We start from the raw sequence: 461,373 nt of genomic DNA, 5'->3' as shown, positions 1-461,373 counted from the left end.
CTTCTCCTCCGCAGTCACTGCCAGGAACATGATGCTGCGCTTCGGTGCGCCGGTGGCCTTGAAGCGCTTCGCCTCTTCGATCAGGCTGGCGATGCCGATCGCATCGTCCAAGGCACCGTTGTTGATCGCGTCGCCGTTCACCGGTTTCTTGCTGACCCCGATGTGATCGAGATGCGCCGACAGCACGACGACTTCCTTGCCCAGCGCGGGATCGCTGCCGGGAATCATCCCGATGACGTTCGATGACGTGGCGGGGGTGAAGACCGTTTCAGATGCCACCGTCAGCGTGCCGGGCAACGCCTCCGATACGAAGCGCGCATCGCTCTTTGCGGCTTCCTTCGACATCCTCGACCACGGCGTCTTCGCCCCCGCGAACAGCTTCGCTGCGCCCGCGGTGCTGAGCGTCGCCAGGATCGGTGCGGCATCGGCGTCCAGATTGCCCGTGCCGTCCGGTTTCGCCCATGTCATGCGCAGGCCCTGATAGTCCTCCACACTCTTCGCAAAGGGCCGCAATTTCTCGCTGCGCGGGGTCGACAGCATCACCACGCCCACCGCGCCGCGCATCCCCGCCAGCGTCGCCTTGGTGGCGTTCGACCCGAAGAAGGCACGCTCCTCCCCCGACATCTTCGACGGTGTGCCCGCGACCAGCGCGACGATCTTCCCGCGCACGTCGAGCCCGCGATAATCGTCGCGGCCATAGGCCGGTGCGACGACGCCGTACCCGGCGAAGACGACGGGCGCGGACACGTCGGTCTTCGCCCGCGCCTGGTTCGCACCGGGGATATAATCGACGCCGAACTTCAGCGGCTGCGCCGCCCCGCCGCGACTCAACGCCGCACGACCTTCTCCGGCGACCTTGTAGCCGACCAAAGGCACGCGCTGCAGATAACCGCCGTCATCCCCCGCTGGCTTCAACCCGGCGGCGTAGAATTGCGCGGCGACGTACTGCGCGGCGATGTCATATTCGGGCGACCCCGCCTCGCGTCCCTTCAGCGCATCCGATGCCAGGAACATGACGTGCGCCTTCACCGCCGCCTGATCGGCGGGCAGCGGCGCATTCACGCGCGCGTTGACCTCGGCAGGGGTAAGCTTCGGCGGGGTCTGTCCCGCGGCCACACTCGAAAGAGCAAGGAAACTCAACGTACTAAAGAGGCGAACCATGCGCGATCCCGTTTATTGGTGTATCGCGGGCCTATCACACTACCGCCCGCGCGCAAGGTTTCGATGGAACCGAATCGCCGCTCGCCTATATCTCCCTGATGATCGACGCCCACGCAGCCTTCGCCAGCCCCCACGTCACGCGCCGCGAGGAATATGCGCCGCCCGACTGGATGGTGCCCGAAATCGCGCTCGATTTCGCGCTCGACGCGGGCGCGACGCGGGTGAAGGCGCGGCTCGACGTGCGGCGGAACGGCGCGCACGACGCACCCCTCAGGCTCGACGGCGCGGGGCAGCAGCCGCTGTCGGTGAGCGTCGACGGGGTCGCGGTGAACGACTGGCGGATCGAGGGCGAGCAGCTCGTCGTCCCACTGTCCGGCGCGGCGCATGTTGTCGAGACCGAGGTGGAGATCGCGCCCGATCGCAACACGCAATTGATGGGGCTGTACGCCTCGGGCGGGAATCTGTGCACGCAGTGCGAGGCGGAGGGGTTCCGGCGGATCACCTATTTCCCCGATCGCCCCGACGTGCTCAGCCGCTACCGCGTGACGATGACCGCCGACAAGGCGCGCTATCCGGTGCTGCTGGCGAACGGAGATCCGGTCGGCGCGGGCGATCTGGATGGCGGACTCCACTGGGCCGAATGGCACGATCCGTTCCCCAAGCCATCGTACCTGTTCGCGCTGGTGGCGGGCGATCTGGCGGTCAATCGCGGCACGTTTGTCACGCGATCGGGGCGTGAGGTGCAGCTCGGCATCTGGGTGCGCGAACAGGATCTGCCGAAGACCGCGCACGCGCTCGACGCGCTGAAGACGTCGATGGCGTGGGACGAGCGCGTCTATGGCCGCGAATATGACCTGGACGTGTTCAACATCGTCGCGGTCGACGATTTCAATTTCGGCGCGATGGAGAACAAGGGGCTGAACATCTTCAACAGCCGCTACATCCTGGCCGATCCCGACACCGCGACCGATTACGATTTCGACGCCATCGCCGCGGTCGTCGCGCACGAATATTTTCACAATTGGTCGGGCAACCGTGTCACCTGCCGCGACTGGTTCCAATTGTCGTTGAAGGAAGGCTTCACGGTCTATCGCGACCAGGGCTTTTCCGCCGATCAGGGCAGCGCCGCGGTGAAGCGGATCGAGGACGTGCGGGGGCTGCGCGCGGCCCAATTCCCCGAGGACGCCGGGCCGCTCGCGCATCCGGTGCGCCCCGAGAGCTATATCGAGATCAGCAATTTCTACACCGCCACGATCTATAACAAGGGCGCCGAGCTGATCCGCATGATGGCGACGATCCTCGGCCCGTTGAAATTCCGCGCTGCGACCGACCTTTATTTCGACCGCTTCGACGGGACCGCGGCGACGTGCGAGGATTATGTCGCGTGCATGGAGGAAGCGGGCGACGTCGACCTCTCGCAATTTCGATTGTGGTATACCCAGGCTGGCACGCCGCGCGTCTCCGCGACGCTGGAGCATCATGCCGGCAGCGGCCGTGCGACGCTGCGTCTCGCGCAGCACGTCCCCGCCACGCCGGGCCAACCGTCGAAATCGCCAATGGTGCTTCCGCTGAAACTGCGACTGTTCGGCGCGGAGACGGGCGCGCCGCTCACCGACGAGCAGCTGATCCTGCTCGACGAAACCAGCGAGAGCGTGACGTTCGAAACCGTCGCCGAACGCCCGATCCTGTCGATCAACCGCGGCTTTTCCGCGCCGGTGGTGGTGGAAAGCGACCGCACCGCGGCCGACCTCGCGTTTCTGGCGAGGCACGACGACGACCCCTTCGCGCGCTATGAGGCGATGCAGCAGCTGATGCTCGACACATTGGTCGCCGCGACGATCGAAGGGCAGGCCGATCACCGGGCGGTGATCGATGCGGTCGCTGATACGCTTGCCAACGAAGGTCTGGACCGCGCGTTCGTGGCGGAGGCGGTGCTGCTGCCGTCGGAAAGCTTTATCGGCGACCAGCTTAGCGTGGTCGATCCCGACGCGATCTTCGCCGCGCGAGAGGCGTTGCGGCGCGATTTGGGCCGTTCGCTCGCCGGTCAATGGCGTACGGCCTACGATTTGGCGGGCGACGCGCCTTACACCTATTCGCCGCAAGCGAAGGGCCTGCGGCGGCTGCGCAGCGTCGCTTTGGGCTATATCGCGGCGAGCGGCGCGGAGGATGCGGCGACGCTCGCGTTCCGCCAGTTCGAGCGCGCCGACAACATGACCGACCGGCAGGCGGCGCTGACGACGCTGGCGAACGGCGACGATGCCGAGCGCGAGGCGGCGCTCGACATCTTCTACAACCGCTACGCCGACAACGGGCTGGTGCTCGACAAATGGTTCCAGACGCAGGCGCTGTCGGCGCGCGACGATACGCCGCAGGCGGTCGCGTTGCTGGCCGAACATCCCGACTTCACGCTGGCGAACCCCAATCGCGCGCGGTCGCTGATCGGCGCATTCTCGGTCAACCAGCGCGCGTTCCACGCGGCAGGCGGGGCGGGTTATCGCTTTCTCGCCGACCAACTGATCGCGCTGGACAAGCTGAACCCGCAGACCGCCGCGAAGCTGCTCCCGCCGCTCGGGCGGTGGAAGCGATTCGACGCGACACGCGCCGGGCTGATGCGCGCGGTGCTGGAGCGGATCGTCGCGGTGCCCGGCATCTCGAAGGACGTGCTGGAACAGGCGAGCAAGAGTCTGGAGGGGTAGGCAGGTTTTGATGACCCAATCCTCCCCTGCAAGGGGAGGTGGCGCGTAGCGCCGAAGGGGTGTCGCGCTATCGAGAGGCGGACACCCCTCCGTCAGCGCTTCGCGCTGCCACCTCCCCTTGAAGGGGAGGATTTCAGAAGGTGCTTAAAACAACCGCCCGCCATCGGGCACGCGCTCGCTCGGGGTTACCAGCACGACCTTCCCCGCCGCATCCGGGAAGCCCAGCGTCAGCACCTCGCTCATCATCGGCCCGATCTGGCGCGGCGGGAAGTTGACCACGGCCGCCACCTGCCGCCCGACCAGCGCCTCCGGCGAATAATGCTCGGTGATCTGCGCCGATGATCTTTTGACCCCGATCGCGGGACCGAAATCGATCGTCAGGACATAGGCGGGCTTGCGCGCCTTCGGAAACGGCTCGGCGGAAACGATCGTGCCGACGCGGATGTCGACCTTCAGGAAATCGTCGAAGGTAATCTCGGGCGCGGACGGCGCGGTGGCGTCATGCTCGGCGTGCATCAGAAGTCCGGATTCTCGTAATAGCTCGGCGGCTCGATCCCGCTCATCCGTTCGGCAAGCAACGGGCGGAAACTGCGCCGGCTCTTGAACGCGCCATACCAGGCCTTCGCATGGGTATGCCCGGTCCAGTCGATCCCGCCGAGATAGTCCGCGACCGAAATCTGCGCCGCCGCGGCCAGGTCGGCCAGGCTGATCGTCGCGCCCGCCATCCATTTGCGGTGGTCGAGCAGGAAATCGATGTAGTCGAGGTGCGCGATCGACGACTTCATCGCCTCGCGCAGCCGCGCCGAATTGGGCGTCGTGCGGTGGACGATCCGCTTCACCATCCGCTCGTCGAGCAGCGGCCCCGTCACGTCGCGATAAAATTGCGTATCGAACCACGCCACCAGCCGCCGGATCTCGGCGCGGTTCGTCGCGGTGCCGTTGATCATCGCGGCCTTGTCGATCGTCTCTTCGAAATATTCGCAGATCGCCATCGAATCGATCAACAGCGTACTGCGTTCGGGATCGACCATCACCGGCGTCTGCCCCGTAGGATTCATGTCGACGAACTCGTCGCGCCGATCCCACGGCATCTCCTTCACCAGCTCATAGCCGACGTCCTTTTCCCCCAGCAGGGTGCGGACCTTCCGCGTGAAGGGACAAAGCGTGAATTGGTAAAGCTGCCACATGCCGCCGGTGTTAGGCGGCTGCGCGATTCGGTGAAAGCCCGTCTATTCGGCCGCGACCATCGCCACTTCGTCCGACAGCGGATGTGGGAGGCGTTCGAGCATTTCCCTTGGCACCACCTGCCAGAAATCGCCCGCGACGCGGTCCCAATCCTCCAGCAGCCCGCGCGCCCATTTGCTGTCGGTCGCGGCGACGTGATCGCGCACCAGATTCTGCAGCACGCTCGCCCAGTGCAGCGAATCGAGCCGTTGCCAGACGATGCTCTCGGGGTTGGCGCGGCGCGCGAACTGACCTTCAGGGTCATAAACGAACGCCATCCCGCCGGTCATCCCCGCCCCGAAATTCGCCCCGACCGCGCCCAGCACCACCGCGACGCCGCCGGTCATATATTCGCAGCCGTTCGCGCCGCAGCCTTCGACCACCACGGTCGCGCCCGAATTGCGCACGGCAAAGCGTTCGCCCGCCTGGCCCGCCGCGAACAACCGTCCAGCGGTCGCGCCGTACAGCACGGTGTTGCCGATGATCGTATTGTCCTGGCTGGCGAGCGGGCTGCTGACCGCCGGCCGCACGACGATCGTGCCTCCGGATAGTCCCTTGCCGACATAATCGTTGGCGTCGCCGAATACCTCCAGCGTCACGCCCTTGCACAGGAACGCGCCCAGACTCTGCCCCGCTGCGCCGCGCAGGCGGATCGTGACGTGATCGTCCGCCAGCGTCGACATCCCGAACTTGCGCGTGATCTCGCTCGACAGCCGCGTGCCGACCGCGCGGTGCGTGTTGCGCACGCTGTACGTCAGCTGCATCTTCTCGCCGCGGCTGAACACCGCAGCGGCGTCCTTGATGATCTGCGCATCGAGACTGTCGGGTACTTCGTTGCGGAACGTCGTCAGGCTGAAGCGGCGCTGATCGTCCGCCGCATCGACCTTCGCAAGGATCGGGTTCAGGTCGAGGTCGTCGAGATGTTCCGCCCCGCGGCTGACCTGCCGCAGAAGTTCGGTCCGCCCGATGATCTCGTCCAGGCTGCGCACGCCGAGCCGGGCGAGGATGTCGCGCACTTCCTCGGCGATGAAGGTCATCAGATTGATGACCTTTTCCGGCGTGCCGACGAACTTGTCGCGCAGCCGTTCGTCCTGCGTACATACACCCACCGGGCATGTGTTGCTGTGGCACTGCCGCACCATGATGCAGCCCATCGCGACCAGGCTAAGCGTGCCGATCCCGAACTCCTCCGCCCCCAGGATCGCCGCGATCACGATATCGCGCCCGACACGCAGCCCGCCGTCGGTGCGTAGCTTGATCCGCCCGCGCAGTCCGTTCAGCGTCAGCACCTGATTAACCTCGGACAGGCCCATTTCCCACGGGGTGCCGGCATATTTGATGCTGGTCTGCGGTGAAGCGCCGGTCCCGCCGACGTTGCCCGAGACGAGGATGACGTCGGCGTGCGCCTTTGCCACGCCCGCAGCCACGGTGCCGATGCCCGCCGACGACACCAGTTTCACGCATACGCGCGCACGCGGATTGATCTGCTTCAGGTCGTAGATCAGCTGCGCGAGGTCTTCGATCGAATAGATGTCGTGATGTGGTGGTGGCGAGATGAGCGTCACGCCCGGAGTCGCGTGGCGCAACTTCGCGATGAACTCGGTCACTTTGAAACCGGGCAATTGCCCGCCCTCGCCAGGCTTCGCCCCTTGCGCGACCTTGATCTCGATCTCGTCGCAGGCGTTCAGATATTCCGCGGTGACGCCGAACCGTCCGCTCGCGATCTGCTTGATGACCGAATTTGCGTTGTCGCCATTGGCATAGGGTTGATAGCGCGATTTGTCCTCGCCGCCCTCGCCCGACACCGCCTTCGCGCCGATCCGGTTCATCGCGATCGCCAGCGTCTCGTGGGCTTCAGGGCTTAGCGCGCCGAGGCTCATGCCGGGCGTGACGAACCGCTTGCGGATTTCGGTGATCGGCTCGACCTGATCGACCGCCACGCCTTCGGCCGGAAAGTTGAACTGCAACAGGTCGCGCAGATAGACCGGCGGCAGATCGGCCACCCCGCGCGAGAACTGCAGGTAGGACGAATAACTGTCGGTCGCGACCGCGGTCTGCAGCAAATGCATCAGCGGCGCGGAATAAGCGTGCGCCTCTCCGGTGTGACGCTGGCGGTAGAAGCCGCCGATCGGCAGGTTCACCACCGCTTCGTCATAAGCAGCCTCGTGACGCTCGGTCGCGTTGACGTGGAGCGAATGATAGCCCTCGCCGCTGATCTTCGCGGGCATCCCAGGAAACAGGTCGTTGACGAGGCTCCGCGACAGTCCGACCGCCTCGAAATTATACCCGCCGCGATAGCTGGAGATCACCGCGATCCCCATCTTCGACATGATCTTCAGCAGGCCTTCCTCGACCGCCTTGCGGTGCCGCTTCAGGCACTCCTCCAGCGACAGGTCGCCGAACAACCCGCGCGCCTGCCGGTCGGCGATCGCGGCCTCGGCCAGATACGCGTTCACCGTCGTCGCGCCGACCCCGATCAGCACCGCATAATAATGCGTGTCGAGGCACTCTGCCGTGCGGACGTTGATGCTGGCGTAACTGCGCAGCCCGCGCCGGACGAGGTGGGTGTGCACCGCCGCCGCCGCCAGTACGCCCGCGATCCCGACCCGCTCCGGCCCGATCCCCTCGTCGGTCAAGAACAGTTCGCTCTTGCCCTCGCGCACCGCCTGTTCGGCCTGGTTGCGGATGCGCTGGATCGCGGCGCGGAGCCGTTCCGGTCCACCACCCGTTTCGAACGTGCAGTCGATTTCCGCCGCCGCGCCCCCGAAATACGCCTTTAGCCGCGCCCAGTGCGTGCTGGTCAGCACCGGCGAATCGAGCACGAGCACGCGTTCGCGACTGTCCTCGGTGTCGAGGATGTTGGCCAGATTCCCGAAGCGCGTCTTCAGCGACATCACGTAGCGTTCGCGCAGGGAATCGATCGGCGGGTTGGTCACCTGGCTGAAATTCTGCCGGAAAAATTGGCTGATCAGGCGTGGTTTGTCGCTGATAACCGCGAGCGGCGTATCGTCGCCCATCGATCCGATCGCTTCCTTCGCGGTTTCGACCATCGGCGACAGGATCAGCTCCATGTCCTCCAGCGTCTGTCCCGCCGCGACCTGCCGCCGGGCGAGGTCGGCGCGGGCGAAGCGCGTGGTGCTGTCGGCCGGGGCAGGGGGCAGATCGTAGAGCGTGGAGAAACCGCCGATCATCGCGGCGTAGTCCTGCTCGGCCGCGATCCGATCCTTGATCGCGCGATCCTGGTACAGCTTGCCCTCGTGCAGATCGACCGCGATCATCTGCCCCGGCCCCAGCCGCCCCTTGGCGACGATCGTGCTTTCGGGAACGACGACCATGCCGCTCTCCGATCCCACGATCAGCAAGCCATCGGCGGTCAGCGTGTAGCGCAGCGGCCGCAGCGCGTTGCGGTCCATCCCCGCCACCGCCCAGCGCCCGTCGGTCATCGCGAGTGCAGCGGGGCCGTCCCACGGCTCCATCACCGACGCGAGGTACTGGTACATCGCCGAATGCGCCGGAACCATGTCGTCGGCCGCGGCTTCGGGCACCAGCATCAGCTTGGCGGTCGGCGCATCGCGGCCGGAACGGCAGATCGCCTCGAACGTCGCGTCCAGCGCAGCAGTGTCGGATGCGCCCGCCGGGATCACCGGCTTGATGTCCTCCGAATGCTCGCCGAACGCGATCGACGCCATGCGGATTTCATGGCTCAGCATCCAGTTCTTGTTGCCGCGGATCGTGTTGATCTCGCCATTGTGCGCCAGGCAGCGGAACGGCTGCGCCAGCCACCATTGCGGAAATGTGTTGGTCGAATACCGCTGATGGAAGATCGCGACGCGCGATTCGAAGCGCTTGTCGGTCAGGTCGGGGTAGAAGACCGACAGGCTCTCAGCGAGGAACAGGCCCTTGTAGATGATAGAGCGACACGACAGGCTGCAGACATAGAAGCCCTGGATCTGCGCCGCGATCACGCGCTTCTCAATCCGGCGGCGGACGAGGTACAGGTTCTTCTCGAACTCCGCCGCGTCGACCTCATCCGGCAGCGGCCCGGCGATCATGATCTGCTCGATCTCGGGCCGCGTTGCCTGCGCCTTCTGCCCGATCACCGACACGTCGACCGGCACCTGCCGCCAGCCATAGATCGAATAGCCCGCCTCGATGATCGCGGATTCGACGATCGTGCGGCAGCTTTCCTGCGCCTGCAGATCGGTGCGCGGCAGGAATATCTGCCCCACCGCCAGCCGGTTCGGCAGCACCTTATGCCCGCCCGCCGCGATCGCATCATCGAAGAAGCGGATCGGCAGGTCGACGTGCAACCCGGCGCCGTCGCCGGTCTTGCCATCGGCATCCACCGCACCGCGGTGCCATACCGCCTTCAGCGCATCGATCGCCGACTGCACCACGCGCCGCGATGGCCGCCCATCGGTCGCCGCGACCAGCCCGACGCCGCACGCGTCGGATTCCATGTCGGGGCGGTACATGCCGTGCTCGGCGAGATAGGCGCGCTGGTCGATCATGCTGCTTGCCTCTCGCTTGCCGCCTTCGCCTTCAGATACTTGTGCATCGACGTCGCCACGTCGCGCCCGTCACGGATCGCCCATACCACCAGGCTCGCGCCGCGGACGATGTCGCCCGCCGCGAATACGCCGTCGAGGCTGGTCATCAGCGTCTTGCCGTCGACCAGGACCGTGCCCCAGCGCGTCGTGCCGAGTTCGGGCGCGCCGAACAGGTTGGGAAGATCTTCCGCGTCGAAGCCCAGCGCCTTGATGACCAGATCGGCGGGCAGGTCCAGTGTCGCGCCCGGATCGACCTCCGGCGCGCGGCGGCCGCTCGCATCGGGGCTGCCGAGCCGCATCCGGTTCGCCTTCACGCCGGTGATGGCGTCACCTTGGAAGGAATGCGGGGCGGAGAGCCAGACGAACTCGACGCCTTCCTCCTCCGCGTGACCCACCTCGCGCTGCGACCCCGGCATGTTCGCACGGTCGCGGCGGTAGAGACACTTCACCGATGTCGCGCCCTGCCGGACCGCGGTGCGGACACAGTCCATCGCGGTGTCCCCGCCGCCGATCACGACGACGTGTCTGCCCTCCGCGTTGAGGCTGCCGTCCTCGAACGCGGGCACGTCGTCGCCGAACCCCTTGCGGTTCGATGCGGTGAGATAATCCAGCGCCGCGACCACGCCCTGCGCCGCGCCGCCCGGCACGTCGATCGCGCGGGCCTTGTACACGCCGGTCGCGATCAGCAGCGCGTCGTGGCGCTGGCGCAACTGGTCGAGCGTCGCGTCCTCGCCGACCGCAAAGCCTTCGTGAAACACGATCCCGCCCGCCTTCAACCGGTCGACGCGGCGCATCACTACCGGCTTCTCCAGCTTGAAGCCGGGAATGCCATAGGTCAGCAGCCCGCCTGCACGATCGTGCCGGTCGTAGATATGCACCTCATAGCCGAACCCGCGCAGATACTCCGCGGCAGATAGTCCGGCCGGCCCCGCGCCGATTACGCCGACCGACTGCCCGCGGGCCGGTCCCGCCACCAGCGGCTCGACCCAACCCTCTTCCCACGCCGTATCGGTGATGAATTTCTCGACCGATCCGATCGTGACCGCGCCGTGCCCGCTGAACTCGATCACGCAATTGCCCTCGCACAACCGGTCCTGCGGACAAATCCTTCCGCAGATCTCGGGCATGGTGGAGGTCGCGTTGGACAGCTCATACGCCTCGCGCAGCCGCCCCTCTGCGGTCAGCCGGAGCCAGTCGGGGATATGGTTGTGTAGCGGACAGTGGACCGAGCAGTACGGCACGCCGCATTGCGAACAGCGCCCGGCCTGGTCCTCGGCGCTCTGCACGGCATAGCGATCGGCGATCTCGCGAAAGTCTTCCGCGCGCGCGTCGGCGTCGCGCTTGGCCGGATAGGCCTGCCCCCGCTCGACGAATCGCAACATGTCACCGGCCATCAAACGCCTCCTGCACAAGCGCCGATGGCATCAAAAAACGCGTGAGTCACGCAATAATCGACTTAATAGACAGCTATGCTGCCCTATAATTCTCGCATTTGCTACGTGATTCCCCCGCGGCCCAGTCAGCTTCCTACAAAAAGGCCGATACGGACCTAACGCCCATTCAGCCACACCAGCGCCGCTGCACCCGCCACGATCCGGTACCAGGCGAACGGACCAAAGCCGTATCGGGTCACGACCGCCAGGAACGCCTTCACGACCGCGAGCGCCACGACGAACGACACGACGAAGCCGACCGCGATCAGCTCGATGTCGCCCGACGTCACATCGGCGCGGTGCTTGTACAACTGTAGCGCCGTCGCCCCGGTCAGCGTCGGCAGCGCGAGAAAAAAGCTGAAGTCCGCCGCCGTGCGCCGGTCGATCCCGAACGACATCGCACCCATGATCGTCGCGCCCGACCGGCTGACCCCGGGCACCATCGCCAGACATTGCACCAGCCCGATCTTCACCGACTGCGCGACCGAAACGCCCGCGATGCCCAGCACGTTCTCCGTCTTCGCCAGCCGCTCGACGATCAGGATCGCCACGCCGCCGACGATCAGCGCCCAGGCGACGACGACTGCATTCTCCAGCAACGCGTCGATCTGATCCCCGAACGCCAGCCCCAGCACGACCGCGGGGAAGAACGCGAGCAACAGGTTGCGCACGAACGCCACCGAATTGGGATCCCATTTCAGCAATCCCTTGCCGACCGCAAGAAAGGTCCGCCAGTACAGCACGACGATCGCCAGGATCGCGCCGGGCTGGATCGCGATGTTGAACACCGACCAGCGCGATGCGTCGTAGCCGAGCAATTCGGTCGCCAGGATCAGATGCCCGGTCGATGACACCGGGAGGAATTCGGTGACGCCCTCGACGATGCCCAGGATGATGGCGGTCAACAGATCGCTCATATCGTCTTTCTATTGTAGCCGATGGATCGACGTAGGGAAATCAGGCGCGCGCGTCGGCGAAGCGTCCGTTTTTGCGATAGCGCACCAGCCATCCCGGTGCGACTGCGCCGAGTGGGGTAGGGGTGACGCCCAGCGCCGACAGCCCGTCCGCGCCATCGGCGACCACCGAATCGTGCTGCAGCATCTTCCATTGGTCCGCCGACAGCGGCGCGCCGGGCAGGAAGCCGAGCGAGGCCAGCACCGAACCCGCGAGATCGGGAAGTTCGATCAACGACGGACAGCGCCCGATCGCCTGCGCGATCCAGCGGTGCAACGCGATCATCGTCAGTACCTCCGGCCCGCCAAGCTCGAACGTGCGGCCGCCGAACGCGTCGGGATCACGCAGCGCGGCGACCGTCGCGTCGGCCACGTCGCCGACGAACACCGGCTGAAACTTCGCGCCCGGCCGCAATACGGGCACCGCAGGCAGCTTCGCGATCATGCCCGCGAAGCGATTGACGAACTGATCCTCGCGCCCGAACACCGTCGACGGTCGCAGAATCGTCGCCCGCGGAAACGCCGTGCGAACCGCGGCTTCGCCTTCGCCCTTGGTGCGGCCATAGCGGGACGAAGAGGCGGCATCCGCCCCGATTGCGGAGATATGCACCACGGCGCCGGCGCCGGCCTTGGCCGCCGCATCCGCAATGCTGCGCGCGCCGTCGACATGAATGCGGGTCAGATCGCCCGCAAACGCGCCGACCAGATTGACCACCGCATCCGCCCCCGCGACCGCGTTGGCGATCGTTTCGGGACGGGTCACGTCGGCGGCGACGAACTGCGTCTGGCCCAGCCCGCCCTGCGTCTTCAGGAACCATGCCTGCCGCGGATCGCGCTGCGCCACGCGCACCCGTGCACCCGCCTGCAGCAACGCCTGCGCGACGTACCGGCCAAGGAACCCCCCGCCGCCGACCAGCGTGACCAGCCTGTCCTTCATGCGCTTCAAACTCTCACGTACCGGAAAGCCCGCGCCCTACCCCCCGTGCGCGGCTGTTGACAAGGCCGCTCACCGTCCCCTAGAGGCCCGCCCCTACCGCGAGCTTATAGCTCCCCGTGCCCAGATGGCGGAATTGGTAGACGCACCAGCTTCAGGTGCTGGCGGTCGCAAGGCCGTGGAGGTTCGAGTCCTCTTCTGGGCACCATTTGTTCTCATCCTATTGAGAACACAGCGAAATCGTCGCGGAGACGATCTCCAGAAAGCGTTTGCTACAACAAACTGCTATGGGATGATTGCCCGTCACCGACCGGACACTCGCCGTCGCGGTGATTGGCGAAGCGGCCCCGTTGCGTCGATCTCGCGTGCGCATTGCCGCGACGCGAGGGCTTCGCCTTCCGATCCGATCAATAAGCGGGATAAGCGCCTGACTAGGCGATTGTGCCTCGCGCGGGCTATGAATGGCCGATGCTAATAGGCATATTTTCGCATTGGTCACGGCGCGACGGATAGAATCGCATGATGCAATGCGATTATTGAGATCGTATAAGGGAGTTATATACGCCATGGATCGGGAGGTCATCGCCTACGGCATAATCGCGCTCATTACGGTTCTGGGCCTGCCGTTGATGGCGCGATTGTGGGTACGGCGCCGACGCGAAAAGCTGCGTCGTCAGGGGATCAAGCGCTACGGCCATTAAGCAACGAGTAAGCAACGAGCCGGCCTTAGACGCTTTCCAGCGCCTTCAGGATTGCGCGTCCACAAGCGGTCCCGCTGAACATTCTCCGCGGGCGAGCGTTGTCGGCGGCGATGGAAATGTTTGAACGCAATCGCGAAAGTGGGCGAAAATGCCGGTGGTGGATGGTCCGGGCGATCAAGCCATTAAAGGCCTTTTGATGCCTGTCCGACCTCGGATCGTCTTCCTCTCATATCTTTCCGGCGCAAATGTCGGCTTGTCACTGAGCCACCCCTTTGGTAGCCGCGCCGCGGTATCGCGAAAGCCAGAAATTTCACGTCATTGGCGTAGGCAAGAAACTTGCGGAGCAAAATCGGCGTTGAGCACAAGTTGAATCGCAACGCTCGCAGCCGTCCTCCAGATAAAAACAGCTCGCTTCGAAAGTGCAAATTGCATTTTTTGGCTAAATGATTGTCGAGTCAGAGATAGAATATGACAGCGTATGGCATAGGTGGGCAATCAGGCGGAATTTTACTGCTAAGATACCAGCTTGCTGGAGCATTGCTGCTTCTGCTGGCTATGCTTTTTATAGTGCTTTTGGCAAATCCTACTATTGAGGCAAGTGACCGCGTCTTGGTGTCAACTAGCATCTACAGCATGGTATCAACGGCGTTCGGCATCGTCCTGCTGAGAAGTATCATCCGATACCCGGGTGTAGAAGCTAACGCCTATATCCTTCCTTCCTTTACGATATCCTATGGCTGTCTGTTGATATTTTTTATTCTCACGCGGCTGCCATATAGCCGCGCGCTGCTGTTCATCAGTTTCGTCGTCACCATCATCTGGTTCATCGTCGTTCACGCCCTTGCCAGGCGACGGCGCGTGATGACGATTGGAATTGTCCCTGGCGGAGACTATCAGACGCTGCAGGCCGTTGCGGGCGTTAACTGGATCGTGCTGACCGACGCGACGCAGAATTTGGACGGGCTGCAGGCGGTCGCAGCCGATCTTCGGGTGGATATCGCACCGGAGTGGGACCGGGCACTCGCCGATTGTGCCCTTGCGGGCATCCCCGTCTATCACACCAAACATCTCGCTGAATCCCTGACCGGCATGGTGGAGCTGGAGCACCTGTCCGAGAACAGTTTTGGCACTCTGGCGCCGGTATCGGCGTTCATGACCTTTAAGCACATCCTCGACTGGATGATTGCGGCCGTCGTCGGCCTCGTTCTTGCCCCGCTGATGATCCTTCTGGCGATCTTCATTCGCCTCGACTCTCCGGGACCGGCGATCTTCCGGCAGATGCGAATCGGGTATCGCGGAAAACCTTTCACGGTTTATAAGTTTCGCACGATGGTGAGCTCGCCAAAGAGCGTGCCGGCGCTGGATGCGGCCAAGACGCAGACCGAGGACAAGCGCATCACCAGGATCGGATCTTTCCTGCGCCGTAGCCGGATCGATGAACTGCCGCAGATATTGAACATCCTCAGGGCCGAAATGAGCTGGATCGGTCCACGCCCAGAGGCGCAGGTGCTGTCGCAATGGTACGAAGGGGAAATTCCGTTCTATCGGTATCGGCACATCGTGCGTCCTGGGTTGACCGGATGGGCGCAGGTCCACCAAGGCCATGTTGCCGAGGTCGAGGACGTGAAAACGAAGCTGAATTACGATTTTTACTACATCAAGACGTATTCGCCGTGGATCGATCTGCTGATTGTAGCAAAGACAACCCAGACAATCCTAAATGGCTTTGGGGCCAAGTGACCGGACGGTCGCCACAATACAGCGCGTTGCATTCGTGACGCACGCTTCTGTTCACATCGGCCTGTCCGGCGATGCGAAGCGCTTGATCTGGGACGTTTTCTTCGTCCAGGCTGGCAGGGGCGTCGACTTTGAAACGCATCTGCCGTGGAGCGATGCGCCTGAAACCCGATCGGTGATGCTGCGCGATGCTTCAGGCGCTGCGGTAGCGACTGCTGTGATCCGCCCTGCGCCTCAGGACGCCGTGGCGATGATCGGTTTCGTATGCGTCGCTGCTCGAGCGCGGGGCCGGGGCCATGGCAGGACGTTGATCGAGTCGTCCACCCAGGCGATCGACGCCGCGGGCTTCCAGGCGAGTCTGCTGTGGACAGGTAAGCCCGAGGTCTATGCCGATCACGGCTACGGGATCGTAGGCCGGGATCACTTTCTCCATGTTGCGCGCCGCCTTCCCGCCGGACCCGCCACTTCGCTGGCGCGATCCGACCCATGGCCGCCGCTCGGATCACTTTCGGGACTGCCAGCCTTCGCCATTGCCGGATCGCGTTATCAATCGGATCGCGCCCAAGCAGTGTTGGTTCGTGGCGCTAAGGGCGTGACGTTGCTCGATTGGCAAGGCGATCTTGCGGACGTCATGACGCTCTTGGACGCAGCCGGCCTGGCTCGCTGGTCGGTCAACATCCCCGAAGCCGATCCATTTTTGAACGTCCTGGATCCGGATCTTTTCACCGTCACCACGCATCCGGGTGCGTTGACGATGGCGCGACGGGCGGACAGCGCGGTCCCGCTCGACTATGTCGCGGTCGCAGATCGTATCTGAGGAATGGTAATGTTCGAAACTCAATTGCCCATTGTAAAGGTTCGCATGCCGCCGCGCGATGCGCTCATGCCGATGCTCGAGGATGTGCTGTATGGCGGGATGCTGGCCGAAGGCGAGCATGTCTATGAGTTCGAGCGGCGTTTCGCCGAGCATTTCGGCCTGCCCAACGCACTTGGGTTCAGCAGCGGGACCGGCGCGCTGCATGTCGCGCTGCTGAGCTGCGGCGTGCGCCCCGGTGACGAGGTCGTGACGACATCGATGACGGCTGAGCCGACGAACACGACTATCCTGCAGATCGGTGCCGTACCGGTGTTCGCTGATGTCGATCCACGCACGGGCAATCTCGAACCCGCCTCCGTCGAGGCGTGCATCGGGCCGCGGACCAAGGCCATTCTGGTCGTACATTACGCCGGCTATCCCGTAGCGCTCAACGCAATGCGCGCGCTTGCTGACCGCCACGGCGTCGCGCTGATCGAAGATTGCGCGCACGCACTTGGCGCGCGCTATGCCGGGCAGGCGATCGGTACGATCGGCGATGCCGCAATTTTTTCTTTTCAGGCCATCAAGCACATGACGACGGTGGATGGAGGCGCGCTGACGCTGCGCGATCCCGCCAAGATCAGGGCAGCGAAGAAGCTGCGCTGGTTCGGTCTGGAGAAGGGCGTGCCCAGAACCGAAGTCGACATCGTCGAGGCTGGTTATAAGTACAACATGACCAATGTCGCCGGGGTGATCGGCCTGCGCCAGCTCGACGACATCGACGAGGCGATCGCTCGGCATATTGCGCACGGACAGGCGTTTGATGCGGCGCTGAGCGCGATTCCTGGCCTTTCGGCCGCGGCGGTCGAAGCCGTAAGCGAACCCAGCTATTGGATATATACGCTGCTGAGCGACGATTCCGACGCGGTCGAGCGTCGGTTGGCCGAAATCGGAGTCGCCGCATCGAAACTGCACCGTCCGAACCATCTCCACTCGGTGTTCGCGCCGTACCGCCGCGATCTTCCTGGCCTTGCCGAATTCTATCGCCGGTTGGTCCATATTCCATGCGGCTGGTGGGTATCGGATGCGGATCGGGAGCGCATCGTATCGGCGCTGAGCAAGGGGTGACGATGACAACGCTTCTGTTTGACTGTCACCTCGACGAAACGGTGACTGGCGCGCTGGATCCGATCTGGCGATCGGGGCGCTTGGCGTCCGGGGCGTCCGTGTCCCTGTTGGAAGCGCGATTGGGCGCATTGGTGGGCGAGCGGCCTGTCGTGGCTATCAGCGACATGACCCACGCGCTGTGCCTTGCGTTGCGGGTGGCCGGTGTAGGCCCTGGGGACGAGGTTGTGACGCTCGCGTTCAACTGTATGTCGTCGAACAGCGCCATCACCATGGTCGGCGCAGTGCCGGTGTGGGTTGATGTCGACCCGGAGACGGCAAGCATCGATGTCGACGATGTCCGGGCCTGCATCACGCCGCGGACGCGCGCGGTCGTGGTTTATCATCTGGCGGGATATATCGGGGATATAGCGGCGTTGCGCACGCTGTGCGACGAAGCCGGGTTGCCGCTGGTGGAAGATGCGAACAATGCGCTGGGAGCCGAATGGCGAGGAAAGCCGATCGGCAGCTTCGGCGACTATGCCGTATTTTCCTTTTACGCCAACCGTCAGCTCAACGGCATAGAAGGCGCCGCGCTCGTTTGCCGCGACGAGGAAGCGGCCGAGCGCGCGCGTCGTTTGCGCCGTTTCGGAATCGACGTGGCGCGCTTTCGGGATGCGAACGGCGAGATCGATGCTGCGGTTGATGTGTCCGAGATCGGCTATTCGGCCATTCTGCCCAACGTCAACGCGACGCTCGCCTGCCGCGCGATGGACGACCTGACGGCCCGCATCGATCGCAACCGGGCCAACGTCGCATATCTTGCCGCGGCGCTCGCGGATCAGCCTGGTCTACAGTTCATCCGCGAACACGAGGGCGCCCGAGGGGTCTTCTGGGTCGCCTTGGTGCGTAGTGCGGCGCGCGATCGCCTGATGACGGGTCTCAAGGCGCGCGATGTGAACTGTTCCAAGCTGCATCAGCGCAACGACGTATATTCGGGGTTCGGCGCCCGCCAGCGCGAGTTGCCGGGCACGACGATCCTGCAACACGAGATGCTCGCGCTTCCTAGCGGCTGGTGGCTTTCGCGCGACGACCTCGAACGGATCATCGAGGCGGTGCGCTCGGTCGAGCTCGATCGCTGAGCAGCCGCCACCCAATCATCTCTCCAAATACATCCCATTCAACAACGTCGCCGCGCGGCGGCAAAGGAAGACAACAGATGCTCGACGGCAAGACCTTGATGATAACGGGCGGTACCGGATCGTTCGGCACGACCGTGCTGGGCCGTTTCGTGCAGACCAACGTCGATCAGATCATCGTGTTTTCGCGCGACGAAAAAAAGCAGGAGGATCTGCGGCTGGAGCTGAAGAGCCCCAAGGTTCGCTTCGTCATCGGCGACACGCGTGATGCGCAGTCGATCGGAACGGCGATGCGCGGCGTCGACTATGTCTTCCACGCCGCTGCCCTGAAACAGGTGCCGTCGTGCGAATTCTATCCTATGGAAGCGGTGCGCACCAATGTGAACGGCACCGATAACGTGATCCGCGCCGCGATCGCCAATGACGTGAAGCGCCTGGTGCTGCTCAGCACCGACAAGGCGGTCTATCCGATCAACGCCATGGGCATCTCCAAGGCCATGGCGGAGAAGGTGCTCGTTTCGCATGCCAGATCGATGCACGCCGACGGTCCGGTGTTGTGCGCAACCCGCTACGGCAACGTGATGGCCTCGCGCGGATCTGTTATCCCGCTCTTCATCGAACGGCTGAAAGCCGGCCAGCCGATGATGATCACCGACCCCGCCATGACCCGCTTCATGATGTCGCTGGAGGATTCGGTCGATCTCGTGCTGCACGCCTTCCAGAACGGGCAGCAGGGCGACATCTTCGTGCAAAAGGCCCCGGCCTGTACGATCGAGACGATCACCATCGCGCTCAGCGAGTTGTTCGACGTGCCGCTCAACACCGGCATCCTGGGCACGCGCCACGGCGAAAAGCTGTACGAGACGCTGGTTTCGCGCGAGGAGATGGCCAAGGCTGACGATATGGGCCGTTACTGGCGTGTTCCGGCCGACAACCGCGACCTGAACTACGAGCTGTTCATCTCCGAAGGATCGCAGGCGCTCAACCAGATCGACGATTACACCTCTCACAATACGCATCGGCTCGATGTCGCCGAGACGAAGCAGCTGCTGCTGACGCTACCCTACGTCCAGGCGGCGTTGCGTGGCTGAGCCGAAACCGCGGCGGACCGGGCGTGACCGCATTTGGCCGGCCCATGTTTCGCCGTCGCGCTGACCTGCGCGTCGCGGCGCTCGTCGATCTTTTCGCGCTGTTTGCGGGAAGGATCGGCGGGATCCTCGTCACGCTCCTATTCATTCCGCGCTATCATTCGCTGCTGGGGGGCGCGACCTTCGGGGCAGTTTCGATCGTCCTGTCGCTCCAGGCGTTTTTCCTCGTTTCGGACCTTGGCCTCGCGACGCTGATCAGCCGCGACACGGCGGTTGCGCGCGACGATCCCGATGCGCTGACCCTGGTCGTATGGACGCGGCGGCGAGCCGAGGCGACGTTGGCCGCCATCGCGGCCGCCATCGCGGCTGTCGCGCTGGCGTGGCCGCTGCTCGGGCGAGCGCTGTTCGGAGAAGCGCTGGCTTCGTGGGCGTTGGCGGACGGCGTCAATGTCGCGATGATGGCGCTGCTCATCATGGCGTTGGTGGCGACGAACATCGTCCAGCTCAGTCTCAATGCGCTGGGGGCTTATCAGGCCGGTGCGGCAACGGCGGTTTCCGGCGCCGTGGTCCGCGGCGCAGCGACCGTGGCAGTGCTTTCGGCCTATCCGACACTGACGGCATTTCTGCAGGTGCAGTTATTGGTGGCGCTGCTGCACTTGTTCGGCGTTCGGTGGTATCTAGAGCATCGTTGTGGGCCGGTCCGTCGACGGGAACCACTGTTTCAACGCGCGGCGATGATCGATCTGCTGCGACGCTGCATACCGTTGACCATCTACACGCTGGCGTCGGCCGCCGCCGTGAACCTCGACAAGTCGATCGTCAGCGCTTTCATCTCGCTGGAAACCGCGGGGAGCTATTTTCTCGCCACCACCTATGCGCTGGTGCCGGTGGCCGTGCTGTCGGGACCGATCAGCAGTTATTTCGCGCCGCGCGTCGCAAACGCGCGGCACATCGGCGACATAGGCGATGAGCAGCGGGTGGCGTTGACGTTTCAGCTGATGCTGATCTGCGCCGTCGTCGGTCCTTCGCTCAGCCTCGGGTTTCAGATGGCCGACTGGTTGCGACTGTGGTTGCACGATGCGTCTAGCATCGCGCGCGTCATGGAAGTCGCTCCGATCCTGCTGGCCGGCGGCGCGTTGTCGGCGACAGGCTACTACCCGACGACCTATCTTATCGCGGCTGGCGACAACGGCTATCTCGCGCGGCTGTCGCTGGCCTGCAGTATCGCTGTGCTGGCGACAGCGACGTTCTTTGCGGCGCGTGACGACCTGGTAGGATTCGCCTGGAGCTATTTCGCCTTTTACGCAGCCGGCTTTGTCGGCCTATGGGTGCGTCTGGGAGCCATCACTGGCTGGAACAGGCTCGCCAGCTTCCTGGCGCGCGCCTATGCGCTTCCGGCAGGGGCGATAACGGCGAGCTATCTGCTCGGCCATGCGTTGACCCGGGGGCGTTCGTGGGAGCTTGAACTGCTGGTTCCGATGGCTGCAGCCGGGGCGTGCAGCTTGCTGGTGCTGGCGAGGGTCTTTCGACGCGAACGGCGCAGTGCCGGACATCACATCAACTGAAGGATTGCCGGGTGACACTGGTCACGATCATCATCCCCACACACAACCGCCAGGTCTATGCCGCGGCGGCCGTTCACAAGATCGTGCAGGTGCTGCCGTCGGCACAGATCGTAGTCAGCGACACCAGCGCGGACGACGATCTGCGCACCATGTTGCCAGCAGCGACTCCGGGCCTTGACCTGGCCTATGTTCGGCCGGGTCGGCCAATGGACGTCGTCTCTCATTTCGAGTTCGCCCTTGGCCACGCACGCGGGCGCTACGTGATGTTTCTGGGCGACGACGACTGTATCGGTCCGGGGCTGGAAGAGGTCGCGGCCTGGGCAGATTGCAACCGCGTCGATGCGGTATTCAGCTACGGCACATCGTTCATCGCCAATTACTTCTGGCCGGGCGTCAAATCGCGGTTCTACGGCGACGGCTATGCCAGCAGCCTGTTCGTGCATCCGTTCACCGGCACGGCGCGCCGGATCGATCCGATCGCGGCGCTGCGCGAAACACTGCGCGATTTCGGTCGCGGGCTCGGCACGATGCCGCGCGCCTATCATGGCCTTGTCTCGCTGGAGCTGATCCATGCGGTGAAGGCCCGGTTCGGCACATTGTTCGGCGGGGTTTCTCCGGACATCTATAGCGCCACGCTGCTGAGCGAGTTCGCAGGCAACGTCTGGCAGGTCGATTTCCCGTTCTGCCTGCCGGGCGGATCGCCCTCCAGCACGGCGGGCACCGGCGCGGCTGGCACCGACATGACGTCGCTGGAGGACAATCCGCATACGGCCGCTTTCCCCGACCTGCGCTGGGACAGGCTGATCCCCGCTTTCTATGCGCCCTATATCGTCTGGGCCTATTCGCTGAAGAAGGCGGTGGACCGGCTGGGCCGCCCCGATCTGACGCCTAATTTCGCGCGCCTCTACGCGCTGGCGCTGATGCGCAATCGCGAACAGCGCGGGAAGGTCGCGCAATCGTTCGCCGAAGCGCGCGCGCTGGGCATCGGGTGGCGCGATGTAGGATGGGAAATGGCGAGGGAGACGGGCTTCCAAGCCCGTCGATACGCGACGCGTCTGACCTCGCCTGGCGCGGGGGGCCGCGCTGCGCACTTCACCGGACTGCCGGACATCGCAGCCGGCTACGACAGGCTGGAGCGGTATATCGCCGAACGGGAGATCCGCCTGCAATTGCCTGCAGCCGGCCTGAGCGCATCACCTGCGCCAGTGCGCTAAGAAACGGACAGGGGAAGCGTATGCCCACGATCGTGATATCGGCGGTCAACATCGTCGAAGGCGGAACGCTGAAGGTTCTTCAGGATTGCCTGCGGACGATCAGGTCTTCCCTGCCGGACTGGCGGGTGGTCGCGCTGGTGAACAACGCCGGCGTCATCGACGTAGGCGGCGTGGAAGCTAGGGTGATCCCTGAAGCCAAGACGTCGTGGCTGCGCCGGATCTACGTCGAATATGTCGCGTTGAACCGAATATCCAAGCAGATCAGGCCTGATATATGGTGGTCACTCCATGACATGTCGCCACGCGTGAAGGCGGGGTCGCAGTTTGTCTACTGCCATAATCCGGCACCCTTCCATCGCTTCTCGTGGGCAGAACTGAGCATGGAACCCAAGTTGATCCCGTTCAGCGCGCTCTATTCGCTGTTCTACAGGATCAACATCAGGTCGAATCGCGCAGTGATTGTGCAGCAAGACTGGATACGCCGCGAATTCATGCACCGCTACGGCGTACGCAACGTCGTTGTCGCTCATCCGGTCGAATCTCAGCCCGGTGCGGCGCTCAGCGCAGCGGGACCGGTCTCCACCTTCGTTTATCCGGCGCTATCTCGGGTCTTCAAGAATTTCGACCTGATCGGCGATGCGGTGCGGCTGCTGGATGGCGAGCCGGACTGGCGCGGACGTGTCGTGCTGACGATCGATCCGGAGGAAACCCGTCTCACGCGCGATCTGTTCCGCCGCTATGGCGACCTGCGCGGGCTACATTTCGTTGGCAGGCAGGATCGCGACGCCATGACGAAGCTGTACGAAGAAATGGACTGCCTGCTGTTCCCGTCGCGCTTGGAAACCTGGGGGCTGCCGATCACCGAGGCCAAGAGCCTAGGCAAGCCGATCATCGCGGCGGACCTTCCCTATGCTCATGAAACCGTCGGAACATACGATCATGTGCGCTTCGTCGATCCCGCCGATCCGCGCGCGCTGGCCGACATAATGCTGGCGGCGCACCGCAGCGGTTGGACCTCGCAGCCGGTCCGGGCGGATCCGATCGCGGCGCCGTTCGCAGGCAACTGGCCACAGCTTGTCGAGACGATCGTCGCGCTGCACGAACGCGGCGTCAGCGCCGACGGCACGCCGCACGGTCGCGGCCCGTTCTAGGGCGTCCGTCCTTCTGCGTTCGATGCACGATGTGCGGCATCGACGACGACCGGGGCCAGCGCGCGCGCGACCGTCTCGTATCCCGCGGACGTGAGATGCACGCCGTCCGTCCACCCCAGCCCCTTTGGCAGCGTAACGAACCGCGGCGACGCGCGCGGAGGCCGCGCGATACGGTTCGATGCGCCGATCGGCCGCCTCATCGGCCAGCGCGGGTGCTGCGACGACGACGACCTGCGCGCCCTCCCGCTGCCGACGCAGGATCAGCGCCGACAGGCCTTCCGCGAAGCGTGCCGTCGTCAGCGCGCCGCCTGCTCGGTTGCCGAAATTCAATGCATCGTTGGTGCCGTACATGACGATCGCGACGCGGGCGACCGGCGCAGTCTTCCAGCGCTGCAACCCATCGCTCGTGCGATCGCCGGGGAAGCCGAGGTTCATTACCGTATAACGTTCGCCGAGCAGTCGGTTCAGCGTTTCGGGATACGGCGTCGAAGATCGCCGGAAGCTCGAACCGTTGATCGGCGCGCGCGTCGCCATGGACATCGTGTCCTGTCCGTACGTCAGGCTGTCGCCCTCCGCGAGGACGATGATGGCCGGTTCGGCGCGACGTCCGCACCCGGGCGACAGAAATGCGGCTAGCAGGGCCGCGATCCGCGATCCGCGACGCCTCACCTGGGTTTCGTCTCGATCACGCCGTACCCCTTATCGTCTTCCCGGCATGCGCGACAAGGCGATCGAACATTGCTAGTGAAACGGTCGATATGAGCAGTCCCCTACTGATTTCCGGCCCTGCGCCACGCGCGGGGCCATCTACTCGGACGACGGATGCCACGCTGGGCGTGGTCGTCACGCTCCTCGCCATCCTGATGCTGCCGGGGGGGGTGTTCTTTCTGGCCGGCACGTCGTCCATGTCCGCCGGGGTTCTGGTTGCCTCCATCCTGATCCTGGCGATGCGGGTGATGGGGATCCCGGGAATGCGCGGGCTCGGTTCTTTCGAAACCGATCTTGGCGTTGCTACGCTCGTCGTCACCGCGCTTGCCGCGCATCTGGCGGTCTGCGCCCTCGCGGGGGAGATCGATGTTGTAAAGGCGCTCGGCTCGCTTGTCATCGCGGCGCTGGCCATCTTGGCGTGCGGTACGACCGGCTCGATGTTCCGACACGTTTCGGATCGGCTGGTGATGCGCGCCGTCACCGTGGCGATCATCCTCTTCCTGGTCGCGGCCGTGTTCAGTCTGGTCGGGGTCCAGCCCCCTAGCACGACCGCCACCAGCAAGCCGGTCTTTCCGTTTACCGAACCGTCGCTTTATGCCGGCGCGCTCCTTCCGGTCATCGCTTTTCTGGGTGTGACGGGAAAGAGATGGCGGCGGTGGGCTTGGATCCTGATGGGGTTCGCGCTTGGCTATCTGCTCGAGAACCTGTCGCTCGTCGTCGGTTCGGTCGTCATGACGGTCGCGTGCTTGACGACGGCTCGGCTCGCGGTCTTTGGCATCCTGGCGGCATTGATCCTCCCGCTGTTCGACCTTTCCTATTTCCTTGACCGAATTCAGTTCGACGTCTCTGCGACGACCAACCTTTCGACCTTGGTATATATCCAGGGCTGGGAAATGATCGGCAGCGCGACCAGCAAGACGCTGGGCTGGGGGCTCGGTTTCCAGCAGCTCGGGTATACGTTTCTGGACGCCCCGACGTCCAACCTGATCTATCGCCTGACCGGCGGCACCGACCTCAACCTGAAGGAAGGCAGTTTCGCGGCCTCCAAGCTGATCAGCGAACTGGGCGTGTTCGGATTGGTTCTGATCGCGATTCACGGCTATTTCGCGACGAAGGCGTTCACCAACCTGCGTCGCGTGGCGATCGACGGCGCCGTCAGGCCGCTCGGCGAGATTCTCGCGCTATGCAGCATCTATACTTACACGGTCGACATGTACGTGCGCGGGGCTGGCTATTTCTCCAGTCCGACGATGCTGATGATCGCGTCCATCTTTTTGTTGTGGCGGTCTGATCCAGCGCAAACCGACGCGCGGAGATCGCCCGCGTAATGGCGACTACGATATCGCCGATCAATTCGGCGCGCTTGGCGGCGTTACGTTTCCCGCTGGTCGCGCTTGTGGTCTACATTCACGCCCGATCCGGAACGATCACGTTCGGGGACGGGGTCGTATCCGTCGAATCCGCTGTCCTCGATACGGTGAAGACCGCACTGTCCGAAGGTGTGGCGCGCACGGCGGTACCACTGTTCTTCCTACTGTCGGGGTACCTGCTGTTCCACGCGCAGGAAGGATGGTCTTGGTCGGGATTCGCTGCGAAGCTACGTCGCCGCGTCGATACGCTTCTAGTACCGTATCTGTTCTGGAACATCGCGCTGTACGCCATGATCGCTGCGGCCCAATCCACCTCGCTGCGGATATTCTTCAGTTCGTCTGGTGTGTTGCGCGACATGACGTGGGGCCAGCAAGCGGCATGGGTGCTTGGCCTGCAGCGGTACCCGATCGCCTATCAATTCTGGTTCATCCGCGATTTGATGATCCTGGTGCTGCTGGCCCCGGCGTTCTTCCTGCTCGCTCGGCGTGTGCCGGTCGCCGTTGTCGTGACCGCGGTTCTGGGATTGTGCTGGATGGTCGATTGGTGGCCGATCGACATTCCGGCGATCGAGGCCGCGCTGTTTTTCTTCGTCGGCGTCGTGGCCGGTGTGCACGGCAGGAATCTGTTCCGGGGTCTGCCGCTTATCCCGGTGATGCTGGGGTACGGCGTCCTGCTCGCAGCCTTCCTGCTGTCGCGCGGAACGCGGATCGAATCGTTCGTGCAGCACGGCCTGGTGGCGACCGGGATCGTCCTTGCTGTTGCGATCGTGCGAAGCCTGCCCCCCCTCGCGCTGCAGCGCTTAGCATCGCTTGCGGGGGCCAGTTTCTTCGTCTTTGCAACTCACGAACCGCTGACGACGGCGCTGCTGAAGATCAGTTATCGGGTCTTTCCAATTTCACCGGGGATGGCGCTGGCGGTCTATCTGTTGGTCCCGCTGGTCGTTATTGCCATCACGCTGGTCGGCTACCGGATCGCGCTCGCGCTCGCGCCTTCGCTGACGCGGCGGGTCACCGGGCGGTAGCGGCAAGCGCGGGCAGTCGGTTCAGACCGCGAACAGCCCGCTGTTGAGAAAGTCTCGTGCCTGCTGGCGCGTTGCGAAGGCGAGCAGGTTCATGCCGCCGATGTGAATCGTCGCGGACGCAGCCGGGCAGCGGTGCCAGAACGATATGCTGGGCGCGTCGCTCGGGACGAACATCATGCCGCCCAAGGTGCGCCATTCGGGGTCGTCGAGGGGGGTTTCCACGGTAAGTCCCGCACTCCCCGTCAGGCTGAGCGTCGGAGCCGCTCCGGCGACGTGGCGATAAAGGTACAGCCACGCGATCCACTGGCCGGCCGTCAGCGCGACCGGTTGCGGGAAGACCTGCGCGCCGGGCGGCAGCGTAAGCCGCTGGCTCGTGGCGAGACCCGGCAGCAGGGCATCTTCCACCAGCCCGGTAACCGTCGCGACGGTGCCCGAAAAGGCGATCGCACGGTCTGCTCTGACGCTGATTTTCAGGGCATCGCGATAGGCGCTGGAAAGGGCGGTGCGATGGGGCAGCGTAAAGCTCACCCCGCGTCCGGGCGAAACCAGATACGTAGCCTCGACGCTGGTCACCCGGCCTGGAGGCATGGGGCCGCTGAACATGCGTGCGCGGGTATGCTCGACGAGCGACCCCGCGTCCTGCACGACCGTCTTCAGCTGGTCCAGGCTGCAATCCAGCGTGCGCACGACACTGTTGCGCAGCACGAGCGGGCCGACCGGCGTGTCCTCGAAACGGATCAGGGAACAGTCGACCAGACGGGCATAAACCGGCTTCTCGACCTTGCCGTCGACCGTCACGCTCGCCGCGGTGGCGTTTTGCTCGTTCCAGCAGCGGCTCACGAGGACCGCCGGGACGCTGTCGACGGCGTTGAGGTTTCGGATGTCGAAGACAATCCCGGGATTGGATTCCATGATGCAGTCCTGGAACGTTATCTGTCCCGAACCCGTGACACTGGAATCGATCCGCACCACAGCGTCGCGCGCACGTTGGAAATGCGTTCCTTGGACCAGGATGTTGCCGCCATGCATCAGCGGTCGACCGGCCTGTTGGCGGGCGCTGACCGCCAGATGGACTCGGGCGTCCTCGAACTGGCAGGTATCGACGATCAGCCCGATCTGTCCGCGGGGCCGGTGGATGCAGATGTCCAGGTTGGCGAAGCGGACGTTTTCGAACCGCGTGCGGCCGACGAACTCGTCGTCGTCGGCCGCGATGTCGTTTCCTGCGCGAAAGCCGATGCCGGTCGGATTGTCGCCGCCCGTGATGCCCAGATCGGCGATGGTAACGACATCCCATGTGCCGGAGCGATACGCCCCGCGCAGCACCACCTCTCCCGGTCCGCGCGCCAGCAGCTGGGTCGCCAGCCGGCCCGCGCCGCGTAGCTGGACGTTCCGGCTGCCCAAGGTGAGCGACATCCGGAACAGGCCCGGTGGAAACAGGAGCGTGCCGCCCCCACGACGCACCAGGGCATCATAGGCCGCCTGCACCTCGTCTGACACGTCCCGCCGGCCATCGACGGCCACGTCGACGATCTGCGCGACCGTAGCGTCGAAGCTGACCGGATCTGTAATGCGAATCTCGTTCAGTTTCGGCGCGCCGGACGCCATCAGAAACGTGATCTCCAGGCTCAGCGTGTGGCCATTGCCGTTGAACTGGGGAAAATAGCGCACCAAGAGGCCATCGGAGGAAATCAGAAACTGGCCGGCCGCGACGGACGCCGCGATCCTCCCGAGCCGCCCCCGCAAACTGTTCAACAGATTGTTGATGCCTGCGGGTCCGTCCCGTCCGACCCCCGCGCTCTCGTTCCATGTCCGCAGACGAAAATCCGGCGAACACAATTGCGCGCACAGGTCTTCCGACCGCCCGGAATTAAACGCGTTCCGGAACACTTCCAACATATTCAGCGCCGGGGCGGCAGGAATGGTATTCGAGAGGCGGACCGGTGTGTCGCCGAAAGGAACGGCCGCGGCACCGATCAAAGTTCCCATCACGCTGCGTCGATTCAGGGCCATTGGTTCTCCTTTGTGCGGCGCTAGTCGCGGGAATGGGCGGCTGTCGCCGTCCTTGGCGTCCGGCAGCTATGAGCGCGCTTGCGCCGTTCGTTAGGCTTCATCGTGTAGATAAGCGATTGGCCGCCGTGCGGTTTTTTCTTCATCTCTTCGGCACGGTCGGATAGCGCGCAGATCATGAACGACGGCTGTTTCCCGAACCAACCGGAGAAGCCGGCCGGCAGGGTTTGTCGCAGCAAGGAAACAGTATGCCCCGAATCACGAAGGGAACGATTTCCATAGTCAGCCACGGGCATGGCCTGTTGGTTCGCCATCTTCTGCGCGACCTGGCGGGGCAGGACGGGATCGCGGACTGGTTGGTGGTCCTAACGCTCAACCTTCCCGAAGAGATGGGCGATGACGATCTGGCGGGCTTGCGCGCAACCGTGCTCCGTAACACGAAAGTCAAAGGGTTCGGCGCGAACCACAATGCGGCGTCGGCAATCGCCGAGGGCGATCTGTTCGCCATCGTCAATCCCGACATCCGGTTGCTCGCGTCCGATACGCTGGCGCAGATTGCCGTCATGGAGTGGCGCAAACCGCGGCCTGCCCTGCGCGCGCCGATCGTCATCGCGCCCGACGGTACGCGGGAAGATTCCGTGCGACGCAACTTGTCGGTGCCCAATCTTATCCGTCGCGCGCGTCATCGGGCGACGGGTTGGGAAACGGATCCGACCGCACCGGGCTTTTTTTGGCTTGCCGGAATGTTCCTAATTGCGCCGCTGGATACGTTTCGCGCTTTGGGCGGTTTCGACGAGAGGTTTCGGCTGTATTGCGAAGATTACGATTTTTCGGCGCGCTGGCGCATCGCCGGGGGGCGTATGGAAGTGATACAGGGGCTGGAAGTGGTGCATGACGCCCGGCGCGACAGTCGCCGTTCCCTGCGTCACCTTAAATGGCATCTGTCCAGTCTGCTGCGGGTTTGGCGGTCAAAACCGTTCTGGAAAATCGTGGTTGCGCAGCGCCGCTGAGAACGCCCTCAAAGACCTGCCGCACCGGTTGCAGCTTTCCTTTTGGCTCGGGTTTCCATAAGGCGGCGGCACCATGCGTAAGTATCACCGGCCGGGTACGCGCCGAACCCCCAGTTGGCCCTTTATCCTTTTGTGTGTGCTGCTGGTGACGCTGTGGCTCGCCGGGGGTGCCTCGCGCGGTGAAGTTCTGGGGCAGGTTGTCGTTCGGGGCGTGTGCTGGGCGCTGCTCGCAATGGCGGCGCTGTTTGTCGCACCACCGTCCTGGACAGCGGTGCGCCCGGTGCTGTTTCTTTTATGCGCAGCGTTTGTACTCGCATTGGTCCAGTTGATACCCCTGCCACCGAATCTCTGGCAGGCGTTGCCGGGCAGAGCCCCGTTCCTGGAGGCGGCCGCAGCGAGCGGGCAAAGCCAACCATGGCGGCCCTGGTCGATCGTGCCGGGAGCGACGGCCAATGCCGCTGCCTCGCTGGTAGTGCCTTTCACGACGCTGTTCTTCATGGCTAGCCTGGGGGATGACGAGCGGTCGTGGTTGCCTGGCGTGATCCTTGCCCTGATCACGGGGGCGATGCTCGTCGGGCTGCTGCAATTCTCCGGCGCGAATTTGGCGAACCCGCTGATCAACGATAGTCCAGGTGAGGTGGGCGGAACTTTCGCCAATCGCAATCACTTCGCACTGTTCGTGGCCTTTGGCTGTCTGTTGGCACCCGTCTGGGCATTCCTGGGCGGGCGGCAGCCACACTGGCGCGGTCCGGTAGCCATTGCACTTGTGTTATTATTCGTGTTGACCATCCTGGCAACCGGATCCCGAGCCGGAATGGGGCTGGGCGCGCTGGGGATCGCGATCGGGCTGGCGCTCACGCGCGGCACGATCAAGCGGACGCTGGCCCGTTATCCTCGTTGGGTTTTTCCCGCGATCATCAGCGGAGTCGTGGCGACGACCGTCCTGCTCGTCGCCATCAGCATTGCAGCCGATCGGGCGATATCGATCGAGCGCGCTCTTACAATTGATCCGGGCCAAGACATGCGCAGCCGCGGGTTGCCGACCGTTTGGGCAATGGTGTGGGAATATTTTCCCGCCGGATCCGGTCTGGGTGGTTTCGACCCCCTGTTCCGAATGCACGAACCTTTTGCGTTGCTAAAGTTCACGTTCTTCAATCACGCACACAATGATCTGCTGGAAGTTGTGTTGGACGCCGGGTTGCCGGGTCTGCTGCTGCTGCTGGCGGCGCTGGGATGGTGGATCACAGCAAGCGTTCATGCGTGGCGCGCGGGTGACGACCCGCGCTATACCATGCAGCGATTGGGATCGGCGATCTTGCTGTTCGTCGTGCTGGCTAGCGTTTTCGACTATCCGGCGCGAACGCCTATGATGATGGCGATGATAATCGTGGCTGGTGTGTGGTTGAGCGGCGCGCCGCGACAGGAATCGCAACATAAATCACGAGCGACATCATCTGCTTTACCGTCGTCCGACCAACACTTATAGCCCCCGCCCATTTCCCCAGTCCGGAATATTTTTAAGCACATGCGAAAGTTTTGTACTCTTTTTCTGCTGGCGATGGTGCTGTCTGCATGTGGGGGCAGGAAGCCGCTGGAATCGTCGTCGCGGCTGACCGTGGTGTCCGACAGCGGCACGCTGCCCGCTCCCGAGCGGAGCGATTTGACCGCATCGGATCGCCCGTCCCTGATTGGGCCGCTCGACACGATCCAGGTCGATGTCTTCAACATCCCCGAGCTCAGCCGTGAAATGCAGGTGGACGCCAGCGGCCGCATCGCGATGCCGCTGGCCGGAACGATCGATGCGCGCGGAAGGACATCGGCCGAGCTGGCTGACGTGATCGAGGCGACGTTGCGCGGCCGCTACGTCCGCAATCCGGACGTGACGGTCAATATCAAAAGCTCGGTCAGCCAGGTCGTCACTATTGATGGTCAGGTCGTGGAACCGGGCCTGTACCCCGTAACCAACCAGATGACATTGCTGCGGGTCATCGCCTCTGCCAAGGGCCTGTCGGAATTCGCGCGGCAGGACGATGTCGTCATCCTGCGCACAGTGGACGGGCGCAAGATGGCCGGGCTGTACAACGTCGCTGCGATTCGCCGCGGCGCTTATGAAGATCCGGCCATTTATGCGAACGACGTGATCCTCGTCGGTGATTCACCTCAGCGCCGGTTGTTCCGCGACTTCGTTTCGCTGTCTCCGGTTTTGGCGGCGCCACTCATCGCGATTCTGCAATAAGGCGCGCATCTACATGAATTTGGTCACACCCAATTTGCGAAGCACCGCGCCGGGCAGTCGGCCGGTCGTGGCAGATCCATTATCTGACGCCGACCGCATGCCGCTCATTCGTCAGTATTTGCGGATTGCGATGCGCTGGCGCTACGTCATCCTAGGCGCGGTCGTCACGTCGGTCCTGCTTGGGCTGATCGTCACGCTGTTGATGACGCCGAAATACACAGCGGAAACGACCGTCGAAATTTCACGGGAATCCGATAAGGTCACGAACTTTCAAGGCGTTGAGCAAGAAGCCAGCGTCGCCGATCAGGAATTCTATCAGACGCAATACGGACTTTTGCAGTCACGTTCACTGGCGGAACGGGTCGCTAGTCAGCTGCGTCTGGTGGACGATCCCAAATTTTTCGAGCTGTTTGGCGTCCAGGATGATGGACCCATGTTTCAATCGGTGAACGGCCGATACCCCGCGACGGGCCGGGAAGAGCGCCAGCGCATCGCCGGCAAGGTGCTTCGTGATCACCTGCAGGTTGAACCAGCGCGGTTGTCGCGCCTAGTCGAGATTCGCTTCACCAGTCCCGCGCCAGACTTCTCCGCAAAAGTAGTGAACGCTTGGGCGGAGAATTTCATCCAGACCAATCTGGAGCGGAAAGTGCAGGCAACCTCTTATGGGCGCAACCTGCTTCAGCAGCAGCTAGGCCAGCTCAAGGACCGGCTGAACGAATCACAGCGTCAGCTTGTCGGTTACGCGTCGACGCAACGCATCATCAATCTACCGTCGCAGGCAGGCGGAGACGGCAAGACAACGTCGGAACGCTCGATTGTGGCCGATGATCTGGCAACGCTCAATGCGGCGCTGAGCCAAGCGACCGCAGATCGCATCCAAACCGAAGCGCGCTATCAGCAGGCGGGGCGCGCAGGAGCATCGACTGAAGCGTTGCGCAACCCGGCGATCAACAATTTGCGACAGCGTCGCGCCGAACTCGCTGCCGACTATCAGCGCCTGATGACCCAGTTCGAGCCGGGGTATCCTGCAGCGCAGGCCATAAAGTCGCAGATTGAACAGCTCGATCGCTCAATTGGGCGTGAAGAAAGCCGCGTGTCAGGCTCGCTCGAAAGTGATTATCGCGAGGCGCTCAAGCGCGAGCAGACGCTGCGAGTGAAGGTCGATCAACTCAAGGACAGCTATCTGGATCTGCGCCGCCGCAGTATTCAGTACAATATCTATCAGCAGGAGGTGGACACCAATCGAGCGCTGTATGACGGCGTGCTTCAGCGCTTCAAAGAAATCGGAGTTGCCGGCGGTGTCGGTGTCAACAACATCTCCATCGTCGATCCCGCTCGCGCGCCCGATCAGCCCTCCAGTCCGCGGCTGATCATCAATCTGGCGGTGGCGCTACTTGCAGGGCTTGTGCTGGGTGCCGGACTTGCCTTTGCGCTAGAGCAAATCGACGAAGCGATCGCCGATCCGAGCGAGGTGGAACGGCAGTTGGGCCTGCCATTGCTCGGTTCGGTGCCCAAGCTGGATAGTGGAACGCCGAAGGAGGCGCTGCTCGATCGCAAGTCCGACATGTTTGATGCTTATCTGGCGGTGCAGACCAATCTCGCCTTCACGACAGAACATGGCGTGCCGCGATCACTCGCTGTCACCTCAACGCGACCGGCAGAAGGTAAGTCGACCACGGCTCTGGCGTTGGCGACGACGCTCGCGCGGGCGGGACGCAATGTCATCTTGGTCGACGGTGACATGCGCTCGCCGTCCGTTCATCATCTGGGTGGCGTCAATCATGACCATGGCCTTAGCAACTTCCTGTCAGGCCAGGACAATATCGACGCGCTCACATTCCAGATGAGCGATCTCGGCTTCACGGCGATGTCGGCTGGGCCGCTCCCCCCCAATGCCGCTGAACTGCTGACCGGCAGCCGTCTGTCACTCTTGATCGAGCGCCTCCTTGAGAAGTTTGATCACGTGGTGATCGATTCGCCGCCGGTCATGGGCCTGGCCGATGCTCCGCTGATCGCCAGTCGGGTCGAAGGCGTAATCTATGCCGTTGAATCGCATGGCATCCGGTCCAGTATGGTGAAGACCGCGCTTGGTCGTCTTGCCAGCGCGAACGCGCGGGTGGTCGGCGGCGTTCTGACCAAGTTCGAGGCGCGCAAGGCGCACTACGGTTATGGCTATGAATACGGCTATGGCTATGGCCGTGACGACGGAGCCAAGGCGTCCGGCTGATGGCAGATCGGTCAGGCTTGTCGCAGCGTTCCGTGGTGGAATGGGGTGTGCGTGGCCTTCTGGCGGTGGCGTTCGCCGTGCTGGGCTATTTTGCGGTTACCGGCGCGTTGGCGCGTGTGCTGCGCAGTACCGATCCCGCGCGTGCGCACGGGTTGGCGCCGGGAGATGCTCGCATCAACGCCACGTTCGCGCAGCGGCTCGTAGTTGATCCGCAAGCGTCGGCTGCGGATCGCCAACGTGCCGACACCCTTGCCAGAACCGCTCTGCGTACTGATCCCACAACTGTCCTGGCGGCGTCGGCGTTGGGGATCGACACCCAGGCGCGCGGTGATACCGCCGCCGCGCGGCGACTGTTTATTTACGCGCAACGATTGTCGCGTCGTGAACTTGTGGTCCAATTGTGGGCGATTGAGGATGCCGTTGGCCGCGGCGACATAACCGGCGCGATACGGCAGTACGATATCGCGTTGCGGACATCGCGTACGGCTGCAGACGTTTTGTTTCCAATCCTAGCTGCAGCGATCGCCGATCCCGCTATCCAGAAGGCCCTCACGCGCACCTTGGCGGCGAAGCCGACGTGGGCGGACAGCTTCATTAATTATGTGGGAACGCAAGGCCCGGACGTGGAGGCGACGGCCAGCTTGTTCTCCAGATTGCACCATGCGTCGGTGCCGGTTTCGGGCATGGCGCAAGGCGCGGTCATCAACGCCCTGATACAGAAGGGGCAGATCGACCGGGCATGGTCCTATTATGCACGGATGCGGCGTAGCGCCGACCGTCAGAGATCACGCGACCCGCGGTTTGCCGCGGTGCTGGATGCGCCTTCCCCGCTGGATTGGAATGTTGTCGATGTTGCGGGAGGCAGCACGTCAATCCAGCGCAGCGCGGCGGGAAGCTTTTTCGATTTCGCGGTTTCGCCGACTGTTGGAGGAGCCTTGCTACAGCAAGTGCAGCTGCTGCTACCTGGCAGCTATCGTCTCTCGGGTCACAGCATGAACCTAGACCAACCGCGCGAATCCCTTCCTTACTGGACGCTAGTATGTAGTGGGGGCCGTGAACTTGGGCGTGTGGACATGCCTCGGTCGGCGCAGGCCGACGGCGTTTTCGCTGGTCGGTTCTACGTCCCCGCGGGTTGCCCGGTCCAAGTGCTCACGTTGTTCGCTCGACCGTCCAGCGCCACCTCGGGTGTATCGGGTCAAATCGATCGGGTGCAACTCGCTCCCTTGCCATGATCGGCAGCAGACTATGCCGATGTCGCTCATTCTACCGGTTCAAATTACCAAGCGTTGATAGCGACCCGACCCGGTAGCGCAATGTCGCGACGTGTCGTACTGAATAGAATGCGCCGGGCGGAATTTACAAGCATACTCAAGCGCCCGCCCGCCCGCAGCGGCTACCCGCATCACCGCGCGCGGCGAACAGGACGGCGAAGCCGATCATGATGAGCATGATGAACCGCGGATAGTAGAGCATCCCCTCCAGCAGGCTCATGAACAGCAACGAATAGAGCGTTGCGGTGAGTGGGCGCAGTTCGTCGTCCTCCATCCCGGTCCGATGCGTCGCGACGATGGCGCGGACGAGCAACCACAGGGCGCCGGCGGCCCCGACGATCCCCCATGAAATCAGGAATTGCAGGACTGCGTTGTGCGGCTGTGTATGCGCCCAACCGATGTTGACCTCCCAGAAGGTAGATCCGGAACCCCACCCAAACAAAGGAGCATCGAGCCAGCGGAAGAACGTGTCGTGCCACAATTCGAGCCGCCCCGAAGCCATGGCGTCAACGCTGGCAATATCCTCTTTTACGAACAGGGAAAACTCCGGCAGATCGGGCGAGAACACGATCGCGCCAAGCATCGCCAGCACACTCAACCCACCGACGCGAACCAACGCTCGAATGTGGGGCAGGCGGCGCAGGCTGACGATCGCGATCAGTCCCACGACCGCCATGGCCAGAACCGCCGCGCGCGTCCCTGACCAGCACGTCAGTCCCGCGGCCAGCAGGTAGAACAGGCTTGTGACGCGCGCCTGTTCCCTCTTGCCGTAGAGCAATGCTACCATCAGGCCCGCGGCGATCGCGCCGGTCCAGGAGCCGAAGTGGCGTACGTTGATGAAGCCCGGCAACGCCGACGCCCATTCGATGTGACCGCCCGGCACCGTCCATTCGGGGGGCGGAAGCTGGAATTTCCATACGGTCAGGATCGTGAGCGCGACGAGCCCGATGCCAAGGCCAGGTTCGAAATGGGAGAAGAGCGAGCGGATGTCGCCGTCGCGTTCCGATCGCGCCAGAAAGAAGACCGCTGCGCCGAACCGCAGGTGGATCAGGGTGGTGATCGAAAGCGTGATCGACGCGGGCACGTTTTTGGAGAATAGTAGGCTGCTGACGGTCAGCCCGACGAGCAGCAGGACGAATGCGACGATGACGTCCTTGGATAGTTTTTCCAGGATCAGCGCGTCGCGATATCCGGCCCGGATCGCGACATGGACGATCGCCAATTCGCAGGCGACGAACGGCAGTTCCATCAGGCGGGTCCATTCCGCCCAGCCCGGCTGCATCTGATGCATATACACCGGGTACATCAGCGCCGAGAGCATTGGCATGACGATGCCGACCACGATACCCAGCCAACCGAACAGCCCCAGCCGCGCTATGGATGTCTTTACCGTCGTCGCGCGTCCCACGCGTCCTCCTGTATGCTCGCCGTTCGACGGGCGCGATCGTGAGTCGAACGATGCAGATCGCTAGTCCATCAAGGTTAATCGCGCGTTAGCTGCAGCAGATGCGATGGCGGGATTCACGCGGACCGCAGGCGTGCGAGGGTGCGTGTACGCACGCGCTCGCTGCTACCGAAGTGCGCAGGATCGCAGGGGGCCGCTCTTCCGCATCGTCGCGCGCGGCGCCGGGCGTCTGAGCATCACCCCTCTGCCCCCGACGGACGCGTATCAGATAGCGCGCAGGCGGGCGGCCGCGGCAGGTATCGCGACCGTCATCGGCAACCCTTCGTTTCGCGCGACCGGGCTCACCGCGAATCTGAAGAATGGCGGAACGCTGGAGTGCGCTGCGCTAACAGCCAGCCATGCCTCCACCCGCACAACGCAATTCTACGACCGTTCAATACAATCCGAACACGTCGTGAGGATAAGCAACTGCGTTTCCGAAGGTATGCGCTATTTCCAATGCACCGGCATCCGTCGTCAACGTCGTTGCTAGAGACGATACTGGAGCATAGCCGAGATCTTTGGCGGTGAAGCTGGCGGCGATGGTGTTGGCGAAGGTGAGGAGGGTGTCGAGGGCGTAGCCGGTGCCAGCGCTGCCGTCGCGGTCGAGCCGGAGCAATGTGTCGCTGCCCGACCGGACCAGCTTGAGGCGCCCGGTGGCGAACGGATTGGTGGCCTTGTCCCAGCCGACCAGCGCGTCGGCGAGATACTGGTCGATGCTGAGCGTGTCGGCGCCGGTCGCGAAGTCGGTGACGCGGGTCGGGTTGCCGATGGCGAAGGCGCTGTAGGAGCGGTCCAGCGTCAGCACGTCGGTGCCGCCGCCCAGCGTGATCGTCTGATCGCCCCAGTAAACTCGATGAGATAGGATCAGGCGGGCGGGCGCGCGCGCCTTTGACACTAGGGGCGCGTCATCAGGAAGCCCAATGGGCACGGAACAACGGCACTCCCATCTATCTGATTGGAAATATGCCGAGGTGAAACGCCACTACCGCTAGCACCGCGATGGCACGATAGCGGTCGAGCGCTGGGATATCGATGAAGGTTGGATAGGAGAGGCGAAGCATAACGCGCTTTTCCTGCGCCCCGCCGCAAGGTTTCGGCATAGTCGATGCTTGTTAACGGAAATGGTTCGCTTCAGAAAACAACCGCTTTTCCGCGATCGGGTCGACTTTAACGCCCAAGCGCGCGGCATGTCGAAGTATCGGCAATGCCGGATTGTTCACTGTCTCTCGTCATCTTGCTGGGACGGGGGCGCGATGATGGGCGTAGCGCGGGATTTATCGTCCGTCGCGACCTCAAAGTCTGCGGCGGGATTGTTCGTATTATTAGGCCTGTATCGCTCCATCCGCAGACTAAGCCTATTATCGATCCGGCTGTCGATTCGATTGTTCACTCGATTTTGCTTAGGAATCCTGGGCTGCCCCGCGGCATCAAGCCGTGCACCGTAGGCCGTCGCGGTGTCGCGCACCGAGCGGACCTGTGCCACGCCAGCCGATGTGAGGGTTAAGCACGCAATCATGGCGCTTATCAGTGCCGGTTTCATGCTTCTGTCTCCGATCGTCGATTTAAGCAATCAAACGGCTTGAACCAAGCGACGGGCTTTTGGGCCGAGTGAGTTAACGGTGAACAGATTAGCAGCACTGATGTTCAGGCCTTAGCCTGAAGGAGTTTAGACACTTCGCCTTCGCTACGGCCGATACGAAGAGCAATCTGTTTCAGCGTCAGTCCGTCAGACCGCAGCCTCGCCGCCCGCGTTGCCATCTCCTGTCGTTGTGCTCGCATGCCGCGCGCATAATCGACCCCGGCGTATTTTGGCCAGCAAGATTCTGATAAATCGTCTTGGACCCTGCCTTGGCATGTCTGCCATCGGATACTTGACGAAGCACGACGACGGGTCGTTCAAGGGCTGGCTGAAGACGCTCAGCATCCGTGCCGACATCGACATCGACATCGACATCGTCGCCAATCGCAGCGAGGCGAGCGACGTCCAGCCCGACTACCGCGTCCTTGCCGACGGGGTCGAGACCGGCGCGGGATTGACGCGGCGGTCGGAGCCCTCGGGCCGCGACTACGTGTCGCTGAGCTTCGCCGTCCTAAAGTTCGGACGGCGGCGGCTCCACGCCAACCTTGGCCGCGCCACGGGCGAAGCCGAAGACCGGTTCGCGAAATCTGGAACCCCGCCAATTGAGCGGAAGGCCCGGCTCCGGCATTCACCGGATGTCATGACCGGGCATTCTTTCTGCTAGGCCGGCGCGACCATCACAGTTCCGCTGACTAGTGAAGCACGGTCTCGCGCCAATGAGAACGGGGGAGGGATTGTCTCGGGTCGTCCGAGAATCGCGGCTGGCGACTCGGCCGCGCGGCGGCGATGAACCGAGATCGTCGCGGCGCTGCGTGCGCAGAACGTGCAGGTCGCTGCCAGCACTCTCGGCCAGCCGCCGCATAGTCAGGGCAACGCGTTCCAACTCAACGTCGAGATGCAGCCACTGCTGACCGATCCCGCGTGCGTCGTGCACAGGCCGTGCGGAAAGCCCTCGAAGCTTGTCAGCGTCGCGGTTTCCAGCAGTTTGATCGATGCCGCCTCTCATTCCGTGACGCCGCCACTTGTCGATCACGCCCCGCTGCGACGCCGCTTCGTCGCGGTTGACGCCGTCGAACGAACCGGCCGGCACATCGATATGGAATTGTGCGCGGTTCGCGGTCATGTTGTTGTCCCGGTGTCCCGCCGATTGGCTGTCGGGACGTCAAAGGCGGCGGTGATGATCGTTCTCGCATCTGTCATCGATATGGTTCCGGGCCACGCGCGATGACGCCGGCCGCCCGCGGCGAGCAGCGCGCGCGCATGGTCTATCCGCGCATTCCCCGCACCGTCGCGCATGTCCGCGACCATTACGACGGGCTCGACGCGGCCTATCGCGAGATCTGGGGCGACTATGTGCATCACGGTTACTGGGCGGAGGGCGGCGAGACGCCGGCGCGCGCGGTCGAGGCGCTGGTCGATCTGGTGATTGCGCGGCTCGATCCCGATCCCGGCGGCGCGCTCTGCGATATCGGTTGCGGTTATGGCGCAACGGCCGCCTACATCCTGAAGACGCACGACGTGGCGATCACTGGCCTGACCGTGTCAAGCGCGCAGGCCGCGGTCGGCGCGGGGTTGCAGCCGCTCCGCGGGCGCTTCACCTGCATCGAGCGCGACTGGCTGGCGAACGACTTCCCCGATGCGTCGTTCGATCACGCGTACGCGATCGAAAGTTCGGAGCATTTCGCGGACAAGGCCGCATTCTTTGCAGAGGCGTGGCGGACGATGAAGCCCGGCGGACGGCTGGTGGTGTGCGCCTGGCTCAGCGCGGAGACGCCAAGCCGGTGGCAGGTCGATCATCTGCTCGAACCGATCTGTCGCGAAGGCGCATTGCCGAGCATGGGCAGCCGGACGGCGTATGATGTGCTTGCCCGCGACGCCGGGTTCGTGCCCGTCGCGTTCGACGACATCAGTGCGCAGGTCAGGCGAACCTGGGCGATCTGTGGGCGTCGGCTGGCGGCGCGGCTCGTGACCAGCGCGCGCTATCGCCGGATGGCGATCGATGCGACGGCCGCCAACCGCGCCTTCATCTTGTCGATCCCGCGCCTGTGGTGGGCGCTGCGCAGCGGCGCGATGATCTACGGCGTGCTCGTCTGGCGCAAACCGGCCTGATCGCCTTCCTTATGGTCCGGGCACCACGTGCGATGGCGTCAACCGTCGCAATCTGCTACGCGAACGATTCTTACGCGAATCAGAAGGGAGGGCCACGATGATCGACCAGCACACGCCCCTCCGCGGCAAGGGCCTCGCCCTGGGCTGACTCCGGCGGCCGATAATCGGATCGCCCCCCTGCATCGCTGACACAAGGATCGCGCAACCGCGCGATATGCTCCCATGATCGACGACGACGACGAAGACCGCGCCCTGCGCGTGTCCGTATTGCGCAAGGTGCTCGCCTTCACCTTCCATCTGTGGGGGCGAACGCCGCGGCTCGCGATCGCGTGCGCCACCGCGATGACGCTCGCCACCGTCACGGAGGTGTTCGTGCCGCTCTATGCGGGGCGCATGATCGACGCGGTGAACGACGGGGCGACTGATGCGGCGGTCCACGCCTTCACGCTGATCGCCGCGCTCAGCCTGACGATGGTGGCGTTGCGCCATCTCGGCTGGTGGGCGATCGTCCCGATGACGCTCGGCATGATGCGCGACGTCACGCAGGAATCGTTCGCGCGCGTCCAGCGGCTGTCGACCGACTGGCACGCCAACAGTTTCTCCGGCAGCACCGTGCGCCGCATCACCCGCGGGATGTGGTCGCTCGACACGCTCAACGACGTGCTGCTGCTGTCGCTGCTGCCGTCGCTGACGGTGCTGGCGGGCACGGTGATCCTGCTCGCGCTGCACTGGCCGATACTCGGCCTGGTGATGCTGGTCGGCGCGGTCGCCTATATCGCGCTGACCGTCGGCCTCGCGACCCGCGTGCTGGCCCCGATCGCGCGGCTGTCGAACCAGTGGGACACGAAGATCGGCGGCGTGCTGGCCGACGCGATCGGCACCAATGCGGTGGTGAAGGCGTTCGGCGGGGAGGCGCGCGAGGAGAGGCGGCTTGCCTGGACCGTCGCCAAATGGCGGCGGCGCACGCGGCGGACGTGGATGGCGTTCACTTATGCCGGGACGGGCCAGCTGACCCTGCTGTGGGTGATGCGCATCGCGGTGACCGGCGGGGCATTGTGGCTGTGGTCGCAGGGCCGCGCGAGCGCGGGCGACGTCGCCTATGTCGTCACCAGCTACCTCGTGCTCGGCGGCTATCTGCGCGACATCGGGCAGCACATCCACATGCTCCAGCGTTCGGTGAACGAGATGGAGGAACTGGTCCAGCTCCACGACGAGCCGCTCGGCGTCGCCGACCGCGCGGACGCGCGCCCGATCCGGATCGAACGCGGCGCGATCCGCTTCGAACGCGTCACCTTCCGCTACGCCGGGCAGGATCGCGCGCTGTACGACGCGCTCGACGTGACGATCCCCGCGGGTGAGCGCGTCGGGCTGGTCGGACAATCGGGATCGGGCAAGACCAGCTTCGTAAAGCTGATCCAGCGGCTGCACGACGTCGATTCCGGGCGCGTGACGATCGACGGGCAGGACGTGGCGCACGCCACGCAGGCGTCGCTGCGGAGCCAGGTCGCGATCGTCCCGCAGGAACCGGTGTTGTTCCACCGCACGTTGGCCGAGAACATCGGTTACGGCCGCCCCGACGCGACGCTCGCCGAAATCGAACAGGCCGCGCGGCTGGCGAATGCGCACGACTTCATCATGCGGCTGCCGAAGGGCTATCGCACGCTCGTCGGCGAACGCGGGGTGAAATTGTCGGGCGGCGAGCGTCAGCGCGTCGCGATCGCGCGCGCATTCCTGGTCGACGCGCCGATCCTGATTCTCGATGAGGCTACGTCGAGCCTGGATTCGCAGTCCGAAGCGGCGATCCAGCAGGCGATGGAGCGGCTGATCGTCGGCCGCACCGCGATCGTCATCGCGCATCGCCTGTCCACCGTCCGCGCGCTCGACCGCATCCTGGTGTTCGACCACGGCCGGATCGTCGAGGACGGCGCGCACGACGCGCTGCTGACCGCAGGAGATGGCCACTACCGCCGCCTGTTCGAACGCCAGGCAGGCGCGCCGATGGCGGAAATCGCGGCGGAGTGAGGTCAGCGGAGAACATCCTCCCCTGCAAGGGGAGGTGGCAGCGCGAAGCGCTGACGGAGGGGTGAAAACCTATCGATAGGCTGACACCCCTCCGGCGCTGCGCGCCACCTCCCCTTGCAGGGGAGGATCAAGACGCCCTCAAGCAGCCTTCCGCAACTCCAGCCGGCCCCAGATTTCCACCAGCGCGTCGGTCAGCTCGCGCATCATCGCCGCGTCATGCGCCGGGCCGGGCGTGAAGCGCAGCCGCTCGGTCCCGCGCGGGACGGTCGGGTAATTGATCGGCTGCACGTACACGCCATATTCGGCGAGCAGGATGTCGCTGATCTTCTTCGCCTTCACCGGATCGCCGACCATCACCGGCACGATGTGCGTGTCGCCCAGCATTACCGGCAGCCCGGCGTCGGACAGCATGATCTTCAGCATCGCGGCAGAAGCCTGCTGCCCCTCGCGCTCGATGCTCGACGCCTTCAGATGCCGCACGCTCGCCAGCACGCCCGCGACCAGCACCGGCGACAGGCTGGTGGTGAAGATGAACCCCGGCGCATAGCTGCGAATCACGTCGACGATCATGCGATCCGCCGCGATGTATCCGCCCATCACGCCGAACGCCTTGCCCAGCGTCCCCTCGATAATCGTCAGCCGATCGGCCACGCCATCGCGCTCGCTGATCCCGCCGCCGCGCGCTCCGTACATCCCGACCGCATGGACCTCGTCCAGATACGTCAGCGCGTTATACTGGTCCGCCAAGTCGCAGATCGCCGCGATCGGCGCGACGTCGCCCTCCATCGAATACACGCTCTCGAACGCGATCAGCTTCGGTGTGGCGGGGTCTTCGGCGGCCAGCAATTCTTCCAGATGAGCGATGTCGTTGTGGCGGAAGATGCGCTTCTCGCACCCGGCGTTGCGAATCCCCGCGATCATCGACGCATGGTTCAGCTCGTCGGAAAAGATCACACACCCCGGCAGCACCTTCGCGATCGTCGCCAGTGTCGCCTCGTTCGAGACGTATCCGCTGGTGAACAGCAGCGCCGCTTCCTTGCCGTGCAAATCGGCAAGCTCGCCCTCCAGGTCGACATGATAATGCGTGTTGCCGCCGATATTGCGCGTGCCGCCGCTGCCTGCGCCGACATCGTGCAGCGCCTCCTCCATCGCCGCGATCACCTTTGGGTGCTGCCCCATCGCGAGGTAATCGTTCGAGCACCACACGGTGATCGGCTTCGGCCCGTTATGCCCGGCAAAGCACCGCGCATTCGGGAAATTGCCCTTGTTGCGCAGGATGTCGATGAAGACGCGGTAGCGGCCTTCGGCATGGAGGCGATCGATCGCCTGGGTGAAGACGCGGCCGTAATCCACCTGCTGGCGATTCTGCGGCGCGGACTTGGCCTCGATGCTCATGGCCCGCGCGTCTAACGCCGTACTATCAGGATTTCCAGCCCGTTTGCCCGATCACGCCGATCGTCACAGCGCCTCGATCGCCGCAAAGCCGCGCGCCGCGAGCGCAGGTGTCAGCGCGGCGACCGAATCGTCGACCCGCGTGAATACCGCGACATCGGGCGCACGCTCCGCCGCCCACGCCTGGCCTTCCGTCAAATACGCGATTCGCCGCGCGATTCCCGGCCCGCCGTCGGTGAAGCTCACCCCCGCGCCGAACGCCGCGCGCAATTCGTCCGCCAGCAGCGGGAAATGCGTGCAGGCCAGCACCACCGTGTCGAGGTCGGGCACGTCGACCAGCGGCGCGACCGCCGCGGCCACCGCACCATCGGCCAACGATTCGCCGCGCAACTTCGCCTCCGCCAGCTCGACCAGCGCCGCCGATCCGTGCCGCACCACCCGGCAATCCCCCGCAAAGCGCGCCGCCAAATCGTCGACATAGCCCTGCCGCACCGTCGCATCGGTCCCCAGCACCCCGATCACGCGCGTGCGACTCGCCGCCGACGCAGGCTTGATCGCGGGCACCGTCCCGACGATCGGCAGGTCGAGCGCCGCGCGCACCGCGGGCAGCGCGATCGTCGAGGCGGTATTGCACGCGATCACGATCAGCCGCGGCCGATACCGCTCCGCCAGCCGCCCCAGCAGCGCGGGCACGCGCGCCGCAATCTCCTCCTCGCTCTTTGTTCCGTAAGGAAAACCCGCGGAATCGGCGGCATAGACGAACCGCGCGTGCGGAACCGCGACCCGCGCCGGAGCCACGATCGACAATCCGCCGACGCCCGAATCGAAGAACAGGATCGGTCGCGGATCGGTCATCATGTCCCCCTAAGGCGATATGGGGCCGCGTGAAATCCGTTCTCCGTGGTTCGTTTCGCGGTTGATACAAATCAGCGACATCGCCACAAGACTCGCGTTAGGGCTTCGGGCCGGGGGAGGGCGTACTGGAAACCGAGATCGTCTGGATGCCCGCGGCCGCCGCGCTGCTGATCGGCTATCTGCTCGGATCGATCCCGTTCGGCGTGATCCTGACCCGCGCGTTCGGCGCGGGCGACCTGCGCACGATCGGCTCCGGCAACATCGGCGCCACCAACGTGCTGCGCACCGGGCGCAAGGGGCTGGCGGCGGCGACGCTGCTGCTCGACATGGCCAAGGGGTTCGCCGCGGTCGCATTGGTCCGCGCCGTGTTTCCGGGGCAGGAGCAACTGGCGGCGGCGGGCGCATTCGTCGGCCATTGCTATCCCGTGTGGCTCAGGTTCAAGGGCGGCAAGGGCGTCGCGACGCTGATGGGCATCGTCCTCGCGCTCTTCTGGCCGATCGCGCTCGTCTACGCGATCGTCTGGCTCGGCATGCTCGCCCTGCTGCGGATCTCCTCGCTGGCGGGCATGGCCGCCGCGATCAGCGCGCCGGTCGCCGCGGCGCTCGGCGAGTTTGCGCTCGTGCCCCTGCTCCTCGCGCTGGCGCTGATCGTACTGTGGAAACACCGCGAGAATATCGGCCGGCTGATCGAGGGCACCGAGCCCAGGATCGGCGCAAAAGGTGCGTGATGCGGGCGGGGCCGCCGACCGTCTAAGGCTGATCCGCACGCCGGGTGTCGGCCCGGTCAGCTATCGCCAATTGATCGCGCGCTTCGGTGATGCTGCGCGCGCCCTCGCGGCTCTGCCCGACCTCGCGCGCCGCGGCGGCGGCCGTGCGCCGGTCCCGCCCGATGCCCGCACGATCGAACGCGAACTGGCGGCGGTGGCGAAGGCGGGCGCGAACCTGCTGTTCCTCGGCGACCCCGGCTATCCCGCCTTGCTCGCCGAACTCGAAAACGCCCCCGCCGCAATCACCGTCCGCGGCGACGCTTCCTTGCTCGCGAAGCCCGCGGTCGGCCTGGTCGGCGCGCGCAACGCGTCGGCCGCCGCCTGCCGCTTCGCGCGCCAGCTCGCGCTGGAGCTGGCGAACAAAGGCGCGGTCGTCGTCTCCGGGCTGGCGCGCGGGATCGACACCGCCGCGCATGCCGGATCGCTCCCCGCGACGATCGGCGTGATCGCGGGCGGAATCGACATCGCCTATCCGCCCGAAAACGCCGCGCTGCAGGAACGCATCGCCAGCGAAGGCCTGCTGATCGCGGAGATGCCGCCCGGCACCGAACCCCGCGCGCGCCATTTCCCGCACCGCAACCGCATCATCGCGGGGCTGGCGCTCGGTACCGTGGTGGTGGAGGCCGCACCGAAATCGGGCTCGCTGATCACCGCGCGCCTCGCCAATGAGGCGGGCCGCGAGGTCATGGCGGTCCCCGGCAGCCCGCTCGATCCGCGCGCGCAGGGCTGCAACCTGCTGATCCGCGAAGGCGCGACCTTGGTCCAGTCCGCCGCCGACGTGCTCGAACAGATTCGCCCGATCGACGCTCGCGCCGTCCGCTCCCCCGTCGACGGCTTCACTCACGCCCCGCCCGAGGACGCCGACGATTCCGCGCGGGGCGCGATCACCGATTTGCTCGGCCCGGTCCCGGTCGCGGTCGACGAACTGATCCGCCAGTCCGCCGTCGCGCCGTCGATCGTCTATATGGTGCTGCTGGAATTGGAGTTGGGCGGCAGGCTGGAACGCCATGCGGGCGGGCGGGTGAGCGCCGTGTTGTGAGCGTGTGACGGTCCAAGAAAGCCCCACCCCGGCGAAGGCCGGGGCCCAGTTAGGCAGGCCTCAGTTGGCAGTCGATGAACATCGTCACATAATCACATAAGACGCGGCGACTGGGCCCCGGCCTCCGCCGGGGAGGTACTCGACAACCGAGGAACATCCGAATGACCGCCCCCCGCTGGATCACCCTCTGGTTCCGCGCCGCCGCCATCTACGGCCTCGTCGCCCTGCTCCCGCAATATCTCCGCGCCGCGCCAGTCGGCGGAGAGGTCAACTTCTACGGCTTCATCGGCACCGCCACCGCGTTCCAGCTGGCGTTCTGGGTGATCGGCGGCGATCCGGCCCGTTACCGCGCGCTGATGCCGGTCGCGGTGGTCGAGAAACTCGTCTTCGGCGTGCCCTGCGCGATCCTGTTCGCGACCGGCCGCGTCGACGCGCTGACCTTCGGCGCAGGGATGATCGACCTCGCGCTAGGCGCGGGATTCCTGTTCGCCTGGCTTGCCACGCCGCGCTCTTGACGCCACCGGCATCGGCTCGCCACCCTCGCGCGTATACGTGAGAGCCACCATATCAGGGTCGAAATGCAATTAGTCATCGTCGAATCGCCCGCCAAGGCGAAGACCATCGAAAAGTATCTCGGCTCGGATTACCGCGTCCTGGCGAGCTATGGCCATGTCCGCGATCTGCCGCCGAAGGACGGGTCGGTGAACCCCGACGACGGCTTCGCGATGGAATGGGAAAATTACGCCGACAAGGCGAAACAGCTCAAGGCCATCACCGATCTGTCGAAGACCGCCGACCGCCTGATCCTCGCGACCGACCCCGACCGCGAAGGCGAGGCCATCAGCTGGCACGTCCAGGAGGTGCTGCGCAAACGCAAGGCGCTGCCCAAGGACGTTCAGCGCGTCACCTTCAACGCGATCACTAAACAGGCCGTGACCGAGGCGATGGCCCGCCCGCGCGAACTCGATACCGACCTGATCGACGCCTATCGCGCGCGCCGGGCGCTCGACTATCTCGTCGGCTTCACGCTGTCGCCTGTCCTGTGGCGCAAGCTGCCCGGCGCAAAATCGGCCGGCCGCGTCCAGTCGGTATCGCTTCGCCTGATCGTCGAGCGTGAGCGCGAGATCGAGGCTTTCCGCGCGCAAGAATATTGGTCGGTCACCGCCGCGATGGAGCAGGACGGCACGCCGTTCGTCGCGCGGCTTATCCAATGGGACGGCAAGAAGATCGATCGCCTTTCGATCGGCGCGGAGGGCGATGCGCTCGCCGCCAAGAAGGCGGTCGAGGACGGTCGTTTCTCGGTCCAGTCGGTCGAAACCAAGCCTGCGGGCCGCAATCCCCCGCCGCCCTTCACCACCTCGACCCTGCAACAGGAGGCCGCACGCAAACTCGGCTTCTCGGCCGATCACACGATGCGGATCGCGCAGCAGCTCTACGAAGACGGCGCGATCACCTATATGCGCACCGACGGCGTGCAGATGGACCACAGCGCCATCTCCGCCGCGCGCCTCGCGGTCGCGAACCGCTATGACGCCAGCTACGTGCCCGACAAGCCGCGCGTCTATACCTCGAAGGCCAAGAACGCGCAGGAAGCGCACGAAGCGATCCGCCCGACCGATTTTGGCCGCGACAAGGTGGGATCGGGCGACCACGCCCGCCTCTACGACCTCGTCTGGAAACGTGCGCTCGCCTCGCAGATGGCATCGGCGCGGATGGAGCGCACGACGGTCGACATGGCCGACGGCACCGGCCGCCATGTGCTGCGCGCGACCGGTCAGGTCGTGCTTTTCCCCGGCTATCTCGCGCTCTACGAAGAGGGCAGCGACGACAGCCAGGATGAGGACGCGCGCCGCCTGCCGCGGATGCGCGAAGGCGACGCGCCCGCGAAGAAATCGGTCGACGCCGAGCAGCATTTCACCCAGCCGCCGCCGCGTTTTTCCGAAGCGTCGTTGGTGAAGCGGATGGAGGAACTCGGCATCGGCCGCCCCTCCACCTACGCGTCGATCATCAAGACGCTGAAGGACCGCGCCTACGTCCGCGTCGAGAAGAACCGCTTCTTCGCCGAGGAATCAGGGCGTCTGGTCACCGCCTTCCTCGAACGCTTCTTCGAAAAATACGTCGCCTTCGATTACACCGCCGAACTGGAGGAAGAACTCGACGACGTATCGGGCGGCCGCGCGCAGTGGCAGGCCGTGCTCGAGGCGTTCTGGCGCGATTTCAAGCCGCGCACATCCGAAGTGATGGAGCAGCAACCCAGCGCGATCACCGCCGAGCTCGATGTCTTCCTCGCGCCGTATCTGTTTCCCGACAAGGCCGATGGGTCCGATCCGCGGCTGTGCCCCAATTGCGGAGAGGGCAAGCTGGCGCTGCGTGGCGGCAAATTCGGCGCGTTCATCGCCTGCTCGAACTATCCGGAGTGCAAATTCACCCGCCGCTTCGCGCAACCCGGCGGCGAGGGAGACGAGGACACCGGCCCCGAAACGCTCGGTAACGACCCCGAAACCGGGCTGCCGATCGAACGCAAATCAGGGCGCTTCGGCCCGTACATCCAGCTGGGCGACGGCAAGGAAGCAAAGCGCGCCTCGATTCCAAAGGATCTGCCGGGCGACCTCGACCTCGAATGGGCGCTGAAGCTCTTGAGCCTGCCGCGCACCATCGGCACGCATCCCGAAAGCGGCGAGCCGATCGAGGCCGCGATCGGCCGCTACGGCCCGTACCTGAAGCACGCGGGCAAATATGCGCGGCTGCAATCGACCGCCGACGTGTTCGAAACCGGCATGAACGCCGCGGTGGTGAAGCTGGCCGAGGCCGCCGCGAATGGCGGCCGCCCGGCGCGCGGCGCGGCGCGTGAGCCGCTGAAGGTATTGGGCGCGCATCCCCGCACCGAACTCGAACTGAAGCTGATGGAGGGCCGCTACGGCCCCTACGTCACCGACGGCACGACCAACGCGACGCTGCCGAAAACGATCACCCCCGACGCCCTGACGCTGGAAGAAGCCGCCCAGTTGATCGACGCCCGCGCGGCGGCAGCGCCCGCACCCAAGAAGAAAAAGGCCGCACCGAAGAAGGCAGCCAAGAAACCAGCGGCAAAGAAGGCCGCGCCCAAGAAAGCGGCGGCGGAGTAGATGCAGTCGCCCGCGGCGTTTACGCCGCGCGGCGCTGCATCCCCTGCAGCATGTCCCGCGCTGCGCGCTGCGCGGTCGCGATCTCGCGCGCGCTCATGTCCTCGGCGATGTCGGCGCGTGCTTCCTGCGCGCATTGATTGCCCGCGACCGCCGCCAGGTTGAACCATTTGTGCGCCTCGATCAGGTCGAGAACGACGCCGCCGGTGCCGGTGGAATAGGCAACGCCCAGGTCGTAGCAGGCCCGATCGCATCCGCGCGACGCGTCACGAAGACGGCTTTCGATCAGAAAATTCGCGCTCTTGAGACTGCTACCCATCGTATCCCCCAAACGTCGTTCATGTTTCCATGACGCCATCTTGGAGTGATTCGTCTCACCAAATGGTTAACGCGATTAACCTCATTCAATAGCGATGTTGTCGATCAGCCGCGTGTGGCCCATCTTCGCCGCCGCGAGCAGCCGCCGCGGGCGATCCGCCGCGGGGGCGAGCGCCAGCGTTTCGGCATCGACCAGCGAGACGTAATCGACCTCGAACCCCGCCGCGCCGAGCGCCGCATGCGCCTGCGCCAGTACGTTCTCCGCATCATCACCGCGCGCGAGTCCCTGCGCCGCCACGCCCAGCGCGCGCGGCAACGCGACCGCCTTCGCGCGCTGCTCGTCGTCGAGGTAGATGTTGCGCGACGACAGCGCCAGGCCGTCGTCGTCACGCTGCGTCGGCACCCCGACGATGTCGATCCCCATGTCGAGATCGCTCACCATCCGGCGGATCACCGCCAGTTGCTGGTAATCCTTTTCCCCGAAATACGCCGCGTCGGGCCGCACCTGGTTGAACAGCTTGGTCACCACGGTCGCCACGCCGTCGAAATGCCCCGGCCGCGCCGCGCCATCCAGTCCCTCCGACACGCCCGCCACGCTGATGTTCGTCGCAAATCCCGCCGGATACATCGCCTCGACCGGCGGCAGCCACACGAGATCGCAGCCCGCCTCCTCCAGCATCGTCAGGTCGGCCTTTTCCTTGCGCGGATAGCGCGACAGATCCTCGTTCGGGCCGAATTGCTTCGGGTTCACGAAGATCGACGCGACCACCTTCACCCCCGGCCCCTTCGCCGCCTCGACCAGCGCGATATGCCCGGCATGAAGCGCGCCCATCGTCGGGACGAACGCCACGCGCGCGCCTTCCGTGCGCCACGCCGCCACGGCTTCACGAAGCGATTCGAGATCGCGGACAGTCTGCAATGCGTAAACCCCTCGCCGTGCCCCGGCCGGGCATCTATGAGGGGGCAAAGCCGCAAGCAACAAGGGATGCGACGAATTGCCAACGGGGGCCGCTAATACGCACGTCATCGTCTTCGCCAATGAAAAGGGCGGGACCGGCAAATCCACCACCGCGGTCCATGTCGCGATCGCGCTGGCCACGAAGGGCGCGCGCGTCGCGTGCCTCGATCTGGATCACCGTCAGCGGACGATGGGGCGCTATCTCGACAATCGCGCCGCGACCAACAAGCGCACCGATTCCGGCCTCGTCGTCCCCCGCCACGCCACCGGCGACGGGAAGAGCGAGGCGAATTTCGACGCGCTGATGACCGATCTCGGCGCGGATGCGGACTTTCTGGTGATCGACACGCCCGGCCGCGACGATCCGATCGCGCGCATCGCCGCCACCCGCGCCAACACGCTCGTCACGCCGATGAACGACAGCTTCGTCGATTTCGACCTGATCGGGCAGGTCCATCCCGAAACCTTCAAGGTCACGCGGCCGAGCTTCTATTCCGAGCTGATCTGGGACGCGCGAAAGGTGCGTGCGAAGGCCGACGGCACGACCATCGACTGGGTCGTGCTGCGCAACCGGCTCCAGCATATCGAGGCGCGCAACATGCGCCGCGTGTCCGACGCGCTCGACCAATTGTCCAAACGCGTCGGCTTCCGCGTCATTCCCGGCCTCGGCGAACGCGTCGTCTATCGCGAGATGTTCCCCTCGGGTCTGACCATGCTCGACGCGAAGGAGTTCGGCGCGATGGCGCTCAGCCACGTCGCGGCACGGCAGGAATTGCGCGAGATGATGGCGGGTCTGGCGCTCCCCGAAACCGCACTGGCGGAAGTAGCATGATGACCAAGCTGATCCTAGCGCTGCTCGTCGCCTACGCCGGTTACCGGCTGTGGAAGGGCTTCGGCAAACCCCGCCCCGCGGTCGCCGCGCCGCGCACCGGCGATAATCTCGCGGAGGCGCGCGCGACACTCGGAGTCGCACCGAACGCCGACGCCGACACGATCCGCGCCGCCCACAGGCGGCTGGTGGCGGACGTCCACCCCGACCGCGGCGGTTCTGCCGAGCAGGCGCGTCAGGTCAATGCCGCGCGCGATACATTGCTGAAGTCACTCGGCTAAAGCGTTCCCGCCTGACGGATCGCCACCGCGCGAAGGATCGCGCGGCGCTCGTCGTTGGTGATCGAACCCCAGCGCGCGATTTCGTCCAGCGTCCGGGCGCAGCCGTGGCACCAGCCGGTCGTGCGATCGATCGTGCACACCAGGGTGCACGGGCTTTCGACAGGCGGTTTGGGCCGCTGCGGCATCAGCCGCCGAACGTGGCGCTCAGGAAATCAGGGATCGGGCCGTTCCAGCCGCCCTTGTTGTCGTCGTCATCATTGTCATTGCGGTTGTCGCGAGCACGCGGCTCGGCACGCGCCGCAGGCGCAGCGCGGACGGGTTCCTCACGCCGCGGTGCGCGCTCGCGCCGTGGGGCCTCTGCCGGTTGCGGCGCGGCTTCGACCGGCGCCCGCGCTTCCGCCGACGTTTCCGCGCGCGGCTTGCGCGGCGCCCGCTCGCGCCGCGGCTTCGCCTCGCGCGCCGGTTCCTCGCTCGCCGCAACCGCCTCTGGCACAGCCCCCAGGCGCGGAATCTGCTGCCCGGTCAGTTTCTCGATATTGGCGATGTTCTCGGCGTCATCCGGCGCGACGAAGGTATAGGCGACGCCGGTCGCCCCCGCGCGCCCCGTCCGTCCGATGCGGTGGACATAGTCATCCGGATGCCACGGCGCGTCGAAATTGAAGACGTGGCTGACGCCCTTGATGTCCAGCCCGCGCGCCGCGACGTCGCTGGCGACCAGGATGTTGATGTCGCCCGCCTTGAACCGGTCGAGTTCGGCGATCCGCTGCGCCTGTTCCATGTCGCCGTGGATTTCGCCCGACCGGAAACCGTCGCCCTGCAGGCTCTTGTTCAGTTCGCGCACCGTCGTCTTGCGGTTGCAGAAGATGATCGCGGTGGTCACGTCGTCACGACCGAGCAGATTGCGCAGCGTCTTGCGCTTCTCGAACGACTGGCTCTTCACCGGCACCACCCACTGCGTGATGTTCAGGCTGGTGGAGGCGGGGCGTGAGACCTCGATGGTCTTGGGGTTCGACAGGAACTTGTCCGCCAGCCGCTTGATCGGTGCGGGCATCGTCGCCGAGAACAGCAAGGTCTGGCGCGTCGTCGGCAGCTTGGTGCAGATTTCCTCGATATCGGGGATGAATCCCATGTCGAGCATCCGGTCGGCCTCGTCGATCACCAGCAAGGAACAACCGGTCAGCAAAATCTTGCCGCGCCCGAACAGATCCATCAACCGGCCCGGCGTCGCGATCAGCACGTCGACGCCCTTTTCCAGCGCCTTCACCTGATCGCCCATCTGCACGCCGCCGATCAGCAGCGCCATGCTGAGCTTGTGATATTTGCCGTACTTTTCGAAATTCTCCGCCACCTGCGCGGCGAGTTCGCGCGTCGGCTCCAGGATCAGACTGCGCGGCATCCGCGCGCGGCTGCGGCCGTGCGCGAGAATGTCGATCATCGGCAGCACGAACGACGCGGTCTTGCCCGTGCCGGTCTGCGCTATGCCGATGATGTCGCGCATCATCAGCACGCTCGGGATCGCGCTCGCCTGAATCGGCGTCGGCTCGGTATAGCCGGTGTCGTTCACCGCGCGGAGTAGTTCGTCGGAGAGGCCGAGATCGGCAAAGCTCATGCGATTGTCCGGTAATGCGTGGGCAGACCGCGTCCGCCGCCACGTCTTCGCGCGCTCCGCGATCAGGGCGCGAAAGTCAAGTTTAGAGCGAGCTGTGACCATACGGAGGCGTCGTGACGGAGCCGATTTTGGCCCAGGGCAAGAAGTGAGGAGCGGAGCGATGCTTAAGCATCGTGACCGACCAGCGACGCTGCCCTGGGCCAAAATCGGCCCGCCGCGCAGCGGTTGCCCGGAGCAGCCCGCCGAGCGTCGTCGCTTGCTTGCGCGTAGCCGAAGCTACGCGTCTGCGCTGCGCTCCTCGTCGGCGTGCTGCTCCGGGCAATCAAGATGCCTTCGTATGGTCACAACTCGCTCTAAGGGGTCATTTTCGCGGTTTCCGCTACTTCCTTGGCTTCAGCGCCCGGAACCGTCCGATCTCGCACCGCCTGCCCGATCGTGCGCGGATCGCATCGCGTTTCGCGCAGGTCATCCCGTCAGGCGTCTGCTGCAGATAGAAACCGCCGTAGAAGTTGAGCGTCGGACAATCGTCCTCCAGTTTCGCGCGGATCCGGCGGCCGTCGTTCAGCGCGAGGTCGACGTCGCCGCCTTCGGTGAAATGCGCGCCCGCCAGCGTCGCGGTGGCGATGCACTGCGGGGCCTTCTTCTCCTCCCATTCCACCACGATTGGGCGGGCGCGCGGCGCGCGCGGATCGGGCGGGCGGGTCACCGGGCGCGAATCGAGGCGGGGAATGCGGATGATGACGCGTTCCCGGATCGTCAATTGCGCGAACTGCACCGTATCCGGTCGCGCGGGTTCGGCGGCCGACAGCGCCAACGGCGCGGCGGCGATCAGGCCGAGGGTGGTGAGGGCGCGACGATTCATCGGGTTATGATCCGCTCGTACCCGAAATGTTTGAACCGCGCATGAATTGCGGCGAAGATGGGGCGATGACCCCCGCCCAGAACCGTTTGCTGGCCGATCTCAACGGTCGCCTGCCGCCGCGCGCGATCGTGACCGACCCCGACGCAATCGCACCGTGGCTGACCGACTGGCGCAAGCGCTGGCGCGGGCGCGCGTCGCTGTTGCTTGAACCGGCGACCGTGGATGAGGTGCAGGCGATCGTCCGCGCCGCGGCGCTAACGGGCGTGGCGCTGGTGCCGCAGGGCGGGAACACCTCGATGGTCGGCGGCGCGACGCCGCCCGAGGACGGGAGCGCCGCGATCCTGTCGCTCCGGCGGATGAACCGGATTCGCGCGATCGATCCGGACGCGGGTCTTGCGGTTGTCGAAGCGGGCGTGATCCTCGCCGATCTCCACGCGGCCGCGCTGGAACGAGGTCAGCGTTTCCCGCTGACGCTCGGCGCGCGCGGCTCGGCGACGATCGGCGGGCTGGTCTCGACCAACGCGGGCGGCACGCAGGTATTGCGCTTCGGCACGATGCGCGGGCTGGTGGCGGGGATCGAGGCCGTGCTGCCCGACGGATCGCTCCACGACGGACTTGCCGCGCTGAAGAAGGACAATCGCGGTTACGACCTGACGCAATTGCTGGTCGGGGCGGAGGGGACATTGGGCATCGTCACCGCCGCGACGCTGAAACTGGTCCCTGCGATCGTGGCGCGCGGCGTCGCCTGGGCTGCGGTCGCGTCGCCCACCGATGCGCTGGCGCTGCTCCGCCGGTTCGAAGCCGCGACGCGCGCGGTCGAAAGCTTCGAGCTGCTGCCGCGCGAATCGCTCGCCGCGGTGCTGCGGCATATTCCCGGCGCCCGTGCGCCGGTGGCCGGCGACCATCCGTGGCACGTCCTGATCGAGGCGACCGCGATGACGCCGGACGACGAAGCGCCCGCCGCATTGTTCGAGCGATTGCTGGCGGACGCCGCAACGGCTGGACTGGTGGCCGACGCGACGATCGCGGCAAGCGAAGCGCAGGCCGAGGCGTTCTGGCGCATCCGCGATTCGATTTCCGACGCCGAACGCGCGACCGGCCCCGCCGCACAGCACGACATTTCGGTCCCGGTCGAAACGATGCCGCGCTTCATGGTCGAGGCGGCGGCGGCGTGCGACGCGCGCTTTCCCGGCACGCGCGCCAGCGGCTTCGGCCATCTCGGCGACGGCAACGTCCATTTCCACGTCCGCGCGCCCGCAGGCGTCGACCGCGACCGTTGGTATGCCGATGAAGCGCCCGCGATCACGCGCTTCGTCAACGATCTGGTCGTCGCGGCAGGGGGATCGATCTCCGCCGAACACGGCATCGGGCAGATGAAGCTGACCGAACTGGTGCGACTGTCCTCGCCCGCGCGGCTGGCGGCGCTGCGTGCGATCAAGGCCGGGCTGGACCCCCGGAACATCATGAATCCCGGCAAGCTGATCGCGCCCGGCGACACGCCCGAACTTGCGCCTGCGCGCGCGGACGAATAGGGCCGCGCGCATCCGCGCGACCATCGCGCGCCAATCTTTTGACCCGATCGACCCGACTGGAGAGTAACCGATGGCCAGCGCGCCGCAGCTTCCGCTTTTCTACAATGGCCTCGAACCGCTTTCGAGCGAGCTTCACGCCGATTACACGCTCCGCCAGGCGACCAATGCGCCGTTCCTGCAGAACCAGCATGCGATCCCGCTGACGGTGGAGGAATTTCCGCTGGTGCAGCGCTTCATGCCGATCGTCTTTTCGTCGGGCGAGGATTCGATCCCGATCGCGCTGATGGGCCTGAACGAAGGCGTGAACGTCTTCCTGAACGACGACGGCGCGCTCAACGTCGATGATTTCTACGTCCCGGCCTATATCCGCCGCTACCCCTTCATGCTGGCGCGGCTGCGGCCCGAAGCGACCGAATTGTCGCTGTGCTTCGATCCGACCGCGGACACCGTCGGCAAATTCGACGAGGGCCAGAAACTGTTCGAGGACGGCCAGCCGTCGGAAGTGACCAAAAACATCCTCGGCTTCAACGAATCGTTCGAACAGGCGGGGCTGAAGACCGGCCAGTTCATGAAGGAAATCCGCGAAGCCGACCTGTTGATGGAGGGTGAAGTCAACATCCAGCAGGAAGGCAACGACATGCCCTTCACCTATCGCGGCTTCCAGATGGTGAACGAGGAGAAGCTCGCCGACCTGCGCGGTGATCAGCTGCGCAAGATGTCGAAGTCGGGGATGCTGCCGCTGATCTACGCGCACCTGTTTTCGCTGTCGCTGATGCGAGATATCTTTGCCAAGCAGGTGAAACTGGGCAAGATGCCGCAGCAGGTGCTGAACGGCTGAGGAAAAACGCGATGACCCGGTTGCCGATGGATCGCCGCTATTCGGGCGTCGCGATCGCGTTCCACTGGGTCATCGCAATCCTCGTGATCGTCAATATCGCGGTCGGATTCCTGCATGATCCGATCCCGGCGCTGGGCGCGTGGATGCCGGGCCACAAAGCGATCGGCATCACCGTATTGTTCCTGACGCTCGCACGGATCGCGTGGCGGCTGGCGCATCGCCCGCCCCCGCTGCCCGCCGAGACGAAGGCATGGGAGCGCGGCGTGGCGCATGCGACGCACTGGACGCTCTACGGATTGCTGCTGGCGATGCCGATCACCGGCTGGCTGATGGCGTCGGGGGCGGAAAAGCGTCGTCCGCTCACCTGGTTCGGGATGGTCGACATTCCCTATCTGCCGGTATCGCGCTCGGCCGGCGCGTTCGGCAGCGATGCGCATGGCGTGCTCGGCTGGCTGATGCTGGCGCTGGTCGTGCTGCACATCGGCGCGGCGCTCCGCCATCACCTGATCCTGCGCGATTCGGTGCTGTTGCGGATGGTGCCGGGCGGCGCGCGCTGAACGCTCTGGCGTAGCGTGAGGGCGGGCGATCGCGGCTTTTTTTGCCGCGACGCACAATCTCTTGAAACCTTTTCGCACCCTCCTATGTTGTTGCAGTACGGTGTCGTGTCCCCCCTTTCGCGATACCGTATGGCACGCCTTTCAGGTGTGTCTCCTCCCTGAACCTAGGCCACTCCGTGCTTCGTGCACGGGGTGGTTTTTTATTCGGCGGCAAGCGCCGAGGGCGCGGCCAGCGCTTCGTCGGCCAGCGCATCGATGACCGCACGCAGCATCGCCACCGTTGCGTCGAACCCGGTCCCTAGCGCGTCCAGCGCCCGATCGAGATACAGCGTCCGGTCGAACTCAAGCTGGATGCCGTGAATACCCGCCGCGGGGCGCGAATGGCGTTCCAGAATATGCCCGCCCGGATATGGCGCATTGAGCGCGAGCCCGCGACCGAACGGCGCGACCTCGGCCTCAATCCGGTGGACGAAGCGCGCCGCCGCCGCCTTGCCGAACCGGTCCCCGACCACGATCTGCGTCTTGCCGCCGATCAAAGGCGGCATCGAATGCACGTCCAGCAGCACCGCGACCCCGAACCGCGCGCGCGCCGCCGCGAGCGCGGTGCCCAGCGCGGCATGATACGGCCGGTGATCGCACGCGATCCGTCGCTCGACCTCATCCGCGCCCAACCGCCGTCGCCACAGGTCGCCCGCCAGCGCTGTGCGGCGCGGGACGATGCCCAGCCCGCTGCGCACCTTCGCGGTCAGATGCCCGCTCGCCGCCCCGTCATCCAGCCGCGGATCGCGCTCATGCTCGCCGCGATTGAGGTCGATCCACGCCCGCGGCAGCCGCTGCACCAGCAACGTCTCCTCGCCCCGCGCCGCCAGCGCGAGTTCATCAACGCAGCGATCCTCCAGCGCCACCAACGCCCCCAACGGCGCGCGCAGGCTCGCGCGCAACTCCAGCGGATAATCGCGGCCTGCGTGCGGCACCGACAGCACGACCGGGCTGTCGGGAGTTTCCGCTCCATGCAGATCGAACGATCGCTTCATCGCCGCGCAGCCTATGGGAGTGCGCGCTTCGTCGCAATGCGCCGTCCCCGGCTGGAAAATATTAAGGCGTCGGCGCATAAGGGGAGCGCGTGACGCGGGGACCGGAATGATCAGGATTTTACTGGCGGAGGACGATCAGGTGATGCGCGAATATCTTGCGCGCGCACTGGAGAAATCAGGCTACGCAGTCAGCTCCGTCGACCGCGGCACCGCCGCCATTCCCTTGCTCGAAACCGAACGGTTCGACCTGCTGCTGACCGATATCGTCATGCCGGAAATGGACGGGATCGAACTCGCGCAGAAGGCGAGCGAGATGGCCCCCGACATGCGCGTGATGTTCATCACCGGCTTCGCCGCGGTCACGCTGAAGGCGGGCAAGACGATGCCGCAGGCGCGCGTCCTGTCCAAACCGTTCCACCTGCGCGACCTGGTGCTGGAGGTCGACCGGATGTTCGACATCGGTGAGTTCAGCGGCCTGAACTGAATCGCTTGCGCAGGGGGAGAAGCCCGGCTAATGGCGCTCCTCCCATTGGGGGCGTGTAGCTCAGTGGTAGAGCACTGTGTTGACATCGCAGGGGTCGCAAGTTCAATCCTTGCCACGCCCACCATATAAAACCCCGCCTTCCTTACGGGTTGGCGGGGTTTTGAACGGCAGTCACGCCGGAAGCGCCAAGAAATCTATCGCGTGAAAACTGCCCGATGCGGCGCGGCAAATTTCTAAGCTGGTGTGACGGATCATGCCGTCGATCCCATCCTTGACCGTGCTCGAGCGCGACAGACGCATTGGTTTCGCGCTACCAGCAAACGGTGGCCTTTTATCCGATATCGTTCGATCGACGCGCCGTGTTGCGCGCGACCGGCCTGCTCGCCGCCGCAATCGGCATGCCGATACCGGCAGGGGCGGCGGCGCGGCGGATCGATGATCTGATCGCCGCGATGACGATCGCGGAGAAAGCGGGGCAATTGTCCTGCTTCAACGACGAAATCCGCCCGGTCGGCGCGGTGTTCAATCCGGTCGTCAATGCGCAAGGGGCGGCCGCGCAGTTGGCCGCGATCCGTGCCGGGCGAGTGGGGATGCTGTTCAACGGCTACGGCGTCGCGGGCGCGCGGCGCGCGCAGGCGGCGGCGCTGAACAGCCGGTTGCGCATCCCATTGGTCTTCGCCGCCGACGTGATCCACGGCTGCCGCACGATATTTCCAATCCCGCTCGCAGAGGCCGCCGCGTTCGATCCCGGTCTTTCGCAGCGCGCCGCGCGGGCGGTGGCGCGTGAGACCAGCGCGGGCGGACTGCACTGGACCTTTGCGCCCGTGGTCGACGTGGCGCGCGATCAGCGCTGGGGGCGCGTAGCGGAGGGAGCGGGGGAGGACGTGCACCTGAACCGGCTGCTCGCCGCGGCGCGCGTGCGCGGGTTTCAGGGGCCGGATCTGAAACGCGCCGACGCGCTGCTGGCGACGCCGAAACATTTCGCGGGCTATGCAGCGGTGCGCGGGGGCATGGAATACGCCGCGGTCGATCTGTCTGAGGCGGAACTGCGCGAGACGTTCCTGCCACCGTTCGCCGCCGCCTTCGCCGCGGGGGCGGGCGCGACGATCGCGTCGTTCACCGACGTGAATGGAGTGCCTGCGACCGCCAACCACCATCTGCTGACCGATCTGCTGCGCGGCGAACTGGGCTTTACCGGGGTTTGCGTGCCCGATTACGACGCCGATCGCGAGCTGATCGCGCACGGCTATGCGGTGGATGAGGCCGATGCCGCGCGGTTGGCGATCTTGGCCGGGATCGATGTGTCGATGCAGAGCGGATTGTTCAACGCGCATCTGCCCGCGCTGGTCGCGTCGGGCGCGGTGCCGATGGCGCGGGTCGATCAGGCGGTGCGCCGCGTGCTGGCGCTGAAGGAGGCGCTGGGGCTGTTCGACGATCCGTACCGCTCGCTCGACGTGCGCGCCGAACGCCGCGAGACACTCCGTCCGGCGATCCGCCGTCTGGCGCGGGAGGTCGCGACGCGGTCGATCGTGCTGCTGAAGAACGAGCGCGGGGTTTTGCCGCTCGCGCGCGGGGCGAAGGTCGCGCTGATCGGCCCGTTCGGTGCGGATCGCGCAAACCTGAACGGACCGTGGTCGTTCGCCGGAGCGGCGGCGGACGGGACCGATCTGGCGACCGGCATCGGGCGCTTCACGAAGGCGCTGACGATCGAGCCGGGCAGCGGCGTCCACGAACCATCACCCGGCGGGATCGATCGCGCGGTAGCGGCCGCGCGTGCGGCGGACGTGATTCTGCTCGCGATCGGGGAGGCGGGCGACATGTCGGGTGAGGGCAACAGCCGCGTCGACATCGTGGTGCCGCCAGCGCAACAGGCGCTGGCGGAGGCGGTCGCGCGCGTCGGCAATCCGGTCGTCGTGCTGCTGCGGCACGGGCGCGCGCTGGCGCTGCACGGCGCGGTGCGCGACGCCGATGCGATCCTCGCCACCTGGTTCCTGGGCGAGGCGGCGGGCGATGCGGTGGCGGACGTGCTGTTCGGCGTGGCGGAGCCGGCCGGGCGGCTGCCGGTCAGTTTTCCGCTGGCGACGGGGCAGCAGCCGTGGAGCTACGACCGGCGGACGACCGGGCGGCCCGCGCCCGATGTGGAGCCGATGAAGCCCGGCGCGGCGCACTGGCGCGACGGCGCCGATCGCGCGCTGTACGGTTTCGGGCACGGGTTGGGCTACACCGCTTTCGCGCTGTCGGGCCTGTCGGTCGTACGTATGAGTCCCGACCGGATCGAGGTCGGCGCGACCGTGCGCAATATCGGCGGGCGGCGCGGCGAGGCGCTGCTCCAGCTCTACGTCCGCGATCGCGTGGCGAGCCGCACCCGCCCGGTGCGGTTGCTGAAGGGGTTTCGCCGGATAACGCTGGCCGCGGGGGCGGAGGCGAAGGTCTCGATAGAATTGTCGCGCGACGCGCTCGCGCTGGTCGCCGCGGATGGCCGCTGGCGGATCGAGCCGGGCCTGTTCGACCTGTGGCTGGCGCAGTCCAGCAGCGACCCTGGTCTGGCCGGATATTGCGAAGTGACCGGCGACGGCTTCGTCTGACGGTCAGCCGGCCCGGCGCGGGCCGCGTGGTCCGGGCGGCAGCGTGCGGGCGCGGTGCTTGCGCTCCAGTTGCTCGATCCGCCGGTGCAGCGCGAGAATCATCTCGATCAGCACCGGAACGATCTTGGCGGGGGCGGGCGCGGCCACCGTGGCGGCTCTCGGCCGCACCGAGAAGTCCATGCCGAACGCGTCGCGAAGCTGTTGCATCTCGGGTTCCAGCGACGCGACGAAGCGATCCCATTCTTCCCCGGCGGGGATCGAGATGTCCGGATCGACCTCGCGATGCGTCCTGTTCGCCAGCCCCAGCGCATCGAACAGCAGCGCCAGATCGCCGGGCAGCGCGGTGTCGTCGGTCTGGCCCTGATGCAGTTTGAACAGCGTCAGCACCGCGTCGTCGGGGGTGACGTAATGACGATCGCCGCTGCCGTCCGAAGGGGAATCGCTGGCGATGCCGGTCGCCGTCAGGAAATCGGCGACGACGTCGTCCACCATGTCATAGGATCGGATTTCGACCGTCGCGCCCGCGACCGCGCGCCAGCTGTCGATCACACGCCGATAGTCCGCCCCCCATTTGTCGGCGAGCGGCAGGAATTCGGCGAACGACCGCATCGGGCCGGGATAGGTCTTATGCTTGATCCCCCATTGCGCATAAGCCGACGCCAGCCAGTCGGCCTTGTGCCGGAAATACAGAATGACCGTGACGTCCAGCCCGCGCGCGAGTTCGTCGATCACCGGGCGCATCAGATCGGCCGCGCCCGACAGGCTGACCTGGCTCCAGACATGCGTATGGGCGGCGGGGGCCGCGGCGATCTTGGTGCGCAACAGCGTCAACAGGCGATCACGGACATGCTGGCCCTCCCCCGGCGGGGTCGTCAGGGCGTCCGCGATATTGTCTCCGGCACTGAAATCGAGCGCGTCGCGCACCGGCCGCTCGATCTGCATCCCCAGATAGTTCACGCCCTCCGCCGACAGCGTCGCGGCATGGTCGCGCAGGTACTTCTGGATCGCCGACGACCCGGTCTTGCCGAGTCCGGCGTGGAGGATCAATCGCGGGCGGCCGGTACTGCTATCCGTCATCGAACGCTTATGCTCCGTCTAAAGCGAATGGACCGGCAGCGCGCCGAACGAGCGGCCGCGCCAGCACCCCTTCAGGTCGAACACCAGCCCGCCGGGGGACACCATGCGCATGACGCTGTCGTCGTCCATCGCGACAAACGCTGCGTGCGCCACCGCCAGCACGATCACGTCATAGTCCGACGCCGAAGGGTCCGGAACCAGTTCCAGCCCATAATGCTCCAGCGCCGCCTCCGGATCGGCAAGCGGATCGTGGACGGACACGTCATGACCCAGCGCCCGCAGCCGCGCGATCACGTCGATCACGCGCGAATTGCGGATGTCGGGCACGTTTTCCTTGAACGTCAGGCCCAAGATCAGCACGCGCCCCGCGCGGCCGTCGCGCAGCGCGTGGATGCGGTTGGCGACCCAGCCGCCCATCGTGTCGTTCAGCGTGCGCCCGGACAGAATCACGCGCGGTTCGTGCCCCAGCCGCTGCGCCAGGTGCGAGAGATAGAAGGGGTCGACCCCGATGCAGTGTCCGCCGACCAGCCCGGGGCGGAAGTCGAGGAAATTCCACTTCGTGCGCGCCGCGTCCAGCACGTCCCAGATCGACAGGCCGACCCGCGAAAAGATCTGCGTCACTTCGTTGATGAAGGCGATGTTGATGTCGCGCTGCGCATTCTCGATCACCTTGGCGGCTTCCGCAGCCTTGATCGAGGCGGCCACGAACACGCCGCCGCTGGTGATCGCGCCGTAGATCGCGGTCAGTTGCGACGTGACAGCCGCGTTCTCACCCGCCACCACCTTCGTGATGCGCTCGATCGCGTGTTCGCGGTCGCCCGGATTGATCCGTTCGGGGGAATAGCCGAGGAAGAAATCGCGCCCGCGCGTCAGGCCCGAGACCGCTTCGATCAGCGGTCCGCATTCATCCTCCGTGACGCCGGGATAGACGGTGCTTTCGTAGACGACGATCTGCTCGCGTCCGGCTTCGATCAGCGCAGCGACGGTGCGCGTGGCGCTCATCACCGCGCCGAGATCGGGGCGATTGTCCGCATCGACCGGGGTCGGCACCGTGACGATGAAGATATCCGCGCCGCGCGCGTCGGCGGGGTCGCCGGTCAGCCGCAGTGCCGACGCCGCGAGCAGTGCCGGGTCGATCTCGTTCGTCCGGTCGTGATGCGCGCGCAGCTCCGCGATCCGCCCCGCGTCGACATCGTATCCGGTGACCGTGAATTGCTTCGCCAGTGCCACCGCCAGCGGAAGCCCGACATAGCCCAGACCCACCACGGCGATGTGCGGGCGGCGTGGCTCCTCAGTCCGCATCGAAGCCGTACAGCCGCATCAGCCGCGCCACCGCGGTATCCGCCCCGAACCGTTCGTGGACGTACGCCGGTGCAGCGTCGCGCGCCGCCCGACACCATGCGGGATCGTCGAGCATCGCGTCGATCGTATCCGCAATCTGTTCCGCTGTCGCCGTGGCCGGAACCAGCCGGCCGGTGACCCCGACGTCCATCGTCTCGCGCGCGCCCCCAACGTCGGTGGAAAGCACGGGCACGCCGAAATGCTGCGCCTCGATCAGCAGGTTGGGCAATCCTTCGCGATCCGAGGTCAGCAGCGCGATCGTCATCGCGCGATACCACGCACCGACGTCGTCGATCGTGCCGGGCAAGTGCAGCCGGTCCGAAAAGCCCGCGGCGGCGGCGAAAGCCGTCATCTCCTCGCGCAACTCGCCGTCGCCGACGATCAGGAAATGTGCATCGGGCCGCCGCGTCAGCAGCGCGCGCGCGGCCTGGAGCCACAACATCGGCCGCTTCACTTTCTGGAAACGAAACGCCGCGCCGATGACCGGCGCAGCGGCCGGGATGCCGAGTGACGCGCGCAACGGCGCGTTCGGCCCCTCGTTATGCCCAAGCTGCGCGAAGTCGACGATATTGTGGACCAGATGGAAACGATCCGAATCGTCGCGCTCCAGCCAGGCGCGATCGCTGTCGAGACCGGCGGCGGAATTGTTGACGAAGGCGAAGCCGGGCCAGTCGAGCAACCGGCGGTACGCGTGCCGCATCGGCCGCACCCGCGCCAGCACCTGCGACGGACGCAGATCCCAATAATCCGGTGACAGCGATCCGCGGTGCAGCAGGATGCGCGGCACCCCCGCCAACACGCAGGCGAGCGCCGCGGCGACATAGTCCTGCCGGATATGCGCCACCGCCGGACGCGCTTCGCGCAGCAGCGGCACCAACTGGCCGATCGAGCTGCGCAACCAGTCGGACAGGGACGTCAGCGCCGCCGCCAGCGGCGAATCCGCGCCGTCGCCGGTTTCGGCCAGCACCGCCGCCACATCGACCGGCCGATCGCCGAACGCCAGATGCGGCACGCCCGCCGCGATGACGCGCGGCAGGAAGAAGGCGTGCAGCTCGGAATCGAGCGATCGGACGAACATCGTCTGCGCTGCGACCCGCGGTTCCCGCGTCAGCGCGGTCACGACCGACACTGCCTGCTTTTCACTGCCCCCCGCGGCCAGCGCGGTGACGATCGTGGCGACGCTGCCCGGCACGGGCTGATACGACGTGGTCGGCGCGCGGTCGAAGATCGTATCGATCAGGCATTCGGGATAGGTCGCATCGGGGGCGAGCGGCGTCACCGCGGCAAACGCCGCGACCTCGGCCAGGCGGGTATGGACGCCGCGCAATCGGCTGATGTCCAGCGCGGGCAGGTCCGCCGCCGCCGCGCCCCAATGCCCGAAACGCCAGTTGATGAGCGCGCGTTCGGCCACGAACGATACGGGCGCGTCCGGGGCGGCCAGCGCGACCCCTTCGTCCAGGTGCCGCAGCGCGGCGACGCGATCCCCCTGCGCCCAGTCGATCACCGCGCGGAGCCACAGCGCCATGGGCGCGGGCAGCGTGGGATCGATCGTTGCATCGGCGATCGGCTCGGCGTCGCTCCACCGCCAACCGCGCGCCAGGATCAGCCGGGTCGCCTCGACCAGCCGCGCGGGATCGTCGTCGTCGCGCAGCGATCCGTCGAACAGACCGGCGGCGATGACGTAGAAGCCCGGACTGACCGGCGCGCCGAACAAGGCGCGAAGCCCGGCGATGCCCACCGTCAGCGACCGCGCTGATTCTGCCGCGCTGACCCAGAAGGCGTCGAGCGAATCGGCGTCGCAGGCCCGCGCGACGGTGCTGCTGACGCGCTGCAACGCGGACAGCGGAACATCGTCCTTGCTGGCGACGCGCAGCGCGAATCCGGCCAATGCACCATTCGCCCCGGCGCGCTCCGCCAGCGCCATCGCCGCGCGCCAGACCGCCAGCGGCAGCCGTGGATCGAGGCCTGCGAACAAGGCGACCCCGTCTTCGGGATCGGCGAACCGCGCCGCGATTTGATGCGCGAAACGCGGTGCGACCGCCAGCAACCGATCGAGCAACGGCGCGATCGTCGGCAGGTCGGCGGTCGCCAGGATATTTTCGATGCGGCGGCGCAATGCGATCGATTCGGGCGACCGGACAGGGTGTCGCGCCAGGTCGGAAATGGCGACCGCCAGCTCGGACGTGTCGATCCATTGCCGCCTTGGTTTCACAAGCTTTGCCGGAACGGCGGCGATAGGCGCACGCACGATGCTCAGCGCGCGCGGTGGCCCGGGCGACGCGGTCGCCGCATCCGAGGACGGCTGCGGAAGCGCGCGCGCGATATCGTCGACCACCGGATTCTCGGGGTCGAGCGCGACGATCGTCTCCAGCGCCACGCGGATGTCGGCCAGCATCGCCGCGGACGCCCCGTCGTCCAGCGCGTCGACGATCGCCGCGCCCAGATCGTCGAGCGAAACACGCGCCTCTGCGCCGGACCGGGCGGCGACCACGATCTGCGCCGCTTCCGCAAACGCGCGGCGCTCGATCAGGCCGCGGATCAGCGCGTGCCGGATCACCTCGTCATGCGGAACGGCCGCCAGCAACTCGGCTAGCACGGGCGCTGCCGGGCCGTGATCGCCGAAGTGGATCGATCGTTCGGCAAAGAAGCGAAACGTCTGCGGGTCAGCCAGCTTGGCCGGCCGCTCGCGCCGCACGAAATCGACCAGCGCCTGATGCCGCCCGGTCGACCAGATCGCGATCATCGCGCGGCGGATCGGCAGGTCGCTCTGCGCCAGCCAGCGCGTCAGCAGGGGGACGTAACGGTCTACCAGGCCGGGGCGGCCCGTGCGGTCGAGCAGCCGGAACAGTCGCCGCGCTTCGCCCGGCGCCAGCTCGCGATACCGCCGCGCCGCCCGCAGCGCGATCGCGACCCCGGCCGGATAGGGCGCGGCGTTGAACAGGTCGAGCAACGCCGCGGCCAGCGCGGGCGCCGCCGCAGGATCGGCCCGGCGCAGCGCGATCCGCGCGAGGACGGCGGCCTGCGGGCGCTGTCCGCGAGCGAGCGCACGCCGCACCGGCCCCAGCATGGCCGCCGCATCCGTGCCGCTGGCGATGGTCGTGGCTATCGCGCATCCTCCAGATAGCGATCACGGTTCTTGTCACGGCTGATCTTGCCGTTGGTCGTCTTGAAATGAACCACGAGCGCCGCGGCGAAGCGGTTCATCGAAAGACCCCCTTGGAAATAGCCACCCCCGTGACACGCGCGATGAAGTTTGCGGTCGCCGAACCCGTGCATTTTTTGGATCGTGCGCGCAACCTTGCGATTTCTCGCATTGCACTTCTGGTCGTTACCCTACGAAATATCGCACGACAGCTGTCGGTTGCCATTGGTCCGATGGTCCATCGTTCCGGGTCGGGGCTTCGGCAGTTGCCGCCTGCGGAACGCGAAGCCGCTCCTCACTCGCGCAACCAGCAAGCCGCGGCGCTTTCACTCAGCGACGCGGTCACAGCCGCTTCGCCATCATCCAGCCTCAGGCGGTTGCGGCGTTGTGGCGGGAGATTGTGGATGCGGCGGCGTCCATTGCGGCTTTGATGAACTCGGGCGCGTGGCCGGTGGCCCAGTCGAAGCTGTCCTGCCGCATGTCGTTTGCGCGGTTGATCGCTGGCGACACGTGCCGCCGCCAGAGCTCGTAGCTCTTCTTGGTCTTGTCGAAATCCGCCCAATTGTGCGCGAGTTGCAGGAACACGCCGAACTCGCCCTGCTTTTCCTGCAGACGGCGGATCTGCGCGATCGCGTCGTCGGGCGTACCGACTACCGCCGCGCCGTCGTCGACCATCTTGCGGATCGGATCGACCGACGTGTCGACCTGCTGCCCGGGACGGCTGATGCGGCTGAAATAGTCCGCGAACTGTCGCCCGCCGTACTGGACGTTGGCCCACGCTTCCTCCCGCGTCGGGGCGATATGGACCGGGCCGACCAGCCGCAGCCGCGCCGGGTCAATGACCTTGCCGTTCGCCGCGGCGACATCGTTGGCGATCTTCCAGTTGACCCCCAGCGCATCGTAGCCGCTGGCATGGGTGGCCGCGACGCACAGCAGCCCGAAGCCGTGCTTGCCGGCCAGCTTCCCGCCCGACGGCGTGATCGACGATGCGACCGCGATCTCTGGATGCGGCCAGGTATATGGCTTTAGCTGGCAGGTGGCGTCGACCAGATTGAACCAGTCCGATCGGTGCGTGACGCGTTCGCCCGCGAACAGCCGCAGCATCACCTCGACGCCCTCGACCATCCGGTCGCGCGTCGTTTCGGGCGATATCCCCATCTGGAACGCGTCCGATGGCAGCAGGCCCGGCTCGACACCGAACATCACCCGTCCGCGGGTCTGGTGGTCCAGCTGGAGGATGCGGTTCGCGGTGGTCAGCGGATTATGGTACGGTAGCGAAACGACACCCGTGCCGAGCCGGATGCGCTTGGTCCGCTCCGCCGCCGCGGCGATGAACACCTCGGGACTGGCGATGATCTCGAACCCGCCGGAATGATGCTCGCCGACCCAGGCCTCCTCGTAACCCAGCCGGTCGAGATGATCGATCAGTTCGAGATCGCGCTGGATACACAGCGTCGGATCCTCGTCGAGCGGATGGAAGGGGGCCAGAAAAATCCCGTCGTTCAGACGCATCGCCATGACAATCCCTCCACCTGACTTCTGTTGTCGGCCGCTTGTATTTATAGTCTGCTATAATTACAAGCGCGATCCTCGAACAAGGATTTTTCGTTGGCGCTATCTTCCGAGCGTTTGGCAGCACGGCGACAGCATCTGGTGGAGGCTGCGCAGGCGTTGATCCGCGAGCGCGCCGACGCGGGTTTCTCGATGGCGCTGCTGGCGGAGCGGGCAGGGGTAAGCGCCGCCACGCCATACAACCTTCTGCGCTCCAAATCCGAAATCCTGCGCCTGGTGGTGCGCGAGGATATCGCGCGCTTCGTTCGCGAACTGAAGGCCCAAGTGGGCGGCACGCCGCTGGCGAGCCTGCTCATCGCGGTCGACCGGCTGGTCGGTCATTACGAGGCTGATCGTCAATTCCACATCGGCTTGTTTCGCGCCGCCTTCGGCACCGACGCGCCCGAGGTTCGCGGCATTCTGTCCACCGAGAGTTGGGCATGGTGGAATAGGCTGGTCGAGGCCGCGGCCGACAGCGGTGAGATCGCCGATATCGTCCGGCCACGATCGTTGACCGACGCGCTGCTCAGGATGATGGGAGCGGTGGTCCAGACGTGGATCGCAGAGGGCTGGCCGCCCGATCGCTTCACGCTGGAGATGAGCCTGTCGGTGCGGCTTGTTCTGGCCTCGGCCTGCACTCCGCCGCTCCGGGACGCCATGATCCGTGATATCGCCGCCTTGCAGGCGAAAATCGATGCGCTGTCGCACGAACGCTCGCAGGTGCAGTCCGGAACGGTTTGATCCCCGGATCGTCGGAATGCTCAGGGCTTGCGGCGGCGCTTGAAGCTGGCGCGGGCGATAAAGATACCGAGCGCCAGCAGGATCAGGGGCGTGATCCACAACGGCAGGGTCACCGCGGACAGTGGGGGGTCGTAGGTGACGTAGTCGCCGTAGCGCGCGATCAGCCAGTCGCGGACCTGTTCAGGCGTCTCGCCCGCCTGGATGCGTTGCCGCACTAGCGCCCGCATGTCGCCCGCCATGTCGGCGTCGCTGTCACCGATCGCCTGCCCCTGACAGACCAGGCAGCGCAGCGTCTCCATCAGCTTGCGCGCCTCCGCCTCTTTGGCCGGATCGCGGAGTTGCGTGTTGGCGAGCGCCGCGGGCGGCAGGCCCGAATCAGCCAGCGCAGGCGCGGCGAGCAGCGCCAACAACAGCGCCGCACGCTTCATTTCGCCGCCTCCAGCGCCGCCAGTATCTCAGGCACGTCGTCGTCTCGGATGTCGCCGATATGCTGTTTCACGATGATCCCGCGGCCGTCGATTACGAAGGTCTCGGGCACCCCTGACGAGCCGATCGACAATTGCACCGAACTCGCCGGATCGTCGCCGATCGCCGCATAGGGGTCGCCGTTGCGCGATAGGAATTCGGCGATGGCGGGGCCGGTGTCGCGCACCGCGACCGCCTCGATCGGCACGCCTGCCGCCTTCAGCCGCATCAGCCGCGGCGCCTCCGCAATGCACGGCACGCACCAGCTGGCGAAGACGTTCAGCAGCCGCGGCTTGCCCTGCCGGAATGCCGCGGACGACACGCCGGGCTTTCCCGGAACGATCGGCTTCAGGTCGAAATCGGGCAGCGGCTTGCCGACCATCGCCGACGCAACGGTACGGTCGGCGGGGCGGTAAAGCCCGATCGCGATGATCGCCGCGATGCCGACGAACAGCGCGAGCGGCAACCACAGCCGCCAGCGGGTCACGCCCACACCTCGACAGGACGCTTGGCGATCGCGACACGGCGTTCGCGCAGTACATGGCCCAACAGCGACAGCGCGCCGCCCAGCGCGATCAGCGCGCCGCCGAACCAGATCAATGTCACCCACGGCTTCCACCACAAACGCAGTTGCCACCGCCCGCGCGCGTCCGCTGTACCGAGCACAGTATAAAGCTGCCCGTCGAACACCGTTGCGATCGCGCTTTCGCTGGTCGTCGTCGGCGGGGTCGCGAAGAAGCGCGATTGCGGGGCGAGCGTGAAGGGCGCGCCATCGCCGCGCGTGACGCGCAGCCGCGCCTCCAGCGCCGACCAATTGTCGCCGATCACCGGGCGGATGCCCTGCAGCGTCACCGTGAACGGCCCGGCGCGAACCGGTTGACCCACGCTCGCCGCGACCAACGTCTCCTTGGTGTACGCGCTGCTCGCCGCCATCCCCGCCAGACTGACCGCGATCCCCAGATGCGCGATCACCATGCCCCACAGGAACAGCGGTGCGCGCGTCAGGTTACGCCGCCAGAGCGGCGCGACGCTCGCCACCGCCAGCCCCGCGGCGAGCGACAGGCCGAGGAACGGCAGCACGCCGATCGATCCGCCGAAGACGAACAACGCCGCCCCCGCGAACGCGGTCGCCGCGATCGGCCATGTCGCGCGCGCGATCGCGGCCTGCGCATCGTCGCGCCGCCAGCGCAGCAACGGGCCGACGCCCATCATCGCAACCAGCACCAGCGCCACCGGCCCCGCCGCCTTGTCGAAGAACGGCGGCCCGACCGACAATTGCACCCCGAACCCGGCAGCGACGATCGGATAGAAGGTGCCGATCAGCACGATGCCCAGAATCACCGACAGCAACAGATTGTTCGCGACGAGCGCCCCCTCGCGGCTGACCGGTTCGAACACGTTCCCCGCCCGCACCGTCCCGATGCGCAGCGCGAACAACGCCAGCGCGCCGCCGATATAGATCACCAGCAACGCCAGGATGAAGCTGCCGCGCGTCGGATCGACCGCGAACGCATGGACGCTGGTCAAGATGCCCGACCGAACCAGGAACGTGCCGAGCATCGACATCGAAAAGGCGACCACCGCCAGCATGACGGTCCACGCGCGCAGCCCGTCGCGCGTCGCCAGCACCGTTACCGAATGGAGCAACGCGGTCGCCGCCAGCCACGGCATCAGCGAAGCGTTCTCGACCGGATCCCAGAACCACCAGCCGCCCCAGCCCAGCTCGTAATACGCCCAATAGCTGCCCGCGGTGATGCCGAGCGTCAGGAATATCCAGGCCCCCAGCACCCACGGCCGCATCGCGCGCGCGAACGCCGGGCCGACATCGCGCGTGATCAGCGCGCCGATCGCGAACGAAAACGCGACCGACAGCCCGACGTACCCGGCGTAAAGTGTCGGCGGATGGAAGGCGAGGCCGGGATCCTGCAGCAACGGGTTCAGCCCCGCGCCGTCGGGCGGGGCGGGGCTCAAGCGCGCGAACGGGTTCGAGGCGAACAGCAGGAAGGCGTAGAACCCCAGCGCGATCGCCGCCTGCGCGCCCAATGTCGCGACCAACGTCCGCTCCGCCAGCCGCCGCTCGAGCAACGCCACCGCCCCGCCTGCGACGCCGAGGATCGTGACCCACAACAGCATCGATCCTTCGTGGTTGCCCCACGCGCCGGAGAATTTGTAGATCCACGGTTTCGCCGAGTGACTGTTCGCCGCGACCAGCGCGACCGACATGTCGGAGGCGAGGAACACGCGGATCAGAGCCGCCATCGCCAGCGCCGCCAGCGCACCCTGCACGATCGCGACCGGCCGGATCGCGCGCGTCGCGGCCTCGTTCGTGGCCCCCGCGGACAGATACGCCAGCATCAGTTGCAGCACCGCCAGCGTCGCGGCGAGCCACAATGCGGCAAGGCCCGCCTCGGCGGTCATCGGCGGCACGCTCCGCGCAAGGCAATCATGATCGCGACGGTCGGAAACGGCTGCACGGTCGCGACCATAGAGCCAATGCCGCTCGAATCCACTGCGTTTGGCGCTTCGGCCGATTTCGTGTTAATCTGCGTCATCTGCCGGTTCGGAGACCGGGGGGACGGATCGGCGATGCAGCAAAGGACGCATCGTGATGAATCCTGCCCTGTCCAATTCCAAGTCCGTCCAAGCGGTCGAGCCCGCCGACACGATCCCTGAAATCCGCACGATCACCTCCGCTGACCTGCAATGGGCGCTGGCCGAGGGCTGGCGCGATTTTAGGGCGATGCGCGGCGACCTGATCTTCGCCGGTCTGCTCTATCCGGTGATCTGCCTGGTGGCGGTGATCGTGACCTTCAACGATCCGCTGTTGCCGTTGTTCTTCCCGCTGGTCGCGGGCGTCTCGATCGCCGGACCTGCGGTCGCGTCGGGCTTCTACGAACTCGCGCGCCGACGCGAGAGCAATGAGGATTCGAGCTGGTGGCACTTCCTCGATCCGCTGCGGGGACGCAGCCGGATGCCGATCGCGATGCTCACCATCGGCCTTGGCGCGCTGTTCGTCGGCTGGCTCGTGGCGGCGTATCTCATCTACGACGTCACGTTCGGGGCCGAGGCTCCGCTTCGGGTCAGCGACGTCTTCAGTCGGCTGTTCACCTCCCAGGCCGGGTGGGAACTGATCGTGCTTGGCAATCTCGCCGGCCTCGCCTTTGCAGTCGTCACGCTCGTTTTCTCGACCGTTTCGTTCCCGATGGTCGTCGACAAGCCGATCGAGGCTGAACTGGCGGTGCGCACCTCGCTCGCCGCCGCGCGCCGCAATCCGGCCGCGTTCGCGGGCTGGGGCCTGCGCGTCGCCGCGTTGCTGGCGCTCGGCCTGATCCCGTTCGCCATCGGACTCGCGGTGATCCTGCCGTGGCTCGGCTATTCGACGTGGCATCTCTATACACGGTTGGTGGTGCGGTAATTTTCACGCCCCTCCCGCGTCGGGAGGGGCGTCCAACCTTATCGCCGCTCGTAAGCTTTCGGGAGTGCCCCCTCGGTCGGCACCAGATAGCGATCGCGCAGCGCGCGCTGGCGCGACTGCATCGGTTGCGCGCGGCCGTCGATCCACACCGCGGTCGGGGCGGACGACAGTTCCAGCGGATCGCCGTCCCACACCACGACGTCGGCCCGACGCCCCGCGCGCAGCGACCCGATCTCGCCGTCCATTCCCAGCGCCGCCGCTGGACCCGACGTGATCGCCGCCAGCGCTTCGCCCCATGCCAGCCCGGTGTGCCCCGGCACCCGCGTGATCGCGACCAGATTGCCGGCGAACTGCTTGAGATTATGGTCCCCGCCCGACGCGCCGGTCGACGCCAGCGCCACTTGGACGCCTGCCGCGCGCATCCGCCCGGCGTTCGATTCGGTCGCCGCCAGCGCCTCGAAATCGGCCGGCAGGTCGGCCAGCGCCGCCGCGATCACAGGAACGCGCGCCGCGGCGATCTCGCGCGCCACCATCCAGCCTTCGCTGACCCCGGTCAGCACCAGCTTCAGCTTCGGATACTCGCGCGTCAGCCCCAGCACGGTACGGATGTCGCTCGCGCGCTCGACGTGAACGACCAACGGCATCGCACCGTCGAGCACCTTCAACAACGCATCGGCATCCCCGCGCTTCAGCAGCGAATCCTTTTCGCGCCCCCCGAACGCAGCGGGATTGCGGCGATAATCCTGCGCCTGCGTGAACGCGTCGCGCAGCATCGCATAGGCCGCGGGGCGGCTGCCCCCCGCTGCGCGCCCGCCGCGCTCACCCAGTTCGACGAACTGGAACGCGCGCGGCCGGGTCACCGCGTCGTTATCGTCGGCCAGATCGATCACCGCGCCCTGTCCGGCGAAGATCGACCCCGAAGCGTCGGGCGCAATCAGCGCGCGCGTCACGCCGCCGAGGCGTTCGTTGGCCAGCTTCACCTCGGCCGGGTTGATTGCGGGCGTGACGTCGATCGCTGCGTTGAACGGCGACGTGCGCGCGCCAGTATCGTTGCTCTCCTCGACCCCATCGGCATCGGCGAGACCGAGCGAGGTGAACCCCGCCACGAACCCCGGCACCACCCACTTTCCGCGCGCGTCGACAATCGTCGCACCGGCGGGAACGGCGACGCCAAGACCCGCCGCTACGACGCGCCCGTCGCGGAACACCACCGTCCCGCCCTCGATCGGCGCGGAGCCGTCGCCCAAAGCCACCGTGCCGCCGGTGATCGCCACCGTCTGCGCCGCGGCGGGCGTGGCGAGCCCAAGACCGGAAACAGTCGCCAGCAAGAACAATGCGCGCTTCACTTGACGTCTCCCGAACCCGGCTGGCCCAGTTCGAAATCGCTCACCGGCCGCCGGCCCGGATCGTTCGCATCGTACAATAGCGCCCCGTCGACCCACACCTTTTCGGGCCGAGTATAGACGCTGAACGGATTGCCGTTCCACAGCACCACGTCGGCCATCTTGCCGGGCTTGAGACTGCCCGTCTTGTCAGCAATCCCCAGCGCGGTGGCCGGGCCAAGCGACAGCCATTTCCACGCCACCTGTTCGGGCACGTCGATCCCGGCGTGGTGGCCCGAGGCAAGCACCTTGGCCACCTCCTGATTCAGCCGCTGGATGCCGTTCTGGTCGTCCGAATGGATCATCCCGCACGCGCCCGCGCGCTCCAGGATGGCGAGGTTCTCGCCGATCCCGTCATAGCTTTCCATCTTGAAGCCGTACCAGTCGGCCCACACCGCCGCGCAGGTGCCGTTCGCCTTCAGCAGGTCGGCGATCTTGTACGCCTCCACCGCGTGATGGAAGGCGGTCACCTTGTAACCGAACTCCTTGGCCATATCGAGCACGATGGCCATTTCGTCGGCGCGGTAGCAGTGGTTCTGGACCAGTATCTCGCCCGCCAGCACGCCGCGCAGCGTATCCATGCCGATGTCGCGATCGGGCGGATCGCCGCCGTCTTTTTCGTATTTGTCCCATTTGCGCCGATACGACGCGGCCTTGGCCCAGGTCGCGCGATCGACCGCGACATTGCCCATCCGCGTCGACGGCTGCCGCCCCTTGCCGCCATAGACGCGCTTAGGATTCTCGCCGCACGCCATCTTCAGGCCGTACGGTGCGCCGGGGAATTTCATCGCCTGCATCGTGCGCGCATAGACGTTCTTCAGCACCACCGACCGCCCGCCCATCAAATTGGCTGATCCGGGCAGGATCTGCAGCGTGGTGACGCCGCCATTGGCCAGCGCGCGCCCGAAACCCGGATCCTGCGGCCAGACGCTATGTTCGGCCCATACGTCGGCGGTGATCGGACCGGTCGCTTCGTTGCCGTCCGAATTCGCCTGCACGCCGGGGCTGGGGTAATCGCCCAGATGGCTGTGGATATCGATGATCCCCGGCGTCACGAACTTGCCCGCGCCGTCGATCACCGTCGCGCCCGCCGGAGCCTCCAGCGTCTGCCCGATCGCGACGACCTTGCCGTCCGCGAACAGCACTGCGCCGCCTTCGATCCGCCCGCCCTCGCCGTCGATCACGGTGACGTTTCGGACCAAAGTCGGCACGCCGGGATAGACGCGGTAGGTCGAGGGGAAGGGATCGCGCGAAAAGAGCTTCGGCGGGACCTTCGACGACGCCGATTTTGGCCGATCGCCGCCCGCATCGCACGCCGCCAGCGCCAATGCGCCGACGCCCACCGCCAGCCAGCGACACGCGCTCGCGCGTTTTCCGATCCACATCCCGTGACCCCTTTTCTTTCGTGCGTGCGGTGTAATCGCGATCCGCTCGCCGACACAAGCACTTGCCCGGCTGATTTACGACGAACGCCCGGCGGCGTATCGGGATCGGCAACATCGAAGGAACGGTCATGGCCAAGGTAGCGCGCATCACCCGCATCGGCGGTCCCGAGGTGATCGAATGGCAAGACGTCGATCTGCCGCCGCCCGGCCCCGGCGAGGTCCGCATCCGCACGACCGCAGCCGGGCTGAACTATATCGACACCTATCACCGCGACGGTACCTATCCGACCGACCTGCCCGCCGCGCTGGGCATGGAAGGCGTCGGCGTGGTCACCGCGCTCGGCGACGGCGTGACCGAACTCGCGGTCGGCACGCGCGTCGCGACCTTCGGGCCGGAGCGCGGCGCCTATGCCACCGAACGCAACATCGCCGCGCGCCATCTGTTCGTGCTGCCCGACGATATCGACGACGAAACGGCGGCGGCATCGCTGTTGAAGGGCTGCACCGCCGAATTCCTCGCCGAACGCGCGAGCCATGTCGCGCCCGGCGACTGGGTGCTGGTCCACGCCGCGGCGGGCGGGGTCGGATCGATCCTGACGCAGTGGCTGGCCGCGAAGGGCGCGCAGGTCATCGCCACCGTCGGCGACGAAGCGAAGGCGGACCAGGCGCGCGATCACGGCGCGACCGACGTGATCCTGTACCGCGCTGAGGACGTGGCGAAGCGCGTCCGCGGGCTGACCGGCGGCATGGGCGTGCGCGTCGCCTATGACGGGATCGGCCGCGACACCTGGGAAGCGTCGCTCGACGCGCTGGCCCAACGAGGCCTCCTCATCAGCTACGGCAATGCCAGCGCGCCGGTCACCGGCGTTGCGCTCGGCATCCTGGCGGCGAAGGGATCGCTGTTCGTCACGCGCCCGACGTTGTTCCACTACTACAGCGACCCGGCCGAACGCGTCGCTGGAGCGGCGTCGCTCTGGGAAATGATCCGCTCGGGCAAGGTGCGCGTGACGATCGGTCAACGCTATCCGTTGCTGGAGGCGGCCCAAGCGCACACCGACCTCGAAGCACGCCGCACGACAGGATCGACGTTGCTGATTCCGTAGCGAAGCGGTTGACGTCTGCGAATATATCCATAGTATCGGATATATGGATTCGGACGCCGCTATCATCGCGCTGTCGGCGCTCGCCCAGCCAACCCGCCTCGCCACGTTCAAGCTGTTGATCGGTCACGAGCCGGGCGGGCTTCCCGCGGGCGAGATCGCACGCACGTTCGACGTGCCGCAGAACACGATGTCGGCGCATCTCGCCATCCTCGCGCGCGCCGGACTGGTTCGCGCCGATCGCCAGAGCCGCCAGATCATCTACCGCGCCGAGATCGGCGGTCTGCGCACGCTGATGCTGTTCCTAGCGCAGGATTGCTGCGCGGGGAGCCCCGAACTCTGCGCCCCGCTGATCGCCGAACTCGCCTGCTGAGGACAGTCATGCCGACCGACATCCCAAAAGACATTATCGTTTATCACAACCCCGCCTGCGGCACGTCGCGCAACGTGCTCGGCCTGATCCGCAACGCCGGGATCGAGCCGAACGTGGTCGAATATCTGAAGACGCCGCCGACGCGCGAACTGCTGGTCGACCTCATCGCACGCGCCGGGATCAGCCCGCGCGATCTGCTGCGCGAACGGGGCACGCCCTACGCCGACCTCGGCCTCGATGACCTGTCGCTGTCCGACGATGCGCTGATCGATGCGATGATGGCACACCCCATCCTCATCAACCGCCCGCTCGTCGTCTCACCGCTCGGCGTAAAACTGTGCCGACCGTCGGAGACGGTGATGGAGTTGATCCCGGCTGACTCGCGTCCCGCCTTGTGACCGAACGGCTGTCGTTCCTCGACCGCTATCTCACCCTCTGGATCTTCGCGGCGATGGCGCTGGGGGTTGCGTTGGGATCGCTGATTCCCGGCCTGCCGCGCGCGATCGACGCGCTGTCGGTCGGCACCACTAATGTGCCGATCGCGATCGGGCTGATCGCGATGATGTATCCGCCGCTGGCGCGCGTGCGCTATCGGGAACTGCCGCGCGTATTCGACGATCGCCGCGTGCTGTTGCTGTCGCTCGTCCAGAATTGGCTGATCGGCCCGGTGCTGATGTTCGCGCTGGCGATCCTCTTCCTGCGCGACGAACCCGGCTACATGACCGGTCTGATCCTGATCGGTCTCGCGCGGTGCATCGCGATGGTGCTGGTGTGGAATCAGTTGGCGAAGGGCGATAACCAATACGTCGCGGCGCTGGTCGCGTTCAATTCGCTGTTCCAGATCCTGTTCTTCAGCGTCTATGCCTGGGTTTTCCTGTGGGTGCTGCCGCCGCTGTTCGGGGTGGAGGGCAGCGTGCTTCAGGTCGGCTTCGCGACGATCGCGCAGGCCGTGCTGATCTATCTCGGCATCCCGTTCGCGGCCGGATACCTGACCCGCCGCCTGCTCGTCGCACGGCGCGGCGAGGAGTGGTATGAAACCCGCTTCCTGCCGCGGATCGCGCCGATCACGCTGATCGCCCTGTTGTTCACCATCGTCGCGATGTTCACGCTGAAGGGCGGCGACCTCCTTGCGTTGCCGTTCGATGCGGTGCGGATCGCGATCCCGCTGGCGCTGTACTTTGCGATCCAGTTCGGCATCAGTTTCTGGATGGGGCGGTGGATCGTGCGCGATTATCCGCGCACCGCCGCGATCGCCTTCACCGCGTCGGGCAACAATTTCGAGCTCGCCATCGCGGTCGCGATCGCCGCTTATGGTCTTGCGTCTCCAGTCGCGTTCGCCGCGGTGATCGGACCATTGGTCGAGGTGCCCGTCCTGCTCGCCCTCGTCCATGTCGCTTTGCGTCTCGGCCGCCGCTGGTTCCCCACCAGCGCGCCCGCCTGAAGCACTGCCGCAAGCCTTGACTCTCCGGCCGGCATAACGAAAGTTATGCCCAATGCCGTTGAACGATGCGGCGCGATACGGGAGAGCGCCGCGTGAAACTCGTCAGCGACCATATCGTCGAGGGGCGGCCCGGCCCGACCAACCCGCTCGCGTATCCGGTGCCTGCGGGCATCGACCTGACCGACATCCACGCCTTCACGCGCGGCCAGCCGTGGGACGATTTCGCACGGATGCGCGCCGAGGCGCCGGTGATGTGGCATGACGGCCCGCGCGGCGGCATCGGGTTCTGGGCGGTCACCGGATATGACGACGTGAAGCGCGTCAACGGCGATCCGGAGACGTTCTCGTCCGAAACCGGCGGCATATTGATGTCGCTCGGCCCGGTCGAGACGCGGCATCCGATCCTGTTTTCCGCCTCGACCAATTCGATGATCAACCTGGACGCACGCCCGCACCGGCAGCTGCGCAAGGAGCATATGCCGTATTTCACCGCGACCTACATGAAGGGCCTGCGCGCGCGCGTGTCGGGCGAGGTGACGCGGTTGCTCGACACGATGGCCCCGCTCGGCACCTGCGATTTCGTCGAGAAACTGGCGCAACGGCTGCCGATCTTCACGCTCTGCGAAATGCTCGGCGTGCCCGAAAGCGACCGCGAACGCTTCATCGGCTGGATTCATTTCCTCGAAATGGCGCAGCAGGTCGCGCTGGAGCAGATCGATCAGCTAGCGGGGCTCAGCGAACCAAGCCCGCAGATCGCAGCGTTCATCGAGATGTTCAACAAGAACGTCGCCGAGATGTTCGACTACGGCCGCGCGATGCTGGCGAAACGCCGCGCCGATCCGCAGTCGGACCTGATGAGCGCGATCGCCAACGCCGAGGTGGAGGGCGAACGCCTGCCCGGCGAATATCTCGACGGTGCATGGCTGCTGATCGTTTTTGCGGGCAACGACACGACGCGCAATTCGCTATCCGGCGCGATGAAATTGTTCACCGAATTTCCGGATCAGAAAGCGCGATTGCAGGCCGATCCCGCGCTACTGACGAATGCGGTGCACGAAATCACGCGGATGGTCTCACCCGTCATCTATATGCGTCGCACCGCGACCAAGGAAGTCGAACTGAATGGGCAGCGCATCGCGGACGGTGAGAAGGTCATCATGTATTACGGCGCGGCGAACCGTGACGCGCGCGTCTTTCCCGATCCCGACCGGTTCGACATCGGCCGCGCCAATGCGGAAAAGAACATCGCCTTCGGCTACGGCCCGCACATCTGCATCGGCCGGATGACCGCGCAACTGCAGCTGGAGGAAGCGTACCGGCAAATCTTCGCGCGCTTCCCCGATATCCGCTGGACCGGCGAAATCGACATCGCGCCGAACAACTTCGTCCACGCCGTGCGGCGGCTGGAAGTGGCGTTCACCCCGGAGAAGGTCGCGCAGGCGGCCTGATTGCCTCCCGCCCGCAACCGCGTACACTGAATGCGGGGTCTGCGGGGGGAAGCCTATGGCCGAGGAACGCCTGCCGGAAACGCCGAATGCGGTCGATCTGGCGATGAAGGAGGCGGCGGACGATCCCGCGCCGGACAATCCCGCGCGCATCCTGCTGGCGAAACAGAACCGGCTGATCGACGCGCAGGTGCGTCAGTTGGGACGGCAATGGTGGCGCGACGTGATCGTCACGCTGCTGGGCGCGGCGCTGCTGGCGCTGGTCGTGCTGTTCGTATGGAATGCCGGGCGATCGCGCGCGGTGGTGGTGGAGACGTTCGACACCCCGCCGTCGCTGGTCGCGCGCGGGCTGACGCCGCAAGTGGTCGCGGGATCGGTGCAGGATGCGCTGGCGGTGATCCAGGCGAGCAACACGCGCGCGGCGCTGGCGCGCAAGATCGACACGATCTGGGCCAACGACATCAAGGTGGATGTTCCCAACACGAACGTCTCGATCGGCGAGGTCGACCGGTTGCTGCGCGCCCGGCTGGGCAAGGAAACGCACGTCGGCGGCGCGATCGTCGCCAATCCCGACGGGACGCTCGCGATGACCATCCGCGCCACCGGGGTGCCGCCGAAGACCTTTACCGGCGCGCCGGCCGAATTGCCCGCGCTGACGATGCAGGCGGCGGAATACGTCTATGGCCGCTTCGAACCGCGGCTGTACGCGGTCTATCTCAACCGGCAGGGCAAATATGACGCGACGATCGCGTTCCTGCAGGACGCCTATCCGCGCGCGCCGGAGGATCAGCGCGCATCGCTGCTAAACGCCTGGGGGCTGGCGTTGGGGCAAAAGGGGCGGATGCGCGAGGGCGTCGCGAAACTGCGCATGGCGATCGAACTGAACCCTTATGCCTGGGGTGCCGCGGACAATCTGATCGGCATGATGTTCGACGTGGCGGGCGAAGAGGGCGCGGTGCGCGAGGGGCGCGCAGTCGCGGCGCGGATCGCAGACGCGCCTGCGGACAAGCGGCCGGACCCGACGCAGCAGCCGCTCGCCACCTATCAGTCGCTGGTCAGCGACTATACTAGCCTGGTCGACGAGACGCTGGCCGCGAACGAGGCGAACGGCGGGCGATCCGCGCTGTCGATGGGCGATACGGCCTATTATCTCGCCGAGGCCGAGGCGCGGCGGCACGACTGGCGCGCGGCGCTGCACTATCTTGAAAGCGCGGAGCCGTCGGCAGAGGCGCGGGCGGTGCGCCAACTGGTCGTCGGATTGCACGCGATCGAAGTCGGCGACACAGCGCGGGCGGTGGCGGCGTTCGACCGCTTCGACGCGATCTTCAGGACCGAAGACACCGTGCGGTTCGCGTTCCCGACCGGCCCGTGCTGGCGGGGCTTGGCATACGGGCTGGCGGGGCGGCGGGAGGAGGCCGATCGCATGCTGGCGGCGGCCGGCCGGTGGAGCGAATGCTACAGTCTGGCCGGCGACGTAGCGGAGGCGGCGGGCGATCGGCGCGGGGCGGATGCGCTATACGCGCGCGCGAAGGCGCTCACGCCGTCATTGCCGCTGCCGTATCAGCGGCACGCGATGACCTTGCTGAAACGCGGGCGCGGGGCGGACGCGGCGGTGGAGTTCGCCGCGGCGAACAGGCGCGGGCCGCGCTGGGCCGATCCGCTGAAGGGGTGGGGCGATGCGCTGGCGGCGCAGGGCAAATGGCGGCTGGCCGGTACGAAATATGACGCCGCGACGCCCTTCGCACCGCGCTGGGGCGAACTGGCGCAGGCGCGGGCGGCGGCGAAGCAACGGGCGGCGGTCGCGTCGTGGTGGCCGTTCGATTAGTGCTAGTTCGCTCAAGTTTGCCACACTTCTGATCCTCCCCTGCAAGGGGAGGTGGCGCGCAGCGCCGGAGGGGTATAGAGCTACCGATAGCTCGACACCCCTCCGTCAGCGCTGCGCGCTGCCACCTCCCCTTGCAGGGGAGGATTGAGTGGCCGCCCGCCGCGATCAGGCCGAAACGCGGTGCAGCGCGCAGAGCTTGTTGCCGTCGGGATCGCGCAGATAGGCGAGATACAGGTTCATGCCGTTTCCGCTGCGGACGCCGGGCGGATCCTCGATCGCGGTGCCGCCGTGCGCCACGCCCGCCTCATGCCAGGCGTTCGCCTGTTCGGGTCCGTCGACCGCAAAGCCGATCGTCATGCCGTTGCCGGGCGTTGCGTCCTCGCCGTCGATCGGCGGGGTGACGAGAAACATGCTGCCGTTGTGCATATAGATCAGCCGTCCCTTGGGATCGGTGATGCCGGGCTTGCCGCCGATCGACCCGAACAGGCTGTCGTAGAATTTCTTCGATCGATCGATGTCGTTCGATCCGACCATCATGTGGCTGTACATTTTCTCTCTCCCAATTTCGTCACCCCAGCGCAGGCTGGGGTCTCCCGGTCACAACGTCCCGCGCTTCGTTGTCAGACCCCAGCGTTCGCTGGGTGACGAAGAAGGCGTCGGTTCAGTAGATCACCACCGACCGGATGCTTTCGCCGGCGTGCATCAGGTCGAACCCCTTGTTGATGTCGTCCAGCGTCAGCCGGTGGGTGATCATCGGGTCGATCTGGATCATGCCGTTCATGTACCAGTCGACGATCTTGGGCACGTCGGTGCGGCCCTTCGCGCCGCCGAATGCGGTGCCGCGCCAGTTGCGCCCGGTGACCAATTGGAATGGCCGCGTGCTGATCTCCTTGCCCGCCTCCGCCACGCCAATGACGATCGACGTGCCCCAGCCGCGGTGGCAGCATTCCAGCGCCTGGCGCATCACGGTCGTATTGCCGGTGCAGTCGAACGAATAGTCCGCGCCGCCGTCGGTCAGCGCGACGATGTGCGCGACGACGTCGGCCACGTCCTTCGGGTTGACGAAATCGGTCATGCCGAAGCGGCGGCCCCATGCCTCGCGGTCAGGGTTGATGTCGACCCCGACGATCCGCGCGGCCCCGGCGAGCTTCGCGCCCTGCAGCACGTTCAGCCCGATCCCGCCGAGACCGAACACGACCACGGTGTCCCCGGCCTCGACCTTGGCGGTGTTGACCACCGCGCCGACCCCGGTCGTGACGCCGCAACCGATGTAGCAGCTGGTGTCGAACGGTGCGTCGGGGCGGATCTTCGCGACCGCGATCTCGGGCAGAACGGTGAAGTTCGAGAAGGTCGAACAGCCCATGTAGTGAAAGATAGGCTGCCCCCTGTGGCTGAACCGCGTTGTCCCGTCGGGCATCAGCCCTTTCCCCTGCGTCGCGCGGATCGCTGTGCACAAATTGGTCTTGCCGCTGAGGCACGACTTACATTGGCGGCATTCGGGGGTGTAGAGCGGGATGACGTGATCGCCGACCACGACGCTCGTCACGCTCGTGCCAACCTCTCGCACGATGCCGCAGCCTTCGTGGCCCAGCACGCTCGGGAACAGCCCCTCGCTGTCCAGACCGTCGAGCGTGTAGGCGTCGGTATGGCAGATTCCGGTGGCCATGATCTCGATCAGCACTTCACCCGCCTTCGGCCCCTCCAGATCGAGTTCGACGATCTCCAGCGGCTTCTTCGCCTCGAACGCGACGGCGGCCCTAGTCTTCATGAGCGGTCTTCATGGCGGGTAACTCCTTTGCGACCGCCTTTGCCTCCCCGTGGCGTGTCCTGCAAGTTGCCTAGCAAAGCTTGGGGCCGCATAGATAAAGCGTTGCTGGCGTCGACCGGGGTGGGAAGGCTAGCGGCGGGGGATGGACATGACGCTCTTGGTGGATCGCGACGTTCGTGAACGGTTGCTGCGCGCGCTGGTCACGCTGGCGGAGGCGGCGGGCGACGTCGTGTGGGACCATTTCGTGCGCGGCGCGAGCGTGACGTTCAAGGCAGACGAATCGCCCGTCACCGCGGCCGATCACGCGGCCGAGGCGGTGATCCTGGCGGGCCTGCGTGAACACGCGCCGGGCATTCCGGTAGTGGCGGAGGAAGAGGCTGCGGCGGGGCGTATCCCTGACATCGACGGCGCGTTCTTCCTGGTCGATCCGCTCGACGGGACGAAGGAATTCATCAAGCGCGGCGACGATTTCACCGTGAACATCGGACTGGTCGAGCGCGGCGTGCCGACGATGGGCGTGGTGTACGCGCCCGCGCGCAACACATTGTACTGGGGCGATCTGGCGGCCGGGGCGTGGCAGGCGGAACGAGCGCCCGGCGCAGTCCGCGGGCCGACGAAGACGATCGCGGTGCGCGCCGTGCCCACGCCGCCGTGCGCGGTCGCTTCACGCAGCCATGCCGACCCGCAGACCGCGGCGTGGCTCGACGCGGGCGGCATCTGCGATTGCGTATCGGTCGGATCGTCGCTGAAGTTCGTACTGGTGGCGAGCGGAGAGGCCGATGTCTATCCGCGCACCGGGCCGACGATGGAATGGGATACGTGTGCGGGCGACGCGGTGTTGCGCGCGGCGGGCGGACGCGTGCTCGACCTGGACGGCGACGTGTTTCGCTATGGCAAGCCGGGGTTCCGCAACACCGGCTTCGTCGCGACCGGTCCCTATAACCCCGCGCCACTCCGCCCGTTCATGGACGCCGCATGACGCTGACCCATCTCGACCGGCTCGAAGCCGAGAGCATCCATATCCTGCGCGAGGTGGTGGCGGAGGCCGAAAAGCCCGTGATGCTGTATTCGGTCGGCAAGGATTCGGCGGTCATGCTGCATCTGGCGAAGAAGGCGTTTTATCCCGCACCGCCGCCGTTTCCGCTGCTCCACGTCGATACGACATGGAAATTCCGCGCCATGTACGAATTGCGCGACCGCGCGGCGCGCGACGCGGGGATGGAACTGCTGGTCCATCACAACCCGGACGCGCAGGCACGCGGGATCAACCCGTTCGATCACGGCGCTCTCCACACCGACCTATGGAAGACCGAAGGACTGAAGCAGGCGCTGGACAAATACGGCTTCGACGCGGCGTTCGGCGGCGCACGCCGCGACGAGGAGAAATCGCGCGCCAAGGAACGCGTCTTCTCGTTCCGCACCGCCTCGCACCGCTGGGATCCTAAGGCGCAGCGGCCGGAGCTTTGGCATCTCTACAACGCGCGCAAGGCCAGGGGGGAGTCGATGCGCGTCTTCCCGATCAGCAACTGGACCGAACTGGACGTGTGGCAATACATCGCGCGGGAGGGGATCGAGATCGTGCCGTTGTACTTCGCCGCACCGCGTCCGACCTACGAATGGGACGGCCAGCTGTTCATGGCCGATGACATCGAGCGCGTGGAGCGCGTGATCGGGCGCAAACTGACGCTCATCGAACGATCGGTCCGCTTCCGCACGCTCGGCTGCTTTCCCTTGAGCGGTGCGGTGGAGAGCGTGGCGACGACGATCGAGGACGTCATTCAGGAGATGCTGCTGACCACGACGTCGGAACGGCAGGGTCGCGTGATCGACAAGGACGTCGGCGCGAGCATGGAACAGAAGAAGCAGGAGGGGTACTTCTGACATGACTGCGTATTGCCCCGACGACCTCGTTTCCTCCGACATCGCCGCATACCTGCAGCAACACGAAAGCAAATCGTTGCTGCGTTTCATCACCTGCGGGTCGGTGGACGACGGCAAATCGACGTTGATCGGCCGATTGCTGTACGATTCGAAGCAGATTTTCGAGGACCAGCTGTCCGCGCTGGAAGAGGATTCGAAGCGCGTCGGGACGCAGGGGCAGAATATCGATTTCGCGCTGCTGGTCGACGGGCTCGCGGCGGAACGTGAACAGGGCATCACGATCGACGTCGCGTATCGGTTTTTCGCGACCGACAAGCGCAAGTTCATCGTCGCGGATACGCCGGGGCACGAACAATATACCCGCAACATGGTGACCGGCGCGTCGACCGCCGACCTGGCGGTGATCCTGATCGATGCGCGTAAGGGCATATTGACGCAGACGCGGCGGCATTCGTACCTCGCGCATCTGATCGGTATCCGGAACATCGTGCTGGCGATCAACAAGATGGACCTGGTCGATTACGACCGGACCGTCTTCGAGACGATCGTCGCCGATTATCGCGAATTCGCGAGCGGGATCGGGATCGACGGGTTCACCGCGATTCCGGTGTCGGGGCTGGCGGGGGATAATATCGCCTCGCGCTCCGATGCGACCCCCTGGTATGACGGCCCGTCGCTGATCGAGCATCTGGAAGCCGTTCCGCTCGATGCCGACGCCGATGCGAAGAAGCCATTCCGCCTGCCGGTGCAATGGGTCAACCGCCCGAACCTCGACTTCCGCGGGTTTGCGGGGACGATCGCGGCGGGGACGGTCAAACCCGGCGATGCGGTGCGGATCGTGCCGTCGGGGAGGGCGTCGACCGTAAAGCGCGTCGTCGCAATCGGGGGCGATCTTAAACAGGCGCAGGCGGGGCAGTCGGTCACGCTGACGCTGGCCGACGAGGTCGATTGCTCGCGCGGCGACATGATCGCGGCGGCGGGCGATCCGCCGCAGGCGTCCGACCAGTTCGAGGCGACGATCGTGTGGATGAGCGACGAGGCGATGCTGCCCGGCCGCTCCTATTGGCTGAAGCTCGGCACGCAGAGCGCCACCGCGACGCTCAACGCGCCGAAATATCAGGTCAACGTCAACACGATGGAGCAACTGGCGGCCAAGACGCTGGAGCTGAACGCGATCGGCGTCACGACCTTTTCGACCGATCGGCCGATCGTGTTCGAGCCGTATGAACAGAGCCGCGATCTCGGCGGGTTCATCCTGATCGACAAGGCGAGCAACGCGACCGTCGCGGCGGGGATGATCCACTTCGCGCTGCGCCGCGCGCAGAACGTCCACCGCCAGCATCTGGACGTCAGCCGCGAAACGCACGCGCGTCTGAAGAATCAGAAGCCCGCGGTGCTGTGGTTCACCGGGCTGTCGGGCGCGGGGAAATCGACGATCGCCAATCTGGTCGAACAGAAACTGGTGCGGATGAACCGGCACACCTTCCTGCTCGACGGCGACAATGTGCGGCATGGCCTGAACAAGGATCTGGGCTTTACCGACGCCGACCGGGTGGAGAACATCCGCCGCGTCGGCGAAGTCGCGCGGCTCATGGCCGATGCGGGGATGATCGTGCTGACCGCGTTCATCAGCCCGTTCCGCACCGAGCGCGAGATGGTGCGGCAGATGATGCCGCCGGGCGAATTCATCGAGGTGCATATCGACACCTCGCTGGCCGAGGCCGAACGGCGCGACGTGAAGGGCCTCTATGCGAAGGCGCGCGCCGGGCAGTTGGCGAACTTTACGGGGATCGACTCGCCGTATGAAGCGCCGGAGGATCCCGAAATCCGCATCGACACCAGTGCGATGAGCGCGGATGCGGCGGCGCAGCGGATCGTCGATTTCCTGATCGATGGGGGGTGAGGGGGGGCCGAAACGAGCGACGACGTTCGACTACCCATTCCCCGTTCGTCCTGAGTAGGGACTGAGCGAAGGCGAAGGCCCGTATCGAAGGACATGCCCGGACGCTGTCCTTCGATACGCGTCTTCAACAAGCTCAGCCGCTACTCAGGACGAACGGGTAGAGTCCCTAACGCACCCCCGCCTTCAACGTCGCCCGCGTTCCGCGGTGGCCGGGGTCGTATTCCACGATCGACTGCAGGCTTTGCGCCATCGCGCGGATCAGTTTCGTGCCGATGCCGGTGCCGCCCGGCGCGATTTCGCCCGACAGGCCGACGCCGTCGTCTTCTACTGCTAGTAGGAACAGTTCTTTGCCCTCCATCTGTAGCGCGATGCGGATTTCGCCGCTGCCGGCCGGATAGGCGTATTTGCACGCGTTGCTGACCAGTTCGGTGACGATCACGCCCAGCGACACCGCGCGGTCGGTCGGCAGGCGGATCGGGTCGGCGACCAGTTTCAGGTCGCGCGGGAGATCCGCGCTGGACCAGGTCTGCGCCAGTTCGTCGACCAATGCCGACAGATATTCGCGCATGTCGACGCTTTCCACATCGCCGCCAGTGTAGAGACGGCGATGGACCTGCGCGATCGCGCTGATCCGGCGCTGCGTATCCTCCAGCGCGGCGCGCGCGCTGTCGTCGGACAAGGCGTTCGACTGCATCCGGACCATCGCGGAGACGATCTGCAGCGAATTGGCGACGCGGTGATTGACCTCCGACAGCAATGCCTCAAGCCGGTCGTTGCTGGCGCGCAGCCCTGCCTCCGCATCGGCCTTGCCGCGCTCGAGCGTCGCGCGCGCGATGACCTGCTCGAAGGCGGCGTCGAGCAGGTCGAAGAAATCCTCGCCGACCGTCTTCACGACATAATCGGCCGCGCCGGCGCGCAGCGCCGCGATCGCGATGCGGCCCTCTTCCGATCCGGTGACATAGACCACGCTCGGCGCATCCGGCAGCGCGCGCAGCGCCGCCAGCGTTTCCAGCCCGTCCATCCCGGGCATGTAGTGATCGACCGCGACGATATCGAAGCGGTCGGCGGCGGCCAGCGCGACACCCTCAGCGCCGCCCTCGGCCACGGTCACGTCATGCCCGCGGCGGGCAAGCGCTTTCGCCGCCAGCCGACGGATCCCCGGATCATCGTCGATGTAGAGTACTGTCGCCATCAATCGCCCAGATCGGGCACCTGGATGACCGACAGGAACAGCCCGAGCTGGCGGATCGCCTGCGCGAAATTCTCATAATTCACCGGCTTGGTGATGTAGACGTTGGCCCCCAGATCATAGCAACGCTGGATTTCGCGGCTGTCGTCGGTGGTCGTCAATACGACGACGGGCGTACGCTTCAACGGGCCGCTGCTGTCCTTGATCCGGGTCAGGATGTCGGTGCCGCTCATGTCGGGCAGATTGAGGTCGAGCAGGACGAGTGCGGGGCCGTTGTGGGTCGGGCCGTTCTTGTCGTTGAACAGATATTCCAGCGCGCTCGTACCGTCGGTGAAATGGCGGATGTCATTCAAGATGCCCGCGCGGCGGATGTTCTTTTCGATCAGCCGGGCATGGCCTTCGTCATCCTCGATCATCACGATGTTGACGGATTGATGCGCGTTCATGCTCGTTGTTCCTGTAGTTCCAGGGTCTTGGGCAGCGATAGCCGGAAGGTGGCGCCTTCGCCAAGCGTCGAGGTGAGATCGATGATCCCGCCCAGGCGATAGGCCAATGCGCGAACGTGCGCGAGTCCGATGCCTTCTCCGGGCTGATCCTGCGAACCCGATCGGCGGAACAGGTCGAACACGCGTTCGTGGTCGCGCGGGTCGATGCCGCGACCATTGTCGGTCACCGCAAACCAGCGTCGCGGACCTTCGCTGCCGCCGGTGACGACGATCCGTGCGGGGCGGGTCGGATGGCGATATTTCACCGCATTTTCGATCAGGTTGGACAGTATCTGCTCCACGCCGAGGCGATCGCTGACGACGGCGGGCAGATCGCCCTCGACCTCGACGGTCGTGCCCTGTTCGTCCAGCCGGTGCGCCAGACTGCCGCGGATTTCGTCGACGATCGCGGCCACGTCGAGCGGTTCGGGCGTCAGGACGCGGCGGCCCTGCCGCGATAGCGTGAGGATCGCGGTAATCAGCCGGTCCATCTTCTGCGTCGAGGTGCGGATGAAGCCGATCGCCTCCGGCAGATCCTCGCGCGCCGCCAGCCGCGCCTCTTCGGTCACGATCTCGGGGGCTGTCGCCTCGGCGCGGTCGATCAATTCCGCGATCGTATTGGTCGCGGCGTCAAGTTCGGCGGTGAAGCCCATCACGTTGACCAACGGCGAGCGCAGATCGTGGCTGACGATATAGGCGAAGCGCTGGATTTCCTCGTTCGCGCGGCTGAGGTCGGCGGTGCGATCCGATACCAGAACCTCGAGATTCTCGTTCAATCCCCGCATCATATCGCGCGACCCGGTCAGGTCGCGCGTGTAACGCATGACGACCGCCAACCCAGCGATGGCGACGGCGCCCAGCACCACCCCGGCAAAGGCGAGGATCGCGTAGAAGACGCGAATGCTGGCGGCCTGTTCGGCGTCGCGGATCGCCAGCAGACGGCGTTCCTCCGCTCCCATCGCGTCGAACGCGCGGCGCATCAGCCGCAATCGCCCGGCTCCGCCCTGCGCGCGGAACGTCGCGATCGCGCGCGCAGCTTCGCCTGCGCCGACCTGCGCGATGCTCGCCGCACGCTCGGCGCTCAGTTCGTCGATCAGCCGGTCGACCAGTTTCAGGTGCCGTTGCTGCAGCGGGTTGTCGATCGTCAGCGCGCCGACCCGATCCATCACCGTCGGCAGCGCTGCGGCGACGTCGCGGTAGCTGGCGAGAAACGCAGGATCGCCTGCCAGCATATAGCCGCGCCGCGCGGTTTCGCCTTGTTCGATCAGGCGGCGCGCCTCGGCGATCGTCAGTTCGACCTGATAGGTATGCGCGACGGCGGCGTTGTGTTGTTGATTGCGGCCCTGCACCCAGGCGGCGGCGATACCGGCGACGATCAGCGCGAGAAAACCCGCCGCCATGAACGCGAGCAGGACGCGGCCCAGCCGCCCTTCGCGGATCATCAACGGTACACGCACACGCATCGGAGCGCGGTCTAGTCGCAGCCGTAACGATTGGCCAGTGGCAGCACCTTGATGTGGATCAGAGCAGCAATTCTTGAGCAGACGCCCGGCCGACCGATCCACCGCCGCGCCTACGGTCCATTTCGGCGTTGGCGGTGAAGCGGATGTCGGGGTCGCGATCGGTCAGGAAGCCCATCAGTGATTCGTGATCGATCTCGCGCCAGTCCTTGCCGCGATCGGGACCGTAGCGGACGCGCGGGATCAGGCCGGGGTCGCGCGACCATTCCAGCAATTGTTCGATGCTCGCCTCGTTCAGCATGTCGCGCAGGTGGAAGGCGGTGACATAAGCGTCGGGGAAGGCGCGGTGCGCGGGCAGGCCGCGTTCGTGCTCCATCCCATCGGGCTTCCGCCAATACCGCAACACCTGATTGGAGAAGCTGGGCGAATCGGGCCACAGCCTGAGTGCGCATTTCCACGTGCAGATCCACTCCGCGCCGGAGGTGAAATTGGGCGTGCAGAATTGCTGTTCGAACGATGCGCGGTGCGCCGCGAGCGCCAGGCGACGGGGGTAGGGATCGAGCACTTGCCGCGCCACGTCGTGCCACCACGGCGCATCAGCAACATCCTCGTCGCGGATGTGGTGGATCGCCTGCGTCACGGGCGGCAGCGAGCGGCCGGGATTGACGTAGCGTTGCCCGCCCTCGCCATACAATTCCCACCGGCCATCGGGGCCGAGCGCCACATCCTGCCAGCCGACCTCGCATACGCCGTGCGCGGGCGGCGCGCTGCCGGTGGTTTCGAGATCGACGACGCGGACGATGCTTGGTTTCGACGGGGGACGCATCGCCGCTATGTGGGGGTTAAGACCGGCAGAGTCACGCCGCCCGGATCACGCCGCCCGGATCACGCCGCACGAGTCACGCCGCTTTGGGCCAGCTGCGCGTCGATCGCGGCGACCAGCCGGTCGAGCGCGGCGGGATCGTCCGCCTCGGCGCGCGCGGTCAGCATGTCCTGCGTGTTCGACGCGCGCAGCAGCCACCAGCCGTCGGCGGTGGTGACGCGCGCGCCGTCTGTCAGGTCGACCGTCGCGCCGTTCGCCGCCAGTCGCGCGACCACCTCGTCGACTACGGCGTCCTTCCGCGCAGGATCGACCGCGAAGCGCAGTTCGGGCGTGCTCGCGCGGACCGGCTTCGCATCGCGCCATTCGGCGAGCGTGCGGCCGGAGCGCTGCACCGCGTCGATCAGGCGCACCGCGGCGTAGATGCCGTCGTCGAAGCCGCCGAGGTCGCCGAAGAAGATGTGCCCGCTCATCTCGCCGGCCAGCGCTGCATTCTCCTCGCGCAGCTTCAGCTTGATGTTGCTGTGGCCCGATTTCCACATGACGGCGCGGCCGCCGAGCGCCTCGATCCGGTCGAACAACCCGTTGCTCGCCTTTACGTCGGCAATGATCGTGCTGCCGGGCCGCTCGACCAGAAGAGATTCCGCCAGAACGGATAGAATCTGATCGCCGCGCAGCACGCGTCCTGAACCGTCCACCGCGCCGATCCGGTCGCCGTCGCCATCGAAAGCCACTCCGAAATCGAGGCGTCTCTCCGCGACCAGCCGCTGCAGATCGGCAAGGTTCTCGTCCTCGGTAGGATCGGGATGATGGTTCGGAAAATCGCCGTCGACATCGGTGAACAGCAAGTGATGCTCACCCGGCAGGAGCTTCGTCAGCGCCTCGACCACCGGCCCCGCCGCGCCATTGCCCGCGTCCCAGCCGATCCTGAGGCCGGGGCCGTCATGCCCGGCGAGCAGGCGCGCGACATAGGCGTCGCCGGTGTCGGCGTCGCTGACGATCCCCTCGCCATCGGTGAAGTCCCCCGCCGCGGCCAGCGCGGCCAGCGCCTGGATATCCGCGCCGAAAAATGGCGCTCGCTGCAATACCAGCTTGAAGCCGTTGTGATCGCGGGGATTGTGGCTGCCGGTTACCTGTATCCCGGCATCGACCTCTAACGTGCTCTCGGCGAAGTAAAGCATCGGCGACGGGCCGATCCCGATCCGCACGACATCCGCACCCGATGCGGCCAGCCCGTCGACTAGCGCCGCCTCCAGCATTGGCGAAGATGTGCGCCCGTCGTAGCCGACCACCACCCGCCGCCCGCCTGCGCGCCGCACGATCGTGGCGAATGCGCGCCCGACCGCGTGCGCATCGGAAGCGTCCAACGTCTCGCCCACGATCCCGCGGATGTCATATTCTCGCAGGATCGAGGGGTTCAGATCATGGGTCAACGAAGGGCTTTCGGGTCGGGAAGGACGCGCGCCGTTGGGTGACGCCGTGTGCGGATCAGAAAGATCATGCTTGTCCTATGTTCCCGGTCCGCTGTCGAATCGGCGACGCCCGGAACAGCGTTCTTGCCGCCAGGGTGCGGCCGTGCCAGCCAATAGCCATGCTGCGTTTTCTATTCGCCACCGCCGTCGCGGCGCTGTCGCCCGTCCCCGCTTTTACCCAGAGCACGGTGATCGCCGACCCCTATGCCGCATCACGCGCGATCATCGGCGACATCGGGCGGATAGTGACGCCGGATGGCGTACAGGACGATTTCGCCGTCACGCTGGGCGGCGCGCGACAGGCGGTGAACGTGCGCGGCGCGGATCGCGCGAACCCGATCCTGATCTTCGTGCACGGCGGCCCCGGCGCGGTCGAGATGCCGGTCGCCTGGTCGTTCCAGCGGCCGTGGGAGGATTTCTTCACGGTCGTGCAATGGGATCAGCGCGGCGCGGGCAAATCCTATCCGCTGAACGATCCAGCCGCGATCGCGCCGACGATGACGCTGGAACGATACCGTGACGACGCGATCGAACTGATCGATGTGCTCCGGGCGAGATACGGCAAGCGCAAGGTGTTGCTGCTCGGGCATAGCTGGGGATCGGCGGTCGGGCTGGCGGTGGCGGCCAAGCGCCCAGATCTGCTTCACGCCTATATCGGGATGGGTCAGGTGATCGATTTCCGCGAGAACGAGCGCGTCGGCTTTGCATGGACGCTGCAACAGGCGCGCGCGCGCCAAGACGCCGAGGCGATTGCGGCGCTGCAGGTGTTGGCCCCCTATCCGCGGCCCGAACCGCTGGAGATCGCGAAGTCGGACGGGTGGCGCAAATATGCCGTGCGCTATGGCGCGCTGGCGGCGGGGCGCGACAATGCCGATTTCTATTTCCACGCCCCGCGGCTGTCGCCCGATTACACGCCCGCCGACCGCAAGGCGTGGAGCGACGGCAGCGCCTTTTCGGTCGCGACATTGTGGCCGCGGCTGGACAAGGTGTCGTTCGCCCGGCTCGACCGGCTGAAGACACCGGTGATCCTGCTGCTCGGCCGCCACGATTATACTGTCCCCGCGCCGATCGCGGACGCATGGATGAAACAGCTCCGCGCGCCAGCGAAGACCACGGTCTGGTTCGAGCATTCCGCTCATCTGATGATGGTCGAGGAGCCGGGCCGGACGCTGAAGGCGCTGCTCGACCACGCCCTTCCGACGGTGCGCGACTAGTCCGCCGTCGCGGGTTCCTGTTTCGGCATCAGCGCGTCGTCGATCTCCGCCGCGCGGACCGCGGCGGGGCGGCCCATGATGCGGCCGAGATAGGCGTCGAACGCATCGCGTTTCGGCAGCGTCCCGAAATTCACGCCCCAGCCGACATGGCTGCCGACATAGACGTCCGCCGCAGTGAAACGATCGCCCGCGATATACTCATGCGCCGACACCGCTTTTTCCAGCGTGTCGACCATCTGGTCGAACGATCCGTAACCGACCATCATCTGTTTGTCGGCAGGGATCTCGACGCCCAGAGACCGGTCGATCACCCCGGCCTCGACCGGCCCGGCGGCGAAGAACATCCAGCGATAATAATCCGCGCGCTCGTCGGCGGTGGGGGCAAGGCCAGCATCGGGGAAGGTTTCGGCCAGATAGGCGCAGATCGCGGCGCATTCGGTGACCGTGCGGCCGTCGTGGACGATCGCAGGCACCTTCCCCATCGGATTGATCGCGAGATAGTCCGCGCCCTTCATCGTATCGGCATAATCGAGCAGCACCGTCTCATACGGCTGCCCGATTTCCTCGAGCATCCAGCGTGCGATCCGCCCGCGCGACATCGGGTTGGTGTAGAAGGTCAGGGCCACGGTCTGTCTCCGGCTTTGCGAGTCGTCAGGAACGAAAGTGGAACACGGTCGCGGCGCGACGTCAAGCCGGTCGCGCGAGCGTTCGTCCGAACAACACCAGCATCCGGCTCCATGCGCGTTCGGCCTGCACCTGATTGTAGGCCTGGCTGTCGGGCGGACACCAACCGTGCATTGCGCCTGTGTAGACCTCGATTTCGGCCGGGCGCTTGGCGGCGGCGAAGGCGGCGCGCAGGACGTTCTTGTCGTCCGGGCTGCGTTGATCGTCGTTCTCGGCGATCGCGATCAGCGCGTCGGCCTTCAGCTTCGGGATCAGCAGATGCGGACTGTCTGGCTTGTCGCTGACCAGCCCAGCGCCGTGGAACGACGCGATCGCGCGGTAGCGATCGGCGCGCGCGGCGGCGGTCTGGATCGTCATCGGGCCGCCCATACAGTAACCGCTGGAGCCAAGGCCGCGCTTCGTATCGACCTCTTTCTGCGCATCGAGGAAGCGGGTGAAGGCCACGCCGTCGCGAGTCACAGCCTCGGCGGTCAGCGCTTCGCGCCACGGCATGATGCGCGCGCGCACCGCGGGCTGGCCGAAACTCTCGCCTGCCTTCAGGAACGGCGCCTTCACCGAACGGTAGAATTGATTGACGACCAGCACCGCATAGCCCGATTCGGCCAGCCGCCGCCCCATCTGCTCGAACGCGGGACGCAGTCCCATGATGTCGGGCCATATCAGCACGCCGGGATGCTTTCCCGTCGTCGGCGCGACGAAATAGGCGTCGGCGATGCCGTCCGGGGTCTTGATCTGCACGCGGCGTCCGCTGACTGCCGCGGCGTTCGCGGGACTTGGGAGCAGCAGCGCAAGCCCCGCCGCCCCTGCGCCCGCCCCGAACGCGCGGCGCGTCAGGACGCGGGCGTTGTCTGCCTCGGTATGGTCGTCGCACATCGTGTCGGCTCCTCATCCGCTTGTTCGTGCACGACTATAGCGTGGTTACGCGCGCCGATACCACCATACGCCGTCGCGGATTTCCTTCACCGCGCGCCCCTCGACCTCCAGGTGACGGAGGTGCGCCATCGCCTCGCCCGTCGCCATGCCGATCACGTCCGGCCCGATCGCGCGGCGGAACAGGCGGCCGAAGCAATCGACCGCGCGTTTGGGGCCGTCCGCCATATGTTCGACCAAAGCATCGAGCCGGTCGCGATGCTCGTGATCGAGCGCGTCCAGCCGCGCGTGCAGCCCGTAGAACGGATCGCCATGCCCCGGCAGGACGAGCAGGTCGGGCGGCAATTGCTTCAGCTTCGCGATCGAGGCCAGCCAGTCGCCGAGCGGATCGCCCTCGGGCTCCATGACGCCCAGCGACACGTTCGAGCTGATCTTCGGCAGCACCTGATCCCCCGCGATCAGCACCTTCCGGTCGCGATCGAGCAGGCAGGCGTGTTCGGGGCTGTGCCCGCTGCCGACGACGACCTGCCAGTCCGACCCGCCGATCTTCAGTGTCTGACCGTCCTGGATGCGCGTGAAGCCCAGCGGCATCCGCGCGATCATCTTACCGAAATGCGACCAGCCGCGTCCCGCACCCAATGCAAGCTGCGCCTCGTCCCAGCCGCTCGCGCGCCAGAAGGCGACCATCTCGCCCGGCGTTTCGTCGCGCGCGTCGGCGGCGAGCATTCGGACGGTCAGCCATTCGGTGCGCGTCATCAGCAGCGGCGCATCGAACTTGCGGCACAGCCAGCCCGCGAGCCCGACGTGATCGGGATGCATATGCGTGCACAGCACGCGCGAGATGCGCTGCCCGCCCATCGCCTGGTCGAGAATGGTTCGCCACGCCTCGACCGATCGTTCGCCCGCGGTGCCGGTGTCGATCGCCAGCGCGCCGTCTCCGTCGTCGAGGATCAGCCCGTTGACGTGCTTCAACGGCCCCGACATCGGCACGCGCCACCAGCGGATACCGGGCATCACGGTCAAGAGCTCGCCGGGTTGTGGGCTGCGGTCGCCGAACGGGTACGTCAGCCCCTTGTGACTGGTCGGGATCAGCCCTTCGTCGCCGATCAAGGCGCGGTCGAGTGCGGTTGCCATCGGTAGCGGGTAGCAACGTAACTTACGTTACGTCGAGCGGTTTGTTGGGTTTGCCCAGTCGGGTTGAGCGACAACAAGCAATCCTCCCCTGCAAGGGGAGGTGGCGCGCAGCGCCGGAGGGGAGTGGCGGGTCGAACGCGCCCCGCGCTTTCGAGGATTGCCGGGGGCAATCCGACCCGCCACTCGCTATCGAGAGGGTGACACCCCTCCGTCAGGCTCCGCCTGCCACCTCCCCTTGCAGGGGAGGATTAGAGCAAGCGCGAGCCGAAACCCCTATCTCCGAAACGGATCGTCGAACGTGGGCTTTGGCGGCGGGGCGACATAGCCCTCCTGCGTCGCGGCTTCCGCCTCACGCGCCGCCTGTTCGCGTTCGGCGCGGAGCTGTGCGATCAGCGATTCGCGGTCGCCCTCCAGCCGGTGATCGGTGGGTGCGGCTTCGACGCCCGCCGCCTTCGCCGCCTTCGACACAGCGGCGTCCAGTTCGCGCTGCGTCGTCAGCCCGAGCGTGACCGGATCCTTCGGCGTGATGTTCTGGATATTCCAATGGCTGCGGTCGCGGATCGCGGCGATCGTCGTGCGCGTCGTGCCGATCAGATTGCCGATCGCGCCGTCGGTGATTTCGGGATGGTTGCGGATGATCCAGGCGATGCCGTCGGGCTTGTCCTGCCGCTTGGAGACCGGCGTGTAGCGCGGCCCCTTCGTGCGGCGGACCTGATCGGGGCCTTTGATCATCTGCATCCGGTAATCGGGGTTGGCCTGCGCCTTGTCGATTTCTTCCTGACTGACCTCGTGCGCGCGGACCGGATCGCGGCCGGTCAGCTTCGTCGTCGCGGTGTCGTCGGCGATCGCCTGCACTTCGAGGATGTGGAGCCCGCAGAATTCCGCGATCTGCTCGAAACTGAGCGCGGTGTTGTCGACCATCCAGCTGGCGGTCGCGTGGGGCATGAGCGGCTGGGCCATGCGGGAAAACTCCGTCTGAAACAAAATGGGCCGCCCCTTCCCGGAGCGGCCTCTAAGGCGTCCGATCTAGTGCGCGCACGCCCCAAGGGCAAGCGCCGCGAATCTCATGCCGCCGCGCGGACATCGCTGAGCGGCGCGAGCGCATCGACGAACTGCCGCGCGCTGGCGGCCCAGGTGAAGCCTTGCCCGTATGCCGCGCACGCCGATCGGTCGCAGGTCAGCGCGGTTGCGATCGCCGTGCCGAGGTCTTCGTCCATCGCGCCGGTTTGCGGCGTCAGCACGTCGACCGGGCCGGTGACAGGATAGCCCGCGACCGGGGTGCCGCACGCCAGCGCCTCGATCATCACCAGCCCGAACGTATCGGTGCGGCTGGGGAAGACGAAGACGTCTGCGGCGGCATAAGCGGCGGCGAGGTCGTGGCCGAAGCGCGGCCCGAGAAAATGCGCGTCGGGAAAGCGTGCCGACAATTCGCGCAAGGCCGGGCCGTCGCCGACGATCACCTTGCTGCCGGGATGATCGGAGCCAAGGAAAGCGGCGATGTTCTTCTCGACCGCAATGCGTCCGACGTAGAGTTGCACCGGTCCCGGCAGCGCGCGGATCGTGGGGTCGGGCGCGACATTTGCGTGAAACAGCGCCTGATCGACGCCGCGCCCCCAGCGCCGTACCTGCGTCAGCCCCTGCGCCTCCAGCGTGCGCGCGATCGACGGGGTGGAGGCGAGGATCGCCTGCGCTGGCCCGTGGAACCAGCGGATGTAGCGCCATACCCATGCCGGGTCCAAACCGGTGCGCGCCGCGACATAATCGGGGAATTGCGTGTGATAGGCGGTGGTGAACGGCCGCCGGCGCGCCACGCACCAGCGCCGCGCGCCGATCCCCAGCGGTCCCTCGGTCGCGATATGCACCGCCTCCGCCCCGAATGCGGCGATCGCATTGCCGACTGCGCGCGCGCCGGCCAGCGACAGGCGGATTTCGGGATAGGTCGGGCAGGGGAGCGATGCGAAACGATCAGGTGCGACCACCAGCACCTCATGCCCGGCGGCGCGGAGTTCGCCGATCACCGCCTCCAGCGTGCGCACGACGCCGTTGACTTGGGGGCTCCAGGCGTCGGTGACGATCGCGATCCGCATGTCAGGCCGCCAGCGCGCGGACCTCGGCTTCGCGCGCCGCGATCACGTCGGCCCAGTGGAGCACCTCCATCCGCCCGTCGAAGTGTTCGACCAACGCGGTGCAGCTCTCCACCCAGTCGCCGTCGTTGTAATAAGTGACGCCACCGATCTCGCGCATTTCGGCGGTGTGGATATGTCCACACACGACGCCGTCGACCCCGCGAACGCCTGCGGCGTGCGCGACGACTTCCTCGAAATGCGAGATGAAGGCGACGGCGTTCTTGACCTTCGCCTTGGCGTGCTTCGACAACGACCAATAGGGCATGCCGAAACGGCGGCGGAAGGCGTTGACGCCCCGATTCGCCGCCATCAGCATGGTGTAGGCGCTGTCCCCGACATAGGCGAGCCAGCGGTGCGCCAGCGTGATCGCGTCGAATTCGTCGCCGTGCAGCACCAGCAGGCGGCGGCCGTCGGCGGTTTCGTGGATCGCCTTGCGACGGATCGCGATGCCGCCGAAATCGGTGCCCGCGAACTGGCGGAACACCTCGTCATGATTGCCGGGGATGTAGATCATCCGCGTGCCGCGCTTGGCGCGCTTCATCAGGCGGCGGACCACGTCATTGTGCAGCGGCGGCCAATAGAATTTCTTCTTCAGCCGCCAACCGTCGATCATGTCGCCGACCAGGTACATCGTGTCGCTGTCGACGCGGTCGAGGAAATCGACCAGCATCGCCGCGTTGCACCCGCGCGTGCCGAGATGGACGTCGCTGATCCAGATCGTGCGGTAACGCCGCCGGTCGCCCCCGGGCGTGGCGGTGGCGATCGTCGGCAGCAGCGGCAGCGGAGGCGCAATCTCGCGCTTTGTGGCATAGTCCAGCAGGTCGGTGACGTCGGCGATGGTCGTCATTGGGCGGCCCTCCCTCATGCGCCGCCCCTGCATGATCAATGTTACGCCCGCATCACGTGGCGGTTACGCTTATGAGTCAATCATCTAGCGCGATATGGCCCGGCAGCGTCGCCACGCGCGTCAGCCAGGCGGTAACCGCGGGGTAGGCGGAGAGGTCGAAACCGCCCTCGTTCGCGACGTGCGTGTAGGCGTAGAGCGCGACATCGGCGAGCGTGAAACGATCCGCCGCGAACCAGTCGCGCGTCGCCAGATGCCGGTCCATCAAGGCGAGCGCGGCGTCGCCCGCCGCTTTCTTGCCCGGAATCAGCGCGCGTTGTGCAGGACTTAGCGCGTCCTCGCCGATGAAATGCCGCCAGAAGCGCAAGGTCGCGACGTTGGGTTCGTGGCTGTACTGTTCCCAGAACATCCAGCGCATCATGTCGGCGCGGTCGAAGCGGTCTTCGGGGATCAGCGTCGATCCGTGCGCCAGATACAGGCACGCCGCTGCACTTTCGGGCAGGAAATGGTCGCCGATCTGCAGCACCGGGATACGCCCGTTCGCATCGACCTGCGCGAGAAATTCGGGCGTGCGCGTTTCGCCCTTGCGGATGTCGTAGCTGCGCCGGTCGAGCGCGATGCCCAGATGCGCCGCGACCAGGCGGATCTTGTAGCAATTGCCCGACACCGGGTCTTCGTGAAGGATCAGATCGGTCATGGCTCGCCTCTATGACGCCAAAGAGACCGCGCGAACCAGGTTTTGCGCGGTGAGCCACAAGAAAGACTTATGGATCAAGCGCGTCGATCACGCCGCCGATCAGGTTGGTGGTCAGCAGCGACGGCGATGTCCCGCGCGCACCCGCCACTTCTTTTAGATAGCGCGTCCGGGTGGCGGCAGATCGGCGCGCCAGATCGACCGCGGCATCCGCGTCGATCGCCTCGAAGCGAATGGCGCTTCCGGCGCGCAGTTGCGCGACGCGGTCGACGTCACCGTCGATGACCACCGCGATGCGCGGATAGCCGCCGGTGGTCTGGTGATCGGCCGACAACAGGCTCACGCGACCGTCGCCGTCGACCTGCAACGCGCCGCGGATCGCGGGTTCGCTCGGCATGTCGATACTGGTCGGGGTTAGCGGCGGACCGTCGAGGACGAGGCCCATCCGATCGAACCGCGCGGTGGCGGTGAAGGGTTCGGCCGTCAGGCGCGCGATCGTCTTGGCGGCGAAGTACCGCTCCTGCGGTCCGATAACTATGCGCGCGGTCTCGATCGGCGCGGCGGTGGGCGGGATGGGGAGGGCGATGCTACCCGATCCGGCGCGCGGGTGCTCGATTTCGAGGGTCGCACCATCGGTCAGACGGCCTCCGCCAAGATCGGCGAGCAGATGCGTGGCGCGGCTGCCGAGCCATGACGGCGCGACGAGATCGCCTGCGAAGGCGAGATACGCCCAGTTCCCGTGCGCGCCGTCGCGGATGCGCAGGCGCATTCCCGGTTCGAACGTCGCGGTGGTCCAGCTTCCGAGCGGCGCATTATCGAGGTCGACCGCGAAATCGCCGCCGGTCAGTACGATGTCGACCGCGCCGTCCTCGCACACCAGTGTCAGCCCGCCGAGCGACAGTTCAAGCCCCGCTGCGTCCGGGCCATTGCCGACCGCAGCCTGCGCGGCGGCGAAGGCGAGGCGGTCGACCGGACCGGAGGGCGGAACGCCGTAGCGTCGGAAGCCCGGCCGCCCTACGTCCTGCACCGTCGTCAACGGCCCGGCGCGTTCGATCCTGAGTCGCGCGGTCATGCCGCCGCGAACCGCACGCGATCGCCGGGATCGAAGCGGAACGGCTTTTCCGCGTTGGCGTCCAGCACGCGGAAATCGGTGTGGCCGATCACCCACCAGCCGGTCGGCATAATGAGCGTCGTGATCAGGCATTGCGCGCCGGCGATCATCACGCTGCCGACCGGATGCCCGCGCACCGCGGCGGTCTTGCGTGGCAAATGCAGCGCGTCGGGCACGCCGCCGAGATAGGCATAGCCCGGCGCAAAGCCGTAATTGGCGACATGGTACGTGCCCGCCGCGTGCTGCGCCGCGACGTCCGCGCTGCTCAAGCCGGTCCGTTCGGCGACCGCTGCGAGATCGGGACCGTCATAGCTGACCCGAACGATATGTTCTGCGCCCTCGACCGGGGCGTCACTCGCGCGCTCCAACCTGTCGTGCAGTAGCGGCGCGAGGTCGGTGGGACGGGTCGCGAAGGGGTCATACACGACCAACAATGTCGTGGTCGCGGGGACCGCCTCGATCATCCCCGCGGGCGCATCCGCCGCGAGCGAACGGTCGAGCGCGACGACGCGCGCGAAGGCGTCCGCTGCATTCGCGAAATCGACCAGCAAGGCGGTGTCGCCGACCGGCCGGATGACGGGCGTCATCGCAGGAACGGCGCGAGGGTTACGCCGTGTTTGGTCAGCCGATCGCGCACCGCCGCCGCCATCGCCGCCGCGGATGGGCTGTCCCCGTGGATGCAGACCGAATCGACCGCCAGATCGACGCTGCCGCCGTCGGCCGTCGGCATCCGTCCGCTGTCGAGGAAGGCGATCAGCCGGTCTGCCGCCTCACCGGAATCGTGGATCAGCGCGCCGGGTTCGCTGCGCGGGACGAGGTTGCCCTCTGATGTATAGCCGCGGTCGGCGAATACTTCGCTGAACACGCGCGTCCCGCGCTCGCGCGCCGCCTGCTCCAGCACCGTGCCCGAGATGGCCAAGATCGCGAGGGCCGGATCGACCGCGTGCACCGCCTTCAGGATCGCATCCGCGACGCCGCGATCCTCGCTCGCCACATTCGCCAGCGCGCCATGCGGCTTCACATAGCGCACCGGATGCCCCGCCAACGCGCCGATCGCGATCAGCGCGCCGACCTGGCCTGCGACGAAGCGTTCGATCTCGGCGGGCGGGCAGGGCAACCGTCGCCGCCCGAAACCCGCCAGATCGGGATAGCTCGGATGCGCCCCGACGACGATGCCGCGATCCTTCGCCAGCACCAGCGTGCGGAACATCGTCTCGGGATCGCTCGCATGGCCGCCGCACGCGACGTTGGCGCTGGTGACGATGGCGAGCATCGCCGCGTCGTCGCCCATCGTCCACGGGCCGTACCCTTCGCCCAGATCGGCATTCAGATCGATCGTTCGCATGACACGGCTTTACAGCGCGGCTCGCCCGCGCGAAATCCCGCCGCGGGGGTACGATGACGACGACCGAACTTTTCCTGATCGCGATGCTGATCGTGTTCAGCGTGCCGTATCTGGTGTGGCGCGTGCTGCGCACCGATTACTGGATGCCGCTGGTCGTCGTGCAGATCGTCGGCGGCGTGCTGCTGGGGCCGGGCGTGCTCGGCGCGTTGCTGCCCGAATGGCACAAGGCGGTGTTCAACCCGCAGGTCATCACCGCGCTGAACGGCGTCGCGTGGTGGGCGGTGATGATATTCGTGTGGATCGCGGGGATCGAACTGGACATCAGCCAGGCGTGGGCGCGGCGGCGAGAGACCGGCGTGACCGCGGGGCTCGCCCTGTTCGTGCCGCTCCTGTTCGGGTGCGGCGCGGCGCTGCTGATGCTTTCGTGGCGAAACGGATGGGCGGGGGCGAACGGACAGACGTGGCAGGTGGTGCTGGGGATCGGCATGGCGTGCGCGGTCACCGCGCTGCCGATCCTGGTGCTGCTGATGGAGAAGATGGCGATCCTGCGCGCGCCGATCGGGCAGCGCATCCTGCGCTACGCCAGTCTGGACGATGTTGCGATCTGGGGCGTGCTCGCGTTGATCTTGCTCGATTGGGAGCGGGTCGAGCGACAGGCGGGGTTCCTTATCGCGTTTGCGGCGGCCGCGGCGGCGATGCGCTGGCTGATGGTGCGCCTCGCCGAGCGCGATCGCTGGTATGTCGGGCTGATCTGGCTCGCGGCCGCCGGACTGGCGGCGGACTGGGCGGGACTGCATTTCATGGTCGGCGCGTTCCTAGCCGGGGCGGTGCTCGATTCGAAATGGTTCGATCAGCCACGGATGGACCTTTTCCGCGACCACATCCTGCTGGCGGTGATGCCGGTATTCTTCCTGTCGACCGGGCTGCGCACCAATTGGGAGATGGGCGGCACGGCGGTGATCGGCGCGGCGCTGCTGCTGCTGGCCGCGTCGGTCGCGGGGAAGCTGGCGGGCGTGCATCTGGCCGGGCGCATCCTCGGGTGGGGCAAGGGCGAGGCGACGCTGATTGGCTGGTTGCTGCAGACGAAGGCGCTGATCATGATCATCTTCGCCAACATCCTGCTCGATCGGCAGGTCATCAGCGCGGAGACGTTCACGGCGTTGCTGCTGATGGCGGTGCTGAGCACGATGCTGACCACGCCGATCGTCGCGCCGCGGCTGAAGCGGATGGAAGGATTGATCCGCCAGACGCATTGACGCTTAGAGGCAAGAGCGCTGTAAGCGGTTACGGCGGTCGGGAGCGGATCATGCGGAATTGGATACGGCTTTTGTTGGCCGCGTGGGCGATGATGGTCGCGGGTGTCGCCGAGGCGGCTGACTATCAGGCGCGGTCGGGCGCGACGGCGCTGCGGATCGACGCGCTGACCGACCAGATCCTCCGCATCCGCATCGCGCAGGACGGCACGTTTCCCGAGGATGCGAGCTGGGCGGTGGCGCATGAGACCCGCGCGAACCGCGTGGCGACGACCGCGACGCGCGACGGATTCTCCACCGCCAGCGTCCGCGTGGCGGTCGATCCCGCGACGCTGGCGGTGAAGTTGTACGACAAGAGCGGCAAGACGATCGTCGCTGATGACGCGCGACCGATGGCGCAGGACGGGCGCGGTTTCACGTTACGCAAGGCGATGCCCGCGGCGGAACATTATTTCGGGCTGGGCGACAAGACCGGCGCGCTCGATCGCCGCGGCGGCAGCTTCACCGGCTGGAACACCGACCAGTTCGGATTCTCGAGCAGCACCGATCCGCTCTACAAGACGATCCCGTTCTTCATCGGCGTCGGCGGGGCGGGGGGAAGCTACGGCGTGTTCCTCGACAACAGTTTCCGTAGCTGGTTCGATTTCGGACGGCGCGAGGAGAATGTGCTGGCGTTCGGCGCGGCGGATGGCCCGGTCGATTATTATCTGATCGCGGGACCGTCGACTGCAGAGGTCGTGCGGCGTTATACCGACCTGACCGGCAAGGCCCCGCTGGTGCCAAAATGGGCGCTGGGATTCCAGCAGTCGCGCTACAGCTACATGACCGCGGATGAGGTGAAGGGGATCGCGACACGGCTGCGCGCTGACCGCGTGCCGACCGACGTGATCTGGCTCGACATCGATTATCAGGACCGCAACCGGCCGTTCACCGTGAACGAAAAGGCGTTTCCCGATCTGAAAGGGCTGGCGCAGAACCTTGATGCGACCGGCGTGAAACTGGTCGCGATCGTCGACCTCCACGTCGCCAGCGCGCCGCGGCAGGGCTATGCGCCGTATGACAGCGGCGTCGCGGGCGGGCATTTCCTGCGCAACGCCGACGGATCGACCTATGTCGCGCCGGTCTGGCCGGGGCCGTCGGTGTTTCCCGATTTCACGAACGCGACCACGCGCGACTGGTGGGGCGGGTTGTTCAAGGGCTTCGTCGATACCGGCATCGCGGGCTTCTGGAACGACATGAACGAACCTGCGATCTTCGAGACGCCATCGAAAACGATGCCGCTGGACGTACGCCACCGCATCGCGACCGACGATTTCGCACCCCGCGACGCGACCCATGCCGAGGTCCACAACATCTATGGCATGGAGAATACGCGCGCGACGTACGAGGGGTTGAAGAAATTGCGCCCCAACGACCGCGCCTTCGTGATGACGCGTGCGACTTATGCGGGGGGACAGAAATATGCGGTGACGTGGACCGGCGACAACAACGCGAGTTGGGATCATCTGAAACTGTCGGTGCAGCAATTGCTGAACTTGGGGCTGTCGGGCTTTTCCTACAGCGCGGCCGACGTCGGCGGGTTCACCGGCGGTCCGAGCGCGGATCTGCTGACGAAATGGATTCAGATCGGCGCGTTCACCCCGGTCTTCCGCGCGCACGCCGCCAAGGACACGCCGCGCGCCGAGCCGTGGGTCGACGGGCCGGTGCATCTGGCGCTGCGGCGCAAGGCGATCGAGGAACGTTACCGGCTGATGCCATATCTCTATGCGCTGGCGGAGGCGAATGCGCGGACCGGCGATCCGATCATGCGGCCGGTATTCTACGATTATCCCGGCGCGCTGGCGGCCCCGTGCGATCAGTCGATGGCGTTCACTTTGGGCGCGAAGCTGCTGGTCGCGTCGAACCCGAAGCCTGAATCGCCGCAAAGCTACAAGGTGTGCCTGCCCGCGGGCGGATGGTATGATTACTGGAACGGCGCGCGGGTCGATGCCGCGACGATCGACGTGACGCCGCGGCTCGACACGCTGCCGGTGTATGTTCGCGCCGGGAGCATCCTGCCGCGGCAGGCGGTGACGCAGAGCACTAGCGAGACGCCTGCGGGACCGATCGAGTTGCACGTTTATCCGGGTGCGGACTGCGCGGGCGAACTGTACGCCGACGACGGCAAGACGATGGCGTTCGTGCGCGGCGGGTTCTTGCGCCAGCAGGTCAGATGCAGCGTCGGCGGCGGGCGCGTGACGATCGACTTCGCCCAGCGCGAGGGAACTTACTCGCCGTGGTGGCGCGAGATGGCGGTCGTCGTCCACGGCCGCACCCGCGCGGGTCGCGCGACACTGGGTGGAAAGGCGGTCGAGGCGGCCTTCGCCGGTGGCGCGACGACGGTGACGATCCCCGATCAGGCGCAGGCGGCGCGGCTGGAGATTCGATGAAGCGGCCGGGGACGCTGCGGCTGGCGGCATTCGCCTTCGGGGACTTTGCGTTCAATCTCTACTGGCAGAGCGTCATGCTCTACCTGTTGTTCTATTATACCGATGCGCTGGCGATCGGGATGGAGCTGGCCGCCGCCATCTATCTCGCGGCGTCGGTGTGGGACGGCGTGGCGAGCTTCGTCGTCGGCGTGATCGCGGACCGGCGCGGGTCGGCGCGGCATTACCGGCTGGCGCTGCTGATCGGGGCTGCGCCGTTGGGTCTGGCGTTCGTCATCGCCTATATGCCGCCGCCGGTCGCGGGCGTGGCGGGGGTGGCGTTCGTGCTCGGCGGACATCTGCTGTTCCGCACCGCTTACGCTTTGGTCAACGTGCCGTATCTGGCGATGTCGGCGCGGATCAGCGCGGACAGCCGTGATCGGGCGCTGGTCGCGGGCCTCAGGATGCTCGCGGGCACGGGCGCTGCGGTGGTGGTGGCGATGGGGACGGTGCCGGTGGGTACGATGCTCGCGGGAATCGCCGGCCCTCGTGCGTATTTGTTCGCCGCGATGCTGTTCGCCGCGGTCGCGACCGTCATCCTGCTCTACGTCGGCGCGACCTTCCGCGATGCAGCCCCGGTCGACGATGCGCCGCGCCCATCGGTGCTGGCCTGTCTGTCCAGCCTGGCGCGCAACCATGCGTTTGTGACGCTGGCGGGGGCGATGATGGCGATGATCGTCGCGGTGACGATCCTCAACAAATCGGTGCTGTATTTCTTCAAATATGCGGTGCGCGATGAGGCCGCGGGGCAATTGGCGCTGGCCGCGATGATGGCCACCAGCGCGGTCGCGGTGCCGCTGTGGATGCTGATCGCACGCTTCACCGGCGCGCGCGCGGTGTGGTTCATCGCCAGCGGCGCGTGCGCGGGCGGATTGCTGCTGTTCGCGGGTCTCGGCATCGCGGCGGCGCATCCGATGCAGGTGCTGCTGATCGGCCTGCAGGTCGCGATCGTCGGTCTGCACTTCGCCTTCTGGGCATTGCTGCCCGACACGATCGAATGGGGCCAGCGCGACACCGGGCTGCGCGTGGAGGGCATGGTGTTCGGACTTGCCGCGCTGTTGCAGCGCGTCGCGATCGGCGTGGCGACGGTGATCCTCGGCATTGGCTTCGGCAGCTCGGGCTATACCGCCAACGTCGCACAAGGATCAGCGACATTGGCGGGAATGCGCGCGACGATCGCCCTCGCCCCGCTGGCGTTCCTGGCGCTGTCGGCGTGGCTGATGTGGCTGAACCCGATGCGCAAGGGCGCGCACGACCGTATCGTTGCCGAATTGGAGGCATAGCGCAGGTTCGAAAGCGATCAGGTTCGACAAACGAAAATCCTCCCCTGGAAGGGGAGGTGGCGCGGAGCGCCGGAGGAATGTCACCTTATCGAGAACGCGAAACCCCTCCGTCTCGCTACGCGAGCCACCTCCCCTTGCAGTGGAGGATTTGCGAGATGGCCTATCAGATGGCGTTCAAGTCTAAGCCACCAATTCGAACGTCCCCTTCGCGCCCTCGGCCTGCGCGCTCGGCGCGATCCAGACGTCGAACGCGCCGGGTTCGACGGTCGGCTTCAGTTCCAGCCCGATGAACTCCAGGTCCGTGCGGCGGAGCGTGAAGCGCACCGTTTCACTGGCGCCGGGGGCGAGCGAGACTTTCTTGAACGCTTTCAGTTCGCGCACCGGGCGGGTCACGCTGCCGACGCGGTCGTGGATGTAGAGCTGCGCCACCTCGATCGCGGCGCGGGTGCCGCTGTTTGTGACCGTCGCCGATACCTCGATCGTCCCGTTCCACGCCATCTGCGGGGCGACGTTCAGCGCCGAATACCCAATCTTGCCATAGGTCAGCCCGTGGCCGAACGGGAACAGCGCCTCATTCAGCGCGGTGCGGTATTTCGCCTTGTACGGCTCCTTGATGTTGGGCGCGGGGCGGCCGGTCGCTTTGTGATCGTAATGATACGGCTCCTGCCCCGATTCATACGGGAAGCTGACCGGTAGCCGCGCTTCGGGGCCATGCGCGCCGAACAGGATATCGGCGGTGGCGTTGCCCGATTCGGATCCGAGGAACCAGGTGACCAGGATCGCGGGCGCATTCCGGACCGCACCCGCGAGCGCCATGCCGCGGCCGTTCTTCAGAATCACGACGACGGGCTTGCCGGTCGCGGCGATCGCCTCGGCCAGCGCTTGTTGTGGTGCGGGAACGGTGATCTCGGTGCGCGATTGCGCCTCCCCCGACATCCCTTCGCTTTCACCGATCGCCAGCAGCACGATGTCGGCCGCGTTGGCGGCGGCGACCGCCGCCTCGATCCCGCCCGCCAGCGGTTCCTCGACGCCCGATCCGGCGGTGACGGTCATCGCACTCTTGTCACGCAGCACCGCGCCGATGCCGGTGGCCAGGTCGATCGCCTGCGCATTGTCGCCATAGACGACCCACGGACCGTTCAGATCACGCTGTCCGGTCGCAAAGGGTCCGATCAGCGCGATCTTCTTGCCCGATTTGGGCAAAGGCAACAGGTCGCCGTTGTTCTTCAGCATGACGATCGATTTGCGTCCGGCCTCACGCGACAGCGCGATGCTCGATTTGGTGCGGCTGCGCGCCTTTTCGCGTTTCAGGTCGATGCGGCGGAACGGATCGTCGAACAGGCCGAGCGTGTGCTTCACCGCCAGCACGCGCCGAACCGATTCGTCGAGCGTCGCGACCGGCACCTGCCCATCGCGCACCAGCCCCGGCAGATGGAGGAAATACAGATTGCTCTGCATCGCCATGTCGACGCCGGCCATGAAGGCGATCCGCGCCGCGTCGCGGCCATCCTTGGCGAAACCGTGCGCGATCATCTCCTCGTCGCCGGTGTAATCGCCGACGACGAAGCCCTTGAAGCCCCATTCGTCGCGCAGCAGCGTCTTCATCAGCCACGGATTGCCGTGCGAGGGCACGCCCGAAATCTCGTTGAACGACGCCATCGCCGACAGCGCGCCCGCGTCGAACCCGGCCTTGTACGGCGGCAGATAGACTTCGCGCAGCGTGCGTTCGGACACGTCGACCGTGTTGTAGTCGAGCCCAGCCTCGGCCGCGCCATAGGCCGCGAAATGCTTGACGCAGGCCATCATCGCGTCGTTTGCGGTCAGGTCGTCGCCCTGGAATCCCTTCACGCGCGCCGCGGCGAACAATTCACCGACACGGACATCCTCGCCTGCGCCCTCCATCGTGCGGCCCCAGCGCTGGTCGCGCGCGATGTCGACCATCGGGAAGAAGGTCCAGTCGATCCCCGAACCCGCCGCCTCGAACGCCGCGACGCGCGCGGTGCGGCGCGCGAGTTCGGGTTCGAAGCTGGCCGCTTCGCCGACCGGCACGGGGAAGATGGTGCGGTGGCCGTGGATCACGTCGGCGGCGAAGATCAGCGGAATCTTCAGCCGCGACCCTTTCATCACCGCGGTCTGCATCCGCTGCGCCATCACCGCGCCGTTGCCGTTGAACACGCCGGTCAGCTTGCCCGCGACCGCATCGGCCAATTGCGCGTCGAAATTGGGACCATTGCCCGCTGGATTGAGCGTCGTCGCGACACCGCCGCCCCACGCGGAGGCGTTCAGCGTCAGCTGTCCGGCCTTTTCCTCCAGGGTCATCTTTGCGATCAGCGCGTCGACCGATGCGGGGACGGCGGCGGTATCGACGGTGCGCAGCAAGGCGCGCGCGGGGCTGGCGGCCCAGGCGGCGATCGTGCCCGCGCCGAGCAGCGCGGCGCGGCGCGAAATGGTGATGTCGGACATTGATCGCTCTCCCCGAGAACTTAAAGTTTCGGCGTTGACCCGCCGCTGTAACCGGTTACGTAGAACGCAATTGGCGGTCGTGGCAATCCATGTTCGTGTAAGTTTTTGTACGCCGGGAGAGGCGTCGGGAGAAAAGGATGGGCGACGCCACGATCCGCGATGTCGCACGCCGCGCCGAGGTGTCGGTCGCGTCGGTGTCGCGCGCACTGAACGGGCTGGCCAACGTCCATCCCGACACGCGCGCGAAGGTGTTCGCGGCGGCCAAGTCGCTCGGCTACGTGCCGCATGCTGGCGCGCGGAGTCTCAGTATGGCTCGGACACACGCGATCGGGGTGGTGCTGCCCGACCTGCACGGCGAATTCTTTTCCGAAATCGTCCGCGGGCTGGATCGCGAGGCCAGCGCGCGCGGTTATCAATTGCTGCTGTCGAACATGCACGCCGAGATCGAGCGCGCGGGGCAGGCGATGCGCGCGATGCGTGGCCGCGTCGACGGGCTGGTCGTGATGGCGCCGCAGATCGCGTCCGAAGATCTTGCCGAAACGCTCCCGCAGAGCCTGCCGGTGGTGCTGATCAACAGCCCCGAAGGCAGCGGGCGGGCGGCGTTCCGGATCGGCAACCATGACGGGGCGGCAGCGATGGTCGACCATCTGGTCGAGCGCGGCGCACGAACGATCGTCCATATCGCCGGGCCCACCGGCAATCTCGACGCGCAGGAACGCTGCGAAGGTTTCGAGGCCGGAATCGCGCGGCACGACGGCGTCACCGGCCGCCTGGCCGCCGGCGATTTCTCGGAAGAATCGGGCGAACGTGCGACGGCCGAACTTTTGGCGGACGCTGCGCCGGTCGACGCGATCTTCGCCGCCAACGACATGATGGCGTTGGGCGCGTACCAGATACTGCGCGCCGCCGGACGCGCGATACCCGGTGACATCATGCTGGCCGGGTTCGACGACGTGCCGATCGCGCGGTTCCTGTCGCTGACCACGATGCGGGTGAAGATGGATGAGATCGGCGGGCGCGCCGCGGCGCGGCTGATCGATGCGCTGGAGGGGCGGTCCGGCGAGGCGGCGACCGAACTGGTCGTCCCCGAACTGATCGTCCGCGCGACGACGTGACAGCCATGAACGGGAAAAAGCACATGATCGACCGCCGCACGCTGATCGCCAGTTCCGCGCTTGCCGTCGCCGGTGCTGGCCTGCCGGGTTGCGCCACCACCGGCGCCGGCGCGACGGCGGGCAAGGACAAGCTCCCCGATTTCTACGCCGATATCGAGGAACGTACTTTCCGCTGGTTCTGGAACAACGTGAACCGCGCGAACGGGCTGGTGCCCGATCGGACCCCCAACCCGCCGTTCTGCAGCATCGCCGCGGTCGGATTTGCGCTGACGGCCTATGCGGTCGGCGTCGAGCGCGGCTGGGCGAAGCGTGAGGAGGCGCGCGACCTGACGCTGACGACGCTGAAATTCTTCGCCAGCCTGCCGCAGGGGGACGGGCGCAGCGGCGTGTCGGGGCAGCGCGGGTTCTTCTACCACTTTCTCGATATGAAAACGGGCTTGCGGTATCGCGACACTGAACTGTCGAGCGTCGACACCACGCTGATGCACTTCGGGATGCTGTTCGCGGCGTCTTACTGGGAAGGCGACGATCCGGCCGAGATCGAGATCCGCGACGTCGCGAACGATCTGGTCGGGCGCGCCGAATGGCCGTGGTTCCTGAACAAGCGGCCGGTCGTGTCGATGGGCTGGGATCCGAAGAAGGGCTTCATCGAACGCAGCTGGGACGGATATAACGAGGGGATGATGGTCGTGCTGCTCGGGCTCGGCTCGACGCGCTATCCGCTGCCCGATGGCGCGTGGAACGCCTGGACCGCGCCGTACCCGCGGTTCTGGCGTGGCGAGGGGGCGACGCGGCATTTGGCCTTCGCGCCGATGTTCGGCCACCAGTACAGCCATGTGTGGATCGATTTCCGCGGCATCCGCGATGTCGTGATGCGCGGGGCGGGGTTCGATTATTTCGAGAACAGCCGCCGCGCGACATTCGCCAATCGCGCTTATTGCATGGCCAATCCGATGGGCTGGGAGGGCTATTCGCGCGATATCTGGGGGCTGACCGCGTGCGACGGGCCGGGGAATTACAAGCTGCCGTTCCCAAATCGGTCAGGGGGCGAGACGCGGACGTTCTACGGTTATTCCGCGCGTGGGCCGCTGGGTCAGCCGGACGAGCGCGACGACGGCACGATCGCGCCGACCGCGGCGCTGGGGTCGCTGCCGTTCGCGCCCGAGATCTGCATACCCGCGGCCGAGGCGTTGCTGCGCGTGCCCGGGCTGTATCAGCAATACGGCTTCCTGGACGCGTTCAACCCGAGTTTCCGCTACTCTGAAAAGAAGCTGGAAACCGGGACGGTCGACGCCGCGAACGGCTGGGTGGCGAGCGATTATCTCGGCATCGACCAAGGGCCGATCCTGCTGCAGGCGGCGAACTATCGCAGCGATTTCGTGTGGAAGGTGATGCGCAAGTCGCCGGTGATCCGCCGCGGCCTGCAACGCGCGGGCTTCACCGGCGGGTGGCTCGACCAGAAGTGAGATAGCGGGGCGGCGTGCCTGCCGCCCCGTACCGGCTTACTCAATCTCGGGCGCAGGCTTGCGCGCATACAGCCCGAACGCGGCGATCAGCGCGTAGCAGATCGCGGGCAGGACCAGCGCGAAGTGCAGCCCGCTCGCATCGGCCAGCGCGCCCGTCAGCGGCGGGATGACCGCGCCGCCGACGATCGCAGTCGCGATCACGCCCGATCCTTCCGCCGCGCGCTTCCCCAGGCCTTCGGACGCCAGGCTGAAGATCGTCGGGAACATGATCGAGTTCATCAGCCCGATCGCCAGCAATGCCCAGCCCGAGACCGCGCCGGTCGTGTTGGCGGATATCAAGATCAGCGTGATCGATCCCGCCGCGACCGCCATCAGCACCTTGCCCGGCGACACCACGCGCAGCACCGCGGACCCGATGAAGCGTCCGACCAGCGCGCCGCCCCAGTAATAGAAAACGTGGTTGCCGGCATATTGATCGGTCACGTTCCACACGTTCGCCTGCATCAGATAGCTGACGATCAGCGATCCGATCGCGACCTCCGCGCCGACATAAAGGAAGATGCACGCCGTCCCCATCGCGAAGCGCGGGCGCGACAGCAGGGTCAGCGGATGGAAGATGCTGCGGCTCTCCTCCTGTTCTTCCTGCAGCCGGTTCCGCCGCGTCCACACGACGCCCGCGATCACCAGCAGCGCGACCGCGAGGCCAAGATAGGTGTGGACGATCGCGCGCGATGCCTCGACCCGGTACGCATCCAGCGCGGCACCCGACAGAGTCGCTGCGCTGACCGTCGCCAGCCCGCCGAGGATCAGCGTGGACCCCACGCGCGGGAAGATCGTCGTGCCGAGCGAATTGAACGCCTGCGCAAAGGTCAGACGGCTGTGCGCGGTCTTCGGCGGGCCGAGCAGCGAGATCAGCGGGTTCGCGACGACCTGAACCACGGTGATCCCCGCGCCGAGCACGAACAACGCGAACAGGAACATTCCGAATGTCGCCGACGACGAGGCGGGAATGAACAACAGGCATCCCGCGGTCATCGTCACCAGTCCGATCGAGGCGGTGCGCATGTAGCCGAAGCGGCGCACGACCGCGGCGGCGGGCAACGAGAACAGCGCGTAGGCGAAGAAGAACGCCGAATTGACCAATTGCGACGTGAAGTGCGTGAGCGTGAACAGCTCCTTCAGCTTCGGGATGATCACGTCGTTCAGGCTGGTGATGCCGCCGAAGATGAAGAACAACGCGAACACGAACCAGCGCAGGTCGGGCGCGTCGTAACCGTGCGCAGCGTCACCCTGTGCGGCATGGGTCGAATGCGTATCGACCGGACTCGGCGCCATCGCCATGAACATCCACTCCCTGCGAAACCTGTTCTTGACGCCCGGCCTAACACCGGATTGGCGGCAAGGGCAGATGTAACTGCGTTACAGCCGATGCGAGCGGCCGCCGTTGCCGTCCGTCCGTCCCACGCGGTAAATTGGCAACAGTCGCGCAGCAATCAGTCCGCGCGCGGCTCATGCGTTGTAACCGGTTACGCGCGGCTGTAAGCGGTTACCGAAACCTCGCGAGTCGAATGATCGGCTCACGGCCGCCCGTGACGGCCCGGAAAGCGGGGGAGCGTCGACAATCCAAGGAGGGGTTTCCCCATGAAGTTCAATGACATTGTTCGTGGAGAAGCCCGCCGTTCCGCGCTGGCGCTAGGCATGTCGGCGCTGGCGTTCGGCGTCGCGACGATCGCGCCCGTCGCCGTGTCGGCCCAGACGACCACCGCGTCGCTGCGCGGCCAGGCGCGCGATGCCGCCGGTGCGCCGGTTGCGGGCGCGACCGTGACCGCGGTGAACAAGGCCAATAACCAGACGTTTCGCGCGACCAGCGACGCGCGCGGGTCATTCCTGCTGAACGGCCTGCGACCCGCCGCGTATGACGTGACGGTGACCGGACCGAACGGTGAGACATTCGCGCAGCGGGTGGTGGTCGGGATCGGCCAGGCGGCGACGATCAACGCGGTGCTGGCCGCGGCGGCTGCACCCGCCGAATCCGGCGTGCCGGCCGAGGAGGTCGCGGGCGACATCGTCGTCACCGGCACGCGCCTGGTCGAAACCAAGACCAGCGAGGTCGCCACCAACGTCAGCCAGGAACAGATCCGCACGCTGCCGCAGACCGACCGCAACTTCCTGTCGTTCGCAGCGCTCGCGCCGGGCGTGCGCTACAACGACAGCGAAACCGACAAGAGCTTCTCGGCGGGCGGATCGACCGCCAGCCAGGTCAATGTGTTCGTCGACGGCGTCAGCCTGAAGAACAAGTTGCGCGAAGGCGGCGTGGCGGGGCAGCAGAACAGCCGCGGCAACCCGTTCGGACAGCTGGCGGTGCAGGAATTCCGCGTCCTGACGCAGAATTACAAAGCCGAATACGAACAGGCCGGGTCGGCGATCATCACGTCGGTCACGAAATCGGGCACCAACGAATTTCATGGCGAGGTATTCGGTCAGTACACCGACAAGTCGCTGACGCAGAAGGCCTTTTTCGACAAACGCAACAACAACCCTGAGCCCGCGTTCGAACGCAAGCAATATGGCGTGGCGCTGGGCGGGCCGATCATAAAGGACAAATTGTTCTTCTTCGCGACCTATGAAGGCAATGACCAGGACCGCGCGTTCAACGTCCAGTCGAACGCCACGGCCGCCCAGCGCGCCGACTTCGCCGCGATCACGGGGCGGCAGGTGAGTGACTTCGAAGGTGCCTTCGTCAGCCCGTTCCGGGGCGACTTCTATTTCGGCAAACTTACCTTCACCCCGGATTCGAACCAGGTTTTCGACCTGTCGTTCAGCCGCCGTCAGGAAACCGACATCCAGGGGTTCGGCGGGGAAACCGCGTTTTCCGCGGCCGAGAACAAGATCAACACGATCGACACGTATCTGTTCAAATGGACCTATTCAGGCGAAAATTTCGTCAACGAATTCAACGTCAACTATCTGAACTACAAGTTCAATCCGACGTCGCTCAACCCCGATCTGCCGCAGTTCCAGTACCAGGGCGTAATCACGTTCGGTGGCAAGGATTCGACCCGTCGCGAAGTTCAGCAAAGCTATACCATTCGCGACGACGTCACATGGCAGGCGTCGGACAATCATTCGATCAAGGCGGGCGCTCGCGTCGAAGTGACCGATATCGAATTCAACAACCAGTCGTTCATTCAGCCGCGCTATACCTTCACCAACGCTGATTCCGGCACCCCGAACGATCCGACCGACGACACGAATTTCACCTTTCCGGCCGAAGCGCGTCTTGGCCTTGGCAACGGGCGCATCTTCGGGTCCAACACGCAGCTAGGATTCTACATCCAGGACGATTGGGACGTCACCGACCGGTTGCAACTGAACATCGGCGTCCGGTACGATTACGAGTTCAACGGGTTCAACAACGACTATGTGACGCCTACCCGTGCAGCCGCGGCGCTGCGGTCGCTGCCGTCGACATTCTATTTCGATCCCGAAAACTACATCACCAACGGCAACAATCGATCGCCCTTCGAATATGCGTTCGCACCGCGGCTGGGGTTTTCGTATGACATCAACGACGATCAGTCGACGGTGATCTTTGGCGGGGTCGGACGCTATTACGACCGCAACAACTTCAACAACACGGTCGACGAACTCAGCAGGACGATCAACCCGATCGGCGTGTTCCGGTTCTCCGCAACGGGTGCGCCGCGCAACAACCAGCCGACTATCGCGTTCAATCCTTCGTATCTGACCCGCGACGGCCTGCTGGCGCTGATCAATTCCAATCCCGAAGTCGGGCTGCCGGAATTGTTCGCGGTGAAGAACGATGCGAAGCCCCCGGTCAATGACCAGGCCAGCCTTGGCGTCCGCCAGAAGGTCGGCATTTTCCAGGCGTCGCTGACCGCATCGTACCAGCGCGGCCGCAACGGTTACACCAACCTGTTCGCCACGCGGCAGAACAACGGACTGGGGGGCTGCTGCAACACTGCATCCGCCATCGCCAATGGTTATTCGAACGTCATCATCGGGTTCGACGGGCTCGATACGCGCTACAAGGCGCTGTATTTCACGCTCGACAAAAACTACAGCAAATCCAGCGGGTGGGGCCTGAATATCGCCTATACCCTCGGCAAGGCCGAAAAGAACGGCGGCGACCTGTTCAGCCTGGATGGCCTGACCCCCGATGGTTACGGCTGGCGCAACAGCCCCGGCGACGAACGTCACCGCGTCGTCCTGTCCGGCATCGTCGACCTGCCGCTGGGTTTCCAGTTCTCCACGCTTACGACGCTGGGCAGCGGTCAGGCCTATACCGTGACCGACGGTACGCGTGGCACGGACAGCGGCGCAGCGCTGCCGACGACCTATTATCCGATCAAGAACTGCATCAAGGGCGTCTTCGCATTCTGCGAGGTGAACCTGACGCTCGCCAACAAGTTCAAGCCGTTCGGCGGCGACAGCGGTCACGAAATCGAAGCGGCGGTCGATCTGCTGAACGCTTTCAACAACAAGAACTTCAGCGGCTTCGACGGGTTCTTCAGTGCGACCGATCCGCTGATCCGGACCGAGATCGGCACCAGCACGATCACTCTGCCGCGGCGTATCCAGTTCCGCCTCGGGTATCGTTTCTGACGTGACCGATCGGCCATCCCGGCACGCGCCGGGATGGCCGATCGGTTACTTCGTTTCCCACCAATAGGCCGGGCGTTTCGCATCCCCGGTCGCGACCTCGTTCATCGTCGCGGCATCGTACAGCCGCCCGCCGAGCATGACCCGCGACACTTTGTCGCTGTTACGGATATCCGCGGTCGGATCGGCGTCCAGCACGACCAGATCGGCGAGCTTGCCGACCTCCAGCGACCCGATGTCCTTCGCCATGCCGAGCGACTGCGCGGACACGATCGTTCCTGCGCGGAGCGCCTCGATCGGGGTCATCCCGCCGCGCACGAACGACCACAATTCCCAATGTGCGCCGATCCCCGCCTGCTGCCCGTGCGCGCCGATCGACACGAGCACGCCGCGCTTGGCCAGCTTGTGCGCCTCGCGCGCGTTGTCGTCGTCGACGTAGTTCGATTCGGGCGCCTTCACCCGCCGCGCATTGTCGGCTAGCAGTTTGGCGGGCGGGGTATGCGCCTTCAGCAGCGGGTTATCGAACACGTCGGTCGCCTGCCGCCAGTACGGATCGCCCGCCGGACCGCCGTAGGAGACGACGAGCGTCGGGGTGTAATTGGTCTTCGTCTGCGAAAACAACTGTACCACGTCGTCGTAGAACGTCTCGAGCGGGACATTGTGCTCCAGCGTCGAATTGCCGTCGGCGACCAGGTTCATGTCCATCCCGAACAGCGAACCGCCTTCGGCCACGACCTGCATGTTCTCGCGCCGCGCGGCCTCGACCACCTGCTGGCGCTGTTCGCGGCGCGGCTGGTTGTAGTTCTTGATCGAATGCCCGCCCTGCGCCTTGATCCGGCGGACGTGCGCTAGCGCATCGTCCAGGCTGTCGATCTGCGCGTACACGTCGGCCGCCTTCGCGCCGTACACGATCTCTCCGGTCGAAAAGATGCGCGGGGCCAGGATCAGCCCGGCGCGCTGCATTTCCGACGCGGCGAAGATTTCGCTCGAACGGTTCGATGGATCGTGGATCGTCGTCGTGCCAAGCGCGAGGTTCTGGATCATCGACCAGTTGGCCTCAGGGATCAGTTCGTCCTCGCCCGCCGGGCCGTGCGCGTGCGCGTCGACCAGGCCGGGGATGATCGTCTTGCCCGCGACATCGACGACGCTCGCGCCCGCGGGCACCTGGACGCTCGCGCGCGGGCCGACCGCGGTGATGCGGTCGCCGTCGATCACCACGACGCCGTCATCGACGATGCCGCCGCTGGCATCCTTCATCGTGACCAGCCGCGCGCCGACCAGCGCGACCACGCCGCGGTGCTTCGCCGCGGGCACGTCCATCGACAGATTTGCGCCGGTGCGCGGCGCGACGAAGGCGGGAGCGTCCTTGGGACGCGGGCCGTTCGGGAAGACGGTGGTCGTCTCGATCGTATAGACCGTCGGACCAAGGCTCCAATGCAGCCGCCGCCCGTCGTTCGACCAGTTCATGTAATCCGCCCCGCCGCGGCTGACGCGGGTAACTGGCAGCGCCTTTGAATCCGGCGCGAGATCGACCGACTGGTTGCCGGGCATCAGCGGCGCGACGAACGCTTCGTAATTCTGCCGGAAGGCGACGAATTCACCCGATGGCGACACGCTGTAATCGTTGACCAGATCGCCCGCGGCGTGGACGCGCTTCGCCTCGCCGTTCAGGTCGGTGCTGACCAGCTGGCGCTTCTCCGCGCCGTCCTTGCGCTCGCTGCCGATCATGTAGAGCCGGTCGTTCGACGCGGCGAACTGTGGCGAGGCCATGTCGCGCGCGACCAGCTTCGGCGCGCCGCCGGTCGTCGCGATGCGATAGACGCCCGGATTCTCGCCCCAGCGTGGTGAGGTGACGCCGCCCCCGCTCGCGCGTTCGAACACGATGGTCTTGCCATCGGGCGAGAAGCGCGGACGCGCATAATGGCCCGGCTGCGTCGTCAGCGTCTTTGCCGCCCCGCCGGCCGCCGGAACGGTGCGGATATGGCCGAGTTCGGCGTCGCTCCACGCCACGAACGCGATCGTCCGCCCGTCGCGCGACCAGGCCGGGAACAGCTCGAAGCCGTCCTTCGCATTGGTCAGCCGCTTGACCGCGCCGCCCGTCATCGGTTTGATCCAGAGCTTGCCGAGGCTTTCGAACACCACGCGTCCGCCATCGGGTGACACGCTGGCGAAGCGCGGCATTGCGGTGGTGAAGCTGTTCGGCGCGACCGCGATCTGCGGATGCGGCGCGTCGATCACCCCGCGCGTATCGTTGACGGTGAACGGGATTTCGTTTGTCGCACCGGTATCGGCGTCGACGCGGCGGATCTTGCCCTTGGCCCAGAACACGACCGACTTGCTGTCGGGCGTCCATGCCATGTTGGGATAGACGCCGGTGACCGCCCACGTCTCCTGCACGTCCTGATCGAGCGTATCGTAGACCTTGCGCTCGACGCCCGATTCCAGATCCTTCACGTACAGCTTCGACCGCGTCGCCTCGCGCCGGACGAAGGCGATGCGCTTGCCGTCGGGGGAGGGTGTCGGACGCACCGATCCGCCGTCGCCGCTGACCGCGGTGGTCGTCTCGCCGGTGTCGAGGTCGTAACGTTCGATGTCGAACAAATCGGTGTTCGAATCCTGCGCATATTCGAAGATCGGACCCGGCGTAACGTTCTTGGTGTAGAACAGGCTCTTGCCGTCGGCGGCGTAGACCGGTTCGCCCAGTTCCTTCTGATGCGTTTCGCTCGGTTTCTTGACCAGTTGCACGCCGCCGCCACCCGACACGTGGTACAGCCACACCTCGCCCGTGCCGAGCGAACGCCCGGTGGTGAAATGCTTCTTGGCGATGATGTAGCGGCCGTCCGGGCTCCACGACGGCTGGTTGAGCAGGCGGAAGTCCTCCTTCGTCACCTGCTGCTTGTTCGACCCGTCGCGGTTCATGATCCAGATATTGTCGCCGCCGCCGCGATCCGAGGTGAAGGCGATGCGCGCGCCGTCGGGCGAGAAGCGCGGCTGCACCTCCCACGCGAGGCCCTCCGCGATGTGTGTCGGCGAGCCGCCCGCGATTCCCATGGTGTAGATGTCGCCGAGCAAAGCGAAGGCGATCGTGCGGCCATCGCGGCTGACGTCGATATCCATCCAGCTGCCTTCGCTGGTGCGGATCGGCACTTGTCGGATGGTCGCGCCCTGCGGCGCGTTTACGTCCCACGGCGCGGGCTTGGCGGTTGATGGCGTAGTGGAGGCGGCGACCGGTGTCGGCGCGGCGGCCGGGCTGGGCAATGGTGTCGGCGCGGCGTCCGGGCGGAGCGACCGATCCTCCGGCGCTTGCGTCTGCTCGACCGGCGCGGGGGGTGGAGCCTGCTGCGCCAGCGCCTGATGCGCGGCGAGCGCGGCCAGCGAGACGAGCGCAAGCGCACGGATTTTCATGGCAGTCCCCTTTGTCATTTTCCGCTTACAGCCGCCCGAGCTTGTTGCCGCCGAACGGGCCGTTGCGCTGGACGATGTTGAGATTGAGGAACGCGGCGAAGCTGACCCAGGCGAGATACGGCAGGATCAGCAACGCGGCATTGGTCGAGATCGGCCACAGCCCGACGACCAGGGCGACGAGCGACCCCCACAGAAACACGACCTCGATCAGCGCCCAGTCGGGGCGGCGCCAGCGGAAGAACAGCGGGCTCCACAGGAAATGGAAGACCGCGTTGACCGCGAACAGGATGACCACGTCGCGCCGTGCGATCGCATCGGGCGCGGCTTTCCACGCGATCGCGGCGGACCAGGCGGCGAGCCCGAGGATGATCGTCCACGCCGGGCCGAACAGCCAGTCGGGTGGCTGCCACGGCGGTTTGCGCAGTGCGCGATACCAGCCGCCGATCGACGTGGTGAGGCCACCGGCCGCCGCCAGCAACAGCGCCAAACCACCGGCAACGAAATATGGGGTCATCGGCTCTCCATCTTCGCCGTCCATCTTGTCGAACGTCAACGCGATGGTACAGTCGCATCGTGCGGGCGTCATTCCCCTTTTCCGCGATCGTCGGCCAGGACGAGATGAAGCTGGCGCTTCTGTTGTCGGCGGTCGATGCGCGGATCGGCGGCGTGATGGTGTTCGGCGACCGCGGGACGGGCAAATCGACCGCGGTGCGCGCGCTGGCCGCTTTGTTGCCGCCGGTGTCGGCGGCGTTGGTCGGCTATCATCCTGAAGGTGCGATCCCTGCGAAGGGTAAGGCGGCGGTGCCGTTCGTCGATCTGCCTTTGGGTGCGACCGAGGACCGCGTGCTGGGCGCGCTCGACCTCGAACGCGCGCTGGGATCGGGTGAGAAGGCGTTCGAACCAGGACTGCTGGCGCGCGCGAATGGCGGGTTCCTGTACGTCGACGAGATCAACCTGCTCGAGGATCATATCGTCGATCTGCTGCTCGACGTCGCCGCGTCGGGCGAGAATCTGGTCGAGCGCGAGGGGCTGAGCGTGCGCCACGCCGCGCGCTTCGTGCTGGTCGGCAGCGGCAATCCCGAGGAAGGCGAGTTGCGACCGCAATTGCTGGATCGGTTTGGGCTGTCGGTGGAGGTGCGCACACCGCAGGCGATCACGGAGCGCGTGGAGATACTGAAACGCTGCGACGCTTATGAGCGCGCGCCGGACGAATTTGCGGAGGATTGGCGGCGCGCCGAGGCGAAGACGCTGAAGCGCATCGCGCGGGGGCGGGCGGCGTTGCCGGATGTGGCGATGCCGGAGGGCGTGCTGGAGGCGGCGGCCAGATTGTGCGCGACGGTCGGCGCGGACGGATTGCGTGGCGAGTTGACGCTGATGCGCGGGGCGCGGGCGCTGGCGGCATTGGAGGGGCGGGATGCGGCGAGCATCGCCGGGCTGGTGCGGGTCGCGCCGATGGCTTTGCGGCATCGGTTGCGACGCAACGTACTGGATGAAACCGGGTCGACCGTGCGGATCGAACGCGCGATCAGCGAGCTGGCGCTGGTGTGATGGAGCCGGTCGGCGATCCGTTCGCCGACGCGGTGCTGGCGGTCCGGCTCTGCGCGATCGATCCGTTGCTGGGCGGCGTGGTGATCCGTGGCGGCGATCTGGCGGAGCAGGTGCAGGCCGCGCTGGTGGCGGCGTTGCCCGCGGGCGCGCCGGTGAAGCGGCTGCCGGTCCATGCCGATGCGGATGCGTTGCTCGGCGGGATCGATCTGGGCGCGACCTTGGCGACGGGGGCGCGGCTGGCGCGGCGCGGGTTGCTGGCTGCGGCGGATCGCGGCGCGCTGGTAATCCCTATGGCGGAGCGGTTGCCTTCCGACGTGGCGGCGCAGGTCGCGGCGGCGCTGGATGTTGGCGCGGTGGTGGTCGAGCGCGAGGGGTACGGCGCACGTGATGCGGCGCGCTTCGTAGTGCTGGCGATCGACGAGGGGCGGGAGGACGAGGCCATGCCGGTGGCACTGACGGAGCGGCTGGCGTTCCGGGTCGACCTCACCCACACGCCCCACCCCGGCGAAAGCCGGGGCCCAGTTTCGACACCTGTGCGGCTAGGCCCCGGCCTTCGCCGGGGTGGGGCAGAGGTTGATGGCGAAGCGCTGAAGGCCTTGTGTGGGACGGCGTTGACGCTCGGCATCGATTCCGCCCGTGCGCCGCTTTTCGCTCTACGCGCCGCCCGCGTGCTGGCGGTCATCGACGACAGCGAAATAACCGAAGACCATCTCGCTGAAGCCGCCCGCCTCGTACTCGGCCCGCGCGCGACGCGCGCGCCGCAGGGCGAGGCGGAGCCGCCGCCACCCCCGCCCGAGCAGGACGACGCACCACCGACACAAGAACCCCGCGCGTTGGAAGATGTGGTGCTGGAAGCGGCGATGACCGCGCTACCGCCCGATCTGCTCGCCGCAATTGCGAATGGTGACGGTCGGCGGACGGGGCATTCGCGCGGGGCGGGAGAGAAACGCCGCTCGCCGCGGCGCGGGCGGCCGGTCGGGGTGCGCGCGGGGGTACCGCGCGGTGGCTTGCGGCTGGCGCTGATCGATACGCTCCGCGCCGCTGCGCCGTGGCAGAAAGTGCGGGGCGGTGGGGATGGGCGCGTGCGTATCCGCAAGGACGACCTCCGCGTCCGCCGGTTCGAGACGCGCGCGGAGGCGACGACGATCTTTGCGGTCGACGCGTCGGGGTCGGCGGCGGTCGCTCGGCTCGCCGAAGCGAAGGGTGCGGTCGAGCTGTTGTTGGCGGAGGCCTATGTGAAGCGCGCGCAGGTCGCGCTCGTGGCGTTTCGCGGTGCGGGGGCGGATTTGCTGTTGCCGCCGACGCGGTCGCTGGCGCGCGCGCGGCGCTCGCTGGCCGATCTTCCGGGCGGCGGGGGGACGCCGATCGCCGCGGGCCTCGATGCGGCGCGCGAACTGGCGGAGGGCGCGCGGGCGCGGGGACGGACGCCGTTCATCGTCGTATTGACCGACGGGCGTGCCAACGTCGGCGTCGATCCGCAGGCCGAGGCCGAAGCGGCGGCGCGTGCGATCGGTGCGGCGGGAATTGCGGGCGCCCTGGTCGATATCTCCACGCGGCCGCGGCCGGAGGGCGCGCGGCTCGCGGCGGCGATGGGTGCGCGCTATTTGTCGCTGCCACGCGCCGATGCGCAGACGATGCACGCCGCGGTTACCGCCGTGCAGCCGCGATGACGCCGCGCTGGGCGGTCGAGGGGCGCGACTGGCCGAATCGCGATGCGAGCCGCTTCGTCGATGCCGGGGGCTTGCGCTGGCACGTCCAGGTCGCGGGAGCGGGGCCGGTGCTGTTGCTGCTCCACGGCACTGGCGCGGCGACGCATAGCTGGCGCGATCTGCTGCCGTTGCTCGCGCCGGATTTTACCGTGATCGCGCCCGATCTGCCTGGGCATGGCTTCACCAGCGGAAGGCCTATTGGCGGATTGTCGATGCCGGCGATGGCGCGCGCGGTGGCGGCGTTGTTGGTCAAACTCGACATGAAATCGGTCGCGATCGTCGGGCATTCGGCGGGCGCTGCGATCGGCATCCGGATGACGCTCGACGGCTTCGTCGAACCGCAAAAGATCATCGGATTGAGCGCGGCGCTGCTGCCGTTTCCGGGCCTCGCGGCGAAGCTGTTCCCTGCGCTCGCCCGCGCGCTGTTCGTCAATCCGTTCGCGCCGCATATCATGGCGCGGATCGCGCGCACGCCGGGCGAGGTCGCGCGCTTCCTGCCGCGCAGCACCGGATCGCGGATCGACGCGCGCGGGACCGAACTTTACGCGCGGCTGCTCGGCAATTCGTCGCACGTTGCGGGGGCGATCACGATGATGGCGGAATGGGATTTGGAGGCGCTGCGCCGCGACCTACCGCGGCTGGCGACGCCGCTGCTGCTGGCCCACGGCGAGGCCGACAGCGCGATCGCGGCGCGCTACGCGGCCGAAGCGGTGGCGTTGGTGCAGAACGGGCGCGCGATGCTATTGCCCGGACTGGGCCATCTTGCGCACGAAGAAAGACCGGCGGACGTTGCGGCCATCATCCGGGAGGAGGCGACATGAACGAGCATTATGGCTGGATCGAAATGGTCTTCACGGGCGTCGTCGTGCTGGGCTTCGCCGGGTGGCAGATCATCTCGGTCAACCGCGAGATCGCCGCCGACAAGATTGAAGCTGGCCGCAAGAAATCAGAAGATGCTGCGCGGCATCCGGTAGGGGAGCATCGATTGGACGATCGGTGAGCGGAACCGATTGAGCGACAGGCTTTCGTGGATCGCGCGCGCATCCTCGCCCCACAGGCGGGTGTCGATCGCCGAGCGCGCATAGAAGGGTGCGTCGATCCACGTTCCGGCGACCTTTGGCGCGAACCCCTTGTCAGCGCGCGTCAGCCGCTCGACCAGCCAGCCGGTGCGCGGCAGCGGCGCCGACGGCGGTTGCGGCATATCATGCCATCGCCCCTGCCGGTCGAAGCGCAGCGCGAGGTCGAACGGCGTCCCGTCGCGTCGGACGCCCTCATATAGCACCGCGACATCGCGGTTGAGGTGCGCACGTGACCAATGCCAATCGGCGAACCCAGCCTCCAGCGGCTCCTCGCCGAAGTTCGAATCGACATAGCCGTCGCCTGACCACGATACGCCGGGATGCGCCATCTCCACCTCGACCCGCGCACGCGGTGCGACCGGGTGCCAGCGGTGCCGCCCGGCCGGATCGAGTTGAAACGCGGTCGTGCCGATCAGCTCGGGATACACGCGCACGCGCCCCTTGACGCGGTACGGCAGCGGCGCGGAAATCTCGTCGACGTCGATCGTCAGGCAATCGCCGTCCCAGTGTACCGAACTCGGCCCCACCGCGAAATGGTCGGCTCCGCGCGATACCTTGCCGCGCCCGCGCTCGGTCATCGCCCAGGCGTTGCTGCGCGGGCCGTTGAGCGCCACGTTGATCGCGCAATGGTTCTCCGGATCGCCGCGGCCGGTGATCTTGTAATACGGCGAGAACACGCTGCCGACGAAGGCGATGATGGTCAGCCCGTAGCGACCGTCTCCGCTCGTCGCGTCGATGTACCACCAGGCATAGCCGCGCGCGTCCACGCGAACGTCGAAGCGCGGTCCCTGAGCAGGCAGTCGGCGGCCAGCCGTCCCGACAAGGCCGCCATGGGCACGCCCGCGCCGGGGTGCGTGCTCCCGCCCGCGCAGTAGAGCCCAGGGATCCGCGTCCGGCTGCCCTGGCGCAGGAAGGACGCCGCCCACCCGTGCGAGGCCCGTCCATAAAGGGCTCCACCCGTCGACGGACAGAGGCGCTCGAAATCGTGCGGGGTCAGCAGCTTCGTCGGCGCCGTCCAGTCGACGGAAAGCCCCGCCTGCGAAAGCCGTGTGCGCATCGCGTGCTGGCATCGTTCGATCTCCTGTGGGGATGGCCCGGCGCGGTCGCCGGTGGCGGGGGCGTTGACGATGATCTGGAGGCGTTCGGGGCCGTCGATTTGGCCTTCGTTCGCGGCACGGTCCTGGGCGCAGACGTAGACGGTGGGATCGTCGGGCTGGCGACCGGCGTGGAGTGCGGCGAACTCGGAAGGGTAGTCGCTCGAAAAGAACACGTTGTGACGCGTGAGTGGAAAGCCATCGGACTGCACATTCGCGAGCCAGACGAGCGCGCCGAGCGAGCGGCTCGCAGGCGGCACGCGGCGCGTCGCCGTCACCCCGAAGCGCCCGTCGCCGAGCGCGGCGGGATCGGCGTTGCACACGACCGAATCCGCCGAGATCCGCTCGCCGCTGGCGAGTTCGACCCCCGCCGCGCGGCCGTTATCGACGACAATGCGCGACACCGGCGCGGCATAGCGAAAGCGTGCGCCCTGGCGTTTCGCCAGGCCTTCGAGCGCGCTCGCCAACGCCGACAGCCCACCCTCGATCAACCACACGCCGCGGGCCTCGACATGTGCGATCAGCATCAGCGTCGCCGGGGTGCGGAACGGCGACGATCCGCAATAAGTCGCGTAACGTGCGAACAATTGCCGCAGCCGTGGATCGGCGAAATAGCCGCCGAGCGCGCGCCACATCGACGAGTACGGGCGCAGCGTCGCATAATCACGCAGACCGCCCACGCCCATCCGCCAGCCGAGCGTCAGCGGGTCGGTCTTCGTGCGCCGCAGGAACGGCCGGTCCAGCGCATCGTAAAGCCGCCTCGCCTCGGCACTGAAGTCGCGATAACCGCGCGCTTCGGCAGCGCCCGCGAACGCGCCGATTGCGTCCTCGCTCGCCTGGCGGTCGGCGTACAGGTCCAGCCGCTGCTCCCTCCACGCATGGCGCGCGAGGATGTCTGCGCGCTGCGTGACGACATGATCGTCGAGCGACGCGCCGCACTCGCCGAAGACCTCCTCGAATATCTCGCGCAGGGTGAAGACGGTCGGCCCCGCTTCGACCATCCGCCCGCCGACATCGATCGCGCGGACCTTGCCGCCGGGCGTGTCCGCGGCCTCGACGACGGTCACGTCGCAGCCGCGCGCGGCGAGCAGCGCCGCGCTCGTCAGCCCGCCGATCCCCGCCCCGATCACGATCACGCGCCCGTCCGGCATTCGCGTCCTTTCGTTGACGAAGGCCTAGCATATGTCCAATCCACTGGACATATGGATTGTCCAGCATGAGCGACGGATCGTGGCGGCTGCGCTGGACCGTCTGGCGGAACGGTATCCTTTCGAGCGGGCGCTTCCAGAGGTTTGCGGCGCGCTTCCCGCCGACCCGCCCCGTCGCGCGGCACCATGCGCGCGTGCTGTTCGATCTGGTCGCGGGGTTCACCTATTCGCAGACGCTGGCGGCGTGCGTCGAACTCGGGCTGATCGATGCGTTGGCCGAAGCACCGGGCGAAGCGGACATGATGGCGGCGCGGATCGGATTGCCGGTGGAGGGCACGTTGCGGCTGTTGCGCGCGGCGGCGGCGCTCGATCTGGCGGAATGTGTTGGCGATACGTGGACGCTCGGCAGTGCCGGTGCAGCGCTTCGCGGCAATCGCGGCATTGCCGAGATGGTCGCGCATCATTCTGCGCTGTATGCGGACCTCGCCGATCCGGTCGCTCTGCTCCGGCGCGGTGGGGGCGGAGGCGAACTGGCGCGTTACTGGCAATATGCCAGGGAACCCGGAGCGGGGGATGACGCGCGAGTCGCGGCCTATTCGGGGTTGATGGCGGCGTCGCAGCCGCTGGTCGCGGATCAGGTGATCGATGCCTGTCCGCTCAAGCGCCATCGGCGATTGCTGGACGTGGGCGGGGGTGAAGGCGCGTTTCTGGCGGCGGTGGCCGCACGCGCGCCGCATCTGGCATTGGGGCTGTTCGACCTGCCCGCGGTCGGCGCGCGTGCGGCGACCCGGTTGGGGGCGGCGGCGGCGATTCACGGCGGCGACTTCCTGCGCGATTCTTTGCCGACCGGCTACGATCTGATCTCGCTGATCCGCATCCTGCATGACCATGACGACGCGCCCGCGCTGGCGTTGCTCCGCGCGGCCCATGCCGCGCTCCCCCCTGGCGGGCGATTGCTGATCGCAGAGCCGATGGCGGACACGCCCGGCGCGCGACCGGCAGGCGACGCGTATTTCGGACTCTACCTGCTGGCGATGGGATCGGGGCGACCGCGTGCCGCGGATGAGATCCGCGCGATGCTGCGGCGGGCCGGGTTCAGCCGGTCGCGCGAATACCGCACCGCGCTGCCGATCACGGTCCGGGTCATCGTCGCGGATCGTTGACACTTTCTTGCGTCAAGTAGAGTTGACATATCCTTTCGTCCATATAGTCTGACGGTCGCGGGAAGAGACCTGATGTAGGCCTCTCGCGAGAGGAGGGAGCGGATGGACTCGATCGCGGTCCTGCTCGAAGCGCCGGAGCGACTGTCGCTCCGTTCGCTTGCGCTCAATCCGCTCGGCTCCGCAGACGTGCTCGTCGAGATCGACTGGAGCGGGATCAGTTCGGGCACCGAAAAATTGCTGTGGACCGGCCGGATGCCGAGCTTCCCCGGCATGGGCTATCCGCTTGTTCCCGGTTACGAATCGGTCGGCCGCGTGGTCGACGCGGGGGCGGAAGTGCGCGCGCGGATCGGCGAATGGGTGTTCGTCCCCGGCGCGAACTGCTTCGCCGACGCGCGCGGGCTGTTCGGCGGGACGGCGCGGCGCGTGATCCTGCCCGCGGCGCGCGCGATTCCCGTACCGGAACGGCTGGGATCGGACGGTATCCTGGTCGCCCTCGCCGCAACCGCGCATCATGCCGTGGTGGGGGGCAAGGCGCCCGAATTGGTGGTCGGGCACGGCGTGCTCGGGCGACTGATCGCGCGCGTATCGGTGGCGCTCGGCCATGCCGCGCCGACGATCTGGGAAACCGATCCTGCGCGGTGCGATGGCGTCGCGATCGATCCGTCGGCCGACGAACGCCGCGACTATGCCACGATCTGCGACGCCAGCGGTGGCGATGTGCTCGACGCGTTGGTGCCGCGGCTGGCGAAGGGCGGCGAGATCGCGCTTGCAGGCTTCTACGACCGCGTGACCTTCGCCTTTCCGCCCGCCTTCATGCGTGAGGCGCGGCTTCGGATATCGGCCGAGTTCACGCCTGTGGACCTCGCTGCGGTGATCGCACTGGTCGCATCGGGCGCGTTGCGGCTCGACGGATTGGTCAGCCACGTCCGCCCCGCAATGGAGGCGAGCGATGCCTATCCCGCGGCATTTGCGGGCGGCGATTGCCTGAAGATGGTCCTCGACTGGAGAACGATGTGAGCATGTTCGATCCAGGACCGTTGCGCGAGGAAGCGTCGTTCGAACCGGATCCGGTGCCTACGGGTCCGGTGACCAAGGAAACGCAGATCATCGCGATCTATGGCAAGGGCGGATCGGGCAAGTCGTTCGCGCTGGCCAACCTCAGCTACATGATGGCGCAACAGGGCAAGCGCGTATTGCTGATCGGCTGCGATCCCAAAAGCGACACGACGAGCTTGCTGTTCGGCGGCAAATCCACGCCGACGATCATTGAGACCAGCTCGAAGAAGAAGCTGGCGGGTGAGGAGATCGGCATCGAGGACGTCTGCTTTCAGCGCGACGGCGTTTTCGCGATGGAACTAGGCGGCCCTGAGGTCGGCCGTGGTTGCGGCGGCCGCGGCATCATCCACGGGTTCGAGACGCTCGAGAAGCTGGGCTTCCACGAATGGGGCTTCGACTATGTCCTGCTCGATTTCTTGGGCGATGTGGTGTGCGGCGGGTTCGGCCTGCCGATCGCGCGCGACATGTGTCAGAAGGTCATCGTCGTCGCGTCGAACGATCTGCAATCGCTATATGTCGCCAACAACGTCTGCAAGGCGGTCGAATATTTCCGCAAGATGGGCGGCAACGTCGGCGTCGCGGGGATGATCCTGAACAAGGACGACGGCACGGGTGAGGCGAATGCGTTCGCGGAGGCAGTGGGCATCCCGGTACTGACCGCGATCCCCGCAAACGAGGATATCCGCAAGAAGAGCGCGAACTATCAGATCATCGGCAAGCCCGGCGGGCAATGGGCGTCGCTGTTCGAGGAACTGGCGGTCAACGTCGCCGAAGCGCCGCCGCTGCGCCCGACGCCACTCGATCAGGACGGACTGCTGGGGCTGTTCAGCGCCGACGTGACGGGGGCGGATTATTCGCTGAAATCCGCAAGCCAAGCCGACATGCGCGGTGCGGCCTATGTGCCGAAGCCGAGTCTTGAGGTCGTCTATGACGCGGCCTGAGACGCGCCAGCCCGATCGCCTCTCGGTCGCGCCAGCCGCGCCAGAGGGCGGCTGCGCGTCGAAGGATACGCTACGCGACGCCGCGGTCGCGGCAGGTAAGGCCGGGGTGCTTGATCGCTACGCAACCGATTACCCGGTCGGCCCGCACGATCAGCCGCAATCGATGTGCCCGGCGTTCGGGTCGCTCAGGGTGGGCCTGCGGATGCGCCGCACCGCGACGGTGCTCTCAGGATCGGCGTGCTGCGTCTATGGCCTGACCTTCACCAGCCATTTCTACGGTGCGAAACGCAGCGTCGGCTACGTGCCGTTCAGTTCCGAAACGCTCGTCACCGGCAAGTTGTTCGAGGACATCAAGGAGGCGGTCGAGGGCCTTGCCGACCCCGCGCTATACGACACGATCATCGTCACCAACCTGTGCGTGCCGACCGCGAGCGGCGTTCCGCTGCAATTGCTGCCCGACGAGATCAATGGCGTGCGCGTGATCGGCATCGACGTGCCTGGCTTCGGCGTGCCGACCCATGCCGAGGCGAAGGACGTGCTCGCGGGTGCGATGCTGAGCTACGCGCGGCGCGAGGCCGAGGCTGGGCCGGTGCTGGCGCCAAAAGAACGATCGGACCTGCCGACGGTGGCTCTGCTGGGCGAGATGTTCCCGGCCGATCCGCCGGGCGTGGGAATGCTCCTAGCGCCGCTGGGCCTAGCGGCTGGCCCGGTCGTCCCGACGCGCGAGTGGCGCGAGCTGTATGCGGCGCTCGATTGCGCGGTCGTCGCTGCGATCCATCCGTTCTACACCGCCAGCGTCCGCGAATTCGATGCGGCGGGGCGTACTATCGTCGGATCGGCGCCGGTCGGCGTCGACGGAACGGCGGCGTGGCTCGACGTGATCGGGCAGGCATGCGGTATCGCTCAGGAAACGGTGGATGTGGCCAAGAACCGCTTCGTCCCCGCGATCCGCGCCGGCCTCGCCGCCAACCCTATCAAGGGCCGCGTCACGGTGTCGGGCTATGAAGGATCCGAACTACTCGTCGCGCGACTGCTGATCGAAAGCGGTGCGGACGTGCCGTACGTCGGCACCGCCTGCCCGCGGACGCCCTGGTCCGATGCGGACCGCGCCTGGTTGGAGGCAAAGGGTTGCCGCGTGCAATATCGCGCGAGCCTTGAGCAGGATCTGGCGGCGGTCGCGGAATTCGGCCCCGACCTCGCGATCGGCACGACGCCGGTGGTCCAGCACGCCAAGGCCAAGGGCATTCCGGCGCTGTACTTCACCAACCTCATTTCGGCGCGCCCGTTGATGGGGCCGGCGGGGGCGGGGAGCCTGGCCACCGTCGTCAACGCCGCGATGGCCAACGGCGACCGTTTCGCGCGGATGACCGCGTTCTTCGAGGGCGTCGGCCGCGACGCGACCGCGGGCGTGTGGGAAACCACCCCCGTCGACCGCCCCGATTTCCGCGCGAAGTTCGCCGCCAAACGCATCGCCGCTGCGAAGGCGGAAGAGGCGGTGGGGGTATGACCTTCATCATCGATCACGATCGCGCGGGCGGTTATTGGGGCGCGGTTTACGCGTTCACCGCGATCAAGGGCCTGCAGGTCATCATCGACGGCCCGGTGGGGTGCGAGAATCTGCCCGTCACATCAGTGCTGCACTACACCGATGCGCTGCCGCCGCACGAGCTGCCGATCGTCGTCACCGGGCTGGGCGAACAGGAACTCGGTCGCGATGGGACCGAGGGCGCGATGCGGCGCGCGTGGAAGACGCTCGATCCCGATCTGCCCGCGGTCGTCGTGACCGGCTCGATCGCCGAAATGATCGGCGGCGGCGTGACGCCCGAGGGGACCAACGTCGTCCGCTTCCTGCCGCGCACGATCGACGAGGATCAATGGCAGTCGGCCGACCGCGCGCTGACCTGGCTATGGACGCAGTTCGGCCCGAAGAAGGTGCTCGCGCCCAAAGCGCTGAAGGACGGACAGAAGCCCAAAGTCAACATCATCGGACCGATGTACGGCACGTTCAACTGCCCGTCGGACCTGCACGAGATCCGCCGCCTGATCGAGGGGATCGGCGCGGAGGTGAACATGGCGTTTCCGCTGGGCGCGCATCTGGCCGATGTGCGCAAGCTGGCGGACGCCAGCGTCAACGTGTGTCTGTACCGCGAATTCGGACGCGGGCTGTGCGAGACGCTGGAGCGGCCATATCTGCAGGCCCCGATCGGGCTGGAATCGACCACTTTGTTCCTGCGCAAGCTGGGCGAGCTGACCGGGCTGGACCCGGAACCGTTCATCGAGCGCGAGAAGCACACCACGATCAAGCCGCTATGGGATCTGTGGCGATCGGTGACGCAGGATTTCTTCGGCACCGCCAGCTTCGGCATCGTCGCGACCGAAACTTATGCGCGCGGCATCCGCAATTTCCTCGAAGGCGACATGGGGCTGCCATGCACCTTCGCGGTGTCGCGCTGCGCGGGGACGAAATCGGACAATCAGGCGGTACGCGACATGATCCGCGATACGCCGCCGCTCGTCCTCTTCGGCAGTTTCAACGAACGGATGTACATGGCCGAGGCTGGCGGCCGTAGCGTTTACATTCCCGCGAGCTTCCCCGGCGCGGTCATCCGCCGCCACACTGGCACGCCGTTCATGGGCTATGCCGGTGCGACGTATCTGGTGCAGGAGGTGTGCAACGCGTTGTTCGACGCGCTTTTCCACATTCTGCCACTCGCCGGGCAGCTCGACGCGGTCGAGGCGACGCCCGCACGGGCCGAACGCGCGATCGCGTGGGACGAGGCGGCGAAGGCTGCGCTCGACGCACGGCTCGAACGCGAACCGGTGCTGGTCCGCATCTCCGCCGCCAAGCGTATCCGCGACGCCGCCGAACGCGCTGCGCGCCGCGCGGGCGAAGCATCCGTCACCCCGGAGCGCCTCGCCACGGCGCTGACCGAAAGCAGCGCGGCATGACCGACCGCAGCCTCAATATTCTGCGCCATGCCGCGCAACAGCCAATCCCCGCCCGGCCCGTCCGCGCGTGGATGCCGCCGGGGAGCGCGCATCACGCTCCCATCCTCGTCCGAGAACCGGAGATCAAACCATGGGCGATTTGAGAGAGAGAGACGAAAGGGTCGGGCCGGGAACGTACCTGACCCCTGAAGAAGCCAAGGAGTTCCACAAACTCTTCATGTCGAGCTTCTTCATCTTCACCGCCGTCGCGGTGGGCGCACACGTGCTCGCGTGGATGTGGCGGCCCTGGCTGTAGGCTGGTGAGACGCGTGACTAACGCAAACTGAAAGGAGCCACGTCATGTGGAGAATCTGGCTTATCTTCGATCCGCGCCGCTCATTGGTGGCGCTGTTTATCTTCCTGTTCGTGCTGGCATTGCTGATTCACTTCATCCTGCTCAGCACCGACAAGTTCAACTGGCTCGACGGCCCGAAGGCGGCACCTGTCGCAACGGTGGCGCCGGTTGCGGCCACGACCACGCCTTAACGGCGCGGGCGCGAGGACGGGCGCGGTCGCACCCTGCGGGCCGCGTCCGTCCAGACGCACGGACTAGACTTTGAGCGACCCGCCGGCGCGCGTCCGGCGGAAGGAGGGACCGTCATGCTGCTGAGCTTCGAGCGGAAATACCGGGTGCGGGGCGGCACGCTGATCGGCGGCGACCTCTTCGATTTCTGGGTCGGTCCTTTTTATGTCGGGTTCTTCGGCGTCACGAGCCTGATCTGCGCGGTGCTGGGCACGGCGCTGATCTTCTACGCCGCCTCTTTGGGGCCGACGTGGAACCCGTGGCTGATTTCGATCGCGCCGCCCGACATATCCTATGGCCTGGGCCTGGCGCCGTTACGCGAAGGCGGTTTCTGGCAGATCATCACCCTGTGCGCGATCGGGGCGTTCGTCTCGTGGGCGCTGCGCGAGGTGGAGATATGCCGCAAGCTGGGCATCGGATACCATGTGCCGTTCGCGTTCGGCTTTGCGATCTTCGCCTACATCAGCCTGGTGGTGATCCGCCCGATGATGCTGGGGGCGTGGGGCTTCGGCTTCCCCTACGGCATCTTCAGCCATCTCGATTGGGTGTCGAACACCGGATACCAGTACCTCCATTTCCACTACAATCCCGCGCACATGATCGCGGTGAGCTTCTTCTTCACCACCACGCTGGCGCTGGCGCTGCATGGCGGGCTGATCCTGTCGGCAGTGAATCCGCCAAAAGGTGGCGAGGTGAAGTCGCCCGAATATGAGGACACCTTCTTCCGCGACACGATCGGTTATTCGATCGGCACGCTCGGCATCCACCGGCTCGGCCTGTTCCTGGCGTTGAGCGCGGGCTTCTGGAGCGCGGTGTGCATCATCATTTCGGGGCCGCTGTGGACGCGCGGCTGGCCCGAATGGTGGACGTGGTGGCTCAATCTTCCGATCTGGTCGTGAGGGGACGCTGACATGGCACGCTATCAGAATCTCTTCACCCAGGTGCAGATCAGGGGCACGCCGGAAACAGGGCCGCGGCTGCCGGCGGGATCGTTCGATCGGATCGGGCGGCCGGGTTCGTCCTATTGGATGGGCAAGATCGGCGCGGCGCAGATCGGGCCGATCTACCTCGGCAAGCTCGGCATCGCGTCGCTGATCTTCGGCTTACTCGCGTTCGAGATCACCGGGCTCAATATGTGGGCCAGCGTCAATTGGGATCCGGTTCAGTTCGTGCGGCAACTGCCGTGGCTGGCGCTGGAGCCGCCGGGGCCGGAATGGGGCTTCACCCTATTCGTGCCGTTGGCGCAAGGCGGGTGGTGGCAGATCGCCGGCTTCTGCTTGACGACATCGGTCGTCCTGTGGTGGGCGCGGACATATGTGCGGGCGCGCGCGCTCGGCATGGGGACGCACGTGTCGTGGGCGTTCGCCAGCGCGATCTGGTTGATGGTCGTGCTGGGCTTTATCCGTCCCATGTTGATGGGCAGCTGGGCGGAAAGCGTGCCGTTCGGCATCTTCCCGCACCTCGATTGGACCGCGGCCTTCTCGATCCGTTACGGCAATCTGTTCTACAATCCCTTCCACTGCCTATCGATCGCGTTCCTCTACGGATCGACGTTGCTGTTCGCGATGCACGGCGCGACGATCCTGGCGGTCGGGCGCTATGGCGGGGAGCGCGAGATCGAACAGATCACCGACCGCGGCACCGCCTCCGAACGCGCGGCATTGTTCTGGCGCTGGACGATGGGATTCAACGCGACGATGGAATCGATCCATCGCTGGGCGTGGTGGTTCGCGGTGCTGACGACGCTGACCGGTGGGATCGGCATCCTGCTGACGGGCACCGTGGTCGACAATTGGTATCTTTGGGCGATCGAGCATCATTATGCGCCGGCGTATCCGACGACGGGTACGGTCGATCCCGCGACGCTGGCGGGGGCAGTGCGATGAACCGGCTTCTAGCCCCCACAATGATCGCGCTGCCGCTGGTGCTGAGCGCGTGCGAGCTCGGTCCCAAGGTGTCGCAGCAGACCGGCTTTCGCGGCACCGGCATGGATCAGATCGTCGATCCGACGACGGTTCGCGCCGCGGCTGCGATCCCCAAGCAACCTTATCCGTTGCCCCCCGACGAGGGTCCGACCGCGGCCGCAACGTACCAGAACGTGCCCGTGCTGGGCGGGCTCAGTTCGCAGCGCTTCGATCATCTGATGGCGGAGATCACGCAATGGGTCGCGCCGCCCGAACAGGGCTGCAATTACTGCCACAACCCGGCGAACCTGGCGTCCGACGAGAAATACACCAAGGTCGTCGCGCGCCGGATGCTGCAGATGACGCGCACGCTGAACACGCGCTGGGCGAGCCATGTCGGGCAGACCGGGGTGACGTGCTGGACCTGCCACCGCGGCAATGCGGTGCCCGAATATAAATGGGCGCTGGCCGAGCGATCGCCGACGATGCTGACGATCCGCGGGAACAAGCGGGGGCAGAATACGCCCGACCCCAATGTCGGATACGCATCTTTGCCGTCCGATCCTTTCGCCGCCTATTTGCAGGGCGGCGATAACATCCGGATCGCGGGCGATACGGGATTGCGCAGCGGCACGCCCGGCGCGTCGATCAAGCAGACCGAGGCGACCTATGGCCTGATGATGCACATCTCGGGCGCATTGGGCGTCAACTGCACCTATTGCCACAATACGCAGTCGATGGGCGCCTGGCCGCTCAGCCGCGCGCAGCGGGCGACGGCTTATTACGGCATCCGCATGGTGCGCGACGTGAACGACGAGTATATCAACAGCCTGGCGTCGGTGTTTCCCGCCAATCGCAAGGGGCCGCACGGTGATCCTTACAAAGCGAATTGCCTGACGTGTCACCAGGGGCTGGCGAAGCCGCTTGGCGGGGTGTCGATGCGCAGCGAAGCGCCGGGGCTGTTCCCGGTCGCGACGCCCGCGTCGCTGAAGGGCGGCGCGCCGTCGATCCCGCCGGCCGCAGCGAGCGAGGGACAGGAGGGGACGCCCTCCGCGCCGGTAACCGCGACGCGGTAATCCTTCTCGGATGACAGCCGGGGCGCAACCGCACCGGCTGAGCATCCCCAGCCACAGGTTGCGCGCCGCGCTGTCGGCGGAGATGCACGTCCGCCGCCTGCCGCGGTTCTCGTCGCCATGCCGGTTGATGCAGGTCGTGACATTGCTTGGCGACGGGGCGGCGGCGGCGAGCCGCACGGCGATCGTCGAGATCGCGGTCGCGCACGGCGTCACATTGCCAGCGGACGCACGTTACGCCGTGATCCCCCTGAACGGGCTGACGCTGGTGTGGGAGGGCCATACCGAATTCGCGAGCTACACTTTAATCCGCGGAGGCCAGTTCGATGCGCCGTTCGATCCCGGCGACTTTGCCGGTGCGGATCATCTGATCGCGGCATTTCCCGGTGAAGTGATCCGCGCGACGCAGATCGCGGTTACCTCGCAAGACTCTGCGCTGCCTGACAGAGCGGCGCTGGAGGCGATGTTCGAGGCGACGGCGCTGATCGTGTGCGACGTGGCGGGTGGCCGGGCGCGCGCGATGTCCGATTTCACGCTCCATCCCGATGGCTATGGCCGGTTGCTGGTCGCCGACCGTGGGCTGGAGGGGGACGAAACCGCGCAACTGGTGCAGCGGCTGCAGGAATTGGGCAATTACCGCAACATGGCGCTGCTCGGACTGCCGACCGCTCAGACCGCGACGCCGGAGGTGTCTCGGCTGGAGCAACGGTTGTCGACGTTGACCCACGCCGTGTCAGAACCCGGCACCGACGATGCTGCGTTGCTTGACGAGTTGACTTTCGTATCGGCCGAGCTGGCGCGGATCGCCGCGGCGACGCGCTATCGAATGACGGCGACGCGCGCCTATGCAACGCTGTCGACCGAGCGGCTGGCGAGCCTCGAGATCGGCGCGGTGCGTGGCTATCAGACGCTGGCCGATTTCACCGAACGGCGCCTCGTGCCGGCGGTCAGGACGTGCGATTCCTTTTCCGCGCGGATCGACGATCTGTCGCAGCGCGCCGCCTGGGCCAGTTCACTGCTGCGCACGCGGATCGATATCGCGCTCGCGCGGCAGAACCGCGATCTGCTCGAATCGATGGACCGCCGCACGGGGGTTCAGCTGCGCCTGCAGCAGGCGGTCGAAGGGCTGTCGGTGGTCGCGATCAGTTACTATCTGGTCGCGCTCATCGCCTATGTGGTGAAGGCGACGCCGGGGGCCAGGCACGATCTGGTCGTGGCGGGGGCCGTTCCGCTGGTCTTGTTTGCGGTCTGGCTGGCGGTGCGCCGGTTCCAGCGCGCGCTGCACGATTAGTTTCAGGCCGCTCCATCATGCCGCATCGGAACCGGCAGGATAAAGGATGACGATCCGCTCGACGTGGACGCGGCGGCATTCCCTGCGATTTCGACCAAAGTTCACCCAAGTTCACACGAAATGCGCTTCATTCCGCGAACCTGGCCGACGATGTCAAAAAGCGGCATTCATAGCGAGTTATGCGGCATAGCATGGCTGCGCGTCTGTAGGAAAGCGCGTGGCTGGCGTCTGTTCCCGACCACTAAGGGCCATGCCGGGTTCTTGCAGCGTCAGGCCGCAAGCTCCCGCCGCGCGAGTTCGCAATGCGACCAGATTTCGCTCAGCGCGGTGACCAATTTGTCGATGTCCGCATCGCTGTGCACCGGCGACGGGGTCAGCCGCAGGCGTTCGGTGCCGACGGGGACGGTCGGATAGTTGATCGGCTGAACATAGATGCCGTGTTCGTCGAGCAGCCAGTCGCTGATCATCTTCGCCTTCTTCGCGTCGCCGACCATCACCGGGATGATGTGGCTGGGGTTGTCGAGTGTCGGGATGCCGATCGCGTCGAGGCGGCGGCGGACTTGCGCCACGCGGTCGCGGTGGCGGGCGCGTTCGATCTCGCTGACCTTCAGGTGACGGATCGAGGCGGCCGCCCCCGCCGCCAGTGCAGGCGGCAGTGCGGTGGTGAAGATGAAGCCGCTGGCGAAGCTGCGGACGAAATCGACGAGCGCGGCCGACGCGGCGATGTAGCCGCCCATCACCCCGAACGCCTTGCCGAGTGTGCCCTCGATCACGTCGATCCGGTCCATCAACCCTTCACGTTCGGCGACGCCGCCGCCGCGCGGGCCGTAGAGGCCAACCGCGTGGACCTCATCGAGATACGACAGCGCGCCATGCGCCTCACATACGTCGAGGATCTCGGCGATCGGCGCGATGTCGCCGTCCATTGAATATACGCTTTCGAACGCGACCAGCTTCGCACGGCCCGGCGCTACCTGCGACAGGCGGCGATCGAGATCTTCGGGCGAATTGTGCGTGAAGCGCTGGCATTCGGCGCGGCTGTGACGAATGCCCTCGATCATCGACGCGTGATTCAGCGCATCGGACATCACGACGCAATCGGACAGGCGGCTCGCGAGCGTCGACAGCGCCGCCCAGTTCGAGACATAACCGCTGGTGAACAGCAGCGCCGCTTCCTTGTTGTGCAAATCGGCCAGTTCTTCCTCGAGCAGAACGTGCGCGTGGGTGGTGCCGGAGATGTTGCGCGTGCCGCCCGCACCCGCGCCGCATTGGTCGAGCATCGCGTGCATCGCGTCGATCACGACGGGATGCTGGCCCATGCCGAGATAGTCGTTCGAGCACCAGACGGTCACGTCGCTGACCGCGCCGTCGGCGTGGCGCGCCGCGCGCGGGAAGGCGCCGCGCTTGCGTTCCAGTTCGGCGAAGATGCGGTAGCGCCCGTCGTCCCGTAACGTCGCCAGTTCGCGTTCGAAGAAGGATTCATAATCCATCGTCGCGCTTGTGAACGTGTCCTTGGCGAACGTCTCATTGGCCATGATTTGGCTCCCCTCCAGTGATGACGACGGGCTTTACGGCCCTGTTCGAAGCCCAGCGCCACATCGCCCCGTCGCGGAGCGGCAACACCAGGAAAAGATGCTCGACGAAACCGAGCGCGGCAAGCCCCGCGATCAGCGTCGCGGCGGTGGCGGTCCCGCCGCTCGTCGCGTCGGCGACGCTCCACGCCCACCAGAACGCCCCGCCCGCCAGCAACAGCGAGAACGGGAACAACGCGTTCATCGCGCGCGGCCGTCCGAAATGAGTTTTCAGATAAGCAAGGTGTTCCGGGAAAATCTCGTCGCTGAGGTTCGGAACGCCGAGATAGAGGTTCAACTTCGCCGACAACCTGAGCGCGAACAGCAACGCGAAGGTCAGCGTCGCGCTCTGGTTCGGCTGGCCCCAGGTCAGCGCCGCGAGCGCCAATGCAGTGGCGGCGAGTGCGAGTTCGTGGTGAATGACCGTCGCGGTGGCGAGGCGGAAGCGCCGCCAGCCGGTGGCGTCGGCGGGCCGGGGGGTGTGGTTCGGTCCCGCGACGAACCCCATCAGGAAGCCGAGTTCGTGCCAGCCCCAGATCGCGATTGCGGCGGCGAACCCGATATACGCACCGGTCGCGTCGTACGCGCCGCGCGTCGCCCAGACGACCGCGGTCGCCGCTAGCGCGACGATTCCCGCCATCCGAAAGCTGGTGCGGAACGTCGCGCGCGGGCGGCTGTCCAGCCACACGACCGCGCCTGTGCCGACGAACCACATGACGAGCGCGAACAGGAGCGGCGCCAGCGTCACCAGGCCGGAACCAGCCGGATCGTCGCGGGGGCCTCGCTCTTCTTCGTGCGGTGCAGGTAGAGCCGCGCGAAGGTGACCGCAGCACCCGCGACGCCGACGGCGCGCTGCGCGAACCCGGCGATCCCGCCCTTGGCCTTGCCCGCGTCGATCCGTGCTGCGGCCCGGCGCATCGCCTCCAGCCCGGCGCGGAAACCCGGCGCGTCGGTGTCGAGCGTCAGCGGGAAGGCCTGACGGCTGATCTCGCTGCAGATTCGGAACACCTGCGCATCATAATCGGACGGATCGATGCCGAGCGCGGCGTGGAAGGCGGGGCGGTTGTGATCGCGGACGTACATCGTGGCATACACCGCGACGAGGAAGAACCGGACCCACAGTTTGTTGACGCCGCTCAGCAGTTTCGGATCCGCGCGCATCAGCAACGCAAAGGCGTCGCCGTGGCGGAATTCGTCGTTGCACCACAGTTCGAACCACTGGAAGATCGGGTGGAAGCGCAGTTCGGGGTGCTTCGCCAGATGGCGGTAGATCGTGATGTAGCGCGCGTAACCGATCTTCTCGCTAAGATACGTCGCGTAGAAGATGAACTTCGGCCGGAAGTAGGTGTATTTCTTGGTCCGCGTCAGGAAGCCCAGGTCGATGCCGATCCCGGCGTCCTTCAGCGTATCGTTGATGAAGCCCGCGTGGCGGCTTTCGTCGCGGCTCATCAGCTTGAACAATTGCCGGATGTCGGGGTTCTTCACGCGCTTGGCGATTTCCGCATACAGGATGCAGCCGGAAAATTCGGCGGTCAGCGAACTGACGAGGAAGTCGGTAAATTCCTGCCGCAACCCGTCGGGCAGGCTTTCGATGACGCCGGTAAAGCTTTCGTCACGGCGGAAGTGGCGCTTGTTCGGATCGGCCGCCATTTCGGCGATCAGCGCGTCCCATTCGGCGCGCACCGGGGTCACGTCGATCCGGTCCATCGCGGCGAAATCGGTGGTGTAGAAGCGCGGGCTGAGGACCGTATCCTCGCGCGCGATGGCGAGGGTGTCCGCCGCTTCGATCTTGGTGATGGCGTTCATCGGATCGCTCCCGGACTGAAGCTGACTTCGTAGAGTTCGGCCATTTCGAAATGCCCGGCGACCTTCGTCCACAGCCGTTCGAGCGCGCCCGCACGTTCGACCGTCGCGGTGCGTTCGAACACGCGGCGTTCGCCGAACGGCACCGCGAAGCCGCCGCCGTGGACGCGAACCTGGTCGCCGGGGCGAATCTCGATCGCGTCGGGCAGGTCGACGTGCGCGCAGAGAAATTCCTCGCTGTGTTCGATCTCCACACGGCACGGCGTGTCGAAGCTGGTCCGGCCGATCATGTCGTGTGTTCCAGCAAGGCGGCGAAGGCGGCGCGGTTGGTGTTGCCGAATGCGCCGAGTTCGATCGAACGCCCGGTCGCGCTGTCGTCCAGGCTCAGTTGGCCGTCGCGCCACTGGGTCAGGACGAACGGCGGCGTATTGCCGATGCCGTGCATCCGGCGTTCGCGCGCCAGCCCGCGCATCACGCCGCGGATGAAGCCGGTTTCCTCGCCCGCCTTGACGATATGCGCGATCTGTCCGGTTTGCGTATCGGTGATGACCACCGCGCCTTCGCCGCGATCGACGAAGCGCAGGTGCCGCGACGCAATGGGCGCGTCCTTGGTCTCGGCGCGCAGCACGGCGGGTGAGGCGGCAGGCGTTATGTTCGCGATGCGCGCGGTCGCGGTCGCGGCGAGCGCGAAGATCACCAGCCCGCCCGCGAAATACAGCGCGCCGCGTGGCAGCATATTGTCGTGGTCGTGCTTGCTCATGCCGCCACCGCCTCGGGATAATGCGCGTCGGGCGTCGTGGCCGGGGTCAGCGCCCCGGTCGGATTGACCGAAAGACAGGTCCGCGCGATCAGCGCGCCGACCCGCGTCGCGTCGTCGATGCTGCGCAGCATCGGTTCGGGCCGCGCAAGCTTCCACGGCCGCGCGTGCGGCCACAATGTCGCGTAACCGAGCGGCTGCCGCGTCGCGAGCGCCAGCGCGACATCGCCGACGCCGTTCGTGTGCAGATGAAGTCCCGCCGCCCCGACCTGCATCAGCGGCAGGTTGATGCAGGTCGGCAACGCCATGCCGATCCGCAGCACGATCCGCCGGTCGGTCAGCGTGTAGATCGTCGATCGCGCGGACCACCAGGCGAGGAGGTTGAGGAGGATGACCGACAAAGTGCCGAGCGTGGCGGTCATCAGCAGGCCGAACATCGATCCCGACACTGCGGAGACGATTGCGAGCGCGAGGAAATACGCCGCCACCAATCGTGTGTGGAACGCGGTGCGGGCCAGCGTGCGGCGATCGGGCGAACCCTGCCACAGGATGCGCTCGCCCGGCGGCAAATGGCCGGGCAGGCCGGGGATCGGTTCGACTTCATATTCGGTCGGGGTCACAGGTACGGCTCCTGTCGACTGGCGTTGGCGTAGAGATAGCCGCCGCCGAAGTATGCGACGACGCGTTCTTCCTCATACAGCGTGATCGTGTTGCTTTCGGCCGGAACCGGCGCGCCCGCGAACTGCGCGGCGTTCAGCGCATCGATCACGACATGGCCGCGGCGGCGATCGACCTTGGCCATCGTCATCGGCGCGAGCACGCCGCGCCCGACGCCTGCGGCCTCGATCTGCAGATAGCGCACCAGCCGTTCGGCGCGATCGACCCACAGGTCGGCGACGACGCCCGCCTTCGCGCCGTCCGCGCCATAGACCGGCCAGCCGACCAGCGACGGATCGCCGCGCGCGACGAAGAAATCGCTCAATGTGCTGAGCGGCGCGATCCGCGGATGGCCTTCCATATCCACATCGGGGCGCTTGGCGCGATCGGCCCAGGCCGCGGGGCCGATGCCGTCGGCCAGCGGATCGCCGGTCGGCGAATAAGGCGCACCGGGGAAGCGATCGGTGCGGCGTGCGGCGATGTCCACCGCCTCGCGCCCTTTGGTGGGCGTGGTCGAGAAGCCGAGTCCGTGGGGCAGGCGAAAGGTCTTGGGCGTGGCCTGCGACAGCGGCCCGCCGGGGCTGTCGACGCGGCCCGTGACCGTGTCCTCCAGCGGATAGCCTTCACGGCGATCCTCTCGGCGCAGGTAGAAGATCAGCGCGATGAAGAACAGGACGAAGGCGTAGAACACCAGCAACGCCACGTCGATTCCGCGGGTGAGTTCCAGGTTCATCGTAGCATCCCCTTCAGATCGGAAATTCGCTGAGGCCGAACCGGGCCGGTTGATTGATTTCGTGCGCACGGCCGCGGACGAGCGGACCGAGCGCGACGATCGTGCCGAGCAGAAGCGCGATCTCGACCAGATACACGAGCGCATAACCCGTCGCGGGGGCGGCGAGCGTCGGTCCCAGATCGCGCGCGACCGCAGCGGCGGAGACGAGGTCGCGCACGACCGCGCCGACCGCGATCGCCGCGCCCGCGCAGGTCGCCTGCACCGCACCCCAGGCACCCAACGCCAGGCCGGTGCGCCCTTCATCGGCGATATTCATCGCGGCGGTCAGCGTGCCGACCGAGAACAATCCTGCGCCGAAACCGATCAGCAACGCACCGACCGAGAGCAATCCGGGGGCGGTGAACGGCGCGGCGAAGATCACGCACAGGAAGGCGGCGATCCCGACCACCCCGCCGAACCCGGCGAGCCGGTGCGGATCGTCGCCTGCGCCCAATTGCCGCGCGGCGAGCGCGAACCCGGCGAGCATCCCCGCCGCCCACAATGCGGTGAGTCGGGTCGTCGCGCCGACCGACAGGCCGAGCACCTGCCCGCCGTAAGGCTCCAGCAGTACGTCCTGCATCGAGAACGCCGCCGCGCCCAATCCGACCGCGACCAGCAACCGCATCGTTCGCGGTTGCGCAACGAACTGCCGCCACATCGCGGCGAACGCGGGACGCGGCGCTTGCGGGTCGGTCGCGGCGCGGTTGCGCGCCTCCTGCTTCCACAAAGCGGTGAGGTTCAGCACCATCGTGACGACGGCCGCGCCCTGCACGATGCGGACGAGCTTGGTCGGGGTGAAATCGGTTAGCAACCGCCCGATGACGAGCGCGCTGACCATCATGCCGAGCAGCAGCATGACGTAGAGCAATGCGACGACGCGCGGGCGCGACGCTTCGGGGGCGAGATCGGTCGCGAGCGCGAGGCCTGCGGTCTGCGTCGTGTGCATCCCCGCGCCGATCAGCAGGAACGCGAACGCCGCGCCGATCTGGCCGCCGATCGCGGGGCCTTGTCCGCCGCCCGACATGACGAGCAGCGCGAATGGGAGCAACGCGAGCCCGCCGAACTGCATCAGCGTCCCGAACCAGATATACGGTACGCGCTTCCACCCGAGCAGCGAGCGGTGGTGGTCCGACCGGTGCCCGACGAGCGCGCGCAGGGGCGCGAACAGCAACGGCAGCGAAACCATCGCCGCGACGATGCTGGCCGACATGCCCAACTCGACGATCATCACGCGGTTGAGCGTGCCGGTCAGCAGCACGGCGGCCATCCCGACCGACACCTGGAACAGCGACAGCCGCAGCAACCGCGCGAGCGGCAATTCCGCGCTCGCCGCATCCGCGAACGGCAGGAACCGCGTACCGAGCCGGTTCCAGAACGCGCCGTTCTTCAGCGCGTCGGCACGGCTGTTTTCGGGCGCGCCGTCAGGCGTCGATTGCGGGGCCAGTGAGGCCTTGAGGGCGGCCATGCCGCTCATGCGGTCAGCACCTCCATCGCATGACTGGTGTAGAAACTGGCCGAGATGCGTTGATCGCGACCGATCCGCGCCGTCGGGATCGTATCGCCGATCAGCGTGCGGAGCAGCCGGTCGCGCATCGGCAGGATCGCAGGGGAGCGGTTGCCGCGCGGGAACAGCCGCCCCATGCCGAGCATCGCCATCAGCAGCGGCGTCTGCGGCGCGAAGGTAAAGACGATCGAGCCGTTCGTTCGCCCGGCCAGCGCGCGGAGCGTCGCGACGATCTCGGACGCGGGATAATGGATCAGCGAATCCATCGCGACGACATGGTCGAACCGCCCGAGCGCAGGATCGAGCATGTCGCCGACACGCCAGTCGATCGCCAGGTGCGCGGGCGCACGCCGCCGCGCGACAGCGACAAGGCTGCCCGCGACGTCGATCGCGACCACTTCGGCACCGCGCTCGGCAGCTTCGATCGCAAGCGAACCCGTGCCGCATCCCGCGTCGAGCAACCGTATGCCCGTCAAGTCGTCGGGCAGCCACGACAGCAACGTGCCGCGCATCCGCTCACGCCCCGCCCGGACGGTGGCGCGGATGCTGCTGACCGGAGCGTCGGAGGTAAGCTGTTCCCACGCCTTCGACGCGGTGCGATCGAAATAGGTCTCCAGCCGCGTACGATAGCGATCGTAGGTTGAAGGAAGGATGGGCGCGCTGGCCATCATTCGAAGCCCAGGAACTCGAATATTTCGCGGTCCTTCATGGGCCGTGCCTCGAGCGGCTCGCACCCGGCCCACATCTGCGCGGCGAGACGTTTGTACTCGAGGCAGGCGGCGTCGACTTCGGGCGACGATTCCATCTCGAACAACGTGCATTTCTTCAGGCGGCTGCGGCGGATCGCGTCGAGATCGGGGAAATGCGCGAGCCGTTTCAGCCCGGTCGCTTCGTTGAAGCGGTCGATCTCATCGGTCGCGGCGGAGCGGTTGGCGATGACGCCCGCCATGCGAACCTCGTAATTCTTCGACTTCGCCTTGATCGCGGCGACGATGCGATTCATCGCGAAGATGCTGTCGAAATCGTTCGCCGCAACCACGACCGCGCGCTCGGCGTGCTGCAACGGGGCGGCGAACCCGCCGCACACCACGTCGCCCAGCACGTCGAAGATCACGACGTCGGTATCTTCCAGCAGATGATGCTGTTTCAGCAGTTTCACCGTCTGCCCGACGACGTATCCGCCGCAGCCGGTGCCGGCGGGCGGCCCGCCCGCCTCGACGCACATCACGCCGTTATAGCCCTCGAACATATAGTCTTCGGGACGCAACTCCTCGTGATGGAATTCGACCGTTTCGAGCACATCGATGACGGTCGGCATCAGTTTCTTGGTGAGCGTAAAGGTGCTGTCGTGCTTCGGGTCGCAGCCGATCTGCAGCACGCGCTTGCCGAGCAGCGAGAAGGCGGCGGAGAGGTTGGACGAGGTGGTCGATTTGCCGATCCCCCCCTTGCCGTACACCGCGAACACCTTTGCGCCGGTGATCTCGTCGCGCGGGTCGAGCGCGACCTGCACGCTGCCGTCGCCGTCTGGTCGTATCGGGTCGTGAAGGGCCATGGTGTTAAATCCTCTCAGGCGGCAGCCGCGGTCACGCCTTCCAGCGCATCCTCGATGGCGTCGCTGGCATTGTGCAGCGCCGCGAGCGTCGCGGCGTCGGGGGTCCAATATTGACGTTCGCTCGCCTCGATCAGGCGGTTCGCGACGCGCGCGGCGGCGCGCGGGTTGAGCCGCGTCAGGCGTTCGCGCATCTCTGCGTCGAGCACATAGGTTTCGCCGATCCGCTGATACACCCACGGATCGACCTCTCCGGTCGTTGCGGACCAGCCCATCGTGGTGGTCACGTGGCCCTCGATCTGGCGCACGCCTTCGTAACCGTGGCGCAGCATCGCCTCGGTCCACAAGGGATTGAGCATCCGCGTGCGGGTTTCGAGCGCGACCTGTTCCTGAAGGCTGCGCACCTTGCCCGCGCCTTGCGTCTGGTCGCCGATATAGACCGGGGCCGGGACGCCCTTGGCGCGCGTCACCGCGCGGCTGATCCCACCGAGCGCGTCGACATATTGATCGATCGTGGTGATGCCGAGTTCGACGCTCTCCAGATTCTGGTACGCGCAATCGACGGTCTTCAGCGCCGACGCGAGCAACGCAGCCTGGCGCACCGGCGTGCCCTTCACCCCGTAAGCGAACCCCTTTTGCCGTTCGAAGCTGTCGGCGAGTTCGTCGGGGTCGGACCAGCCGCCGTTGTCGATCATCAGATTGACGTTCGCGCCATAGGCTCCCTCGGCGTTGGAGAAGACGCGCAGCGCGGCGGTTTCGAGGTCGCAGCCGTGTTCGGCCTGGTGCGCCAGCGTATGTTTCCGGACGAAGTTACGCTCGACCGGTTCGTCGGCGCTGCTGGCGAGGAGCGCGGCTTCAGCCAGCATCCGCGTCTGGAGCGGCAACAGGTCGCGGAACACGCCGGACAGCGTGGCGATCACGTCGATCCGCGGGTGCGTCAGTTCGTCGAGCGGGATCAGTTCTGCCCCGGCAAGCCGCGCGTAACTGTCGAAGCGGGGCCTAGCGCCCATCAGCGCCATCGCCTGTGCGATCTGCGCGCCTTCGCTTTTCAGATTGTCGGTGCCCCACAGCACCATCGCGACCGTTTCGGGGAGATGGCCCGAATCCGCGACGCGGCGGTCGAGGAGGCGTTGCGCCTGTTCCGCACCGTCGCGCACCGCGAAAGCGGAGGGCAGGCGGAAGGGGTCGAAGCCGTGGATGTTGCGCCCGGTCGGCAGGATGTCGGGGGTGCGGAGCAGGTCGCCGCCCGCGACGGGGCGGATATACTGGCCCGACAGCGCGCGGACGATGCCGTCGAGTTCGCCGTTCTGCGCCAGCGCGGCGTTCAGCGCGGCCATGTCCTTCAGCAGCGGCGTCGTGGGTTTCAGCGCGCCGTCGACCAGCGCCTCGATCTGGTCGTGCGCGATCGGCTCGCCGCGTGCTTCGGCGGAGGCGGCGATCATGTCGACCCGCTCCTCGCGCGTTGTTGCTGCGCCCGCGATGTGCAGCCCTTGCGGGATCAGTTCGCGTTCGATCTCATAGAGTTTCGCGGCGAGCGCGGCGATATCGTCGCCGTTCAGGTCAAGCGCTTCCGCCTGTCCGTGTATGATCTCTTCGAGCGGCGCGATTTCCGTGCTTCCGGAATCGGCGACACGCCAGCGATCAACCGATCCCTTCAGGTTGGCGAGCCCCTTGTACACGCCCGAATTGGTCAGCGCAGGCGTCAGGTAGCTGACGAGCGTCGCGCCCGAACGCCGCTTGGCCAGCACGCCTTCGGAAGGATTGTTCGCAGCGTAGAGGTAGATGTTCGGCATCGTGCCGATCAGCCGGTCGGGCCAGCATTCGGCGGTCAGCCCAACCTGTTTGCCGGGCATGAATTCCAGACTGCCGTGGGTGCCGAAATGCAGCAGGGCGTGGGCGCGGAAATCCTCCCGCAGCCAACGGTAGAATGCGGCGAAGGCGTGGGTCGGGGCGAAGCGGCCCTCGAACAGCAGGCGCATCGGATCACCTTCGTAGCCGAGCGCGGGCTGGATGCCGATAAAGACGTTGCCGAATTGTGCGCCGTAGATGTGGACGCTGGTGCCGTCGGATTGCAGCTTGCCGGGGGCTGGCCCCCACGCCGCCTCGATCTCGTTCAGCCATGTTTCGCGCGCGACGATCGTGTCCGCGCCGATACGGGCATGGACGTTCGCCTCGCTGCCGTAACGCGCGGCGTTGCCGCCGAGGATCGCGCTGCGCAGCACATCGACGGATTCGGGGACGTCGACCGAGTAGCCTTCGCTCGCCAGCCGCTTGAGCGTGGCATGCAGCGATTCGAACACGCTCAGGAATTGCGCGGTGCCCGCTGCGCCCGCGTTGGGCGGGAAGTTGAACAGCACCACGCCGATGCGCTTTTCAGCATTTTCGACGCGGCGCAACTCGATCAGTTTCAGCACGCGGCCTGCGAGCATCTCGGCGCGCTCGCTGCACGCCTGCATCGCACGCACGCTGTCGGCGGCGGGGAAGGTGCAGCTGCGCGCGCAGCCGGTGCAGGCGTCGCCCGATCCGTCGGAGCGCCCGCCGAACACCATCGGTCCGCTCGCGCCGTCCAATTCGGGGATCGCGACCATCATCGTTGCTTCGAGCGGGAGCAGCCCCTGCCGGTTCGCGCCCCATGCCTGCAGCGTCTGGAATTCTACCGGATGCGCGGCGATATACGGGCGGTCGAGTTTGGCGAGAATTTCCTCCGCCGCGACCGCATCGTTGTACGCGGGTCCGCCGACGAGGCTGAACCCAGTCAGGTTCACCACTGCGTCGACAGTGGCGACGCCGTCCTTCATGAACAATTTGTCGATCGCTGGACGGCCGTCCAGCCCACCCGCGAACGCCGGAATCACGTCCAGCCCGCGCGCCTCCATCGCCGCGATCACGCCGTCGTAATGGCCTGCATCCTTGGCCAACACGTAGGAGCGTAGCATCAGTAGGCCCACGGTGCCTTTCGTGCCGCGGCGGACCGGCAGATCGGTGACGTGGTGCGCGATGCGAGCGACGATCGCGGGATGATAGACGCCGACATCGGGGTATTCGCGCGGGAGCTCGGCTTTCAGCGTACCGCGCAGCGCCCGGCGCGGGCCGTCGGCGTAGCGATCGACCAGCGCGCGGATCATGTCGACGACATTGTCGTCCGACGCCGCCAGCCAATATTGCATCGTCAGGAAATACGCCCGTACGTCCTGCGCGGTGCCGGGGACGAAGCGCAGCAGTTTGGGGAGCCGCCGCAGCACCGCCATCTGGCCCGCGCCCGAACTCGCCCCCGCCTTGTTCGTGCCGCGCAGTTTCTTGATCAGCGACAACAGCCCGGTCGCGGGCTTGTCCATGCGGTAGTCGCCCATGCGGGTCAGTTTCACGATGTCGGCGGCGGACATCAGGCCGATCATCGCGTCGCAGTATTCCTGCCGTTCGCGGAGTTGCGGGAGCACCGCACGGATGTGGTCCTCGAGGAACAGCATCGTCAGCAGGATGATGTCGCCGCGCGCGATATCGGTTTGCGCGGCGTCGAGTGCGGTGGGGTTGTCGGCCCAGTCGGACGCGGCGTGGAAGCCGATCGTGATCCCGGTGCCCGCGAACCGTTCCCGCGCCCGCCGCACCGCGCCCGACAGGTGATTGTCGAGCGTGATGATGACCACGCGGACGGGGGTGGCGACACTATCGGGCATAATGCGCCTTCGCGTCATAAAGGGTGGCCAGCGTGATCGCAGGCAGGCCCTGTTCGGTCGCGTAGCGTTCGGTGTTCCGGCGCGCCTTGCCGCGGACGAAGAACGGGATTTTCAGCAGTTCGCGTTCGGCTTCGGGGGTCCAGCCGCCGGGTTCTGCGACGGCGACTACAGGTTCAACGGCAACCGCTTCGGGAGCTTTCGTCGCGTGCCCAAGATGGCTTGCCCCCGCATGATCCGAAAACTCGAAATCATCGCGGAACATGGTGAGGAGGTGTTCCTCCAGCCCCATGACGAGCGGGTGGACCCAGGTGTCGAACAGCACGTTCGCGCCTTCGAAGCCCATCTGCGGCGAATGGCGCGCGGGGAAATCCTGCACGTGGACGGGGGCGGAGATGACCGCGCAGGGGACGCCTAGCCGCTTGGCGATGTGGCGTTCCATCTGTGTGCCGAGCACCAGTTCAGGCTGGAGTGCGGCGATCGCGGCTTCGACCTCGAGATAATCGTCGGTGATGAGCGGTTCGACGCCGTACTGCGCCGCCGCGACTTTTAGTTCTCGCGCAAATTCGCGATTGTAGCAGCCGAGGCCGATCACCTCGAACCCCAGTTCGTCGCGCGCGACGCGAGCGGCGGCGATGGCGTGGGTCGCGTCGCCGAACACTAACACGCGCTTGCCGGTCAGGTACGTCGAATCGACCGAGCGGCTCCACCACGGCAGGTTCGACGTATCGAGCGCCGCGGCGGGATCGACGCCCGCAAGTGCGGCGACCTCGGCGATGAAGTCGCGCGTCGCGGCGTGGCCGATCGGCACGGTGCGGACGGCTTTCTGGCCGAAGGTCTTATCGAGCCAGCGGCAGGCGGTGTCGGCGATTTCCGGGTAGAGGCAGATGTTGAAATCGGCATCGCCAAGGCGGGCGAGGTCGGCGGGGGTCGCGCCGAGCGGGGCGACGACGTTCACGTCTACGCCTAGCGTTTCGAGCAAGCGGCGAATCTCGACCACGTCGTCGCGGTGACGAAAGCCGAGCGCGGTCGGACCGAGGATGTTCGCGCGGGGGCGGCGGTCTTCGCGCGGCGTCGTTACAGCCGTCGTGTCGGCCAGCCGACGCACCAGTTGGTAGAAGGTCTCGCTCGCGCCCCAATTCTCCTTTCGCTGATAACTTGGCAGTTCGAGCGCGATCACCGGGCAGGGCAGCGCCATGGCCTGCGCGAGGCCTGCGGGATCGTCCTGGATCAGTTCGGCGGTGCATGATGCACCGACCAGCATCGCCTGCGGGCGGAAGCGGTCATAGGCGTCGCGAGCGGCGCGCTGGAAGAGTTCGGCGGTGTCTTTGCCCAGATCGCGTGCCTGGAAGGTGGTGTAGGTGACCGGGGGGCGCTTGCCGCGGCGCTCGATCATCGTGAACAACAGGTCGGCGTAGGTGTCGCCCTGCGGCGCGTGGAGCACGTAATGCACGCCCTCCATCGCGGTCGCGATCCGCATCGCGCCGACATGGGGTGGTCCCTCATAGGTCCAGACGGTCAGCTTCATCGCCTTAGACCCTCAGCACGTCGCGCCGCCGCAGCGGTCGCGCGAAGAGTTCGGCGAGATCGCCGGCCTGATCGAAGCCGTGGATCGGCGAGAAGACCAGTTCGATTGCCCATTTCGTCGTCAGCCCCTCGCGCTCCAGCGGGTTGGCGAGGCCGAGCCCGCAGACGGTCAGGTCGGGCCGGTCGGCGCGGACACGATCGAGCTGGCGATCGACATCCTGCCCTTCGCTGATGATCGTCGCTTCGGGCAACAGCGCGAGGTCGCCTGCGAGATGGCGGCGGTGGAGATAGGGGGTGCCGACCTCGACTGGGATCATCCCGAGTTCGTTCGACAGGAAGCGCGCGAGCGGGATTTCGAGCTGCGAATCGGGCAGGAAGGTAATGCGCTTGCCTTCGAGACGTTCGCGCGAATGCTCGATCGCGCGCTTGGCGCGTTCGCGGCCCGGCGCGACGGTGCGGCGGAAATGCATCTCGTCGACGCCGAACGCCTGCGCCGCGGCGTGGAGCCAGGCGGTCGTGCCCTCCGCCCCGAACGGGAACAGCGCATCGAGCCGCTGCGCGCCGCGGTCTTCCAGCGCGCGCGCGGTTTCGCCAAGGAACGGCTGCGCGAGCAGGAAACGCGTGTTCGCGCCGACCGGCGGCATCGCATCGGCGCGGCGTGCGGGGAGGCAATGGACCGGACCGATGCCGAGTTCGGCGAACAGACGCAGGAACTGGTCCTCGACCACATCGGGCAGCGCGCCGACGATCATCAAGGCGGGCGCGTCGCTGGTGTCGGCGGCGAGCGTCGGGACCAGGCTGGCGAGGCACGCATCCTCGCCCTCGGTGAAGGTCGTCTCGATGCCGCTGCCCGAATAATTGAGGATGCGCACCGCATCGTGTTTCGCCGACAGCCGTGTGGCGGCGCGCGACAGGTCGAGCTTGATGACCTCCGACGGGCACGATCCGACGAGGAACAGCATCCTGATCTCGGGCCGCCGGTCCAGCAGCCGGTCGACGACGCGGTTGAGTTCTTCGTTGCAATCTGCGAGGCCCGCCAGATCGCGTTCCTCGATGATCGCGGTGGCGAAGCGCGGTTCGGCGAAGATCATCACCCCGGCGGCGGATTGCAGCAGATGAGCACAGGTGCGAGAGCCCACGACCAGGAAGAAGGCGTCCTGCACCTTCCGATGCAGCCACACGATCCCGGTCAGGCCGCAGAATACCTCACGCTGGCCGCGCTCCCGCAGGATTGGCCGGCAATCGGCCCCTGCGACGGGCAGCGCCGCGGTCATGCGACCGCCGCCATCGATGGCGTGGACTGGGACGGGGGCTGGGACGCGGATTGCAGCCGCGCCGCGCGCAGCTTCAGCACGAACTGCCCGGCGTTGATCGCATACGCGGCGTAGGCGACGAGCGCGAGGAGCATCCGCGCGCGCTCGGTGCCCAGGTCACCGATCAGCATGACCAGATAGGCGGTGTGCAGCGCCAACACCGCCATGCTGAACACGTCCTCCCAGAAGAAGGCCGGGGCGAACAGCCATTTGCCGAACACCACCTTTTCCCAGATCGAGCCGGTGATCATGATGGTGTAGAGCGTCAGCGTCTTGACCACGATCGACACGGTCGCCGCGGTCGCGCCGTCGCCGGTCGACAGGTAGCGCAGCACCAGCACGAAACTGATCAGGAAAACCGCAAACTGGAACGGCGCGAGAATGCCCTGCACCAGCGTCCAGCGGGTCGCATCGCGGCGGGCGCGTTGTTCGGGCGTGTAGAGCGGCGCGGCGGTGTGCCGCTGTGTCGTGCCGGGGGTGTGATGCATGTTCCGCATCGCGCTCCGTCCGCCTCCCTCTATACTGTCGCGATGGTAGAACCACCGGGCGGCAAGTGTCAATTACACCTGACGTAAAGAAAGGTGGACAGTAAGCGGAGCAATCGTTTCGGCGTGCATTGTAATATGGCCGCAATGGGCATAGCATCCCGAGTCGCCGGGGCAGCCAAAGATGGTATCTCCGACTGTGCGTAGCAAACCGGGTCAGGAGAACCGGGTATGGCATTCACGTTCGACAGCAGGCAGGCCGCGCCTGATTTCGTCCCTCGCGACCGCTCCTACGCCCTCCGCCGAAAGCCGGGATCTCCTCCTATCCAATCCCCGTCCGAACGACTGCGCGACCCGGTGCGATCCGCCCGTTCGCTGTCGCAGTTGATCGAGTGCGAGATCATTCCGCGATTGATGGTGGCCCATGTCGCGCCCGTGATCGATCATCCCCCGGCAGACCCCGCCGACGTCATCGCGTTGGCCGATCTTGCGCTTCAGGTGGAGGCCGACGAGCTTCTGTCGCGCGCCGAATCGCTGCTGGCGGACGGCATGACGGTGGAGGGGCTGATGGTCGACTTGCTCGGCCCCGCGGCGCGGACGCTGGGCGAATATTGGGAATCCGACCGCTGCGATTTCGTCGACGTGACGATGGGGCTGTGGCGGCTGCAGGAGGTGGTCCACGAACTGGGCGTGCGACAGCCGGGGGCGCGGCATCTGCCGACGCGCCGCGCGCTGTTCGCGCCGATGCCGGGCGACCAGCACGGCTTCGGCACTTTGGTGCTGGCCGAAGTGTTCACGCGCGGGGGCTGGTCGGTCGAGCGCGCAGGCGATGCGTCGACCCGTTCGCTGATGGCGACGGCGGCCGGCGAATGGTTCGATCTGGTCGGATTGACGGTCAGTTGCGACTGTCATACGGCCACGCTGCCGTCGGTCATCTCGGGCTTGCGCGGCGTTTCCCACAATCCCGCGGTGCGCGTGATGGTGGGCGGACGCGTGTTCGCGGACAATCCGGCGCTGGCCACGACGGTCGGCGCGGACGGGACCGCGAACGACGCCCGGGAGGCGCTGTTGGTGGCCGCCGCGCTCGTCGCGCCGGCCGACACGATGATCGACCGGGGGACATCATCCCGCGGCTGAAACGAAAGGTGCGTGCGCGTCACGGCTGGCCGGATGAACAAGCTTCACGCCCTTATCGGCCCGATGGGCTTTGACGAACCGGCGCGGTCGCCCGGTGCGCTGAGCGCGGAGAACGCGGCGGCGATCCTGGCCGCGGTCGGCGATGTGTCGCTGGTGCTCGCGCCTGACGGTACGATCCTCGACCTGTCGGTATCATCGAAAGATCTGGCGCAACATGGTCTCAACACGTGGCGCGGCAGGGCGTGGGTGGACACGGTCACGGTCGAAAGCCGCCTCAAGGTCGAGGAGATGCTGCGCGGCGGTGGGGACGGTGCGCGCTGGCGGCAGGTGAACCATCCGACCGCGAATGGGGAAATCGCCGTGCGCTGGCTCGCGATGCCGCTTGGCGGTGACGGCCGGTTGATCGCGATCGGGCAAGATTTGCGGACGCAGGCCGCAGCGCAACAGCGTCTGCTCCAGACGCAACAGGCGCTGGAGCGCGACTATATCCGGTTGCGGCAGGCCGAAGCGCGCTACCGGATGCTGTTCGACGAGGGATCCGAACCGGTGCTGATCGTCGATGCCGGGACGCGCCGCATTCGCGAGGCGAACCCGGCGGCGCACGCCTTGCTGGGCGTCGCGGCGGGGTCGCTGTCCAATCAACCCGCCAGCGCCTTGTTCGAGGCGGCTGACCGCGAGACGCTGATCGCCTATTTCGGCGCGGCGGAGGCGGCCGATGCCGCGCCGCCCGCGACGTTGCGGCTGGTGCGCAGCCGTGGGACGGCGCGGGTGTTCGCGCGACTGTTCCGACAGGCGCGCGCGGTGCTGTTGCTGGTGCGGATCGCGCCGTTGATCGAGGATTCGGGCGGCGTTCGGCATGAGGCGCGGCTGGACGAACTGGTCGAGCGGATGCCCGATGCGTTCGTGATGACCGATGCGAACCTGTCGATCCTGACCGCGAACGCGGCGTTCCTGGAACTGACCGAAGCAGCCAGCGCGGACCGCGTCGACGGCGCGCCGCTATCACGATGGCTGGGACGCGCGGGCATAGATCTGGAATTGATGATGGGACAGTTGCGCGATCACGGCGTCGTGCGCAACGTGTCGACGATCCTGCGTGGCGATACCGGCGGGCAGGAAGAGGTGGAGGTGTCCGCGGTCGCCGCACCCGACGGCGATTCGACCTGCTACGGCTTCACCATACGCAGCGTGGGGCGACGGCTGCGCAGCGTGCCCGATCCGGTGCGCGACCTGCCCCGATCGGTCGAACAACTGACCGAGCTGGTCGGACGAATGAGCCTGAAGGACATCGTCCGCGAATCGACCGACCTGATCGAACGGCTGTGTATCGAGGCGGCGCTCGCCTATACCGACGACAACCGCGCGTCGGCGGCCGAAATCCTGGGTCTCAGTCGGCAGAGCCTGTATTCCAAGCTGCACCGGCACGGCCTTGGCAGCCTCGTTTCGGGTGATGACGCGAGTTAACGTCAATTCCGTTTGACGCGTCAAAGTGTCAGGCATAGCCTCGGCATATGGCTCGATTGACCGCGATGCCCGCCCATTTCGCCCGCATTCCCGCGGCGCGCGATGTCGTCGAGTTACTGAAGCCGATCACATGGTTTCCGCCGATGTGGGCGTTCGGCTGCGGCGTCGTGTCGTCGGGCGTGCCGGTCGCCGAGCGGTGGCCATTCCTGATTGCGGGCGTGCTGCTGACCGGGCCGCTGGTATGCGGGACGAGCCAGGCGGTGAACGACTGGTTCGACCGTCACGTCGATGCGATCAACGAGCCGAACCGTCCGATCCCGTCGGGACGGATCGCCGGTCGCTGGGGATTGGTGATCGCGTGCATCGGCACGTTGCTGTCGCTGATCGTCGCGGCCTTGGCCGGGCCATGGGTGCTGGCGGTGACCGCGCTCGGGCTGGTGTGCGCCTGGGCCTATAGCGCGCCGCCGCTGCGGTTGAAGGCGAGCGGCCTGTGGGGTCCGGCGGTCGTCGCGCTCACCTATGAAGGGCTGACGTGGTTCACCGGCGCGGCGGTGATGGCGGGGGCGTTGCCTGGCGGCGCGGTGCTGACGGTGCTGCTGTTGTACAGCTTCGGTGCGCATGGGATCATGACGCTGAACGACTTCAAGGCGGTGGAGGGGGACCGCGCGACCGGCGTGCGGTCGTTGCCCGCAGTGCTGGGGATAGATCGGGCGGCGCGGATCGCGTGTCTGGTGATGGCGTTGCCGCAGATGATAGTGGTCGCCTTGCTTTGGCAGTGGGATCATCAAATCGCTGCGGCGGTGGTGGCGTTGTCGCTGGCCGGGCAGGTCGGGCTGATGCTGCGGCTGCTGCGCGATCCGGTGAAGCATACGCCGTGGTATAATGCGACGGGCACGACGCTGTACGTGCTCGGGATGCTGGCGGCGGCGTTCGGGCTGGGGTCTGCGGCGTGACGGGGCTGGGTTGGGGGTCGATCGTCCGGCTGGGCCTGGTGCAGGCCGCGATCGGCGCGCAGGTGATGCTGGCGACGTCGCTGCTCAACCGCGTGATGGTCGTCGAATATGCGCTGCCTGCCGCGCTGCCCGCCGGACTGGTGGCGTGGCACTACGCGGTGCAACTGTCGCGTCCGGCGTGGGGTCACGGATCGGATCGCGGGCGGCGGCGGACGCCGTGGATCATTGGCGGCATGGCGCTGCTGGCGATGGCGACAGTGGCGGCGGTCGGGAGCTTGCCGCTGATCGCGGGCGGCGCGGTCGCCGGATATCTTTTCGCGGCGCTGGCGTTCGCGGGGATCGGCGCGGGCGTCGGCGCGGCGGGAACGTCGTTGCTGGCATTGCTGGCGTCACGGGTCGCGCCAGAACGGCGCGCGGCGGCGGCGGCGATCACCTGGATCATGATGGTGGCCGGGATCGTCGTGACCTCTGGCGTTGCGGGGTCGCTGATCGATCCATTCTCGCTCGCGCGGCTGGCGGCGGTGACGGCGGGGGTTGCGGGGACGGCGTTCGTGGTGGCGACCGTGGCGGTGCTGGGAGTAGAGCGTGGGCGTGTGTTGGCCGACGCGCCGCCCCCGAGCGAGGATTTTCCGACCGCGGTGCGTACGATGTGGGCCGATCGCGACGCGCGGCGCTTCACCCTGTTCGTGTTCGTCGCGATGCTGGCATATTCGATGCAGGACATGATTCTGGAGCCGTTCGCGGGGTTGGTGTTCGCGTATTCGCCGGGCGAATCGACGCGGCTGGCGGGGATACAGCATGGCGGTGTGCTGGCGGGGATGATCCTGGCCGGGGTCGGCGGCAACGCGTTTCGCGGGCGCGACGCGACGGGACTCGGGCGCTGGATCGTCGGCGGATGCGCGGGATCGGCGTTGGCGCTGATGGGGCTGGCGATCGCGGCGCGGGTGGGCGCGGGCTGGCCGATCGCGGCGAACGTCGCCGCCCTGGGGTTTGCGAACGGCGTGTTCGCGGTGTCCGCGATCGGGGCGATGATGGCGCTGGCGGGGGCGGGCGGCGTCGGTCGCGAAGGCATCCGCATGGGCGTGTGGGGTGCAGCGCAGGCGATCGCGTTCGGCACCGGCGGGCTGGTCGGCGCGGTGGCGGTCGACGTGATGCGCCGGGCGACGGGGGCGGATGCGGCCGCCTTTACCCTGGTGTTCGCGTGCGAGGGCGGGTTGTTCATCGTCGCGGCGTTGTTGTCGGTCCACGCGCGGCGGTCGCGCCGGGAGCCGCTGATCGCGGTCGCGGCATGAGCGAAGTGTTCGACGTCGTCGTGGTCGGCGGCGGTCCGGCAGGGGCAACCGCGGCGACCGAACTGGCGCGCGCCGGGCGCGATGTCTTGCTGCTCGACCGCGCGGGACGGATCAAGCCGTGCGGCGGCGCGATCCCGCCGCGGCTGATCGAGGACTTTGCGATTCCCGATCACCTGCTGGTGGCGAAGGCGCGTTCGGCGCGGATGGTCGCACCGTCTGACAAGCGCGTCGACATGCCGGTCGGCGACGGCTTCGTCGGACTGGTCGACCGCGCCGCATTCGACGAATGGCTGCGCGCGCGTGCCGCAATGGCGGGCGCGACGCGCCGGACGGGGACGTTCCTGCGCCTCGATCGCGATGCCGGTGGCGGCGCGGTGGTCGTCTATCGCGAAACGCGCGACGGTCCCGAGGAGCGCGTCGGCGCGCGCGCGGTGATCGGCGCGGACGGCGCGCGATCCGGCGTGGCTCGCGGGGCGATCCCTGGCGCGGACCGCGTGCCGTGCGTCTTCGCCTATCACGAGGTGATCCGGTCGCCCGCGGGCGAGCCGAGCGATGCGTTCGATCCGGCGCGGTGCGACGTTTATTATCAAGCCGATCTTTCGCCTGACTTTTACGCATGGATATTTCCGCACGGCGACACTGCAAGCGTCGGGGTGGGCAGCGCCGACAAGGGTTTTGCCTTACGCGAATCGGTCGGCAGATTACGCGCGAGCAGCGGCCTTGCGAATTGCGAGACGGTGCGGCGCGAAGGCGCGCCGATCCCGCTGAAGCCGCTGAAACGCTGGGACAACGGCCGTGACATCATCGTCGTCGGCGACGCGGCGGGGGTGGTCGCCCCCGCATCGGGCGAGGGCATCTATTATGCGATGGCCAGCGCGGTGTGCGTCGCCGATGCGGTGCAGGAAATGCTGGCTACGGGAAAGGCGCGGGCATTGCGGAAGGCGCGGCGGCGTTTCCTCGGCGCGCATGGGCGCGTGTTCTGGATTCTCGGCGTGATGCAATATTTCTGGTATTCAAGCGACAAACGGCGTGAGCGCTTCGTCGCGATGTGCGCCGATCCCGATGTCCAGATGCTGACGTGGGAAGCCTATATGAACAAGCGATTGGTGCGCGCGCGGCCGATCGCGCACGCGCGCATCTTCTGGAAAGACATGCGGCATCTGCTGGGCTCGGCGGCGTGATCGTGGCGGGACGTGCGTCGCTATTGCCGATCGCGGTCGCGGCAGGGGCGGCGGTGATGGTCGCCGCGGTCGGCGCGACGATCACCGATACAGGGCCGTGGTATCATAGCCTGGTCCAGCCGCGCTGGGCGCCGCCCGACGCGCTGTATGCGGTGGCGTGGACCGCGATCTTTTCGCTTACCGCGCTGGCCAGCATCACCGCCTGGCGCGCGATGCCGACCGCGCGTGAGGGCGACTGGCTGGTCGGCCTATTCGCGCTCAACGGCTTCCTCAACATCATGTGGAGCCTGTTGTTCTTCCGGTTGCACCGGCCCGACTGGGCGATGATCGAGGCGGTTTTCCTGTGGTGTTCGGTGCTGGCGCTGATCGTCTACAGCTTTCGCCGGTCGATGTTCGCCGTGGCGCTGCTGGTGCCATACCTGTGCTGGGTCACGTTCGCGGGGTATCTGACGATGGCGATCGTGCGGTCGAATGGGCCGTTCGGCTGACGTTTTTGCGCGATCATCTGGCGGACGTGGTGCTTGCGGTGCTCGCGATCGAGTTCGTGTGGCTCGTCACGCGCGGCGGCTGGCCGGCGCGAGACGCGGCGCTCCGGCTAGGACCGGCGGTGCTGATGATGCTTGCGTTGCGTGCAGCGCTGACCGGCGTGGCGTGGCAGTGGGTGGCGCTGCTGCTAGCGCTATCGTTCCCGATCCATCTGGCGGACCTGCGTCGGCGTTGAATCGACGCAGGTTGTCGGCTCAATTGGGCGCGGTAAGATAGGCGATGACGTCGGCGCGCTTCTGTGGATCGGGAATGCCGGCGAACGCCATCTTGGTGCCCGGCACGACGCGCTGCGGATTTTCGAGATACTGGAACAGCTTTTCGGGCGTCCAAGTAATCCCGCTGTTATGGTTGGCGGGCGAATAGGTGAACGTCGCAATGCTGCTGGCCTTGCGCCCGACGATCCCGGCCAGCGACGGCCCGATCTTGTTCACGCCCGGCGTCACCTCGTGGCAAGTCTTGCACTGGATGAAGACGGTTTTGCCGGACGCGGCATTGCCGGTGAAGTCGGCGAATTTCGCGCCGCTGACGGTATCGGTATTGGCCGCCGCGGGCGCTGCCGCGGCTGGCGCGGCAGCGGGTGCTGCGGCAGCGGTGTTCGTCGCCTCGGTGGTGGTCGTCGTAGTCGTGGTAGTCGATTGTTCGGGCTGTTTCGAACATGCGGCGAGCGTAAGCGCCGTTACGGCGCCGCCCAGCATGAGTGCGCCAAACCGATTCAACGAACGCGTCGCCATGAACCTCTCCTGACTTTTAACCTGTCGCGGACAATGGACACCATTCGGCGTCATTTGTCCAAGGGGCATTACGCTGTCGAAACCAAAGAGTTCCGTCGGGTCATTGACGCAGCGCTGCAGCGGGCTGCGCGGCGTAATAAGCGGCGACCGCATCGATCGCGCGATCGTCGAGCCGGTGCGCGACCGTCGCCATCGGGTCGTCCGCGCTGGCCGCTTCGGTGCGGAACTGCCGCATCCGCGCGGCGAGATATCCCGCGTGTTGCCCTGCGATATGCGGATAGCCCGCGGGTGAAGCGTCGGGCACGCCGTGACAGTTCGAACAAGCGTCGGTCCGGCGGTTATCGAGACCTGCGCGCGCGATCCGTTCGGCCAGCGCCAGTTGACTGGGCGACGCGCGCGACGGTGTGGGCGCGCGGCGGGCCTGAGCGGTGTAGTAATCCGCCAGCGCATCGATCCGCGCTGACGACAGTTGCGCAGCGACTGGGAACATGAAGCCGCTATGCCGCTTGCCGCTGGCGAATTCGAGCAAGGCGCGGCGGAAATAGCGCCGGTCCAGCATGGTGATGTCGGGAACCAGCCCGCCGGTCCGCGCGCGCCCGTTGCCGGTGTGGCAGCGCGAGCAATAACCGGTAACATCGCTGCGCAAAGCGAGGTCGTCCAGCCCGATCGCAGGCGCGGTACGGCGGTAGTTCGCGGGCGCAAGCTCGTCGCGGCCGTTGGCGAGATAGCGGCGGCCGGAGCCGCTATGGTCGTCGGGCGGCAGGATCACCGGGGGCAAGGTGTCGGCGTCGCCGTAGGCCAGCTTGCGATACGCCGCCGGAGTCATCCGCGGCAGCGTGCGGACGAACGCGACCAGCGACCACACTTCATCGTCGCGGTGCTGGCTGGGGAAAGCGGGCATCGCGCTCATATTCACGCCGTGCTTGATGATGCGGAACAGCTCGCGGTCGCTGAACTGGCCGGCGACGGCGGGCAGATACTGCGGTCGTGGTCGCATCGCCAGCACGATCGGGGTCTGCCCGAAGCCCGGCGCGCCGTGGCAATGCGCGCAGGCGGTGCCGTAGTATCCCGCGCCCTTCACGATCATCGACGGACTGGCCAGGGTCGCGGGTGGCGCGGGCATCTGATCCGCATGGTGATCGGTCGAGCGCAGGAATGCGCCGTGGACCAATGCGGCGAATCCCGCGGGATCGGCGGTGGTGGCGGCGAAACTGAATACGCCCGACACGGCGACCAGTGCGGCGATAGCCAGCGCGAGGATCGCGGCAACCGCGAGCGGGCCGAGCCACTGCGCCGGTCTGCGGGGAAATAGCGATACCAGTGGGATGCCGCGCAGCCACTTCATCCCGTCGTCGCCGCGCGCGTCATCGACGCAATACGATCCTGCCGGCGATATAGTTCCGCGGATCAGCGCGTCAGCGGTGCGTGATCGATGTGCGGCAGGACGTGGCGTGCGAACAGATCGGCTTCTGCAGCGTGCGGATAGCCGGACAGGATGAACGCATCGATCCCCATGTCGCGGTACATCTCCAGCTTCGCGCGCACCTGATCGGGATCGCCGACGATCGCCGCGCCCGCCCCGGATCGCGCGCGCCCGACGCCGGTCCACAGGTTTTCCTCGGCGTAGCCGTCGTCCGACGCATTTTCGCGCAGCGCCGCCTGCGCCGCGACCCCAACGCTGGTCGAATCGAGCGATTTCGCGCGGATTTCCGCACCCTGCTCAGCGTCGAGCTTCGACAGCAAACGGTCGGCATAGGTTCGCGCCTCCGCCTCGGTATCGCGGACGATGACGTGCGCGCGGTATCCGAAGCGGAGCGTGCGGCCGTGGTTCGCGGCGCGCGTCTTCATGTCGGCGATGATCGCAGCGACGTTCTCGCGCTTGTCGGGCCACATCAGGAAAACGTCGCAACCCTTCGCCGCGGCCTCGCGCGCATCGGGGGACAGGCCGCCGAAATAGAGCAGGGGCGCCTTGCCGCTGACCGTGCCGATACGCGGCGGATCGACCTTCAGCTGCCAGAATTCGCCTTGGTGATCGAGGCTCTCGCCGTTCAGCAGCGTCTTCAGGATCTGCATCGCCTCGACGGTGCGGGCGTATCGCGGCGCGCTGGCCAGCGTTTCACCCGGCATGTCCGAGGAGATGATGTTCACGGTGAGCCGTCCGCCGAGCGTCCGGTCAATCGTTGCGATCTGCCGCGCGAGCTGCGGCGGCCACGTCTCGCCGATGCGCACCGCCATCAGCAGCGCCATCCGCCGCAGCATCGGCGCGATTGCGGCGGCAAAGGCGGTGGTGTCGATGCCCAGCGCATAGCCAGAGGGAAGCAGGATATTGTCGAACCCGCCGGTTTCCGCGGCGAGGACGATGTCGCGGCAATGCTCCCAGCTCGATTTCAGCTTCGCGTCGGGGACGCCGAGGAATTCGTAATCGTCGTCGCACAAGGCCGAGAACCAGCTGATCTCGCACGGCGTTTTGCTCACGGCAGTTTCTCCCCGCGCGACGCGACCAGAACGTCATACCATTCCTGCCGGGTCCAGCGGACGCCGAACACTTCGGCGATCTCGGCGATGCGGCCGGGATTCTGCGTGCCGACGATCGGGATGACCTGCGCCGGATGCGCCATGATCCAGGCGTAGGCGGCGCTGGCGCGACTGACGCCCGCAGCGTCGGCCTTTGCATCGAGCGCGGCGGCGACGGCGCGTTCCTGCGCAGTGCCGGGCTGGGTGATGCGGCCGCCACCCAGCGGCGACCAGGCGAGCGTGGCGATATCGTCGGCCATGGCGAGATCGAACAGGCCGTTCGTCATCGGCTCGGTCCACAGCGGCGAGAATTCGGGCTGCTGCGTCGCGAGCGGGATCGACAGGAAATCGGCGAGCGCACGGGTCTGGTCGAGCGTGTGGTTCGACACGCCGATCGCGCGGACCTTGCCCGACGACACCATGTCCTCCAGCGTGCGCGCGACTTCCTGCGGATGCGTGAGGATGTCGGGGCGGTGAATCTGGTATAGGTCGACCGTTTCGACCTGCAGTCGGCGGAGCGAATTCTCCAGCGCGCGCATCAGGTACGGCGCGCTCGAATCGTACGGGACCGGCGGGGTGATGCCGCCCTTCGTCGCTAGCACCATGCGCTCGCGCAGGCCCGGCGCGGCGGCGAAAATTTCGCCCAGCAGAAGCTCGGCGTTGCCGAACCCACCCTCGTCCAGGCCATAGATGTCGGCGGTGTCGAACAGCGTCACGCCGGCCGCAAACGCCGCGTCGATCAACGCGCGCCCGTCGGACGCGGACACGCCAGCGAAGCGCCACATCCCCCATGCTACGGGCGAGACCATGATTCCGCTCTTGCCGAGCGGCCTCGAATCGGGCGATAGAGTGATTTCAGACATCGCTGTCATAATAAGGACAAGTCGGTTGGGAGAGCAAGTGCGTTACGGGCTGGTCGGCACCGGCATGATGGGGGTGGAACACCTCAACAACCTGGCGGTGACGCCGGGGGCCGTCGTGACCGCGATCGCCGATCCCGTCGAAACATCGCTCGGCTGGGCGAAGAATGCGCTTGGGCCGCGCGGCGATGGCGTGACGCAGTTTGCCGATTCGGCGGCGCTCGCCAAGAGCGGACTGGTGGATGCGGTGATCGTCGCGAGTCCGAACTACACGCACCGCGACGTGCTGACGCCGCTGTTCGGCGAAGGTCTGGCGATCCTGTGCGAAAAGCCGCTGGCGACGACGATCCCCGATGCGCGCTGGATCGTCGAGCAAGCGGAGAAGAACGGCCAGCCGTTCTGGACCGCGATGGAATATCGCTACATGCCGCCGGCCGCGGAGTTCATCGCCGAGATACACGGCGGCAAGGTTGGACGGCTGCAAATGCTGTCGATCCGCGAACACCGCTTTCCGTTCCTGCCCAAGGTCGGCGACTGGAACCGCTTCAGCACCAACACCGGCGGCACGATGGTCGAGAAATGCTGTCATTTCTTCGATTTGATGCGGCTGATCGTGCGGTCTGAGGCGGTCCGCGTTTATTGCTCGGGCGCGATGGACGTAAATCATGTGGATGAGGCCTATGACGGCCGCACGCCCGACATCATCGACAACAGCTATACGACGGTCGATTTCGCGAATGGGGTCCGCGCAATGTTGGATCTGTCGATGTTCGCCGACGGCGCGGAGAATCAGGAAGAGATTACCGCGGTCGGCAGCGACGCGCGTCTTGACGTGCTGATCCCCGAAGGCGCGATCGTCCATTCGCCGCGCGTCGGCTTCCGGCAACCGAAGCGGGTCGACCGCCGCGTGGTGGAGGTGGACGCTACTGCGCTACACGCGGGCAGCCACCACGGATCGACGTTCTACGAACATCAGCGCTTCAACGCCGCGGTGCGAGGCGAGGGGTCGGTCGAAGTCACCGCGCGCGACGGGCTGATGGCGGTCGCGATCGGGACCGCGGCGGAGATCAGCGCGCGCGAGAAGCGCGTCGTGGAGATGAGCGAGTTGGGTTTCTAGTCCCCCAAGCGAAACTTGGGTGACAACGCCGGACAGAAATAATATCCCATTAGATAAGTGGGAATAAGGGAGGAACGATATGAAAACGATTCTGATGGTCGGCGTCGCGGCGCTTGCGTTGACCGCCACGCCCGCATTTGCGCAAGACGCCGCGACCCCCGTCGCCGAGCCGCAAGCTGCGGAAACCGCTGAAGCCTCCGCGCCCGGCGATGTGGTCGTAACCGCGCAAAAACGGTCGGAGCGGCTGCAGGATGTTCCGGTCGCGGTGTCGGTTATTTCTGGCGATACGCTCGCTGCGAAGGGCGCGGTGAACCTCGAAGGCGCGCAATACCTCGTTCCGACGCTCAATTTCCGTAAATCCGGCACTGCGATCAATCAGTCGCTGTTCCTGCGGGGTGTCGGCACCTCCACCTTCTCGATCGCAGGCGAACCGTCGATCTCCACCGTCGTCGACGGCGTGGTCTATTCGCGCGCGGGTGAGGCATTCAGCGACCTGATCGACATCGACCGGATCGAGGTGCTGCGCGGCCCGCAGGGCACGTTGTTCGGGAAGAACACCTCGGCGGGCGTCATCAACATCGTCACGAAACGGCCGGGTAACGAGTTTGGCGGCTATCTCGAGGGCGCGTATTATTTCGACAACGGCAACGAATACCGCGTCCGCGGCGCGCTCGATCTGCCGTTGAGCGAGGGCGTCGCCGCGCGCGTCACCGGCTTCTACGGCAAATACGACGGCAACATCCGCAACCGCACGACGGGAACCCGCGTCAACGGATACGAACATTACGGCGTCCGCGGGATGCTGGTCGCCGATCTGGCGCCCAATTTCACCGCGACGATCATCGCCGACTACCGCAAATCCGACGATGATTGCTGCGCCGAGGTGATCGGCACGACCCCGAATAACGCGACCGCCAGCGTCCTGCCAACGCCGCGCGGCAACGAAACGCGCGAGGTCGCGCAAAATCTCGTTACCGCGACGCTGGAAAAGAGCTGGGGCTTGTCGGCGCAGGCGGACTGGACACTGGGTACGCAGACGGTGACGTACATCGGTTCGTACCGTGAGTACGACAATACAGAGATCCGCGACGGAGACTTCCTGCCGCAGGCCTATACCGGCGCTGGCCTGAACCAACTGCACGATTTCGGGCCGCAGACGTCGAACACGCTGACGCAGGAATTGCGCCTGACCAGCCCGGCGGATCAGTTCTTCAGCTATGTGCTCGGCGCATTCTATTCGCGCGCCGAAACCGAGCGGACGTTCACGCGCAACGACATCACCTGCACCACCGCGGTGCTGCCGCCGCTGACGCCGTGCACCAGCCCGCTCGTGCTGGCGTCGACCCCCAGCGGCACCGCCAATTTCGGATCGACCTTCAAGAACTTCGCGCTGTTTGGTCAGGGTACGCTGAACTTCACCGATCGCTTCCGCGGTATCGTGGGCTTGCGCTACACCACCGACCAGTTGAACGTTTTTCACCAGCGCGTCACGACGCTCGCCGGGCCGGGGATCAACCCGAGTTTCGGGCCTTTCCGCGGCAAGACCACCAACGACAATTGGTCGGGCAAGGCGGGCGTCCAGTTCGATATCGTCCCGCAGTCGACTGCCTACGCCACCTATTCGCGCGGCTATAAAGGACCGGCGTTCAACGTCTTCTTCAATTTGGGTGCGACCGGCACCAACGTGATCGAGCCGGAAACTGCCGACAGTTATGAGGTGGGCCTGAAGAACACGCTGTTCGACGGAAAACTGGTAATCAACTTGGCCGGTTACTACGCCAAGTATAACAATTTCCAGGCCAACAATCCCGATATCGTCGCAGGCGTGCTCGTTACCCGATTTACCAACGCGGGCGACGTTTCGACGCGCGGTGTCGAGCTCGACCTGTTGTTCCAGCCGACGCGCGATCTGACGTTTTCGGGCGGCGTGGCCTATACCGATGCGCATATCGACCAGTTCAAGGTGCCGACCAACGGCGTGACGACGGGCGTCATCCCGTCCGGGACGCGATTGGGATATGCGCCGGAATGGAAGGGGTCGCTCGGCGCCGACTACCGTATCCGGACCGGGGGCTTCGTCGACGTGGCGCTGGGCGCGCAGGGATCGTATCAGTCGGAGCAGATCGCGCAGCTCGATGCGAACGCGGCGATCCGCGCGGCGACGACGATCAAGGGCTATGGGCTGGTCGATCTGTCGGCGGCGCTGGTCGATCCCGACGATCGTTTTCGTCTGGCGTTTCAGGTCAAGAATGTGTTCGACGAGAGCTTCGCCGCGGCGATCACCAGCGGCGGACCGGGCGGGAGTTTTCGCTACATCATCCCGCGTGAGGCCGATCGCTATTACGGCGTCACCGGGCGGGTAAATTTCTGACTCTATTCCTCCCCGTGCCGGGAAGGAACGAGTAGGGCTTACCGATGAGCACCCGCCGTCCGATCCCGCTCGCCGCCGACCTCTATGGCGATATCGAGCCGAGCCCCAAGGCGACGTGGCGCGGATATTTCCCCGGGCTCGCGATCGTCACCGCGGGGACGCTGGCGGCGGGGTTCGTCGCGGATCGCTATGGTGCGCCGCTGACGTTGATGGCGTTGCTGATCGGGCTGGCGCTGAACTTCCTGTCGGCCGACACGCGGTTGACGCCCGGTCTGGCTTTCGCCTCGCGCTCTTTGTTGCGCTGGGGGATCGTGCTGGTCGGGGTGCGGGTTACCTTCGGGCAGATCTGGTCGTTGGGACCGGTCGCGCTGATCGCCGTCGTAGGAATCGTCGCGGCCACGATCGGCGTCGGCATCCTCGCCGCGCGGCGGCTGGGCTTCGACCGCGCATTCGGGACGCTGGCGGGCGGCGCGGTCGCGATCTGCGGCGCGTCGGCGGCGATGGCGCTGGCGACGACGCTGGGTGAACGCCGCGCGAGCCAGGCGCAACTGACGCTGGTGCTGGTCGGCATATCGGCGATGAGCGCGCTGGCGATGGTGACCTATCCCATCGTCGCGCACTGGCTGGCGCTGTCGGACCTCAAAGCTGGTTTCCTGCTCGGCGCATCGATCCACGATGTCGCGCAGGCGCTGGGCGCGGGTTATTCCTATTCCGACGGCGCGGGGCAGATCGCGGCGATCGTGAAGCTGACCCGCGTCGCGCTACTCGCGCCGGTGCTGGCGGTGGTGGCGATGTTCCTGCCGCGCGGCACGGGCGCGAAGGGGCCGGGCATCCCGTGGTTCGTCGTCGGCTTCTTTGCGATGGCAGGAGTCAATTCGTTTGGCGTGATCCCGGTGCCGGTCGCGCACGGGGCGGAGGCGCTCGCGACCGGGCTACTTGCGGCGGCGGTCACCGCGACCGCGATCCGGTCCCCGCTGGCGCAATTGATGGAAGCCGGACCGCGGCCGCTGATCGTGATCCTGGCGGCGACCGTCGCCGCTTTCGCCCTGTCGCTCGGCGCGGCGCTTTACCTGATCGGTTGAGCGGTCGAGCCGCGGACGATCAGTTCGTAAGGGAGTTCGCGGCGCTCGGTCGTCGGTTCGGCCGCGAGCAACAGATCCGCCGCATTCCAGCCGAGCGCGCGCACCGGTTGGCGGATTGTCGTCAGCGGCGGCCAGACATAGCCCGCCAGCGCATCGTCGCCGAAGCCCGCGATCGACACCGACCCCGGCACCGCGACGCCCAGCCGGTGCGCGGCGGCGAGCGCGCCTGCCGCCATGTCGTCGGACCCGGCGAAGATCGCGGTCGGCGGGATCGACAGCGACAGCAACATGTCCGCCGCGCGCGCGCCGCTGGCGAAATCGTAATCCCCCGCCACGATCAGCGCAGGATCGGGCGAAATCCCCGCCGCCGCCAGCGCGATCTCATATCCGCGCCGTCGCTGCGCGCTGGTCGCGAAGTCGGACGGTCCGGCGATGTGCGCGATCCGGCGATGACCCAGCGCGATCAGGTGCCGCATCATCTCGGTGGCGGCGCGCGGATTGTCGATGAAGGTCGATGCGGTGGCGTCCACATTCGCGCCGGGTGACACCCGCACGACGCGCATCTGCCGGTTGGCCAGCAAATCCAGCACCGCGTCGATATCGGTGACTGGCGGGGTCAGGATGATGCCGTCGAGGTGGGTCGTGTCGACCAGCGCCTCGATCGCGTTCAGCAACTTTGCCGATCCGCGGTCATAGGGCTGCGCGAGCATCCGCACGCCGTCTGCTTCGCAGCGATCGCGGATGCCCGATTGCATCTCATACACATAGTGCGGCGAGGGGTTGTCGCAGACCAAGGCGACCTGAAAACTGCGCCGCCCGGCAAGCGACCGCGCCGCGTGGCTGGGGCGGAAATTGAGCGCAGCGACCGCCGCCTCCACCTTCTCGCGCGTCGCTGCGCCGACGTAGCGTTCCTTGTTCAGCACGCGGCTGACGGTCTTGATCGACACGCCTGCTTCGCGTGACACGTCCTTGATCGTCGACCGCAACGCCTCGTTCTCCTAGAAATGCGCGCCGGCGACCGCGGTGTCGGCGGGCGGCGCATCGTCGGGCCGGGGGCGGATCACCGGCAGCATCAGCTGGAGCACGCCGACCGCGAGCAGATAGCTGACCGACGCAAACGCGAGCAGCGGCAGGTAGCCGAGCCCGGCCGCCAGCACCATGCCGGCGACCTTGGCGACGACCGTGCCGCCAACGTTGCCGCAAAACGCCGCGAACCCGGTTACGCGCCCGATGCGGTCACCGGGTGCGACGTCGGTGATGAGCGCGAACAAATTGGTCGAAAAGCTCTGATGCGCGGCGAGTGCGAGCGCGAGGATCGCCGCCGCCGCCCAATAACTGTCCACGCTCAGCACCAACGGGAGCGGCAGGACGAGGACCGCGCTGCCCAGCAACACGCCCTTGCGCACCGCGTTCAGCGATACGCCGCGCCGCAGCAGCGCAGTCGCGAGCATCCCGCCGACCAGCGCGCCGACCGCGGCGCCCGAATAAGCCAGCGCCAGCGGCGCGCCGATCGCGACCCCCGACAGGCCGAACTGGCGGTGGAGCAGGTCGGGCATCCAGAACAGCATCAGCCACCACGTCACGTCGCTGAGCGTCTTCGCCGCCGCGATCGCCCAGGTCGATCGTTCGCGCAGGACGGTGCGGGTCGGTTGCGCCTGCGCCGCCGACACTCCGCCGCCATCGAAGCGGATGCCGCGCGTAACGAGCAGCCAGACCCCCGCCCATACGATCCCCAGCACGCCAGCGGTGACGAACGCCCCGCGCCAGCCGACGATCGCCGCGGCGAAGGCGATGACGATCGGCGCGGCGATCGCGCTGGCGCTGGAAATGGCATTCGACACGCCAAAGCCGGTCGATCGCATTTCCGGCGGGAAAATCCCCGCCATCATCTTGATCCCGGCCGGGGTCCACATCGCCTCGGTCGCGCCGAGCGAAACGCGGCAGAACACAAATTGCGTCAGGGTGCGGGCGACGCCGTGGAATATTGCGGATACACTCCATGCGAACACCCCGATCGCGCTCGCCCATTTGACGCCGAGCCTGTCCGCCAGCCAGCCGGTGCCGAGCAACGCGATCGCCATCGATCCCTGAAACCACGCCGCCAGCGTGCCGTAGTCGTCGTCGCTCCAGCCGAGTTCCGTCGATATTTCGGGTTTCAGGACAGAGATGATCTGCCGGTCGACCAGGTTCAGCACACCCGCCGCGATGAACAGGGTGAACAGCATCCAGCGTTGCGCATTGGAGAGCGGTACGCTCATTCTTCTCTCTCCCGGCGTCCCGCGTCGATGTTTTCCGACAACGCTATCATACAGCGTTTGGGGACGACGGGAAGACGGGTTGTTGTCCGAGCGTCAGACCCTGCGCGCGGCGATGATCGGTCCGCCGCGTCCGCGCTGCACGATGATCGCGCTCGACAGGCCGCGCGAGCCGACGGCTAGCGTAAAGCTGCGCGCGGGGCCGGTCCAGTCGCCCAGTTTCACCATGTCGCGGACGATGTTGCGATGGGGCAGGGTGCGGCCGCCGTTCTCGCCCGCCTTGATCGGCACGTCGATCGCGCGCGGATCGTAGCGAACCAGCCAGACCGCCGCGGGCGCCGATCGCGCCGCGCCGACCTTGAGCGTCGCGCCCTCGATCGACAGCGTGGGACCGCCGCGCGGCGGCCCGGCGCGGGCGATGGTCGCATCGAGTTGCTGGCGGTTGCTGCCGACGATCGCGGTGCCGCCGTTGACGATCACCTGCGGCGTGGCGACGTTGCCGCGTCCCCCGGCGCGAGCATAGTCCCACTGTCGCGCGGTGTTGCGCGGCGACGCGAATGTGTCCTTCCAGCCAAGCTGATCCCAATAGGTCACCGCGAACGACAGCGCGAGGACATCTGGTCGCGTGGCGATGGCGTTCACATTGGCGTTGGCGGGCGGGCACGACGAACAGCCCTGACTCTGGAATAGTTCGACCACGACCGGGTGGGCGGCGGAGGCTCGGGCGGGGCCTTGCGCGGTGGCCGACGATCCGCCGAACAGGGCGAGAGCGGCGGCGGCAAACAGGCGGGAAGGGAAGGTCACGGGTGCGGCTCCTTCAGCAACATCACCATGAGTTCGGCGCGACGCCCGCCGTCGTTACACGCTACCAGCGGATCAGCCGCGCGACGACGATACGCGCGACAAGCGTCAGCGCGCCGCAGCCCAGCAGATACCAGAACACGCAGTAGAACGGGTCGTCCGAGTGACAGGAGAAGGTGAAGACGAACGTACCCCATGCCGCCGCCGCCGCGCCGACCGCCAGCGCGGTCCCATTGCGATCGGTCGGTGCGCCGCGCCGGGCGAGCCAGACGAACGCGGCGAGCATCGGCAGCGCCAGGACGGTCATGTGGATCAGGCAGCCCACGCCGTGCCGCCAGTCGAGGCGCGCGATCAGATCGCCACGCGACCCGTCACCCATCGCCAGACCCACCCCCAGCGCCAGGACGACAGCGAGCGTCGCCGTGAACAACCGCAGTCCGCCGCGCGACGAGCCTTCCGCCGCGAACCCTCGCATGGCGGCGACGATGCCGATCGCGCTCAAAACGCCGACGCCGATCGCCTTCCACCAGAACACCGGCGTCGCCGACGCGGCGCGCCAGTCCGGGCGCAACCCGCCAAGCATCAGCGACAGGGTAATCTCGGCGGCCGCCAGCGCGCCCAGCATCGACAGGTCGCGCGCGATCGAGCGGCGCCGGACCGGGGCGAGATCGCTTGCCAGCGCATCGATGAGGGCGTCAGTCCGCATGCTGGGCCACGATCGCGCTCAGGCGGGCGAGCCCGCGGTGGATGTTGACCTTGACCAGCGACGGCGACTGGCCGGTCTGTGCGGCGGCCTCCTCGATCGAATAGCCGTCGAGCTTGACCAGGCGGATCACGCGCGCCTGCGCGGGTTTCAGTTCTTTCATCAATGCTTCCAGAACGTTGGCGCTAATTACGCTGTCGCCGTGATCGGCGATGCCGTGGACGTCGGCCAGCGTTTCGGTCCGCGTGCGGCTCATCCCGCGCAGCCGGTCGATCCATTTGTAGCGAGCGATCGCCATCAGCCACGGGCGGAACGGGCGCGCCGGATCATAAGTGTGACGCTTTTCGTGGAGCGCGATCAGTGTGTCCTGCACCGCGTCATCGACCATCATCGGCGGCAGGCGGCGTTTGAAGAACCCTTCGAGCCAGCCGCGCAATTCTCCCAGCAAGCGGCGGTATGCGCCGCCGTTCCCGGCCTGCGCCGCGGCCATCAACTGCGCCCAATCGTCCACGTCGCGCGGGATCACGGGTCGATCCATCCCTTCTGCGCGCACCAGCCTCATCGCCTCCGGTTCGCGCCACGTTCGCGAAAGGTTACGCCAAGACTAGAAGATCAACAGCCCCGCCAGCGCCGCGCTCATCAGATTAGCGAGGCTTCCGGCCAGCAGCGCGCGGATGCCGAGTTTGGCGATCATCGGGCGCTGGTTGGGCGCGAGGCTGCCGGTCACCGCCATCTGGATCGCGATCGACGAGAAATTGGCGAAACCGCAGAGTGCAAAGGTGACGATCGCGACGGTGTGCGGGGAGAGCGCGGACACCTGCTTGCCGAGATCGATATAGGCGACGAATTCGTTCAACACGATCTTTTCGCCGAACAGTCCGCCCGCGATGCCGGCCTCGTCCCAAGGCACGTTTAGCAGGAACATCACCGGCTGGAAGACATAGCCGAGGATGCGCTGGAAGGTCAGGCCGTCGACCCCGAACCAACTACCGACTCCGGTCAGCAGCCCGTTGGCGAGCGCGACCAGCGCGACGAACGCCAGCACCATCGCGCCGACCGCGACCGCCAGCTTCACGCCGGTCTGCGCGCCCTGCGCGGCGGCCATGATGAGGTTAGCGGGCTTTTCCTCGTCGTGGCTCGCCTCGGCGATGACGACCGGTCCGCCTTCGGGCAGCAGCGCCGCCGGACCCACGCCGCTAATCCGGCCTTCCGCGAGTGCGATCCCGTCACCCGGCGTATCGCCGAGCGGCAATTCGCCCTGCGGCGGATCGCGCCGGTCGGGCATGATGATCTTCGCCATCAGGATGCCGCCCGGCGCGGCCATGAAGCTGGCCGCCAGCAGATAGTCGATGCGGATGCCCATCGACGCGTAGGCGGCCAGGATCGTCCCCGCGACGCCCGCCATCCCGCTGGTCATCACGGTGAACAATTGCGCTGGCGTCAGCCCCGCGAGGTACGGCCGGATGACGAGCGGCGATTCGCTCTGCCCGACGAAGATATTCGCTGCGGCGCAAAGCGATTCGACCTTCGATACGCCGATCACCTTTTCGATCCCGCCGCCGATCCACCGCACGACGAACTGCATGATGCCGAGATAATAGAGGATCGAAACCAGGCTGGCGAAGAAGATGATGACCGGCAGCGCGGCGATGGCGAAACTGTTGCCGCCGATCTCCGGGCTGGCGAGCGGGCCGAATAGGAAATCGACCCCGGCCTTCGCATAGCCGAGCAGGTTCGCGACCCCGCCCGACAGGAAGCCCAGCACCTTCTTGCCCCAGTCGACGTAGAGCACCAGCACCGCGATGCCGACCTGAAGCGCGAACGCGCTGCCGACGACGCGCAGCCGAATCGCGCGCCGGTCGGTCGACAGCGCGAGCGCGAGCGCCAGGATCACGACGATGCCGGCGATGCCGATAAGGAGACGGTTCACCTAATTGCGGCCGCGAATGTTGAGAATGTTGAGACGCTGGCGCACTTTTCCGATTCCCCCCGGTCGCGACCGCGACCCTGTTCGTGGGCCTGCTTAGCCAGCAGCGCGAATGTAGGACAGCCCTTTGCGCATGGCCCTTTGAGCATTGGGACTTTGCCGTTAGCAGAGCGGCATGACCGCCACGACCGCAACCGTCCCCGTCTCGCGATCCCTGTTCGCGTTCGCGATCTTCTATGGCGGAATGGTCTGTATCGCAGGCGTGCTGGGCAACAAGCAGGTTGCGCTGGGGCCATTGTCGGCGATCGGCCCGGTGTTCGGTCTGGGGCCACTGGCGGTGGAAGCGGGAATCTTCGCTTTCCTGTTGCTGGTCGTCGTGTCCAGCGCGGTGGCCGAACTGCATGGGCGGCACGTCGCGAACCGGCTGGTGCAGATCGGCTTCGTACCGTTGATCGTATCGATCGTGCTGTCGGTGGTGGTGCATCAACTGCCCGCCGCGCCCGAGATGATCCCGGCGAACCGCGACGCGATCCAATTGGTGCTGGGCGCGACGTGGCGCATCTGGCTGGGCGGCATCATCGCCTATGGCACGTCGCAGACGCTGAACGTCACGATCTTTTCCTGGTTGAAGGGGCGCGAGGGGTCGAACCTGTTGTGGCTGCGCGCGGGCATCGCCAGCGTGCTCAGCCAGATCGTCGACACGTTGCTGTTCGTCGGCATCGCTTTCTACGGCGTATTCCCGATCCAGGAGTTGTTGATGGGACAGATGCTGGCGAAGGTCACGCTGTCGGCGCTGCTGGTGCCGCCGCTGATCTACGCCTTCGTGGCGCTGGGACGGCGGCTGGACGCCGCCCCGGCGCGCGCGTAACCGGCGCGCATGAACGATCACAGCCCTGCCCCCGGCCTGCTCGCGAAGGCCGAGACGCTTGTCGAGGCGTTGCCGTATCTGCAGCGCTATGCGGGGGCGACGTTCGTCGTGAAATACGGCGGGCACGCGATGGGCGATCCCGAGGCGCAGGCCGATTTCGCCGAGGACGTGGTGCTGTTGAAGGCGGTCGGGATCAATCCGGTCGTGGTCCACGGCGGGGGCCCGCAGATCGGATCAATGCTGAAGCGGCTGGGGGTCGAATCGCGCTTCGTCGACGGGCTTCGCGTGACGGACGCCGAGACCGCGCAGATCGCCGAAATGGTGCTGGCGGGATCGATCAACAAGGAAATCGTCGGCTGGATCGGGCGTGCGGGCGGGCGTGCGGTCGGGATCAGCGGCAAGGACGCCGGGCTGGTGCAGGCCGAAAAGGTCGGCAACCGCAGCGCCGACCCGCTGCAGGGGATCGAGCGCCACGTCGACCTGGGCTTCGTCGGCGAACCCGTCGCGGTCGACCGGCGGATCATCGACACGCTCAGCGCCGACGGCATCATCCCGGTCATCGCGCCGGTCGCGATCGGGGCGGACGGGCACACCTACAACATCAATGCCGACACGATGGCGGGCGCGATCGCGTCGGCATTGGGGGCGAAACGCTTCTTCCTGCTGACCGACGTCGCGGGGGTGCTGGACAAGACGGGCGCGCTGATGACCGATCTCGATCCGGGCCGAATCGCCGAATTACGCGCCGACGGGACGATTTCAGGCGGCATGATCCCGAAGCTGGAGACGTGCGTCGCCGCGGTGGAATCCGGGGTCGACGCCGCGGTCGTGCTCGACGGGCGCGTGCCGCACGCGATGCTGCTCGAAATCTTTACCCGCCAAGGCGCAGGCACCTTGATTCGGAAGCCCTGACCCCTGTTGTGGCGCATACAGGTGCGCTATATGAGCAAAACACTAATCGGAGACCCGCGTGATCTCGTTGACCATCATCCAGATTCTCCAGGTGCTGCTGAACGTGGTGTGGTGGATCATCATCATCCAGTTCGTGCTGTCGCTGCTGATTTCGTTCAACGTCATCAACACGCAATCGAATTTCGTGCGATCGCTGACCTATGGGCTCGATCGGCTGACGGACCCGATCTATCGGCCTTTGCGGCGCGTGCTGCCCAACATGGGTGGGCTGGACCTGTCGCCGATGGTCGTGTTGATCGCGCTGGCGATCCTGCAGATCATCCTGAACAACGTCGCCGCCAGCATCGTGATGGGCAGCGCCTGAGAGGGTGGCGGTAATTGCCGCGGCCCTTTATGCGCCGCGTCATGAGTGCTGAGATCATCGACGGAAAAGCCTTTGCCGCAGGATTGCGCGCGCGCGTGGGCGAGCAGGCGGCGCGGTTCAACGCGGCGAGCGGACGGCAGGCGGGACTGGCGGTCGTACTGGTCGGCGCGGACGCCGCGTCGTCGGTCTATGTGAAGTCGAAGGGCAAGGCGACCGTTGCCGCGGGGATGGCGAGTTTCGAACATCGCCTGCCGGCCGATACCTCGCAGGACGACCTGGTGGCGCTAGTCGACCGGCTCAACGCCGACGCCGCGGTCGACGGCATCCTGGTCCAGCTGCCGCTGCCGAGCCATATCGACGAACGCGTCATCATCACGCGGATCGACCCCGACAAGGATGTCGACGGCTTTCATCCGGTCAATGCCGGGCGGCTCGCGACGGGGCTGCACGGGTTCGTGCCGTGCACGCCGCTCGGTTGCCTGATGCTGCTGAAGCACGTTCGCGGGGATATGTCTGGGCTGGACGCGGTGGTGATCGGGCGGTCGAACATCGTCGGGAAACCGATGGCGCAATTGCTGATCGCGCAGAGCTGCACGGTCACGGTGGCGCATTCGCGGACGCGCGATTTGCCGGACGTGGTGCGGCGCGCGGATATCGTCGTCGCCGCGGTCGGCCGTGCGGGGTTCGTCAAGCCGGACTGGATCAAGCCCGGCGCGACGCTGATCGACGTCGGCATCAATCGCACCGACGCGGGGCTGGTCGGTGACATCGATCCGGTGTGCGCCGAGGTGGCGGGCGCGATGACGCCGGTGCCCGGCGGCGTCGGCCCGATGACGATCGCGTGCCTGTTGCGCAACACGATCGTCTCGGCGTGCCGACGCGAAGGCGTGCCGCTCGACGAAGCGGCGATTTGAGGCCGTGATCGAGCTGTTCGTGTCCGCCTTCATCACGTTCTTCGTGGTGATCGATCCGCCCGGCTGCGCGCCGATCTACGCCGGGCTGTCCGCGCGCGCCGGGGCGGCGCAGCGGCGTGCGATGGCGGTGCGCGCGGTGCTGGTCGCCGGGCTGATCCTGCTGGTGTTCGCGCTGTTCGGCGAGGATCTGTTGCGCGGGCTGGGGATCGAACTCGCGTCGTTCCGCATTGCGGGCGGGATCATGCTGTTCCTGATCGCGCTGGAGATGGTGTTCGAAAAGCGCACCGAGCGCCGCGAGGACCGCGCTGCCAAGGTGACTGCGGAAGAGGCCGAGGACGTCTCGATCTTCCCGATGGCGATGCCGATGATCGCCGGGCCGGGATCAATCGCGTCCGTCATGCTGCTGATGGCGCGCAACGACGGGATCGAACGGTCGGCAGTCGTGCTGGCGGCGCTGGGCGCAAACCTGCTGCTGACGCTGATCGCGCTGCTGGCGGCGGGGCCGCTGATGCGCGTGCTGGGGCACAAGATCGAGGCGGTCATCACGCGGCTGCTGGGCGTGCTGCTCGCCGCGCTGGCGGTGCAGTTCGTGATCGACGGGCTGCAGGCGCAGTTGCGTTAGTCGATCCTCCAGGCCCGCAGCGGCGAATTCTTCGGCAGCGGCACGGGCGTCAGCCAGCCGAATTGCTCGTTCTTCGCCAGTCGGGCGTAGAAGCCACCGGGCGCTTTTGCGCGATAGTTCGTCGATTCCGCCATGTTGGGGCACACCAGCAACAGCGTCGCGCCGTGCCGCTTTATGATCGCGCGTGCCTCTTCGGGCGATCCCTTGAACGCGTGCTGCACGTCGAGGATCGCATCGCCGTTGCGGTGGTACGGCCCGGCGATGGCGTTGTGATGGGTCAGCGTGATCAGGCGCGGCCCAAGGTCGACGAAGGTGAAGATCGTCTGCGCGGGCAACCGGTTGAGCGGGTTCAGCGCCGGCACCGTCACGCAGCGCCCGGTCGCGCGATTGACCCGCTGGACGTAGGGTTTGGGCTTGTCGATCGGCAGCCAGCGCAGCGCGAGGCCAGCAAAGATGCCCGATATGACGACGAACGCCGCGACCGTGCCGAACACCCGCACCGGCATCGAAGGATGCCTGAGCAGCCACGGCAGCACGATCCAGCCGAGCGCGGTGACGCCTGGGATCGCCATCAATTGCGCGGCCGGTCCCGCGCGGACCTGCCACAACAGCATCGCGACGGCGAAGGCGGCGAACAGCGTGACGCAGGCCCAGCCCACCTGCTCCGCCGTGCCGCTTGCACGCCGGGTCGCGAGGACCGCGCCGATCAGTCCCATCACCGGCAGCGCGATGAGCGGGAAGCCGACGCGGAACGCGTGTTTGTAGATCGGCTTGGCCTCGCGCACGTTGCTCAGCCAGTTGCGGTAGAGTTCGTCGCTGACCTGTTCGGGGCGGCCAAGGCATTGCGGGAACAGCAACGCGAAACCGATCGCGATCGCCGCGCCCGCGGCCATCGCCAGCGCCAGGCGGACGGCGCGCTTTTCCGGCGACAGGCGCGCAATCACGAACAGCAACGCGCCCGCGCCAACCACCACGCTCAGCCACACCGGCGTCAGCGCATCGCACCGCATCACGCGGTTGGCGTTCGAGGCGAAGACGGCGAACCCGGCCGCACTGCCGCCCGCCAGCGCCAGGGCATAGACCGTCAGCCGCTGCGCATCGGCGCGGTCCCATATCCAGCGAAGCGCAATGATCGCGCCCGCCATCGCGGCATAAGGCAGCAGTTCCAGGCCGATCGTCAGCGACGCCGCGCTCGCCAGCCCGACGATCGCCCCGCCGCGCGCCTGTTTCGGATCGCACAGTCCCGCGACGGTCAGGCTGAGCATCGCAAGCTGCCAGCCGTGATGGTCGATCCTTTCCGGCATGAACATCAACAGGGCGACCGTCGATCCCATCAGGAACACGATCGCCAGCGGCCAGGCGAGCGGATCGACCAGACGCCGCACCGTCGCGCCAAGGCCGATCATCGTCACCGACAGCGGGATCAGCGGTGCGATCCCGCACGCCAGCTTCTCCGCCTCCGCCATCCCGACGAACGGGCGCAGCAGCAGGATCAGCGCGGCGATCGGCAGGTCGACCAAACGCGACCAGTGGATGTCGAACCCGCCCGGCGGATTGAGCCGGTAGTTGCGCAGATCGTACCAGCCCTGACCGTTCAGCAGCGCGCGGACCTGCATCAACCGCATGTTGTCGTCGGTGTCGCCCAGCGACAGCCAGTGGATCGCGGCCCAGCGTTGCGTGATATAGAATGCCGCGATCACCACCCACGCGATCAGCGTCAGGCGGATCCAGTGGCGGTCGAGTTCGGTCGCGATAGAAGCCGGGAGGGCGGGCCGATCGGTCAAAACACTTTCCTCATCGGGCGTCGGCCCCTAAAGGCCGCCCCATCGTCAGGGCCTCTACCCAGCGCCCGGCAAAGAGCAAGGCAAGGCGTGGAAACGACACCCCGGCAGTTCGACCTGGTCCGCGCGAAGGAAACGTTCGGGCAGCTCGTCCGCTTCGGCATTGCGGGTGGTTTGGCGACGCTGTGCTACGCTGCGGTCTATTCGCCGCTTGCCGCGACGAAGCTGACGTCGGAACAGGTCGCCAACATCTTCGGCTATCTGGTGGCGGTGCTGGTCGGCTTCTGGCTGCACAGCCGCTGGAGCTTCCGCGGGCACGGCGCGTCGGCAACGAAGACCGGGCCGCGGTTCTTCGCGGTGTCCCTGCTGAGCTATGGTGCGAACACTTTCTGGGTGTGGCTGCTGACCGACGATGCGGTGATGGCGGGGCCGTGGTGGTGGCCGCTGATCCCGATCCTGTTCGTGACCCCGCTGGTGACGTTCTCGCTCAACCGTTTGTGGGTGTTCAAATAGATGGATCGCCGCGTTTACGACCGAATGGCCGAGCACGATTCTACGCATTGGTGGTATCGTGCGCGCCGCGACATCCTGGCGGATTATCTGACGCGAGAAGGCGGATTGCCGAAGGCTGCGAAGATCCTCGAGATCGGGTGCGGCACCGGGCATAATCTGCCGATGCTCGGCCGGTTCGGGGAGGTCGATGCGATCGAGATCGATCCGGCCGCGCGCGACATCGCGGCGCAGCGGCTGGGCAAGCCGGTCGGCGCCGCGCCGCTGCCGATCCTGCCCGACGTGCCGAAGGGGCATTACGATCTGATCGCGGTGCTGGATGTGGTCGAGCATATCGAGGACGATGTGGCGGCGCTGATCGCGATGCGCGAACGGCTCGCGCCCGGCGGGAAGATCCTGATCACCGTGCCGGCGCATCCGTGGATGTGGAGCGCGCACGACGTGGTGAACCACCATCACCGGCGCTACACGAAAGCGACGTTGAAGGCGGCGATCACGGCGGCGGGGCTGCGGTCGCGCAAGCTCGGCTATTTCAACTCGTTGCTGTTCCCGCTGGCGGCGGGCGCGCGCCTGGCGGGGCGGCTGACCGGGCGCGAGGACAGCGACGATTCTCCCCCGCCGCCCGCGATCAACGCGCTGTTCGAGACCATCTTTCGCGCGGAACGCTTCATGGTCGGGCGCGTGCCGATGCCGCCGGGGGTGTCGATCGTGTCGTTGGCCGAACCCGCCTAAAGCAATTGCGCCTCGGTCGCGGCGCGTTCCTCGATCGTCGGCGCGGGATCGGGATCGGCAGAGCGGAAGCCGAGGGTTGCGGTGCCCTGCACCGGACCTGCGACGTCGGCGACGAGATACAGCGGCCGCCGCTTCGATTCGATGTACAGCCGCCCGAGATATTCGCCGATCATCCCCAGCACGAACATCTGCACCGCGCCGAGGATGACGGTTACCAGCATCGTCGATGTCCACCCCGCCACCGTCGTCCCGGAAAACCAGCCGATCACGATATAGACCACCAGCAACAGCGACAGCGCGGTCAGCGCCAGCCCGACGTGGCTCGCCCAGCGCAGCGGCGCGGTGGAGAAGCCGGTCACTGCGTCGAAGGCGAGGCCGATCATCTTGCCGAGCGGATAGTTGGTTTCCCCCGCATGCCGTTCTGCGCGGTCGTAGGGGAACGGCACCTGCCGGAAGCCGACCCAGGCGACCATTCCGCGGATGAAGCGCGCCTGTTCGGGCAGCGACAGGAACGCGTCGAGCGCCCGCCTGCTCATCAGCCGGAAATCGCCGGTATCGAGCGGGATCGGGGTATCGGTGACGCGGTCGAGCACGCGGTAGAAGGCGGCGGCGGTGGCCTTCTTGAAGATCGTTTCTCCCTGTCGCCGACGGCGCACGGCGTAAACGACGTCCGCCGCCTCGCGCGCCATCGTCGCACGCATGTCGGATAGCAGTTCGGGCGGATCCTGCAGGTCGGCGTCGATAATCAGGATCTGCGCGCCTGCGCACAGGTCCAGCCCGGCGGTCAGCGCCAGTTGATGCCCGTGGTTGCGCGACAGGTTGATCGCGACGACGCGGGGGTCCGCGGCGGCGATACTCTGCATCACCGGCCAACTGTCGTCGCGCGATCCGTCGTTGACCAGCACGATCTCATGATCGTCCCCCACCGCCGTCCGCGCTGCCGCCGCGACGCGCGCGTGCAGCAGATCGAGACACTTCGCCTCATTGTAGCAGGGGATGACGACGGACAGAGCGGGGCGGTGCATGATGGTCGTGTCGTACCGCGCCACCGGAGATAAATCACCTGCTTGTTGAAAATGCGATCGTACTTAGCTAACTAATCTAGCTAAGGAGCGCAGCCATGACCGTCACCGTCACAACGCACGAAGCAAAGACGCAACTGTCGAAGCTGATCGCACGCGCGCTCGCGGGTGAGGATATCATCATCGCCAATCGCACGACGCCGCAAGTGCGACTGGTCCCGGTCTTGGCCGAACCGGAGCCGAAGCGCGGCTTCGGATCGATGAAGGGGAAATTCAAATTCGACGAAAGCTTCTTTGATCCCCTGCCCGATGAAGAACTGGATGCTTGGGAAGGCCGTTGAGGCTCCTACTCGATACGCACGCGATTCTGTGGTGGTTGCTTGGCGATCTGCGTTTGCCAGAGCGTCCGCGTTCGGCGATCGAGGCCAATACGGCCAACGTCCTGGTCAGTGCAGTCAGCGCGATGGAAATCGCGACGAAGTTCCGGATCGGAAAACTGCCGGAAGCCGCGCCGATTGCCGGGCGTCTCGACGCGATCACCAAGCAACAGAAGTTCGTCTCGCTTCCGATCTCTTCGGTCCATGCCGATCTGGCCGGTGGTCTGCCTATCCGGCACCGCGATCCGTTCGACCGTTTGCTGATCGCACAAGCGCAGATCGAACAAGCATGGCTCGTCTCGAACGAACAGCTGTTCGACCAGTTCGGGGTGCGCCGCTTGTGGTGACGCACGCCTGGCGTTTGATCCGCTCACGCGGATAAGTCGGCACCGGCCCGCTCCCCCGCCCCGCCTCCCATGCAATATACTGTTGTGGGAGGCGGGGCGGGGGAGCGGGCCGGTGCCGCCTTGCAAAAAAAGACCCTCACGCCATCCGCGCGCGTTCTTCCACCAGCCGGTCGAGGATGGTGAGTGGCACCGCCCCTGCGCGTAAAATTTCGTGGAACTGCTTCTCGTCATACTTCGCGCCGCGGATCGCCTTCGCCTTGTCGCGGGCGGCGACCCAGGCGGCGTGGCCGACCTTGTAGCTGGTCGCCTGCCCGGGTTGCGTGCAATAGCGTTCGACCTCGCGCAGCGAGCGCGGGCGGGCGAAGCCGACCGTCTCGACCATGTAATCGGTCGCCTTTTCGCGGGTCCAGCGCTTCGTATGGATGCCGGTGTCGATCACCAGCCGTGCGGCGCGGAAGAGGTAGCTTTGCAGGAAACCGGCGCGTTCCAGTTCGGTCGCGTAGCCCTTCAGTTCGTCCGCCACGCTTTCGGCGTAGAGCGCCCAGCCTTCGGAATAAGCGTTGAAGAACGACAGTTTGCGTAAGAGCGGCGTGTCCGATTTCTGCGCGATCGAGATCTGCAGGTGATGCCCCGGCACGCCTTCGTGATAGGTGAGGCTTGGCAGCGAATATTTCGGCCAGTCGCCGACGCTCTTCAGGTTGATCCAATAGATCGCGGGGCGTGACCCGTCGAGCGCAGCGCGGTTGTAGTAACCGTTCGACGCGCCGTCCTGAATGTCGGCGGGCACCGCGCGGATGTCGAGCGGTTCGTTCGGGGGCGCGATGAACAGCTGCGGCAGCTTCGCGGTCATCGCGGCGTTGCCCGCGTTGAGGTCGGCGATCATTGCGGTGCGGCCCGCCGCGGTGTTGGGATAGAGCTGATCGGGGCGCACGTTCAGTTCGTTCAGGCGCGCGGCGACCGTCCCCTTGGTCAGCCCCTGGCCCTTCAGGATCGTGTCGAGCTCGGCCGAGATCGAGGCGACCTGATCGAGGCCCATCTTGTGGACCTCCTCCGGCGTGTAGGTGGTGGTGGTCGCTTGTGCCAATGCGGCGGCGTAGATCGCGTCGCCCTGTGGCAGCGCCCAGATGCCGTCGTCGGTGCGCGGTTTGGCGCGCAATGCCTTGATCGCCGCGATCTGACGGTCGAGCGCGGGGTAGATCTGCTTTTCGACGATGGCCGCGGCGCGTGCCTGCCAGTCGCCCGCGGCGTTGGCCTTCGCCGCGCGGGTGACGAGCGATTGCGTCAGGCCGCTCTCAGCCGGGGCGGGGCTACGCAGCTTCGCCATCTGGCCGAGCGTCAGGTCGAGCGACCAGCCCGGCGCGACATAGCCGCGCGCGGCCTGCTCGTTCTGCTCTGCGGTTTCGTTGTCCAGCGCGCCCGCCATCGCGGTCAGGCGATCGACATAGGCCTCGCAATCCTCGGCATTGGTGATCGTGTGCGCCGAGTTGAGGAAATCGGGGCCGCGGAAATAGACGCCGCCCTGCTGGAAGATCGGATACGGGCGCTGGACCGAATCGAGCTTGAAGCGATCCTCCGGCATCGCCTGCGCGTTCAGCGAATAGAGCACGACTTCGCGGTCGAGTTTCGAGGTCGGCGAAAGCGACGCAGGAGCCACCGCCTCGATCGCGGCGATGCCCTGTTTCAGCGCGGCGTGATCGGCCGCCTTGGCCGCGGGGGAATTGTCCGACAGTTTGTGCTTCAGGGCGGCGTTAGGCCCCTTGTCCATCCCGAGCGAGGTGGCGAGTTCGGGGCTGCGCTGCAGCGCGTCGGCGAACACGCGGTCGAACGTGGCCTTCAGCTTCGCGTCGCCGGGACCGGGTTTGGCGGGCGCCGTCATTTCTTGGGCGGCAAGCAGATTGGGCACGACCGCCAGCGCCGACGCGGCGGTGGTGGAGGCGAGGAAGGTGCGACGATCCAAGGGCTTGGCCTTTCGGGGAAGGAAGGATGCCCTATCCTATCGCCCGGCGCGAGGGTGGCAAGCCGGGACGCACGTGGTGCGCGCCTAGCCCCGCCGCCCGACCTATACCTCTACTTCCGCGCCTTGCGCTTGGCGTATTTCGCATCGCGGAGCGCCTTGCGGAGGGCTTCGTCGACCGGGGGCTTGGGTTTCGGGGCGTTGGCCAAAGCTTCGGCGGCGAGGCGTTCGGCCTCCGCGGCGGCGGCGGCCTCGCGGTCGGCCTTTTCCTGGGCGAGGCGTTCGGCCTTTTCGCGGCGCTTTTCGGCCTCGGCGGCTTCCTTGCGTTCGCGCGCGGCGGCGCGTTCGGCCAGCACGGCGGGATCGACCGCTGGCTTGGCGCGCATCTTTTCGAGCGCCTTCGCCTTGGCGTCGCGCGAGAGCGCGGCGCGCTCGTTGAAGTCGGGGAGCTTGAAACCGGCCATGTGGGGTGATGTTCGTCCGTTGTTATGAAGTCGCTGAAAAGCGGTGCGCGCGTGCCCTTAGCGGGAAAGGTGTGGAAAAGCCACTTCCGCGGCGGCGACGTCAGGGCGCGGGGCGTTCGGCCTGCGCTTCGGCGAGATACACCGCGAACTTTTCGTCCGCGTCCATCCACATCTGGATCGGGGTCCAACCGCCTGCGCGGAGCAGGATGCGGGCGTCGCGGGGGCCGTATTTGTGGCTGTTTTCGGTGTGAATCGTCTCGCCAGCGCAAATCGAAAACTTGCGGCCGTCGACGGTGAAATCCACGTCGCGCGTCGCCTCCAGATGCATCTCGATTCGTGCGCGGTCGTCGTTCCAGATCGCGCGGTGGCGGAAGGCGTCGACGGGAATGTCGCCGTCGAGCTCGCGGTTGATGCGCTCCAGCAGGTTCAGGTTGAACGCCGCGGTCACGCCCTGCGCATCGTCATAGGCGGGGACCAGCACGTCCGCGCTTTTGATCCGGTCCATCCCGATCAGCAGCATCGCGCCTTCCCCGAGCGACGAGCGCATCGCGCGCAGCAGATCGACCGCGGCGTGGGGGATGAGGTTGCCGATCGTCGAGCCGGGGAAGAAGCCCAGTTTCGGCGCGGCGGCGATCGTGCGCGGGAGGGCGAGCGGACGCGTGAAATCGGCCTCGAACGGCAGGACCAGCAGGTTCGGGAAACGCGTCGACAGCGCCTTCGACGATTCGCGCAGGAAATCGCCCGATATGTCGATCGGGACGTAGGCGGAGGGTTCGATCGCTTCGAGCACCAGCGGGGTCTTGGTCGACGAGCCCGAGCCGAATTCGACCACCGCGCGACCGGGGCCGATGCGCTCGCGCAATTCGCCGCCGATCGCGCCGAGCACTGCGGTTTCGCTGCGGGTAGGGTAATATTCCGGGAGATCGGTGATCTTCTCGAACAGTTCCGACCCTCGCCGGTCGTAGAACCAGCGCGCGGGGATCGCGCGCGGGCGGCGGTCGAGTCCGGCCAGCACATCGGCGCGGAATTGCGGATTGGCCAGCGATGCCTGGCCGTCCTCGACTTCTTGGCGCAGCATCAGAGGTCTTTCGCGAGCCGCAGCCCAGTGAACTGCCAGCGTTGGTGGGGGTAGAAGAAGTTGCGGTAACTGGCGCGCGCGTGGCTGCGTGGGGTGGCGCACGATCCGCCGCGGAGCACGAACTGCCCGCTCATGAACTTGCCGTTATATTCGCCGACCGCGCCCTCCGCCGCCGCAAAACCGGGGTAGGGACGATAGGCGCTGCCGGTCCACTCCCATACGTCGCCGAAAAACGCCGGTGCGCTCGCGGCAGGGCGCGGCTCGACCGGCCCGGCGGCGTCGAGCTGGTTGCCGCCGTTAGGGTCGTGCGCGGCGGCGGCGGCCTCCCATTCGAACTCGCTCGGCAGACGCGCGCCGAACCAGCTGGCGAAGGCGTCGGCTTCGTAGAAGCTGATGTGCGTGACCGGCGCGGCGGGGTCGATCGCGCGGCGGCCGTCGAGCCCGAAGCGCGTCCAGCCGTCGTCGCGCCGTTCCCAATACAGCGGCGCGGTGACGCCCTCGGCCTTCACCCACGCCCAGCCGTCCGACAGCCAATGGCGCGGATCGTCATAGCCGCCGTCGGCGATGAACGCGGCCCATTCGCCATTGGTGATCGTGCGGTCGGCGATCGCGTGTGGGGCGATCAGCGCGCGGTGGCGCGGGCCTTCGCAATCGAAGGAAAAGCTTTCGCCCGTGTGGCCGACCTCGACCACTTCCTCGCCGCGTTCGATCCAGCCGATCGGACCGGGCATTTCGACCGGTACTTTTCGCGCGGGCGACCAGATCGCGGGTTCGAGCGGATTTTCGCCGAACAGGTGAAGGATGTCGGTGATCAGGAGTTCCTGATGCTGTTCCTCGTGATGACAGCCGAGTTCGACCAACGCCCGTACCGAGTCAGGCAAGGCCGAGAGCGCGTCGAGCACCGCGGTGTCGACTGCGGCGCGGTAGCCGCGCACCTCGTCCAGCGTCGGGCGGGTGATCATGCCGCGACGGTTGCGGGCATGGCGGCGGCCCTCGGCCTCGTAATAACTGTTGAACAGAAACGGGAAACGTTCGTCGTGGAGCGCATAACCGGGGACGTAGTCGCGAAGGACGAAGGTTTCGAAGAACCAGGTCGTATGCGCGAGGTGCCATTTGGTCGGCGACGCGTCGTCCATCGACTGCACCGTGGCGTCGGCGTCGGACAGCGGCGCGGCGAGCGCCAGCGACAGGTCGCGGACCGCGCTGAACCGCGCGGCAAGCGGGCTGCGATCGCGGGCGGGATGGGGACGGACTGACATGGGCCTCTCCTGCTCGACCGCACCGTCGGCTGACGCGGCGCGGGTCTTAGGGTCAGGCGATACTTCCGCCGTCGGGTTAACGAGTCGCTCCGGGAACCCACAGAACGTCGCCACCCCCCGTTTTGTTCACCGCGCGACAGGCGACGAACAGGAAATCCGACAGCCGATTGAGGTAGGTTAGCACGATTGGGTTCACCGGATCGGCAATCGCGACCGCGGCGCGTTCCGCCCGGCGCACGATCGCGCGCGCCAGTTGCAGCGATGCGGCGGGGCCGCCGGGGAGGATGAAGCTGGTCAGGGGATCGAGTTCGGCATTCAGCGCGTCGATGCCCTCCTCCAGCCGATCGACCTGTGACGCGACCATGCGCAGTGTCATTTCGGATGGCGCAAAGTCGTCGCCGGGGGTGGCGAGGTCGGCGCCGAGATCGAACAATTCGTTCTGGATGCGGGTCAAATGCGTGGTGACGGGGTGGTCGCCGAGCGCCTGGATCGCCACGCCGATCGCACTGTTCGCCTCGTCGACATCGCCGATCGCGGCCATCCGCGCGGCGTTCTTGGGCAGGCGGCTGCCATCGACCAGCCCGGTGGTGCCGTCGTCGCCGGTGCGCGTGTAGATCTTGTTAAGTTTGACCATCGGTTATCCGACGAGAAGGGCGGGGATCAGGTTCTACCCGCGGCGAACAGGATCAGCACGACGATCAGCACCGCGATCGCCTGAAAAAAGATGCGCGCCTGCATCATCTTGTTCGATTTCAGCGCCGACGGGCTGGGGCCGTCGCCGTGCACCTGTGACGACTCGTTCTGCAGGAAGGCGATCACGCCGCGGACGAGCGCAACCACCGTGGCGATCATCGCGGCGATCAGCAGGATGACGAGGAAGGTGTTCATGGAGTTAATCTAGGCGCGACGGAGGTGATTTGAAAGGCGTGCCGCGCGCGCAATTGTGCCGCCAGCGCGCGGCCGTCCTCGCCTGCTTCGCGCAGCGCGGCTAGGGTGGGTGAATTATGGCGCTTGGCGAGCCGTTCGCCGTCCGCGCCGGTCAGCAGATCGTGGTGGTGCCAAGCGGGGGTGGGCAGCCCGAGCAGCGCCTGCAGCAGGCGGTGGATGTGCGTCGCGTCGAACAGGTCGCGGCCGCGGACGACGTCGGTCACGCCCTGCGCGGCGTCGTCGATCGTGACCGCGAGGTGATAGCTGGCGGGCGCGTCCTTCCGCGCGAGGACGACATCGCCCTGCGCGGCGGGATCGGCGGCGATCGTCGCATTGTGGTCGGTCCAGGTCAGTGGGCCGGTGAGCGCCACCGCCTTCGCCATATCGATCCGCCAGCAATGCGGTTCGTCCATTCGGCCGCTCGGGTCGATGCTGCGGCAGGTGCCGGGGTAGATCGCTTCGGGACCGTGCGGGGCGGACAGGCTCGCGGCGATCTCGGCGCGGGTGCAAAAACAGGGGTAGAGCAGGCCGCGGGCGCGCAGATCATCGAGCGCGGCGGCGTAAAGGCTCAGCCGTTCGGACTGGAAAGCCACCGGTCCGTCCCATGTCAGACCAAGCCATCTTAGGTCTTCAATGATCGTCGCGACGTGTTCGGGGCGGCTGCGTGTGCCGTCGATATCCTCGATCCGCAGCAGGAAACGGCCCCCGCGGGCACGGGCGAAATCGTGCGCCAGGATGGCCGAAAAGGCATGGCCCATGTGCAGCCGCCCGGTCGGGCTGGGCGCGAAACGCGTGACGACGTGCGGGCCTTCAATATCCGCAACCCCTTGACCGCATGATTCGTCCGCTGTCATCATGGCGTCACGGTCGCGTAGGACATGCGCGGCGCGACGTTATGCTTCGAGTGGGGGAACCGTGTTTCATCCCGATCTGATCCGTCATCCCGACAGTTGCCCCACGCTTGTGCTGAACGCAGACTATACGCCGCTGTCCTACTACCCCTTGAGCATCTGGCCGTGGCAGACCGCGGTCAAGGCGGTGTTCCTCGACCGCGTCGATATCGTCGCGCATTACGAGCGCGAGGTGCGCAGCCCCAATTTCGCGATCAAGCTGCCCAGCGTCATCGCGCTGAAGCAGTTCGTGCGGCCGTCGCAATTCCCCGCGTTCACGCGCTTCAACCTGTTCCTGCGCGACCGGTTCAGCTGCCAGTATTGCGGGCATGGGCGCGACTTGACGTTCGATCATGTGATCCCGCGTGCGCAGGGCGGACGGACTACGTGGGAAAATGTCGTCACCGCCTGCGCGCCGTGCAATCTGAAAAAGGGTGGCCGGACGCCGAAACAGGCGCATATGCCGCTGCACATCGAACCGATCCGTCCGACCAACTGGCATCTGCAGGAACATGGCCGCCGGTTCCCGCCCAATTATCTCCATGAGACGTGGCACGATTGGCTCTATTGGGACGTTGAGCTGGAAGCCTGAATCTGGAGAGTTCGTAGATGCGCGCCAAGTCGTTGATCGGGATTGTTTTTATCGCGGCGTTGGCGACGGGATGCTCGGACGGCGGCGATGCCGCCGCGAAGGCTGCGGCGCGCAATGCGATCATGGAATACGAACCGCCGATGATCACGTCGCGGGCGGATTTCGGCGGATCGGTCGAGCGTCGCTTTCAGCGGCTCGACGCCGATCACAGTGGCGAACTGACGCGGGACGAATTGCCGCCACGCTTCACCGCGGAAACCGTGGCGCGATATGACGGCGACAAGGACGGGAAGATCGATTCCGGCGAATGGGGCAAGCTGATGCTCGAACGCTTCGACCGGCAGGATGCGAACAAGGACGGGACGGTGACCACGCAGGAACGGCAGGCGTTCCGGGCGCAGCGCCGGGCGGAGGCTCCCGCCTCATAATCATTTGACCGGGTGCTTGCCGCAGTGCAGCATCCCGGCATGGCCAGCCTCCCCGCGATCACCAACAACGACGACATCCGCTACCTCGGCCGCGTGCTGGGCGATGTGATCCGCGAGCTTGGCGGTGAGCGGCTGTTCGCCGCGACCGAGGCGATCCGGTCGGCGTCGGTCGAACGGCACCGCGATGACGGTGCGCCGGTCGATCATCATCTGGAGGCGCTGAGCCTTGATGAGACACTGGATTTCGTCCGCGGCTTCATGCTGTTCTCGATGCTCGCCAACCTGGCCGAGGACCGGCAGGGGATTGCGGCCGAGAAGGGCGCGGACATTGCGTCGGCGCTGGCGCGGCTGGCGGACGAAGGCGTCGATCAGGCGGCGGTGATGGCGTTGCTGGACCATGCGCTGATCGCGCCCGTGCTGACCGCGCATCCGACCGAGGTGCGCCGCAAGAGCATGATCGACCATCGCAACCGCATCGCGCAATTGCTGGCGATGCGCGATCGTGGGCTGGAGACGACCCCCGACGGCGACCGTGTCGACGAAGCGATCGTGCGGCAGGTGGCGCTGTTGTGGCAGACGCGCGTGCTGCGGCGCGAGCGGCTGTACGTGACCGACGAGGCGGAGACGGCGCTGAGTTATCTGCGTGACGTGTTTCTGCCGGTGATTCCCGCCCTGTATCAACGGTGGGACCGCGCGGTCGGGCAGCGATTGCCGGGGTTTTTGCGGCCGGGAAGCTGGATCGGCGGCGACCGCGACGGCAACCCGTTCGTCACCGCGGACTCGCTGCGCACCGCGCTGGGTCGGGCGAGCGAGGCGGTGCTGGTGCATTATCTCGATCAGCTGCACGCTTTGGGTGCGGAACTGTCGATCTCGGCCGAAATCGCGGCCGTGGATGATGCGGTGCTGGCGCTGGCCGAGGCGAGCGGCGACGAGGCCGAGAGCCGCAGCGACGAACCGTACCGCCGCGCGCTGTCGGGGATTTACGCGCGACTGGCGGCGACGCACCGGAAACTGACCGGCAAGGCAGCGCCGCGACCGGGGCACCTGACCGGCGAGCCCTATCCCGATCCGGCGAGCCTGCGCGCCGATCTGGCGACGATCGCGCGGCCGCTGGCGGCGGCGGGCGGCGGTTTGCTGGCCAGTGGCGGCGCGATTGGACGGTTGATCCGCGCGGTGGAGATTTTCGGCTTTCACCTCGCCACGCTCGACCTGCGGCAGAATTCGGCGGTGCATGAGCGCGTCGTCGCCGAATTGCTGAAGACCGCGGGCGTGTGCGACGATTACGCCGCGCTCGACGAGGATAAACGGATCGAATTGCTGCGACGCGAACTGGCGACCGCACGGCCGTTGGTCAGCCGCTTCACCACTTTGTCCGAGGAAACGACCGGCGAACTGGCGATCGTGCAGGCCGCCGCCGCGGCGCACGCCGCTTACGGTCCCGCCGCGATCCGGCAGTATATCGTGTCGATGGCGCAGTCGGTCAGCGACCTGCTGGAGGTGAATCTGCTGCTGAAGGAGGTCGGACTGTACCGGCCCGGCGACGCGCCCACCGCAGCGATCATGGCGGTGCCGTTGTTCGAGACGATCGGCGATCTGGAGGCCGCGCCCGCGATCATGCGCGCGTGGTTCGCCTTGCCCGAAATCGCCGCGATCACCCGCGCGCGCGGTCATCAGGAGGTGATGATCGGCTATTCGGACAGCAACAAGGACGGCGGCTATCTGACCTCCACCTGGTCGCTGTCCAAGGCGTCGACCGCACTGAAGCCGGTGTTCGAGGACGCGGGCGTGGGGATGCAGCTGTTCCACGGCCGCGGCGGGGCAGTGGGGCGGGGCGGCGGGTCCAGCTTCGCCGCGATCCGCGCGCAGCCGCCCGGCACGGTGCAGGGCCGCATCCGCATCACCGAACAGGGCGAGGTGATCGCGGGCAAATACGGCACGCGGGAAAGCGCGATGACGAATCTGGAGGCGATGGCGTCGGCGACGTTGCTCGCCAGTCTGGAACCCGAACAGCTGTCGAATGCCGAGAACGAGACGTTTTCGGCGGCGATGGACGCGCTGTCGGACAGCGCGTTCCGCGCGTACCGCGGCCTGGTGTACGGCACCGAGGGCTTCCGCACCTTCTTCCGAGAGATGACCCCGATCGCCGAGATCGCCGGGCTGAAGATCGGGTCGCGCCCCGCGTCGCGGAAGAAATCCGACGCGATCGAGGATCTGCGCGCAATCCCGTGGGTATTCAGCTGGGCGCAGGCGCGCGTGATGCTGCCCGGCTGGTACGGTGTCGGCAACGCGATCGCGGCGTTCCCGGACAAGGCGCTATTGCGTGACATGGCGCAGGGCTGGCCGTTGTTCGCCTCGACGCTCGCCAACATGGAGATGGTGTTGGCGAAATCGGACATGGGGATCGCCGAGCGGTACGCGGGGCTGGTCGAGGATGACGGCTTGCGCGGCATCTTCGGGACGATCCGCGACGGGTGGCAGGCGACGCATGACGGGTTGCTGGCGGTGACCGGGCAGTCGCGGCTGCTGGAGCATCACCCGGCGCTGGATGCGTCGATCCGGCTGCGGCTGCCGTATATCGAGCCGCTGAATTTGCTGCAGATCGAGCTGATGAAGCGGCACCGCGCGGGCGAGGACGATGCGCGGATCGGAGAGGGGATCCTGCTGTCGATCAACGCGATCGCGACGGCGTTAAGGAATAGCGGCTGAGCTAATTCCTCCCCGGCACGGGGAGGGGGACCGTCGAAGACGGTGGAGGGGCAGCCCAGCAGGTCCGTCGCTTTTGGCTGCCCCTCCACCACCCGCTGAAGAAGCGGGCGGTTCCCCTCCCCGTGCTGGGGAGGAATTAGGGGAGAAACGGCGCTGCAATCTCCGGCCGCACCCGCAGCAACCGCCCGCTCGCGCGGTCGATCAGCGCCCAGGTCGTCACCGCCTCCACCTTCACGCGCCCGTCCGCGCCGACGAACTGTACGTGCCGATCGAACCGCGCACCCTTGGGCGGGCTCGGCACCCACGTTTCCCCGGTCACCGTCTCCCCCGCGGCCACATTGCCGCGGTAGTCGATCTCGTGCCGCGTCACGACCCAGACGTAAGCGTCGCGGTGTTCGGGCGGCGCGATCGATTCCCAATGCGCGGTCGCCAGTTCCTGAATCCAGCGCACCCACACCGCATTATTGACGTGGCCGAGTTCGTCGATGTCGGCGGCGGTCGCCGTGATCTCCCTGATGAAGCGCGTCATTTGCGCGTCTTTCGCCACCACGCGACGGCATGGAACGCCGCACCGATGATGACCGCGACGATCGCGATGCGGATCAGCGTCCCACGGCTCGGCTTCAGCGCGCCGAGCGCCTCGGTAATGCCCTCGCCGAAGATATAGCCGAGTGACGTGAAGGTCACCGCCCACGTCACCGCCGCGAGCGCATTGAGCGGCATGAAAGTGCGCAGCGGCACGCGGCTTGTCCCGATCGCCACCGGACTGACGGTGCGCAGGCCGTACAGGAAACGGAAGGCGAAGATGAAGCCGACCGGATAACGCTCCAGCCATTCCAGCGCCTTGGCGAAGGCGCGGCGCTCCATGATGCGCCGCACGCGCGGGTGATCGCGCCACCGCCGCCCGATCGCGAAGAAGGTCTGGTCGGCACAGAACGATCCGATCGTCGCCGCGGCCATCGCCAGCGGCAGGCTGACGAGGCCCTGATGCGCCATCAGCCCGCCCGCGATGACGATCGTCTCGCCCTCCAGCGCCGCGCCCGCAAAGATCGCAGCGACGCCGTAGCGCGCAATGATCGCCTCGACGCTCACCCGGCCGAGGTCATTTCGGGCACGCCTTGCCGGTATCGCGGCAGAATGCGGCGAGCGTGTCGCCCTTGAAGTTCAGTGCGCCCAGCGTGCCCATCGCCTCCGCCATGACGGTAGGCAGGACCGCGCGGAGACGTTTCGCGGGTGCGCTCTCCGCCTGCTCCGCCAGCGCGCGGAGTTCGGTGACGGACAGCTTGCCGGCATAGGCGCGCGCGAACGCCGCATCGACCTTTGCCGCGTTGGTGGCGAACGTCGCCTTGGCGGTATCGCGTAGTTTCGCCTGCTCGGCCGGGGTGAGTTCGGGATGCGCGGCGACCAGTTCGTCGGTTTCCTTCTGCGCCATCAGCGGCAGGATCGTCGCCATCGTGCCGCTGCGCGCAAGCCGAAGGCCCAGCGCCTCGGCCTCGGGCGTCGGTGCGGCAGCGACCGCCTGGACCAGCAGCAGTGCGATGATCATCATGGCTCCACGCCCAATTGCCAGAGGACGAAGGCGTGTTCCTCCGCGCCTTCACGCAGCGATTCGAAGCGGCCCGATTTGCCGCCGTGGCCCGCGCCCATGTTGGTCTTGAGCAGCAGGATGTTGTCGTCGGTCTTGGTCGCGCGCAGCCTTGCGGCCCATTTCGCGGGTTCCCAATAGGTCACGCGCGGGTCGTTCAGGCCGCCGCTGATGAACAATGGCGGATAGGCATGTGCGCCAACGTTGTCATACGGGCTGTACGAGCGGATCAGGTCGAACGCCGCCTTGTCCTCGATCGGGTTGCCCCATTCGGGCCATTCGCCCGGCGTCAGCGGCAGCGTGGCGTCTAGCATCGTGTTCAGCACGTCGACGAACGGCACGTCGGCGATCACCGCGCCCCATAGTTCGGGGTCCGAATTGACGATCGCGCCCATCAGCTCGCCGCCCGCGGAGCGGCCTGCGGTCGCGATCCGGCCCGCGCTGGTCCAGCCGTCGGCGATCAGCCCCTTCGCCACATCGACGAAATCGTTGAAAGTGTTGGCCCGCTTTTCGAGTTTGCCGTCGTGATACCATTGCTGGCCGAGATCGTCGCCGCCGCGGATGTGCGCGATGGCATAGGCGAAGCCGCGGTCGAGCAGGCTCAGCCGCCCGGTCGAGAAGCCCGGCGGGATCGCATGGCCGTAGGCGCCGTAGGCGTAGAGGAACAGCGGCGCGCCGCCGTCCTTCGCGAAGTCCTTCGGATAGACGATCGACACCGGGATTTCGGTGCCGTCGCGCGCGGCGATCTTCAGGCGTTCGGTGCGGTATTTGTCGCCGTCGTAGCCGCTGGGGATTTCCTGCACCTTCAGCGTGGTCAGGCCGCCAGTCGCGACGTCATAGTCGTACACCGTGCCCGGCGTGACCATCGATTCATAACCTAGCCGCAGCACCTTCATGTCATATTCGGGATTGTCGCCCAGCCCCGCGGCATAGCTCGGCTCGGGGAAGGCGATCCGTTTCGGCGCGTCGCCGGAATAGGAATGGATTTCGACCTGGTCGAGCCCGTCCTCGCGCCCCTCGACGACGAAGAAATCGGCGTAACATTCGACCCCGGTCATGTAGAAATGCGGGGAAGGCGCGATCAGTTCGGTCCATTCGCCCGGCGTCGCTACGGCCGCAGTGCACAGCCGCCACATCGGATCGGTGTCGTTGGTGTGGATGAACAACGTGTCGCCGTGCGCGTCGATGTCATACTCGCGGCCCGGTTTCCGGGCTGCGACCATCACCGGCGTCGCCAGCGGATCGTTCGCGGGCAGCAGATACGCCTCGCTCGTCACATGATCGCCGGTCGCGATGATGATCCAGCGGCGGTCGCTCGTCTCCGACACGCCGACGCGGTAGCCCTCGTCCGCTTCGTGGAATAGTTCGACATCGTCCGAGGCGGGCGTGCCGAGCCGGTGCAGCCGGGCGTTGTCGGTGCGCCATTCCTTGTTGGCCAGGCCGTAGAGGAAAGCGCTGTCGTCGCTGGTCCACACGATGTCGGACAGCATCCCCGGAATGACCTCGGGCAGATGCTCGCCGGTGGTCAGGTCTTTCACGCGGACCTCGAACCGCTCCGCGCCCGAATCGTCGATCGCATAAGCGAGTTTCGATCCGTCGTTCGACACGCTGAACGCGCCGAGCCGGAAATACTCCTTGCCCGCGGCCAGCGCGGGTTCGTCGAGCAATAGTTCGTCGGGGCCGCCCACGACGGGCTTGCGCCACCAGCGGCGGTATTCGCCGCCGGTCTCGTAATCGGTCCAGTACAGCCAGTCGCCGTCCTTTTGCGGGACCGAGGATTCGTCCTCCTTGATGCGCCCCTTCATCTCCGCATAGATCGTGTCGACCAACGGCTGGTGCGGGGCCATCGCCGCCTCGAAATAAGCGTTCTCCGCCTCCAGATACGCCAGCACGTCCTTGTCGGTAACATCCGGATAGTTGGCATCCTTCAGCCACGCCCATGGATCGTCGATGGTGACGCCGTGGGTGGTGAAGGAATGCGGTCGTGTGTTGGCGACGGGGGGCTTCATCATCCGCCCGCTATCGCGTCGTGCGTTCGCGAAGTCGAGTTACTTGCGCTTCACGCGGGCGCGCCACGTAGTGATATAATTCGGGTTGCCGCGGCATTCGTCCATTTCGCTCTGTTCGGTGAGCCGCAGCCGCGCGCCGTCCCACACGAAGCTCTGTGCGACGCCGCAATCGCCCAGACCCCGGCCCTTGGCGTACGTCTTCAGCGTTTCGCCGTCCCACTCGCCGTTGACGACCTCGGTCACGTCGGCATTCTCGGCGAAGCCCGTCTCCGCGTCTGTCTTCGCCTGCGAGAACTTGCCGTCCTCCAGCACAAACAGCGCGGCGAAGAGATTGTACGCGCCGGACGAGCACGGCACCATGACCAGCGTCTTGCCGCCGCCGAGCGCGTGCGTGTCGGGCTTGAAGAGGTCGCTCTGCTCGACCGCCATCCCCTCACATTTACCAGTCTTGCGCATCTGCGCGAGTTGCGTGGCGGTCGGGGTGGCGGGCTTGCCCGAGACAGTTACGGCGGCGATGACCGGCAGCGCAGGCGGGCGCGGGACGCTGACCGGTTGCTGCGCGCCCTTCGCGACGGTCGCGGTCACGGTGTTCACGCGGCCCTGCGTGGCGTCGATGTAGCGGAGCGCGGCGGAGGCCCCGGCGGTGGAGACGGTCGCGATCGTGCTGTTGCCCGCGCCGTGGATCGCCATCAGCCGGCCGTTCGCCAGCGCCGCCGCAACCTGTGCCGCCGAATCACCGGACAGGCCGTCGCCCGCGATCGCAAAACGCCGTCCGTCGATCACGATCGCCTCCGGCCGCGGCGTCGCATCCTCTAGTCCCTCCAGCGCGATCTCATATCCGCCGTCTGGCCCGGCCGCGCGGGTGAGCGCGACCGTCATCGCGGGGAAATCGCCCGCCTCCGGGCCGAGCGACGCCATGGTGCAGCGCAGGCCGTTGTCGCAGCCGACCGTCCAGTCGCGGAAGGTCTTGAGTTCGCCTGGCCGTGCCGGTGCGGCGGCGGCGGTCGAGACGGCCGGACCCGCGGACGGTTCTTGGGTAACGAGGTTGGCTGCGGCTTCGACGCGCGTTTCGTTATTCACCGGCTCAGGCGAGGAACAGGCGGCGAGTGACGCGGCGGCGATCAGTAATGGCTTCATTGGCGCGTTCTAGCCCGGTGGCAGGCCGCGCAAAAGCGGCTATGCCGCGCGGCCAGATGGATGGAGACGGACGGATGCAGACGATCGGGGTGATCGGCGCGGGGCAGATGGGCGCAGGCATCGCGCAAGTGTCGGCGCAGGCGGGCTATCAGGTGCTGCTGAGCGACGTCGACCTGGCGCGGGCCGAGGCGGGGAAGGCGGGGATCGCCAAACAACTCGCGCGGGCGGTGGAGAAGGGCAAGCTTCAGCCCGACGCGCGCGATGCGGCGCTGGCGCGGATCGAACCGGTCGCCAGCGTCGCGGCGATGGGTCGTTGCGCGCTGGTGATCGAGGCCGCGACCGAGCGCGAGGAGATCAAGCGCGCGATCTTCGCAACTGTTGGCAAGGTGCTGGGGGCCGACGCGGCGCTGGCGTCGAACACGTCGTCGATCCCGATCACGCGGCTGGCGCAGGCCTCGCCCGATCCGGCGCGCTTCATCGGCGTGCATTTCTTCAATCCGGTCCCGGTGATGGGGTTGATCGAGGTTATCCGCGGGCTGGCCACGTCGGACGCGACGGTCGCGGTGATCGAGGCCTATGCGACGGCGCTCGGCAAGCAGATGGTGCGTGCGAACGACGCGCCGGGCTTCATCGTCAACCGCGTTCTGATGCCGATGATCAACGAAGCGTGCTTCGCGCTGGGTGAGGGCGTGGCGACGATCCGCGACATCGACCTGGCTTGCCAATTGGGCCTAAACCACCCGATGGGCCCGCTGACGCTCGCCGATTTCATCGGGCTCGACACCTGCCTGGAAATCACGCGCGTGCTGTTCGAGGGCACCGGCGACCCGAAATTCCGCCCCGCGCCGCTGCTGGTGAAATACGTCGAGGCGGGCTGGTATGGTCGCAAGACGGGGCGGGGCTTCTACGATTATTCGGGAGAAACGCCCGAACCGACGCGCTAGTTTGACGCGCTCACGCGCGTAAGTCGGTGCCAGCCCGCTCCCCCTCCCGGCCACCCATCAGGATACCGTGTGGGTGGCCGGGAGGGGGAGCGGGCTGGCACCGCAAAGGAGTCTGAGATGAGCCTGGACGATACGATCATCGACACGCCCGAAGGCCCGATGACCTTTGCGCAGTGGAAGAAGAAGCATCCGGTGCAGCTTCCGTCGCGGCGGACGAAGGGCAAGGATCTGCCCAACAAGGTGAAGATGCGCACCGACGAGTAAACTTGGGGACGAATAATCTTGCGCGCCCGGTGCGTCGTTTTCGCGCGCCGCCACGTATCTCCGCCCGGCGTCGGCAACGATCGCACGCCGCAGGAGAAATTGCATGACACGCTACATTCGTACCTCGCTCGCCGCGCTGGCGCTCGTCGCCGGTGGCGCCGGGATGGCCCAAGCGAAGAACCCGATGGTCGGCGGGGCAGCCATGTACCCGACCAAGAACATCGTCGAAAATGCGGTTGCTTCGAAAGATCACACGACGTTGGTCGCCGCGGTGAAGGCCGCGGGGCTGGTCGAGACATTGTCGGGTCCGGGTCCGTTCACGGTGTTCGCGCCGACTAACGCGGCGTTCGCGAAGCTGCCCGCGGGCACCGTCGATACTTTGGTGAAGCCGGAGAACAAGGCGACGCTGACCGGTATCCTGACCTATCACGTCGTCCCCGGCACGATCACCGCGGCGCAGATCGCGGCCAAGGCGAAGGCCAACGGCGGCAACGCGACCTACACCACGGTGCAGGGCGGCACGCTGACCTTCCACAAGGCGGCGGGCGGCAAAGGCTGGGCGATCATGGACGCCAAGGGCGGCATGGGAAAGATCACGATCGCCGACGTTCGCCAGTCGAACGGGATGATCCACGTCATCGACACGGTGATGATGCCCTGATTGGCGGACCCGGCCAGGCCTGCCCCCGCGGGTCCGGCCGGATCTACATCTGCGCGCGCGCCAGCGCGAAACCGATCAGGTCGGTGAGGATGTGCGCGATCATCACGCACGGCAGGTCGCGCCGCCACAGATACAGCGGCACCAGGATCGCGGTGGCGAAGGCGACCAGGATCAGTTGCGCCGACCCCCAGCTCCAATGCACCAGCACGAACATGATTCCGCCGATCAGTCCGGCGAGCCACGGACGCCCGGTGAGCAGTTCGAGCCGTTCGATCGCATAGCCGCGATAGACCAGTTCTTCCGTGACGCCCGCGACGATCGGCGTGGCGACCAGGAGCCATAGCGGCACCTGCACGATCGCGCCGGTCGTCGCTATATTCTGTTCGAGGCCGAGCGCCGGGACGATCAGCGCGAAGGTCAGCATGACCGTCGCCATCAGCACGACGGTCGCGGCGAGGCCCCAGCCGAACGTGCCCCATGTCGGTCGCCTGAGGCCGATCGAGGTCAGCGGCAGGCGTTCGACCTTCGTCACCCACAACAGGATCAGCACGCCGAACGCGATCCACACGATCTCCCGCCCGACCCGTGGATCGGGAAACAGCTTCGCCAGCCCGAGTTCGGGCAGGCCGAACGCGAGGATCAGGCCGATGATCGCAAGCGGGATGAGGCGGCGGCGTTCGGCGCGTGCGATCATTTCGCGTTCGTCATCCAAGCCGGACCGTCGACCGTGCCGCCCGCCTCGATCCGCGCGCGCGTCGCCGTCATGATGAAATCCCATACGGCTTTTGAAAAGCCGACGTCGGGCGACGCCTTCCAATTGTCCATGTCGCCGTACATCTTAACGGTGCCGTTCCACATTTCGGGCGTTGCGACGTCGGAGAACGGTTTCAGCAACGCGAACCATTCGTCGACGAAGGCTTGCGCCGTATCGGACATCGGCTCCAGCGGCATCGCCGCCTCGATCCGCTGGCCCAGCGCGCGCCATTTATCGCCATACGCCGCCTGGCTGTAGCCATCGGGAACGTCGGCCATTTTCGCGTTGAAGCGTTCCTGTTCGTCGGGCGTGAAATAATCGTCCACGACCGCCTTCCAGCTTTCCTGTTGCATGATCGAATCTCCGTGCTTGATGAGCGAGCAGAGGGTCGCGACGTCGATCGGCTCGCCACGATCGATGCGGGACTGGACGGTGAGCAGGAGCGTGCGGGAATCGGCGAGTGCCGCCGCTTGGGCGTCGACTTCGGCGATCTGCGCCGCGATCAGCCGGCCGAGATCGACGGTGCGCCCGGTAAGCAATTCGCCGATCTTCTTCAGGCTGAACCCGGCGCGTTTCAGCGCGACCGCGGCGTTCAGTCGTTGCAGCTCCCCGCGGCCGTACACGCGGCGTCCGCCCGCGGTGCGCAGCGGTTTCACCAGCCCGCGCGCCTCGTAGAAGCGCAGCGCGCGAAGCGTCAGCCCGGTCGCGGCGGCGACCTCCCCGATGTCGTACATTTCTTCCATCGCGAATCGGTGTAGCCGCTGACGCTACGTCAGGAGCAAGCGGGAATTACGCGGCGAGCGGAAAGCGCAGCAGGCGGTCGTCGAGCGGGATCAGCGCTTGTGCCGCCGGGCCGACCGCGCGGACGATTTCGGGGTGGGTCGCGTCGAGCCCGCCGGTGAGCGCGCCGAACGCGGGGAGGATCAGCTTCGTATCGGTGGCGATAAAGCAGCGCCGCGAGACGAGCTTGCCGCGGACGCGGATGCGCAGTTTGGGGTGGAAGTGGCCCGACAGTTCGGGGCGCGCCTCCCGCGGGTCGGCTTCGTGGCGCAGGATCAGGCCGTCGACCAGCGCCTCGTCCACGACATCGCCGCCGCAGCGATCGACGTAGCTGCGATCGTGGTTGCCGGTGATCCACGTCCAGCGCGTCTGCGCGGTCAGCGCGCGGAGCATGGCCTGCGCCGCGTCGGGGAGGCGCTCGCACCCGCCGGTGTCGTGGAAACTGTCGCCCAGGCACCAGACTTCGCCTGCGCCGGTTGCCGTTACCAGCGCGGTCAGGTCGGCCAGCGTCGCCATGCTGTCGTAGGGCGGCAACATCTGTCCGCGCCCCGCGAACCAGCTCGCCTTTTCCAGATGCAGGTCCGCGACCAGCAACGCACCGCGCGCGGGCCAGAACAACCCGCCCTGTGGCAGCGCGATCAGCGCGTGCGAACCGAACGAAAAGGGAACCATGCGTAGTCTTTGGCGCAACGGCGGGGCGGGGGCAACGTACTTTAATCCTCCCCTGCAAGGGGAGGTGGCGCGTAGCGCCGGAGGGGTGTCACCGATGCGATCGAAGTCCGACACACAAAGGGGGACACCCCTCCGTTAGTCCTTCGGACTGCCACCTCCCCTTGCAGGGGAGGATTTATTCAACCAGCGTACGCCTTCACCAGATCGAACAGATAGTCGCGGCCTTCGTACAGCGCGCTCACGCGGATGCGTTCGTCCAGACCGTGGATGCCGTTCAAATCGGGCTCCAGGAAGATGCCGGGGACGCCATAGACCGGCATGTTCAGCTTGCCGAAGAACACCCCGTCGGTCGCGCCGGTCGACATTAGCGGTAGCAGCGGCACGCCGGGGAAATACTTGGCCGCGACGGTCTTCATCGGGCCGGTGATCTTGTCGGTCAGCGGCGGGGGCACCGCGATCGGGCGGACCGGCGTGTTCGCGGTCACCGTGACCTGCGGACCCGCCAGTTCCTTCAGTTTCGCGAGCGTCTGGTCGACGGTCTCGCCGGGGAAGATGCGGCAATTGACGTTGGCGGTGGCGCGTTGCGGCAGCGCGTTTTCGGCGTGGCCGGCGCTAAGCAGGGTCGCGACGCAGGTGGTGCGCAAGGTGGAATGCATCGTCTTGTCGCGGCTGACGATCGCGTCCGCCGCCTTGTCCTGCGGGTTGGCGAGCAGCTTCGTGATCGCGGTCCCTACCTCGCCCGGCATCGCCTTTGCGGTCATCGTGAAGAAGACGCGCGTCGTGTCGGTGAATTTTACCGGGAATTCATATCCCTGAACCGCTTTCACCGCATCGGCGAGTTCGTAGATCGCGTTCGCCGGAGTCGGCGCGCTGCTGTGCCCGCCGGGGTTGGTGGCGACGAAGGTGAAGTTCTGCGCAGCTTTCTCGCCGACCTGCACCGCCAGCAACTGGCGCTTTCCTGCGGCGTCGAAGCGTCCGCCGCCGCCTTCGTTCAGGACGAATTCGGCCGAAACCGCATCGGGGCGGTTGTCGGCCAGCCACTGCGCGCCGTTGAACGCGAAGGTCGTTTCCTCGCCGCACGTCAGCGCCAGCTTGATCGTGCGTTTCGGCTTGTAGCCGCCTGATTTGAAGCGGATCATCGCGTCGGCCCACACCGCCGACATCGCCTTGTCGTCGACGGTGCCGCGCGCGTAATAGAAGCCGCCTTCCTCGATCAGCTTGAACGGTTCGCGCTTCCAGTCCTCGCGCTTGGCCTCGACCACGTCGATATGGCCGAGCAGCAGCATCGGTTTCAGGCTGGCGTCGCTGCCCTTCAGGATCGCGGTGAGGCCGCCGTCCTTGGGGTGGTCGGGAACGGTGAACACGCCGACATCACTATCCGAATACCCCGCCTTCTTCATGCGCGCGGCGATCTGCGTCGCGGCCTGCGTGCAGGAGCCGACGTTCACGACGGTGTTAGTTTCGACCAGCTCGCGGTAAAGATCGAGGAACGCCTTCTGGTCCGGTCGCGCCTGCGCCGCTGCGGTCAGCGGCATGATCCCCAGAACCGCCGCACCGATAAATCCCGTCAGCCGCATCATGTCCCCCTGCTGGTCCGCGGGCGAACGTTGCAGGGAAAGTCGCGCCGCGCAACTGCGGCGGATCAGCCGGGCGCGGCGCTCCAGCCGGGACGGAATTCCTCACGCGCGTTCTTCGGCAGCGCGAGCCGGAGTTCGCGGTTGGCGAAATCGATGTTGACGCGGCGGAACAGCTTCAGCGCGTCCATGCCGAGCAACAGCGCGGGCGTATCCTCCAGCCCGAATACGCGGAACGGCGCGGCGTCGGCAAACGCGATCGGCAGATCGGCGATCGTCACCTCGCCGATCTTCACGTCGTTGATCCGGCCGTAATCGGCGGTCAGCGTGCCGCCGGTGACGCTGATCAGATCGATCGGGACGACCTTCCGGTCGCGCCGCGCGATCCGTTTGCGCAGCGCCTGATTGCCCATCGTCACCGCCGATCCGGTGTCAAGGATCACGCGCACACGCTTTCCGTTGACGAAGGCGTCGGTCACGACAAGCTGGCCGTACATATTCTTGGCGGTCACGACGATTTCGCCGGGCAGCGCGCGCTGACGCTTGGTGCGCCTGTTCGAGGGTGAGACCGCCATCGTCTGCCGCTCGAAATCGATCGCGAGCGAATGGCGCTGCAGCGAATCGATCCCGAGCATCCCCGCTGCGCCGAGGTTGCGCGCACCAAGCGCAGGCGCTTCGATCGCCAGGCCGCCGAGCGTGCTGACCGAGATCGAGGGGATGACGACGGTGCCGACGTCGCTGGTTTCGGTCATCGCGGTCAACCGCACCGAACGGCCCGCGGCCAGCCCAAGCTTCGACGCGAGTTCGCGCGCGATGACGGTGCGTTGCGCGCCCGTGTCGATCACGAAACCATAAGGGCCAGCGCCCGCGATCTGCACTGGCACGGTCATTCGCGTGCCCGCTTCGCCGAACATGATCTCGTCGATCGTCGGTTCGGCGGGGGCCGCCATGCCCGTCACAGGCGGGGGCGGCGGAGATGCGGCGGGGGGCAACGGGGATTGCGCGGACAGCAGCAGCATCGGCGCCAGCATGAACGGGGCGAGCGATCTCTCCATGCGCCGAAGCTGCGCCCGATCCGGGCCTTTCGCAAGCGGTATTAGCGGCAAGGGTAGCCACAATCCTCCCCTGCAAGGGGAGGTGGCTCGCGCAGCGAGACGGAGGGGGGTCGCCCTCCGTTATTCGCCGTGACACCCCTCCGTCAGGCTTCGCCTGACACCTCCCCTTGCAGGGGAGGATTAAATTATCAATCCGGCGCCATCGCCACGGTCGCCAGCGCTTCGGCTTCGATCAGCAGCGCGTCGTCGGCGCTGCCCGTCGCGACGCGTTCGCGGCCGATCATCGTCAGCACCGGCACCGCCAGCGGGGTGACGCGCGGCAGATCGACATGGAGCATCGTGTCCGCCGCACGGTCGAGCAAGGCCGCCAGCCGCCCGACGTCGGTCATCCGCGCGCGCGCATCGGCCCACGCCGCCTCCAGCAGGATGTGCGACGGTTCGTACTTGCGCAGCACGTCGTAGATCAGGTCGGTCGAAAAGGTCACCTGCTTGCCGGTCTTGCGCTTGCCCGGATGCTGGCGCTCGACCAGCCCGCCGATCACCGCGACCTCGCGGAACGCGCGCTTCAGCAGGTGCGATTGCTGCACCCAGTCGACGAACTCGTGCTCCAATATGTCCGCGTCGAACAAGGACGCAGGGTCGGTGACGGGGCGCAGCGAAAAGGTCGCCAGTGCATAATCGTTGGCGACGAAGCCCATCGGCTGCAGCCCCTGCGTCTCCATCCGCCGCGTGAGCAGCATCCCGAGCGACTGGTGCGCGTTCCACCCCTCGAAACTGTACGCGACCATGAAGTGGCGGCCTTCGTGCGGGAAGGTTTCGACCAGCAACTGCCCCGGTTCGGGCAGCGACGAACGCTTCGCCTGCATCGTCAGCCATTCGTGGACGTCGGGCGGGAAACGATCCCAGTCCGCTGGGGTGGCCAGAAATCCGCGCACGCGATTGGCCAGATTGGTCGACAGCGGCATCCGCGACCCGCCATAGGTCGGGATGCGCGCGGGTTTGGCAGTGGCGCGGACGATCAGATCCTCGGTGTCGATCTTCTCGACCTCCAGGCTCATGCCCGCAAAGTAGAACGTGTCGCCATGCGCCAGCGTCGCGGCGAACCCTTCCTCGACCTTGCCCAGCACGCGCCCGTTGCGGAAGCGGACCTTCAGCATCGTCGCCTCGACGATGATTCCGGCGTTCAGCCGGTGCTGGGTGATGAACTTCGGGTGGGTTACGCGCCACAGACCATCGGCATCCTGCGTCAGCCGCTTGAAGCGGTCATAGGCCTTCAGCGAATAGCCTCCGTCGCGAATGAAGCCGAGCACCTGGTCGAACAGGTCGCCGGTCAGCGCGGAATAAGGGAGCGAGGACCGCACTTCGTCCAGCATGACGTCGCGATCGAACGGCGCGGCGCAGGCGCACGCCATCAGATGCTGCGCCAGCACGTCCAGCGCGCCCATGCGGAACACGTCCGCGTCGAGCTCGCCCGCCTCGACCGCGTCCAGCGCTGCGCGCGCCTCGAGATATTCGAACCGGTTGCCGGGGACCACGATTGCCTCGGACGGTTCGTCCAACCGGTGATTCGACCGCCCGATCCGTTGCAGCAGCCGCGACGACCCCTTCGGCGCGCCCATCTGGATCACGCAGTCGACATCGCCCCAATCGACCCCGAGGTCCAGGCTGGCGGTGGCGACCAGCCCGCGCAGCAGTCCCGCCGCCATCGCGCCCTCCACCTTCGCGCGCGCCTCTTTCTCCAGACTGCCGTGGTGGATGCCGATCGGCAGCCGCAGCGCATTTTCCTTCCACAGATCCTGGAAGATGAGTTCGGCGAGACTGCGCGTATTGCAGAAGACGATCGTCGTCCTGTGCGTCTCGATCTCCGCCATTACCTGCGCGGCGGCATAGCGTCCCGAATGGCCGGCCCACGGCACGCGGCCCTCGGGCAGCAGGATCGCGATATTGGGATCGACCCCGGTTTCGCCCTGAACCAGGCTGACCGTATCGATATCTCCGTCGGGGGCGAGCCACGCGCGATAGCCGTCGGCGTCGGCTACCGTTGCCGACAGCGCGACGCGGCGGCTGTCGGGGGCAATCCGCCCGAGCCGCGCCATGCACAGGTTGAGCAAGTCGCCGCGCTTGCCGGTGGCGAAGGCGTGGACCTCATCGACGACGATCGTCCGCAATCCTTCGAACATCGTGAAGCTGTCCGGATAGGACAGCAGGAGCGACAGCGATTCGGGCGTGGTCAGCAGGATTTGCGGCGGTTTCACGCGTTGCCGCGCCTTGCGGTCGCTCGGCGTGTCGCCGGTACGCGTCTCGACCCGGATCGGCAGGCCCATCTCCGCGACCGGCGTCATCAGATTGCGCTGGATATCGACCGCCAGCGCCTTCAGCGGTGAGACGTAGAGCGTGTGCAGCCCCTCGGTCGGTTGCTCGATAAGGTCGGCCAATGTCGGCAGGAACCCGGCGAGCGTCTTGCCTGCGCCGGTCGCCGCAACCAGCAACGCGTGCCGCCCGGCGCGGCCTTCGCGCAGCATCTCCAGCTGATGCGTACGCGGCGTCCAATCGCGCGCGGCGAACCATTCGGCAAGGACAAGGGGGAGATCGATCACGATGGTCCACGTCATATAGGGCGCGCGGACCGCGCCGCCATCACGTCGGCGGCTGCTCGGTCGCAAGCCAGGGTGCGGGCGCGGCAGTCGCGCGATCGATCAGCTTGCGCTGCTGGCGTATCTCCAGCCCCGGGGTCATCAGCGGCGTCGGCGTCCGTTCGAACTGCGCCGGGGTCATGTCGACGAACAGGCGAAATTCGCGGTTCAGGTGCGACGCGTCGTAGAAACGCATCCGCGCCAGCGCGTCGGCGTCGGGCACCGCCATCCCGCGCATCACCGCCGCCATGTCGAGGAAGCGGCTGCGGCGCAGCACCGTCTTCGGCAGATGCCCGAAATGATCGCGCACCAGGTGATCCAGCCGGCGCGGCGTCGTGTTCAGGTCGCGCACGATATCGCGGACGTTGCGCACCGGATCGGCGCGCGCGGTAGCTTCGAATTGTTCGCAGATCGGGTTGGGGACGACCGTCGCCCATTCCATCTGTTCGCGCACCACCGTCTCCAGCCGGGCGAAGGTCTGGTCGTGATCATAGGTATTTTCGCATGCCCAGCGCAGACGATCGCCCCATGAGCCGCCGATCGTCGTCAGGCGATCCGCGATCAGGTCCGCGCGTTCGGTCGAAAAGGCGCGCCACGCCGCGGGCCGGATCGCAAAGCCCGCCGCGACGACCGGCCCGGTACAGCGCACCGGAAAGCGTTTGCGCTGTGCGCCGAACAGCATCGGCCCTTCATATTCGACCCATTCGCCATCGATCCGCGTCGCCCAGCGGCCGATCGTCGGCACCCGGATGTAAGCGGTTTCGTGCAACAGGAAGTCTTCCAGCACCGAATCCGCCGGCTGATCGAAAATGGTGATGAAATAGCGCGCGACGAACGTCGCCATGTCCGCCGATGGCGCACGGCTGAGCGACAGCGGCAGACCGTCGCGGGACACTCCGGTGCGCGGGGTTATGGCCATCCGATTTCGATTTTATGGAACGGCCCGCCTCGTCGCAATCTTACTTTCCTTACAATAGACCTTCCGCAAAATTTCATGCGGACACCGTCTCCGTTGCGCTTCCTACGGTGCGCTCGGTGCGACTGAGCCACGGCGGGAGCGAGCCAAGCGGCAATGTCGCGAGATAGTCGAGTTTGCGGCGCTGGCGTACCTCCAGACCGGGCGTCAGCAACGGTGTCGACGTCCGGGCGAAATTGGCCGGGGTCATGTCGACGAACAGGCGAAACTCGCGGTTCAGGTGCGACGCGTCGTAGAAACGCGACGACGCGTCGTTGTCCAGCCCCGGGATCGCCATCCCCTGCATCACCGCCGCCATGTCCAGGAAACGGCTGCGGCGCAGGACGGTCTTCGGCAGATGCCCGAAATGCGCGCGGACGGCGCGGTCGAAGCGGCTCTGGCTCATCCCGGCTTCGGCGGCGGCGGCGGTCACGCTGCTGGTCGGTTCGAGCCAGGCGCGCCGTTCGAACGCCGCCATCAGCGGGTTGGACGCGCCGCGCAGCGTCGCCACCCGGGCGCGGGTCGCGGCGGTCAGCCGCGCGACGGTCCCGGAATGATCGTCGATATCGCGGCAGGCGTGGATCAGTTCGGCGCCCCACGCGCCGGTGACCCGGGTCAACCGGTCGACGAACAGATGCGCGGCGGCCGGTTCGATCCCGAACCAGCCGCTCGACCTGATCGCGAAGCCGGCGATCGCCATCGGCCCGCGGCAACGTACGTGAAGCGCCTTGCGTTGCGCGCCGAACATGTATGCGGCGGGATCGTGCGGCACCCAGCGCGACCCGACCAGCACCTCCCACGCGCCGCGCACCGTCACGCGGATCAGCGCGGTTTCGTTCAGCAGGAAATCGCTGGTCACGTTATCGTCGGGCTGGTCGATGATCGTGACGAAGAACCGCGCGATGACATCGGCCAGATCGGGCGGAGGAGCGACATTGACGGAAATCGGCAGGCCGTCGCGCGTCTGACCGGTACGGGGAACGATCGTCATCGGGTGCGAGAAATACCGAAATGCAAACCCCTGTAAACAGGTCGCTTGGCGCAGCGCGGCGGACGCCCCATATCGGTACGATGCCCAAGCTCGGCGACTGGCTCGAACCCCATCCGCACGGCATCTACGTGAAGCCCGCCGACGCCTGGATCGATCCGTCGACGCCACAGGCGCGGGCGCTGGTGACGCACGGCCATGCCGATCACGCGCGCGGTGGGCACGCTGCGGTGTGGGCGACTCCGGAAACGCTGGCGATCATGGACGCGCGCTACGGAGCGCAGGCTGGGAATCCGGTCGGATATGGCGAAACGATCCGGCTTGGGGATGTGGAGGTGGGCTTCGTGCCCGCGGGCCATGTGCTGGGGTCGGCGCAGATCGTGCTCGATTTCCGCGGCGAGCGGATCGTCGTGTCGGGCGATTACAAGCGCCGCGCCGACCCGACCTGTACCCCGTTCGAGCCGATCAAATGCGATGTGTTCGTGACCGAGGCGACGTTCGGCCTGCCAGTCTTCCGCCATCCCGATACCGGCGACGAGATCGACAAGTTGATCGCCGCGCTGCACGCCAATCCGGATCGCTGCGTGCTGGTTGGGGCCTATGCTTTGGGCAAGGCGCAGCGCGTGATCGCCGAATTGCGCGACCGCGGCCATCACGCGCCGATCTACATCCACGGCGCGCTGCAACGGTTGTGCGACCTGTACGCCGATCACGGCGTGCGGCTGGGCGAATTGCTCCCCGTGGCCGACGCGACCAAGGCCGAGATGGCGGGGCACGTCGTGATGTGCCCGCCCGGCGCGCTGAACGATCGCTGGTCGCGCCGCCTGCCGGCGCCGATCACCGCGATGGCGAGCGGCTGGATGCGCGTGCGGCAACGCGCGCGGCAAAAGCTGGTCGAGCTGCCGCTGATCCTGTCCGATCATGCCGATTGGGACGAGCTGACGACCACGCTGACCGAAATCGCGCCGAAGGAGGTGTGGGTCACCCACGGGCGCGAGGAGGCGCTGATCCACTGGTGCATGACGCGCCAGATCAAGGCGCGCGCGCTGGCGCTGGTCGGGTTCGAGGATGAGGATGACTGATTGAGCTTGGCGCGCCCGCGCTCTATCGCGGCGCATCGAAGGGTGGGAAGTTCGCCGGGTGGAGCGTGGGGTGCGGGAGGAATTGTATCGATCGGACGACCTTCTCGTGCGGCGCGTGGGATCAGCGGGCGGTACGATCGTCGTCACCTTCGCATCGTTCACCAACACGCCCGACCTCGACCGCCCCGGCTTCGGCGAGGAATTCCTTGAACGCGAGGGGATCGATGCGATCCACGTCGTCAACCGGCTGAACCGCTGGTACCAGCACCGCGACATCCCGGACATGCTGGCGGCGATCGCGGCGGTCACGCGCGATTACGACCGGGTCATCACCTACGGCTCCAGCATGGGCGGCTATGCCGCGCTGCGCTTCGCCCGATCGCTCGGCGCGGACACGGCGATCGCCTTGTCGCCGCAACATTCGGTCGATCCGCGCGTGGTGCCGTGGGAAACGCGCTGGCAACCCGACATCGCGCAGATCGAGTTCGACGAAATCCCGTTCGCGCCCGCGCCGCGCCAATATGTCTTCTACGATCCGCACGACATTCCCGACGACCGCCACGTCGCGCTGATCGCCGCGGCGGGGCCGGTGGCGCGTATTCCCCTGCCGCATGCGGGCCATCCGGTCGGCGCGCTGCTGACCGAAACCGGCGCGCTGCAATGGGCGCTGCGCGCGATCGCCGCCGGTACGTTTGATCCCGCAGAGGTGCGGTCAAAGGTGCGCGCCGGGCGGCGGCAATCGCAACACCTCTATTACACGCTCGCCCACCGCGCGGCCGTCCGCCGGCCGCGGCTGGCCATCACCTTGTTGCGCAAGGCGATCGCGATCACGCCCGAATCACATATCGTCAGCGCGATGGCGGTGCAGATGGACCGGCTCGGCCGGCGTGAACAGGCGGCGCGGCTGCACGAACGCGCGGTGCTGCTGACGCCGAGCAACTCCTTCGCGTGGATGGCCTATGCCGCGCACCTCGAACAGATCGGCGATCCCCAAGGCGCGTCGGACGCGCTGAAGGCGGGGTCGCCCGGGCAATCGAGTTCGCCGCTGCTGCTGCTGCGCATCCAGCAGCTGCGAACGTTCCTGCGCCGCCGCAATCTCCACTGGCTCGATCGCTGGTTCGAGGCGTTGATCCGGCGGATGCACGGATCGCGGTACGAAGCGGCGATCATGCGCCAGCTAGGGCGCTGGTTTGGCTGACGCCGAAAGGGATTTGTCTGAAACTCGGTTGCATATAGCGGTCGCCGGCGGCGGCATGTGCGGCTGTATCAGGCGATGAGCGCGCTGTTCACGCCGGTCTATCAATCCGATGGCGGCGCGCTGCCGCTCATCCGCGATACGCTGGTCGGGCCATTGTCGAAGCTGTGGCCAGCGACGTGGTTGCAGGCGGCGATGGTCAGCGGTCTGGTCGGCGCGCCGCTGACCCGGCTGGGGTTGTGATCTAGGCGCGTTCCAGCGCGCGCTGGCGGCGGCGCTGGACCGAGCTGCCGATGCCCAGCGCCTCGCGGTACTTGGCCACCGTGCGGCGGGCGATGTCGAAGCCCTTGGCGTTTAGCAGGTCGACGAGCGTGTCGTCCGACAGCACCTTGTCGCCTTCGTGGTGGATCAAGGCGCGGATCGCGGATTTGACCGCCTCGGCCGACACGGCATCACCGCCGTCGGCCGACTGGATCGCGGAGGTGAAGAAATATTTCAGCTCGAACAGCCCGCGCGCGCAGGACAGGTATTTGTTGCTAGTCACGCGACTGACGGTCGATTCGTGCATCTCGATCGCCTCCGCCACGCGCGCGAGCGTCAGCGGTTTCAGATGCGCGACGCCGTTCAGGAAGAACGCCTCCTGCTGCTTCACGATCTCGGTCGCGACCTTGACGATGGTGCGCTGGCGCTGGTCCAACGCCTTCACCAGCCAGTTCGCGCTGGCCAGGCAATCCGACAGCCACGCCTTCGACGCCTTATCCTGCGGCCCGGTCGACAGTTCGCTGTAATAGCTCTTGTTGACCAGCACGCGCGGCAGCGTGGCGTTGTTCAGTTCGATCGCCCAGCCGGTCTTGGTGCGCTGGATGTAGAGATCGGGGACGACCGCCTGCATCGGTTCGCCGCCATAGCGGCAGCCGGGTTTGGGATCGTAGCTGCGCAGTTCGCGGATCATGTCCGCCATGTCCTCGTCGTCGACGCCGCACATTCGCTTCAGCCGCGCGAGCTCGCCGCGCGCGACCAGATCGAGGTTGTCGATCAGCCGCGCCATGCACGGATCATAGCGATCCGCCTCCTTCGCCTGCAGCGCGATGCATTCGGCCAGATCGCGAGCGCCAACACCGGTCGGATCGAAGGTCTGGATGACGCCCAGCACCGCCTCGACCTGCGCCAGCGGCACGCCCAGCCGCGTCGCTACGTCGAGCAGGCTGGCGGTGAGGTATCCTGCCTCATCGATCAGGTCGATCAGATGCTGCGCGACGAACAGGTCCGCGCCCGACACCGCGCTGCCCGCCTGCGCGAGGAGATGATCGGCGAGACTGGCGGAGGTGTCGGCGAACGAATCGAAATCGGGGCCGTCCTCGCCCATCCCCCCGCCGCTTGCGCCGTTCAGACCGAGCGCGCCATCCATTCCGACGCGGTCGCCAGGTCCGTCTCCGTCGAAGCGTTCGGCGGCGATGTCGACGTCGAGCGATTCGCCCGCCGCTTCGCCGGACATGACAAGTTCGTCCGCGCCCGCAGGTTCATCGCGTACCACTGTTTCCGGCTCGCGATCGATCGTCGGCCCATCTTCCGGCGCGGCAGTCGCTTCGAGCAGGGGGTTCTTCTCGATCTCCTCGGCGATCACGCCCTCGATCTCGAGATTCGACAGCGCGAGCAGCTTGATCGCCTGCTGCAATTGCGGCGTCATCACCAGCGATTGCGATTGCCGCAGGTCGAGACGCGGGGCGAGGCTCATGGCTTAGAGCGAGAAGCCCTCGCCCAGATACAGCCGCCGTACGTTCGCGTCGGCGACCAGTTCCTCGGGGCTGCCGGTGAACAGCACGCGGCCATCATAGATGATGTACGCGCGGTCGACGATTTCCAGCGTCTCGCGCACATTGTGGTCGGTGATCAGCACCCCGATGCCGCGCTCCTTCAATTGGCACACCAGGTCGCGGATGTCGGCGATCGAGATCGGATCGATACCCGCGAACGGCTCGTCGAGCAGCATGATCGACGGATTCGCCGCCAGCGCGCGCGCGATTTCCGCACGGCGGCGTTCGCCCCCCGACAGCGCCATCGCGGGCGCATCGCGCAGCCGCGTCAGGCCGAATTCGTCCAGCAACGTGTTCAGCCGCGCCTGCCGCGCCGCCGGATCGGGCTCGGACAGTTCGAGCACGGTCAGGATGTTCTTCTCGATCGTCAGCCCGCGGAAAATGCTGGTTTCCTGCGGCAGGTAACCAAGGCCGAGGATCGCGCGGCGGTACATCGGCAGGCCGGTGATATCGTCGCCATCGAGCATGATGCGGCCCGAATCGGGCTTCACCAGCCCCATCACCGAATAGAAGCACGTCGTCTTGCCAGCACCATTCGGCCCGAGCAGCCCTACCACCTCGCCACGCCCGACCGACACCGACACGTCGGCCAGCACCACGCGCTTGTCGTAGGATTTGGCGATCGACACCACCGACAGGCCGTCCATCAACGGCGCTTCATGGATCGGCTCTACTGCCTCCAGGGTCGTGATCGTGTCCATCGGTGTCGCCGACCTCGCAGCTAATGGTTACCGGAACGTTGCTGACCGACCGGTTGGCAGGATTCATGCATGAAGCGCGCGGCGGAGGGAAGGGGGGATGCGATGAAGTGCTCTGGTGGCGACACGGGCAAAGCCCGCGCCGTCGGACGGGTAGCCGCTTCGCGCCGTCCCGCCGGCCGTGCCGACCGCTGCGTCAGTACGCACCGGAGTCGTTCGCTTCGCTCGCGGCTCCTGCGGTCGTCAGTTCCGCTTCGGCACCGAGAACGTCCCCGTCACGCGACCCGACGGCGCGGTCGTGACCGCCCCATCCGGCCCGGTCGTCGTCGTCCCGCCGCGGACCGACGACCCATCGATCACCGCGCGCCCCGAATCGAGGTTGATCGTCAGCCGCCCGCCGTTGACGGTGTTGCCGCCCCCCTGCAGCAGCGACACGCCGCCGATCATCGTGATAACGCGCTTGTTCAGGTCATAGACCGCATATTGGCTGCGGGCGGTCTGGTCGGGCCGCTTCACCACCACGCCGCCCGCCGCGTCTAGCCGCGAGACCTGCGGATTTCCACCGATCACCTGCCCGGTATACGACACCGTCATTCGCGCGGAGTTCAGCGTCATCTCCGCCTGTCGCACCGCGACATTGCCCGACAGGACGGCGCGATTGGCCTTGTCCTGCAATTCGATCTGGTCCGCGCCGAAATCGATCGGCGCGTTGGTGTTGTGGCGCGTCTGGGCCTGCCCCGTGGTGGCGAGCAGCAGCAGGGCGGGAGCCGCCAACGACAAAGGGGGAAGACGCTTCATGGTGGCGCGCTATCTCGTGCTTCCGGGCGTCACGCGCAAGCGGGCGTTGCCGCGTAAAGTGACGGTGCGCTCTTCCAGATTGGCATCCAGCCGGTTCGCGCTGAAATTGCCCTGCTTCACGGTGCCGGTCACCGCACCACCCGACTGCATCGTCCGGGTCTTCAGGTCCACGACCGCGTTGTTGGTGTCGAGCGTGTAGTTGTTCGGCCCGCGAAACGCGATCGCGCCGTCCACTTTCACGCGCTCGGTCGTCATGTCGTAACGCGCGGCGGGCGCGGTGATCGTGGCCGGGCCATCGGTCAGCCCGAGCGACGCGGCGAGTTTCTGGATTTGAACGATCGGTTCGGCCGAACTCTTCTGCACCGCCGATCCCGCATCCAGCGTGAACGGCTGACCCTTCGCATCCTGCCCGCGATATTGCGCGCGTTGCAGCTTCATCCGCTCCTTCGCGACCTCGACCTTGTTCTTATCGAGCACGAACGACACGTCGCCGCCGGTGGTCAGCGGGGCCATCACCAGGAATGCGGCCAGCACCCCGATCGACATCGGCAGCGCCCAGTACGTAATCGCGATGACGCGGTCGTGCGAACTGCCGGGCGCGGCCCAGCGCTGCCGCTCGGTCCGCACCTGGCGTGCGATCTCAGACATTGTCCGTCGCCTCCGGCTGGCGCCGCGTCGGGGCGCAGCCCTCAGACATGCGCGAAGATGTCTACCTCGGGCCAGCCCGCCAGATCGAGTTCGGCGCGCGCGGGGAGGAAATCGAAGCACGCCTGCGCCAGCGCGGTGCGCCCCTCGCGCGCCAGCCGCCGGTCGAGTTCTTCCTTCATCCGGTGCAGGAACCGCACGTCGGAAGCGGCATAATCCTTTTGCGCGTCGGACAATTCCGGCCCGCCCCAATCGGACGATTGCTGCTGTTTCGACACTTCCTGCCCGCACAATTCGCGCACCAGTTCCTTCAGCCCGTGGCGATCGGTATAGGTGCGCACCAGCCGCGACGCGATCTTGGTGCAATAGACCGGCCCCGCCTCGACCCCGAGGTAGAACCGGATCGCCGCCAGATCGAAACGCGCGAAATGATAGAGTTTCAGCCGTTCCGGGTCCGCCAGCACCTCGCGCAGGTTCGGCGCGGCGTAGTTGCTGGTCGGCGCGAAGCGGACGAGGTGTTCGTCCGGCCCGCCGTCGGACAATTGCACCACGCACAGCCGGTCGCGCGGCGTGAGCAGCCCCATCGTCTCGGTGTCGACGGCGATCGATGCGCCGGGGGCGAAGACGCCTGCGGGCAGGTCTTCCTCATGGAAATGAACGGTCATCGCCTCGCCCTATAGGGGCGCGGCTGAACGCTCAATGGCCTGCGGCTCTGCTCTTGCGGCGGCGCGCGAAAATGTTGAGCGTTTCGACCAGCGCCGAAAACGCCATTGCGGCATAGATATAGCCCTTGGGCACATGCACGCCGAAGCCATCGGCGATTAGCACCAGCCCGATCATCAACAGGAACGACAGCGCGAGCATCACGACGCTAGGGTTGCGCTTGATGAAATTGCCGAGCGGATCGGCCGCGAACAGCATCACGCCGACCGCGAAGATCACCGCGACAACCATGATCGGCAGATGGTCGGTCATGCCGACCGCGGTCAGGATCGAATCGATCGAGAACACCATGTCGAGCAAGAGGATCTGGACGATCACCGAACCGAACGTCGTGGTCGCTTTGCCCGCGACCGATTCGTCATGCTCGCCTTCGCCGTCCATCGTAGTGTGGATCTCGCTCGTCGCTTTCCACACTAGGAACAACCCGCCCACGATCAGGATGATGTCGCGCCACGAAAACGCGGTCTCGAACGTCGGCTCGCCGTGTTCGCCCGGCGTGCCGGTCAGCCCCAGGTCGACGACCGTCGTCGTCAGCCGCGTCAGCCACGAAATGATCGACAGCAGCCCCAGCCGCAGGCCGAGCGCAAGCCCGATCCCCAGCTTGCGCGCCTTGCTTTGCTGTTCTGGCGGCAGCTTGTTCGACAGGATCGAAATGAAGATCAGATTGTCGATGCCGAGCACCACCTCCATCACGATCAGCGTGGCGAGCGCGAGCCAGGCGGCGGGGTCGGCGAGCAATTCGGGGATCGTCATGATGCGACGGGCTGTGCCCGCGGTGCGACAGTCGCGCAAGTATCGCTTCGTGTTGCTGATATTTTTCGACGAATCCGTTCGCGGTTGGAACGGCGATGCGCTATGAGGGGAATTGTGGCGCATCAGGTTCAGCGCCCGAAGGCTCGCGTTCGCCGTCCTGCGCGTGAGTTCTTGACGGCGGATACGGGCGGACCGGGAAGACGAACAGGGCTTATGGGTTTCGATAAAGGTGGCCGCGGTAACCGTGGCGGGCGTGGGCGCGACAAGCGCGACAGCTTCGGTGGCGGCGATGAATTCGGCGGCGGCGGCGGCGGGGATTTCGGCGGCGGTAGCAGCTTCGGCGGCGGCGGTGGCTTCGGCGGTGGTGGCGGCGGCTATCGCGGCGGTGGTGGCGGCTTCTCGGGCGGCGGCGGCGGTTTTTCCGGCGGCGGTGGTGGCGGTGGCTTCCGTAGCGGCGGTGGCGGCGGCGGCTTTGGCGGCGGTCCGCGCGGCGGCGCTGGCGGCGGTATGCCTCCGCAGGTCGTCGGCGAAGGCACCGGCGTGGTCAAATTCTTCAACGCGCAAAAGGGCTTCGGCTTCGTCGTGCGCGACGACGGCGCAGAGGATGTGTTCGTTCACATCTCGGCGGTCGAACAGGCCGGCCTGACCGGGCTCGCCGAGGGTCAGCCGATCGGCTTCACCCTCGTCGATCGCGGTGGCCGTATCTCGGCGACCGAATTGAAGATCGATGGCGAGCCGATGCCGGTCACCGACCGCGGCCCGCCGCGCGACCGTGACGCAGCCCCGCGTGCGGGCGGCTTCGGCGCCGATCGTGGCGCTGGCGGCGATCGTGGTGGCGCGCCGCAGCGTCAGCTGACCGGCGAGAAAGCGACCGGCACGGTCAAGTTCTTCAACGCGATGAAGGGCTTCGGCTTCATCTCGCGCGATGACGGACAGCCCGATGCGTTCGTCCACATCTCGGCCGTCGAACGCGCCGGCATGTCGAGCCTGAACGAAGGCGACAAGCTGTCGTTCGAACTCGAAGTCGACCGCCGCGGCAAATACGCCGCGGTGAACCTGTCACAGGGCTCGTAACAACGGGCTGATCTTTCGTTCGATCTGACGAAAGGGCCGTCCGGGCGACCGGGCGGCCTTTTTCGTTTGAAGAAAGGCGCGCGGTGATGTCCTCCCATGATGTCGCATCGAGCGACGATCGCGAGTGGTCTGCACGCGGCTGATACCGGCCAAAGATGCCTATCGGTAGGCGGCGTCGGATACCGGCTCCATCCAGGTCACACTCGCGCCATTCACCGCTTCGCTCACCGCGATATGCGTCATCGCCTGACCGGGCGCGGCGCCGTGCCAGTGTTTGATACCCGGCCCCGTCCACACGGTGTCGCCCGCGCGAATCACCTGCACACGACCACCTTTTACCTGAACGCGACCTTCACCCGCCGTGACGACCAGCAGCTGGCCAAGCGGGTGCACGTGCCAATTGGTTCGCGCGCCCGGTTGGAACGTCACTGTCGCGCCGCCAAGCCGCGCGTCGCCGGTGCCCCTGAACGCCGATGTGACAACCGCCGATCCCGTGAAGTTTCGGGCCGGGGCAGGCGATGGTGATTGGCCGGGTGCGACGACCTGAAGCCCCGCGCCCGGAGCAAGCGATATTTCCGTCTGCGCGTGAATCTTGCTCAACACCGCGATCGCGGCCGTCGCCTTGGGCCATCCAGCGTAGAAGGCGAGGTGGGTGAAGGCCTCGGCGATCTCCGCGCGGGTAAGGCCATTCTCCAGCCCGCGACCGATAAGGAACGCCAGCTGATCGGTGTCGCCGCCTGCGGCCAGCGCCGCGATCGTCACCAGGCTGCGGTCACGCGGGCTCAGATCGGTACGACGCCACAGGTCGCGGAAGATGACGTCGTTGGTAAGCCCGGCGAACTTGGGCGCAACCGGCGCGATCTCCGTCTGCACGGTTGCCGTACGTGCTGCGTCGGATTCCGGCACTGGAGCGGTTGCGGAAGCGACCGCCTTCAGCCCGGTCGCGTCGATCTTGCGTTCGGTAAAGATCTTGTCGATTTCGGTCAGCGCCGACACCGCATTTGGCCAGCCGCTGTAGAAAGCGAGCTGCGTCACCATCCCGGCCACCTCCGTCGGCTTTATGCCATTGGCGAGACCACGGTTGAGATGGCCGGGCAATTGCGCGGTCTTGCCCGTCGCGATCAGCACCGACAGGGTTACGATACTGCGGTCGCGGGGCTTCAGGTCCGGACGCAACCAAATGTCGCCGAACAACACATCGTCGGTGTAGCCGACGAGAACCGGCGCGACTCTTTGCATGGTCTGGGGCGCCACGGAACGGCGCTGCTGCGCATCGACTATTGCCGGCGCGGCCGTTGCCAGCGTCATCGCGGCGGCTGCTGCAAACTTCATCGATCTTCTTCCTCATTCATGGGTTCGGCGTCGCAGGGACATCCTAGATACCGCGCGTCGGCGCACGTAATAGTATCTCGGGAGCATAGGGTATCGATCGGCGAGACGTCGCGGCGTCGTCCAAGGCTGCGCGAAACCTCCGACGGATTCCAACCCTCCGCGTCCGCCGCGCGAAGAAATCTGGATGGCCCGCTTGTGTGGCGCTCACGCCGCTCGCTCTGCTAACGGCCGCAATCGACGAACGGGGGCGGCATGGCGAGCGTGGGATTATCAACAGGCGATCGGCATTCGGTCAGGGCGTTCGCGCTCGGCTGTGTGATGGTCACGCTCGGCGTGCTGACGCATCTGCCGATGCTGTGGATGGCGAAGTCCATGCACTATCACCTCGCCGGGATGGCGATGGGGTGGGACATGGTCGGCGGCATGGCGCTGATCGTGGCGGGGGTGCTGGTCGCCGGTTACGGCCTGCTACCGAAGAACGTGCACCTGCAGCGCACCGCCGCCGCGGAGATCGTCGTCGCCGCGCCGGAGGATGCGCCGCTGACGTTCGCGCATTGGCGGCTGATGCTGGTGCTGGTCGTGGCGCTGGTCATCGATGTGATGAAGCCCGCGTCGCTGGGGTTCACCGTGCCCGGCATGATCGACGAGTATGGCGTGCCGCGCGCGACCGTGTCGCTGGTGCCGTTCTTCGCGCTGACCGGGACCGTCGCGGGATCGTTCCTGTGGGGTGTGATCGCGGACATTTATGGCCGCAAGGCGTCGATCCTGCTGTCGGCGGTGATGTTCGTCGGGACATCGATCTGCGGTGCGATGCCCAGTCTCGCGTGGAACATCGGCATGTGTTTCATGATGGGGCTGGCGGCGGGCGGGATGCTGCCGGTCACCTACGCGCTGCTGGCCGAGATGATGCCCAGCCGCCACCGCGGATGGAGCCTGGTACTGGTCGGCGGGCTGGGCGCGGTGGGCGGCTATTTCGCGGCGAGCGCGGTGTCGGCGCTGCTCCAGCCGATCTTCGGATGGCGCATCCTGTGGCTGGCGAACCTGCCGACCGGGCTGACATTGATCCTGCTCGGGCGGCTGATCCCCGAATCCGCCAAGTTCCTGCTGGCGCGCGGGCGCGTCGAGGAGGCGCGCGCGGTGATGGCCAGATTCGGGTCGGTCGCAGTGCAGGACGCGTCGCTTATCCCATCCCGCGCGGTCGCCGCACCCGAGGCTGCCGGTCGTATGCGCCGCGTGGGGCGTCTGGCGGCGCTCAGCATCAGCGCGATCGCCTGGGGGCTGGTGAACTTCGGCCTGCTGCTGTGGCTGCCCGCCGATCTGGTCGCAAAGGGCTATTCGGTCGGATTGTCGAGCCGCCTGCTGGCCGAATCGGCGCTGATCGCATTCCCAACGGTCTTCGTCGCGGCGTATCTCTACAGCCGGTGGAGCAGCAAATGGTCGCTGGTCGCGATGATCGGCGTGACGCTGGCGGGGCTGTTGTCGGTGCTGTCGCTGGAGACGGGCGGCGGCAGTCCTGTGCTTCCGGTCGCGTTGCTGATCATCGGATCGAACGGCATCATCGCGATCGTCCTGCCTTATGCCGCCGAAAGCTTTCCGCTGAAGATCCGCGGCCGCGCGACCGGATGGGTCGCCGCCTGCACCAAGGCGGGCGGGCTGCTGGCGCAGGCGCTGACGATTGCGGGGCTGATTCCGACGATCGGGGTCGTCGCCGCGGTCGTCATGCTGCCGACTGCGCTCGGCTTGGTGCTGGTCGGCTGGTTCGGGGTGGAGACGCGCGGCCGCGACCTGCGCGACCTTGAGGCCGAGGCGTAAAAAAGGCCCGGTGCGTTTCCGCACCGGGCTTGAGGATCGTCCGCAGGAGGAACGTGGTTCGGGAGGCGGGCCAAATCGCCGTGGTCGGCCCGCCCCCGATCTGGTCAATAATTGTAGGCGCGTTCGCCGTGTTCGTTGATGTCCAAGCCTTCGCTCTCGACCTCGGCGGTCGGACGCAGGCCCACGGTGTATTTCAGCAGCAGGAATAGGGCGGCGCTGACCACCCCGGTCCAGACCACCGTCGTGCCCACCGCCCAGATCTGGGTCATCACCTGGCCCGCCAAATCGTACTCGCCCGCCTTTGCGACCGGAGCGGTGTAATCGATCCAGCCCTGGCCGCCGAGCGCAGGGTCCGCGACGATGCCCGTCCCGATCGCGCCGATGATCCCGCCGACGCAGTGGATGCCGAACACGTCGAGCGTGTCGTCATACTTCAACGCATTCTTCACGGTGGTGACGAACACGAAGCAGACGCCCGACGCGACGGCTCCCAGCAGGATCGCCGTGCCCGGATGGGCGAAACCGGCCGCCGGGGTGATCGCGACGAGGCCAGCGACCACGCCCGATGCGGCGCCCAGCAACGACGGCTTCTTGTGGATGACCTGTTCGATCACCGCCCAGGTGACGCCGGCCGCCGCCGTGGCGGTGAAGGTGTTGATGAAGGCGAGCGCGCCGAAGGCATTTGCCTCCAGGCCCGACCCGGCGTTGAACCCGAACCAGCCGATCCACAGCAGCGACGCGCCGATCATGGTCATGACTAGCGAATGCGGCGGCATCGGTTCGCTCTTGTAGTTGAGCCGCGGGCCGATCACGAGGCAGCCGACCAGCCCGGCGACACCGGCGTTGATATGCACGACCGTACCACCTGCGAAATCGAGCGCGCCCCACCCCCACAGCAGCCCGCTGTCGTCGGGCGCTGCGGCCAAGAAGTCCGGACCCGCCCAATACCAGACCATGTGCGCGATCGGGAAATAGGCCAATGTCAGCCAGGCGACCACGAACAGGATCAGCGGCGTGAACTTCACCCGTTCCGCAAATGCCCCGACGATCAGCGCCGGGGTGATGCACGCGAAGGTCATCTGGAAGATCACGAAAACGTATTCCGGCAGATACACCCCGTTGGAGAAGGTGGCGGCGAAGGTGCTGGGGCTGACGCCCGCCAGGAACGCTTTGTCCAGACCGCCGAACAGCTTGGGAAAGGGCGATCCCGTCGAGGTGAAGGCCATCGAATAGCCCCAGCCGAACCACACCAGCGCCGCGACGCAGACGATCGTCAGCACCTGCATCAGCACCGACAGCATATTCTTGGTACGGACCAGCCCGCCGTAGAACAGCGCGAGCGCGGGCACCGACATCATCAGCACCAGCGCGGATGCGATCAGCATCCAGGCGACGTCGCCCTTGTTCACCATTTCAGCGGTCGGCGTGAAGGCGGCCGCGGCTGGCGCAGCGGCATCGGCGGCGTTGCTCGCCGCCTCCTGCGCCCAAGCCGGAATCGCGGCCAACAGGCCGATCCCGATCCCGCCGATGCCTGCAAACTTACTTGAAAGCTTCATCATTCCCCCCTTCAAAGCGCCGTGTCGTCGGTTTCGCCGGTGCGGATGCGCACCGCCTGTCCGACGTCGAGAACGAAGATCTTGCCGTCGCCGATCGCGCCGGTGTTGGCCGATGCCTGGATCGCCTCCACCACGCGGTCGGCCAGGTCCGCGGCGCAGACGACCTCGATCTTGATCTTGGGCACCATGTTGGTGCTGTATTCGGCCCCGCGGTAGATTTCGGTCTGGCCCTTCTGCCGCCCGAATCCCTTGACCTCGGTGACCGTCATCCCCGCCACGCCGACCGCGGTGAGGGCTTCCCTCACCTCGTCCAGCTTGAACGGTTTGATGATCGCAATGACCAGCTTCACCCGCGCCCCCTTTTCGATTGTCCCGGCGGGGCACCTCGCAACACGCGTGCCAATCGTTCGCACGCGGTAACGAAGGCGTAACGAAGGTTAAGGGGCGTTAGTTTTTGTGCAGCGCGACAACCGCTGCCCGAAAATCAGGCAGATCGTTCGATCGCTTGTGCGGCGCTCAAGTCATCTTCGTCGACCATAACGCGCACCGGGATCAGCAGCCAGCTGCCGTCGGCGATGCTCGCCGCGCCGTCGAATGCGATCGCGGATATGCCTTCGCTCTCCAGCCGCCCGACCAGGATGTTGGCAAGGTTGCGGTCGTAGCGGCCCAGCTCGACCAGGCTCACGCGGGAACGGTCGGATTGCGCACGGGCAGTCCGTCGATGCTCGTGGTGCGCACCGCATATTTGGCGAAGCGCGTCGCGTCGCCGTGCTTCACATGATATTTGCTCAGCGTGTCGCGCTCGCGGTCGAACGCCATGTACGGCACGCCCCATCCGCACGACGTCTGCACCTGATCGATCGCCACGACGAAGATCTGTCTTGTGCCGGGCAGCAGCGTGAAGTGCGCGGCAATCTCACCCCATTCCGCATCCTGCGGCAACACCGGCCGCCCATGACCATAGATGCGGAAGATCAGCGCCGGATTGTCGAACGCGCAGAACATGATCGTGATGCGCCCGTCGGCCAGCAGATGCGCATTGGTTTCGTTCCCAGATCCCGCGACATCGAGATATGCGACCGTCCGGTCGTCCAGCACGCGGAAACAATCCATCCCCTTGGGACTGAGGTTGATCCGCACGCCCTCCGCCGCCGTCGCAACGAAAAACACCGGCTGCCGCACAACGAATTCGCGGTGGTCGGCGGTGAGTGCGGGGAAGAACTCGGCCATGTCGGGCTCCGTGTTGACGCGCATCGATGATGCGCATAGCTTGCACGCATGAAGCATGATCCGATCACGTCCGGCAAGCGTAAATCCCTAAACCTGTTGATCGATACCGGGGTCGTGGCCGCGGCGCGAGAGGCGGGGATCAACCTGTCGAGTGTCAGCGAGGACGCGCTTCGGACAGCCGCACGCACGGCCCGAAACGCGCAATGGGCGGAGGAGAATCGTGACTGGATCGCGGCGAACAACGCATGGGTAGAGAAGAACGGTCTGCCGCTTGCCAAATACCGTATGTTTTGAATGGCGAAGTTTGACGTCTATCCCGATCCGAACGGGCACTATTGGCTCGATTGCCAGGCCGATACGTTCAGTGGCCTCAACAGCCGTTTCATCGTTCCGCTACAAGCTGCCCATGAGGTCGATGGCGGCGATCGGAAGCTGAACCCCAGATTCATCGTCCTGGATGACACGTACGTAATGATGACGCACTTCGCTGGAGCGGTTCCAACGAGCGAAATTCGCGAAGCGGTTTCGTCGCTTGTGGAACACGAATACGAAATCGGCGCTGCGCTCGATCTTCTGATTGGCGGCTATTAGGCGGCTGTCCCGCCCACGGTGATCCCGCTGACCAGCAACGTCGGCTGACCCACGCCTGCGGGGACGCTCTGTCCGCCCTTGCCGCACATGCCGATGCCTTCGTCCAGCGCAAAGTCGTCGCCGACGCCCAGCACCTTAGTCAGCACGCTGGGGCCATCGCCGATCAGCGTCGCGCCCTTGATCGGGGCGCCGATCTTTCCGTTCTCGATCAAATACGCCTCGGTGCAGCTGAACACGAACTTGCCCGACACGATGTCGACCTGCCCGCCGCCGAACGACTTGGTGAAGATGCCCTTTTTCACGCGGCTGAGCAGCTCGGCGGGATCGTCCTTCCCGCCCTTCATGAAAGTGTTGGTCATCCGCGGCATCGGAGCATGGGCGAAGCTTTCGCGCCGTCCGTTCCCCGTCGGCGCGACGCCCATCAACCGCGCGTTCAGCCGGTCCTGCATATAGCCCTTCAGGAAGCCATCCTCGATCAGGATCGTCTCTGCGGTCGGCGTGCCCTCGTCGTCGATCGACAGCGAACCGCGGCGATCCTGAATCGACCCGTCGTCGACCACGGTCACTCCGCGCGCCGCGACCTGTTCGCCGATCCGTCCCGAAAACGCACTCGTGCCCTTGCGGTTGAAATCGCCTTCCAGCCCGTGTCCGATCGCCTCATGCAGGATGATCCCCGGCCAGCCCGGACCGAGCAAAACGGTCATCTCGCCCGCCGGCGCATCGACCGATTCCAGATTCACCAGCGCCTGCGCCAGCGCCTCGTCGATCGCGCGGTTCCACGTCGCGGGTTCCATCAGCGAATCGTAGAGATAGCGCCCGCCGATCCCGAACGTCCCCGTCTCGCGCCGCCCGTTGCGTTCGACCACGATCGACACGTTCAGCCGCACCAGCGGCCGCACGTCGGTCGCGACGAAGCCGTCGGGGCGGACGATCTCGACCACGCTCCACGTGCCGCTCAGGCCCACGGATACCTGCGCCACCCGTGGATCGCGCGCCCGCGCCGCGGCGTCGATCGCCTGGCAGAGGTTCACCTTGTCGGCAAACGGGACCAGATCGAGCGGGTCGGCGTCGGTATAGAGGTGACGGTTGGTGCCCTGCGGTGGTGCGGCCTTGGGCGATGCGGTGGGGTCGATCAGCGCCATCGTCTCCGCCGCACGCTTGATCGCCGCTTCGGACAGTTCGTTGGCATGCGCGAACGCGGTCATCTCGCCCGACACCGCGCGCAGCCCGAAGCCCGAATGCGTATCGTAGCTGGCGGTCTTCAGCCGTCCGTCGTCGAACCCGAACGCCTCGGATTTGCGGTACTGGAGGTAGAGTTCGCCGTCGTCGGCCTTGGAGAGCGCCTGAGCGGTCAGCGTCTGCGCGGCCTCCGGGTCGAGCGTGTCGCGGTACAGGAACGAGCGGGGATCGGTGGCTGTCATGCCGCCAATATATGCGCCTTAACGCCCCGCGCCATCCCCATGATCGGGCAGAGCGCTTTGATCCGCCCCGTCGGCCGCCCCGCCGATCAGGATGAAGCGCCGGTCGCAATAGCCGCAATCGACGTAGCCGATCTCGGCAATCTCCAGCCATACGCGGGGATGGCCGAGCGATGCGGGCAGCCCGTCGTGCGCGCCATCACAGGCGACGCGGCGGTGGGAGACGCGAGTGGTTTCGGGCGGCGGGATCATACGGCGCGGTTAGCAACCTTCGTAACCGCTCACAACTCCGCTCATCCTGAGGAGGCATTGAGCTTGTCGAAATGCCGTCTCGAAGGACCGTGGTTCGAGACGATGCTTCGACAAGCTCAGCATCTCCTCACCATGAGCGGGAATTGTAGCGACAGGGGTTGGTGTATTTTCTTTCGCGCGCGTATCTGGCGCGCATGACTGAAACGCCACCCGCCATCGCCATCACCGACCTCTGCAAGACGTACCAGGGCGGAAAGCGCGCGCTGGACGGGGTGACGTTCGACGTGCCGCAGGGCTCGATTTTCGGATTGCTCGGTCCCAACGGCGCGGGGAAATCGACGCTCATCAACATCCTCGCCGGGCTGGTGGCGAAGACCAGTGGCAGCGCGTCGATCTGGGGCTTCGACATCGACGAACACCCACGCAATGCAAAGGCGTCGATCGGGATCGTCAATCAGGAAATCCTGTTCGATCCGTTCTTTACTCCCGTAGAGACGCTCGAACTCCAGGCCGGCCTCTACGGCGTGCCAAAGGCCAAGCGGCGCTCGATGGAATTGCTGCGCGCGGTGCATCTGGAGGACAAGGCCACCGCTTATGCCCGCACGCTGTCAGGGGGGATGAAGCGGCGGTTGATGGTGGCGAAGGCGATGGTCCATTCGCCGCCGGTGCTGGTGCTGGACGAGCCGACCGCCGGGGTCGACATTGAACTGCGCCAGCAATTGTGGACCTACGTCCGATCCTTGAACGACGCGGGCGTGACGGTCGTGCTGACGACGCATTATCTGGAGGAAGCGGAGCAGCTCTGCGACCGCATCGCGATCATCAACCACGGCCGCGTCATCGCCAACGAACCGACCCGTGAACTGGTCGGCAAGGCGCAGGAAAAGGTCGTCGCGGTGACCGTCGACCGCGATGTCGCCGCGGTGCCGCAGGCGGCGTGCTTCCAGAAGATCGTGCTGAAGGGCGACCGCACGCTGGAAATCACCTACGCCAAGGACAAGGTCAACGCCGGGCAGGTGCTGGCCGCGGTGCAGGCCGACGGGTTCGGCATCGTCGACGTGTCGACCAAGGAAGCCGATCTTGAGGATGTGTTCCTCAGCCTGACACGCGCGTCGAACGCGGCGTAACGAGACCGGCGCGCGCCCGGAACAGGCCCGGCATCTTTGGAGAAGCGCTGTCGGCGTGATAGGTGCGCGCGCCGAAACCGACAGTCCGGGACGACATGATGAACGAGCGCGTCGGCGAACGGCCAACCGCAACCGCCGACGAAATCGCGCCACGCTACCGCCCCGACATCGACGGCCTGCGCGCGATCGCGGTCACGTCCGTGGTGCTCTATCACGCCGGCGTGCCGTTCCTTCAGTCCGGCTTCGTCGGGGTCGACATTTTCTTCGTCATCTCGGGCTTCCTGATCGGCGGCATCATCTATCGCGGCGCGTCGGCGGACACGTTCAGCTTCGCGACCTTCTACGCCCGCCGCGCGCGCCGCATCCTGCCCGCGCTGTTGGCGGTGATCGTGGCGACGATGCTGGCGGGCGCTATCCTGCTCAGCCCGGCCGAATATACGGGCCTTTCGAAGAGCGCGGCGGCGGCGGCGGGCGCGGTGTCGAACATCCGCTTCTGGAAAAGCATCAGCTATTTCACGCCGACCGCCGAGCTCGACCCGATGCTGATGACGTGGTCGCTGGGGGTGGAGGAGCAATTCTACATCGCCTTTCCGTTCGTCCTGCTGGCGCTGCGCCACCGCGGGCTGGCGGCGCATTTGTGGTGTCTCGGTCTGTTGTCGGCGCTGTCGTTCGCCGCCTGCGTCGTCCTGACGAAGCAGCAACCGTCGGCGGCATTCTACCTGCTGCCGACGCGCGCATGGGAATTGGGGGTGGGGACGATCATCGCGGTGCTGGTCGCGAACGGCAGGTTGATCGTCCGCGGGCGCGCGGCATCGGTGCTGGCCGTTATCGGTCTGGCCGCGATCGCCGCATCGCTGACGATGTTCGATCATCAGACGCCATTCCCGGGCGTCGCGGCCATGCTGCCCGTCTTCGGCGCTGCCGCACTGCTGCTGACCGAGACGTCGGGCGTCAACACGCGGCTGCTGTCGAACCGGGCCGCGGTCGGCGTCGGGCTGATCTCCTACTCCTGGTATCTGTGGCACTGGCCGGTGATGGCGTTCATGCGGACGAGCGCGATCGTATCACCGTCGCCGGTTGCGATGGGCGCGGCGGTGATCGCGACGTTCGCGATGGCGGTGCTGTCGTGGCGCTTCATCGAACAGCCGTTTCGTCACGCCGTGCTGCCGAACGCGCGCGTGCTGCCGCGCTACGCCGTGGCGCTGGTGGCGATCATCGCCTTGCCCGTGGCGGTCGTCGCGGCGGACGGCGTCCCGTCGCGCGTTCCGGCGGACGCGCGCAGGATCGACAGCGTGGTGGCGCAGAACCGTGACGACCGCTGCCTGCGGCTGACCGACGACACGCCGCTCCGCGACCCGCAGTGCTTCGACGTGTCGCCCGGTCGCGGCGCGGTCGCGCTGGTCGGCGACAGCCACGCCGCCGCGCTGACGCCGGCGGTCCGGCAATATGCGGCGCGGCATGGCTGGGGCGTCGCCGAACTGACGAAGTCGTCGTGCCGCCCGCTGCTGAACGTCACGATCGAAAAGCGTCTCGACCCGGCCTATGCGGCGTCGTGCGAGCGGTATGTAAGGCGCACACTGGCGCTGATCGAGCGGACACCGGAGATCCGGATGGTGATCCTGGCGGGGTTATGGTCGGGGCCGATCGGCAATCCCGATGAGCGTTACGTGTCCTCGTTGCATGCAGATCGACCGGACCGCGAGTTGCTGGCGCTGGGCGTGGAGGGCAGCACCGCGCGGCTCACGCGCGCCGGGAAACGCGTCGTGGTGATGCAGGACGTGCCCTATTGGCCGTTCGATCCGGCGCGCGCCGCGCTGATCGATGCGATCCCCGCGCGCCGCGCGATCCAGAGCGCGATCGAACCGCGCTCGGGCGTCGCGAACGGGATGGCGCAGGTCGCGCAGCGGCGCGACGGCAGCGACCGGGCGGTCGCGCGCGGCGCGGCGGCGGGCGGCGCGCGCTTCGTCCGCACCCGCGATCTGTTCTGCCGCGCGGAATCATGCCGTTTCCGTGGCCCGCGCGACATCCTGTTCGTCGACCGCAGCCACCTTTCGGCAGCGGGCGCGAACAGGGCGATCGCCGGGCTTGGGCGATAGGGTCGCCGCGACCGGTCAGCGCGGCGCGGGTACGGGTCCGAACAATTCTTCCTCGATCATGGCGGGCGGCATGATCCCCGCGCCGATGATCCTGGCCCAGACGTCGCGCAGCACGAACGGACGCTTCGCCTGTTCTGCATCGTGCGAGGCGCGGGCGATCAGCGCGTCCAGTTGCAGCTTGCCGATCACGTAGCTCGGCCCATAACCGGGCTGGCGCAGGTACAATAACTGTTCGAACCCGACCAGCTTGCTGTTCGCGTCCGACCAGCCGCGCGGCGTCCATTCGGCATGGAACCGCCCCGCGGTCGCCAGATCCCATTCGTTCGCCTGCACGCGCAGCGACGCCAGCCCGCGCGCCGCGCGGTTGGCCAGCATGATCCACACGACCTCGCGCGCGTGCGGGTTGTCGTCGTACAGCCCGGCCTGCATCGCGACCTCCTCCATCGCGGTCGCGAATCCTTCGGACCGGTCGGCGTAGATGTTGAATAGCGGCGCGGCGCGCATCGGGCTGGCGTGCGGTTCGTGTTTCAGCCGCGCCAGTTCGATCCAGTGCGTCGAATGCGACAGCAACGGCAGCGGATCGAGCGCGGTGCCATGTCCGAAGAAATCGCGATCGGCGGGCGCGATATAATCGCTGGTCTGCGCCTCCAGCGCGGCGCGGAAATACGGCCGGTCGGCAACGAAGCCCTTCGCGACCAGGAAATCGTTGAACGCGCGCGTCTTCGCCGCCGCCATCCGGCGATAGGCGGCGGGATCGGCGATCTCCGCGATCGGCGGCAGCGCGGCGTTGCGCGCTTCCTCAAGCCGCAGCCCCGCGATCGACCGGTCCAGCTCGCGCTGGAGCAACAGCACCTGCTGGTCCCAGCCATAGGGATTACGTTCGACGTTGCGGACGTACCAGTCGTAGTTCGCCTTGCCGACGCCCGACGGCCCGGTCCGCCGCGGCGCTTCCGCCGCGACCCACGCCGCAAAGTCGTCCGTCGCCGCCTTCGCCGCCATGATCGCGCGGTGCAGCTTCGGGCTGACCCCGGTCATCGTCGCGGGGATGCGCCCCTCCAGCGTCCGCATCCGAAGCGTGCCCTTGCCCAAAGCATCCAGCGTCGCGCCCTGTTCGGCGAAGGCGCGGTTGCCGTACGCCCACAGATCGTGCGCCTGGCTGCCGGCCAAGTTCGTTTTCGCCGCCGCCAACATCGCCGGCACCGCGCCGATTTCTTCGGTCAACCGCGCATCGTCCGTACGCGATAGCGGCCATTTGTATTTGAACAGGTCGATCGTCGGTTCGGCCGATGGCCCTTCATGCGCGGGCACGTCGCTCTGGTCGGCGAACACGTTCGCGTAAAAACTCGGATCCCGCGCCCACGGCATCAGCACGCGCTGGAAGAAATCAAGGCCGTTCATCTCCGCCTCGACCATCCGCCAGTCATTCAGCGCCTGGATGTTCGCGTCCGTCGGCCGCACCGCGTTCAGCCGCGCGCGCCACGCGGGCAGCGCCGCCGCCTGCCGCGCCATCGCCGCCGTCGAATAATCGGGCACGCCGCGGCGGATCGCTGGCCGGACGAACGCACGCCATTCGCGGAACAGCGCGACCAGCCGGGCGTCGGTGGCCTGCGCCGCAACCGGCTGCGCCGTTGCCGCAACCGCAGGAAACGTCGCCAGCGCAAACGCAAGAACGACCGACAGCTTCCGACCCATGACGATTCCCCGTTTGCGCGCCACCTGCGCTTTGGTGAAAGCTACCGCATTGTACGGCGTGGGCAAGCGCGACGGATCCACCCGCTCCGCACCCATCTTCCGTGCCGATCTGGACTTCGATCCGCCACCGCGCGCCTGAAGGCTGTCCTACAAGGCGGCATCTGTGCCAAGGTCGCCCGCGATGTCAGTCTTTCACACGTTCGCTGTCGCGAAAACCGCCCCGGCGTGGCCCTGTGGCAAAGTTGAGAAAACGCGCCAGCGTCTCAACATTGACAACATTCGCGGCTCGAAATGGTGAGCGGCAACGGCCATGACGCCGACGTCCTGATCGTCGGATCGGGTGCCGCCGGGCTGACCGCCGCGCTGAACCTGGCCGAGCGGTTCCAGGTGACGGTGCTGGCCAAGGGGGCGCTGAACGAGGGATCGACCGCTTGGGCGCAGGGCGGGATCGCCGCGGTGCTGGAGCCGGGCGACACGTTCGACAATCACGTCGAGGATACGATGGTCGCCGGCGCAGGGCTGAATGACCGCGATATTGTCGAATTCGTCGTGGAGGGCGCGCCCGCCGCGATCGAACGGCTGGTGAAGCTCGGCGTCCCCTTCGCGCAGGAGGGGAATGCGCTCCATCTGACGCGCGAAGGCGGGCACAGCCATCGCCGCATCGTCCACGTCGACGACGCGACCGGCTGGGCGGTGCAGGAGGCGCTGCAGAAGGCTGCCGAAGCGCATCCCAACATCACGCTCGTCCCCGACCAGGTCGCGATCGATCTGGCCACCTCACGCCATGAGGAACGCTATTCGGGCGCGGGCAACGTCTGGGGTGTCTACGCGGTCGACAAGCATAGCGGCCGCGTCGCGCTGTACACTGCGCGCGCGACGATCCTGGCGACCGGCGGGGCAGGGCGGACGTATCTGTTCTCCACCGCGCCGCGCGGCGCGACCGGGGACGGGATCGCGATGGCCTGGCGTGCGGGCGCGCGCGTCTCGAACATGGAGTTCATGCAATTCCATCCGACTTGCCTCTACAATCTGGAGGTCAAGAATTTCCTGATCACCGAAGCCGTACGTGGGGAGGGCGGGCAGCTCAAGAACCCCAACACCGGCCACCGCTTCATGCCTGACCTCGATCCCCGCGCCGAACTAGCCCCGCGCGACGTGGTGGCGCGTGCGATCGACGCCGAGATCAAGCGTTACGGCCTCGACTACGTCCATCTCGACATCAGCCACCAGCCCGCCGACTTCGTCCGCCACCATTTCCCGAACATCCACGAGAAATTGCTCGGGCTCGGCATCGACATGACCACGCAGCCGATCCCGGTCGTTCCCGCCCAGCATTACACCTGCGGCGGGATCGTGGTGGATCGCGACGGGCGCACCGATCTGCCCGGCCTGTATGCGGCGGGCGAATGTACGCAATCGGGCCTGCACGGCGCGAACCGGCTGGCGTCCAACTCGCTGCTCGAATGCTTCGTGTTCGGGGAAGCCGCGGCGAACCATATTGCGGCGCGCTGGGACGATCTGCCGCCAGTCCCCGCAATCCGCGCCTGGGACGAAAGCCGCGTGACCGATTCCGACGAAGAGGTCGTCATCAAGCAGACCTGGACCGAAATCCGCCGCTTCATGTGGAATTACGTCGGTATCGTCCGCACCACCAAGCGGCTGGAACGCGCGCAGCACCGCATCCAGCTGCTGACCCGCGAGGTGGAGGAATATTACGGCCATTTCCGCGTCACCCCCGACCTGATCGAGCTGCGCAACCTGCTCCAGACCGCCGAGCTGATCGTGCGCAGCGCACTTCACCGCCACGAAAGCCGTGGGCTGCACTACACGCTCGATTATCCCGAAACCGACGCGGTCCCGGTCGATACGGTGCTTGTGCCGTGAATGTCTGATCGGCTCACGCCGATAGTCAGTGCCAGCCCGCTCCCCCTCCCGACCACCCACACGGTATCTTGATGGGTGGCCGGGAGGGGGAGCGGGCTGGCACCGACTTACGCCCGAGAGGGCGTCAAACGATTCACCTACCGCATGTCAGGCGCGGTTCATCGCACCTGCGGTAAATGTTGGTTTCGCATGAAGGAATCCGAGTCCACACCAGTCTCCACGTCAGGGTGGGGCATGAAAACAGCATGAAAGCGCGCTTGTTGAGTTTTGCGGGCGTCGCTGCGCTTCTCGCCGCGTGCGGAATTCAGGCGATCCCCAGCGCCAGCGCGCCGGCCGGGCAATATGTGCAGCCAGCACCGCCGCCGCCCTCCGGCGCACCGTCTTACGTCATCAACATCCCCGTTCCCGCACCCCTCCCGCGCGTCGCCGCCGCCGCGCCGCGGATGTTGCAGGAGCAGGTCGACGCCCTGGTCCGCAGCTTTGGAGGCAAGGCGGGCGTAGCGATCCGCGCGGTCGACGAAGGCTGGACCGTGGAAGCTGGCGGGCGTCAGCTCATGCCGCAGCAGAGCGTCAGCAAATTGTGGGTCGCGCTGACCCTGCTCGATCAGCGCGACGCCGGTCGGATACGCCTCGACGATCCGATCACGATCACCCCGTCGGACCTCACCCTGTTCCATCAGCCGGTCGCCTATCTGGTGAAGGGCGGCGTGTTCAACACCACCGTCGGCAATCTGATGAACCGCGCGCTGACGCAGAGCGACAATACCGCGAACGATCGCCTGCTGCGGCTGGTCGGCGGGCCGCGTGCGGTGAACGACTTCATCGATCGCAAGCAATTGGGCGACATCCGCTTCGGCCCCGGCGAACGCCTGCTGCAAAGCGGCACTGCGGGGCTGACGTGGCGCCAATCGATGAGCGTCGGGAACACCTTTGCGATCGAACGCTCGAAGCTGGACCCAGCGGTCCGGCAACGCGCGTTCGAACGCTATGTCGCCGACCCGGTCGACGGCGCCGCGCCGCTCGCTATCGCCGACGCGCTCGCCCGCCTCTCGCGCGGCGAATTGCTGTCCGAAACCTCGACCCGGCTGCTCCTCGATACGATGGCCGCCTCCCGCACCGGCCGCGCCCGCCTGCGCGCCGGGATCGCGCCCGGGTGGGAGGTCGCGCACAAGACCGGCACCGGCCAGGAACTCGGCCGCCGCAACGCCGGGTTCAACGACGTCGGCCTGGTCACCGCGCCCGACGGGCGGCGCTACGCCATCGCGGTGATGATCGGCGACACCGTTCGCCCGATGCGCGAACGCCAGCAACTGATCCAGTCCGCCGCCTCGGCCCTGACCGGCTACCGCCCCGCGCAAACCGTCGCGGCCAGCGAGGACGGCGAACCGGGGAGCTGAACCTCGACAATCCTCCCCTGCAAGGGGAGGTGGCAGGCCGAAGGCCTGACGGAGGGGTGTCATGCTACGGGGAGGTCGACACCCCTCCGTCTCGCTGCGCGAGCCACCTCCCCTTGCAGGGGAGGATCAAAGGGGGCGCTTTCGTACCGGCGGTGACTGGGCTATCCCCACACCCATGCCGCATCTCTACCTCGTCGACGGTTCGGGCTACATCTTCCGCGCCTATCACCGCCTCCCGCCGCTCACCAACGTCCACGGCGAGCCGGTCGGCGCGGTTTATGGCTATACGACGATGCTGTGGCGCCTGGTTGACGAGGTGAACGCGGCTGACGGCCCGACCCACATGGCGGTGATCCTCGACAAATCGTCGAAGACCTTCCGCAACGATTTGTACGACCAATACAAGGCGCACCGCCCGCCGCCCCCCGAGGACCTGATCCCGCAATTCCCGATGATCCGCGACGCGACGCGCGCGTTCAGCCTGCCGTGCATCGAGGAGGAGGGGCTGGAGGCGGACGACATCATCGCCTGCTATTCGAAGGCCGCATTGGAACAGGGCTGGTCGGTGACGATCGTGTCGTCCGACAAGGATCTGATGCAGTTGATCGAGCCGGGCCTCGACATGTACGACACGATGAACAACCGCCGTCTCGGCGCGGACTATGTCGTCGAGAAGTTCGGCGTTGGGCCGGATCGCCTCGGCGACGTGCTCGCGCTGATGGGCGACAGCGTCGACAACGTCCCCGGCGTCACCGGCGTCGGCCCGAAGACCGCGTCGAAACTCATCATCGAACATGGCGATCTGGAGGGCGTGCTGGCCGCGGCGCCGTCGATGAAGCCCGGCAAGCTGCGCGACAATCTGATCGAACAGGCCGACAATGCGCGGCTGTCGAAGGTGCTGGTGACGCTGGCCTGCGACCGCGGCCTGCCCGAACCGCTTGACGATCTCGTGCTGAAGGGCATTCCCGATGCGCCCTTGCGCGCGTTCCTCGAACATCACGGCTTCAAATCGCTGCTGAACAAGCTCGGCACCGGGGCGGGGGTCGCCGACGCGCCGCAGCCTGCGCCCGCCGCGACGATCGCGATCCCGGACGACGAACCCTGCAATCACGACGGCTATGAAACGGTCGTGACCGAGGATGCGCTGGATCGCTGGGTGCAGATCGCACGGCATCAGGGCTGGGTCGCGATCGATACCGAGACGACCGCAAAGGATCCGATGCTCGCCGATCTGGTCGGCGTGTCGATGGCGCTGCACCCGAACCTCGCCTGCTACGTGCCGGTCGCGCATGGCGGGACCGACATGTTCGCCGAAAAGCCTGAACAGCTGCCACGCGACATCGTGCTCGCGAAGCTGAAGCCGCTGTTCGAAGACCCGGGCGTGCTGAAGATCGGGCACAATCTGAAGTACGACATGATCGTACTGAGCAGGCTCGGCGTCGATGTCGCGCCGTATGACGACACGATCGTGATGAGCTTTGATCTCGACGCGGGGCTGCACGGCCACGGCATGGACGAACTCGCCGCGACGCATCTGTCGCACAGTTGCATCGCGTACAAGGACGTGGTCGGCACGGGGAAGAAGCAGCTCGGCTTCCACGAAGTCGATCTGAAGACCGCGACGCGCTACGCGGCCGAGGACGCCGATGTGACGCTGCGGCTGTGGCGGCGCTTCAAGCCGCGGCTCCCGGCCGAGGGGTCGACCCGCGTGTACGAGATGGTCGACCGCCCGCTCGTCCCCGTCATCGCGCAGATGGAGCGCCACGGGATCAAGGTCGATCGCGACGTGCTGTCGAAGCTGTCGGCTGAGTTCGCCGGGCAGATGGCCGGTCTGGAAACCGAAATCCACGGTTTGGCGGGCGGCCCGTTCACGATCGGCAGCCCCAAGCAATTGGGCGACGTTTTGTTCGAACGGATGGGCATCAAGGGCGGGCGAAAGGGCAAATCGGGGGTCTATTCGACCGACGTCAATGAACTCGAACGCATCGCCGCGGACAAGGATTCACCGGGCAAGGTCATCGCCGCGCGTGTGCTGGACTGGCGGCAACTGGCCAAGCTGAAGAACACTTACACCGACACGCTGCAGGAACAGATTCACCCCGAAACCGGCCGCGTCCACACCAGCTACAGCCTGACCGGCGCGCAGACCGGGCGGCTGTCGTCGACCGACCCGAATCTGCAGAATATCCCGATCCGCACCGAAATCGGACGCCAGATCAGGGACGCGTTCGTCGCCGAACCGGGCAATGTGATTCTCGCCGCGGATTACTCGCAGATCGAACTCCGCCTCGCCGCGCACATGGCCGACGTGCCTGCGCTGAAGGCCGCATTCGCGAACGGCGACGACATCCATTCGCTGACCGCGCAGGAATTGTTCGGCGAGGTCAATCGCGACACCCGCGGCCGCGCGAAGACGATCAACTTCGCGATCCTCTACGGCATCAGCCGATGGGGCCTGGCGGGACGGCTCGACGTGACCGCGGACGAAGCGCAGGCGATGATCGACCGCTATTTCGAACGTTTCCCCGGCATCAGGAATTACATCGCCACCACGACGCAGAGCGTCCGCGACATCGGCTACACGACCACGCTGTTCGGGCGAAAGACCCACTTCCCGCGGATCAAATCGAAGGTGCAGCACGAACGCCAGGGCGCCGAACGCGCCGCGATCAACGCCCCGATCCAGGGCACCAGCGCGGACATCATCAAACGCGCGATGGTCCGCATGGGGCCGGCGCTGGCGGACGCCGGGCTGGGTCACGTCCGGATGCTGCTGCAGGTCCACGACGAACTGGTCTTTGAATTGCCTGAAGGCGACGTGGCGGCGGCCAGCCCCGTCATCGAACGCGTCATGGCCACCGCCGCCGAACCCGCGGTACAGCTGGACGTGCCGCTCGGCATAGAAATCGGCTCCGGCCCCAGCTGGGGGGCGGCGCATTGATCCGGCGCTGATGGATTTCGCATCGCTTTATCTCCCTGCGCTGCTCGGCGCGGGGTTGCTGGTGCTGCTTGTCGCGTGGCTGCCGCTGGTGCTGAAGAAGTTGCCGCTGTCGCTGCCGATCATCTGCGTCGGGATCGGGGCTGGGCTGGGCACGTTGGTCCCGCTCGCCGCCTATGTCCCGCACCCGCTCGAAACGCCGGTGCTGGTCGAGAAAATGACCGAACTGATCGTCATCGTCTCGCTGATGGGGGCGGGACTGAAGATCGATCACCGGTTCGATTTCGGCGGGTGGAAGCTGACGCCGCGCCTGCTGGCGATCGCGATGCCGCTGGGAATCGGCGCGTTCCTGCTGGCCGGGCAGGCGATCCTCGGTCTTGGCCTCGCCACCGCGTTGCTGCTGGCGGCGGTGCTCGCGCCGACCGACCCGGTGCTCGCCGCCGACGTGCAGATCGAGGAACCCGATTCGCACCGCGACGACGAGGTGCGGTTTGCATTGACGTCGGAGGCGGGGCTGAACGATGCGCTCGCCTTTCCGTTCGTCCACCTCGCCATCGCCGCCGCGACGACCGGCCTGACCGCGGCGGCGTGGCGCGACTGGGCGATGGATGCGGTCGCGGTGCGATTGCTGGTCGGCGGGGCGGTCGGCGTGGCCAGCGGCTGGGCTATGGGCAAGATCATCTACCGGCTGCCCGGCGACACGCGGCTGTCGCGCACCGGGGACGGCTTTGTGGCGCTGGGCGCGACGCTGTCGATCTACGCCGCCACCGAATTGCTCCACGGCTACGGCTTCCTGGCGGTGTTCGTCGCGGGGCTGATGCTCAGGCGGGCGGCGCGCGGCCATGACTTCAACGACAAGCTGCACGGCTTCGCGGACGAAGTGGAGCGATTGCTGATGATGGTGCTGCTGGTGGTATTCGGCGCGATGCTCACCGCCAGCGAATTGTTCCGCCTGATGGGCTGGCCCGAACTGCTGTTCGCGCTCGTTGCGATCTTCGTCATCCGTCCGGTGACAGCGTGGATCGCGCTGATCGGCAGCGGCCGGCCGGCGTCCGAACGCGCGATCATCGCGTTCTTCGGCATTCGGGGGTTGGGATCGGTCTTCTATCTGGCCTATGCGCTCAATCACGGGACGTTCGACGGTCCCGAGCGGTTGTGGGGCGCGCTGGGGCTGGTGATCCTGATTTCGATCCTGCTCCACGGCGTGACCGTGACGCCGGTGATGCGCTGGGTCGATCGCCGCCGGGAACAGGCGTGAGCGCCGACGCCGCCCCGAAAGATTCCGGGCAGGATCTGGCGACCCTTGCCAAGGGCGGCCGCACCAACATCGCGGGCTTCGCGCTCCGCCTGCTGGCGCGCATCCCGTTCCTGTTCATCGCGGGGCGGCTGTACGGTCCCGATCTGGTTGGACGTTTCGCGATCGCAGTGGTGGTGGTGGAACTGGCTGCCTTGCTCGCCACGCTCGGGCTGAAGCGCGGTCTCGCGCAGGCGCTATCGAAGACCGATCGTCCGCACGCGCACGTTGTGTGGGACGCGATGGCGGTGGCGTTCGTGCTGTCGCTGATCGCCAGCGCGGTTTTGTGGGCGTTCCCGCAGATCATGTACCCGAAGACCGCGATCACCGGGCTCGATCGCTATTTGCCGCTGATCGTCGTCGCGGTCGCATGGTCCGACGTCAGCCTGGCCGCGCTTGCTTACCGCCTGAACGTGAAGGCGGCGGTGACCGCGCGCGCGGTCGTCGAGCCGTGGACGATCTCGATCGCGGCGTGGGTGTTCTCGTACTTCACGACGCGCGACGGGCTGGTGCTGAGCTACGTCGCGTCGATGACGGCGGCGCTGATCGCGTCGATCGTGCCGTTCGTGCGCAGCTACGGCCTGCCGCGCGGTTGGAAGCCGCGGCTGCGTGAGCTGATGGCGCTCGCCCGCGCCAACGCGCCGCTCGCCGGGGCCGACGCGCTCGAATGGGGCACGCGCAATGTCGATCGCTTCATCTTGGGCGTATTGTTCGAACCGCGCATCGTCGGCATCTATTACATGGCGCAACAGGTCGCATCGCTGCCGCAGAAACTGAAGACCAGCTTCGACCCGATCCTCGGCCCGGTCATCACCAAAAGCCTGGCGATCGACGACCGCGCCGCAATCGCCGCGCAGGTGCGGCAGGTCGCGTTCTGGATCATCGCCGCGCAAGGCGGCCTCGCGCTGATGGGATCGATCCCGGGTGAGGCGGTGATGGGCGTCGTCGGCCCGCAGTTCGTCGCGGGCACCGCCGCCCTCGCGTTTCTGCTGGTGGCCGAGGTGCTCGCCTCGACCGGCGCGGTGTGCGAATCCGCGCTCGTCTATACCGCGCGCCACCGCAATCTGATGATCTCCGCCGCGATGCTGGGGTTTCAGGTCGTGCTGAGCTTCGCGCTGATCTTCGCCATGCGCGGGGTCGGCTGGCCGCCGAACTGGCAGGCGGCGGGACCGGCGGTGGCGCTGATGGTCAGCCTGGCGCTGACCTCGGTCATCAAGGCGCGGTTGCTGCAACACATTCTGCGCGCGCCGGTATCACCACTGCGCTGGCCGCTCGTCTGGGCGGCGTGCGCGGCGATCGTCGTCGGCGCGTTATTCACCTGGCTTCCGCCGAGCCTCGAATGGGCCGAACTGCTGTTCGGCGTCCCCGCGATCGCCGGGGTCTATCTGTTCGTGCTGTGGAAATGGGCGTTCGGCCCGGACGACCGCACATTGTTCAGGCGCAAACCGGCCGAGCAACCGACGCTGCCCAACCAGGGCGGGATGACGCGATAATTTGTTCGATCGGCTGGCACCGTCTTACGCCCGAGAGGGCTTCAAAGACTCAATGCCGGAAGTGCCGCATTCCGGTGAACACCATCGCCAGCCCGGCATCGTCCGCCGCTGCGATGACCTCGTCGTCGCGGATTGACCCGCCCGGCTGGATCACCGCGGTCGCGCCTGCCTCGACCGCCGCCAGCAGACCGTCGGCGAACGGGAAGAACGCGTCCGATGCCACCGCCGAGCCGATCGTCCGTGGCTCGCCCCAGCCAGCCTTGTCCGCGGCATCCTTCGCCTTCCACGCCGCGATGCGCGCCGATTCCAGCCGGTTCATCTGCCCCGCGCCGATCCCCGCGGTCGCGCCGTCCTTCGCATAGACGATCGCATTCGATTTCACGTGCTTGGCGACGGTCCACGCAAAGCGGCAATCGGCCAGCTCCTGCGCGGTCGGCTGGCGCTTCGTCACCACCTGCAAATCCCCCAACCGCCCGGCATCGCGCGACTGTACCAGCCACCCGCCAGCGATCGACTTCGCCGACAGCCCGCCGCGCGCCGGATCGGGCAGGTCGCCGGTCAGCAGCAGCCGAAGATTCTTCTTCGCCGCGAACAGCGTGATCGCTTCCTCGTCGGCATCGGGCGCGACGACGACTTCAGTGAAAATCCCCGCGATCGCCCGCGCGGTCGCACCATCCAATGGCCGGTTCAGCGCGATGATCCCGCCGAACGCCGACACCGTGTCGCACGCAAACGCCGCCTCATACGCCGCCGCCAGCGACGATCGGCTCGCGACCCCGCACGGATTGGCATGCTTGACGATCACACACGTCGGCTCGGCGTCGCGGAACTCGCTCACCAGCTCCAGCGCCGCATCGGCGTCGTTGTAATTGTTATACGACAGCGCCTTGCCCTGCACCTGCCGCGCCTGCCCGACGCCGCGTGCCGACGGGCCGGTCGACGCATAGAAGGCTGCGTGCTGATGCGGGTTCTCGCCATAACGCAGCGGTTCGCCCGAACGCTGCAAGGTTAGCGGCAGCGTGGCGGGGAACATCTCGCCCTGGTCGGCGAACGCGAACCACTGCGCGATCATCGAATCATAAGCCGCGGTCGCCGCGAACGCCTTGGCCGCCAGCTTCTTGCGCTCATCGAGCGTCGTCTCGCCCTTCGCCAGCAGCGCATAATCCGTCGGATCGGTGACGATCGCGACGTACGCGTGGTTCTTCGCCGCCGATCGCACCATGCTCGGGCCGCCGATGTCGATATTCTCGACCACCTCGTCACGCCTCGCACCCTTCGCGACGGTCGCGGCGAACGGATAGAGGTTCACCACCACCAGATCGATCGCGGCGATGTCATGCTCGCTCATCGACGCCGCGTGCGCGGGATCGTCGCGCACTGCCAGCAGCCCGCCGTGGACCTTCGGATGCAACGTCTTCACGCGCCCGTCCATCATCTCGGGGAAGCCGGTCAGTTCCGAAATATCGCGCACCGGCAGGCCCGCATCGCGAATCGCCTTCGCCGTGCCGCCGGTCGAGACTAGGTCGACCCCGTTCGCGGCCAGGCTGCGCGCGAGATCGACGATGCCGGTCTTGTCGGACACCGACAGGAGCGCGCGGCGGATGGGGATGTTGGTCATGGCGGGCTTTCGTGGACGAGGAATGCCCGCGCGCCTTAAAGTCTGATCCGCCCGGATGAAAGCGCCCCCGGAGAGATGCTCTGGCTCGTGCGCAAGACTGGTCACCGCGCCCGCTTCAACGCCCAGCTAACGGCTGCTCCACCCGGATCGGCCACCCCCGTCACCACCAGCTGCTGCGTTGCGATCGGTCGTCCGTCGCCATCGATCCACAGCGAATCCTCGATCGCGAACGCATCGGCGCGCACGCGAAACTGCCAGATCGCCCCGCCCGGCAGCCGGAGCACCGCCGCCAGCCCGTCCGCGGTCGGCGACGCCTGCACCCCGCGCCCCAGGTGAAAGCGGATCGCGAACGGCACGCCCGCACCCTTGCGGCGGCGCCCGCGCGGCAGCAGCGAATCCTCGCCGCGCAATTCCTTCCCGTCGCCGGTCAGCAGCAATTGGCGGCGGTGGACGAAGCCGTGGCGGCGGACATAACCGTCGTGGCTCGCCTCGATCCGGCTGGCGCCTTCGGACTCCTGCCGCGACAGTTCGACCTCGGCAACCCCGCGGCCCAACGTCCCGTCGGCATGGATCGCGGTCGAATTGGTGTCCGCAATCGTCAGCGTCGAATGCGCCGCGGTGCTGCGCAGCGCCTTCGCGATGCCGGCCGGCAATTGCGCCGCCGCCGCCCGCGCGCCGCCGCAATTGACGATCACGCGCGCCTCGCCATCGGAAAACTCGAACGCCAGCGTCGATGCGCACCCGCCCTCCACGACGCGCGCCACCGGCGGCGGGGCGGCGTCGACGATCAGCACCGCGCCGCCCGCCGCCAGCCGCTGATACCCCCATTCGCGCGCCTGCCGCAGCGGACGCGTGCGCACCCGGCTGGCGGTGATGATCTGCTGGACGCGCTCGCCCGGCACCGGTCCGCCGCCCTGCCAGCTCGCCAGCCCCCGGTCGGCATGACACGCGCCGAGCAGCGCCGGAATCATCTTTGCCAGCGCGTCCTGTGCAAATTCGGGCAAATCCATCCGCCGCGCGGCATAGGTTTCGCGCAGCATCGTCAGCAGCGCGACCGCGTCCAGCAACGCCGCGGGCGACCGGCTGACCACGCCGCCGTCGTCGAACAGCGCGGTGGTCAGCGCGCGCGACAGCCCGTGTTCGCCAAACACACGTCGCGGATCGCCGCCGGGGATCAGCAGCCCGGCCACGATCACCCCGCACCACGCCGCGATTCGCGCCGGGCCGGGCGTCGCCTTGTCCGCCCCGCGATCCAGATGGCGCGCACCGCGCGCCAGCGCGTTCAACACCTTCGATCGATAGATCAGGTCGGTCGACGACAGGATCAGCGGGGCGTGGCTCGTCCAGAACAGCAGCCGCCGACCCCACAGATCGGGCCGCCACGCCGGTCCCGAAATCTTTTCCGCATGGCCCGCGATCCAGCGCGACATCAGGTCTTCGGCCACCGGCGACGCCTGCGCCCGCGTCGCGACGCTCGACAGGTCGCGCAGCCAGGCGAACGAATGGAGATGTTCGGCAAAGGCGGGCGACACCTCCAGCGTGCGGAAATCCAGCCCCTCGATCGGGCGCGTCTCCCCACGGAACAGGATGCGGCCTTCCAGCAGCGCGGTCCCACGCGCGACATCGCCGAATAATGGATCGTCGGGCACCGCGATCAGCTTCAGCGGATAGCGCCCCTTCAGTCGCAGCGAATGGATCGGGGTGCGCCACGTCAGCCGGTCGAACGTCTCGGTCAGCCGCTCGGCCAGCGACAGGCCGCGGTCGCCGCCGGTGCGGATCAGCCGTTTGCCTTCGTCGATCCCGTCGGTGGCGGGGTCGTCGTTCGTCGCGCTCATTCGCCTCGTAACGCGGCGATATTGGCGGCGTAGGCATCCGGCCCGCCGCGGAAGGTGGCGGTGCCAGCGACCAGCGCATCCGCGCCCGCCTCGATGCACAGTTTGGCGGTCGTCGCGTCGACTCCGCCGTCGACCTCCAGGTCGATGTCGCGCCCGCTCGCCTCGATCATCTTGCGGATCGCGGCGATCTTCTTCAGCTGCGACGTGATGAAGCTCTGCCCGCCGAAGCCGGGGTTCACGCTCATCACCAGCACCAGATCGACCATATCCATCAGGTAATCGAGCATCTTCGCGGGCGTGCCGGGGTTCAGCACCACGCCCGCGCGGATGCCGAGACCCTTGATGTGCTGGATCGACCGGTGGATGTGCGGCCCCGCCTCGGGATGCACCGTGATGCAATCCGCCCCGGCCTCTGCAAACGCGTCGAGATACAGGTCGACAGGCGAAATCATCAGGTGGACGTCGAACGGCTTCTTCGTGTGGGGCCTGAGCGCCTTCACCACCGCCGGGCCGATCGTGATATTGGGCACGAAATGCCCGTCCATCACATCGACGTGGATCCAGTCCGCCCCCGCTTCGTCGATCGCGCGCACTTCCTCGCCCAGCTTCGCGAAATCGGCGGACAGGATCGACGGCGCTATGCGGACGGGCTTTTGCATGGGCAAACTCTAGCGCGGGTTTCGATCAGGCGGAAGCGCGGCGCAGCTTGACGATAAAGAACCCGTCGCAACCGCCCTCCGCCTCCAGCGTGCCGGGCAACGTGCGGACCCAGCCGCCATCGTGCGCGGTGACGCCATCCGGCAGGCCGGGGCCGGGGGCCTCGATCGCGTAATCGCTTCGGTCGGCCATGAACCGCTCCAGCTGCGCCTCCCCCTCGGCGGGCTCCAGCGAACAGGTGGCATAGACCAAAGCCCCACCCGGCTTCACCCACTCCGCGGCGCGCGCTAAGATCTTCGCCTGCACCTCGGCCATTTCGGCGATGATCGCGGGCGTTGCGCGGTACAGCACGTCGGGGTGGCGCCGGAAGATGCCGGTCGCGCTGCACGGCGCATCGACCAGCACCACATCGACCGGCGCGGGCGGCGTCCAGTCGAGCGCGTCGGCCTGCACCACGGTCACCTTGGCCTGCGCGCGCGCGATATTCTCCCGAAGCCGCTTGATCCGCGTTTCGGACACATCGATCGCGGTGACGCTGGCGCCCGCGGCGGCAAGTTGCAGTGTCTTTCCACCCGGCGCAGCGCAAACATCGACGACGCTACCGCCAACATCCGCCAACATCCGCGCCGGGATGCTCGCGGCGATGTCCTGCACCCACCACGCGCCCTCGGCAAAGCCAGAAAGCTCGGTAACTTGCCCCGCATCCTTGATCCGGACATGGCCGGGGGCCAGCGAAACGCCCCCCAGCCGCTCGGCCCATTCCGCGGTTTTGCCCGGATCGCTCAGGCTCAAATCCAACGGCGGCGGCGCGCTTATCGCACGTGCGGCACCTTCGCCAACATCCGCCCCCCAATGCGCCCAACGCTCCGCCACGCCCGCGGGCAGCGTCGGCACCTCGGGCAGCGTCGCCTGCCCCCGCATCAACGTCCCGAACACGCCGTGCACCAGCTTGCGCGGACCCCCGTCAACCAGCGGCAAAACGGTCGAAATCGCGGCATGCGGCGGCGTCCCCAGCGCCAGCACCTGCACCAGCGCGATGCGCAGCGCGAACCGCGCCTTCGCGTCGTCGGGCAGCCGCTGCTTCGTCGCCGAATCGATTAGCACGTCCAGATCGGTCATTCGCCGCAGCGTCTCCGCGGCGATCGCATGCGCCAACCCCCGGTCCGGCCCGCCCGGCAGCGCGCGCGTCGCCAGCGCCAGCGCCGATTCCAGCGGCTCGCCCCGGCGCAGCACCGCATCGAGCAACCGGATGGCGGCGCGCCGCGCTGCGGTGCCGAGCGGATCGGGGGAACGTGGTTGCTTCACTTGGAATTGGGTCTCCGAGGTACGATATGCGGGCGACCTAGAGGGAAACAGCCGCGATGTCGAAGCGCCCCGCCTCCGTGAAGCCGCCAGCATACCTTTCGCCCAACCCGCCCGTGCCCGAACCGGCACCGGTCGTGCGCCCGGCGAACGACCCGCTCGGGAAGGATCCGGTGCGCTACGGCGATTGGGAACTGAAGGGGATCGCGGTCGATTTCTGATACGCCCGCGGAACGATTGCGCCCTCGCATGCGTCTCGCTGCGATGGCCAGCAATCTCGCCGACCGGTTGCGGCACGACCGTCGTATCCACATCGCCGCCGCGGCGATCGTCGGCCTTGCACTGGCGCTGCTGATATTGCTCGCCGCCTTTCCATGGGGGTCACTGAAGGGCACGATCGAGGATCGCCTAAGCCGCCGCTTCGGCCGCACCGTCACGATCGCGTCGATGGAGCGCGTCGACCATTTCGGCTTCCGCCCCGTGATCGCGCTGAAGGGCGTGCGCATCCCCGGCCCCGCCTGGGCCGGGTCGACCGACCTCGCGCGGATCGAGAACGCGCAGATCGGCTTCCTCGCGCTGCCCCTGCTGCGCGGCCGGTTCAAGGCGCGCGACGTGACCTTGTCGGGCGTCCGCCTGTCGCTGGTCCGCACGAAGGACGGACGGCGCAGCTGGGGTGAAACGCAGGAACGCCGCGGCCCCGGCGGTCGCGTGCTGGACCAATTGACCGTCGCCGATTCGCGCATCGTCTATCGCGATTTGAAGGCGGGGCGCTCGTTCGACGTGGCGATGACCTCCGACAGCGCGCGCGGCCTGCGTATCGCCGGGACCGGACTGATCCGCGACGTGCCGGTGAAGGTCACCGCGTCGGCTCCCGCCATCGCGGGCGGCAACGACGGCGCGTGGCCCTTCACGGTCGCGTTGCTGGGCGACGCGCTGAAGATGCGCGCGAAGGGCATAATGGATCGCCCGCTGTCGACCGACGCGATGACGCTGGACGTGACCGCCGAGGCCGCCGACCTGAAGCTGATCGATGCGGTGATAGAGGCCGGGCTGTTTCGGACCCAGCCGGTCGTGCTGTCGGCGCACATCCGTCGCGACGCCGACGTGTGGGACATCACGCGGCTGAATGGACGGATCGGACGCTCCGACCTCGACGGACGGCTGACAGTGAAGAAGGAAGATGGCCGGACAAAGCTGGACGGCGATATCGTCTCGCGCCAGCTCGACTTCGACGATCTCGCCTCCGACGAGGGGCTGGCCGAGGCCGCCGCGAAGAAGCGCGCGACGGGGCCGCGGATCGTCCCCGACACCCGCATCAACATCGGCAAGATCGGCAGGACCGACGGGCGTATCGCGTTCACCGTCGGTCGGATCGTTAGCCGCCACGGCCCGTCGTCGCTGACCGCAGCGAAGGGCGTCTTCACGCTCGATCATCAGTTGCTGACGGTAGCGCCGCTGACTCTCGGGCTGCGGCAGGGGACGATCACCGGCCGCGCGGTGGTCGATCAGCGCGGCGGTGTGCGCGTGCCGAAGGTTACGCTCGACCTGCGGCTCAACCGGAGCAGCATCGGCGCGCTGGCCGGCGGCGGCGGATCGGTGACCGGGCGAGTCGATGCGCGTGCGATGCTGGTCGGACGCGGCAGCACGATCCGCGAAGCGATCGCCGCGTCGGACGGGCGCATCGGGCTGGCGGCGCGCGACGGATCGCTTCCGGCGAAGATTGCCGACGCGCTGGGCTTCGACGTCGGTCGGGCACTGACCGCCGACAAGGACGAGCGCGCGGTTCTGCGTTGCGTGATCGTAGGGCTGAACGTGCGCGGCGGGCGCGGGCAGGTCGACCCGATGGTGCTCGACACCAGCGCGAGCCAGATGCGCGGGGAGGGGACGATCGTCTTCCCCGACGAAACGGTCGCGATCCGCTTGACCGGCGCGCCCAAGCGCCAGAGCATCCTGCGCCTCCCCGGATCGGCGACGATGGCCGGAACGATCAGCCAGCCCGACATCATCGTGCCGAAGGAAGTCAAATCGGTCGGCAATTTCTTCAAAGCGATCGGCCGCGCGATCACGGGGAGACAAGGCCCGACCGCGAGGGACGCCGATTGTGAGGGCTTGAGCACGCAAGTGCTGCGTTAGTCTTCACCCCGGATCGGCCGCGCCAAGAGATCGCCGATCACCGCGCGCGCCGCGTCGCCTGCCAGCAAGCGGCACACCGCCTCGGCGATCGGCATGTCGACGCCCGCCCGCGCCGCCGCCTCTTGCAGCACCGGTGCGGTGAACGCCCCCTCCGCCACCGTGCGTCGATCAGCCAGCAGGTCCGCCGCGCGCTCGCCGCGGCCCAGCCCCACGCCCAACGAGAAATTGCGCGACGCGGTCGACGAACAGGTCAGCACCAGGTCGCCCAGCCCGGACAGCCCCGCCAGCGTCTCCGCCCGCGCACCCCGCGCCAGCCCGAATCGCGTCATCTCCGCAAAGCCGCGCGCGATCAGCGCGGCGCGCGCGTTCTGGCCCAGTCCCGCGCCCTCGACGACGCCGCACGCGATGGCGAGCACATTCTTCACCGCGCCACCGATCTCAGCTCCGACCACGTCGGTGCTGGGATAGGGCCGCAGCGTCGGCCGCGCGATCCGCGCGGCCATCGCACCCGCGGCCGCGCGATCGTGATGCGCCAGCGTCACCGCGGTCGGCAGGCCGTCGGCCACCTCGCGCGCGAACGTCGGCCCCGACATGACGTATACCGCGCGTTCGGGATGAATTTCTGCCGCGACCTCGTGCAGCAGCATCAGCGTCCCCGCCTCGATCCCCTTCGCGCACAGCACCAGCGCGCCGCCGCTTGTCGGCAGCTTCGCCAGCGTCGCGCGAAGGTGCTGTGCGGGCGTCACGACGAACAATATGTCCGCGCTGGCGAGATCGGCGAGATCGCCGGTCGCGCGGACATTCTCCGACAGCGCGGCACCGGGCAGATAAAGCGTGTTCTCCCGCGCTTCGTTGATCGACGCGACCACCTCCGCTTCCAGCGCCCACAAGATAACCGGCCGGTCCTGCGCCATCACCTGCGCGATCGCGGTGCCCCACGCGCCCGCGCCGATCACCCCGATCGTCATGCCTTTACCCCCGCGCCACGCACCGCCTCCGCCGCCGGATCGAGCGGCCAGCGCGCGCGGGCGGGTGCGTCTAGCGGGTCGGTCAGCCCCGCAGAAAGCCGCTCGGCCCCCGCCCACGCGATCATCGCGGCATTGTCGGTACACAGCCACAGCGGCGGCGCGACGAAACGCAGGCCGTTCTCACCCGCCAGTCCCTGCAACGCCTCACGGATCGGACGATTGGCGGCGACCCCGCCCGCCACAACCAATGCGGTGACGCGTCCCGCGCGCGCAATCGCGCCGCGCGTCCGGTCGGTCAGGCAATCGATCACCGCGGCCTGGAACGACGCCGCAAGGTCTTCGGTCGAATGCTGCCCGACCGCGCGCGCCACCGCGCTTTTCAGCCCCGCGAAGGAGAAATGCGGTTCGGGTGATCCTTTCAACGGGCGCGGCAACGGGACCGCCTTCGGATCGCCCGCGGCGGCGGCCTGTTCGACCGCAGGACCGCCGGGAAAGCCCAGCCCCAGCAGCTTGGCGGTCTTGTCGAACGCCTCCCCCGCCGCATCGTCGATCGTCGTCGCCAAGCGGCGATAGCGCGCGACGCCCTCGACCAGCAGCAACTGGCAATGCCCGCCCGAGACCAGCAGCAGCAGATAGGGAAAATCGAGATCGGGGTCGGACAGCCGCGGGCTGAGCGCGTGCCCCTCCAGATGATTGACCGCGATCAGCGGCTTTCCCGCGGCGTGCGCCAGCGCCTTGCCCGTGACCAGCCCGACCATCACCCCGCCGATCAGCCCCGGTCCCGCCGTCGCCGCCACCGCATCGACATCGGCCAGCGTCACCCCCGCATCCGCGAATGCGGCCGCGATCAACGGTTCCAGCGCCTCGACGTGCGCCCGCGCGGCAATCTCGGGGACGACCCCGCCATAGGGCCGATGCGCCGCCTCCTGCCCCGCCAGCCGGTGCGCCAGCACGCGGCGGTCGCCGGTCACCAAAGCGGCGGCGGTTTCGTCGCAGGAGGATTCCAGGCCCAGGATCAACATGGCAGCCCTCCTATCCACTCGACCGCAGCTTGTCGAAGGGCGCGGCTTGCGCCATCCCCTGCACCCATGACCTTTCGGCTCGGAACCCGCGGTTCGCCGCTCGCACTCACCCAGGCGGGCATGGTCCGCGACGCGTTGATCGCCGCGCACGGCTGGGACGACATAGAGATCGTCGTCATCAAGACCACCGGGGACCGTGTCCAGGACCGCGCTCTGGCCAAAATCGGCGGCAAGGCGCTGTGGACGAAGGAACTCGACCGCGCGCTGATCGCGGGTGAGGTCGATGCCTGCGTCCACTCGATGAAGGATGTCGAGACGATTCGCCCCGGCGAAATCTGCGTCGCCGCGATGCTGGAGCGCGCCGACGTGCGCGACCGGCTTATCGGCGTCGATCGGATCGACGATCTGCGGCCGGGCGCGGTGGTCGGCACCAGCTCGCCGCGGCGGCGCGCGCAACTACTGCGGCGACGCCCCGATCTGGAGATCGTGCTGTTCCGCGGCAACGTCGATACGCGCTTGGGAAAGCTGGCGGCGGGGGAAGTCGATGCGACCCTGCTGGCGGCGGCCGGGCTCGACCGGCTCGGGCGCCACGATACGGGCAACGCGATTCCCGTGGACGTGATGCTCCCCGCACCGTCGCAGGGCGCGGTCGGGATCGAGGCGCTGGTCGGGTCGGAGGCGGCGAACGCAGTGGCCGCGATCGATCATCCCGCGACCCACATCGCCGTAATGGCCGAACGCGCGTTGCTTGCCGCCTTGGGCGCGGATTGTCATTCGGCGGTGGGCGCGCTGGCGACCATATCGGCCGGGCGCATACGGCTGTCGGCCGAATTGCTGACCGAGGACGGCGCGGAATGTATCGCGGGTGAGCGTGAGGGCGGGATCGACGATTCCGTAGGCTTCGATCTGGCGCGCGACCTGCTGGCGCGCGCGCCGGATGCGGTGCGGATCATGTTCCGGGGGTGACCCGTCCGGTCGTCGTACTGCGGCCCGAGCCGGGCAACGCGGAGACCGCCGCGCGGCTGGCGGCGTTCGGGCTGGAGGTTGTGCGATTGCCGCTGTTCGCAGTCGCGCCGGTCGAATGGACGCCGCCTGCGTCCGACACCGCCGATGCGATCCTGATCACCAGCGCCAATGCGATTCGGCATGGCGGGGTCGGGTTGGGCGAACTGAAGCATTTGCCGGTCGTGGCCGTCGGCGAGGCAACGGCGCAGGCTGCGCGGGCGGCGGGATTCGCCGTAACGCTTGTCGGAAACCGTGATGCGGCGGCGGCCGCCGCCGTGGCGCGCGCGGCGGGTTTCGATCGACTGCTCCATTTAAGTGGCCGCGATCGGGTGGCTGTCGGCGGGGAGGGCGTTGTCGTCTATGCGAGCGAGGAGATCGCTATACCACCCGAAGCGATCGACGCCCTGACCGGCTCGGTCGCGCTGCTGCATTCGGCCCGCGCCGCGCGGCGTTTCGAGGCGCTGGTCGGGGCCGGGCGCTGGTCGATCTGCATCGCGGCGCTCAGTCCGGTGATCGCCGCCGTCGCCGGATCGGGCTGGGAAAGCGTCGCCGCCGCCGACGCGCCGACCGACGCCGCGCTCGTCGCGCTTGCGGCCCCGCTAGCGCATTGACCCGTGCGGCGGTCGCGGGGATAAGAACCGCATGATCGAACCCACGCCGATCGACAACATCACCCGTCGGCCGCGGATCGGCGGCATCACGATCATGATCGTCCTCGCCTTCGTCATCGGCGTTGCGCTGATGTGGGCGACGATGCGCGGGCCGGTGCGCTGGCCCGGCAGCGCACAGCCGACAGGCGATCCCAGTCCGGCCGCAGCGCAACCCGTAATCGCCAGCGCGCCGGCGCCCGCCGCTGCAACCGCCGCCCCGATCGCGGGCATGACGCTGGCGACGCGCGAGGCGGCGCTGGCCGCGCAAATCGCCGCGCTGGAGACGCGCACAGCGACCATCACCGCCGACGCGAACACCGCCGCCGCCGATGCCGGCCGTGCGGAGGCGATCCTGGTCGCCTTCGCCTCGCGCCGTGCGCTCGATCGCGGCGTGGGCCTGGGGTATCTCGAAGAACAACTCCGCCAGCGCTTCGGCGCGACGCAGCCAAGCGCGACGCTCAGCGTCATCCAGGCCTCGCGCGACCCCGTCACGCTGGAGGAATTGCGCCAGTCGCTCGATCGCAACGCGTCGTTGCTGGCCAGCGGCGGCGACGGCTGGTGGGACGGGATGGTGCGTGAAGTGCGCAGCCTGATCGTGCTGCGCGACGCCGGATCGCCCTCGCCATTACCGGGTGCGCGACTGCTCCGCGCGCGGCGGATGCTCGATGCCGGGCAGGTCGAGGCGGCGCTGGAAGAGGTCGATCGCCTGCCCGGCGCATCGCAGGCGACGGCATGGCGAAACGCCGCGCGACGCTACGTCGCATCGCGCAAGGCGCTCGATACATTGGAGAGCGCCGCCATCCTCGGATCGATGTCGCGCCCCGAAACGGCCACGCCGCCTCCCGCGCTCTAGGGCGGCCCGCGATGTCCGCGACTGCAGTGTCGGCGGATGCGGCCGATGCGCTTTCCTACAGGGCCGTACTTGTGCAAGCCACTGACCAGAAAAAAGATTTCACGCTCTTTCACATCGTCGGCGGCAATTCCACGAAAGGCGCGTTTCGTGTGAACTTGTGTGAACTTTGGCATCATCTCCTGCCGAACGCTCGCTCACGTCGCCAGCCGCTCGATCAGCGCCATCGCGCCCGCAGGCGCCCTGACTTTTGCGCCGTTGATGAAGAACACGAAGGTATCGCGCGGCGCCTTCTTCGGCGGTGTGGCGTCGACATAAGGTAGACCGCCCGGCGCGCCGCCATCGGCCCATTTCCGCGCCGCCTTCGTCCAGCTATCCAGCGCCGTCGGGGCATAGCCCGCCGGTTCGTTCTCCACCGCATTCTCCAGCCGCGCATAGACGAAGTCCGCCGTCACGTCGGCGATCGCGGGATAGTCCGCCGAATCGGCATAGGCGATCGCCACCCCCGCCGCCCGGCACAGGCCGACGAACGCGGGCACGGCAAAGGACTCATGCCGGACCTGCACCGCATGGCGAAGCGCGACCCCGTCGTGCCTGGCGGGCAACAGCTTCAGGAACGCCCCGAAATCGTCGGCGTCGAATTTCTTGGTCGCCATGAACTGCCACAGGATCGGGCCGAGTTTGTCGCCTAGTTCGACGATGCCCTGCCCGACAAACTTCGCGATCGAATCCCCCGCCTCGGCCAGCACCTTGCGATTGGTGCAATAACGTGAGGCCTTCAATGCGAACACGAAATCGTCGGGCGCGGTGTCGCGCCAATTGGCGAAGGTCGCGGGTTTGAAGCCGCTGTAATAGGTGCCGTTCACCTCGATCGCGGTGACGTGGCGGCTGGCATATTCCAGCTCGCGCTTGATCGGCCATTTCTCTGGAAAGAACGTGCCGCGCCATGGTTCGTAGGTCCAGCCGCCGATGCCGACGCGAATCGATGGGTCTGTCATGCGACCGATCTATAGCGCCGCTTCAGAATTTATAGCCCAGTTCCAACCCGTACAGCCGCCGCGCGCCCGGCGAGATGAACGATCCGCCGAACTCGATCGCCGGGATCACCTCGTTCACATATTTCTCGTCGAACGCGTTGGTAGCGAACAGCGTCGCTTTCCATCGCTCGCCCTGCAGCCCCAGCCGCACGTCGAGCACCCCGAACGCGCGCCGCCTCGCGATCGTGTAATCGGCATTGCCGACCTCGGCCGGCAATTGCAGCGCGGAAATCGGCAGCAACGCGCTGAAGATCGTCGCCTTCGTCTGGTCCTGCACGGTGTGGAACCAAGTCGGCCCGGTGATCCGGTAATCCGCGCGCAGCACCAGGTTCATACCGTCGCTGACCGGCACTTCCTGCTGACTGCCCAGGTTGATCGTATAGTCCGGCGTGTACGGCGATTTGTTGCCGACCGTATCGGGCCGCGACCGGTTCCGCTTGATTTCGGAATCGGTGTAGTTGAACGCGCCGTACAGCGTCCAGCCGTCGACGATGCGCGCGTCGACGTTGAACTCTGCGCCTTTGAGGTCGACCCGATCGATGTTCGACACCACGCGCAACAGGCCGAATCCGCCGACGAAGAATTCGAAGAACTGCATGTCGCGGACTTCGGTATAATAACCCGCCAGGCTGTAGTTGACCGGCCCCACACGGCCCTTGATCCCCGCTTCGTAGGCGCTCGACCGCTCCTTGCGGAAATCGTCGTTGATCAACACGCCGGCGTTGATCGGCGGCACGTTGAAATTCTGCGCGACGATCGCGGCCGAACCCTGATTGTTGAACCCGCCCGATTTGAACCCGACGCCCCAATTGGCGAACAGATTGGTCTGCGGCGCGATCTCGAACCGCGCGCTGATCTTGGGCTCGAGCTGCTTGTATGTCTGCTTTTTCGACGGAATGTCGCCCGCGGTCTGGCCGGGGTTGATCGGCCCGCCGGTGAACGGATCGGTGGCGAGCGGCACCTGATTGTCGACGCGGCGACGCTCCACGTCATAGCGCAACGCGACGGTCAGGTCGAAGAGATCGTTGGGCTTCCAGTCGACCGCGCCGAACCCCGCATAGACGTCGGTCTTGAACTTATCGATGTACAGTTGTGACGTCGGATTGGTCGAGTTCGGCGCGTTGTACAGTTGCTTGATGACGCCATTGCCGGTGTCCGCGCCCAGGCTGACCCCCGTCAACCGGTCGATATGCAGCAGATAGCCGCCGAGCTGCCAGTTGATCGGCCCGTCGCCGGTCGACGCCAGCCGAAGCTCCCCGCTGAAATCCTTCTGGTTGCGTACCTGATATTGCGTGCCGTCGCACGTCGTCGGCGAATAGGGGCCGAAAGTGGAGCCAGTCGCGGGCGCGAAGATGAACGGCACCGGCGTCGCCCCGATGAACCCCGGCGGATTGATCGGGAAACCGGTCAGCGCGGCGGTCGAGGTGAAGCATTGGGTGACCGCGGATTGCGCCGCCGGATTGACCGCGAACAGATAGCGCGCGAAATCCGCCGAGGTGCCGTCGGCGACCAGATTGTTCTTTACGTTGCTGTAGAGCCCCCACGCGGTCAGCTTCACGCCGCCGAAATCATGGTCGAGCTTGATCGATCCTTCCAGCGTCGTCTGGTCGTTGGTCGGTTTGATGTTGGAATAATAATTGAACGGATGATCGTTCACGTCTTCGTAGAACGCGCCGCCGAACGCGGGCAGGTGGAACGCGGCGTTGAAGTTGATCGAGGCGCCGTGAAACTCGCCGTAGCGCACCTTCGCGTCGATCTCGGTCGCCGCGCCCAGCGTCGCGACGATACGGCCATTGACGTTCCATTCCTCGCGATTGTCGACCACCTTCTCGTCACGCAACGTGTTGCGATAGAAGCCGTCGGTGCGAGAATAATCGCCCGACAGGACGAAGCCTAGGCCCGGTGCGATCGGCCCGGCGAGATACGCGTTCGCCAGCGCGGTATTGACGTTCGCATAGCTGGCGAGTGCGCCCCCCTCGAACCGCTCGCCGGGCTTCATCGTCTGCATGACGATCGCGCCCGCCGCGGCGTTGCGGCCATAGAGCGCGCCTTGCGGCCCTTTCAGCACCTCGATCTGGCGCAGCGTCCCCTGCGGCTGGTTCAGCACCGCGTTGTTGGTCTTCAGGATGCCGTCGACGACCAGTGCGACCGAGCTTTCGGCGTCGCGCGCGCCGTTGATGCCGCGGATGTTGATCTGGTTGTCGCCCGCCTCGGCGGTGCTGCTGACGATCGTGACGCCGGGGGTGAGCTTGGCGAAATCCTGCGCGCGCTGGATGTTCGCCTGACCGATCGTCTCGGCGCTGAACGCGGTGATCGATGCGGGAACCTCGCTGAGCGTTTCGCTGACGCGGCGGGCGGTGACGATGATCTCGCCGGATGGCTCGTCCGGCCGCTGGGCGGTGTTGGGGGCGGTGGTCTGGACCGGATCGGCGGTCTGCGCGCCGACCGGTGTGATCGTCAGCGCCCACGCAGACGCGCCGGCGAGCAACGGAGTCATTCTGTTGGCAAACATCGTGGAACCCCCCATTCGGTTGCGATCAGACGAGCACGTTGGCCCCGCTCATATAGACGTGGACTTCCTGGAACCGGCCGTCGCGGACGCGCCAGAAATTGGTGTTGAACAGATGCGTCACGCCGCCGTCTGCGTCGGTCAGCACCGCCTCGAATGACGCCGCGATGCGGCCATTCATTTCATCGACGGTGATCGTGAAATCCTTGTGGACCAAAGTTTCCCACGCGCCGAACAAGTCGGCGAACATCCGTTCGATCGCGGGCTTTCCCGCGTGTGTCGTGAATGACGTCTGCGTCGTCAGCAGCGCCTCGTCGTTGAAGCAATCGAGCACCGTGGCCATGTCCTTGGCGTCGACATGCGCGAAATAGCGGTTGATCGCGAGGTCGACGAGAGCGTCGCGGCTGAGCGTTGGGGGGTATTGCATCAGTCGTTCCCCTCACGCAGCAGATTGTCGCCGCTCATGTAGACGAACACGCGCGAGAATTTGTCGCCGTCCAGATAGAAGCGGTTGCAGTTTTCGTAGCGTAGCAGGTCGCCATTGTTGGGCGTGATCAGTACGGTGAATTGCGAACAGATCGCGTTCGTCTGCGTGTCGGCGACGTGAACGAAATTGCCGTGCCACAATTGCTCGAAGTCCGTGAACAGCCGCCGGAACATCGCCGCGATCCCGTCGTCGCGGCCGTTGTGGACGGTGTTCGACGTGACCTCGGTAAGCACCGCATCGGGGGTGAAGCAGTCGAGCACCTGATCGAGGCGCTTGTTGTCGACCCCGTCGAAATATCGCTTGGTCACGATGTCGATCAGGAACGGGTATCGCTCGATCATGGATGCTCCCCGGCTCATGTGTTCCACCCCGCGCGGATGTCGGCGTCTTTGCCGACCTCGGGGGAGGGGAAAGCGCGCTTGCTGTGCGACAGTCCCAGCGACACCAACGTCTCGGCCTGCTTCCACGCGACAACGCCCGGATTGATGACCGGCACGGGCAGCACCCCCGCCAGATAGCCCGCCGATTGGTGCATCGTGGTGGAGCCCAGCACGATCACGTCGGCGCCATCCTCACGAATCGCGCGGCGCGCTTCGCTCGCCAGCTTTTCGAAGATCACCTCTTCCTTGCCCGCCAGCAACTCGGTGACGTCCGGGCGGGTGTCGATCGATCGCAGCGAGGCGAGCCGGTCGTGCAGGCCATATTCGCCGATGGTCTTTTCGTAGAGCGGGAACCACTGCGGCCACATCGTCAGGATCGTGAATTTCTTGCCCAGCGCCATCGCCATGTGGAACGCGGCCTCGCCCGGCCCGACGACGGGGATCGACAGGCGCGATCGGAGCGCGCGGACGCCGCTGTCGCTGACCGTATCGACCACTACCGCGGCATAGCCCTCGTCCTCGGCCGAAATGCCCGCCTGGAACACCGTCCAGTCCATCAGCAGCATATCGTGGTAACTGTCGCCCAACGCCGCGCCCCATGGCACTGCGGCGAACTCGGGAACGAAGCCGGGCGAGATCAGCGCGTCGGAAAGCTGCGCGCGCCGATTCCGGACACCCGCGGCGTCCATCGGAATCGGTACGATGACCTTGATCCTGGCTGGCATACGATCTCCGTCCAAGACCGAACGCTATTGTATACATTGATGACCGTCAAGGTCGCTATGGAGGCGGCATGATCACGCCGTCCGCTCCTGCTGAAAAACGTGAAACGCGCGCCGGATGTGCGAGGTCATCACCGCGCGCGCCCAGTCGGCGTCGCGCGCCTCCAGCGCGGCGACGATCTCGACGTGTTCGGCTAAGCTGCGGCGCAATTGATCGGCGTCGTAGCGCAGCGCGGTCCGGTGGACGATCGGCTGCAGCACCAGCCGGTTGATCATGTGCGCCAACCGGTCGGACGCCGCGGCCTGAATGATCAACGCGTGGAACTCGGCGTTTCTCACCAGGAACGTGTCGACATCGGGCAGCGGGCGATCGATCGCGGCGTCGATCGCGGCGGCGTTGCGATGGAGCGCCACCAGCATTTCTGGGGTGACGCGCGCGGCGGCCTGCGCTGCGGCGTGGCTTTCCAGCATCGTGCGCAGCGTGAACAATTCCTCGATATCGTCGATCGACCAATTGCTGACGAACGATCGCTGGCTGTCGCTGCGCTGGATGAACATCTCAGCCTCCAGCCGGTGCATCGCGTCGCGGACGGGGGTGCGCGACACGCCGCAGATGTCGGCCAGTTCCTCCTCCTTCAGTTGAGCGCCGGGGGCCAGCGCACCGCTCAGGATCTGCGCCTTGATTTCGCCGTACGCGCGGTCGCTGGCCCTCGACATTGGTGATGCTTCCCGGTGGTGACATGCGGTGATGGCGCGCTACGGCGGCGGAAACAAGCGCCCGACGATCCAAATCCAACGATCGCTGCTTGCGATATGTATACAATATCGCCAAAGATGCGATCAATGATCGGGAGCGGATAAGGTGTCGCGCGGAGTCGAAATCGTCGAAGTCGGACCGCGTGATGGGCTGCAGAACGAATCTGGGATCGTGGCCACCGCTGACAAAGTGTTGCTGGTGGAGCGCGCGCTGGCCACGGGCGTGCGGCGGATCGAAGTGGCGAGTTTCGTCAATCCGGTGAAGGTGCCGCAAATGGCCGATGCCGAGCAGGTCGTCGCCGCTTTGCCCGATACCGGCGCGACCTACATCGGCCTGGTCCTCAACCGCCGCGGCGCGGAGCGTGCGTTGGCGACGAAGGTCCATCAACTGGGCGCGGTATGCGTCACGACCGACAGCTTCGCGATGCGCAACCAGGGGCAGACCAGCGACGAATCGCTCGATGTCGCGTGCGATGTGGTCGCCGCCGCACGCGCCGCGGGGCGCAGCGGGCAGATCACGATCGGCGCGGCGTTCGGGTGCCCGTTCGAGGGTGTGGTGTCGCCCGATCGGGTGGTGGCGATGGCGCGCCGCGCGGCTGCCAGCGGCGCGGTCGAAGTGGCGCTGGCCGACACGATCGGGGTCGCGGTGCCGGGCGAGGTGACCGCGCTGGTAGCGCAGGTGCGGGCGGCGATCGCACCGCTGCCGGTACGCGTCCACCTTCACAATACGCGCAACACCGGGCTCGCCAACGCCTTAGCGGCGGTCGAGGCGGGCGCGGCGACGATCGACGCGTCGCTCGGTGGACTCGGCGGCTGTCCGTTCGCGCCGGGCGCGGCGGGCAACGTGCCGACCGAGGACGTCGTCTATCTGCTCGAACGATCGGGGGTTGCTACGGGGCTCGATCTCGATGCGCTGATCGCCGCCGCCGGATGGTTCACCGATGTGATGGGACGCCCGCTGCCGGGGATGGTGTCGAAAGCCGGGCGCTTCCCGCCCGCGACGGAGGACGCGCAGTGACCGAAAACCAAGGTGCGCTAAAAGACATTCGCGTGATCGAGCTGGGACAGCTGATCGCGGGGCCGTTCTGCGGGCAGTTGCTGGGCGACATGGGGGCCGACGTGATCAAGGTCGAGTCCCCCGGCGCGGGTGACCCGATGCGCGCGTGGGGCCGCGGCGAGCACAAATTGTGGTGGGAGGTCGTGGCGCGCAACAAGCGTTCGGTTTCCGCCAACCTGCGCGTTCCCGCCGGACAGGAACTGGTGCGCAAACTGATCGCCGACACCGATATCCTGATCGAGAATTTCAAGCCCGGCACGCTGGAGAAATGGAACCTCGGCCCCGACGCGTTGCACGCGATCAATCCACGGCTGATCATCGTCCGCGTTTCGGGCTACGGCCAGACTGGGCCGTATGCCTCGCGCGCCGGGTTCGGGGGTATCGGGGAGGCGATGGGCGGGTGGCGCTATATCGTCGGCGATCCCGATCGCGCGCCCAGCCGGATGGGGCTGTCGATCGGCGATACGCTGGCCGCGACCTATGGCTGCATGGGGGCGCTGGCGGCGCTGCACGCACGCGAACGGACCGGGCGGGGGCAGGTGGTCGACAGCGCGCTGTACGAGGCGGTGCTGCAGGTGACCGAAAGCCTGATCCCCGAATATGTCGCCTCGGGCTATATCCGCGAACGATCGGGGTCGGCGTTGCCGGGAATTGCGCCGTCAAACGTCTATCAATGTTCTGACGGCGAATTCCTGATCGGGGCGAACCAGGATGCGGTGTTCGCGCGGCTGTGCGCGGCGATGGGGCGGCCGGAAATGGCGACCAATCCGCGTTATATCGATCACGTTTCGCGCGGGCGTCATCAAAAGGAACTGGATGGCGTCATCGAAGCTTGGACGAGGACGTTGACGACCGCCGAGGTGGAGCGGCTGATGATCGAGCACAGCGTGCCCTCCGGCGCGATCTACCGTGCACCGGAAATGCTAGAAGATCCGCATTTTGCGGCGCGGGACGCGATCGTGACGCTCGATCATCCGCGCTGGGGCGAACTAAAGATGCAGAACAGCTTCCCCAAGATGTCCGATACGCCAGGCTCCATCCGCCGCATCGCGCCGCAGACGGTGGGCGCGGACAATGATGCGGTCTATGGCGCGCTGGGCTTGTCGGCGGACGATCTGGCCGTCTTGAAAGCCGAAGGGGCAATCTGATGGCGGCAGACAATTACGCCGGGGTGTTCGACGGGCGGCTGAGCTTCGGCAAGCGGCCCGCGCTGCTGCTGGTCGACGTGGTGATGGCGTATTTGACGCCGGGTTCGCCCTTGTACGACGTCGCGTTCGAGCGCGCGCTGGCGTCGAACGAGCGGCTGACCGCCGCCGCGCGAGACGCGGGCCTGCCGGTGATCTTCACCAACGTCGTGTACCAGCCGGGCGGGGCGGATGGCGGACTGTTCTATCGCAAGGTGCCGGCGTTGCAGGCGTTCCAGCGCGGCGGCGCGGGCGGGGCATTTCCGCCAACGCTGCAGCCGCGCGACGACGAGACGATCGTATTGAAGCAATATGCGTCGGCGTTCTTCGGCACGACGCTGGCCTCGACGTTGACGGCGCGCGGGATCGATACCGTCATCGTGACCGGTTTCTCCACCTCCGGCTGCGTTCGCGCGACGACGCTCGACGCGCTCCAGCACGGTTTCGTGCCGTTCGTGGTGCGTGAGGCGTGCGGGGATCGCCACGCCGGGCCGCACGAGGCCAATCTGTTCGACCTGCAGGCCAAATATGCCGAAGTGGTCGGCGAGGCGGAAGCGATCCGCCTAATGCGCGGCTAGGCGACAATCCCGGCGCGGTCCATCGCCCGCCGGTAGGGCGCGAGGCACAGGGTCAAGGCGACCGCCGACAACGCCGCGGCGGTTCCCGCGACGGTCGCGATCGACCGGCTGACGCCCAAGTCGCCGCCATATAGGTGCTGGGTGACCATCGCGACGATCGTCGACCCCGCCCCGATCCCGGCGAGGTTCAGCCAGAACAGATAGATCGCTGATACCTGCCCGCGCATCCGGTTCGGCGTGATCTCCTGAAAAGCCGCCGCTGCGCCACCGTACGGCATCGCGCCGCAGAACAGGAAGCACGCAATCAGCGCCAGCGACAGGCCGGCGGTCGGCATCAGCGGCGCGGCGGCGATCATCGGCAGCGCGGTCAGCGCGGCGACGATGCCGATGCGAATGTTGGCGTCGCGATACCCCTTGTCGCGCATCCACCCCGCAAGCCATCCGCCGAACAGCCCACCGCACGTCCCCGCGATCGCAATCGCCGGGCCGTAGCTCCATGCGACCTGGCTCGGCGTCCAGCCGAACGTGCGCATGAAGTGCGTCGGAATCCACGCCGCGGCGCCGTTCCACATCACGCTCTGGCAGCACAGGCCGAGGATCAGCAGGCCGTAGGCGCCGCGCTGGTCGGCGACCTGATGCAGCACCGCCCGAAACGGCGGCGCGACATCGGTCGCGCTGGCGCCGCGGCGTGCGGGTTCGCGCAAGGTGGCGACGAGCAAGGCGACCGCGATGCCGGGCAGGCCGACCAGAATGAAGACGAGTTGCCACGGCTCGAAATGGCCAAGCGCGGTGTCGAGCGGCGACAGATGCCCGAGCATCACGCCCCCCGCCAAAGTGGCGATGGCGGGGCCAAGGTAGATCGCGCTCTGATAGAAACTGAGCGCGCGGACCAGCCGTTTGCCCTCAAATTGATCGGCGAGCATCGAATAGGCCGCAGGCGACAGCGCCGCCTCGCCCACGCCGACGCCGATCCGCGCCGCGAACATCGTCGCGAAGCTCCCGGCAAAACCGCACGCGACCGTCGCCATGCTCCACAAGGCGACGCCCGCTGCAACGATCCCGGTCCGCCGCCGCTGATCGACCAGGCGACCGATCGGGATGCCCATGATGGTATAGAAGATCGCGAAGGCAAGGCCGTGGAGCAGGCTCAACTGCACGTCGCTGATGTTCAGGCTGGCGCGGATCGGCCCGACCATCAGCGTCAGGATGGACCGGTCGACGTAGGACAAGGTGTAGGCGACGATCAGGACCGCGACGACATACCAGGCGTAGGCGTTCGAGCGTGGCGCGTCCGCGCTCACCATGTGCGGAGTTCGGTCTTGAGCACCTTGCCGTTGGCGTTGCGGGGCAGCGCGTCGACCAGCGCCACGTCCTTCGGAATCTTGTACGTAGCGATTCTGCCCGCGCAGTGGGCGGCGAGCATTTCGGCGGTGAAGCCGTCACCGCGCGCCACCACGAACGCCTTCAGCCGCTCGCCCCAGGTTTCGTCGGGCACGCCGATCACCGCTACGTCAGCGATGTTGGGATGCTGGAACAGCACTTCCTCGATCTCGCGCGGGTAGATGTTGGCACCGCCTGAGATGACCATGTCCTTCAGACGATCGACGATATAGAGGAATCCCTCCGCATCGCGCCGCGCCATGTCGCCGACCGAGACCCAGCCATCCTTGACTGCCTTCGCGGTTTCCTCGGGCCGGTTCCAATAACCGTTGAACAGCACCGGGCCGCGGCTCCACAATTCCCCGACCTCGTCCGCGTCGCAGATGCTGCCGTCGTCGCGGCGTACTTCGGCCTCGACGTGGGGGAAGGTGGTGCCGACGCAGCTGACCTTGCGCACCTGATCCTTCGGTCGGAGGTTGCAGACCAGCCCCGTTTCGGTCGCGGCGTAGAGTTCGTGCAGCACGGTTTCGCCGAAATACGGAATGATCTTCTCCTTCATCGCCTGCGGCAGCGGGGCTGCATTGGCGAGGATCGATGTGATCGGCGGGCGTTCGTATTTCGCGAGCGTCTCGGGCGGCAGTGCGAAGATCATCTGGAAGTGCGTCGGCACCATGAACAGGCCGGTGATCCCGCCGAACTTCAGCCGTTCGAGAACGGTTTCGGGATCAAACTTGTCGAGGATCTCGATCGACCCGCCCGCCGCGAGAATTCCGGTCGGAAAGCCCAGCCCGCCGCCGTGGTTCATCGGTGTCATCGCGAGGAAACGGTCGTCGGGTCCGAAGCAGCCGAACTCGGCGGCGCAGATCAGCCCGACCAGCATCCGCGATCGGTGCGACAGGACGACGCCCTTGGGCTTGCCGGTCGTGCCCGAGGTGTAGGGGATGGTCCACGCGTCCCATTCGTCGATCTGCGGGCGGGTCGCGGGGGTGGGGGCGTGGGCGAGCAAGGCTTCGTACTCGGGGCCGAAGGTTATCAGCGTCAGGCCGGGGACGCCTGATTGCTCGACGAGCGCGCGCGAATCGGGGTCAGTGAAAACGATACGCGCGCCGCAATCTTCCAGCGCCTGTGCGACTTCGCCGGGCGCCAGCCGCGGGTTGATCGTCGCTACCGCCGCTCCGGCGTCGGGCACCCCGGCGACCACCTCAATGAACTCGGTGCGATTGCGCGAGGCGATCGCGACGACATCGCCCTTCACCACGCCCAGCCCGATCGCCGCATCGCGTAACCGCCCGACACGATCGGACAGCGTGGCGAAGCTGATCTCCGTCGCGCCGTATTTGATCGCGATCTTGCCCGGATCGCGCGCCGCCGCCGCGCGCAACGCGCCGCCCAACGTCATCGAATGGAAGGTGCCCGGCAGGCTCATCGCGGCAGCTTCGTGAACACGGCCAGCGCATTGTCGCGCATCATCTTCGCGTGGCTCGCCGGGCGCAGGCCGAGGTCGGCGACTTCGGCCACCGCGCGTTCGGGATCGATCACCGGCCAGTCGGTGCCGAACAGAACCTTGTGGCTGCCGTAGCTGTCGGCGTAGCGGACGTACTGCTTCGGCCAGTGTTTCGGCGCATAGGCGTCGCCCGCGGTGTAGATGTTCGGATGTTTCCAGCACATCGCGATCATCTCGTCGGTCCACGGCACGCCGATGTGAATGCCGATGATCGGGAGATCGGGGAAATCGATCGCCACCTGATCGAGCAGGATCGGCCGCGCGACCGAGGGGAGGCGGCGCTCCTTCGAATAAACGAGGTTTTGCCCGACCTGCATCATGATCGGAATGTCGAGTTCGCAGCACTTCGCGTAATAGGGATAGATCTGCGCGGCGTCGGGCGCGGTGCCGAACCAGTGCGGATACCAATGCGCGCCGACAAAGCCGTATTCCTCCACCGCCTGGGTCAGGTCGCGCAGCCCCTGCATCCCGCGCGTCTGGTCGATCCCGGCCAGCGCCGAGAAGCGATCGGGATGCGCGGCGCAGATGTCGGCGATCACTTTGTAGGGGATTTCCCACGAACCGCGCACGTTCAGGTCGCCCGCGCGCACCGCGATCAGCAGCGAGCGTTCGATTCCCGCACGGTCCATCTTCTTCAGATAATCGTCGATCGAGACCCCGCCGAACATCTCGGGCGGCATCCGCACCTGACGCTTGAAGTCGTCGTCCAGCCCGGTCCAGCCGTTCGCGACCGCCTCGGGCGTGTATATGTTGCAGACGATGTCGATGTACCCGGCCATCAGTTCAGCGCCAGTTCTGCTTGCAGTCGACGGACGGCTTCGCGTCCGATCGAGGATTGCGGAGCGAGGGCGGCCAGGGCGGCGAGTTGCGCGTCGGGCGCGCCATTGCTCTTGCCGAGCACCTCCCACAGCGCCTTCTGCACCTGATTGACCGCGTTCATCCGCGGATAACCGGCGGCGGTCGCGGTGCGTTCGGCGATTGCGATCGCGTCGGTCAGCCGCGCATCGAGCGGGCGGGTGTCGGGCGGGGTTGGGCGGTCCTTGCCGACGGCGACGCTGCCCTTCGGATAAGCGTAATGATCGCGCTCGAACGCGTAATATTGGCGGTCGAGGTTGGGCAGGTCGATCCCGAAATAATCGAGCGGCGCGCCGGGTGTAGTGTGAACCCCGCGCAGTTTGTCAGGGGCGGCGCCCTTTTCGACCCACGCGGTGATCGCGGCCATATAGTTGATCGCCGACGCGCCTTCGCCGCCCGCGCAATGATCCATGCCGGGCACCATGAACAGCCGCGCGAAGCTGCGAGTGGCGGCGGGGCCGTCCATCGTCTTCGTCATCGTCTCATAGTAGTCGATCGTGGGCGGCGGCAGGACGGAGTGATCGGACCAGCCGTGAACCACGATCAGTTTGCCGCCATTCGCCTTGAACGGGCGCAGATCGGGGTTGTTGGGGTTGATCATGCTCTCGATCGTCGCCGGATCGCCGCGGCCTTCGCCGAGATCGAACAGCGGCTTCCGCGTCTCGCCCGGCAGCGGGGCGGAGCGGATGTAATTGCCGATCCAGTTGAGTTCCGACCCCTTCATCGCGCCGCGCCAGCCGTACATCTTGTGCAGCAGCGCGATCTGTGGCGGGGTGAGGCAGTTGCGGACGTCGCTGCCGGTGCAGGCCATGTCCTCGGGCTTCCAGCGGCACGCGCGGGGATCGCCGATCAGGCCGTCCTTCACCCGATCATTGCCGTCGCACGCGCGCACCACCGCCTGATGGATCAGGATTGCTTTGCGGGCAGGGACGATCGGCGAACCATCGGGATTGGCGCTGAACGTGTCGACGTCGGACACGCTGGCGGCGCGTTTCAGCCCATACGGCCCCATGCTGGCGGGCGCGATGGCGACGATGCCGTCGAAATCCTCGGGGAAGCGCTGCGCCTCGATCATGCCCTGGCGGCCGCCGGTCGAGCAGGCGAAGAAATAGCTCTTGTTGGGGGGCTTCGCGTAGAAGGCGGCGGCGATGGCCTTGCCCGCGACGGTGGTGACGTGGGTCGAGCGATAGCCGAAATCGACCAGCCCCTGCAGGTTGTTCGCGACCCAATTGTTGTCGATGTTGGTCGACGTGTGGCCCATGTCGGTGATCAGACACGCATAGCCGTCACGAACGTGCAGCCCGCAGGCGAGTTCGACCAAGGCCGCCCCGCAACTGCCGCCGCAGCCACGGACGAGGTAGCGGCCGTTCCACTTGTCGATCGGCAGGTACAGGCCGAACACGTTGGCCGGGTTGACGTAGCCGGTGATGGCGCAATGCGCCTGTCGCTGCTCGGTCGCGGCGACATAGCTGGCCTTGATAATCCAGGTCGGCGCACCCTCCAGTTCCTTGAACCGGCCCCCGGCGAGCGCCTCGCAGCGGTCACGGTCGAGCACGACTTTCGCTGCGCCGGCGAGCGGCGACGGCTGGGCGAGCGCTGGGGCTGCGGTACACAGCGCCAGCAACGCCAGCAGCACGCGCATCACGCGGCTTTCCAGCTCGGCACGCGCTTTTCGCGAAAGGCGGAGTATCCTTCGCGGCCATACGGCTGGGTGCGGTTGTAGTGGGCGAACGCGGCCAGCTCCAGCGCCGCGCCGTCGGCGGTCGAAAGGCGCTCACCGTCGCGCATGATCTGCTTCAGCGTCGCGAGCGTCGCGCGCGGCTTGTCGGTCATCGTCCGCGCGAACGCGATCGCCTCGTCGCGCAGGGTGGCGAGCGGGACCGATTTCATCGCGAGCCCGACATCGACCGCCTCCTGCCCCTTGTACCAGCGCGCGGTCCACAGGATTTCCTTTGCGCGCTGATCGCCGACGCGGCGTTTCAGCCGCAGCGTCACCGCCGCGGGCACCACGCCCGCATCGGTGTGAACGTCGCCGACCTTCGCCTCATCAGCGACGATCATGAAATCGCATCCGAGCGAAATCTCGAACCCGCCGGCGCGCGTGAAGCCGTTGTTCGCCGCGATCGTCGGGATGTCGAGGTTTTCCAGCCGGGTGATGATACCGTTGACCCGCGCTACGATGATGTCGAAATAGTCGAGATCGGCGAACGCCCGGTCGAGCAGATCGAGGTCGAGCCCGACGCAGAAGGCGCGGCCTTCGCCGGTCAGGATCAGCGCGCCGATCGTCTCGTCGGTTTCGCAGTCGGTCAGCACCGCTTCCAGTTCGTCCAGCCGCGCTTCGGTGATGCCGTTGAGATTGTCGGGCGTTGCGAAGGTGGCGATCGCGACGCGGTCGATCTTTTCATAGCGCAGCGTGGTGAAGGTCATGCGGCTCTCCTGCTCAGGCCATAGCTAATCGGGGCGCGGTGCGAAGGCGGTGCGATGTGCGCCGTCGCCCGCATACCGGGCGCGCCGGGGCGTCAGACCGGCGCGGTGACAGGGTCGTAGCCGAGGATCGACGGGTCTGCCGCGGGGGCAGTCGCCGCCTCGTAACGATCGGGATCGCGCGCCTGCGTCAGTTGGCCCTGATCGACCGATTTCGCATGGATCAACGTCGTGCGCGGGATGCGCGCCGCCTCGTAGCGGGCGAACGCGGGTTCCACCGCCCCCTCGGCTTCGAAGGCGCGGGCGAGGATCATCGCGTCCTCGATCGCCATCGCTGCGCCCATACCCAGAAATGGCAGCATCGCGTGCGCGGCGTCGCCGAGCAACGTCGCGCGGCCCTTGCTCCAGCGCGGCAGCGGCGCGCGGTCGAAGATGCCCCATTTGATGAGGTGGTCCGCGCGGCCGATCAGTCCCGTCACTGACGGGTGGAAATCGGCGAAGGTCGTCAGCATTTCGTCGCGCGTTGCGGGGGTGGACCAGCCTTCGTCGGCCCCTGCGTCGGTGGCGGCGAGGCCGACGCAGTTGAGGATGTTGCCCGAGCGGAGCGTGTAGCGGTTGAAGGTGCGCTTCGGCCCGAGGAACACCGCGCCGCGGCCGTGTTCGAGGAATGGCGAGGCGGCCGCTCGGTCGACTAGGAAACGGTACGCGATCTGTCCGGTGAAGCGCGGCGCGTCCGCGCCCCATAACAGCCCGCGCGCGACCGATCGCACGCCGTCGGCGGCGATCAGCGCATCGCCCTCCGCCACGCTGCCGTCGGCGAAGCGTGCGCGGACGCCGTGCGCGGTCTCCTCGATTCCCATGAGGCTGTGGCCGAGGTGGAGCGGGCCGTCGAACGCCGTCGCCAGCACGCGGTGCAGGTCGGCGCGGTGGCATTGGCGCGAGATGTCGGCTGCGCCGTCGTCAGGCAGGCCGATGCCGTGATCGAGCGCGCCTGCCAGTACCGCGCCGGTGCGATAGTGGAGGAAGGGGAAGCCGGTCGACGGCGTCGCGAAACTGGCGACCTGATCCTGTACGCCGAGGTGGCGGAACACGCTCTGCGCGCCGCGGCTGAGCGTCAGGCCGGCGCCGACCTCGCCCAGCGCGGGTGCGGCTTCGTGCACCTCGACCTCGAACCCTGCCTTGCGCAGCGCGAGCGCCGCGGTGAGGCCGCCCAACCCTGCGCCAATTACCAGGATGCGCGCGCTCATGGTTTCGGTCCCAGGTTGATGCTGATCGCCTTGGTCTTCAGATAGCCGTCGAGGCCATCGCGGCCGAATTCGCGGCCCCAGCCGGATTGGCGGTTGCCCCCGAACGGCGTCTCCGCGCTCATCGCGGCGTGAATGTTGACGCCGACCTGCCCTGAATCGACGCGCTTGGCGACGCGCAGCGCGCGCGCGATGTCGCGGGTCCAGACCGATCCGGACAGGCCGTACGGCGTGCCGTTGACCGCCTCGATCACCGCGTCTTCGTCATCGAAGCGGATGACCGACAGGACGGGTCCGAACACTTCCTCCTGTTCGATCCGCATACCGGGCGTGACATCGGTGAGCAGTGCCGGGCCGATGAAATGGCCGGGGCCGTCGATGACGTCGCTTTCCAGCAGCGGGGTCGCGCCCTCGGCCCTGGCGATGGCGATATAGTCGAGCACGCGCGCTTTCTGCCGTGCGGAGATCATCGGGCCAAGCACCGTGTCCGGATCGAGCCCATCGCCGACCGTCAGCGTCTTCGCGAACGCCGCGACGCCCTCGGCTACCCGGTCGTGAATGTCGGCGTGGAGGAACAGCCGCGATCCGGCCATGCATTGCTGCCCGGTCGAGAGGTAGCACGCCATTGCCGCAGCCGGGATCACCGCGTCGAGATCGGCGTCAGGAAAGACGATCACCGGCGACTTGCCGCCGAGTTCCAGGCTGACCTTCTTGAGGTTGCCGGTCGCGGCATCGACGATCTTGCGGCCCACTGCGGTCGATCCGGTGAAGGCGATCTTGTCGATAAGCGGATGCGCCGCCATGGCCGCACCGATATCCTCTCCATGGCCGTGGACCAGGTTGAACGCGCCCGCAGGGCCGCCCGCGTCGATCCAGATTTGCGCGAACAAATCGCCGACGAGTGGCGCGAGTTCGGCGGTCTTCAGGACGACGGTGCAGCCAGCCGCCAGCGCGGGCGCCATCTTTAGCGCGATCATCCCCGGCGGCGCATTCCACGGAACGATCGCGCCGACGACGCCGATAGGTTCGCGCACCGTCGCGACCATGATGTCCAGCGTCGGCCGCGCGGTGAGGCTTGGCTGGAAACTGTCGCCCGCGATCTTGCTCGCCCAGCCGGCATAGTAACGGAACAGTTCGGCCGCGAGGTGCCGCACGACCATCTTCGACGATGCGAGCGGCGATCCGTTGTCGAGCGTCATCACCTCGCCGATCAGGTCCGCGCGTGCTTCGAGCAGGTCGGCGAAGCGGCTGAGGATCACCCCGCGGTCGCGCCCGCCGAGCCGGCTCCAGTCGCCATGCAACGCCGAGCGCGCCGCACTGACCGCCTGATCGAGCTGGTCGAGCGAGGCGGCGCGCACTTCCGTCAGGGCATCTTCGCGTGCGGGATTCTCGACCGCAATGGTGCGGCCTTGGCCGTCGACCCATTCGCCGCCGATCAACAGGCGGTGCGGGCCGTCGAGAAAGGCGCGGGCGGCGGCGGAGGGGGCGGTGGTCATCGTGACGAGATGGCGGGGACGGGGGATGGTCCGCCATTGACGTGGTGTGGGGCAACCGAAATGCGGGAGGCTCGCGTGGGTGGTGACCAGGGGATCGGCGGCCAAAGTTCACACAAGTTCACACGGTATGCGTGCGTGAGGTGCGGTCGTCCGACACCGCGAATGTTGAGAATGTTGAGACGCTGGCGTTGCTTTCGCAAATGTTGAGAGCGGCGGTTTGCACGCTGGTGAGGGAGGGGATCGACGAAGTGAAAGAGCGTTGGGCAACCAGCGACTCTTACCAGATCGGCATCGTGTAGGAAAACGCGGGCGTCCGAGCCAAGAGACCGATTTTGACCCAAGCTCGTCACCCCGGTTTTGAGCCGGGGTCCCGCTTCTTCAAGCAATCAAGTCAGCTAAATCGTGCCAATCCGGATTAGTGCGTTCGATCAGCGCAAACTTCCATTCGCGCCGCCATCGCTTCACGCGCTTCTCATGCTCGATACAGGCCTCGATTTCATCGCCCGGCTCCGCCCATACCAGCCGGTTGAGCCCGTAGCGGGCGCAGAAGTCCGATCCCGCGCCCGATTGGTGCTGGCGAACGCGGGCGGCCAGGTGCGAGGTCACGCCGGCGTACATCGTGCCTCTATACCGATCGGCCATTGATGTAGACCCATCCGCCGTAGCGCCCATAATTCATCGTTCGATGTGAGAAAAAGCGGGACCCCGGGTCAAGCCCGGGGTGACGATAGTGAACAGAGCTTAATCAACGTAAGCCGAAACAGTATCCCTCAAATCACCGGCGCGGGATGCTCCTGGAACGCAAGGCGTTCGATGTCGGCGGCCATCGCCTTTAGCCGGGGCACGAAATCGCGCACGACCTGTTCGTGGGTCAGGCCGCGCGCCATGAAGACCATCAGGAGGACCGCCTTCACCTGGCCGCGTTCGAAGATGGGCACGCTAACGCTGCGTTCCTGCCCGAGGTCTAGCCCGAAGCTGTAGCCGCCTTCGCGGGCCTGCGCGAGCGCATAGCCGATACGGTTCGCGTCGCGCGCCGCCTCCTGCGATGGGTCGTCGGACTCGCGCAGGATCTGGAGCAGGATACGTTGCTGTTCGGGGTCGAGGAAGGCCAGGTGGACGATGCCGCTGGACGACACGCCCATCGCGATTTCCGAACCGATATGGCGGCGGTGGATGTTGAGCGAGGTCGCCGGATCGGTCGTCAGCCTCGTGCGCATATATTCGCCCGCGGGGGTCGCGATGATCAGCGGCCAGCCGATCTCTCGCGTGGTTTCGAACAGCATCGGGGCGGCGACGTGCGCGATCCAGCTTTCGTCCGAATAACCGCCCGACAACGCGCGGACGCGATCGGTGAGGAAGAAGCGCTTGGTCTGCGGATCGCGATCGACGAACCCCTCGGCGAGCAGGGTCATCAGCACGCGTTCGGCGGTAGTGCGCGGCAGGCCGAGTCCGCGGCTGAGCTCGGAAATCGCGAGCGATCCTTGCGCGTTGATCAGCATCATCGCCTTCAGCCCGCGCTTCAGCGATTTGAGTTCCTGGTCGGCATCCATGCGCCCATGATGTTTCGGTATCGGGGGCTTGGCAAGCTTGCGGGATGCGCAACGCACATTGCGGAATCAGACGTGGCGCGCACGGCCGCTGGCGACCACCATCGGAAACCGAAACCCGATCGACCTATATCGGCCCTCTATCGGCTGACGCTGGTCCAGGAGCATTCATGACGACCGCCACCGACCTGTTCATCGACGGCCCTGCGGGAAAACTGTCGGTCCGCACGAAAGGACTCGAAACGAACCCCGAGCATGTCGTCATCCTGGTGCAGGGCGCGAACCTGTCGGGGCAATTGGGGTATGATTTCGGTTTCGACGGGCGTGATGACTATTCGTTCATGGAGGCGCTGGTCGCGCGTGGGTTCGGCGCGGTGACCTTTTCGGTCCGCGGCTACCGTGACAGCGAGCTTCGCGATCATCCGCATTCGGTGAAGACCGAGCAGGCGATCGAGGATACCGCTGCGGTGATCGACTGGGTCGTCGCGCAGGGGTTTGCAAAGCCGCATTTGCTCGGCTGGTCGTGGGGCGGGCGGATCGTCGGGCGCTTTGCCGAGACGCGCGGCGAACGGATCGGGCGGCTGGTGCTGCTCGATCCGGCGATCGGCGGGGGGAATATCGTGCCTTTCCCGGAGAAGGACGAATGGTGGGCGAATACCGCGGCCTATTTCCGCGACCGGCTGGAACTGGAGTTCATGGAGCCGGAGGCGCATGAGGCGCTGGCCGCGCAGGCGGAGGCGCATGAGCCGCGCTCGCCCAACGGCATCCGGGTCGAGAACGAAGAAGGCAGCGTCGCCGCGGTCGCCGACCGGATCAGCGTGCCGACGCTGATGCTCTACGGTTTTGCGGCGGGGATGCAGAATTATATGCAGGGCGGGTCGGGGCGCGCCGATTTCTTCGAACGGCTGGCGACGAAGGACAAGGCGCTGGTGATCGTGCCCGACGGCGGTGACTACGGGCATCTGCAGAATGCGCGTCACCGGATGTGGAAGACGATCGCCGATTTCCTCGATGGGTGAGCGCATCCGCCGCCGTTACGTGGATGGCCGCTACGGGCAGGTGCATCTTCGGGAGAATACGCCGGTCGCGGGCGTGCCGCTGATCTGCCTGCACGCGACGGCCTATGCGTCGCGCAGCTTTGGCGCGCTGCTGGCCGCGCTCGACGGCACGCGCCACGTCATCGCGATCGACACGCCGGGTTACGGGGAATCGGACGCGCCGCCCATGCCGATCGGCATCGCGGCCTATGCCGCGGCGATCGCCGAGGTCTTGCCCGAGCGGTTCGACCTGTTCGGCTATCACACCGGGGTGTCGATTGCGGCGGAGATCGCGATTGCAGAGCCGGAGCGGGTCGGGCGGCTGACGATGATGGGCGTGCCTTATTTCCAAGCGATCGATTTCGCGGGCTGGCGCGCGCGGCTGGCGGCGCGGCATGAGTTGCGCGAAACGCTCGCGCAGTTCGAGGAGCGCTGGGATTTTCTGGTGATGGGGCGGCCGGAAGGGTTGCCGCTGCATCGCGGGTTCGAGAATTTCGTCGATGAGCTGAAGGCGTGGCCGAACGGCTGGTGGGCGCACGCCGCGCTGTTCGATCACGACCTGACCGCGCGCCTGCCGCTGATCCCGGTACCGGTGACGGTACTCAACCCGCCGGGGCATCTGGCCGATCCGTCGCGGGTAGCGGCGGCGCTGATCCCCGATGCGACGGTGGTCGAACTGCCCGAGCTGAGCGGCGCGGTGCTTGACCGCCACGCGGACGTGCTTGCGCGGCTAGTCGTGGCGACGGAAGAGGTCGTGGCTTAGGCGATCGCAGAACCGACCCTAAAACGGCAACCAGCGCGATTTGTGGGTGAAGTTCATATAACCGACGTTCACGCCCGCGCGCCACCCGACGCCCAGCCGCACCGGGATCAGCACGACGTTGCCGCGCCGCAGATAGGTCGCCGCAAACCCGCCGACGAAATACAGCCGTCCCTCGGCCGCGGGGAAGCGGCGGTACAATTCCTCGGTATCATAAAGGTTATAGACCAGCACGAAGACCTTGTTCGCATCCCCGCCGACATCGAAGCCGACCGACGGCCCGGTCCAGTAGACGGGTTTCTGACCCTCCACCTTGTGCGTCATGATGCCCGAGCCGTAGCGCAGCCCGACGACGAACGCGCCCGAAGCCTCGCGTCCGGCGATGTAGGCGTTGGGTTCGCCCTGTTCCTTCAGGATCTTCTCGATGATCCCGCCGAACCCCTCCGCGCCCTTGCCGAACACGCCTTCGCCCGCACCGATCAGGTCGTCGCGCTTGAACGTGTCCTCCGCCTGCGTCGTGGCTTCCGCGCGCGCTGCGGCCGGTGGCGCGCCATAGGGTTGCGTCGCGCCCGAGGTGGCGGGCGGAGTGGGCGTCGGCTCGGAGGGAACCGGTTCGTCGGGATAGGCGGGCGGGGCATCGGATGGCTGGCTAGACGGTGGGGGACCGGACAGATCGCTGTCGATCGCTTGGTTGGGATCGATCGTCCGCACCTGCGCCGAGACGGGGCCGGCGACGATCATCGCGGCGAGCCCGAAGGCGATCATCAACTTGCGCATGGCCCGCACTTTCCCCCAGGAAAACCCCGTTTAGCGAGGTTAACCAACTCCCGCCTGTCCCGGCAATGAACGGCGCGCCCAGCCGAGTCGATTTCGCGCCAGAACGAATCGTGCATCGCTCGGTTGATCGCCCGCGACACGCCCGCTATAGCCCGCGCTCGCTGCACAGCCGGAGACGTGGGTGAGTGGCTGAAACCAACGCTTTGCTAAAGCGTCGTACGGGAAACCGTACCGAGGGTTCGAATCCCTCCGTCTCCGCCAAGGCTGCTTTCAAAATATTGATTTAGCGCGATATTGTTGACGTTGTCGCGATACTTCCACTGAGGCGCGGTGTGACCGCATTGACGGTACCAATCTCCATCGGTGCTGGTCCCTTGTCACCGACCGCGTCGAGGGCGATCAGGCAAACGCGGAATAATCGACCTGGATGACCTCTCCGGTGCGCACGTCGATCAGGAGGGCATCAGGGCCATAGCGCACCCATTCATACCCGGTGGGCGGCACGTCGAGACCGAACAGCCAGAAATCGGCGATGCGATACTGGTCGCGCCAGAAGAAGCTCGGCAGAAACTCGCCATAGTGCCACCGGCGGTAATGCCAGTTCGGCGGGGCGGGATAGCGCCCGATCCGATACGCATGATCGGCGCGGAAATTGTGGTTGAAGGCGCTCCGGTCCAGCCGGTCGGGCCGCAGATCGACGCCCTCCGGGCGGTCCAGCCGCCGGTACCCGAGCGGCGCGCGCTGGTGTTCCATCGCAAAGGCGGGACGGCCGTCTTCGCGCGCCGCGGCGGCGGCCAGTCCGCTCTGCACCGCGAAAATGGTGGCGAGGCCTGCCGCAATACTGCGCGCGACGAGCGGGCGGGCGGCGAGAGGTCGGCTGTTCGGCATGACGCTTCTCCTTTGAAGTCGATGCCGGCCGAAGATAGCCATACGCCGTTTTCCGGCGGCTGGCCGAAAGGTTAATTGCCGGAAACCTTTTCAGCGATCGCGCCCGTCACGCGGCCGGACCGATCCAGCTTGCCCCAACCGACCACCCAGCCGCCAATTGCAGAAGCGATCGCGCGCAGCACCACCGAATACATGATCTGGCGATAGACCAGCCGCTGTGCGATCAGCAGATGCGCAGGATAGCGTATGCGATGTCCGTCGAGCCGGTAGGCGATCCAGCCGCAGGCCGTGTCGATCGCGGTGAAGGCGAGCCAGTAGAGGCCCATCGCGCCGACGTCGCCGCGGGTTTGCGCCCAGCCATGCTCCGCCACCCGGCCGAGCGTGCCGGCGATCGATACGATCAGCGCCAGATCGATCAGCGGCGATATCGCGGCGAAAAAGATCTGAAACAGCCATGCCTGCGGCAGTCCGACCAGCGCCAAGCCGGACGGTGCGCCGGTCCGCAGCACGCGGCGATGTTTCCACAGGCATTGCAACGTGCCGAAGGCCCAGCGGTACCGTTGCTTCGCCAGCGCACGAAAGCTCTCCGGCGCCTCGGTCCATGCGGTCGCTTGCGGATCGTAGGTGACACGCCAGCCCGCGCGCTGGATCGCGATCGTCAGGTCTTGATCTTCCGCCAGTGTATCTTCTGGATAGCCTCCTACAGCGTCGAGTGCGGCGCGCCGCCACGCGCCGACCGCGCCCGGCACCACCGTCATCGCGTCGAACCCGGCGAGCGCGCGGCGTTCCAGATTCTGCGCGGTGATGTATTCGACCGCCTGCCAGCGGGTGACCAGGTTGATGCGGTTACCGACCCGCGCATCGCCCGCCACCGCGCCGATGAGGGGGTCGGCGAACCAGCGCGCAAGGCGGCGGATCGTCTGCGGTTCGAACTGGGTGTCGGCGTCCAGCGCGATCACCACCTCGCCGCGCGCGCGCAACAGCGCGCGGTTCAGCGCCGCCGCCTTGCCGCCGTTCTCCAGCGTCAGCAGCGTGACGCGCGCGTCCTCGCCGAAGGCCGCGGCGACGATGGCGCTGGTCGCGTCGGTCGATCCGTCGTCCGCGACGATCACCTGGATCGCTGGATAGTCGCTGGTCAGCACACGGCGCACCGACGCCGTAATGACGGCGGCTTCGTTGTAGGCGGGGACGATGACCGAGATGGTGGGCTCGAAAACCGGCGGCGTGGCCGGGCGGCGTCGGCTTTGCGTCCAGGCCAACAGCGCCATGACCACCGCGCGCATGATGCCAAGCGCAATGGCGAGATAGAACAACCACGCCAGCGCCGCGGCGCCGGCCGCCAGCACGACAAAGATCGCGACATCGGTGCGGACGGCCCAAAGATCGCCCGGCGACACCGACGGCATCGCCGCGGCCTGCGGCAGGCCGACGAGTTGCGATACGGGTACGAAGCGGTAGCCCTCCGCCTTCAACCCCATAATGATGCGCGGCAGCGCCGCGACCGTTTCGGAACGGTCGCCGCCGCCATCGTGCAGCAGGATGACGTTGGCCGGCGCATCCGGCCGGCCGGCATGCACCTGCTTCATCACCTGATCCACGATCGCATCGACGCCGGGCCGCTGCCAGTCGTTCGGGTCGACGTGCAGTCCCACCACGGTATAGCCCGCCTGTTGCGCCTCCAGCGCGGGATGCAGTTCGTCGGCCGTGGTCGGTTCGGCGTCACCGAAATACGGTGCGCGGAACAGCCGCATGCTGCGGCCGGTATAGGCCTCGACCAGGCGCTGGGTCGCGTTCAGCTCGAGCCGGGTTCCACCCGGCGACGTGGTCGCCAGATTGGGGTGCGTATAGGTGTGATTGCCGATCTCTCCGCCATCGGCGACGATACGGTTCAGCAATTGTGGATGCCTGAGCGCATTTTCCCCGATCACGAAGAATGTCGCGGGGACGTGCGCCGCCTCCAGCACGTCCAGGATGCGGGGCGTCCACGTCGCATCCGGCCCGTCGTCGAACGTCAGCGCGAGCAGTTTCGGATCGCGCGCCTCCGCCCGCTGGACGACATAGGGGGTGGGCAGCACGGTGTAATGTTCGTCGCGGATTATCCCCTGTCCGTCGCGCGCGATCATCCGCCGCCCTTCGGTGGGGGTGGCGGTGATGCGCAGGATCTCGCCATTCCCCTCCACGTCGGCGTTCAGCAGCGAGCGCGGGCGCGACAGATCGGGCGCGCCACCCCGTCGGAAGGCGAGGAGTCCGGACCAGAAACCGGGATCTTCGCTGCCCAACCGCCATAGCGCCACGTCGTCGATACCCAGCCGCTTCATCGCCTGAAGCTGGTTCCAGCTGGACGCCGCATCCAGCATCCACACGTTGTGCCGCTGGCCGTCTTCGTCATAGGCGAAACCGGCGTTGCCGCTGCCCGTGTCGAACGTGATCGTCGCGTCGCTGTCGTGCGCGGCGAGCCATGCCTCCTCGATCGACAGCGCGTCGGCGTCGCCGCCATGCCAGTCGTAGGCATAGCTGCCGAGCGCGACGACGAGACGGTCGCCGAGCGCACGCTGCGCCTGTTCGACCGCGCGGACGAACCAGTCCTGCGAAGCGATCGGCCCGGCCGCGCCGGTTTCCCAATGTTCGTCATACGCCATGAAGATCACGCGGTCGGCGACCTTGGCATAGCGCCCCAGCGGCCAGTCCTCATCCGCCGCAGGGACGGTCACGGCAAGCGATGCCCGGTGCGGCAGCCCCTTACGCAGATCGCGCAGGAACGTCAGATAGTGGGACTGCGCCGAGCGCGGCAGCGCCTCGAAATCCATCACCAGCCCCGCCCCGTGCGCTCCGGCGACCATCGCACCGAGCCGCACCGCCAATGCGCGGCGCTCCGCCGGATCGGCCAACAACGTCGCGGTGGCGGCCCCGTCCCAGCCGGTCGCGCCATAGTTCTGGACCATCGGCAGCACCTTGGGCGGATGCGGCATCGCCGCGATCATCCGGTCGAACAGCGCATCGTTACTGACGGTGATGGCGTGCCCCGGCCCGGCGACGGAGACGAACGCGGGCACGACCCAGTCCAGCGCATCGACGTGGCGGCGCAGCGACGCGATGCTCGCATCGTCGCCGGGAACATAGAATCCGATCGAAAGCGGGGTGTGCGGGTTTTTGTTGTGCCCGTGCGGCAGCCAGCGCGCGAGGCCCCGCGCGCTGCCGCCCCGCATGGCGGCGGCATGCGGCTGGGGAAGTGGGAGCGCCAGGTCGCGCCCGTGCGGCACCGCGATCAACGTCGATGCGAACGCCAGTGAAGCGACGAAGATCGCGAGCAGGATGGCGAACGCCGTGCGCTTCGACCAGCGGCTCCTCCGTCCTGTCGGATCGAAGAACACCGGGTCACGCATCGGCGATTCCGCCAATCTCTTGCCGCTTTCCCAAGATGCACTTTCTCCCGGTCACCCGATCGCGACCCGGCGTATCCTTCGCCGCGCGCATATTCCGGGACGCTGGGCGACAGCTTAACGCTGCGTCATGATCGGCGACGGCGCGCCGAAAGTCGCGGGGCCGTAAGGCGCGTGTCAGCTTGCTCCGCCATCTTGATGGCGCTGCGCATGACGCAGCAGGCTCGAAGGCCGCGAGCCACGGACGATCCGCCCGCGTCTCGCGTACCTCCTTCACGAAGGAAATCATGTCATGGTGCATCTTACCAAGGTCGCCGTCCGCGGCGTCGCACTGCTCGCCGCCACCGCCACATCGGGGGGATTGCTGATGGCATCGATGGCGACGCCGACGCTGGCCGCGCCTCGCGATCCGAACACCGCGGCCGTGCAGGTATATCCGCCGTGCACCCGCACGCTGATCGATCATTGTCAGCAAATTCGCCATTCGCCCCGGCCGGACGCCCGGCAAGAGGCGGCGCTGGTCCGCAGGCAGCAGGAGGCGGCGTCATGAGCATTCGGAGGCCGCTTGCCGCGCTGCTGCTCGGCGCGGCGACTGTCGCAGGCTGAACGACGACGGGCACGGGTACCGGAGAGTCGCGCGTGCCCGGCGATGCCGCCAGCTTCACCTGGACCGCGCAGGGCGCACGAACCGGCACGATGACCGCGATGCTCGGAAATGGAGCCAGCTACACCGGCCCGTTCTTCCAAGTCACGCAGGAGACGCAGGTCGACGATCTGTCGCCGTTGTGGATCGGTTGGGGCGGACCCGGCTGGCGCGGTCGCGGGCGCTGGTGGGGGCGGCGCGGTTTCGGTTATTGGGGTGACTGGGGGCCGAACACGCAGTTCGTGACGCATTATTCGGGCAAGGTGCTTGCCAATCTGGCGGGATCGGACGGCCGGATGCGGTGCCGCTTCACGCTGATGCGGCCATCCAGCGGCATGGCGGGCGGCGGCGAGGGCGATTGCCAGCTTCCTGCGGGCGCGACGATCCAGGCGACGTTCGCGCCGACATGACCTGGGCCGGATGCGCACGGCCTGTGGGCAGTCGATCAATGGCCGCCCACCGGCATCTGTCCAATTCGTAATCTGCCGCCAACCGTCCCGCACGCCCGGCCAGTACAGGATCGGTCTGCCGTGCATGGAGCCAACGCCATGTCCCACAATCATTCCGGCGCACGCGAATGCGGGTGTTGATCGTCGAGGACAATTGCGAATTGGCGCGCGCGATGCGCGACGCTTTCGGGCGGCGGCACGTGCATGCCGACATCGCGTCGAGCGCGGTGGATGCGGAGGTGATGATCCGGACCACCGCTTATGCGCTCGTCATTCTCGATCTGGGCCTGCCCGACGAAGACGGCCTTGCTCTGTTGCGCCGCCTGCGCGCGGCGCGGTGCGGCGAGCCGGTCGTCGTGGTCACGGCGCGCGCCGCGGTGGAATCGCGGATCGAGGGGCTGTCGGCCGGGGCCGACGATTACGTGACGAAGCCGTTCCATTTCGAAGAGCTGTACGCGCGCGTGCAGGCGCTGCTGCGGCGCGACGGCGGCGGGTACGACCGCAGCGTCGTCGCCGCGTCGCTGTCGCTCCATCCCGATACGCGCGCGTTCGCGATCGACGGAAGGCCGGTCGACCTGCCGCTGCGCGAGGGCGAATTGCTCGAATGGCTGATGCGCCGCTTCGGTCGCGTGGTGCCCAAACGCATGCTGGAGGATCAGTTGTTCGGTTCGGGTGACACGCTCGGTTCGAACGCGGTGGAGGTCTATGTCCATCGCCTGCGCAAGCGGCTGGAGACGGAGGACGCCGGGCTGACGATCCAGACGGTCCGCGGCGTCGGTTACATGCTGCTGGCGGCATGAGGCTTCGCTGGCCGCAATCACTGTTCGGGCAACTGCTGCTGGCGCAGGCCATGCTGGTCGGTGTGGCCGCGCCGATCATGCCGATCGCGATCGGCGCGGTGCTGCAGCGCACCGCCGACGATTTCGTGGCGGGAAGGCTGCGGCATGACGCGACGCTGATCGCCTGGCGGTTGCAGCATCGGCACGACCGCGGAGCGCCCGCCATCCTGCGCGATCTCGGTCCGCCTTACGCGATCCGCGCGACACGCGGGTTCCGAATTTTGGGTGAGGACGGACGGCTCGCCGTCGGCGGCGGTGCGAACGACCGGTTTCCGCCCGCGGCGCTGGATCGCGCCCCGTCGTTCACGCGTCACGGCGATCTTGATGTGTATCAGCAAGCGACCGTCGTGGGCGGACGCCCATTCCTCATCCAGGTCGCGCAGGATCGCTCCCAGCCCGAGGTCATCGTCGACGACATCGTGACGACGTTCCTGCGCCGTGCGTGGTGGATGTTGCCCGCGATGCTGTCGCTTTCGTTGCTCGGCTGCGCGATCGTCGCACGCCGGTCGACGGCGCGGCTGCGGGGCGCATCGCGCGACGCGGACCGGATCGGCCCGGACAATCTCGACGGACGGATCGCAGTCGCGCCGCTTCCGCTCGAGGTGCGGGGCCTTGCATCTGCGACGAATGCGGCGCTCGATCGGGTAGAGGACGCCTATCGACGGCAGACCGCGTTCGTCGCCAGCGTCGCGCATGAACTGCGCACGCCGCTCGCGCTGGTGATGCTGCGGTGCGACGCGCTGCTCCCTTCGCCGGAGCGCGACGCGCTGCATCGCGCGATCGATCAGTCCACCCACGTGGTTTCGCAATTGATGGAGCTTGCGGCGATCGACGGGCGACCGCCCGAACTTGGGCCGATCGACATCGCCGGCGTGGTCGATCAAGTGGTCCGCGAGCGCGCGCCGATCGTGTTCCGATCAGGCCGATCGATCGAGGCGGCAGTGGCGGATCAGAACCGGGCCACCGGAAATGCCGGATTGTTGCACATCGCCGTCGCCAATCTGATCGACAACGCCGTCCGCCATACCCCGGCCGGTACGCACATCGTCGTCGCCGCGCGTCGCGGCCTCATCGAGGTGGCGGACGATGGTCCGGGCGTCGTCGCTTCCAGCGACGAAGCGGGCCGCGTCCGGGTCCGCGCGGCGGGACGGCAGCGCACCGATGGCGCGGGCCTTGGTCTGGCGATCGTCGCGCGGATCATGACGACGATGGGCGGCAGGATGGAATTCGCGACGCCCACCGCCGGCACGCTGGTACGGCTGTTCCTCGAACCCGGCTAGCGCAGCCTCAATCGATGATCGTCGGATCGGCGTGTCGCAACGCCTGGATGATGGTGGCGATGATCAGTTTGTGGTCACGGCGGAGGAAATGCCCGCCGGGCAGCGGGACTACCTGCGCGCGCGTGCCGCGCAGCAGCGGGCACAGGCTGTCGGTTTCCGCAGCGCCGTAGATGCAGCTGACCGGCGTCCAGTCGAGGCGTCGCAGCGCGGCGGCGGGCGTCGCGTCAGGAGTGCCGCGATAGGTTATTTCGGTCGGATCGGCGCGGAAGAATACGGTCCGCGACGGCACCACCAGGTTGATCGCCGCCACCTTCGGCCGCAACACGGTCGGGAGATCGAGTGCGGCGGTGGCGACGATGTCCGCGCCGAACGATTGGCCCATCAGCACCACGCGGCTGGCGCCGGTGCGCGCGAGCGCAAGCCGGATCGCGTTCGCTACGATCGCATCGACCTGTGCCCGCGAACGGTGCGAGGCGAAATTGACCGCTGAATCGATCCCGGCCACCGGAATACCCCGCGCGGCGAGCGCCGAGATCACTTTCGGACTCTTGCCGAACCGCAGGCCCGTGTCGCCCGAGGCATAGACCGCGACAACATCGGGATGCGCTTTGCTGGTCCCGAACATCCGGATCGCCGGGCGATCGATCAGATGCAGTGCCGGTACGAGCACGGCGAGCGCCACCACCAGTCCCGCCAGCCCCGCCAGCAGCGCGGCGATGCCGAGCACCCGGCGGAGGCGCGCGATCGGCTTCGCGATCATGACAGGGCCGTCGCTTCGCGCAGCATCGGATACGCGCCGCGCGCTTCGACCGGCGGTGCGGTATCGACACGCGCGCGGGGCGGCGCGGGCTGCGGACGGCCAATCAGACGCGAAAGATCGCGCAATGCCTGGAGCAGGCCGATCCCGTGCGGCCCGGCGATGTAGCGCGGCTCCCACCGCGGCGCGAATTTCTCCTTGTACCCGCGCAAGCCCCTGAAGCCGTAGAACCGCTCGCCGTGCCGGAAGACGAAAGCCGCCGTCTTCGCCCATGCGGGCGCCAGCCGGCGGTCCTCGATGCCCGACAGCGGGGCCGTGCCGAGAGAGAAGCGCGCGTAGCCGCGCGATCCGGCCCACCGGATCAGGTGCGCGAACAGGAAGTCCATCGTTCCCGACGGCGCATCCTCGCCGTGCCGCATCAGGTCGATCGAGACCTCCTGCATGTTCGCGGTCCGCCAGATATTCGCGAACGCCACGATCCGGTCGTCCACTGTGACGATGCCGACGTCGAAATTGGCCAGGTAAGCGCGATCGAAATGGCCGAGGCTGAACCCCTTCTCGCGCTGGTGCTTGGCCGCCAGCCACGCGTCCGAGATCGCCGCTAGTTCATCGGCGATCACGCTGACCGCGGCGGCCGGGACGAGGCGGAACTGGCCGCCCTTCCGCGCGACGTTCCGCTCCGACCGCCGCACGCCGCGCAGGCCTGGCGCGTCGAAGGTGAAACCGTCGAGGTCGATGATCGCCTCCTCCCCGTATTTGATGATGTTCAGCCCCATGCCGATCGCGATATCCAGCACCGGGGACGACACCTCGTACAGCAGCAATCGGCCTTGCTGACGGTCGGCGAGGTCGCGCAGCCGCCATAGCAACTCGCCCCACGCGCCGTGTGCGCCGACCGGATCGCCCATCACGATCCAGCTGGCGCCGACGACCTGATACATCAGGAAGCAATCATTGGCGGCGGATACGAGGAACCGTTTGTCGCCGGTGAGCGCGAGCATCGCATCGGTGCGGACCGCGTGGTCCAGGATCGGCCGGATGACGGCGGGGTCGACCTCGCCGCCGGTCACCGTCGCCGCGCGCGCCGGGGCCATCAGCCGCCACAATCCCGCCCCCGCCAGCACGACGGTCATGCCCAGCAACGCGCGCAGAAACCGCGACGCGTCGCCGTGCAGCGCGAACTGCCACCACAGATCGCCGCTGTAATCGATGTGGCGATACGCGAAGAAACCCGTCCATACGGTCAGAGCGATCATCGTCGCCATCGATGCCAGCCACGCCGCCCCGCCCGGCCGGCTCGTCAGGGTCGTGCGGCGGTAGAAGGCGGCGCGGGTCGATTGCAGCAATGCCGCGACCGACAGGCAGACGATCGCCTCCTCGTAATCGAACCCCTTGGCGAGCGAGAAGACCGCGCCCGCCACCAACAGCGCACGCGTCGCCACGAACGCCCCGTCCAGCCGGCGGTACAGGCTGGGGGCGAGCAGCAGCAGGCCGGTCCCGACCAGGCTGGCCGCGATATGGCTCGCTTCGATGAACGGCAGCGGCAGGACATTGGCTAGCAATCCCATCCGGTCGTGCAGGGAGGGGAGTGATCCTGAGAGTAGGAGCATTGCGCCACCCATGAACGTCGCGGCGCTCAGCGCGAGCGGCGCGACGCCGGTCGCCAGCTCCCGCACGCCGGACAGCAGCCGCAGCGATGCGCGCCGTTCAGCGCTGCCGCGCCATGCCAGCATGACGATGCCGGCGGCGAGCGGAAGCAGATAATAGATGATGCGATAGGCGATCAGCGCCGCGAACAAGGTGGCCCGGTCGACCGGCACCACGGCGAGAACGACCGCTTCGAACACGCCCAGCCCACCCGGCACGTGCGTGACGACCGCGGCGACGATTCCGAGCGTATAGGCCAGGACGAACTGCGGCAGCAGCACGGTCGACGCACCCGGAATGAGCACGAACAGCGCCGCGCTGGCGAGGGCGATGTCGAGCGCGGCGATCGCGATCTGCATCACGCCCTGCCGGGAGGTCGGCAGCGGCACCGCGAACCCGAACAGGCGGATCACTTTGCCGATCGCCCCGCAGGCCGTGACCAGCAACGCGGCGAGCACGACGATCGACCAGCCCAGGAAACGGATCATGCCCTGGCCAAGCGTCAGGCCGGCGACCGTGACGGCCCCGTCGTGAGACAGCAGGGCGATACCCGTCACGGTCACGACGCCCGCCCAGAATGCGCCGCCAGCGATGGCGACCACCCGCGCGACATCCGCGCCGTCGAGGCCCGCCGCGGTATAGACACGGTAGCGCGCCGAGCCGCCGGTGAGCAGCGACAGGCCAAGATTGTGGCTGAGCGTGTAGCTGGTGAATGACGCCAGCGCCGCGGTGCGCCAGGGCAGCGGGCGACCGATAACCCGCAGCGCCAGCACATCGTAGAACGTCAGCGCCACGTAGCTGCCGACGGTGAACAGCAGGGCCAGCGCGAGGCGGTCCGCGGGCAACGCATGCACCGCGGCGCGAACGTCGCTGAAGTGGATTTCGCTGGTCAAATGTTCGAGCGCGGTGAACCCGAGCGCGATCAGCAACAAGACGACGGCCACGCCGATCAGCTTGCGGTGACGGGTGAGGGTCGGACCCAAGTCACGCATCGGGAAGCCGTTCGATGCGGTTCCAGATTTGCGATTTGCAGATCAGCCCGCCCAGGATGCAGCCCTTGATTCCAAGCCGCGTCGGCGAAAGCTCGTCGATCCGCGACGAAAATCGCCTGCCCATGTCGGGCACGAACACGACGCCCTTCCAGGACGTCGCCCCGGTGGCGCCATAGTCCTCGAGCAATTTGGTGCCGAGCAACTGGGTGACGCCGCCGTCCCGTGCATCCGACCGCGCTTCCTGATTGGCCCACGCGATCCAGCCGCACAGCTTGTCGCCACACGCGCCGGTCCGGACGATGACGTTGCCGTGCGGATTGATCCACAATCCCTGCGGCTGGTGTGGCGCTGGGTTGTCGGCGAACGCCGGGTTCGCCGTCATGAGGAGCGAGAGCGCCGCCAGTGCCGTGAACCGCTTCGTCATCACATCTTCCTTCGCGATGACGGTGTGTTAGGCCCCCGCGCTTTGCCGGCGTCTCTGCGCGTCCTGAACAATCGGTAATGCGGCCAGCCCCCGCCGCGGGCTATGCGCCGCGATGCCGCGCAGGAGGTAGGCGGCCGTCAGGACGGCGTCGCGATCGAGAAAATGATCGCCCGGCAGCGCGATCCGGGCGACGTTGGGCTGATTCCACGACGGGCACAGGCTTTCCGTTTCGGTTTCGCCGTACAGGCACATGACCGGCGCCCAGTCGAGGCGGCGGGCGAAGGGCGCGGCCGGCCCGTCGTGCGCGAAATCCAGCACGCCGCCGGGCGTGGCGCGCAACAGCATCGTCTCGCTCGGAACGATCAACTCCACGACGCCTACCCGCGCGCGCAACGCGCGCGGCAGGGCATTGACGCCGCGCAGCAGCGCGTTGGCCCCGAACGACTGACCGATCAAGATAACGCGCGCCGCGCCGGGCAGGCTCAGCGCCTTGATGGTCGCTCCGCTCACCAGCGCGTCGACCTGCGCCGGACTGCGGCGATGCGCAAAGGCGGTCAGCGAGTTCACGCCGAGCACGGGAATGCCCTGACGCGCGATGCGCGCCGCGATGCGCGGCCCCATGCCGGTGGTGAAGCCCATGTCGCCCGAGAAAAAGATCGCGACCGTGCCGCGTTCGGCTGGCGGGATCGCGGAGGTGGCCGGGACGAGCGTGTAGAGCGGTCCGCCGAAATAGCCGAGCCGCCAGACGTAGCAGCCAAGCGACACGGCAAGCGCGACGGCGGCGGCAAGCAGACCAAACAGGATCGTGCGGTACATCGCGTCAGCCGCTGAGCGCGTAGGTGATGATGAAGCACGCCGCGGTCAGCAGCAGCATCGCGGCGATGAACGCGCCATCGGCGACACGCTCCAGCCAGTGCAACCGCGTCACCGACTGCACGCGCAGCGCGAAATACGAACCAAGCGTCGCGATCAGGAAAATCAGCGCATCGGTCGACAGCAGGTCGTCGGCGATGGTCTGATGACCGTGCATCGCGGTCGCGACATGCAGCAGGCCGATCCCGGTCAGGCAGACGCCGACCATGGCGGCGGCGATCGGGCAGATCAGGCGGCATGTACGCTCATCGAGCAACGCGGCCTTTCGCGCCGCCTGGCCGTCCGGGGATCCGCCATGTGGTTCGCGGCGTGCGGCCTGATCGACGATCACGAGATGCCGCCCAAACCGGTCCCGCCATTCCAAATCGTCGTTCGCATCGCGCATCACCGACTGCCTTCCCCCGGGGTGCGACCACCCGGACTACGACGTGCTGGCTGCAAGATTAGCGTTTCTTCATGTCCCGCTCAGGCGGCGTAGAGGCGGGCCGCGGCACAGGTCCGAGAAAAGGAGCCGGCGAAATGTCCACCAACCCGATCCACGTCCTGGCGCGCCGCCTGTTCGGCAAGCAGCACGACGCGCTGGACGATGAACAACGCCGCGTGATCGCCAAGGTGCACGAAGGCATGCCGATCGCGCGCGATGCCGCCGACGCCGCCGACGAAGCCGCCACCGTCGGCGACAGGCTGGCCGATCGCGTCGCCGCGATCGGCGGATCGTGGGGCTTCATCGTCGCATTCTCGGTCCTGCTGATCGCGTGGATGCTGCTGAACAGCGAGGTTCTGGCGCAGCGCGGGACGGCGTTCGATCCGTATCCGTACATCCTGTTGAACCTGATGCTGTCGACGGTCGCCGCGCTGCAGGCGCCGATCATCATGATGAGCCAGAATCGCCAGGCGTCGAAGGATCGGCTGGCGGCGAGCCTGGATTATGAAGTCAACCTGCGCACCGAACTGGAGATGATCCGGCTGCACGAGAAGATCGATCGCGCGGTCGGCGACAAACTGGACGAACTGATCGCGGTGGCGCGACGGCCGGTCGAGGACAAAGCGGCACAAGCCGCAAGTCCGTCCGGTTGACGGCCTTTGCCGGGCGGTGGAGGATCGCAACGCTGTCGACCTGCCGTCACGGACGTCGTGTCACACCGTAGTTAGGAAGCGCCGTGGCGAAGATTCTGTTGATCGAGGACGACAAGGCGACCGCCGATTTCGTCGCCAGGGGATTGGCCGAAGAGGGATTTGTCGTCGATCGCGCGGACAACGGCCGGGACGGTCTGTTCCATGCCACCGACGGCGGATACGACTGCATCGTGCTCGACCGCATGATCCCCGGAATCGACGGGATGGCTGTCCTCACCGGGCTGCGCGGGGCGGGGATCGAGACCCCGGTCATCATCCTGTCGGCGCTGGGCTCGCCCGAGGATCGCATCAAGGGCCTGACCAGCGGATCGGACGATTATCTGACGAAGCCCTTCGCGTTCGCCGAACTGCTCGCGCGGATCCGACTGCTGATCCGGCGCGGTGCGGCGCAGGGGACGGCTGCGGTGACGACCTTGTGCTGCGGCGACCTCGAAATGGATCTGCTTTCGCGTCGCGTGAAGCGCGCCGGTTCGGCGATCGACCTTCAGCCGCGCGAGTTCCGCCTGCTCGAATTCCTGCTCGGCCATGCCGAACAGGTCGTGACCCGCACGATGCTGTTGGAAGGCGTGTGGGATTATCATTTCGATCCGGGCACCAACGTGATCGACGTGCATGTTAGCCGTCTGCGCAAGAAGGTCGACGACGGCGCGGCGCGCCCGCTGCTGCACACGGTGCGCGGGGTCGGATACCGGTTGGGCGTCGATCCTTGAACTGGCGTTCGACGACGCTGCGGTTCGCGCTGCTCGTCTTCATTCTTCAGGTCGCAGCGGGAATCGCGTTGCTGGGATTGACCGGCGCGGTCGTGCGTCAGGAGATCGAAAAGGGTGCAGCCTTGCGCGCCGAGACGCTGCGCGACGATCTGCTCGTCACGTATGGCCAGGGCGGGCTGCCCGCGTTGGCGGACGAGGTTCGCGCCCGCACCGAACGCATCATCACCCCGGATGCGGTGTTGCTGCTGGTGGACTCAGGCGGAAAGGTGGTCGCGGGCAATCTGACCGGCCCGCCGCCGCACGTTGCGATCGGACCTCGCCATGCGCTGTTCAAGCTGGTGCGCGCGGGCCATGCCGCACCGGAGGCGATGTGGGTTCGTGCGACCCCGCTGGCCGGTGGGGCGCGGTTGCTGACGGGCAGTGTCGTCGAAAGCCAGCAGCGCATCCTGGATTATCTGGAGCGGTCGGCGGTGGCGGGCCTGACGCTTGCCGTGCTGTTCGCCGCGCTTGCCGCCTGGCTTGCCGCACGCCTTATCGCGCATCGCCTCCGGGCGACCGTCGATTGCCTGGAGGCGGTGCGCGAAGGCGACCTTGGGCGCCGGGTCGAAAACGACCGGTCGGGGGACGCGTTCGCCGCGCTGGCCGGTGCGGTGAACATGACGCTGGAACGGATCGAGGGTCTGGTGGGCGAACTCCAGATCGCGACCGACGGCCTCGCCCACGATCTGAAATCGCCGCTCACCCGGCTGCGATCGGCGCTGGAGCGGGCGGCGATCGACGTGCGCGAGCCTGCGGCGCAACAGGCGGTGGGCCGGGCGCTAGGCGAGGGCGAACGGGTGCTGGCGATCGTCGAGACCGCGTTGCGGATCAGCCGCGCCGAAGCCGGTGTCGGGCGCGACGCGTTCAGGAGCGTCGACCTGGTGAGCGAACTGAATGACATTGCGGAGGTTTATGGACCGGTCGTCGAAGACGCCGGGCGGGCCATCGCGGTCGATGCGCCCGTCACGGCAGCGCTGGCGGTGCACCGCGAATTGCTCGGGCAGGCGATCGGCAACCTCGTCGACAATGCGCTGAAATATGGCGAGGGACCGATCACGCTGCGGCTGGAGGTCGCGCCCGGGGCAGTGACGATCGCGGTGGAGGATCGCGGACGGGGCATTCCGCCCGGATTGCGCGCGCAGGCCTTGTCGCGCTTCGGCCGGCTCGACGCGGCGCGCCGCGGATCGGGCGCCGGACTGGGCCTCGCGCTGGTCGGCGCAGTCGCCAGGCTGCACGGCGGCGCGATCACGCTGGCGGATGCCGGGCCGGGCCTGTCGGTCCGCATCGTCCTCCCCGTCGGGCCTGCGGATCCCGCCGCTTCCTAGAATGCGAACGGCGACGGTCTTGACCTCGGCGAACGGCGTTACGGGCGCACGATCTGCCGGATCGCGCTGCCGTCCGCGAGCGAGTCGAGCAGCGCGTTGATGCTGGATAGCGGGCCGACCGAGGTCAGCAATTCCTCCACCGGCAACCGCCCTGCGCGCCACAACGCGACGTAGCGCGGAATGTCGCGTGCGGGGATCGACGATCCCATGTAGCTGCCGATCAGCGTTTTCCCTTCCGCGACCAGCGACACGGCGGGAATGTCGAGCCGCTCGGCGGGGTTGGGCAGGCCGACGGTGACGATCCGCCCGCCGCGCCGCCCGGCGCGATAGGCGTCGGCGAGGACCGCGGCCTTGCCGACCGTCTCGATCACCACGTCGGCCCCGCCGGGGATGGTGCGTTCGATCGTCGCCGCCGCGTCCGAGGGATGCGCGGGCGTCGCACCTAGCCGCTCGGCGATGGCGCGCTTTTCGTGCGAGGGATCGATCGCGACGATCGGCACCGCACCGCTGGCCAGGCCCCCGAGCAGCGCGGCGAGACCGACGCCGCCGAGGCCGTAGATGACCAGGCTTTCGCCCGGCCGGAGGACGGCCGAGTTCATTACTGCGCCAACGCCGGTCAAAACCGCGCAGCCGAACAGCGCGGCGATCTCGCTCGGGATGCCGGCGTCGATCTTCACCGCCGACCGGCGATCGACCACCGCATGGCTGGCGAAGGCCGAGACGCCGAGGTGGTGATGCACCGCATGATCGCCGTCGTGCAGCCGGCACCCGCCCCCCAGCAATCGCCCCTCGCCGTTCGCCGCCGCGCCGTTCGCGCACATATATCCCTCGCCCGAGCGGCAGCGGACGCACTCCCCGCACGCCGGCAGGAAGGCGAGCACCACCCGGTCGCCGACTGCGAACTGGGCGTCGTCGGTCGAGCCGAGCGCCTCGACGATGCCGGTCGCCTCATGCCCGATCGCCATCGGCATCGGGCGCGGCCGATCGCCGTTCACCACCGACAGGTCGGAATGGCACAGCCCCGCGGCGTCGATGCGGATCAGCAGTTCGCCGGGCCGAGGGTCGTCGAGCGTCAGTTCGGCGAGGCGGAGCGGCGCGTGCTGCGCGTACGGCCGCGGATTGTCGCCGCAGCGGTCCAGCACGGCGGCGGTGATCTTGCGGGTCATTCGGCCAACCCCCAACGTTTGTCGAACGCCCATACCTCTTCAAACCCGATCATGCCGCAGAACGTCTTGAAATCGAACAGCGGCAAGTCCGCCGGATTGCCGTCGCCATCGTGCTTCAGCCGCGTGAGCATCGCCTCCATCGCCGACACTGCGACCAGGCTGGTCTGTGACGGATAGATTGCGAAGGCGTAACCGATGTCGGCCAGCACGTCGCCTTTCAGCACCGGGGTAAGCCCGCCATTCGACATGTTCGCCATCACGGGCACGTCGAACGCGGCGCAGGCGGTGCGCATCTCCTCCTCGGACGTCAGCGCTTCGGGGAACAATATGTCGGCGCCGGCCTTAGCATAGGCCTCCAGGCGGCGCAGCGTGCCGTCCAGTCCTTCGGACTGGCGCGCGTCGGTGCGGGCGATGACCAGCATATCCTGGCGCGCATCGACCGCGACCCTGATCTTCTCGACCATATCCTCGATCGGAATCAGGCGCTTGTGGGGCGTGTGCCCGCATCTCTTGGGAAATTCCTGATCCTCCAGCTGGATCGCCGAAATCCCCGCGGCCTCATATCCTTTGACCGTGTGATGGACGTTGAGCAGCCCGCCATAACCGGTATCGGCGTCGGCGATCACCGCCGCCTTGCTGGTCCGCGCCAGTGTCGCCATGCGGTCGATCATCTGGGTGTAGGTGGCGATTCCGGCGTCGGGCAGGCCATAGGCCGAGGCGGTCAGCCAATAGCCCGTCCCATAGACGATATCGAAGCCGACGCGATCCGCGACCACCGCGGCGATCATGTCCTGCACGCCGGGCACGACGAAGAACTTGCCCTCCGCCAGTTTCGCCTTGAGGCGGGAATCAGCCAATTTCGTTGCTCCAGAGCCAGGGGGATGCGCGCCGTTGCGCCGTTTCGAACGCGGCGATGGCGGGCGCGAAGCGGGTACGGATGCGGGCGATTTCGTCCAGGCCTTCCAGCAACGCTTCGCGCCGGGCAGGGTCGACCGCAAACGAAATCGCGCCGGTATGCGACAGGCCGATGCGCTGTGTTCTCAGGTCGATCGTGGTCGGCTCGCCATCCTGCGCCGCGGCGTGAAGTCGTGCCACCTCCGCAGCGGGCAGCACGATCGGCAATATGCCGTTCTTGAAACAGTTCGACTGAAAGATCTCGCCGAAGCCGGTCGCGACAATCGCGCGGATGCCGAGGTCGGCGAGCGCCCACGGCGCCTGTTCGCGGCTCGAACCGCTGCCGAAATTGTCGCCCGCGATCAGGATCGCCGCGCCGGGTGCGATCGTGAGGTCGGGGCGGTCGTGGAAGGCGTAGCGGCCGAGCCCGCGCTTTTCGGTAATGACCAGGAAGCGCGCGGGAAAAATGATGTCGGTATCGATATCCGTCTGGGGCAAAGATGCGGCGGCGCTGGTGAGGGTGCGGAACGGCTCCATCGCTCAGCGCTCCCGGATATCGACGAAGCGGCCGGCGAGCGCGGCGGCGGCGGCCATCGCCGGGCTGACGAGGTGCGTGTGCGCGCCCTTGCCCTGCCGTCCTTCGAAATTGCGGTTCGAGGTCGAGGCGCAACGTGCGCCGTCCGGCAGGCGATCGTCGTTCATCGCGACGCATAGCGAACAGCCCGCCTCGCGCCACTGAAACCCCGCGCCGACGAAGATGCGGTCCAGCCCCTCGGCCTCGGCCTGCTGCTTGACCGCGCCCGAACCGGGGACGACCAACGCGGTGACGCCGGGGGCGACATGGCCGGTGCCGATGATGCCCGCGGCGGCGCGCAGGTCTTCGATACGGCCGTTGGTGCAACTGCCGATGAAGACATGGTCGATCGCGATATCGGTCATCGCGGTGCCGGGGGTCAGCGCCATATAGTCGAGCGCGCGTTCCAGTTTGGCGCGGGCGGCGGGGTCGACGCAGGCCGCGGGATCGGGCACGCGGCCGTCGATCGGCAGCACCTGGTCGGGACTGGTGCCGAAGCTGACTTGGGGGGCCAGGAGCGCGAGGTCGATCGTGACCTCGCGGTCGAATATCGCGTCGGCGTCGCTGGCGAGGCCGCGCCAGGCCGCGACCGCCGCGTCCCAATGCGCCCCCGATGGACAGCGGGGGCGGCCCTCCAGATAGGCGAAGGTGGTGTCGTCCGGCGCGATCAGGCCGGTGCGCGATCCCGCCTCGATGCTCATGTTGCACAGGGTCATACGCGCTTCCATCGACATCGCCCGCACCGCGTCGCCAACATATTCGATCGCATGGCCCGTCGCGCCGCCGGTGCCGATCCGGCAAATCAGCGCCAGGATCATGTCCTTTGCCGTCACCGTTTCGCCTGCCGCGCCGGTAAAGGTCACGCGCATCGTCTTCGCCCGCGTCTGCCACAGGGTTTGCGTGGCGAGCACCGTCTCGCACTCGCTCGCCCCGATGCCGAACGCCAGCGCGCCGAATGCGCCGTGCGTCGCGCTATGGCTGTCGCCGCAGACCAGGGTGATGCCGGGAAGGGTGAAGCCCTGTTCCGGGCCGATAACGTGGACGATGCCCTGACCCGCCCCGTCGAGCGCGAGATATTCGATGCCGGTCGCGGCGCAGTTCGCCTCCAGCAGCGCGACCTGATCGCGCGCCTGACGGTCGGCGATCGGCCGGTCGCGATGGTGCGTCGGCACCGCATGGTCGGCGACGGCGAGCTGGGTGGCGGGGCGATGTGGCCGCAGTCCCTGGGCGCGCAAACCGGCGAAGGCCTGCGGACTGCTAACTTCGTGCAGCAATTGCCGATCGATATAGAGCAGGGTCTGCCCATCGCCGTCGGTAGCGACGACGTGCGCGTCCCACAGTCTGTCGTACAATGTGCCAGCCATGACTTCAGCCGCTAGCGCGCCAGCCGCCGCCGGTCAGCGCAGTATCGAGCGACTATCCGCATAGCGGTTTAGGCGGGCATCGTTTTGTAACGCCTGTCCAGCGCTGCGGGCCGCTGCGGAGCCCGGCCGATCGCGATGCCGGGCGACGCGACGGCGTGATGACATTAAGTCAATGCGGCCGGCGCATTTGGCGCTTTCTACCCAAGCCTTGGCGACACACCATCGAACCGCAGCGGATAGGCGCCGGCAAGGCCACGGCGCTGACCGATTACGCCTGATCGGGCGGCGCAAGGCCGCGTCGATCGGCGGACTGACGTGGCAGGCAGCCACGATCGCCTGATGGGGGAGTTCGATGGTCAAGGGTTCGGCATTTCACGCATCCCGTAACGTCTTGCTGGCGGCCACGATGCTTGCGCCGTGGTTCGCGACACCGGCGTTGGCGCAAAGCGCGGCGGGCCCTGCCGACGCCGCCGATCAGCCCGCGACGGATGCGCAACCGGCCGGAATCGGCGACGTCATCGTCACCGCGCGCAAGACCGGCGAGCGCCTGCAGGACGTGCCGCTGACCATCACCGCGCTGACCGCCGAAACGCTGGAGAAGACCGACACCAAGACGATCTTCGATCTCGCAACGCGCACGCCCGGCCTGTATTTCGGGACGACGGGCGGCCGCAACGGCGGCAACAAGCTGCAGATCCGTAATTTGTCGACCGGCACGTCGGGCGGATCGAAGGCGTCGGTGTTCATCGACGGCGTATTCATGTCGGGCGATTATTCCAGCACCGCGCTCGCCAACCTTGAGCGGATCGAAGTCCTGAAGGGGCCGCAGAGCGCGTATTTCGGACGCTCCACCTTCGTCGGTGCGGTGAACTTCGTCACCAAGGATCCGGGCGACGTGTTCGCCGGAAAGATCGACGCGATCACCGCGACCGATGGCGAATATGACATCTCCGGCTATCTGACGACGCCGATCGTCAAGGGCGTGCTGTCGAACACCATCGCGGCGCGATACTTCGAATATGGCGGTCCCGACGCCTGGGTGAACCGCGACGGTTATCATTTCGGCGATCAGAAGACGGTCGCGGTCACCAACAAGCTGGTTTTCACGCCCACCGACTGGCTGAAAATCCGCTGGTACGGATCGTATGTCCACGACCGCGACGCCATCCCGCAGACGTCGTACGCGCCGATCAACACGCGCAACAGCCGGATCGTGCGGCCCGACGGCACCGTGTCCTATTACTACAAGGGCAGCGTGAACATCGATCACAGCCGGGCGAATGCGCCGAATCTGTATCAGCAATTCATCAAGGGCTACATCACCGACCCCGGTGTGACCCGCAACCAATATCGTTCGGTGTTCAGCTTCGACGCCGACCTGGGCGGGTCGTCGCTGAGCGGCTTTGCGGCTTATTCCGACGAGAAGCTGGCGAACCGTTTCGACGCCAGCTACCTGGGCGCCCGCGCCGGTGTGATCGCCCCCAACGCAGCCGACGTGCCGACCGCCTACAGCTTCAACGCCAGCAATTTCGCAAGCTTCGTGCGGACCAAGGACCAGCAATACGAACTTCGGCTGACCGCGCCGCAGGATCAGCGGCTGCGCTATACGTTCGGTTACAATTACACGAAGATATACGGCAGCACGCGAGCGCTGTTCGATCCGGTCACGCCCGCAGGGCTCAAGGTCAACGCGGCGCCCATCGTCGTGACGAACAACCGCAACACCGTTCTCACCAACCCGTCGCAGACGCACGGCATTTTCGGCGGATTGTATTTCGACGTCACCGATCAGCTAACGATCAGCGCCGAGCTTCGGCAACAGTGGGACAAGATTTCGCTTACGCAGCTGCCGACCGCGTTCGCACCGACCCCCAATCCGGCCTTCCTCGAAGCGTCGTTCAAGGCGACGCTGCCGCGCCTGAACATTCAGTACAAGGTCAATGACGACCTGCAATTCTACGCGATCTATTCGGTCGGCAACAATCCGGGCGGGTTCAACGCCAACGTGCCGACCAGTTTTCCGCTGCCGACCGGCGTCGATCGCGCGTTCGGCGAAGAGAAACTGTATAATTACGAAGGCGGCCTCAAATCGACGTGGCTGGACGGGCGGCTGATCTTCAACGCCGCGGTCTATCACATGAACTGGAAGAACCAGCAGGTTCCCCAGGCGACGCTCACCAACTTTCCACAGCCCGGCGCGACGACGGTGTTCACGACCGCCTCGTCCAGATCGACCGTGACCGGGTTCGAAGCCGAACTCGAAGCGCTGCCCGCGGAGGGCCTGAACCTGCGCGCGACGGCGTCCTACGGAAAGGCGAAGTACAAGGAACTGTGCTCGACCAACTATTTCGCGCTGACCGGCATCGCTACGGGTTTCGGCTGCCGCTCGGTCGCGGGGTTCCAGCAGGAAGGGACGCCGGCGCTGCAACTTTCGTTGTTCGCCGACTATGATTTCCCGCTGACGGACACGGTGAACGGCTACATCCGGGCCGATTATCAGCATCAGAGCAAGATCTATCTGGACGAGTGGAACGACGCCTGGATGGGGGCGGCGAACCTCGCCGGGCTGCGCATCGGCGTCCAAACCGGTCGGATCACGGTCGAGGGGTTCGTCCGCAACCTGCTGAACGACGATCATTCCGCACGTACGACGCGCGTCAGCTTCACCGGCGTGGGCGGCACGTCCTGTGCGGTCGGGGCGGTATGTCCGGTCGGCAGTTACCCCACGATCACAACGCCGCTCGGTACGTTCCCGGCGGGTGCCGCGGGCAACCAGAGCTTCGCCGATACCGCGCGTCGTCCACGGCAGGTCGGCGTGCGGTTGGGATACAAATTTTAGAGGGTGTCCGGTTCGGGGCGTTGGGTGGAGAGCATCGTAATGAAATCGGGTGTTGTTCTGATCGGCGTCACCATGGGCGGCAGTCTCGCCGCAGCCGCGGTTCTCGCGCAATCGCCGGGATCCTCTCCGGCTGCACCGGTACAGGCGACGCCCGCGATCGCGGCAGCCTGCGCCGGACTGACGAGCCGCGAGAATGGCGAGGCCTTCGCCAAATTTCCCGACGCGCCGACCGCAATCAATTCGGCGCGGATCGTGCCCGCCGGCGGCACGCACGGCGTCGCCGATAACGACCTGCCCGAAATCTGCCGGGTGGAGGGGACGATCAGTCCGACGGTCGGCTTTCTGTTGCGAATGCCGACCAGCGACTGGAACGGCAAGTTCATGATGGGGGGCTGCGGCGGCCCGTGCGGCAATTACTTGGAGGACCGCATCGATCACGCGTTGGTGCGCAAATACGCCGTCGTCACCACCGACATGGGGCACAAGGGCGGCGGCTGGCTGTTCGCGTACAACAATCCGCAGGGCCAGCTCGATTTCGCCTATCGCGCGACGCATCTGACCGCAAAGGTCGCCAAGGAACTGGTCGCGGCATTTTACGGCGCGCGGGCGAAGCTGAACTATTTCATCGGCTGCTCGACCGGCGGACGCCAGGCGATGATCGAGGCGCAGCGTTTCCCGAAGGACTTCGACGGCATCGTCGCCGGCGCGCCGGTGTATGACGAGGTCGGAGACACGCCCTATTTCCTCGAATGGAACACGCGGGTGAACACCGCGTCGGACGGCAGCACGATCCTGACCGCGCCCAAGGTCGACCTGATCCGCAGCGCGGTCCTGAAACAATGCGACGCGCGGGACGGACTGAAGGACGGATTGCTGACCAATCCGGCGGCGTGCGCGTTCGATCCCAAGTCGTTGATCTGCAAGCCCGGCCAGGATGCAGCACAATGCCTGACGCCCGAGCAGGCCGACGTCGCGCAGAAATTCCGCGATGGCGCGCGCAATTCAAAGGGCGAGAAGCTCTATTGGGGCATGCCGTGGGGGTCCGAGGACCAGTGGGTGAATTACTTCGGCTGGGTCAATCCGACCGGGAAGCAATATGCCGGCTCGGGTTATTCGATCACCGGCTATGTCGGTTATGCTGGCGGCCCACCGTCCGGTCCGGCGTTTCGCGCCGCCGATTTCGATTACGATCGCGATCCCGAACGGCTCGACCTGACGGGGCCGATCTTCAATCCCGTCAATCCCGATCTGTCGCGGCTGCGCGATGCGGGCGGCAAGCTGATCCTGTTCCACGGCTGGAACGACAACAATATCCCCGTCGAAGCGTCGATCGATTATTATCAAAAGGCGGAGCGCGCCAACGGCGGCCCGGCGGCGACGCGGCAGTTCTTCCGCTTCTTCACCCCGCCCGGCGTCAATCATTGCCGCGGCGGCGAGGGCGGTGGTGAAATCGACTGGATCACCGCGATCGAGGATTGGGTGGAGCGCGGCAAAGCGCCCGACCAGGTCATCGCCTATCGGCCCAGGGCGCCTTACCCCACCGCGCCGCGGGCGATGGAGGATTATGGATCGGTGTATTCCAAATTCGGCCGCCACCCGTTGTCGCCAGCATATTACGATCGCGCCCGCCCCGTCTATCTGTGGCCGGCGACCGCGCGCTATTCCGGCAGGGGCGATCCGGCCAGGCCCGAGAACTGGCGAAAGACGATGCCGTAACGGCGTTGTTTGGTTCTGGCATCGCAGCGGCGGCGCTGCTGGCGGTTGGCGGCCCGGGCGAGGCGCGCGAACCGCGGCCCGGCGCAACCTTGCGCGATTGCCGCACCATCTGTCCGGACATGATCGTCGTCCCCGCCGGATCGGCAATCCTCGGATCGACCACTGCGGAAACGACGCGCGAGGGCGTGACCGGCGACAAGTGGATCAACCGCGACAAACCGTAATGCCGGGTCACCATCGCGAAACCGTTCGCGATCGGCAAATATGAGGTGACCGTCGCGAAAGCTCCGGCGGTGACGCCGCGCGACGATCATCCGGTCGCCTGTATTTCGTGGAACGACGCGACCGCTTATGCGGCATGGCTGTCGAAGAAGACCGGCAAGGCGTATCGCCTGCCCAGCGAAGGCGAATGGGAATATGCCGCCCGCGCCGGATCGACCACCGCGCGCTTCTGGGGCGGCGACCGCGACCGCGCGTGCCAATATTCGAACATCGGCGATCGCACCGCGCAAAGCGCGTTCGCGTGGCGTGACGACCCGCAGTACGAATTCATCTGCACCGACGGCCATGCGGCCTATGCCCCGGTCGGCAGCTTCAAGCCAAATGCGTTCGGCCTCCACGATACGCAGGGCAACGTTTATGAATGGACGGCAGACTGTTTCAACGAAACGAACGATCGCCAGCCTGCCGACGGCAGCGCGCGCGTGCTGGACGATTGCGCGCAGCGATCGCTGCGCGGTGGTGGTTTCGGCTATTATCCGCATTATGAGCGGACCAGTTTTCGCATCGGCACGAAGCCCGGCTACCACAGCTTCCTGCTCGGATTCAGGCTGGTGCGCGACTTGTAGCGGGACGCGCGCCGGGCGATGACGTTTTCAGACGATGTGGAAGCCGGCATATCCATCGGTCGCCGCATCCGTGCAGATCTCGCGATACCGGCCCAATCCACCGATATAGACCGGGAAGGTGCGCGGCTTTCCGGGGACGTTCGCGCCGGTGTACCAGGTGTTGGCGGTCGGATAGAGCGAGCGTGCGCCGAGTTCGGTCACCTTGCGCATCCAGCGATCCTCTGCGGCGCCGTCCGCCTCGATCGCGCGCAGGCCGTTGGTTCGCAGATGGTCGATGCAGTCGCAGATCCAGTCGACATTCTGTTCGTTCAGCAGGATGAAGTTGGCGAGCGCGGACGGTCCGTTCGCGCCAGCGATGATAAACAGGTTCGGAAAGCCCTCCATCGCGAGGCCGAGATAGGAGCGGCCGCCGTCGGCCCATTTCTCTTTCAGGCTGCGGCCGTTCTTGCCGGTGATGTCGATCGACAGCATCGCGCCGGTCAGCGCGTCATAGCCGGTCGCGGCGATGACGACGTCGACCGCGACTTCGCGCGTGGCGGTGCGGATGCCGGTTTCGGTGAAGGCGGTGATCGGGTCTTCGAGACAGTCCATCAGCGTCACGTTGTCGCGGTTGAACGCCTCGTAATAGCCGCTGTCGAGGCACGGGCGGCGCGCGAAAATCGGGTAGCCCTGCGGCGTCAGGCGGCGCGCGGTGTCGGGGTCTTCGACCACCTCGGCGATCTTGCCGCGCACGAATTCGGCGACGACTTCATTCGCTTCGGCGTTGGTGAGCAGGTCCGAGAACAACCCGAGGAAACGCAGGCCGCCATAGGCCCATGCCTCTTCCAGCAGTTCCTCGCGTTCGGCGGGCGGGATGCTGAACAGCGGGCGGCTGGACATCGGCCGCGACCCACCGGTCAGCGAATATCGCGCGGCGGCGCGCAGGCCGGGATAATGTTGCTTGATGTGCGCGACATAGGCGGCGTCTAGCGGGCGGTTGCGCATCGGCAGCGTGAAGCTGGGCGTGCGCTGAAAGACGTAGAGGTGGTCGGCCTGTTCGGCGACGACGGGGACGATCTGAATGCCCGACGATCCGGTGCCGATCACTGCGACCCGCTTGCCGGAAAGGTCGACCGGCCGGTGCGGGTATTTGCCCGACAAGTGGAGCTCGCCCTTGAACATGTCCGCGCCGGGGATGTCGATCGGCTTGGGCACCGACAGCGGGCCGGTCGCCATCAGGAGGTACGTCGCCTCGAACCGGTCGCCGCGGTCGGTCTCCACGCGCCACAGGCACGCGTCGTCGTCATAGGCGACGCGGGTCGCGCGCGTTTCGAAGCGGATGTCGCGTTTGAGGTCGAGCTTGTCGGCCACGAATCGCGCGTAGGAGAGGATTTCGGGCTGCGCGGAGAATTGTTCGGACCAAGTCCATTCCTGCTGGATCTCGTCGGAGAAGGAATAGCTGTAATCGATGCTCATTACGTCGCAGCGCGCGCCGGGATAGCGGTTCCAGTACCAGGTGCCGCCGACATCGTCGCCAGCCTCGATTCCCAGCACGTCGAGCCCCATGCCGCGGGTGCGATGCAGCGCGTACATGCCCCCGAAGCCCATCCCGATCACCAGCGCGTCGAGCCGCCGGACCGGCTGCCGGGTTTCCAAAGTGTCGGGCTTGCTCATACGTCTGTTCCTGATAGCTCGCGCGCGATTTCCAGCGCGCGGCGATAGTCGCTCTTGCCGCTGGCGTGGCGCGGCACGGCGTCGGTGCGCACGATCCGCCGCGGCAGTTTGTAGGTCGCGAGGTCGGTCGCCAGCGCCGCGCGGATCGCAGTGTCGTCGGGGTCCGGCCCGGCCTGAACGAGCGCGGTCACCGCGTTGCCGAAGCGCGGGTCGGGGACGCCGAACACGACCGCATCGGCGATGCCGGGAACGCGCTTCAGCGCCTCCTCGACCTCCTCGACGAACACCTTTTCGCCGCCGGTGTTGATGCACATGCTGCCACGTCCGAGCAGGCGGAAGCGGCCGTCGGGCAGCCATTCGGCCATATCACCCGGGATCGCGAACGCCTCGCCGCCGATCGTGCGATAGACGGTCGCGGACTTGGCGGGATCGCCGTGATAGCCAGCACCAAACGGCGGCCGCCGCGCCAGCCAGCCCGCGCCGGGTTCGCCGGTTGCGAGAATGCGATCGTCGTCCTGTGCGATGATGACGGTCTGCGGTCCGCGCTCGAACAGCCCGGTCGGCGTCGCGCGATCGCGATTGGTGATCGCATAGCCGAAGCCGGATGCTTCCGACGCGCCGAGGATGTCGAGCAGGGTCAGGTGCGGGATCGCCGCCAGCAGTTGCGCCTTGACCTCCTCGCTCCACATCAGCCCGGCGGACGAGATCAGCTTGAGCGACGACAGATCCCAACGTCCGGGATGCGCGGCCAGCGTGTCGGCCATCGGCCGGGCGAAGGCGTCGCCGACGATCAGCACGCGCGTCACTTGGTTGCGCGCGACCTCATCCCACAATTGTTCGGGATCGAACCGGTCGGAGGCGAGCAGCACCGCGGTGCCGCCGATCAGCAGTTCGGCGATGCAGCTGTTGAGGCCGGCGCCGTGCATTAGTGGGCAGGCGGGCAGCACGCGCCCGGCCGTGCCGCGCCGGACCTGCGCGACATGATCGTCCATGCTGGCGGGCGTCGCGGCGGCGACGGGGGATTCAAGCTGCGACCGGCGCGCATCGGCGGATCGCCACATCACGCCCTTCGGACGGCCGGTCGTGCCGCCGGTGTAGAGCAGATAGCCGTCGTCGGGCGAGCGCGCGATGCCGAGCGGTGAGGCGTCGCCGTCAGCCGCCATCCGCGCATAGTCGCCGTCGCCGCCGATCTTCACCGCCAGGATCAGATGATCGATTCCACCGCCGATCAGCGGCGCTGCGACCGCGGCGAAATCGTCCTGGTAGAACAGCGCCGCGGCCTGACAGTCGCGCAGCACGTATTCGATTTCGGCGGTCGTATAGCGGTAGTTGACGTTGACGTGGGTGACGCGCGCCTTGAACGCAGCCGCAGCGGTCTCGATGAATTCGGGAATGTTGCGCGCCAGGATCGCGACGCGGTCGCCGGGCTGCAATCCGGCGGCCAGCATCGCGCGCGCGACGCGGTTGGTGCGCGCGTCGAAATCGGCCCACGACACGACATGATCGCCGCGGACGATCGCAGGCCGGTCGCCGGGCACCGCCGCGCCGGTCGCGTCGAGCAGGTCGCCGAAGTTCCAGTCCATTTTCTAGCGGCCAAGGAAGACGGGTGCGCGCTTTTCGACGAACGCTGCGACCGCCTCCTGCGCGTCGTGCGAGGTCGACAGCTTCGCGGTATTGCCCTGTTCGTAGATATAGCCGTCGCGCAACGTCATGTTCTCGATCGTGCGCATGCTGTCCTTGGCGTAGCGCGTCGCGAGCGGGCTCTTGGAAGCGATCGTGCGCGCCAGATCCAGCGCCCACGGCATCAGTTCGCCGGCGGGCAGGCACGCCTCGATCACGCCGCGGCGATAGAGTTCCGCGGCGGGCGCACGGTAACCGGTCAGCATCATCCGGCGCGCCAGCGAATGCGGCAGGATGCGCGCGGCGTGCTTTCCGCCGCCCATCAGGCCGACGTCGATTTCGGGCAGGCCGAACACCGCGTTTTCGGACGCGACGATGATGTCGCACGCCGCGACCAGCCCCAGGCCCGCGCCGAGCGCCGCGCCGTTGACCGCCGCGATGACGGGTTTGCCGCAATCGGCGATCGAATAGGCGACTTCGCGGACGATGCGGTTGCGGTTCCAGCGCTTGCCGGGGATGCTGAGGTCGGGCCGGTTCTTTAGGTCCGCGCCCGCGCTGAAACAGCGGCCCGCCCCGGTCAGGATGGCGACGCGCACGTCGTCACGGTCGTTGAAGCTGTCGAAAACGTCGGTCAGTTCCTGCAGCATGTCCATCGCGGCGGCGTTGACCGGTGGATTGTCGAGCGTGACCACTGCAACGTGATCGGCGACGTCGGTGCGTACAGAGCCCATTCGCTGTCCTCTCTTATGATTGCCCGCGATCATGCCCCGGACGCGCGGTCGCGGCAGGACAAACGGCGTCCTCGCTGCGAAAATCTCATCCGCGAATAAGCGGGCCAACCCGTCGTGTTCGCCGAATCCCGTTTGTGATTATCCGCTGCGAACGGGCCTTCCGATTGCTGCGGAGGGTCCAATTCCGGATCGAGGGGTCAGATCGCACGACTTCGCGATTGGTAGCGACAAATCGGCCGTCGAGCCGGATCGCGGGGAGGATGACGATGAGGTATTCCAGAACATTGTTGGGCGGCGGCAGTCTGGCCGCGCTGTTGATCGCGGCTCCGCTCCATGCGCAGACGGCGGCGAGCGAGCGCACCCCGACAGCCGCCGAAGCGCAGGCCGAAACACCTTCCGACGACAAGGGCGGGCTTAGCGATATCGTCGTGACCGCGACCAAACGCGGGCAGGCGCAGAACGTTCAGGACGTGCCGATCGCGATCACCGCATTCGGATCGGACCAGCTCGACGCGCTGCACGCCCGGTCGATCGCCAGTCTCAGTTACAACGTCCCGAACGCGTCGCTGGAAAGCGTGGGCACTACACCGGGCTATGCCAATTTCTCGATCCGCGGGCTCGGCATCAACAGTTCGATCCCGTCGATCGACCCGACCGTCGGCGTGTTCGTCGACGGCGTCTATCTGGGGGTCAGCGCGGGCGTCCTGTTCGACACGTTCGACCTTGCCGGGGTAGAGGTGCTGCGCGGGCCGCAGGGGCTGCTGTTCGGCCGCAACGTGACCGGCGGCGCAGTCGTGCTGCGCACCACCACGCCGTCCAACGTATTTCATGTCGACGCCAAGGCGGGGCTGTCGACGGGTCTGGAAAAGCGCGCCAGCATCTCGGTTTCCGGGCCGGTGATCGAGGACAAGCTGAGCGCCAAGCTGGCGGTATATTATAACGACGACGCCGGCTGGTTCCGCAACGATTTCGACGGACGCAAGATCGGCGGGTCTGAAACGCTGATCGTCCGCCCCGCGCTGCGTTTCACCCCGGCGGACGATTTCGAGCTGATCCTGCGGTACGAACACGGCCGCATCCGCGGCGACGGTCCGGCGTCGACCAACCACGGCCTGTTTCCGCGCGACAGTTTCCGCGTGAACCAGAATTTCCGCGGGTTCATCCGATCCGACTGGGATCAGGGCATCGCCGAGGTGAACGTCGACGTCGCGTTCGGCGACGGCAAGATCACCAACATCGCCGCGGTCCGCGCGCTGTCGAACGATGCGGCGACCGATGTGGACGCGTCCCCGGTGACGGCGCTGCATTCGCGCAACAATACCGAACAGTGGCAGTTCAGCAACGAGCTGCGTTACGCCGGCACATTCGGCCGGTTCGATGTGACGAGCGGGCTGTTCTATTTCGATCAGGACATCAAATATGCCGAATCCCGGCTGCTGTCGGGCGGTGCGTTGCTGGTGTCGGGCGGTGGGCGTCAGGAACAGGACACGATCGGCATCTTCACGACCGTCGACTGGCGTGTGCTGGACACGGTGACGCTCAGTGTCGGCGCGCGCTATTCGACCGAGAGCAAGGCGGTCCAGGTGCGCTCGATCGGCGTCGGCGGCTGCAATCTCGACACGATCAACTGCAGCTATAATTTCAGCGACAGCAAGCGCTGGAACGGCTTCACCCCGCGCGTCGGGGTGCAATACAAGCCCACTGACGACACGATGCTCTATGCCTCGTTCTCGCAAGGGTTTCGCAGCGGCGGCTATAATTTCCGCAACCTCAATCCCAACGTCGCGCCGGGGCCGTTCGATCAGGAACGGCAGGACGCCTATGAGCTGGGGCTGAAGCAGCAGTTCGGCCGCGTCGCGCGGATCAACGTCGCGGGGTTCTACAACAAGATCGATGGCACCCAGCGCGAATTCCAGGCGCCGTTCCCGCCGTTCGGCAATTTCCAGGTCATCACCAACGCCGCCGACGTGTCGATCAAGGGGCTGGAGGGCGAACTGACGCTGACGCCGGTTCGCGGGCTGACGATCTCGGCGCAGGTCGGCTATACCGACGGCCAGTACGACAAGATTCTGTTCGACCTTAACGCCGACGGCGTTATCGACGACCGCGATTTCCGGCTGAAACTGCCGCGCCTGTCGCCGTGGAGCTATGGCGGGTCGATCGCCTATGAGACGCGTGTGACCGACGACGTCTCGGCCGATGCGCGGGTCGGCGCCAATCACCGCGACGCGGCGTTCTACAACGATCAGAACACCGGCCTGCTGAACGCCGCGACGATGGTCGACGCCAGCATCGGCGTGTCGCGCGGGGCGATGCGGCTGTCGGTATATGGCGCCAACCTGCTGAACGAGGCGACGTTCGGCACCGAAGCGCCATTGCCGTTCTTTCCGGGATCGACCTTTTCCCCGTTGAGCAAGGGGCGCGTGTACGGCGTCGAAGTGGGATACAAGTTCTGATGCGGGGCCGCGTCGCGCTCGTCACCGGCGCTTCGCGCGGGCTGGGACGCGAGATCGCCCGCCGGTTCGCCGCTGAAGGAGCGGCGGTCGCGTTGCTCGATCGCAAGGCGCAGTGGTCGGCGGAGGCTGTGCGTGAGATCGAGGACGCGGGCGGCCGGGCGATCGCGCTCGGCTGCGACGTGGCGGATCGCGATGCGCTGCACGCCGCGTTCGCCGAGGCGGCGACGGCGCTCGGCCCGCTCGATATCGTCGTCAACAATGCGATGTGGACGCGCTATGCGCCGATCCCCGAGATCGATCAGGAGACGGTCGACCGGATGCTCGGCGTCGGCGTCGCGGCGATCGTGTGGGGCACGCAGGCGGCGGCGGCGCAGATGCAGGGGCGGGGCGGGGCGATCGTCAACATCGCGTCGGTTTCCGCGACGCTCGGGCTGCCGAACGCGATGGTCTATTGCGGGGTGAAGGCGGCGGTCGAGGGCATGACCCGCGCGAGCGCGATCGAACTGGCCCCGCAGCGCATCCGGGTGAATGCGGTCGCGCCCTCGACCGTGGCGACCGAGGGCGTTCGCGCGATGCTGGACGACGCGACGTTCGCGGCGCGCGTCGCCAGCACGCCGCTCGGCCGGCTGGGCGAAACGGCGGATATCGCCGAAGCGGTGCTGTTCCTCGCCGACGGCGCGCGATCGGGCTTCATCACCGGCCAGTCGCTGCTGGTCGACGGCGGCATCTCGATCGCGCTGCGCTAGCGATAGACGCCCTCGCCGATGCCGACCGCATCCAGGCCGTTGATCGCGATCACGCGACCGGCGTCGGGATGGTCGGCGACCAGCCGGTGGCCCGAATTGGCGATCGTCGTGACGTAGAGCGTGCCGAGGTCCGCGCCGCCGAACGCCGGGCAGGACGGGTAGGGCACCGGCACCGGGATCGTGCGGATCAGCGCGCCGTCGGGCGTGTAGCAGGCGATGGCCTGCGCCAGCACCAGCGCGACCCAGATCCGTCCTTCGGCATCGACCGTCGCGCCGTCGGGACCGGAGCCCTGGTCGCGGCAATCGGCGATGTTCGCGCGCGCGCCGATCGCGCCGGTCTCTGCATCGTAGGCGTAGCGGCGCAACATCCCGTCCATGCTGTCGGCGAAATGCAGCGCATCCCCAGCGGGCGAGAAGCACAAGGCGTTGCCGATCGCGATGCCGTGCTCCAGCGCCGCGATCTGCCCGTCGGCATCGAGCCGGAACAGGCTGCCCGGCGCGCCTTCGTCGCCCAAGCGCATCGATGCGGCGAGGAAGCGGCCGTGGCGGTCGGCCTTGCCGTCGTTCAGGCGCGTGTCGGGCTGCATCGCCGGCCGTGCGACCGGCCGGGTCGCGCCGCTGCCGGGATCGAAGCGATGGAAGCCGTCGGCCAGCGCCAGGATCAGGCCGTCGCTCGCCAGCCCGACGCTGCCGAGCGATTGTTCGAACCGCCATTCGCGGGCCCCAAGTCCCTCGGCGTCGGTCGACCGCAATAGGCCCGCGATCGCATCCACCCACCACAATCGGCCGTGGCGATGATCCCATAGCGGACTTTCGCCCAGCGCCGCGGGCGCGGCGGGCAACAGATCGACCGTGACCGGCATGAAGTTTCCTTGAAGGTGGGAGGAGCCGGCCGCGTCACTCGGCGGCGGCGAGATAGCCCTCGAATTCGTTGGTGTCGGCGTCGCCGTCGGGCAGCGCCTCGCCCTGCGGAAACCGCTCATGATATTCGGCGATCTTGCTGCGCATGAGATCGACCAGTTCGGCGCGGCGCGGCGACAGGCGCTCGGTCGTGCCGCCGATCCCGATCACCAGCGGGATGCCGTGGACGCTCTGCCCCAGCGGCATCGCCATCGATGCGATGCCCGGCACCGGATGTTCGGGCCAGTAGCAATAGCCGGTATGCCTGATCCAGCGGATGCGCTGCATCACCTCGTCGAAGGTCATGCGCGGATCGGTGTTGAGCTCGTAATAATTGGAATAGCGATAGATCTTGTCGATCTCGCGGTCGCGCATCTGGCTCATCAGCGCCATGCCAGAGGTCGCATCGAGCATCAGCCGCATGTCGCCGGGCGACGGCGGCCGTTTGTGCGGGTGATCGGGCACCCGCATCATCATATATTGGATGAACAGGTCGTTCTGCGTGACCAGCACGACGGTCTCGTCGCTCAGCCGGAAAAGCTCGTCGATCAGCCAGGTATAGCCGTTGCCCGACGCGATATGGCCGTAGAGCCAGCTGCCGAGCGACGCGACCTGCAGCGTCGGCAGATAGGTGCGCGACGTGCGATTGTAGTTGAGATACCCGTCGATCACCATGCATTTCAACAGGTTGGTCGTGCTCGACTGGGGATAGCCGAGCGCGGGATAGATTTCGTTGAGCCTGAGCGGCTTGCGGCGATCGCGGAACAGTTCGAGCACTTCGAAGGTGCGCGATGCCGACTTGACGGGCCTTCTCTTCATCCTCTCCGTCCCTCTTGGCGTCTGTGGCCAGTCTAGCGGTTCGGTTCCGGCTGTTCGGACAGTCGCGGGAAGATCAACATGCCACGCGAAGGTGTGTCCGATCGCCATTCCGCCGCACAGCCATCCGATATCACATATGTGATGACGCGGTCACGCGCGCCCGCATCGAATCCCATGCGGGATAAGTGCGACCGGGTCGGCGGTGCGGATGCGCTATGGGCGCGCGGCATTAACGTCCTCCATCGCACGCGCCGATCCCGCGTGCACAGCGGAGCGGCGCATGACCGATCGAACCCTCAATCTATCCGTTCCGGCCGAAAAGCCGGACGTGTCGCCGCTGCCCTATGGCGTGCTGTTCCTGCTGATGATCGTTTATGCCTTCAACATGCTCGACCGGCAGATCGTGACGATCCTGGTCGAGCCGATGAAGCGCGACCTGTCGCTGTCGGATGGTCAGATCGGCGCGATCAGCGGTCTCGCCTTCGCGTTGTTCTACACGTTGTTGGGCATCCCGCTGGCGCGCGTCGCCGACCGCGGCAACCGGGTGGCGATGATCGCGGTGTCGCTCACGATCTGGAGCGTCTTCACCGCCTTGTGCGGCCTTGCGCGAAATTTCGGCGAACTGCTGCTGGCGCGCACCGGCGTCGGTGTCGGCGAGGCCGGATGCACGCCAGCGGCGCACAGCCTGATCACCGATTTCGTGCCGCGCGAACAGCGCGCATGGGCGCTGTCGCTCTATTCGCTCGGGACGCCCGTGGGTTCGCTCGCGGGCCTGATATTGGGCGGCGTGCTGCTGGCGACGCTCGGATGGCGCGCCGCGTTCCTGATCGCGGGATTGCCGGGCGTGGTGCTGGCGATCATCGTGTGGTTCTCGATTCCCGAACCACGGCGCCGGGAGGCCGTTGCGACGCCGGCCAGGCAACTGCCGCTCCGTGCGGTGATCGCCACGCTGCGGCGGCTGCCGAGTTTCTGGCTGGTGTCGTTCGGCACCGCGATGGGCGGGTTCGGCTATTTCGGCCAGGCCGCCTTTTTCGGCGCGCTGTATATGCGCACCCACACGTCCGGGCTGGCGTCGCTTGCCGCGACGTTCGGGGTCGCGCCCAGCGTTGCGCTCGGCCTAGCGCTCGGGCTGATGGTGGGCGTGGTCGGCATGGCGGGAACCCTGGTCGGCGGCCTGCTCGCGGATCGCGCGGGGCGAGGGGGAATCGCCGGTTACACGCGCGTGCCATCGGTCGCCCTCGTCATCGCCGCGCCGCTGTTCGCAGGCGCGGCGCTGGCCGGGACGATCGGCTGGTCGTTCGTGCTGCTGGGCCTGGCGATCTTCGTCCATGCGCTGAACTACGGGTCGGTGTTCGCGGCGGTGCAGACGCTGGTTCATCCGTCGATCCGCGCGATGGCGTCGGCGGTGCAGTTGTTCATCGTCAATGCGATCGGCCTTGCGCTGGGGCCGCTGTTCGTCGGCGTGGCCAGCGACCTGCTCGCGCCGACTTTGGGCGCGGAGATGGGGCTGCGCGTGGCGATGGCGCTGGTGGTGGCGCCGCTGGCGCTGGGTTCGGCGCTGTTCTGGCTCGCCGGTCGCCGGATTGGCGAAGACGAGCGGCGGGCAATGTCGAATTGACAATCAGTTCGGTGATCCTCCCCTTGCAGGGGAGGATTGCTGGATGCCGATCGATTCTAACGATCCGACAGCATGATGAAGCGGCCGCGGTGATAGTCGCGGTCGCCCAGGATCAGGTCGAGCATCATCTGGCGGCGCAGATGATGGCTGACGACCAGCTCGTCGCTGGTGCCGACGCCGCCGTGCAGCTGGACCGCGGCCTGCGTTACCACCACGCCGCATTGCGAGACGCGCACCCGCGCCGCGGCGATCAGCGCGCGGTCGGGGGTGTCGCTCATCAGGCTGCGCGCGGCGACGCTGGTGATCGCGCGCGCCTCTTCACAGGCGATGCTCATGTCGACCAGTTTGTGCTGGATGACCTGGAAGGTGCCGATCGCGACGCCGAACTGCTGGCGCGTGCGAACGTAGTCGAGCGTCGCGGCGGTCGCGGCCTCCATCGATCCGACTGCTTCCGCCAGATGCGCGACGATCGCGCGGTCGGCGGCGGCGGCGATGCGTGGCGCGGCGGTATCGCGTTCTCCCAGCAAGGTGGCGGGGACGTTGTCGAGCGTCAGGCTGCAATGGCGGTGGCCGTCGCTCGACCGGTAGCGCCGAACCGTCAGCCCTTCGGCATCGGCGGGAACCAGGAACAGGCTGATCCCCGTGCGATCGCCATGATCGCCGGCGGTGCGCGCGGAAACGACGAACCAGTCGGCGTCGGCGCCATCCTCGACATGCGTCTTCACGCCCGTCAGCCGCGCGCCGTCGTCGGCGCGGGTGGCGACGCCGAACACGGCATAGCCGTCGTCCTCGAACAGCGCGGTCGCGACGCGGATTTCGCCCGTGCCGATCTTAGGAAGCAATTCGTCCGCCAGCGCGCCGCCGCCGTGCAGCAATGCGGGGGTCAGGACGCAGCAGGTGACATAGGGTTCGATCATCAGGTGGCGGCCGAACCCCTCCATGATCGCCATCACCTCGACCGGACCACCGCCGAGGCCGCCGTCGCCTTCCGCGATCGGCAGCATCAGCCAGCCGAGCGCGGCCATCTCGCTCCAGCGGCGGCGCGAACCCTCCAGTCCTTCGGCCAGCCGCGCCAGCCGGTCGGCCGCGCCCATATGCTGATCGCCGAACCGGTCGGCGCTGTCGCGCAGCATCTGCTGCTCGTCGCTGTACGCGAACTCCATCGTCGTTTCCTTCAGAGCCCGAGCGCGCGGCGCGCGATGATGTTGCGTTGAATCTCGCTCGATCCGCCGTAGATCGAGGTCACGCGGGAATAGAGCGCGCCCTGCAGCGCGAGCGGCATGTCGGGGGGCGTGTCCCCGCTCCCTTCTCCCTTGGCGTCCAGCGCCTCGTAATGCTGCGCGGCGGACCCCAGCGCCTCCACCCAGAGCGCCGTCGACTGCTGGATCAGTTCGGACCAGCGCAGCTTGACCATCGATCCGCGCGGGCCGGAATCCATGCCCGCCGCGGCATCGGCGACCAGCCGCATCACCATCGCCTGCAACGCCAGCGATTCGATCTCGAGCTGCGCCAGCTTGCCGCGAAAGCCGGGCTGATCGAACAGGGTCGCAGCCCCGACCCGCCGCCGCTTCGCCGCCGCGCGCACCGCACGCAGCGTTTGCGGCAGGAACATCGCGGTGGCGGCCGCCACCATCCGTTCGCGGTCGAGCAGCACCTTGCCGTAATTCCAGCCCATCCCCTCCTCGCCGACCAGATTGGCGGCGGGGACGCGGACGTCGTCCAGGAACACCTCGTTGGTGTGGTGCTTTTCGTCAAGCGTGTGGATCGGGCGGATGCGCAGGCCCGGCGTGTCCATGTCGACCAGGATCAGCGAAATCCCCGCCTGCCGTTTCGCCTCCACCGACGTGCGCGCCAGCACGAACATGCGGGTCGAGACATGGGCGTAGCTGGTCCACATCTTCTGCCCGTTCAGCACGTAATCGCCGCCGTCGCGCTCCGCCCGGGTGCGTAGCGCGGCGAGGTCCGATCCTGCGCCCGGCTCCGAATAGCCCTGGCACCACCAATCTTCGCCGCTGATGATCCGCGGCAGGTAGAAATCCTTCTGCGCCTGGCTGCCATAGGTGAAGATGATCGGGCCGATCAGTTCCAGCCCCTGATGATATTGCGCGGGTGCATCGGCGGCCGACGCCTCCGACCAGAAAATGTGGAGCTGGGTCGGGGTCCAGCCGGTGCCGCCATATTCGACCGGCCAGGTCGGCGCGCCCCAGCCGCGCGCCGCCAGCCGCCGCTGATAGGCGGTCAGCGTGTCCGCGGGCAGGCGCAGCCCGGCGCGCACCGTCGTCTTCCATTCATCCGGGATGCTGTCGGCGAAGAAGGCGCGCACCTCGTCGCGAAAGGACAAATCCGCCGGAGCGAGGTCCAGATCCATCGGGCGCTCTCCTGTGTCTTTGCCTGGTGATAGCCGTCTTCGCGCGGCGAAGGGCGTCCGCGGGCGTGGCGTCGCGGAAAATCATGGTGGCGATAAGCGGCGCGGCGAGGCCGGGGGACTTCGCAGCAACGTCGCCCGCGCCGATCCTTTGCGATAAACAGCGGATACGGAGAGACAGGCGATGCACGGCCTGATGCAGACGCGGCAGTTGACGATCGGCGCGATCATCCGCCACGCCGCGACCAACCATCCGCGGCGCGAGATCGTGTCGCGAACCTTCGACGGCCGGATCGTGCGGTCGAACTGGGGCACGGTCGAACGGCGCGCACGGTGCGTCGCCGCGGCGCTCGCCGGGCTGGGGGTGAAGCAGGGCGACCGGGTCGTGACGCTCGCGTGGAATCGCCTGCCGCACCTCGAGCTGTATTACGGCGTCAGCGCGGCGGGCATGGTGCTGCACACCGTCAACCCGCGGCTGTTTCCCGAACAGATCCGCTACATCGTCGATCACGGCGGCGCGGAGGTGCTGTGCGTCGACCCCGATCTGCTGCCGATCGTCGAGCCGTTGCTGCCGCACCTGCCGCGCGTGCGCCACGTGATCGTGCTGGGCGGGGATGCGGCGGGTTTCGTCAGCTACGACGCGCTGGTCGCCGACGCCGCGCCGGTCGAGGACTGGCCCGAGCTGGACGAACAGGCGGCGAGTTCGCTGTGCTATACCTCGGGCACGACGGGCAATCCGAAAGGTGTGCTGTACAGCCACCGATCGACCGTGCTGCACGCGATGAGCGCGTTGGCGGCGGATTCGATGGCGCTGGCGGCGCGCGATTCGGTGCTGCTCGTGACGCCGTTGTTCCACGTCAACGCCTGGGGCATTCCCTATGCCGCGGCGATTTGCGGCGCGAAGCTGGTGCTGCCCGGATCGGCGCTCGATCCGGCGTCGCTGTACGATCTGGCGCTGGGTGAGGCGGCGACCTTCTCGCTCGGCGTGCCGACCGTCTGGTTCGGCTTTTGCGATCATCTGGAGCGCGATCGCAGCGCGGAGGAACGCGCGGCGTTGCGCCTGAACCGCGTGTTCACCGGCGGGGCGGCGACGCCGCGGTCGTTGATCGAGCGGTTTCGCGACCTGCTCGGCGTCGAGACGATCCAGGCGTGGGGGATGAGCGAGACCAGTCCGGTCGCAACGGTCTGCCGTCCGCTTCCGCATCAGGATGATCTTGAGCGGCAGGAAGCGGTCGATCTGCGCGCGCGTCAGGGGCGGGCGGTGTTCGGCATCGAACTCAGGATCGAGGACGAGGCGGGGAATGCTTTGGCGCACGACGGCGCGGCATCGGGCCTGCTGAAGGTGCGCGGGCCGTGGGTGCTGAGCGGTTATTTCGGCGCGGAGGCGGGATCGGCGATCGACGCCGACGGCTGGTTCGATACCGGCGACGTCGCGCGGATCGACGCCGACGGTTTCCTCCAACTCACCGACCGGGCGAAGGACGTCATCAAATCGGGCGGCGAATGGATTTCATCGATCGATCTGGAGAATGCCGCGACCTCGCACGTCAAGGTGGCCGAGGCCGCGGTGATCGGCATCGCGCATCCGCGCTGGCAGGAGCGGCCGTTGATGCTGGTGCGGCTGCATCCCGGAGCGACGTGCGAGGCGCGCGAGATTCTGGATCATCTGACCGACAAGGTCGCGCGCTGGTGGCTGCCCGACGACGTGCTGTTCGTTGCCGACCTGCCGCATACGGGGACGGGCAAGCTGTTGAAGACGAAGCTGCGCGAGGAGTACCGGGATCATTTCACCGGTGGCGCGGACGGAACGCTGGCGAGCAATCCGTAGACCGGATCCTCGGGCCAGCGGCCGCCGATCGGCCGCCGCCGCCCGAACCGCTGCGCCTCCGTATCGGGCGCAGCGGGCGTCTCGCTGACCCAGTCGAACACGACGAGGCGGTCGGCCACGCGCCATTCCTCGCCGCGCTTCTCGAAGCGGTCGAGATAGCGGCCCGCCATGTGCACGTCCGCCATCGCGCCGTCCGCGCCCGGCTGCCGCTGCAGCGCGGTGAAATAGGTTTCGACCGCCGCCTGCGCGCCGCGCAGTTCGATCAGGATGTTGTGGATCTGGTGGATACCGCGCTCGATCGACGGCAGGGTCTTCATCGCCCAGTCGATGAAGCCGGAGGCGCTGCCCTGATAGGGGCCGTGCGTGTCGGTGCCGTCGGGCCAATAGGCCGATCGCAACGCCGCTTCGTCGGCGCGGTCGATGCCGCGGCAATAACGGAACAGGCAATCACGGATCATCTCGCGGTCGTAAAGCGCACCGATGACGTCTTCGTTTCGGTCCATATACCCTCCGGCGGCTGGCCTGCCGATGCCTAGCCGATGATCGGAAGCATGGCGCGCGGGGGCCTGTCCGGCCACGCATTATCTCGTTTGGGATGACCGGAAACGACGCGCGTCACGGAAGGCCGGCGAACCGGTTGTGTCGCCTGCGTTGGCCGCACTCGACAACGCCGTCCTGCTGCCGCATCCCGGGAGCGCGACGCTAGCGAGGCGATGGGGATGAATCTGGAGCCGTGGTCTGTCGCCCGGCGGTCGGCTGACGGTATCGCATGACCGATGCGCTCACCGTGCTGATCGCGCGCGAGGGGCTGCCCGGGGAGTACCGCGATCAGGTCGCACGTTGGTGGCGGCCGCTGGCGGCGGAGATTGCGGCGTGGCGGCGTGCGGCCGGACGTCCGCTGGTGGTCGGGATCAACGGCGCGCAGGGCAGCGGAAAGACGACGCTGTGCGCGTTCCTGACCGAAATCCTTCTACCCGAACTTGGGCTGACCGCAGTGACGCTGGCGCTCGACGATTTCTATCTTCCGCGCGCCGAACGGGGTGCGCTCGCGCGCGACATCCATCCGTTGCTGGCGACGCGCGGTGTGCCGGGAACGCACGATGTTGCGGCCGGTATCGCGGTGCTGGATGCGCTGAAGACGGGCGACGGAAGAACGGTCGAATTCCCGGTCTTCGACAAGAGCCGCGACGACCGCGCCGCCACCCCGCGCGCGATCATAGCGGACGCCGACGTCATCCTGTTCGAGGGCTGGTGCGTCGGCGCGTCGCCGCAACCGGCCGAAGCCTTGTCTAAACCGATCAACGCATTGGAGGCCGAAGAGGATCGCGATGGCCGGTGGCGTGGTCATGTGAACGATGTGCTTTCGGCAGGCTATGCGCGCTGGTTCGCTGAGATCGACCGTCTCGTGATGCTCCGCCCGCCCGATTTTGCCGCGGTGCTCGCCAATCGGCAGGCGCAGGAGACGAAGCTGCGCGCGCGAACCGGGCGCGGCATGACGACTGACGAAGTGGCGCGATTCGTCCAGCATTATGAGCGGTTGACCCGCGCCATGTTCGCGGAAATGCCGGATCGCGCCGATCTGACATTCCTGATCGATGCTCGTCAGCGTGTGATCGCGCGATCGCCCTGACCGGGTGGTGCCGGCACCAATAGAAGCCTTGCCACCGCGGCTATCCTTACATATGTGCGCTTCGCATAGGCGAATTGTTCGTATATAAGAATTGGAGAGGGTGATGGCTGCCGGTCGCGAAACCGTCTCTGTGACGTCACCGGCATGACCGCGCGCTCGCTCCACGTCGCACCGCTCCCCCGCTCCGAAGGATCGACCGTGCGCGACGCAGTGATGCGGTTGCTCGCCGATCTCGGCATGACGACTATCTTCGGCAATCCGGGGTCGACCGAATTGCCGATGTTCCGTGATCTGCCCTACCAATTCCGCTATATCCTGGGTCTGCAGGAATCGGCCGTCGTCGGCATGGCGGACGGCTATGCGCAGGCGACCGGGCGTGCGGCGCTGGTCAATCTCCACAGCTCGGCTGGCCTTGGTCATGCGATGGGCAATCTGTTCACCGCATACCGCAACAATACGCCGTTGGTCGTCACCGCCGGGCAGCAGGCGCGATCGATCCTGCCGCATGAGCCGTTCCTGTATGCCGAGCGCGCGACCGAATTTCCGCGGCCGTTCGTCAAATGGGCGGTCGAGCCCGCACGCGCGGAGGACGTGCCGCTGGCGATCGCGCGCGCGTTCCACGTCGCGATGCAGGCCCCGCGCGGACCGGCGTTCGTGTCGATCCCGATCGACGATTGGGAGCGGCCATGTGCGTCGCTCACGCCTGCGCGCGTCAGCGGCCGCGTCGGACCCGATCCGCTGGCGATGGACGAGGCCGCGGCGATCCTGACGGCGGCGAACCGGATCGCGATCGTCGCGGGCGCGGGCGTCGCCAACAACAAGGCGCGGGACGCGTTGGTGACGTTTGCCGAACGGCTGGGCGCTGCGGTGCGGATCGCGCCGATGGCGGCGCGCAATCCGTTTCCCGAGGATCACGCATTGTTCCGCGGCTTCCTCCCCGCGTCGCGTGAGGCGATCGTGCGCGATCTGGGCGACGCCGATTGCGTGCTGGTGCTCGGCGCGCCCGCCTTCACTTATCATGTCGAGGGCGCGGGGCCGTTCGTTCCGGCCGGGGCGACGCTGATCCAGATCGACGACGATCCGGCCAAGGCCGCGCGCACGCCGGAAGGGCTGGCGATCGTCGGTGACGCCGCGCTGGCGATCGCGGCGCTGCTCGCGCGCGTGCCGACCCGATCGACGCCTGCGCTGGCGGCGGTCGCGCCGCTGCCGCCGCCAGCCGCCGACTGGCTGACCGACGCCTTGCTGATGGCCCGACTCTCGGCCCTCCGCCCGCCGGGGATCGCGATCGTCGAGGAAGCGCCGAGCACGCGCGGGCCGCTGCACGATTTCTTCCCCGTACGCGCGGGGGACGAATTTCACACCTGCGCCAGCGGCGGGCTCGGCCACGGTCTGCCCGCGGCGATCGGCGTGGCGCTGGCGCGGCCCGGCGAACCGGTGCTGTGCCTGCTCGGCGACGGCTCCGCGATGTACGCGATCCAAGGACTGTGGTCGGCGGGGCATCACGCTGCCGACGTGCGCTTCGTCGTCGTCAACAACGGCGGTTATGCCGCACTCGACCAGTTCGGCGCGCTGTTCGGGATCGACGTGGTCGGCAGCAAGCTGCCCGGCATCGATTTCGTCGCGCTGGCCGAGGGGCAGGGCGTTCCCGCGGCGCGGGTCGACGACCCCGCCGCGCTCGACGCCGCGATTGCCGATTTGTTTCGGGGAACCGGACCCCGTTTGCTCGAAGTAATTGTCGTACAAGAATAAAAACCAGACGCTCAGCAGCGTCATAGGGAGGAATAATATGAAGATCGCCACCGCATTGGTCGCCACGTTGCTCGCATCGACCAGCGCCCATGCGCAGACCGTCGCCGCGCAGGATACCGCCGAAGCGCCTTCCGCTGCCGCGCAGAGCGAAGACCCCGCCGACATCATCGTCACCGCGCAGAAACGCGAACAGTCGCTGCAGGACGTCAGCGCTGCGGTCACCGCGATCAGCGCCGATCGCCTGTCGACCGCGCAGGTGGCCAGCCTTCAGGATTTGCAGACGATCGTCCCGTCTGTGAACTTCGGCAGCGATTTCAACCAGGCGAAGATCTTCATCCGCGGCGTCGGGGCGAATACCTCGACCACGGGTAGCTCGACCGGCGTCGCCTTCCACGTCGACGGCGCGTACGTTGCGCGCGCCGAGGCGCAACTGACCTCGCTGTTCGATCTTGAGCGGGTCGAGGTGCTGCGCGGGCCGCAGGGCACGCTGTATGGCCGCAACGCGGTCGGCGGGTCGATCAACCTGATCACCGCGCGCCCGACCGAGGAACTGTCGGGCTACGCGCGCGCGACGTACGGCGCGTACAATTCGATCGTCACCGAAGGCGCGATCAGCGGTGCGATCACCAATGGCATCCGCGCGCGGCTGGCGGTGCGGACCGAGGATCGCGACGGGTTCGGCGTCAATCCGGTCACCGGGCGCGATGTCGACGACCTGAACCGCCGCATGGTGCGCGGGCAGATCGCGGTCGATCTGGCGCCGGCGGTCGAGCTTTCGCTGACCGGCGAATATTTCCGGCAAAACGATTCGTCGGGCGCGATCCATTATCGCCGCGCGTCCTTCCCCGGCGTCCCGCGGCTCGCGCCGCTCGGCGTCGGCGGCTATGCGGCGCGCCCGCGCGATCTGGCGAGCGAAAGCCAGGTCGGGACCGACACCGAAACCTATGCCTTCACCGGTAAGCTGACCGCCGACCTGACCGACAATCTCAGCGTCACCAACATCGCCAACTACCGCAATTTCAAAAGCTCGCTGTTCCAGGATCTCGATCTGTCGGCAGTGGTCAACAGCCTGCAGACGACGGGCCTCGCGACGACCAATCAGGAACGCCGGATCGACAGCAAGCAGTTCAGCAACGAGCTGCAGTTCAACTATCAGTCCGCGCTCGGCAGCGTCGTGCTGGGCGGTTATTATTTCCACGAACGCCAGCGCCCGATCGACAATGTCGGCCTCGCCCCGCGCAACGGCATGGCGAGCAACATCGCGGTGCTGCAGGCGGCCGGGATCGATCTGGCCGAGGCATATAATCTGTGCGGTTACGGACCCGGAACGCTGACCAACGGCACGATCATCGCCCCGAAACGGGTTTGCACCAAATCGAATCTCGGCACGCGCGCGTTCGCGATCTTCGGGCAGGCCAACATCGACCTCGGCACGGTGGCGGGGCTGACCGGGCTCTCGCTGAAACTCGGCGGGCGCTACAGCAACGAACGCGCGTCGTCGGAAAACCCGTCGATCGTTATCACGCGCAACGGTATCGGCCCCGTGCTGCGCTTCACCGCCGATCAGACGCGGCGGGCGCGCACGTTCAAGGATTTCACGCCCGAAGCGGGGCTGGAATACAAGGTCAACTCCGACATCCTGCTGTATTACACCTATTCCGAGGGCTTCAAGGCGGGGTCGGGCGAGAATGCGTCGGGGTCGACCACGATCGTCGATCCCGAGACGATCCAGAACCACGAAGCGGGCGTAAAGGCGTCGCTCGCGCCCGGCTTCACCGTCAACGTCGCGGCCTACACCTACAAACTGGACGGGTTGCAGCTGAACAAGACGATCGCGGGCGGGCCGACCGGCTATACCACGATCTTCCAGAATGCGGCGAGCACGCAGGCGAACGGCGTCGAGCTGGAGGTATTTGCGCGGCCCGCGCCGAACCTGCGGCTGTCGGGCGCATTGTCCTACACCGATGCGCATTTCGAGGATTATCTGACGCTTGATCCGCTAAACCCCGCCAACGTCCAGACACCGGGCGCGCCGCCGTATAATGCCGTGACGAACCCCGATCCGACGGCGTTCGGCGCGCCGGGGAGCGGGAATATCCAGCTTGCCGGTAACGACGTGCGCAACAGCCCGCGCTGGTCGTGGAATCTGCACGGCGAATGGGACGTGCCGGGGGCGGATACGATGCTGAACGGCGTGCTGACCCCGTCGGTCGACGTGTCGTACAAGTCGACGACGTACTTCAGCGAATTCCAGCGCCTGATCGAAGGATCGCGCGCCTACACGATGGTCGACGGCGCGCTGACGTATCGCACCGCGGATCGCCGGATCAAGGTGGATGCGTTCGTCAAAAATGCGTTCAACGTGTTCCGCCCGTCGAGCACCTTCGCGCTCGCCACCGGGCGGCTGATCGGCGTGACGTACCTGCCGCCGCGGACCTATGGTTTGTCGCTCGGCTACACCTTTTGATGCGGCGCCCGTGCGAGCGCGATTGTCGCTCGCCCGGGCGTCCTCTATCCTGGGGGCGAAGGGAACGGGAATGGCGCTGACGCCACAGGACCGTGCGGAAGTCGAGACGCTGGCGGCGCGTTATGCGACCGAGCGCGGCGCGTTGCTGCCGCTGCTTCATGCGATCCAGCAATCGCTCGGCCATGTTCCCGCCGATGCGGTGCCGATCATCGCACACGCGCTGAACCTGAGCCGCGCCGAAGTGCACGGCGTCATCAGTTTCTACCACGATTTCCGCGCCGAGAAGGCCGCGGGGCCAGTCATCAAATTGTGCCGCGCAGAGGCGTGCCAAGCGCGCGGCGTCGACGCGGCGGCGGCGCGGATTGCGGCGGCGGGGGTCGCGACCGAACCGGTCTATTGCCTTGGACTGTGCGCGATCGGACCGTCGGCGCTGGTCGACGGTGTGCCGGTGGCGGGCGTCGGCGATGCCGATGATCTGATGCCCTCCCGTGACGCCGTGCCCCCGGCGACCGTCGCACCGGGCACGCGCGTCTACATCTCGGGTGATATGGCGTCGGTCGCGCTCGGCGCGGATGCGGTGGCGGACGCGTTTGCGCTTGCCGGTGCGAGCGTCGTGCGCACCGGCAGCCGCGGGCTGTTCTCGATCGAGCCTTTGGTCGAAGTCGAGACCCCCGAAGGCCGGATCGGTTACGGTCCGGTCACCGCGGACGACGTCGATCGCATCCTCGACGGCAGCCACCCGAACCGGATCGGCGACGTCGCCGCGCTGCCGTTCTTCGCGCGCCAGCAGCGTTTCACCTTCGCGCGTGTCGGCGTCATCGATCCGCTGAGCCTCGACGATTATGCCGCGCATGGCGGCTGGGCGGGACTGGACGCGGCGCGCGCGGCGTCGCCGCAGGCGGTGGTCGATGCGGTGAAGCAGTCCGGCCTGCGCGGGCGCGGCGGTGCGGGGTTCCCGACCGGGATCAAATGGCAGACCGTGCTCGATACGCCTGCGCAAGAGAAGTTCATCGTGTGCAACGCGGACGAGGGCGACAGTGGCACCTTCGCGGACCGGATGCTGATGGAGGGCGATCCGTTCTGCCTGATCGAGGGCATGGCGATCGCCGCATACGCGGTCGGCGCAGGCCACGGCTACATCTATATCCGCTCCGAATATCCTCACGCGATCCGTGCGATGGAGGCGGCGATCCGCGCCAGCGCGGCCGTCGTCGCGCCGTTCACGCTGGAGGTGCGCGTGGGTGCAGGCGCGTATGTCTGCGGCGAGGAAACCGCGCTGCTCGATTCGATCGAGGGCAAGCGCGGGCAGGTGCGCGCGAAGCCGCCGCTGCCCGCGATCGCCGGACTGTTCGGCCGGCCGACCGTCATCAACAACGTGCTGAGCCTCGCCGCGGTCCCGTTCATCCTGGCCGAGGGACCGGAGCGTTATGCCGCGGTCGGCTTCGGCCGGTCGCGCGGGACGATGCCGGTGCAGCTTGCCGGTAACGTGAAGCACGGCGGGCTGTTCGAGGTTGGTTTCGGCATAAGCTTGCGCGAACTGGTCGAGGATATCGGCGGCGGGACGGCGAGCGGCCGGCCGGTGCGGGCGGTGCAGGTCGGCGGCCCGCTCGGCGCGTATTTCCCGCCGTCCGCGTTCGATCTGCCGTTCGATTACGAGACGTTCGCCGCGGCGGGCGGGCTGATCGGGCACGCCGGGATCACGGTGTTCGACGACAGCGTCGACATGGCGCGGATGGCGCGGTTCGCGATGGAATTCTGCGCGGTCGAGAGCTGCGGCAAATGCACGCCGTGCCGGATCGGATCGACCCGCGGGGTGGAATTGATCGACCGCATCATCGCCGGGGCCGGGCGCGACGGCGATGAGGTGGAGGCGCTGCCGCAGATGCGCAACGCGCGCGCGAAATCGCGCAGCGCGGCGGACGAGGTGCAATTGCTGCGCGATCTGTGCGATACGATGAAGTTCGGCTCGCTGTGCGCGCTGGGCGGCTTCACGCCCTATCCGGTGCTGAGCGCGCTGGAACATTTCCCGGAGGATTTCGGGCACGCGCCGATTCAGCAGGCGGCGGAGTAACGACGATGGCATGGCTCGGCGAAATCGACCTCGGCACAAAGGCGGCGGCTCCTGCGGCCGCGACGGTGACGCTGACCATCGACGGTCAGACGATCGCAGTGCCCGAAGGAACGTCGGTGATGCGCGCCGCCGCGCTGGCGGGCACGACCATCCCGAAACTGTGCGCGTCGGACAATCTGGAGGCGTTCGGATCGTGCCGCGTCTGCCTGGTCGAGATCGAGGGCCGCACGGGCTATCCCGCATCCTGCACCACGCCGGTCGCGCCCGGCATGCGCGTCAGCACGCAGAGCGAGCGGCTGACGCAGCTACGCCGCGGCGTGATGGAGCTCTACATCTCCGACCACCCGCTCGATTGCCTGACGTGTTCGGCGAACGGCGATTGCGAATTGCAGGATGTCGCGGGTGCGGTGGGCTTGCGCGACGTCCGCTACGGTTATGACGGCGAGAACCATCTCGAAGGATGCAAGGACGAGACGAACCCCTATTTCACCTTCGACCCGACCAAATGCATCGTCTGTTCGCGTTGCGTCCGCGCGTGCGATGAAGTGCAGGGGACGTTCGCGCTGACCGTCGACGGGCGCGGCTTCGCGAGCCACATTGCGGCCAGCCAGGACGAAGGGTTCCTCAGCTCCGAATGCGTGTCGTGCGGCGCGTGCGTGCAGGCGTGCCCGACCTCCGCGCTGATCGAGAAGGAAGTCGAAAAGGTCGGCACGCCCGATCGCGCTGTCGTCACCACCTGCGCCTATTGCGGGGTCGGCTGCACGTTCCGCGCGGAAATGCGCGGTGAACAGCTCGTCCGGATGGTGCCGTGGAAGGAGGGGAAGGCCAATCGCGGGCATAGCTGCGTGAAGGGTCGCTTCGCCTGGGGCTACGCCAACCACGCCGAGCGCGTGCTGAACCCGATGATCCGCGAAAGTGTCGATCAACCGTGGCGCGAAGTGTCGTGGGAGGCGGCGATCGCGCATACGGCACACGAATTTCGCCGCATCCAGGCGAAATACGGCACGCGCAGCGTCGGCGGGATCACTTCGTCGCGCTGCACCAACGAAGAAACGTACCTCGTTCAGAAACTGATCCGGCAGGGGTTCGGCAACAACAACGTCGATACCTGCGCGCGCGTCTGCCATTCGCCGACCGGCTATGGCCTGAAGACGACGTTCGGCACGTCGGCCGGCACGCAGGATTTCGACAGCGTGATGGCCGCCGACGTGATCGTCGTGATCGGCGCCAACCCGACTGACGGGCATCCGGTGTTCGCCAGCCGGATGAAGCAGCGATTGCGAGAAGGCGCGCGGCTGATCGTGATCGATCCGCGCCGCACCGACATCGTGCGCACCCCACACGTCGAGGCCGAGCATCATCTGCCGCTGAAGCCTGGCACCAACGTCGCGGTCCTGACCGCGATGGCGCATGTCGTGGTGACCGAGGGGCTGGCGGACGAAGACTATGTCCGCACCCGCTGCGACTGGGACGAATTCAGCGAATGGGCCGCCTTCGTCGCGCAACCCGAGCGTTCTCCCGAGGCGACCGAGGCGCTGACGAACGTCCCCGCCGCCGACCTTCGCGCCGCCGCGCGGCTGTATGCGACGGGCGGCAAGGCCGCGATCTATTATGGCCTCGGCGTGACCGAACACAGCCAGGGATCGTCGACCGTCATCGCGATCGCCAACCTGGCGATGGCGACCGGCAATGTCGGGATCGAGGGCGCGGGGGTGAACCCGCTGCGCGGGCAGAACAATGTTCAGGGCGCGTGCGACATGGGCAGCTTCCCGCACGAATATTCGGGCTATCGCCACGTCTCGGACCCGGAAACACGCGCGCTGTTCGAGCAGGCGTGGGGCGTGTCGCTCGACGCCGAACCGGGCCTGCGCATCCCCAACATGCTCGACGCCGCGACCGACGGGACGTTCAAGGCGTTGTTCATCCAGGGCGAGGATATCCTCCAGTCCGACCCGAACACGCAGCATGTCGCGGCGGGGCTGGCGGCGATGGAATGCGTCGTGGTGCAGGATCTGTTCCTGAACGAAACCGCCAATTACGCGCATGTTTTCCTGCCCGGCTCCACCTTTCTGGAGAAAGACGGGACGTTCACCAACGCCGAACGCCGCATCCAGCGCGTGCGGCAGGTGATGCAGCCGAAGAACGGTCATGCCGACTGGGCGATCGTGCAACTGGTCGCGCAAGCGATGGGGCTTGCGTGGGACTATGCGCACCCGTCGGAGATCATGGACGAGATCGCCGCGCTGACGCCCACCTTCGCGCGCGTGAGCTATGCCGCGCTCGACGAACATGGCTCGCTGCAATGGCCCGCGACCGACGCGAACCCGGCGGGCACGCCGACGATGCACATCGACGCGTTCGTGCGCGGCAAGGGGCATTTCGTCGTCACCGACTATATCCCGACCGACGAGAAGACCGGCCCGCGCTATCCGTTGCTGCTGACGACCGGGCGCATCCTCAGCCATTACAATGTCGGCGCGCAGACGCGGCGGACCGACAACGTCGTGTGGCATCCGGAGGACCGGCTGGAAATCCATCCGGTCGATGCCGAGAACCGCGGGCTTCGCGACGGCGACTGGGTCAATCTGAAGAGTCGCGCGGGGGAAACGACGCTGCGCGCGCTGGTCACCGAACGCGTCGCGCCGGGCGTCGTCTATACGACGTTCCACCATCCGGTGACGCAGGCCAACGTCATCACCACCGATTATTCGGACTGGGCGACCAATTGCCCTGAGTACAAGGTGACGGCGGTGCAGGTGTCGTCGTCGAACGGCCCGTCCGACTGGCAGGAGGCGTATGCGCGGCAGGCGGAACGCGCGCGCCGCATCGATACGGTCGCCGCGGAATGATGTCGCCCGACCAGCGCCTGATTTACATGGCCAATCAGATCGCGCGGAACCTGGCGGTGCAGGGCGATGCGGCGGCGGCGCTGGCCACCGCGGACCATATCGCGGCGTTCTGGGATCCACGGATGCGCGCGCAGATCATCGCGGTGGAGGACGGACTGGAGCCGATCGCGGCGGACGCGGTACGGCTGTTGCGGGACCGCGGAACGCCCGATGCGCAGAGCGCGGCGACGGTGTTCGCGGGCGGATCCGACGCTGGGTAGGTTCTACCGCGACTCGACCGCCGCAAGCTGCGCCCGCGGCTTGAGCAACCCCGTCGCACGACCGATCGCGATTGCGGCCATCGCGTCGCGGCGACAATCGGGGCTTGCGTCGGGCAGCGACCGGAGCCGTGCGATGACGCCGGTCAGCAACGTCTCAAGATTGTCCGGAACCAAGGCAAGTACCGGGCGGGACGCAAAATCGTGTCCGGATGGAGGCGTGGCGCGCGCGCGATCGGGTATCATTTCCGAGGTCCACTCCTTGTCCGTCGGTGCATGAATTCGCTTGCCTTGCATACAATCTAGCGATTGTTTGCGTGGCGTACAGAAAAAATGGGAGAGGGTGATGAAGACGTGGCGATTGGCGGCAGGCGCGGGTTCGCTCGATGATCTGGCGCTGGTGGAAGCGGCGAAGCCCGCGCTCGGCCCCGGCGAGGTGCTGATCCGGGTGCGTGCGTGTTCGCTCAACTACCGCGACCAGCTGATCGTGAAGGGCCAGTATTTCGGCGGCGCGATCGACCGCGACCTGACGCCGCTGTCCGACGGCGCGGGCGAGGTGGAAGCGGTCGGCGAGGGCGTCACGGCCTTTGCGCCCGGTGATCGCGTCGCGGGGACGTTCTTCCAGAACTGGCTGGCCGGACCGCCCAATCCCAATCCCGGCGTCGCGCTCGGCGCACCGCCCGCGGCGGGGATGTTGAGCGAATATGTCGTCCTGCCTGAACGCGGCGTCGTGCCGATCGCGGCGAGCCTGTCGTTCGAGGAGGCCGCGACCCTGCCGTGCGCGGGCGTCACCGCGTGGAATGCGCTGATGGAGGGGCCACGCGCGGTCGGGCCGGGGCGCAGCGTGCTGGTGCTCGGCACCGGCGGCGTGTCGCTGCTCGCGCTGGCGATCGCGAAGGCAGCCGGCGCGCGCGTCGTCGCGACATCGTCGTCGGACGAGAAGCTGGCGCGCATCCGTGCGCTGGGGGCGGACGAGACGATCAATTATCGCACCACGCCCGATTGGGGCGCGGCGGCGGCGACGCTGGCGGGCGGCGGCGTCGATCATGTCGTCGAGGTCGGCGGGGCGGGAACACTGGCGCAATCGATGGCCGCGGTCGGCTTCAACGGCGAAGTCGCGCTGATCGGCGTGCTGACGCGCAGCGGCGAAACCGGCCCGCACGCGCTGATGTTTAAGGGCGCATCGCTGCGCGGCATCTTCGTCGGATCGGCCGCGATGGCGATCGCGCTCAACCGCGCGATCGACACGACCGGGATCAAGCCTGCGATCGACCGCGTGTTCGCGTTCGACGAAGCGCGGCAGGCCTACGACTATCAATCCTCGCCCGATCTGTTCGGAAAGGTGGTGATCCGTGTCGACTGATCCGCACGCGGGCCGGTTGCTCGGCTTCGGCCAGCGCGTCGGCGGGATCGCGCAGATGGCCTATGTCGTGGAAGACATGGAGGCGGCGATCGATTGGTGGGTACGCGATCTGCGCACCGGGCCGTGGTTCCTGCTCGATAGCTTCATCGGCCCCGATCACGTCTATCGCGGGGCGCCATCGCGCGCCGACGTGCGCATCGCGATGGCATTTGCGGGGCATATGCAGATCGAGCTGATCCAGCCGAAGGACGACTGCCCGTCGGTGTATCGCGAGATGATCGAGCGGCGCGGATACGGTTTCCATCATGTCGGGATCGCGGTCGACGACGTGGAGGCAGAAACCGCCGCCTATGTCGCGCGCGGCTATACGCTCGCCTTCACCGCCGGCGTGCCGACCGGCGGCCACGTCGCGTACCTCGATGGCGGTCCACAGCATCCGCACTTCGTCGAACTGATCCCCGCCACCCCCGGTATGGACGCCGCGTTCACCGCCTTCAGGCGCGCGTCGATCGGCTGGGATGGCGCCGATCCGATCCGTCCGTTCGCGTGAGGCGGCGGACTTGTCGAACCGCAGGCGATATTGTATGCTATGCGTACAAAAATGACGCGCTGACGGGGTGACGCCCCGAAACCAGCGGATCAGGGGATGGACAGGATGGCGACCAAGGCCGGCAATCGATCCGCATCATACCAGGTGTTGCTGGTCGGGTTGCTCAGCCTGAACTTCGGCATCGTCTTCTTCGACCGCAATTCGCTCAACTTCCTCATGCCGTTCGTGAAGCCCGAACTGGGCCTGAGCAACGAACAGGTCGGCATCCTGCAGAGCGCGCTGTCGCTGACCTGGGCATTGGCGGCGTTCGGGATCGGGCGGCTGTCCGACCGGATCGGCAATCGCAAGCTGTTGCTCGTGCTGGCGACATTGATCTTCTCGGTCTGCTCGTTCCTGACCGGTCTGGCGCAAAGCTTCGCGTTGCTGCTCGGCGCGCGGCTGCTGATGGGCGCGGCGGAGGGCGGCGTGATGCCGATCAGCCATGCGATGGTGGCGAGCGAGGTGACGCCCGAACGGCGTGGCCTGGCGCAGGGCATCGCGCAGAACTTCGGCTCCAACCTGCTCGGATCGTTCGTCGCACCGGTGCTGCTGGTGTCGTTCGCCGCCGCCTACGGCTGGCGCGAGGCGTTCTATCTAGCGGGGATTCCCGGCCTGATCAGCGCCGGATTGATCTGGTTTTTGATTCGCGAGCCCGCCGCGCCGCCGCCGGTGGATCCCGCAGCCGAAAAGGAATCGCCGTGGGCGGTGCTGCGCGATCGCAATGTCGCGCTGTGCTGCGCGATGTCTGTGATCATGGTGTCGTACCTCGTCACCTGCTGGGCGTTCATGCCGCTCTACCTGACCGAGGTGCGCGGCTATGCGCCCAGCACGATGCAATGGCTGATGGGGACGCTCGGCATATCGGCGACGATCGGCAGCTTCGCGATCTCCGGCCTGTCGGACCGTATCGGCCGCCGCCCGGTGATGATCGCGATGCCGCTGCTCGGCGCAATCCTGCCGCTGGGGGCGATGTTCTTCGGTGGGTCGGCATGGGGGCTGGCGCTGATCTTCTTCCTCGGCTGGGGCCTGAACGGCATCTTCCCGTTGTTCATGGCGACCGTCCCGTCGGAAAGCGTAGATCCGCGCCGCACCGCCACCGCGCTTGGACTGTGCATGGGATCGGGCGAGGTGCTGGGTGGCGTGCTGGCGCCGTGGATCGCGGGCCGCTGGGCCGATGCCACGAGTCTCGCCGCACCGCTGTGGATCATGCTGGTCCTGACCATCCTGGGCGGCCTGGTCGCGATCGGCCTGCGGGAGACCGCGCCGCGGATCGTGGCGCGGCGCGGGGCTGCGCTGCGGGAGGCGACGGCATGAATGCAGTGCAGAAATTCGACACGCTCGGTCTTGCCCCGGCCGAACGCCTGCCGTTCTGGAATGAGCTGGTCGACCGCGTCTATACCGGCACCTGGGTCAACACCGCGAAGCCCGATTTCGCCGCCGAAATGTGGCGCTGGAAGGTCGGCGACCTGAACATGATCCGCCCGCGATCGGACCCGGCGCAGGTCGGCCGCGACGCCGATCGGGCGGCCGACGAAGAGCAGATCGTGCTCCACCTGCAGCGGCGCGGGACCAGTTGTCACCGGCAGAACGGCCGCGAGGCGCTGCTCAATCCCGGCGATTTCGTCCTCATGTCGGCGGCGCGGCCGTATCTCGTCGATCTCGCCATGCACGAACTGCTGGTCGTGCAATTCCCGCGGCGGCTGATCGAACACAAGATACGCGGATTGGACGACCGGCTGGGCACGACAATCTCGGGCGCGGGCGCGGGCGGACGCGTGTTCCACGATTTCCTGCTGTCGCTGTGGCATCAGGGCGACCAGAGCCACGCCGATCCCGATTGGCAGGCGGGTGTCGCGACGGTATTCGCCGACCTCGCCGCGCTGGCGGTCAACATTGCGCCGGTGGGACGGCCGCTGGCGGGGGGCGGGCATTTGCGGGAGCGTGTGCTGGCGCTGGTCGACACGCGGCTCGGCGATCCCGATCTGCGCGCTGCGACGATCGCGGAGGAACTGGGGATCAGCCCGCGCACGGTGCAGAACGTCTTCGCCGCGATGGGCACCACCCCGGCCGGGCATGTCGCCGAACAGCGGCTCGAGCGTGCGGCGGAGATACTGACCTCCAACTCCGCGATCAGCGTGACCGAGATCGCGTTCGACCTCGGCTTCAACGACAGCGCCTATTTCGCGCGCTGCTTCCGTCAACGCTACGGCCGGACCCCCAGCGCCTATCGCGCGGGGGCATAATCCGGGCGGCAGCGATTTCGCGCCAGTCCGGCCCTATTTCGCGCCAGTGCAAGACCGCGTCGTAACGCTCGCCTAGAATCAGTCCCACGGACCATCGCGATAATAGCGAGGCCGCTGGGCGAGGCTGCTGGGGAGGAACCGATATGCGCGATCCAAGAATCAACGTTTCGTTGGGGGCATTGGCTGTGGCGCTGCTGATGCCGGGCGTGGCGCAGGCGCAGGACGCGCCGCCCGCCGCCACCCCGCCCGCCGAAGCCAGCGGCATCCAGGACGTCGTCGTCACCGCGCAGCGCCGGTCGGAAAGCGTCCAAGACGTGCCGATCGCGATCAGCGCGTTCACCAGCGAGGCGTTGCAGGAACGCGCGATCGGCAACGTGTCTGGCCTGTCGGCGATCACGCCCAACGTCACGCTCGACGCGTCGACCCCGTTCTCGGGGTCGTCGGCGGTGCTGGGCGCGACGATCCGCGGCATCGGCGCGAGCGACTTTGCGTTCAACATCGATCCCGCGGTTGGCGTGTATCTCGATGGCGTCTATCTCGGGCGCTCGATCGGCGCGAACCAGGATCTGCTCGACGTCGAACGGATCGAGGTGCTGAAGGGGCCGCAGGGCACGCTGTTCGGGCGCAACACGATCGGCGGCGCGATCTCGATCGTCACCACGACGCCGGGCGACACGTTCAAGGCCAAGGGCGACGTGACCGGCGGCAGTTTCGAACGGCTGCAGGCGCGCGGCGTAGTGGAGATCCCGCTGGCCAAGGGGCTCAGCTCCTCGCTCGCGTTCGGCATCATGAACCGCAAGGGATATCAGAAGCGCGAACAGTTTCCGAATACGCCCAGCGCGACCGATTCCTTCACGCGCTTCGTCGCGGCGGATTACGAAACGCGCGATCGGCAGGGCGGCGACAATGCGTGGAACCTGCGCGGGAAGCTGCACTGGGACAATGGCGGCACGTTCCGCGCGACGCTGACCGGCGACTATACCAACATCGATCAGGAATCGACCGCCAACACCGTGCTGGCGGTCACCCCGATACCGGGTCCGTTCGCGGGCGAGGCGCAGAACAACATCCCCGGCACCGCGCTGGACGTGGTGACAGGCAGTTCTGGCTTCCTGTTCGCCGGGCTCTACAATTTCTGCATCGGCGCGACGCCGGCGCAGATCGCGGCGCGCAATGCGACCAATCTGTGCGGTCCGCGATCCAGCGTGAACGGGTACAACACGCTGCCGGGTCTCGGCAGCGTCAACGTCGACGCCGATCCCAACAACGATCTGCTGCCGTACGACAGCCGCTGGGTGAACACCGACAAGGACAAGAGCTTCGCCAACGGCAACAATTTCTCGCGGCTGAAACAGGGCGGCGTCGCGCTCTCGCTCGAATTCGACGTGACGCCCGATCTGCTGGTCAAATCGATCTCGTCCTATCGCCGGATCAAGTTCGCCGCGGGCGTCGATCTCGACAATTCGCCGCTGCCGATCCTGCAGACCAGCTTCCGCGTGAAGCAATATCAGCTGAGCCAGGAACTGCAGCTGTCGGGCAGCCTGCTGAACGATACATTGAACTTCGTCGTCGGCGCCTACGCCTTCAAGGAAAAGGGCAAGCTGAACGATTACGTCACCTTCTCGGCCGGACTGTTGCAAGTGGACGGGCCGGGCGATGTCGACACCAACGCTTATGCCGGGTTCGGCCAGGTCGACTGGCGCATCAGCCAATTGTTCGGGATCACCGCCGGCGGCCGCTATACCGAGGAGGACAAGAGCTACGACGGCTTTCAGTCCGACGTGAACGGGTTCAACTACAAACTGTTCAACTGCACCCCGCCGAGCGCCGCGTGTGCGACCGCGCTGGGGTTCCCGTTCCCCGATCAGCCGTTCCGTTACTATCCCGGCACGCCCAACAAGCAGAAGTTCAACAACTTCTCGTTTAAGGTCGGCGCGCAGGTGTATCCGACCGACGACGTGATGGCGTATGGTTCGTATGCGCAAGGGTATAAGACCGGCGGCTGGACGACGCGGCTGTCGAACCCGCTGCCGTTCGCCCCGACGTTCGGCGAGGAGGAGGCTGAAACTTACGAGATCGGCGTCAAATCGACGCTGCTCGATCGCCGGTTGCAGCTGAACCTCGCCGCCTTCACGACCGAATACAATGGCATCCAGCTGAACTTCCAGCAGGGCGTGTCGCCGACGATCCAGAATGCGGGCGATGCGCGGATCAAGGGCGTCGAGCTGGAGGCGGTGGTCGCGCCGACCGACGGCTTCACGATCAACGGATCGGTCGGTTACCTCGACGCTTATTACACCACGGTGCTCGCCCCGGCGCAGGTCGCGCCGAACCCGTTCCAGCAAGGCGTGGGCGACGGCTCTGCGCTGCCCAAGGCCCCGCACTGGAAGATCAACGTCTCGCCGCGGCTCGAACTGCCGGTCGGTGACGGGACGCTGCTGCTGCTGGGCGACTGGACCCACACCACGGGGATGCGCAACGATACCGAGGGGACGTTCCTGCTGCTGCGGCCGACCACCGACATCGTCAACGCCAGCGTCACCTACACCCCGCCCGACGAACACTGGAACCTGACCATCGGCGGCACGAACCTGACCGACGAACGTTATCTGGTGACGGGTCAGGCGCAGATCGCGGGCGGGCAGATCTACGGCACCTACAGCCGTCCGGCCGAATGGTACGCGCGGCTCGGGTTCAAGTTCTGACCGGCCCGGGGCGGCGCCGATCATAATATGTAAGCCCGCCACCAACCGACCTCGAAAGGAGCCTCCCCATGGCCACCGTGATGACCGCCCCGCCCTCGTCGAAAGCCGAGATCGTCGACGTCCCCTTCGCGCACCGCGAGATCGTTGCGCGGCTCAGCCCCGGCGGGCGTTATATCGATGCGCAGAGCGACGTCGACAGCCCGTGGGTGCCGTTCGGCGACAATGCCGCAATCAAGCATCTCGCGTTCGACGTGCGCACCGGCATCTTTTCCAACATCCTGTGGATCAAGGAGCCGGGCGTCATCGGCACGCATTTCCACCGCGGCACGATCATGATGGTCTGCCTGGAAGGCAGCGTGAAATACCTCGAATATGACTGGGTCGCCTCGCCGGGCGGATTGATCCTCGAGGTGCCGGGCGAGAGCCACACGCTCGTCACCGACACCGGATGCAAGCTGTTCGGCTGGATGCAGGGACCGATCGAATTCTACGACGAAAACGCCGTGCTGATCGACACCACCGACGTCTGGTGGTTCATCCACCATTACGAGAGCTACTGCCGCGAGCACGGCATCCCACTCAATCCAAAGCTCTACCTGTGACATCGGATTGCGTCGACATCCGGTCGCCGGCGACACCAAGCAATCCTCCCCCGCCAGGGGGAGGTGGCGCGCGTAGCGCGTCGGAGGGGGCGGACTCCCGACCGAAGTCGTCGCTCACCTCCCCCTCCGCCGCCGTCGGCGGCACCTCCCCCTGGCGGGGGAGGATTTAGAAAATGCGTTTTATCGCACGTCAACGAGGAACATCATGGCCACCATGACCGCGCCGCCGTCGAGCGCGTACAAGATCGTCGACATCGCCGAGCCGTATCTGAACCTGATCCGCGACAAGGGGCAGGAGGGTACGTACGTCGGATCGTCCGAGGCGGAGAGCCCGTGGGTGCCGTTCGGCGACAATGCCGCGATCCGGCATCTGTCGTTCGACGTGCGCCAGAACACCTATTGCAACATCCTGTGGATCAAATCGCCCGGCGTGATCGGCACGCACAAGCACCGCGGGCCGGTGTGGGCGATCGGGCTGGAGGGGTCGTTCCGCTATCTCGAATACGACTGGGTGTGCCGCCCCGGTGACTTCATCACCGAAACGCCGGGCACCGCGCACACGCTCGTCACCGACGATCCGAACGGGATGAAGGCGCTGTTCTGGATGCAGGGCGCGAACGAATTCTACGACGGCGACGGCAATCACGTCGAGACGCTCGACGTGTGGTGGTTCATGAATCACTATGAGACGTATTGCCGCGAACACGGGCTGACGCCGAACAAGCAATTGTACCTGTGAAGACGCTAGACCAGTTCGACATCGCGGGACGCTCGGCGCTGATCACCGGCGCGGCGTCTGGCATCGGGCTGGCCTACACCGAGGCAATGGCGGAGGCGGGGGCGAAGGTGACGCTCGCCGATCTCGATGCGGAAGGCGCGGAGCGCGAGGCGGCACGGTTGCGCGGCGAGGGGTTCGAGGCGCGCGCGGTGGCGTGCGACGTGAGCGATCTCGCGCAGGTCGCCGCCGCCTTCGATGGCCATGTCGCGGCCTATGGCGGGTGCGACATCGCGTTCGCCAATGCGGGCTGGGACGCAGGCAACGGCTTCTGGTCGCCGGAAAACAAGCGCAATCCCGACGGGCAGATCGACATGTACGATCCCGAACGCTGGAACCGCTCGATCGCGATCAACCTGACCGGCGTGTTCCATACCGTGCGCGAAGCGGCGCGCGTGATGAAGGCGAACGCGCATCGTCGCGGCGGATCGATCGTCTGCACCTCGTCGAACGCGGCGGAGGTGAACGAGGCGATCGTCGGCGTGCCGTACATGGCGGCGAAGGCCGGGGTGAAGCATTTCATGCGCCACGCCGCGTTCGAACTCGCCGCCTATGGCATCCGCGTCAACGCGATCGCGCCGGGGCCGTTCGTCACCAACATCGGCGGCGGCTGGCTGAAGAAGAATCCGGCTGCGCGGAAAGCGTGGGACGAACTGGTGCCGGTCGGCCGCGTCGCGGAGACGCACCAGATCAAGCCGCTCGCTTTGCTGCTCGCCTCCGACGCGTCGAGCTACATGACCGGCAGCCATGTGATGATCGACGGCGGGATGCAGCTCGGCCCCGTCAAGCCACTGGATTGACATGACGACCCGGGCACAGGCCGCGATCTGCCGCGGCAAGGATCAGCCGTTTGCGATCCAGACGGTCGAACTCGACGAGCTGCGCGCCGACGAGCTGCGCATCCGCATCGTCGCGTGCGGCATCTGCCACACCGATCTGGCGGTGCGCGACGGGCAACTGCCCGTACCGCTGCCGGTCGTGCTGGGCCATGAGGGCGCTGGCATCGTCGAGGCGGTCGGCGCAGAGGTGACCGTCGCGAAACCCGGCGACCGCGTCGTGATGAGTTTCAACAGCTGCGGTCATTGTCCCAGCTGCGACGTCGACGCGCCGACCTATTGCTACAATTTCTTCCCAGAAAACTGGGCCGGAACACGCGCCGACGGCACGCCGACGATGTTCGCGGACGGCGCGGCGATGAACGCCAATTTCTTCGGCCAGTCGGCGTTCGCGACGCACGCGATCGCGCACCAGCGCAACGTCGTCCGCGTGCCCGATCGCGCGGCGCACCTGCCGCTGGAACAGCTCGCGCCGATCGGCTGCGGGCTGATGACCGGCGCGGGCGCGGTGCTGCGCAGCATGAAGGTGCGCGCGGGGCTGCCGATCGTCGTGTTCGGCACCGGAACCGTCGGGATGGCGGCGATCATGGCGGCGAAGGTGGCCGGCGCGGACCCGATCATCGCGGTCGACGTGAACGACGACCGGCTGGCGCTCGCGCGCGAGCTCGGCGCGACGCACGCGTTCAACGGCAAGGCGGATGCGCCCGCGAAGATCCGCGACCTCTGCCCCACGGGGGTCGGCTATGCGTTCGACACGACCGGCATCAAACGCGTGATCGAGGATGCGTTCGGCCTGCTCGCGCCAAAGGGCGTGCTCGGCATCGTCGGCGCGTCCGACCCGGCCGACAAATTGGTCTTCAACGAAAGCCAGTTCATGGGCGGCGGGCGGACGGTAAAGGGCATCCTCGGCGGCGACAGCGACGTCGGCCCGTTCCTGACCGAACTCATCGACCTCCATCTCGCCGGGCGTTTCCCGTTCGAGCGGCTGATCGGCTATTTCGACTTCGCCGACATCGACGCCGCGATTGCGGCGAGCGAAAGCGGGCAGGTGGTGAAGCCGGTATTGCGCATGGCGGCGGAGGGCTGATGCGCGCCGCGGTGATGCAGGGGCTGCACCGGCCGCTGGCGGTGGAAACCCTCCCCGACCCGACGCCGCAGGACGGCGAGGTGGTCGTCCGCGTCGCGCGCTGCGGCATCTGCGGATCGGACCTGCACATGACCGAGGACGCCACCTACGGGCGCAAGGCGGGCGACGTGCTGGGCCACGAATTTGCCGGCGAGGTCGTCGCGCTGGGCCGCGGGGTCGAACGCCTCGCGCTCGGCGATCTGGTGTCAGTGATCCCGCTGGCGAGCTGTGGCGAATGCGCCTCCTGTCTCGCGGGCGAACCGGCGTGGTGCGCGCACTTCGGGCTGCAGGGCGGCGGCTATGCCGAATATGCCGTGACGCGCCCGAACCAGTGCGTGCTGCTGCCGAAATCCGCCAGTCTCGCCGACGGCGCGATCATCGAACCGCTCGCGGTGGCGCTGCACGGTGTGAACATGAGCGGGATGCGTACCGGCGACCGCGTACTGATCCTTGGCGCGGGGCCGATCGGCCTGGCGGTCGCGTTCTGGGCGCGCCGCATGGGTGCGGCGCACGTGGTGGTGCAGGACATCGCCGACCATCAGCAGACCCGCGCGATCGCGATGGGCGCGTCGGGCTTCGTCGTCGACGTGGACGATCCGGTCGCCGCAGCGGAACGCGCGCTGGGCGGCAAGGCCGACGTGGTGTTCGAATGCGTCGGCCTGCCCGGACTGATCGCGCAGGCGGTGGAACAGGTCCGCCCGCGCGGCACGATCCTGCTGCTCGGGCTATGCACCCGCCCCGACACGTTCAACAGCTTTGCGATGCTGTCGAAGGAGGTGCGGCTGGTCACCTCCGCCTTCTTCACGGTCCAGGAATATGAAGCCGCGCTCGACGCGCTCGACGCGGGCGCGGCCGAACCGCGCCATCTGGTAACCGACACGATCGCGCTCGCCGACACCCCCGACCGCTTCGAGGCGCTGAAACGCCGCACGCACGATTGCAAGGTGCTGATCGCGCCATGAGGATTAGCCGATGACCGGGCAGAAAAGCTTTCCGCTGCCGAGTTCGGTGGCGGTCGTGCCGGGCACGGAGGCGGCGCAGGCGGCCTATCCCTACTACACGCAATTCGGCCCCGACGACGACGCGCGCTTCTGGTTCTACAATTCGATGCATTTTCCCGAGCCGATGCATCATTTCGACATGATCACCGCCGAGGCCGCCTATTGCGCGCTGGGGGCGTTCAACACCCGCGTCCACGTCCTGCCGACGACCAAGGGCATCGACCACCGCATCGTCAACGGCCGGGTCTATATCGGCGGCGTGCCGGTGACCGATCCGGTCGAGATCGCCGAGCGGCAGGAGCTCTTCCAGCAGCGCGCTTTCTATTATTACGAACATTGGGAGCGCCTGTACGACCAGTGGAAGGTCAAGATGAAGGCGCTGATCGGTGAGGCGCAGGCCCTGCCGCCGGTCGAGCTCCCCGACTGGGAACCGATCGAGACGACGCACACCGGAAAGGGCGTCGCGTCGAACCATGCGTTGCTCGACACGTACCGGCGTCAGCTCGAGGGCTATTACCGGATGTGGCAGCATCATTTCGAATTCCTGCTGCTCGGCTATGGCGCGTATCTGACCTTCTTCGATTTCTGCAAGCGCGCCTTTCCCGAGATTTCGGACCAGACGATCAGCCGCATGGTCGCCGGAATGGAGGCGGAGATATTCCGCCCCGACGAGGAAGTGCGGCGCCTCGCGCGGCGTGCGGTCGAACTCGGCGTCGACGGCGCGTTCGGCGAAGGGATGAGCGTCGAAGAGATGTTCGCCGGGCTGGACGCGCAGGGTAACAGCGGGGCGGCGTGGCGCGACGAGCTTCAGGCCAGCCGCGATCCGTGGTTCAACGTCAACGTCGGCGACGGCTTCTATCACTATCACCGGTCGTGGAACGATGATCTGTCGATGCCCTTCTCGGCATTGCCCGGCTATATCGCCAAGGTCCGCGCCGGGGAGACGATCGATCGCCCGGTCGAACAACTGATCCGCGAGCGCGATCAATTGGTCGCCGACTACCGCGACCTGCTCGACAGCGACGCCGACCGCGCCACATACGATCAGCTCATTACGCTGGCGCACCGCGTCTTCCCCTATGTCGAGGGGCATAAATTCTACTGCGAGCATTGGTACACCAACCTGTTTTTCAACAAGATCAGGGAATTCGGGGCGCTGCTCGCTACCCACGGCTTCTTCGCGGAGGAAGCCGACGTGTTCCACCTGACGCATTACGAGGTCGAAAGCGCGATCGTCGACCTGTCGCTCGCGTGGTCGAGCGGATCGCCGCCGCTGGGACCAAAGCGCTGGCCCGGCATCGTCGCGGAGCGCAAGGCGGCGATCGCGGCGTGGGGCGACCACCGCGTGCCCCCGGCGCTGGGCGTCGTGCCCGACGTGATCGACGACCCTGCGATCGTCATGCTGTGGGGCATCACGCGCGAGAATCTCGACCGCTGGCTGGACGACGACGGCGACGACGATGGCCGCGAGCTGAAGGGGTTCGCCGCATCGTCGGGCGTTGTCGAAGGACCGGCGCGCGTCGTCACCTCCGCGGCGGAGATCGGCACGCTCCGGCAGGGCGAGATCCTGGTGTGTCAGGTCACCAACCCGAGCTGGGCGCCGATCTTCCAGAAGATCGCCGCCGCGGTATCCGACATCGGCGGATCGATGAGCCACATGGCGATCGTCGCGCGCGAATACGGCCTGCCCGCGGTGGTCGGCACGGGGTCCGCGACGCAGCGCATCCGCACCGGGCAGCGCATCCGCGTCGATGGCGGCCGCGGGGTGGTGACGATACTCGACGAGGTGCTGGCGGATGCGTGAGGCGATCGCGTGGTTCGCCGACGTCGGCCTTGCCGATCGCCCGACCGTTGGCGGCAAGGGCGCGAGTCTCGGCGAACTGACCCGCGCGGGGATCGCGGTCCCGCCCGGCTTCGTCGTGACCACGCGCGCGTTCGAACTGTTCCTCGCCGCACTGGAGGCGCGCGCGCCGGTCCGCGCGCGGATCGAGACGTGCGATGCGGACGATCTGGACGCGGTCACCGCGCTGTCGCAGGAAATGCGCACGCGCGTCGTGGAAGAGCCGCTTCCCCCCGAGGTGGAAGGCGCGTTGTTGGCGGCGCACCACGAACTGTGCGGCGGCGATGGAGCGCCGGTCGCGGTGCGCTCATCCGCCACGACCGAGGATGCCGCCGACGCCAGCTTCGCCGGATTGCAGGACACGTTCCTGTGGGTGATCGACCCCGCCGATCTGGTCGCACGCGTGCGGGAATGCTGGGGCAGCCTCTATTCGGTCGAGAGCATCACCTATCGCCGCCGACAGGCGTTTCCCGAAAGCGGCGTTGCGATGGCGGTGGTGGTGCAACGGATGGTCGATGCCTCGGTCGCCGGAGTGATGTTCACGCGCAGCCCGACGACCGGCGACAAATCGGTCGTCACGATCGAGGGCGCGTGGGGGCTGGGATCCTCCGTAGTGTCGGGCGAGGTCACGCCCGACCGCTGGGTGATCGGCAAGATCACCGGCGAAATCTCCACCCGCGACATTTCCGACAAGCACATCGAACACCGCCCGGTCGCCAGCGGCGGCGTGGAGGAACGCGCGGTGCCCGACGACCGCCGCCGCATCGCCTGCGTCGACGACGCGACACTGCAGCAACTGCGCGAGATCGGCCGCAAGGTCGAACGCCATTATGGCGCGGCGCAGGACATCGAATGGGCGGTCGACCGCGACGGCCGTGTATTGCTGCTGCAGAGCCGCCCCGAAACGATCTGGTCGAACCGCACCACCGCGCCCGTCGCCGCACCGACTGACAATCCCTTCGCGCATGTGCTGGGCGTGTTCGGGAGACGGCCATGACGCTGACCCGCGCCGAGGTGGATCGCATTATCGCTTTGCTGGAAGGATCACGCTTCGACCGGCTGAGCCTCGAGATGGACGGGCTGAAGCTTGATCTGGTGCGTAGCGGCGCTACACCGTCCGCCCCACGCGCCGCACCGCCGCCAGTCGAGATCGCACCCCCGCCACCGCCGCCCGTCGCGCGCGACGGGCTGGTCGAGGTAAAATCACCCCTGCTCGGCATCTACTACCGCGCGCCGCGTCCCGGCGAGCCGCCGTTCGTCGAGGTCGGCGCACGGGTCGAACCCGACACGATCATCGGCATCATCGAGGTGATGAAGCTGATGAACACCGCACGCGCCGGCGTGACGGGCGAGGTGGTGGAGATCGTCGCCGCGAACGGCGAGATGGTCGAACACGGCGAGACGCTGCTGCTCGTCCGGCCGGATTGACCGTGGCGATCCGCCGCCTGTTCATCGCCAACCGCGGCGAGATCGCGGTGCGCATCATCCGCACCTGCCGCGCGCTCGGGATCGAAACCGTACTCGGCGTGTCGGAGGCCGATCGCGGATCGCTCGGCGCGCATCTGGCCGATCGCGTCCTGTGCATCGGCCCCGCGCAACCTGCGCTCAGTTACCTGCGGGTCGAGACGATCGTGCAGGCCGCGCTCGGCTCGGGGTGCGACGCGATTCACCCCGGCTATGGCTTCCTGTCCGAACGCGCCGACCTTGCGCGACTGTGTGAGGCGGAGGGCGTGATCTTCGTCGGACCGACCGCCGAGCAGATCGAGGCGGTCGGCGACAAGTTGCGCGCGCGCGCCGCGGCCGAGGAGGCGGGCGTGCCCGTAATCCCCGGCGGCGCGGCCGGCACGCCCGACGAAGCGCGTGCGCTGGCCGCGGCGATCGGCGTGCCGATCCTGGTCAAGGCGGCGGGCGGCGGTGGCGGGCGCGGGATGAAGCTGGTCGAAGACGCGCGCGATCTCGCCGCGACGATGGACATGGCCAGCGCCGAAGCGGGGGCCGCGTTCGGCGACGCGCGGGTCTATCTCGAACATTATGTCGCGACCGGGCGGCATATCGAGGTGCAGGTGCTGGGCGACGGCGCGGGGGGCGTGATCCACCTCGGCGAACGCGACTGTTCGGTCCAGCGCCGCTACCAGAAACTGATCGAGGAAACCCCCGCGCCGCATTTGCCCGCAGTGACGCGCGACGCGCTGCACGCCGCGGCGGTGCGGTTCGCCGCGCGGCTGTCATACCGTGGGGCGGGAACGGTCGAATTCCTCTACGACGTCCCGCGCGACGCCTTCTACTTCCTCGAAATGAACGCGCGCATCCAGGTCGAGCATCCGGTGACCGAGGCGGTGACGGGGATTGATCTGATCGCCGAACAGATCGCGATCGCTGAAGGGCGGGGGCTGCGGTTCGCACAGGAGGACGTGTCGTGCGCTGGCGCGGCGATCGAATGCCGCATCAACGCCGAAGACCCGGCGCGCGACTTCGCGCCTTCGCCGGGCACGGTTTCAACGGTGCGCTGGCCGACCGGCGAGGGCATCCGCGTCGACACCCATATCATCGACGGCGCGCGCATCCCGCCCTTCTACGATTCGATGATCGCAAAGGTCATCGCTCACGGCGCCGACCGCGCCGAGGCGCTGGCCCGGCTCCGCGCCGCGCTGGCGAACACACGGATCGAGGGCATCGCCACCAACCTCGCCTTCCAGACCGCGATCCTCGCCGACGCCGACTTCGCGCGCGGCGGCGTCGACACCGGGTTCCTCGCGCGCTTTCTCGACCAAAGGATCGCTGCCTGATGGCCGCGATCCGCCTGGTCGAGACAAGCCTGCGCGACGGCAACCAATGCCTGTGGGGTGCGCTGGGCGTCGATACCGCGCGGACATTGTCGATCGCGCCCGTGATGGAGCGCGTCGGTTATGCTGCGATCGACTTCACCACCTCGACCCATATGGGCGTCGCGGTGCGCTACAAGCAGCAGGATCCGTGGGAACGTATCCGGCTGATGGCCGCGGCCTGCCAGACGACCCCGCTGCAATTCCTGTCGACCGGCTTCCGCTTCATCTCATGGGAGACCGCGAGCCCCGAATTCATGGCGCTGGCCTTCGCCACGCTGACCCGAAACGGCATTCGCCGCTTTGCGCTGGCCGATCCGACCAACGACGCCGTCGCCAACGCAGCGGCGGCGCGGCTGGTGAAGCAGGGCGGGGGAGAGCAGGTCATCGGCGCGCTCGTCTTCACGCTCAGCCCGATCCACGACGACGCGCATTACGCCGACGCCGCGCGGACGATGGCCGCGTGCCCCGACATCGACGCGCTGTACATCAAGGATCCGGGCGGGTTGCTGACCCCCGAACGCGCGCGGACGCTGATCCCCGCGATCCTGGCCGAAATCGGCGGCAAGCCGCTCGAACTCCACGCGCACAACACCATCGGCCTCGGCGATCGCACCTATCTGGCGGGCGCTGCGCTGGGCGTGGCGGCGTTGCAGTGCGCCAGCGGCGGGGCGGCCGACGGAACCTCCAATCCGCCGATCGAGCGGACCGTACGCAACCTGCGCGAACAGGGCCACAAAGTCGACGTCGACGACGACGCGTTGGCGCAGGTCGGGCGATACTTCGCCGATCTGGCCGCGGCGGACGGGCTGCCGACCGGTGCGCCGATGGCCTATGACGCGGGCTATGTGCGGCATCAATTGCCCGGCGGAATGGTCGGAACGATGCGGCGGCACCTGGCCGACCACCGCGTGCCGCATCTGGAGGGCGCGGTGATCGAGGAACTCGGCCGCGTGCGCGAGGAACTCGGCTGGCCGATCGTGATGACGCCGTTCGCGCAGATGCTGCAGACGCAGGCGGTGATGAACGTGACCGGGGCCGAACGCTACGCCACGATCCCGGACGAGATCGTGCGCTATGCGCTCGGCCGCTTCGGCCGCCCCAACCGTCCGATCGCGGCATACGTGATGGACCGCATCCTGTCGTCGCCGCGCGCGCGCGAATTGCAGTCGGAACCCGAAATGGCTCCGCTGGCCGACCTGCGGCGACGGGTCGGCGCGCAGCTATCGGATGAGGAATTTCTGCTGCGCGCGACGATGCCGGGGGCGATGGTCGATGCGGTGCAGGCGGCGGGTCCGGCGCCGCGTGACTATGATCCCGCGGTGCGGCCGGTGATGGCGCTGGTCGAGCAATTGCTCGCCCGCACCGACCTGACCCGCGTCACGGTGGAAAAACCCGGCTTCCGGCTGGAACTGGAAACGGACGCATGATCGCCGCGGACGGCGTGATGTTCGATCTCGACGGGACGCTGATCCTCAGCGACCGCGCGCTTGGCGGATATCAGGTGCTGCCCGGCGCGGTCGACCTGCTACACGATCTGGATCGACGCGGGATGCCGTTCGTCGCGCTGACCAACGGCAGTGCGTATCCGGCGTCGCAACAGGGACCGCGGCTCCGCGCGCTGGGGCTGCCGATCCCCGACGATCGCCTGTTCACGCCGAACAGCGTCGCCGCCGGGCTGTTCGCGGGGCGCGGGCTTCGCCGCGTCATGGTGCTGGGCACCGAAGGGGTCCGCGATGCGCTGGAGGGAGAGGGGATTTCGACCTGCGCGCCCGGCGACGCGCGAGCGGACGCGGTCTATATCGCGTGGCATCCCGACTGCGCGATGGCCGATATCCACGCCGCCTGCGCCGCGGTCCTGGACGGCGCGGCGCTCTACAGCGCATCGGACGTGCCGTTCTTCGCCAGCAAATCGGGCCGCGCGTTCGGCTATAGCTGCGCGATCGGCGGTGCGGTCGCGCGCGTCACGGGCGTCGAACCCGAAGTCACCGGAAAACCGTCACAAGCCGCGCTGCGCTTCGTCGCGGGGAAGCTCGGCGTTCCGGTGGACCGTGTCGCGGTGGTCGGCGACGACCCGAAGGTCGAGACGATCATGGCGCGCACCGGCGGCGCGATCGGGATCGGCGTCACGACCGGCACGACCAGCGCAGCGGAATGGGCGGCGGTGCCGGACGCAGAGCGTCCCACCGCGGTGATCGCGGGCGTGGCCGACCTCGCCACGCTTCTGTTCGAGGGTGGCGCTACCGCCCGGCGCGCGCCGCCAGTTGCGCCGCCGACACCCACGCGCCGTGGACCTGCGGACGCAGCCTGACCGGCACCGGCACGCGCGCGACTGCGCCTGCGGCGACGTCGCCCGCGTCGATCACCCACAGCTCGGATTCGAACTTTTCGTCCGCGGTGCGCCGGTCGACCACCGCCAGCAGCCAGCCGTCGTGCCCATCACGCGCGGACGCGATATGCACCGGCTCGCTCACCGCCATGTCCGGCCCCAGCGTCATCATCGCGACGCGGCCGCTGTCGGGCTCGATCCGGATCAACGCATTGAACGCCGCGCCGACCGGCCCGCCGGGCAACGGCGGCCCGCCCGCCGGGTTCATGCTGCAATAGAATGCGAACGGATACGGCCGTCCCTGATCCACGTCGCGCACCCGCGGCAGATCGCCCGGCGGACCGATCGGGCGCTCGACGAAGCCGTCGTCGTTGCTGGTCAGGTCGAATGTCCAGCGCGTCAATGCGCCCTCGATCTCCCACGGCTGGCGATGAATCCCGCCCGCTTCGCGCATGAAGGCGAAGGCGTTGGTGTCGGTCAGGCACAGGTCGAGATGAACCCGGTCGCCCTCGTCGTACGCGTTGACCAAATGAAACGCGGAGACGCCCTTCGGTCCGCGGAACCAGCGCATCTCGTCCACTTTGCCATAGCGCGGCATGACGCCGACCCAGCTTTCCAGATCCTGCTGGTGCGCCCAATGCGCGCCGCCCGCCTTCAGCCGGTCGATGTTCGCGGTGGTCGGAAAGATCGGGAAGATCGCGCGTGTCTCGGTGATCGCGAAATCGTGGACGCTCGCGCAATAGGGCGCCTCGAACCATTGTTCGGACACCAGGTTGCCGCCGGCGTCGGCGATGCCGTAAGCGATGTCGCGCGTGCACAGTCCGCCCGCCTCGTAGCCGAAGAAGAACATCTCGCCCGTCGCGGGATCGACCCGCGGATGCGCAGTGAAGGTCTCCGATCTGAGCGCGCCGTAGAAATCCCAACGTCCGATCGTGTCGAGCGTCGCGGGATCGACCTCGTACGCGCGACCATCCTCCTTGGTCATGAACAGGCGCCCGGCGTGCCACACCGGCGTGGTGTTGGCGACGGTCCGGTCGCGCCCGGCGACCGTCGGATCGTCGGTGAACGGATTGCGATAGCGCCCGAACAAGGCGCGCCGCGCGTCGCGCTCCAGCACGTAGCGTTCGGTTTCCACGTAGCGGATATCGTAATCGACCTGCCCGTCCTCGAACAGGAACCGCGACACCATGCCGTCGCCCGACAGGACCACATCGTCCTCGTGCATCGGCACGTGCGCCGGATCGGGCACCGCGCGAAAGAACGCGCCCGCGATCTCGGCCGGGATGTCGCCGATGACGGGCAGGTTGCGGATCGACGCCTCCATCCGCACCGGCTGATTGAGCCCGGTGAAATGGATCGTCTGCGGAAATCCGCGCATCGTCGCTCTCCTGACATCATCGCCTTGCGTTGGGCGTCGGCGACGATATCGTATGTAGAGCAAACGAAATGGAGAGAAAAGCCATGCGCATCGCGGTCATCGGAGCAAGCGGCAACGTCGGGCAGAGGATCGTCGCGGAGGCGCTCTCCCGCAGGCATCAGGTCATCGCGATCGCGCGTACCGCACCGACCGATTCCCCCGCGGACGTGACATGGAAGGCGGCCGATCTCGCCGATCCGGACGCGACCGCCGCGGCGCTGACCGGCAACGACGTGGCCGTCCTGTCGGTGCGGTTCGGCAACACCGATTTCGCGCGTGCGCTGGATGGCGTGCGACGGTCGGGTGTCCCGCGATTGCTGGTCGTCGGCGGCGCGGCGTCGCTGGAAATCGCGCCGGGCAAGATGTTGCTCGACCAGCCCGAATTCCCCGATTTCATCAAGCCCGAGGCGACGCCCGCGCGCGCCGCGCTGGATATGCTGCGCAGCGAAAGCGACCTCGACTGGACCTATATCTCGCCGTCGATGATGTTCGGCCCGGGCGAACGGACCGGCACTTTCCGGCTCGGCAAGGATATGCTGCTGACCGCCGCCGACGGGCAGAGCCATATCAGTTATGAGGATTATGCGATCGCGCTGCTCGACGAGATCGAGACGCCACGCCATTCGCGCACGCGCTTCACGGTCGGTTACTGAACGCAAACGGCGCGGCTCCCCCCGGGGCCGCGCCGACGCACCGCGGCTTACGCGGCGACCGGTTCGTCCTCGGGCAGAGCGCCGATGACCGATTTCACCTCCAGGAACTCCTCCAGCCCGAACTTGCCGAACTCGCGCCCGTTGCCCGATTGCTTGTAGCCGCCGAACGGCATGTCGAAGGCGAGCCCGCCCGCGTTGACGAACACCGCGCCCGCGCGGATGCGGGGGACGATCTTCTTCGCCCGCGCCGGATCGCCCGCGATATACGCGCCCAGGCCGTACGGCGTGTCGTTGGCGATGCGCACCGCATCGTCGTCGTCCCGGTACGGCATGATGACCAGCACCGGGCCGAAGATTTCCTCCTTCGCGATCGTCATGTCGGGGGTGACGTTCGCGAAGACGGTCGGCTTCACGTAGAAGCCGCTGTCCTTGCCCTCGGGCCGCCCGGTCCCGCCCGCGACCAAGGTCGCGCCTTCGTCGATGCCGGTCTGGATCAGGCCCTGGATGCGCTTCCACTGGCTTTCGTTGACGACCGGGCCGATGTGGTCGCCCTCCGCCAGCGGCTCGCCGACCGCTTTCGCGCCGAACATCGCCGCGACCTTCTCCGCCGCCTCGTCATGCTGCGACGTGTGGACCAGCATCCGCGTCGGCGCGACGCAGCTCTGCCCCGAATTGAGCAACACGCCGCCGACCCCGCCGGGCAGCGCCTGATCGAGCGGTGCGCCTTCCAGAATGATGTTGGGCGATTTCCCGCCCAGTTCCTGCGCGACGCGCTTCACCGTGTCGGCGGCGTTCTTCGCGACCATGATCCCCGCACGGGTCGATCCGGTGAAGCTGACCATGTCGATATCGGGATGCTTCGCCAGCGCGGTGCCGACCCCTTCGCCGTCGCCCTGCACCAGGTTGAACACGCCCGCGGGAACACCCGCCGCGTCCATCACCTCGGCGAAGATCGCCGCCGATGTCGGCGCTTCCTCGCTCGGTTTCAGGATCATCGTGCAGCCTGCGGCCAGCGCCGGACCGACCTTCGCGACGATCTGGTTCATCGGCCAGTTCCACGGCGTGATCAGCGCGACGACGCCGATCGGTTCGCGGACCACGGTGTTGTCGCCGATCTTCTCGCGAAACTCATAGTCCTGCAGCGCCTTCAGCGCATTGCCGAGATGCCCCATCCCCGACCCCGCCTGCGCGGTCTTTGCGATCGAGATCGGGCAGCCCATTTCGGTCGCGATCGCCTCCGCGATGTCGGGTACGCGTTTACCATATTCCTCCATCACGCGGCCGAGCAGCGCGATCCGCTCCGCCTTCGTCGTCTGCGAAAACGTCTCGAAAGCGCGACGCGCGGCGACCACGGCGTCGTCGACGTCGGCCGCGGTGCCCAGCGTGATCTCCGACGCCACGCCCTCGGTCGCAGGATTGACCACCTGGTGCGCGCGCCCGCCCTTGCTGTCGACCCATCGGCCGTCGATGTAATGCTGCGGATAGTTCTTCATGGCGTGTTCCTTTGGAAATGCGTCAGGCGGTGATCAGTCCCAGTTCGCGGTCGGTGGCGGGGGCGCCCCATTTGTCGCGCGGCGGCATCGGGCGCGTGTCCCACGCCGGGTCGAGCGTGAAGGTGGACACGCTGCGCCCCTCCGGGATCTTCCCGTTCCCGCCGCCCTGCGAATAATCGTAATACAGCGTCATTAGCTCACGGTGCCCGTGGTGGCGCTGCACCACTGGATGCGACACGCATGCCTCGCGCCAGCGCAGCAGGCGAGTCAGATGCTGCGGCACCTCGTAATCCTCGTAATATTCCAGGAACGCGAGCCGCTTGAACATCGGCGCGAACGCGACCTCGGCCCAGCCGAAATCTTCGAACAGGAAATCGCCATCAGGCGCATAGTGCCGCAGGAAATCGTCGAGCCGCGCATATTGCGCATCGACCTCCGCGCGCAGCTCGTCGCGTTTCGCCGCGTCGCGATTGAGGATCATGCGGTATCCCGCCCCCGTGAACGCGCCGTCGGTGGCGCATAACAGCGCCTCGACCGCGTGCTCGTAAGGATCGGCGCGCGCCACGCGAACTTCGGGAAAGCGATCCTCGAAATAGCGCAGGAGCACCATGCTCTCTTTCAGCGTCTCGCCATTTTCCAGCTCCAGCGCGGGCAGCGCGGTCGTCCCGCGGGTCTTCTTCAGCAGCCAGTCGGGACGCGGTTTCGAGATGTCGATCTCGTGGTCCGCCATCGCGTCGCCCAGCCCCTTCAGGTCGAGCAGCAATTCGACGCGTTCGGAAAACGGGCAGCCCGGAATGTGATACATCCGCAAGCGCCCGCCGGATGGTTCCTGATCCCAGCTCATGCGGCTGGCGCCGGTTCGCGCGCGGGCATCTCGCTCTTCGACTTTGCGAACATCGCCTGCGCTGCGGAGCGCGCGTTGATGCGCTCGATCCACGCCACCAGATGCGGCGTCGCGTCAGTGTTCACCACCTCGGCGAACCCGTGCTGCATCCCGTTGGCGATCGCAAAGTTGCACACGTCGGCCAGCGTATAGTCCGCCCCCGCCAGCCATTCGCTCTTCGCCAGCCGCGCCTCCAGCCGGTCGACCGAGAAGCGCACCTTGCGCATTTCCTCGTCCAGCGTCGCCTGCGGGAATCCGGCGCGGGCACTCCGCCATTTCACCTGCTGCTCGACGACGGGGATCTGCCGGACCTTTTCCTCGAATTCCGCATCCGAATAAGCGCGCGCCATCGGCCCGATCATCCGTTCCCAGCCGATCGTCGACACGCACCAGCAGAAATATTCGTCGACCCATTTGGTCCACACCCGCATCTCCGCGATCGCCACCGGGTCGGCCGGGCGCAGCCGCGGCGCATCGGGAAAGGCGTCCTCCAGATACTCGCAGATCACGGTCGATTCGGTGATGATGTGTCCGTCATGGTCCAGCGCCGGCACCTGTCCGCGCGGATTGATCGCCTTGAACCAGGCCTCGTGATGCTCGAACTTGCGCGGGTCGATGAAGCGCGGAGTGAACGCGAGCCCCTTTTCATAGAGCGCGAGCAACGGCTTCAGCGAATTGGCCGCCGGGCCGAAGCTGTACAGGGTCAACATCCGCGCATTTCCTCTCCGTTTGGCTGGATGAAGTGACGCTCGCGCAGCACCGCCGCAAGTCGTCTGGCGATACTATCACCCGCAATGACAGCATGGCGCGTGCGCTTGTCCGCCGCCGCGCGCGATGCTTCACCGGTGTGCAAGAAGGAGAGGCAAATGCTCGAGCTGCTGACGTCGGAAACCCCGAACGGCTGGAAAGTCGCGATCCTGCTCGAGGAATTGGGCGTTCCGTACAAGGTCACGCCGATCTCGCTGACCGACCGCGTGCAGAAAGAGGATTGGTACGTCGCGCTCAATCCCAACGGCCGCATCCCCACGCTGATCGACCATGACGCCGACGATTTCGCGATCTTCGAATCGGGCGCGATCCTGATCTATCTCGCCGAGAAATTCGGACGCTTCCTGCCCGCCGACGTGGCCGACCGCAGCCGCGTGATCCAGTGGCTGATGTGGCAGATGTCCGCGCTCGGCCCGATGATGGGACAGGCGACGGTCTTCAACCGCTATTTCGACGAGAAACTGCCCGCGGTGATCGACCGCTACGTGCGCGAAAGCCGCCGTCTGTTCGAGGTGATGGACGCGCGGCTGGCCGGCAACGAGTGGCTCGCGGGCGATTACTCGATCGCCGACATCGCCTGCTTCCCGTGGGTGCGCGGGCATGACTGGGCGCAGGTGCCGATCGACGGCCTGCCGCATCTGCAACGCTGGTTCGACGCGATCGCCGCGCGCCCCGCGGTGCAGCGCGGGCTGCTGGTCCCGACCCCGCCCGCTCCGCAGGAAATGGCGGAGAAGACCGTGACGCAGGGCAAGAACATTCTGGCGTAGGGAGAGGGCCGATGGCGACGGTACAGGAACGTGCCCACGCGGGCGCAGCGATCGAAACGACGATCGACTATCTGACGCCCGATTCGAAGATCAACCGCCGCTTCTGGGCGCCGGGGCGGGAGGTGAACACCGGCACCTACCAGTCTTACCCCGTCACGATCCGCAACGCGCGGCTCGCCCCCGCGCCGTTCACGCTCGACGAACACGGTTTCTGCCTGTCACCCCAGCCGAGCGCGATCCCCGACTTCCGCGATGCCGAAGCGGTCAAGGCTTACCCCGATGAAGTCGCCGCCATCGCGCGCACGCTGACCGGTTGCGACCTGGTCGTGCCGATGGGCGGGCAACTCCGCTCGCCGATCATCTCGGGGTCGGGAATCCAGCCGCCAGCGGCCGAGGCGCACGTCGACTTCAACACGAAAACCGCGCATAAAATCGCCCGCGCGCTGTACGACAAGGCTGCGCCCGAAGGACCGGGCTACACACGCTTCATCGCGTTCAGCCTCTGGCGCACGTTCTCGGCCCCGCCGCAGGACTGGCCGCTTGCTTTATGCGAATTCGGCAGCGTCGGGGACGAGGATGCGGTCGCCAACGTGAAGGTCGACGTCGACGAAATCCCGACCGGCGACGCCCTGTTCGCGCCGATCGCGGGCGAAGAGGAGATGACCGCCGCGACGATCTTCCACCACAACCCCGCGCACCGCTGGTGGTATTTCCCCGACATGACTGCGGACGAGGTGATCTTCATCAAATTCCACGACAGCGACCATTCGCGCGCGTGGCGCGCCCCGCACACCGCCTTCCACGACACGACCCGCCCCGATGCGGTGACGCGCGAAAGCTACGAATTCCGGGCGATCGCGTATTTCAGCGCGTGACGCCCGTCCGCAATCCTCCCCCGCCAGGGGGAGGTGGCACGCGAAGCGTGACGGAGGGGGAGGTAAGCGATGCGCTTGGAAGGGGCCACGCCGCGGCGCTGAGACGGAAAAATCTGCGCAGAGAAACGATGGTGCGACAGGACACAATCAAAGTGCTCTGCCGACCTCCCCCTCCGTCGCCTTCGGCGCCACCTCCCCCTGGCGGGGGAGGATGAGACGCCTCCGCTCGCGGCGGAAGCCGCCATCGCGTTTTCCTACACGATGCTGATCTGCTAAGGCTCGCGAACTATCGAACGCTCTTTCACTTCGTCGATTTTTTCCGTCATCAGCGCGCAAACCGCTGGTCTCAACATTCACGAAAAACGACGCCAGCGTCTCAACATTCGCAACATTCGCACACAACCCCATTCGCTCGGCTCGGACGCGTAAGTGCGACTTATCGTGACTTTCGGCCCACGCCGAAATGCCCTCTTGGCCTAACCTTAGCCTAACCTTCCGTCATTTCACCGCGTGTCCGCGGCCAGCTTCGTCAGCCGCGCCGCGCTCGCCTCGTCCAGCGGGGCGAACAGGATCAGCCGCTGGCCCGGCGCGCCTTCCACCGCATAGGACGAATGCCAGAAACTGATGTCGCCGACGCCGGGCATCAGCGCGATGTTGACGTGTTCGGAATAGGGCAGGATGGTCGATTCCTGCCAGCATTCGCGGAACAGGTCGGATTGCTCCATCATCTCGGCGATGATCGCGTCGAATATCTCGGGCTTCGACGTGCGGCTGTAATCCCATTTGAAGCGCGCGACCAAACGGTGGCCCATCTCGCGAAAATGATCGGGGTCGCTGCGATACCGGTCGCTCAGCATGAGGATCTTGAACAGGTTGCGCTGGTTGCGCGGCAGCGGCGCGTAATCGCGAAAGGCGCGCGTTACCAGCGGGTTCCAGCCGATCACCGTCCAGTCCTCGACGATGATCAGCGCCGGGATCGACAGGCTGTCCATCATGTGTTGCGTCGCGGGGCGAATGTCCTCGTCGATCTGCGTTTCCAGCGGCGGGGGACGGTGCTGCGCCAGCGCGAACAGGAACTCGCGCTCGTTCGCGTCGAGCCGCAGCGTGCGGCCCAGCCGCTCGATCATCGGCACCGATAGCTGCACTTCGCGGCCCTGCTCGAACCAGGTGTACCAGGTGACGCTCATCCCGGCGAGCGCGGCGACCTCCTCGCGGCGCAGCCCCTGCGTGCGCCGCCGCTCCCCCGCGGGCAATCCGACGTCCGTCGGCGACAGCCGCGCGCGCGCCGATTTCAGGAAACGCGACAATTCCTCACGATGCGCCATGGCTTATCCCGTTACTCCCAATGATGGCACAGCGACCGGTCTAGTCCGGTCGCGCGCGTTCTGCGACTCCCGATCGACAAGACGAAATACGGAGAGGAAAGAAATGGCCAACGAGCCAAATAAGACCCCGATGGCCGACGTGCGCGGCAGGACCGCGTTCGTCACCGGCGGTGCGAACGGCATTGGCCTCGGCATCGCGCGCGCGCTGGTGAAGGCGGGCGCGAACGTCGTGATCGCCGACATTCGCGACAGCGCACTGGCCGAGGCGAAGGCGTCGCTGGGCGCCGACGCGCAGGTCGAAACCGTGCTGCTCGACGTGACCGACCGTGCAGGCTTCGCGCGCGCGGCGGATGCGGCGGAGGCGCGGTTCGGGAAGATCCATCTGCTGATCGGCAATGCCGGGGTCGGCGTGATGGGGCCGATCCTCGATACCAAATACGACGATTGGGACTGGGCGATGGGGGTCAATTTCGGCGGCGTCATCAACGGCCTCGTCACGATCCTGCCGCGGATCAAGGCGCATGGCGAGGGCGGGCAGATCGTCACCACCTCGTCGCAATCGGCGCTGATCCCGATCCCCTTCACCGCGACTTATACCGCGGCCAAGGCGGCGGTGCTGGGCCTGATGGAATCGATCCGCGGCGAACTGGCGGCGGAGAACATCGGCGTCTCGGCGTTCCTGCCCGGCCCGGTGCAATCGAACATCGCGATGTCGGGCGAACTCCGGCCGGATGAATATAAGCAGGACAGCGGTTACGCCGAGCGCGAGGCGCAGCTGGAGAAGCGCCCCAATTCGCCGCTGTGGATGTCGGCGGACGAGGTCGGCGAACGCGTGCTGGCGGGCATCCGCGCCAACGACCTGTACATCCTGACGCACCCCGAATTTGCCGCCGGCATGCGCACGCGCTTCGACGCGATCCTCGCCTCGATGCCTGACGAGCCGATCAACCACGAACGCGCCGAGGCGATCGGCTTCCTGCTCGGCAACCAGGCGTTCGACGATCAACTCGCGCGACATACCAGCCCCGCAGAGACCGCGGCATGACCCGCGTCGCAGGGCGCACCGCCTTCATCACCGGCGGCGGATCGGGCGTGGCGCTGGGGCAGGCGAAGGTATTCGCCGCGGCCGGGTGCAAGGTCGCGATCGCCGACATCCGGCAAGATCACCTCGACGAGGCGATGGAATATTTCGACGCGACCGATTTCGAGGTGATGCCGGTCAAACTGGATATCACCGATCGCGCCGCTTACGCCGCCGCGGCGGATGCGGTGGAGGCGCGGCTCGGTCCGGTCGAATTGCTGTTCAACACCGCCGGCGTCTCGATCTTCGGACCGCTGCAGAACGCCACCTACGACGATTGGGACTGGCAGCTGGACGTCAATCTGAAAGGCGTCATCAACGGCATCCAGACCTTCGTGCCGCGGATAATCGCGCGCGGCAACGGCGGGCATATCGTCAATACCGCGTCGATGTCGGCGTTCGTCGCGCTGAAGGGCACTGGCATCTACTGCACGTCGAAGATGGCGATCCGCGGCCTCACCGAATGCCTCGCGCTCGACTTGGAGGAACACGGGATCGGCGTGTCGATGCTGTGCCCCGGCGCGGTCAACACCAACATCCACGAAGCCGTCCTGACCCGCCCGGCGCATCAGCAGAATACTGGCTATTACGGCGCCGACCCCGAGATGTTCGCGCATCTGAAACGCGTCATCTCGGTCGGGATGGAACCCGAAACGCTGGCGAATTACGTGCTCGCGGGCGTCGAGGCGGATCAGCTCTACATCCTGCCCTATCCCGAATTCCGCGGCACGCTGGAAGACATCCACGCGCGCGTCATGGGCGCGCTGGCGAACCCGGAGGACGATCCGGAGTACGAAGCCCGCGCCGCGCACGGCGTGCCAGGCGGGAAGAAGGTCGAGGGGTGACGGCAATTCAATCCTCCCCTGCAAGGGGAGGTGGCGCGCAGCGCCGGAGGGGTGTCGCGCCATCGAGAGGGTGACACCCCTCCGTCAGGCCTGCGGCCTGCCACCTCCCCTTGCAGGGGAGGATTAGTCGGCCAGCGCCAGCATCACCGCAAGCAACTGCTCGGGCTGATCGCCCATCACATCATGTGTCGCATCGGAACGGTGGACCTCCCACGCCGGGTCCGCCGCGACGCTGGCGTGGAATCCCGCAAACGGCGTCGGCTGCCAGCTTTCGGCAAAGATGTAGACGCGCCGCCCGACCTTCGCTTCCTCGCCGGTGAAGCGCACCGGCTCGATCAGCGTCAGCAGCGGGTGATGGCCGACGCCCACGCCGGTGACCCCCGGTAATGGCCCGACCAGCCCCGGCGTGTCGCGCTGTGCGTTGATGTAGTGCCGATGCTCATACTCGCCGGTGATGTCCCACAAGGATTGGCCATCGGCTGGCAGGAAAGCGTCGATATAGACCAACGCGTCGATCCGTGCGCCCAGCCGCGTCGCCACGCCAGTCACGATCATCCCGCCGTAGCTATGTCCGGCCAGCACGAAGCGATCGATCCCCGCCGCCTCGACCTGTTGCACCACGTCGGAGACGTGGCGCGACAGGTCGATCGTGGGGGACAGTTCGCCGGCGCGCTCGCCGAGGCCGGTCAGCGCGACGGCGACGACGCGATGCCCCGCGTCGCGCAATTCGCCCGCCAGCCGATCGTAGATCCGTGCCGTGCCCCACGCGCCGTGGACGAGCACATAGTTGGTCATCGACCCCGCCTCACGCGGGCTGGGTCGTGCGCCACCCCTCCTGATACGTCTCGCGCGCGACGCGCGAATAGGGGACCGGGCTGACGATCGCGCGGACCTCGATCTGCTTGTGCGGCTCGACCGTGGTCTTCTTCGTGCCGCCATCGGGTTCGCCCCAGACCACGCGCACTTCGGTCCCGACCTCGACCGACGGGTCGATCGTGGCGAGACTCAGCGCCTGCTTTTCGTTGTAGCTGTAGCCGGTGAACATCGACACGCCGAGCGTCCGGCCCGACGCATCCTTCACCGCGTCGTAGTTCGACGACGCATAGTTCGCGAGCGGCACGTCGAAGAACTTGTACTGGTCGCCATCGGGATCGAACAGCGACGCCATGATCTTGGCCATGTCCTCCGGGTTCCAGGCGAGCGTCACCTTCTTGCGTTGCGCCGCGGCATCGACCTTTTCCAGCACCTCGCGGCCGTGGAAATCATGGTCGAACTTGACGAACGGACCGTAGCCCAGCTCCCATGGGTTGAGGTAGTAATCCTCGATATTCTCCGAGACGAAGCTGCCGCCGATCGATCCCGTCGCCTCATAGCTGTCGGCACCCAGCCACTCCCGGTACGCTTTCAGCTTGTCGCCGGTGTAGATCGCGGGGAGCGGGGAGGGGATCCAGCCGCTCTCCAGCGTGTTCGACGGATACGCGCGGCTGCCGCATGGCACGATGCCGAACTCCTTGCCCGCCTCCAGGATCGCGGCGCGGATTTCCTCCTGCTCGTCATAGGGCCCCCAGATTTCCAGGCCTGGCGCGCCCGACATCCCGTGACGCAGCGTGCGGACCTTCCGGCCGGCGATATTCATCTCGGCCATGTTGAAGAACTTCAGCTGCTCGACCGGACCGCCGTTCAGCTTCTCAATGATCGCCCAGGCGTTCGGCCCCTGGATCTGGAACCGCCAGTTGATGCGCTTCACCGGCTTGCCCATCGGGCGCGACGGGCTGCGGTCGTCCTTGACGATCTCAACGTCGTAACCGCCTGTTTCGGCGTGATACATCAGCCAGTTCGCGGCGGGCGCGCGGCCGACATAGACGAATTCTTCCTCCGCCAGATAGAACAGGATGCCGTCGCCGATGACGTGGCCGTAGGGCGTCGTCGGAACATACTGCTTCGCCTTGTTGACGGTGAAGCCCTTCATCGAATTGATCGCGGTGTCGCTGATCAGCTTCAGCGCATCCTTGCCGCGGATGAACAGGTCGACCATGTGATGCGATTGGTCGAACAGGACCGCGCTATGCTGCCACGCCCATTGTTCGCTGCGCCAGTTGTGGAATTCCGGCGCGACCACCGGATAGACATAGGCGCCCAGTTGCGAGTTGCGCAGCATCTTGACGGGATTGCCCGCCGCGTTCAGCACCGATTCGAGATTGTCCGCCATCATATCCTCTCCTGCGTGAGCGCGTCCCGGCATTGTCCGGCGAGCGACGATTCCTGTGGCCGCATCTTAGGATAATCTGTATGCTACGCAAACGATTTTGCGATCGACGGGAGAGCCGTACATGACGGTGGAATCGCTGGACCATATCAACATCGTGACACGCGATCTCGATCGTGCGGAGGCCTTCTATCGCGACCTGCTGGCGCTGGAAGAACGTGCCGCCCCGCCGCCGCTGACGCACGCCACCGCGCGGTGGATGCATGATTCGGGCGGACGCGCGGTGCTGCACCTGAACGGCCTGGATGCGCCGCGGCTGTTCGACCGCGACATGGCCGCGGGGCCGACCGGCGCGCTGCACCACGTCGCGTTCCGCTGCGCCGGGCACGGCGATGTGCTCGCGCGGATCGCGGCGATGGGGCTCGACCACCGGCTGAACGATGTGGCCGCCGCGGGCCTGCGGCAGATCTTCGTCACCGATCCCGACGGCGTGCTGCTGGAACTGAATTTCTTTGGCGGTTAACGCACCTCGCCCGACCACGTCCGCAGCCCCGGTTCGGTGTGGTCCGGCATCGCGAGCGCCTGCTGCATCGCGGGCCGTGCGGTCACGCGGTCGCGCCAGTCGATTAGCCGCGGAAAACGCGCGGCGACGTTCAGGTCGGGGAACATCCGCTCCACCATCATCCCGCAATGCGCATAGAAATTGATGTCGGCTAGCGTGTAGTCGTCACCCGCCAGCCAAGACGTTCGCGAAAGCTGCGCCTCGACCTTGTCCAGCGCATAGTCGATCTTCCCGGTCGCGTGCGCCAGTTGCTCGTCGGAAAAGCCCGATCGCGCCGCCTTCCACTTCGCGCGCTGATCGGGCAACGGAATGCGCGCCATGATCTCCTCGAACGCGCCGCTTTCGATCCCTCGCGCGATGACGCCGACCATTCGGTGCCAGCCATGCATCGACACGTGGTTCATCACGTGTTCGTCGACGAACTTGTTCCAATATCGCATCCGCGCCTTGCCCTCCGGCGTGGCGGGTCGCAGCGGCGGCGTGTCGGGAAAGGCGTCTTCGAGATATTCGTTGATGACGGTCGTCTGCGTGATGATCGCGCCGTCGTGGTCCAGCACGGGCACCTGTCCCTCGGGATTGATCGCGACGAACCACGGTTCGTGCTGTTCGAACTTGTGCAGGTTCACGTACACGCTCTCGAACGCCAGCCCCTTTTCGAACAGCGGCGCCATCGACTTCAGCGAATTGGCGAGCGGTTCGGCGTGATAGTATTTCAGCGTCATGGCGCAGCCCTTCAGACGGTCAGCGTATTCAGGATGCCGCCATCGACCGCCCAGGACTGGCCGGTGACGTGCGCGGCGGCGTCGGACAACATGAAGGCCGCGACCTCCGCGACTTCCTCCGCGCTGCCGGTACGGCGTTGCGGCACCCGCGCCGCCATCGTCGCGCGGGCTTCGTAGGGGATGTTCGCGAGCATCTCGGTTTCTACAAAGCCGGGCACGATGCAGTTGACGCGAACACCGTGCGGCGCGACTTCCAGCGCGGCTGCGCGGGCAAGGCCCAGCACGCCGTGCTTCGACGCGACATAGCCCGGATTGCGCGCCATCCCGCGCTCGCTCGCCAGACTGCCGGTAACCAGAATCGCGCCGCGGCGTCGTTCGATCATGCCGGGCAAGACGCGCTTCATCGCCCAGAACGGGGAGAGCAGGTTGGTGCGCAGAACGTCTTCGAACACCGCATCGTCGTATTCGGTAAAGGCGGCGAACGTGCCGCCCGTCCCGGCGTTGGCGAACAGGCCGTCGATCGGGCCCAACGCCGCCTCCGCCGCGTCGATCGCGCCGAGTAACGCCGCGCGGTCGGATACGTCGGCGGGTGCGGCGAACGTTTCGCCGCCCGCCAATTCGCGCACTGCCGCCAGCGTCTCAGCACGCCGCGCGATCAACGACATTTTTGCGCCCCGGCTCGCCAGCAGCAGCGCGGTCGCGCGCCCGATCCCCGACGACGCGCCGGTGACGACGATGTGATGCCCGGTGAAATCGCTCATCTGAATCCTCCCCTGCAAGGGGAGGTGGCTCGCGCAGCGATACGGAGGGGTGTCCCGGTATCCGGATAGGGCGACACCCCTCCGTCAGCCCTCCGGGCTGCCACCTCCCCTTGCAGGGGAGGATCGCCGAAAAGCGCGCTCACCCCAACCCCAGCAGCTTCACCGCATTGTCCTTCATGATCAGCGGCAGCACCTCGTCGCGAAAGCCCGCTTCTTTCGCCGCGTCGATCCATTTTTCGGGGCGGATCAGCGGCCAGTCGCTGCCGAACATCATCTTATGCTTCAGTTGCGTGTTGGCGTATTGGATCACCTGCTTCGGGAAATATTTGGGCGACCAGCCGCTGAGGTCAATGTACACATTGTCCTTGTGCAGCGCCATCGACAGGCTTTCGTCGGTCCACGGCCAGCTCGGATGCGCCAGGATGAACTTCATGTCGGGGAAATCGACCGCGACATCGTCGATCAGCATCGGCTGCCCATATTTCAGCCGCAGCCCGCCGCCGCCCGGCATTCCCGTGCCCATCCCCGAATGGCCGGTGTGGAAGATCGCGGGCAGCTTATATTCCGCGATCACTTCGTAGATCGGATACGCCATGCGATCGGCGGGATGCGCGTTCTGCGCGATGCCATGGAATTTGAAGCCCTTCACCCCGTGATTCTCGACCAGGTCGCGCGCCTCTCGCGCACCCAATTTGCCCTTGTGCGGATCGATCGACGCGAACGGGATCACGATATCGTCATGCTCGGCGGCGATGTCCGCCACCTCGTAATTGCTGATCCGTTTCGTTCCCATGCCGCATTCGGCATCGACCGTGAACAGGCAGAAGGCGATGTTGCGTTCGCGATAATAGTCGATCGTCTCGGGGATCGTCGGGCGTTTCCGGTCGGCCTTGAAATAGGCCGATGCAGCGTCGAAATATTTCGCCATTACCGGATCTTCGGGATCGTGGCACGACACCTCGGCATGGACGTGGACGTCGATCGCGACGACCTTGTTGGGATCGATCGGCATTACTTCGCCTTCCTGACGGCGCCGCCGCCTTGCTCCAGCGCCTTGTCCTCGTTCGCGCGCGCGATGACATACTGGCGGACGGTCTCGATCGCGTCCGCGCTCATCACCGGCGCGAAACTGACCATGCCATTGTCCTTCAGCGCCCCGCCGTGGACGATCTGCTGCCACGTCGCCGCGTCGTTCAGCGCCCCGCTGCGGCGCAGATCGGGGACCAGGCTGCCGCCGACCGCGGCGTCGCCGTGGCACGCGCCGCAGAAGCGACCGAACCGCTCGCCCCCCGCAGCGATCACCTGCGGCGTCGCGGTGGAGGCGGGTGGATCGAGCGTTAGCTTTTCCAGCGGCGGGGCGGGGGGCAGTGTCGCCTTGCCGCCGACCTTGAACACCAGCAGCCGGCTGATGTTGCGCGCCGGGCCGCTCTTGTCGATCAGTACGCCCGGCGCGAGCGCCCACACGCCGCCCCAGCCCGCCAGCACCGCGACATATTGCTCACCGTCCAGTTCATAGCTGATCGGCGCGGCGACCACGCCGGTCTGGGCGGGGAACGACCAGAGTTTCCGCCCGTCGGCCGTGGCATAAGCGGCGAATTCGCCCGTCGCATTGCCCTGAAACACGACGCCGCCGCCGGTCGCCAGCAGTCCGCCATTCCACGGCCCCTTGTAGGACACGCGCCAACGCTCCTTCTGCGCGACCGGATCCCACGCGATCAGCGCGCCGGTCGTCGCCGCCAGCGCGCCGTTGCGGACGGCGGGGATCGCGGGCATCGCCGCCTTGCCCATGTCGACGCCGACGTTGAAGCCGAGCTTGGCGGGCTTCCACGCCGGATCGGGGATGTACGGGAAAGCGGCGAGGTTGGCGGGGATGAACACCAGCCCCGATTTCGGATCGAACGCCATCGGGTGCCAGCTATGCGCACCGGTCGCACCGGGCGATCCGATGAACGGCTTGCCGGTCTTGTAGTAACGCGCTTCCGGCGTCTCGATCGGTCGCCCGGTCTTCATGTCGATGTCGGTCGCCCAGTTCGTCGGCACGAAGTTCTTCGCCGAGATCAGCTTCCCGTCGGTCCGGTCGAGTACATAGAAGAATCCGTTCTTCGGCGCCTGCATCAGCACCTTGCGCGGTTTCCCGTCGATCGTCACATCGGCCAGGATGATGTGCTGCGTGGCGGTGAAGTCCCAGCTGTCGCCGGGCGTCGTCTGGTAATGCCAGGCATAGTCGCCGGTCTTCGCGTGGATCGCGACGATCGACGAAAGGTACAAATTGTCGCCCTTGCCCTGCGAGCGGTACAGATGGTTCCACGGACTGCCGTTGCCGACCCCGATGTACAACAGGTCGAGTGCAGGGTCATACGCCATGGCGTCCCACACCGTGCCACCGCCGCCCTGCTTCCACCATTCGCCGGCCCAGGTCTGCGCCGCGGTCTTCAGATACGCGGGTTCGTTCTCCTTTCCCGGCTGCGCGGGGACGGTGTAGAATCGCCAGCGTTGCTTGCCGGTCGCGGCATCGTATGCGGTGACATAGCCGCGCGCGCCGAACTCCGCGCCGCCGTTGCCGATCATCACCATGCCGTTGATGACGCGCGGCGCGCCGGTGATCGTGCCATTGCCCTTCTGGTCGAGCGTGACGACACTCCACACCGGCTTTCCCGTCCGGCGATCGAGCGCGATCAGGCGGCCGTCGAGCGTGCCGACGAACAGCCGGTCGCCCCACGCCGCGACGCCGCGGTTGACCGCATCGCAGCACGCCTTGACCAATGTCTCGCGCGGCACCTGCGGGTCGTAGGACCAGAGCGGTTTGCCCGTGCGCGCGTCATACGCCTTCACCATGCTCCATGCGGTCGAGACATAGAGCACGCCGTCGATCATCAGCGGCGTCGCTTCCTGCCCGCGCGCGGTGTCGAGATCGGCGAACCAGGCGAGCCCGAGCCCCGCGACATTGGACTGGTTCAACTTTTCCAGCGGACTGAAGCGTTGCTCGTCATAGGTACGCCCGGTCGACAGCCATTCGCCCGGCGCCGCAGCCGCGATGCGCGCCGCGTCTACCCCGCCCGCTGTCGGGGCGCTGTCCGAACCGGTCGCCGCACTGCACGCGCTCAGCGCGAACGCGGCCCCCGCCAACAGGACCAGCCAACCTTGCGACTTCGTCATATATGCTCTTTCAATTCACCAGCCGGTCGCCGCGCCAATGGTCGGCTCGCAGCGCCTTCTTGTCCATCTTGCCCGCCGCGGTGCGCGGGATGGAGGCGACGAAGGCGACGCTCTTCGGCGCCTTCACGCCGCCCAGCCGCGCCTTGGCGTGCGCGATGATCGTTGCGTCGTCGATCCCGTCGGCAACGACGACCGCATGGACCTGCTCGCCCCATTTCTCGTGCGGCACGCCGATCACCGCGCATTCGCGGACCTGCGCCAATTCGGTCACCGCCGCCTCGACCTCGGCGGTGAAGACGTTGAAGCCGCCGGTTACCACCATGTCCTTCTTGCGATCGACGATGAACAGGAAGCCATGCTCGTCGCGATAGGCGACGTCGCCGGTATGGTGCCAGCCGAATGCGCGCGCCTCCGCCGTCGCGTCGGGCAGCTCGAAATACTCCTTCGACACCAGCACGCCGCGCACCACGATCTCGCCGCGTTCGCCATCAGGCAGCAGATTGCCGTCGTCGTCCATGATCCCGACCTGCACCGATCGGGTCGGTTTTCCGCAACTCGCCAGCCGCTCGGGATGGTCGCCCGCCGCCGCCGCCGCGACCACCTCGGGGGTCAGCCACGTCGTGATCATCGGCGATTCGACCTGACCATACGCCTGGCACATGCACGGCCCGAACGCCTCGACCGCCTGGCGCAGCTTTTCGGGCGACACGGGCGATCCGACCAGGATGAAATAGCGCAGCGACGACACGTCCTGCCGCCCCAGTTCGGGCGAGCCGAGCAGGCCGTACAGCGCGGTCGGCGGCAGATACATGTGCGTCACGCGGTGTTCGGCGATCGTGCGCAGCACGCGGTCGGCGTCGAAGCCCGGCAGGATCACCTGTGTCGCACCCAGCGCCATCGTGCCGAGCGCGACAGGCCCCGCGGCATGGGTGATCGGTGCGACCACCAGAGATACAGGATCGGACACGCCGCGCCCGACCGCCTCGCCCAGCGTCTCCAGCATCGTGCTCCAGCCCAGGTTGGTGACGACCACCCCCTTCGACGGTCCGGTCGTCCCGCCGGTCGGGAACAGCCCGACGACATCGTCCGGCGCGCCGAACGGATCGGAGAAATCGGGCAGCGTCGCGTGCGGTGCGGCGGCGACGAACTCGTCCAGCGACGGATCGTCGCCCATCCGCCGGTCCAGACATACGAAATGCGTCAGCGTCGCGGTCCGCGCCCTAAGCGCCGCGACATCCTCCGCCATGCTCGAATGATAGAACATCCACCCGCACCGCACGTAGGACAGATAGGCCGCATTGGCGTCGATCGCGTTGCGCGTGTTGACCGGCACCCAGCGCCCGTTGGCGCGCCAGATCGCGAGCAATGCGATCATGATCGCCGCGCTGTTTGGGCCGTACAGCGCGACCGACTGCTGGTTCCGGAACCCCGACGCGTACATCGCCGCCGCGATCGCCACGGTGCGTGCCCTGACCTCGGCGAACGTGTGCCGCTCCCCGCTGGCGACATCGACCAGCGCGGTATGGGCCGGATCGCGGTCATGCCCGCGGTCGAAATAGTCGATCGATCGCATCCTGTCGTCCTAACCCCAGCGGTTGATTTCAGGCCCCGGCGCCCACACCGCGGACGGTTCGGCGACGGTCGCCAGCGCCAGCGCGCGCGAGACCGACGGCCTCGTCCTCACGCGATCGAGCCACGCCGCGGTGCGCGGTCTGTCGGCGAAGGCATCCGGGTGCAGCGCGGGCATTCCCGCCAGCCAAGAGTAGCTTTCCAGATCGGCAATCCCGAAATCGCCCATCAGCCACGCGCGCCCGTCGGCCAGTTGCGCCTCGACCTTCTCGACCCCTTGCGCGATCTTCGCCCGGCTGTCGTCCAGCTTGGCGGCGTCGAACCGCCCCTCCACCGCCTCGCGCCAGCGATCGGCCAGATCCTGGCTCGCGATTCCCGCTGGAACCGCGGCCGGCGGCGCGGCGCTCAGCCCCAGATACGATGCGGCGGGCGCGATGCGTTCGATCACGTAGCGGCACCACGCCATCGCCTGCCACCGCGCATAGGGATCAGCCGGCCGCAGCGCGGGTCCGTCGCCGGTATCGTCGAGATAGCAGGCGACGAACACGCTGTCCGCCATCGCGACGCCGTCCACCACCAGCACCGGCCCTTCGCCCTCGATCGACTGTTCGACCTCGAACGCATGCGGCGCCCGCGCGCCGTGGCGTTCGCCCGCGACCAGATCGATCCGCTCCAGCGTCAACTCGACACCCTTTTCGAACGCCGCCGCCAGCACGGTCAGCGACGGCCCGTTCGGTTCGCCGTGATACAGGATGCCGTTCATGCGGCTTCGCTTTCCAGGATGCTGACGCGCTTCGCCATGTCGGTGCGCCCCATCGCCCAGCACGCGCGCGTCGCGGGCCGGGCGTAGATCGCGCGCAGCCAGCGCATGATGTTCGGGGTCAGATCGTCGTTCGACAGGTGCGGCTGCGACAGCGGCAGCGCATAGCCGAGGTTGAAGCCGTTGATGTCGGCCAGACTGTAGCTGTCCGACGCCAGCCATTCGCGCTTCCCCAGCGCCTCCTCCAGAAACCCGATGCCGATCGCCACGCGGCGCTGCGATTCCGCCATTTCCTCGGCCGAGAACGCGCCGCTGATCGCTTTCCGCCACGCCACACGGCGCTCGGGCATCGGGATGCGTTCGATCGCGGCGTCGAGCTCAGCCGGGTCGCGCTGCCGCACCGATGGCCCGACGAACACGCTCCACCCGATCATCGAGAAGCTGGGGGCGAGCCACTGGTCCATGAACTTCATCCACCAGCGCACGCGCCATGCGTCGACCGGATCCTCGGGCATAAGCTTCGGACCCGCGAACGCCTCGTCGACATATTCCATGATCGCGGTCGATTCGGTCAGCACCAGGTCACCGTGCGTCATCGCCGGGATCGTGCCGAGTGGGTTGACCGCCAGATACTCGGGCTTGTGCTGATCGAAGGCCAGCAGATCGAGATAGTGGCTGTCGAACGCGACGCCCTTCTCGAATAGGGTCAGCATCGGCTTGCCCGAATTGGCGTTCGGCTCCCAGTGATAGAGCGTTACGCGGTCGGTGTCGGTCATGCGGTATTTCCTCGGGGGTGGGCAGGGCGGGAACAGCCGTCAGGCCATTCCCGCCGCGCCCCCTAAAACGTGGTCAGAACTTCTTCTTCACGGTCAGCGCGAACTCCTGCGGGCTGCCCGGGCGCCCTTTGCGGAACCCCGCGCCCGCGCCGCGCAGGTCGAAAATCGTCAGCAGATAATATTTGTCGAGCAGGTTCAGCGCCTCCAGCGAGATGTCGAGATCCTCGTTCGCATTTGTCCACGTCAGCCGCGCATTGACCAGCGTATAGGCCGGGATGAAGTTGCGGATGCGCGTGCCGTTCAGCACGGTCGGCCCGGTATATTGCTTGTCCTGGTAATTGACGTCGAAGCGCGGCGTGATGCTGCCCGCATTGCCCAGATCGGCCTTGTACTGCGCGCCCAGGCCGAACTTCCACGGCGGCACGGTCGGCGGATCGTTCGCCACCACGCCGCCTGGATTGGTCGGGAATGTCGCCGACGGGTTCAGGCTGTCGGCGTTGTATTTGAACGTCAGATAGCTGAGCGACGCGTCGATCGCGAGGCCCGGCACCGGGAACACCGACAATTCGGCCTCGAACCCCTTGATCTGGCCCTCGCCCGCATTCAGCCGCGCCGCGCACGGCGCGCCCGGACAGGTGCTGACCGGAATCTGGATATCCTTATAGTCGTTGATGAACGCCGACAGGTTGAAACGGGCCTTCCGGTCGAAAAAGTCGCTCTTCAGCCCGACTTCATACGCATTCAGCTGTTCCGGCGCGAACGGGATCACCTGTTGCGCGTTGAACGGCCGCGGGTTCGAACCGCCGCCCTTGAACCCGGTCGAGAACGACGCGTACACCAGCAGTTCGGGCGAGAAGCGATAATCTGCCGCCAGCCGGTAATCGACCCGCTTCGCACTGTATTTCGCGATCAGCCCGGACAGCGCGGTGACCGTCCCGCCGCCGAACAACCCCTGCGTATCCGGCCCGGAATAACCGACGCCGTACACCGCGCCGACGGGATCGAGGAAGCGGTTGACCGTGCCGTCCAGGTTCAGGCGGAAATATTGCTGATCCTTGGATTCGTCAGTGTAGCGCAGCCCGCCGCTGAGCGTGAACCCCTCGAACGGGTTGAACGACGCCTGTGCGAAGACGGCCTTCGCGTCGGCCTTTGTGGGGTCCGGCTGGCGAAACTGCAGCGGAAACACCGGCACGTAGCGGATGTCCTGCAGCGAATCGTAGAGCGACTCCTGCTTGAAGTAATAGGCCCCGATCGTCAGGTTCAGCGCATCGGTTAGCTGCGCGTTGGCGCGCAACTCCTGGCTGAAGCTCCAGTTGGTCAGATGGTTCTTGCCGAACCCGACATTGGCTGGCGACAGATCGTCATCCGAATCGAACCGCGTATCGAACTCGCGGTATCCGGTGATCGATGTCAGCGCGATCGTGTCGTTCACCTGATAGTTGATCTGCCCCGACACGCCCCAGCCGTCGTACAGGCTGCGATCGTTGCCGGTCGTCGCCGCCAGCGGCGTGCCCGCTGCGCCCAGCGGGTCGACCGGGATCGGGGGCACCCATGTCGCCGCAGGCTGGCCGGTGGTGATGTAGTTGCAGAACCGCCCGCAGAGGAAGCGATCGTCATACGGCACGCCAGGCACGGGGTTCACGTTCGGCGAATTGATCGGCGATGTCGCCAGCAGCACTTCGCCCGCGATCGTATGTTCGTCATGCGTATAATCGCCGATGACGTTCACCTCCAGCGCGTCGGTCGGCTGCCAGCGCAGGATGCCGCGGATCGCCTGATAGCCGATGCCGCCCAGCTTGCTGATCGTGCAGTCGCCGCCCGATTGCGTCGCGGGGATGCCGCTCGACGGGTTGGCGCAACCGAAATCGATCCGGTCGACGAAGCCCTCCTGCTGCTTGGCCACGCCTGAGATACGGCCGAACAGCGTGTCGGTGATTTTGAAATCGGCCGCGCCGCGCACGCCGATGCGGTTGCGCGAACCATAGCTCACCTCGACGAAGCCGCCGCCCTCGCCGGTCGGCTTCTTCGAATACAGCTTGATCGCGCCGCCTTCGGAATTGCGCCCCGCCAGCGTGCCCTGCGGCCCGCGCAGGATTTCGACGCGGTCGAGGTCGAGGAGGTCGAACACCGCGCCGGTCAATTGCGGGTAATAGACGTCGTCGATGTAGATGCCGACGCCGGGTTCGTACGCCGGGTTGAAATCGTTCTGCCCGACGCCGCGGATCGACGCGACGACCGACGGTCCGAACGACGCGCCCTGCGGCTTCAGCGACACGTTCGGGGCATTGTCCGCGACTTGCGCCAGATTGGTCTGGTTCTTCGCCTCCAGCTCGGCCGAATTGACCGCGGTGATCGCGATCGGGATGTCTTGCAGCTTCTGTTGACGGAACTGCGCGGTGACGACGATATCCTGCGTCGCGCCGAACTCCGCCCCCTCCGGTCCTTGCGCCGCTGTGGTGGGCGGGGCGGTGGGCGGTGTGATTGTGGCGGGTGGCGTCTGGTCCTGCGCCAGCGCCGGCGTCGCCATCGCCAGGCCCGCGGCCGAGGCTGACGCCAGCAAGCGCGCGATCCGCCGCGTGTGGACAATATCGTGCATCGAAGCTCCTCCCCTGAATATTAGGCCCGTCCTTCGCCGGAACGTGACCCCTTCCCGAACCGCGAAACTGTCGGGTTCATTGTCAGTAAGACATACGAAAAGCCGCGGCACAAGAAGTACCAAAACTACCACCATCGGCGCTGCCAGCATGAATTGTTGACAGTTGCGTGCTGCGGCGATGCTGCGCAACATCATGCGCAGACGGACGTGATGCGGAGAGGAACGGCGGCGATGCAGGCGATGATCAACTATGTCGCGCGCGGGCACGAAAGGATGCGCTATTTCGCGAACGACTCCAGCCGCGACACCGTCGTCATCGCGCCCGAGCCGATGCCGATCGCCGAGTCGCGCACTTCGGGTACGTCGCTTGATTGCGAGGGGTTCGCCCTGATGCCGCATCGCAGCGCCGTCGCCGATTTCGCCGACGCCGCCGCGGTGGCGGCGGTCCACCCTGAAGAGATCGCCGCGCTTGTGCAGCAGGTGACCGGCGCGGATGCGGTGTCGGTGACCGGGGCCGGCGTCCTGCGCTTTGCCGAACGCTCCGCGCTGTCGGGTGCGCTCGATAATTCGCGGCCCGCGCGATTCGCGCATGTCGACGTTTCAGATTCGACCGCCGCGATTTTCTCGGCGCGGTCGTTGCCGGAGGGAAGACATCAACCGCGACGCACCGCACATTACAACGTCTGGCGCGCAATCTCGCCCGCACCGCAGGACGTGCCGCTGGCGCTATGCGACGCGCGCAGCGTCGCGACCGCCGACCTGCTGCCTGCCGATGCCATCTTCGACCGCGACGGCGTCGACGAATGGTCGTTCGAGGGCCTCGTCGTCGCGCACTCCCCCACGCACCGCTGGCACTGGTTCGGCGACCTCGACCGCGACGAGGTGATCATGTTCAAGACCAACGACAGCGACCCCGAACGCGCGCATTCGGTCCCGCATGTCGCCTTCGACGATCCCGATTGCCCCGCGGACGCGCCACCCCGCGCGTCGATCGAAATGCGGGCGATCGCCTATTGGTTCTAGATCAGATCAGCCAGCCCGATCGCCTTGCCCGCCGCGGCGTCGCGGGCGGCGGCGCGGCGCAGGCGTTCGATCTCCTGGCGGCCTTCGGGCACCGGTTCGTCGGGCAGCGCTGCGATGCTGGCGTCGTAGATCTCGCGGAAATCCTCGGCGAATTCGGGATGGGTGAAGATCACCGCGTCGTTGCGGGTCATGCCCGCCAGCGTCTTTCCGCCCACCTCGAACGGGTCCATTCCAGCGTCGAACGCCGCGCCGAACGTCTCCAGCTCGGCGCGATCGACCGCCGCAAAGCCCGATTCGGCGAAATCGTCCGGGCGCTTCAGCGCGCTGTCCCAGGCGTTGGTGCGCGTCAGGCCGGGGCACATCAGCGAACAGCCGATGCCATAGGGGGCCAGATTGTAGCGCAGGCATTCGGTCAGGCCGCGCACGGCGAATTTGCTGGCGGTATAGATCCCCGCCTGCGGTCCCGACAGATACGCCGCCATCGACGCGACGTTGACGACGTGCCCACCCGGACCGCCGCGCTTCACCAGCGGCAACAATGCGACGAGCCCGTTCGCGACTCCGCCGAAATTCACGCCCATGATCCAGTCATAGTCGGCGTGGGCGGCCTCGTCGGTCGGCCCGAACACGCTGACCCCGGCATTGTTCACCAGCACGTCTAGCCGCCCGAACCGCGCATCGATCTCGTGCGCGACCTCGGCGAAGCGCGCGCGATCGGTCACGTCCAGCTTCACGAACACCGGCGCGACATATCCCGCGTCCACGAACCAGCGTTCGGCAGCGGCCCGGTGCGTTTCGTCGCGATAGGACAGGATCAGCCGCATACCGGCCGCGGCAAACGCGCGCGCGATGCCAAAGCCGATGCCGGAAACCCCGCCCGTGACGAATGCGACCTTGCCATCCCAGCCCATCCGATTTTCCTCTCGCCACGGATCGATTATCCGTTAGTCTTGCATACAAAATAGAGCAGGAGATCGGATGATGCCAGAAATGGATCCCAACGCGACCGCACGGCTCGAAGCGCTGGAGAATCGCGTCGGCGAACTCGAGGATATGAACGCGATCCGCCGGCTCCACTGGGCCTACGGTTACTACATCGATTTCAACCGTCCCGACGACGTCGCCGAACTGTTCGCACGCGACGGCGTCGTCGTGTTCCTGTCGGGCGAATATCACGGCCATGCCGGGGTGAAGCGGCTGTATGGGGACTGGATCGCGGGCCGTTTCACGCAAGGGCGGCCGGGGCCGGTCGACGGGCTGGTGCTCGATCATTTCCAGATGCAGGACATCATCACTATAGCCCCCGACCGGCAGAGCGCCAAGGGCCGGTTCCGCGGGATGCTGCTCGGCGGCTGGCATGACAGCGTGATCGACCGGAAACCCGATTTCATGCCGCAGCAATTCTGGGAAGCGGGCATCTACGAGAATGATTACGTTCGCGAAGACGGCGCGTGGAAGATCAAGCGACTCGATTACATGATGCAGTGGCAGGGCGATTACGAAACCGGCCTGGCGCATACCGTCGCGCATCTTCAGCCCGCGGCGGTGCTGTATCCGGAAGACCCGCTCGGTCCCGACGTGATCCTGCCCGCCGAACAGGTGCGCCAGACATGGCCGCACCGGCAGGACGTGCCGATGCATTTCGCGCACCCCCGGTTCGGTGCGTTGCTTGCCGGGCAGGAACCGCGATGAAGTTCCGCGGGATGACCTGCGCAGATCGCTCGGCTAGGTCGGCGAAAAAGAGGATGTTTGAATGAACCGAGACCCGCGCGCGATCATCGACGATGCGCCGATGAGCCGCCTGCAGATCGCGGCGGTCGCGATCACCGTCGGGCTGAACGCGCTCGACGGGTTCGACGTGCTGTCGATCAGCTTCGCCTCGCCCGGCATCGCCGCCGAATGGGGCGTGGAGCGCGCCGCGCTGGGCGTGGTTCTGTCGATGGAGTTGATCGGCATGGCGGTGGGATCGGTCCTGCTGGGCGGGCTCGCCGACCGCATCGGGCGGCGCAAGATGATGCTCGGCTGCCTCGTCACGATGCTGACCGGAATGTTCATGGCCAGCCGCGCGAGCGGGATCGGCGACCTGTCGGTGTGGCGCGTGCTGACCGGCCTCGGCATCGGCGGGATGCTCGCGACTGTCAACGCGGTGACCGCGGAGTTCGCCAATGCGCGGCGGCGCAACATCTGCCTCGCGCTGATGACGATCGGCTATCCGATCGGCGCGGTGATCGGCGGGTCGGTCGCGGCGCTGCTGTTGAAGGGAGGGGACTGGCGCGCGGTGTTCGAATTCGGCGCGATCGTCACCGCCTGCTTCATTCCGTTGGTGTGGTTCTTCATCCCCGAATCGGTGCATTATCTGGTCGATCGGCGGCCCGCAGGCGCGCTTGCGCGGATCAACGCGACGCTCACGCGGATGCAGCACCCCGCGATCGACGTACTGCCGACGTTGACCGCGGCTGAGGAGAAAAGGTCGATCACCGACATCTTCAGCCCCGCCTTGCTGCGCACGACGATCCTGGTCACGCTCGGCTATTTCGCGCACGCCGTGACCTTCTACTTCATCCTGAAATGGTCGCCGAAGATCATTGTCGATCTGGGGTTCGATCCCAGTTCCGCGGCCGGGGTGCTGGTGTGGACCAATGTCGGCGGCGCGACCGGCGGCGCGATCTTCGGGTTGCTGGCGCAGAAGTTCGACCTGAAGCGGCTGACCCTGTTCACGCTCGCCGTGTCCAGCCTGACGGTTGCGCTGTTCGGCGCGTCGGGCGCATCGACGCTCATGATGCTGTCGGCGCTCGCGTGCCTGTCGGGCTTCTTCACGAACGCCGCGATCGTCGGCTATTACACCATCTTCGCCCGCGCCTTTCCGTCACACGTCCGCGCCACCGGAACCGGCTTCGCGATCGGGGTGGGGCGGGGCGGGGCGGCGCTCTCCCCGATGCTCGCAGGGTTCCTGTTCGCGGGCGGCGTGGGCCTGGGCGGAGTCGCGATCGTCATGGCGTGCGGGTCGTTGGTGTCGCTCGCCGCGCTGGCGTTCACCCGGCTGCGTATCGCCGACGTGACGCACGGCGTGGACGAGCCCGAAGCCATTCCAGCTTAGGCCAGCTCCTCGTCAGGGAACGTTTCGGTATCGATCTGCGCCTGCATCGCGGCGGAATAGCGCGCACCGCGGATCGCGCCGCCTGCGAAGATCGCGTCGACCGCGTCGAACACGCTGGCGTCGAGCAACAGCGCCAGCGCGCCGAGGTCTTCCTCCAGATGCGCGATACTGCGCGTGCCGGGGATAGGCACGACATGGTCGCCGCGCGCCAGCACCCAGGCGAGCGCGAGTTGTGCTGGCGTCGCGCCGACGCGGCGGGCGAGGGCGTCATACGCATCGACCGCGATCAGATTGTGCCGCAGATTGTCGCCGTTAAAGCGCGGCATCCCGCGGCGGATGTCATGCTCGTTCTCATACGCATCGTCGCGCACCGCGTCGCACAGCAATCCGCGCGCGACCGGCGAAAACGCGACGAAGCCGATCCCGAGTTCGCGGCATGTATCGAGCACCGCGATTTCGGGATTGCGGACGACCGGCGAATATTCGCTCTGCACCGCGGCCACCGGATGGACCGCATACGCACGGCGGATCGTCGCCGCCGACATCTCGGACAGGCCGATCGCGCTGATCTTGCCCGCGTCGATGGCCCGCACCATCGCGCCGACCGAATCCTCGATCGGCACGCGGCGGTCGAGCCGGTGCAGATAATATAGATCGATATGGTCGGTCCCGAGCCGCGTCAGCGCGCCGTCCAGCGTCTTCGCGATCGCCGCTGGCGACCCGTCCAGCGCGCGCTTGCCGTCGATCATGTCGAGCACGCATTTGGACGCCAGCGTAAACTCGCCGCGCCGGTGCATCACCGCCTTCGCCAGCAACCGTTCGTTGTTCCCGCCGCCATATAGCGCGGCGGTATCGAGGAACGTCACGCCAGAATCGAGCGCGCGGTTCAGCAACGCCGCACCGTCATCCTCCGACACCGGCGCACCGTACGCATGGCTGAGGTTCATGCAGCCCAGCCCAATCGCCGACACGGTGAACGGGCCGATCCGGCGGGTCGGTAGGGTCATAAGGGAAGTCCCACGAATTGTTCGGCGATCGCGCGCTGCATCGCCTCCGATCCCGCGATGTAGTCAAGCTCGGCGATCTGCATCCGCCGCTTGAAATCGCCCTGGTCGGGGAAAAGATGCAGCAGTTCGGTCAGATACCAGCTGAACCGCTCGGTCTTCCACACCCGCGCCAGCGCCTTCGTCTGATACCCGTCCAAGCCCGCTTGGTCGCCGCGCCGGTAATGCGCGATCATCGCATCGGCGAGGTAGGCGACGTCGGCGGCGGCCAGGTTCAGACCCTTCGCACCGGTCGGCGGCACGATATGCGCGGCGTCCCCGGCCAGGAACAGCCGACCATAATGCATCGCTTCGAACACGTACGATCGCAGCGGCGCGATCGACATCTCCAGCGCCGGCCCGCGCGCGATCGGTCGGCTGGCCAGCCCCGCGAAGCGCGCGTCCAGGACATCCCACAGACGATCGGCGGGCCAGTCCTCCAGCCGCTCGGTCAACGGAACCTGGATGTAGTAACGGCTGCGCGTGGGTGAACGCATCGAGGCGAGCGCGAAGCCGTCGTTGCCGGTCGCATAGATCAATTCGTCATGGCACGGCGGCACATCCGCCAATATGCCGAGCCAGCCGAACGGGTAATCGCGCGCATATTCGCGCACCGCGTGTGCCGGAATCGCTCGGCGCGACGGGCCGTGCGATCCGTCGCACCCGGCGATGAAATCGGCCTCGATCCGATGGTCCGCGCCGTCCTTGGTATAGGTCACCGAAGGCTGCGCGCTGTCGACATCGTGGAGCGCAACATCGTGCGCCTCGAACACGATCTCCAGTCCGCGCGCCGGGGCGGCATCGATCAGGTCGCGGGTGACCTCGGTCTGGCCATAGACGGTCGCGTGGTTGCCGGTCAGCGCCTTGATGTCGATCCGGATCAACCCGTCCGGCGTCCCGAGGTTCAGCCCGTTCTCGATCATTCCCTCGGCGTTCAGCCGCGCGTCGATGCCGATCCGGCGCAACAGATCGGTCGTGCCCGCCTCCAGCACGCCCGCTCTGATCCGACTTTCAACGTGCGCCCGCGTCTGCCGCTCGACGATCACGCAATCGATCCCCTCGGCGCGCAGCAGATGGCCGAGCAGCAGCCCGGCAGGACCGCCGCCGACGATCGCGACCTGCGTCTTGTAAGTCGCATTCACGCCGAAAGCTGCCGCTCCAGCTGATCGAGCACGCGGTAACAGGGCAGCACCTGCGCGACCGAGCTGTTCGGCTCGCGTCCCTCGCGGATCGCCGCGATAAACTCACGATCCTGCAATTCGATTCCGTTCGAAGACACGGCGACGCCGGTCAGGTCCACCGGTTCTTCCTTGCCCGTCACCAGATCGTCGTAGCGCGCGATCCACGTGCCGTTGTCGCAGATGTAGCGGAAGAACGTGCCCAGCGGTCCGTCGTTGTTGAATGACAGCGACAAAGTGCAGATCGCGCCGCTCTCCGCCTTCAACTGGATCGACATATCCATCGCGATGCCGAGATCGGGATGCAGCGGCCCCTGCACCGCGTTCGCGGCGACGATGGGCCCGGCCTGATACGCGAACAGATCGACGGTATGCGCCGCATGATGCCACAACAGGTGATCGGTCCACGACCGCGCCTCACCCTTCGCATTCATGTTCTTGCGCCGGAAGAAATAGGTCTGGACGTCCATCTGCTGCACGCTCGCCTCGCCGCTGGCGAACTTCCGGTGCAGATACTGATGGCTCGGATTGAAGCGACGGGTGTGGCCGACCATGCAGACCAGGCCGGTCTCCCGCTGCTTCGCCAGCACAGATTCGGCATCGGCCAAGCTGTCGGCCAGCGGGATTTCGACCTGCACGTGCTTTCCCGCGTCCATGCATTGCAGCGTCTGCGCCGCGTGCATCTGAGTCGGGGTGCACAGGATCACCGCATCGACATCGTCGCGCGACAAGCTGTCGGCCAGGTCGGTGCAGGCGTGGCCGATGCCGTATTTCGCGGCGATCGCCTGCGTCGGTTCGAGCCGCCGTCCGACGAGGCTGGTCACCTTTACGCCGTCGATGTTCTTCAGCCCGTCGAGATGCTTCTCGCCGAACGCGCCGGCGCCGGCGAGCGCAATGCGCAGGGTCATGGTTCTTCCTTTCTAAGCCCCTCCCCTTCAGGGGAGGGGTTGGGGTGGGGTGGCGCCTCAAGCGATCTGCTCGCGGATAAACCCCACCCCCAACCCCTCCCCTGAAGGGGAGGGGCTTCATCAAGTTTACTCGGCCGCAACTCGCTCCGCGGCGTCGCTGCCGGTCATGTCGAGACCCTCGCCATTGTCGGGCCGCAGCACGACATGGCCGATCGCGGTATTGCTGCACGGGACGTGATAATGGCGGTGCAGCGCGCGGGTGTTCCTGCCCATCGCGCCGCGCATGATCAGCCACATCACCATCTCGATTCCCTCAGAACCGGTCTCGCGGAGGTATTCGATATGCGGAATGCGGCGCAGATCGTCGCCGTCGCCGATCAGCCCGTCGATGAAGCGATTGTCCCATTCCCGGTTGATCAGCCCTGCGCGTGGCCCCTGCAGCTGATGGCTCATCCCGCCGGTGCCCCAGACCTGCACGTTCAGGTCTTCCTCGAAACTCGCCACCGCGCGCGCGATCGCCTCGCCCAGCGCCCAGCAGCGGTTGCCCGAGGGCGGGGGATAGGTGACGACATTCACCGCGAGCGGGATGACCTTTGTCGGCCACGCGTCGGGTTTGCCGAACATCATAGACAGCGGCACGGTCAGCCCGTGATCGACGTCCATCTCGTTGATGATCGTCATGTCGAATTCGTCCAGGATCAGGCTCTGCGCGATATGCCAGGCGAGGTCGGGATGCCCCTCCACCTCGGGTACCTGCCGCGGGCCCCAGCCTTCGTCGGCGGGCTTGTAGCGTTCGCCGCAGCCGATCGCGAAGGTCGGGATGATCTTCATGTCGAACGCCGACGCGTGGTCGTTGAACACCAGGATCACGACGTCGGGCTTTTCCGACTTTTCCCATTCGCGGGTCCATTCGAATCCGTCGAAGATCGGCCCGAAATAGTCATCCTTGTCCTTGCCGAAATCGGATGCGACGCCCAGCAACGGCACGTGGCTGGAACCGACGCCTGCGGTGATGCGCGCCATTACCTTTTGTCCTTGATGCTGCGATTGCCCTCGGGCGACCGTCCGCCCGCGACCATCATCGCGGTGTAATCCTCGAAATTCATGTCGGTCATCGTCGACACCGCCTGCGCGAAACTCTGCCCGTCGGTGGAGAACACTTTCGCCAGGAAATACACGTTGCCGCCCAGATCGAGCAGCCGGTTATAGTCGCGCTTCAACAGCGCGTCCTTCTGCTCGGGCGTGATATTCCACTCGTCGAGATACGCCGCCTCGTCGGCACGGAAGCGGGCGCGGTTCTCGTCCTTCATCAGGCTCATCGCGCATTGGTTGAGGTTGTATCCCTGACGCGCGCGCTTGGCGGTGAACACGCGCGTGCCGGGAATGTCCTCGAACTCGGCGAGATACTCGTGAATATCTTGTGGACCGCTCACAGCCCTCTCTCCTTCAATTTCGCGTCGAGCCGGGGGAACACGCGGCGCGAATTGCCCTCGAAGATCGCGTGGCGTTGGTCCGCGCTGATCGGCAGCGCGTCGACATAGCGTTTGGTGTCGTCGAAATACTCGCCCGTCGTCGGATCGATCCCGCGCACCGCGCCGACCATCTCGCTGCCGAACAGGATGTTCTTCGTGTCGATCACGTCCGCCAGCAGGTCGACGCCCGGCTGGTGATAGACGCAGGTGTCGAAGTATACGTTGTTCATCACATGCCCGTCGAGCGCGGGCTTCTTCAGCATATCGGCCAGCCCGCGGTAACGCCCCCAATGATAGGGAACCGCGCCGCCGCCATGCGGGATGATGAACCTGAGCGTGGGGAAATCCGCGAACAAATCGCCCTCGATCAACTGCATGAACGCGATCGTGTCGGCGGCGATGTAATAGGCTCCCGTCGCGTGGAGGGCAGGGTTGCAGCTGCCCGACACGTGGATCATCGCGGGGACGTCCAGTTCGACCATCTTTTCGTAAAACGGATACCAGTAACTATCGGTCAGCGGCGGGTGTTCGAACCGTCCGCCGCCCGGATCGGGATTGAGGTTGCAGCCGATGAAGCCGAGTTCGCTCACGCAGCGTTCCAGCTCGGCGATCGATCCCGCCATGTCGGCCTTTGGCGACTGGGGCAGCATACAAACGCCCGCGAACGTTTCGGGATACAGATCGACGCAGCGCGCGATCAGGTCGTTGTTGGCGCGCGCCCAGCCGATCGCGACGGCTTCGTCGCCGACGTGCGGCGCCATCGCGGAGGCGCGCGGGGAGAAAATCGTCATGTCCGCGCCGCGCTCGCGCAACAGACGAAGCTGGTTCGCCTCCAGCGTCTCGCGGATCTCGTCGTCGCCGATCGCGGGGTAGGGCGGCGCGTCGGTCCCCGCCTTGAACGCAGCCTTCTGCGCGTCACGCCAGTCGTTATGCGCGGCCGGCGCGGTCGTATAATGGCCGTGGCAATCGATGATCAGCGTCACGCGGCTTTCTCCAGTCGCGTCAGGAACGGCAGCAGCACGCGGAGTTTCGCCGACAGCCCGCTGGGCGGCATCGCGCAAAGTGAACCGATCGCATAGTGCAACTCGACCGTGGCGCGGCTCATCGTCGAACTGGTGCCCAGCGCGTCCAGCGTCGTCACAACCTCCTCCATCTCGGCCGCGCGGCGCTCGCCGTGGATCATCATGCGATCGAGACTATAGTCGAATCGGCGCTTCCAGTCCGCGCCCGGCCAGGTCAGATCGAGCGAGGCGGTCACTTCGTCGCGCACGCCCGCGGCTTCGGCCGCCAGCACGCATTCGGCGCTCAACGCCTCGATCCCCTTGATCATCACCGACCGGATCATCTTGATCGCGGACGCGTCGCCGATCGCGGTTCCCACGATGCGGACGCTGGTGAAGCCGCAGGCGCGTAGCGCCGCTGCGCCCTCCGCCGCATACGGGCCGGAGACGAGCAACGGCACGTCGCGGCCGCCGGGCTGGGCGGGCGCCATGACGGCGACGTCCACGTAGCGCCCGGTGCGATCGATCTCGGCGGCGGCGGCGCGTTTCGTTTCGGGCGCGACCGAATTCATGTCGAGCCACAGCGCGTCCGGCTCGATCGCTGCCGCCGCGCCGCGCGCCACGGCCAGCGCCTGATCTGCCGTGACGAGCGACAGGATCATGCGCGCGCCGATCAGTGCGGCGGTAGCGCTGTCGCACGGCGTCACGTCGCAGCGCGCAAAGTCCGCCAGTTTCCGCGCACGGGTCGCAGGATCATCGAGTTTCAGGTCATAGCCGCGCGCGCCGGGGTCGGCGAACGCCATCGCCGCCTCGCCAAAACCGATGAAGGCGACGTTTCTCTCCATGCCGTAACGGTACGCGCCCGCCCGTCGCGTCCGCCAATCGGAAAGGACGCGATCTTATTCGTTTTCCGGAATTCCGACCGTTTCGGATGCGCGCTCGATCAGCTCGACCAACCGTTGCTGCGCGGCGCTCGGCCGCCATCCGGCGCGTGTCGTCAGGCCGATCGTGCGCACGCTGTCCGCCAGCCGTGCGCCGATCACCGCGAGCATCCCGGCATCGACCTCCAGCGCGACCTGATCGGGCGACAGCAACGTCAGCAGGTCGGAGTCGCGCAGTAGACCGCGGATCACCATCACAGATCCGCATTCGATCGGGGCGGGCGGCGGCGCGCGTCCCGCGAACAACGCCTGCCACTGGCCGCTGAGCGGCGTCGCCGCCGATCCGACGATCCACGGATAGGCCGCAAGCTGTTCGAGCGTTGGCCGCGCCACCCCGGCCAGCGGGTGCCCCGCGCGCGCGATCACTGCCAGGCGATCGGTGAACAACGCGCGCTGGTCCAGATCGGGCAGGGCCGTGTCGCGCAGCGCGCCGACCATCAGGTCGATCACGCCGTCGCGCAACGGATCGACCAGTTCGCGCCACGATCCCTCGATCACGTCGATCACTACGCCCGGCGCGGCGCGGGTGAAGGCGGCGAGCGCGCGCGGCAGGACCAATGCGCGCGACAGCGGCATCGCGCCGACCGCGATCCGGCCGGTGCCCGCAGGATCGGCCGACAGTTCGGCGATCCCCGCGGCGATCTCGCGGTGCGCCAGCCGCACGCCGCGCGCCATGCGGTGGCCGTGGTCGGTCAACGCGACGCCGCGTCCGCGCCGCTCGACCAGCGGCAAGCCGGTGACCTGCTCCAGATCGCGCACCGCCCGGTGCAGCGCGGGTTGCGACAGGCCGCTCGCCGCTGCGGCACCCGCGAACCCCCCGGCATCGGCGACGCGCAGGAAAGCGTCGAGCTGGGTCGCGGTCATCAACTGGTCGGGACGCGAGAAACCGCGTCCGCCCGCCGGACCGCCGCGGCTGGCGGTGGCAAGCTGGCGAAAGGCGGCGGCGGCGCGGTCGGCCATCGCCTTACCCGCCGCCGTCGCGGCCAGCCCGTCGGGCCGCCGGTCGAACAGCGCCGCCCCCAATTGCCGTTCCAGCTTCGACAGGCCCTGCGTCAGCGCGGGCTGCGACAGCCCGATCCGCGCCGCCGCCGCGCTCAACGTCCCATGCTCGACGACCGCGGACAGCGATCGCAAATGACGCAGGTTGAGATCGAACGGATGCGGCTCCATCATTCGGACATAGCAAAATCTTATCGCCGTGGCGCAATATCGATTGGGGCGGCGCGATACGCATCGCTAGCCGTGCCTCAAGAAGGAGAGCGACCATGGCGGGACGTGTCGTCCGCAACATCGAACGGGCCGATCTGCGCGTGATCGACGGGCTGGCGTCGGCCGGGGTCGCGACCGTGCACGAGGCGCAGGGGCGGATCGGCTTGCTCGGCAGCAGGATGCGGCCGATCTATCCCGGCGCGCGGATTGCGGGATCGGCGGTCACGATCTCCGCCCCGCCCGGCGACAATTGGATGGTGCATGTCGCGATCGAACAATTGCAGGAGGGCGACATCCTGGTGCTCGCGCCGACCAGCCCCTGCGAGGACGGCTATTTCGGCGACCTCCTCGCCACCTCGGCGATGGCCCGCGGATGTCGCGGGCTGGTGATCGACGCGGGGGTGCGCGACGTGCGCGACCTGACCAGGATGGGTTTTCCGGTCTGGTCGAAGGCGGTCTTCGCGCAAGGCACGGTCAAGGCGACGCTCGGCAGCGTCAACGTTCCGATCGTCTGCGCGGGGGCCGCGATCGAGCCGGGCGATGTGATCGTGGCGGACGATGACGGGGTATGCGCGGCGAAACGCGCCGACGCGGCGACCGTCCTGGCGGCGGCGCAGGCGCGCGAGGCGAACGAGGAATCGAAACGCCAGCGGCTAGCGGCGGGCGAACTCGGTCTCGACATCTACGACATGCGCGGCAAGCTCGCGGCGCTGGGGCTGAAATATGAGTGACGGCATCCCCTGCATGTGGATGCGTGGCGGCACGTCGAAGGGCGCCTTCTTTCTCGCCGACGATCTGCCCGCCGACCCCGCGACGCGCGACGCGTTCCTGCTGCGCGTGATGGGGTCGCCCGATCCGCGTCAGATCGACGGCATGGGCGGAGCCGATCCGCTGACCTCGAAGGTCGCGGTCGTGTCGAAATCCGCCCGCGACGGCGTCGACGTCGATTACCTTTTCCTGCAGGTCTTCGTCGACAAGGCGATCGTCACCGACAGCCAGAATTGCGGCAACATGCTCGCCGGGGTCGGCCCGTTCGCGATCGAGCGCGGGCTGGTGACGCCGATCGGTGACGAAACCCGCGTCGCGATCTTCATGGCCAATACCGAACAGGTCGCGGTGGCAACGGTCGCGACGCCGGGCGGCATTGTGACCTATGACGGCGATGCCGCGATCAGCGGCGTGCCCGGCACCGCCGCGCCGATCCCGCTCGCGTTTCGCGATACCGCGGGATCGAGCTGCGGCGCGCTGCTGCCGACCGGCAATAATGTGGATGAGATCGACGGTGTCGCCTGCACCCTGATCGACAACGGGATGCCGTGCGTAGTGTTTCGCGCCGAAGACGTCGGGGTGACCGGCTATGAGGATCGCGAGACGCTCGACGGCAACGATGCGATGAAAGCGACGGTCGAGGCGATCCGGCTGAGGGCGGGGCCGCTGATGAACCTGGGCGACGTGACCGACAAATCGGTGCCCAAGATGATGCTGGTCGCCGCCCCGCGCGAAGGCGGCGCGATCGCGGTCCGGTCCCTGATCCCGCACCGCGTCCACGCCTCGATCGGGGTGCTCGGCGCGGTCAGCGTCGCCACCGCCTGCCTGATCGACGGATCGCCCGCGGCGGCGGTCGCGCAGGTTCCCAATGGCGCGACCAAGACGTTGGGCGTGGAGCATCCGACGGGCGTCACCGAATGTGTCGTGACGGTCGACGGCGACGGCGCACCGGTCGAGGCTGGGATGCTGCGAACCGCGCGCAAGCTGATGGACGGGACGGTGTTCGGATGAGCGTGGATGCAGACGGCCGCGTCCGTAGCTGGACGCTCAACCCTTCCGTTCCGTATTACACGCCGCCCGCGGGTGCGATCGACGCGCATTGCCATGTCTTCGGTCCGGCGGACCGCTTTCCATTCAGCGCCAAGGCCAAATACCAGCCGCAGGATGCCGGGCCGGACATGCTGTTCGCACTCCGCGACCGGCTCGGCTTCGCGCGCAACGTCATCGTCCAGGCGAGTTGCCACGGCACCGACAATGCTGCGACGCTCGACGCGATCGCGCGATCAGGGGGTCGCGCGCGCGGTGTCGCCGTGGTCGATCCGAGTATTTCCGCAGAGGATTTGCAGTCCCTGCACGACTGCGGCATCCGCGGCATCCGCTTCAATTTCCTGAAACGGCTGGTCGACGACGCGCCGAAGGACAAGTTCCTCGAGGTCGCGGCGCGGCTGCCCGCGGGGTGGCACGTCGTGGTCTATTTCGAAGCCGACATCCTCGCCGAACTGCGCCCGTTCCTCGACGCCATCCGCGTGCCGCTGGTGATCGACCATATGGGCCGTCCCGACGTGCGGCAGGGGCCGGACGGCGCGGACATGCGCGCGTTCCGGACGCTGCTCGACAGCCGCGACGACATTCATTTCAAGGCGACGTGCCCCGACCGGCTCGATCCTGCAGGCGCACCGTGGGACGATTTCGCGCGTGCCGTCGTGCCGCTGGTCGCCGACTATCCCGATCGCTGCCTGTGGGGCACCGACTGGCCGCATCCGAACATGCAGGATGCGATCCCCGACGACGGCGCGCTGGTCGACATGATCCCCCGCATCGCGCCGACCGCGAAAGCACAACGCAAGCTGCTGATCGACAACCCGATGCGGCTCTACTGGGCGGACTGACCCGCGCCTATTCGTGGATGCGGCGCAGCAGGTTGACCAGTTGCGCGGTTTCACGTGGCGAGAAGCGCGATTTCAGCCAAGCCTCATGCTCCAGAATGCTCTCGCGCGCCTGAACCAGCGCCTCATGCCCGGTGGTGGTCAAATGCAACGTCTGCCGCCGACGATCCGCGGTGGATGCGCCGCGTTCGACGAAGCCGCGCTTCTGCAACCGGTTGACGATCGCCATCACGGTCGCACGATCCATCTGCAGCCGCCGCCCGATATCGGCCTGCGCGATATCGGGATGATCGTCGATCAGCCACAGCACCGATACCTGCTTCTGCGTCAGATCGAGATCGGCGAAGGTCTCGGTGAAATGGCGATAGACCGCGCCGTGCGCCAGCCGGATGTGGAAGCCGACGATGTGGTCGATGTCGCCGATGTCGTCGTCGGCCGTCGGGGGCTGATCGATCGTTCCAACCGGGTAATCCATACTAACAGCTTTGCGGCTTCGGCGATCGAGCGTCAATCCGCGCGCTTGAATAAATGTTCGTCTTGCATACAATGTCCGCGATATAAAAAGACGAGAGGATCGGCCGTGGCGCAGTTTCCCGACACCCCCGCGTTCACCGGCTTCAACACGCCGTCGCGGATCGAGGCGGACATCGCCGATCTCGACATGACGGGCGCGGTGCCGCGTGAACTCGACGGCGCATTCTACCGCGTGCAGCCCGATCCGCAGCACCCGCCGCGGCTGGGCGACGACATATCGTTCAACGGCGACGGCATGATCACCATGTTCCGCTTCCATGACGGTCAGGTCGATTTCAAGCAGCGCTGGGCGCAGACCGACAAATGGAAGCTGGAGCATGACGCGGGGCACGCGCTGTTCGGCGCATACCGCAACCCGCTGACCGACGACGAGCGCGTGCAGGGCAAGATCCGCGGGACCGCCAACACCAACGCCTTCATCTATGGTGGCAAACTCTATGCTTTGAAGGAGGATTCCCCCGCGCTGGTGATGGACCCGGCGACGCTGGAGACCGAGGGCTATACCTGGTTCAACGGCGCGATGACCGGACAGACCTTCACCGCGCATCCGAAGGTCGATCCCGACACCGGCGACATGATCGCGTTCGGCTACGCCGCAAAGGGCGTGCTGACGAAGGACATGACCTATTACGTCGTCTCGCCCGACGGCGAGCTGAAACAGGAATTGTGGTTCGAACTGCCCTATTACGCGATGATGCACGATTTCGCGATCACGCCCGATTACGCCTTGTTCCATGTCGTGCCGAGCACGTCGAACTGGGAACGGCTGGAGGCGGGGCTGCCGCATTTCGGGTTCGACACGACCCTGCCGGTCTATCTCGGCGTACTCCCGCGCCGGACGGACGCGACCGCGGAGGACATCCGCTGGTTCAAACGCGACAATTGCTTCGCCAGCCATGTGATGAACGCGTTTCAGGAAGGGTCGATGATCCACTTCGACACGCCCGAGGCGAAGAACAATATGTTCCCGTTCTTCCCCGATATCCACGGCGCGCCGTTCAACGGGCCGGAATCGGCCAGTTTCCTGACGCGCTGGACGGTGGACATGGCGTCCAATTCGGACGCGTTCGAACGGACCGAACGGCTGACGAACACGATGGGCGAATTCCCGCGCATCGACGAACGACGCACGGGGCTGCCCTATCGCTACGGCTGGATGCTGGTGATCGACCCGACCAAGCCGGTCGAGATGAAGGGCGGCAGCGCGGGCGGATTGGTGATGAACACGCTCGGCCTGATCGATCATCAGACCGGCGCGGAGCAGAAGTGGTGGTGCGGCCCGGTGTCGTCGCTGCAGGAACCATGCTTCATCCCGCGTTCGGCGGATGCGCCCGAGGGCGACGGCTGGATCGTGCAAGTCTGCAACCGGCTGGAGGAGCATCGCTCCGACCTGTTGCTGTTCGATGCGCTCGAGATCGAAAAGGGCCCGATCGCCGAAATCCGCTTGCCCATACGGCTGCGCTTCGGGTTGCACGGCAACTGGGCGACCGCGGCGGAGATCGGGCTGGCGGCATGATCCAACCCGGTCTGGAGTTCGTGTATGAAGCGGGCGGTGCGCTCGGCGAGGCGATCCCGATCGGCGACACCTATGACGGGACGCGGCGGATCATCCCGATCTTTTCCGGCCCGGTCGAAGGGCCGCGGATCAAGGGGCGGTTGTTGGGGCAGGGGGCGGACTGGCAGGTGACGCGCCCCGACGGCGTGACGCTGGCGGACGCGACCTACGCGCTGGAAACCGACGACGGCGTGGTGATCCAGATCCGAAACCGCGGCCTGCGCCACGGCCGGCCCGATGTGATGCAGCGTCTGGCGCGCGGCGAGGATGTCGATCCGGCCGATTATTATTTCCGCACCGTCCCCGAATTCGTCGCGCCGACCGGCAAATACGACTGGCTCAACCGCAGCATCTTCATCTGCGCCGGCGCGCGTTATGCGCTGTCAATCAAATTGTGGGTGTGGCGCGTGACGTAGCTTCTTCCAATCCTCTCCCGCCAAGGGGAGGATGCAAGGCTCAAATCCCCGCCCGCTCCACCAGCGCATCCTCATCGCGCTGCGCTCGCCGGGCGATCAGCAGCATCAGGATCACGATCGGCACGCCGACCGCGTTGATGCTCAGCATCGACCAACGCAGGTCGCCCGTCGCGTCTGACAACAGTCCGACGACATAAGGACCGGTGCCGAGGCCGAGGATCGTCATCACCAGCAGATACACGCTCGACGTCATCCCGCGCATCCGCGGCAGCACCTGATCGTAGATGATCGCGTACAGCGGCGGCAGCCAGCCGGTCAGCACCAGGCTGTAGGGGATGAAGCGGAGATAGAAATCGCCCGCCGTCGGCGCGAGGTAGACCCAGAACGACAGGATCGGCGACAGTCCCATCGCGAACAGCGCGACATACGCCCGCCCGGCCCCCGGAAAGCGCCGCTGCAGCGCATCGGACAGCGGCCCCCAGGCCAACGGGCCGACGATCCCCATCGCCGCCGCCAGCAGCCCGAACTGCCACGCGGTCTCCGCCATCGACTGGTCGTAGTATCGGATGATGAAGCTGGGGTTGAACGCCATCATCCCGTAATTGATCACCGATTGCAGCGCGCCGACCGCCATCGCCATCATCAGCGTAGGCGATTTCGTGATGACCGCAAACGCCTGACGGTCCGCAATGCGCATCGACTGCATCAGGTTGACGATCACCAGCAACCCGAAGCCGATCACCCCCCATTGCAGCGCATGCGCGCTGAACGTCAGGCCCATGAGCGTCATCGGCGGCCGCGGCGACAGGCCGTTCGCGATGTGCGTCAGCGTCGCCATCGCCGCCACGATCACCACCAGCGCGGCGATGTTGAACACCCAGGTCGCGCGCGGCGCGCCGCGTCTGGCGAAGACGGCCCAGTGCAACCCCGGCAGCACCGCCGCCAGCACCCCGCCGCTCGCCGCGAACGGATGCGGATCGGGCGCGGTGTCGATCCCGTCCATGCCGCCGCGCACCGGCTCCCGCAGCCGCCACATCAATAGCGACAGGACGAATCCGGGCAGCGCGGCGACGATCAGTGCGAACTGCCAGCCATGCAGCGCGACCGGCGCCTGGCCCGACTTCGCCAGCCCGTCCCACCAGTTCGCCGCCAGCCCGCCGAGCGCCAGCGACCCGCCGATCCCGAGCGCGATCGCCGACGCCAGCACCGCCATCACCAAACCGCGCCGGTGCTTCGGCCAGTAATCGTAGATGAGACTCGTGCCCGCCGGTTGGCTCGCCGCCTCGCCGATCCCGACGCCGAGGCGTGAGACGGCGAGGACCGCGAAACTGTTCGCAAACCCGCCCAGCGCGGTCGCCGCGGACCAGAACAGCAGCGACAGCGACAGCAGCCGCGTGCGCACCCATCCATCCGCCAATCGCCCGAGCGGGAGCGAAAACAAGGCGTAGAACAACGCAAAGACGGTGCCGAACAACAGCCCCATCTCGGCATCGCCTACGTTCAGGTCGCGCTTGATCGCGGGCGCCAGGATCGCGAGTATCTGCCGGTCGAGCAAGCTGACCGCATTGGTCAGCGCCACCAGCGCCAGCGCGTACCGCGCGCCTTTGGGTATAGGGCTTGGCGCCGCGTTCACCCCACTTCCCCGCTCATGCTGAGGAGGCATTGAGCCTGTCGAAATGCCGTCTCGAAGGGCGCTCACAACCCGAATACGCGCTCGGCGTTGGTCTGCATCAGCTTCTTCTTCGCCGCGTCGCTGATGTCGAGCAGGTCGTGCGTCCGCACCTCGTCGGGCACATATTCGTAAGGATAATCCATCGCGTACATCACGCGATCCTCGCCCATCACCTCGATCATCAGCTTGATCGCGGGCGCGAACGGCAGGCCGCTGGTCGTCGCCAGCACGTTTTCGCGCAGGCAGGTCACGATGTCCTTCTTCAGCGGTTTCAGCCGGTCGTAACGCTCCGACCGCACGCCCGCCTTGTGCATGTAATCGATGCGGTACAGCCAGTACGGGATCGCCTCCCCACCATGCCCGACCGCGATCTGCAAATCGGGATAACGATCGAAGATGCCGGTGGTGATCAGGCGCAGCAGGTGCATCCCCGTCTCCACCCCGAACCCGAAGATCGCGCCGTCCAGCCCGGCGTCGATCATCCCGCCGATATAGGCGTCGGGCAACGTCTGCGGGTGAATATAGAGCGGCTGCCCGGTGTCGGCGAGCGCGCGGAAGATCGGATCGAACTGCGGTTCGTCGAGATAATGCCCCTGCGTATGGCTGTTGACCATCACGCCCCTGAACCCGAGGTCCGCGCCACGCCTGATCTCCGCCGCCGACCATGCGGGATCCTGCGGCGCGATCGAGGTCATGCCGACGAAGCGCGTCGGATGCGCCGCGCAGCGTTCGGCCAGATAATCGTTGGCGCGGGTCACCATCGCCTTCGCCTCGTCCGCATCGGTCAACGGCTGCACGCCGGGGGAAGTCAGCGAAAGGATCGCAACGTCGATGCCGGTCGCGTCCATGTCGGCGATGCGGCGGTCGCCCAGATCGAGCAGCCGGTCGATAATCTCGGTCGCGCGCTCGGACGGCGACCGGGCGTAGAACCCCCATAGCGAGGTCATCCCCTTGTCCGCGCTGCCGTCCGCCACCATCCGCAGATACGCATCGATCTGCTCGCGCGTGGCGAACGCTTCTTCCGTGGCGATGCGCAGATAGCCGCGATCGCCGCCGGTCTTCAATTCGTGGGTCATTGGAACAGTGCTTCCAAAAACCGTTCGTGCTGAGCGAAGTCGAAGCACCTGGGACACATGCCCTTCGACTTCGCTCAGGGCGAACGGGGGGGGGGGGTGGGGGTCAGTCGGTTCGATACGCTTTGGGCCAGATGCCCTGCTTTCCGGGGGAGAGGATGCCGTTCGGATCGACGCAGTCCTTGATCGTCTCGGCGAAGCGGCGCTGCGCGTGGTCGCCGAAACTGTACTGGTCCGCGACCAGGTCCATGAAATCCAGGTGCGAACGATATTCGCCATACCCTTGGCGCGCCGCGGTCTCCACCATCGTCCGGCACGCGGCATAAGCGGCGCGGGTCTGCGCATCGTCCGCGGTGTCGAACACCACCAGCCCGACATGGATCAGGCTGCGCTTGCCCACGATGAAAACCCCGCTGTAATCGAGCCCCGCGGCGTGGAGCTGGTCGCGCACCAGATCGCGGATCGCGCCGCCGTCGCGCCCGGTGATCGGCGTGGCCGACGAAAATCCGATGTGCCCGCCGTTCTCGCCGCCGTACCACCGCGTCATGCTGTCCAGCGCGACGCTCGGGATGCCCGCCTGCACGCGCTGATGCGGGTTCTCGAACTCGGGCAGGTCGTGCCCGTCGAACTTGTCGAATGTGATCGTCGCGCCGGGAATCGTGCCAAGCGCGTCCGACACGATCTCGCGCTGGCGCTCGACGATGCGCTCGTCGCCGTACAGCGCGAAGCGCATCACCCAGCGCCCGAAACCGGGCGTTTCGGCGATCCGCTCGATCACGTCCTCGGGGATCGGCCCGTCGCCGGTGTACCAATGGTCGCGCTGCCAGAACGCCGACGCCGCGCAGACCGCGTTGATGATCATCGGCTGGTTCGGGATCGTGCCGTTCATCATCAGCGGACGGAGGCGTTCCAGCATCACCTCCAGATCGCTGTCGTTCTTCAGCGTCAGCCAGCCCGGCATGTAGCAATCGGGCGCGGGCATCAGCCACGTTCCCATCTTCGTCACCACCCCGAAGTTCGATTGCGTGAACAGCCCGTCCAGCGTCGGGCCGCAGCCGTGTTTATACACGTGCCACGCGCGCGGATTCTCCAGCCCGCCAAGGCCCGTGCGCAGCACGTCGCCGTTGGCCAGCACCACCTCCATCCCGCACTTCGCGTCGAAATGATCGCCCAGTGGGGTGTAGCCGACGCCGTGTTCCAGCGCATTGCCGACGATGCTGCCCCAGCCGAGATCGGGCACCGACATCCACAGTTTCGATCCGCTCGATTTCAGGTGCGCGTGCAGATCGAAGAAGCTGACGCCGGGTTCGACCAGCGCCCAGGCCGAATCCTCGTCGACCTCCAGCACGCGGTTCATCCGCCGCATCGACAGCATGAACGATCCCGACACGCGCGGCGCCGGACCGCCATAGCCGTTGTTGCGGCCCTGACCGTTGGTCCACAGCGGCGTCTTGTACGCGTTGGCGACGCGCAGCACCTCCTGCACCTGCTCGACGCTGGCCGGCATCAGCACCGCGCCGGGTTCGTACCATCGGCCGGTCGGCGGCGCGAAGGGATCGCGGAATTCGGCGACCTTGCCCTCGTCGACGGTCAGCCCGTCGGTCCCTAGAATATCGCCGAGTTCCTTCAGCGCCGCGTCGATCGCCGCCGCGGGAGCATCCATCACGTCCAGCATCGTCTCTCTCCTCTCAGCCCCGGTGCGTTCTAACCCTCGTGCACCGCCTTGGTGACCAGGCACGCTTCGACCCCCTCGGGTCCGTCCTCCGATCCGTGGCCGGACCATTTCACCCCGCCGAACGGCGCATCGGCACCACCGATCAAGTTGGTGTTGATGCCGACCATCCCGCTCTCGATCTCACGTCCCAGCCGGCGCTGACGCTTCGCATCGCGGGTCCAGGCGTAGGCGGCCAGCCCATAGGGGAGGCGGTTGGCCTCGGCGATCATCGCGTCTTCGCCGGCGAAGGGATTGATCAGTGCGACCGGACCGAACGGCTCCTCATTCATGATCGCGGCGTCCAGCGGCACGCCGGACAGGACGCTCGGCTGATAGAAAAACCCGCGATTGCCAATGCGTTCTCCGCCGGTGTGCAGCGTCGCGCCTTTCGCGGTCGCATCACCGATCAGCCGCTCCATCGCATCGGGACGACGCGGATTGGCCATCGGGCCCATCTGCGTCGCCGCATCCAGCCCGTCGCCGACCACGATCCGCCTCGCGCGGTCGGCGAAACCATCGCGAAACCGTTCGAACACATCCTCCTGCACAATAAAGCGAGTGGGCGACACGCAGACCTGCCCGGCGTTGCGGTATTTGCCCGGCACCATCACATCCAGCACCTGATCGACATCCACATCGTCGAATACCAGCACCGGCCCGTGCCCGCCCAGTTCCATCGTCGTGCGCTTGCAATCGTCCGCCGCCAGCTTCGCCAGATGCTTGCCGACGACGGTCGACCCGGTGAAGCTCAGCTTGCGAATGATCGGCGATCCGAGCAGGTGGCGCGACACCTCGTCGGGCACGCCGAACACCGCCTGCGCGACCTCCTTCGGCAGCCCCGCATCGTACAGGCATTGCAGCACGCCCAGCGCGGAGGCGGGGGCTTCCTCCGCCGCCTTCAGGATCACCGAACACCCCGCCGCGATCGGCGCGCCCAGCTTGCGTCCGGGATTGCCGAGCGGGAAATTCCACGGTGCGAAGGCGGCGACCGGGCCGACCGGCTCCTTGCTGATCGTCGAGCGCTGACCCGCCGGGCGGACGAGTGTCCGACCGTACAGGCGAAACACTTCGCCCGCATAGAAATTGAACAGCCCGACGTTCATCAGCACTTCGATCCGCGCCTCGGCGATCGGCTTGCCTTCCTCCAGCGTCGCGACGCACGCGAGTTCCTCCTGCCGTTCCAGCATCAGCCGCGCCGCGCCCTGCAGCACGGCGGCGCGCTGTTGCGGGGTCGAATCGCGCCATAGGCGAAACCCGCGCGCGGCGGTCTCCAGCGCGCGATCGAGGTCGGCGGCGTCGGCCAGCGGCAGGTCGGCCAGCGTCTCCCCGGTCGCCGGATTGACGACCGCGTGCGTGCGCCGCCCGCCGCCCGAAACGCGCTCGCCGTCGATCACCATGTGCAGATCGGGATAGGTCATCGGTTCCTCAATCTCCCTCTCCCCTCCGGGGAGAGGGTCGGGGAGAGGGGCAGCGCCACGAACTTCGTGAGTCTCACAGCCCCTCTCCCGACCTCGCTACGTTCGGCCACCCGCATCAGGTGAACAGCGCCCGGCGCTGTTCAGGCCATGCCGGGGGCATGGCCGACCTGATGCGCCCCGACGGGGAGAGGACAATCACGCTTCCGCCGCGGCCAGCTTGTCCGCCTTCGCCGCCGCCTCGCGATCGATGTCGCCCTGCCAGCGTTCGGGCACGATCTCCTGCCCGGTCACCGGATGCTTCATGTGGAACGGCACCACCTTATGCGTCGGCCACAGCCAGTGATCCTCGATCAGCGCATCCGGGCCGGTCGGGTCTTCGGGGTAGGTGACCGAGGGGAAGGGGACGTATTCGGGCTTGGTGTTCATCCAGCCGCTGTCGAAATCGGCGTGCCATTGCGGCATATAGTTCAGCACCTTGATCCGCCAGACCCCGTCCACCTTCTGATAGGTGTTCTCGTAGATGCCGCCTTCCCACCATTGGCGCGCGCCGAGCATCGGATTCGCCGGGTCGGCATAATCCTTGTGCCGTCCGGCCTGCATCATCGACCGCGCACGGCCATAGGCGATCTCGCCGTCCGGCGCGATGTCGATGATGTCCTGCAATTGCGGATGATCGAGCAGGAATCCGTCGATCGGGCCGTTGACGCCGTGCGTGAAGCGCTTCTGGAACCGTTCGACATACAGGCGGCGGATGCCCTCCTTGCCGCGCCAGACGCCGCCGAAGAACCGCACCTCGCCGTCATCGGTGAACAGGTCGACCGTCTCGTTGTACAGGCATTTGTCGATCAGATAGCCGTACAGGTGCTGCAGCTTGCGCACGTCGAGTTCGTCCTCACGCTGCTGGATGCGGCGTGCGAGCTGTTCGACGGTCTGTTCGAGCTGCGCGATACGATCGGCGTCGGCCATTTCTTCTCTCCCAACTGTATGCTTTGCGTACAATCTGCGCCGCCCCGGAGCGGCTGTCAACGCCTCTATCTGCCCTGCGCCTCCAGCGCCTCGACCTCCTCGCGATATGGTCGTATCGCGCGCACCATGCAGAGCGTGGCCAGCGGCAGGAGGATGCTGGCGGTCAGCACCAGCGCCTTCCACAGATCGGCCTCGACCCCGATCACCAGATCCTGCACCAGCCCCACGACGAAGCTGCCCATCGCGCCGAAGAAGGTGAACATGAACAGATAGATCGCGGTCACCTGTCCGCGCATCGCATTCGGCGCGACGCGCTGGATCGCGGCGTTCTGCGGCACCGCGCCGGCGATCCCGAACATCGCGCCTAGCGCCATAACGCCGAGCGAGAGGTAACCGTTCGGCATCAGCGGCGAACTGATCGCGCAGACGGTGGTGCAGCCGAACAGGATCGCGGCGCTGCGGACGTTGGCGTCCTTGTACCGTTTCGCCATCCATTCGACGAAGATGCCACCCAGCAGCAGCCCCGTCAGCGAGGCGACCAGGAACATGCTGCCCATCACCGCGCCAATCTGCGCCTCGTTCCAGCCGAAGCTGCGGATCATGAACGGCACGCGCCAGAATTGCAGGCCGAACGTCTCGATCGCGCTGAGCGCGAGGCCCGCGAACAACGGATAATAGACGCGGCGCTTGGCATGGATCGCCTTTACCGCGTCGAGTCCGGTGAAGGTCAGGATGCGGCGGCCGAGCGGTGCGTCACGTGGCGGTTGCGGCGCATCGGCGAGCGGTGCGACACGCGGCGGCTCCTTCACGGTCAGGAACAGCAATGCGACCAGGATGCCGGGCAGCCCGACCCAGATCATGATCCACTGCCAGCCGAAGATGTGCAGCCCCGCGACCTGCGACGGCCCCCAGTCCGCGGTCATGCCGATCAGCATCCCGCCGATGATCGGCCCCAATGTGGTCCCGCCGATGAAGCCGAATTGCAGCAATGCGAATGCGCGGGTCAGCGTGCGCGGGGGAAAGGCGTCGGCGAGCAGCGAATAGGCCGACGGCGCGTGTGCCGAGCCGCCCGCCGCCAGGAACACGCGCGAGCCGACGAATTGCGCGAAGGTCTGCGCGATCCCGCCCAGCGCGGTGATGACCCCGATCACCGCTACCCCGCCGCCCAGCACGTATTTGCGCGGAAAGATGTCGGCGAGGCGCGCCAGCGGGATACCGACGAACAGATAGCAGATGATGCTGGCAGGCCCCGCCAGGAAGCCGAGCTGCGAATCGGTCAGGCCGAAATCGGTCTTGATGCGCTGCGCCAGCATTCCGAACACGACCTGGTCGAAGAAGGTCAGGAATGTCGCCAGCACGATGACGAACAGCGCCCAATACGCCGCACCCGTGGAGGGCCATTCGCGCGCCGGGACTGCGACGCCGGCCGCGTCGACGCGGTCCTCGCACGCCAGCATCTCGCCGACCATTTCGGGTGCTGCAGCCGCGGGGGCGATCGCCATCCGTCATCCTCTTGCCTGATCGCGCGCCATCATCCGCGGCGCGTCGTTTTCGGTTGGCAAACTGTATGCGTTAGATACAATCGGAGGCAAATGAAATCGGTGCCGTCGCGCGCCGGACGACAGGAGAGACGGCATGAAAGACTTTGCGGGCCGCACGGCCTTCGTCACCGGCGGGGCGAATGGGATCGGCCTAGGCCTGGCGCGCGCGTTGCTGGACCAAGGGTGCAAGGTGGCGATCGCCGACATCCGCGAGGATGCGATCGCGGCGGCACTGAAGACGCTCGACAACCAGCACGCGATAGGCGTCACGCTCGACGTGTCGTCACGCGCGGGGTTCGCGGCGGCGGCGGACGAGGTGGAGGATCGGCTCGGACCAGTCAGCCTGTTGTTCAACAACGCCGGGATCAATCTCTTCCAGACGATCGACGATTCGTCGTTCGACGACTGGGACTGGGTGATGGGGGTCAATCTGCACGGCGTCGTCAACGGCGTGATGACCTTCGTCCCGCGGATGAAGGCGCGGGGGAACGGCGGGCACGTCGTCAACACCGCATCGATGGCCAGTTTCCTGTGCGGCCCCGCGCCCGGCATCTACAACACTACCAAGTTCGCGGTGCGCGGGATGAGCGAATCGCTTCGATACAGCCTTGCGCCGCACGGAATCGGCGTGTCGGTGCTGTGTCCGGGGCTGGTGAAGAGCCACATCTACGCTAGCGACGAAGTGCGGCCCGACGATCTGAAGGCGGGCGCAAAACCTGTGAATAGCGAGATGGTCGGCCGGCTGGAACAGCTGCACCAGGTCGGGATGGAGCCCAACGTGATCGCCGCGCGGGTGATCGAGGCGATCGAGGCGAACCGCTTCTACATCTTCTCCCACCCCGAATTCCGTGACGAGTTGCGCGCGCTGTTCGACGAGATCGTGGGCGAATTTCGCGACTATCCCGAGGATCCGGGCTTCGCCGAACGGGTCGGGTTCGAACAGGGGCGGCGCGACAGCTACAAGGCGGCGAGGGCGACCGCGCGCGGCATCGCCTGAGCGGCCTCGAGCGTGACCCGCACCGACGCGAGTCCGCGCGACAACGCCTGCGGCTTCGCCACGCGCACCGTGACATCCGCGACCGGGCCGAGCGCAAGGCAGCGTTCGGCCAGTTGGCGCGCGAACACCTCGATCATGCCGGTGTGGCGATCCGCGATCGTCTCCGCCTCGGCGACGATGCGGCGATAATCGACGCTGTCCATTATGCTCTCGACCGCATCGTCGCGCAGCGTCAGCTCGACTGAAATGACCAGCGGCTGGCGGCGATCCTGCTCGTCCGGATTGATCCCGATCCGCGCCGACAGCGTCAGATCGTCGACATGGACGACCATCGCCATCAGCGCCCCGCCGCCCGCACGGTGTTAGCCAGCAAACACGCGATCGTCATCGGTCCGACTCCGCCCGGCACCGGCGTCACGGCGCGCGCGTGCGCCATCTCGTCGAACGCAGCATCGCCGACCAGCTTCGTCCGGCCGTCGGTATCGGTCTGACGCGTGATGCCGACGTCGATCACCACCGCGCCGGGCTTCACCCAGTCGCCCCGCACCAGCCGCGGCGCGCCCGCGGCGGCGACGACGATATCGGCGGTGCACACGATCTCGGGCAGGCCGCGCGTCGCGATATGCGTGACCGTGACGGTGCATTCGCGTTCCAGCAGCAGCATCGCGACCGGTTTCCCGACGATGTTCGATTTGCCGATCACCACCGCCGCCAGCCCGCGATAATCGTCGATCACGCTGTCGAGCAGCATCATGCACCCCAGCGGGGTGCACGGCACCAGCCCGCCCGTCCCGGTCGACAGGCGGCCGACGTTGACCGGATGGAAGCCGTCGACATCCTTGCCCGGCGCGATCGCGTCCAGCACGCGCCCGGCGTCGATCTGCTCGGGCAACGGCAGCTGGACCAGGATGCCGTGGACGCGGGGGTCGGCGTTGAGCATGTCGATCAGCGCGAGCAGCACCGCCTCGCTCGTTTCGACCGGCAGGCGATGTTCGAACGAGGTGATCCCGACCCGCGCCGATTCCGCCATTTTCCGCGCGACATAGACCTCGCTCGCCGGATTCTCCCCGACCAGCACGACCGCCAGCCCCGGCGGCGTGCCGCGCGCGATCAGGTCGGCGACCTCGGCCGCAGTACGCTGCGACAGCGCCCGCGCCATCGCGCGTCCGTCGATCGGGGTCATCGCCAAAGCCCTACCGAAACACGACGGTGCGCGATCCGTTCAGCAGCACGCGATCCTGCAGGTGATACGTCACCGCCTGCGCCAGCACGCGCCGCTCGATATCACGCCCCTTGCGGACAAGGTCTTCGGGCGTGTCGGCGTGCGTGATGAACTCCGCGTCCTGCGCGATGATCGGTCCTTCGTCGAGGTCGGCGGTCACGTAATGCGCGGTCGCGCCGATCATCTTCACGCCCCGGTCGTGCGCCTGATGATAGGGTTTCGCACCCTTGAAGCCCGGCAGGAAGCTATGGTGGATGTTGATGCAGCGCCCCGACAGGAACCCCGCCAGATCGTCCGACAGGATCTGCATATAGCGCGCGAGCACGACGAGGTCGGCGCCCGATTCCTCCACCACGCGCTTGATCTGCGCCTCCTGCTCGGCCTTCGTCTCCTTCGTCACCGGCAGGTGATGGAACGGGATGTCGCCGATCATCGTGATGTGGAGTGACCGCTGCGGATGGTTGGAAACGATCCCGACCACGTCCATGTCCAGCTCGCCGATGCGGTAACGATAGAGCAGGTCGCCCAGGCAATGATCGAACTTCGACACCAGCAACAGCACCCGCGGCCGCTCCCCACTGCCACGCAGCGTCCACTCCGCGCCCATCGCTTCGGCGACCGGCGTGAAGGCGGCGCGGAAGCTGTCCGCGGTCGCGTCGCCGCCGATCTCGAACACCACGCGCATGAAGAAGCGTCCGGTCAGCCGGTCGTCGAACTGCTGCGCATCGATGATGTTGCCGCCTTCACCGGCAAGGAACCCCGCGACCTTCGCGACCAGGCCGGGGCGGTCGTCGCACGACAGGCGGAGCGTCAATGTATCGGTCATTGGTCGCGCGCCTCGTAAGCGTTGATCCATTCGACGGTGCGGACGAGCCCGCCGAACGGGTAGAAATGGAGCCGGACCGGGCCATGCGCCGGGGTAAGCCGCGCGGCGAGCCGGTCGACCAGCGCATCGGGACCGGCGGTGCCCAGCAGCTTGGTGATCGAGATGCCGTATTTCGTCAGCACCGATGTCGATGCGCCGACGCCGCAATGCGCGGCGAAGCGCAGCAATGTCTTGATCCCCGCAGGGCCCGGGACGCCGATCCGCACCGGCGCATCGATCCCGCGCGCGCGCAAAGCCTCTAGCCATGCGATGAAGGGATCGGCGTCGAAACCGAACTGGGTGACGATCAACGTCGCCATGCCGCGCCGCGTGATCTCGTCGCGCTTGGTCTCCAGCGCGGTCCAGCACGCCGCTTCGTCCATCGCCGGATGCCCCTCGGGATGCCCCGCGATGCCGATCGCGGTGATGCCGTTTGCCTCGAAGATGCCGGTTTGCAGCATCGCCATCGTGTCGGCGAACGGCCCGGCGGGCACCGGCGGATCGCCCGCGACCAGGAACATCCGCCGCGCCCCCGCCTCGGCGACGGTGCGCCGCACGGTTTGCTCCAGCTCCTCGTGCGACGCGATCCGGCGCGCGGACAGATGCGGCATCGGCTCCAGCCCGAGTTCGCGGACGTCGGCCGCCGCCGCGATCCGCGCGTCGATCGATTCGCCGGGCAGGAAGGTGATCGCGACCGGTGTTTCGGGCGCGATGCCCGCCGCCGCCTCGCGCAGCGCAGGACGATCCTTCGCCGTCATTTCAAGCGAATAGCCGTCGGTCATGCCGATCGGGGAGCGCGACCAATTGGGATGAATGGCGGGGATGGTCATCATTGCCCTCTCGCAAACATGCGGTCGTGCGCCGCTTCGACGAATTGTCTCTAGCGCGACCACGGCAATTCGTATAGATGAAATCTTCATGGACGCGAACTATGAGAGGAGGGCCGAAGACGGCGAGCAGTTGCTCCTGTTGCCCGGCCTCATCTGCGATTCGCGCATCTTCGCGCCGCAGGTCGCGGCTTTTGATACCGCCGTCGCGGCCGCCGATTACGGCGACGCGGACGATCTCGGCGCGATGGCCGATCGCGTCCTCGCCGCCGCGCCGTCGCAATTCGCATTGCTCGGCCATTCGATGGGCGCGCGCGTGGCGCTGGAAATCATCCGCCGTGCGCCGCAGCGCGTGACGCGACTCGCGCTGATCAGCACCGGCGTGCATCTGCCCGATCCGGGGGAGGCCGCGAAGCGCCATGCGTTGCGCGATATCGGGCGCGCGCAGGGCATGGCGGCGCTGGTCGACGCGTGGCTGCCGCCAATGGTCGCGCCCGCGCGCCGCGACGATGCGGCGTTCATGGCCCCGCTGCGCGCGATGTGCATCGATGCCGGGCTTCCGCGGTTCGAGGCGCAAGTGCGTGCGCTGCTGAACCGGCCCGAGGTCGAAAGCCTGCTGCCGCGCCTCAACTGTCCGGTGCTGGTCGCGACCGGAAGCGAAGACCAATGGAGCCCGCCCGATCAGCACGCCGCGATGGCCGCGCTGATCCCCAACGCGCGGCTCGTCGTGGTCGAAGGGTCGGGGCACATGCTCCCGCGCGAAGCGCCCGATGCGCTGAATGCCGCTATTACCGACTGGCTCGAACGGCCGGTCCCATCAGACGTAATGACAAAAGGAGAGGTTCGATGACCGACAAGACCCTGCAACAGATGCTCGACGCCAGCGGCGATATCGTCACGTTGCTGCGCAACCAGCAGACCGGGCCGAACGCCTATCCCGGTGTGCCCGCGGAATATTCCAACTGGCGCGCCGAACAGCAGGCGTGGGCGAACACCTGCGTCCTGTTCAATCAGTCGTTTCACATGGTCGATCTGGCGGTCGAGGGGCCGGACGCGTTCGCGATGCTCAACCATCTGGGCGTCAACAGCTTCAAGGGCTTCGTGCCCGATCGCGCGAAGCAGTTCGTGCCGGTCACGCCCGACGGCTATGTCATCGGCGACGTGATCCTGTTCTATCTGGCGGAAAACAGCTTCAACCTGGTCGGCCGCGCGCCGGTGATTGAGTGGATCGAATATCACGCCGCGACCGGCGACTGGGACGTCACGGTCACGCGCGACGAGCGTACGGCGGTGCGCCCCGATCCGGAAAACCGCCGCAACTACCGGTTCCAGCTGCAAGGGCCGAACGCAATGAAGACGCTGGAAAAGGCGATGGGGCAGACCCCGCCGGACCTGAAGTTCTTCCACATGACGACGCTCGACGTCGCGGGCGCGAAGGTGCGCGCGTTGCGTCACGGGATGGCGGGACAGCCGGGATACGAATTGTTCGGGCCGTGGGAAGATTACGATACCGTCCGCAACGCGCTGATCGAGGCGGGGAAAGACTTCGGCCTCGCGCTGGTCGGGGGGCGCACCTATTCGTCGAACACGATCGAATCGGGCTGGATTCCGTCACCCCTGCCCGCGACCTACACGGGGGAGGGGACGCGCGGCTTCCGCGAATGGCTGACGACCAATTCCTATGAGGCGAAGGCGTCGATCGGCGGCAGCTACGTTCCCGACAATGTCGAGGGTTACTACCTGACGCCGTGGGATCTGGGTTACGGCCCGTTCGTGAAGTTCGACCACGACTTCGTCGGCCGCGATGCATTGGAGCGGATGGCGGGGCAGCCACATCGCCGCAAGGTGACGCTGGCGCTGGACAATGAGGATTTGATGCGCGTCGTCAGCTCGCAATTCACGAAGGGCGACCGCGCGAAATACATGGAATTTCCGTCGGCGGTCTATTCGATGCACCCATACGATCAGGTGCTGAAGGACGGGAAACTGGTCGGACTGTCGACCTGGATCGGCTACAGCGCGAACGAGGGCCGCATGCTGACGCTGGCGATGCTGGACGCCGATATCGCCGAGCCGGGGACCGAAGTAACGTTGCTATGGGGCGAACCCGACGGCGGCACGAAGAAGCCGACCGTCGAAAAGCACGTCCAGACCGAGATCAAGGCGGTCGTGGCGTCGGTGCCGTACTCGGAGGTCGCGCGCGACGCCTATGCCGAAAGCTGGCGAACCAAGCAAAGCGCGTGACGCGGACCTGGGCGCGGCAGCGGGCCGCGCCCGGTCGATCGGCTGAAGGGCGTGACTGGAATTGGTGGTTAGCCGAATAACGGCTATTGGGACCGAGGTCAGTCTTAACCGCCATTCTTGTAACGACGAACGATATACGCGGCACTCGTGAAAAAACTGATGGGTGTGGTGCAGATCGACAAAACAATCAGGGCCATAAACAACATCGCTGAGCCGTCATTCGGCGGCGGACCTTCTGGCGCGGAGGCGAGCAGCGCGTAGGCGATTGCAATGCCACAGACGGGCAAAAACGCTGTGCCAGCTAAAACTGCTACCGTCCGGCTTTTAGACGCGATGCGTCTTCCCGCCGTCGCCATAAAGGCGAAAGTCAGCAGCGCCGCTGCCATCGCTCCGATGACTATGAACGAAGCATCACCCGGTCCGGCGATGGCGCTGGGATGGGAAAAGGCCGACCAAAGCAATTCACCCACGGCACGCCCCCGGTTAGTAAGTTAGCCTGAACCACCGGCGGCTTACGGGCAAGCACCGCACCCTACTGAACGGCAACAACTGGGCGGAAGCGGTCACCTGCATTTTCCTACACGATGCCGATCTGGTAAGGCTTGCCGACTGCCGAACGCTCTTTCACCTTGTCGATCCCTTTGCTCCGCGAGCGCGCCAATCTGCTCGCTCGATGGTGCGACAGAAAAAACCGCCAGCGTCTCAACATTCTCAACATTCGCGGGCGTACGCCCCTCGGCCGCGCGCTGGCCGATGATCGTTCCTGATCGCTGGATCATGGCAGACCGCACCCGACGCGCGTGCGCAGGTGCGACTTTATCGTGACTTTCGGGGACGCGCCGGATGCTTTCTTGGCCTAACCTTAGCCTAACCTTCCGCATCGGATATCGTGTTCGTTACGCCGCCAGCAGCGCGCCGGTCTTCGTCAGCAATTCTACCGCGCGGCGCTCCACCTCGGGGTCAAACCGCACCGTCGGGATCGCGACGCTGAACGCGCCCAGCGTTTCGCCCGCCACCATCACCGCACGGCCGACGCCCTGAATGCCCGGCGTATGTTCCTCGCGCGTGCGGGCGATCCCGGTCTGGCGGATCGTCGCGATCTCGCGTCGCAGTTCGTCGGGCGAGGTGATCGTCGCTGGCGTGAAGGCGACGCGTTCGGCTTCGCTCAGATACGCCTCGACCTCCGCATCGGGCAGCGCGGCGAGAATCGCCTTGCCCGCGGCGAAGCCGTGCAGCGCGGTGCGCGTGCCCATTTGCACCGCATAGCGCAGCGCATGTTCGCTGGTCTCGGTCACCAGCGCCTCGACCTCCCACCCCTTGCGGACGAAGAACGAGGCGGTTTCGCCGAGTTGCACGCGCAGCGCGCGCACCAGCGGCGCGACGCGATCGGCCAGCGCAAAGCCGCCCGCCGAGGTCTGCAACCGCGCCAGCCCCGGCCCCGGCGTATAGCGCCGCCCGTCGCGCGCCAAATAGCCGCGGTCGGCGAGCGTGTTCAGCAGGTACGACAGGCTGCTGACCGGGATGACCAGCGCGGCGGCGATCTCCTGCGCCACCACCGGCCGGTCGCGCGCAACCACATATTCGATGATGTCGAGCGTGCGGAGCGCGGACTTTACCGGGGTTGCGGCGGTGTCGGTCATTAGAGTCTGTCTTGCTGGGATTGAAGCATCGTGATTGCCCTGTCGTGTTCGTCCGGCAAGGAACGGCGTGCAGCGCGTAGCGGCGCTACGCGCAAGCGCCGTGACGTAGCCGGCGGGCGCGACAGGGCAACCGCCTTGCGGCGGGCGGATTTTGCCCCAGGGCGGCGTCGCTCGTCGGTCACGATGCAAAAGCATCGCTCCGCTCCTCGCTTCTTGCCCTGAACCAAAATCCGCTCCGTCACGATGCTTCAATCCCAGCAAGACAGACTCGAGCCGCTAGACCGCGCTGCGCGCCGTCCGCCAGCAGGTCACAGCCGCGCGGCGGCGAGGTCCGCGCCTTCGCGCAGGTTGCGCAGCTTGGCCCAGGTGACCGCGGGGTCGATCTTGCCGTACCCCGCGAACGTGCCGAAGCCGCAGTCGGTGCTGGCGATCACGCGATCCGCGCCGACGATCGCCGCGAAGCGTTCGATCCGCTGCGCGATCAGTTCGGGATGTTCGAGATAGTTCGAACAGGTGTCGATCAGGCCGGGCGCGAGGACTTTGTGATCGGGCAGCGCGGCGTCACGCCAGACTATCCATTCGTGTTCGTGGCGCGGATTGGCGGCCTCGAACAGGATGGTCGCGGGGCGCGCCCCGATGACGATATCGATGATCCGTTCGAGCGGAATGTCGTGATCGTGCGGGCCTTCGTAATTGCCCCAGCAAACGTGCATCCGCATCTTTTCCGGCGGAATGCCCGCGGTCGCGGCGTTCAGCGCCTCGACGTTCGCCGCGATCGTGCGGAGGAACTGCGCCTCGTCCATCTCCTGATAGCCGGTGTGGCGCGACATCGCGAGGTCGGGGCAGTCCAGCTGCAGCTCGAATCCGGCATCGACAATCGCCTCATATTCGGGGCGCATCGCAGTCACCAGATCGGCGAGATACGCCTCATGGTTCGGGTAGAAAGCGTTCTTCTGGAACGACGTGATCAGCCCCGGCGAGGCGGCATTCATGAACGCGCGCGTGCCCGTGCCGTGGCGGTCGAGCGCCCCCCTGAAACGGCGGATGTCGTCGTGCAGCGGCTGCAAATTCACCAGCTTGATCTCGCCGATGCAAGATGCGCGCGTGAATTCCTGCGAGCCCATGATGTGCGCCAGCTTCGCGCGCAGATCGGGCAGGGGGGCCAGATCGAGCGCGGACATCCGTTCGCTGTGCCCGCCGAAGCCCGACAGGCGTTCGATCATGTAGGTCGAGTATCCGACCTTGCCGAGTTCGCCGTCGCTGACGATCGTGACCCCCGCAGCCACCTGCGCCGCAACCGCCTCGTCGACTGCCGCCTGGACCAACGTGTCGAACTCGTCGGCATCATAAGGCTCGCCGTGATCGCGCGCGAGCAGCACCGGGGTGAGCTGGGGGCCGCGCGGCAGGCTGCCGACATGGGTCGTGGCGATCGGCATGGTGTCCCCTCCGTCTTGTAGGGAAACCATGCCGTTATTTCGTCATCATGTACAGATCATATACGCGAAAGGGTTACGCGTCCTCGAGCGCGACCGAATTGATGATGTGCGGCTGCGTATACTCGTGCAGCCCAGCCTCGCCCAGTTCGCCGCCCAGCCCGGACTGCTTCGCGCCGCGGAACGGGATGTTGGCGTCGATCGCGAGATACTGGTTCACCCATACGGTGCCGGTGTCGATCCTCATCGCGACCGCATTGGCGCGCGCCAGATCCTTGCCCCACACGGTGCCGCCCAGACCCATGTCGGTATCGTTGGCGCGCGCGATAACATCGTCGATGTCGGTGTATTTCAGCACCGGCAGGACCGGGCCGAACTGCTCCTCGCGCACCAATGGCGCATCGTCATCAAGATCGCGAACGATCGTCGGCGCGATGAAATAACCGGGGCGGTCGATCGGCTCCCCGCCCGCGATCACGGTGCCGCGGGTCCGCGCGTCGTCCAGCAATGCGTTCACCTTGTCATACTGCATCTTGTTCTGGATCGGCCCCACCGTGGTTCCCTGCTTCGATCCGTCGTCGACCACCGCTGCGTTCGCCAGCTTCGCGATTTCGTCGCAGAAATCGTCGTACATCGCTTGCGGAACATAGGCGCGCTTCGTCGCGACGCAGATCTGGCCGGCGTTGGTCATCGCGCTGCCATAGATCTTCTGCGCGGCGAATTTCGCATCGACGTCGTCCAGCACGATCGCGGCGTCGTTGCCGCCCAGTTCCAGCGTGACACGTTTCACGCCCGCTGCCGCGGCGGCCATCACCTTCTTGCCGGTTGCGGTCGATCCGGTGAAGGCGACCTTGGCGACGTCGGGGTGCCCGGTCAGCACGTGGCCGAGATCGTTCTGGTCGCACACCACGTTCACCACGCCCGCGGGCAGCACCTCGGCGCAGATTTCGCCGAGCAGCAACGTCGTCAGCGGCGTCGTCGGCGCTGGCTTGATGACCATCGTGTTCCCGGTGACCAGCGCCGGACCCATCTTGTTCATCACCAGGATGATCGGGAAGTTCCACGGCGTGATCGCCGCGACGACGCCCAGCGGGGTGCGGTGCTCGATCACCGTATGACCGCCTTCATCCTTCAGCGTCTTCGTCTCGATCCGCATCTCGGCGAAGGCGCGCAGCGTAAAGACGCTGCCCATCACCTCGTACATCGCCTGATCCAGCGGCTTGCCCTGTTCGCTGGTCAGCAGGCTGGCGAATTCGCCCGCGCGTGCCTCCAGCGAGTCGGCGATCTTCGATACGAGCGCGGCGCGCTCCTCGACCGGCCGCGCGGCCCATTCGGGGAAGGCGCGCTTCGCCGCGACAACGGCGCGATCGATTAGCGCTTCATCCGCCTTCGGGCACCTGGCGAAAGATTCGGCGGTGGCGGGATTCACGACATCGAACGTGCTGGCGCCATCCACCAGTTCACCATCGATCAGCATACGGAATTGACGGTCCATCATCGCTCTCCTCGGTCGTATCGATTTCTTTTAATCTAGCCTTTGCCGCCGTCATGCTGAAGAACCGGCGGCGTCGGCGTCTTTGTGCGCCAAGCGTACAATCATGGCAAGGCGGCATCGGCCACAATGAAGCACGACGGCGATCTCGAAACCCTCCTCGGCTATCAGATGCAGCGCGCCGATCTGGCGATGACCGGCGATGCGCGCGACGTGCTGGAACCGCATGGCCTGACGCCGGCAAAGCTGACCGCATTGATGCTGATCCGCGCCAATCCGGGATGCGACCAGACCGCGCTGGGCCGTGCGCTCAGCATCAACCGGTCGAGCGCGATGAAGCTGGTCAACGTGCTGGTCGCGCTCGGGCTGATCGAACGCCGCGCGGGCCGCAACCTGCGCACCAACGCGCTCCATCTGCTGCCGCACGGGGAGGATCAGATCGCCGAGTTGCTGAACGTGCTGCGCGATTCGGATCACCGGATGAGCGCGCGGCTGAGCGATGCCGAGCGCAAGACGTTGTTCGGGCTGCTCCGCAAGATCGGCCCGGCGCGCGCACGACGCAGTGCGGAGAGCGACTTGTCATAACTGTACGCTTGGCGCACAATCGTATGCCATAACAGATGAGCGGGTGGGAGGGCATATGGGCGATCTGGTCATCGAGCGCGAAACGGCGGTGCGATCGCTCGGCCGGTTGCTGCGGCCGCGTTCGGTCGCGATCGTCGGTGCGTCGGACAAGCCCGGCGCGCTGGGCGCATCGGTGCTCGCCAACCTGGAGCGGCAGGGGTTCAAGGGCGCAATTCATCTCGTCAATCCCAAACGCAGCGAGATCGGCGGGCGGGCGTGCGTCGCGTTGGTCGACGATCTGCCCGAGGGGGTCGATGCCGCGGTGCTGGCGATCCCGCGCGTCGGTGTGCTCGATGCGATCCGCGGGCTTGCGCGGCGCAAGGTCGGCGCGGCGGTGGTCTTCGCGGCGGGCTTTGCCGAGGACGGACCGCAAGGGCTGGCGGACCAGCAGGAGATCGCGCGGATCGCCGATGCCGCGGGGATGGTGGTCGAGGGGCCGAACTGCCTGGGGCTGGTCAATTTCATCGATCGCGTGTCGCTGACCTTCATCGAAATGCCGGAGGCGCGCGCAGAGGGGCCGCGGCGAGTCGGGATCGTGTCGCAATCGGGCGCGATGGCGGCGGTGCTGGCGACGACGATGATCGCGCGCGACGTGCCGCTCAGTTGCTATATCTCGACCGGGAACGAGGCGGCGAGCGGGGTCGAGGATTACCTGTCGCATCTGGTCGACAGCCCCGACACCGCGGTGATCGCGCTGATCGTCGAGCATTTCCGTGCGCCCCAACGGTTCCTGGCCGCGGCGCGGGCGGCGCGGAAGGCCGGCAAGCAGATCGTGCTGCTCCATCCCGGCCGCAGCGCGGCGGGTGCCGCGAGCGCGGCGACGCACACCGGCGCGATGGCGGGCGATCATGCGGTGATGCGCGTCCATGTCGAACATGCGGGCGTCATCCTGGCCGAATCGCTGGAGGAACTGGGCGACGTGGTGGAGATCGCCACGCGCTGTGCGGCGCTGCCGGAGAGCGGGACCGGGGTCATCGCCGAATCGGGCGCGTTCAAGGCGATGATGCTCGATCTGGCCGACGAGATCGGCCTGCCGCTGCCGCCGCTGGGCGATGCCGACAGCCCGGCGCTGCGCGCGGCGCTGCCCGATTTCGTCCCCGTCTCCAACCCGCTTGACGTGACCGCGCAGGGGCTGGTCGATCCCGGCATGTACGGCCGCACTATTGCTGCGCTGATGGAGGACGCTCGGATCGGCGCGATCCTGGTGGCGCTGATCCAGACCGACATCGGCACCTCGCGGATCAAGTTCGACGCGGTCGCCTCCGCGCTGAAGGCGCGCGCAACCAAGCCGGTGATCGTAGCAGGCGTCGACGAAGGCGGCGGCGTGCGGCTCGAGGACATTGCGCGTTTGCGCGCGCTTGGAGTGCCGTATCTGCCGACTGCGGAGCGCGCGGTACGGGCGCTGGCGCGGATCGTCGGGCGGGCGGTGCATGACGATGCGGCGCGCGCGGTTGGGGCGCCGCTGGAGGGCTTGCCCGGGGCGAGATCGAACGTCCCCGAGTATCGCGCGAAGGAATTGCTCGGCGCACGCGGTATCGCGTTTCCGGATCATGTGCTCGCGACGACGAAGGAGGCGGCGCAGGCCGCGGCCGAGCGACTTGGCTATCCGGTCGTCCTGAAGGCGCAAGCGGCGGCGCTGCCGCACAAGAGCGACGCGGGCGGGGTGATCGTCGAGCTGGCGGATACGGCAGCGGTGGCGGCGGGGTGGGACCGGCTCCACACCAACATCGCCGGCGCGCGCCCCGGCCTGACGCTGGACGGCGTGCTGGTCGAGGCGATGGCGGCGCGCGGAGTCGAGTTGATCGTCGGCGCGCGCAACGATCCGGCGTGGGGTCCGGTTATCCTGGTCGGCTTCGGCGGCGTCGCGGCGGAACTGCTCCACGATGTCCGTCTGCTGCCCGCGGGCCTGACGCACGACCGTATCGTCACCGCGATCCGCGGCCTGCGCATGGCCCCGCTGCTGGACGGTTTCCGCGGCGCGCCGAGGATGGACGTGGACGCGGTCGCCCGGATCGTCGTCGCGATGGGTGAGGTGGTGCTGAGTAGTCCTGCGGTCAGTGAGATCGATCTGAACCCGGTGCTGGTCTATCCAGAAGGAGAGGGCGCGATCGCGCTGGACGCACTGATCTCGACCTGATCGATCGAATGCAAAGAAATGTTTAGCTATCGGCAACAATCGCAGCCGCGACAATTCCCCGGTCGTGCAGCGCGCCGATCGCGCCCGAGCCGAGCCCCAGCACATCCGCCAGCACCGCGTCGCTATGTTCGCCCAGTCGCGGCGCGCGAACGGCGGTCTGGCGCGGCAGGCCCGGCAGCGTCGCCATCGCGCCGGGGGCGGGGTAGCGGCGGCCGCTGGGGTGGTCGATATCGGCGAAGATCGGGTTGTCGCCGACCAGCACGGGATCGTGCGCCGCCGCGCTCATCGGCTGATAACGCCCCCAACAGCAATGCCGCGCATCCAGCGCCGCGCCGAGTTCGCCTGCGTCTCGCACCGCGACCGCGCGTTCGACCAGCGGGTACAGCGCGTCGCGGTGTTCGAACCGCACGCCTTCGTCCCTGGCGAAGGTCACGCCCCGCGCCGCCTCGATATCTGCGACCGTCTCGCCGATGCCGAGCACCGCGACCAGCCCCGACCATTGCCGCGGGGTTATCGCCATGATCATCAGCCGTTCGCCGTCGCGCGTAAGGAAATCGCGCCCGAACGCGCCATATATCTCGTTGCCGAGGCGTTCGCGGTCCGCGCCCGTCTCCAGCACCTCGGCCAGCATCCCGAGATTGGCGACGGTCGCGATGCCAACATCGGAAAGCGGAATGCGCACTTCCTGCCCGCCGCCGGTCAGCCGCCGGTGCCGCTCGGCGGCGAGCAACGCGAAGGCGGCATAGGCCCCGGTCAGCAGATCCCATGCGGGCAGAACGTGGTTGACGGGCGTACGCCCGAGCGACGCCGGGCCGGTCAGTTGCGGATAACCGAGCGCGCAATTGACGGTGTAGTCCAGCGCGGGGCCGCCATCGGCTTGGCCCATGATGCGCACGGTGATCAGATCGGCTCGGCGCTTCGCCAGCGTTTCGTGCGACAGGAAGCCGTCGACCGGAAAGTTGGTCACGAACAGCCCGGCGTCGTCGCCGGGCGCGGTGGCGAGCGCGGCGAGCAGTTCTCGACCCTCCGGGTTCGCCAGATCGAGCGCGACCGATCGTTTGCCCTTGTTGAGCGCTTCCCAATACAGGCTCGCGCCCGCATCGGTCTTCGGCCAGCGACGATAGTCCGGGCCGCCGCCGATCTGGTCGACGCGGATCACGTCCGCGCCCATCTGCGACAGATACAGACCGGCGGTGGGCGAGGCGACGAACGACGACGCCTCGATGATGCGCAGCGGCGTGAGCAAGGGGTACATCAGCCGGTTTCCAACTCGGCGCGCAGGCAGACCGCGCCGTCGGCGTCCTCCGCCCACAATGTCGCGCCGCGATCGGTCGGGATGCCGCAGACCCGGAAAGCGCGCGGCGCGAGGATCGGGCGTTCGGCGCGGAAGGCGAAGGTACGGACGGTCGCGTGGGGGTTGTGGCGCACGAACAGGTCGACCAGCAATGTCGCCAGCAACGGTCCGTGGACGACGAGGTCGGCGTATCCCTCGACATTCCGCACGTAATCACGGTCGATGTGGATGCGGTGCGCGTTGAAGGTCAGCGCGCTGTAGCGGAACAGCAACGGCTCGGTCGGTTCGATCGTGCGCGTCCAGTCGGGTGTCGTCTCGGCGGGCTTCCCCGGCGGCAGGGATTGCACGACCCCCGGCGTGGGCGGCGCGCGGAACACGACATCCTGTTCCTCGGCGATGCATTCTGCGCCGCCCGACAGGATGCGGTGGTCGAAGGTTACGAACAGCAACGTACCGCTGCGCCCCTCCTTGCGCTCCATCCGCGTGACCGTGGTGCGGCGTTCGATCGCGGCATCGACCGGCAGCGGGTGGTGGAAGGTCAGGCGGCTGCCTGCCCACATTCGTCGCGGCAGGCCCACGGCGGGCGCGAAATCGCTGCGGTCGGGGTGGCCATCGGGGCCGATCGCCGATTGCGGCGCGTCCGGCAGGAAGGCGAGCCAGTGGCCGAGCGGCGGCAGCGTCGCCGCGGGCCACGGCGGGGTCGCGTGATCCAGCGTCGCGGCGAGCCGGGCGAGCGCCGAGCGGGTCACGCGGTCGTGAGCGATCGTAACCTCGCTCATGCGCCTTGCGCGCGCAGGCCTGCCGCGGCGATCCCGGCCAGCGCGCATTCCTCGTCACGGTCGGACGTGTCGCCGGTCATCCCGACCGCACCGATCGGGCGTCCTTCCGTATCGACCACGATCACGCCGCCTGCCGCGGGGATCACGCCGTGCGGGCTGATGGCCCCAAGTGAGGCGATGAAGCCCGGCCGTTCCGCTGCCATTGCGCCGATCGCGCGGCTCGACACGCCGAGCGCCAGCGCGCCTGCCGCCTTGCCGATCGCGATCTCCGGGCGCAGCGTCGACGCCCCGTCCTGCCGCCGGAATGCGATTAGATGCCCGCCCGCATCGAGCACCGCTACGCTCAACGGCTTCAGCCCGAGGTCGCGGCCCTTGTCGAAGGCGGCGGCGATGATCGTGTCGGCGTGGTCTAGCGTCATGGGTTGGTCCTTAAGGCGATGGGGTTTTTAGCTTATCCGCTCATCCTGAGGAGTGGCTGAGCTTGCCGAAGCCACGTCACGAAGGACGGTCCGTGGTGCGTCCTTCGTGACGCCATTTCGACAAGCTCAATGGCTCCTCAGGATGAGCGGGATTGGGTTATTCATCTGTCCAGCCCGGCCGGGGCGGGGCCGCCGGTAGCCCAGTCGAGCAGTTCGACGATGTGGACGACGGGCGTCGGTGCAAAACGCGCGATCTGCGTTGCGCAGCCGATATTGCCGGTGGCGATCGCGTCCGCGTCTAGGCGCGCGAGATGGTCGGCTTTGCGTTGGCCAAGCTGGTCGGCGATGACGGGTTGCAGGATGTTGTAGGTGCCGGCCGAGCCGCAGCACAGATGCGCCTCGATCGGCGTGCGCACGACGTAGCCTGCGGCGGCGAGCAGGCGTTTCGGGGCGTCGGTGACATTTTGCCCGTGCTGGAGCGAACAGGCGGCGTGCCAGGCGATCGCCAGCCCGCGCCCGTCACCGGGGGGCACGACGGTGGTCGCAAGGAACTCGCTCACGTCGCGCACCAGCGCCGATACGCGCGCGGCGCGGTCGGCGTAGGCGGGATCGTCGCGGAGCATGAAGCCGTAGTCCTTCAGCGTCGTGCCGCAGCCCGACGCGGTGACGACGATCGCATCGAGGCCGGCGTCGATCTCCGCGCTCCACGCGTCGACGTTGCGGCGGGCGGCGGCGAGGCTGGCGTCCTCCTTGCCAAGATGATGGACCAGCGCGCCGCAACATCCTTCGCCCTTCGCGAAGGCGACGTCATAACCGATACGCGTCAGCAGGCGGACCGTGGCTTCGCGGATTTCGGGGCGCAGGACGGGTTCGGCGCAGCCCTGCAGCAGGACGACGCGGCCTTTCGATCCGCTCGTCGATGGCGCTTCGATTGGCCGGCGTGCCGCGTGTGTCGGGACAAGCGCCAGCATGGCGCGCAAGGCGGGGACGCGCGCGATCAGCGGCGTCGCGGGTCGTGCGAGCCGCGCCAACGCCAGCGCCAGGCGGAAGCGGCCGGGGTAGGGGAGGACCGCGGCGAGCAGGCTGCGGATCAGCCGTTCGCGCCACGGGCGGCGATAGTTCGCCTCGATATAGGCGCGCGCGTGATCGACCAGATGCATATAGTTAACGCCCGACGGGCAGGTCGTCATGCACGACAGGCACGACAGGCAGCGGTCGATATGCTTGACGACCTCGGCGGTCGGCGCCCGCTCGTTCTCCAGCATCTCCTTCATCAGATAGATGCGCCCGCGCGGGGAATCGAGTTCGTCGCCGAGCAAGACATAGGTCGGGCAAGTCGCGGTGCAGAAGCCGCAATGGACGCATTTGCGGATGATCGCCTCGGACGCGGCCATCGCGGGATCGGCGAGCAGGGCGGGGGCGAAACCGGTCTGCATCAGAACCGTCCCGTCTCGAACACGCCCGCCGGATCGAACGCGCGGCGTACACGCGCCTCCAGCGCGGCGAGCCCGGCGGCGGCGGGATGGAACATCGGTACGCTGTTGCGGACGGCTTCGGGCGCGCGGACGAGCGTCGCGTGACCACCTGCGGCCTCCGCGGCGGCGCGGATCGCCGCCGGATCGCCGTCGCCGATCCACACCAGCCCGCCCGCCCAGTCGAACAGCCAAGCGGCGTCCAGCTTCTCGACCACGCGCCAGCCGTGGCTTGGCGGCACGTTGATGCGCCAGAGCGTGGCGTGTGTCGCGAGCGGACGGATCGTGCGGAGGTCGTCCCACAAGGCGTCGGCCGCCTCCTCATCCAGTGGGACGACCGGGCCATGATCGGCAAGCAGCGCGGTCAGTATCGTCGCGCGCGCCGCAACCGATGGGCCGAAGCCCTGAAGTCGCAGCGCCGTAACAGCGCTACCGTCGTTCGCGGCAGGAAGGTGCGCGGCGGCGGCGACATCGGCCTGGCTGCCCATCGCGCGCGCCATTGCCGCCACCGCGTCGCGCGGGCTCAGTCCCTCAATGGTCAGCGTGGTACGCACCTCGGGGCGCGGCAGCACCTTCAGCGTCAGTTCGGTCAGCCCGAACAGCCGCCCCCAGCTTCCCGCGGCGAGTTTCGGAAGGTCATAGCCAGTGACGTTCTTCACCACCTTCGCCCCAGCGACGAACACCTCGCCGCGACCCGACACCGCGCGAAAGCCGAGCAGATGGTCGCGCGCGGACCCCGCCGACACGCGCTGCGATCCCGCGACCCCTGCGGCGACCACGCCGCCGATCGTCGCCTGGCCCGGCGCTTGTCCGAACAACGGCGCATGATCGAACGGATCGAACGCCAGCATCTGCCGCTCGCCCGCGACCAGCGCCTGCACCTCGCTCAGCGGCGTGCCGGGGCGCAGCGTCAGCACCAGTTCTGCGGGATCGTAATCGACTACGCCGGACAGCCCGCCGAGATCGAGCGCTTGCGCCGCTACGGCCGCGCCCATCATCGCCTTGCTCCCGCCGCCGCGAATCGTCAGCTTCTCGCCCGCGCGCGCCGCGTCCGCGATCGCGTCGGCGACATCGGTCTCGCACGTCGGCAGGGGCAGCGTCGCCACGCTCAGAACCGCGGCAGATCGGGATGCGCCACCTGTCCGCGGTGGACGTGGACGCGGCCGAGTTCGGCGCAGCGGTGGAGTTGCGGGAACACCTTGCCCGGATTGAGCAGCAATTCGGGATCGAACGCCCATTTCACGCGCTGCTGCTGCTTCAGGTCGGTGTCGGTGAACATCACCGGCATCAGGTCGCGTTTCTCCACGCCCACGCCGTGTTCGCCGGTCAGCACGCCGCCGACCTCAACGCACAAACGTAAAATGTCGCTGCCGAACGCCTCCGCGCGGTCGAGCTGGCCCGGCTGGTTGGCGTCGTACAGGATCAACGGGTGGAGGTTGCCGTCGCCCGCGTGGAAGACGTTGGCGACGCCCAGGCCGTATTGCTCCGAGAGCACCGCCATCCGCTCGAGCACTTCGGGCAGGCGGCGGCGCGGGATCGTGCCGTCCATGCAATAATAATCGGGCGCGATCCGTCCGACCGCGGGGAATGCCGCCTTGCGCCCGGCCCAGAAGGCGATTCGTTCGTCCTCGTCCGCCGACGCACGGCACGACACCGCGCCGTTCGCCCGCGCGATCGCGTCGACCCGCTCCAGCAGATGATCGCATTCGGCCGCCGGACCGTCGAGTTCGACGATCAGCAACGCTTCCACGTCCAGCGGATAGCCGACCTGGACGAACGCCTCTGCGGCGTGGATCGCGGGGCGGTCCATCATCTCCATCCCCGCGGGGATGATGCCGCCTGCGATTACGTCCGCAACGCACTGCCCCGCGCCCTCGACGGTGGGGAAGCCGATCAGCAACGCCCGCGCGGTTTCGGGTTTGGGCAGGATGCGGACGGTGACCTCGGTGACGACCGCCAGCAGCCCTTCGGACCCGACGATCACCCCCAGCAGGTCGAGGCCCGCGGGATCGAGTTGCCGCCCGCCGATGCGGATCACCTGGCCGTCCATCAGCACGATCTCCGCGCCCAGCACGTTGTTCGTGGTCAGCCCGTATTTCAGGCAATGCACCCCGCCAGAATTCTCCGCGACGTTGCCGCCGATCGAACAGGCGATCTGGCTCGACGGATCGGGCGCGTAATAGAAGCCGCGATCTTCCACCGCGCGCGTGACGGAGAGGTTGGTTACGCCGGGCTGCACGACGGCGATCCGATCGTCATAGTCGATGTCCAGCACGCGGTTGAACTTCGACAGACCCAGCAGCACGCCATCGGCCAGCGGCAGCGCACCGCCCGACAGCGACGTGCCCGATCCGCGCGGCACCACCTTCACGCCCGCGGCATGGCACCAGGCGAGGATCGCGGAGACTTGCGCGGTGGTTTCGGGCAGCACGACGACCATCGGCGGCTGGCGATACGCGGTAAGTCCGTCCGATTCGTAAGGCCGCAACAGATCGGGATCGTCGATCACGCCCTCGCCCGGCACGATCGCGCGCAACGCCGCGACGATCTCCGCACGGCGCGCAAGCACCGCCGCATCGGGCGTGGGCATGGTCAGCGACATCTACGGACCTCTACGTTGCGCACCTTCGCTCGCACGCGGGGCGCGCGGCTGCAAGCGATCGGGTTGCGCGGACTTCTCCTGTGCCTAAGGAAGAGACGCTATCGGAGAAGCCGGAACATGACCGCCCGTCCGCGCCGCAGCGCGCTGTATATGCCGGCGTCGAACGCCAAAGCGATCGCCAAGGCGCGGACGTTGCCGTGCGACGTCGTGATCCTCGATCTGGAGGACGCGGTCGCGCCCGAGATGAAGGACGCAGCGCGGGCGCAGGCGCTGGCGGCGCTGGGCGAGGGCGGGTTTGGGGATCGGGAAGTCGTCGTGCGGGCGAATGCGCTGTCAACGCCGTGGGGCGCGGACGATCTGGCGGCGCTTGGCGGCACCGGGGCGGATGCGGTGCTGGCACCCAAGATCGACGGCGCGGGCGATATCGCGGCGTGCGTCACCGCGCTGGGCGGAACGACGCCGTTATGGGTGATGATCGAGACCGCGCGGTCGGTGCTGCGGCTGGAGGAGATCGCGTCCGCCCCCGGTGTCGCTGGCTTCGTGATGGGGACGAACGACCTTGCCAAGGAGATCGGGATGCGGCCGGGCGGCGACCGGCTGCCGTTCCTGGGCTTCATCGCGAACGCAGTCGCGGCGGCGCACGCTTATGGTCTGGTCGCGCTGGACGGCGTCTACAACGCGATCGACGATGCTGACGGGCTGGCCCGCGAATGCGCACAGGCGGTGACGTTCGGCTTCGATGGCAAAACGCTGATCCATCCGAGCCAGATCGACGCGTGCAATCGCGCGTTCAGCCCCGGCGCGGACGAGATCGCGTGGGCGAAAGCGGTCAAGGCGGCGTTCGACGATCCCGCCAACCGCGACAAGGGGGCGATCCGGCTGGACGGGCGGATGGTCGAGCGGCTGCACCTGGAGCAGGCGCTGCGCGTGTTGACGATGGCCCCGCCGGACTGACACGGGCGTGAATCGGTCCGCGGCAAATGCTTGGGCAAAACAGATCCGGTTGACGGATTGAAACGATCCGCCGACGCTGCGCGCTTTTCAGTCACGGATGAATGATGACGAACGCCGCCGCGATCATCGGGCCGCCATTGCTTCACGCACCTGTCGCCGCCGATCGCCGGGGCATGGCGTTGTACGGGCTGCTCGGCTTCGCCGCGGGGCTGCCGTTCTACATGTTCTCGACCGTGCTGGTGCTGCGGTTGCAGGCGCATGGCGTCGCCTTGACCATCCTGGGGTTCATCGCCTGGGTGCAGTTGCTGCCGACGCTGAAATTCGTCTGGGCGCCGCTGCTCGACCGCTACGACGTCCCCGGTTTCGCGCGTTTCTGGGGGCAGCGGCGCGGGTGGATCATGCTGGCGCAGATCGGCATCTTCACCGCGATGGTGGCGATGGCGCTGACGTCGAGCGACGCGAACCTGGCGGTCACCGCGCTGTTCGCGGTCCTGCTCGCGTTCTGGACCACCACGCTGGAAATCGCGGCGGACGCATGGCGGATCGAACTGTACCCGACACAGGATCAGCAGGGGCCGATCGTGACCGCGAACCTGTGGGGATATCGCAGCGCGATGGTCGCGGCGGGCAGCGGCGCGCTGATCGTCGCCGACAGCGGTGGATGGACGTTGGCTTATCTGCTGGTCGCAGTGGCGGCTTTCCTGCCGTTTCCCGTATTAGTGGCGATGCGCCCCGACGCGGCCGTCGGCGGACAGCGCGGGACGGCATTGGCGACCGGCCTGTTGGCGAGCGCCACTATCCTGATCGCGGTCGGCGCTGGTGCGGCGGCGGTCGGATGGGTCGCCCTCGCGCTGGCGAGCGGCGCGGGCATCGACGCGGGCAGCAACGTGACGCCCTGGGTGCTGGGCCTCTGCATGCTGCCGTTCGTCGCGATGGCCGCGGCGCTGCCACGGATCAGGCGCGCGTCGGCGGATTCCGCGATCCGCACCTCTCCGCTGATCGGTCCTTACGTGGATTTCTTCTGGCGTTACGGTTTCGCCGCGGTTCTGCTGATGGCGTTCGTGTCATTGTACCGGATGGGCGACGTACTGGCGCTCAACCTGTCTAAGCCGATGATCAAGGAACTTGGCTATTCGCTGACGCAGATCGGGCGGGCGGACGGCATGGTGGCCTTGATCGCCGGGATGGCAGGCGTCGGGTTGGGCGGGTTGCTGGTGACGCGCTGGCCGATGGCGTGGACGTTGACGATCGGGGCGGTGGTGGCCGCGATCGGCAATTTCGGCTTCGTCTGGCTCGCGCATCAACCCGTTGCCGAAGCGACGCTCTACCTCGCGACCGCGTGCGACCAGTTCGGCAACGGTTTCGCGGGCGCGGTGTTCGTCGTCTATCTCTCGATGCTGGTGAACCCGCGCTATCCCGGCGCGCAATACGCCTTTCTGACCGGGTTCGCGTTCTTGCTGCCGCGGATGCTGGCGGGAGCCGGCGGGGCGATGGTCGGTGTGATCGGTTATGACGGCTTCTTCGTGCTGTCGGGCATATTGAGCTTGGCGGCGATCGTGTTCGTGCCCACGCTGTCGCGGATCGTGCCGCGCACGGATGCGGCGTGATCGATCGCGTCGCCAACGCCGCCTTCGCGCCCGCCGCCGATCATGTCGCGCGCGGGCAGATCCCCGGCGCGGTTCTGGGCATCGTCACGGCGGACGGCGCGCGGGCGGTGCGCATGGCGGGCCATGCCCAGATTGTGCCGACGCACGAGCCGCTGACCGTTTCCCACTGGTTCGATCTGGCGTCGGTCAGCAAGGTCATCGCGACGACGATGTTCGTGTTGCGATTGGCGCACGAGGGCCGAATCGACCTCGACCGGCCGTTGACGGATGCGATACCGGACCTGCGCCAATATGACGTGGCGAACGCGCCGGAGCGGCGGCTGACGTTTCGCGATTGCCTGGCGCACCGCACCTTCCTGCCCGCGGTCGAGCCGATCTACACCTACGGCGACGATCCGGCGCGGTTGCGGGCGTTCGTGCTACAGCGCGCGTGGCAGCATGGGCCGCCGGTTTATTCGGACATCAATTTCATCCTGCTCGGGATCGTGGTGGAACGGCTGACGGGAGCGGGGCTGGATGCCTTGCCGCTGGGGGATGGGTTGAGCTGGGGACCGCCGCCTGGCCCTGCGGTCGCGACCGAATTCTGCCAATGGCGCGGTCGTGTGTTGAAGGGCGAGGTGCATGACGAGAATTGCGCCGCGATGGGCGGGCGCACCGGGCACGCCGGATTGTTCGGGACGGTCGCGGGGGTGCTGGACTTTGCGCAGGGGCTGCTCGATGCGCCGCCAGCGATGCTTGCCGACATCCGTAACCCGATCGAGGGGCATCGCACCGCGGGGTGGGAAATCCGGCACCCGGACTGGTCCGGCGGGCAGATGTGTTCGCCGTCGGCGATCGGGCATACCGGCTTCACCGGCACGGGGCTGTGGGTCGATTTCGATCGCGGCGTCGCCTGGACGCTCCTTACCAACCGGGTTCATCCGACGCGGCATTCCGACAGCGGAATCTTCGCGCTGCGACCGGCGACCGGCGACGCGCTGATCGCCGCGTTCGACCGGGGCTAGTTCGCCGCCGCCACGGCGAGCAACGCCTTGTCCACCGCCGCCGTGGCCGACGCGTCGCCGGGCATGTCGTTGGCCAGCGCCGAAAAGGCGAGCGTCCGGCCGCTGGCGGTGGTCAGGAAGCCCGACAGCGCGTTTGCCGCATTGACCGATCCCGTCTTGGCGAACACGTTGCCCTCGAGTGGCGTACCGCGGAAACGCCGCGCGAGCGTGCCGTCCACCCCGCCCACCGGCAGCGTCGCGCGCCACGCCATTCCCCAGGGCTGGGTCTGGGTCCAGCGCAGAAAGCGTACCGCCGCGCGCGGGGACAGGCGGTTGTAGTTCGACATGCCTGCGCCGTCGGCGAAGTCGTAGGCGCGCCGGTCCACGCCAGCCTGATCCAGCATTGTGCGGACAGCGGCTGATCCGTCGGCGACCGAACCTGTCCCCGTGATCGCCCCGACACGCCGCAGCAGGAGTTCGGCGTGGAGATTCTGGCTGACCTTGTTCGTGACGCGCAGGTCCTCGGCGAGCGGCGGCGGCGTCAGGCGCGCCAGCACCGGCGGTTCGGGTGGGCGCGGCGCTGGGGTCTTTCCGCGCACCGCCGGGTCGTCGAACGCGGACAGCGGGCGGTGACGCACGCTGACCTTGCCCGTCACGCGGACCCCAAGACCGCGCAGCATTGACGCGAGGCGCCACGCGGCGCGATGCGCGGAGTCGTCGATGCCGATCGTCAGTGTTTCGGGTGCGTGGCCGACGGGAATCTCCCCCGTCACGCGCACCACGTCGCTCGCCGGCATCCGCGCGATGTCGAGGTTCGCCTTCGTCCCGCCCGTCGTCACGCGGTTGTCGATCCGGTAGTAACCATCGCCGGTAACAGTCGGTACGACACCGGGCGCGACCGTGATCCGGATGACATTGTCGTCGATCGTCAGCGCGGAGATCGCGGTGCCGTAGCGCGTAGGGATGTTGTTCCAGCTCATGCCTTGCGGCCAGCGTTCGTCGGGGAACGCGCTGTCGTCACCGATCACGTCGCGCACCGTGCGCACGCGCCCCGACACCGCGCGCGCCAGTTCGGCCAGGCAATCGACGACGCAATCGGCGGCGCTCGACAGCCGCGCGTCGCCGTGGCCTGTGAGTACCACGTCGCGACGCTCCAGCCGCACCGTCGCGCCGCCGCCGCCGTCCGGCGCATCGGTATCGAGCATGGCGAAGGCCGCAGCGGTCGTGAACATCTTCGTGTTCGACGCGGGCACGAAGCGGTCGTCTGGGCGGATCGCGACGATCTCCCGGCCCTGGTCGTCGGCCACGACCAGCCCGATCCGCGTGCCGGGACCGGCGCTAGCCAATGCGTCCTGCACGGTGCGGTCTGCGGATGGTGCGGCCGCGACCAGGGCGGCGAGAAGCACGAGCATCACGGGGCCTCGATGATGTCGCTGAGCACGGCCAGGAATTCGCTCGCCAGCGCGCTGGGCGGGCGATCGAGCAGGTGCATGGCGTGCAGGTCGAAGGTCAACGGCGGCCGGAGCGAGCGCATCGCAAGGCCCTCGGTCATCGACGCCTCCGCGGTAAAGCTGTCGACGACGGTCAGTCCGACGCCCGCTCGGACCAATGCGGCGGCGATATAGAAGGTGCGCGCGGACGCGATCTCGTCGAGATTTAGCGACAGGCGTTCGAGTTCGGTGCTGAACAATTGTCCAATCGGGCCGCTGGCCGCCAGCGTGATGAACGGGTGGCCCGCAAGGCGCGACAGTTCGACGCGTGACGGCGCGTCGGGCATGTCCGTGTCACGATAGAGGACCACCAGTTCGCCTTCGCCGAGCCATATCTGCCCCAGCGGTGCGCCGCGCGGCACCTCCGCGGCGATCGCGATGTCGGTCTCGCGTTCGTACAGCTTGCGCAGCAGGTCATCGTGATGGACCGTCTGCAGGTCGAAACGCACCTGCGGATGTACCTGAAGGAAGCGCGCCACCGCCGCGGGCAGCGCGCTGAGCGCGAGGCTGGGGAGCGCGGAGATGCGCAAGGTCGTGCCCGCACCGGCGCGTAAATTGCGTCCCGCCTCGCGCAGCGCGCGGACGCGTTCCTGAATGTCCGCGACGTCTCCGAACAGGGCGTGCGCATCCTCGGTCGGGACGAGGCGGTTGTTCACGCGTTGAAACAGTTCGAAGCCCAGCATCGTCTCGGCATGGCGCAGCGTTTTCGACACCGACGGCTGCGAGATGTTGAGCGCGCGGGCCGCGGCGCTGACCGAACCGTTCACGTACACCGCGTGGAAAATCTCGATATGGCGCAGGTTCACGCGACCGCGCCCCCGCGGAATCGCGCTTCGTCCAGCCCGTCCTCGGAACGCGCCACCAATGTCGCCACCGTCAGATTCGCCGAGGCCGACGGCACGGTGCGCGTCATGTCCAGCAGGCGATCGAACGGCAGCACCAGCCCGACGACCAGTGCGGTCTGTTCGGCCGCGACCCCGACCGCGGACAGCATCGCCGCCAGCATGAACAACGAGGCCGAGGGGACGGGCGCGGTGCCGAACGCGGCCAGCGCGCCGGTCAGGAGCATGACGCCGAGCATCCATGCATCGGGGACGATGCCCAGCGCCTGCAGCGCGAACTGACCGAGCAGCCCGACGTACATCGCGGTCCCGTCCTTCCCGATGCTCGCACCCAGCGGCAGCACGGTGGAGGCGATCGGACGCGCGATCCCCAGATTGTCCTGCGCCACCCGCAACGCGACCGGCAACGTCGCCGACGATGATGCGGTCGAGAATGCGACCGCCAGCGCATCGACGATCCCGCGAAAGAAGCGCGCGACCGGCAGCCGCGCGACGAACCGGATCAGCCCGGCGTGCACCGTGATCTGCACCAAAGAGGCGAGCACAACGCATAGAGCGAGCCAGCCGACGTTGACGAACACCGCCATCCCGCCACTAGCCACGGCATTCGCGATCAGCGCCAGCACGCCGAACGGCGTCACCTCCATCACGATGCGGACGATCTGGAGCAGCACCGCGGCGGCGGACTGGAGCAGGGCGACGACGGGCTTGCCCGCTTCGCCGGACACGACGCTGCCGACGCCCAGCAGGATCGCGACGAAGATGATTGCGAGCATATCGCCCTTCGCCAGCGCCTCGACGATATTGGCGGGGACGATGCCGAGCAACTGGTCGGCGGACGACACGGGCGCGCCGAGCACATGCGGGGCGATACCGGCCAGCGCGATGCCCTCGCCGGGGCGGATCAGCAGCCCGAACCCCATGCCGATCGACACCGCGACCAGCGTCGTCAGCGCGAACAGCGCGACGGTGCGACCACCGATCGACCCCAGCCGCCGCGGGTCGCCGAGCGAGGCGATCCCGGCAGCGATGGTGACGAGCACGACGGGAACGACCAGCATCTTGATGAGCCGGACGAACAGATCGCCGACCAGCTTGATCGCCGCCGCCCCCTCCGGCCACAACAGCCCCAACAGAACACCGATCACCAGCCCGCCAACGACCCGCTTCCACAGCGGAATCGCCAACCAGGCGCGCAAGGGCTTCAACCCCAGAAACCGGGCGCTGGCGGGGACAGCATCCCGTCACGGTCAACAACCCCGCCCCCGCGATCCTCCGACAGCCACAATGGCCCGTCAAGATCGACGAAGTCGGCGGACCCCGCGAGCAGCAGCGCAGGCGCGATGCCGAGCGACGAACAGACCATGCACCCCACCATCAATCCGAACCCCTTGCGCCTAGCCGCATCGGCGAGGGCGAGGGCTTCGGTCAAGCCGCCGGTCTTGTCGAGCTTCACGTTCACGAACGCATAGCGCCCGGCGAGCAGATCGAGATCGGCCGCGGTGTGCAGCGATTCGTCGGCGCACAGCGGGACGCGCGACGCGATGTTACGCAATGCGCAGTCCGCATCGGCTGGAAGCGGTTGTTCGAGCAGGTCGACGCGGTGCGCCACCAGGAAATCCTGCAATCGCACCACATCGTTGATTCCCCAGCCCTCGTTGGGATCGACGATCAGCCGCGGATCGGGCGCGGCGGCGCGGACCGCGGCGATCTGCGCCTCGGCATGATCGCGGTCGACCTTGATCTTCAGCAAGGGCACGCGGGCGACGCGCGCGGCGGCGGCGGCCATCGCATCGGGCGAGTCGATGCCGATCGTGATCGCGGACGGCACGGGGACCGCTTCGGCGATCCCGGCGAGCGCCGCGACACTGGTATTGCCGAGCCGCGCCTCCAGATCCCACAACGCATTGTCGACCGCGTTGCGCGCTGCGCCGGGCGGCATGAACTGCGCGACGACCTCGCGCGATGCCCCCGCCTCGACCAGCGGCGTGATTGCGGCGATAGCGGCCAGCGCGCTGTCGATCGTCTCGTCATAGCGCGCATAGGGTACGCCCTCGCCGCGACCTGCCATGTCGCCCTGCCGGATCGTGACGGTCACCACATCTGCGGCGGTCTTGACCCCGCGCGAAATGCGGAACGGCGCGTTCAGGCCGAAGCGGTCATGGCGGGCGTCGAGATGTCGAAGCATGTCTGCATCCAGTCGATGATCGGATCGGCCCCGAAGCGATAGGGGTCGGTGCACGGCAGGCCGAGCGTGTCGCCGGTGTCGGCGCACAGGCGGCGCGCTTCCGCCTCGCCCAGCTTCACCGTGTTGAGCGCGATGCCGACCGCCTGCACGTCGGGACTGGTCAGCCGCGCGACCGACAGGTTCGCGGCCAGGCAGGCCGCAAGGTCGGGCAGTTGGTAATGCGGCAACCCGCGCATGTGCGCACGTAATGGATCGTGGCACAGCACCAGCGCCTTCGGCTGCGCGCCGTGCAGCAGGCCGGTGGACACGCCCGCGAAGGAGGGGTGGAACAACGAACCCTGGCCCTCGATCAGATCCCAGCCGTCGTCGTCACGCGCCGGGGTGATCGCCTCGATCGCGCCAGAGATGAAGTCCGCCACGACCGCGTCGAGCGGCACGCCGTCGCCCGCGATCAGAATGCCGGTCTGCCCCGTCGCGCGGAAATCAGCGGCGATGCGACGGCGGCGCATCGCGTCCTGCAGCGCGAGCGTCGCGTACATCTTGCCGACAGAACAATCGGTGCCGATAGTCAGCAGGCGATTGCCTGCGCGGCGCTTGCCATTGCCGACGGGCAGATGCGCGGGCGGATCGCGTACGTCGAACAGGGTGACGCCCAGCCCGGCCGCGGCCTCCACCAACGCTGGTACGTCGCGCAGCCGTTGGTGCAGTCCCGACGCGACGTTCATTCCCGCAGCGATCGCGATCAGCGCGTCTTCGATCAGCGCGGCCTCCATCTGCCCGCCGGCATTGGCGATGCCCAGCACCAAGGTCCGCGCGCCTGCTGCGCACGCCTCCGCCACGCCCATCCGCGGCAGGCCGAGCGTCAGCGGGCTATCGTCATGCCGCCATTCGCCGACGCAGTCGTCCCGGCGGAAGGTGGCGAGCCCGCGTGAGGTCTTGATGCCGACCTCGTCGTCCGAATGACCGAGGTAGAGGAGGAAGGGGCCGGGGATCATCGCATACCTGCATCGAAGGGAGGGTTAGGCATAAGACGTGGGGGCAGGCGGCGGCCAATCGCGCGCGCGGCGCGCGCCATAACCACCGGCTATGATGCGGGGCAGCCAGCCGGTTTCGGCCGCAGCAACACGCGCCCGGGAGCGGCACCGGTGGTCGCGCCGTCTGCCAGTGCGAGCGTCCCGTTCACGAACAGCGCCTTGACGCCGACGGTTGGCACGCGGGGGCGGACGTAATCGGCGAGCGGCGCGTAGCGGATGGGGTCGAACACCACGACATCGGCAAAATATCCCGCGCGCAGGTAACCTCGCCGGTCGAGCCGGTACATGTCCGCGGTCGCCCCGGTCGAGCGGCGGATGAAGTCGCGTATCGCGATCACCTTCCGATCGCGGACGTAGACCTGATATTTGCGCGGGAAGGTGGCGTATTGGCGCGGATGGCCGTCCGATCCGTCCGAACTGGTGACGACCCACGGCTGCTTCATCAGCAGGTCGACATCGCGGTCCGCCATGTTGAAGCTGGCGATGCCGACACCCGCCGGACCTTTGCCGTCGCTGGCGGGAACGCGCAGGATGCGGATCGCGGCGTCGACGGGATCGAGTTTCCATGCCGTCGCCATCTCGCCGAGCGTCCGGCCGGTCCAGGGCTGGTCCTCGCTGGTCAGCAGGATCGATTCCTTGCCGCCGCGACGGCGCAGATTCTCGGCCATTTCGCGCCTGATCTTCACAAGCGTCGCGGGGTCGTCGAATCGCGCGATCAGTTTTGCGTAACCGCCATCGTTCGCCCAGCGCGGGACCAGCGCGGCGTCGACGCTCGATCCTGAAGCAAGCCACGGATATTGATCGGCGGTGACGTCCTGCCCGGCGGCGCGCGCGGCCGCGATCGTGGCGATCAGTTGCGGCGCCTGGCCCTGCAGGTCGACGCCCAGCGCCTTCAGATGCGCGAAATGGACCGGCATCTTCGCCTGCCGGCCGATCTCGATCGCTTCCTTCGTGCTGGCGATCAGCCCGATCGTATAGTTGGATTCGTCGCGCTGGTGCGTGTCGTACATCCCGCCGCGGCTGCCCGCCTCGCGCGCGACCGCGATCACCTCGTCAGTTTTCGCGAAGCTCTGCGGCGCATAGAACAGCCCGGTCGACAGTCCGTACGCGCCCTCGCACATCGCCTTTGCGGCCAGCGCCTTTTCCTGCGCCAGTTCGGATGGGATCGGCGCACGATCGTCCTGCCCCAGGACGCGCGCGCGGATCGCGCCGAAGCCGACGAACGGGATCAGATTGGTGCCGATTCCCGACGCGGTCAGTTTGCGCGCGTCGTCGGCGACGTCGGGCGTGCCGCCGCCGTCGACGCCTGTCACGATCGTCGACACGCCCTGCGCCAGCCACGGCAGGTTCAGCCGCTGTTTCGCGTCGGCGCTGCGGATGTAGGTGTCGGGGTGAGTGTGCGAGTCGATGAAGCCGGGGGCGACGATCTGCCCCTTCGCGTCGACGATGCGCGCGGCGGCGGTGCGGCGGGTCGGTCCGACATAGACGATGCGGTCGCCCGATATCTCGACGTCGCCGACGATCGGCGCGGCATCCGCGCCGGTGTAGATCGTGCCGCCGCGGATGACGACATCGGCGCGGGGGGCGGCGACCACGGGACCGGCGAGCGCGACGACCAAGGCGACGAGGGCGAGACGGTTCATCGGATTGCCTTTGGTTGCAGCGTCTTGCGACCGGCGACCTGCGCATCGACCGCCGCGCGGCTGAACAGCATCGGCTGCATCCGCCCGGCGATCCACGGCGCATATTGGTCGCGGTAGTGCGGCGAACGCGGGTCGTTCGACTGGCCGGGCAGGTTCAGCATCAGCGAATTGTCCCACGCGCCGACGTCGATGACCTGCACGTAGCTCGCGCCGCCGCCGGTGCGCCAGCCGGGGCCGCTGCCCAGCCAGCGCGCCATGACGGTGTAGGAATCGCCGCCCGACCCCTCGCCCTCGATTGGGGGAAAGGCGGCAGCGATCGCTGGGACGCGTGCCAGGGGATGCGCGATGCGGACCTGATGCAGCGTCGCCCAGCGCCATCTCGCGGGATCGGGACCGAGCAGGTCGCGTGCGGATGTCCAGGCGGAGGCCAGCGCCGCGTCGACCATCGCGTCGCGCGCCGCCACCGGATTGGCGCCCAGCCGCGCGTCGGGATGCGCGAGCAGGCCGAGCAGCACCGACGGCGCGATTTCGGTCACGAGGGTCTTGGCGCGCTCGGGCACGATCGTGGCGAGCATTTTTTTGCTCAGGTCGCGCCAGAGGATTTCGAACAGCGCGGCGGGTGCGCTGTTGCCGTCGATCCGTCCGTCCCATCGCCGCAACATGTCGCCCGCAGCCGAGAGGCGCGTCGGCAGCAGCGCGATCAGTTGGCGGGCGGGCGTGGACAATGTGTCGTGCTGCAGCGTGACGCTGTCGGCCAAACTGTGCTTGTCCTGCGCCTCCAGCACGTCGACGATCCGGTCGTAGCGGTACGGATCGCGAAACGAGAAGGCGGGAATGCGGTCGCGCGGCCAGTTGGCGGGCAGATTGTCCTGATTGGCCGACGCGAACCAGCCCTTGGTCGGATTGTAGCTGTTCGGCAGCGACGTGAAATCGCGCATCCCGGTCCAGTCGTAGCGGCCGTCGCCGGGGACGGGGAGCAGCCCGTCGCCGGTCTTTCGCACCGGCGCAAAGCCGATCACCTGCCAGCCGGTGTTGCCGTCGACATCGGCATAATGGAAATTGGTCGGCGACGGGTGGAGCCGGAAGGCTTTCCGCAAGGACGCCCAGTCCTTCGCCAGGTTGATGGCGATCATCGCGAACGCCCCCGCGCCGCCGGGCTGCATCGCGATCGAGGCCAAAGCAGTCGCACGACGGCGCGCGGGATCGTGCGAGATGACCGGGCCGTGGACGCTGTAGCGCAACGTGACCCTCTGCGGCGCGGCGTCCTTGACCGCGATCGTCGCTTCGACGCGCCTGAACCGTTTCCACCCGCCGTCGTGGCGGTAGCGTTCCGGGTCGGCCGGATGCAGGTCGAGGACGAACAGATCCTGCTGGTCGATATGGAAATTGGTGCGCCCGAACGCGAAACGGTCGGTGTGGCCCTGCATGATGCCGGGCAGGCCGGGCGCGCCGCCGCCGATCACGTCCAGCCCCGGCGCGGACAGATGCGCGACATGACGCGGGCCGAACCCGCCGATGCCGAGATGCGGATCGTTGGCGAGGATTGCGCGTCCAGTTGCGGTGCGCGACGGCGCGACGGTCCACGCGTTGCTGCCCGCGTTGGCACGCTCGACCAGCGTTTCCGCGGCGTCGAGCGTCGGGGTGTCGGGGCCGAACGGCAGACGGCCCAGCCGCATGACGCCGAGGTCCGCGTCGGATACCGCCGCCGCATCGAGCCCCGTGGGGACGGTCATCGTCCATGCGGGCCTGAGCGGCGCGACGATCGCGTCGAGATCGAGCAGGCCCAACGCGGCGAGCTGCGCCCGGCGCACCTCGTCGTCGGCATTGCCGATCGCGCCGCCGCGCGCGAGGACGTAGTCGCGCACGTCCCATCTCAGCGGCGCGATGCCCAGGATCGAATATTCCAGCGGCAGAAGACTGGCGTCGGCGGCGATTTCGTCGATCCGGCGGTTCATCCCGGCGACATAGGCGCGCGCGCAGGCCAGTACATCGGCGGGCACGCGGCGCAGTTCGGCGTCCAGATCGCCGCGATAGTGGAACAGCCGCGCGACCGCATCGTACTTCGCGAAATCCGCCCCGAACGCCTCCGCCATCCGGCCGAGCTCGCGGCGGTGCGACAGGTCGATTTGAAACATCCGGTCGCGCGCGACGACGTACCCCTGCCCGAAGAAGGCGTCGGGAATCGAGGCGGCGCGGATGTGCGGCACGCCATACGAGTCGTTGACGATCTCTACCGGTTCAGAAGGAAATTCTGCGGTTGGGTGGGGCTTCCGTGCGAACGCGGCGAAGCTTGGCACCAACGTCAGGGTCGCGGCCGACCCGTGCAGGAAAGATCGGCGGTCGATCATCGGCTGACTTTCCCTTGGTCACTGATGCGGCGAAACTAACCCAGCCGTGAGGCCGTATCCCATCGCAAGCGCGCGACAGACCATAGGCCTCATCTATGGCATCACATATAAACTGAGGTTATGGATTTATGAACCGATGGAAGGCGATCGGACCTTGACGCTCGCCATCACAGCCGCGCACCTTGGTCCATCCGACATGATCGGCGGTGCGGGCGACCGCGGCGACCGATCGGCGGATGCCGCTGAGGGACACGGCAGCAGACCGGCGACGAAGACCGGTTGCGAATATAGATAATTTGGGGGCGACATGAATAATCCTGGATATTTCCCGCGACTGGCAAGCGTCTGCAGCTGGGCGGCGCTGGCCATTGCGATGACCGTTTCGCCCGCCGCCGCGCAGACCGCTGCGTCCCTTCAGGAACCCGCCGCGACGCCGCAGAACGAGGCCGGGGAGGACGTCATCGTCACCGGTTCGCGCGTGGCGCGTGACGGCTTCCAGGCCCCGACGCCGCTGACCGTGCTGACGCAGGAGGAAATCCAGAACTCCTCGCCGTCGAACAACATCGCCGATTTCGTCAACCAATTGCCCTCGCTCGCCGGTTCGACCCGCCCGTCCAACTCGCGCCTGAACCTGTCCAGCGGACAGGCCGGGATCAACGCGCTGAACCTGCGCAACCTGGGCGAAATCCGCACGTTGGTGCTGCTCGACGGTCGGCGTTCGGTCGGCTCGACGATCACCGGGCTGGTCGACGTCAACACGATCCCGCAGGCGCTGATCAAGAGCGTCGAGGTCGTCACCGGCGGTGCGTCCGCAGCCTACGGCTCGGACGCGGTCGCGGGCGTCGTCAACTTTGCGCTCGACAAGAAGTACAAGGGGCTGAAGGTCGCGATCGACAGCGGCATCACCGACAAGGGCGATGGTCAGAATTATTCGTTCAGCGTCGCGGGCGGCATGGCGTTCGGCAGCGACGATCGCGGCCATATCCTGCTGTCGGCCGAACTCGCGCACCGCGACGGCATTTTCCAGGTCGACCGCGACTGGAACGCGACCGGATATGTCCGCATTCAGGATCCCAATTGGACCGCGACCAGCACCACCCCGCAATTCCTGATCCGTCGTCAGGTCGGCGCAGCGAACTCGACGCCGGGCGGTCTCATCACCGCATCGGCCGGGGGCACGGCGAACCGGCTGCGGGGCACCTATTTCGGGCAAGGCGGGGCGATCCAGCAATATCAGTACGGCGCGCTGACCTTCCCCTCACCGACCGGCACCGCCGCACCGTCGTTGACGCAGGGTGGCGACTGGCGGGTCAACGATTCGGGGCGGCGGATCGGCCTCGATCCGCTGGACGATCGCCACGGGGTGTTCGGACGGCTGAGCTACGAGGTCGGCGACGGGATCGAATTGTTCGCGGAAGGCGCGTACAACCGGCAGGAAGTGCTGTTCAACGCCGGGCCGAATCTGGCGACGGGCGTCTCGCTCGCCGCGACCGGTTGCGGCACGGCGGCGACGTCCGCCACAGCGCCGCTGACCTGCAACGCCTTCCTGTACAACACGCTCGGACCGTCGCGCCTTACCGGCATCACCAGCGTGACGATCGCGACGACCGCGGCCGACCTGCCGTTCCGCGCGGTCAACAACAAGCGCGAGGTGCAGCGTTACGCGATCGGCGCGGAGGGCAATGCCGAGGTGTTCGGCAAGAACGCGACGTGGAACATCTACGGCCAATACGGACGCGCCAAGCTGCGTGAGCAATTGCGCGACATCATGAACGTCACGCGCATGAACAATGCGACCGCGGCGGTGTTCGCACCGGCGGGGAACACGGGCGGCTATGCTGCCGGGTCGATCCAGTGCCTGGTTAACGTCGACGCCAGCACGACGAACGACGATCGCGCCTGCGTGCCGCTCAACCGGCTCGGCATCGGCGTCGCCAACCCCGCGGCGTTCGATTACGTGCTGGGCGATCCGTACCGCGACGAAGTGGTCGAGCAATATAACGCGGCGTTCAACGTATCGGTGACGCCGTTCGCCACCTGGGCGGGCGATGTCAGCGTCGCGCTCGGCGCGGAATACCGCAAGGAACAGATCAAGGGCTTCGTGCCGGCCGAATTCCAGCCGGTGCCCATTCGCGACGCGAACGGCAATTTGACCGGCGCGACCAACCGGTGGTCGGTCGGCAACTATCTGCCGACCAACGGCAGCTATGACGTGAAGGAAGCCTATCTCGAGACGGTCGTCCCGTTGGGCTTCGGGCTCGAATTCAACGGCGCGGCGCGCGCGACGCGTTATTCGACCGCGGGCTATGTCACGACGTGGAAGGCGGGGGCGACCTGGCAGCCGATCGACGATATCCGCGTTCGCGTGACGCGTTCGCGCGATATCCGCGCGCCCAACCTAAACGAACTGTTCTCGGCCGGCACGGCGAACAGCGATGCGGTGCGCAATCCCAATTTTCCGGGCGGCAGCCCGTCCTTCGTCGCACCCGGTCAGCCACCGCAAGCGACCTACAGCTATTCCGGATTTGCGACCGGCAACGCCAACCTCCGGCCAGAAAAGTCCGATCAGTGGAATGTCGGCGTGGTGCTGTCGCCGCGCTTCGTGCCCGGGTTCAACGTTTCGGTCGATTATTTCGATATCAATCTGAAAAAGGGGATCGGCTCGTTCAGCGCGCAGACGATCGTCGATCTGTGCTCGCAAGGGGAGCAGTCGCTCTGCGATGTGATCTCGATCGATGCCGCGCGCACGCAGAACCCGGCGCAACCCTATCTCATCATCCTCACGCAGCCGTTCAACGCGGCCAGCCAGAAGGTTCGCGGCGTCGATATCGACGCGTCGTACCGCCTGCCGCTGGATCGTCTGTTCGATCAGGCCGATGGCGCGCTGACGCTCCGCGGCATCGCCACCCGCTATATCGAGAACCGGTTCGATAGCGGCGTGCCCGGAACCGTGGTGCTTAACTCGGTGGGCGTGAATGGCGGGCAGGCGAGCACGCCGAAATGGATCTATCGCGGCAGCGCCACCTACGACACGTCCAGCTTCTCGATCACAGCGGTCGGTCGTGGGGTGAGCGCAGGGAAATACGTCGCCAACGGGATCGAATGCCAGACCGGCTGCCCGCTTTCGACCACGCAATTCCCGACCTATGACGACAATCGCGTCTCGGGACTGTTCTACGCCGATCTCAACCTGACCGCGAAGATCGACATGGGCGGGGCCGATGCGCAGATGTTCCTGAACGTGACGAACGTCTTCGACCGCTGGCCGCTGCTGCTCCCGGAAACGGGTCTGGCGGCGAACAGCACCTATTCGGATCTGCTGGGCCGCTCGTTCCGCGCCGGTATTCGGATGGAGACCAGATAAGGAATTATGCAGTTTGAAGCCGGCCGGTCGGCAAGCGGCCGGCTTCCCGTAACGACGCCATAGCCGCGGGCGGCATTAGCGATCTTCGCACTCCGCATGCGAAAATGCTGATCGGTCGGCACGGGACAGTGGACGCCAGAGGCGGCTACGATCAAAGGCTGTCGATTGATCGGCGCAACCACGATCGCCTGTGCATCACGGTCACCTGACGCCCGTCCGGTGGTCTGGTTATGGTCGGAAATTCAAAATACAGTAGCTACCAGTATCAGAAATCCTTATCGCTTGCGGCTCACCGTCGGAGGATATCGTTGGTCTATATTGCCGCCGCGGGCTGGACAAACTGGTCGGGTAGCGTCGTGGCAACTCCTGCCACTCTGCTGCGTCCAACCAGCGAGGGCGAACTCGCGCGGGCGATCGCGGCAGCGGACAAAGTTCGCGTGGCGGGGGCGGGGCATTCGTTCATGCCGCTGTGCGATACCGCCGGACTGCTGATCAGCCTGGACGATATGCCGGGCGAGCTTACGATCTCGGCCGACCGGACGCGGGCGACCGCGTCGGCGGGATGGAGCCTGAAGCGGCTGACCGCGGCGCTGTGGGACGAAGGGCTGTCGCTCCCCAACCAGGGCGACGTCAATCCGCAGTCGCTAGCGGGGTCGATCGCGACCGGCACGCACGGCACCGGGCGGACGCTGGGGAGCCTGTCGACGCTGGTGCGATCGTTCCGGTTGATCTTGGCCGACGGATCGATCGTCGCCGCCAGCCCGGCCGAGAATCCCGAACTGTTCGAAGCACAGCGCTTGTCGCTCGGTCTGTTCGGCGTGGCGGTGGAGATCGAGTTCGACGTGATCCCAGCCTTTCATCTGGAGGAGCGGATCGAGAAGAGGCGGTTCGATGAGATCGCGGAATGCTTCGACGATCTCGCGGCGGGACACCGGCATGTCGAATTCTGGTGGTTCCCCCACGCCGACAGCGTGATCCTGAAGACGCTCGACCTGGTCGATCCGTGCGATCCGCCGCGCCAGCGCAGCGACATGAGCGAGAAGGGCTTTCGCCGGATGTGCGACATCGGCGCGGCGGTGCCGATGCTGGTACCTTATCTTCAGCGATCTGCGATGAAAGCCCCGATGCGCGGACGGCGCAAAGGGCCGGCGCACGTGATATTCCCGTCCGATCGCACCGTGCGGTTCGAGGAGATGGAATATGAACTGCCCGAGGCGAACGGGATGGCGGCGCTGAAAGAGGTGGTCGGCTGGATCAGGAAGAAGCGCCTGCCAGTCAGCTTTCCGTTCGAATATCGCACCGTCGCGGGCGACGACATCTGGCTGAGCCCTATGAACGCCGGGCCGTGCGCGTCGATCTCGATGCATCAATATGCGAAGATGCCGTGGCGCGGGATGTTCGCGGAGGCGGAGGCGGTGCTCCGCGCACATGGCGGGCGGCCGCACTGGGCCAAGCGGCACACGCTGACCCGCGACGATGTCGATGCGCTATATCCGCTGGCGGAGCGCTTTCGCGCGGTGCGGCGGGCGCACGATCCGGGCGGCAAGTTCCTCAACGCGCATCTGGCGGAATTGTTCGCATGAGCGACGATATGCGGCTGCATGGGGAGTTGATCGGGCGGCAGGGATCGCGCGACGCGCTGAACACGCCGGTGCTGGTGCTCGACGCCGATGCGCTCGACCGCAATATCGCGGCGATGGCCGGACTGGCGGCGGCGCGTAGCGTGGCGCTGCGGCCGCACGCCAAGACGCACAAGAGCGTGGATATCGCGCGCCGTCAGATCGCGGCGGGGGCGATCGGATTGTGCTGCGCCAAGCTGGGTGAAGCGGAGGCTTTGGCCGAGGGCGGGGTCACCGGGCTGCACTTGACCTCTCCGGTGGTGACGCCGCCCGCGATCGCGCGGTTGGCGGCGCTGGCCGGGCGTAGCGAGGGGCTGACGGTGGTGGTGGACCATCCTGCCAATGCGGAGCGGCTGGCGTATGCGGTGGCACCCGATGCTGTCCGGCTGGGCGTGATCATCGATATCGATCCGGGCATCCGCCGCACCGGCGTGGCGAGCGCGGCCGACGCGGTGACGCTGGCGGAAACGATCGCGCGCCATCCCACGCTCCGGTATCGCGGGGTGCAGTTCTACTGCGGAGCGCAGCAGCATATCGAGAGCTATGCCGGCCGCCGCGCCGCGATCGAGGATCGCACCGAGTATCTGCGTACGGTGATCGCTGTGCTGACCGCGGCGGGCCATGCGCCGGAAATCATCACCGGATCGGGCACGGGCACGCACCGCATCGACCTGGATCTGGGCGTCTTCACCGAACTGCAGGTCGGATCGTACGTCTTCATGGACCGGCAATATAACGATTGCGACCTGACGGATGCGGCGGATGCGCCGTTCGAGACCAGCCTGTTCATCGATTCGCGCGTCATCAGCGCGAATGGGCAGGGAATCGCAACGATCGACGCCGGGTTCAAGGCGATGGCGACCGACGGCGGTCCGCCGGTGATCGTGGACGGCGCGAGCGAGAGCGCAAAGTTCATCTTCATGGGTGACGAACATGGTGCTGTGATCGGTCCTGATCGGCTTACGATCGGCGACCGCGTGACGCTGACCGCACCGCATTGCGACCCGACGGTGAACCTGTACGACAGCTTCCACGTCGTGCGGGGCGATACACTGATCGACATCTGGCCGGTCAGCGCACGCGGGCGGTCACGATGAGCGATACCCAGGACATCGTCCGTCGTCCCAAGCAGGAACGGTCGCAGGCGACCTACGAACTGCTGCTGAACGTCGCGGGTGAATTGCTGGCGGAGGTGGGGATCGACCGCATCTCGACCAATCTGATCTGCGCGCGCGCCGGGCTGACCCCGCCTGCGCTCTATCGTTATTTCGACGATAAATACGCGGTGCTGGAGGCGCTGGGGCGGCGGCTGATGGCGCGGCAGAATGCAGCGCTGGAGCAATGGATCGCGCGCCATGCGCCCGGCGGCCTGGCCGCATTGCGCGGCAATATCGAGGAACTGCTGCGCGAGACCGCCGCCGTCACCGCCAGCGAACCGGGCGCGGTTTGGATCCTGCGCGCGCTTCACGCCAGCCCGCGGCTGGTCCATGTCCGCGTCGAATCGCACCGCTACGTCACCGATCGTCTGACCGACGCCTATGCCGCGCATTTGCCCGATATCGACCGGGACGAATTGTGGCAGCGGCTGCGGCTGTCGGTAGAGATGGGTTTCGCGGTGGACGAGATGCTGACCGAGGAGACCAGCCTCTCCGCCGACGCCGCGTTCCGATACGCCGCGCACACGCTGCGCGGCGATCTGCCGCGCGCGCCGCGCGAATGAGTCGCGCTGTACTTTGCGTCGCGGCGCTATCGTTGACTGCGGGTGCGATGGCGCAGGTCACGCCGCGCGCGACCGAAGTGCGCCGCTACCCGGTGCCTGAGGCACGGCAGGGCGTCTCGGTCGATGCGGCGCGCTTCTACGCGATCGATAACCGCACCATCGCCGCTTACGATCGCCGATCGGGGCGTCGCGTCGCGCGGTGGGAGGGCGATCCGGCGCTGTTTCAGCACCTCAATTCCTGCGTGGTCGATGCGGCGCGGCTGATCTGCGCGCATTCCAACTATCCGCGCGTGCCGATGGCGAGTTCGATCGAGACGTTCGACGCGCGCACGCTGCGGCACCTCTCCAGCCACAGTCTGGGGCCGGGTACCGGATCGCTGACCTGGATCATCCGCCGTGACGGATATTGGTGGGCGGGCTACGCCAATTACGACGCGAAGGGCGGGGACGCGGGGCGCGACCACCGTGCGACCTTGCTGGTGCGGATGGACGATGCGTTCGTGCGGCAGGAGGCGTGGCTGTTCCCGGACAGCGTGCTGGCCGCGATGAAGCCGTACAGCAGTTCGGGCGGGGTTTGGGGCGACGACGGTTTGCTCTACGTCACCGGCCACGACGCGCCCGAAATTTATGTCGTGGCGTTGCCCGAAGCGGGATCGACCTTGCGCCATGTCGCGACGATTCCGGTCGCGACCGGGGGGCAGGCGATCGCGTGGGATCCGGCGCAGCCGCGGACACTCTGGTCGATCAGCCGATCCGACGCCAGTGTCGTGGTCAGCCGCCTGCCGGTCGTCGGACCCCGCTCAATTCCAGATCGCCGGGCGGCGCCCTGACCAGGGCTGCTCGCGCTCCAGCTGCCCGGCCAGGCGGAACAAGGTCGCCTCATCGGCATAGCGTGCGGTGAACATCATCCCGATCGGCAGATCGTCGGGCGACATTTCCAGCGGCAGCGACAGCGATGGCTGGCCGGTGAAGTTGAACAAGGCGGCATAGGGGAACAGCGCCGCCTGTTTCTTGACGATATCCGCCGGATCGCCGTCCGCGCCGCTGATCGTGCCGATCGGCGGCGGCGGGGCGGTCATAACCGGCGATAGGAAGACGTCGAATGTATCGAACCGCTCGACGACACTGCGGCAGAGCATCCGCAATTCCTGAAAGCCCCTGAATGCTGCCTCGCCGGTGACCGCACGCGATCCGTGGAGTGCGGCCAGCGTCAGCGGTTCGAGTTCGCCGGGCTCGGGCTCACGCCCGACGCGCGCGATCACGCGCGCCATGCCTGCGGCGAAATTGGCGGCGGAGACCGGCGCACGGGCGGCGTGTATCGCGATCTGGTCGACGCCCAGCGGCTGTTCGACCACGTCATGCCCGAGCGAGGCCAGCAGCGCGGCGGTGCGTCCGAGCGCGGCCTGCACCTCCGGCCCCGGCCCGCCGCCGCGCGGAGTCTGTCCGGACCAGGCGATGCGCAGCCGTCCGGGTTCGCGGGTTACCTCGTCGAGATACGGCCCGGCTTTGGCGGGGATGGCATAGGGCGATCCGGCCTCGGGCACGCCGGTCACATCCAGCATCGCTGCGCTGTCGCGCACGCTGCGGGTCACGACATGATCGACGCAGAAGCCCATCGCATAGTCGAAACCGTCGGGCAGGTTCGGGTTGCGATCACGCGTCACCTTCAGGCCCACTAGCCCGCAGCAGGCGGCGGGGATGCGGATCGATCCCAGCCCGTCGCTGGCGTGCGCGACCGGCACATAGCCCGCCGCGACCGCCGCCGCCGATCCGCCCGACGAGCCACCCGCGATATGATCGGGGTTCCACGGATTGCGCACCGCGCCGTACGCCGCGGTCTCGACATTGCCGATGATGCCGTATTCCGAACTGGCCCCGCGCGCGATCGGGATGACGCCGCTTTCGCGATAGCGGCGCATCAGCCCGGTATCCGCCTCGTCGACGATATCGCGGCAGAAGCGGCTGCCGCTGGTGTTGGGCCAGCCGGCGACGCCGATGCCGAAATCCTTGACGATGAACGGCACCCCGGCGAACGGCCCGTCGACCAGCGGCTTGGCGGCGGCGGCGCGGGCTTCGTCGAAGGCGCGGTGGGTGATCGCGTTGACCACGCCGTCGTTGCGCTCGATCCGTTCAATCGCGGCCTCGACCAGTTCGGCGGCCGAAACGTCGCCGTCGCGCACCAGTCTGGCGAGGCCGAGGCCGTCATGCTCGGCATAATCGGGAAAGCTCATGCCATCTCCAGTTTGCGTGCGCCGTGCGCGACCTGCGCGGTGGTGGTGCCGGTCACGGCGAGCGAGCGGCGGCGGACGGTGTCGAGCATCGTCCAGTCCGATCGCGCGCTGTCGCTGGTCAGCGTCACCGTCATATAGCCACGGCGGCTGGTGTCGCACCAGCGCAGCGCCGGATTGGCCGCGACCAGATCGGCGGCGATACGCGCCGGATCGGCGGTGAAGCGCGCCTCGAACCCGAATGAGGCAATCGACTGCCCGGCGAATTCGACGCCCGCCGCACGGTTGCCCGAGGCGAGATCGAATGCCCAGGCATTGTGGCTGTCGCCCGACAGCGTGATGAGATCTGCCTTGGCGGCGATCGCGCTGTCGAGCAGGCGGGTGCGTGCGGCGGGATAACCGTTCCAATTATCCATGCTGAACGGCAGACCGAGCTTAGCCGCGGCCACGCCCAGCTTCAGCCGGTCGACCGTGGCGGCGGGCGGCGGCGCGTCGAACCAGCCGGGGGCCTGTGCGGGCAGCACCATCGGCCCCATCGCCACCTGTTGCGCAAGTATCTGCCAACGCTGCCCCGCCTTGACCGAGGCAGCGAAACCGTCGCCGAGCCAGCGTTCCTGCGCCGCGCCCAGCATCGTGCGGCGCGGATCGGCCAGCGGGCCATCGCGAAAGGCCGCGGCTGCCTTCAGCGGATTGGCCGCGCCCTTCAGCGCATCACCCAGATCGAGCGGCTCGTCACGCGCCAGCAGCCGCGTTTCGAGCCGGAAGATCGCGCCGAGATCGCCAATATCGTAGCGATCGTACGGCGTGTCGGGCATCGGCAGCCATTCGTGATAGGCCTGCATCGCCGCCGCCTTGCGCGCGTCCCATGTTCCTTCACTGGCATCATGGTTGCTCGCCCCGCCGCGCCACGAATTGTTCGCCACTTCATGATCGTCGATGATCGAGATCATCGGCAGCCGCGCGTGGAGTGCGGCGAGATCGGGATCGGCGCGGTAATCGGCGTAACGCGCGCGATAGTCGGCCAGCGTGACGGTCTCGCCCGGCGGCAGTGCGGCGCGATCGGCCATCGCCTTCGCCGCCTGGCTGTGCTGCCCGGTGCCCCATTCGTAAATGTAGTCGCCGAGATGGATGACGAGATCCACGTCGTCGCGCGCAGCGACATGGGCATAACCGTTGAAGAAGCCGAATTCCTTGTTGGCGCACGACATCACCGCGATGCGGAACGGATTGGTGCCGCGCGCGGGCAACGTGCGGGTCCGGCCGGGCGGGGATCGGTCGCCCCCCTCGGCGATGAAGCGGTAGTGATACCAGCGGCCGGGTTTCAGTCCGGCGGGACGCAGCTTCACGCAGTGGTCCGCATTGGGTGAGGCGACGCCTTCGCCGCGCGAGACGATGCGGCGGAACCGCTCATCCTCCGCCACCTCCACGCGTATGCTCGTCTCGCCGCCGTTCGCGGGGCGATAGCGCGTCCACAGGATCACGCTCGCCTGTTTGGGATCGCCGCTCGCGACGCCGTGGGTGAAGCCGCTCGCCGTTGCGCGCGCCGCACCGGGCAGCCCGAGCAATCCAAATCCCGCGGCGCCCGCGGTCAGGAACGATCGCCGGTCGGCGTAAAGATCGGTCATCACTGCTCCTTGGTCGCGATCCTGCCGACGGCGATGCCGACCTGCCGCGACTGCATCGTGACAGTCTTGCCACCCGCGCGCAAATTGCAATAGTAATAGCTATCGATTGTCACAAAGCTTACGCAAAGCGCGGCCACAGGGCGAGGCGACGCCGCACGGAATCGATACGGCAAAAGGGGAATACAGATGGCTGACGGGCATTTGATCGATCGCAACGCGCACGCCCTCCGTCGGCTGGCGCTGACCGCCAGCGTCGTCGCGCTGGCCTTTGCCGCGACCGCCGCGCAGGCGCAGGACGCCCCGGTCGCACCGGACGAAACCGCGGAGGACATCGTCGTCACGGGCGACCGCGCCTCCACCCTGGCCGCGATCCGCATCAAGCGCGACGCGCCGACCATCATCGAGGCGGTGTCCGCCGATACCGTCGGCAAGCTGCCCGATTACAACCCGGCCGAGGCGATCCAGCGGCTACCCGGCGTATCGGTGCAGATCGACCAGGGGGAGGCGCGCTACGCCGTCGTTCGCGGGGTCGATTCGAACCTGAACAACGTCACGATCGACGGGAATCTCGTTGGCGCGCCCGAAGCGGAGGGTCGCCGGGTCTCGCTCGACACCATCCCGTCCGATCTGGTCGCGTCGATCGAGGTGATCAAGGCGGTGACGGCCGACTATGACGCCAATGCGGTCGGCGGCACGATCAACATCCGCACCCCGTCCGCGTTCGACCGGGCCGACAGCTTCCTGTTCGGCAGTCTGCGCGGATCGTTGAACGATATCGACGGCCGTCTGGGCGGCGGCGGCAGCCTGACCTATGGCACGCGCTTCGGCGGCGACGACAGTTTCGGGATCGTCGCGGCGGCCAGCTACAACAAGCGTTTCCTGAGCTCGCAGACCGCCAATCCGGTATCGTGGATTCCGCGTGGGCCAGGCGTGCGCAACGCGCCCGCGCAATATCAGCTGTACGATTATGAGATCACGCGCGAACGCATCGGCGCGGTGCTGAACCTGGAATGGCGCGGGGCCGACCTGTCGCTCTACATCCGCAACATCTACAACGAATATACCGATGAGGAAGGGCGCGATTTCCTCGATTACGATTACGATCGCGGCACCGCGACGATCCTGTCGCCGACCAGCATCCGCTATTCGCGCGGCCGCGGCACGCGCGCGTTTCGGCAGAACAACCAGACGCAGAAACTGCTCAACGTCTCACCCGGCGGCGAATGGGATTTCGGCGGCGGAAAGCTGGCGTTCAACTACACCTACGCGAACGCGAGCGAACATACCCCGGTGCGCGACGATCTCGATGCGATCTCGCCCGATACGCTGAACAACACGATCGATCTGTCGCCATCGCGGCCGGTGTTCAGCCAGATCAATCCGGCGATCGCCAATGCGTCGATCTACAATTTGCGCCGTTTCCAGTTCCGCAGCGAGGAAATCGACGAGACGCTGCATTCGGGTCGCGCCGACGTGACCTTCGGCGATGTGTTCGGCGACACCGAAGGCTTCATCAAGCTGGGCGGCAAATACCTCAACCGCCACAAGACGCGCGACAGCCGCCGCCTGCGGTACGATTACACCGGCGCCGCGACGCTGGCGGGGGCGATGACGAACGACGCTTCGCCTTACTACAACGGCGATTATCCCGGCGTGTTCGGCCCGCGGCTGGACTACGGCAAGCTGCTTGGCCTGTTCGACGCCAATTCCGTAGGGTTCACGCTCAACACGATCGAGACGCTGCGCAACGATTTCAACGTCGACTACGGCATCCGCGAGAAGATCTACGCCGGTTACGGCATGGGCAGTATCACGCTGGGTGACCTGACCGCGATCGGCGGCGTTCGCGTCGAGCATACCGATACGCGATCGACCGCCTTTTCGGTGCGCGACGCAGACGGCGACCGTGTGCTGGAGCGGTCCGACATCACGCCGCTGACCGGTGTGAACCGCTACACCGACGTGCTGCCCAGCCTGCACCTGAATTACCGCCCGAGCGACGACGTGCAGATCCGTGCCGCGTACACCAACACGATCGGTCGCCCGAACTACGATGCGGCGGTGCCGACGTTCGAGGAAGACGCGGGCGTCGGTTCGGCGGGCAACCCCGATCTGAAGCCGTTCAAATCGATGGGGCTCGACCTGACCGCCGAATTCTATCCGGCGCGCGAGGCGATCGTGTCGGCGGGCGTGTTCTACAAGAAGATCGAGAATCCGATCTACAACGGGATCGTCCTGAACACGGTGTTGAACGGCGTGCCGTTGACCCAGCTGTCGCAGCCTCTGAACGCGAAGAGCGGCTATATCCTGGGGGTCGAGGCCAATCTGCAATATCAGCTGAGCTTCCTGCCCGCGCCGCTCGACGGGCTGGGGGTGTCAGTCAACGGCACCTATGTGAAGTCCGACCTGCAGGTGCCGGGACGCGAGGCCGAGGACATTCCGTTCTTCCGCCAATCGGACAGAATCGCCAACGCCGCGATCTTTTATGCGATCGGCCGGATCGAGGCGCGCGTCGCGCTGTCGTACCGCGACGACTATATCGAGAGCATCGGCGCGGTGCGTACCTCGGACATCTACAACAAGGCGCGCGCGCAGCTGGATGCGAAACTGAGCTTCGACCTGACCGACAAGATCGAGCTGTTCGGCACCGCGTCGAACATCACCAACGCGCCGCTCGCCTTCTATCAGGCCGACAAGACCCAGACATTCTCACGCGAAATCTATTCTTATTCGCTGAGCTTCGGGATCAGCGGGGCGTTCTGAGCAAGAAATAAGGGTCACGTCGTCAAAGATCGCCGTTTCGTTAAATCGCCGATTTCGCGAAATGATCCACCGCGCTCAATGAACGGATTTGTTGTTTTCGTTGGCACCGCGCTGTCACGAGCTCCGGGGATCGCAGAAGTATCGCGACCAAACCTCTGGTGACCTCCTCGCGCTCGGCCAGGCTCAGCGCGCGTGCCGAACGCTTACGCTCGGCCGGACGGATGCCGCCCGACGGCGACAGCACCGAGAACACCGACGAGGACTCTCGATCGAACCGCCGGCCGATCTAACTCATCGACTCCCCACGCCGCCACCTGTCCCAGATCTCCGAACGCTGCGCTGCCGAGTAGTAAATCCGTGGTCGCTGCTTCATCGCTCACACCCACTCACCCCAAGAATGATGCGTTGCGACCACCCTTTGAACCCATAAGTGATTGTGGACGTTAAATCATAGTTGTGGCTGGCTTAGACAGTTACGAAAATGAAATTCGACCGACTGATCGCCTAGTCAAAAATTTGGCAGTAACTTGGATGAACAGGTGGCCGGTTTTTGTGAAGCGTCTCTTCGTCTCTGACTAGGAAGATGCGGGGGTGGCGGCCACCGACCCCAAGTCGACTGCGACCGAACTGCCCAACTACAAGCGTGGATTAACGACCCGCACCGGTCGTACTCGAAAGCGCCAAGGTCGATGCTGATTGTTCGTTAGCACCTTGATCTTGCCGCGGGCGACATGATCGAATTACCAATTCTCGGGTGCCGACACGCGCGAATGTTTGGCTTAAAGGTCAGATCCGTCAGCTATCCTGGTTGCCGATTCCATCCGCCAGCATCGATGCGATCTGATCGGCTACGTCCTCGGCCGGGTGATCGGTATTCCATACGCCGTAGCGCAGGCCGAGGAAGACGTTCATTCCCATGATCGCCCAGGCATGGATTTCGCCGACGCCGGGCTTCAGTTCTCCGCGATCCGCCGCCGCGGTCAGCCGCTGGGTGATGCGGTCGGCGGTCGTCGCATAGTGCAGCCGGAAGCTTTCGGGATCGACGAATTCGGCTTCGTCGATGATTCGGTACAATTCCTTATGATCGCGAACGAATTCCAGGAAACCTAGCAAACCGGCGCGCTCGGCCGCGATCTGTCCGTTGGCGGCGCGGATCGCGGGGGCGACGTGGTCGCGAACCTGGTCCGACATGTCGCGCACCAACGCACGGAACACCGCGTCCTTGGAATCAAAGTACGTGTAGAAACTGCCGAGCGCGACATTTGCGCGGCGCGTGATCGAACTGATCGACGCTGCGTGGAAACCACGTTCGCCGAACTCGATCGCGGCGGCATCGAGAATGGCGCGTTGCGTCCGCCGTCCGCGATCGGTTCGCGGTGTCTTTGCGTCGTTGGTGGATGCGTCCGCCGATGCATCGGCTTCCCCCTGCGCCATCATTCCGGATGCCATTTCCTCGCCCCCACAAAATACCAAGTTGAAACTCGGTTCATGTTTCAATATACGCGACGACAGACGGTGCACAACCTTGAAGCCGCTCAGCGTGGCGAAGGTCTGGCATCGAAGGGGAGGATATACCGATGGCTCGCACAATGTCCGCGCGAATCGCGCTCAATCTCGGCACCGCGGCGTTGGCGCTTTTCGCGTCTCCCGCCTTTGCGCAGGATTCCGCATCGCCACAAGCTGGCGGCGGAACGGCCGTCGAACCTGAAGATATCGATATCGTCGTGACCGCGCGCCGCCGCGAGGAAAGCCTGCTCGACGTGCCGATCGCGGTCAGCGCGTTTTCCGGCGCGCAGCTTGAGGCGTCCGGCGCGATCGACGTGACCGACCTGTCGAACGTCACCCCAAACGTCACGCTGGAAACCTCGCGCGGGACCAATTCGACGCTGACCGCCTTCATCCGCGGCGTCGGACAGCAGGATCCGGTCGCCGGGTTCGAGGCGGGTGTCGGCATCTATCTCGACGACGTGTATCTCAACCGCCCACAGGCCGCCGTCCTCGACATCTATGACGTCGAGCGGATTGAGATCCTGCGCGGGCCGCAGGGAACGCTGTACGGCCGCAACACGATCGGCGGCGCGGTCAAGTACGTCTCGCGACGGTTGGCCGACGACCCCACGCTGCGGGTCCGCGCCTCCTATGGCACGTTCAACCAGGCCGACGGCGTGATCAGCGGATCGCTGCCGATCGGCGACGGCACGGTCAGGATCGGGGGCGCCGTCGCGCGGCTGACGCGCGACGGGTTCGGCAAGAACCTGACCACCGGCCTGGAGAATTACGACAAGAATATCTGGGCCGGGCGCGCCACGCTGCAGATCGAGCCGTCGAGCGAGTTCTTCTTCCGGCTGACCGGCGATTACACGAAGGACAAGTCGAATCCGCGCGGCGGCCACCGGCTGATCCCGGGCCTGTCGAGCGGCATTCCCGTGCTGCCCAACGTGTTCGACAGCCGTGGCGGGCTGAATTCGCCGCGGCAGGAGGTGGAGGCATATGGCGGATCGCTGCTAATGGAGGCGCATCCCACCGACTGGCTGACGTTCCGTTCGATCACCGGCTATCGCAAGGACGACAGCGCCTCGCCGATCGATTTCGACAGCCTGGCCGCGGTCGATGTCGACGTGCCCGCATTCTACAACAACGAACAGTTCAGCCAGGAAGTGCAGGCGCTGATCGACCTCGGCGGATTCAACGGACTGCTGGGCGGATATTATCTCGACGCGACCGCGCGCACGGTGTTCGACGTGCGTCTGCCGGGCGGGGTGACCGCGCTGACCTTCGGCGACGTGGGGACCAAGACCGGCGCGATCTTCGGCGATTTCACTTATGATATGAGCGAGATGTTCAGCGTGTCGGTCGGCGGGCGCTACACCTGGGACAATCGCGAATCGACGATCTTGCGGCGCACCTATCTGGGGGGCGGATCGCCGTTCTTTGGCGGCACGGGGACGCTGTTTGCGACGACGTCGGATTTCAAGGGCAAGGCGACGTTCAAGAAATTCACGCCGCGGGCATCGGTCAGCTTCAAGCCGACGCAGGATCATACGCTCTACGCAAGCTATTCGCAGGGCTTCAAGGGCGGCGGCTTCGATCCGCGCGGGCAGTCGACCGCGTGCCGCACGCCGGCCGGCGGCGCCTGCAACGGGCAGCAGATCTACGACTTCATCGGCTTCGATCCGGAAACGGTCGACAGCTATGAAATCGGATACAAGGCGTCGCTGCTCGATCGCCGGGTAACGGTGGCGCTGGCGGGCTTCCATGCGGACTATACCGACGTGCAGGTGCCGGGTTCGATCGGCACGCTGATCAATGGCCAGCAGACGTTCATCGGCGTCACCACCAACGCGGGCAAGGCGCGGATCAACGGCGCGGAAGCGGAAGTGACCGCGCGGCTGTTCGACGATGTGGCGATGAGCGGCGACCGGCTGACCTATGCCGGCACGCTCGGGTGGATCGATGCGAAATATACCCGCTTCATCGATGCGCGCGGGACCAACGTCGCCGATCGCCGCGCCTTCCAGAACACGCCCGAATGGACGTTCAGCCAGACGCTCGCCTACACCACGCCGGTCGGCGACGGGTCGCTCGATATCAGCGGCACGATGTCGTATCGCAGCGCCGCCCAGCAGTTCGAGCTACGCACGCCGGGGCTGGACCAGGGCGCGTACGGGCTGTTCGACGCGAACATCGTCTACAAGATCGACGACCGCTTCTCGATCGGGGTCCACGGCAAGAACCTGGCGGACAAGGAATATGTCGTGTCGGGGTATAACTTCCTGTCGCAGAATCCCGACACCGGGAATTTCAACCGCAATCCGGCGACGGGCAGGCTGATCCCGACGCTGGGCGCGGAAGGCGTGCTGACCGCTTACTACGGCAATCCGCGGCAGGTGTTCGCGACCTTCACGGCCAAGTTCTGATTCTCGCCGGCCGCCCCACGCCGGGGCGGTCGCTACGACCGAACCGATGACTGAAAGCCCCCCGACGCGCGCGTATCGCAGGATCGTGCTGGCGATGCTGTTGCTGGTCTATACCTTCAACTTCATCGACCGGCAGATACTTGGCATCCTCGCACCAGCGATCAAGGCCGACCTCGGCCTCAGCGACACGCAATTGGGTTTGCTCGGCGGGCTGGCGTTCGCGTTGCTCTATTCAACGCTGGCCATCCCGCTCGCGCTGCTGGCCGACCGGACGAGCCGCAGCTGGGTCATCACGATCAGCCTGGCGGTCTGGAGCGCATTCACCGCGGCGTGCGGATATGCCGCGAATTTTGCGCAATTGTTCGCCGCGCGGCTGGGGGTCGGCGTCGGCGAGGCGGGCGGCGTCGCGCCATCCTACGCGCTGGTGACCGAATACTTCCCGGTCGAGCGCCGCGCGCGCGCGCTGGCGGTCTATAATCTTGGCATTCCCCTGGGGTCAGCGGCGGGCGTGCTGTTCGGCGGCTATATCGCGACGATGGTCGACTGGCGCACGGCATTTATTGCAGTCGGGATGGCTGGTCTGTTGCTCGCGCCGCTATTCCGTCTGGTCGTGCGTGAACCAAAGCGCGGGACAAATACGGCATTGCGCGCGCCGGTCGGGCAGGTGTTCGGCATCCTCGCGCGAAAACCCAGCTTCTGGCTGCTGAGTTTTGGTGCGGCGTTCAGTTCGATGCTCGGCTACGGCTTCGCGTTCTGGCTGCCATCGCTGATGAAGCGCAGTTTCGGACTCGACCTCGTGCAGACCGGGTTGTTCTACGGCAGCATCCTGCTGATCGGCGGCGTGGCCGGCGTGCTGCTTGGTGGAATCATCGGCGACCGGCTCGGAAAGACCGATCGTGCGGCCTATGCGCGTGCGCCGGCGATCGCATTCCTGCTGGCGGTCCCGCTGTTCGCCGCGGGCGTCCTGTCGTCGAGCGTGACCGCGGCCTTCATATTCCTGATCGTTCCGCAGGCGCTCGCCTACATCTGGTTGGCGCCTGTGATCACCGCGATCCAGCACCTCGTGCCGTCGCATATGCGCGCGACCGCATCGGCAAGCTTTCTGTTCATCAACAATTTGATCGGGCTGGGCGGCGGCAGCCTGATCCTGGGCGCATTGAGCGACGCCATGAGCGCGCGATTCGGAACGGAATCGCTACGCTATGCGATGCTGTCGGCGCTCTCGCTCTACCTCATGGCGGCGGCGTTCATGTGGACCGCTGCGAAAGCGCTGCGCGGTGACTGGACGGATTCCGGCCTTTAGAGCGGGGTCCACTTCGCGGAGCCTGCATTGTTCTCGATCATCGCCTCGACGAAGGTCATCGTCCTGACGCCATCGGTGATGCCGGGGAACCAGTCCGGCGCACCGGTCGGCGGCGGGGCCGTCGCGCCGGCGCGAACGGCGCGGCCGAAACTGCGGTAGAGGTTCGCGAACGCCTCGATATATCCTTCGGGATGCCCCGCCGGGGTCCGCAGCCGGGCGGTCGTCAGGGCGTCGAGGCCCGGCCCGCCCGCGCGGATGATTTCGGTCGGGCGGTCGAGCCAGCGGAGTGTCAGCGTGTTGGGCTCCATCTGCGACCAGTCCAAGCCGCCGCGTTCGCCGTGGATACGCAGGCGCAGGCCATTTTCGTCCCCCGCGGCGACCTGACTGGCCTTTAGCACGCCGCGCGCGCCGCCCGCGAAGCGCAGCAGCGCCGACACATCGTCGTCCAGGCGACGTCCGGGGACATGCGCGGTCAGGTCCGCACTGAGTTCTGCGACCGTCAGGCCGGAAACGTGCTCGGCCAGCTGGAAGGCGTGGGTGCCGATGTCGCCCAGACAGCCGCCCAGCCCCGCGCGCGCGGGATCTGTGCGCCATTCGGCCTGCTTGTTGCCGTCGCGGTCGATCGGCAGGCTGAGCCAGCCTTGGGAATATTCGACCTGGACCAACCGGACCCGTCCGAAGTCGCTCCGCGCGACGCGCACCCGCACCTCCTCGATCAGCGGATAGCCGCTGTAGGTGAAGGCCAGGCCGTACAGCTTGCCGCTGCGCCCGACCGCCGCCTCGATCGCGCGCGCCTCGGTCAAGTTCAGCGCCATCGGCTTTTCGGAAAACACATGGAAACCCGCGTCCAGCGCAGCGATCGCCATCGGCGCGTGGAGATGGTTGGGAGTCACGATCGCCAACGCCTGCATTCGCTGGTCCTGCGGCAGGGCAGCTTCCGCCGCGAGCATGGCGTCGAGCCCGGCATATGCCCGTGCTGGATCGACGCCTAGCGCCTCCGCGCTGCGCCGGCTTCGCGCCGCGTCGCCGCTGAACGCGCCGCACGCCAGAACATAGTCGCCGTCCAGCGCCGCCGCCATGCGATGAACCGCGCCGATGAACGCGCCCTCGCCGCCGCCGACCATGCCGTAGCGTAACTTTGATGATGCGCTCATTGGCGGCCTCGCTTCCTTAATTCCGATAAATGGTTGCACATATTGTTCGGGGCCGGTTACATGCACTGACCGATCGTTGCCAGACCGGAGAGGACAATGAAATTATTGATCGGACTGCCGCCGGTTCTAGCGGCATGTCTTGCGTTAGGTCTGCCTTCGCTTTCTTCGGTACAGGCACAACCCGCCGCCAGCGCGGGTGCGCAGGCGTTTGCCGCGTGCCGCGCCTGTCACACGCTGCCAGCGGGTGGTAAGAACACGGTGGGTCCGAACCTGCACGGCCTGTTCGGGCGTCAGGCGGGGTCGGTCGCCGGGTTCAACTATAGCGCCGCGCTGAAGGCGTCGAACATCCGCTGGGACGAAAAGACGCTGAGCGAGTATCTTGCCGCGCCGTCGACCAAGGTGCCGGGTACGCGAATGGTGGTGAAGGTGGCCGATCCCGCACGTCGCGCCGCGCTGATCGCCTATCTCAAGACCGAAACGTCGAAGTGAACGTCGAACGAGCGGAAGCGGCAGCGTGAAAGGCCCGGCGGTCTTCCTGGCGCAGTTCATGGGCGATGCGGCCCCGTTCGATACATTGCCGTCGGCCGCGCGCTGGATGGCCGATGCCGGTTATGCCGGCGTCCAGATTCCGACGTGGGACAGCCGCTGCATCGACTTGCGTCAGGCGGCCGAGAGCCAGGATTATTGCGATGAGCTGGTCGGCGCCTGTCGCGAGGCGGGGGTCGAGATAACCGAGCTGTCGACCCATTTGCAGGGTCAACTGGTCGCGGTCCACCCGGCGTATGACGTGGCGTTCGATGGCTTCGCGCCAGAGGCGTTGCGCGGCAAGCCGGCCGAGCGGCAGGCGTGGGCGGTGGAGCAGCTTCATCTGGCGGCCAAGGCCAGCAGGCGGCTGGGGTTGAATGCGCATGCGACCTTTTCCGGCGCGCTGGCGTGGCCGTATATCTATCCGTGGCCGCAGCGCCCCGCGGGGCTGGTCGAGGAGGCGTTCGGCGAGCTGGCGAAAAGGTGGCGGCCAATCCTCGATGCGTTCGACGAACAGGGCGTCGACCTCGCCTATGAGATTCACCCAGGCGAGGATCTGCACGACGGCGCCAGCTTCGAGCGGTTCCTGGCGGGCGTCGGCGATCACCCGCGCGCCAACATCCTCTACGATCCCAGTCACTATGTATTGCAGGCGCTCGATTATCTGCAATTCATCGACATCTATTACGACCGCATCCGCATGTTCCACGTCAAGGACGCGGAGCTGAACCCGACCGGCCGGTCCGGGGTTTATGGCGGCTTCCAGGATTGGATCGACCGTCCGGGCCGCTTCCGTTCGCTGGGCGACGGACAGGTGGATTTCGCGGGGATATTTTCGAAGCTGACGCAATATGGCTATGACGGCTGGGCGGTGCTCGAATGGGAATGCTGCCTGAAGCATCCCGAGGACGGCGCACGCGAAGGCGCGCCGTTCATCACCGCGCACATGATCCGCAAGGCGGACCGGGCGTTCGACGATTTCGCCGGTGGCAGCGATCCGGCGCTCAATCGCGCGATGCTCGGACTGAGCTGAGCGCGCAGAAAATATAACAGAGGAGCGGGCGTGGCGACGACATTGAACAAGGGACGGTTGTTCTGGCTGGGCGTGCTGGCGCTGTTCACCGCCGCCGCTGGCCTCGCCATCCGCGGTGCTATCGCCAGCGGATTGAAGAGCGAATGGATCGATCCGATCGCGCCGTTGAATGCGGGCGAACTGCTCGCCGCGGCGCTGGGCGCGGCATTCCTCAGCTTCGCCATCACGCTGTTCGTCGCCAGCGCGCTGCTCGACCAGATCGGCATGAAAAGGAGCCTGCTGGGAGCGGGGCTGTGCTTCTTCCTCGGCCCGTTAATGATCGTCACCGCGGGCCATGTCGCGACCGGCATGAGCGTATATACTTTGGTCTGGTTCGGCATGTTGCTGAGCGGGATCGGTTGGGGTCTGACCGAAGCGACGATCAATCCGCTGACCGCGCAGCTTTATCCCGAGGACACGACCCACCGGCTGAACGTGCTGCACGCCTGGTTCCCCGGCGGCATCATCGTCGGTGGCCTTGCGGGTTTCTTCCTGTCGGCGGCATTGCCGTGGCAGGGCATCATGGCGCTGGTAATGGTCCCCGCCGTCGCGACGATCGTCATCGCAGCGGCCACGACGTTCCCGCCGCCGCTGCGCACGCAAAGCGGCGTCGGGTTCGGCGAAATGGTGGGCGAGGTGTTCAAGCGGCCCAGCTTCTTCATCTGGTTCGGCGCGATGTTCCTGACCGCTGCGTCCGAACTGGCGCCGGGCCAGTGGATCGATGTTGCACTGTCGAACCGCGTCGGGATGCGCGGGATCCTGTTGCTCGTTTACGTCAATGCGTTGATGTTCGTGTTCCGCCATTTCGCCGGGCGGTTGGCGCACCGGATATCGAATCCGGGCCTGCTGTGGATATCGAGCGGGTTGGCCGCGATCGGGCTGTTCATGCTAGCCCAAGCGCAGTCCCCGGTCGCTGCGATCGTCGCCGCGACGGTGTGGGGTCTGGGCGTGTGCGTGATGTGGCCGACGATGCTCGCTTCGGTCGCGGAACGCTATCCGCGCGGCGGATCGTGGGCGATGGGACTGGTCGGGTCGGCGGGGGCGCTCGCCAGCTTCTTCGTGCTGCCGCGGCTGGGCGCGATGTTTGATCAGGCCAAGATCGAGTTCGCCGGCGGTCCCGAGGCGTTTGCACGGCTGACCGGCGACGCGCGGCTGGCGGTGGAGGATGCGGCGGCGTCGCTGTCGTTCCAGCGGCTCGCGATCCTGCCGGTCATCCTGCTGTTCGTATTCGGCTTCATCTGGCTGCGTGAGCGCGGGAAATCACGCGCCGTGCTGGCGGGAGAGACGGCATGAGCGTGTCGCGACGGACGGTGCTGGCGGCGAGCGCGGTGGGCGTCGGCGCGGCGGCGGTGATCGGGGCGGCTCCTGCACGGAACGCGGCACGCTTCTCGCTCGGCTTCGCCCCGCATGAGGGCAGCTTCACGAGCCGTGGCGGCAGGCTGGAACAGATCACCTTCGCCGCGGACCAGGGCTTCACCGCATGGGAAGACAATGAGGCCGCGGGCCGCAGCGTCGCCGAACAGACCGCGATGGCGAAGGCGCTGCAGCAGCGCGGCATGACGATGGGCGTGTTCGTCGCCAGCATGCCGCGATGGTCCGATTTCCGCCCGCTGCTGGGGGGAAACGACGATGCCGATCGCACGCGCTTCCTGGCCGACATCCGCAGTTCGGTCGACGTCGCCAAGCGGCTGAATGCGAAGCACATGACGATCGTCACCGGGTTCATGGACCGCAAGCTGCCGGTCGACATCCAGACCGGGCGCGTCATCGACGTGCTGCGCCGCGCCGCCGATATCTACGAACCGCACGGCCTGGTCATGGTGATGGAGCCGCTGAACACATTGGTGGACCATCCCGGCGTGTTCATGACGACCGTGCCGCAGGGCTATGCGGTCGCAAAAGCGGTGAACAGCCCGGCGATGAAGGTGCTCGCCGATCTGTATCACGAACAGATCCAGTCCGGAAATTTGATCAACACGCTCGACGCCTGCTGGGACGAGATTGGTTACATCCAGTTCGGCGACAACCCCGGCCGCAAGGAGCCGGGCACGGGCGAGGTCAATTACCGGAACGTCGTCCGCTGGCTGCGTGCCCGGAAATATGCCGGGGTCATCGGCATGGAGCACGGCAATTCGATCGACGGCCGCGCGGGCGAGGACCGATTGGTCGCCGCGTATCGCGCGATCGACGTGGCATGAAGGAGCGTGATGTGAAGCGTATCATGATGGCCGCGACCGCGATCGTCGCGGCAGCGACCGGGAGCAGCAGCGGCATGGCGCAGGAGAAGCCCGGTTTTCGCGACACGCCGATGCTGCCCGACGGCAAATGGCGCGTACACGACGCCGATCGCCCGCAGCCGGCGATCGTCGCTCCCAGCCCCACGCCGGGCGCTGCGCCATCCGACGCCGTGGTGCTGTTCGACGGCACGTCGCTGGGCGCATGGCAGTCGAAGGGGGCGGCGTGGTCGCTGAAGGACGGCGCGATGACCGTTCCGCCGCATGTCGAGGGCGCACCGGAAAACGCGCTGGTCAGCAAGCAGAGCTTCGGCGACGTCCAGCTTCACCTGGAATTCCGTTCCCCCAACCCGCCGACAAAGAGCTCGCAAGATCGCGGCAATAGCGGGATCTGGTTCATGCAACGCTACGAAATCCAGATCCTCGACGGCTATGACAACCCGACTTACGCCGACGGCACGGTCGGCGCGATCTATGCGTGGAAACCACCGCTGGTGAACGCGTCGCGGCGGCCCGGCGAATGGCAAAGCTACGACATCGTGTTCGAACGGCCGCGCTTCGCTGGGGACGGCAAGCTGTTGCGCCCGGCCTATGCTACCGCGTTCCTAAACGGCGTACTGGTGCAGAACCGTCAGCCGTGGCTGGGCAGCACCGTCTGGCGCAAGGTCGCGCGATATGAGGCGCACGGCGACGCCGCGCCGATCCAGCTGCAGGATCATGGCTCGCCGGTATCGTTCCGCAACATCTGGGTCCGCCCGCTGCCCGACGCGGCGCAGAGCCGGGACTTTCAGGGAGCCGTGAAGTGATCGATCGCAGGGACGCGCTGGCGGGTATGGCCGCGATGTTCGGCGCGGCGCTGTACGCACCGCTCGCCCGCGCGGCGACCGGGCAGCTGACACCGATCAGTGCCGGTCCGCCGAGCGCTGCGGTGTTCACGGCCGAACAGCGCGCGCTGATGACCGCGCTCAGCGAACGCGTGATGCCGACCACCGACACGCCGGGCGCAATCACCGCGGGCGTACCCGGTTATATCGAAAAGCTGCTGGCCGACTGGTCGCTGCCGGAGGATCGTGTGCCGATCATCGCCGGACTCGACGCGATCGAGGCGCGCAGCCGGTCCGACTACAAGGTGCCAGGGGCCACGGCGACGCCCGCACAGCAGGACGCGCTGTTGACGCTGGCGATGAACGATCAACTGCCCGGCGGCGCTCAGTTCTTCGAAAGTTTCCGCCAGATGGTCGTCACCGGTTACTTCACGTCGGAAGTCGGCATCACGCAGGAGCGCGAATATCTCCCCGTGCCTGGCCGATATGACGGCGCTTTCCCCTATTCCCAGGTCAACAAGGTGTATTCGTCATGATGATCGACCGGCGGCAATGGATGGCGGGCGGCGTTGCGCTGGCCACCACGATCGCGGCAGGCCCGCTGACCGCGCAGGCCCGGAAGCGCAAGATCGGCCTTCAGCTATATACCGTGCGCGAACTGTTCGGACCCGATCCGACGGGTACGCTCGAGAAAGTCGCGAAGATCGGCTACCGCGAGGTCGAATACGGCGGTGGCGGCTATGACAAGATGGATCACGCCGCCTTGCGCAAGACGATGAACCGGCTGGGGCTGACCGCCCCGTCGATCCATGTCGGATATGAGGCGCTGACCGCCGATTTCGACGGTTCGGTGAAGATGGCCAAGACACTGGGCGCCGACACGATCGTCGTGCCGTACATGGGCGAGACGTTCCGCAACGCCGATGCCTGGAAAGAGGCGGTGGCCGATTTCAATCGCCTGGCCGAACGCCTGAAGAAGAGCGGCCTCGATTTCGCGTACCACAATCACGATTTCGAATTCCGGGTGAAGCCCGGCGGCGTCAGCCTGTTCGACATGCTGGTGAAGGACGGCGATCCGGCGCTGGTGAAGATCGAGCTGGACCTGTTCTGGGCGATCGACGCCGGCGAGGATCCAAAGGCGATCATCAAACGCCTGCCGGGGCGCATCTACGCCTATCACGTCAAGGATCGCACTGCGGACGGCAAGATGACCAGCGTCGGCAAGGGCGTGGTCGATTTCGCCGACATCTTCACGCTGAACGCCGCCGCGGGGGTCAAGCATCTCTACGTCGAGAACGATCAGTCGCCCGCGCCATACCTTCCCGACATCACGACCAGTTTCGGCACGCTCAGCCGTATTGGCGCGTAATAATATTCGAGGGAATAATTCATGGCAGCGACCGACAAGTTCGACGCGATCGTCATCGGCTCCGGGGTGAGCGGCGGCTGGGCGGCGAAGGAACTGACCGAAAAGGGCCTGCGCGTCCTGATGCTCGACCGCGGCGTGATGGTCGAGCACGGCGAGAATTACGATTACGACGGCAAGCCCGCGTATGAAATCCCGGCGCGCGACAAGATGCCGTCGAAGCTGATGGAGAGCGATTATTTCATCGCCAAGCACGGCTATGTCTCGCCCGCCAATCAGAAATATTACAACAACGACCGGCTGAATCCGTACGCCTATGACGAGGGGTCCAAATTCTACTGGATCAGGCCGGCGGCGGTCGGTGGCAAGTCGCTGATCTGGGGCCGCTGGAGCTTCCGCTGGGCGCCCGACGATTTCGAGGCGAACAAGCGCGACAACGTCGGGATCGACTGGCCGATCCGCTATGACGACGTCGCGCCGTGGTACGATTATGTCGAGAAATACATCGGCGTGTCCGGATCGCGCGAGAACCTGCCGCAACTGCCGGACAGCGTGTTTCAGCCGCCGATGCAGATGAACATCGCGGAGAAATGGCTGAAGGGCCGGCTGGAGGCGACCTCACCCGGCCGCAAGCTGATCAATACCCGCTTGTCCAATATGACCGAGGACCAGGAGAACAAGGGCCGCACCAAATGCCAATACCGCAACCAGTGCGGACGCGGCTGTTCGTTCGGGGCGTATTTCTCCACGCAGGCGGTCACTCTGCCCGCCGCCCGCGCCACCGGCAGGCTGACGCTGCGGCCGGATTCGGTCGTCACGAACCTGGAATATGATGCGAAACGCAAACGCGTCACCGGCGTTCGCGTGGTCGACGCGAAGACCAATCAGGCCGAGATCATTCCCGCGAAGCTGGTGTTCCTGTGCGCTTCTGCGCTGGCCTCGACGCAAATCCTGATGAATTCACGGTCTGCCGGGAGCAAGAAGAGTCATTTCGACACCAGTAACACGCTGGGCGGCTATGTCATGGACCATATCTTCCGGGTCGGCATCAACGGCGACATCCCCGGCATGACCGATTATATCGAATATGGCCGCCGCCCCGGCGGCGTCTATATTCCGCGCTTCCGCAATGTCGGTGGCGACGAAAACGTCGGCTTCAAGCGTGGCTATGGGTATCAGGGCAGCGCGCAGCGCGTACCGCTGGCGCCGCAAGGGTTCGGCGCGTCGATGAAGCAGGGCATGCGCGGTTACGCCCCGTGGACGTTCGGAATGACCGCGTTCGGCGAATGCCTGCCTTATGAGGACAATCGGGTCAGTCTGCACGCCGACAAGGTCGATCGCTTCGGGGTACCGCTGATGCGCTTCGACGTCACGTTCCGCGACAACGAAATCAAGATGATGGACGACGCGCGGACCGAGGGGGAGGCGATGTTGCGCAAGGCGGGGATGACCAACGTGAAGAGCGATCGCGGCGAGCATGTCCCCGGCGATGCGATCCACGAAATGGGGGGCGCGCGCATGGGCGCCGATCCGCGCCAGTCCGTGCTGAACAAATGGAGCCAGGCGCACGACGCGGCGAATCTGTTCGTCACCGATGGCGCGCAGATGGCGTCGATCGCGTGCGTGAATCCGTCCCTGACATTCATGGCGCTGACCGCGCGCGCAGTCGATCACGCGGTCAAGCAGATGAAGGCGGGCTCCATCTAGCGAACGGAGTCGCGCGATGCGGTCGACCGCTCACGGCTTGTGGATCGCGGCGTTGCTCGCGGCCATCGCGTGTGAGGCGTAGCCTTCGCCGGAGGTGAAGCCGGCGACTTTCCGTGACGTGACCGCGACCCATGTGCCGCGGGCGCCCGACCTTCACGCGCTGGATATCGCACTGGCCGATGTCGACGGCGATGGCGATCTGGATGCGGCGCTCGCGGTCGAGGGGGGCGCGAACCGGCTCTACCTGAACGACGGGCGCGGGCGTTTCACCTGGCGCGAGGGCGCGTTCGGGGATCAGCCGCATGATACCGAGCACGTCCGCGCGGCCGATGTCGATCGCGACGGGCATATCGACCTGATCTTTGTCGCCGAGGACGACCGCGTCCATCAACTGTTCCTGGGGCGCGGCGGAGGGCGCTTCACCGATGCCAGCGACCGGCTGCCCGCGCAGAGCGAGGGCAACGGGCTGGCGGTGGGCGATGTGAATGGCGACGGCCTGCCCGATATCGTGGTCGGCAATTCGTCCAAGGGCCATGATGCGCGCAACTCCCTGTGGTTAAACGACGCACGCCGTCCGGGCTGGTTCATCGACGCGACCGCGACGCATCTGCCCGACATCGGCAACAGCGCGCAGGGCGTGGCGCTCGCCGATCTCGATGGCGACCGCGATCTCGACATGGTCGTTGCGACCGAAGCGCCGCCCACCCGGCTGCTCATCAACGATGGCAAGGGCCGCTTCACCGAGGCGTCGGACCGGCTCCGGCAAGTGACCCCGCTGGAAACGCGCGAGGTCCATGTCCTCGACGCCAACGGCGACAAGCGGCCCGACATCCTGCTGCTCAACCTGACGAGCAATGCCGGGAAATGGGACAAGAACCCGCAGGCGCGCCTGCTGATTCAGGACGCCGCGGGACGCTTCATCGACGAAACGGCGAGGCGGTTGCCCGCCAATCGTTTCTCGAGCTGGGGCGGCGCGGTGATGGATTTTACGGGCGATGGTCATCCCGACCTGATCGTCGGTGCGATCGCGGTCCCCGGCTTCGAACCGTCGCAACTCCGCGCCTATGTCAATGACGGCGCGGGGCGTTTCCGCGATGCCACGACAGAAACGATACCCGCCGCCACGACCGGCCGAAGCTGGAGCATGGCGGTTGGCGACGTGAACGGCGACGGGGACGACGATCTGTTTGTCGGCGGCTGGGGCACGCAGGCGCGATTGTTGCTGGGGCCTGCGACGCGTCGGAGAAACTGATATCGCGTGATCTTACAACGTCAGCCGCGCCAGGATCGGTGACAGGATCGCCGCCATCGCGTCGTACCCGCTCTGTGTCGGATGGACGCCGTCGCTGGCCAGCCCGGGCTTCATCGCGCCGCGCGCATCGGCCAGTGCCGGGGTGTAGTCGACGAAGGTTGCGCCGAGCGCGGGGGCTGCGGCGCGCGCCCAGGCATTGAGCGCATTGATCGGGGCGATCGTCTCGACACCCGGCCGCCACGGGAAACGCGCCGCGGGCGGGACCGAGGCGAGCAGCACGGCGATGCCGTTGGCGCGCGCGAGCTGGACGATCGCGCGAAGATTGCCCTGCGTCTGCACCACCGTCATGGGGCCGGTATTCCCGGCGATGTCGTTCGTCCCCGCCATCAGGTGCATCGCCCTGGGCCTAAGGGCCACCACGTCGGCCATGACCCGCAGCAGCATCTGCGGACTGGTCTGGCCGCCGATGCCGCGATTGACGCGGCCGCTCGTGAAGAAGCCCGGGCGCTTGTCGCGCCAGCCTTCGGTGATCGAATCGCCCAGGAAGACGATCCCGACGCGTTCCCCGCGATCGGCGAGGCGGCGATTGTCGGCGGCATAGCGGCCGAGCTGCGGCCAGTCCTCGCGGCGGGCCGCATCCGCGTCTTCGGCACGCGCGGCGGTGGCGAGGCCGGCCAACGCGACGCTGCCGATCAGGGTGCGACGTGCGATCATACATGCTCCTGTCGTTGGGGAGACGCGAGCCGCCTCACCGGACTGCGACCTTCGTTTCCGGTACGTTCCAACCGCGCAGGGTCAGGCTGGGGCCAGCGGTCACGGTGGCGGGGTAGCGGACGATGATCGTCTTCTTCTCGCCCGGCAGCAGCGCGACATAATTGTCGCTGTAGAAAGCGGGGAGAATACGCTTTCCGGCGTCGTCGACCAGCGTCAGCTTGGCGTTCAGCGCAGGGGTCTGCGTGCCGTTCGACAGCGTGACGGTGATGCTGCGATCCTCGCCTGCGACCACCGGCGCAGCGGCGGCCGCGGTCAGCGCGACGGGGGCGAGGTCGTTCAGCGCGCGATAGGATGCGGTATCCCTGCCGCGCCAGTAGAAATTCTCCGACACGGTCCTTCCCGCGCGGTCGGCCAGGGTCAGGCTGACCAGCACCACCGGGTTCGTCGCATACAGCCGGTCGAGCGGCACCGCGGCCAAAGGCGTCGCGCGGTTGGCCAGCGCATCCAGCCGGTCTTCGCGAGTAAACAACTCGCGATTGTCGAGGCCGACGACGCGGGTGCGGGCGGTCAGCCCGCGCGCGTCGGCCTGCGTCGTGTTCAGTACGATCAGTTCGTTGCCGGGCAGGTTGAGCTGGACGTGGATCGGCTCGGCGGCCTTCTTCGCACCGTAATAAGCCGCGTGCGTGTCATAGTCCCACGAATAGATTTGCCACGCATTCGACGGCCACGCGGGGTGGGTCATCCACAGCAATCGCCCGCTGTTCTTCGTCCACAGATGCCCCAGGAATCCCTCGTACATCGCCTTGTGCGTTTCGAGGTTCATCATCTGCGCCTTGCGCTCGAAATCGGCGAAGTTGGCGCCGGGGCCGAACATCGTCGATAGCGTCTGCATGAACGTCTTCGTGTCGCCATTCCCGGCGAAATGCCAGTCGTGATAGGCGAGCGTGTCGCCCAGCGGCCAGCGGTCGGCAGGCGGGACGTAGCTCTCGATCGATTCCTTTGTGGAAAATGACGGCGTGCCCGTCTCGACCGAGAATCCGCTCGCCAGATCGGTGAAATATCCCGCCGGCGGGCGGTAATTATACGGCCCGGACCCCTGCAGGTTCACGACGTTGGAACTGCCGGTGAACCAGCGCGTGCCGTCCAGGTCGAACACCGCATCGTCCAGCCCTTCGTTCAGCGCGGGGTAAGGCACGCCTTCGTTGCGGCCGAACCACAGGATGATCGAGGGATGGTTGCGGTAGCGCGCGATGGTGTCGCGCGCGTTGGCCAGGAACAGTTGCGGATCCTGCGGCTCGACCTGGAAATTCTGTGTCGACTGCCAGAAATCGTTCAGGATCATCATGCCGTTTTCGTCGGCCAGATCGTAGAACTCCTCCTCCGTATTGGTGCCCATCCAGTTACGGATGACGTTCATGTGCGCCTCGCGCTGGAGCCGGAAGAACGGCTTCAGCCAGTCGTAGCTGACGCGCTTCATCGCATCGTCCATACCCCAGTTTCCGCCGCGCGCGGCGATCTTCACGCCGTTGACGCGGATCGTCAAATGCGGCTCGGGCAATGTCTCGGCGATCGCGGTGACGCCCGTCGATGTCTCACCCGCCGGGGTCAGCGATTCGGCCCAGCCGTGCGGGCTTTGCTTGATCGCCTCGTGGTTCACCGCGATCAGCTTCTGACCGGCCAGGCCGCCATCGGTCGTCTGGACGTTCACCCGCCGCAACGCGCCCGCGCGGTCGAACAGCGACAGATCGTAGCTGACCTCGCGAATCCCGAATCGGTCGCGCTTCGTATCGGACAGCGCCCCGCCGTCGCGGACCTCATACGTGATGTCGTAGAGCGCCGGGTCGCCATATCCGTTCGGCCACCACAGCCGAGGCTTCGCGATCGTGAGCTGGCTGAACTCGGTGGGCGTGAAGCGCACGTCGGTCCGGCCGGGGGCGGCGGTAACGGTCTTTTCGACCGTCACGCCCTCGAACGCGACGCGCACGGTGACGCTTTTCGCCGTGCCACTGTTCTCCACCGGCACCATGATGTGCAGGTCGGCGCGGTCGGTGCGTGGTAGCGGCAGGTCGGTGACGACCTGCGGATCGCCGATCCGCACGTCGCCGTGAGCGATCAACTCGACCGGACGCCACAGCCCGGTGTTGCGGTCGCGGATGCCAGGGATCCAGTCCCATCCTTCGGCCGCGACGAAGGTCGGGCCGTCGATCGCCATCTGCCCGCCGTTTTCGCCGACGCCGCCCTTCACCGATTGTTCGTGCGGGATGCCGGGGTGCGGCGGCGGTGCGACTTTCACCGCGACGACATTCTCCCCTGCAACGGGGACGAAATCGAACTGCCCGCGGATGAACGCGCCGGTGGTGTTGCCGAGGCGCGCGCCATTGGCCCACATTTCGGCGGCATAGTTCGCGCCGCCGAAAACCAGGGTCAGCTTCTTGCCCGCGGCCTCCGGCGGGACGGTGAAGCTGGTGCGGTACCAATAGTCCTGCCGCGCCAGACTTTCCGGAATCTTCAGATTGTTCAGGCCGTAATAGGGATCGGGATAGACGCCGCGGTCGACCAGCGTCTGCAGCACCGTCCCCGGCACGGTCGCCGCGCGCCACGCCTTGCCCGACACGCCGGGGCGCGAAAGCGTCGCGCCATCGCCCTTCACGTCGGGGGCAGCGGCGAGCGTCCAGCCATTCACCTGCCAGTGGTTCGGCGCGATAACTTGCAACGCGGGGGCGGCCACGACGGGTTTCGCGACCGGGGCTGTGTAGGCGGTCTTGCTTTGCGGCAGTGTCCACGGATCCTGCTGCCGCCACAGCCCGGTATTGGCCTTGTTTTGCCACTCCCAGCCGACGCCGACGCGCCACAGTTGGACAAGATCGAAGTCCGGACGCGCTCGGAAAGCTGCGGCGACCGCGTCCGCCGACAGCGCATCGTCATGCACCGTCGCGCCGACCAGCGTGCCGCCGAAGTGCGCGCGTCCATTGATCGGAGGCGCAATCGCAACCGTCGGCGCAACCGCGCTGCTAGCGCCAATACCCCCGCCGACGCGACGACCATCGACATACAGCATCACCCGCCGCCCATCCGACACCGCGGCGACATGGGTCCAGCGATCACGGGCGATCGCCGGGCCGGTCGCGATCGTCCGTTCCCCATCGCGCAGCGCCAGCCGGCTGTCGACGAGCATCAGGCAGCGACAGGCCGCATCCGGCGTGCCGAGCGCGACGAGCGTGACGGTCCCGGTCTGCCGCGCGTCTGCCCGCACCCAAGTGCTGATCGAATAAGCGGCACCCGCCGACACGAGCGCGTCGGCGTTTGGCAACGGCCGCTCGATCCCGATCCCACCGGGTAGGAAAGTAGCGTTGTACGGCCCCGCACCCTCCGGCACCCCGGCCAGCGCGGGAGCCGCGACCGTGGCGAGCAGCGCCGTGGTCAGGTGTCGAAAAGCCCTCATTCCCATTCTCTCCCGACGGATCGCGGTTACTCACGGACCGCTGTTCCATTTGGCGCTAAACCGTCTCGAATAATTATGACATCAATTTGTCGAATTCGACAAGCCTTGAACCGTCGGCAAGATCATGGTGCGCCGCATGGTCGACGCGGCTGCGCCCGCCCAGCCCGCCAGTGGCGGAATCGCAGCGTCGTTGCGGGAGGCGCTGGCGTCGCGCTGGGCATTGGCGGGGGCGGCGGCGATCTTTCTGTATGTCGGCGCGGAGGTCGCGATCGGAACGCAGATGGCGCTGTTCCTGAACAGCGACGGCATCTGGGGCGCGTAGGATGCGCCGCGCGCGGTCGGCTGGCTGGCGGCGTTCATGCCGCTGGACGACGTGCCCGGCGTATCGCTGCAGGAGGCGGGACGCGCGGTGTTGTTGTACTGGGGCGGGGCGTTCGTCGTGCCGATGACATGCTGCGTGGCGCTGGCCGTGTTCGCGGTGATGGCGGGACCTCGCGCGCCAAAGCGGGAAGCAGCGATCAGCGCGACGCATTGATCCCCAGCGCACCCAGCGCCAGCGCGATCGGCCCGCGCGGCCCGGCTTCGGTGCCAAGACCGGGCGCGCGGACATAGGTTTCGTCGGCGTCGGGGGAGGGGAGCGCGACATAACCCGCGATCAGGTCGCGCAATCGCGTCTCGATCCGCGGCAACAAATGCGGCTGTCCCGCCGCGACGCCGCCGCCGATCAGGATACGCTTCGGTCCGGTCATCAGCACCATTGCGTGCGCCATCTGCGCCAGCGCCTCCACGACGCCGTCCCAGACCGGGTGATTAGCTCCGATCGCGCCGACGTGCGCATCGCCCAGCCGCGCCCGGATCGCGCCACCCGACGCAAGACCCTCCACGCAGCCGCCGTGATAGGGACACACGCCTGGCCAATCGTTATGGGCGAGCCGCGGCACGTGCAAATGCCCGATTTCGCAATGGCTAAGGCCGCGCGTCGGTTTGCCGTTCACGATCAGCCCGACGCCGACGCCGGTGCCGACGGTGACATAAGCGAAATCATCCAGCCCCGCGGCCGCGCCCCAGCGAAGCTCTGCCAGCGCCGCGCCATTCACGTCGGTATCGAATGCGACGGGCACGCCGAAGTCGGCAGCGATCGGACCGAGCACCGCGGCGTCGCGCCAGCCGGGCTTCGCGGTTGTGGTGATGTGACCATAAGCAGGCGAGAGCGGATCGAGATCGAGCGGCCCGAACGACGCGATGCCCAGTGAGACGAATGGTTCTTCGTCCCACCAACCACGCAAGGTCGCGGCGATCGCGCCGATCGTTTCTGCCGGATTGGTCGTGGGGATGATCGATTGATCGACGATATCGCCATCGGCCGTCGCGCGAACGCAGATGCACTTGGTGCCGCCGAGTTCGACCCCGGCGATCAGCGCACGGCGACCCGTGTCCTCAACCGCGTGCGTCCGTTCCTGCCGCATCTTCCTCCCCGTACCGACGATCGACCGATAGTCGGGATAGGGCGGCGGGATGCTCGACCGCAAGCCAAAAAGGAAAATTGATTTATTAAATTGCGGCGTGATGGTGTATCGGGTCGCCGGTCCGTTCACGGCGCAGCGCGCCCGCATCCGCTGGCAGCAATAACTCGCCGAACGGCAGCAATGCTGCACCGACGGCGGCGGCGTCCTCCGCCAGCGCGGCTGCGCGGATCGGCGCGATCGCGGGCGCGTGCCTACCGTGCATCCGGACCAATGTGTTGGTGCGGTGCGCAATCTGTTCGATCAGGGCGATCGGCAGCCGCCCGCCGACTAGCACGACCTCCGGGTTCAGCAGGCAGTTGACCGCGATCATCGGCTGCACCAGCGCCTGCGCCGCGCGCTCCACCCAATTCTGGATGACCCGCGCGACTGGCGCCTTGGTCACGTCGGGCGCGCGGACGCTCTCGCCGGACAGGCCCGCCAGATCGAACTCGCGCGCCAGGCCGGCCAGCGAGAGGATGTTCTGCAATTGCGTCATGCCGCCACGGCCATCGTCGACGATCATGAAGCCGATCTCTCCACTGCGCCCGTCGGCGCCGCGATCGTAGAGTGAGTGGACCACCACTCCGCCGCCCAGGCCGAACGTCGCCAGCAGATAGAAGAAGCTGGAATAATGCTGGCCGAGGCCGAACTGCATTTCGCCGATCGCCGCGGCGGCGGCGTCGTTCTCGACCAGGATCGGCACGTTCAGCGGGGCGGCGAACAGTTCCTCCAGCCGGGTTGCGGACCAGCGTTCGTAGTCGGCCGGGCGTCCCGGCAGATCGACAGCGCCCAGATCGTCCGGCAGCGCCACACCGATCCCCGTGACGGCCGACCGCGGCATTCCCGCCTGGGCAAGCAATGCGTCGATTTCCCCGGTGTAGAAGGCGCGCACGTCCTCCGGCATGGGAAACGCCATCTCGCGGCCGATCCGCGCGCGCACTGCGCCGCCGAAATCGACCGCGACCATCGTCAGATGATCGCGGTCGATATTCACCCCGACCGAAAACGCACCGTTCGGATTGACTACCAGGCGTGTCGCCGGTTGCCCGCGCCCGCCACGACGCTGACCAGCACGGTCGAGCAATCCCGATTCGAGCAGGCGGTTGGTTATGTTGGTCACGGTCGCCGGGGTAAGGCCGGTGACATCGGCCAGGTCCGCGCGCGTCACGGGGCCATTGACGCGGATCGCGTGCAACACGACGCGCTGATTGTGTTGCCCGGCATGTTCGATGTTCGCGCCGACGAGTCGCGGCGACTGGCGGGCGCGGATCATGCTGCGTGACCGCTTGTGTGGTTGGGCACCAAGTGTTTGCTGCCGATCTTCAATCCGTCGCTCCCAACCATCGCCGATCGATAGCTTACGGCAATCATTTTACGAATAGCTATCGGCAAGGAAAATTGCGGAAGTGGGCGTGGGCCTCGTGTCATCCGACCGCCGGTCACGCGCCGGCCCGCGCATGCTGATCGTTTGCAAGCCCGCCGCTGATCGATTCCAGCGACCGTCGTTTCGTTTCGGGAAACCAGCGTGCGACGAGCACCGCCTGCAGCAGCATCGCCGCGGCGAATACCCAGAAGGGCAGCGCGCGGTCCGCCTGCGCCAGCACGGGAAAGGCGAACGAGAGGACCGCATTCGCCACCCAGTGCGTCGCGCTGCCGATCGCCTGCCCCTTCGCGCGCACGTCGGTGGGGAAGATTTCGCTCAGATAGACCCAGATAACCGCGCCCTGCGACATGGCGAAGG

At 66.7% G+C, this 461,373-nt stretch carries 408 protein-coding genes, 3 tRNA genes and 3 pseudogenes (2 of these 414 only partly in view); 198 read left to right on the top strand and 216 right to left on the bottom strand.

Annotated features, from left to right (window positions below):
• A protein-coding gene (locus tag M0208_RS10605; RefSeq protein WP_258891669.1) for a M28 family metallopeptidase crosses the window boundary here: on the bottom strand, positions 1-1,161 show its 5' portion. The gene continues 522 nt to the left of window position 1, outside the view; only the first 1,161 of its 1,683 coding nucleotides appear in the window; its start codon is at positions 1,159-1,161; its stop codon lies beyond the left edge, outside the window.
• Positions 1,162-1,259: 98 nt separating this feature from the next.
• On the opposite strand from M0208_RS10605, the gene pepN reads away from it, so the two are divergent.
• Complete coding sequence (pepN, locus tag M0208_RS10600) at positions 1,260-3,857, top strand: aminopeptidase N (RefSeq protein WP_258891668.1); 2,598 nt, start codon at positions 1,260-1,262, stop codon at positions 3,855-3,857.
• A 144-nt stretch (positions 3,858-4,001) separates the two neighbouring features.
• Here the strand turns inward: pepN and M0208_RS10595 are convergent, their stop codons facing one another.
• From M0208_RS10595 to M0208_RS10570, 6 genes are all read right to left on the bottom strand, one after another.
• Positions 4,002-4,373 carry a tRNA-binding protein gene (locus M0208_RS10595; RefSeq protein WP_258891667.1) on the bottom strand — a complete coding sequence of 124 codons (372 nt, stop codon included), beginning with the start codon at positions 4,371-4,373 and terminating at the stop codon, positions 4,002-4,004.
• Entirely contained in the window at positions 4,373-5,044 is a 672-nt protein-coding gene (locus M0208_RS10590) for a glutathione S-transferase family protein (protein WP_258891666.1), read from the bottom strand. Before M0208_RS10590 ends, M0208_RS10595 begins: the two co-directional genes overlap by 1 nt.
• A 42-nt stretch (positions 5,045-5,086) precedes the next feature.
• Positions 5,087-9,592: a glutamate synthase large subunit gene (gene gltB, locus M0208_RS10585; protein ID WP_258891665.1), complete on the bottom strand. Its 4,506-nt coding sequence runs from the start codon at positions 9,590-9,592 to the stop codon at positions 5,087-5,089.
• On the bottom strand, positions 9,589-11,025 hold the full coding sequence (locus M0208_RS10580; RefSeq protein WP_258891664.1) for an NAD(P)-dependent oxidoreductase: 1,437 nt from the start codon (positions 11,023-11,025) through the stop codon (positions 9,589-9,591). Before M0208_RS10580 ends, gltB begins: the two co-directional genes overlap by 4 nt.
• Positions 11,026-11,180: 155 nt before the next feature.
• Entirely contained in the window at positions 11,181-11,981 is an 801-nt protein-coding gene (locus M0208_RS10575; protein ID WP_258891663.1) for an undecaprenyl-diphosphate phosphatase, read from the bottom strand.
• A gap of 40 nt (positions 11,982-12,021) precedes the next feature.
• Entirely contained in the window at positions 12,022-12,954 is a 933-nt protein-coding gene (locus tag M0208_RS10570; RefSeq protein WP_258891662.1) for a complex I NDUFA9 subunit family protein, read from the bottom strand.
• Between the two features lie 118 nt (positions 12,955-13,072).
• Between M0208_RS10570 and M0208_RS10565 the strand changes: the two genes are divergently transcribed.
• The 10 genes from M0208_RS10565 to M0208_RS10520 all read left to right on the top strand — a co-directional run bounded on the left by M0208_RS10565 (position 13,073) and on the right by M0208_RS10520 (position 23,446).
• A tRNA-Leu gene (locus tag M0208_RS10565) sits at positions 13,073-13,159 on the top strand.
• A gap of 358 nt (positions 13,160-13,517) precedes the next feature.
• Complete coding sequence (locus M0208_RS10560) at positions 13,518-13,652, top strand: hypothetical protein (protein ID WP_258891661.1); 135 nt, start codon at positions 13,518-13,520, stop codon at positions 13,650-13,652.
• A gap of 633 nt (positions 13,653-14,285) precedes the next feature.
• Positions 14,286-15,392 (top strand): sugar transferase, encoded by a 1,107-nt coding sequence (locus M0208_RS10555; RefSeq protein ID WP_258891660.1) that lies wholly within the window; start codon positions 14,286-14,288, stop codon positions 15,390-15,392.
• Between the two features lie 34 nt (positions 15,393-15,426).
• Entirely contained in the window at positions 15,427-16,206 is a 780-nt protein-coding gene (locus tag M0208_RS10550; RefSeq protein WP_258891659.1) for a GNAT family N-acetyltransferase, read from the top strand.
• A 45-nt stretch (positions 16,207-16,251) separates the two neighbouring features.
• Entirely contained in the window at positions 16,252-17,313 is a 1,062-nt protein-coding gene (locus M0208_RS10545) for a DegT/DnrJ/EryC1/StrS aminotransferase family protein (protein ID WP_258891658.1), read from the top strand.
• A 2-nt stretch (positions 17,314-17,315) separates the two neighbouring features.
• A complete protein-coding gene (locus M0208_RS10540) occupies positions 17,316-18,431 on the top strand; it encodes a DegT/DnrJ/EryC1/StrS aminotransferase family protein (RefSeq protein ID WP_258891657.1) in 1,116 nt (371 codons plus the stop codon).
• Between the two features lie 77 nt (positions 18,432-18,508).
• Positions 18,509-19,519, top strand: a complete 1,011-nt coding sequence (locus M0208_RS10535) for a polysaccharide biosynthesis protein (protein WP_258891656.1) — start codon at positions 18,509-18,511, stop codon at positions 19,517-19,519.
• A 23-nt stretch (positions 19,520-19,542) separates the two neighbouring features.
• Positions 19,543-21,081 carry a lipopolysaccharide biosynthesis protein gene (locus M0208_RS10530; RefSeq protein WP_258891655.1) on the top strand — a complete coding sequence of 513 codons (1,539 nt, stop codon included), beginning with the start codon at positions 19,543-19,545 and terminating at the stop codon, positions 21,079-21,081.
• Between the two features lie 11 nt (positions 21,082-21,092).
• On the top strand, positions 21,093-22,295 hold the full coding sequence (locus M0208_RS10525; protein WP_258891654.1) for a glycosyltransferase: 1,203 nt from the start codon (positions 21,093-21,095) through the stop codon (positions 22,293-22,295).
• Positions 22,296-22,420: 125 nt separating this feature from the next.
• Positions 22,421-23,446 (top strand): glycosyltransferase, encoded by a 1,026-nt coding sequence (locus tag M0208_RS10520; protein ID WP_258891653.1) that lies wholly within the window; start codon positions 22,421-22,423, stop codon positions 23,444-23,446.
• On the opposite strand, the gene M0208_RS10515 is transcribed toward M0208_RS10520, so the two are convergent.
• Both M0208_RS10515 and M0208_RS18560 read right to left on the bottom strand, forming a co-directional pair.
• Positions 23,443-23,646 (bottom strand): hypothetical protein, encoded by a 204-nt coding sequence (locus M0208_RS10515; RefSeq protein WP_258891652.1) that lies wholly within the window; start codon positions 23,644-23,646, stop codon positions 23,443-23,445. The genes M0208_RS10520 and M0208_RS10515 overlap by 4 nt on opposite strands.
• A 1-nt stretch (position 23,647) precedes the next feature.
• Positions 23,648-23,980: pseudogene (locus M0208_RS18560) on the bottom strand (SGNH/GDSL hydrolase family protein); the annotation flags it as partial.
• Positions 23,981-24,204: 224 nt separating this feature from the next.
• Between M0208_RS18560 and M0208_RS10510 the strand changes: the two are divergent.
• Together M0208_RS10510 and M0208_RS10505 are read left to right on the top strand one after the other, a co-directional pair.
• Positions 24,205-25,482, top strand: a complete 1,278-nt coding sequence (locus M0208_RS10510) for a hypothetical protein (protein ID WP_258891651.1) — start codon at positions 24,205-24,207, stop codon at positions 25,480-25,482.
• Between the two features lie 35 nt (positions 25,483-25,517).
• Positions 25,518-26,546, top strand: coding sequence for an acyltransferase (locus tag M0208_RS10505; protein ID WP_258891650.1), 1,029 nt, complete (start codon positions 25,518-25,520; stop codon positions 26,544-26,546).
• A gap of 21 nt (positions 26,547-26,567) precedes the next feature.
• Here the strand turns inward: M0208_RS10505 and M0208_RS10500 are convergent, their stop codons facing one another.
• A complete protein-coding gene (locus tag M0208_RS10500; RefSeq protein WP_258891649.1) occupies positions 26,568-28,556 on the bottom strand; it encodes a hypothetical protein in 1,989 nt (662 codons plus the stop codon).
• Positions 28,557-28,576: 20 nt separating this feature from the next.
• The gene (locus M0208_RS10495; protein ID WP_258891648.1) at positions 28,577-28,867 is read right to left on the bottom strand and encodes a hypothetical protein; all 291 of its coding nucleotides are present in this window, start codon (positions 28,865-28,867) and stop codon (positions 28,577-28,579) included.
• A 75-nt stretch (positions 28,868-28,942) separates the two neighbouring features.
• Between M0208_RS10495 and M0208_RS10490 the strand changes: the two genes are divergently transcribed.
• The 5 genes from M0208_RS10490 (at position 28,943) to M0208_RS10470 (ending at position 35,258) form a co-directional block, all read left to right on the top strand.
• Positions 28,943-29,563 carry a hypothetical protein gene (locus tag M0208_RS10490; RefSeq protein ID WP_258891647.1) on the top strand — a complete coding sequence of 207 codons (621 nt, stop codon included), beginning with the start codon at positions 28,943-28,945 and terminating at the stop codon, positions 29,561-29,563.
• Between the two features lie 136 nt (positions 29,564-29,699).
• Positions 29,700-31,049 (top strand): O-antigen ligase, encoded by a 1,350-nt coding sequence (locus M0208_RS10485; protein WP_258891646.1) that lies wholly within the window; start codon positions 29,700-29,702, stop codon positions 31,047-31,049.
• Between the two features lie 72 nt (positions 31,050-31,121).
• Positions 31,122-31,799 (top strand): polysaccharide biosynthesis/export family protein, encoded by a 678-nt coding sequence (locus tag M0208_RS10480; protein ID WP_258891645.1) that lies wholly within the window; start codon positions 31,122-31,124, stop codon positions 31,797-31,799.
• Between the two features lie 13 nt (positions 31,800-31,812).
• Entirely contained in the window at positions 31,813-34,026 is a 2,214-nt protein-coding gene (locus tag M0208_RS10475; RefSeq protein ID WP_258891644.1) for a polysaccharide biosynthesis tyrosine autokinase, read from the top strand.
• Positions 34,026-35,258, top strand: coding sequence for a hypothetical protein (locus M0208_RS10470; RefSeq protein WP_258891643.1), 1,233 nt, complete (start codon positions 34,026-34,028; stop codon positions 35,256-35,258). Before M0208_RS10475 ends, M0208_RS10470 begins: the two co-directional genes overlap by 1 nt.
• Positions 35,259-35,394: 136 nt before the next feature.
• On the opposite strand, the gene M0208_RS10465 is transcribed toward M0208_RS10470, so the two are convergent.
• Entirely contained in the window at positions 35,395-36,705 is a 1,311-nt protein-coding gene (locus M0208_RS10465; protein WP_258891642.1) for an O-antigen ligase, read from the bottom strand.
• A 184-nt stretch (positions 36,706-36,889) separates the two neighbouring features.
• Between M0208_RS10465 and M0208_RS10460 the strand changes: the two are divergent.
• Positions 36,890-37,234 (top strand): annotated as a pseudogene (locus tag M0208_RS10460) (hypothetical protein); the annotation flags it as partial.
• Here the strand turns inward: M0208_RS10460 and M0208_RS10455 are convergent.
• Complete coding sequence (locus M0208_RS10455) at positions 37,136-37,639, bottom strand: hypothetical protein (protein WP_258891641.1); 504 nt, start codon at positions 37,637-37,639, stop codon at positions 37,136-37,138. The pseudogene M0208_RS10460 and the gene M0208_RS10455 overlap by 99 nt on opposite strands.
• 958 nt (positions 37,640-38,597) lie before the next feature.
• Between M0208_RS10455 and M0208_RS10450 the strand changes: the two genes are divergently transcribed.
• The 4 genes from M0208_RS10450 to M0208_RS10435 all read left to right on the top strand — a co-directional run bounded on the left by M0208_RS10450 (position 38,598) and on the right by M0208_RS10435 (position 42,454).
• Positions 38,598-38,987 carry a DUF736 family protein gene (locus tag M0208_RS10450; protein WP_258891640.1) on the top strand — a complete coding sequence of 130 codons (390 nt, stop codon included), beginning with the start codon at positions 38,598-38,600 and terminating at the stop codon, positions 38,985-38,987.
• A 159-nt stretch (positions 38,988-39,146) separates the two neighbouring features.
• A complete protein-coding gene (locus tag M0208_RS10445; RefSeq protein WP_258891639.1) occupies positions 39,147-39,551 on the top strand; it encodes a hypothetical protein in 405 nt (134 codons plus the stop codon).
• The gene (locus M0208_RS10440) at positions 39,548-40,432 is read left to right on the top strand and encodes a class I SAM-dependent methyltransferase (protein ID WP_258891638.1); all 885 of its coding nucleotides are present in this window, start codon (positions 39,548-39,550) and stop codon (positions 40,430-40,432) included. Before M0208_RS10445 ends, M0208_RS10440 begins: the two co-directional genes overlap by 4 nt.
• 222 nt (positions 40,433-40,654) lie before the next feature.
• Positions 40,655-42,454, top strand: a complete 1,800-nt coding sequence (locus M0208_RS10435) for an ABC transporter ATP-binding protein (RefSeq protein ID WP_258891637.1) — start codon at positions 40,655-40,657, stop codon at positions 42,452-42,454.
• Positions 42,455-42,592: 138 nt separating this feature from the next.
• On the opposite strand, the gene hemA (M0208_RS10430) is transcribed toward M0208_RS10435, so the two are convergent.
• Positions 42,593-43,849 carry a 5-aminolevulinate synthase gene (hemA, locus tag M0208_RS10430; RefSeq protein WP_309547000.1) on the bottom strand — a complete coding sequence of 419 codons (1,257 nt, stop codon included), beginning with the start codon at positions 43,847-43,849 and terminating at the stop codon, positions 42,593-42,595.
• 63 nt (positions 43,850-43,912) lie between these two features.
• Positions 43,913-44,701: a glutamate racemase gene (gene murI / locus M0208_RS10425; protein WP_408988089.1), complete on the bottom strand. Its 789-nt coding sequence runs from the start codon at positions 44,699-44,701 to the stop codon at positions 43,913-43,915.
• Positions 44,702-44,847: 146 nt separating this feature from the next.
• On the opposite strand from murI, the gene plsY reads away from it, so the two are divergent.
• The 4 genes from plsY to topA all read left to right on the top strand — a co-directional run bounded on the left by plsY (position 44,848) and on the right by topA (position 49,632).
• The gene (gene plsY / locus M0208_RS10420; RefSeq protein ID WP_258891635.1) at positions 44,848-45,429 is read left to right on the top strand and encodes a glycerol-3-phosphate 1-O-acyltransferase PlsY; all 582 of its coding nucleotides are present in this window, start codon (positions 44,848-44,850) and stop codon (positions 45,427-45,429) included.
• A complete protein-coding gene (dprA, locus tag M0208_RS10415; RefSeq protein ID WP_258891634.1) occupies positions 45,422-46,507 on the top strand; it encodes a DNA-processing protein DprA in 1,086 nt (361 codons plus the stop codon). Before plsY ends, dprA begins: the two co-directional genes overlap by 8 nt.
• A gap of 161 nt (positions 46,508-46,668) precedes the next feature.
• Positions 46,669-47,022 (top strand): hypothetical protein, encoded by a 354-nt coding sequence (locus tag M0208_RS10410; protein ID WP_258891633.1) that lies wholly within the window; start codon positions 46,669-46,671, stop codon positions 47,020-47,022.
• Positions 47,023-47,085: 63 nt separating this feature from the next.
• A complete protein-coding gene (topA, locus tag M0208_RS10405) occupies positions 47,086-49,632 on the top strand; it encodes a type I DNA topoisomerase (RefSeq protein WP_258891632.1) in 2,547 nt (848 codons plus the stop codon).
• A 19-nt stretch (positions 49,633-49,651) separates the two neighbouring features.
• Here topA and M0208_RS10400 read toward each other — a convergent pair whose 3' ends face one another.
• On the bottom strand, positions 49,652-49,948 hold the full coding sequence (locus M0208_RS10400) for an SEL1-like repeat protein (protein WP_258891631.1): 297 nt from the start codon (positions 49,946-49,948) through the stop codon (positions 49,652-49,654).
• Between the two features lie 81 nt (positions 49,949-50,029).
• A complete protein-coding gene (gene panC / locus M0208_RS10395) occupies positions 50,030-50,866 on the bottom strand; it encodes a pantoate--beta-alanine ligase (RefSeq protein WP_258891630.1) in 837 nt (278 codons plus the stop codon).
• A gap of 76 nt (positions 50,867-50,942) precedes the next feature.
• Here panC and M0208_RS10390 point away from each other — a divergent pair, with 76 nt between their 5' ends.
• Together M0208_RS10390 and M0208_RS10385 are read left to right on the top strand one after the other, a co-directional pair.
• Positions 50,943-51,737 carry a division plane positioning ATPase MipZ gene (locus M0208_RS10390; RefSeq protein WP_258891629.1) on the top strand — a complete coding sequence of 265 codons (795 nt, stop codon included), beginning with the start codon at positions 50,943-50,945 and terminating at the stop codon, positions 51,735-51,737.
• Complete coding sequence (locus M0208_RS10385) at positions 51,737-52,015, top strand: DnaJ domain-containing protein (RefSeq protein ID WP_258891628.1); 279 nt, start codon at positions 51,737-51,739, stop codon at positions 52,013-52,015. Before M0208_RS10390 ends, M0208_RS10385 begins: the two co-directional genes overlap by 1 nt.
• Here M0208_RS10385 and M0208_RS10380 read toward each other — a convergent pair.
• From M0208_RS10380 to M0208_RS10370, 3 genes are all read right to left on the bottom strand, one after another.
• On the bottom strand, positions 52,012-52,200 hold the full coding sequence (locus tag M0208_RS10380; RefSeq protein ID WP_258891627.1) for a DUF1289 domain-containing protein: 189 nt from the start codon (positions 52,198-52,200) through the stop codon (positions 52,012-52,014). The genes M0208_RS10385 and M0208_RS10380 overlap by 4 nt on opposite strands.
• Positions 52,200-53,624 (bottom strand): DEAD/DEAH box helicase, encoded by a 1,425-nt coding sequence (locus tag M0208_RS10375; protein WP_258891626.1) that lies wholly within the window; start codon positions 53,622-53,624, stop codon positions 52,200-52,202. The genes M0208_RS10380 and M0208_RS10375 overlap by 1 nt, the downstream gene beginning before the upstream one ends.
• A 379-nt stretch (positions 53,625-54,003) precedes the next feature.
• Entirely contained in the window at positions 54,004-54,486 is a 483-nt protein-coding gene (locus M0208_RS10370) for a hypothetical protein (RefSeq protein WP_258891625.1), read from the bottom strand.
• A 65-nt stretch (positions 54,487-54,551) separates the two neighbouring features.
• On the opposite strand from M0208_RS10370, the gene M0208_RS10365 reads away from it, so the two are divergent.
• The 3 genes from M0208_RS10365 to M0208_RS10355 all read left to right on the top strand — a co-directional run bounded on the left by M0208_RS10365 (position 54,552) and on the right by M0208_RS10355 (position 57,413).
• Positions 54,552-56,018 carry an FAD-binding oxidoreductase gene (locus M0208_RS10365; protein ID WP_258891624.1) on the top strand — a complete coding sequence of 489 codons (1,467 nt, stop codon included), beginning with the start codon at positions 54,552-54,554 and terminating at the stop codon, positions 56,016-56,018.
• A 70-nt stretch (positions 56,019-56,088) separates the two neighbouring features.
• The gene (locus M0208_RS10360) at positions 56,089-56,856 is read left to right on the top strand and encodes a SapC family protein (protein WP_258891623.1); all 768 of its coding nucleotides are present in this window, start codon (positions 56,089-56,091) and stop codon (positions 56,854-56,856) included.
• Positions 56,857-56,867: 11 nt separating this feature from the next.
• Positions 56,868-57,413: a cytochrome b gene (locus M0208_RS10355; RefSeq protein WP_258891622.1), complete on the top strand. Its 546-nt coding sequence runs from the start codon at positions 56,868-56,870 to the stop codon at positions 57,411-57,413.
• A 200-nt stretch (positions 57,414-57,613) separates the two neighbouring features.
• Here the strand turns inward: M0208_RS10355 and M0208_RS10350 are convergent, their stop codons facing one another.
• Positions 57,614-58,447 (bottom strand): N-formylglutamate amidohydrolase, encoded by an 834-nt coding sequence (locus tag M0208_RS10350; protein ID WP_258891621.1) that lies wholly within the window; start codon positions 58,445-58,447, stop codon positions 57,614-57,616.
• A gap of 106 nt (positions 58,448-58,553) precedes the next feature.
• Between M0208_RS10350 and cpdR the strand changes: the two genes are divergently transcribed.
• The 3 genes from cpdR (at position 58,554) to M0208_RS10335 (ending at position 61,516) form a co-directional block, all read left to right on the top strand.
• Entirely contained in the window at positions 58,554-58,931 is a 378-nt protein-coding gene (cpdR, locus tag M0208_RS10345) for a cell cycle two-component system response regulator CpdR (protein ID WP_258891620.1), read from the top strand.
• Positions 58,932-58,980: 49 nt separating this feature from the next.
• Positions 58,981-59,055 (top strand) — tRNA-Val (locus M0208_RS10340).
• 274 nt (positions 59,056-59,329) lie between these two features.
• The gene (locus M0208_RS10335) at positions 59,330-61,516 is read left to right on the top strand and encodes a glycoside hydrolase family 3 N-terminal domain-containing protein (RefSeq protein ID WP_408988145.1); all 2,187 of its coding nucleotides are present in this window, start codon (positions 59,330-59,332) and stop codon (positions 61,514-61,516) included.
• 3 nt (positions 61,517-61,519) lie between these two features.
• Here the strand turns inward: M0208_RS10335 and M0208_RS10330 are convergent, their stop codons facing one another.
• From M0208_RS10330 to M0208_RS10315, 4 genes are all read right to left on the bottom strand, one after another.
• Positions 61,520-62,593, bottom strand: coding sequence for a hypothetical protein (locus M0208_RS10330; RefSeq protein WP_258891619.1), 1,074 nt, complete (start codon positions 62,591-62,593; stop codon positions 61,520-61,522).
• 18 nt (positions 62,594-62,611) lie between these two features.
• Positions 62,612-63,895: a nucleotide sugar dehydrogenase gene (locus tag M0208_RS10325; RefSeq protein WP_258891618.1), complete on the bottom strand. Its 1,284-nt coding sequence runs from the start codon at positions 63,893-63,895 to the stop codon at positions 62,612-62,614.
• Positions 63,885-67,001 carry a glycosyltransferase gene (locus tag M0208_RS10320; RefSeq protein ID WP_258891617.1) on the bottom strand — a complete coding sequence of 1,039 codons (3,117 nt, stop codon included), beginning with the start codon at positions 66,999-67,001 and terminating at the stop codon, positions 63,885-63,887. Before M0208_RS10320 ends, M0208_RS10325 begins: the two co-directional genes overlap by 11 nt.
• A 444-nt stretch (positions 67,002-67,445) precedes the next feature.
• A complete protein-coding gene (locus tag M0208_RS10315; RefSeq protein ID WP_258891616.1) occupies positions 67,446-68,594 on the bottom strand; it encodes an LLM class flavin-dependent oxidoreductase in 1,149 nt (382 codons plus the stop codon).
• 111 nt (positions 68,595-68,705) lie between these two features.
• On the opposite strand from M0208_RS10315, the gene M0208_RS10310 reads away from it, so the two are divergent.
• Positions 68,706-69,368, top strand: a complete 663-nt coding sequence (locus M0208_RS10310; RefSeq protein WP_258891615.1) for a TetR/AcrR family transcriptional regulator — start codon at positions 68,706-68,708, stop codon at positions 69,366-69,368.
• A 20-nt stretch (positions 69,369-69,388) separates the two neighbouring features.
• On the opposite strand, the gene M0208_RS10305 is transcribed toward M0208_RS10310, so the two are convergent.
• The 3 genes from M0208_RS10305 to M0208_RS10295 are packed head-to-tail and all read right to left on the bottom strand — an operon-like array spanning position 69,389 to position 72,251.
• Positions 69,389-69,796 carry a cytochrome c-type biogenesis protein gene (locus M0208_RS10305; protein ID WP_258891614.1) on the bottom strand — a complete coding sequence of 136 codons (408 nt, stop codon included), beginning with the start codon at positions 69,794-69,796 and terminating at the stop codon, positions 69,389-69,391.
• Positions 69,793-70,320 carry a DsbE family thiol:disulfide interchange protein gene (locus M0208_RS10300; protein ID WP_258891613.1) on the bottom strand — a complete coding sequence of 176 codons (528 nt, stop codon included), beginning with the start codon at positions 70,318-70,320 and terminating at the stop codon, positions 69,793-69,795. Before M0208_RS10300 ends, M0208_RS10305 begins: the two co-directional genes overlap by 4 nt.
• Positions 70,317-72,251, bottom strand: coding sequence for a heme lyase CcmF/NrfE family subunit (locus tag M0208_RS10295; protein WP_258891612.1), 1,935 nt, complete (start codon positions 72,249-72,251; stop codon positions 70,317-70,319). The genes M0208_RS10300 and M0208_RS10295 overlap by 4 nt, the downstream gene beginning before the upstream one ends.
• Before the next feature lie 190 nt (positions 72,252-72,441).
• Here M0208_RS10295 and M0208_RS10290 point away from each other — a divergent pair, with 190 nt between their 5' ends.
• Complete coding sequence (locus M0208_RS10290; protein WP_258893221.1) at positions 72,442-73,248, top strand: DUF2189 domain-containing protein; 807 nt, start codon at positions 72,442-72,444, stop codon at positions 73,246-73,248.
• Between the two features lie 38 nt (positions 73,249-73,286).
• Here the strand turns inward: M0208_RS10290 and M0208_RS10285 are convergent, their stop codons facing one another.
• Entirely contained in the window at positions 73,287-74,594 is a 1,308-nt protein-coding gene (locus M0208_RS10285; protein ID WP_258891611.1) for an amidohydrolase family protein, read from the bottom strand.
• The gene (locus tag M0208_RS10280) at positions 74,591-76,015 is read right to left on the bottom strand and encodes an amidohydrolase (protein ID WP_258891610.1); all 1,425 of its coding nucleotides are present in this window, start codon (positions 76,013-76,015) and stop codon (positions 74,591-74,593) included. Before M0208_RS10280 ends, M0208_RS10285 begins: the two co-directional genes overlap by 4 nt.
• 128 nt (positions 76,016-76,143) lie before the next feature.
• On the opposite strand from M0208_RS10280, the gene M0208_RS10275 reads away from it, so the two are divergent.
• From M0208_RS10275 to M0208_RS10250, 6 genes are all read left to right on the top strand, one after another.
• Positions 76,144-77,118, top strand: a complete 975-nt coding sequence (locus M0208_RS10275; protein ID WP_258891609.1) for a quinone oxidoreductase — start codon at positions 76,144-76,146, stop codon at positions 77,116-77,118.
• 43 nt (positions 77,119-77,161) lie between these two features.
• On the top strand, positions 77,162-77,488 hold the full coding sequence (locus M0208_RS10270; RefSeq protein ID WP_258891608.1) for a helix-turn-helix transcriptional regulator: 327 nt from the start codon (positions 77,162-77,164) through the stop codon (positions 77,486-77,488).
• 8 nt (positions 77,489-77,496) lie between these two features.
• Complete coding sequence (arsC, locus tag M0208_RS10265; RefSeq protein ID WP_258891607.1) at positions 77,497-77,886, top strand: arsenate reductase (glutaredoxin); 390 nt, start codon at positions 77,497-77,499, stop codon at positions 77,884-77,886.
• Between the two features lie 53 nt (positions 77,887-77,939).
• Complete coding sequence (gene arsB, locus M0208_RS10260; protein ID WP_408988144.1) at positions 77,940-78,929, top strand: ACR3 family arsenite efflux transporter; 990 nt, start codon at positions 77,940-77,942, stop codon at positions 78,927-78,929.
• 92 nt (positions 78,930-79,021) lie between these two features.
• Positions 79,022-80,377, top strand: coding sequence for a cytochrome P450 (locus M0208_RS10255; RefSeq protein ID WP_258891605.1), 1,356 nt, complete (start codon positions 79,022-79,024; stop codon positions 80,375-80,377).
• 55 nt (positions 80,378-80,432) lie between these two features.
• Complete coding sequence (locus M0208_RS10250; RefSeq protein ID WP_258891604.1) at positions 80,433-82,199, top strand: hypothetical protein; 1,767 nt, start codon at positions 80,433-80,435, stop codon at positions 82,197-82,199.
• Positions 82,200-82,364: 165 nt separating this feature from the next.
• On the opposite strand, the gene M0208_RS10245 is transcribed toward M0208_RS10250, so the two are convergent.
• Together M0208_RS10245 and M0208_RS10240 are read right to left on the bottom strand one after the other, a co-directional pair.
• Positions 82,365-82,748, bottom strand: coding sequence for a VOC family protein (locus M0208_RS10245; protein WP_258891603.1), 384 nt, complete (start codon positions 82,746-82,748; stop codon positions 82,365-82,367).
• A 112-nt stretch (positions 82,749-82,860) separates the two neighbouring features.
• Complete coding sequence (locus M0208_RS10240) at positions 82,861-83,967, bottom strand: S-(hydroxymethyl)glutathione dehydrogenase/class III alcohol dehydrogenase (protein WP_258891602.1); 1,107 nt, start codon at positions 83,965-83,967, stop codon at positions 82,861-82,863.
• Between the two features lie 148 nt (positions 83,968-84,115).
• Here M0208_RS10240 and cysQ point away from each other — a divergent pair, with 148 nt between their 5' ends.
• From cysQ to cysN, 3 genes are read left to right on the top strand one after another with little or no spacing between them, the layout of a single operon-like run.
• Positions 84,116-84,946, top strand: coding sequence for a 3'(2'),5'-bisphosphate nucleotidase CysQ (gene cysQ, locus M0208_RS10235; RefSeq protein ID WP_258891601.1), 831 nt, complete (start codon positions 84,116-84,118; stop codon positions 84,944-84,946).
• Positions 84,943-85,848 carry a sulfate adenylyltransferase subunit CysD gene (cysD, locus tag M0208_RS10230; protein ID WP_258891600.1) on the top strand — a complete coding sequence of 302 codons (906 nt, stop codon included), beginning with the start codon at positions 84,943-84,945 and terminating at the stop codon, positions 85,846-85,848. Before cysQ ends, cysD begins: the two co-directional genes overlap by 4 nt.
• Position 85,849: 1 nt before the next feature.
• Positions 85,850-87,751, top strand: a complete 1,902-nt coding sequence (cysN, locus tag M0208_RS10225; protein ID WP_258891599.1) for a sulfate adenylyltransferase subunit CysN — start codon at positions 85,850-85,852, stop codon at positions 87,749-87,751.
• Between the two features lie 166 nt (positions 87,752-87,917).
• On the opposite strand, the gene M0208_RS10220 is transcribed toward cysN, so the two are convergent.
• The 5 genes from M0208_RS10220 to pgmG are packed head-to-tail and all read right to left on the bottom strand — an operon-like array spanning position 87,918 to position 93,138.
• A complete protein-coding gene (locus M0208_RS10220) occupies positions 87,918-88,943 on the bottom strand; it encodes a sensor histidine kinase (RefSeq protein WP_258891598.1) in 1,026 nt (341 codons plus the stop codon).
• A complete protein-coding gene (locus tag M0208_RS10215) occupies positions 88,943-89,386 on the bottom strand; it encodes a response regulator (RefSeq protein WP_258891597.1) in 444 nt (147 codons plus the stop codon). Before M0208_RS10215 ends, M0208_RS10220 begins: the two co-directional genes overlap by 1 nt.
• Entirely contained in the window at positions 89,383-90,888 is a 1,506-nt protein-coding gene (locus M0208_RS10210; protein ID WP_258891596.1) for a CHASE3 domain-containing protein, read from the bottom strand. The genes M0208_RS10215 and M0208_RS10210 overlap by 4 nt, the downstream gene beginning before the upstream one ends.
• A 58-nt stretch (positions 90,889-90,946) precedes the next feature.
• Positions 90,947-91,711, bottom strand: a complete 765-nt coding sequence (locus M0208_RS10205; protein ID WP_258891595.1) for a 3'-5' exonuclease — start codon at positions 91,709-91,711, stop codon at positions 90,947-90,949.
• A 59-nt stretch (positions 91,712-91,770) separates the two neighbouring features.
• Positions 91,771-93,138 carry a phosphoglucomutase/phosphomannomutase PgmG gene (gene pgmG, locus M0208_RS10200; RefSeq protein ID WP_258891594.1) on the bottom strand — a complete coding sequence of 456 codons (1,368 nt, stop codon included), beginning with the start codon at positions 93,136-93,138 and terminating at the stop codon, positions 91,771-91,773.
• 158 nt (positions 93,139-93,296) lie between these two features.
• Here pgmG and M0208_RS10195 point away from each other — a divergent pair, with 158 nt between their 5' ends.
• Positions 93,297-94,391, top strand: a complete 1,095-nt coding sequence (locus M0208_RS10195; RefSeq protein ID WP_258891593.1) for an alpha/beta fold hydrolase — start codon at positions 93,297-93,299, stop codon at positions 94,389-94,391.
• Here the strand turns inward: M0208_RS10195 and M0208_RS10190 are convergent.
• The 10 genes from M0208_RS10190 to M0208_RS10145 all read right to left on the bottom strand — a co-directional run bounded on the left by M0208_RS10190 (position 94,388) and on the right by M0208_RS10145 (position 103,199).
• A complete protein-coding gene (locus tag M0208_RS10190) occupies positions 94,388-95,017 on the bottom strand; it encodes a glutathione S-transferase family protein (protein WP_258891592.1) in 630 nt (209 codons plus the stop codon). The genes M0208_RS10195 and M0208_RS10190 overlap by 4 nt on opposite strands.
• 61 nt (positions 95,018-95,078) lie before the next feature.
• On the bottom strand, positions 95,079-95,948 hold the full coding sequence (locus M0208_RS10185; protein WP_258891591.1) for a dienelactone hydrolase family protein: 870 nt from the start codon (positions 95,946-95,948) through the stop codon (positions 95,079-95,081).
• 45 nt (positions 95,949-95,993) lie between these two features.
• Entirely contained in the window at positions 95,994-97,079 is a 1,086-nt protein-coding gene (locus tag M0208_RS10180; RefSeq protein ID WP_258891590.1) for an MBL fold metallo-hydrolase, read from the bottom strand.
• 273 nt (positions 97,080-97,352) lie between these two features.
• Positions 97,353-98,039, bottom strand: a complete 687-nt coding sequence (locus tag M0208_RS10175; protein WP_258891589.1) for a DUF1013 domain-containing protein — start codon at positions 98,037-98,039, stop codon at positions 97,353-97,355.
• Between the two features lie 104 nt (positions 98,040-98,143).
• A complete protein-coding gene (locus tag M0208_RS10170; protein ID WP_258891588.1) occupies positions 98,144-99,166 on the bottom strand; it encodes a glycosyltransferase family 1 protein in 1,023 nt (340 codons plus the stop codon).
• Position 99,167: 1 nt separating this feature from the next.
• Positions 99,168-100,052: a UDP-2,3-diacylglucosamine diphosphatase gene (locus M0208_RS10165; RefSeq protein ID WP_258891587.1), complete on the bottom strand. Its 885-nt coding sequence runs from the start codon at positions 100,050-100,052 to the stop codon at positions 99,168-99,170.
• Between the two features lie 76 nt (positions 100,053-100,128).
• Positions 100,129-100,746 (bottom strand): glutathione S-transferase family protein, encoded by a 618-nt coding sequence (locus M0208_RS10160; RefSeq protein WP_258891586.1) that lies wholly within the window; start codon positions 100,744-100,746, stop codon positions 100,129-100,131.
• Positions 100,747-100,813: 67 nt separating this feature from the next.
• Positions 100,814-101,815, bottom strand: coding sequence for a biotin-dependent carboxyltransferase family protein (locus M0208_RS10155; protein WP_258891585.1), 1,002 nt, complete (start codon positions 101,813-101,815; stop codon positions 100,814-100,816).
• Positions 101,812-102,441, bottom strand: a complete 630-nt coding sequence (locus M0208_RS10150) for an allophanate hydrolase subunit 1 (RefSeq protein WP_258891584.1) — start codon at positions 102,439-102,441, stop codon at positions 101,812-101,814. Before M0208_RS10150 ends, M0208_RS10155 begins: the two co-directional genes overlap by 4 nt.
• Positions 102,438-103,199, bottom strand: a complete 762-nt coding sequence (locus M0208_RS10145) for a LamB/YcsF family protein (protein ID WP_258891583.1) — start codon at positions 103,197-103,199, stop codon at positions 102,438-102,440. The genes M0208_RS10150 and M0208_RS10145 overlap by 4 nt, the downstream gene beginning before the upstream one ends.
• A gap of 53 nt (positions 103,200-103,252) precedes the next feature.
• Here M0208_RS10145 and M0208_RS10140 point away from each other — a divergent pair, with 53 nt between their 5' ends.
• Genes M0208_RS10140 through M0208_RS10130 form a run of 3 tightly spaced genes read left to right on the top strand, consistent with a single transcriptional unit; the run spans position 103,253 to position 108,200 of the window.
• Positions 103,253-104,455 carry a cation:proton antiporter gene (locus tag M0208_RS10140; protein ID WP_258891582.1) on the top strand — a complete coding sequence of 401 codons (1,203 nt, stop codon included), beginning with the start codon at positions 103,253-103,255 and terminating at the stop codon, positions 104,453-104,455.
• A gap of 50 nt (positions 104,456-104,505) precedes the next feature.
• The gene (locus M0208_RS10135; protein ID WP_258891581.1) at positions 104,506-106,881 is read left to right on the top strand and encodes a TIM-barrel domain-containing protein; all 2,376 of its coding nucleotides are present in this window, start codon (positions 104,506-104,508) and stop codon (positions 106,879-106,881) included.
• Positions 106,878-108,200: an MFS transporter gene (locus tag M0208_RS10130; RefSeq protein ID WP_258891580.1), complete on the top strand. Its 1,323-nt coding sequence runs from the start codon at positions 106,878-106,880 to the stop codon at positions 108,198-108,200. The genes M0208_RS10135 and M0208_RS10130 overlap by 4 nt, the downstream gene beginning before the upstream one ends.
• 180 nt (positions 108,201-108,380) lie before the next feature.
• Here the strand turns inward: M0208_RS10130 and bglX are convergent, their stop codons facing one another.
• Positions 108,381-110,663, bottom strand: a complete 2,283-nt coding sequence (gene bglX, locus M0208_RS10125; RefSeq protein ID WP_258891579.1) for a beta-glucosidase BglX — start codon at positions 110,661-110,663, stop codon at positions 108,381-108,383.
• A gap of 137 nt (positions 110,664-110,800) precedes the next feature.
• Between bglX and M0208_RS10120 the strand changes: the two genes are divergently transcribed.
• Together M0208_RS10120 and M0208_RS10115 are read left to right on the top strand one after the other, a co-directional pair.
• Positions 110,801-111,778 (top strand): LacI family DNA-binding transcriptional regulator, encoded by a 978-nt coding sequence (locus M0208_RS10120; RefSeq protein WP_258891578.1) that lies wholly within the window; start codon positions 110,801-110,803, stop codon positions 111,776-111,778.
• 23 nt (positions 111,779-111,801) lie between these two features.
• Positions 111,802-113,244: a glucoamylase family protein gene (locus tag M0208_RS10115; RefSeq protein ID WP_258891577.1), complete on the top strand. Its 1,443-nt coding sequence runs from the start codon at positions 111,802-111,804 to the stop codon at positions 113,242-113,244.
• Positions 113,245-113,280: 36 nt separating this feature from the next.
• Here M0208_RS10115 and M0208_RS10110 read toward each other — a convergent pair whose 3' ends face one another.
• Positions 113,281-114,585 carry a sugar MFS transporter gene (locus tag M0208_RS10110; RefSeq protein ID WP_408988088.1) on the bottom strand — a complete coding sequence of 435 codons (1,305 nt, stop codon included), beginning with the start codon at positions 114,583-114,585 and terminating at the stop codon, positions 113,281-113,283.
• A 300-nt stretch (positions 114,586-114,885) separates the two neighbouring features.
• Here M0208_RS10110 and M0208_RS10105 point away from each other — a divergent pair, with 300 nt between their 5' ends.
• Entirely contained in the window at positions 114,886-117,870 is a 2,985-nt protein-coding gene (locus M0208_RS10105) for a TonB-dependent receptor (protein WP_258891576.1), read from the top strand.
• A 45-nt stretch (positions 117,871-117,915) separates the two neighbouring features.
• On the opposite strand, the gene M0208_RS10100 is transcribed toward M0208_RS10105, so the two are convergent.
• Together M0208_RS10100 and M0208_RS10095 are read right to left on the bottom strand one after the other, a co-directional pair.
• Positions 117,916-121,272 (bottom strand): amidohydrolase family protein, encoded by a 3,357-nt coding sequence (locus tag M0208_RS10100; RefSeq protein ID WP_258891575.1) that lies wholly within the window; start codon positions 121,270-121,272, stop codon positions 117,916-117,918.
• Between the two features lie 25 nt (positions 121,273-121,297).
• Positions 121,298-121,786: a TspO/MBR family protein gene (locus M0208_RS10095; RefSeq protein ID WP_258891574.1), complete on the bottom strand. Its 489-nt coding sequence runs from the start codon at positions 121,784-121,786 to the stop codon at positions 121,298-121,300.
• Positions 121,787-121,845: 59 nt separating this feature from the next.
• Here M0208_RS10095 and M0208_RS10090 point away from each other — a divergent pair, with 59 nt between their 5' ends.
• Genes M0208_RS10090 through M0208_RS10075 form a run of 4 tightly spaced genes read left to right on the top strand, consistent with a single transcriptional unit; the run spans position 121,846 to position 125,529 of the window.
• Positions 121,846-122,820 (top strand): ATP-binding protein, encoded by a 975-nt coding sequence (locus M0208_RS10090; protein ID WP_258891573.1) that lies wholly within the window; start codon positions 121,846-121,848, stop codon positions 122,818-122,820.
• Entirely contained in the window at positions 122,820-124,490 is a 1,671-nt protein-coding gene (locus tag M0208_RS10085; RefSeq protein ID WP_258891572.1) for a magnesium chelatase subunit D, read from the top strand. The genes M0208_RS10090 and M0208_RS10085 overlap by 1 nt, the downstream gene beginning before the upstream one ends.
• On the top strand, positions 124,487-125,350 hold the full coding sequence (bchO, locus tag M0208_RS10080) for an alpha/beta fold hydrolase BchO (RefSeq protein WP_258891571.1): 864 nt from the start codon (positions 124,487-124,489) through the stop codon (positions 125,348-125,350). The genes M0208_RS10085 and bchO overlap by 4 nt, the downstream gene beginning before the upstream one ends.
• Entirely contained in the window at positions 125,347-125,529 is a 183-nt protein-coding gene (locus M0208_RS10075; protein ID WP_258891570.1) for a hypothetical protein, read from the top strand. The genes bchO and M0208_RS10075 overlap by 4 nt, the downstream gene beginning before the upstream one ends.
• Here the strand turns inward: M0208_RS10075 and M0208_RS10070 are convergent.
• Together M0208_RS10070 and crtD are read right to left on the bottom strand one after the other, a co-directional pair.
• Positions 125,476-126,375, bottom strand: a complete 900-nt coding sequence (locus M0208_RS10070; protein ID WP_258891569.1) for a hydratase — start codon at positions 126,373-126,375, stop codon at positions 125,476-125,478. The two genes, M0208_RS10075 and M0208_RS10070, sit on opposite strands and share 54 nt — an antisense overlap.
• The gene (gene crtD / locus M0208_RS10065; RefSeq protein WP_258891568.1) at positions 126,309-127,853 is read right to left on the bottom strand and encodes a 1-hydroxycarotenoid 3,4-desaturase CrtD; all 1,545 of its coding nucleotides are present in this window, start codon (positions 127,851-127,853) and stop codon (positions 126,309-126,311) included. The genes M0208_RS10070 and crtD overlap by 67 nt, the downstream gene beginning before the upstream one ends.
• 65 nt (positions 127,854-127,918) lie before the next feature.
• Between crtD and M0208_RS10060 the strand changes: the two genes are divergently transcribed.
• The 11 genes from M0208_RS10060 to M0208_RS10010 all read left to right on the top strand — a co-directional run bounded on the left by M0208_RS10060 (position 127,919) and on the right by M0208_RS10010 (position 138,789).
• Complete coding sequence (locus M0208_RS10060) at positions 127,919-129,013, top strand: acetylserotonin O-methyltransferase (protein ID WP_258891567.1); 1,095 nt, start codon at positions 127,919-127,921, stop codon at positions 129,011-129,013.
• A gap of 102 nt (positions 129,014-129,115) precedes the next feature.
• Entirely contained in the window at positions 129,116-130,030 is a 915-nt protein-coding gene (gene bchC / locus M0208_RS10055) for a chlorophyll synthesis pathway protein BchC (protein ID WP_258891566.1), read from the top strand.
• Positions 130,031-130,032: 2 nt separating this feature from the next.
• A complete protein-coding gene (locus tag M0208_RS10050; protein WP_258893219.1) occupies positions 130,033-131,010 on the top strand; it encodes a chlorophyllide a reductase iron protein subunit X in 978 nt (325 codons plus the stop codon).
• Complete coding sequence (bchY, locus tag M0208_RS10045) at positions 130,997-132,517, top strand: chlorophyllide a reductase subunit Y (protein WP_258891565.1); 1,521 nt, start codon at positions 130,997-130,999, stop codon at positions 132,515-132,517. The genes M0208_RS10050 and bchY overlap by 14 nt, the downstream gene beginning before the upstream one ends.
• On the top strand, positions 132,514-133,959 hold the full coding sequence (bchZ, locus tag M0208_RS10040) for a chlorophyllide a reductase subunit Z (RefSeq protein ID WP_258891564.1): 1,446 nt from the start codon (positions 132,514-132,516) through the stop codon (positions 133,957-133,959). The genes bchY and bchZ overlap by 4 nt, the downstream gene beginning before the upstream one ends.
• A gap of 130 nt (positions 133,960-134,089) precedes the next feature.
• A complete protein-coding gene (gene pufB, locus M0208_RS10035; protein ID WP_258891563.1) occupies positions 134,090-134,254 on the top strand; it encodes a light-harvesting antenna LH1, beta subunit in 165 nt (54 codons plus the stop codon).
• 44 nt (positions 134,255-134,298) lie between these two features.
• Entirely contained in the window at positions 134,299-134,484 is a 186-nt protein-coding gene (gene pufA, locus M0208_RS10030) for a light-harvesting antenna LH1, alpha subunit (protein ID WP_258891562.1), read from the top strand.
• Between the two features lie 114 nt (positions 134,485-134,598).
• A complete protein-coding gene (pufL, locus tag M0208_RS10025) occupies positions 134,599-135,420 on the top strand; it encodes a photosynthetic reaction center subunit L (protein WP_258891561.1) in 822 nt (273 codons plus the stop codon).
• Positions 135,421-135,432: 12 nt separating this feature from the next.
• The gene (gene pufM / locus M0208_RS10020) at positions 135,433-136,407 is read left to right on the top strand and encodes a photosynthetic reaction center subunit M (protein ID WP_258891560.1); all 975 of its coding nucleotides are present in this window, start codon (positions 135,433-135,435) and stop codon (positions 136,405-136,407) included.
• Positions 136,404-137,501, top strand: coding sequence for a photosynthetic reaction center cytochrome PufC (gene pufC, locus M0208_RS10015; protein WP_258891559.1), 1,098 nt, complete (start codon positions 136,404-136,406; stop codon positions 137,499-137,501). The genes pufM and pufC overlap by 4 nt, the downstream gene beginning before the upstream one ends.
• A 10-nt stretch (positions 137,502-137,511) precedes the next feature.
• Complete coding sequence (locus M0208_RS10010) at positions 137,512-138,789, top strand: DUF3422 family protein (protein ID WP_258891558.1); 1,278 nt, start codon at positions 137,512-137,514, stop codon at positions 138,787-138,789.
• 269 nt (positions 138,790-139,058) lie between these two features.
• On the opposite strand, the gene hemA (M0208_RS10005) is transcribed toward M0208_RS10010, so the two are convergent.
• The 14 genes from hemA (M0208_RS10005) to bchF are packed head-to-tail and all read right to left on the bottom strand — an operon-like array spanning position 139,059 to position 154,410.
• Entirely contained in the window at positions 139,059-140,279 is a 1,221-nt protein-coding gene (gene hemA, locus M0208_RS10005) for a 5-aminolevulinate synthase (RefSeq protein ID WP_258893218.1), read from the bottom strand.
• A 34-nt stretch (positions 140,280-140,313) separates the two neighbouring features.
• On the bottom strand, positions 140,314-141,108 hold the full coding sequence (gene puhE / locus M0208_RS10000) for a putative photosynthetic complex assembly protein PuhE (protein ID WP_258891557.1): 795 nt from the start codon (positions 141,106-141,108) through the stop codon (positions 140,314-140,316).
• A complete protein-coding gene (gene acsF / locus M0208_RS09995; protein ID WP_258891556.1) occupies positions 141,105-142,166 on the bottom strand; it encodes a magnesium-protoporphyrin IX monomethyl ester (oxidative) cyclase in 1,062 nt (353 codons plus the stop codon). Before acsF ends, puhE begins: the two co-directional genes overlap by 4 nt.
• Positions 142,163-142,453 (bottom strand): hypothetical protein, encoded by a 291-nt coding sequence (locus M0208_RS09990; RefSeq protein ID WP_258891555.1) that lies wholly within the window; start codon positions 142,451-142,453, stop codon positions 142,163-142,165. The genes acsF and M0208_RS09990 overlap by 4 nt, the downstream gene beginning before the upstream one ends.
• Complete coding sequence (gene puhC, locus M0208_RS09985) at positions 142,450-142,923, bottom strand: photosynthetic complex assembly protein PuhC (protein WP_258891554.1); 474 nt, start codon at positions 142,921-142,923, stop codon at positions 142,450-142,452. The genes M0208_RS09990 and puhC overlap by 4 nt, the downstream gene beginning before the upstream one ends.
• Positions 142,920-143,540 carry a photosynthetic complex putative assembly protein PuhB gene (puhB, locus tag M0208_RS09980; protein WP_258891553.1) on the bottom strand — a complete coding sequence of 207 codons (621 nt, stop codon included), beginning with the start codon at positions 143,538-143,540 and terminating at the stop codon, positions 142,920-142,922. The genes puhC and puhB overlap by 4 nt, the downstream gene beginning before the upstream one ends.
• Positions 143,537-144,310, bottom strand: coding sequence for a photosynthetic reaction center subunit H (puhA, locus tag M0208_RS09975; RefSeq protein WP_258891552.1), 774 nt, complete (start codon positions 144,308-144,310; stop codon positions 143,537-143,539). The genes puhB and puhA overlap by 4 nt, the downstream gene beginning before the upstream one ends.
• A gap of 13 nt (positions 144,311-144,323) precedes the next feature.
• Positions 144,324-145,823, bottom strand: a complete 1,500-nt coding sequence (locus tag M0208_RS09970; protein WP_258891551.1) for a BCD family MFS transporter — start codon at positions 145,821-145,823, stop codon at positions 144,324-144,326.
• Positions 145,820-146,524 carry a magnesium protoporphyrin IX methyltransferase gene (bchM, locus tag M0208_RS09965; protein ID WP_408988087.1) on the bottom strand — a complete coding sequence of 235 codons (705 nt, stop codon included), beginning with the start codon at positions 146,522-146,524 and terminating at the stop codon, positions 145,820-145,822. Before bchM ends, M0208_RS09970 begins: the two co-directional genes overlap by 4 nt.
• Entirely contained in the window at positions 146,521-147,405 is an 885-nt protein-coding gene (gene bchL / locus M0208_RS09960) for a ferredoxin:protochlorophyllide reductase (ATP-dependent) iron-sulfur ATP-binding protein (protein WP_258891550.1), read from the bottom strand. The genes bchM and bchL overlap by 4 nt, the downstream gene beginning before the upstream one ends.
• A 14-nt stretch (positions 147,406-147,419) precedes the next feature.
• Positions 147,420-151,076, bottom strand: coding sequence for a magnesium chelatase subunit H (locus tag M0208_RS09955; RefSeq protein WP_258891549.1), 3,657 nt, complete (start codon positions 151,074-151,076; stop codon positions 147,420-147,422).
• The gene (gene bchB / locus M0208_RS09950; RefSeq protein WP_258891548.1) at positions 151,066-152,601 is read right to left on the bottom strand and encodes a ferredoxin:protochlorophyllide reductase (ATP-dependent) subunit B; all 1,536 of its coding nucleotides are present in this window, start codon (positions 152,599-152,601) and stop codon (positions 151,066-151,068) included. The genes M0208_RS09955 and bchB overlap by 11 nt, the downstream gene beginning before the upstream one ends.
• 4 nt (positions 152,602-152,605) lie before the next feature.
• On the bottom strand, positions 152,606-153,874 hold the full coding sequence (locus M0208_RS09945) for a ferredoxin:protochlorophyllide reductase (ATP-dependent) subunit N (protein ID WP_258891547.1): 1,269 nt from the start codon (positions 153,872-153,874) through the stop codon (positions 152,606-152,608).
• Positions 153,871-154,410 (bottom strand): 2-vinyl bacteriochlorophyllide hydratase, encoded by a 540-nt coding sequence (bchF, locus tag M0208_RS09940; protein ID WP_258891546.1) that lies wholly within the window; start codon positions 154,408-154,410, stop codon positions 153,871-153,873. Before bchF ends, M0208_RS09945 begins: the two co-directional genes overlap by 4 nt.
• 345 nt (positions 154,411-154,755) lie before the next feature.
• Between bchF and M0208_RS09935 the strand changes: the two genes are divergently transcribed.
• Genes M0208_RS09935 through M0208_RS09905 form a run of 7 tightly spaced genes read left to right on the top strand, consistent with a single transcriptional unit; the run spans position 154,756 to position 161,146 of the window.
• The gene (locus M0208_RS09935) at positions 154,756-155,535 is read left to right on the top strand and encodes a B12-binding domain-containing protein (RefSeq protein WP_258891545.1); all 780 of its coding nucleotides are present in this window, start codon (positions 154,756-154,758) and stop codon (positions 155,533-155,535) included.
• A 33-nt stretch (positions 155,536-155,568) separates the two neighbouring features.
• On the top strand, positions 155,569-156,999 hold the full coding sequence (gene ppsR, locus M0208_RS09930; protein ID WP_258891544.1) for a transcriptional regulator PpsR: 1,431 nt from the start codon (positions 155,569-155,571) through the stop codon (positions 156,997-156,999).
• Between the two features lie 47 nt (positions 157,000-157,046).
• On the top strand, positions 157,047-157,952 hold the full coding sequence (gene chlG, locus M0208_RS09925; RefSeq protein ID WP_258891543.1) for a chlorophyll synthase ChlG: 906 nt from the start codon (positions 157,047-157,049) through the stop codon (positions 157,950-157,952).
• Positions 157,949-159,244, top strand: a complete 1,296-nt coding sequence (locus M0208_RS09920) for a BCD family MFS transporter (protein WP_258891542.1) — start codon at positions 157,949-157,951, stop codon at positions 159,242-159,244. The genes chlG and M0208_RS09920 overlap by 4 nt, the downstream gene beginning before the upstream one ends.
• Positions 159,241-160,425 carry a geranylgeranyl diphosphate reductase gene (locus tag M0208_RS09915; protein ID WP_258891541.1) on the top strand — a complete coding sequence of 395 codons (1,185 nt, stop codon included), beginning with the start codon at positions 159,241-159,243 and terminating at the stop codon, positions 160,423-160,425. The genes M0208_RS09920 and M0208_RS09915 overlap by 4 nt, the downstream gene beginning before the upstream one ends.
• On the top strand, positions 160,422-160,913 hold the full coding sequence (locus M0208_RS09910) for a TspO/MBR family protein (protein ID WP_309546999.1): 492 nt from the start codon (positions 160,422-160,424) through the stop codon (positions 160,911-160,913). The genes M0208_RS09915 and M0208_RS09910 overlap by 4 nt, the downstream gene beginning before the upstream one ends.
• A 5-nt stretch (positions 160,914-160,918) precedes the next feature.
• Positions 160,919-161,146 carry a hypothetical protein gene (locus M0208_RS09905; protein WP_258891540.1) on the top strand — a complete coding sequence of 76 codons (228 nt, stop codon included), beginning with the start codon at positions 160,919-160,921 and terminating at the stop codon, positions 161,144-161,146.
• A gap of 19 nt (positions 161,147-161,165) precedes the next feature.
• On the opposite strand, the gene M0208_RS09900 is transcribed toward M0208_RS09905, so the two are convergent.
• The 4 genes from M0208_RS09900 to M0208_RS09885 form a co-directional block, all read right to left on the bottom strand.
• Positions 161,166-161,855 (bottom strand): cytochrome c family protein, encoded by a 690-nt coding sequence (locus M0208_RS09900; protein WP_309546998.1) that lies wholly within the window; start codon positions 161,853-161,855, stop codon positions 161,166-161,168.
• On the bottom strand, positions 161,803-163,047 hold the full coding sequence (locus tag M0208_RS09895; RefSeq protein ID WP_258891539.1) for a c-type cytochrome: 1,245 nt from the start codon (positions 163,045-163,047) through the stop codon (positions 161,803-161,805). The genes M0208_RS09900 and M0208_RS09895 overlap by 53 nt, the downstream gene beginning before the upstream one ends.
• A gap of 62 nt (positions 163,048-163,109) precedes the next feature.
• Positions 163,110-164,177: an LLM class flavin-dependent oxidoreductase gene (locus M0208_RS09890; RefSeq protein ID WP_258891538.1), complete on the bottom strand. Its 1,068-nt coding sequence runs from the start codon at positions 164,175-164,177 to the stop codon at positions 163,110-163,112.
• Positions 164,174-165,079, bottom strand: a complete 906-nt coding sequence (locus M0208_RS09885) for an aldo/keto reductase family oxidoreductase (RefSeq protein ID WP_258891537.1) — start codon at positions 165,077-165,079, stop codon at positions 164,174-164,176. The genes M0208_RS09890 and M0208_RS09885 overlap by 4 nt, the downstream gene beginning before the upstream one ends.
• Before the next feature lie 37 nt (positions 165,080-165,116).
• Here M0208_RS09885 and M0208_RS09880 point away from each other — a divergent pair, with 37 nt between their 5' ends.
• The 3 genes from M0208_RS09880 to M0208_RS09870 all read left to right on the top strand — a co-directional run bounded on the left by M0208_RS09880 (position 165,117) and on the right by M0208_RS09870 (position 169,646).
• The gene (locus tag M0208_RS09880; RefSeq protein ID WP_258891536.1) at positions 165,117-166,193 is read left to right on the top strand and encodes a Gfo/Idh/MocA family protein; all 1,077 of its coding nucleotides are present in this window, start codon (positions 165,117-165,119) and stop codon (positions 166,191-166,193) included.
• Between the two features lie 79 nt (positions 166,194-166,272).
• On the top strand, positions 166,273-168,564 hold the full coding sequence (locus M0208_RS09875; protein WP_258891535.1) for a TonB-dependent receptor: 2,292 nt from the start codon (positions 166,273-166,275) through the stop codon (positions 168,562-168,564).
• Positions 168,565-168,608: 44 nt separating this feature from the next.
• Positions 168,609-169,646: a YeiH family protein gene (locus tag M0208_RS09870; RefSeq protein ID WP_258891534.1), complete on the top strand. Its 1,038-nt coding sequence runs from the start codon at positions 168,609-168,611 to the stop codon at positions 169,644-169,646.
• On the opposite strand, the gene M0208_RS09865 is transcribed toward M0208_RS09870, so the two are convergent.
• The 6 genes from M0208_RS09865 to M0208_RS09840 form a co-directional block, all read right to left on the bottom strand.
• Entirely contained in the window at positions 169,631-170,632 is a 1,002-nt protein-coding gene (locus M0208_RS09865; protein WP_258891533.1) for a LacI family DNA-binding transcriptional regulator, read from the bottom strand. The genes M0208_RS09870 and M0208_RS09865 overlap by 16 nt on opposite strands.
• A 12-nt stretch (positions 170,633-170,644) precedes the next feature.
• Positions 170,645-171,904, bottom strand: a complete 1,260-nt coding sequence (locus tag M0208_RS09860) for an MFS transporter (protein ID WP_258891532.1) — start codon at positions 171,902-171,904, stop codon at positions 170,645-170,647.
• Positions 171,905-171,997: 93 nt separating this feature from the next.
• Complete coding sequence (locus tag M0208_RS09855) at positions 171,998-172,705, bottom strand: thioredoxin family protein (protein ID WP_258891531.1); 708 nt, start codon at positions 172,703-172,705, stop codon at positions 171,998-172,000.
• Positions 172,706-172,766: 61 nt separating this feature from the next.
• A complete protein-coding gene (locus M0208_RS09850) occupies positions 172,767-173,408 on the bottom strand; it encodes a DUF1109 domain-containing protein (protein ID WP_258891530.1) in 642 nt (213 codons plus the stop codon).
• Positions 173,398-173,895 carry a sigma-70 family RNA polymerase sigma factor gene (locus tag M0208_RS09845; protein WP_408988143.1) on the bottom strand — a complete coding sequence of 166 codons (498 nt, stop codon included), beginning with the start codon at positions 173,893-173,895 and terminating at the stop codon, positions 173,398-173,400. The genes M0208_RS09850 and M0208_RS09845 overlap by 11 nt, the downstream gene beginning before the upstream one ends.
• A gap of 114 nt (positions 173,896-174,009) precedes the next feature.
• Complete coding sequence (locus M0208_RS09840; protein WP_258891529.1) at positions 174,010-175,335, bottom strand: NupC/NupG family nucleoside CNT transporter; 1,326 nt, start codon at positions 175,333-175,335, stop codon at positions 174,010-174,012.
• A 172-nt stretch (positions 175,336-175,507) separates the two neighbouring features.
• On the opposite strand from M0208_RS09840, the gene M0208_RS09835 reads away from it, so the two are divergent.
• The 5 genes from M0208_RS09835 to M0208_RS09815 are packed head-to-tail and all read left to right on the top strand — an operon-like array spanning position 175,508 to position 179,012.
• Positions 175,508-176,200, top strand: coding sequence for a queuosine precursor transporter (locus M0208_RS09835; protein ID WP_258891528.1), 693 nt, complete (start codon positions 175,508-175,510; stop codon positions 176,198-176,200).
• 9 nt (positions 176,201-176,209) lie between these two features.
• Positions 176,210-177,112, top strand: a complete 903-nt coding sequence (argB, locus tag M0208_RS09830; protein ID WP_258891527.1) for an acetylglutamate kinase — start codon at positions 176,210-176,212, stop codon at positions 177,110-177,112.
• A 58-nt stretch (positions 177,113-177,170) separates the two neighbouring features.
• Entirely contained in the window at positions 177,171-177,476 is a 306-nt protein-coding gene (locus tag M0208_RS09825) for a YggT family protein (RefSeq protein WP_258891526.1), read from the top strand.
• Positions 177,477-177,517: 41 nt separating this feature from the next.
• Complete coding sequence (locus tag M0208_RS09820; RefSeq protein ID WP_258891525.1) at positions 177,518-178,390, top strand: bifunctional 5,10-methylenetetrahydrofolate dehydrogenase/5,10-methenyltetrahydrofolate cyclohydrolase; 873 nt, start codon at positions 177,518-177,520, stop codon at positions 178,388-178,390.
• A 4-nt stretch (positions 178,391-178,394) separates the two neighbouring features.
• The gene (locus tag M0208_RS09815) at positions 178,395-179,012 is read left to right on the top strand and encodes a MarC family protein (protein WP_258891524.1); all 618 of its coding nucleotides are present in this window, start codon (positions 178,395-178,397) and stop codon (positions 179,010-179,012) included.
• On the opposite strand, the gene M0208_RS09810 is transcribed toward M0208_RS09815, so the two are convergent.
• Complete coding sequence (locus M0208_RS09810; protein ID WP_258891523.1) at positions 179,009-180,796, bottom strand: AcrB/AcrD/AcrF family protein; 1,788 nt, start codon at positions 180,794-180,796, stop codon at positions 179,009-179,011. The two genes, M0208_RS09815 and M0208_RS09810, sit on opposite strands and share 4 nt — an antisense overlap.
• Positions 180,797-180,883: 87 nt before the next feature.
• Between M0208_RS09810 and M0208_RS09805 the strand changes: the two genes are divergently transcribed.
• Complete coding sequence (locus tag M0208_RS09805; RefSeq protein WP_258891522.1) at positions 180,884-181,306, top strand: GtrA family protein; 423 nt, start codon at positions 180,884-180,886, stop codon at positions 181,304-181,306.
• On the top strand, positions 181,307-182,035 hold the full coding sequence (locus M0208_RS09800; RefSeq protein WP_258891521.1) for a bifunctional 2-polyprenyl-6-hydroxyphenol methylase/3-demethylubiquinol 3-O-methyltransferase UbiG: 729 nt from the start codon (positions 181,307-181,309) through the stop codon (positions 182,033-182,035).
• Here the strand turns inward: M0208_RS09800 and M0208_RS09795 are convergent.
• The gene (locus tag M0208_RS09795; RefSeq protein WP_258891520.1) at positions 182,032-183,060 is read right to left on the bottom strand and encodes a glycosyltransferase family 2 protein; all 1,029 of its coding nucleotides are present in this window, start codon (positions 183,058-183,060) and stop codon (positions 182,032-182,034) included. The genes M0208_RS09800 and M0208_RS09795 overlap by 4 nt on opposite strands.
• Before the next feature lie 95 nt (positions 183,061-183,155).
• Here M0208_RS09795 and M0208_RS09790 point away from each other — a divergent pair, with 95 nt between their 5' ends.
• Together M0208_RS09790 and M0208_RS09785 are read left to right on the top strand one after the other, a co-directional pair.
• A complete protein-coding gene (locus tag M0208_RS09790; protein WP_258891519.1) occupies positions 183,156-183,398 on the top strand; it encodes a type II toxin-antitoxin system Phd/YefM family antitoxin in 243 nt (80 codons plus the stop codon).
• Positions 183,395-183,781, top strand: coding sequence for a type II toxin-antitoxin system VapC family toxin (locus tag M0208_RS09785; RefSeq protein WP_258891518.1), 387 nt, complete (start codon positions 183,395-183,397; stop codon positions 183,779-183,781). Before M0208_RS09790 ends, M0208_RS09785 begins: the two co-directional genes overlap by 4 nt.
• 136 nt (positions 183,782-183,917) lie before the next feature.
• On the opposite strand, the gene M0208_RS09780 is transcribed toward M0208_RS09785, so the two are convergent.
• From M0208_RS09780 to gluQRS, 7 genes are all read right to left on the bottom strand, one after another.
• Complete coding sequence (locus M0208_RS09780) at positions 183,918-185,738, bottom strand: DUF885 family protein (RefSeq protein WP_258891517.1); 1,821 nt, start codon at positions 185,736-185,738, stop codon at positions 183,918-183,920.
• 110 nt (positions 185,739-185,848) lie between these two features.
• Positions 185,849-186,199, bottom strand: a complete 351-nt coding sequence (locus tag M0208_RS09775; protein ID WP_258891516.1) for a DUF6481 family protein — start codon at positions 186,197-186,199, stop codon at positions 185,849-185,851.
• Between the two features lie 100 nt (positions 186,200-186,299).
• On the bottom strand, positions 186,300-187,277 hold the full coding sequence (gene egtD, locus M0208_RS09770; protein WP_258891515.1) for an L-histidine N(alpha)-methyltransferase: 978 nt from the start codon (positions 187,275-187,277) through the stop codon (positions 186,300-186,302).
• The gene (gene egtB / locus M0208_RS09765) at positions 187,277-188,536 is read right to left on the bottom strand and encodes an ergothioneine biosynthesis protein EgtB (protein WP_258891514.1); all 1,260 of its coding nucleotides are present in this window, start codon (positions 188,534-188,536) and stop codon (positions 187,277-187,279) included. The genes egtD and egtB overlap by 1 nt, the downstream gene beginning before the upstream one ends.
• Positions 188,537-188,612: 76 nt before the next feature.
• Positions 188,613-189,170 carry a cob(I)yrinic acid a,c-diamide adenosyltransferase gene (locus M0208_RS09760; RefSeq protein ID WP_258891513.1) on the bottom strand — a complete coding sequence of 186 codons (558 nt, stop codon included), beginning with the start codon at positions 189,168-189,170 and terminating at the stop codon, positions 188,613-188,615.
• A 26-nt stretch (positions 189,171-189,196) separates the two neighbouring features.
• Entirely contained in the window at positions 189,197-189,424 is a 228-nt protein-coding gene (locus M0208_RS09755; RefSeq protein ID WP_258891512.1) for a twin transmembrane helix small protein, read from the bottom strand.
• Positions 189,421-190,317 carry a tRNA glutamyl-Q(34) synthetase GluQRS gene (gluQRS, locus tag M0208_RS09750; RefSeq protein WP_258893213.1) on the bottom strand — a complete coding sequence of 299 codons (897 nt, stop codon included), beginning with the start codon at positions 190,315-190,317 and terminating at the stop codon, positions 189,421-189,423. Before gluQRS ends, M0208_RS09755 begins: the two co-directional genes overlap by 4 nt.
• 61 nt (positions 190,318-190,378) lie before the next feature.
• Here gluQRS and M0208_RS09745 point away from each other — a divergent pair, with 61 nt between their 5' ends.
• Genes M0208_RS09745 through ppc form a run of 3 tightly spaced genes read left to right on the top strand, consistent with a single transcriptional unit; the run spans position 190,379 to position 194,079 of the window.
• Entirely contained in the window at positions 190,379-190,945 is a 567-nt protein-coding gene (locus tag M0208_RS09745; protein WP_258891511.1) for an HNH endonuclease, read from the top strand.
• A gap of 17 nt (positions 190,946-190,962) precedes the next feature.
• Positions 190,963-191,373 carry a hypothetical protein gene (locus tag M0208_RS09740; protein ID WP_258891510.1) on the top strand — a complete coding sequence of 137 codons (411 nt, stop codon included), beginning with the start codon at positions 190,963-190,965 and terminating at the stop codon, positions 191,371-191,373.
• A gap of 39 nt (positions 191,374-191,412) precedes the next feature.
• Entirely contained in the window at positions 191,413-194,079 is a 2,667-nt protein-coding gene (gene ppc / locus M0208_RS09735) for a phosphoenolpyruvate carboxylase (RefSeq protein ID WP_258891509.1), read from the top strand.
• Between the two features lie 136 nt (positions 194,080-194,215).
• Here the strand turns inward: ppc and M0208_RS09730 are convergent, their stop codons facing one another.
• The 5 genes from M0208_RS09730 to M0208_RS09710 are packed head-to-tail and all read right to left on the bottom strand — an operon-like array spanning position 194,216 to position 198,810.
• Positions 194,216-194,608, bottom strand: a complete 393-nt coding sequence (locus M0208_RS09730; RefSeq protein ID WP_258891508.1) for a thioesterase family protein — start codon at positions 194,606-194,608, stop codon at positions 194,216-194,218.
• Positions 194,605-195,171, bottom strand: coding sequence for a DedA family protein (locus M0208_RS09725; RefSeq protein WP_258891507.1), 567 nt, complete (start codon positions 195,169-195,171; stop codon positions 194,605-194,607). The genes M0208_RS09730 and M0208_RS09725 overlap by 4 nt, the downstream gene beginning before the upstream one ends.
• 10 nt (positions 195,172-195,181) lie before the next feature.
• Positions 195,182-195,628, bottom strand: coding sequence for a hypothetical protein (locus tag M0208_RS09720; protein ID WP_258891506.1), 447 nt, complete (start codon positions 195,626-195,628; stop codon positions 195,182-195,184).
• Positions 195,625-197,673: a S9 family peptidase gene (locus M0208_RS09715; RefSeq protein WP_258893212.1), complete on the bottom strand. Its 2,049-nt coding sequence runs from the start codon at positions 197,671-197,673 to the stop codon at positions 195,625-195,627. The genes M0208_RS09720 and M0208_RS09715 overlap by 4 nt, the downstream gene beginning before the upstream one ends.
• Before the next feature lie 39 nt (positions 197,674-197,712).
• On the bottom strand, positions 197,713-198,810 hold the full coding sequence (locus tag M0208_RS09710; protein ID WP_258891505.1) for a DUF1176 domain-containing protein: 1,098 nt from the start codon (positions 198,808-198,810) through the stop codon (positions 197,713-197,715).
• 74 nt (positions 198,811-198,884) lie between these two features.
• On the opposite strand from M0208_RS09710, the gene M0208_RS09705 reads away from it, so the two are divergent.
• The 3 genes from M0208_RS09705 to M0208_RS09695 all read left to right on the top strand — a co-directional run bounded on the left by M0208_RS09705 (position 198,885) and on the right by M0208_RS09695 (position 200,679).
• A complete protein-coding gene (locus M0208_RS09705; protein ID WP_258891504.1) occupies positions 198,885-199,754 on the top strand; it encodes a 3-hydroxybutyryl-CoA dehydrogenase in 870 nt (289 codons plus the stop codon).
• A gap of 117 nt (positions 199,755-199,871) precedes the next feature.
• Complete coding sequence (locus tag M0208_RS09700) at positions 199,872-200,018, top strand: hypothetical protein (protein WP_258891503.1); 147 nt, start codon at positions 199,872-199,874, stop codon at positions 200,016-200,018.
• A gap of 103 nt (positions 200,019-200,121) precedes the next feature.
• A complete protein-coding gene (locus M0208_RS09695; protein WP_258891502.1) occupies positions 200,122-200,679 on the top strand; it encodes a fasciclin domain-containing protein in 558 nt (185 codons plus the stop codon).
• Positions 200,680-200,722: 43 nt separating this feature from the next.
• On the opposite strand, the gene M0208_RS09690 is transcribed toward M0208_RS09695, so the two are convergent.
• The 8 genes from M0208_RS09690 to M0208_RS09655 all read right to left on the bottom strand — a co-directional run bounded on the left by M0208_RS09690 (position 200,723) and on the right by M0208_RS09655 (position 210,093).
• Positions 200,723-201,373: a CPBP family intramembrane glutamic endopeptidase gene (locus tag M0208_RS09690; RefSeq protein ID WP_258891501.1), complete on the bottom strand. Its 651-nt coding sequence runs from the start codon at positions 201,371-201,373 to the stop codon at positions 200,723-200,725.
• A complete protein-coding gene (locus M0208_RS09685; protein WP_258891500.1) occupies positions 201,370-202,176 on the bottom strand; it encodes a MerR family transcriptional regulator in 807 nt (268 codons plus the stop codon). The genes M0208_RS09690 and M0208_RS09685 overlap by 4 nt, the downstream gene beginning before the upstream one ends.
• A gap of 46 nt (positions 202,177-202,222) precedes the next feature.
• Positions 202,223-202,885, bottom strand: a complete 663-nt coding sequence (gene pdeM / locus M0208_RS09680; RefSeq protein WP_258891499.1) for a ligase-associated DNA damage response endonuclease PdeM — start codon at positions 202,883-202,885, stop codon at positions 202,223-202,225.
• A 179-nt stretch (positions 202,886-203,064) separates the two neighbouring features.
• Positions 203,065-204,465, bottom strand: a complete 1,401-nt coding sequence (locus M0208_RS09675; RefSeq protein ID WP_258891498.1) for a M20/M25/M40 family metallo-hydrolase — start codon at positions 204,463-204,465, stop codon at positions 203,065-203,067.
• Between the two features lie 62 nt (positions 204,466-204,527).
• Entirely contained in the window at positions 204,528-205,514 is a 987-nt protein-coding gene (locus M0208_RS09670) for a retroviral-like aspartic protease family protein (protein WP_258891497.1), read from the bottom strand.
• A gap of 188 nt (positions 205,515-205,702) precedes the next feature.
• Positions 205,703-208,126, bottom strand: coding sequence for a ligase-associated DNA damage response DEXH box helicase (locus M0208_RS09665; RefSeq protein WP_258891496.1), 2,424 nt, complete (start codon positions 208,124-208,126; stop codon positions 205,703-205,705).
• 25 nt (positions 208,127-208,151) lie between these two features.
• Positions 208,152-209,066 (bottom strand): helix-turn-helix domain-containing protein, encoded by a 915-nt coding sequence (locus tag M0208_RS09660; RefSeq protein WP_258891495.1) that lies wholly within the window; start codon positions 209,064-209,066, stop codon positions 208,152-208,154.
• Positions 209,067-209,139: 73 nt separating this feature from the next.
• Positions 209,140-210,093 carry an AraC family transcriptional regulator gene (locus M0208_RS09655; RefSeq protein WP_258891494.1) on the bottom strand — a complete coding sequence of 318 codons (954 nt, stop codon included), beginning with the start codon at positions 210,091-210,093 and terminating at the stop codon, positions 209,140-209,142.
• A gap of 80 nt (positions 210,094-210,173) precedes the next feature.
• Between M0208_RS09655 and M0208_RS09650 the strand changes: the two genes are divergently transcribed.
• The 3 genes from M0208_RS09650 (at position 210,174) to M0208_RS09640 (ending at position 212,610) form a co-directional block, all read left to right on the top strand.
• Entirely contained in the window at positions 210,174-211,172 is a 999-nt protein-coding gene (locus M0208_RS09650) for a ligase-associated DNA damage response exonuclease (protein ID WP_258891493.1), read from the top strand.
• Between the two features lie 70 nt (positions 211,173-211,242).
• Entirely contained in the window at positions 211,243-212,370 is a 1,128-nt protein-coding gene (locus tag M0208_RS09645; RefSeq protein ID WP_258891492.1) for an alpha/beta hydrolase, read from the top strand.
• A gap of 75 nt (positions 212,371-212,445) precedes the next feature.
• On the top strand, positions 212,446-212,610 hold the full coding sequence (locus tag M0208_RS09640) for a hypothetical protein (protein ID WP_258891491.1): 165 nt from the start codon (positions 212,446-212,448) through the stop codon (positions 212,608-212,610).
• A 1-nt stretch (position 212,611) separates the two neighbouring features.
• Here M0208_RS09640 and rpoN read toward each other — a convergent pair whose 3' ends face one another.
• From rpoN to M0208_RS09610, 6 genes are all read right to left on the bottom strand, one after another.
• Positions 212,612-214,102, bottom strand: a complete 1,491-nt coding sequence (rpoN, locus tag M0208_RS09635; protein WP_258891490.1) for an RNA polymerase factor sigma-54 — start codon at positions 214,100-214,102, stop codon at positions 212,612-212,614.
• 3 nt (positions 214,103-214,105) lie between these two features.
• The gene (lptB, locus tag M0208_RS09630; protein ID WP_258891489.1) at positions 214,106-214,882 is read right to left on the bottom strand and encodes an LPS export ABC transporter ATP-binding protein; all 777 of its coding nucleotides are present in this window, start codon (positions 214,880-214,882) and stop codon (positions 214,106-214,108) included.
• A gap of 240 nt (positions 214,883-215,122) precedes the next feature.
• Positions 215,123-215,677 carry an LptA/OstA family protein gene (locus M0208_RS09625; RefSeq protein ID WP_258891488.1) on the bottom strand — a complete coding sequence of 185 codons (555 nt, stop codon included), beginning with the start codon at positions 215,675-215,677 and terminating at the stop codon, positions 215,123-215,125.
• A gap of 9 nt (positions 215,678-215,686) precedes the next feature.
• On the bottom strand, positions 215,687-216,325 hold the full coding sequence (gene lptC / locus M0208_RS09620) for an LPS export ABC transporter periplasmic protein LptC (RefSeq protein ID WP_258891487.1): 639 nt from the start codon (positions 216,323-216,325) through the stop codon (positions 215,687-215,689).
• Between the two features lie 41 nt (positions 216,326-216,366).
• Positions 216,367-216,987, bottom strand: coding sequence for a ribonuclease D (locus tag M0208_RS09615; protein WP_258891486.1), 621 nt, complete (start codon positions 216,985-216,987; stop codon positions 216,367-216,369).
• A gap of 31 nt (positions 216,988-217,018) precedes the next feature.
• Positions 217,019-217,798, bottom strand: coding sequence for a TerC family protein (locus M0208_RS09610; protein ID WP_258891485.1), 780 nt, complete (start codon positions 217,796-217,798; stop codon positions 217,019-217,021).
• A 213-nt stretch (positions 217,799-218,011) separates the two neighbouring features.
• Here M0208_RS09610 and M0208_RS18490 point away from each other — a divergent pair, with 213 nt between their 5' ends.
• On the top strand, positions 218,012-218,872 hold the full coding sequence (locus tag M0208_RS18490; protein WP_309546997.1) for a cold-shock protein: 861 nt from the start codon (positions 218,012-218,014) through the stop codon (positions 218,870-218,872).
• A gap of 159 nt (positions 218,873-219,031) precedes the next feature.
• Here M0208_RS18490 and M0208_RS09595 read toward each other — a convergent pair whose 3' ends face one another.
• Positions 219,032-220,204 carry a carboxymuconolactone decarboxylase family protein gene (locus M0208_RS09595; protein WP_258891484.1) on the bottom strand — a complete coding sequence of 391 codons (1,173 nt, stop codon included), beginning with the start codon at positions 220,202-220,204 and terminating at the stop codon, positions 219,032-219,034.
• Positions 220,205-220,456: 252 nt separating this feature from the next.
• Between M0208_RS09595 and M0208_RS09590 the strand changes: the two genes are divergently transcribed.
• Complete coding sequence (locus M0208_RS09590) at positions 220,457-222,016, top strand: MFS transporter (RefSeq protein WP_258891483.1); 1,560 nt, start codon at positions 220,457-220,459, stop codon at positions 222,014-222,016.
• A 104-nt stretch (positions 222,017-222,120) separates the two neighbouring features.
• Here M0208_RS09590 and M0208_RS09585 read toward each other — a convergent pair whose 3' ends face one another.
• The 4 genes from M0208_RS09585 to M0208_RS09570 all read right to left on the bottom strand — a co-directional run bounded on the left by M0208_RS09585 (position 222,121) and on the right by M0208_RS09570 (position 224,802).
• Positions 222,121-223,572 carry an ammonium transporter gene (locus M0208_RS09585; RefSeq protein WP_258891482.1) on the bottom strand — a complete coding sequence of 484 codons (1,452 nt, stop codon included), beginning with the start codon at positions 223,570-223,572 and terminating at the stop codon, positions 222,121-222,123.
• Between the two features lie 11 nt (positions 223,573-223,583).
• A complete protein-coding gene (locus M0208_RS09580; protein ID WP_258891481.1) occupies positions 223,584-223,922 on the bottom strand; it encodes a P-II family nitrogen regulator in 339 nt (112 codons plus the stop codon).
• A gap of 134 nt (positions 223,923-224,056) precedes the next feature.
• Positions 224,057-224,257, bottom strand: coding sequence for a DUF2007 domain-containing protein (locus M0208_RS09575; RefSeq protein ID WP_258891480.1), 201 nt, complete (start codon positions 224,255-224,257; stop codon positions 224,057-224,059).
• A complete protein-coding gene (locus M0208_RS09570; RefSeq protein WP_258891479.1) occupies positions 224,254-224,802 on the bottom strand; it encodes a pyridoxamine 5'-phosphate oxidase family protein in 549 nt (182 codons plus the stop codon). Before M0208_RS09570 ends, M0208_RS09575 begins: the two co-directional genes overlap by 4 nt.
• Positions 224,803-224,850: 48 nt before the next feature.
• Between M0208_RS09570 and M0208_RS09565 the strand changes: the two genes are divergently transcribed.
• Positions 224,851-225,096, top strand: coding sequence for a type II toxin-antitoxin system CcdA family antitoxin (locus M0208_RS09565; protein WP_258891478.1), 246 nt, complete (start codon positions 224,851-224,853; stop codon positions 225,094-225,096).
• Complete coding sequence (locus M0208_RS09560; RefSeq protein WP_258891477.1) at positions 225,097-225,393, top strand: CcdB family protein; 297 nt, start codon at positions 225,097-225,099, stop codon at positions 225,391-225,393.
• Here M0208_RS09560 and tldD read toward each other — a convergent pair.
• Both tldD and M0208_RS09550 read right to left on the bottom strand, forming a co-directional pair.
• Positions 225,390-226,814, bottom strand: coding sequence for a metalloprotease TldD (tldD, locus tag M0208_RS09555; protein ID WP_258891476.1), 1,425 nt, complete (start codon positions 226,812-226,814; stop codon positions 225,390-225,392). The genes M0208_RS09560 and tldD overlap by 4 nt on opposite strands.
• Before the next feature lie 18 nt (positions 226,815-226,832).
• Positions 226,833-227,063, bottom strand: coding sequence for a zinc-finger domain-containing protein (locus tag M0208_RS09550; RefSeq protein WP_258891475.1), 231 nt, complete (start codon positions 227,061-227,063; stop codon positions 226,833-226,835).
• Positions 227,064-227,257: 194 nt separating this feature from the next.
• Between M0208_RS09550 and M0208_RS09545 the strand changes: the two genes are divergently transcribed.
• Both M0208_RS09545 and M0208_RS09540 read left to right on the top strand, forming a co-directional pair.
• The gene (locus M0208_RS09545; protein WP_258891474.1) at positions 227,258-228,190 is read left to right on the top strand and encodes an ABC transporter ATP-binding protein; all 933 of its coding nucleotides are present in this window, start codon (positions 227,258-227,260) and stop codon (positions 228,188-228,190) included.
• Positions 228,191-228,288: 98 nt separating this feature from the next.
• Positions 228,289-230,286 (top strand): acyltransferase family protein, encoded by a 1,998-nt coding sequence (locus M0208_RS09540; RefSeq protein WP_258891473.1) that lies wholly within the window; start codon positions 228,289-228,291, stop codon positions 230,284-230,286.
• A 15-nt stretch (positions 230,287-230,301) separates the two neighbouring features.
• Here the strand turns inward: M0208_RS09540 and M0208_RS09535 are convergent, their stop codons facing one another.
• On the bottom strand, positions 230,302-231,978 hold the full coding sequence (locus tag M0208_RS09535) for a DUF885 domain-containing protein (RefSeq protein WP_258891472.1): 1,677 nt from the start codon (positions 231,976-231,978) through the stop codon (positions 230,302-230,304).
• On the opposite strand from M0208_RS09535, the gene M0208_RS09530 reads away from it, so the two are divergent.
• From M0208_RS09530 to M0208_RS09505, 6 genes are all read left to right on the top strand, one after another.
• The gene (locus M0208_RS09530; protein ID WP_258891471.1) at positions 231,977-232,117 is read left to right on the top strand and encodes a hypothetical protein; all 141 of its coding nucleotides are present in this window, start codon (positions 231,977-231,979) and stop codon (positions 232,115-232,117) included. The two genes, M0208_RS09535 and M0208_RS09530, sit on opposite strands and share 2 nt — an antisense overlap.
• Positions 232,118-232,269: 152 nt before the next feature.
• The gene (gene nadB, locus M0208_RS09525) at positions 232,270-233,862 is read left to right on the top strand and encodes an L-aspartate oxidase (protein WP_258891470.1); all 1,593 of its coding nucleotides are present in this window, start codon (positions 232,270-232,272) and stop codon (positions 233,860-233,862) included.
• 245 nt (positions 233,863-234,107) lie between these two features.
• Positions 234,108-235,259 carry a serine hydrolase gene (locus M0208_RS09520; RefSeq protein ID WP_258891469.1) on the top strand — a complete coding sequence of 384 codons (1,152 nt, stop codon included), beginning with the start codon at positions 234,108-234,110 and terminating at the stop codon, positions 235,257-235,259.
• Between the two features lie 175 nt (positions 235,260-235,434).
• Positions 235,435-238,200 (top strand): DNA polymerase I, encoded by a 2,766-nt coding sequence (gene polA / locus M0208_RS09515; RefSeq protein ID WP_258891468.1) that lies wholly within the window; start codon positions 235,435-235,437, stop codon positions 238,198-238,200.
• Positions 238,201-238,210: 10 nt separating this feature from the next.
• The gene (locus M0208_RS09510; RefSeq protein WP_258891467.1) at positions 238,211-239,455 is read left to right on the top strand and encodes a sodium:proton antiporter; all 1,245 of its coding nucleotides are present in this window, start codon (positions 238,211-238,213) and stop codon (positions 239,453-239,455) included.
• Entirely contained in the window at positions 239,452-240,984 is a 1,533-nt protein-coding gene (locus tag M0208_RS09505) for a lipopolysaccharide biosynthesis protein (protein ID WP_258891466.1), read from the top strand. The genes M0208_RS09510 and M0208_RS09505 overlap by 4 nt, the downstream gene beginning before the upstream one ends.
• A 49-nt stretch (positions 240,985-241,033) precedes the next feature.
• Here the strand turns inward: M0208_RS09505 and purH are convergent, their stop codons facing one another.
• The 4 genes from purH to M0208_RS09485 form a co-directional block, all read right to left on the bottom strand.
• Positions 241,034-242,602: a bifunctional phosphoribosylaminoimidazolecarboxamide formyltransferase/IMP cyclohydrolase gene (purH, locus tag M0208_RS09500; RefSeq protein ID WP_258891465.1), complete on the bottom strand. Its 1,569-nt coding sequence runs from the start codon at positions 242,600-242,602 to the stop codon at positions 241,034-241,036.
• A 101-nt stretch (positions 242,603-242,703) separates the two neighbouring features.
• Positions 242,704-244,437 carry a heparinase II/III family protein gene (locus M0208_RS09495; RefSeq protein ID WP_258891464.1) on the bottom strand — a complete coding sequence of 578 codons (1,734 nt, stop codon included), beginning with the start codon at positions 244,435-244,437 and terminating at the stop codon, positions 242,704-242,706.
• Positions 244,434-245,096 carry a ribulose-phosphate 3-epimerase gene (gene rpe / locus M0208_RS09490; RefSeq protein ID WP_258891463.1) on the bottom strand — a complete coding sequence of 221 codons (663 nt, stop codon included), beginning with the start codon at positions 245,094-245,096 and terminating at the stop codon, positions 244,434-244,436. The genes M0208_RS09495 and rpe overlap by 4 nt, the downstream gene beginning before the upstream one ends.
• 25 nt (positions 245,097-245,121) lie before the next feature.
• Complete coding sequence (locus M0208_RS09485) at positions 245,122-246,399, bottom strand: RsmB/NOP family class I SAM-dependent RNA methyltransferase (protein WP_258891462.1); 1,278 nt, start codon at positions 246,397-246,399, stop codon at positions 245,122-245,124.
• A 56-nt stretch (positions 246,400-246,455) separates the two neighbouring features.
• Between M0208_RS09485 and M0208_RS09480 the strand changes: the two genes are divergently transcribed.
• Complete coding sequence (locus tag M0208_RS09480; protein WP_258891461.1) at positions 246,456-246,617, top strand: DUF1674 domain-containing protein; 162 nt, start codon at positions 246,456-246,458, stop codon at positions 246,615-246,617.
• Between the two features lie 28 nt (positions 246,618-246,645).
• Positions 246,646-248,529: an AsmA family protein gene (locus tag M0208_RS09475; RefSeq protein ID WP_258891460.1), complete on the top strand. Its 1,884-nt coding sequence runs from the start codon at positions 246,646-246,648 to the stop codon at positions 248,527-248,529.
• On the opposite strand, the gene M0208_RS09470 is transcribed toward M0208_RS09475, so the two are convergent.
• Positions 248,526-249,497, bottom strand: coding sequence for an NAD(P)H-dependent glycerol-3-phosphate dehydrogenase (locus tag M0208_RS09470; RefSeq protein ID WP_258891459.1), 972 nt, complete (start codon positions 249,495-249,497; stop codon positions 248,526-248,528). The genes M0208_RS09475 and M0208_RS09470 overlap by 4 nt on opposite strands.
• Positions 249,494-250,519, bottom strand: a complete 1,026-nt coding sequence (tsaD, locus tag M0208_RS09465; RefSeq protein WP_258891458.1) for a tRNA (adenosine(37)-N6)-threonylcarbamoyltransferase complex transferase subunit TsaD — start codon at positions 250,517-250,519, stop codon at positions 249,494-249,496. The genes M0208_RS09470 and tsaD overlap by 4 nt, the downstream gene beginning before the upstream one ends.
• A 66-nt stretch (positions 250,520-250,585) precedes the next feature.
• On the opposite strand from tsaD, the gene hemC reads away from it, so the two are divergent.
• The 3 genes from hemC to M0208_RS09450 are packed head-to-tail and all read left to right on the top strand — an operon-like array spanning position 250,586 to position 253,027.
• Complete coding sequence (gene hemC / locus M0208_RS09460) at positions 250,586-251,485, top strand: hydroxymethylbilane synthase (RefSeq protein ID WP_258891457.1); 900 nt, start codon at positions 250,586-250,588, stop codon at positions 251,483-251,485.
• A complete protein-coding gene (locus M0208_RS09455; RefSeq protein ID WP_258891456.1) occupies positions 251,482-252,135 on the top strand; it encodes a uroporphyrinogen-III synthase in 654 nt (217 codons plus the stop codon). The genes hemC and M0208_RS09455 overlap by 4 nt, the downstream gene beginning before the upstream one ends.
• A 31-nt stretch (positions 252,136-252,166) precedes the next feature.
• Positions 252,167-253,027: an MICOS complex subunit MIC60 gene (locus tag M0208_RS09450; protein WP_258891455.1), complete on the top strand. Its 861-nt coding sequence runs from the start codon at positions 252,167-252,169 to the stop codon at positions 253,025-253,027.
• Positions 253,028-253,221: 194 nt separating this feature from the next.
• On the opposite strand, the gene M0208_RS09445 is transcribed toward M0208_RS09450, so the two are convergent.
• The 6 genes from M0208_RS09445 to M0208_RS09420 all read right to left on the bottom strand — a co-directional run bounded on the left by M0208_RS09445 (position 253,222) and on the right by M0208_RS09420 (position 258,876).
• Positions 253,222-254,022, bottom strand: coding sequence for a DUF72 domain-containing protein (locus tag M0208_RS09445; protein ID WP_258891454.1), 801 nt, complete (start codon positions 254,020-254,022; stop codon positions 253,222-253,224).
• A 22-nt stretch (positions 254,023-254,044) separates the two neighbouring features.
• Complete coding sequence (locus M0208_RS09440; protein WP_258891453.1) at positions 254,045-256,573, bottom strand: TonB-dependent receptor; 2,529 nt, start codon at positions 256,571-256,573, stop codon at positions 254,045-254,047.
• A gap of 25 nt (positions 256,574-256,598) precedes the next feature.
• Complete coding sequence (locus M0208_RS09435) at positions 256,599-256,997, bottom strand: nuclear transport factor 2 family protein (protein ID WP_258891452.1); 399 nt, start codon at positions 256,995-256,997, stop codon at positions 256,599-256,601.
• Positions 256,997-257,398 (bottom strand): nuclear transport factor 2 family protein, encoded by a 402-nt coding sequence (locus M0208_RS09430; RefSeq protein WP_258891451.1) that lies wholly within the window; start codon positions 257,396-257,398, stop codon positions 256,997-256,999. Before M0208_RS09430 ends, M0208_RS09435 begins: the two co-directional genes overlap by 1 nt.
• Before the next feature lie 14 nt (positions 257,399-257,412).
• Positions 257,413-258,162, bottom strand: a complete 750-nt coding sequence (locus M0208_RS09425) for an aspartate/glutamate racemase family protein (protein WP_258891450.1) — start codon at positions 258,160-258,162, stop codon at positions 257,413-257,415.
• A 72-nt stretch (positions 258,163-258,234) separates the two neighbouring features.
• Positions 258,235-258,876 carry a GntR family transcriptional regulator gene (locus M0208_RS09420; RefSeq protein WP_258891449.1) on the bottom strand — a complete coding sequence of 214 codons (642 nt, stop codon included), beginning with the start codon at positions 258,874-258,876 and terminating at the stop codon, positions 258,235-258,237.
• Between the two features lie 145 nt (positions 258,877-259,021).
• On the opposite strand from M0208_RS09420, the gene M0208_RS09415 reads away from it, so the two are divergent.
• Genes M0208_RS09415 through M0208_RS09405 form a run of 3 tightly spaced genes read left to right on the top strand, consistent with a single transcriptional unit; the run spans position 259,022 to position 261,734 of the window.
• Entirely contained in the window at positions 259,022-259,933 is a 912-nt protein-coding gene (locus M0208_RS09415) for a hydroxymethylglutaryl-CoA lyase (protein WP_258891448.1), read from the top strand.
• Positions 259,930-261,120, top strand: coding sequence for a CaiB/BaiF CoA-transferase family protein (locus M0208_RS09410; protein WP_258891447.1), 1,191 nt, complete (start codon positions 259,930-259,932; stop codon positions 261,118-261,120). The genes M0208_RS09415 and M0208_RS09410 overlap by 4 nt, the downstream gene beginning before the upstream one ends.
• The gene (locus M0208_RS09405; protein ID WP_258891446.1) at positions 261,120-261,734 is read left to right on the top strand and encodes an isochorismatase family protein; all 615 of its coding nucleotides are present in this window, start codon (positions 261,120-261,122) and stop codon (positions 261,732-261,734) included. The genes M0208_RS09410 and M0208_RS09405 overlap by 1 nt, the downstream gene beginning before the upstream one ends.
• On the opposite strand, the gene M0208_RS09400 is transcribed toward M0208_RS09405, so the two are convergent.
• From M0208_RS09400 to M0208_RS09360, 9 genes and pseudogenes are all read right to left on the bottom strand, one after another.
• Positions 261,731-263,038, bottom strand: a complete 1,308-nt coding sequence (locus M0208_RS09400; RefSeq protein WP_258891445.1) for an MFS transporter — start codon at positions 263,036-263,038, stop codon at positions 261,731-261,733. The genes M0208_RS09405 and M0208_RS09400 overlap by 4 nt on opposite strands.
• The gene (locus M0208_RS09395) at positions 263,032-264,540 is read right to left on the bottom strand and encodes a class I adenylate-forming enzyme family protein (protein ID WP_258891444.1); all 1,509 of its coding nucleotides are present in this window, start codon (positions 264,538-264,540) and stop codon (positions 263,032-263,034) included. The genes M0208_RS09400 and M0208_RS09395 overlap by 7 nt, the downstream gene beginning before the upstream one ends.
• The gene (locus M0208_RS09390) at positions 264,537-265,397 is read right to left on the bottom strand and encodes an amidohydrolase family protein (RefSeq protein WP_258891443.1); all 861 of its coding nucleotides are present in this window, start codon (positions 265,395-265,397) and stop codon (positions 264,537-264,539) included. Before M0208_RS09390 ends, M0208_RS09395 begins: the two co-directional genes overlap by 4 nt.
• A complete protein-coding gene (locus M0208_RS09385; protein ID WP_258893210.1) occupies positions 265,397-267,115 on the bottom strand; it encodes a tannase/feruloyl esterase family alpha/beta hydrolase in 1,719 nt (572 codons plus the stop codon). The genes M0208_RS09390 and M0208_RS09385 overlap by 1 nt, the downstream gene beginning before the upstream one ends.
• The gene (locus M0208_RS09380) at positions 267,115-267,900 is read right to left on the bottom strand and encodes an enoyl-CoA hydratase/isomerase family protein (RefSeq protein ID WP_258891442.1); all 786 of its coding nucleotides are present in this window, start codon (positions 267,898-267,900) and stop codon (positions 267,115-267,117) included. The genes M0208_RS09385 and M0208_RS09380 overlap by 1 nt, the downstream gene beginning before the upstream one ends.
• A 92-nt stretch (positions 267,901-267,992) precedes the next feature.
• Positions 267,993-269,144 (bottom strand): FAD-dependent monooxygenase, encoded by a 1,152-nt coding sequence (locus M0208_RS09375; RefSeq protein WP_258891441.1) that lies wholly within the window; start codon positions 269,142-269,144, stop codon positions 267,993-267,995.
• The gene (locus M0208_RS09370) at positions 269,141-270,637 is read right to left on the bottom strand and encodes an aldehyde dehydrogenase (RefSeq protein WP_258891440.1); all 1,497 of its coding nucleotides are present in this window, start codon (positions 270,635-270,637) and stop codon (positions 269,141-269,143) included. Before M0208_RS09370 ends, M0208_RS09375 begins: the two co-directional genes overlap by 4 nt.
• Before the next feature lie 378 nt (positions 270,638-271,015).
• A pseudogene (locus M0208_RS09365) lies at positions 271,016-271,316 on the bottom strand (GIY-YIG nuclease family protein).
• 91 nt (positions 271,317-271,407) lie between these two features.
• The gene (locus tag M0208_RS09360) at positions 271,408-272,187 is read right to left on the bottom strand and encodes a helix-turn-helix domain-containing protein (RefSeq protein ID WP_258891439.1); all 780 of its coding nucleotides are present in this window, start codon (positions 272,185-272,187) and stop codon (positions 271,408-271,410) included.
• Between the two features lie 167 nt (positions 272,188-272,354).
• On the opposite strand from M0208_RS09360, the gene M0208_RS09355 reads away from it, so the two are divergent.
• Positions 272,355-273,203 (top strand): alpha/beta hydrolase, encoded by an 849-nt coding sequence (locus M0208_RS09355; RefSeq protein ID WP_258891438.1) that lies wholly within the window; start codon positions 272,355-272,357, stop codon positions 273,201-273,203.
• The gene (locus tag M0208_RS09350) at positions 273,196-273,984 is read left to right on the top strand and encodes an alpha/beta fold hydrolase (protein WP_258891437.1); all 789 of its coding nucleotides are present in this window, start codon (positions 273,196-273,198) and stop codon (positions 273,982-273,984) included. Before M0208_RS09355 ends, M0208_RS09350 begins: the two co-directional genes overlap by 8 nt.
• A gap of 18 nt (positions 273,985-274,002) precedes the next feature.
• Here M0208_RS09350 and M0208_RS09345 read toward each other — a convergent pair whose 3' ends face one another.
• A complete protein-coding gene (locus M0208_RS09345) occupies positions 274,003-274,758 on the bottom strand; it encodes a DUF1134 domain-containing protein (RefSeq protein WP_258891436.1) in 756 nt (251 codons plus the stop codon).
• A gap of 171 nt (positions 274,759-274,929) precedes the next feature.
• Between M0208_RS09345 and M0208_RS09340 the strand changes: the two genes are divergently transcribed.
• A tRNA-Ser gene (locus M0208_RS09340) sits at positions 274,930-275,019 on the top strand.
• 138 nt (positions 275,020-275,157) lie between these two features.
• On the opposite strand, the gene M0208_RS09335 is transcribed toward M0208_RS09340, so the two are convergent.
• Together M0208_RS09335 and M0208_RS09330 are read right to left on the bottom strand one after the other, a co-directional pair.
• Complete coding sequence (locus M0208_RS09335) at positions 275,158-275,646, bottom strand: RcnB family protein (protein WP_258891435.1); 489 nt, start codon at positions 275,644-275,646, stop codon at positions 275,158-275,160.
• Between the two features lie 71 nt (positions 275,647-275,717).
• The gene (locus M0208_RS09330) at positions 275,718-279,029 is read right to left on the bottom strand and encodes a glycosyltransferase (protein WP_258891434.1); all 3,312 of its coding nucleotides are present in this window, start codon (positions 279,027-279,029) and stop codon (positions 275,718-275,720) included.
• A gap of 289 nt (positions 279,030-279,318) precedes the next feature.
• Between M0208_RS09330 and M0208_RS09325 the strand changes: the two genes are divergently transcribed.
• From M0208_RS09325 to M0208_RS09310, 4 genes are all read left to right on the top strand, one after another.
• Positions 279,319-279,576, top strand: coding sequence for a hypothetical protein (locus tag M0208_RS09325; protein WP_258891433.1), 258 nt, complete (start codon positions 279,319-279,321; stop codon positions 279,574-279,576).
• An 89-nt stretch (positions 279,577-279,665) separates the two neighbouring features.
• The gene (locus tag M0208_RS09320; RefSeq protein WP_258891432.1) at positions 279,666-280,079 is read left to right on the top strand and encodes a hypothetical protein; all 414 of its coding nucleotides are present in this window, start codon (positions 279,666-279,668) and stop codon (positions 280,077-280,079) included.
• Between the two features lie 167 nt (positions 280,080-280,246).
• Entirely contained in the window at positions 280,247-280,918 is a 672-nt protein-coding gene (locus M0208_RS09315) for a response regulator transcription factor (protein ID WP_258891431.1), read from the top strand.
• Positions 280,915-282,237, top strand: a complete 1,323-nt coding sequence (locus tag M0208_RS09310; RefSeq protein WP_258891430.1) for an ATP-binding protein — start codon at positions 280,915-280,917, stop codon at positions 282,235-282,237. The genes M0208_RS09315 and M0208_RS09310 overlap by 4 nt, the downstream gene beginning before the upstream one ends.
• A 7-nt stretch (positions 282,238-282,244) precedes the next feature.
• Here M0208_RS09310 and M0208_RS09305 read toward each other — a convergent pair whose 3' ends face one another.
• The 5 genes from M0208_RS09305 to M0208_RS09285 are packed head-to-tail and all read right to left on the bottom strand — an operon-like array spanning position 282,245 to position 287,315.
• A complete protein-coding gene (locus M0208_RS09305) occupies positions 282,245-282,997 on the bottom strand; it encodes a virulence factor (protein ID WP_258891429.1) in 753 nt (250 codons plus the stop codon).
• Positions 282,994-285,633 carry a bifunctional lysylphosphatidylglycerol flippase/synthetase MprF gene (gene mprF, locus M0208_RS09300; RefSeq protein ID WP_258891428.1) on the bottom strand — a complete coding sequence of 880 codons (2,640 nt, stop codon included), beginning with the start codon at positions 285,631-285,633 and terminating at the stop codon, positions 282,994-282,996. Before mprF ends, M0208_RS09305 begins: the two co-directional genes overlap by 4 nt.
• Positions 285,626-286,057, bottom strand: coding sequence for a DUF2147 domain-containing protein (locus M0208_RS09295; protein WP_258891427.1), 432 nt, complete (start codon positions 286,055-286,057; stop codon positions 285,626-285,628). The genes mprF and M0208_RS09295 overlap by 8 nt, the downstream gene beginning before the upstream one ends.
• A gap of 27 nt (positions 286,058-286,084) precedes the next feature.
• Positions 286,085-286,873 carry a virulence factor gene (locus tag M0208_RS09290; RefSeq protein WP_258891426.1) on the bottom strand — a complete coding sequence of 263 codons (789 nt, stop codon included), beginning with the start codon at positions 286,871-286,873 and terminating at the stop codon, positions 286,085-286,087.
• Positions 286,874-286,877: 4 nt separating this feature from the next.
• Complete coding sequence (locus M0208_RS09285) at positions 286,878-287,315, bottom strand: hypothetical protein (RefSeq protein ID WP_258891425.1); 438 nt, start codon at positions 287,313-287,315, stop codon at positions 286,878-286,880.
• A gap of 134 nt (positions 287,316-287,449) precedes the next feature.
• Here M0208_RS09285 and M0208_RS09280 point away from each other — a divergent pair, with 134 nt between their 5' ends.
• From M0208_RS09280 to M0208_RS09270, 3 genes are all read left to right on the top strand, one after another.
• Positions 287,450-288,007 (top strand): DUF1003 domain-containing protein, encoded by a 558-nt coding sequence (locus M0208_RS09280; RefSeq protein ID WP_258891424.1) that lies wholly within the window; start codon positions 287,450-287,452, stop codon positions 288,005-288,007.
• Between the two features lie 83 nt (positions 288,008-288,090).
• Positions 288,091-288,777 carry a response regulator transcription factor gene (locus M0208_RS09275; protein ID WP_258891423.1) on the top strand — a complete coding sequence of 229 codons (687 nt, stop codon included), beginning with the start codon at positions 288,091-288,093 and terminating at the stop codon, positions 288,775-288,777.
• Positions 288,774-290,141, top strand: a complete 1,368-nt coding sequence (locus M0208_RS09270; RefSeq protein ID WP_258891422.1) for a HAMP domain-containing sensor histidine kinase — start codon at positions 288,774-288,776, stop codon at positions 290,139-290,141. The genes M0208_RS09275 and M0208_RS09270 overlap by 4 nt, the downstream gene beginning before the upstream one ends.
• A gap of 38 nt (positions 290,142-290,179) precedes the next feature.
• On the opposite strand, the gene M0208_RS09265 is transcribed toward M0208_RS09270, so the two are convergent.
• Genes M0208_RS09265 through leuC form a run of 4 tightly spaced genes read right to left on the bottom strand, consistent with a single transcriptional unit; the run spans position 290,180 to position 294,139 of the window.
• Complete coding sequence (locus tag M0208_RS09265) at positions 290,180-291,307, bottom strand: zinc-binding dehydrogenase (protein WP_258891421.1); 1,128 nt, start codon at positions 291,305-291,307, stop codon at positions 290,180-290,182.
• On the bottom strand, positions 291,304-292,164 hold the full coding sequence (locus M0208_RS09260; RefSeq protein ID WP_258891420.1) for an oxaloacetate decarboxylase: 861 nt from the start codon (positions 292,162-292,164) through the stop codon (positions 291,304-291,306). The genes M0208_RS09265 and M0208_RS09260 overlap by 4 nt, the downstream gene beginning before the upstream one ends.
• Entirely contained in the window at positions 292,157-292,738 is a 582-nt protein-coding gene (leuD, locus tag M0208_RS09255) for a 3-isopropylmalate dehydratase small subunit (RefSeq protein WP_258891419.1), read from the bottom strand. The genes M0208_RS09260 and leuD overlap by 8 nt, the downstream gene beginning before the upstream one ends.
• 3 nt (positions 292,739-292,741) lie before the next feature.
• Positions 292,742-294,139, bottom strand: a complete 1,398-nt coding sequence (gene leuC, locus M0208_RS09250; RefSeq protein ID WP_258891418.1) for a 3-isopropylmalate dehydratase large subunit — start codon at positions 294,137-294,139, stop codon at positions 292,742-292,744.
• Between the two features lie 352 nt (positions 294,140-294,491).
• Between leuC and M0208_RS09245 the strand changes: the two genes are divergently transcribed.
• Genes M0208_RS09245 through M0208_RS09230 form a run of 4 tightly spaced genes read left to right on the top strand, consistent with a single transcriptional unit; the run spans position 294,492 to position 299,542 of the window.
• Positions 294,492-296,978 carry a TonB-dependent receptor gene (locus tag M0208_RS09245; RefSeq protein ID WP_258891417.1) on the top strand — a complete coding sequence of 829 codons (2,487 nt, stop codon included), beginning with the start codon at positions 294,492-294,494 and terminating at the stop codon, positions 296,976-296,978.
• Positions 296,979-297,017: 39 nt separating this feature from the next.
• Positions 297,018-298,694: a tannase/feruloyl esterase family alpha/beta hydrolase gene (locus M0208_RS09240; protein WP_258891416.1), complete on the top strand. Its 1,677-nt coding sequence runs from the start codon at positions 297,018-297,020 to the stop codon at positions 298,692-298,694.
• A 5-nt stretch (positions 298,695-298,699) separates the two neighbouring features.
• Positions 298,700-298,918: a hypothetical protein gene (locus M0208_RS09235; RefSeq protein ID WP_258891415.1), complete on the top strand. Its 219-nt coding sequence runs from the start codon at positions 298,700-298,702 to the stop codon at positions 298,916-298,918.
• A gap of 45 nt (positions 298,919-298,963) precedes the next feature.
• Entirely contained in the window at positions 298,964-299,542 is a 579-nt protein-coding gene (locus M0208_RS09230) for a formylglycine-generating enzyme family protein (RefSeq protein WP_258891414.1), read from the top strand.
• Between the two features lie 27 nt (positions 299,543-299,569).
• Here M0208_RS09230 and M0208_RS09225 read toward each other — a convergent pair whose 3' ends face one another.
• From M0208_RS09225 to M0208_RS09215, 3 genes are read right to left on the bottom strand one after another with little or no spacing between them, the layout of a single operon-like run.
• Positions 299,570-301,195 (bottom strand): NAD(P)/FAD-dependent oxidoreductase, encoded by a 1,626-nt coding sequence (locus M0208_RS09225; RefSeq protein WP_258891413.1) that lies wholly within the window; start codon positions 301,193-301,195, stop codon positions 299,570-299,572.
• Positions 301,192-302,778 carry an AMP-binding protein gene (locus M0208_RS09220; protein ID WP_258891412.1) on the bottom strand — a complete coding sequence of 529 codons (1,587 nt, stop codon included), beginning with the start codon at positions 302,776-302,778 and terminating at the stop codon, positions 301,192-301,194. The genes M0208_RS09225 and M0208_RS09220 overlap by 4 nt, the downstream gene beginning before the upstream one ends.
• Before the next feature lie 3 nt (positions 302,779-302,781).
• Positions 302,782-303,546 carry an enoyl-CoA hydratase/isomerase family protein gene (locus tag M0208_RS09215; protein ID WP_258891411.1) on the bottom strand — a complete coding sequence of 255 codons (765 nt, stop codon included), beginning with the start codon at positions 303,544-303,546 and terminating at the stop codon, positions 302,782-302,784.
• Positions 303,547-303,812: 266 nt separating this feature from the next.
• Here M0208_RS09215 and M0208_RS09210 point away from each other — a divergent pair, with 266 nt between their 5' ends.
• Together M0208_RS09210 and M0208_RS09205 are read left to right on the top strand one after the other, a co-directional pair.
• Positions 303,813-306,002, top strand: a complete 2,190-nt coding sequence (locus tag M0208_RS09210) for a TonB-dependent receptor (RefSeq protein WP_258891410.1) — start codon at positions 303,813-303,815, stop codon at positions 306,000-306,002.
• A complete protein-coding gene (locus M0208_RS09205) occupies positions 306,002-306,748 on the top strand; it encodes an SDR family NAD(P)-dependent oxidoreductase (protein ID WP_258891409.1) in 747 nt (248 codons plus the stop codon). The genes M0208_RS09210 and M0208_RS09205 overlap by 1 nt, the downstream gene beginning before the upstream one ends.
• Here M0208_RS09205 and M0208_RS09200 read toward each other — a convergent pair.
• Complete coding sequence (locus tag M0208_RS09200) at positions 306,745-307,611, bottom strand: SMP-30/gluconolactonase/LRE family protein (RefSeq protein WP_258891408.1); 867 nt, start codon at positions 307,609-307,611, stop codon at positions 306,745-306,747. The genes M0208_RS09205 and M0208_RS09200 overlap by 4 nt on opposite strands.
• A 34-nt stretch (positions 307,612-307,645) precedes the next feature.
• A complete protein-coding gene (locus M0208_RS09195; RefSeq protein WP_258891407.1) occupies positions 307,646-308,467 on the bottom strand; it encodes an IclR family transcriptional regulator in 822 nt (273 codons plus the stop codon).
• 280 nt (positions 308,468-308,747) lie between these two features.
• On the opposite strand from M0208_RS09195, the gene M0208_RS09190 reads away from it, so the two are divergent.
• Positions 308,748-310,085 carry an MFS transporter gene (locus tag M0208_RS09190; protein ID WP_258891406.1) on the top strand — a complete coding sequence of 446 codons (1,338 nt, stop codon included), beginning with the start codon at positions 308,748-308,750 and terminating at the stop codon, positions 310,083-310,085.
• Between the two features lie 56 nt (positions 310,086-310,141).
• Here the strand turns inward: M0208_RS09190 and M0208_RS09185 are convergent, their stop codons facing one another.
• Together M0208_RS09185 and M0208_RS09180 are read right to left on the bottom strand one after the other, a co-directional pair.
• Positions 310,142-311,248: an acyl-CoA dehydrogenase family protein gene (locus M0208_RS09185; protein WP_258891405.1), complete on the bottom strand. Its 1,107-nt coding sequence runs from the start codon at positions 311,246-311,248 to the stop codon at positions 310,142-310,144.
• 11 nt (positions 311,249-311,259) lie between these two features.
• Positions 311,260-312,453 (bottom strand): acyl-CoA dehydrogenase family protein, encoded by a 1,194-nt coding sequence (locus M0208_RS09180; RefSeq protein WP_258891404.1) that lies wholly within the window; start codon positions 312,451-312,453, stop codon positions 311,260-311,262.
• 181 nt (positions 312,454-312,634) lie between these two features.
• Here M0208_RS09180 and M0208_RS09175 point away from each other — a divergent pair, with 181 nt between their 5' ends.
• Positions 312,635-314,278 carry a long-chain fatty acid--CoA ligase gene (locus M0208_RS09175; protein ID WP_258891403.1) on the top strand — a complete coding sequence of 548 codons (1,644 nt, stop codon included), beginning with the start codon at positions 312,635-312,637 and terminating at the stop codon, positions 314,276-314,278.
• Here the strand turns inward: M0208_RS09175 and M0208_RS09170 are convergent.
• Positions 314,233-314,781 carry a nuclear transport factor 2 family protein gene (locus tag M0208_RS09170; protein ID WP_258891402.1) on the bottom strand — a complete coding sequence of 183 codons (549 nt, stop codon included), beginning with the start codon at positions 314,779-314,781 and terminating at the stop codon, positions 314,233-314,235. The two genes, M0208_RS09175 and M0208_RS09170, sit on opposite strands and share 46 nt — an antisense overlap.
• A gap of 266 nt (positions 314,782-315,047) precedes the next feature.
• Between M0208_RS09170 and M0208_RS09165 the strand changes: the two genes are divergently transcribed.
• The 6 genes from M0208_RS09165 to M0208_RS09135 all read left to right on the top strand — a co-directional run bounded on the left by M0208_RS09165 (position 315,048) and on the right by M0208_RS09135 (position 325,304).
• The gene (locus M0208_RS09165; protein ID WP_258891401.1) at positions 315,048-315,908 is read left to right on the top strand and encodes a kinase; all 861 of its coding nucleotides are present in this window, start codon (positions 315,048-315,050) and stop codon (positions 315,906-315,908) included.
• Between the two features lie 144 nt (positions 315,909-316,052).
• A complete protein-coding gene (gene mdlC / locus M0208_RS09160; protein WP_258891400.1) occupies positions 316,053-317,657 on the top strand; it encodes a benzoylformate decarboxylase in 1,605 nt (534 codons plus the stop codon).
• 37 nt (positions 317,658-317,694) lie between these two features.
• Positions 317,695-320,124, top strand: a complete 2,430-nt coding sequence (locus tag M0208_RS09155) for a TonB-dependent receptor (RefSeq protein ID WP_258891399.1) — start codon at positions 317,695-317,697, stop codon at positions 320,122-320,124.
• 70 nt (positions 320,125-320,194) lie between these two features.
• Positions 320,195-322,195: an NADH-ubiquinone oxidoreductase-F iron-sulfur binding region domain-containing protein gene (locus tag M0208_RS09145; RefSeq protein ID WP_408988086.1), complete on the top strand. Its 2,001-nt coding sequence runs from the start codon at positions 320,195-320,197 to the stop codon at positions 322,193-322,195.
• Positions 322,196-322,200: 5 nt separating this feature from the next.
• On the top strand, positions 322,201-325,044 hold the full coding sequence (gene fdhF / locus M0208_RS09140; RefSeq protein ID WP_258891398.1) for a formate dehydrogenase subunit alpha: 2,844 nt from the start codon (positions 322,201-322,203) through the stop codon (positions 325,042-325,044).
• On the top strand, positions 325,041-325,304 hold the full coding sequence (locus M0208_RS09135; RefSeq protein WP_258891397.1) for a formate dehydrogenase subunit delta: 264 nt from the start codon (positions 325,041-325,043) through the stop codon (positions 325,302-325,304). The genes fdhF and M0208_RS09135 overlap by 4 nt, the downstream gene beginning before the upstream one ends.
• A gap of 3 nt (positions 325,305-325,307) precedes the next feature.
• On the opposite strand, the gene M0208_RS09130 is transcribed toward M0208_RS09135, so the two are convergent.
• On the bottom strand, positions 325,308-325,478 hold the full coding sequence (locus M0208_RS09130; RefSeq protein WP_258891396.1) for a hypothetical protein: 171 nt from the start codon (positions 325,476-325,478) through the stop codon (positions 325,308-325,310).
• A gap of 169 nt (positions 325,479-325,647) precedes the next feature.
• Here M0208_RS09130 and M0208_RS09125 point away from each other — a divergent pair, with 169 nt between their 5' ends.
• From M0208_RS09125 to M0208_RS09050, 16 genes are all read left to right on the top strand, one after another.
• Complete coding sequence (locus M0208_RS09125) at positions 325,648-326,664, top strand: NAD(P)-dependent alcohol dehydrogenase (RefSeq protein ID WP_258891395.1); 1,017 nt, start codon at positions 325,648-325,650, stop codon at positions 326,662-326,664.
• On the top strand, positions 326,654-327,214 hold the full coding sequence (locus M0208_RS09120; protein ID WP_258891394.1) for a VOC family protein: 561 nt from the start codon (positions 326,654-326,656) through the stop codon (positions 327,212-327,214). The genes M0208_RS09125 and M0208_RS09120 overlap by 11 nt, the downstream gene beginning before the upstream one ends.
• A gap of 105 nt (positions 327,215-327,319) precedes the next feature.
• On the top strand, positions 327,320-328,567 hold the full coding sequence (locus M0208_RS09115) for an MFS transporter (protein ID WP_258891393.1): 1,248 nt from the start codon (positions 327,320-327,322) through the stop codon (positions 328,565-328,567).
• Positions 328,564-329,496 (top strand): helix-turn-helix domain-containing protein, encoded by a 933-nt coding sequence (locus M0208_RS09110; RefSeq protein WP_258891392.1) that lies wholly within the window; start codon positions 328,564-328,566, stop codon positions 329,494-329,496. The genes M0208_RS09115 and M0208_RS09110 overlap by 4 nt, the downstream gene beginning before the upstream one ends.
• Before the next feature lie 143 nt (positions 329,497-329,639).
• Entirely contained in the window at positions 329,640-332,201 is a 2,562-nt protein-coding gene (locus tag M0208_RS09105) for a TonB-dependent receptor (protein ID WP_258891391.1), read from the top strand.
• A gap of 68 nt (positions 332,202-332,269) precedes the next feature.
• Positions 332,270-332,803, top strand: a complete 534-nt coding sequence (locus M0208_RS09100) for a 2,4'-dihydroxyacetophenone dioxygenase family protein (protein ID WP_258891390.1) — start codon at positions 332,270-332,272, stop codon at positions 332,801-332,803.
• Positions 332,804-333,008: 205 nt separating this feature from the next.
• A complete protein-coding gene (locus tag M0208_RS09095; RefSeq protein ID WP_258891389.1) occupies positions 333,009-333,542 on the top strand; it encodes a 2,4'-dihydroxyacetophenone dioxygenase family protein in 534 nt (177 codons plus the stop codon).
• Positions 333,539-334,378: an SDR family NAD(P)-dependent oxidoreductase gene (locus tag M0208_RS09090; protein ID WP_258891388.1), complete on the top strand. Its 840-nt coding sequence runs from the start codon at positions 333,539-333,541 to the stop codon at positions 334,376-334,378. Before M0208_RS09095 ends, M0208_RS09090 begins: the two co-directional genes overlap by 4 nt.
• A 1-nt stretch (position 334,379) precedes the next feature.
• Entirely contained in the window at positions 334,380-335,501 is a 1,122-nt protein-coding gene (locus M0208_RS09085; protein WP_258891387.1) for an NAD(P)-dependent alcohol dehydrogenase, read from the top strand.
• On the top strand, positions 335,501-336,502 hold the full coding sequence (locus M0208_RS09080; RefSeq protein ID WP_258891386.1) for an alcohol dehydrogenase catalytic domain-containing protein: 1,002 nt from the start codon (positions 335,501-335,503) through the stop codon (positions 336,500-336,502). The genes M0208_RS09085 and M0208_RS09080 overlap by 1 nt, the downstream gene beginning before the upstream one ends.
• Positions 336,503-336,512: 10 nt before the next feature.
• Complete coding sequence (locus M0208_RS09075) at positions 336,513-338,345, top strand: PEP-utilizing enzyme (protein WP_258891385.1); 1,833 nt, start codon at positions 336,513-336,515, stop codon at positions 338,343-338,345.
• The gene (locus M0208_RS09070) at positions 338,338-339,378 is read left to right on the top strand and encodes a PEP/pyruvate-binding domain-containing protein (RefSeq protein ID WP_258891384.1); all 1,041 of its coding nucleotides are present in this window, start codon (positions 338,338-338,340) and stop codon (positions 339,376-339,378) included. Before M0208_RS09075 ends, M0208_RS09070 begins: the two co-directional genes overlap by 8 nt.
• Complete coding sequence (locus M0208_RS09065) at positions 339,375-339,809, top strand: biotin/lipoyl-containing protein (RefSeq protein ID WP_258891383.1); 435 nt, start codon at positions 339,375-339,377, stop codon at positions 339,807-339,809. The genes M0208_RS09070 and M0208_RS09065 overlap by 4 nt, the downstream gene beginning before the upstream one ends.
• Positions 339,810-339,811: 2 nt before the next feature.
• Positions 339,812-341,167, top strand: a complete 1,356-nt coding sequence (locus tag M0208_RS09060) for an acetyl/propionyl/methylcrotonyl-CoA carboxylase subunit alpha (RefSeq protein ID WP_258891382.1) — start codon at positions 339,812-339,814, stop codon at positions 341,165-341,167.
• Positions 341,167-342,633: a biotin carboxyl carrier protein gene (locus tag M0208_RS09055; RefSeq protein WP_258891381.1), complete on the top strand. Its 1,467-nt coding sequence runs from the start codon at positions 341,167-341,169 to the stop codon at positions 342,631-342,633. The genes M0208_RS09060 and M0208_RS09055 overlap by 1 nt, the downstream gene beginning before the upstream one ends.
• Positions 342,630-343,514, top strand: coding sequence for an HAD-IIA family hydrolase (locus M0208_RS09050; RefSeq protein ID WP_258891380.1), 885 nt, complete (start codon positions 342,630-342,632; stop codon positions 343,512-343,514). The genes M0208_RS09055 and M0208_RS09050 overlap by 4 nt, the downstream gene beginning before the upstream one ends.
• Here M0208_RS09050 and M0208_RS09045 read toward each other — a convergent pair.
• Entirely contained in the window at positions 343,444-344,910 is a 1,467-nt protein-coding gene (locus M0208_RS09045; RefSeq protein ID WP_258891379.1) for a carotenoid oxygenase family protein, read from the bottom strand. The genes M0208_RS09050 and M0208_RS09045 overlap by 71 nt on opposite strands.
• 83 nt (positions 344,911-344,993) lie before the next feature.
• Here M0208_RS09045 and M0208_RS09040 point away from each other — a divergent pair, with 83 nt between their 5' ends.
• Positions 344,994-345,602 (top strand): NAD(P)-dependent oxidoreductase, encoded by a 609-nt coding sequence (locus tag M0208_RS09040; RefSeq protein ID WP_258891378.1) that lies wholly within the window; start codon positions 344,994-344,996, stop codon positions 345,600-345,602.
• 47 nt (positions 345,603-345,649) lie between these two features.
• Here the strand turns inward: M0208_RS09040 and M0208_RS09035 are convergent, their stop codons facing one another.
• From M0208_RS09035 to M0208_RS09025, 3 genes are read right to left on the bottom strand one after another with little or no spacing between them, the layout of a single operon-like run.
• Positions 345,650-347,095 (bottom strand): aldehyde dehydrogenase family protein, encoded by a 1,446-nt coding sequence (locus tag M0208_RS09035; protein WP_258891377.1) that lies wholly within the window; start codon positions 347,093-347,095, stop codon positions 345,650-345,652.
• 22 nt (positions 347,096-347,117) lie between these two features.
• A complete protein-coding gene (locus tag M0208_RS09030) occupies positions 347,118-347,939 on the bottom strand; it encodes a glutathione S-transferase family protein (protein WP_258891376.1) in 822 nt (273 codons plus the stop codon).
• Positions 347,936-348,688, bottom strand: coding sequence for a glutathione S-transferase family protein (locus M0208_RS09025; RefSeq protein ID WP_258891375.1), 753 nt, complete (start codon positions 348,686-348,688; stop codon positions 347,936-347,938). The genes M0208_RS09030 and M0208_RS09025 overlap by 4 nt, the downstream gene beginning before the upstream one ends.
• Positions 348,689-348,844: 156 nt before the next feature.
• Here M0208_RS09025 and M0208_RS09020 point away from each other — a divergent pair, with 156 nt between their 5' ends.
• Positions 348,845-349,513 carry a glutathione S-transferase family protein gene (locus M0208_RS09020; protein WP_258891374.1) on the top strand — a complete coding sequence of 223 codons (669 nt, stop codon included), beginning with the start codon at positions 348,845-348,847 and terminating at the stop codon, positions 349,511-349,513.
• An 11-nt stretch (positions 349,514-349,524) separates the two neighbouring features.
• Positions 349,525-350,388 (top strand): CmcJ/NvfI family oxidoreductase, encoded by an 864-nt coding sequence (locus M0208_RS09015; protein WP_258891373.1) that lies wholly within the window; start codon positions 349,525-349,527, stop codon positions 350,386-350,388.
• Positions 350,389-350,891: 503 nt separating this feature from the next.
• On the opposite strand, the gene M0208_RS09010 is transcribed toward M0208_RS09015, so the two are convergent.
• On the bottom strand, positions 350,892-351,713 hold the full coding sequence (locus M0208_RS09010) for a helix-turn-helix transcriptional regulator (RefSeq protein WP_258891372.1): 822 nt from the start codon (positions 351,711-351,713) through the stop codon (positions 350,892-350,894).
• Positions 351,714-351,816: 103 nt separating this feature from the next.
• Between M0208_RS09010 and M0208_RS09005 the strand changes: the two genes are divergently transcribed.
• Both M0208_RS09005 and M0208_RS09000 read left to right on the top strand, forming a co-directional pair.
• Positions 351,817-352,758, top strand: coding sequence for an SDR family NAD(P)-dependent oxidoreductase (locus M0208_RS09005; protein ID WP_258891371.1), 942 nt, complete (start codon positions 351,817-351,819; stop codon positions 352,756-352,758).
• Positions 352,755-353,639 (top strand): SDR family NAD(P)-dependent oxidoreductase, encoded by an 885-nt coding sequence (locus M0208_RS09000; RefSeq protein ID WP_258891370.1) that lies wholly within the window; start codon positions 352,755-352,757, stop codon positions 353,637-353,639. The genes M0208_RS09005 and M0208_RS09000 overlap by 4 nt, the downstream gene beginning before the upstream one ends.
• A 123-nt stretch (positions 353,640-353,762) precedes the next feature.
• On the opposite strand, the gene M0208_RS08995 is transcribed toward M0208_RS09000, so the two are convergent.
• Both M0208_RS08995 and M0208_RS08990 read right to left on the bottom strand, forming a co-directional pair.
• Positions 353,763-354,434 carry an alpha/beta fold hydrolase gene (locus M0208_RS08995; RefSeq protein ID WP_258891369.1) on the bottom strand — a complete coding sequence of 224 codons (672 nt, stop codon included), beginning with the start codon at positions 354,432-354,434 and terminating at the stop codon, positions 353,763-353,765.
• A gap of 10 nt (positions 354,435-354,444) precedes the next feature.
• Entirely contained in the window at positions 354,445-355,851 is a 1,407-nt protein-coding gene (locus M0208_RS08990) for an aminomethyl transferase family protein (protein ID WP_258891368.1), read from the bottom strand.
• Between the two features lie 118 nt (positions 355,852-355,969).
• On the opposite strand from M0208_RS08990, the gene M0208_RS08985 reads away from it, so the two are divergent.
• Positions 355,970-356,368, top strand: coding sequence for a VOC family protein (locus M0208_RS08985; protein WP_258891367.1), 399 nt, complete (start codon positions 355,970-355,972; stop codon positions 356,366-356,368).
• On the opposite strand, the gene M0208_RS08980 is transcribed toward M0208_RS08985, so the two are convergent.
• The 8 genes from M0208_RS08980 to M0208_RS08945 all read right to left on the bottom strand — a co-directional run bounded on the left by M0208_RS08980 (position 356,365) and on the right by M0208_RS08945 (position 366,747).
• Positions 356,365-357,129, bottom strand: a complete 765-nt coding sequence (locus M0208_RS08980) for a glutathione S-transferase family protein (RefSeq protein WP_258891366.1) — start codon at positions 357,127-357,129, stop codon at positions 356,365-356,367. The genes M0208_RS08985 and M0208_RS08980 overlap by 4 nt on opposite strands.
• A gap of 11 nt (positions 357,130-357,140) precedes the next feature.
• A complete protein-coding gene (locus M0208_RS08975; protein WP_258891365.1) occupies positions 357,141-357,890 on the bottom strand; it encodes an SDR family NAD(P)-dependent oxidoreductase in 750 nt (249 codons plus the stop codon).
• A gap of 139 nt (positions 357,891-358,029) precedes the next feature.
• Positions 358,030-358,902 (bottom strand): amidohydrolase family protein, encoded by an 873-nt coding sequence (locus M0208_RS08970; protein ID WP_309546996.1) that lies wholly within the window; start codon positions 358,900-358,902, stop codon positions 358,030-358,032.
• Positions 358,902-361,046, bottom strand: a complete 2,145-nt coding sequence (locus M0208_RS08965; RefSeq protein ID WP_258891364.1) for a PQQ-dependent dehydrogenase, methanol/ethanol family — start codon at positions 361,044-361,046, stop codon at positions 358,902-358,904. Before M0208_RS08965 ends, M0208_RS08970 begins: the two co-directional genes overlap by 1 nt.
• Positions 361,047-361,056: 10 nt before the next feature.
• Positions 361,057-362,619, bottom strand: coding sequence for an AMP-binding protein (locus M0208_RS08960; RefSeq protein ID WP_258891363.1), 1,563 nt, complete (start codon positions 362,617-362,619; stop codon positions 361,057-361,059).
• Positions 362,620-362,628: 9 nt separating this feature from the next.
• The gene (locus M0208_RS08955; protein ID WP_258891362.1) at positions 362,629-363,378 is read right to left on the bottom strand and encodes a glutathione S-transferase family protein; all 750 of its coding nucleotides are present in this window, start codon (positions 363,376-363,378) and stop codon (positions 362,629-362,631) included.
• Positions 363,375-364,151 (bottom strand): glutathione S-transferase family protein, encoded by a 777-nt coding sequence (locus M0208_RS08950; RefSeq protein WP_258891361.1) that lies wholly within the window; start codon positions 364,149-364,151, stop codon positions 363,375-363,377. The genes M0208_RS08955 and M0208_RS08950 overlap by 4 nt, the downstream gene beginning before the upstream one ends.
• 73 nt (positions 364,152-364,224) lie before the next feature.
• Positions 364,225-366,747 carry a TonB-dependent receptor gene (locus M0208_RS08945; protein WP_258891360.1) on the bottom strand — a complete coding sequence of 841 codons (2,523 nt, stop codon included), beginning with the start codon at positions 366,745-366,747 and terminating at the stop codon, positions 364,225-364,227.
• A gap of 231 nt (positions 366,748-366,978) precedes the next feature.
• Between M0208_RS08945 and M0208_RS08940 the strand changes: the two genes are divergently transcribed.
• Positions 366,979-367,770, top strand: coding sequence for a CmcJ/NvfI family oxidoreductase (locus M0208_RS08940; RefSeq protein WP_258891359.1), 792 nt, complete (start codon positions 366,979-366,981; stop codon positions 367,768-367,770).
• Here the strand turns inward: M0208_RS08940 and M0208_RS08935 are convergent.
• A complete protein-coding gene (locus M0208_RS08935) occupies positions 367,767-368,681 on the bottom strand; it encodes an SDR family oxidoreductase (RefSeq protein WP_258891358.1) in 915 nt (304 codons plus the stop codon). The two genes, M0208_RS08940 and M0208_RS08935, sit on opposite strands and share 4 nt — an antisense overlap.
• Before the next feature lie 67 nt (positions 368,682-368,748).
• Between M0208_RS08935 and M0208_RS08930 the strand changes: the two genes are divergently transcribed.
• Together M0208_RS08930 and M0208_RS08925 are read left to right on the top strand one after the other, a co-directional pair.
• Positions 368,749-369,462 (top strand): nuclear transport factor 2 family protein, encoded by a 714-nt coding sequence (locus M0208_RS08930; RefSeq protein ID WP_258891357.1) that lies wholly within the window; start codon positions 368,749-368,751, stop codon positions 369,460-369,462.
• 61 nt (positions 369,463-369,523) lie between these two features.
• Positions 369,524-370,867 (top strand): MFS transporter, encoded by a 1,344-nt coding sequence (locus M0208_RS08925; protein WP_258891356.1) that lies wholly within the window; start codon positions 369,524-369,526, stop codon positions 370,865-370,867.
• Here the strand turns inward: M0208_RS08925 and M0208_RS08920 are convergent.
• From M0208_RS08920 to M0208_RS08885, 8 genes are all read right to left on the bottom strand, one after another.
• The gene (locus M0208_RS08920; RefSeq protein WP_258891355.1) at positions 370,864-371,874 is read right to left on the bottom strand and encodes an aldo/keto reductase; all 1,011 of its coding nucleotides are present in this window, start codon (positions 371,872-371,874) and stop codon (positions 370,864-370,866) included. The genes M0208_RS08925 and M0208_RS08920 overlap by 4 nt on opposite strands.
• Entirely contained in the window at positions 371,871-373,052 is a 1,182-nt protein-coding gene (gene pobA / locus M0208_RS08915) for a 4-hydroxybenzoate 3-monooxygenase (RefSeq protein ID WP_258891354.1), read from the bottom strand. Before pobA ends, M0208_RS08920 begins: the two co-directional genes overlap by 4 nt.
• Positions 373,049-373,990: a Gfo/Idh/MocA family oxidoreductase gene (locus M0208_RS08910; protein WP_258893207.1), complete on the bottom strand. Its 942-nt coding sequence runs from the start codon at positions 373,988-373,990 to the stop codon at positions 373,049-373,051. The genes pobA and M0208_RS08910 overlap by 4 nt, the downstream gene beginning before the upstream one ends.
• A gap of 132 nt (positions 373,991-374,122) precedes the next feature.
• The gene (locus tag M0208_RS08905) at positions 374,123-375,019 is read right to left on the bottom strand and encodes a class III extradiol dioxygenase subunit beta (protein WP_258891353.1); all 897 of its coding nucleotides are present in this window, start codon (positions 375,017-375,019) and stop codon (positions 374,123-374,125) included.
• Positions 375,019-375,429: a protocatechuate 4,5-dioxygenase subunit alpha gene (ligA, locus tag M0208_RS08900; RefSeq protein WP_258891352.1), complete on the bottom strand. Its 411-nt coding sequence runs from the start codon at positions 375,427-375,429 to the stop codon at positions 375,019-375,021. Before ligA ends, M0208_RS08905 begins: the two co-directional genes overlap by 1 nt.
• Positions 375,426-376,451, bottom strand: a complete 1,026-nt coding sequence (locus tag M0208_RS08895; protein WP_258891351.1) for an amidohydrolase family protein — start codon at positions 376,449-376,451, stop codon at positions 375,426-375,428. The genes ligA and M0208_RS08895 overlap by 4 nt, the downstream gene beginning before the upstream one ends.
• On the bottom strand, positions 376,448-377,314 hold the full coding sequence (locus tag M0208_RS08890; protein ID WP_258891350.1) for an NAD(P)-dependent oxidoreductase: 867 nt from the start codon (positions 377,312-377,314) through the stop codon (positions 376,448-376,450). Before M0208_RS08890 ends, M0208_RS08895 begins: the two co-directional genes overlap by 4 nt.
• A gap of 54 nt (positions 377,315-377,368) precedes the next feature.
• Positions 377,369-378,580: a LysR family transcriptional regulator gene (locus M0208_RS08885; protein WP_258891349.1), complete on the bottom strand. Its 1,212-nt coding sequence runs from the start codon at positions 378,578-378,580 to the stop codon at positions 377,369-377,371.
• Positions 378,581-378,675: 95 nt separating this feature from the next.
• On the opposite strand from M0208_RS08885, the gene M0208_RS08880 reads away from it, so the two are divergent.
• Genes M0208_RS08880 through M0208_RS08870 form a run of 3 tightly spaced genes read left to right on the top strand, consistent with a single transcriptional unit; the run spans position 378,676 to position 381,276 of the window.
• The gene (locus M0208_RS08880) at positions 378,676-379,350 is read left to right on the top strand and encodes a 4-carboxy-4-hydroxy-2-oxoadipate aldolase/oxaloacetate decarboxylase (protein WP_258891348.1); all 675 of its coding nucleotides are present in this window, start codon (positions 378,676-378,678) and stop codon (positions 379,348-379,350) included.
• The gene (locus M0208_RS08875) at positions 379,343-380,398 is read left to right on the top strand and encodes a 4-oxalomesaconate tautomerase (protein WP_258891347.1); all 1,056 of its coding nucleotides are present in this window, start codon (positions 379,343-379,345) and stop codon (positions 380,396-380,398) included. Before M0208_RS08880 ends, M0208_RS08875 begins: the two co-directional genes overlap by 8 nt.
• Positions 380,395-381,276 (top strand): amidohydrolase family protein, encoded by an 882-nt coding sequence (locus tag M0208_RS08870; protein ID WP_309546995.1) that lies wholly within the window; start codon positions 380,395-380,397, stop codon positions 381,274-381,276. The genes M0208_RS08875 and M0208_RS08870 overlap by 4 nt, the downstream gene beginning before the upstream one ends.
• A 7-nt stretch (positions 381,277-381,283) precedes the next feature.
• Here M0208_RS08870 and M0208_RS08865 read toward each other — a convergent pair whose 3' ends face one another.
• Entirely contained in the window at positions 381,284-381,748 is a 465-nt protein-coding gene (locus M0208_RS08865) for a MarR family winged helix-turn-helix transcriptional regulator (protein ID WP_258891346.1), read from the bottom strand.
• 105 nt (positions 381,749-381,853) lie between these two features.
• Between M0208_RS08865 and M0208_RS08860 the strand changes: the two genes are divergently transcribed.
• Both M0208_RS08860 and M0208_RS08855 read left to right on the top strand, forming a co-directional pair.
• Entirely contained in the window at positions 381,854-383,323 is a 1,470-nt protein-coding gene (locus tag M0208_RS08860; protein ID WP_258891345.1) for a carotenoid oxygenase family protein, read from the top strand.
• Entirely contained in the window at positions 383,320-383,778 is a 459-nt protein-coding gene (locus tag M0208_RS08855; protein WP_258891344.1) for a DUF3237 domain-containing protein, read from the top strand. The genes M0208_RS08860 and M0208_RS08855 overlap by 4 nt, the downstream gene beginning before the upstream one ends.
• Positions 383,779-383,818: 40 nt before the next feature.
• On the opposite strand, the gene M0208_RS08850 is transcribed toward M0208_RS08855, so the two are convergent.
• From M0208_RS08850 to M0208_RS08825, 6 genes are all read right to left on the bottom strand, one after another.
• Positions 383,819-385,411 carry an MFS transporter gene (locus M0208_RS08850; RefSeq protein ID WP_258891343.1) on the bottom strand — a complete coding sequence of 531 codons (1,593 nt, stop codon included), beginning with the start codon at positions 385,409-385,411 and terminating at the stop codon, positions 383,819-383,821.
• 62 nt (positions 385,412-385,473) lie between these two features.
• The gene (locus tag M0208_RS08845) at positions 385,474-386,526 is read right to left on the bottom strand and encodes an amidohydrolase family protein (protein WP_258891342.1); all 1,053 of its coding nucleotides are present in this window, start codon (positions 386,524-386,526) and stop codon (positions 385,474-385,476) included.
• Positions 386,527-386,629: 103 nt separating this feature from the next.
• The gene (locus M0208_RS08840) at positions 386,630-388,198 is read right to left on the bottom strand and encodes an FAD-binding oxidoreductase (protein ID WP_258891341.1); all 1,569 of its coding nucleotides are present in this window, start codon (positions 388,196-388,198) and stop codon (positions 386,630-386,632) included.
• A 29-nt stretch (positions 388,199-388,227) separates the two neighbouring features.
• Positions 388,228-389,655, bottom strand: a complete 1,428-nt coding sequence (locus M0208_RS08835; protein WP_258891340.1) for an NAD-dependent succinate-semialdehyde dehydrogenase — start codon at positions 389,653-389,655, stop codon at positions 388,228-388,230.
• A gap of 195 nt (positions 389,656-389,850) precedes the next feature.
• Positions 389,851-390,621, bottom strand: a complete 771-nt coding sequence (locus tag M0208_RS08830) for a nuclear transport factor 2 family protein (RefSeq protein ID WP_258891339.1) — start codon at positions 390,619-390,621, stop codon at positions 389,851-389,853.
• Positions 390,622-390,686: 65 nt separating this feature from the next.
• Positions 390,687-392,123, bottom strand: a complete 1,437-nt coding sequence (locus tag M0208_RS08825; RefSeq protein ID WP_258891338.1) for an MFS transporter — start codon at positions 392,121-392,123, stop codon at positions 390,687-390,689.
• A 133-nt stretch (positions 392,124-392,256) separates the two neighbouring features.
• On the opposite strand from M0208_RS08825, the gene M0208_RS08820 reads away from it, so the two are divergent.
• A complete protein-coding gene (locus M0208_RS08820) occupies positions 392,257-393,159 on the top strand; it encodes an SDR family NAD(P)-dependent oxidoreductase (RefSeq protein WP_258891337.1) in 903 nt (300 codons plus the stop codon).
• On the opposite strand, the gene M0208_RS08815 is transcribed toward M0208_RS08820, so the two are convergent.
• Genes M0208_RS08815 through M0208_RS08800 form a run of 4 tightly spaced genes read right to left on the bottom strand, consistent with a single transcriptional unit; the run spans position 393,120 to position 396,076 of the window.
• Positions 393,120-393,497, bottom strand: coding sequence for a dihydroneopterin aldolase (locus M0208_RS08815; RefSeq protein WP_258891336.1), 378 nt, complete (start codon positions 393,495-393,497; stop codon positions 393,120-393,122). The genes M0208_RS08820 and M0208_RS08815 overlap by 40 nt on opposite strands.
• Entirely contained in the window at positions 393,497-394,342 is an 846-nt protein-coding gene (locus M0208_RS08810) for a bifunctional 5,10-methylenetetrahydrofolate dehydrogenase/5,10-methenyltetrahydrofolate cyclohydrolase (protein ID WP_258891335.1), read from the bottom strand. The genes M0208_RS08815 and M0208_RS08810 overlap by 1 nt, the downstream gene beginning before the upstream one ends.
• A 10-nt stretch (positions 394,343-394,352) precedes the next feature.
• On the bottom strand, positions 394,353-395,207 hold the full coding sequence (gene purU, locus M0208_RS08805) for a formyltetrahydrofolate deformylase (protein ID WP_258891334.1): 855 nt from the start codon (positions 395,205-395,207) through the stop codon (positions 394,353-394,355).
• Positions 395,204-396,076, bottom strand: a complete 873-nt coding sequence (locus M0208_RS08800; RefSeq protein WP_258891333.1) for a methylenetetrahydrofolate reductase — start codon at positions 396,074-396,076, stop codon at positions 395,204-395,206. The genes purU and M0208_RS08800 overlap by 4 nt, the downstream gene beginning before the upstream one ends.
• An 88-nt stretch (positions 396,077-396,164) precedes the next feature.
• Here M0208_RS08800 and M0208_RS08795 point away from each other — a divergent pair, with 88 nt between their 5' ends.
• Both M0208_RS08795 and desA read left to right on the top strand, forming a co-directional pair.
• Complete coding sequence (locus M0208_RS08795; protein WP_258891332.1) at positions 396,165-396,923, top strand: alpha/beta fold hydrolase; 759 nt, start codon at positions 396,165-396,167, stop codon at positions 396,921-396,923.
• Complete coding sequence (gene desA, locus M0208_RS08790) at positions 396,920-398,317, top strand: syringate O-demethylase (protein WP_258891331.1); 1,398 nt, start codon at positions 396,920-396,922, stop codon at positions 398,315-398,317. Before M0208_RS08795 ends, desA begins: the two co-directional genes overlap by 4 nt.
• Positions 398,318-398,421: 104 nt before the next feature.
• Here desA and M0208_RS08785 read toward each other — a convergent pair whose 3' ends face one another.
• Entirely contained in the window at positions 398,422-398,787 is a 366-nt protein-coding gene (locus M0208_RS08785; RefSeq protein ID WP_258891330.1) for a hypothetical protein, read from the bottom strand.
• 132 nt (positions 398,788-398,919) lie between these two features.
• Between M0208_RS08785 and M0208_RS08780 the strand changes: the two genes are divergently transcribed.
• Complete coding sequence (locus tag M0208_RS08780; protein ID WP_258891329.1) at positions 398,920-399,084, top strand: hypothetical protein; 165 nt, start codon at positions 398,920-398,922, stop codon at positions 399,082-399,084.
• Between the two features lie 129 nt (positions 399,085-399,213).
• Here the strand turns inward: M0208_RS08780 and M0208_RS08775 are convergent, their stop codons facing one another.
• From M0208_RS08775 to M0208_RS08765, 3 genes are all read right to left on the bottom strand, one after another.
• Positions 399,214-399,957: an IclR family transcriptional regulator gene (locus M0208_RS08775; RefSeq protein ID WP_258891328.1), complete on the bottom strand. Its 744-nt coding sequence runs from the start codon at positions 399,955-399,957 to the stop codon at positions 399,214-399,216.
• A 308-nt stretch (positions 399,958-400,265) separates the two neighbouring features.
• Entirely contained in the window at positions 400,266-401,393 is a 1,128-nt protein-coding gene (locus M0208_RS08770) for a cobalamin-independent methionine synthase II family protein (protein ID WP_258891327.1), read from the bottom strand.
• Between the two features lie 73 nt (positions 401,394-401,466).
• Positions 401,467-402,885 carry an aldehyde dehydrogenase family protein gene (locus M0208_RS08765; protein ID WP_258891326.1) on the bottom strand — a complete coding sequence of 473 codons (1,419 nt, stop codon included), beginning with the start codon at positions 402,883-402,885 and terminating at the stop codon, positions 401,467-401,469.
• A gap of 126 nt (positions 402,886-403,011) precedes the next feature.
• Here M0208_RS08765 and M0208_RS08760 point away from each other — a divergent pair, with 126 nt between their 5' ends.
• Positions 403,012-403,467 (top strand): MarR family winged helix-turn-helix transcriptional regulator, encoded by a 456-nt coding sequence (locus M0208_RS08760; protein ID WP_258891325.1) that lies wholly within the window; start codon positions 403,012-403,014, stop codon positions 403,465-403,467.
• Between the two features lie 55 nt (positions 403,468-403,522).
• On the top strand, positions 403,523-405,643 hold the full coding sequence (locus M0208_RS08755; RefSeq protein ID WP_258891324.1) for an acetate--CoA ligase family protein: 2,121 nt from the start codon (positions 403,523-403,525) through the stop codon (positions 405,641-405,643).
• Between the two features lie 22 nt (positions 405,644-405,665).
• Here M0208_RS08755 and M0208_RS08750 read toward each other — a convergent pair whose 3' ends face one another.
• The 6 genes from M0208_RS08750 to M0208_RS08725 form a co-directional block, all read right to left on the bottom strand.
• On the bottom strand, positions 405,666-406,898 hold the full coding sequence (locus M0208_RS08750) for a CoA transferase (protein WP_258891323.1): 1,233 nt from the start codon (positions 406,896-406,898) through the stop codon (positions 405,666-405,668).
• A complete protein-coding gene (locus M0208_RS08745) occupies positions 406,898-407,716 on the bottom strand; it encodes a MaoC family dehydratase N-terminal domain-containing protein (RefSeq protein ID WP_258891322.1) in 819 nt (272 codons plus the stop codon). Before M0208_RS08745 ends, M0208_RS08750 begins: the two co-directional genes overlap by 1 nt.
• Complete coding sequence (locus tag M0208_RS08740; protein WP_258891321.1) at positions 407,713-408,135, bottom strand: heme-binding protein; 423 nt, start codon at positions 408,133-408,135, stop codon at positions 407,713-407,715. The genes M0208_RS08745 and M0208_RS08740 overlap by 4 nt, the downstream gene beginning before the upstream one ends.
• 161 nt (positions 408,136-408,296) lie before the next feature.
• Positions 408,297-409,571, bottom strand: coding sequence for a glycolate oxidase subunit GlcF (glcF, locus tag M0208_RS08735; RefSeq protein WP_258891320.1), 1,275 nt, complete (start codon positions 409,569-409,571; stop codon positions 408,297-408,299).
• Positions 409,571-410,713: a glycolate oxidase subunit GlcE gene (gene glcE / locus M0208_RS08730; protein WP_258891319.1), complete on the bottom strand. Its 1,143-nt coding sequence runs from the start codon at positions 410,711-410,713 to the stop codon at positions 409,571-409,573. The genes glcF and glcE overlap by 1 nt, the downstream gene beginning before the upstream one ends.
• Positions 410,714-410,715: 2 nt before the next feature.
• Positions 410,716-412,209: an FAD-linked oxidase C-terminal domain-containing protein gene (locus M0208_RS08725; RefSeq protein WP_258891318.1), complete on the bottom strand. Its 1,494-nt coding sequence runs from the start codon at positions 412,207-412,209 to the stop codon at positions 410,716-410,718.
• 117 nt (positions 412,210-412,326) lie between these two features.
• Between M0208_RS08725 and M0208_RS08720 the strand changes: the two genes are divergently transcribed.
• From M0208_RS08720 to M0208_RS08710, 3 genes are all read left to right on the top strand, one after another.
• Positions 412,327-413,163, top strand: coding sequence for a CoA ester lyase (locus M0208_RS08720; RefSeq protein WP_258891317.1), 837 nt, complete (start codon positions 412,327-412,329; stop codon positions 413,161-413,163).
• A gap of 104 nt (positions 413,164-413,267) precedes the next feature.
• Entirely contained in the window at positions 413,268-414,770 is a 1,503-nt protein-coding gene (locus tag M0208_RS08715; protein ID WP_258891316.1) for a permease, read from the top strand.
• Entirely contained in the window at positions 414,767-415,774 is a 1,008-nt protein-coding gene (locus M0208_RS08710) for a serine hydrolase (RefSeq protein ID WP_258891315.1), read from the top strand. The genes M0208_RS08715 and M0208_RS08710 overlap by 4 nt, the downstream gene beginning before the upstream one ends.
• On the opposite strand, the gene dacB is transcribed toward M0208_RS08710, so the two are convergent.
• From dacB to M0208_RS08675, 7 genes are all read right to left on the bottom strand, one after another.
• Positions 415,771-417,165 carry a D-alanyl-D-alanine carboxypeptidase/D-alanyl-D-alanine-endopeptidase gene (gene dacB / locus M0208_RS08705; protein WP_258893205.1) on the bottom strand — a complete coding sequence of 465 codons (1,395 nt, stop codon included), beginning with the start codon at positions 417,163-417,165 and terminating at the stop codon, positions 415,771-415,773. The two genes, M0208_RS08710 and dacB, sit on opposite strands and share 4 nt — an antisense overlap.
• Positions 417,165-418,049, bottom strand: a complete 885-nt coding sequence (locus M0208_RS08700) for a LysR family transcriptional regulator (RefSeq protein WP_258891314.1) — start codon at positions 418,047-418,049, stop codon at positions 417,165-417,167. The genes dacB and M0208_RS08700 overlap by 1 nt, the downstream gene beginning before the upstream one ends.
• Positions 418,046-419,272, bottom strand: a complete 1,227-nt coding sequence (locus tag M0208_RS08695; RefSeq protein WP_408988085.1) for a dicarboxylate/amino acid:cation symporter — start codon at positions 419,270-419,272, stop codon at positions 418,046-418,048. The genes M0208_RS08700 and M0208_RS08695 overlap by 4 nt, the downstream gene beginning before the upstream one ends.
• Positions 419,273-419,289: 17 nt before the next feature.
• Positions 419,290-420,273, bottom strand: coding sequence for an N-acetyl-D-Glu racemase DgcA (dgcA, locus tag M0208_RS08690; RefSeq protein ID WP_258891312.1), 984 nt, complete (start codon positions 420,271-420,273; stop codon positions 419,290-419,292).
• Complete coding sequence (dgcN, locus tag M0208_RS08685; RefSeq protein WP_258891311.1) at positions 420,231-421,268, bottom strand: N-acetyltransferase DgcN; 1,038 nt, start codon at positions 421,266-421,268, stop codon at positions 420,231-420,233. The genes dgcA and dgcN overlap by 43 nt, the downstream gene beginning before the upstream one ends.
• 89 nt (positions 421,269-421,357) lie before the next feature.
• Positions 421,358-422,950 carry an amidohydrolase family protein gene (locus M0208_RS08680; protein ID WP_258891310.1) on the bottom strand — a complete coding sequence of 531 codons (1,593 nt, stop codon included), beginning with the start codon at positions 422,948-422,950 and terminating at the stop codon, positions 421,358-421,360.
• Positions 422,947-425,298, bottom strand: coding sequence for a penicillin acylase family protein (locus tag M0208_RS08675; RefSeq protein ID WP_258891309.1), 2,352 nt, complete (start codon positions 425,296-425,298; stop codon positions 422,947-422,949). The genes M0208_RS08680 and M0208_RS08675 overlap by 4 nt, the downstream gene beginning before the upstream one ends.
• 307 nt (positions 425,299-425,605) lie before the next feature.
• Here M0208_RS08675 and M0208_RS08670 point away from each other — a divergent pair, with 307 nt between their 5' ends.
• The 5 genes from M0208_RS08670 to M0208_RS08650 all read left to right on the top strand — a co-directional run bounded on the left by M0208_RS08670 (position 425,606) and on the right by M0208_RS08650 (position 432,831).
• Entirely contained in the window at positions 425,606-428,662 is a 3,057-nt protein-coding gene (locus tag M0208_RS08670; protein WP_258891308.1) for a TonB-dependent siderophore receptor, read from the top strand.
• 308 nt (positions 428,663-428,970) lie between these two features.
• Positions 428,971-430,245, top strand: coding sequence for a D-arabinono-1,4-lactone oxidase (locus M0208_RS08665; protein WP_258891307.1), 1,275 nt, complete (start codon positions 428,971-428,973; stop codon positions 430,243-430,245).
• Positions 430,242-431,378 (top strand): DSD1 family PLP-dependent enzyme, encoded by a 1,137-nt coding sequence (locus tag M0208_RS08660; protein WP_258891306.1) that lies wholly within the window; start codon positions 430,242-430,244, stop codon positions 431,376-431,378. The genes M0208_RS08665 and M0208_RS08660 overlap by 4 nt, the downstream gene beginning before the upstream one ends.
• On the top strand, positions 431,375-432,001 hold the full coding sequence (locus M0208_RS08655; protein ID WP_258891305.1) for a TetR/AcrR family transcriptional regulator: 627 nt from the start codon (positions 431,375-431,377) through the stop codon (positions 431,999-432,001). Before M0208_RS08660 ends, M0208_RS08655 begins: the two co-directional genes overlap by 4 nt.
• Entirely contained in the window at positions 431,998-432,831 is an 834-nt protein-coding gene (locus M0208_RS08650) for a hypothetical protein (protein WP_258891304.1), read from the top strand. Before M0208_RS08655 ends, M0208_RS08650 begins: the two co-directional genes overlap by 4 nt.
• Here M0208_RS08650 and M0208_RS08645 read toward each other — a convergent pair.
• Positions 432,802-434,232 (bottom strand): amidase, encoded by a 1,431-nt coding sequence (locus M0208_RS08645; protein WP_258891303.1) that lies wholly within the window; start codon positions 434,230-434,232, stop codon positions 432,802-432,804. The two genes, M0208_RS08650 and M0208_RS08645, sit on opposite strands and share 30 nt — an antisense overlap.
• Positions 434,229-435,854, bottom strand: coding sequence for an alkaline phosphatase (locus M0208_RS08640; protein ID WP_258891302.1), 1,626 nt, complete (start codon positions 435,852-435,854; stop codon positions 434,229-434,231). Before M0208_RS08640 ends, M0208_RS08645 begins: the two co-directional genes overlap by 4 nt.
• Before the next feature lie 186 nt (positions 435,855-436,040).
• On the opposite strand from M0208_RS08640, the gene M0208_RS08635 reads away from it, so the two are divergent.
• A complete protein-coding gene (locus tag M0208_RS08635) occupies positions 436,041-438,617 on the top strand; it encodes a TonB-dependent receptor (protein WP_258891301.1) in 2,577 nt (858 codons plus the stop codon).
• Between the two features lie 795 nt (positions 438,618-439,412).
• On the opposite strand, the gene M0208_RS08630 is transcribed toward M0208_RS08635, so the two are convergent.
• Positions 439,413-440,051 carry a TetR/AcrR family transcriptional regulator gene (locus M0208_RS08630; RefSeq protein ID WP_258893204.1) on the bottom strand — a complete coding sequence of 213 codons (639 nt, stop codon included), beginning with the start codon at positions 440,049-440,051 and terminating at the stop codon, positions 439,413-439,415.
• Between the two features lie 143 nt (positions 440,052-440,194).
• Here M0208_RS08630 and M0208_RS08625 point away from each other — a divergent pair, with 143 nt between their 5' ends.
• Both M0208_RS08625 and M0208_RS08620 read left to right on the top strand, forming a co-directional pair.
• Positions 440,195-442,534, top strand: a complete 2,340-nt coding sequence (locus M0208_RS08625) for a TonB-dependent receptor (protein WP_258891300.1) — start codon at positions 440,195-440,197, stop codon at positions 442,532-442,534.
• Positions 442,535-442,580: 46 nt separating this feature from the next.
• Complete coding sequence (locus tag M0208_RS08620; protein ID WP_258891299.1) at positions 442,581-443,837, top strand: MFS transporter; 1,257 nt, start codon at positions 442,581-442,583, stop codon at positions 443,835-443,837.
• On the opposite strand, the gene M0208_RS08615 is transcribed toward M0208_RS08620, so the two are convergent.
• The gene (locus M0208_RS08615; protein ID WP_258891298.1) at positions 443,834-444,991 is read right to left on the bottom strand and encodes a Gfo/Idh/MocA family protein; all 1,158 of its coding nucleotides are present in this window, start codon (positions 444,989-444,991) and stop codon (positions 443,834-443,836) included. The two genes, M0208_RS08620 and M0208_RS08615, sit on opposite strands and share 4 nt — an antisense overlap.
• Positions 444,992-445,087: 96 nt before the next feature.
• On the opposite strand from M0208_RS08615, the gene M0208_RS08610 reads away from it, so the two are divergent.
• From M0208_RS08610 to M0208_RS08570, 9 genes are all read left to right on the top strand, one after another.
• Entirely contained in the window at positions 445,088-445,480 is a 393-nt protein-coding gene (locus M0208_RS08610) for a cytochrome c family protein (protein WP_258891297.1), read from the top strand.
• A gap of 58 nt (positions 445,481-445,538) precedes the next feature.
• A complete protein-coding gene (locus M0208_RS08605; protein ID WP_258893203.1) occupies positions 445,539-446,549 on the top strand; it encodes a sugar phosphate isomerase/epimerase in 1,011 nt (336 codons plus the stop codon).
• A 30-nt stretch (positions 446,550-446,579) separates the two neighbouring features.
• Complete coding sequence (locus M0208_RS08600; RefSeq protein ID WP_258891296.1) at positions 446,580-447,881, top strand: sugar MFS transporter; 1,302 nt, start codon at positions 446,580-446,582, stop codon at positions 447,879-447,881.
• Entirely contained in the window at positions 447,878-448,786 is a 909-nt protein-coding gene (locus tag M0208_RS08595) for a hydroxypyruvate isomerase family protein (RefSeq protein WP_258891295.1), read from the top strand. Before M0208_RS08600 ends, M0208_RS08595 begins: the two co-directional genes overlap by 4 nt.
• A gap of 23 nt (positions 448,787-448,809) precedes the next feature.
• The gene (locus tag M0208_RS08590; RefSeq protein ID WP_408988142.1) at positions 448,810-449,628 is read left to right on the top strand and encodes a DUF1080 domain-containing protein; all 819 of its coding nucleotides are present in this window, start codon (positions 448,810-448,812) and stop codon (positions 449,626-449,628) included.
• The gene (locus M0208_RS08585) at positions 449,625-450,182 is read left to right on the top strand and encodes a gluconate 2-dehydrogenase subunit 3 family protein (protein ID WP_258891293.1); all 558 of its coding nucleotides are present in this window, start codon (positions 449,625-449,627) and stop codon (positions 450,180-450,182) included. The genes M0208_RS08590 and M0208_RS08585 overlap by 4 nt, the downstream gene beginning before the upstream one ends.
• Positions 450,179-451,015 carry a sugar phosphate isomerase/epimerase gene (locus M0208_RS08580; RefSeq protein WP_258891292.1) on the top strand — a complete coding sequence of 279 codons (837 nt, stop codon included), beginning with the start codon at positions 450,179-450,181 and terminating at the stop codon, positions 451,013-451,015. The genes M0208_RS08585 and M0208_RS08580 overlap by 4 nt, the downstream gene beginning before the upstream one ends.
• Before the next feature lie 21 nt (positions 451,016-451,036).
• Positions 451,037-452,719: a GMC family oxidoreductase gene (locus M0208_RS08575; protein WP_258891291.1), complete on the top strand. Its 1,683-nt coding sequence runs from the start codon at positions 451,037-451,039 to the stop codon at positions 452,717-452,719.
• A gap of 94 nt (positions 452,720-452,813) precedes the next feature.
• Entirely contained in the window at positions 452,814-453,971 is a 1,158-nt protein-coding gene (locus tag M0208_RS08570; protein ID WP_258891290.1) for a VCBS repeat-containing protein, read from the top strand.
• Positions 453,972-453,983: 12 nt separating this feature from the next.
• Here M0208_RS08570 and M0208_RS08565 read toward each other — a convergent pair whose 3' ends face one another.
• The gene (locus M0208_RS08565) at positions 453,984-454,685 is read right to left on the bottom strand and encodes a GDSL-type esterase/lipase family protein (protein WP_258891289.1); all 702 of its coding nucleotides are present in this window, start codon (positions 454,683-454,685) and stop codon (positions 453,984-453,986) included.
• A gap of 34 nt (positions 454,686-454,719) precedes the next feature.
• Positions 454,720-458,127, bottom strand: a complete 3,408-nt coding sequence (locus tag M0208_RS08560) for a glycosyl hydrolase 2 galactose-binding domain-containing protein (RefSeq protein ID WP_258891288.1) — start codon at positions 458,125-458,127, stop codon at positions 454,720-454,722.
• A 136-nt stretch (positions 458,128-458,263) separates the two neighbouring features.
• Here M0208_RS08560 and M0208_RS08555 point away from each other — a divergent pair, with 136 nt between their 5' ends.
• Both M0208_RS08555 and M0208_RS08550 read left to right on the top strand, forming a co-directional pair.
• Complete coding sequence (locus tag M0208_RS08555) at positions 458,264-458,449, top strand: hypothetical protein (RefSeq protein ID WP_258891287.1); 186 nt, start codon at positions 458,264-458,266, stop codon at positions 458,447-458,449.
• Between the two features lie 36 nt (positions 458,450-458,485).
• Complete coding sequence (locus M0208_RS08550; protein WP_258891286.1) at positions 458,486-458,662, top strand: hypothetical protein; 177 nt, start codon at positions 458,486-458,488, stop codon at positions 458,660-458,662.
• On the opposite strand, the gene M0208_RS08545 is transcribed toward M0208_RS08550, so the two are convergent.
• The 3 genes from M0208_RS08545 to M0208_RS08535 all read right to left on the bottom strand — a co-directional run.
• Complete coding sequence (locus tag M0208_RS08545) at positions 458,646-459,593, bottom strand: ROK family protein (RefSeq protein WP_258893202.1); 948 nt, start codon at positions 459,591-459,593, stop codon at positions 458,646-458,648. The two genes, M0208_RS08550 and M0208_RS08545, sit on opposite strands and share 17 nt — an antisense overlap.
• 85 nt (positions 459,594-459,678) lie before the next feature.
• A complete protein-coding gene (locus M0208_RS08540; protein ID WP_258891285.1) occupies positions 459,679-460,905 on the bottom strand; it encodes an ROK family transcriptional regulator in 1,227 nt (408 codons plus the stop codon).
• Between the two features lie 166 nt (positions 460,906-461,071).
• Positions 461,072-461,373 carry the 3' portion of a sugar porter family MFS transporter gene (locus M0208_RS08535; protein ID WP_258891284.1) on the bottom strand. 1,009 nt of this gene lie beyond the right edge of the window, so 302 of the gene's 1,311 nt are visible here — the last part of the coding sequence; its start codon lies off the right edge, out of view; its stop codon occupies positions 461,072-461,074.

The organism is Sphingomonas sp. SUN019 (assembly GCF_024758705.1).
In the GTDB taxonomy this organism is placed as follows: Bacteria; Pseudomonadota; Alphaproteobacteria; order Sphingomonadales; family Sphingomonadaceae; genus Sphingomonas.
The sequence above is the reverse complement of the archived record's forward strand: the minus strand, read 5'-3'. Positions and strand labels throughout refer to the sequence as shown.

Excerpts from the sequence above, each read along its gene's own strand:
- pepN (WP_258891668.1), top strand. The coding sequence starts at position 1,260 with ATGATCGACGCCCACGCAGCCTTCGCCAGCCCCCACGTCACGCGCCGC.
- M0208_RS10595 (WP_258891667.1), bottom strand. The coding sequence starts at position 4,373 with ATGCACGCCGAGCATGACGCCACCGCGCCGTCCGCGCCCGAGATTACC.
- M0208_RS10590 (WP_258891666.1), bottom strand. The coding sequence starts at position 5,044 with ATGTGGCAGCTTTACCAATTCACGCTTTGTCCCTTCACGCGGAAGGTC.
- gltB (WP_258891665.1), bottom strand. The coding sequence starts at position 9,592 with ATGATCGACCAGCGCGCCTATCTCGCCGAGCACGGCATGTACCGCCCC.
- M0208_RS10580 (WP_258891664.1), bottom strand. The coding sequence starts at position 11,025 with ATGGCCGGTGACATGTTGCGATTCGTCGAGCGGGGGCAGGCCTATCCG.
- M0208_RS10575 (WP_258891663.1), bottom strand. The coding sequence starts at position 11,981 with ATGAGCGATCTGTTGACCGCCATCATCCTGGGCATCGTCGAGGGCGTC.
- M0208_RS10570 (WP_258891662.1), bottom strand. The coding sequence starts at position 12,954 with ATGAAGGACAGGCTGGTCACGCTGGTCGGCGGCGGGGGGTTCCTTGGC.
- M0208_RS10560 (WP_258891661.1), top strand. The coding sequence starts at position 13,518 with ATGGATCGGGAGGTCATCGCCTACGGCATAATCGCGCTCATTACGGTT.
- M0208_RS10555 (WP_258891660.1), top strand. The coding sequence starts at position 14,286 with ATGGTATCAACGGCGTTCGGCATCGTCCTGCTGAGAAGTATCATCCGA.
- M0208_RS10545 (WP_258891658.1), top strand. The coding sequence starts at position 16,252 with ATGCCGCCGCGCGATGCGCTCATGCCGATGCTCGAGGATGTGCTGTAT.
- M0208_RS10540 (WP_258891657.1), top strand. The coding sequence starts at position 17,316 with ATGACAACGCTTCTGTTTGACTGTCACCTCGACGAAACGGTGACTGGC.
- M0208_RS10535 (WP_258891656.1), top strand. The coding sequence starts at position 18,509 with ATGCTCGACGGCAAGACCTTGATGATAACGGGCGGTACCGGATCGTTC.
- M0208_RS10515 (WP_258891652.1), bottom strand. The coding sequence starts at position 23,646 with ATGAGGCGGCCGATCGGCGCATCGAACCGTATCGCGCGGCCTCCGCGC.
- M0208_RS10510 (WP_258891651.1), top strand. The coding sequence starts at position 24,205 with ATGAGCAGTCCCCTACTGATTTCCGGCCCTGCGCCACGCGCGGGGCCA.
- M0208_RS10500 (WP_258891649.1), bottom strand. The coding sequence starts at position 28,556 with ATGGCCCTGAATCGACGCAGCGTGATGGGAACTTTGATCGGTGCCGCG.
- M0208_RS10495 (WP_258891648.1), bottom strand. The coding sequence starts at position 28,867 with ATGGCGAACCAACAGGCCATGCCCGTGGCTGACTATGGAAATCGTTCC.
- M0208_RS10490 (WP_258891647.1), top strand. The coding sequence starts at position 28,943 with ATGGGCGATGACGATCTGGCGGGCTTGCGCGCAACCGTGCTCCGTAAC.
- M0208_RS10480 (WP_258891645.1), top strand. The coding sequence starts at position 31,122 with ATGGTGCTGTCTGCATGTGGGGGCAGGAAGCCGCTGGAATCGTCGTCG.
- M0208_RS10475 (WP_258891644.1), top strand. The coding sequence starts at position 31,813 with ATGAATTTGGTCACACCCAATTTGCGAAGCACCGCGCCGGGCAGTCGG.
- M0208_RS10470 (WP_258891643.1), top strand. The coding sequence starts at position 34,026 with ATGGCAGATCGGTCAGGCTTGTCGCAGCGTTCCGTGGTGGAATGGGGT.
- M0208_RS10450 (WP_258891640.1), top strand. The coding sequence starts at position 38,598 with ATGTCTGCCATCGGATACTTGACGAAGCACGACGACGGGTCGTTCAAG.
- M0208_RS10440 (WP_258891638.1), top strand. The coding sequence starts at position 39,548 with ATGACGCCGGCCGCCCGCGGCGAGCAGCGCGCGCGCATGGTCTATCCG.
- M0208_RS10435 (WP_258891637.1), top strand. The coding sequence starts at position 40,655 with ATGATCGACGACGACGACGAAGACCGCGCCCTGCGCGTGTCCGTATTG.
- hemA (WP_309547000.1), bottom strand. The coding sequence starts at position 43,849 with ATGAGCATCGAGGCCAAGTCCGCGCCGCAGAATCGCCAGCAGGTGGAT.
- murI (WP_408988089.1), bottom strand. The coding sequence starts at position 44,701 with ATGACCGATCCGCGACCGATCCTGTTCTTCGATTCGGGCGTCGGCGGA.
- plsY (WP_258891635.1), top strand. The coding sequence starts at position 44,848 with ATGCCCGCGGCCGCCGCGCTGCTGATCGGCTATCTGCTCGGATCGATC.
- M0208_RS10410 (WP_258891633.1), top strand. The coding sequence starts at position 46,669 with ATGACCGCCCCCCGCTGGATCACCCTCTGGTTCCGCGCCGCCGCCATC.
- topA (WP_258891632.1), top strand. The coding sequence starts at position 47,086 with ATGCAATTAGTCATCGTCGAATCGCCCGCCAAGGCGAAGACCATCGAA.
- M0208_RS10400 (WP_258891631.1), bottom strand. The coding sequence starts at position 49,948 with ATGGGTAGCAGTCTCAAGAGCGCGAATTTTCTGATCGAAAGCCGTCTT.
- M0208_RS10385 (WP_258891628.1), top strand. The coding sequence starts at position 51,737 with ATGACCAAGCTGATCCTAGCGCTGCTCGTCGCCTACGCCGGTTACCGG.
- M0208_RS10380 (WP_258891627.1), bottom strand. The coding sequence starts at position 52,200 with ATGCCGCAGCGGCCCAAACCGCCTGTCGAAAGCCCGTGCACCCTGGTG.
- M0208_RS10375 (WP_258891626.1), bottom strand. The coding sequence starts at position 53,624 with ATGAGCTTTGCCGATCTCGGCCTCTCCGACGAACTACTCCGCGCGGTG.
- M0208_RS10370 (WP_258891625.1), bottom strand. The coding sequence starts at position 54,486 with ATGAATCGTCGCGCCCTCACCACCCTCGGCCTGATCGCCGCCGCGCCG.
- M0208_RS10365 (WP_258891624.1), top strand. The coding sequence starts at position 54,552 with ATGACCCCCGCCCAGAACCGTTTGCTGGCCGATCTCAACGGTCGCCTG.
- M0208_RS10360 (WP_258891623.1), top strand. The coding sequence starts at position 56,089 with ATGGCCAGCGCGCCGCAGCTTCCGCTTTTCTACAATGGCCTCGAACCG.
- M0208_RS10355 (WP_258891622.1), top strand. The coding sequence starts at position 56,868 with ATGACCCGGTTGCCGATGGATCGCCGCTATTCGGGCGTCGCGATCGCG.
- M0208_RS10350 (WP_258891621.1), bottom strand. The coding sequence starts at position 58,447 with ATGAAGCGATCGTTCGATCTGCATGGAGCGGAAACTCCCGACAGCCCG.
- cpdR (WP_258891620.1), top strand. The coding sequence starts at position 58,554 with ATGATCAGGATTTTACTGGCGGAGGACGATCAGGTGATGCGCGAATAT.
- M0208_RS10335 (WP_408988145.1), top strand. The coding sequence starts at position 59,330 with ATGCCGATACCGGCAGGGGCGGCGGCGCGGCGGATCGATGATCTGATC.
- M0208_RS10330 (WP_258891619.1), bottom strand. The coding sequence starts at position 62,593 with ATGACGGATAGCAGTACCGGCCGCCCGCGATTGATCCTCCACGCCGGA.
- M0208_RS10325 (WP_258891618.1), bottom strand. The coding sequence starts at position 63,895 with ATGCGGACTGAGGAGCCACGCCGCCCGCACATCGCCGTGGTGGGTCTG.
- M0208_RS10320 (WP_258891617.1), bottom strand. The coding sequence starts at position 67,001 with ATGCTGGGGCCGGTGCGGCGTGCGCTCGCTCGCGGACAGCGCCCGCAG.
- M0208_RS10315 (WP_258891616.1), bottom strand. The coding sequence starts at position 68,594 with ATGGCGATGCGTCTGAACGACGGGATTTTTCTGGCCCCCTTCCATCCG.
- M0208_RS10305 (WP_258891614.1), bottom strand. The coding sequence starts at position 69,796 with ATGAAGCGTGCGGCGCTGTTGTTGGCGCTGCTCGCCGCGCCTGCGCTG.
- M0208_RS10295 (WP_258891612.1), bottom strand. The coding sequence starts at position 72,251 with ATGACCGCCGAGGCGGGCCTTGCCGCATTGTGGCTCGCCGCGACGCTG.
- M0208_RS10290 (WP_258893221.1), top strand. The coding sequence starts at position 72,442 with ATGAATCCTGCCCTGTCCAATTCCAAGTCCGTCCAAGCGGTCGAGCCC.
- M0208_RS10280 (WP_258891610.1), bottom strand. The coding sequence starts at position 76,015 with ATGTGGATCGGAAAACGCGCGAGCGCGTGTCGCTGGCTGGCGGTGGGC.
- M0208_RS10275 (WP_258891609.1), top strand. The coding sequence starts at position 76,144 with ATGGCCAAGGTAGCGCGCATCACCCGCATCGGCGGTCCCGAGGTGATC.
- M0208_RS10270 (WP_258891608.1), top strand. The coding sequence starts at position 77,162 with ATGGATTCGGACGCCGCTATCATCGCGCTGTCGGCGCTCGCCCAGCCA.
- arsC (WP_258891607.1), top strand. The coding sequence starts at position 77,497 with ATGCCGACCGACATCCCAAAAGACATTATCGTTTATCACAACCCCGCC.
- arsB (WP_408988144.1), top strand. The coding sequence starts at position 77,940 with ATGGCGCTGGGGGTTGCGTTGGGATCGCTGATTCCCGGCCTGCCGCGC.
- M0208_RS10250 (WP_258891604.1), top strand. The coding sequence starts at position 80,433 with ATGGCCGAGGAACGCCTGCCGGAAACGCCGAATGCGGTCGATCTGGCG.
- M0208_RS10245 (WP_258891603.1), bottom strand. The coding sequence starts at position 82,748 with ATGTACAGCCACATGATGGTCGGATCGAACGACATCGATCGATCGAAG.
- M0208_RS10240 (WP_258891602.1), bottom strand. The coding sequence starts at position 83,967 with ATGAAGACTAGGGCCGCCGTCGCGTTCGAGGCGAAGAAGCCGCTGGAG.
- cysQ (WP_258891601.1), top strand. The coding sequence starts at position 84,116 with ATGACGCTCTTGGTGGATCGCGACGTTCGTGAACGGTTGCTGCGCGCG.
- cysD (WP_258891600.1), top strand. The coding sequence starts at position 84,943 with ATGACGCTGACCCATCTCGACCGGCTCGAAGCCGAGAGCATCCATATC.
- cysN (WP_258891599.1), top strand. The coding sequence starts at position 85,850 with ATGACTGCGTATTGCCCCGACGACCTCGTTTCCTCCGACATCGCCGCA.
- M0208_RS10220 (WP_258891598.1), bottom strand. The coding sequence starts at position 88,943 with ATGGCGACAGTACTCTACATCGACGATGATCCGGGGATCCGTCGGCTG.
- M0208_RS10215 (WP_258891597.1), bottom strand. The coding sequence starts at position 89,386 with ATGAACGCGCATCAATCCGTCAACATCGTGATGATCGAGGATGACGAA.
- M0208_RS10210 (WP_258891596.1), bottom strand. The coding sequence starts at position 90,888 with ATGCGTGTGCGTGTACCGTTGATGATCCGCGAAGGGCGGCTGGGCCGC.
- M0208_RS10205 (WP_258891595.1), bottom strand. The coding sequence starts at position 91,711 with ATGCGTCCCCCGTCGAAACCAAGCATCGTCCGCGTCGTCGATCTCGAA.
- M0208_RS10195 (WP_258891593.1), top strand. The coding sequence starts at position 93,297 with ATGCTGCGTTTTCTATTCGCCACCGCCGTCGCGGCGCTGTCGCCCGTC.
- M0208_RS10185 (WP_258891591.1), bottom strand. The coding sequence starts at position 95,948 with ATGTGCGACGACCATACCGAGGCAGACAACGCCCGCGTCCTGACGCGC.
- M0208_RS10180 (WP_258891590.1), bottom strand. The coding sequence starts at position 97,079 with ATGGCAACCGCACTCGACCGCGCCTTGATCGGCGACGAAGGGCTGATC.
- M0208_RS10175 (WP_258891589.1), bottom strand. The coding sequence starts at position 98,039 with ATGGCCCAGCCGCTCATGCCCCACGCGACCGCCAGCTGGATGGTCGAC.
- M0208_RS10170 (WP_258891588.1), bottom strand. The coding sequence starts at position 99,166 with ATGCGGATCGCGATCGTCACCGACGCCTGGAGCCCCCAAGTCAACGGC.
- M0208_RS10165 (WP_258891587.1), bottom strand. The coding sequence starts at position 100,052 with ATGACGACCATCGCCGACGTCACCGACCTGCTGGACTATGCCACAAAG.
- M0208_RS10160 (WP_258891586.1), bottom strand. The coding sequence starts at position 100,746 with ATGACCGATCTGATCCTTCACGAAGACCCGGTGTCGGGCAATTGCTAC.
- M0208_RS10155 (WP_258891585.1), bottom strand. The coding sequence starts at position 101,815 with ATGACCGCGCGACTCAGGATCGAACGCGCCGGGCCGTTGACGACGGTG.
- M0208_RS10150 (WP_258891584.1), bottom strand. The coding sequence starts at position 102,441 with ATGACGCCCGTCATCCGGCCGGTCGGCGACACCGCCTTGCTGGTCGAT.
- M0208_RS10145 (WP_258891583.1), bottom strand. The coding sequence starts at position 103,199 with ATGCGAACGATCGATCTGAATGCCGATCTGGGCGAAGGGTACGGCCCG.
- M0208_RS10140 (WP_258891582.1), top strand. The coding sequence starts at position 103,253 with ATGACGACGACCGAACTTTTCCTGATCGCGATGCTGATCGTGTTCAGC.
- M0208_RS10135 (WP_258891581.1), top strand. The coding sequence starts at position 104,506 with ATGCGGAATTGGATACGGCTTTTGTTGGCCGCGTGGGCGATGATGGTC.
- M0208_RS10130 (WP_258891580.1), top strand. The coding sequence starts at position 106,878 with ATGAAGCGGCCGGGGACGCTGCGGCTGGCGGCATTCGCCTTCGGGGAC.
- bglX (WP_258891579.1), bottom strand. The coding sequence starts at position 110,663 with ATGTCCGACATCACCATTTCGCGCCGCGCCGCGCTGCTCGGCGCGGGC.
- M0208_RS10120 (WP_258891578.1), top strand. The coding sequence starts at position 110,801 with ATGGGCGACGCCACGATCCGCGATGTCGCACGCCGCGCCGAGGTGTCG.
- M0208_RS10115 (WP_258891577.1), top strand. The coding sequence starts at position 111,802 with ATGATCGACCGCCGCACGCTGATCGCCAGTTCCGCGCTTGCCGTCGCC.
- M0208_RS10110 (WP_408988088.1), bottom strand. The coding sequence starts at position 114,585 with ATGGCGATGGCGCCGAGTCCGGTCGATACGCATTCGACCCATGCCGCA.
- M0208_RS10105 (WP_258891576.1), top strand. The coding sequence starts at position 114,886 with ATGAAGTTCAATGACATTGTTCGTGGAGAAGCCCGCCGTTCCGCGCTG.
- M0208_RS10100 (WP_258891575.1), bottom strand. The coding sequence starts at position 121,272 with ATGAAAATCCGTGCGCTTGCGCTCGTCTCGCTGGCCGCGCTCGCCGCG.
- M0208_RS10095 (WP_258891574.1), bottom strand. The coding sequence starts at position 121,786 with ATGACCCCATATTTCGTTGCCGGTGGTTTGGCGCTGTTGCTGGCGGCG.
- M0208_RS10085 (WP_258891572.1), top strand. The coding sequence starts at position 122,820 with ATGGAGCCGGTCGGCGATCCGTTCGCCGACGCGGTGCTGGCGGTCCGG.
- bchO (WP_258891571.1), top strand. The coding sequence starts at position 124,487 with ATGACGCCGCGCTGGGCGGTCGAGGGGCGCGACTGGCCGAATCGCGAT.
- M0208_RS10075 (WP_258891570.1), top strand. The coding sequence starts at position 125,347 with ATGAACGAGCATTATGGCTGGATCGAAATGGTCTTCACGGGCGTCGTC.
- crtD (WP_258891568.1), bottom strand. The coding sequence starts at position 127,853 with ATGCCGGACGGGCGCGTGATCGTGATCGGGGCGGGGATCGGCGGGCTG.
- M0208_RS10060 (WP_258891567.1), top strand. The coding sequence starts at position 127,919 with ATGAGCGACGGATCGTGGCGGCTGCGCTGGACCGTCTGGCGGAACGGT.
- bchC (WP_258891566.1), top strand. The coding sequence starts at position 129,116 with ATGGACTCGATCGCGGTCCTGCTCGAAGCGCCGGAGCGACTGTCGCTC.
- M0208_RS10050 (WP_258893219.1), top strand. The coding sequence starts at position 130,033 with ATGTTCGATCCAGGACCGTTGCGCGAGGAAGCGTCGTTCGAACCGGAT.
- bchY (WP_258891565.1), top strand. The coding sequence starts at position 130,997 with ATGACGCGGCCTGAGACGCGCCAGCCCGATCGCCTCTCGGTCGCGCCA.
- bchZ (WP_258891564.1), top strand. The coding sequence starts at position 132,514 with ATGACCTTCATCATCGATCACGATCGCGCGGGCGGTTATTGGGGCGCG.
- pufB (WP_258891563.1), top strand. The coding sequence starts at position 134,090 with ATGGGCGATTTGAGAGAGAGAGACGAAAGGGTCGGGCCGGGAACGTAC.
- pufA (WP_258891562.1), top strand. The coding sequence starts at position 134,299 with ATGTGGAGAATCTGGCTTATCTTCGATCCGCGCCGCTCATTGGTGGCG.
- pufL (WP_258891561.1), top strand. The coding sequence starts at position 134,599 with ATGCTGCTGAGCTTCGAGCGGAAATACCGGGTGCGGGGCGGCACGCTG.
- pufM (WP_258891560.1), top strand. The coding sequence starts at position 135,433 with ATGGCACGCTATCAGAATCTCTTCACCCAGGTGCAGATCAGGGGCACG.
- pufC (WP_258891559.1), top strand. The coding sequence starts at position 136,404 with ATGAACCGGCTTCTAGCCCCCACAATGATCGCGCTGCCGCTGGTGCTG.
- M0208_RS10010 (WP_258891558.1), top strand. The coding sequence starts at position 137,512 with ATGACAGCCGGGGCGCAACCGCACCGGCTGAGCATCCCCAGCCACAGG.
- hemA (WP_258893218.1), bottom strand. The coding sequence starts at position 140,279 with ATGGATTATGAATCCTTCTTCGAACGCGAACTGGCGACGTTACGGGAC.
- acsF (WP_258891556.1), bottom strand. The coding sequence starts at position 142,166 with ATGAACGCCATCACCAAGATCGAAGCGGCGGACACCCTCGCCATCGCG.
- M0208_RS09990 (WP_258891555.1), bottom strand. The coding sequence starts at position 142,453 with ATGATCGGCCGGACCAGCTTCGACACGCCGTGCCGTGTGGAGATCGAA.
- puhC (WP_258891554.1), bottom strand. The coding sequence starts at position 142,923 with ATGAGCAAGCACGACCACGACAATATGCTGCCACGCGGCGCGCTGTAT.
- puhA (WP_258891552.1), bottom strand. The coding sequence starts at position 144,310 with ATGAACCTGGAACTCACCCGCGGAATCGACGTGGCGTTGCTGGTGTTC.
- M0208_RS09970 (WP_258891551.1), bottom strand. The coding sequence starts at position 145,823 with ATGAGCGGCATGGCCGCCCTCAAGGCCTCACTGGCCCCGCAATCGACG.
- bchM (WP_408988087.1), bottom strand. The coding sequence starts at position 146,524 with ATGATGGCCAGCGCGCCCATCCTTCCTTCAACCTACGATCGCTATCGT.
- bchL (WP_258891550.1), bottom strand. The coding sequence starts at position 147,405 with ATGGCCCTTCACGACCCGATACGACCAGACGGCGACGGCAGCGTGCAG.
- M0208_RS09955 (WP_258891549.1), bottom strand. The coding sequence starts at position 151,076 with ATGCCCGATAGTGTCGCCACCCCCGTCCGCGTGGTCATCATCACGCTC.
- bchB (WP_258891548.1), bottom strand. The coding sequence starts at position 152,601 with ATGAAGCTGACCGTCTGGACCTATGAGGGACCACCCCATGTCGGCGCG.
- M0208_RS09945 (WP_258891547.1), bottom strand. The coding sequence starts at position 153,874 with ATGACCGCGGCGCTGCCCGTCGCAGGGGCCGATTGCCGGCCAATCCTG.
- bchF (WP_258891546.1), bottom strand. The coding sequence starts at position 154,410 with ATGCGGAACATGCATCACACCCCCGGCACGACACAGCGGCACACCGCC.
- ppsR (WP_258891544.1), top strand. The coding sequence starts at position 155,569 with ATGAACAAGCTTCACGCCCTTATCGGCCCGATGGGCTTTGACGAACCG.
- chlG (WP_258891543.1), top strand. The coding sequence starts at position 157,047 with ATGGCTCGATTGACCGCGATGCCCGCCCATTTCGCCCGCATTCCCGCG.
- M0208_RS09915 (WP_258891541.1), top strand. The coding sequence starts at position 159,241 with ATGAGCGAAGTGTTCGACGTCGTCGTGGTCGGCGGCGGTCCGGCAGGG.
- M0208_RS09900 (WP_309546998.1), bottom strand. The coding sequence starts at position 161,855 with ATGCGGTCGCCGCTTATTACGCCGCGCAGCCCGCTGCAGCGCTGCGTC.
- M0208_RS09895 (WP_258891539.1), bottom strand. The coding sequence starts at position 163,047 with ATGAAGTGGCTGCGCGGCATCCCACTGGTATCGCTATTTCCCCGCAGA.
- M0208_RS09885 (WP_258891537.1), bottom strand. The coding sequence starts at position 165,079 with ATGTCTGAAATCACTCTATCGCCCGATTCGAGGCCGCTCGGCAAGAGC.
- M0208_RS09875 (WP_258891535.1), top strand. The coding sequence starts at position 166,273 with ATGAAAACGATTCTGATGGTCGGCGTCGCGGCGCTTGCGTTGACCGCC.
- M0208_RS09870 (WP_258891534.1), top strand. The coding sequence starts at position 168,609 with ATGAGCACCCGCCGTCCGATCCCGCTCGCCGCCGACCTCTATGGCGAT.
- M0208_RS09860 (WP_258891532.1), bottom strand. The coding sequence starts at position 171,904 with ATGAGCGTACCGCTCTCCAATGCGCAACGCTGGATGCTGTTCACCCTG.
- M0208_RS09850 (WP_258891530.1), bottom strand. The coding sequence starts at position 173,408 with ATGCGGACTGACGCCCTCATCGATGCGCTGGCAAGCGATCTCGCCCCG.
- M0208_RS09845 (WP_408988143.1), bottom strand. The coding sequence starts at position 173,895 with ATGGCCGCGGCGCAGGCCGGGAACGGCGGCGCATACCGCCGCTTGCTG.
- M0208_RS09835 (WP_258891528.1), top strand. The coding sequence starts at position 175,508 with ATGACCGCCACGACCGCAACCGTCCCCGTCTCGCGATCCCTGTTCGCG.
- argB (WP_258891527.1), top strand. The coding sequence starts at position 176,210 with ATGAACGATCACAGCCCTGCCCCCGGCCTGCTCGCGAAGGCCGAGACG.
- M0208_RS09820 (WP_258891525.1), top strand. The coding sequence starts at position 177,518 with ATGAGTGCTGAGATCATCGACGGAAAAGCCTTTGCCGCAGGATTGCGC.
- M0208_RS09800 (WP_258891521.1), top strand. The coding sequence starts at position 181,307 with ATGGATCGCCGCGTTTACGACCGAATGGCCGAGCACGATTCTACGCAT.
- M0208_RS09795 (WP_258891520.1), bottom strand. The coding sequence starts at position 183,060 with ATGCACCGCCCCGCTCTGTCCGTCGTCATCCCCTGCTACAATGAGGCG.
- M0208_RS09790 (WP_258891519.1), top strand. The coding sequence starts at position 183,156 with ATGACCGTCACCGTCACAACGCACGAAGCAAAGACGCAACTGTCGAAG.
- M0208_RS09775 (WP_258891516.1), bottom strand. The coding sequence starts at position 186,199 with ATGGCCGGTTTCAAGCTCCCCGACTTCAACGAGCGCGCCGCGCTCTCG.
- egtD (WP_258891515.1), bottom strand. The coding sequence starts at position 187,277 with ATGCTGCGCCAAGAAGTCGAGGACGGCCAGGCATCGCTGGCCAATCCG.
- egtB (WP_258891514.1), bottom strand. The coding sequence starts at position 188,536 with ATGTCAGTCCGTCCCCATCCCGCCCGCGATCGCAGCCCGCTTGCCGCG.
- M0208_RS09760 (WP_258891513.1), bottom strand. The coding sequence starts at position 189,170 with ATGGTCAAACTTAACAAGATCTACACGCGCACCGGCGACGACGGCACC.
- M0208_RS09755 (WP_258891512.1), bottom strand. The coding sequence starts at position 189,424 with ATGAACACCTTCCTCGTCATCCTGCTGATCGCCGCGATGATCGCCACG.
- gluQRS (WP_258893213.1), bottom strand. The coding sequence starts at position 190,317 with ATGACAGCGGACGAATCATGCGGTCAAGGGGTTGCGGATATTGAAGGC.
- M0208_RS09740 (WP_258891510.1), top strand. The coding sequence starts at position 190,963 with ATGCGCGCCAAGTCGTTGATCGGGATTGTTTTTATCGCGGCGTTGGCG.
- ppc (WP_258891509.1), top strand. The coding sequence starts at position 191,413 with ATGGCCAGCCTCCCCGCGATCACCAACAACGACGACATCCGCTACCTC.
- M0208_RS09730 (WP_258891508.1), bottom strand. The coding sequence starts at position 194,608 with ATGACGCGCTTCATCAGGGAGATCACGGCGACCGCCGCCGACATCGAC.
- M0208_RS09720 (WP_258891506.1), bottom strand. The coding sequence starts at position 195,628 with ATGATGATCATCGCACTGCTGCTGGTCCAGGCGGTCGCTGCCGCACCG.
- M0208_RS09715 (WP_258893212.1), bottom strand. The coding sequence starts at position 197,673 with ATGAAGCCCCCCGTCGCCAACACACGACCGCATTCCTTCACCACCCAC.
- M0208_RS09710 (WP_258891505.1), bottom strand. The coding sequence starts at position 198,810 with ATGAAGCCATTACTGATCGCCGCCGCGTCACTCGCCGCCTGTTCCTCG.
- M0208_RS09705 (WP_258891504.1), top strand. The coding sequence starts at position 198,885 with ATGCAGACGATCGGGGTGATCGGCGCGGGGCAGATGGGCGCAGGCATC.
- M0208_RS09700 (WP_258891503.1), top strand. The coding sequence starts at position 199,872 with ATGAGCCTGGACGATACGATCATCGACACGCCCGAAGGCCCGATGACC.
- M0208_RS09695 (WP_258891502.1), top strand. The coding sequence starts at position 200,122 with ATGACACGCTACATTCGTACCTCGCTCGCCGCGCTGGCGCTCGTCGCC.
- M0208_RS09690 (WP_258891501.1), bottom strand. The coding sequence starts at position 201,373 with ATGATCGCACGCGCCGAACGCCGCCGCCTCATCCCGCTTGCGATCATC.
- M0208_RS09685 (WP_258891500.1), bottom strand. The coding sequence starts at position 202,176 with ATGGAAGAAATGTACGACATCGGGGAGGTCGCCGCCGCGACCGGGCTG.
- pdeM (WP_258891499.1), bottom strand. The coding sequence starts at position 202,885 with ATGGTTCCCTTTTCGTTCGGTTCGCACGCGCTGATCGCGCTGCCACAG.
- M0208_RS09675 (WP_258891498.1), bottom strand. The coding sequence starts at position 204,465 with ATGATGCGGCTGACGGGATTTATCGGTGCGGCGGTTCTGGGGATCATG.
- M0208_RS09670 (WP_258891497.1), bottom strand. The coding sequence starts at position 205,514 with ATGGAGAGATCGCTCGCCCCGTTCATGCTGGCGCCGATGCTGCTGCTG.
- M0208_RS09665 (WP_258891496.1), bottom strand. The coding sequence starts at position 208,126 with ATGACGTGGACCATCGTGATCGATCTCCCCCTTGTCCTTGCCGAATGG.
- M0208_RS09660 (WP_258891495.1), bottom strand. The coding sequence starts at position 209,066 with ATGGCCATAACCCCGCGCACCGGAGTGTCCCGCGACGGTCTGCCGCTG.
- M0208_RS09655 (WP_258891494.1), bottom strand. The coding sequence starts at position 210,093 with ATGACGATCGTTCCCCGTACCGGTCAGACGCGCGACGGCCTGCCGATT.
- M0208_RS09650 (WP_258891493.1), top strand. The coding sequence starts at position 210,174 with ATGCCCAAGCTCGGCGACTGGCTCGAACCCCATCCGCACGGCATCTAC.
- M0208_RS09640 (WP_258891491.1), top strand. The coding sequence starts at position 212,446 with ATGAGCGCGCTGTTCACGCCGGTCTATCAATCCGATGGCGGCGCGCTG.
- rpoN (WP_258891490.1), bottom strand. The coding sequence starts at position 214,102 with ATGAGCCTCGCCCCGCGTCTCGACCTGCGGCAATCGCAATCGCTGGTG.
- lptB (WP_258891489.1), bottom strand. The coding sequence starts at position 214,882 with ATGGACACGATCACGACCCTGGAGGCAGTAGAGCCGATCCATGAAGCG.
- M0208_RS09625 (WP_258891488.1), bottom strand. The coding sequence starts at position 215,677 with ATGAAGCGTCTTCCCCCTTTGTCGTTGGCGGCTCCCGCCCTGCTGCTG.
- lptC (WP_258891487.1), bottom strand. The coding sequence starts at position 216,325 with ATGTCTGAGATCGCACGCCAGGTGCGGACCGAGCGGCAGCGCTGGGCC.
- M0208_RS09615 (WP_258891486.1), bottom strand. The coding sequence starts at position 216,987 with ATGACCGTTCATTTCCATGAGGAAGACCTGCCCGCAGGCGTCTTCGCC.
- M0208_RS09610 (WP_258891485.1), bottom strand. The coding sequence starts at position 217,798 with ATGACGATCCCCGAATTGCTCGCCGACCCCGCCGCCTGGCTCGCGCTC.
- M0208_RS18490 (WP_309546997.1), top strand. The coding sequence starts at position 218,012 with ATGGGTTTCGATAAAGGTGGCCGCGGTAACCGTGGCGGGCGTGGGCGC.
- M0208_RS09595 (WP_258891484.1), bottom strand. The coding sequence starts at position 220,204 with ATGAAGTTTGCAGCAGCCGCCGCGATGACGCTGGCAACGGCCGCGCCG.
- M0208_RS09590 (WP_258891483.1), top strand. The coding sequence starts at position 220,457 with ATGGCGAGCGTGGGATTATCAACAGGCGATCGGCATTCGGTCAGGGCG.
- M0208_RS09585 (WP_258891482.1), bottom strand. The coding sequence starts at position 223,572 with ATGAAGCTTTCAAGTAAGTTTGCAGGCATCGGCGGGATCGGGATCGGC.
- M0208_RS09570 (WP_258891479.1), bottom strand. The coding sequence starts at position 224,802 with ATGGCCGAGTTCTTCCCCGCACTCACCGCCGACCACCGCGAATTCGTT.
- M0208_RS09565 (WP_258891478.1), top strand. The coding sequence starts at position 224,851 with ATGAAGCATGATCCGATCACGTCCGGCAAGCGTAAATCCCTAAACCTG.
- M0208_RS09560 (WP_258891477.1), top strand. The coding sequence starts at position 225,097 with ATGGCGAAGTTTGACGTCTATCCCGATCCGAACGGGCACTATTGGCTC.
- tldD (WP_258891476.1), bottom strand. The coding sequence starts at position 226,814 with ATGACAGCCACCGATCCCCGCTCGTTCCTGTACCGCGACACGCTCGAC.
- M0208_RS09550 (WP_258891475.1), bottom strand. The coding sequence starts at position 227,063 with ATGATCCCGCCGCCCGAAACCACTCGCGTCTCCCACCGCCGCGTCGCC.
- M0208_RS09545 (WP_258891474.1), top strand. The coding sequence starts at position 227,258 with ATGACTGAAACGCCACCCGCCATCGCCATCACCGACCTCTGCAAGACG.
- M0208_RS09540 (WP_258891473.1), top strand. The coding sequence starts at position 228,289 with ATGAACGAGCGCGTCGGCGAACGGCCAACCGCAACCGCCGACGAAATC.
- M0208_RS09530 (WP_258891471.1), top strand. The coding sequence starts at position 231,977 with ATGACGATTCCCCGTTTGCGCGCCACCTGCGCTTTGGTGAAAGCTACC.
- M0208_RS09535 (WP_258891472.1), bottom strand. The coding sequence starts at position 231,978 with ATGGGTCGGAAGCTGTCGGTCGTTCTTGCGTTTGCGCTGGCGACGTTT.
- nadB (WP_258891470.1), top strand. The coding sequence starts at position 232,270 with ATGGTGAGCGGCAACGGCCATGACGCCGACGTCCTGATCGTCGGATCG.
- M0208_RS09520 (WP_258891469.1), top strand. The coding sequence starts at position 234,108 with ATGAAAGCGCGCTTGTTGAGTTTTGCGGGCGTCGCTGCGCTTCTCGCC.
- polA (WP_258891468.1), top strand. The coding sequence starts at position 235,435 with ATGCCGCATCTCTACCTCGTCGACGGTTCGGGCTACATCTTCCGCGCC.
- M0208_RS09510 (WP_258891467.1), top strand. The coding sequence starts at position 238,211 with ATGGATTTCGCATCGCTTTATCTCCCTGCGCTGCTCGGCGCGGGGTTG.
- purH (WP_258891465.1), bottom strand. The coding sequence starts at position 242,602 with ATGACCAACATCCCCATCCGCCGCGCGCTCCTGTCGGTGTCCGACAAG.
- M0208_RS09495 (WP_258891464.1), bottom strand. The coding sequence starts at position 244,437 with ATGAGCGCGACGAACGACGACCCCGCCACCGACGGGATCGACGAAGGC.
- rpe (WP_258891463.1), bottom strand. The coding sequence starts at position 245,096 with ATGCAAAAGCCCGTCCGCATAGCGCCGTCGATCCTGTCCGCCGATTTC.
- M0208_RS09480 (WP_258891461.1), top strand. The coding sequence starts at position 246,456 with ATGTCGAAGCGCCCCGCCTCCGTGAAGCCGCCAGCATACCTTTCGCCC.
- M0208_RS09475 (WP_258891460.1), top strand. The coding sequence starts at position 246,646 with ATGCGTCTCGCTGCGATGGCCAGCAATCTCGCCGACCGGTTGCGGCAC.
- M0208_RS09470 (WP_258891459.1), bottom strand. The coding sequence starts at position 249,497 with ATGACGATCGGGGTGATCGGCGCGGGCGCGTGGGGCACCGCGATCGCG.
- tsaD (WP_258891458.1), bottom strand. The coding sequence starts at position 250,519 with ATGTTGATCCTGGGCCTGGAATCCTCCTGCGACGAAACCGCCGCCGCT.
- hemC (WP_258891457.1), top strand. The coding sequence starts at position 250,586 with ATGACCTTTCGGCTCGGAACCCGCGGTTCGCCGCTCGCACTCACCCAG.
- M0208_RS09450 (WP_258891455.1), top strand. The coding sequence starts at position 252,167 with ATGATCGAACCCACGCCGATCGACAACATCACCCGTCGGCCGCGGATC.
- M0208_RS09445 (WP_258891454.1), bottom strand. The coding sequence starts at position 254,022 with ATGACAGACCCATCGATTCGCGTCGGCATCGGCGGCTGGACCTACGAA.
- M0208_RS09440 (WP_258891453.1), bottom strand. The coding sequence starts at position 256,573 with ATGTTTGCCAACAGAATGACTCCGTTGCTCGCCGGCGCGTCTGCGTGG.
- M0208_RS09435 (WP_258891452.1), bottom strand. The coding sequence starts at position 256,997 with ATGCAATACCCCCCAACGCTCAGCCGCGACGCTCTCGTCGACCTCGCG.
- M0208_RS09430 (WP_258891451.1), bottom strand. The coding sequence starts at position 257,398 with ATGATCGAGCGATACCCGTTCCTGATCGACATCGTGACCAAGCGATAT.
- M0208_RS09425 (WP_258891450.1), bottom strand. The coding sequence starts at position 258,162 with ATGCCAGCCAGGATCAAGGTCATCGTACCGATTCCGATGGACGCCGCG.
- M0208_RS09420 (WP_258891449.1), bottom strand. The coding sequence starts at position 258,876 with ATGTCGAGGGCCAGCGACCGCGCGTACGGCGAAATCAAGGCGCAGATC.
- M0208_RS09405 (WP_258891446.1), top strand. The coding sequence starts at position 261,120 with ATGGCGGCAGACAATTACGCCGGGGTGTTCGACGGGCGGCTGAGCTTC.
- M0208_RS09400 (WP_258891445.1), bottom strand. The coding sequence starts at position 263,038 with ATGGTGAGCGCGGACGCGCCACGCTCGAACGCCTACGCCTGGTATGTC.
- M0208_RS09395 (WP_258891444.1), bottom strand. The coding sequence starts at position 264,540 with ATGAGCCTGCCGGGCACCTTCCATTCGATGACGTTGGGCGGCGCGTTG.
- M0208_RS09390 (WP_258891443.1), bottom strand. The coding sequence starts at position 265,397 with ATGGCCGGGTACATCGACATCGTCTGCAACATATACACGCCCGAGGCG.
- M0208_RS09385 (WP_258893210.1), bottom strand. The coding sequence starts at position 267,115 with ATGCGCGTGCTGCTGGCGTTGCTGGCGCTGTGTACCGCAGCCCCAGCG.
- M0208_RS09380 (WP_258891442.1), bottom strand. The coding sequence starts at position 267,900 with ATGACCTTCACCACGCTGCGCTATGAAAAGATCGACCGCGTCGCGATC.
- M0208_RS09375 (WP_258891441.1), bottom strand. The coding sequence starts at position 269,144 with ATGAGCGCGCGCATCCTGGTAATTGGCGCAGGGTTGGGCGGCCTCACC.
- M0208_RS09370 (WP_258891440.1), bottom strand. The coding sequence starts at position 270,637 with ATGACCACCGCCCCCTCCGCCGCCGCCCGCGCCTTTCTCGACGGCCCG.
- M0208_RS09360 (WP_258891439.1), bottom strand. The coding sequence starts at position 272,187 with ATGGATGCCGACCAGGAACTCAAATCGCTGAAGCGCGGGCTGAAGGCG.
- M0208_RS09355 (WP_258891438.1), top strand. The coding sequence starts at position 272,355 with ATGACGACCGCCACCGACCTGTTCATCGACGGCCCTGCGGGAAAACTG.
- M0208_RS09350 (WP_258891437.1), top strand. The coding sequence starts at position 273,196 with ATGGGTGAGCGCATCCGCCGCCGTTACGTGGATGGCCGCTACGGGCAG.
- M0208_RS09345 (WP_258891436.1), bottom strand. The coding sequence starts at position 274,758 with ATGCGCAAGTTGATGATCGCCTTCGGGCTCGCCGCGATGATCGTCGCC.
- M0208_RS09335 (WP_258891435.1), bottom strand. The coding sequence starts at position 275,646 with ATGCCGAACAGCCGACCTCTCGCCGCCCGCCCGCTCGTCGCGCGCAGT.
- M0208_RS09330 (WP_258891434.1), bottom strand. The coding sequence starts at position 279,029 with ATGCGTGACCCGGTGTTCTTCGATCCGACAGGACGGAGGAGCCGCTGG.
- M0208_RS09325 (WP_258891433.1), top strand. The coding sequence starts at position 279,319 with ATGGTGCATCTTACCAAGGTCGCCGTCCGCGGCGTCGCACTGCTCGCC.
- M0208_RS09315 (WP_258891431.1), top strand. The coding sequence starts at position 280,247 with ATGCGGGTGTTGATCGTCGAGGACAATTGCGAATTGGCGCGCGCGATG.
- M0208_RS09310 (WP_258891430.1), top strand. The coding sequence starts at position 280,915 with ATGAGGCTTCGCTGGCCGCAATCACTGTTCGGGCAACTGCTGCTGGCG.
- M0208_RS09305 (WP_258891429.1), bottom strand. The coding sequence starts at position 282,997 with ATGATCGCGAAGCCGATCGCGCGCCTCCGCCGGGTGCTCGGCATCGCC.
- mprF (WP_258891428.1), bottom strand. The coding sequence starts at position 285,633 with ATGCGTGACTTGGGTCCGACCCTCACCCGTCACCGCAAGCTGATCGGC.
- M0208_RS09295 (WP_258891427.1), bottom strand. The coding sequence starts at position 286,057 with ATGACGAAGCGGTTCACGGCACTGGCGGCGCTCTCGCTCCTCATGACG.
- M0208_RS09290 (WP_258891426.1), bottom strand. The coding sequence starts at position 286,873 with ATGTACCGCACGATCCTGTTTGGTCTGCTTGCCGCCGCCGTCGCGCTT.
- M0208_RS09285 (WP_258891425.1), bottom strand. The coding sequence starts at position 287,315 with ATGCGCGATGCGAACGACGATTTGGAATGGCGGGACCGGTTTGGGCGG.
- M0208_RS09280 (WP_258891424.1), top strand. The coding sequence starts at position 287,450 with ATGTCCACCAACCCGATCCACGTCCTGGCGCGCCGCCTGTTCGGCAAG.
- M0208_RS09265 (WP_258891421.1), bottom strand. The coding sequence starts at position 291,307 with ATGACCCGCAAGATCACCGCCGCCGTGCTGGACCGCTGCGGCGACAAT.
- leuD (WP_258891419.1), bottom strand. The coding sequence starts at position 292,738 with ATGGAGCCGTTCCGCACCCTCACCAGCGCCGCCGCATCTTTGCCCCAG.
- leuC (WP_258891418.1), bottom strand. The coding sequence starts at position 294,139 with ATGGCTGGCACATTGTACGACAGACTGTGGGACGCGCACGTCGTCGCT.
- M0208_RS09245 (WP_258891417.1), top strand. The coding sequence starts at position 294,492 with ATGGTCAAGGGTTCGGCATTTCACGCATCCCGTAACGTCTTGCTGGCG.
- M0208_RS09240 (WP_258891416.1), top strand. The coding sequence starts at position 297,018 with ATGAAATCGGGTGTTGTTCTGATCGGCGTCACCATGGGCGGCAGTCTC.
- M0208_RS09225 (WP_258891413.1), bottom strand. The coding sequence starts at position 301,195 with ATGAGCAAGCCCGACACTTTGGAAACCCGGCAGCCGGTCCGGCGGCTC.
- M0208_RS09220 (WP_258891412.1), bottom strand. The coding sequence starts at position 302,778 with ATGGACTGGAACTTCGGCGACCTGCTCGACGCGACCGGCGCGGCGGTG.
- M0208_RS09215 (WP_258891411.1), bottom strand. The coding sequence starts at position 303,546 with ATGGGCTCTGTACGCACCGACGTCGCCGATCACGTTGCAGTGGTCACG.
- M0208_RS09210 (WP_258891410.1), top strand. The coding sequence starts at position 303,813 with ATGAGGTATTCCAGAACATTGTTGGGCGGCGGCAGTCTGGCCGCGCTG.
- M0208_RS09205 (WP_258891409.1), top strand. The coding sequence starts at position 306,002 with ATGCGGGGCCGCGTCGCGCTCGTCACCGGCGCTTCGCGCGGGCTGGGA.
- M0208_RS09200 (WP_258891408.1), bottom strand. The coding sequence starts at position 307,611 with ATGCCGGTCACGGTCGATCTGTTGCCCGCCGCGCCCGCGGCGCTGGGC.
- M0208_RS09195 (WP_258891407.1), bottom strand. The coding sequence starts at position 308,467 with ATGAAGAGAAGGCCCGTCAAGTCGGCATCGCGCACCTTCGAAGTGCTC.
- M0208_RS09190 (WP_258891406.1), top strand. The coding sequence starts at position 308,748 with ATGACCGATCGAACCCTCAATCTATCCGTTCCGGCCGAAAAGCCGGAC.
- M0208_RS09185 (WP_258891405.1), bottom strand. The coding sequence starts at position 311,248 with ATGGAGTTCGCGTACAGCGACGAGCAGCAGATGCTGCGCGACAGCGCC.
- M0208_RS09180 (WP_258891404.1), bottom strand. The coding sequence starts at position 312,453 with ATGGATCTGGACCTCGCTCCGGCGGATTTGTCCTTTCGCGACGAGGTG.
- M0208_RS09175 (WP_258891403.1), top strand. The coding sequence starts at position 312,635 with ATGCACGGCCTGATGCAGACGCGGCAGTTGACGATCGGCGCGATCATC.
- M0208_RS09170 (WP_258891402.1), bottom strand. The coding sequence starts at position 314,781 with ATGGACCGAAACGAAGACGTCATCGGTGCGCTTTACGACCGCGAGATG.
- M0208_RS09165 (WP_258891401.1), top strand. The coding sequence starts at position 315,048 with ATGACCGATGCGCTCACCGTGCTGATCGCGCGCGAGGGGCTGCCCGGG.
- mdlC (WP_258891400.1), top strand. The coding sequence starts at position 316,053 with ATGACCGCGCGCTCGCTCCACGTCGCACCGCTCCCCCGCTCCGAAGGA.
- M0208_RS09155 (WP_258891399.1), top strand. The coding sequence starts at position 317,695 with ATGAAGATCGCCACCGCATTGGTCGCCACGTTGCTCGCATCGACCAGC.
- M0208_RS09145 (WP_408988086.1), top strand. The coding sequence starts at position 320,195 with ATGGCGCTGACGCCACAGGACCGTGCGGAAGTCGAGACGCTGGCGGCG.
- fdhF (WP_258891398.1), top strand. The coding sequence starts at position 322,201 with ATGGCATGGCTCGGCGAAATCGACCTCGGCACAAAGGCGGCGGCTCCT.
- M0208_RS09135 (WP_258891397.1), top strand. The coding sequence starts at position 325,041 with ATGATGTCGCCCGACCAGCGCCTGATTTACATGGCCAATCAGATCGCG.
- M0208_RS09125 (WP_258891395.1), top strand. The coding sequence starts at position 325,648 with ATGAAGACGTGGCGATTGGCGGCAGGCGCGGGTTCGCTCGATGATCTG.
- M0208_RS09115 (WP_258891393.1), top strand. The coding sequence starts at position 327,320 with ATGGCGACCAAGGCCGGCAATCGATCCGCATCATACCAGGTGTTGCTG.
- M0208_RS09110 (WP_258891392.1), top strand. The coding sequence starts at position 328,564 with ATGAATGCAGTGCAGAAATTCGACACGCTCGGTCTTGCCCCGGCCGAA.
- M0208_RS09105 (WP_258891391.1), top strand. The coding sequence starts at position 329,640 with ATGCGCGATCCAAGAATCAACGTTTCGTTGGGGGCATTGGCTGTGGCG.
- M0208_RS09100 (WP_258891390.1), top strand. The coding sequence starts at position 332,270 with ATGGCCACCGTGATGACCGCCCCGCCCTCGTCGAAAGCCGAGATCGTC.
- M0208_RS09095 (WP_258891389.1), top strand. The coding sequence starts at position 333,009 with ATGGCCACCATGACCGCGCCGCCGTCGAGCGCGTACAAGATCGTCGAC.
- M0208_RS09085 (WP_258891387.1), top strand. The coding sequence starts at position 334,380 with ATGACGACCCGGGCACAGGCCGCGATCTGCCGCGGCAAGGATCAGCCG.
- M0208_RS09080 (WP_258891386.1), top strand. The coding sequence starts at position 335,501 with ATGCGCGCCGCGGTGATGCAGGGGCTGCACCGGCCGCTGGCGGTGGAA.
- M0208_RS09075 (WP_258891385.1), top strand. The coding sequence starts at position 336,513 with ATGACCGGGCAGAAAAGCTTTCCGCTGCCGAGTTCGGTGGCGGTCGTG.
- M0208_RS09070 (WP_258891384.1), top strand. The coding sequence starts at position 338,338 with ATGCGTGAGGCGATCGCGTGGTTCGCCGACGTCGGCCTTGCCGATCGC.
- M0208_RS09065 (WP_258891383.1), top strand. The coding sequence starts at position 339,375 with ATGACGCTGACCCGCGCCGAGGTGGATCGCATTATCGCTTTGCTGGAA.
- M0208_RS09055 (WP_258891381.1), top strand. The coding sequence starts at position 341,167 with ATGGCCGCGATCCGCCTGGTCGAGACAAGCCTGCGCGACGGCAACCAA.
- M0208_RS09050 (WP_258891380.1), top strand. The coding sequence starts at position 342,630 with ATGATCGCCGCGGACGGCGTGATGTTCGATCTCGACGGGACGCTGATC.
- M0208_RS09045 (WP_258891379.1), bottom strand. The coding sequence starts at position 344,910 with ATGCGCGGATTTCCGCAGACGATCCATTTCACCGGGCTCAATCAGCCG.
- M0208_RS09040 (WP_258891378.1), top strand. The coding sequence starts at position 344,994 with ATGCGCATCGCGGTCATCGGAGCAAGCGGCAACGTCGGGCAGAGGATC.
- M0208_RS09035 (WP_258891377.1), bottom strand. The coding sequence starts at position 347,095 with ATGAAGAACTATCCGCAGCATTACATCGACGGCCGATGGGTCGACAGC.
- M0208_RS09030 (WP_258891376.1), bottom strand. The coding sequence starts at position 347,939 with ATGAGCTGGGATCAGGAACCATCCGGCGGGCGCTTGCGGATGTATCAC.
- M0208_RS09025 (WP_258891375.1), bottom strand. The coding sequence starts at position 348,688 with ATGTTGACCCTGTACAGCTTCGGCCCGGCGGCCAATTCGCTGAAGCCG.
- M0208_RS09020 (WP_258891374.1), top strand. The coding sequence starts at position 348,845 with ATGCTCGAGCTGCTGACGTCGGAAACCCCGAACGGCTGGAAAGTCGCG.
- M0208_RS09015 (WP_258891373.1), top strand. The coding sequence starts at position 349,525 with ATGGCGACGGTACAGGAACGTGCCCACGCGGGCGCAGCGATCGAAACG.
- M0208_RS09010 (WP_258891372.1), bottom strand. The coding sequence starts at position 351,713 with ATGGCGCATCGTGAGGAATTGTCGCGTTTCCTGAAATCGGCGCGCGCG.
- M0208_RS09005 (WP_258891371.1), top strand. The coding sequence starts at position 351,817 with ATGGCCAACGAGCCAAATAAGACCCCGATGGCCGACGTGCGCGGCAGG.
- M0208_RS09000 (WP_258891370.1), top strand. The coding sequence starts at position 352,755 with ATGACCCGCGTCGCAGGGCGCACCGCCTTCATCACCGGCGGCGGATCG.
- M0208_RS08995 (WP_258891369.1), bottom strand. The coding sequence starts at position 354,434 with ATGACCAACTATGTGCTCGTCCACGGCGCGTGGGGCACGGCACGGATC.
- M0208_RS08990 (WP_258891368.1), bottom strand. The coding sequence starts at position 355,851 with ATGATGGCGGACAATCTCGAATCGGTGCTGAACGCGGCGGGCAATCCC.
- M0208_RS08985 (WP_258891367.1), top strand. The coding sequence starts at position 355,970 with ATGACGGTGGAATCGCTGGACCATATCAACATCGTGACACGCGATCTC.
- M0208_RS08980 (WP_258891366.1), bottom strand. The coding sequence starts at position 357,129 with ATGACGCTGAAATACTATCACGCCGAACCGCTCGCCAATTCGCTGAAG.
- M0208_RS08975 (WP_258891365.1), bottom strand. The coding sequence starts at position 357,890 with ATGAGCGATTTCACCGGGCATCACATCGTCGTCACCGGCGCGTCGTCG.
- M0208_RS08970 (WP_309546996.1), bottom strand. The coding sequence starts at position 358,902 with ATGCCGATCGATCCCAACAAGGTCGTCGCGATCGACGTCCACGTCCAT.
- M0208_RS08965 (WP_258891364.1), bottom strand. The coding sequence starts at position 361,046 with ATGACGAAGTCGCAAGGTTGGCTGGTCCTGTTGGCGGGGGCCGCGTTC.
- M0208_RS08960 (WP_258891363.1), bottom strand. The coding sequence starts at position 362,619 with ATGCGATCGATCGACTATTTCGACCGCGGGCATGACCGCGATCCGGCC.
- M0208_RS08955 (WP_258891362.1), bottom strand. The coding sequence starts at position 363,378 with ATGAACGGCATCCTGTATCACGGCGAACCGAACGGGCCGTCGCTGACC.
- M0208_RS08950 (WP_258891361.1), bottom strand. The coding sequence starts at position 364,151 with ATGACCGACACCGACCGCGTAACGCTCTATCACTGGGAGCCGAACGCC.
- M0208_RS08945 (WP_258891360.1), bottom strand. The coding sequence starts at position 366,747 with ATGCACGATATTGTCCACACGCGGCGGATCGCGCGCTTGCTGGCGTCA.
- M0208_RS08940 (WP_258891359.1), top strand. The coding sequence starts at position 366,979 with ATGCAGGCGATGATCAACTATGTCGCGCGCGGGCACGAAAGGATGCGC.
- M0208_RS08935 (WP_258891358.1), bottom strand. The coding sequence starts at position 368,681 with ATGGGCTGGGATGGCAAGGTCGCATTCGTCACGGGCGGGGTTTCCGGC.
- M0208_RS08930 (WP_258891357.1), top strand. The coding sequence starts at position 368,749 with ATGATGCCAGAAATGGATCCCAACGCGACCGCACGGCTCGAAGCGCTG.
- M0208_RS08925 (WP_258891356.1), top strand. The coding sequence starts at position 369,524 with ATGAACCGAGACCCGCGCGCGATCATCGACGATGCGCCGATGAGCCGC.
- M0208_RS08920 (WP_258891355.1), bottom strand. The coding sequence starts at position 371,874 with ATGACCCTACCGACCCGCCGGATCGGCCCGTTCACCGTGTCGGCGATT.
- M0208_RS08905 (WP_258891353.1), bottom strand. The coding sequence starts at position 375,019 with ATGGCGCGCATCACCGCAGGCGTCGGTTCCAGCCACGTGCCGTTGCTG.
- M0208_RS08890 (WP_258891350.1), bottom strand. The coding sequence starts at position 377,314 with ATGGAGAGAAACGTCGCCTTCATCGGTTTTGGCGAGGCGGCGATGGCG.
- M0208_RS08885 (WP_258891349.1), bottom strand. The coding sequence starts at position 378,580 with ATGGAGCCGCATCCGTTCGATCTCAACCTGCGTCATTTGCGATCGCTG.
- M0208_RS08880 (WP_258891348.1), top strand. The coding sequence starts at position 378,676 with ATGGCGGGACGTGTCGTCCGCAACATCGAACGGGCCGATCTGCGCGTG.
- M0208_RS08875 (WP_258891347.1), top strand. The coding sequence starts at position 379,343 with ATGAGTGACGGCATCCCCTGCATGTGGATGCGTGGCGGCACGTCGAAG.
- M0208_RS08870 (WP_309546995.1), top strand. The coding sequence starts at position 380,395 with ATGAGCGTGGATGCAGACGGCCGCGTCCGTAGCTGGACGCTCAACCCT.
- M0208_RS08865 (WP_258891346.1), bottom strand. The coding sequence starts at position 381,748 with ATGGATTACCCGGTTGGAACGATCGATCAGCCCCCGACGGCCGACGAC.
- M0208_RS08855 (WP_258891344.1), top strand. The coding sequence starts at position 383,320 with ATGATCCAACCCGGTCTGGAGTTCGTGTATGAAGCGGGCGGTGCGCTC.
- M0208_RS08845 (WP_258891342.1), bottom strand. The coding sequence starts at position 386,526 with ATGACCCACGAATTGAAGACCGGCGGCGATCGCGGCTATCTGCGCATC.
- M0208_RS08840 (WP_258891341.1), bottom strand. The coding sequence starts at position 388,198 with ATGCTGGACGTGATGGATGCTCCCGCGGCGGCGATCGACGCGGCGCTG.
- M0208_RS08835 (WP_258891340.1), bottom strand. The coding sequence starts at position 389,655 with ATGACCTATCCCGATCTGCACATGGTGATCGACGGCGAGCGCGTTTCG.
- M0208_RS08830 (WP_258891339.1), bottom strand. The coding sequence starts at position 390,621 with ATGGCCGACGCCGATCGTATCGCGCAGCTCGAACAGACCGTCGAACAG.
- M0208_RS08825 (WP_258891338.1), bottom strand. The coding sequence starts at position 392,123 with ATGGCGATCGCCCCCGCGGCTGCAGCACCCGAAATGGTCGGCGAGATG.
- M0208_RS08820 (WP_258891337.1), top strand. The coding sequence starts at position 392,257 with ATGAAAGACTTTGCGGGCCGCACGGCCTTCGTCACCGGCGGGGCGAAT.
- M0208_RS08815 (WP_258891336.1), bottom strand. The coding sequence starts at position 393,497 with ATGGCGATGGTCGTCCATGTCGACGATCTGACGCTGTCGGCGCGGATC.
- M0208_RS08810 (WP_258891335.1), bottom strand. The coding sequence starts at position 394,342 with ATGACCCCGATCGACGGACGCGCGATGGCGCGGGCGCTGTCGCAGCGT.
- purU (WP_258891334.1), bottom strand. The coding sequence starts at position 395,207 with ATGACCGATACATTGACGCTCCGCCTGTCGTGCGACGACCGCCCCGGC.
- M0208_RS08800 (WP_258891333.1), bottom strand. The coding sequence starts at position 396,076 with ATGACCATCCCCGCCATTCATCCCAATTGGTCGCGCTCCCCGATCGGC.
- M0208_RS08795 (WP_258891332.1), top strand. The coding sequence starts at position 396,165 with ATGGACGCGAACTATGAGAGGAGGGCCGAAGACGGCGAGCAGTTGCTC.
- desA (WP_258891331.1), top strand. The coding sequence starts at position 396,920 with ATGACCGACAAGACCCTGCAACAGATGCTCGACGCCAGCGGCGATATC.
- M0208_RS08775 (WP_258891328.1), bottom strand. The coding sequence starts at position 399,957 with ATGACCGACACCGCCGCAACCCCGGTAAAGTCCGCGCTCCGCACGCTC.
- M0208_RS08770 (WP_258891327.1), bottom strand. The coding sequence starts at position 401,393 with ATGCCGATCGCCACGACCCATGTCGGCAGCCTGCCGCGCGGCCCCCAG.
- M0208_RS08765 (WP_258891326.1), bottom strand. The coding sequence starts at position 402,885 with ATGGACCGTCAATTCCGTATGCTGATCGATGGTGAACTGGTGGATGGC.
- M0208_RS08760 (WP_258891325.1), top strand. The coding sequence starts at position 403,012 with ATGAAGCACGACGGCGATCTCGAAACCCTCCTCGGCTATCAGATGCAG.
- M0208_RS08755 (WP_258891324.1), top strand. The coding sequence starts at position 403,523 with ATGGGCGATCTGGTCATCGAGCGCGAAACGGCGGTGCGATCGCTCGGC.
- M0208_RS08750 (WP_258891323.1), bottom strand. The coding sequence starts at position 406,898 with ATGTACCCCTTGCTCACGCCGCTGCGCATCATCGAGGCGTCGTCGTTC.
- M0208_RS08745 (WP_258891322.1), bottom strand. The coding sequence starts at position 407,716 with ATGAGCGAGGTTACGATCGCTCACGACCGCGTGACCCGCTCGGCGCTC.
- M0208_RS08740 (WP_258891321.1), bottom strand. The coding sequence starts at position 408,135 with ATGACGCTAGACCACGCCGACACGATCATCGCCGCCGCCTTCGACAAG.
- glcF (WP_258891320.1), bottom strand. The coding sequence starts at position 409,571 with ATGCAGACCGGTTTCGCCCCCGCCCTGCTCGCCGATCCCGCGATGGCC.
- M0208_RS08725 (WP_258891318.1), bottom strand. The coding sequence starts at position 412,209 with ATGTCGCTGACCATGCCCACGCCCGATGCGGCGGTGCTTGCGCGCCGT.
- M0208_RS08720 (WP_258891317.1), top strand. The coding sequence starts at position 412,327 with ATGACCGCCCGTCCGCGCCGCAGCGCGCTGTATATGCCGGCGTCGAAC.
- M0208_RS08715 (WP_258891316.1), top strand. The coding sequence starts at position 413,268 with ATGACGAACGCCGCCGCGATCATCGGGCCGCCATTGCTTCACGCACCT.
- dacB (WP_258893205.1), bottom strand. The coding sequence starts at position 417,165 with ATGCTCGTGCTTCTCGCCGCCCTGGTCGCGGCCGCACCATCCGCAGAC.
- dgcA (WP_258891312.1), bottom strand. The coding sequence starts at position 420,273 with ATGCTTCGACATCTCGACGCCCGCCATGACCGCTTCGGCCTGAACGCG.
- dgcN (WP_258891311.1), bottom strand. The coding sequence starts at position 421,268 with ATGATCCCCGGCCCCTTCCTCCTCTACCTCGGTCATTCGGACGACGAG.
- M0208_RS08680 (WP_258891310.1), bottom strand. The coding sequence starts at position 422,950 with ATGAACCGTCTCGCCCTCGTCGCCTTGGTCGTCGCGCTCGCCGGTCCC.
- M0208_RS08675 (WP_258891309.1), bottom strand. The coding sequence starts at position 425,298 with ATGATCGACCGCCGATCTTTCCTGCACGGGTCGGCCGCGACCCTGACG.
- M0208_RS08670 (WP_258891308.1), top strand. The coding sequence starts at position 425,606 with ATGAATAATCCTGGATATTTCCCGCGACTGGCAAGCGTCTGCAGCTGG.
- M0208_RS08660 (WP_258891306.1), top strand. The coding sequence starts at position 430,242 with ATGAGCGACGATATGCGGCTGCATGGGGAGTTGATCGGGCGGCAGGGA.
- M0208_RS08655 (WP_258891305.1), top strand. The coding sequence starts at position 431,375 with ATGAGCGATACCCAGGACATCGTCCGTCGTCCCAAGCAGGAACGGTCG.
- M0208_RS08650 (WP_258891304.1), top strand. The coding sequence starts at position 431,998 with ATGAGTCGCGCTGTACTTTGCGTCGCGGCGCTATCGTTGACTGCGGGT.
- M0208_RS08645 (WP_258891303.1), bottom strand. The coding sequence starts at position 434,232 with ATGAGCTTTCCCGATTATGCCGAGCATGACGGCCTCGGCCTCGCCAGA.
- M0208_RS08640 (WP_258891302.1), bottom strand. The coding sequence starts at position 435,854 with ATGACCGATCTTTACGCCGACCGGCGATCGTTCCTGACCGCGGGCGCC.
- M0208_RS08635 (WP_258891301.1), top strand. The coding sequence starts at position 436,041 with ATGGCTGACGGGCATTTGATCGATCGCAACGCGCACGCCCTCCGTCGG.
- M0208_RS08630 (WP_258893204.1), bottom strand. The coding sequence starts at position 440,051 with ATGGCGCAGGGGGAAGCCGATGCATCGGCGGACGCATCCACCAACGAC.
- M0208_RS08625 (WP_258891300.1), top strand. The coding sequence starts at position 440,195 with ATGGCTCGCACAATGTCCGCGCGAATCGCGCTCAATCTCGGCACCGCG.
- M0208_RS08620 (WP_258891299.1), top strand. The coding sequence starts at position 442,581 with ATGACTGAAAGCCCCCCGACGCGCGCGTATCGCAGGATCGTGCTGGCG.
- M0208_RS08615 (WP_258891298.1), bottom strand. The coding sequence starts at position 444,991 with ATGAGCGCATCATCAAAGTTACGCTACGGCATGGTCGGCGGCGGCGAG.
- M0208_RS08610 (WP_258891297.1), top strand. The coding sequence starts at position 445,088 with ATGAAATTATTGATCGGACTGCCGCCGGTTCTAGCGGCATGTCTTGCG.
- M0208_RS08605 (WP_258893203.1), top strand. The coding sequence starts at position 445,539 with ATGGGCGATGCGGCCCCGTTCGATACATTGCCGTCGGCCGCGCGCTGG.
- M0208_RS08595 (WP_258891295.1), top strand. The coding sequence starts at position 447,878 with ATGAGCGTGTCGCGACGGACGGTGCTGGCGGCGAGCGCGGTGGGCGTC.
- M0208_RS08590 (WP_408988142.1), top strand. The coding sequence starts at position 448,810 with ATGATGGCCGCGACCGCGATCGTCGCGGCAGCGACCGGGAGCAGCAGC.
- M0208_RS08580 (WP_258891292.1), top strand. The coding sequence starts at position 450,179 with ATGATGATCGACCGGCGGCAATGGATGGCGGGCGGCGTTGCGCTGGCC.
- M0208_RS08575 (WP_258891291.1), top strand. The coding sequence starts at position 451,037 with ATGGCAGCGACCGACAAGTTCGACGCGATCGTCATCGGCTCCGGGGTG.
- M0208_RS08565 (WP_258891289.1), bottom strand. The coding sequence starts at position 454,685 with ATGATCGCACGTCGCACCCTGATCGGCAGCGTCGCGTTGGCCGGCCTC.
- M0208_RS08560 (WP_258891288.1), bottom strand. The coding sequence starts at position 458,127 with ATGAGGGCTTTTCGACACCTGACCACGGCGCTGCTCGCCACGGTCGCG.
- M0208_RS08555 (WP_258891287.1), top strand. The coding sequence starts at position 458,264 with ATGGTCGACGCGGCTGCGCCCGCCCAGCCCGCCAGTGGCGGAATCGCA.
- M0208_RS08550 (WP_258891286.1), top strand. The coding sequence starts at position 458,486 with ATGCCGCTGGACGACGTGCCCGGCGTATCGCTGCAGGAGGCGGGACGC.
- M0208_RS08545 (WP_258893202.1), bottom strand. The coding sequence starts at position 459,593 with ATGCGGCAGGAACGGACGCACGCGGTTGAGGACACGGGTCGCCGTGCG.
- M0208_RS08540 (WP_258891285.1), bottom strand. The coding sequence starts at position 460,905 with ATGATCCGCGCCCGCCAGTCGCCGCGACTCGTCGGCGCGAACATCGAA.